We start from the raw sequence: 461373 nt of genomic DNA, 5'->3' as shown, positions 1-461373 counted from the left end.
TTCATGCTGCTCCGCGAGGGCCCCGACCTGGAGGGCCTGCCGGAGGAGCTGCGGCCCCTCATCGAGTCCTGCATGCAGATGGACGTCACCCGCCGCCCCACCCCGGCCGACCTCCAGGCGCAGCTCGCCCCGCACCTCTTCGGCCCCGGCAGCGACGACAGCGGTACGGCCTCGGCGTGGCTGCCCCGCAGCGCCACCGAGATGATCGAGATCCGCCGCAACGGCGGCCGCGCGGCCCCGGGGCCGACCGCGCCGCCGATGCCGCCGCGCCCGCCCCGGCAGCCCGCCGACCGGGGCGCGGACCCGCGCTTCCCGGAGCCCGCGCCGGTCGGCGGCGGGGACCGCCGTCCCGAGCCCGCGCCGGTCGGCGGCGGCCGGCACGCGGGACCCTCGGAGAGCTCGGCCGGCCCGGTGCGCCTCGGTGGTGCCACCGTGCCGATCGGCCCCGGCCCCCGGGTCGCCGACACCCGGGCCGCGCTGGCCGTGGGCCGGAGCGCCGACGCGGGGCCGGCCACCGGCTGGATCCGTCCGCCGGGCGGCGGCCCGCACGGCGCGGACCCGGGCTCGTACGCCGGCGAGCACGGCTCGTACGCCGGGGAGCCCGGCCCGCCGCCCGGCTCCCGCCCGGTCAACGTGCCGCCGCAGGGCTCCGACCAGGGGGCGCCGGCGGAGCCCGGCCCCTGGCGGCCGTGGCGCTTCCGGATGTCGAACGACGTCTGGGGTACCCCGGTCGTGGACGGCGACCTCCTGTACGTGACCTCTTTCGAGGTACACGCCCTGGACACCGGGAGCGGCCGCCGCCAGTTCAAGACCCGGGACGTGGCCTGGTCCATGGCCGTCGCCTCGGGCCGTATCCACGCCTCCGACGGACCCACGCTCTACGCCCTGGACGCGACCGACGGCAGCGAGCGCTGGCGGCTGCGCACGGACGCCTGGGTGTACTCCCTCCGGGTCGACCGGGGCACGGTCGTCACGGGGACGCGGGGCGGCGGGGTGCAGGGCTGGGAGGCCTCCAACGGCGCCAAGCTGTGGGAGATCACCGGCGCGCAGACCGACTTCGAGACCCCGGAGGCGGGGCCCGCCGTGCACGGCGACACCGTGTACGTGTGGCGGGACGCCCGGCTCCAGGCCCTGGACGCCCGCACCGGCGTCGAGCGCTGGTCGTACCCGATCGGCGACGCCGCCTCCTGCGCGGGCGTGCCGGTCCGGGTGGCCCCCGCCGAGGACGGCTGCGTGTACGTCTCCGCCGGGACGCGGGTCCTGTCGATCGACATCGCCGCCGGGCACGTCCGCTGGCACTTCGAGGCGCCGGCCGTCTTCCTCTCCCCGCCCGCGTTCGCGCCGGGCCCGGCGGTCACGGGCGGCGGGGTGTACCTCTCCGACCACCTCGGCACGGTGTACGCCATCGACGCCACCACCGGCCAGGACCGCTGGCGGATCGCGACGGAGCCGCGCCAGTCGACCGAGCCGGTGCTCGTCGCCGACGGCAACATCCACGTGGGCAGCGGCAGCGCGCTCTACACCCTCGACGCGGTCACCGGCACGCCCCGGTGGCGGTTCGCGGCGGGCGGCGAGCTGGTCGGCTCGCCGGTCGTCGCCGACGGCCGGGTGCACTTCGGCTCGGCGGACCACGTGCTCTACACGCTGGACGCGACCGGCGGTCAGCTGCGCTGGAAGCTCGCGACCGGCGGCGAGATCACCGGCTCGCCGGTGGCCAGGGGCGGTGTCGTGTACGCGTGCAGCAAGGACCGCTGTGTGTACGCGCTCGACGCGGTGAAGGGCACCGCGACCGGTCGGGGAGCGGCCGCGCGGTAGTGCTTCTCCTGCCGAGGACCCGCTGCCCTAGCTCCTGGGCGGCGGGTTCTCGCGGTCCCGGCCGGGGTCGTGGTCGGGGTCATGGGCCGGGACGTCGTACGTCTGGGTCTCGGCGTACGGGGCCGGGGTCTGCTGCTGCGGATGCGGGGCCGGGTCCGGGTGCGGGCCAGGGTGCGGCTCCGCGGGCGGTCCGTCGAGCGTCGGGTGCGTGGGCCGGGGACCGTGGTCCACCCGGCGCTCGGGGCGGGACCTGCCCGACATGACGAGCGCACCGAGGAGGAGCAGGACCCCGCCGCCGATGGCGTTCGCGACCCCGTCGCCGAGCCCCGCACCGTCACCGCCGACCGTGAGGCTGCCCTCGGCCTGGCCGACCCGGACCATCCACAGGACGGTGAAGCCGAGGACGACGAGCCCGGCGAGGGCGACCAGGAGGCGGGAGCGCAGCAGTACGCCGAGGAGGGTCAGCAGGGCGGCGAAGAGGAACGGGGCGAGCATCGAGCCGAGCAGGTCGGCCTTGGCGTCGGTGATGCCGGTGAACAGCTCGTCGATCGCGTAGTCGCGGCCGTGACGGCCGTCGTACCAGGCACGGAAGGGGCTCCAGACGGCGGCCGTCGCTCCGGCGAGAGCCAGCACCGAACCGGCGATGTTGCGGATCATCGATGCGGCCTCCTTGGCGGTCCGGCTCTCGCTCCCGACGCTACGCCGGGTGAGGGGGGCCCGCCACGCGGCCGCTTCGCGCCGCTAAAGTGGCGCGAACACGACAGGGGACGACGGGGGAGTGGCGATGGTCCGGACACGCCTGAAGCTCGCGGCGACGCTCACGGTGGTGGTGCTCGCGCTCACCGGTTTCCACACGGGTCACGGCAGCAGCGGGTCCGGTGGCGGCAGCGGGAAGAGCAAGAGCGGCAAGAGCAAGAGCCGGGATTCGGACGACGACTCGGGCGGCGGCTGCTCGAACGACGAGAAGTCCAACGACGACTACAGCGGTTCGGGCGGGTCCGGGACGCAGACGACGGCGCCCACCCCGACCGCCTCCCGCGCGGTGGCCGAGGTCGTGGTCGTCGACTGTGTGAAGCCCGCGGAGAAGAAGCGCAAGGGCAGGCCGGCCCGCAAGGCGGACACCACGGCGACCCTGGAGATCACCTCGAAGAGCTGGGACACCGAGACGTTCCGGGTGACCTTGGAGTTCAAGGGCTCCTCGGGCTCCGCGGTGGACTCGGCCGAGACCCTCGTCACCGTCGAGGGCGGCAAGACGAAGAGGTTCGAGGTCGGCATGAAGAACCCGAAGGTCGTCGGCCAGGTGAAGAACTGCTGGGTGTACGACGTGCGGGTGCGGCAGGAGTAGGAGTCCCTGCCGGGTTCCGGCCCCGGGCGCCGGGTCACCGCAGGCGGTGGCCGTCCACCCGCCTCCCGAAGAGCTCCGCCTGCCGGTCCGGGGGCAGGTTGCCCAGGGCGACCAGGTGCGGGGCGTGGGCCAGCGCCTGGGCGCGGGCGGCCTCGCGGGCCGACCAGAGGGCCCGGACCGTGCCCTGGACGGCCTCCGTCGGGTGGGAGGCGATGACGGCGGCGGCCCGTACCGCGGCGGCCAGCGCGCCGCCGGGCGGGGTGAGCTCGGAGACCAGCCCCGTGTCGTACGCCCGCCGGGCCGAGAGCCGTTCCGCGCTGCCCATCAGGGCCATCCGGGCGATCTCCCCGTAGGGCATCCGCTGGGCCATGTGGATGGTTTCGAAGGCGCTGACCATCCCGTAGGTGGTGTGCGGGTCGAAGAAGCTGGCGTCCTCGCCCGCGACGAGGAACTCCGCCTCTCCGAGCAGGTAGAACGCCCCGCCGCAGGCCATCCCCTCGACGGCGGCGACCACCGGTTTCCACAGGTCGTTCGCCTTGGGGCCGATGGTGAGCAGCGGATCGTCGATCGTGTACGGGGACGAGGGCTGCGGCACCTCGGCCGAGCGGTCGATGCCGGTGCAGAAGGCCCGCCCGCCGGCCCCGGTGACGACGATCGCCCGCACCTCGTCCGCGTACCGGAACTCCCGCCAGACGTCCGAGAGCCGGCGGGCCATGTCCAGGGTGATCGCGTTGTGCTTCGCGGCCCGGTCGAGGGTGACGACGGCGACGCCGGTCTCCTTGTCCCGGGAAACGGTGACGGTCATCCGCGCTCCAGGCGCCAGCGGGGCACGGTCGTGCCGTCGACCTCGGTGAAGGCGACCCGCACACCGGCCCCGATCCGAAGCCGCGCGGGGTCGACCGAGTCGAGTGCCGCGTCGGGGGTGGCGACGACGTTGCCGACGAGCCGGATGCGGGGGTCTTCGGCGAGTTCGACGATCACCGCGTTGTACGGGGCCTGGGCGGCGTAGTCGGGCAGGAGGGGCGGGTGGGGGAAGACGTACGACCAGATGCGGCCGCGGCCGGACATCAGGCGCCACTCGCTCGCGAAGGACTGGCAGTGCGGGCAGCAGGGCCGGGGCGGGAAGCGGAGCTCGCCGCAGTCGGCGCAGCTCTGGACGCGCAGTTCGCCCTGGGCGGCGTACTCCCAGAAGGGGGCGCCGTCCTCGTCGGTGACGGGGGTCAGCATGCGGATCAGCTCCTCAGGAGGACGGCGGAGGTGGGGACGCCCTCGCCCGCCGTGACCAGGCAGGTGGCGGCGTCGGGGACCTGGGCGGTGGAGGTGCCGCGGAGTTGCTTCACGCCCTCGTTGATGAGGTTGAAGCCGTGGACGTACGCCTCGCTGAGTCCGCCGCCGCCGGTGTTGAGGGGCAGCCGGCCGCCGATCTCCAGCGCGCCGCCCTCGGTGAACGCGCCGCCCTCGCCCCGGCCGCAGAAGCCGTAGCCCTCGAGGGAGAGCGGGACGAGCGGGGTGAAGGCGTCGTAGATCTGGGCGACGTCGACGTCCTGGGGGCCGAAGTCGGCCTGCTTCCAGAGGTGTCGGGCGGCGGTCCAGGCGGGCCCTGAGAGCGGGTCGTCGTTCCAGTAGTTGACCATGCCGTGGTGCTGGGAGGGCAGGCCCTGGGCGGCGGAGTGGACGTACACGGGCTTCTGGCGGCAGTCGCGGGCCCGTTCGGCGCCGACGATCACGCAGGCCAGGGCGCCGTCGGTCTCCAGGCAGTTGTCGAAGAGGCAGAGCGGATCGCTGATCCAGCGGGAGGTCATGTACATCTCGCGGGTCAGCGGGCGTTCGTACATGATCGCGGCCGGGTTCTGGTTGGCGCGGTTGCGGCAGGCCAGGGCGACGTTGAAGAGGTGGTCGCGGGTGGCGCCGTACTCGTGCATGTAGCGGCGGGCGAGCATGCCGATCTCGTCGGCGGGGCGCAGCAGCCCGAAGGGGCGGGTCCACTGGCCGGGGGTGGGCAGCTGGACTGCGGTGTTCTTCCAGGGGCGGGGGCCGCTGCCCCGCTTCCGGGACCGCCAGGCGACGCCGACGCTCGCCTGTCCGGTGGCGATGGCGGCGGCGAGGTGGCCGACGGTGGCGCAGGAGCCGCCGCCGCCGTAGCCGACCTTGGAGAAGAAGGTGACGTCGCCGGCGCCGATGGCCTTGGCGACCTCGACCTCGTCGGTCTCCTCCATGGTGTACGAGGCGAAGCCGTCGACCTCGGAGGGGGCGATCCCGGCGTCGTCGAGGGCGGCGAGGATCGCCCGGCAGGCGAGCGTCTTCTCCGTCTCGGGGAGCTGTTTGGCGAAGGCGGTCTGTCCTATCCCGACGATGGCCGTGGCGTCTTTGAGCACCGAACCTCCTCATGGGGCAGCACTGCTGACAGCGCGTCAGGCTACAACTAATCTGACGGATAGTCAGCTACAGGGAGGTTGGGTATGGACATGCGCGGCGACCTGGAGTGGGGCACGATCCCTGGTCTCGTACGGGCGGCGGCCGAGCGCCACGGCCCCCGGGAGGCCGTCGTCGACGGCCGCACCCGCGTCACCTACACCGAACTCGGCGAACGCGTCGAACGGGCCGCCGCCGCCTGCCTCGCCATCGGCGTACGGGCGGGGGACCGGGTCGCGATCTGGGCACCCAACACCCTGGACTGGATCGTCGCCGCCCTCGGCGCCGTCACGGCGGGCGCCGTCCTCGTCCCCCTCAACACCCGCTTCAAGGGGACCGAGGCCGCCTTCGTCCTCCAGCGCTCCCGGGCCCGGCTGCTCTTCGTCACCGGCACCTTCCTCGGCACCTCGTACGTGGCGTCCCTGCGCCGCGCCGGGGTCGACCTGCCCGACCTGGAGAAGGTCGTGGTCCTCGGCGACACCGCGCCCGAGGAGTGGACCACCTGGAAGGAGTTCCTGGCGGAGGGCGACGCCGTCCCGGCCGCCCGGGTCCGGGCGCGCGCCGACGCCATCGACCCCACGTCCCCCTCCGACATCATCTACACCTCCGGCACCACCGGCCGCCCCAAGGGCGCCGTCATCAGCCACGCCCAGAGCCTGCGCTGCTACGCGATCTGGTGCGAACTCGCGGGCCTGCGCGAGGGCGACCGCTACCTGGTGGTCAACCCCTTCTTCCACACCTTCGGCTACAAGGCCGGCATCCTCGCCTGCCTGATGCGGGGCGCGGTGATCGTCCCCCAGTCCGTCTTCACCGTCGACACGGTCCTCGCCAACATCGCCGCCGAGCGCATCACCGTCCTCCCCGGCCCCCCGACACTCCACCAGTCCCTCCTGGACCACCCGGCCCGCGGAGCCCACAGCCTCGCCACCCTCCGCCTCGTCGTGACCGGCGCGGCCGTGGTCCCCCTCCGCCTCGTCGAACGCCTCCGCACGGAACTGGGCGTCGGCACGGTCCTCACCGCGTACGGCCTCTCCGAGGCGAGCGGCATCGTCACCATGTGCCGCCGCGAGGACCCGGCCGGGACGGTGGCCACGACCTCCGGCCGCGCCATCCCCGGCACGGAGGTCCGGCTCTCCGCCACGGGCGAGGTCCTTGTCCGCGGCCACCACGTGATGAGCGGCTACTTCGAGGACCCGGAGGAGACGGCGGCGGCGATCGACGCGGACGGCTGGCTCCACACCGGGGACATCGGCGTCCTCGACGAGGCGGGCAACCTCCGGATCACCGACCGCCTCAAGGACATGTTCATCGTGGGCGGCTTCAACGCCTATCCGGCGGAGATCGAACAACTCCTGGGCCTGCACCCGGACATCGCGGACGTGGCGGTGATCGGCGTCCCCGACCCCCGCCTCGGCGAGGTCGGCAAGGCCTTCGTCGTCCGCAGACCGGGAGCGAGGGCCACGGCGGACGACCTGATCGCCTGGTCCCGCCGCGAGATGGCGAACTACAAGGTCCCGAGACAGATCGAATTCGTCCCGGACCTCCCGAGAAACGCGAGCGGCAAGGTGGTGAAGGGGGAGCTGAGGGCGCGTACGAACGTCACGAGCGGCTGAGCGTCGCCCCGCGCATGCCGGAGGGGCCGGGCAGTTGCCCGGCCCCTCCTTGTGCGGTGGTCCGATCGCGTCGCGCACGGGCCCTGCCCGGAACCGATCCCCCCTGGTTCCGTCCCGGGAGTCCCCCGGACCCGTGTGCTCCCCCGTCGACCGGACCTCCCTGGCGGGCCGCGGCGGCTCCCCCGAAGTCGCCGCCGCGGCCTCTCCCCGTCGGGAATGGTCTACTTGGCCGGCTCGGTCGTGGCGTGCATGTTGTCCGTGGAGGCCGTGCCACCGCTGCCGTCGATCGGCTCCGTAGTGGCGTGCATGTTGCCGTTGATGCCGAGCTTCGCGGCGACCGAGTCGGCGAGCGGGGCGTCGGTGGCGTGCATGTTCTTGCTGACGATGTCCTCGCCGGTGGCGTGCATGTTCGTCGGCTTGGCTACCGGCGGGGTCGGCTCGAGATCGGCCATGCTGATCAACTCCCGTTGTGACGTCGGATGGGTGGAGTGGGCCTTTCCGGCTGTTCCCCCATGGACTGCCGGAGGGCCCACTCGGAGCCGCTCACCCTAGTGCGACGGTGTGACGGCCGTACCACCGACCCGTCTGCCCCCCGACACGGCGGGTCGATGGGAGAAGACTGCCGTGCCGCCATAAACGAACGATGAACACCCAGCTCAGGACTCAGGCGGCGGCGGTCTCGCGGAGCAGCGCCCGGACGTCGGACTCGTCCGGCGAGCCCAGCTCCACGAAGATGTCGAGGGCCTCCTGCCAGCAGACCCGGGCACGGCCGTGCTGCCCTATGCCGGACAGCCCCCGGCCCAGGACGACGAGCGCCTGCCCGCGGCGCCACTCGCCGCCCACGCCCTTGAGGATGACCAGGGCCAGCTCGGAGTTCGACGCGGCCTGCGCGTACCGGCGGGCGGCGATGTCCACCTCGGCGATCCGGAAGAGCGACATCCCCTCCCAGAGGCGCTGCCTGCTGTCCCGGAACACGGCCAGTGCCTCGGTGAGCCGGGCCGCCGCCTCGTCGAGCCTGCCGCTCTGGGTCAGGGCGAGCCCCAGCGCGTAGCGGCCATTGGCGCCCTTGAGGGCGTGACCCATCGCGTCGTACATCTCGGTGCCCCGCTGGGCGAGTTCGACGGCGATGTCGGTCTGCCCCATGGCCAGGTGGATCCGGGAGAGGTTGCACAGGGCGCTGGCCTCGCCCGCCTCGTCGTCGCAGGCCCGGAACGAGGTCGTGGCCTGGGTCAGGAAACGTTCCCCGTCGTCGTTGCGCCCCTGGTAGAGGGCCATGATGCCCAAGGCGTTGGCGGCCCAGCACAGGGGCAGGGCGTCGCCCGTGGAGGCCGCGAGGTCCATCGCCCGGTGGGCCTCGCCGTCGGCCTCGTCGAACCGGCCGGCCACGTGCTGGACGTACGCCAGGGTGAGCGACGCGCGGCCCTGGGCCCGGGCGTCGCCCGCCGTGCTTGCCGCGTCCCGGAGCGTCGTCGCCACCGTCTCGTACTCCCGGGAGTTCGCCCCCGACTCCGCCAGGTCCAGCGAGGCCCACAGCAGGTCCACCGCACGCCGGAGGGTCGCCGGGGACGCGGCCGACTGGCGGACGCAGGCAAGCCGGGAGTTGGCCTCGGCGTAGAGCCAGTCCTGGGCCGCGTGGCGGTCGGTGAAGGTGAGGCCCTCGTGGGTGGTGGGTTCCAGGTGGTCGACGAGGCGGTCGCCGGGGCGCTCGATGGCGTACACCCGGGCCGCCGTGGACAGGTAGAAGTCCAGCAGCCGCGACAGCGCCGCCTCCTTCTCCGACGGGGGCTGCTCGTCGCGGTCCGCGCACGCACGCGCGTAGAGCCGCACCAGGTCGTGGTACCGGTAGCGGCCCGGCGCCGCCGACTCCAGCAGGGACGTGTCGACGAGGGCCTCCAGGAGGTCCTCGGTGTCCCAGAGCGGCAGGTCGAGGACGGCCGACGCCGCCACGAGCGAGATGTCCGGGCCGTCCGCGAGGCCCAGCAGCCGGAACGCCCGGGCCTGCGCCGGTTCCAGCTGGCCGTAGCCGAGTTCGAAGGTCGCCTTGACCGCGAGGTCGCCCGCCTGGAGCTCGTCGAGCCGCCGCCGCTCGTCCGCCAGCTTCGCCGCGAGCACCGACACCGTCCAGGTGCGGCGGGCCGCCAGCCGGGACGCCGCGATGCGGATCGCCAGCGGCAGGAAGCCGCAGGCCGCGACGACGTCCAGGGCCGCCTCCCGCTCGGACTGGACCCGCTCGGTCCCGACGATCCGGGTGAACAGCTGCAGCGCCTCCTCCGGGGACATCACGTCGAGGTCCACCAGGTGCGCGCCCGCCAGGTCCACCATCCGGATCCGGCTGGTGACCAGGGCCGCGCAGCCCGCCGTCCCGGGCAGCAGCGGGCGGATCTGGGCGGCGTCCCTCGCGTTGTCCAGGAGGACCAGGACGCGGCGCCCGTCGAGCGTGGAGCGGTAGAGCGCCGCCCGGTCGTCGAGCGAGTCCGGGATGGCGGAGTCCGGCATCCCGAGCGCCCGCAGGAACGAGCCGAGCACCGTCTCCGGCGCGGCCGCCCGGTTGCCGGCCCCCTGGAGGTCCACGTACAGCTGGCCGTCCGGGAAGTGCGGCCTGGCGGCGTGGGCGACGTGCACCGCGAGCGTCGTCTTGCCCACGCCGCCGATGCCCGCGAGCGCCGAGACGGCCATGACGTGGCCCTCGGCGGTGGCGAGCCGGTCGCCGAGCTCCCGTACGAACGCGGCGCGGCCGGTGAAGTCCGGCACGGTCGCCGGCAGCTGGGCCGGGCGCGCGACGGTCGCCGCGGCCGGGGCGGCCTCCTCGACCGGGCGGGCGAGTTCGGCGTCGGCCTGGAGGATGCGCTGCTGGAGCCGGGAGAGTTCGGGCGTGGGGTCGACGCCGAGTTCGTCGGCGAGGAGGCGGCGCGTGTCGGCGTACACGGCGAGCGCCTCGGCCTGCCGGCCGCCGCGGTACAGGGCGAGCATCAGCAGCTCGCGGAGCCGTTCGCGCAGCGGGTGCGCGGCGGTGAGCGCGGTCAGTTCGGAGACGGCCTCCGCGTGCGCGCCGAGCTCCAGGTCGATGTCGAGCCGGGTCTCCAGGAGGCTGAGCCGCCATTCCTCCAGGCGGGTCCGCTGCGTCTCGGCGTACGGGCCGGGGAGCGAGGCGAGCACCTCGCCGTCCCACAGGTCGAGCGCCTCGGCGAGTTTGTCGCGGGCGCCCGCCCGGTCTCCGGCGGCCCGCAGCTTCTCGGCCTCGGCGCCGAGTTCCTGGGCGGTGGTGGCGTCGAGGGCGGCGGCGGAGGTGCGCAGGGCGTAGCCGCCGGACTCGCTGACGAGGACCTGCGGGCCGAGTGCCTTGCGGAGCCGGGAGGCGTACGTCCGTACGGCCGCGAGGGCCTGGGAGGGCGGTTCCTCGCCCCAGAGCGCGTCGATCAGCTCGGCGGCGGTGGCGGTGCGTCCGCCGCGCAGCAGCAGGGCGGCGAGCAGGGCGCGCTGCTGCGGCGATCCGGTGGACACCGGCTCCCCGTCCCGCCAGGCCCGCACGGGCCCGAGCACGGCGAACCGCAGGAGCCCGGGGCCGGGGGCCTCGGGGCCGGCGGCCCCGGGGGCGGCGCTCCCGGCGCCGGTGCCGGTCCGGCTGTCGGTGCCGGTGCCGGTGCCGGCCCGGCTGTCGGTGCCGGTGCCGAGGGTGGCGCCGGTGCCGGTGCCGGCTCGGCTGTCGGTGCTGCTGCCGCTGCTGGTCCGGCTGTCGGCGCCGCTGCCGGTCCCGGGATCGGAGTCGGCGCCAGGGCCGGCACCGGCGCCAGGCCCGGTGCCGCCGCTCGGCTGGCCGGAACCCGTGCCCGCGCTGGACGCCGTGGGCGCGGCCGTCGCCCCGTCCGTACCTGTGGCCTCAGTGGTGGCCGCCCCGGTGCCCGGGGTCGTCGCGCCGGCGGCCGCCTCGGTGCCCGCGGCCGTCGCCGCGCCGGCAGGCGCCTCCGTGCCGGTGCCGTTCCCGGTGTTCGGGCCCGTGCCGGGGCCCGCGCCCGCGCTTGTCCTCGGAGCCCGCTGCACCGGAACTCGCGGCCCGTTCTCACGGTCCATCGCTCCCCCTGCCCGTACCGCCACCGCTGGTTTCGCCCTGGACAGTCTGCCTTGTCCGGAGGGGGTCCGTCAGCATCGGGTCGGCCGTAGTGCGGGCCGTGACGCGGGGCGGACGCGGCCTTCGTGCGGGCTTCCCGGCGTGCCGGCGGGCGCCGGCGGAGGAGCGGATCTGCCGCAGGCTAGCTGACGGGTCGTCAGATCAGCGCTACCGTGAAAGCCATGGAGACCTTCCCGAAGATCATCTCGGTGGACGACCACACCGTGGAGCCCCCGCACGTCTGGCGGAACCGGCTCCCGTCCCGGTACCACGACACCGGACCCCGGATCGTCCGTGCCCCGCTCAAGGAAATGACCTTCCTCGGCGGGAAGTTCGCCCCCGTCATGGGGGCCAGGGGCGACGAGGGGCCGATCGGCGACTGGTGGGTGTACGAGGACCTGCACCGGCCCCTCACCCGGCTCGACACCGCCGTCGGCTACGACCGCGACGAGATACGGCTCGAAGTCATCACCTACGAGCAGATGCGGCCCGGCTCGCACTCCGTGCCCGAGCGGCTCGCCGACATGGACGTCAACCACGTCCAGTCCGCGCTCTGCTTCCCGACCTTCCCCCGCTTCTGCGGGCAGACCTTCACCGAGGCGGCCGACCGCGAGCTCGGACTCCTCTGCGTCCGCGCGTACAACGACTGGATGGTGGAGGAGTGGTGCGGGCCCGAGGCCCGCGGGCGGCTCATCCCGCTCACCCTCATCCCGCTCTGGGACCCCGAGCTCGCCGCCGCCGAGGTGCGGCGGAACGCCGCGCGCGGGGTGCGGGCGGTGGCGTTCTCCGAGATCCCGCCGCACCTCGGGCTGCCCTCGGTGCACACCGACCACTGGGACCCCTTCTTCCGGGCCTGTGACGAGACGGGCACGGTCATCGCGATGCACATCGGCTCGTCGAGCCGGATGCCGTCGACCTCCGCCGACGCGCCGCCGGCCGTCGGCTCCACCATCACCTTCGCCAACTGCTGCTTCTCGATGGTCGACTGGCTGATGAGCGGCAAGTTCGAGCGCTTCCCGAACCTGCGGATCATGTACGCGGAGGGGCAGATCGGCTGGATCCCGTACATCCTGGAGCGGGCCGACGTGGTCTGGGAGGAGAACCGGGGCTGGGGCGGGGTCGCCGAGAAGGTGCTGCGCCCGCCGTCCGAGCTGTTCGCCGGGCACGTCTACGGCTGCTTCTTCGACGACGCCTTCGGGCTGAGGAACCTGGACGCGATCGGCGTCGGGAACGTCCTGTACGAGACCGACTACCCGCACTCGGACTCCACCTGGCCCAAGTCGCGCGAGGTCGGCGAGGCCCAGATGGGCCACCTCGCCCCGGACGTCGTCGAGCGGATCGTGCGCGGCAACGCGATCGACCTCCTCGGCCTGACCCCGGACGGCCTCTGGCGCCCCTAGGGCGCGTCGGTAGGCCGTGCCCGTGGGTCCGACCGGTCCGGGCCAGGTCCCACCCCTTGTCTGATGAGCCGTCAGGTACGAGCATGGGCCCCGCTCGTAGAAGTGACGGTTCGTCAGATTCGGCCGACGAGGCCGAGGCTCAAGGGGGTTCCTCATGGTGGTCTACGGGATGCAGCTGCCGGTCCAGTCGCAGAGCGCGATCTACGCCGAGCCCTGGGAGGCGGCCGCCGGGGCCCGGGACCTCGTCGAGATCGCCCGCGCCGCCGAGGCGCACGGCTTCGACTACCTCGCGAGCTGCGACCACGTCGCCATCCCGCGCCGGCTCGCCGAGGCCATGAGCACCGTCTGGTACGACCCGGTCGCCACGCTCTCCTTCCTGGCCGGCGTCACCGAGCGGGTCCGGCTGCTCTCGCACGTCGCCGTCGTCGGACTGCGCCACCCCCTCGTCACCGCCAAGGCGTACGCGACGCTCGACCACCTCTCCGGCGGGCGCCTGGTGCTCGGCGTCGGGGCCGGGCACGTGCAGGAGGAGTTCGAGGCGGTCGGGGTGGACTTCGCACGCCGGGGCGCCGTGCTCGACGAGACCATGGACGCGCTGCGGGCGGCCCTCGGGGCCGAGGAGTTCCCCGAGCACATGGGCGAGCGGTTCGCCTTCAAGGACCTCGGCCAGCTGCCCCGGCCCGCGCAGGAGCGGGTCCCGCTCTGGGTCGGCGGCTCCTCGCCCGCCGCCGTCCGCCGGGCCGCGCTCAAGGGCGACGGCTGGCTGCCGCAGGGCGACCCGCGCGAGCAGCTCGCCGAGCGGATCCAGCAGCTGCTGCGGCTGCGCGCCGACGCCGGGATCGCCGAGCCGATCACCGTCGGCGCGATCGCCGAGCCGCTGTACGTCGGCACGCCCGGCTGGCCGGTCGGCCGGCGCACCCTGAGCGGCTCCCCGGAGGAGCTCGCCGCCTCCCTGCGCGCGTACGGGGAGATGGGCGTGCACCAGATCCAGGTCCGGTTCCGCTCCCGGAGCCGTACCGAACTCATCGACCAGATGGCGGCCTTCGGCACGGAGGTCGCCCCTCATCTCTAGGGAGTACGGACATGGGCAAGCTCGACGGGCGGGTCGTCCTCGTCACCGGTGCGGCGCGCGGGCAGGGCGAGCAGGAGGCCCGGCTGTTCGCGGCCGAGGGTGCCCGCGTGGTCCTCGCGGACGTCCTCGACGAGGCGGCCGCCGCGCTGGCGAAGGAGCTGGGCGAGGAGACGGCCGTCCACGTCCACCTGGACGTGACCCGGGAGGAGGAGTGGGCGGCGGCCGTGGCGGTCGCCAAGGAGCGCTTCGGGAAGATCGACGGGCTCGTCAACAACGCCGGCATCCTCCGCTTCAACGAGCTCCTCGCCACCCCGCTGGAGGAGTTCCAGGCGATCGTCTCCGTCAACCAGACCGGCTGCTTCCTCGGCATCCGGACGGTGGCGCCCGAGATCGTGGCGGCCGGCGGCGGCACGATCGTCAACACCGCCTCGTACACGGGGGTCACCGGGATGGCGGGCGTCGGCGCCTACGCGGCCTCCAAGCACGCCGTCCTGGGGCTGACCCGGGTCGCGGCGCTCGAACTCGCGGCGAAGGGGGTCCGGGTGAACGCCGTCTGCCCGGGCGCGATCGACACCCCCATGAGCAATCCGGAGGGCGTGGACCCGGCGGCGACGGCGGAGCTGTACCGCAGGCTCGTCCCGCTCGGGCGGATCGGCCGCCCGGAGGAGGTGGCGGACCTCGCGCTCTTCCTGACCGGGGCGGACTCGGCGTACATCACGGGGCAGCCGTTCGTGATCGACGGCGGGTGGCTGGCCGGGGTCAGTCTTTTCTGACGCTCCATCAGGTATTGACGCACCTGTCGCGCGGTGCGAAAGTCGGGCACATCATAAATCTGACGGCACGTCAGAAACTCCGTCGGAAACTCACGAGGACGGTGAACCCCCTTGGAATTCGGGATCTTCGTACAGGGATACGTCGGCAAGCGCGCCGAGACCGATCCCGAAGCCGAGCACAAGGCGCTCATGGAGGAGACCGAGTACGTCATCCAGGCGGACAGGTCCGGCTTCAAATACGCCTGGGCCTCGGAGCACCACTTCCTGGAGGAGTACTCGCACCTCTCCGCCAACGACGTCTACCTGGGCTACCTCGCCCACGCCACCGACCGCATCCACCTCGGCTCCGGCATCTTCAACCCCCTCGCCCCCGTCAACCACCCGGTGAAGGTCGCCGAGAAGGTCGCCATGCTCGACCACCTCTCCGGCGGCCGCTTCGAGTTCGGCTCCGGCCGGGGCGCGGGCTCCCACGAGATCCTCGGGTTCATGCCGGGCATCACCGACATGAACCACACCAAGGAGCTGTGGGAGGAGACGATCGCCGAGTTCCCCAAGATGTGGCTCCAGGAGGAGTACGCCGGCTTCCAGGGCAAGCACTGGTCGCTGCCGCCCCGCAAGGTCCTCCCCAAGCCGTACGGGAAGTCCCACCCCGCCATGTGGTACGCGGCCGGGTCCCCCTCCTCGTACGCCATGGCCGGCAAGAAGGGCCTCGGCGTCCTCGGCTTCAGCGTGCAGAAGGTCTCCGACATGGAGTGGGTCGTCGAGTCCTACAAGACCGCGATCAAGGAAGCCAGGGCGATCGGCGACTTCGTCAACGACAACGTCATGGTGACCTCGACCGCGATCTGCGCCGAGACCCACGACAAGGCGGTCGAGATCGCCGTGGGCGGCGGCCTGAACTACCTCCAGTCGCTGCTGTTCCGCTACCACGACACCTTCCCGCGGCCCGAGGGCATCCCCGAGTGGCCGGAGCTCCTCCCCGAGTACTCGGCCGAGATCATCGAACTCCTCATCCAGGAGGAGCTGATGATCTGCGGCGACCCGTCGGAGGTGCTCGCCCAGTGCAAGCGGTGGGAGCAGGCCGGGGCGGACCAGCTGTCCTTCGGGCTGCCGATCGGGATCTCGTATGAGGACACCATGAACTCGATCAAGCTCATCGGCGAGCACGTCATCCCGAAGATCGACACGGACCCCGTCCACCGCACCACCCGCTTCCGCCAGTCCGCCGGCTCCTAGGCCGGGTCCGTAACGTCCCGCGCCCGACGGGCGGTGCACGACAAGCGCGGGGCGGTGTCTTCCCGGACCGTCGCCCCGTACCGGCCCCGGCCGGAGGCCGTTCCGCGGCGGCCCCCGGTCCGGGGCACACCCGTGTGCCCCCGGTCCGGGGCACACCCGTGCCCACGTCCAGAAAGGGACCGTCATGCTCGACCACCTCATCACGGGTGCCACCGTCGTGGACGGCACCGGCGCCCCCGCCTTCGCCGCCGACGTCGGCATACGCGACGGGCGGATCGCCGTCGTCGCCGAGCCCGGCACCGTACGCGAGGACGCCCGGACCACCGAGGACGCCACCGGACTCGTCCTCACCCCCGGCTTCGTCGACCCGCACACCCACTACGACGCCCAGCTCTTCTGGGACCCCTACGCCACCCCGTCCATGAACCACGGCGTCACCACCGTCGCCGGCGGCAACTGCGGCTTCACCCTCGCCCCGCTCCACCCGGACCGGCCCGAGGACGCCGACTACACCCGCCGCATGATGTCCAAGGTCGAGGGGATGGCCCTGAAGGCCCTGGAGGAGGGCGTCGACTGGTCCTGGTCCTCCTTCGCCGAGTACCTCGACGCCCTCGACGGCCGGATCGCCGTCAACGCCGGATTCATGGTGGGCCACTGCGCCCTGCGCCGGTACGTGATGGGCCCCGACGCCGTCGGCGGGCAGCCCACCCCCGCGCAGCTCGCGCAGATGGTCGCCCTGCTCAAGGAGGCCATGGAGGCCGGCGCCTGGGGACTCTCCACCACCCAGTCCGCCACCCACTCCGACGGCGACGGCGCCCCCGTCGCCTCCCGGCACGCCACCCCGGCGGAGCTCGTCGCGCTGTCCCGGGCCGTCGGCGAGCACGAGGGCACCCAGCTCGAAGCGATCCTGGCCGGCTGCCTCGACCAGTTCTCCGACGACGAGATCGACCTGTTCGTCGAGATGACCGCCGCCGCCGGACGCCCCCTCAACTGGAACGTCCTCACCATCGACGCCGCCGTCCCCGAGCGCGTCCCGCGCCAGCTCACCGCCTCCGAGCGGGCCCGGAAGTCCGGCGGCCGGATCGTCGCCCTCACCATGCCGATCCTCACCCCGATGAACATGTCGCTCGGGACCTTCTGCGCCCTCAACCTCATCCCCGGATGGGGCGAGATCCTCGCCCTCCCCGTCCCCGAGCGGATCGCGAAGCTCCGCGACCCGGACGTGCGGGCCGAGATGCTGCGGCGCGCCGACTCCAAGGAGGCCGGGGTCTTCCGCCGCCTCGCCCACTTCGGGCGGTACGTCATCGGCGACACGTACAGCGCCGAGAACGACGGCCTCACCGGCCGCGTCGTCGGCGACATCGCGGCCGAGCGCGGCCAGGACCCCTTCCAGTGCCTCGTCGAGATCTGCGCCAACGACGAACTCCGCACCGTCCTGTGGCCGATGCCCAGCGACAACGACCCGGCCTCCTGGGCACTGCGCCGCGAGACCTGGGACCACGAGGACGTCATGCTCGGCGGCTCGGACGCCGGCGCGCACCTGGACCGGATGTGCGGGGCGCCGTACACGACCCGGTTCATCGGCGACTGCCTGCGCGGCCGGAAGCTGGTGCCCCTGGAGCGGGCCGTGAAGATGCTGACCGACGACCCGGCCCGGCTCTTCGGACTCCGCGAGCGCGGCCGGATCACCGAGGGCTTCCACGCCGACCTGGTCCTCTTCGACCCGGAGCGGATCGACGCCGGCCCGGCGACCCTCGTGCACGACCTGCCCGGGGACAGCCCGCGGCTCGACTCGCGGGCCGTCGGCATCGTGTCGGTCCGGGTCAACGGCGTCGAGACGGTACGGGACGACGAGGTGACCGGCGCGATCCCCGGGAAGGTGCTGCGCTCCGGCCGCGACACGAGGACGGTGAGCACCCGGTGAGGACGGAGAAGCTCTTCGTCGGGGGCGAGTGGGTCGAGCCCGACGGCGGACACTACGAGGTGATCGACCCCGCCACCGAGGAGGTCGTCGGTCTCGCCCCCGAGGCCTCCCGCGCCCAGGTGTACGAGGCGGCCGCCGCGGCCCGGGAGGCCTTCGCCTCCTGGTCCCGGACGACCCCGGAGGAGCGGGCCGCGATCCTGGACCGGGCGGCCGACCTGATGGCGAGGGACGCCGAGGCGAACACGCTCCTGGCCCGGGCGGAGACGGGCGCGACGACCGGCACCGCGCGCGGGATGCAGGTCGCGGTCGGCTCCTCGCGCTTCCGGCGATACGCGCGGGGCGCCCTGGAGCCGGTCGAGCAGGCGCTGCCCCCGCAGATCAACGAGGCGGGGCCGATGGGGAGGGCCGGGGTGTTCGGCGCGGTGGCGGTGCGGCGCCCGGTCGGCGTGGTCACCTGCATCACCTCGTACAACAACCCGTGGGCCAACCCGGCGGGCAAGATCGCCCCGGCGCTCGCGATGGGCAACACGGTCCTGGTGAAGCCGGCCCCTCAGGACCCGCTCTCCGTGTACGCGATGACCCGGGCCCTGGAGGAGGCGGGTGTCCCGCCGGGGGTGGTGAACGTGGTGACCGGCTCGTCGGCGGAGGCCGGGGAGGCGGCCGTGGACTCCCCGGACGTCGACATGGTGTCGTTCACCGGCTCCACGGCGGTCGGGCAGGCGATCGGCGAGGTCTGCGGCCGCACGCTCAAGCGGCAGCTGATGGAGCTGGGCGGGAAGGGCGCGGCGCTGGTCTTCGACGACGCCGACCTGGACTCGGCGGTGATGGGGATCGGGACGACGTTCTCCTTCTACAGCGGGCAGATCTGTACGGCTCCGACCCGGGTGCTGGCCCAGCGCGGGATCTACGAGCGGCTGATCGAGAAGCTCACCGGCTATCTGGCCTTCATGAAGGTGGGGGACCCGGCGGAGAAGGGCACGGTCGTCGGCCCGGTGATCTCGGCCGCGCACCGCGACCGGGTGGAGGCGTACGTCGAGCTGGGGCGGAAGGAAGGGGCGCGGGTCGTCGCGGGCGGTGAGCGTCCGGACTTCGCGAAGGGCTTCTACGTGGCGCCGACGCTGCTCGCCGACTGCACCAACGAGATGCGGGTGGTCCGGGAGGAGATCTTCGGGCCGGTGGTCGTGGTCGTTCCCTTCGACGACGAGGAGGAGGGGATCGCGCTCGCCAACGACAGCGACTACGGCCTCCTCGACTACGTGTGGTCGGGCGACGTGGCCCGCGCCTTCCGGATCGCGGCCCGGCTGCGGGCCGGCGGGGTGGGCGTGAACACGATCGGCCGGAACATGGAGGCGCCGTTCGGCGGATTCAAGAAGAGCGGTGTCGGAAGGGACGTCGGCTCGTACGCGCTGCATGCCTACAGCGAGCTGCAGGCGGTGGTGTGGCCGGGCTGAGGACGGCCGCGAAAATTCCTCGGGAAAATTTGGAAACGGACATTTCGGGCTCGGCTGCGGTTCCCGCATATCGGACATGGATCGACCGACCTACCAGTTGGTCGGTCCGTCCCGGTCGTCGATCTTTCAATCATTGGCGGGCGTCCGTTTCGACCCGCGCAATGCAAGGCGGTGATCGATCAGGTGAGCGGATTTTGATCCTCCGGATGTGGAAACCGCAGCATTTAACGTCCTGTTCATGACTCAGGTGGAAGCACGGCCCCAGGCCGGAGACACGGTAAGGGGCGTCAACGCCCCGGGTGACACCGACAGCGCCCACGGCGTGCGCACCAAAGGCCTCGGCGGCAACTCCGTCGGCCTCCTCGGCAGTGCCGTCATCGGCATCTCGACCGTCGCCCCCGTCTACTGCCTGACCTCCACCCTCGGCTCCACCGCGGGCGAGGTCGGCCTGCAGATGCCCGCGATCTTCCTCGCCGGCTTCCTCCCGATGCTCCTCGTCGCCTTCGCGTACCGGGAACTCAACAAGGTCATGCCCGACTGCGGCACCTCCTTCACCTGGACCGTGAAGGCCTTCGGGCCCCGGATCGGCTGGATGTGCGGCTGGGGCCTGGTCATCGCGACGATCATCGTCCTCTCCAACCTGGCGGGCGTCGCCACCTCGTACTTCTGGCTCCTCGCCGGTGAGATCAGCGGCAGCGAATCCATCGCCGCCCTGGACGACAACAAGGCCGTCCACATCCTCACCTGCCTCGCGCTCATCGCCGCGGCCACCGCGATCAGCTACCGCGGCATGACCGCCACCAAGGGCGTCCAGTACACCCTCGTCGGCCTCCAGCTCGTCGTGCTCGCCGTCTTCGTGGGCATGGCCCTCACCAAGGCCGGCTCCTTCGAGACCTCGGTCGACTTCTCCTGGTCCTGGATGAACCCCTTCGCGGTCCAGTCCTTCGCCGCCTTCACCGCCGGCCTCTCGCTCTCGATCTTCATGTACTGGGGCTGGGACGCCTGCATGGCGACCAACGAGGAGACCACCGGCAGCGCCAAGACCCCCGGCCGCGCCGCGCTCATCGCCATGGTCGTCCTGGTCGGCTCCTACCTGGCCACCGGCATCGCCGCCCAGATGGTCGTCGGCTCCGGCGAGGACGGCCTCGGCCTCGCCAACCCGGAGACCTCCGACAACGTCTTCGCCGCGCTCGCCGGCCCCGTCATGGGCCCCACGCTCGGCATCCTGCTCTTCGTCGCGGTCCTCGCCTCGGCGGCCGCCAGCCTCCAGACCACGTTCATCCCGGTGGCCCGCACGGTGCTCGCGATGGCCACGTACGAGGCGCTGCCGAAGTCCTTCACCAAGGTCCACCCGGTCTTCAAGACCCCCGGCAAGGCCACGATCGTGGCCGGCGTCGCCACCGGCGTCTTCTACACCGTGATGACCCTGCTCAGCGAGAACGTCCTGGTCGACACCATCTACGCGCTCGGCCTGATGATCTGCTTCTACTACGCGCTCACGGCCTTCGCCTGCGTCTGGTACTTCCGCGGCGAGCTCTTCCGCTCCGGCCGGGACTTCGCCTACAAGGGCCTGATGCCGCTGCTCGGCGGACTCATGCTGACCGCCGTCTTCGGCAAGACCCTGTACGACATGTGGGACCCGGCGTACGGCTCAGGCTCCGCGGTCTTCGGCGTCGGCTCGGTCTTCGTGATCGGCGTCGGACTGCTGCTCATCGGCGTGGTGATCATGCTGGTCATGCAGCGCCGCAGCCCCGCCTTCTTCCGCGGCGAGGTCCTGACGAAGGAGACCCCGTCCCTGGTGGTCGCCGACTGACGCCGAGGCGTACCGGAAACGCGAGGATGGCGGGCCCGTGGGGGGCCCGCCATCCTCGTCTTTCCTTCCGGCCGGTCAGCGCCCGGGCAGCAGGCGCTCCACCGCCGCGTTGGCGGGCGGGAGGTCGGGGGTGCCGGCCGGCTTGGCCTTGGGGGCCAGGACGCCGCTGAGCGGGACGACCGAGGGCAGGTTCATGCCGCCGGTGTCGGCGGCGGCGGTGCCGGCGGTGGCGCCGGCCGCGCCCGCGGCGGCGAAGACGGTCAGGGCGGCTGCGGTGAGGATCCTCTTCATGTCCGTCGTAACGCGGAGCACGCGCATCCGGTTACGAGCCGGTCCGGCGACGGACGGGGGCGCGGCGCGCTTCCCTATGATGCGGACATGATCACTTGGTCGATGCGCCCGGCACGGGCGGAGGACGTCGAGGCCGTCGCCGAGCTCCGGGCGGTGGTGATGCGGGACGACCTGGTCAGGCTCGGCGTCTACGACGAGCACCAGGTGCGGCAGCGGCTGCGGAACCGGTTCCGGGCCGAGCACACCTGGATCGTCGAGGTGGACGGGGCCTTCGCGGGCTGCGCGGCCCTCGTCCCGAACGCCGAGGTCGGCGACCAGGGCCACGGACCCGACCACAGCGACACGGAGGGCTTCTGGCTGGAGCACTTCTACCTCGCCCCCGAGACCCAGGGCCGCGGCTTCGGCACGGCGGTGCTGCGGGAGCTCCTCGACCGGGCGGACGCCGCAGGCCTGCCCGTACGCCTGCAGTCCCTGCGGGGCAGCGCGGCCGTCCGGCTCTACGAGCGGGAGGGGTTCACCGTGGAGACGGAGACCCCGTACGACCTGTGGATGATCAGGGAGCCCCGCACGCGGACCGCCGCCGCGCTCAGCTCTCCGCGATGAGCGCTGTGGCGACCGTACGGAACCCGAGCCGGCCGTAGAGCCGGGCCACGTCCGCGTCCGAGGCCGACAGGAACACCAGCTCCGTGCCCCGCGCCCGGGCGTCCGCGACGAGCGCGGCCGTCACCGCGAGCCCGAGGCCACGGCGGCGGGCCGACGGGACGGTGCCCACGCCGACGATCTCGGTGACCGCCCCGACGGGCTGGTGCTGCCCGGCCGCGAGAGCCCGGCCCTCGGGGTCGTACGCCGCCGCGAGCGCCGTGAGCCCGGCCGTGATCCGCCCGGCGACGTGCTCGGCCGTCCCCGGCTGCGGTTCCGCGCCGAACGCGGCGTACGGGGCGGCGACCGCGCTCTCCAGAGCGGCGTCGTCCGCGCCGACCATCCGCACGGTGATCCCCTCGGGGACCGGTACGGCGGTCCCCTCGCCCTCCAGGACCATCAGCGGATGCTCGTGCACGGTGAGCCCGCTCGCCTCGACGGCCGCGCGCAGCCCCGGCGTGGTCTCCGCGACCCACTCGAAGGCCTCGGGCACGCCGAGCTCCCGCTGCCGCGCCCGTACGGCCTCCACGGCCTCGACCGGCACGTCGCCGGTGTGGCCGAGCGCGGGGCGGGCGTAGAAGGGCCAGCCCTCCCCCTCCCGCACGAACAGGGTCAGCGGGCCGAACTCCTCGGCGCGGGCGGAGGAACGGGGGACGGCGTCGTAGAACGACTCGATTCGCTGCAGCACCGGGCCACAGTAGGGGGGCGGCGCGGCACACCGCAGGCCGTTTTTCCGGCGCACGGCCGCCGGTGGCGGACGCGACCCGGACGGCTCGTGTCGCGGCTCTCGGAATTCCACGCCGCACCCCCTACCGTGCCGCTATGCGGATCTCGACCACGATCTTCCTGACCGACGAGACCATCACCCCCGTACGGCTCGCGCGCGAGCTGGAGGAGCGGGGCTTCGGCGGGCTCTACCTGCCCGAGCACACCCACATCCCCGTCGACCGGACCACGCCCTACCCGGCGGGCGGCGAACTGCCCCGGGAGTACAGCCGCATACTCGACCCCTTCGTGGCGCTCGGGCAGGCCGCCGCCGTCACCGAACGGCTCGGACTCGGCACCGGCGTCACGCTGATCGCCGAGCACGACGCCATCGCCCTCGCCAAGCAGATCGCCACCCTCGACCACCTCTCCGGCGGCCGCTTCACCCTCGGCGTCGGCTACGGCTGGAACCGCGAGGAGGCCGCCGACCACGGCGTCGACTGGTCCACCCGCCGGGCCCTCACCCACGACCGGCTGGCCCTGATGCGGGCGCTGTGGGCGCCGGAACCCACCGCGTACGAAGGGCAGTTCGGCCGCTCCGTCAGCGCCTCGGAGGCCTGGCCCAAGCCGCCCCACGGCGGCGCGCCCCGCATCCTCCTCGGCGGCGCGGCGGGCCCGAAGCTCTTCGCGCGGATCGCCGCGGAGGCGGACGGCTGGATGCCGATCGGCGGCCGGGGTCTGACGGAGTCGCTCCCGGTCCTCCGCGAGGCCTGGGAGTCCGCCGGCCGCGACCCGAAGACCCTGCAGCTCGTCCCGTACGCGGTCCTCCCGAGCCCCGGCAAACTCGCCCACTACGCGGAACTCGGCTGCGAGGAGGTCGTCCTCCAGCTCCCGCCGGGCGACGAGCGGGAGGTCCTGGGGGTCCTGGACGAGTTCGCGCGGTACCTGCCATGACCTCGCTGTGGCCCACCCGACACCGTCGCGACCCTCCTTCCCACGGGGAGCCCGGCCCTCCCCGTACCCCCGCTCGTATGCTCGTTTCATGACGGATGACCAGGAAGCCCGCCCCACCGCGAACGCCATGCGCCGTGCCCTCAAGCGGGCCAGGGACGGCGTCGCGCTCGACGTCGGGGAGGCCGCCGTGCTGCTGCGGGCGCGGGGGGCCGATCTGGACGACCTCGTCGCCTCCGCCGGGCGGGTGCGGGACGCCGGGCTCGCGGCCGCGGGGCGGCCGGGGGTCATCACGTACTCGAAGAGCGTGTTCATACCGCTCACCCGGCTCTGCCGGGACAAGTGCCACTACTGCACCTTCGTGACCGTGCCCGGCAAGCTGCGCCGGGACGGGCACGGGATGTTCATGTCGCCGGACGAGGTCCTCGACGTCGCCCGGCGCGGGGCCGCGATGGGCTGCAAGGAGGCCCTGATCACCCTGGGCGACAAGCCCGAGGACCGCTGGCCCGAGGCCCGGGAGTGGCTCGACGCGCACGGGTACGACGACACCATCGCGTACGTACGGGCCATGGCCGTCCGGATCCTGGAGGAGACCGGGCTGCTGCCCCATCTGAATCCCGGCGTCCTCTCCTGGACCGACTTCCAGCGTCTCAAGCCCGTCGCCCCCTCCATGGGGATGATGCTGGAGACCACCGCCACCCGCCTCTGGTCGGAGCCCGGCGGCCCCCACTACGGGTCCCCCGACAAGGAGCCCGCGGTGCGGCTCCGGGTCCTGGAGGACGCCGGCCGGTCCTCCGTCCCGTTCACCTCGGGGCTGCTGCTCGGGATCGGGGAGACCCTGGAGGAGCGGGCCGAGTCGCTGTTCGCGCTGCGGCGGGTCTCGCGGGCGTACCACTCCCTCCAGGAGCTGATCATCCAGAACTTCCGCGCCAAGCCGGACACGGCCATGCGCGGCATGCCCGACGCCGAGCTCGACGACCTCGTCGCGACCGTGGCCGTGGCCCGGCACATCATGGGCCCCGCCGCCTGCCTCCAGGCCCCGCCGAACCTCGTCGACGCCGAGTACGAGCGCCTGATCGCCGCCGGCATCGACGACTGGGGCGGCGTCTCCCCGCTCACCATCGACCACGTGAACCCCGAGCGGCCCTGGCCGCGGATCGAGGAGCTCGCCGAGAAGTCCCGTGCCGCCGGGTTCGAACTGCGCGAACGCCTCTGCGTCTACCCCGAGTTCGTCACCCGGGGCGAACCCTGGCTCGACCCCCGGCTGCTCCCGCACGTCCGCGCCCTCGCCGACCCCGAGACCGGCCTCGCGAACCCCGACGCCCCCGTCCGCGGCCTGCCCTGGCAGGAGCCCGACGAGGCCTTCACCGCCGCCGGCCGCACCGATCTGCACCGCACCATCGACACCACCGGCCGGACCCACGACCGCCGCGACGACTTCGACGAGGTGTACGGCGACTGGGAGGCGCTGCGGGAGGCCGCCGCGCCCGGCATGGTCCCCGAGCGGGTCGACGCCGACGTCCGCGAGGCGCTCGCCGTCGCCGCCGACGACCCGACGCGGCTCACCGACGCCCAGGCGCTGGCCCTGCTGCACGCCGACGGGCCGGCCCTGGACGCGCTGACCCGGATCGCCGACGACGTACGGAAGTCGGTGGCCGGCGAGGACGTCACGTACATCGTCACGCGGAACATCAACTTCACCAACGTCTGCTACACCGGCTGCCGTTTCTGCGCCTTCGCCCAGCGCCGCACCGACGCCGACGCCTACACCCTCTCCCTCGACCAGGTCGCCGACCGCGCCGAGCAGGCCTGGGAGGTGGGCGCCGTCGAGGTCTGCATGCAGGGCGGCATCCACCCGGACCTGCCGGGCACCGCCTACTTCGACATCGCGCGGGCGGTGAAGAAGCGCGTCCCCGGCATGCACGTGCACGCCTTCTCGCCGATGGAGGTCGTCAACGGCGCCACCCGCACCGGGCTCTCGATCCGCGAGTGGCTCACCGCCGCCAAGGAGGCCGGGCTCGACTCGATCCCCGGCACCGCCGCCGAGATCCTCGACGACGAGGTCCGCTGGGTCCTGACGAAGGGCAAGCTGCCCACGGCGACCTGGATCGAGGTGATCACGACGGCGCACGAGCTGGGCATCCGGTCGAGCTCGACCATGATGTACGGGCACGTGGACCAGCCCCGGCACTGGCTCGGCCACTTCCGCACGCTGTCCCGCATCCAGCAGGAGACGGGCGGCTTCACCGAGTTCGTGACCCTCCCCTTCATCCACACCAACGCGCCGGTCTACCTCGCGGGCATCGCCCGCCCCGGCCCGACGGCCCGCGACAACCGGGCGGTCATCGCGATGGCCCGGCTCCTGCTCCACCCGCACATCCCCAACATCCAGACCAGCTGGGTGAAGCTGGGCACGGAGGGCGCGGCGGAGATGCTCCGCTCGGGCGCCAACGACCTGGGCGGGACGCTGATGGAGGAGACCATCTCCCGGATGGCCGGGTCGAGTTACGGCTCGTACCGCTCGATCCGGGACCTGGAGGCCATCGCGGAGGCGGCGGGCCGTCCGGCGAAGCCCCGGACGACCCTGTACGGCGAGGTGCCGGAGGAGCGGCAGCGTACGGCGAGGGCCTCGGACGGACACCTTCCCGAGCTGCTGCCGGTCCTGCCGAAGGACTAGCGGTCGGTTCTGCGTGAACTGCGATCAAAAGCGGACTGAAGGGCTTCAGAACACATAACGTTCCGGCCCCCGAGCGGACGTACCCGGTCCATTACAGTGCTGCGCAGACCGGTATCCGCGGGGAGGGCACGTCATGGCCACGACAGCCGCGGCCGTGTGGGGCCGCGCCGAACAGCAGGACTTCCGTGCCCGCGTACGGGGCTGTCTGCTCGGCGGCGCCGTCGGCGACGCGCTCGGCGCGGCCGCCGACGGACTCACCCTCGCCGAGCTCCGCCACACCTACGGACCTGACGGACTCACCGAACCCGCGCCCGCCTTCGGCCGCCGCGGCGCCGTCACCGCCGCCACCCAGATGGGCCTCTTCACCGTCGACGGCCTGATCCGCGCCCAGGTGCGCCGCGACACCGGCGCCTGGCACCCGCCCACCGACATCCACCGCGCCCACCTGCGCTGGGCCGCCACCCAGCGCGACTGGGGCCCCGACGAGCGCCGCAAGGACAACGGCTGGCTCGCCCAGCAGGAATGGCTCTACGCCCGCCGCAACCCGCCCCGCGCCTGCCTCACCGGCCTCGGCGACGAGATCCTCGGCACCCTCGACAAGCCCAAGAACCCGGACGCCGCCGACTCCGGCGCCCTCGTCCGCTCGGCCGGCTTCGGACTCCTCGTCGGCTGGGAGCCGCAGCTCGTCTGCCAGCTCGCCGTCGAATGCGCCGCGCAGACCCACGGCGCCCCGGCCGCCGGCCTCGCCGCCGGCGCCTTCGCGGTCGTCGTCCACGGCCTGGCACGCGGCGGCTCCGTGGAGGCCGCCGTCGACGGGGCCCTCGGGCAGCTGGCGGCCCGCCCCGGCCACGAACCGGTCACCGAGGCGCTCGGCCGCGCCCTCGGAGCCGTACGGGAAGGAGTGCCGGACCCGGAGCGGGTCGGCGCCCTCGGCGCCGCGGAGGACCGGGCCGAGGGGCAGCTGGCGGCGGCCGTCTACTGCGCCCTCGTCGGCGAGGACGTACGGCACGGGCTGCGGCTCGCGGTGAACCACGACGGGCCCTCGCCGGTGACCGGCGCGCTCACCGGCGCGCTGCTCGGCGCCCTGCACGGCGAGACGGCCCTCCCGCCGGCCTGGCTGGCCGAACTGGAGGGCCGTGCGACGGTCCTGGAGCTCGCGGACGACTTCTCGATGGAGATGACCCAGGGGGCCGCCCTGCACTCCGCCACCGAGGCCTCGCCGGGCTGGCTGGCGCGCTACCCGAGGGGCTGACCGGTCCGTTCCCCGGCCTGCGCCGGGACGGCCGCCCCCGCCGAGCCGTCGCCGTCCGAGCCGATCTTCGCCAGGAGCGCGTCCCGCTCCGGGGTGTCCTCGGGCCGGACGAAGCCGATGAGCACGTACAGGACGAGGGACGTGGCGAGCGGCGAGACGATCTGGATCTGGAGCTCGACGCCGTCGAGTCCGTAGTTGGTGAGCCAGAAGACGAAAAGTCCGGCGGCCCAGGAGACGAGCGCCGCCGTCGGGCCCGACTTACGGAAGGCGCGGAGCAGGCCGAGCATGAAGGGGATCGCGATCGGTCCCATGAGTCCGGCGACCCACTTGATGACGACGGTGATGATGTCCTTGAAGGTGGGGGAGTTGACCTGGGTGGCGACCGCCATCGACAGCGCGAGGAAGGCGATCGTCGACCAGCGCGCGGCGACGAGCCCGGCCCGCTGGGTCCAGCCCCGCGCGGCCTTGCTGAGAACGGGCGCGATGTCGCGGGTGAAGACGGCGGCGATGGCGTTGGCGTCGGAGGAGCACATGGCCATGGTGTGCGAGAAGAAGCCGACGATGACCAGGCCGAGCAGGCCGTGCGGCAGCAGCTGCTCGGTCATCAGGGCGTACGAGTCGGAGGCGTCGGGCTTCTTCGGGTCGACGAGCAGCGGCGCGACCCACATGGGGAAGAAGAGGACCAGCGGCCAGACGAACCAGAGGACGGCGGAGAGCCGCCCGGAGCGGGTGGCCTCGCGGGCGGACGGGGTGGCCATGTAGCGCTGGGCCTGGTTCCACATGCCGCCGCTGTACTCGAAGGTCTTGATGAAGAGGTACGCGAGGAGGAAGGTCAGCGTGTACGGGCCGGCCGTCGGCGCGGTGTGGCCCTGGAGCTCGGGCCGGTCCCAGACGTCCCACAGCGCGCTGACCCCGCCGAGCTTGGCGAGGACGGCGACGAGCATCGCGATGCCGGCGAAGAACTGGATGATGAACTGGCCGAGTTCGGTGAGCGCGTCGGCCCAGAGGCCGCCGACCGTGCAGTAGACGCCGGTGATCACGCCGGTGATGAGGATGCCCTGGTTGAGGGAGATCCCGGTGAAGACGGAGAGCAGGGTGGCGATCGCGGCCCACTTGGCGCCGACGTCGACGATCTTCAGGAGGACGCCGGACCAGGCGAGCGCCTGCTGGGTGGGGAGGTTGTAGCGGTTCTTCAGGTACTCCAGCGGGGAGGCCACGTGGAGCCGGGAGCGCAGCCGGTTGAGGCGCGGCGCGAAGAGGTGGGCGCCGATGGCGATGCCGATCGCGATCGGGAAGGACCAGGTGACGTAGGACGTGACGCCGTAGGTGTACGCGATTCCGGCGTAGCCGGTGAACATCACGGCGCTGTAGCCGGACATGTGGTGGGAGATGCCGGAGAGCCACCAGGGCATCTTGCCGCCGGCGGTGAAGAAGTCGGAGACGTTGTCCACGCGCTTGTGGGACCAGACGCCGATCGCGACCATCACGCCGAAGTAGCCGATGAGCACGGCCCAGTCGAGACTGTTCATGGAGCCCCCTCCAGGGGTTCTGGTCCGCCTTGTGAACGCCGTTCATGGTGTGGCGCGTTGCAAGGTGGGGACAATGCAATGGAGGGTCAAGGGACAGTAAAATCGTTCGGTTTACTGACCCCTGTTCATGTCTATGAACTTGTCTCGACCGCTGGGTGACCCCGCGACCGGCTCACCGCATCACCTCACCGCATCAACTCCCCGGCGTTGACCAGCAGGGACTGCCCCGTGATGGCCCGCGCCCGGTCCGAGGCGAGGAAGGCCGCCGCCTCCGCGACGTCCCCGTCCGTGGCGAGCTCGGGCAGCGCCATCCGCTCGGTCAGCCGGGCGAGCACCTCGGCCTCCGGCACCCGCTCGGTCTGCGCGGCGAACTGGACGTACGCCTGCACCGGCGGCCCCCACATCCAGCCCGGCAGCACCGTGTTGACCCGGATGCGGTGCGGACCGAGCTCGTGCGCGAGCGAGTACATCGCGGAGGTCAGCGCCCCCTTCGAGGCCGCGTAGGCCGCCTGCCGCACCTGCGAGGGCGCGGCGATCGCCGACTGCGTCCCGATCAGGACGACCGAGCCGCCGCGCTCCTTGAGGGCCGGCAGGCAGGCCCGGGTCATCCGCAGCGTGCCGAGCAGATTGACGTCCAGGACCCCCTGCCAGGTGGCGAAGTCGGCGTCCTCCAGGCCGCCGAAGTACGAGTCCCAGGCGGCGACGTGGACCACCGCGTCGATCCCGCCGAACCGCTCGGTCGCGAGGGCGGCGAGGGCCTCGCACTGGGCCTCGTCGGTGATGTCGGTGACCCGGTAGGCGGTCCGGGTCCCCTCGGGGTCGATCTCCGCGGCCGACTTGGCGAGGTTCGCCTCCGTGCGGGCGCCGAGCACCGCGCGGCCCCCGTCCCGCACCACCGTCTCGGCGATCCGGTGGCCGAGACCGGCGCCGACCCCCGACACGACGACCGTCTTTCCCTGGAGCAGCATCCGGTTCCTCCCTGGGCCTGTTCAACGATCTGACGGCCCGTCAGAGTAGGGGCGAGTCGTCGACAAGGGAAGACGAAGGAAGCCGAGCGAGGGGAACGAGGATGAGCGAGGAGACACGCAGCGAGACGTACGCGGAGCTGGCCGCGGTCGGCCCGTACGGGGTGCGGCCCGGCCACGCGCTGATCACCATGGTCGAACCGCACCCGGGCCACGAGTACGCGTACAACCGCTGGTACGAGGACGACCACTACTACGCCGGCGCCATGGCGATGCCCTGGATGTACGCGGGCCGCCGCTGGGTCGCCACCCGCGAACTCCAGGAACTGCGCGTCCCGGAGAAGTCCGCCGTCGCCCAGCCCGTCACCGCCGGCTGCTACCTCTCCACGTACTGGATCACCGAGGGCCGCTACGACGACCACATGAAGTGGACCGTCGGCATCAACAAGCGGCTCAACCGCGACGCCCGGGTCCACCAGGAACGGACCCACGTCTTCACCTCGTTCCAGGACCACGAGGTGACCGTCTACCGCGACGGCGCCGCCGGCCCCCGCGACTTCCACGCCCTCGACCACCCCTACGCCGGACTCGTCCTCCAGGTCGTCGACGCCGAAGGCCCCGAGCGCCGCGCGGAACTCCTGGAGCGGCTGCGCTCGCGCGAACTGCCCCGGCGACTGGCCGGCTCACCGGCCGCGATGGTCACCGTCTTCCGGCCGACCCCGCTGCCCGGCGACCGCATGACGTACGTGAAACAGGTCGAGGGCGTCGACACCCGGCTGACCCTGCTGTGGTTCCTGGAACAGGACCCGAGGGAATGCTGGCCGGCCCACTTCGCGGACCTGGACACACTCGGCGGCCCGAACGCCCGCGTCGAACTGGTGGCCCCGTTCATCCCGACGATCCCGGGCACGGACTTGTACGTGGACCAGCTGCGCTGAGCGGCCCGGGAAGGGCCGAGCCCCCTCGGCCAGGACGGCGGACCGGTCGAGAGGGCTCCTGCGTACTGCTGGTGGTGCTGGTCGTGCTGTTGCTGGTGCTGCTGGTCGTGCTGCTGGTCGTGCGCGAGACGGCTCGGGCGACGGGGCTCAGAGGGCCCCGTTGCTCACCTCGCCGACGAAGGCGTTCCACGATCCCGGTCCGAAAGAGAGGGACGGACCCTCGGGGGCCTTCGAGTCCCGGACCGCGATCGCGGTCACGAGGGGGGACTTCACTTCGACGCAGGCCCCGTTCCCTCCGGAGTACGAGGACTTCGTCCAGGTGTCGGTGCCACCCTGAATAATCGCCATGCTGCTCAGCTCCGGTTCTGCCAGTGGTTGTCGCGCCAACGTTCTTGCCGGCGTGATCGACGCTACTCGCCGGTCCGGGCCGGCGGGACCGGCGTTCACACGTCCGAGTGGCATATTCCAACTGAGCTTCCGTGGGAGCGATTACGCGGTGTACCGTACCCGCCCCGCTGTTTTCGCCTGGCTCCCCGCCGCACGGCCGGGGCGCCTGCCCCGACCTCAGCCCCGGGCGTGCTTCTTCACCATCTCCGAGATGAAGTCACGGGTCTGCTCGACGTTCAGCGCCTGCGCCCTGAGGTGCTCGTACATGACGCTGTACTTGCCGACGTCCTGCGCCTTCTCCAGGTACAGGTCGCTCGTCACGCCCTCGATGTAGACGACGCTCGAGTCCGACGTGTCCGGGAACTCCAGGATCGAGTACTGCCCGCTGATCCCCGGATGCGCACCCATCTCGAACGGGATCACCTGCACCGTGACGTGCGGCAGATGCGACTGTTCGATGAGGTGCTCCAGCTGCTCCACCATCAACTGCCTGCTGCCGACGATCCGGTGCAGCGCACCCTCGTCGATGACCGCCCACAGGCGCAGCGGACGCTCCTCGTCCCGGATCCGCTCCTGGCGACGGGTGCGGACGGTCACCCGCTTGTCGATCTCCGCCGGCGTCGACTCCGGGAGCGCGCCCGAGATCACGGCCTCCGCGTACGCGTGCGTCTGGAGCAGGCCCGGAATGATCTGCGGCTCGTACATCCGCAGGCTCTCGGCGTCCGTCTCCAGGCCGATGTAGACGCTGTACGGGATGTCGCCGAAGGCGTGCCACCAGCCCTGCTGGCGGGAGTCCTTGGCCATCTGCATCAGCGAGTCGACCATGCGCTCGTCCTCGACCTCGTACACGCCGCAGAGGTCGCGCACATCGCGCTGGCTGATGGACCGGCGGCCGTTCTCCAGCCGGCTGATCTTGGACTGGGAGACGAGGAGACGCTCGGCCACCTGCTCGGCCGTCATGTTCTTCGCTTCCCGGAGCTTGCGCAGCTCCTGGCCCAATCGGCGTCGCCTGACGGTGGGGTTGACGTTGGACGCCACGGAAACTGCACCTCCGGCTGTCTGCTGCGTAGCTGTGAGTATCTACCGCTTGGCAGACTGCCACCAATGGCCGGGCGTGCGCTGGAAAATGACCACAACGTATGCCGGGGTGCCCGCCGGGAACGCGCGTGTGCGGGGCGGCCGTCCTGACCGCCCCGCACACCTGTGCGGCTCCCGGGGTTGGTTCTTCGTGCGGGACGTACTAGTGCACCGCCGCGCGGACCATGCTGCCGCGAGGCTGCGCCGGGACACCCGCCGCGCTCCGGCGCGGCTGCGCCGCCGCGCCGTTCTGGACGTCCATCACGGCGTGCGCCACGAGTCCGCCCATCGGGTCGTGCCGGATCAGGTCGCGCAGCCGGGACCGCGACGACCGTCCTTCGTTGCCGGGGTAGAGGTGCTTCCCGAGACCGACCGCGTGGGCCAGCGCGGCAAGCGCCGCGGTCCGCGGGTCCGGCGGTACGCCGGTGCGGATCGCACTGTCCAGCCGGGAACGGATCTCCCGACTGATCGCCGTGTCCGTCGCCTGGTAGCGAGTCGTCGGCAACACCCCGCACATCTGGCCCTCCACGGCATGCACCATGCCGCATCGCTCCAGATGCGAGAGATACGTCTGGCGGAGCCCCAGTCGGGGTCCGCCGATCCAGTGGACGGCCCGGACCGGACTGCCACGCCTGCGCAGCAGTTCCAGTGCGGAGTCCAAGGTCGGATCTCCGGTCGGCCGTGGCATCACCACGGCGATACGATCCCCGTCAGGGGCTATCCGGCCTGCCAGCGCCAGCTCCACTAGCTGTGCACCGGCCAGACCGAGGTCGAGCGACTGCGGCTGCGCTGTGGTACCCGTGGTCGGGTCCAGAGCGAGCAGCAGAAGCTCCTCCGGAATGGTTCTGCGGCTCCTGCCCATCCATGCCTCCCCGCGTGGATGAATGACAGGGTGACCCCTCTCACATTCATCTGTCGAGAGTGCCTGGGTGGTTCATCCGGGAACCAGTAGGTATGTCGTTCTCGTCTAGCACGGGAGCCAAGGGGTTCACACAGGACACTGGTACACGGACCGGTACATGGTCCGTACGTATGCACGACGCATGGAGGAGGCACGGTGGCGGGCGAGTCCCCCGACAAGGCGGAGCAGCAGCAGGGGTCGTCGCAGGAGACGACGGCCTCGGGCGGCGGCAGGGATCCCCGGCTTTCCGTGCTCCGTGAGTCAGACGCCTCGTCGTCGGCTCCGGTTGCCGCGACCGCGTCCTCCTCGGTTCAGGTGGACCAGCCGACGGCGGTCTTCAAGACGCTTGCGCCGCGCACCCCGGAGGACGACGCGCCGGCGGCCACGCCTGCGTCGCCTTCGGAGGCGTCTTCCCCTTCGGAGTCGGAGTCGGAGTCGGGGTCGGGATCGGACTCGGAGCCCGAGAGCGAGCGTCTGAAGGCGGCGGTGGCCGCCTGGGTGGCCACGGCGGAGGAGCCGGGGGACTCGGAGGCGCCGGAGGCTGCTGAGGGCGCTGAGGGCGCTGAGGGGTCCGTGGAGGCCGACGAGGCCGATGAGGCCGATGAGGCCGACGAGGCCGACGAGGCCGACGAGGCCGACGGCGACGAGCCCGCGGTCGGGCCCGAGGGTGGCTCCGGCGACGAGCCGTCCGCCGACGCCGACGCCGACACGGACGGAGCCGACGAGTCCGTCGAAGCGAAGGAGACCACCCCGGAGTCCTGGTTCGCGGCGCGGAAGGCCGCTTCCGAGGCGCCCGCCGAGGACTCCTCCGCCGACGCCGACGCCCACGCCGGTGTCGAGGCCGATGTCGACGCTGCCGACGACGACGAGCCGGTCGACCAGCCGACGACCATGTTCAAGGCCGTCCGCCCGCCGGCCCCGCCCGTCGTGGACCAGCCGACGACCGCCCTGAAGCTTCCCCCGTCCCTGACCGGGGCCGGCGACTCCGACAGCGAGCGCACCAGCGTCTTCCTGCCGCTGCGGGCGGACATCCCCGCAGAGCAGAAGGCGGAGCAGGCGGCGGCGAAGGCGCAGGAGGCTCCGGCCGCGAGCGCCCCGGCCCCCGCGGCGCCGAAGGGTGCCAATTCCGCGCCGGCCGCCCCCGCCCCCGTACAGCCGCAGCCCCAGGCGTCCGGGCTGGCCGAGCCGGAGCGGACGCGGCAGCAGCCGCTCCCGCCGCTGCCCCCGCTCGACCTGCTCGCCGAGCTGACGAACACGCCGCCCCCGCCGCCCACTCCGCTGCGGACGACGATGCGCCGGGTGCGGATCTGGACCCCGCTGGTCCTGCTGCTCCTGATCGTCTTTGCGATCGTGCAGATGGTGCGCCCGCTTCCCGCGCCCGCGCTCACCCTCACGGCCGCGCCGACCTTCACCTTCGAGGGCGGTGAGCTGAAGCTGCCGTTCCCGGCCGAGGGGCAGGGTGCAGTCGAGGTCGAGGGCGTCGGCTCGATGGGCACGTACGGGGCGCAGAAGCCGGCCCCGATCGCGAGCGTCACGAAGACGATGACGGCGTACGTGATCCTCCGCGACCACCCGCTCAAGGGGAAGCAGCAGGGCCCCGAGATCGAGATCGACCAGAAGGCGGCCGATCAGGGCAAGGCGGAGCACGAGTCGACGGCGGCGGTCCAGAAGGGCCAGACGTACACGGAGAAGGAGCTCCTCGAGCTCCTCATGATCCCCTCCGCGAACAACGTGGCGCGGCTGCTGGCCCGCTGGGACGCCGGTTCGGAGGCCGCGTTCGTCGAGAAGATGAACGCCGCCGCGAAGCAGCTGGGCATGACCCAGTCGACGTACACCGACCCCTCGGGTCTGCTCGACAGCACGATGTCGACCCCGCAGGACCAGCTGAAGCTGGCGAAGGCGGTCATGCAGTACGACGTGTTCCGCGAGATCGTGAACATGCCGAACGTCACGGTCGACGGCATCCCCGGCCGCATCGAGAACAACAACAACATCCTGCTCAAGCCGGGTGTGAGCGGCATCAAGACCGGCTCCTCCACCCCCGCGGGCGGCAACCTCCTCTGGGCGGCGAACACCGTCGTCGACGGCCAGAACCGGCGCATCCTCGGCATCGTCATGGGCGCCAAGGACGCGGCGGAGCTCGGTAAGAAGCTCCAGCTCGCGATCGACAACAGCTACAAGATCATCCAGCAGGCCCAGGACGACGTCACCTCGGCGGCCGTGGTCCGCAAGGGCCAGGTCCTCGGCTACATCGACGACGGGCTCGGCGGCCGGACCCCGGTCGTGGCCACCAAGGAGCTCAAGGCCATCGGCTGGCCGGGCCTCCAGGTGAAGCTGGATCTCACCGACGGCGGCAAGGCCGTCCCGCACTCCGGCAAGGCGGGCGACATCGTCGGCCAGGTGTCGATCGGCACCGGTGCCGGCAAGGTCAGCTCCCCGGTCGCCCTCCAGGCGGACCTGGTGGAGCCGGGCTTCGACAAGAAGCTGACGCGGGTGGGCTGACGGGCTCCGGCCGCCGCGCTCGGACGACGTGCTCGGCCGCCGCGCTCGGGCCGACCGGCTGGGCGGGTAGGACGCCCCGGCAGCGGTACGACGCTCGGGCCGGCCCGCCACCCGCCACCCGCTTGGCCGGGCGCCCCGGATCTCCGGGGCGCCCGGCTGTTAGCGTTTCCGGGGGACGGGACGAGAGACGGGCAGCAGAGGAAGGGCCGCAGTGACCACCGCCGAGCCGACACGCGCACCGCAGACGCGGGCCGGGCAGCAGCCCGCCCGGGCCGTCCGCGTGACCTCCGCCGCCCCCGCCGTCCCCGCCGCCCCGGCCGTCGCCGATGCCGCCCCCGTCCCGGCCGCCGACGCCGGCGCCGCTTCGGACTCGGCCTCGGGCACGGCCTCCGGCGCGGCTTCCGACCGTGGGGACGGGGAACACTCTTCCCCTTCGCGAATAGTGCTCCCGGCGCAACGGCCCGCCCCGGCATCGAACGTCCCGGCCCCGGCCCGGGCACCGCGGCGGAAGCGTCGCTACACCGTCATGGCGGCCACCGGGCTCGCGGCCGTCACCCACATCCTGTGGTTCTTCTTCTTCGCGAACAGCGGCGGCGACCTCGCCGCCCAGGACGCGTGGGCGGAGTTCGTCGGCCGGCACCCGGACTCGGCGTACAACCTCGCCTGGTACGGCGGGATGCACCCCGTCTCGTACAGCGTCGTCTCGCCGTACCTGATGTCGTTGCTCGGCGTCCGCAGCACCATGATGGTCGCGGGGACGCTGTCGGCCGCGCTGACCGCGTTGATCCTGGTGCGGGTGCGGGCGGTCCGCAATCCGCTCGCCTGTTCGGTGGCGGCCGTCTTCGCGTTCCTGTGCAACGCGCTGTCGGGGCGGGTGACGTTCGGCCTCGGCATGATGTTCGCGCTGGGCGCGGTCGCGGCCGTGTTCTGCTGGCCGCACCGCTGGCGCCGCAAGCGCTGGGCGAAGGCCGCGGTGGCGGCGCCGCTCGCCGGCCTCGCGACGGCGTGCAGCCCGGTCGCGGGACTGTTCCTCGGGGTCGCGGCGGCGGCACTGTTCCTGAACCGCCGGCGCCCGGGCGCGTACGCCCTGGGTCTCGCCCCGGTCGCGGTGGTCGCCCTCTCCTCCTGGCTGTTCCCCTTCTCGGGCACCCAGCCGATGGCCTTCGGCTCGACGGCGCTGCCGCTGGCCTTCGGCGTCCTCGTCTTCGTCCTCGTCCCCAGGGACTGGCGCACGGTCCGGACGGCGGCCGCGGTCTACACGATCGGCACCCTGCTGACGTGGCTGATCGACTCGCAGATCGGCTCGAACATCTCGCGGCTCCCGATGCTCTTCGCGGGTGTCGCGCTGCTCGCGGCCCTGCCGTACACGGCGCCGCGCTCCCGCCGCTGGTACGCGCTGCTGCTCGCCTTCGCCGGCCTGAACTTCTGGATCGGCTTCAAGGGTGTCGACGACGTGATCCGCACCGCCCCGGACGCCTCCTGGGCGCGCGAGCTGGCGCCGCTGATCAACCAGCTCCAGGTACGGGACGCGGGCAAGGCGCGGGTGGAGGTCGTTCCGGCGTCGAGCCACCGCGAGTCCTCGGCGCTGAGCCCGTACATCAACCTGGCGCGCGGCTGGAACCGCCAGGCGGACATGGAACGCAACCCGCTCTTCTACGACGACACCCTGAACGCCGTGAACTACGAGGAGTGGCTGGACCGCTGGGCCGTCCACTTCGTGGTGCTGCCGACGGGCGCCCCCGACTCGGGCGCCGAGCAGGAGGCGGAACTGGTCGGCGAGGGCCTGCCGTACCTGAAGCAGGTCTGGTCGGACGAGAACTGGCGCCTGTACGAGGTCGAGAACCCGACCCCCCTCGCGGACCCGCCGGCCGAGGTGCAGAGCGCCGAGGAGAACGAGGTCGTGATCCGCGTGGGTACCCCGGGCCGGGTCCTGATCCGCGTCCCGTACTCCCCGTGGCTCGCCCTGGTGGACGAGAACGGCGGCAAGGTCGAGCCCCCGCAGGAGACGGAGGCCTCGAAGCTGGCCCGCGAGGAGTCCGAGACGGACCTCCCCAAGGTCTTCGCCAACGAGAAGGGCTGCCTCTTCAAGGCGGAGCCGGACCGGGAGGGCGACGAGTGGACCGAACTGGTCGCCCCGAAGCCCGGCGTCTACCGCCTGGCGGCCCCGTACAAACTCTCCCGGGGAACCCCGTGCCCCCAGGAACTCCGCTGACGCCCTGAGGCCGCGCGGCAGCCCGCTGGACATCGCTGGCGACTAGATGTCGCCGGCGACGATGGAGTGGGCGGCGTCGCCGACCTTGGTCCAGGTGAGTCCGAAGCCGTCGTAGCGCTGGACGGCGTCCCGGGCCGGGGTCAGCTTGTACACGCTGTCGGTGGCGACGGCGAAGGAGGCGCCGGCGGTGCCGATGGGCCGCCAGCTGCCAGGCTCGCCGACGTAGGCCGCCGGGTCGCCCGCGCCGGGACCCGTGGCGACGAGTCCCCGTCCCCAGTCCCCGGCGTAGATCTCGCCGGCGGCGCCGCCGACCTTGGTCCAGGAGCTGTTCTGGCCGTCGTACCGGTAGACGGCGTCCTTGCTCGGGGTGAGTCCGTAGACGGTGTCGGTGGCGACGGCGAAGGTGGCGCCCGCGCTTCCGATGTACTGCCAGTCGTCGGGGGTGCCGAGGTAGCGGTAGAGGTCGCCGGAGCTGGGGTTGGTGGCGACGAGTCCCCAGGCGCCGGCGTAGATCTGGCCGGCGGGGCCGCCGATCCGGGTCCAGGAGGCTCCGGAGCCGTCGTACCGGTAGACGGCGTCCCTGCTGGGGGTGAGTCCGTAGACGGTGTCGGTGGCGACGGCGAAGGTGGCGCCCGCGCTTCCGATGTACTGCCAGTCGTCGGGGGTGCCGAGGTAGCGGTAGAGGTCGCCGGAGGTGGGGTTGGTGGCGACGAGTCCCCAGGCGCCGGCGTAGATCTGGCCGGCGGGGCCGCCGATCCGGGTCCAGGAGGTCCCGGAGCCGTCGTACCGGTACACGGCGTCCCTGGCTGGAGTCAGTGCGCAGATGTTGTCGGCCACCTTCGTCCGGGCCCGGATCACCTGCGCGCACACCGGGCAGAACGGAGCGCTCAACTCCCGCATCTTGCAGTTGTGTTCGGGCCGGTAGGCGCCGCAGTGGTAGTAGTGGGCGCCCTCGAAGCAGCCGACCGTTCCGGCGGGGACCGTGCTCGGCCGGGAATCCACCGTCGCGCAGTCCGGGTTGGACATGGTGGGCAGGGGCGTGCTCGGGCCGATCGCCCAGCCCCACTTCACCGAGGAGCGGTCGGTCGTCAGCGTGACGTTCGGCTCGGACGGTTCACCGGCAGGGTGGTGGTCGTGCCCGGTCTCGCCGCCGCCGGCGTAGTACGCGTACTCGTCGGCCAGTCCGTACGCCGTGTGCCCGATCTCGTGCAGGGCGATCTCGGTCGCTCCGTCCGCGAGGGAGTACGTGCCGACGGAGCCGCCGCTGCCGCCGTAGACCGTGGAGTTGACCACGACCAGCGCGACGGTGAACTCCGGGACCTGGACGGCGGCGGTCTGGAGAACCAGCGAGCTGTCGCAGACCAGCAGCCGTCGGATGCCGTTCGCGCCGAACCGGGAGTCGAAGTACGTGCGGGCCGTCGCGCCGGTGCCGCCGGAGCCGGCCGGATCGTCGGCGCCCGAGTCGGTGGAGGTGACGTTGACCCGCCAGATGTTGACCGCCCGCCCGATCCTGTCGTACGGCGGGGTGGTCGTCATCGCGGTCACGAAGCTGGTGCAGGCGGTGTCGAACGCGGTCTGCTCGGCGGCGGTGAACCCGTCGCCGAGCAGCACGAGGGTGAAGGCACGGTTGCGGGGCGCCGTTCCGTGGATCCGGGTGCTGCCCAGGACGGTGCCGTCGGAAGTGGTCATGACGGTCAGCTATCGCTCGAGCCGGAAGGTGGCGAGGTCGACGTCGCGCGCCGCAACGGCAGGCGGAGCCGCCTCGCGGCCCGGGGGCGCGACACGGACCACGGCGACCTCGGCGGCCTCGGCCGGCGCGGGAACGATCACGGTGAACGCGCCGCGCGCCTCCACGTCCACCCGGACGACCGGCTCCGCGTGGTCCTCCGGAAAGACCTCGGCACTCTCCCGGAAGGCCCCCCGCGCGGGCACCCGCTCAAGGCTCCGCCCCTGGTCGTCCCGCGTCTCCACGACATACCCGGCCCGGCCCTCGGCACCGGAACCACGGACGACCGTGTCCACCGGCTGCTGAAGGACAAGCCGCACGTCGTCCCCCTCATACTCGAAAACGAGCCGCACAGCCGCACTACCGGCCACTCCCTGCGGGTTGCTCATGACGAGCCCTCTTAGGCGATACGAGCAAGAGAAGCGCCGACGCGACGCGAAGCGATATGAGCCGTACGGCCCCGTCGGGGACCGGACGGGAAGAGAACCGAGGGCCCCGGAAGGAACACGAGCTGAGCTACGCCGATACCTGCTGATACGTACAGATACGTGGTGCCCGGGGCGCATACAAATTCTATCCCCGGCCGGATGCGGGTGCCCGTTCGCCAAGGCGGTCGGCCATGGACCGATCGCTACCCTGTCCGCATGATCCCGCAGGACAACCGCCAGTTCCCCGCCGCGCTCGCCGCCGCCATGAAGGTCCGGCTCGCCCGCTTCGGTGAGGACGGTGTCGACTTCGAACCCCGCGAGTCCTTCCTCAGCGCCGACGAGACGACGGACTGGTTCCGGGCGTGGACAGGCAACGGCGACCTGAACGGCGATGCGTTCCGCGTCTTCGGCCAGGACGGCACCGGCGGGTACGCGGCGTTCTGGCTGATCCGCCCGGGGCGAGAGCTGGTCGAACAGCCTGTCGTCTTCCTGGGCTCCGAAGGGGAGACCGGAGTGGTGGCGCGCGACCTCGGCGCGTTCCTGTGGCTGCTGGCCGGCGGCCTCGGTCCCTGGGAGGCTGCCACCACGTACGACCCCGAGCCCGGCTGGGTGCCGAGGATGGACGAAGACCTGGCGGCTATCGCAGAACGGCACGCTCCCGACCGGCAGGCCTCGGCACAGACGATCATCGCGGAGGCCTCACAGGAGTTCCCCGACTTCGACGACATGATCATGGGGCTGTGTCGCTGAACCCGTGTGAACTGCCACTCCTCAACGCCGCGCCGACACCGCCCGTGCCCGCAGCCGTGAATGTCAAAGGGCGCCTACGAAGATCCGTAGGCGCCCTTTGCCTATGTGCCCCCGGCAGGATTCGAACCTGCGACACCCGCTTTAGGAGAGCGGTGCTCTATCCCCTGAGCTACGAAGGCGGGGCTGTCGGTCGTCTCGCCTCCCGGGCGGGGCCCCGAAGGTCGACTGACCGCTGACAGCCTAGCGGATCGGCGTTGGGGAGGTCTCCCCTGCGGTCGGCGGGCGCGGGCGCGCCCATCGACCCGACCGATCACGCGACCCAGCGCGGTGCCCCTCAGCATGTGGTGCCGCGTAAGGCATGGAACATCGCGGGTGCCGCGATCCCATGAATGGGGAGAGGTACGTGCCTCGGTGGCCGACAGCGAGGTCGAAGGGGAGCGGACCGAGCGGGAGACCGTGTTCGCGGACCCGGTCGGGGCGACGTTCACCCTGGAGAAGTCGATCGTCCCGGTGCGGGTGGAGACCGGGAGTGGCTGGACGCGGCCCGACGCGACTCTGGTGCGTCGCGAGGACGGGGGATCATATGGCCGACGTCTACAGCAATGAAAGGGCGAGGCGAGTAGGAATATGCGAATAGGGAATTCTGATGGGTGATCGTCGCCGAAAGTTCATCCTTGGATGGTCATTGATCGCAGGCGTGATCGTCCTGGCGGTTGTCTCAGGCGCCCTCTTCTTCCTGCTGAGGTCGAGTAATCCTCCCCTCGCCATGAGTGATGTGGAAGGCGTATGGCGAGCGGAAGGTGGAGAAAAGGCCCGGGTGTTGATCCGGGTGGATGGGACGGCGGATCTCGCCGACGTGCCGGATGGATGCCTTCCTGGCGGTGGAGGGCACTACTCAGGCCCCGCGAATTGGGAGTTCGATACCGTCCTGGATGAGTCGCCAGGGGTTCGCTTCACTTACGAACGGCCTGACGCGTCCGAGTGCAGCGTCTACTTCGCCGTGCCGAAGCCGGGGGAGGGGTACTTCATCGAAGACCGAGAAGAAGTGAACTACGTGCGCGATTCAGGCGGCTCGAAGTAACGGGGAGCCGTTCGATGGTGGCGAGCGTTGAGGTGGGCTGCCCGCTGGGCGGTGTCGAGCGGTAGTGGGCGGCGTCACGCAGAACCCCCGCCGGGGTGCCCGCCCGGGTGCCCGGCGGGGGTTCTGGCGTTCTGTCGGCGCTTTTGTCCTCGATTCTTCTCCGGTGAGTGGCTCGGGCGTGGGGGCCGGATGCTGTGATCAACGTCACGGTGGGGGGTGGTGATCACGCATTGCTTGTTCGGAATAGGGGATTCCCCCGAAGGTTTTGCGGCGCGGAGAATGACTGGAAAGCGTCATCTGGGTTGGCGCGGATCTGGGGTTGCGGAGTGGATCGGGGTGCGGTGTGGGCCGGAGTGGGGAGTGGAGGGTGGCCGGTTATCGATCGTCGAGGGGCTGGTGGAATGGTGGCAGACGGGGCGATAGAGGACTTCGTGCGTGGTGGCGGCGATTCTGTGTCCTGGTGTCGCTCTTCGTGATCGGCGGGGCTCCTGGGCCGCCCGTAAAGATTGCTCTCCGTCCTCACGTATGACCTAGGTTCCTGGTGAGGGTCTCAGGGGGCCCTTGGGGCGGGGTGAGGTGCGGTGGGGGCCGGGGTGGGGTGGGAACGGGGGATTCCTTTTGCCTGTCCGGGGTCTCGGCGGCCTTCCGTTCCGGATTCTCTTATCGCGAGGGAAGGAACTCCATGGCCGACGAGATGGTGCAGCGCGCTCAGAGATTCATCAATGTCACCTATGGGAACGGCGCCACCCTCGGCATTTCCAAGCTGGAGGAGAACGGGCGCACCGGATGGACCGTCATGTACGCGCTCACCCGTGCGCTCCAGTACGAGATGGGCATCTCGTCCCTGTCGAACAGTTTCGGGCCCGGCACGCTCGCGGCCCTCGGGGAGAAGTACGGCAAGGTCGACGAGACCACCGTGCCGTCTGCGAACTTCTGCCGGATCATCCAGTCGGCGCTCTACTGCAAGGGCTACGACGGCGGTGACATCGACGGGACGTACAACTCCCGCGTCAAGGCCTCGGTCGCGCAGCTGAACGCCAACATGGGCGTCAGCGGCACCTATCCGGGCACCTCCCTGTGGCCGAAGGTCATCAAGGGGCTGTTCAACATGGACGCCTACGTCACCGTCAACGACGGCTCGGACGTCGTCCGGTCCATCCAGCAGTGGCTGAACGGCCGTTACGTGCTGCGCAAGGACTACTACGTCATTCCCTGCGACGGCCACCACTCCCGTGACGTCGCCAAGTCGATGCTGCTGGCCATCCAGTACGAGCTGGGCATGGCCGACGGCGTCGCCAACGGTGCCTTCGGGCCAGGCACCCAGGCCGGTCTGAAGAGCCACACCCTCTCCACCGGTGCCTCCGGCGTGTGGGTCCAGCTCTTCACCGCCGCCATGGTGCTCAACAAGCGCCCGGTGTCGTTCTCCGCCACGTACACCTCCGCGCTGGCGAGCAGCGTCAGCACCTTCCAGTCCTTCATGAAGCTCGCCGCCAACGGGCAGGCCGACTTCCCCACCTGGTCGTCCCTGCTCGTCTCGTACGGCGACCAGAGCCGGCAGGGCGGCGCCTGCGACGGCGTCACCAAGATCACCCCGGCCCGCGCCCAGGCCCTGAAGGCCGCCGGCTACTCGATCGTCGGGCGCTACCTCTACAACCCGTCCACCACGGACCTGCCGGAGAAGGAGATCCAGCCCGGCGAGCTGGAGACCATCAAGGCCGCCGGTCTGCGCTGCTTCCCGATCTACCAGACCTGGGCGCGGTCGGTGGACTACTACAGCGTCGCCCAGGGCGTCACCGACTGTATGAACGCCGCGTTCAAGGCGGAGGAGCACGGCTTCAAGCCGGGGGCGCGGATCTACTTCGCCGTCGACTACGACGCGGTGAACGACGAGGTGACCTCGCACATCCTGCCGTACTTCAAGAGCGTCCGGGACACCATGGTCCGGCTGGGCAGCCCGTACAAGATCGGGGTCTACGGCCCCCGCAACGCCTGCTCCCGCGTCTCCGCGCAGGGCTACGCCGAGACCAGCTTCGTCTCGGACATGTCCTCCGGTTTCTCCGGCAACCTCGGCTACGCGATGCCGGAGAACTGGGCCTTCGACCAGATCGTCACCAAGTGGGTCGGCTCCGGTGACGGCCGGATCGAGATCGACAACAACATCGTCTCCGGACGCGACCCCGGCCAGGGCGACTTCTACCCCACTCCCGCGCAGAAGATGGACACCGGCTTCGACCTCTCCCTGCGGGCCTCCCTGCTCAAGGAGGTCAAGGACTACATGGCCTCGATCGGGAAGCCCGGCGGCACCGGGCGGATCTACACCCTCGACGAGTGCATGGACACCATCCTGAGCCACGACGCGGCGATCACCTCCGCGTCGCGCCGCTACCGGATGCGCAAGGCGCTCATCCAGACCACGGCGTTCTGGGAGTTCTGCCACTACAGCTACAAGGACGTCGGCGAGGACGCCAGCGTCGTCATGTACCACACCGGGGTCATCCCGGACTGGGGCAAGGACCTGCCCATCGTCGAGAACCTCGTCGACAGCAGCACCGGCGTCGCCAAGATCTCCGGCCGTACGTGCATCCTGTCGCGGAACAACTCGATCCGTGCCGGTCTCCTGGAGGGAGACATCCTCGACCCGACCTCCAACGCCGACCGCTGGGCCATGTGGCAGAAGGTCAACCAGGACAACGTGTTCAACCTGAGCACCGTCCCGCACCTCCACATCTGGGCGGCCGACGGCAAGCAGGGCGACCACGCCGAGACCCCGATCCGCCGCCCCGCCCTCGACTACACCGACGCGGAGGTCTTCCAGGTCCTCCGCCGTTACCAGGGCTGGGGCGATCTCGCCGAGGCGCACGCCCAGGAGCGCATGCCGCTCTACGCCATCTTCGAGAAGTTCAACCGCGTCGTCCGCGGGGGCTGACGGCCCGTGGTCATGGTTCCCCCTCAGCTCGTCCTCGCCTCCGATCCCTGGCAGGGGCACGACGTCGGCGGGCTGTTCGTCGGCCTGTTCGCCGGTGCGGCGGTCCTCGTGGGTCTCACCGTGTACCTGGCCTCGCGGCTCGCGCCGGCGAACTTCCGCCGGTACACGCCGGTCCGGGTCTGCCGCGACGTGTCCCTGCTTGCGGTCGCCCTGGGGAGCGCCCTCTACGTGTGGGGCCTGTTCCACCTGCTCCTCACCGACGAGCAGGACCAGGCCGAGGAGTGCGAGCTGCGGAGACCGGCGGGCGTCGCGCGACTCGTGGGTCTGCGGGGGGACTTCGTCCCGCTGCGGCTCGTCTGCGAGACGCCGAACGGCCATGACTACGACGTCGTCGTCCCCGGCTACATCAATCCGTCCCTCACCGTTCTGCTGCTGCTCGCGCTCGCCGGCGCCGTCGCCGCCGGCCTGCTCCACCGCGGGCAGCGCAGCTCCACACGGAAGAAAGGCTGAGCCGTTGAGCACCTCCCGAAGCACCCGTACCTCCGGCACCTCGGGCACCACCTCTGGCACCTCTGGCACCTCTGGAAGCACCCGTACCTCCGGCGTCACCCGTAGGCACACCCTCATCGCCGCCGCCGGCGTCACCGCCGCCGCGGGCCTCGCCGGCACCGGTCTCCTCGCGAGCCCCGCCGCGGCCGCGACCCCGTCCGCGGCCCCCGCCCCGGTCGCGCCGGAGCCCTTCAGGAACGACGCCCTGAAGGCGGCGCTCCGGCGGGCCGAAGCCCGGCGCCGCCGACTCGACACCGGCCGCCCCTCGGCCAACGGCTGGGAGATGCAGAAGGCCGTCGACGCCCACGGCGACATCGTCACCCGTGACGTCCCCGGCACCGGGCTGAGCGTCGAGGTGCGCTCGGGCGAGGCGGAGGCGCTCCTCGTCCACGTGGTCCGCCGCTTCCACTACGAGGTGGACGCGCTCGACCGCGACGAACCGGGCGCCCTCGTGGGCTGGGTGCCGCCGGCGTCGGTACGGGACAGCCGCCGCCCCGAGTCCAACCAGGCCTCCGGCACCGCCGTCGTCATCCGGCCGGGCTCCTACCCGGCGGGCGCCCGGGGCGCCTTCACGGCCGGACAGCTGCTCGTCCTCCGCGACATCCTCGCCGACACCGAGGGCGTCGTCCGCTGGGGCGGCGACGACCGGCGTCCGTACGAGGGGCTGTTCTACCTCGACGTGGAGCCGGGTGACGCACGGCTCGCCCGGGTCGCGGCCACCGTCCGCGCCTGGGCGGAGACCCCGAGCGCCGGTGCCGGGGTGGTCCCCGACGTGACGGCGCCCGCCCGCCGCCGCAAGGCCGCCCGCTTCGCCTGATCCGCCGCGCTGTAGGGCCGTGCGGCCCGCGCCGTACGGCCCTGCGGTCCGCGTGGTTCCGGCTTCCTCGGGGCCGGAACCGCGCGGGGTTGACCTCGTGCGGGCAGCGGCATAGCGTCGCCGCGCAGGGTGAGCAGGCGCTTAGGAGGCCTCGTGGTGGAAGCGCGACTGACCGCGGACGGCGCGCCCTTCGCGGTGCGCGACGGGGTGTACGCCTCCGGGCCGAGCACCCTGCGGGAGTTCGTGGAGGCCGTCTGGGGCTACGGGGACCGGGTGTTCCTGGTGTCCGAGGGCGGCACGACGACCTACCGGGAGTTCTTCGACGCGGCCTGCGGGCTCGCGCGGCGGCTCTCCGGGGAGTACGGGCTGCGGCCGGGCGACCGGGCCGTGGTCGCCATGCGGAACCGTCCCGAGTGGCAGATCGCCTTCTGGGCCGCGCAGCTCGCCGGGCTGGTCGCCGTACCCCTGAACGCCTGGTGGACCGAGGACGAGTTCGCGTACGCCCTCGACGACTGCGCTCCCGGCGTGCTGCTCGTGGACGAGGAGCGGGCCGGGCGGGTGCGGGAGTGGGCCGTACGGAACGACGTCCCCGGGATCGTGTTCCCGGAGGGGACGGAGCCCGCCCCGTCCGGTGGCGCGGAGTCCGTCCCGTCCGGTGGCGCGGAGTCCGTCCCGTCCGGTGGCGCGGAGTCCGTCCCGTCCGGTGGCGCGGAGTCCGTCCCGACCGGTGCCGCGGAGTCCGTCCCGACCGGTGCCGCGGAGCCCACCCCGGCCGGTGCCGCGGAGCCCACCCCGGCCGGTGGCCGTTTCGTCCGTTACGTCCCCGACACCGACCCGTTCCTCGGGCCGCCCCCCGTCGACGTCCTGCCCGAGCACGACGCCACCATCATCTACACCTCCGGCACCACCGGCCGTCCCAAGGGCGCCGTCGCCACCCACCGGGCGCAGGCCGGGGCCGCCATGAACCCCCGGTACTTCGCCGCCGCCGCGGCCCTCGCGCGCGGGGAGGTGCCCGGGACCGGGCCCGCGCCCGTCTCGCTGACCACGTTCCCGTTCTTCCACGTCGCCGCGTTCACCTCCTTCTACGCGGTGATGGCGGCCGGCGGGACCCTCGTCATGATGCGGAAGTGGGACGCCGGCCGGGCCCTGGAGCTGATCAGGGAGCACCGCGTCACCCACTACGCGGGCGTCCCGACCACCGCCCTCCAGCTGCTCGACCTGGCCCGCGCCACCGGCGACGGCCTCGACAGCCTCACCCTGCTCAGCACCGGGGGCGCCGCCGCCCCACCGGGCATCGTGGCGGGGATCACCGCCGGGTACGGGGAGCGCCTGGAGCCCCGCAACGGCTACGGGCTGACCGAGACCAGCGGCGGTGTCCTGTCGAACGTGGGCGCCGAGTACCGCGCCCACCCCGGGAGCGTCGGCCGGCCCTCACCCGTCACCGAGGTACGGATCGAGGCGCCCGGTGCCGAGGGCGTCGGCGAACTGTGGCTGCGCGGGCAGTCCCTGGTCAGGGGGTACTGGGGGAACGAGGAGGCGACCCGTGCCGCGTTCACCGAGGACGGCTGGTTCCGGACCGGGGACCTGGCGCGGGTGGACGCGGGGGGCCGGGTCAGCATCGTCGACCGGCTCACCGACATGGTGATCCGCGGCGGCGAGAACGTGTACTGCGTGGAGGTCGAGGGCGTGCTGCAGCAGCACCCGGACGTCGTGGACGCGGCCGTCCTCGGCGTGCCGCACCCGCTGCTCGGCGAGGAGGTCGCGGCGGTGGTGCGGCTGCGGCCCGGCGCCGCCGTGGGCGTCGAGGAGCTGCGTGCGCACGTGGGTGCCCGGCTCGCCGCGTTCAAGGTGCCCGCGCACGTCCTCGTACGGGAGGAGGAGCTGCCCCGGAACCCGACCGGGAAGATCCTCAAGCGGCAGCTGCGGGACGACGTGCGCGGCGGCCCGTCCGGCGCGGGCCGGGCCGTCAGTTCCGCGTGATCCGCACCCGGTACGTGCCGTTCGCGTCCTCGTCGAGGACGTTGATCCGGATGCCGTTGGCGCGGTCCGTGAACGTCTCTCCCGGGCGGTAGGGCGCGTCCGACAGCTCGGCGTGGACGTTCGCCCGGCGGGTGCAGCCGCCGCTGGCGTGCTCGCTGTCGGAGACGGTGACCGGGCCGTGGCCGGTGTCGACGTCGGACTCCACGCGGTAGACGAGGACGCCCTGTTCGCAGACCGCCTCGTCGTTGCCGCCCTTGCTGCGGACCTCGACGGCGTAGCCGGAGGTGCCGGAGAGCGGGACGAAGGCGAGTTTGGGTCCGCCCGCGACCGCGAGCGGGGTGAGGCTGTAGTCGCCGGTGCCGGTGCCGGACACGCAGCTGATCTGGTCGTTGTCGAGCCAGCCCAGCTTCCACTTGTGCCAGCCGAGCAGGTCGTTGTTGGCGCCCCAGTCCTCGGACATGATGTCCCAGTGTCCGACGGTCCCGCCGCCGTCCGAGGTGTAAAGGTCGGGCAGGCCGAAGACGTGGCCGTTCTCGTGCGGCAGGACGCGGTAGCCGGTCTCGGCGAAGCTGCCGGAGCCGTCGTCCTGGCGGCTGTAGACGAAGGACGTGTTGGCCAGGGGCACCCCGTCCGCGTACGGGGCCTCGTCGTTGCCGGAGAAGGTCACGGACAGGACGGTGTCGAGGGCGGAGGGCCCGGCGTTCGGCGTGACCAGGATGTTGACCAGGTCGTAGGCACTGAAGTCCACCCTCCGGTCGGCCGCCTTCACGATGTCCTCGACGAGGGAGCGGTACCCCGGTTCGTACGGTGAGCCGCGCTCGATCCCGTACGCCGAGAACGCCTTGGGCATCCTCAGCCAGTCGGGTATCGGGGCTTCGGCGGCGTACCGCAGCCGTCCGTACGAGCTGATGCGGAACCAGTCGGCGGTCTGCGGGAAGAACTCGCGGAAGCGGCTCATCGCCGTGCCGTCCCCGGGGGAGTCGGGGAAGTCGATCATCAGGTTCAGGGCCCTGACCTGGCCCGTGGAGCGCACATAGCCGGGGGCGGTGGGCAGGCCCTCCGACATCTGCACGCCCAGGGTGGTGGTGATGCGGCAGGGTCCCAGCTGGGCGCTGCCCGGTGCGGCGGCGACGGGGCCCGCCGAGGCCGGGGCGGGCCCCGGCAGGGTGGTGCTCGCGGAGGCGAGCAGCGTGAGGGAGAGCGCCGTGGTCGCGGCCAGGGCGACGGGTCTGCGTATCCGTCGGCGGGGGTGCTGCATACGGTCGCCTCTCCGGTGGGGGCAGGTAGGCGGCACGGCCCCCTCCGGTTCGTACGGGGGTCGCGCTGTGCGATCAGCCTGTGACGAGAGGTTCCGGCGCGCGCGCCGGGTGGCCCGATCGTGGGTATTCCGGAGCGGTGGATGCATGTGACTCAGGTCACATGCGCGCGGGGAAATAACCGGGGACTGGGTCCCCGTTTAGGACTGTGTTGAACGAAGTGGGGAGTGCTTCCCCGGATCCCCATTCGGACCTCAGGGTCCGGCCCGATGCCCCCGAATGATCCTCAGAGGAGGTCGTGGCGTGACCAGCACCGTCGCCGATTCCGCGCCCGCCGCCCGCCGCGTGCCCCGTCCGCGCGCGGACGCGCTGCGCAACCGCGAGCGGCTCGTGACGGCGGCCCGCGAGATGTTCGTCGAGTTCGGCGCCCAGGTGCCCTACGACGAGATCGCGCGCCGGGCCGGCGTCGGGAACGCCACGCTCTACCGGAACTTCCCGGAGCGCACCGACCTCGTCCGCGAGGTCGTCCTCTCCAGCATGGCCCGCGTCACCGATCTCGCCGAGCGGGTCATGGCCGAGGAGGCGGACACCTTCGCCGCGCTCCGGCGCTTCACCCACGGCGCCGCCGACGAGCGGATCGGCGCCCTGTGCCCGATGCTCGACGGCGCCTTCGACAAGGACCACCCCGACCTCACGGTCGAGCGTGAGCGCCTGGAGGAAGCCGTCCAGTCGCTCGTCGACAGCGCCCAGCGGGCCGGTCGGCTCCGCTCCGACGTCGGTGTCGGGGACCTGATGGTGGCGGTGTCGCAGCTGACCCGTCCGCTGCCGGGCACCGCCTGCGGGAACTTCGACCAGTTCGTCCACCGTCACCTGCAGCTGTTCCTCGACGGCCTGGAGGCGCCCGCGCGCTCCGAACTGCCCGGGACGGCCGCCACCCTGGAGGACCTGAGACGCGACTGCCCGTCCCGCACGACGTCGTGACGCCGACGTGACGCCGACCGCGATGCCGACCGCGACGCCCTAGGCCCGTCCGGGCCCGCCCGCCTTACGAACTCAGCAACTTACGAACTCAGCAACTTACGCACCCTTTCCACCAGTTCACCGGTTTTTCACCAGTACGCGCCAAGAGGTGGCTACCCCCATGCCGAAAATCCCCGACAACACCGTGACCCACCCCGACCCGGGCCGCTGGAAAGCGCTCGTCTTCATCGCCCTCGCCCAGCTGATGGTCGTCCTCGACGCGACCATCGTGAACATCGCGCTGCCCTCCGCCCAGCAGGACCTCGGGATCTCGGACGGCAACCGGCAGTGGGTCATCACCGCCTACGCCCTCGCGTTCGGCGGACTGCTCCTCTTCGGCGGCCGCATCGCCGACCTGTGGGGACGCAAGCGCACCTTCGTCGTCGGTCTGATCGGCTTCGCCCTCGCCTCCGCCCTCGGCGGCGCCGCGACCGGCGAGGCCATGATGCTGGGCGCCCGCGCGCTCCAGGGCGCCTTCGGCGCGCTCCTCGCGCCCGCCGCGCTCTCGCTGCTCGCCGTGACGTTCACGGACGCCAAGGAGCGGGCCAAGGCCTTCGGCATCTACGGCGCGATCGCCGGTGGTGGCGGCGCCGTGGGTCTGATCCTCGGCGGCTTCCTCACCGAGTACCTGAACTGGCGCTGGACCTTCTTCGTCAACATCCCGTTCGCCATCGTCGCCGCCGTCGGCGCGTACCTGGTGATCCGCGAGCCCGCGGGCGGCCGCAACCGCTCCCCGCTCGACATCCCCGGCGTGATCCTGTCCACCCTGGGCCTGGTCGCGCTCGTCTACGGCTTCACCCGCGCCGAGTCGGAGGGCTGGAGCGACACCGGCACCATCGGCCTGTTCGTCGGCTCCGCCGTGCTGCTCCTCGCCTTCGTGCTCACCGAGGCGAAGGTGAAGTCCCCGCTGCTGCCGCTGCGCGTCCTGACCGACCGCAACCGCGGCGGTGTCTACCTCTCGCTGGGTCTCGCCGTCATCGCGATGTTCGGCCTGTTCCTCTTCCTGACCTACTACCTGCAGGTCGTGAAGGGCTACTCGCCGGTCATGACGGGCTTCGCGTTCCTCCCGATGATCGCGGGCATGATCATCGGCTCCACCCAGATCGGTACGCGGCTGATGACCCGCGTCCCGCCGCGCCTGCTCATGGCCCCCGGCTTCCTGACCGCCGGTGTCGGCATGCTGCTGCTCACGCAGCTGGAGGTCGGCACCTCGTACGCCGGTCTGATCCTGCCGGCGCAGCTGCTGCTCGGCCTGGGCATGGGTACGGCGTTCATGCCGGCGATGTCGCTCGCGACGCTCGGCGTGGACCCGCGGGACGCCGGTGTGGCCTCCGCGATGGTCAACACCTCGCAGCAGGTCGGCGGCGCCATCGGTACGGCCCTGCTGAACACGATCGCCGCCTCGGCGACCACCGCCTACCTGACCGACCACGCGGCGGGCGCGACCACCCCGGCCGGGCAGAAGCTGCTCCAGCTCCAGGGCATGGTCGAGGGCTACACCGCGGCCATCTGGTGGGCCGTCGGCATCCTGGTCGTCTCGGCCGCGATCGCCTTCACCCTGATCAACACCGGGAAGCCGGACATGGGAGTCGTCGCCGGGTCCGGCGCGGACGCGGAGGACGAGGTGAAGGTGCCGGTCATCGCGCACTGATCCCGCCCGTGCGGGGCATCCCGCCCCCCGCCCTGCCCTGGTTCCGCTGTTCGTCAGCGGAGCCAGGGCAGGTCCGCGTCCGGGCCCTGGGGTTCGAGGCCCTCGGCCATGACGCGCATGATCGTGCCGAGCTGTTTCACCTGTTCGGGGGACAGCCGGTCGAAGAGGGCCTGGCGTACGGCCGCCACGTGGCCGGGGGCGTTCCGCCGGAGGACCTCCATGCCCTCGTCCGTGAGCTGGGCGAACTGGCCGCGCTTGTCGGAGGGGCAGTTCTCGCGCCGTACCCAGCCGTTCTTCTCCAGCCGGGCGACCGCGTGGGAGAGCCGGGAGCGGGTGATCTTGGCGCTCCTGGCCAGCTCGGTCATCCGCAGCCGGCGGCGCGGGGCCTGGGAGAGCTGGACGAGGAGTCCGTAGTAGACGTGCGGCATTCCGGCGTCGCGTTGCAGCTGGCGGTCGAGGTGGTCCTCCAGCAGCGTGGTGGCGTGCAGGTACGAGCGCCAGACGTGCTGCTCCTCGTCGCTGAGCCAGCGTGGTTCGGTCATGTCTCCCATGGTGCCCATCGTACGACTCGTCCTTGAAAGTTGAACTACATAGGTCTACGGTGTAGAGCGGGACGCTTGAAGTTTCAAGAACCTCAGGAACTACGTCGGAAACCGGAGGTGGTCGCCATGGACGCCACGCTGGAACGGATGCCCGCCCTCTACCTCTCCCACGGCGCCCCGCCGCTCGCCGACGACCCCGTCTGGCCCGGCGAACTCGCCGCCTGGTCCGCGGACCTTCCGCGCCCCAAGGCCATCCTGATGGTCTCCGCGCACTGGGAGGAGGCCCCCCTGGCCCTCGGTGCCACCGAGACCGTCCCCCTCGTCTACGACTTCTGGGGCTTCCCCGAGCATTACTACCGCGTCCGGTACGCGGCCCCCGGCGCCCCGCGGCTCGCCGAATCCGTCCGGAAGCTGCTGCACGGCCCCGGCACGCCCGTCCAGGACATCCCGGACCGCGGCCTCGACCACGGCGCGTACGTACCGCTCGTCGAGATGTTCCCCGGCGCCGACATCCCCGTCCTCCAGATCTCCATGCCCACCCTCGACCCGCGCCGCCTCATGGACATCGGGCGCAAGCTCGCCCCGCTCCGCGACGAAGGCGTCCTGATCGTGGGCAGCGGCTTCTTCACCCACAACCTCGCCGCCCTCCGCCACACCGGCGGCGGGGTGCCGGGCTGGTCGGCCGAGTTCGACGCCTGGGGGCACGAGGCCCTCGCCGCCCACGACGTCGACGCCCTGCTCGACTTCGAGCACAAGTCGCCGGCCGGACGCCTCGCCCACCCGCGTACGGAACACTTCGCGCCGCTCTTCGTCACGATGGGCGCGGCGGACGCGGCCGGGGACCTCGACGCGGAGCGCTCGGTGATCGACGGCTTCTGGATGGGCCTCGCGAAGCGCTCGGTGCAGTTCGGATAGCCACCGGCAGGACGCCTCCTAGAAGACCGGCGGGTTCAGCTCGACCGAGCGGTTCGCGGCGGCGAGCGCGAGCGGGTCGCCGACGTCGAGCGCCGTGTCGGTGAACTTGATCGTGTGGTCGTCGCCGTGCGCCGCCGCCCGCTCGAAGACCTCCTCGGCGGTGAGCGGCACCGGGCCGTACGCGACGGGCTCCGGCGGGGTGTACGCGGCGGTCACCGCGGCCGAGGCCGTCCACGCGGCCGCCAGGCTCGGCACCCACAGCTCGCGGGGGAGCGCGGGCAGGGCGCGCAGGACCGCGTTCGGCGCGGTCGCCGCGTGCACCAGCATGACCGGCTCGCCGTGACCATGGGTCGCGTACCGGCGGGTGGCCGCCGCCACCAGCTCGGTGAGCAGGCCCTTCGCCGTGTCGGGATCCGCGGCCGCGCCCCAGACCGGGAACGCCGTCACCTGGTCGAGCCGGGTCCTGAACGGGCCGTCCTGCACCGCGATCGGCGGTACGGCGTCGAGCGCGGCGGCCGCCGTCGGCGCCACGGCCAGCGGGGTGAGCGGGGGCAGCGGGAGGCTGCGGGCCGCCCAGTAACCGAGGGAATGGGCCAGCTCGGCGAGCCGGGGGGCGGTCGCGTCCCCGGGGGACAGCATGGTGCGTACGGCGTGGCCGGTGCGGATCACCGGGTGCGTCGACCCGCCCGCGATCCCCGGCAGCAGCCGGGGCCACCACTCGGCGAGCACCTCACGCCAGGGGCGTTCGTCCAGCTCGCGGCCGAAGAAACGGGTCCAGTCGGTGCTCCGGGCCGGGTCGCCGAGCGCTTCGCGCCAGTCGCCGGCCGTCACCGGCCGGGACGCGGGCGGCGGCTCCTCCAGCTTGTGGGCGTAATGGTCCAGCCAGCGGTGCACGGTCGCGGCCTGGCCGTTGCGCACCAGGGCCTCCACGGCCATCGGGGCGTGGTTGGTGAGCCGGCCGAGGCGCTCGGGGCCGGTGGCGTGGAGGCGTTCGAGGGCCTCGTCGAGAATTCCGGTCGCGTCGGGCGCGGGGGCGGGGACGGTGGACGTGTGCGTGCCGGATGCGTCGCTCATGGGGGCGACGCTAGGGCGGGCCGGCGCGGGGCGGAACGGGCTCAGGACCTAGTCCGCGAGGCCCAGCCGGGCCTGGTCCGAGCGGCCGACACCCGCTACGGCCCCAGCCGGGCAACCCCGGCGGCAGAACCGACGTCTGAAGGAACAGACGGCGCCGCATGTGATCGCGGTCTCACCGACGGAGTGGTCGGGAGCCCCGCGAGCGGCGCCGGAAAACCCTCCGTGCCCGGTCTGACCTGCACCTCCGTGGGTTCCCCAGGCATGCCCGCAGGGGCGGCGGCAGCGCAGGATACTGCATGATCGCGAAAATCCATGTGCCGGGTGGGAATTCTGTCCTGATTCCAGTCGTTGTTTCCGTCGGATGCAGGGCACCCGAAAGGGTGTCGCGACCTACTCAGCAAGGGAGCACGCATGGCAACCCGTGCCGTCGCCCGTCGTCAGACCTCCGCCACGAGCGGGGCCGCACGGGCAAGCAGCGTTCGCGCCGTGGGCGGGGAGATCGCCGACCGCGACCTGGTCGGCATGTACCTCGACGAGATCGCGCGCACGCCCCTGCTCGACGCCGCCAAGGAGGTCGAGCTCTCCCAGACGATCGAGGCCGGGGTGTACGCCCGGCAGATACTCGACGGAGAGGTGGAGAGCGAGGCGGCCGGCGCCTCCCGCGAGGAGCTCGAAGCGCTCTACGCGGCGGGCGAGCGTGCCAAGGACCTCTTCATCAAGTCCAACCTGCGGCTCGTCGTGGCCGTCGCCCGACGCTACCCGCGCAGCGGACTGCCGCTGCTCGACCTGATCCAGGAGGGGAACGCGGGCCTGGTGCGCGCGGTCGAGAAGTTCGACTACGCGAAGGGCTTCAAGTTCTCCACGTACGCGACGTGGTGGATCCGCCAGGCCATCACCCGGTCCATCGCCGACCAGTCGCGGACGATCCGGCTGCCCGTCCACCTGGTCGAGGAGCTCGGCCGGATCCGGCGGGTGCAGCGCGAGTTCAACCGGGAGCACGGCCGCGAGCCGGAGCCGGCGGAGATCGCGGCCGAGCTGGACACCAAGCCCGAGCGGGTCGTCGACGTCCTGGACTGGGCCCGAGACCCGGTCTCGCTGAACATGTCGGTGGACGACGAGGGCGAGACGCAGTTCGGCGACCTCCTGGAGGACACGTCGGCGGTCTCGCCGGAGCAGTCGGTCCTCACGCTGCTGCGCAGCGAGGAGCTCGACGACCTCATCGACAAGCTCGACCACCGGACGGCGTCCATCATCCGCATGCGGTACGGGATCGAGGACGGCCGCGAGCGGACGCTGACGGAGGTCGGCAAGGAGCACGGCCTGACGCGCGAGCGGATCCGCCAGATCGAGAAGCACGCGCTCCTCGAACTGAAGAAGATGGCCCACGACACGGGCTTCGACGCGGTGGCCTAGAGCGGCCGGCGGCCCGGGGCGAGCCGGGGCCCGGGGCGGTCGCCCCGGGCCCCGCCCCACCCCCCTCGCCTCAGCCTTTCGTCGACGACGTCAGGCGGGCGCCCAGGTCCTCCACGTAGGTGAGGAGGGGGGTCGGGCCGTGGATGGTGAAGGGGGCGTCCACCAGGGCCAGGCGGATGGCGAGCCATTCGACCGAGTCCGTCGCGCGGGTGCGCAGGCGGCAGGTCGTGGGGCCCGTCGGGGTCGGGACCAGGTGGGACGGGAGGCGGGCCGTGACGAAGTCGGCGGGGGCCTCGAAGGTGACGTCCAGGTCGAACTCCGGCTGGGCGCGGGACATGGAGCGGACCAGGAGCTGGGCCGCGTCGCCCGCCGGCAGCTCGCGCGGGGTGAAGCGGGCCCCCGTGGCGAGCGGGTCGCTGACCCGGTCGACGCGGAAGGTGCGCCAGTCCTCGCGCCCGAGGTCGTACGCCACGAGGTACCAGCGGCGACCGGTGGAGACCAGCCGGTAGGGCTCGACCAGGCGTTTCGTCTCGGCCCCGTCTCCCGCCCGGTACCCGAAGCGGAGCTTTTCCCGGCCGGTGACGGTGCCCGCGAGGGCCGTCAGGGTGGCGGGGGTGACCGTCGCGCCGTCCCCCCTCGTCAGCGGGATCGTCGCGTTCTGGAGGGTGGAGACCCGGTGCCGCAGCCGCGCCGGCAGGACCTGTTCCAGCTTGGCCAGGGCCCGTACGGACGCCTCCTCGACGCCTTCGATCGCGTGCCCCGCCCCGGCCCGCAGGCCCACGGCGATCGCGACGGCCTCCTCGTCGTCGAGGAGGAGCGGCGGCATGGCCGTACCGGCGACGAGCCGGTAGCCGCCGACCGCGCCGAGGGTCGCCTCGACGGGATAGCCGAGGTCACGGAGCCGGTCGATGTCCCGGCGGATGGTGCGCGGGGAGACCGAGAGGCGTTCGGCGAGCTCGCTTCCGGGCCACTCGCGCGGGGTCTGGAGGAGCGAGAGCAGATTCAGGAGTCGTGCCGGGGTGTCCGTCATGTGTTCCAGGATGCGGGCCATCTAGGACATGTACTGACCTAGATGGCCTTTATCTTCCTCGTATGAGTGCACACGACGCCGACGCCGTCACGGATACGGCCGCCCCCACCGACCCGCAGGACAAGCGGCGCTGGATAGCCCTTGCCATCGTCATGACGGCCGCCTTCATGGACCTGGTCGACGCCACGATCGTCAACATCGCGATCCCCAGCATCGAGCGGGACCTCGGTGCCTCCTTCGGTGCCATCCAGTGGATCACCGCCGGGTACGCGCTGGCGTTCGCCGCCGGCCTGATCACCGGTGGCCGCCTCGGTGACATCTACGGCCGCAAGCGCCTCTTCCTCCTCGGCACGGCGGGCTTCACGCTCGCCTCCGCGCTCTGCGGTTTCGCGGCCAACCAGGAGATGCTGGTCGGCTCCCGCCTCCTCCAGGGCGCGGCGGCCGCGATGATGGTGCCGCAGGTGCTGTCGATCATCCACGTGACCTTCCCGGCGCACGAGCGCGGCAAGGTCTTCGGAATGTTCGGCGCGATCATCGGTCTGGGCGCGGTCTCGGGCCCGCTGCTCGGCGCGCTGCTCACCCAGTGGAACATCGCGGGCCTGGAATGGCGCCCGATCTTCCTGATCAACCTGCCCGTCGGCATCGCGGGCCTGCTCCTGGGCCGGAAGTTCATCACGGAGTCGAAGGCCCCGAAGGCGCTCCGCCTGGACATGGTGGGCGTGCTCCTGGTGACGGCCGCCCTGCTGATGCTGATCTACCCGCTGACGCGCGGCCGCGAGCTGGACTGGCCGCTGTGGGGCCACCTGATGATGGCCGGCAGCCTGGTCGTCTTCGGCGCGCTCGTGGCGTACGAGAAGTACAAGACGAAGAAGGACGGCTCGCCGCTCATCGAGCTGTCGCTGTTCAGGGTGAAGAGCTTCGCGGCGGGCATCGCGGTGCAGCTGACCTTCGGTGTCGTGATGGGCATCTTCTTCCTGGTGTGGACGCTGTACATGCAGATCGGCCTCGGCTGGAGCCCGCTGCGGGCGGGTCTGACGGGTGTGCCGTTCTCGATCGCGGTGTCGACGGCCGCCGGTCTGTCGGTGCAGAAGCTGGTGCCGCGCTTCGGCCGGAAGGTGCTCCAGGCCGGTGCGCTGACGATGATCGCGGGCGTGCTGCTCTACCTCTTCGAAGCGGGCCGGTACGGGACGGGCATCGCGTCCTGGCAGATGATCCCGCCGCTGGTGGTCATGGGCCTCGGCATGGGCCTGATCGTGGCGCCGCTGACGGACGCGGTGCTCTCGGACGTGCCGAAGGAGCACGCCGGGTCGGCCTCGGGTCTGATCAACACGACCGGCCAGATGGGCAACGCGCTGGGCCTCGGCCTGGTGTCGGTGGTCTTCTTCGGCGTGATCGACGGCAAGCCCGCTCCGAAGTCCCCGACCGAGGCGGGCCTGGCGTTCGCCGACGCCTTCCAGAACGCCATGGGCTGGGTGGCGGGCGTGCTCGCCGTGATCTTCCTGGTGATGTTCGCGCTTCCGGCGAAGCCGAAGCAGCACCTGGAGGGCGGCGACGGCGGCGAGTACGGCGACGGCGGTGACGGCGACGGTGACGGCGTGATCGAGAAGGAGCCGGTGCTGACGCACTGAGCCGGAGGTGCTGACGCACTGAACCGGAGGCGCTGACGCGCCGAGCCGGACACGGAAGGGCCCTGGTCCCGGGAATCGCCCCGGGATCAGGGCCATTCGTCCTGCCCGGGCATGGGCGAATGTCCGTTCCTGCCCGCTTGAGTGCCCGAATCCGTTTACTTGGCCAGGGTCCCGGCGTACTCTGACCGTGAAACAACAGGTTCGGGCATCGAACGGACGTAACCCCTCATGTACGCACCGGAGCGTCAGCAACAGATCCTGCGGCTCGCCCGCGAGAGCGGACGCGTCGACGTCCTCTCCCTCGCCGAGGAGTTCCAGGTCACCGCCGAGACCGTACGGCGGGACCTCAAGGCCCTCGACCGGGCCGGGCTCGTCCGCAGGGTGCACGGCGGCGCCATCCCCGCCGGACGGCTCGACTTCGAGCCCGACCTCGCCGAGCGCGAGTCCACCGCCGCCGACGAGAAGGACCGGATCGTCCGGGCCGCCCTCGCCGAACTGCCCGAGGAGGGCAGCGTCGTCCTCGACGCCGGATCGACCGTCGCCCGGCTCGCCGCCGAATTCCCCCTCGACCGCGCGCTGACCGTCGTCACCCACGCCCTCCCGGTCGCCGCCCGGCTCGCCGACCACCCCGGCATCGACCTCCACCTCGTCGGCGGGCGGGTGCGGCACCGCACCCGCGCCGCCGTCGACGCCTGGGCGCTCCGGGCCTACGGCGAGATCCGCGCCGACGTCGCCTTCCTCGGCGCCAACGGCTTCTCGCCCGCGTACGGACTCACCACCCCCGACCTCGCGGAGGCCGCCGTCAAGCGGGCCGTGATCGCCTCCGCCCGCCGCGTCGTGCTCCTCGCCGACTCGGCCAAGCACGGCCAGGAGCACTTCGCCCGCTTCGGCGACCTGACCGACATCGACCTGATCGTCACCGACAGCGGCCTCGGCACCGAGGACGCCGCCGCCATCGAGGCGGCGGGAACGGAAGTCGTCCGCGCATGATCCTCACCGTCACCCCCAACCCCTCCCTCGACCGGACGTACGAGGTCCCCGCCCTGGAGCGCGGCGAGGTGCTGCGGGCCCGCGCCGAACGCGTCGACCCCGGCGGCAAGGGCGTCAACGTCTCCCGGGCCGTCGCCGCCGCCGGACACCGCACCGTCGCCGTCGTGCCGCTCGGCGGAGCACCCGGCGCGCTCGTCGCCCAGCTGCTCGCCGGACAGGGCATCGAGGTCGCCCCCGTCCCGGTCGCCGGGCACACCCGCTCCAACATCGCGCTCGCGGAGCCCGACGGGACACTGACCAAGGTCAACGCGCCCGGCCCGGAGCTGACCGAGGAAGAGGCGGAGACGATCCTCGCCACCGTCGGCGCCCACTCGCCGGCCGCCGACTGGATCGCCTGCTGCGGCAGCCTCCCGCGCGGCCTCACACCCGAGTGGTACGCCCGGCTCGTCACCCGCGCCCACGGCGCCGGGGCCCGGATCGCGCTCGACACCTCGGGACCGTCCCTCCTCGCCGCGCTCGCCGCCCGGCCGGACGTCGTCAAGCCGAACGCCGACGAACTCGCCGAGGCCGTCGGCCGCCCGCTCCGCACGATCGGCGACGCGGTCGGGGCGGCGGAGGAACTGCGCGGGCTCGGCGCGGGCGCGGTCCTCGCCAGCCTGGGCGCCGACGGACAGCTGCTCGTCTCGGCGGCCGGGGTCTGGTTCGGCCGCGCGGCCGTCGCCGCCGTCCGCTCCGACGTCGGAGCCGGGGACGCCTCCCTCGCGGGCTTCCTCGCGGCGGGCGGCGAAGGCCCCGGGGCCCTCGCGGCCGCCGTCGCCCACGGAGCGGCCGCCGTCCAGCTGCCCGGCAGCGAAATGCCCACCCCGGGCGACCTGAACCCGTCGGCGGTCACGGTGACCGACGACGTCCCCCTGGACCTCACCCTCAGCGAGCAAGGGAGCCCGCGATGAGCAGGATGATCACCGCGGACCTGGTCGATCTCGACCTGGCCGCGGACACCAAGGAAGCGGCGGCCCGTTCGCTCGCGGAGCGGATGGTCGCCCGGGGCCGGGTCACCGACCTCGACGGCTTCCTCGCCGACGTCGCCGCCCGCGAGGCCCAGATGCCGACCGGCCTGGACGGCGGCATCGGCATCCCGCACTGCCGCAGCGCCCATGTCACCGAGCCGACCCTCGCCTTCGGCCGCTCGGCGGCCGGGGTCGACTTCGGCGCCCCCGACGGCCCCGCGGACCTGATCTTCCTGATCGCCGCCCCGGCGGGCGCGGACGACGCGCATCTGACGATCCTGTCCTCCCTGGCCCGCCAGCTGATGAACGAGGAGTTCACGGGGGCGCTGCGGTCGGTGGCGACGCCCGAGGAGGCGGCGGCGCTGATCGCGGGGGAGGAGGCGGAGGAACCTCCGGCCGAGGAAGAAGCCGAGGAAGAGTCCGGGGAGGCGCCGGAGGGAGTCGCGGCCGGCGCGGAGGCCACAGGTGCCGTCCCCTTCCGGATCGTCGCCGTCACCTCCTGCCCGACCGGCATCGCCCACACCTACATGGCCGCCGAGTCCCTGGAGAAGGCCGGTCACGCCGCCGGTGTCGAGGTGTCCGTCGAGACGCAGGGCTCCGCCGGGTTCACCCGGCTCGACCCGGCCGTCGTCGCGGCCGCCGACGGCGTGATCTTCGCGCACGACGTGCCGGTACGCGAGAAGGAACGGTTCGCCGGGAAGGCGACCGTCGACGTCGGCGTCAAGGCCGGCATCAACCGGCCCGCCGAACTGATCGCCGAAGTACGCGAGAAGGCCGCACGCGGCGAGGTCTCCGCCCCCGCCACCGCCGCGAGCCCCGTCGACAAGGCGGGCGAGCCCGGCGAGGGATACGGCACCAAGCTCCGCAAGTGGCTCATGTCCGGCGTGAGTTACATGGTCCCGTTCGTCGCCGCCGGCGGCCTCCTGATCGCCCTCGGCTTCGCCATCGGCGGCTGGAACATCGACAAGGCCCCCTCCGTCACCGAGCACTTCGCCTGGGGCCAGGCCGACAGCTGGGCCGCCCTGATGTTCCAGATCGGCGGGCTCGCGTTCAGCTTCCTCGTACCGGTCCTCGCCGGCTACATCTCGTACGGGATGGCCGACCGTCCCGGTCTCGTCCCCGGCTTCGTCGGCGGCGCGATCGCCCTCACCGTCAACGCCGGCTTCCTCGGCGGCCTCGTCGCGGGTCTGCTCGCGGGCGGCACCGTCCTCGCCATCCAGCGGGTGAGGATCCCCACCGTCCTCAGGGGCATCATGCCGGTGGTCGTGATCCCGCTGTTGTCCTCGATCGTCGTCGGCTTCCTGATGTTCCTCGTCGTCGGCAAGCCCATCGCCTCGCTCCAGAAGGCGCTCACCGACTGGCTGTCCGGGCTCTCCGGCGCCAACGCGGTCATCCTCGGCGTCATCCTCGGCCTGATGATGTGCTTCGACCTCGGCGGTCCCGTCAACAAGGTCGCGTACGCCTTCGCGGTGGGCGGCCTCGCCAACCCCAACGAGGGTTCCCTCAAGGTCATGGCCGCCGTGATGGCCGCGGGCATGGTGCCGCCGCTCGCGATGGCCCTCGCCACCGCCGTCCGCGGCCGGCTCTTCACCAGGACCGAGCGGGAGAACGGCAAGGCGGCCTGGGTCCTCGGGGCCTCGTTCATCTCCGAGGGCGCGATCCCGTTCGCCGCGGCCGACCCGCTGCGGGTCATCCCCGCGACGATGGCGGGCGGCGCGGTCACCGGCGCCCTGTCGATGGCCTTCGAGTGCACCCTGCGGGCCCCGCACGGAGGCCTCTTCGTCCTGCCGCTGATCGGCAACCCGCTGCTCTACCTGCTCGCGATCGTCGCGGGCACGGTCGTCAGCGCCGGGCTCGTCATCCTCCTGAAGGGCCTGCGGAAGACGGCGCCCGAGGGCGACGGGGCCGTGCCGGCCGTCGTCGATCCCCAGGTGACCGTGGCGGCCTGACGACCCCATGGCCGGCCCCTGGACAGGAGGGGCCCGAGGGGCGGTGCGGAATCGGCGAGCGCACCGCCCCTCGTCTCATGCGGTCATGGCCTCATGGCCCATGGCCTCATGAGCGGTTGACGGCACCTCCGTGCTTCAGGTCGCCCTTGAACGGCACCGAGCGCATCACGACCGGGGTCGGGGTCGTCTGCTGCACCCAGGCCTCGTCCCAGACGAACGTGCCGCCCATGATGTTCCCGTGCGTCTGCCACACGGTCCCGGTGGTCGTGATCACCTTCACGTAGGCGTCGTTGCCCTGGGCCTCGATGGCGATGCCGCAGGCGTTGGCCGGGTACGAGGGGTTGGCCGGGTCCGTGCCGACGGTCGTCGGGTTGGTGAGGTCCTGCCAGACGATCGTCCCGCCCGGGTCGTCCGCCTTGCCGACGAACGCCTTGCCGTTGTACAGCGCGGCCTGGAAGTCCTCGGTGTTGGACGGGCTGTAGGTGTCGATGTCGATACAGGGCCCGGTCGGACCGGTGGCGCCCGTGGCTCCGGTCGCACCGGTGGCTCCCGTGGCTCCGGTGGCGCCTGTGGCACCGGTGGGTCCCGTGGGCCCGGTCGGGCCCGTGTCGCCGGTGGCGCCGGTCGCACCCGTGGCACCCGTCGCTCCGTCGGCTCCGGTGGCTCCCGTCGGACCGGTCGGGCCGGTGGCCCCGGTCGCGCCGGTGGCTCCGTCGGCGCCGGTCGCGCCCGTGGCACCCGTCGCACCCGTGGCCCCGGTGGCCCCGGTCGCTCCCGTGGCACCCGTCGCACCCGTGGCCCCGGTCGCACCCGTCGCGCCCGTGTTGCCCTTCGGTCCCGTGGGTCCCGTGGGGCCCGTGGGGCCCTTCGGGCCGGTGTCACCCTTCGGGCCCTTCGGGCCGGGCGGTCCCTTCGGGCCCGTGGGGCCCGTCGGGCCCTTGCACCCGCCCTCCGGGTGGTCCGGGCCGCCCGTGCGGACCTGCGTGCCCTCGACGAGACGTCCGACCTCCTCGTCCAGGAACTCCTGGAGCGCGGTGGTCATCGGCCGGCCTTCTTCGTCGTGCTGCTGCGTGGACCTGGGCTTGCAACCGGTGGTCGGTACGGCGGTGGTGCTGCCCGCCGGGGCGCCCGCCGTCGGGCCGCCCGCCAGGGCCGAGGCCGAGGGGGCGAGGCCGGTGAGGACGAGTGCGACCGAGGCCAGCGCACCGCCGCCGACCCAGGCGCGCCGCCGGGGCAGCGGGCCGAGCGATGACGTGGACCGAGTCCTGGGATCAGGACGCATGCACATGCTCCTTTCCTCCGCCGGCTTTCGGACGCCGGCGCCACGATGTGGGGGTGAGACGAGGACGGAAGATGATGAGCTTCCGATCGGATCATCGGATCGCGGCGGCGCGGACTTGACGGTTCGAGGTCGTGAAGAGCCGCCATGGCGTAGTCCTGCCAGTCCAATGGCTGTGTACGCGGCGGGGAACCTGCGGCGGCCTCCGGCGTGCCGCCGCCGCCTCCCCACCGGGCGCTGCGTACCGTCGCCCCCCGACCGAACCGCCGGAGGTGGTGTTGCCGTGAAGCCGTCCATCTGCCTGTGCATGATCGTCAAGAACGAGGGCGCGGTCATCGAGCGCTGCCTGTCCTCCGTCCGGGATCTCGTGGACACCTGGGTCATCTCCGACACCGGGTCCACCGACGGGACCCAGGAGCTGATCAGGTCCGCGCTCGCCGGCATCCCGGGCGAGCTGCGCGAGGAGCCCTGGGTGAACTTCGGCCACAACCGCAGCCTGAACATCGCGCACGCCCGCGACCGGGCCGACTATCTGCTGCTCCTCGACGCCGACCACGTCCTCCGGCAGGAGGGGCCGCTGCCCGCGCTCACCGCCGACTCGTACATGATCCGGCACGAGGGAGCCCTGGAGTACCGGATCAAACGCCTGGTCAGAGGCGGCATGCCCTGGCGGTACGAGGGCGTCACGCACGAGTATCTGACGGCCGACCGGGACCACGGCCAGGAGAACCTCGACGCCCTCGTCGTCGAGGACTACGCCGACGGCGGCTCACGCCACGACAAGTTCGAGCGGGACGCCCGCCTCCTCGGCGCCGAACTGGACCGCGACCCGTCGAACCCGCGCACGGTCTTCTACCTGGCCCAGACCCTGCGCGACCTCGGCCGCGCCGAGGAGGCCGCCGCGCTCTACGAGCGCCGGGCGGCCATGGGCGGCTGGGGCGAGGAGGTCTACTACGCCCTGCTCCAGTCCGGGGTCCTGCGCGCCGACTCTGGCGACTGGCCGGCCGCCATGGACGCGCTGTCCCGGGCCTGGGAGGCCCGGCCGGAGCGCCTTGAGGCCTGCTACGAGCTGACGGCGCGGCTGCGGAAGATGCGCCGCTACCGGGCGGCGCACGCCGTGGTCTCCTCCGTCCTCGACCGGGAGCAGCCCGACGACCTGCTGTTCCTGCAGCCGTGGGTGTACCGCTGGGGGCTGCTCTTCGAGTACTCGATCACCGCCTACTGGGTCGGTGACCACGCGGCGTCCCTGGCGGCCTGCGACCGGCTCCTCGCCCTGCCGGACCTGCCGGAGACGTACCGCGAACAGACCCGCGTCAACCGGGCCTTCGCCGCCGACCGCCTCGCGGAGACGGAAACGGCGGCGGCGGTGGCGGTCCCCGCGCAGGTCTGAGCCCGGGCGCTCAGCGGACCCGGGAGCGGGTCTCCATCGCCCGGCGGGCGGCGCGCTCGTCCTCGTACACCTCGCACATGTGGCGGCCGTCCGGCGTCGCCGTGTGCTCGACCTCCCAGAGGCTGACCTCGCTGCCGTCGAGCAGCAGGAACTGGTGCTCGTAGAGGGTGAATCCGGCGTCCCGGCCACCCTCCACCGGGCAGTGGCGGCCGAAGGCCTGGGTGATGTGGTGGGCGAAGGCGAGCCGGAGCCGGCGGGCCGTCCGCTCGCCCGGCCGGTCCGCGTTCTCCGCGCGCCGCAGGACGCGGCGGGCGTGGTCGGCGGAGTTGTCCGGCACGTACATCCGGGGCTGGGCGGGTATGGGGCGGGCGAGCAGGGCGCTGAGCAGCGCCAGCTCGTCGTCCTCGTCCTCGTCGAGGGCGCGGCCGCCGGAGCGCTCGGCGCTCCAGCCCGGCAGCGGTCCGGCCGGGAGCCGGGAGGCGGCGAGCCGGGCCTCCGACTCCTCGGCGTACAGCTCGTGCTGCTCGGCGCCGTCGCGGCCGGCGTTGTGCGTGAGCTCCCAGAGGCTGAGCGCGGAGCCGTCGCTCAGCAGGTAGGTGTGGCGGTAGGTGGAGCGGCGGAGCGTCGCGCTGTGGTGCGAGGAGTGCAGCGCGCTGGAGTGGGCGAGCGCCGTGCCGAGGCGCTCGACGGTCGAGTCGGGAAGGTCGAAGGAGTTGAGGGCCCGGCCGAGGAGCCGCTCAACGTGCGTCTCGGTCGTCTCGTGCGGATCGTGAGGATCCTGCGGATCGTTCAAGAGGGTCTCCAGGCCGTCGCCGCATGTCACTCGGTGCTTGCTTAACGTAGTCCCTGGGTCTGACATCGTGTCTCGGGTTCCGGAAAACGAAGGGCGGCCGGGGGAAGTTCCCGTCCCTTTTCGTCCGTTCCCGGTCAACTCCCTTGAGCTTACCGGGAGTACGGCTCCGACTGCGCTCCGTGGAATCCGCCGTAGAGCTCTCCGTACGAGGGGAAGTCGCCGCCCGGGCCGCGCTGCCCGCCGGGGGCCGCGAGCACCGCCCGGACGATCGCCCGGGTCACCAGGTCCGCACCGGCCGCCAGGACCTCGTTCAGGGCCAGCGGGCCGAGGTCCTCCGGCAGTTCGCGCTCCCCGGTGGCGAGGGTGAAGACGGTGTCGCCGTCGTTCATCAGGTGCACCGGGCGCAGGGCGCGCGCGATGCCGTCGTGCGCCGTGCCCGCGATCTTCTGGGCCTGCGCGCGGGTCAGCACGGCATTGGTGGCGACGACGGCGAGCGTCGTGTTCATCGGGGGTGGTCCGGCCGCCGCCCGCGCCTCGGCGAGGCGGCGCGCGGCCGCCTCGTGCACGACCGGGTCGGGGAAGGCGGGCCGGCCGGGCTCGTGGTAACTCCCGTACAGGGCGCCCGTGGCCGGGTCGACGGCCGAGCCGGCCGCGTTGACCACCACGAGCGCGCCGACCGTGATCCCCGACTCCAGGACCGTGCTCGCCGTGCCCACCCCGCCGCGCAGGCCGCCGACCACCGCGCCGGTGCCCGCGCCGACCGCGCCGGTCTCCACGCGCGCGTGGTCCCCGCTCGCGTCGGCCGCCGCCACCGCGGCCCGGCCCGTCGCCGCGTCCGGCCGGGCCCTGAAGTCACCGCCCCGGCCCAGGTCGAAGACGCAGGCGGCGGGCACGACCGGCACGACATGCGCGGGGTCGGGACCCACCCGCACCCCGCGGTGCCGTTCCTCGAGCCAGGCCATCACCCCGGTGGCGGACTCCAGGCCGTACGCGCTGCCGCCGGTCAGGACGACCGCGTCGATCCGCTGGACGACGTTCCTGGGGTCGAGCGCGTCCGTCTCCCGCGTCCCCGGACCGCCGCCCCGCACGTCCACGGCGGCGACGGCGCCACCGGCCGGCGCGAGCACCACCGTGGTCCCGCTCAGGGCCCCGTCACCCGCCACGCGCGCGTGCCCCACCCGGAGGCCGCGCACATCGGTGATCCCGTCCGCCGTCGTCCCGTGCAGCTCGGACTGTGTCATGTCCCCTGCCTACCACGCGGACCGGTGCACCGCTGGGGGCCGAGGTGCGTTCCGCCCGGGGGGCGCGGAAGGGCACGGCCGCATCGTCGCGCACGGCAAGGGCGTTCAGCCGGTCGAGGCACCCGCGCCCGTAGCGGCCGGAGGGCCCGGTCGGGTCGCCGGGTTCCTGGCCGTCAGGGTCACGCCGACCGCGACCGTGGCCGCCGCGACGAGGCCCGCCGCGAGGACCGCCCAGTGTCCGGCGAAGGTGCAGAGCAGGATCGCGAGGGACGACACGGGCAGGACGAGCTGCTGGGCGAGGCCGACCTTGAAGTAGCGGGCGTGGAGGAGCCACACGGACATCAGGAACACCGCCGACGGGATCGTCACCGCCGACGAGGCGGCGAGCGTGGAGATGTGGGCCTTGCCCACGGCCTGCTCCACGGCGATCTCCAGGCCCGCGCCGACGGCCGCCGCCGCCGCGAAGATCACGTAGTGGCCGTACCCCCAGCGGAAGGCCTCGCGGCTTGAGGTCAGCCGGTCGTGCGCGGGTACGACGAAGTAGATCCACCAGGCGGCGAAGACGAGCAGCAGACCGCCCGCGGCGATCGGCAGCACCTCGCCGAGGGCGTCGTTCTCGGCGATGCCGGTCTTCACGGCCACGGTCGCGGCCGCGACGGTCTCGCCGAGCACGATGATGGTGAACAGGCCGTACCGCTCGGCGATGTGGTGCGGGTGCCAGGTGCTGGGCGCGTTCCTCTCCGCGAACAGGGGTACGGACATCTCGGCCAGCGCCATGACGAGGAAGACCCACGGGCGGGCCGGCTCCGGCGCAAGGACCAGCGAGAGCCAGCCGATCTGCACGGCGACGACCCCGCCCGCGTACCGTCGGCACATCGCCCGTTCGAGGGGGTCGGTGGCGTGGTGCGCGGCCCGCAGCCACTGCGAGGCGAGCGCCAGCCGCATCACCACGTAGCCGAGGTAGACGACGAGGAAGTCGTGGTCCTCGAAGGCCCGCGAGACGCCCGCCGCGAGGATGAGGACACCGGCGATCTGGACGAGGGTGACGACGCGGTACGGGACGTCGTCGTTGTCGTAGGCCGAGGCGAACCAGGTGAAGTTCATCCACGCCCACCAGATCGCGAAGAAGATCATCGCGTAGTTGAGGACCCCCTCGCCCGCGTGGCCCTCGGCGACCGCGTGGACGAGCTCCGCGCCCGCCTGGGCGACCGCGACGACGAAACAGAGGTCGAAGAACAGCTCCAGCGGGGTGGAGGCCCGGTGCGATTCGTCGCGGGAGCGCGCGGTGAGGGGGAGGAACGGTTGTGTCATGGGCCCAGCACATCAGAGCGGACGGCCCTCCCGCTGTCGAGCCACGCGCGCGGGGTACGACCCCGGGCCACCGGGGGACCCTTCAGGCGGCTGCCCGGCCTCCGACCGACCCGCTCGGGTCCGCCTTCGCCGTGGAGTCCGTCCCCGCCGTGCCGTCCGCCTTCGCCGTGCGGTCCGGTCGGCCCGCCGCCGCGTACCGCGTCGCCACGAGCCCCGCCACGCGCGCGTGGTCCCCGATCGGCTCCGCGACCGCCCAGGTGCCCGGCACCGCGGCCAGCGCGCGCGTGAAGCGGCCCGGGGCGAGCAGATGGGTGGCGACCGCGACCCGGCGGAAGCCGTGTCCGTGCAGCAGCGCGACCGCCTCGGCCGGGCCCGGGGCGCTCGCCGAGCAGTACGCCGCGATCACCGGTACGGGCAGGAGCACGGCCAGCTGCTCGACCGCCCTGAGGGTGCCGTCGTTGCCGCCGGGCCGTGACGAACCCGCCCCGGCGACGACCACCGCGTCCGCCGGGCCGCCCGCGGCGCGCTCGGCGGCCCGCAGCCGGTCGTGGAGGGCGAGCGCCACCGCGTGTTCGCCGCTCAGCCCGGGGGTGACCGCACAGTCGAAGGGGCGGGCGACGGCCGGGATGTCGACCGTGCGGTGGTAGCCGTCGCCGAGGAGCAGCGGGACGACGACCGCGCCGGGCCGGTCCGCGAGGACGTGCGCCAGGGACGGCGTCTGGTGGTCGAGGTGGCCGACGGCCACGGGCGCGCCGGTCAGCCGCCGGACGGAGTCGGCGAGCCGGGCGATGCCCGCGCCCGCCTCGGGCACGGCGCTGCCGTGCACGGCGAGGACCAGGCTCCGTGGCATGAGATCCGTACCTCCACCCGCCCCGCTCGGTCTTGTGCGGCCGCCCGACCGTCCCGGGGGCGGCCGCACAACCGCCCCCGGCCCGGGGGCCGCGCGACGGTGTCGTACGTCGTCGCGGCCCCACCCGTTCACGCTAAGCCCGCGCCGTCGCCCCGCCGCGCCGCCGTTCGGCCCCGGCCGGGGGGTCGCAAGTCCCGGATCCTCGGGCCCTTCACGGCCCCGACACGCCCACCCCGCCGCCCTACGGTCGGAGGAGACGCCCGTACGCCCCTCGTACGCGAACGAACAAGACCCGCGAACCAGCCCGACGCGCCACACCCACGTGACACACACCCCCCACGCGAGACCCGACCCGACACCCGATCCCCCCACGGAGACCCCCATGGCCGCCCACCGGACGCAGACCCTCGTGCTCATCGGCCACGGCATGGTCGGCCACCGGCTCCTGGAGGCGCTGGCCGAGCGCGGCGCGCTCGCCGATCCGGCGGTGCCGGACGGCCCCGGCTGGCGGGTCACGGTGCTCGCCGAGGAGGACGTGCCCGCCTACGACCGGGTGCACCTCTCGTCCGTCTTCACCGGCACCGGACCCGACCAACTGGGTCTTTCCACGCCCGAGTTCCTCGCCGGGCACGGGATCGACCTGCGGCTCGGCGACCCGGCCGAGCGCATCGACCCGGCCGCCCGCACCGTCACCACCACCTCCGGCCGGGTCGTCGCGTACGACGCGCTGGTCCTGGCCACCGGCTCGTACCCCTTCGTGCCGCCGATCCCCGGCGCCGACGCGCCCGGCTGCTTCACGTACCGCACGCTGTACGACGTCGACGCCCTCACCCGGTACGCCGAGCGGGCCGGGACCGGGGTCGTCATCGGCGGCGGGCTGCTCGGCCTCGAGGCCGCCGGTGCGCTCCGCACCCTCGGACTCGCCACGCACGTCGTCGAGTTCGCGCCCCGGCTGATGCCGCTCCAGGTCGACGACGGCGGCGCGGCGGCCCTGCGCGCGACCATCGAGTCGATGGGCGTGGCGGTGCACACCGGGGTCGGTGCCGCCGAGGTCGAGACGGACGCCGACGGGAAGGCCCGCCGGCTGCGGCTGTCGAACGGTGAGCGGCTCCCCGCCGACGTCGTCGTCTTCTCCGCCGGGGTGCGGCCGCGCGACCGGCTCGCCCGCGAGGCGGGGTTCGCGGTCGGCGACCGCGGGGGAGTGGTGGTGGACGAGCGCTGCCGGACGACCGACCCGTACGTGTACGCGATCGGGGAGTGCGCGCAGACCTCCGACGGGCGGGTGTACGGCCTGGTGGCGCCCGGTTACCAGATGGCGGAGGCGGTCGCCGACCAGCTCGCGGGCTCCGGGGCGACGGTCTTCACCGGCGCCGACACGTCGACCAAGCTGAAGCTGCTGGGGGCGGACGTGGCGTCGTTCGGCGATCCTTTCGCGGCGGGGGCGCAGGCCACCGAGATCGTCTTCTCGGACGGCCGTGAGGGCGTCTACAAGAAGCTGCTGCTGGGCCCCGAGGGGCAGCTCCTCGGCGGCATCCTGGTCGGTGACGCGGAGGCGTACGGCTCCCTGAAGCCGCACGCGGGCCGTCGACTGCCCGCGCCGCCCGAGGCGTTCCTCCTCCCGGCCTCGGCCGCCGGGGCCGCGCCGCCCGGCGCGGACGCGCTCCCCGACGACGCCGTCGTCTGCTCCTGCCACAACGTGACCAAGGGCGCGGTGGCCGGGGCGGTCGCCGAGCACGGCCTGACCGACATCGGCGGGATCAAGCGCCGCACCAAGGCGGGCACGGGCTGCGGCGGTTGTGTGAACACCCTCCAGGCCGTCCTCGACGCGGCGGGCGTGGAGCGGGCGCGTGGCCTGTGCGAGCACTTCCCCGAGCTCGGCCGCCCGGAGGTCTACGAGCTGATCCGCACCGAACACATCCGGTCCTTCACCGAGTTGCTGGAACGGTACGGCTCCGCGGGCGCGGGCGGGAGCGGCGGCGCGGGCTCTGGCTGTACCGTCTGCAAGCCCGTCGTCGCCAACGTCCTCGGCACCCTCGCCCCCGAGCTCGGTCTCCGCCACGTCCTGGACGGAGAGCAGGCCGCGCTCCAGGACTCCAACGACCTCTTCCTCGCCAACCTCCAGAAGGACGGCACCTACTCGGTCGTGCCGCGCGTCCCCGGCGGCGAGATCACCGCCGAGCAGCTGATCGCCCTCGGTGAGGTGGCCCGCGACCACGGCCTCTACAGCAAGATCACCGGCGGTCAGCGGATCGATCTGTTCGGCGCGCGGAAGGAGGAACTCCCCGTCGTCTGGCGGAAGCTGATCGCCGCCGGATTCGAATCGGGCCAGGCGTACGGGAAGTCCCTGCGCACGGTCAAGTCCTGCGTCGGGTCCCGGTTCTGCCGCTTCGGGCAGGGCGATTCGGTGCAGCTCGCGATCGACCTGGAGCTCCGCTACCGCGGTCTGCGCGCCCCGCACAAGATCAAGGGCGGCGTCTCGGGCTGTCTGCGCGAGTGCGCCGAGGCCCGCGGCAAGGACATCGGCGTCATCGCCACCGCCGGCGGCTGGAACCTGTACGTCTGCGGCAACGGCGGCACCGACCCCCGGCACGCCGAGCTGCTCGCCTCCGACCTGTCGGCCGCCGAGCTGTTCGCGCTGATCGACCGGTTCCTCATGTACTACGTACGGACCGGGGAGCGCCTGGAGCGGACCTCGGCATGGCTGGAGCGGCTCGGCGGCGGCACCGCGCGGCTGCGGGAGGTCCTGATCGAGGACTCGCTGGGGATCTGCGCGGAGCTGGAGGAGCAGCTGGAGCGGCACGTGGCCGCGTACCGCGACGAGTGGCGGGCCGTCCTCGACGACCCGGTGGCGCTGGCCCGCTTCGAGCCGCACGTGGCCGGGGTGGAGTTCCTGGAGCCGGGCCGGGGCCGGGCGGCGGTCCTCGCGGACGGGACGGAGGCGGCGCTGTTCCGGGACGGGGACGGCGAGGTGTACGCGGTGGGCAACCGGGACCCGTTCTCGGGCGCCGACGTGATGGCGAACGGCATCATGGGCCGCCGGGACGGCGTGCCGGTGGTGGCGTCCCCGCTGCACAAGCAGGAGTTCGACCTGCGGACCGGCGCGTGCCTTGACGACCCGGACGTCGCCCTTCCGGTCCTGCCGGTCCCTACGGCCCGCCCCTGAGGGGACCTAGGCCCGCCCGGCGGCCCGACCTAGGCCCGCGCACCCGGCGACCATCGGCACTCACGCGGCCCCCGCGTCGCGGCGCAGCCTGGAAGGGCAAGCCAAGCCTCGAACGTCAGGGAAGTCAGGGAAGCGCCATGAGTTCCGTAGTCCAGGAAGACAGAAGGACGGGCGGACCCTCCGCCTCGTACGACACGGAGCAGTACCGCCCCGGCAGGCCGATCACCGACTGGGAGCCCGAGAACGAGCTCTTCTGGAAGTCGATCGGCAGGAAGGTCGCCCACCGGAACCTGTGGATCGCCGTTCCGGCGCTGCTCGTGGCGTTCGTCGTCTGGCAGGTGTGGTCGGTCACCGCGACCAATCTGAAGGACGTCGGCTTCGGCTTCTCGACCTCCCAGCTGTTCTGGCTGACGGCGATTCCCGGTCTGACCGGTGGCACGGCCCGGATCTTCTACACCTTCCTCGGCCCGATGGTCGGCCAGCGCCGCTTCACGGCCCTGTCGACGGTGGTGCTGATCGTCCCGCTGATCTGGCTGGGCGTCGCGATCCAGGACCCGACGACCCCGTACGCCGTGATGGTCGCCATCGCCGCGCTGTGCGGCATCGGCGGCGCGAACTTCGCCTCCTCCCTCGCCAACATCGGCTTCTTCTTCCCCAAGGCGAGGAAGGGCAGCGCGACCGGCATCAACGGCGGTCTGGGGAACCTCGGCGTCTCCGTGGTCCAGCTGCTGACCCCGATCGTCATCACCTGGTCGACCATCGCGATCGGCTCCGCCCAGCACAAGGCCGACGGCACCCCCGTGTACCTCCAGAACGCCGCCTTCCTCTGGGTCCCGGTCCTGCTGGTCCTGGCGGCCGTCGCCTGGTTCGGCCAGAACGACCTGAAGGTCGCCTCCACCCCGTTCAAGCAGCAGAAGATCATCTTCAAGCGCAAGCACAACTGGCTGATGACCTGGCTGTACGTCGGCACCTTCGGCTCCTTCATCGGCTTCGCCGCCGCCCTGCCGATGCTGATCAAGACCACCTTCCCGGACTACTCGGTCGCCACCTACGCCTGGATGGGCCCGGCCGTGGGCGCGCTCGCCCGCTGGGGCGGCGGCTGGATCGCCGACAAGTGGGGCGGCGCCCGGGTCACCATCCTGTCCTTCGTGGGCATGGCGGCCTCGATCGTCGGCGTGATCACCTTCCTGCCCTCGGGCAGTGACGCCGGCTCGTTCTACGGCTTCTTCTTCTGCTTCCTCGCCGCGTTCTTCTTCTCCGGCATCGGCAACGGCTCGACCTTCCGCCAGATCCCGGTCATCTTCCGCGGCACCCACCTCAAGGGCCTCGAGGAAGGCACCCCGGAGTACGCACGGGCGCTGAAGCAGGCGGAGATGGAGTCCGGCGCCGTCACCGGGTTCACCTCGGCCATCGCGGCCTACGGCTTCTTCTTCATCCCGGCCCTCTTCGGCTCGGTGGCCGTGACCAGCGCGATGTGGGGCTTCGTCGCCTTCTACGTCAGCTGCATGGTCGTGACCTGGTGGTTCTATGCCCGCAGGAACGCCGAGGCCCCCAGCTAGACCGGAACCGTCGACCCAAGCCCGCAGAAGGGCCCCGCGCGAGCGGGGCCTTTCGCATATCCGGAACGGGACCTAAGGCCGTCCGGAGGTGACCATTGCCGACCGAAATGATCGATCAAAAGGAGTGCAATGGAGGTAAGCAACGACGCGATCGAATGATTCGAAGAAGGCGGTGCGGGCAGTGACTGCGACCCCTGCTGAAGCAACGGTGAACGAGCGGGCCTGGAAGGGCTTCAAGGGCGGACTGTGGCGCGACGCCATCGACGTCCGCGACTTCATCCAGCAGAACTACACGCCGTACGAGGGTGACGACTCCTTCCTCGCCGGACCCACCGAGCGGACCACCGCCGTGTGGCAGGCCATCACGGAGAAGTTCCCCGAGGAGCGCGCCAAGGGCGTGTACGACGTCTCGTACGACGTGCCCTCCACCATCACCGCCCACGCCCCCGGCTACATCGACCGCGACAAGGACCTGATCGTCGGCCTCCAGACCGACGCCCCGCTCAAGCGCGCGATCATGCCGTTCGGCGGCTGGCGGATGGTCGCCGGCGCCCTGGAGACGTACGGCTACCCGGTCTCGCCGGAGCTGGAGAAGGTCTTCACCGAGTACCGCAAGACCCACAACGCCGGGGTCTTCGACGCCTACACCCCCGAGATCCGCGCCGCCCGCAAGGCCGGTGTCGTCACCGGACTCCCCGACGCCTACGGCCGCGGCCGCATCATCGGCGACTACCGCCGGGTCGCCCTCTACGGCGTCGACCGCCTGATCCAGGTGAAGCAGGAGGAGAAGGAGGAGCTCAACTCCCTCCCCGCGGGCGACCGTTCCCTGGAGGAGACGATCCGGCTGCGCGAGGAGCTCGCCGAGCAGATCCGCGCCCTGGGCGAACTCAAGACGATGGCCGCCTCCTACGGCCATGACATCTCCGGCCCCGCCGTCACCGGCCGCGACGCCATCCAGTGGCTCTACTTCGCCTACCTCGCCGCCGTGAAGGAGCAGAACGGCGCCGCGATGTCCCTCGGCCGCACCTCCACCTTCCTCGACGTCTACCTGGAGCGCGACATCGCGGCCGGTCTGCTCACCGAGGAGCAGGCCCAGGAGCTCGTCGACGACTTCATCGTCAAGCTCCGCATCGTCCGCTTCCTGCGCACCCCGGAGTACGACCAGGGCTTCTCCGGCGACCCGACCTGGGTCACCGAGTCGATCGCCGGAATGGGCGAGGACGGCCGCCCGCTGGTCACCCGGACCTCCTTCCGCTACCTCCAGACCCTCTACAACCTCGGCCCGGCCCCCGAGCCGAACATGACCGTCTTCTGGTCGCCGCGTCTCCCGCAGGGCTTCAAGGAGTTCTGCGCGAAGGTCTCCATCGACACCTCCTCCGTCCAGTACGAGTCGGACGAGCTGATGCGCCCCCGCTTCGGCGACGACACCGCCATCGCCTGCTGCGTCTCCGCGATGCCCGTCGGCAAGCAGATGCAGTTCTTCGGCGCCCGGGTGAACCTCGCCAAGACCCTGCTGTACGCGATCAACGGCGGCCGCGACGAGAAGTCCGGTGTGCAGGTCGGCCCGGACACCGGCGCCATCACCGCCGACGTCCTCGACCACGACGAGGTCATGGCCAAGTTCGACGAGCAGATGGAGTGGCTGGCGAACGTCTACGTCCACTCGCTGAACGTCATCCACTACATGCACGACAAGTACGCCTACGAGCGCATCGAGATGGCCCTGCACGACCGCGACGTGCGCCGCACCATGGCCTTCGGCATCGCCGGTCTCTCGGTCGCCGTCGACTCGCTCTCCGCGATCAAGTACGCCAAGGTCACCGTGCACCGTGACGAGGCCGGCCTGGCCACCGACTACACCGTCGAGGGCGACTACCCGGCCTACGGCAACAACGACGACCGGGCCGACGAGATCGCCGTGTGGCTGGTCGAGGAGTTCATGAGGAAGGTGCGCAAGCACCCCACCTACCGGAACGCCGAACACACCCAGTCCGTCCTCACCATCACCTCCAACGTCGTCTACGGCAAGAAGACCGGCAACACCCCCGACGGGCGCCGCGCCGGCGAGCCCTTCGCCCCGGGCGCCAACCCCATGAACGGCCGCGACACCCACGGCTACGTGGCCTCGGCCCTCTCGGTCGCCAAGCTGCCGTACGAGGACGCCGAGGACGGCATCTCGCTGACCAACACGGTCACCCCCGACGGCCTGGGCCGCACCCCCGAGGAGCGGATCAGGAACCTCGCGGGCGTCCTCGACGGCTACATGGCCAGCGACGGCTTCCACATGAACGTCAACGTCCTCAACCGCGACACCCTCATGGACGCCATGGAGCACCCGGAGAACTACCCGCAGCTGACCATCCGGGTCTCCGGATACGCGGTCAACTTCGTCCGGCTCACCCGCGAACAGCAGCTCGACGTGCTGAACCGCACCTTCCACGGCTCGCTGTAACCCCCCTCCTCGCGTCCGGGGCCGATGGCCCTCACCCCCGGCCCCGGGCGCGCCCCCTCACTTCCTCCGAAGGCCCCTCCGAAGGAGGCCCTGCCATGACAAGCCTCGCCCTCGGCCCCGCCGCCCCGCTCACTCCGGCCACCCCGCTCACCCCGGCCGCCGCCGCGACCCAGCGGCCGTCCGAGGGCTCGGTCCACTCCTGGGACCTGTCCACCGGCGTCGACGGCCCCGGCACCCGCTTCGTCACCTTCCTCTCCGGCTGCCCCCTCACCTGCCTCTACTGCCACAACCCCGACACGTGGAAGATGCGCAACGGCAAGCGCACCTCCGCCGACGCCGTGATCGCCGAGGCGGGCAAGTACGTCCGCTTCATCTCCGTCTCCGGCGGCGGCGCCACCGTCTCGGGCGGCGAACCCCTCCTCCAGCCCGTCTTCACCGGCGAGCTCCTGCACCGGATGAAGCACGAGCTCGGCCTGCACACGGCCCTCGACACCTCGGGCTTCCTGGGCGTCCGCGCCACGGACGCGCTGCTGCGCGACGCCGACCTGGTGCTGCTCGACATCAAGTCCTGGGACCCCGCCACGTACACCAAGGTGACCGGGCGGCCGCTCGCGCCGACCCTGGACTTCGCAAGGCGTCTCGCCGACCTCGGCCAGGAGGTCCACGTCCGCTTCGTCCTCGTCCCGGGCCTCACCGACGACCCGGCCAACGTCGAGGGAGTCGCCGCCTTCGCCGGGGGTCTCGGCAACGTCTCCCGCGTGGACATCCTGCCCTTCCACACGCTCGGCGAAGCGAAGTGGCAGGCACTCGCCATGCCGTTCACCCTGCACGGCACACCGTCCCCGACGCCCGAACAGGTCGCCGCGGCCCGCGAGGTCTTCCGCGCCCACGGCCTGAACGCCGTCTGAGCGACGCCTCACCCCGTAACCCCGTAAAACAGGGCAAACAGCCACGTATGGCCTTACCGTGGCCGCGTGACCGAGCCACCGCAGACAGCCGAGCCGACACCCCCGCCGGGCGACCCCCGCCACGGCGCCCCGACCCCGGGGGGCCCCGCCCCGGGAACAGCGCCGGCCGACGGCCCCCCGCCGCAGACCCCGGCCGCCGTGCGCCGCCGCGCGACCCTCGCCGGCACCGTCGTCTCCGCCCTGCTGATCCTCGCGATCGTCTTCGGCAGCCGTCTGCTCCGCGACTTCGACTCGGCCCTGCTGCCGTACGCCGTCGCGACGGTCTTCCTCGCCTTCGGCGTCGCCTACCGCTACACCGTCTGGGTCTCCGCGCCCGGCGCCCGCCGCCTCTTCAAGCAGGGCTGGCGCTCGTTCTTCTCCGCCGCGAACTTCCGCAGGGCACCCACCGCCCTGCCGAAGATGATCGCCACCTACCTCGGCTTCCAGAAGTTCCTCGGCGCCCGCTCCCACGCCCGCTGGGCCGCCCACCAGCTGATCTTCTGGGGCTGTCTGCTGGCCGCCGCGATCACCTTCCCGCTGACCTGGGGCTGGTTCACCTTCACCTCCTCCACCGGCTCGGGGCCCGGCTACGAGATGCGGATCTGGGGCTTCAAGATCATCGGCTTCGACGCGCTCAGCTTCGTCGGCTGGCTGATGTTCCACGGCCTCGACATCGCCGCCGTCCTCGTCATCGCCGGCGCCGCCTACTTCCTCTGGCGCCGCATGAAGGACCGGGGCGCCGTCACCGGCCAGCGCTTCGCCTACGACCTGGTGCCGCTGCTCGCCCTCGTCGTCATCTCGGTGACCGGGCTCCTGCTCACCTTCTCGTCGATCTTCCTGCACGGCGGTGGCTACGAGTTCCTCGCGATCCTCCACATGGTGTCGGTCGTCTTCACCCTCATCTACATCCCCTTCGGGAAGTTCTTCCACATCGTGCAGCGGCCCGCCGCCGTCGGCATGCAGCTCTTCAAGTACACCTCCCGCCGCAAGGACGAGGAGGTGCTCACCTGCCGCCGCTGCCACGAGCCCATCGACACCGCCCCGTACGTGGAGAACCTCCGGGGCACCATGCGCGACCTCGACCTCGGCTTCGACGCCTGGGCCGAGTACTGCCCCCGCTGCAAGCGCGTCCTGCGCGGCAACGCCTACCTCGACCACGTGAAGAAGGGCTTCAAGTGACCGCGACCGACCCCGCCCGGGCGCTGCCGCTCGACCCCTCCCTCGCCCCGCCCGGCACCCGTAACTTCCGCGACGCCGGCGGCATCCCCGCCGACCGCTGGCACGCCGACCAGAACGGCGAGACCCTCGTCCCCACCCACTGCTGCTTCTGCGGCGTCCAGTGCGGCATGTACCTCCGCGTCGACCGCGGCGGCAAGGTCTTCGGCGTCGAGCCCCGCAACCACGACATCAACCGGATGCGGCTCTGCCCCAAGGGCATCAACGCCTACCAGCAGGTCAACCACCCCGACCGGCTCACCGCCCCGCTCATGCGCCGCAACCGGGACGAGGAGTTCCGCGAGGTCAGCTGGGACGAGGCCCTCGACCACACCGTCGCCGAGATCCGCCGCATCCAGGGCGAGTACGGCAACGACGCCTTCGGCCTCCTCGGCGGCGCCAGCCTCTTCTCCGAGAAGACCTACCTCGTCGGCAAGTTCGCCCGGGTCGCCCTCAAGTCCCGGCACGTCGACTACAACGGCCGGCTCTGCATGGTGTCCGCCGCCGGGGCCAACAAACTCGCCTTCGGCATCGACCGCGCCGGCAACCCCTTCTCCGACATCCTGCTCACCGACTGCCTGCTCATCGCGGGCTCCAACGTCGGCGAGTGCTTCCCCGTCATGACCCAGTACCTCTGGGGAGCCCGCGACCGGGGCGCCACCCTCATCGTCGTCGACCCGCGCGAGACCGCCATCGCCCGCACCGCCGACGTCCACGTCGCCCTCAAGCCCGGCACCGACTCCGCGTTCTTCAACGCCGTGCTGCACGTCGTCGTCGCCGAAGGCCTCACCGACGAGGCCTACCTCGCCGCCCACACCACCGGCTGGGAGGAGGTCAAGGCCACCGTCGCCGCCTACCCGCCCGCCCGCTCCGCCGAGATCTGCGGCGTCCCCGAGCAGCAGATCGTCCAGGTCGCCCGCATGTTCGCGGGCGCGGGCAAGTCCATGGCCTGGCACGCCCGCGGCGTCGAGCACCACTCCCAGGGCGTCGAGAACTGCCTCAGCATCATCAACCTGTGCGTCGCCACCGGGAACATCGGCAAGCCCGGCGCCGGCTATGGCACCATCACCGGCCAGGGCAACGGCCAGGGCGGCCGCGAGCACGGCCAGAAGTCCGACCTCCTCCCCGGCGGCCGCTCCATCACCAACCCCGAGCACCGCCGCCAGATCTGCGAGATCTGGGGCATCGACGAGACCGAACTCCCGCCCGCCGGAACCTCCATGATGGAGATGGTCTGGCAGATGCAGCGCAAGGAGATCCGGGGACTCGTCGGCATCTGCAACAACCCCTTCGTCTCACTGCCGAACTACGCCACCGTCAAGGACGGCTACGACACCCTCGAGTTCCACGCCCAGTTCGACTTCTTCCTCTCCGAGACCGCGGCCAACGCGCACGTCGTCTTCCCCGTCACCGTCTGGGCCGAGGACGACGGCGTGATGGCCAACGCCGAGGCCCGCGTCGTCAAGCACAACAAGGCCCAGGAACCCCCCGCCGGAGTCCGCACCGACACCTGGGTCATCTGCGAACTCGCCCGGCGGCTCGGCGCGGGCGACAAGTTCGCCTTCCCGGACTCCCGCTCCGTCTTCGAGGAACTCCGCGTCGCCTCCGCCGGCACCGTCAACGACTACTACGGCATCACCTACGAGCGCCTGGAGGAGACCGGCGGCATCGCCTGGCCCTGCCCCACCACCGAGCACCCCGGCACCCCCCGCCTCTTCGAGGACGGCCGCAGCTACCACCCCGACGGCAAGATCCACCTCCAGGTCGTCGAATGGCACCCGCCGATGGACCCGTACAGCGAGGAGTACCCCCTCTCGCTGACCACCGGCCGCACCGTCGCCCACTTCCTCTCCGGCAACCAGACCCGCCGGCTCGGCGCCCTCGTCGAACAGACCCCCCGCCCCTGGGTCGAGGTCCACCCCTCCCACGGCTTCCGCAACGGCGACCCCGTCCGGGTCGTCACCCGGCGCGGCAGCGAGGTCTTCCCCGCCCTGGTCACCGAGGCCATCCGCCCCGACACCGTCTTCGTCCCCTACCACTGGCCCGTCCCCACCGCGGCCAACGCCCTCACCATCGACGCCCTCGACCCCCGCTCCAAGATCCCCGAGTACAAGGTCTGCGCCGCCCGCATCGAGGCCGCCCCGCGGATCGACGAGGTCCCGGCACCCCCCACCGCCCCCGGCCACCAGGCCTACCCGGAGACCCAGGTCTCCCGCACCGACCCGCTGCCCCCCACCTCACCCCAGGGCCGCGGCACCGCGGAGAGGAGCTGACCCGCACATGATGGGCCGCACGATCTTCATCGACCCGGGCCGCTGCATCGGCTGCCAGGCCTGCGTCTCCGCCTGCCGCGAATGCGACTCCCACCGCGGCAAGTCGATGATCCACCTCGACTACCCCGACGAGGGCCGCTCCGTCGCCTCCCTCCCCACCGTCTGCATGCACTGCGAGGACCCCGTCGCCCCGTGCGCCGAGGTCTGCCCCGCCGACGCGATCCTCGTCACCGCCGACGGCGTCGTGCAGCAGGCCGACACCACCCGCTGCATCGGCTGCGCCAACTGCGTCAACGCCTGCCCCTTCGGCGTCCCCAAGATCGACCTCCAGGCGAAGCTGCAGATGAAGTGCAACCTCTGCTACGACCGCACCGCCTACGGCCTCGCGCCGATGTGCGCCACCGTCTGCCCCACCGGCGCCCTCTTCTACGGAACCCTCGAAGAGCTCCAGACCGAACGCCCCGGCGTCCAGGTCGCCGACTCCTTCACGTTCGGCAGCACCACCGTCTCCACCGGGGTGGCGATGGTGGTCCCCGCCGACAAGGTCCAGTGGCCGGTGCCCGGCGGCCTTCCCGTCGTCGAGATCAATGGAAAGGATGTCCGTTGAGCGTCACCGATCCCCAGCCGCCGGCACCGGACTCCCGCTCCGACGCGGCCCAGGAAGCGCTCCACGACCGGATCGCCGCCGACTCGCTCACCACCCGCCGCGACTACCTGCGGATCGTCGCCACCGTCTCCGGCGGCCTCGCCGTCGGCGGCGTCGCCGTCGCCTCCGGCATTCTGCACCGGCACGGCGACAGCGATGGGCGGCCCGAGGCGAAGAGGATCGCCGACCAGATCCTGCCCGGCGAGTCCCTCGCCTTCCGCTACCCCGGCTCGGAGGACCGCGCGGTCGCCGTCCGGCTCGAGGACGGCACCCTCGCCGGCTACTCGGCCGTCTGCACCCACCTCGCCTGCGCCGTGCTCTGGCGCAAGGAGCGGGGCAGCGAGGGCGAGCTGTACTGCCCCTGCCACGAGGGCGTCTTCGATGCCCGTACGGGAGAGGTCACCGCGGGTCCGCCGCCCCGGGGACTGCCGAAGGTGCTGCTCGTGGAGGAGTCCGACGGCAGCGTCTGGGCGATCGGCACCGCCCGGTCGGGCGAGAGCGCCCGCGAGGGGCTCTGCCGCCAGCTCGGCGACGACCGGCCCGATCTCGCCGACCGGCTGGGCTGCCCCGGGGCCTCCGCCCGGGGCGCGGCGCCGGAGAGGAGTGAGCGGACATGAGCGAGGACGCCTTCCCCCGTGACCCCGAGGCCCCGGAACCGACCTGGCCCCCGGCGCCCCCGGAACCCCCGAGGCCTCCCGCGTACACCCCGGGGAGCGCGCAGCCCCGGCTGAACCGGCCGGTGCACGAGCGGTATCCGCAGATCCGGCCCACCAGCGGGTACGGCGACCCGCGGATCACCCGCACCGGGCCGGGGCCGGGAGCCGGTACGGAGCAGGAGCCGGAGCGCTCCTCGAAGCTGTCGGCCCGGCTCGCGCTGGCGCTCACCGTGGTCATCGGCCAGCTCTGGGGGCTGACGATCGTGGTGGACGAGTGGATGGCCGGTGACACCGGCACCGCGTGGTGGGGCGCGGGCTTCCTCGTCCTGTCGTTCCTCGTGGTGCTCGGCCTCTGGGCGATCGACCCGAAGGACCGCTGAGGCCGGGGGCGGCCGGGCGTACCCTTGAGGTATGAGCACCGCCCCCGCCCACGGACCGCGAGACGCGAAGCGGCCCGGCGTACATCCCAGCCCCGAGAACAGTCCGAAGCCGGCACTCGTCTTCGACGATCCGTTGGACCGGCAGTCCGCGGACGACACGGACCGTGGTTGGGGCGAGCGGCCTCCGGCCGGCGGCAGCGCCGCCGACCTCGCGCGCTTCCTCGACGAGAAGCCGCCGCACCACCTCTGACGCCGGCACGGCGTGCCGGTCAGGAGGTGGGGTGCGTCCCCGACCCGGAGCCTGATCCGAAGCCCGACCCGGAGCCCGACCCGCCGCCTGCGCCCGGTCCCGTACCCGCTCCGGTACCCGATCCCGGGCCCGAGACCGGTCCGCGCTGGGCGACGAGGTGGTCGCGGATCTCCTTGAGCACCTCCAGCTCGCTGATCTCCATCGTCTCGGCGACGCCCTCCTTCGCCTTGTCGTGCGCGGCGCGCTTCGCGAGGATCTTCGCCATCGGCAGGACCATCAGGAAGTAGACGACGGCCGCGGTGATCAGGAAGCTCAGGACCGCGCTGAGGACCAGGCCCCACTGGATCTGGATGCCCTGCATCTCCCCGTCGACCACCCGGCAGGGGTCCTTGAGGCAGGACGCGTAGCTCTCCAGGTTCTTCGTGCCGAAGGCCCCGACGACGGGGTTGATGATGCCCTTGACCACCGAGTTCACGATGTTGGTGAACGCGGCACCGATCACGACGGCCACGGCCAGGTCGATCACGTTGCCGCGCATCAGGAAGGCCTTGAAGCCTCCGAGCAAACTTTCCTTCTTCTCGGCCACCAAGGTGCCTTTCTTCGATTGTCGTGCTGTGTGCGCAGCCATTAGGCCGCGAACGGCGCAGAGCAGTCCAATCCGTACACACGGGCCGGTGACTTGACAGGAAGTCAGTGCGAATCAGCACACCGTCACCGCCAGTTGGGACGTGACACCGGCGCCGGCCAGCGCCGTGGCCGTCGACCGCGGCACGGACAGGACGACGAGTGCCCCTCCGTCGACATGAGTCTCACCCGGCCGCGGAACTTCGGCCACTCGGGCGCCCGTCGCGACGACCCGGGCCTCACCCGCCGCGCCCGGGCCGGAGTTGGGCGCGGCGATGACGTCCACCCGGTCGCCGGGGCGCAGCAGCCGCACGGTGGCGGCGTCGGCGATCCGTACCGGCGCGGACACCAGCCGGACGGCGACCGACGGCCGCGCACGGCCGCCCGCGGCGGAGTGCGGGGCACCCGAAGCCCCCACCGCCCCCGGAGTTCCCGGCGAAGGCCCGCCGCCCGCGACGGCGAGGGCCGCCGCGACGAGGGCCAGGAGCACCGCGGGCGCCCACCGCCCCCGCCGCAGCGCCCTGCGCAGCCGGAGCCGCGGGCCCCGTACCCGGAGCGGATCGAAGTCCGGCACCACGCACCCCGCCGGGACGGAGGAAACGGTGGTGGACGGAGGAAGGGGAACGGGCGAGAGGTGAGGAAAGTGAGGAGAAGTCGGGAGAGGAGAAGGAGTGGTCATCGCGGGTCGCCGCCGTCCTGCTGGTCGGAGTGGTTACGCCCCCACCCTCCCGTCCGCGCCCTCTCCCCGCTCCGGCCTGGGGATCATCCGCCGCCTGTGGACAACTCCCTCACCCTCCCGGGGGGTTCAGGGCAGTTCGATCCCCAGGTTCCAGCCGTCGTGGGCGTGCGTGCACAGGCAGTCCCGGTCCACCGTCGCCGGCAGCGCGCCCACCGCGTCGAAGAGCACCTCCCGCAGCCGCTCCACGTTCTCGCCGAACACCCGCAGCACCTCGGTGTGCGAGACGCCCTCGCCGGTCTCGGCGCCCGCGTCCAGGTCGGTGACGAGGGCGAGCGAGGTGTAGCAGAGCCCCAGTTCACGGGCGAGGACGGCCTCGGGGTGCCCGGTCATGCCGACGACCGACCAGCCGGCCGCCCGGTGCCACCGGGACTCGGCCCGGGTGGAGAAGCGGGGCCCCTCGATGACGACCATCGTGCCGCCGTCGACCGGTTCCCAGCCGCGCCCCCGGGCGGCCTTGACCGCGACCCGCCGCCCGTCCGGGCAGTACGGGTCGGCGAAGGTCACGTGGACCACGCGGGGCACCACCCCGTCGGCCCGCCGCTCCCCGTCGAAGTAGGTCTGGGCGCGGGACTTCGTACGGTCGACGAGCTGGTCCGGCACGACGAGCGTGCCCGGCCCGTACTCCTCGTCGAGGCCGCCGACGGCGCAGGGCCCGAGGATCTGCCGTACGCCGAGGGAGCGCAGGGCCCAGAGGTTGGCGCGGTAGTTGATGCGGTGCGGCGGGAGGCTGTGGCCGCGGCCGTGCCGGGGGAGGAACGCGACCCGCCGGCCGGCGATCTCGCCGACGAAGAGGGAGTCGCTGGGACTGCCGTAGGGGGTCTCGACGGTCACCTCCGTGACGTCGTCGAGGAAGGAGTAGAAGCCGGAGCCGCCGATCACACCGATGTCCGCGTACGTGTCATGGGTCGCCATGCGGATCACCCTATGCGCGGCGCCGGGAAACACCGAGGGCCCCGTCGTGAACGACGGGGCCCTCGGTGAGGAACGTACGCGCGGGTCAGGCGGCCGAGCTTCCGGTGCTCGACGAGGACGTCGAGGAGGCGGAAGCGGAGGTCGTCGCGGCGGCCGGCTTCGCGTCCGACGTCGTGGACGTCGTGGCGGAAGAGGTCGACGTGGTCGACGACTTCGATGCCGGCGAGCTGCTGGACGACGAGCCGCGGCTGTCGTTCCGGTAGAAGCCGGATCCCTTGAAGACGATGCCGACGGCCGAGAACACCTTCTTCAGGCGGCCCTTGCACTGGGGGCACTCGGTCAGCGCGTCATCGGTGAACTTCTGCACCGCCTCGAGGCCTTCGCCGCACTCGGTGCACTGGTACTGGTAGGTCGGCACTTGTCTTCCTCCTGGCACTCACACTCATCGAGTGCTAACGACAATCCATACTGACGTATTCCGCGGGTTCAGTCCACCGCCACCGGCACGCGGTGACCGATACCACGCGCCGCGACCCGGCTCGTCTCGCGCGGCTTGAGGCGCGAGCGCAGGGCGAGGAGCGTCGCCAGGGCGAGCGCCGTGCCCACCATCGGCACCAGGAATCCGGTGCTCGCGCCGTGGGCGTCGGCCAGTCGGCCGGCGACCGTGACGGCCGCGGCCTGGCCGAGCGCGACGGCGCCGGTGAGCCAGGTGAAAGCCTCGGTACGGGCGGACGCCGGGATCAGCGTCTCGACGATGGTGTAGCCAGTGATCAGGGCGGGCGCGATGCACAGGCCCACGACCAGGCCGAGGGCGCCGAGCAGCAGCACCGAGTGGGTGGTCCACAGCAGCGAGGCGGCGGCGGTGAGGCCGGCGTAGCCGAGGATCAGGCGGCGGCGGGGGCCGACCTTCCAGGCGACGGCGCCCATGGCGATGCCGGCGAGCATGTTGCCGGCGGCGAAGACGCCGTACAGCAGGCCGTTGGCGCCGGGGTTGCCGATCTCCTCGGTGAAGGCGGTGAGGGAGACCTGCATGCCGCCGAAGACGGAGCCGATGCCGAGGAAGGCGACGACGAGGACGCGGACGCCGGGGATGGAGAGCGCGGAGCGGTGGGGCTCGGCGGTGGTGGCCGCGGAGAGGCCGAAGGCGGGCTGGGTGGCGCGCTGGGCGGCGAAGAACAGTCCGCCGACGAGGGTGAGGGCGGCCTCGGCGATCAGGCCGGCGGCCGGGTGGACGCCGGTGCACAGGGCGGTGGCGAGGACGGGGCCGACGACGAAGGTGAACTCGTCGGTCACCGACTCGAAGGCCGCGGCGGTCGGCATCAGCGGGGTGCCGTCCAGCTTGGCGGCCCAGCGGGCCCGGACCATCGGTCCGACCTGGGGCACGGAGGCGCCGGCGGGGACGGCGGCGAGGAAGAGCGCCCAGAGCGGGGCGCCGCCGAGGGCGAGCGCCACGAGCAGGGAGACGGACGCCGTGTGGACGAGGACGCCGGGGATGAGCACGGCGCGCTGGCCGAACCGGTCGGCGAGCTTGCCGCTCTGCGGTGCGAACAGCGCCATCGAGACGCCGGTGACGGCGGCGACCGCGCCGGCGCTGCCGAAGGAGCCGGTGGTGTGCTGGACGAGCAGGACGATGCCGATGGTCAGCATCGCGAAGGGCTGCCGGGCGGCGAAGCCGGGGAGCAGGAAGGACAGCGCACCGGGTGTGCGCAGCAGCCGGCCGTAGCCGGGCCGCTTGTCCGAGATGACCGTGGACGCCACGGTCCTGGCCTTTCTGCCGCCTGGTAGCGCGTCCCGGCACGGTGGTGCGGGTGTTCGCCGAGAGCTGTCCTCATGCGCGTCACTGCGGTAGATACCGGGCCGGCCCCACTGCGGAGGGGCGCCACGGCCGCCATACGGTCGCGCCAGCTCTGCGTCAGGCAGAGTTGGTTCGATCAGGTGTGCCTTCATGGTACAGGGAGGAGCGTCTTCCTGCCTGGGAAAACGCTCCTGCCCCTGAATTAATGCCTCGGATTAACGGGATGTTCACGTCACCCGGAGGAGCGCCGGTGGTGCTCACCTGAGCGGTGGAAGCGCAGGGCCGTGCCCGTGGGGGGCGAGGCGGCCGTCGCGCCGCCGGTGCCCAGCCAGCCGGCGAGCTTGCCGCCCTGGCCGACCGCGCGCAGCCGCCGCTCGGTGGCGTCCCGCACCGGGTCGGTGGCGACGACGAGGAGTTCGTCGCCGCGCCGCAGGACGGTCGCGGGACCGGGTACGAAGCTGGTGTCCTCGCGTACGACGAGGGTGACGGCCGCGCCGGGCGGGAGCCGCAGCTCGGCGACCTCGACGCCGTGCATCCGGGAGTGCTCGGGGATGGCGACGGAGAGGAGGTGGCCGCGGAGCCGCTCCAGGGGCGCGGACTCGACGCCCAGGTCGGCGGCCTCGCCGGAGGCGCCGAGCTTCAGGGCCTTCGCCAGCCAGGGCAGGGTCGGGCCCTGGACGAGGGTGTAGACGACGACGAGCACGAAGACGATGTTGAAGATCCGCTCGCTGCCCTCGATGTCGGACACCATCGGGATGGTGGCCAGGATGATGGGGACGGCTCCGCGCAGGCCGGCCCAGGACATCAGGGCCTGCTCCTGCCAGGGGATGCGGAAGGGCAGCAGGCTGACGAGGACTTCCATGGGCCGGGCGACCACGGTCAGGACCAGGCCGATGACGACGGCGGGCCAGAAGTCGTGGATCAGCTCGTGCGGGGTGACGAGCAGGCCGAGCAGGACGAACATGCCGATCTGGGCGATCCAGCCGAGTCCCTCGGCGAAGCCGCGGTTGGCCGGCGCGTGCGGCAGCTTGGCGTTGCCGAGGACCATCGAGGCCAGGTAGACGGCGAGGAAGCCGGAGCCGTGGGCCATGGCGCCGGCGGCGTACGCGACGACGGCGATGGCCATGACGGCGATCGGGTAGAGGCCGGAGGCGGGCAGGGCGACGTGCCGCAGCCCGTAGGCGCCGAGGAAGCCGACGGCGAGGCCGACGGCGACGCCGATGGCGAGCTCCAGGGCGATCGTGCCGACGAGGACGTACCAGTCGTCGACCGGTCCCGCGGTGGAGAAGGCGACGACGAGGATCACGACGGGGGCGTCGTTGAAGCCGGACTCGGCCTCCAGGACACCGGTGACCCGGGACGGGAGGGGGACCTTGCGCAGGACGGAGAAGACGGCCGCGGCGTCGGTGGAGGAGACGACGGCGCCGATGATCAGGGCCTGCCGCCAGTCGAGGCCGACGAGGTAGTGGGCGGCGGCGGCCGTGATGCCGACGCTGACCGCGACGCCTGCGGTGGAGAGGACGACCGCGGCGGGCAGGGCCGGCTTGATCTCCTTCCACTTCGTGCCGAGACCACCCTCGGCGAGGATCACGACGAGGGCGGCGTAGCCGATGACCTGGGTGAGTTCCGCGTTGTCGAAGGCGACGTTGCCGATGCCGTCCTGGCCGATGGCGATGCCGATGCCGAGGTAGAGCAGCAGGCTGGGGAGCCCGCTCCGGGAGGAGATCCGGACGGCCGCGACCGCGATCAGCAGCACGAGGGAGCTGATGAGCAGGAGTTCGTTGAGCTGGTGGACAGTCAGTGGCCGTTCCTTCCCCTCACACGCGGCTGGATCGTCTTCCAGCGGCCGTCATGGCCGGCTGGATCGTTCCTCCAGCGGCCGACACTTCGTTACCTTACCTAATCTTTAACGTTTTCTTGACGCCCTCTTTGCGGCTCCTCGCTCATCAGTACGGTTCTGTTCCTGACACCGCGTCCAGGCCGCCCAGGCGCTGCGCCTAAGGTTGCACCCGTACTCCAGGACCACCCTGCCCCTCGAAGGACAGCGATGCCCTCCAACACGACCGCGCCTCCCGCCAAGAAGAAAGGGCGGCGCGCCCGCCTGATCCTCCTCGTCCTGGTCCTCGCCCTGGTCGCGGGCGTCGGATACGGCGGGTACTGGGGTGTGAGCACCGTCCGGGCCTCGTTCCCGCAGACCACGGGCGAGATCCGGCTCGACAGGCTCTCCGGCGAGGTCGAGGTCAAGCGGGACGCGAACGGCGTCCCGCAGATCTACGCGGACAACGAGACGGACCTCTTCCGCGCCCAGGGCTACGTCCAGGCGCAGGACCGCTTCTACGAGATGGACGTCCGGCGGCACGTCACCGCGGGCCGGCTCTCCGAGATGTTCGGCGACGGCCAGGTCGAGACGGACGCCTTCCTGCGCACCCTCGGCTGGCGCCGGGTCGCGCAGCAGGAGTACGACAAGGTCCTGTCCGCCGAGACGAAGAAGTACCTCCAGGCGTACGCGGAGGGCGTCAACGCCTACCTGAAGGACCGGGACCCGGCCGACGTCTCCGTGGAGTACGCGGCCCTGGCCTTCAGCAACGACTACACGATCGAGCCGTGGACGCCGGTCGACTCGGTGGCCTGGCTCAAGGCCATGGCCTGGGACCTGCGCGGCAACATGCAGGACGAGATCGACCGCTCGCTGATGACGAGCCGGCTGAGCGCGGCCCAGATCAAGCAGCTGTACCCGGAGTACCCGTACGCCCTCCACCAGCCGATCGTCGGGCAGGGCGCGGTCGACGAGTCCACCGGGAAGTTCGACCCCAAGGCGAAGGCCACCGAGGGCGACGGCGCGACCACCGGCGACACCCCGGGCAACGGCCCCGGCGGCTCGTCGCAGGGGATGAACTCCCAGCTGGGCGCGCTCTCCGAGGTGCTCGACGGCATCCCCGCCCTGCTCGGCCCGAACGGCAACGGCATCGGCTCGAACTCCTGGGTCGTCTCCGGCCGGTACACGACCTCCGGCAAGCCGCTGCTGGCCAACGACCCGCACCTCGCGCCCCAGCTGCCGTCCCTCTGGTACCAGATGGGCCTGCACTGCCGCTCGGTCTCGGCGACCTGCCGCTACGACGTCGCCGGCTACACCTTCTCCGGCATGCCCGGCGTGATCATCGGCCACAACGACAAGATCGCCTGGGGCCTCACCAACCTCGGCGCCGACGTCACCGACCTCTACCTGGAGAAGATCGGCCCCGACGGCTACCTCGTCGACGGCAGGACCAAGCCCTTCATCGTCCGCGACGAGATCATCAAGGTCGCCGGCGGCGAAGACCGGACGATCACCATCCGCTCCACCGACCGGGGCCCGCTCGTCTCCGACCGCTCCTCCGAGCTGGAGAAGGTCGGCCAGCAGGCACCCGTCGGCAACGCCGCCCCCGACCGGGGCACCGGCTACGGCGTCTCCCTCCAGTGGACCGCGCTCCAGCCGGGCAAGTCGATGGACGCGATCTTCGCCCTCGACCGCGCCAAGGACTTCAAGCAGTTCCGCGCCGCCGCCAAGAACTTCGAGGTCCCCTCGCAGAACCTGGTCTACGCCGACACCGAGGGCCACATCGGCTACCAGTCCCCGGGCAAGATCCCGCAGCGCACCAAGGGCGACGGCACCCTGCCCGCGCCCGGCTGGGACTCCTCGTACCGGTGGAAGGGCTACATCCCCTTCGAGCAGCTGCCGTACGAGTACGACCCGGAGCGCGGCTACGTCGTCACCGCCAACCAGGCCGTGATCGACGCCAAGGGCTACCCCGACCTGCTCACCAAGGACTGGGGCTACGGCTCGCGCAGCCAGCGGATCAACGACCTCATCGAGTCGAAGATCAAGGACGGCGGCAAGATCTCGCCGGACGACATGCGGACCATGCAGACGGACAACCGCAGCGAGATCGCGACCCTCCTGAACCCGCTCCTGCTGAAGATCGACATCTCGGACCCGTACGTCCGCGAGGCGCAGAAGCTCCTCGAAGGCTGGGACTACACGCAGGAGCCCGACTCGGCCGCCGCCGCCTACTTCAACGCGGTCTGGCGCAACGTCCTCAAGCTCTCCTTCGGCAACAAGCTGCCCAAGGAGCTGCGCGCCGAGGGCGACTGCATCAACGTGCGCCCGGCCGACGCCACCGGCCCGGTCGACGAGCAGAACAAGCTCGTACGGGAATGCGGCCAGCGCGACCCCGACTCGGCGCAGCCGGACGGCGGCGACCGCTGGTACGAGGTGGTCCGCCCGCTCCTCAAGCAGGAGAAGAGCGAGTGGTGGGTCACCCCGGGCAACCGCACCGACCAGGCCACCGAGACCCGTGACCAGCTGCTCGCCCGCGCCATGAAGGACGCGCGCTGGGAGCTGACCGCCAAGCTCGGCAAGGACGTCTCCACCTGGAGCTGGGGCCGGCTGCACCAGCTGACCCTGAAGAACCAGACCCTGGGCACCGCGGGACCCGGCGTCGTGCAGCAGCTCCTCAACCGCGGCCCGTGGAACCTGGGCGGCGGCGAGGCGGCCGTCGACGCCACCGGCTGGAACGCGGCCGGCGGCTACGAGGTCATCTGGGTGCCGTCGATGCGGATGGTCGTCAACGTCGGCGACTGGGACAAGTCCCGGTGGATCAACCTGACCGGGGCCTCCGGCCACGCCTTCAACTCCCACTACACCGACCAGACGGACGCGTGGGCGCGGGGCGACCTGTACGACTGGGCCTACGGCAGGGCGGCGGTGGACGCGTCCACCAAGGACACGCTGAAGCTGAAGCCCTGACCAGGGCGCCCAGGGTCCTGATCAGGACCCGAACCGGGTGACTCCGGCCGGGGTCACCACCGCGTGCACGGGGTGGTCGTGCGGTTCCTCCGGGACCCGGGCGACCACCTCGTCCGCGTACAGGAGCACCACGAGCGCCGGATCGGTCCCCGCGCGCGTGAGCCGGGCGAGCACCCGGTCGTACGAGCCGCCGCCGCGGCCGAGCCGCATCCCGCGGGCGTCGACCGCGAGTCCGGGCAGCAGGACGGCGTCGGCGGCGCACACGGCCTCGGGGCCGAGCCGGGGGCCGGTCGGTTCGAGCAGTCCCCGGCCGGCCTTCGCGAGCCGCTCGGGGCCCTCGTACGCCGCCCAGTCCAGGTCGTTGTCGGGGAGCAGGACGGGGAGCAGGACGCGGACCCCGCGCGCGTGGAGCGCGTCGAGCAGCGCGCGCGTGCCCGGCTCGCGGCCGACGGACACATAGGCGGCGACGGTGGACGCCTCGGCGAGTTCGGCCAGTTCCAGTCCATGGCGGGCGAGCGATTCAGCCGCCTGCCCGAGGAACTTGGTGCTCAGTGCGGCGCGGGCGGCCAGAAGTCGGCTGCGCAGCACGGTCTTTTCGGACATCTCAGGTGTCATGACGGCCTCATATACGTCCAAGGAAGTCTCGTAACTGTCTTTATGCGGAGGAAGTTAATCAAAGGCACATCTCCCTCTCATTTCGAAAGGCTAAGGTGCACCGCATGAATCAGTCGTTCCCCAGGCTCGGCCGGATCAGCAAGGCTGTCATCCCGGCCGCCGGTCTCGGCACCCGCTTCCTCCCGGCGACGAAGGCGACGCCGAAGGAGATGCTGCCGGTCGTCGACAAGCCGGCCATCCAGTACGTCGTCGAGGAGGCCGTCGCGGCCGGTCTCTCCGACGTGCTGATGATCACCGGCCGGAACAAGCGTCCTCTGGAGGACCACTTCGACCGGAACTACGAGCTGGAGGAGGCGCTGAGCCGGAAGGGCGACGACGAACGCCTCTCCAAGGTCCAGGAGTCCAGTGACCTCGCCACCATGCACTACGTGCGCCAGGGCGCCCCGCGCGGCCTCGGCCACGCCGTGCTCTGCGCCGCCCCGCACGTCGGCGACCAGCCCTTCGCGGTCCTCCTCGGCGACGACCTGATCGACCCGCGCGACCCGCTGCTCTCGCGGATGGTGGAGGTCCAGGAGCGGGAGGGCGGCAGTGTGATCGCCCTCATGGAGGTCGAGCCCTCCCAGATCCACCTGTACGGCTGCGCGGCGGTCGAGGCGACCGTCGACTCGGACGTCGTGAAGGTGACGGACCTGGTCGAGAAGCCGGACGCGGGCGAGGCGCCCAGCAACTACGCGATCATCGGCCGCTACGTGCTGGACCCGGCCGTCTTCGGCATGCTCCGGGAGACCGAGCCGGGCCGCGGCGGGGAGATCCAGCTGACCGACGCCCTGCAGAAGCTCGCCTCCGACGAGAAGATCGGCGGGCCGGTGCACGGGGTCGTGTTCAAGGGCCGCCGCTATGACACCGGTGACCGCGGGGACTATCTGCGTGCCATTGTCAGACTCGCGTGCGAACGTGAAGATCTGGGACCGGACTTCCGGGCCTGGCTCCGGAGATACGTCAGCGAGGAGATGTAGCACCTTGAGCAGCAGCGCGGCACCGTCGCCGTCCCACGACGGCCACGAGCACGACCACGGCGACGAGCACGGCGACAGCCACGGCGACGGGCAGGGCGCCGCGGACCCCTGCGCGGGACCCGCGCGCGGTCTGTGGTCGGTGGACGAGCACCTGGCCGACATCCTCGCGACGGTCGGCCCGCTCGAACCCATCGAGCTGCAACTCCTCGACGCGCAGGGCTGCGTCCTCGTCGAAGACGTGACGGTGCCGGTCGCGCTGCCCCCCTTCGACAACAGCTCCATGGACGGGTACGCGGTCCGGGTCGCCGATGTCGCCGGTGCCACCGAGGAGTTCCCCGCCGTCCTCACCGTCGTCGGTGACGTCGCGGCGGGCGCCGGCGGCCTGCCCGAGGTCGGCCCCGGCCAGGCCGCCCGGATCATGACCGGCGCCCCGCTGCCTCCCGGCGCCGAGGCCGTCGTCCCCGTCGAATGGACCGACGGCGGTACGGGCGGGGGCGCGGCCACCGGCATGACCGCCGCGAGCACCGCCCCCGAGGGCGCCGCGGGCGAGGTCCGGGTGCACCGCGCCGCCGAGACCGGCGCCCATGTCCGCAGGGCGGGCAGCGACGTACGGGCCGGGGAGCTGGCCCTCGCGGCCGGCACGGTCCTCGGACCGCCGCAGATCGGGCTGCTCGCCGCGATCGGCCGCGGCACCGTCCGGGTGCGGCCCCGCCCCCGGGTGGTCGTCATGTCCACCGGCAGCGAGCTCGTCCAGCCCGGCGAGCCGCTGGGCGAGGGCCAGATCCACGACTCCAACAGCTTCGCGCTGGCCGCCGCCGCCCGGGACGCGGGCGCCCTCGCCTACCGGGTCGGGGCCGTCGCCGACGACGCCGAGTCGCTGCGCGCCACCATCGAGGACCAGCTCATCCGGGCCGATCTGATCGTGACCACGGGCGGGGTGAGCGTCGGCGCGTACGACGTGGTGAAGGAGGCGCTGACCGCCGACGGGCAGGTCGACTTCCGCAAGCTCGCCATGCAGCCGGGCAAGCCGCAGGGCTTCGGCGCGGTCGGCGCCGAGCAGATCCCGCTGCTCGCCCTGCCGGGCAACCCGGTCTCCTCGTACGTCTCCTTCGAGCTGTTCGTGCGGCCGGCGATCCGGGCCCTGATGGGCGTCGAGGACCTGCACCGGCCCCGGGTGCGGGCCGAGCTCGTCGCCGACCGGCCGCTGTCCTCGCCCGCCGGACGCCGCCAGTTCCTCCGGGGGACGTACGACCCGGCGGCGGGCACCGTCACCCCGGTGGGCGGTGCGGGCTCGCATCTGATCGCGGCCCTCGCGCAGGCGGACTGCCTGCTCGTGGTCCCGGAGGAGACGGACAGCGTGGAGCCGGGCGCCGAGCTGGAAGTGGTCCTCCTCGGCTGAGGGGGCGAGGGTGGGGGTACGGTGTCGTCCCACACAGCGACCGGGAGTGTCACGGCCATGAGCACGCAGCAAGGTCTCACCCACATCGACGAGGCGGGCGCGGCCCGCATGGTCGACGTATCGGCGAAGGACGTCACGTCCCGCACGGCACGCGCCAGCGGGCGGGTGCTCGTCTCGCCGCGCGTGATCGAGCTGCTGCGCGGCGAGGGCGTCCCGAAGGGCGACGCGCTGGCCACCGCCCGGATCGCCGGGATCATGGGCGCCAAGAGGACCCCGGACCTCATCCCGCTCTGCCACCCGCTCGCGGTGTCGGGCGTGACCCTGGACCTGGCGGTCACGGACGACGCGGTCGAGATCCTGGCGACGGTGAAGACCACCGACCGCACGGGCGTCGAGATGGAGGCCCTGACGGCGGTCTCGGTGGCGGCCCTGACGGTCGTCGACATGGTGAAGGCGGTCGACAAGGGCGCGGTCATCTCCGACGTACGGGTGGAGGAGAAGACGGGCGGGAAGTCGGGCCACTGGACGCGGAGCGGGTCGTGACGCGCGGCGGCCGGGAGCCGGGCGCCCACGAGCACGCGGAGCCGGGGGCCGGGGCGCCGCCGACCGGGGAGCCCGGCCCGTACACGGCGCTCGTCGTCACCGCCTCCAACCGGGCGTCGGCAGGCGTCTACGAGGACAAGGGCGGCCCGCTGATCGCCGAGGCGCTGACCCGGATGGGCTTCGCCGTGGACGGCCCGCAGGTCGTCCCGGACGGGGCGCCGGTCGAGGCGGCGCTGCGGGCCGGGATCGCCGCGGGGTACGACGCGATCGTGACCACCGGCGGTACGGGCATCTCGCCCACCGACGAGACCCCCGAGGTGACCCGCCGGGTCCTGGAGCGGGAGATCCCGGGCATCCCGGAGGCGATCCGGGCGTTCGGCCGGGAGAAGGTGCCGACGGCGGCGCTCTCGCGGGGCCTCGCGGGGGTCGCGGGCGGCACGCTGATCGTGAACCTGCCGGGATCGAGCGGCGGGGTGCGGGACGGGCTGACCGTCCTGGAGCCGATCCTGCGGCACGCCGTCGACCAGATCCGCGGCGGCGACCACCCGAGACCGTCGTGATCCCGTCCTGGCCGGCGGTCCTCGTCGACGGGGACGTCCTGCTCCGTCCGATAAGGATGCGGGACCACGCGGCCTGGCGGGAGGTGAACCGGCGCAACCGGGAGTGGCTGCGGCCCTGGGAGGCGACGGTGCCGCCGGCGCCGCCGGGCGCACCGGTGGCGCAGCGGCCGACCTACCGTCAGATGGTCCGCCATCTGCGGTCGGAGGCGAACGCGGGGCGGATGCTGCCGTTCGTGATCGAGTACCGGGGGCGGCTCGTCGGCCAGTTGACGGTCGCGGGGATCACCTGGGGCTCGATGTGCTCGGGCCATGTGGGCTACTGGGTGGACAGCGAGGTGGCCGGGCGCGGGGTGATGCCGACGGCGGTCGCGCTCGCCGTCGACCACTGCTTCCGCGCGGTGGGCCTGCACCGGATGGAGGTGTGCATCCGTCCGGAGAACGGGCCGTCGCGCCGGGTCGTCGAGAAGCTGGGCTTCCGCGAGGAGGGGCTGCGGCCCCGCTACCTGCACATCGACGGCGCGTGGCGGGACCACCTGGTCTTCGCGCTGACGGTGGAGGAGGTGCCGGAGGGGCTGCTGCGCCGCTGGCACCAGGCAAGAATAAAATAAGTGTTCGAATTTAGTCGGTAGTTGACCGGCAATCGATCTGAACAATCACAAAAAAGTTCAGTGATATCAGCCAGATCGTGCGACACACCGGGCCAATTGGCCGATGCCGTCCCGCGAACCCCTCTACCGTGTGAGGCGTGAGCAGCAGCGGCCTCATCTACGCAGTCATCGTCGGGGCATGGGCCGCCTACTTGGTACCGATGTGGCTCCGCAGGCAGGACGAGCTGAACGAAGCCCGTCCGACGGAACGCTTCAGCACCGCCATCCGGCTCCTTTCCGGACGAGCGGGCATGGAGCGCCGATACGCCAAGGAGCTCAAGGAGCGGGACCGTACGGCGGAGGGTCCGACGCCCGACGTGGACCCGGACGCGGTGACCGAGCACCTGAGCTCGGTCGACGTCCGGGCCTTTTCCGCGCCCGCGGCCAGGACGGAAGCCCGCCTGGAACTCCCCGCGACCGCGCCCGAACCCGAACGGGAACCGGCGCCGAAGCCCGCACAGCCCCGCCCCTCGGCCGGAGCCGCCGCGGAGCGGGCCCGCCGCGGCAAGGTCCTCGCCCGGCGCCGGCGCGTCACGACGCTCCTCTTCGCGGCCTTCACCCTCGGCGCGGTCGTCGCGGCCGTCGGCGGAGTCCCCTTCCTGTGGGCACCGGCCGTCCCCGCACTGCTCCTCAGCGCGTACATCGTGCACCTGCGGGTCCAGGAGCGACGCCGCTTCGTGTACGTCATGGACCGGCGGCGCGCCGAGGCCGCCGCCGCCCGGCTGCGCGAGAGCCGCCGCCCGGCCCCCACTCCGGAGCCGTCACCCGAGACGCCCCCCTCCCCGCAGGAGGCGGACCGGCGCGCCCTGGTCGAGCAGACCGACCACGCCGAGTGGGTCGACCAGCAGCGCGAGCGGGGCCCCGCCCGCGGTGACAGCTGGGACCCGGTCCCGGTGCCGCTCCCCACCTACGTCACCGCCCCGGTCGCCCCGCGCGCCACCAGCGGCATCGACATCACGGACCCGGAGACCTGGAGCGCGGCCCGCTCCTCCACGGCGGCCGACCCGGCCCCCGCCCCGGCCCCGGCTCCGCGCCAGCGCACCGGCCAGCCGCGCCGGAACCGCGACCACGGCCGCACCCCGCTCTTCGACCAGTACGCGGACGACGACCGCCCCCGGGCGGCCAACGAATGACCCCGCCGGGGGCGCCGCGACGGCCCCCGGCTGACCTGCGAGGGAACGGATTTTTGCCTGAGCCGGTCGGGATGCTAATGTTTCACACGTCGCAAGGGCCTGTGGCGCAGTCTGGTAGCGCACCTCGTTCGCATCGAGGGGGTCTGGGGTTCAAATCCCCACAGGTCCACAGACACCGGGAATCCCGTCCGATCGAAAGATCGGGCGGGATTTTCGTCATTCCGGGAGACTTTCCGGGAGGCTTTCGGGAGCCCGGCCCTCGGGCAAGATCGCCGGACCTCAAGTTCAGCTCAACTCAGTGGCGTGCGCGCGGGTGGGCCGACATTCTGTCGACGTTCTTCGAACATCGACCCTGTGAGGTGTACGTGCCCGTCGGCAGAGTGCCTGGTGGAAGACCAGTAGGCACATCACGAAGAAATAGACTGATATCCGTCGCATTGACGGGTGTTCTCGCGAGTTCCGCTCTCGTCGCCCTTCCCGGACTCGCTCCCCAGGCCTCGGCGGTCTATCTGACCCCGGTGCAGACGGGTGAGCAGAGCGAGGAGGACTACGCGATCGAACAGGCCCGGGCCACGGGCCGGCCCTTCGAGCTGGAGTCGGCCCGGACCGAGACGACCGACACCTGGGCCCAGCCCGACGGGACCTGGACGGTGAACCGGCACGGCACGGCCGTCCGGGTGTTCCGCGACGACGAGTGGATACCGACCGACCCGACGCTCGTCCGCGGTGAGGACGGGGCCGTGCGCCCCACGGCGTCGCTGGTGGACGTGACCTTCTCCGGCGGCGGCACCGCTCCGCTGCTCTCCGGCGTGAAGGACGGCCGCGAGCTCAAGCTCAACTGGCCCACGGCCCTGCCCGTACCCACGCTCGCCGGGAACGTGGCCACGTACGCCGAGGTCCTGCCCGGCGTCGACCTGCAGCTGAAGGCCGAGATCGAGGGCTTCTCGCAGCTCCTCGTGGTCAAGACCGCCGAAGCCGCGCAGAACCCGGCGCTCGACAGCCTGAAGTTCAAGTTCAGCACCGTCGGCCTCGACGTCTCCGTCGACGGCGACACCGGCAGCCTCACCGCGGTGGACCCCTCGGGGCACGCCGTGTTCTCCAGCCCGTCGCCGCTGATGTGGGACTCCACGACGGCCACGAGCGGGACCCCGCAGGCCGCGGGCGCCCGGGCCTTCTCCGCCAACGCCGTGGGAGGGACGGCGGATGACGGAACGACGGCACCCGGGGACACCTTCGACCCGCCGCCGGGCGCCACCGACGCGCCGATGGAGACGGCGGTCACCGGGGACACCCTGGAGATCAAGCCGGACCAGGCGCTGCTGGCCGCTCCCGAGACGCAGTACCCGGTCTACATCGACCCGCAGTGGGCGTGGGGCGAGCGGCAGAACTGGACGCGCGTCTACGAGCGCTACCCGAACTACTCCTTCTGGAACTCCACCGACCCCATCCGGGTCGGCTACGAGGCCCAGACGGGCGGCCTGGACCGCGTCTCGCGCTCGTTCGTCCAGATGGACACGAGCGACGTCATGGGCGCCGACGTCAAGAAGGCCACGTTCCGGGTCAAGAACATCTGGTCCTGGTCCTGCCAGAGCCGGCCCGTGGAGCTGTGGCACACGACGGGCATCAGCTCGAAGACGACCTGGAACAGGCAGCCCACCCAGCTCACCAAGCTGTCCACGGTGAACGACTCCAAGGGCTGGAACCCGGAGATCGAGGACTGTGGGGCGGGGAACCTGGAGTTCGACCTCACCGCCAAGGTGAAGGCCCGGGCCAAGGAGGGCCCGAAGGGCCAGGGGATGGCCAACATCACCCTGGGCCTGTACGCCTCCGACGAGAAGGACACCTTCGCCTGGAAGAAGTTCGACCCGAAGACGGCCACCCTCGAGATCCAGTACAACACCGCGCCGAAGCGGCCCGGGGGCCTGGGCACGTACCCCAAGACGGACTGCAAGACCGGTGGCGTCATCGGCAACACCCGCGTCAGCCTGTACGCCACGCACTCCGACAAGGAGGCCGGCAACCTGACGGCGCAGTTCAACCTGTTCAAGGCGGGTGCCGTCACCCCGTTCAAGACGATGGCCATGCCCGCCCTGAAGGAGAAGGTCACGACCTGGGCGGTCCCGGACATCGACCTGCCGACGGGTGACTACACCTGGAACGTCGCCACCAAGGACCAGGACCAGGCCTGGGGCCCGACCTCGGTGACCTGCAAGTTCACCGTCGACCGGACGCGTCCCAGCAACCCGCCGATCATCAGCTCGACGACGTTCCCCAACGGCGAGAAGGGCTGGCCCACGTCGACCGGCCAGGCGCGGAAGCCCGGCGCCTTCACCTTCGCCCCGAACAACGTCTCGGACGTGGTCGCGTACCACTACTGGACGGACACCGACCCGGACGTCACGCCCGTGGGCGTCAACGTCCCGGTGACCATCACCCCGCCCAGCTATGGGCCGCATTTCGTGTACGCGTACAGCGTGGACAAGGCGGGCAACCGCTCCGACACGGCCACGTACATCTACTACGCGACCCGCTCGGTCCTGCGTGACCAGGCCTTCGACCTCAACGGCGACGGCAACCGCGACATCTGGGCCGTGGACGGCAACGGCACGCTCCTGACCTACGCGGGCCAGGGCTCCGGCGAGTTCAGCAACGCCACCAACGGCGGCGCGTCCTTCGCCGACAAGCAGGTCAGCGCGTTCGGCGACTGGGGTCAGGACGGCTACAACGACCTCGTCACCCTGGAGTACGACGACGTCGAGAAGCGCAAGAGGATCTTCGTCTACGACAACGACGGCCAGGGCCGGATCGACCCCGACAAGCGGACCGAGCTCAGTGTCACCTGCCCGGTGCCCAACGAGCTCGACTGCTTCGGCGAGGACACCTGGACCGGCGACGACCACTGGTTCAACGCCGACCAGGTCGCGGCCCCCGGTGACCTCAACCGCGACGGCCAGCCCGACCTCCTGGTCAAGCAGGGCAAGCTGCTCTGGGCCTACTACGGCAACCGCGCCACCAACGACCTCGACCTCGGCTTCACGAGGTCGCCCAGCCTGGTCGGCGGCACGGACTGGGACAAGTACACCATCATCACGCCCGGCGACGTCTCCGCCGACGGTCTTCCGGACCTCTGGCTGCGCAACGACGCGACCGGTGACATCGAGGTCGCCTGGTCCCAGAAGGCGCGCGACGGCGGCGTGAACACCGCCACCCTGGGCCTTCCGGCCATGAAGCTCAAGATCGGCTCGGGCGTCACCAAGGCCGCGTACCCGGTCGTGGGCTCCTCCGGCGACCTCACGAACGACCCGGCGTCGGAGCGCCGCGCGGAGCTCTGGGCCCGCAAGGCCTCGGACAACACCCTGGTCGGCTGGCGGGGCATCGTGCCCAGCGCCACCAGCACGCTCGAGTTCGGCGCGCGCTTCACCATCGACGGTGTGACGGGCGGGGCCTACATCCCCTCCGGCACCACCATCCCCTCCGGCACCACGTACACCTCCAACGCCGCCAAGCTCACGATGCGGACCGACGGCAACCTCGTCGTCACCTCCAACGCGGGCACGGTGCTGTGGAGCACCAACACCGCGGGCAACGCCGGAGCCAAGGCCGTCATGCAGTCCGACGGCAAGCTGGTGGTCACCAGCGCGGCCGGTGCCCAGCTGTGGACCTCCGGCGTCGCCGCCACCAACGGCTACGCACTGCTCCAGGACCGCGGCAGCCTCGTCGTCTACGACGCGGCGGGCCGGTCGAAGTGGTCGACCAACACCGTCGTCCGGCACGACTACGACGGGGACGGCCGCAGCGACATGGCGGCCTGGTACGCGATCCCCGCCGGGACCTCCGCGCTGCACACCTTCGTGTCCAACTCGGACAGCACCTTCCGCGCGCCGCTCAAGTCCTACGAGTCCGCCGCGGGCAGCTGGAACATCGACCGGATGCAGTTCGTCACCGGCGACTTCAACGGTGACGGCCGGGGCGACAAGGCCTCGCTGTACGACTACGGCAACGGCGTCGTGAAGCTCTTCACCGCGACCGGCAAGGCGGACGGCGGGTTCAACGCGCCCGTCCCGTCCTGGAGCTCGGGGAAGGGCGGCTTCTACTCCACCTCGATGACGCTGATGGCGGGCGACTTCAACGGTGACGGCCGGGACGACATCGCCGCCTGGTACGCGTACGCCGCGGGCAACGACACCATCTTCACGTTCACCGCGAACGTGCAGGGCGGGTTCAACGCGCCGTTCCCCTCCGCGCAGATGCCGGCGGGCTGGTGGTACGTCGACAACAGCAAGTTCGTCACCGGCGACTTCAACGGTGACGGCCGGGATGACATCGCCGCCCTGTACGGGTACTCCGACGGCGCCCTGAAGATGCACACCTTCCCGGCCGGGCCCGGGGGCGTCTTCCCCCAGATCAGCACCCAGTCCTGGTCCGGGAACGCCACCACCTGGGGCAGCTTCGGCCGCACCTACCTGCACGCGGGCGACTTCAACGGTGACGGCCTCGACGACATCGGCTACTGGTACGACTACGCCGACGGTCACGACGCCCTCTTCAAGCTGCCGGCCTCCGCGGCGCGGGACGGCAAGTTCGGCGGCGCCGTCAAGGGCCTCGAGATCGCGACGGGCAACTGGTACTACCAGGGCGCCCAGTACGTGACCGGTGACTACAACGGTGACGGCAAGGACGACATCGGCAGCCTGTACGGATTCAGCACCGGCGCCGTGAAGACGTTCACCCACGTCTCGACGGCCACCGGCTTCGAGTACCACAAGGCGGGCTGGGGCACCGAGACCGGCTGGACCTGGTCGCGCGCCACCGTGCTGCGCCCGTACAACAACTGATGACCGACAACTGACGACACGACCCCACACGTCCGACGTGGGGAAGCATGAAGGCGATGCCCGGGAATCCTTCCCGGGCATCGCCCTTTTTCCGGCCCGAATTCGAGCGGAACCGCGTGTCCGGATATCGGAATCGATATTGCTCAGATCTATCTCAAGTCGAGGGCATTCCGACGTGCGTTCGGCATAGCGTGCGGTGACATTTCCGTCCCCATGAGAGGTGGGGTGTGAGAATTCATCGCATAAGTGGTTCCGTTACCGTTCTCGCGGTCGCGGCCACGATAGGCGTCCTTCCGGCGGCGGGTGTTTCGTCCGCCGTTCCGGAGCGAAGAAATCCGCTTCCGGTGCTTGAGCAGCCCCAGCCGGTACCCGTGGAAAAGGCCGCCGTCGGCGGCGCCAGAAAGCCCGACGCCGCGGCGGCGCACGCGTGGCGGGGGAGGCCACACGTGCGCTGGCCCGCCGCGGGCTCGGCCGAGGTGACACTGACCCCGCCGCCCGCCGGCGCGCGGGCCGTCGGACCCGGCAGCGGCGCGCGAGCGGTCAAGGCGGGGACGCTCCCCGTCTCCGTCGCGCAGACCGACGGCGGGACCGGCGCCACCGCGCCCCGCGTCACGGTCCGGGTCGCCGACCGCGCCGCCGCCCGGCGCGCGGGCGTCGACGGCCTGCTGCTCTCCCTGGACCGCACGGACGGCACCGCGGCGAACGCGGGAAGGGCCGGGCAGGCTGCGAAGGCGGCGAAGACCGGCACCCGCGTCCAGGTGGACTACGCCGCCTTCCGGGACGCCTACGGCGGCGACTGGGCCTCCCGGCTCCGCCTCGTACGGCTCCCGGACTGTGCCCTGACCACCCCCGACGAGGAAGCCTGCCGGGTCGGTACGCCCCTGGAGACCACGAACGACACCCGGGCGGGCACCCTGTCCGCGCCGGTCGCCCTCTCCGGAGCGACCGTACTGGCCGCGACGGCGGGGGCCGAGGGCTCCTCCGGCGACTACAAGGCGACGAGCCTGTCCGCCTCCGGGACCTGGAGCGCCGGCGAGTCGAACGGCGCCTTCACCTGGGCGTACCCGGTCGAGGTGCCGGCGGTGCCCGGCGGGATGCGGCCGACGATCTCCCTCGACTACAACTCGCAGTCCGTGGACGGCCGGACCGCGGCCTCCAACAACCAGCCTTCGTGGATCGGCGACGGCTGGAACTGGGAGCCGGGCTTCATCGAACGCCGCTACAAGGCGTGCAACGACGACAAGACCGACGCGACGAACACCACCCGCGTGGGCGACCTGTGCTGGTTCAACGACAACGCGACGCTGAGCCTGGGCGGCAAGAGCACCGAGCTGGTCTACGAGGACGGCAAGGGCTGGCAGGGCGCCGACGGCTCCGGAGCCTCCGTCGAGAAGCTGACCGGCGCCGTCAACGGCGACGGCGGCACGGACGGCGTCGACGGCAAGGGCGAGCACTGGAAGGTCACCACGACCGACGGCACCCAGTACTTCTTCGGCCTGAACCGGCTGCCCGGCTGGAAGGACAACGGCACCGCCGCCGACGACCCGGTCACCAACTCGGCGTGGACGACACCCGTCTTCGGCAACCAGTCCGGCGAGCCCTGCTACGACTCCTCGTTCGCCGACGGCTGGTGCCAGCAGGCCTGGCGCTGGCAGCTCGACTACGTGGTCGACCCGCACGGCAACGCCATGGCGTACTACTGGAACACCGAGAAGAACAACTACGGCCGCAACGTCTCCGACACCACGGGCAAGTCCACCGCGACCTCCTACGTCCGCGGCGGCTGGCTCGACCACATCGACTACGGCCTGCGCGACGACGCCGTGTACACCGGCAAGGCCATGGGCAAGGTCGACTTCACCGTCGCCGAGCGCTGCCTGACCGACTGCGGCACCTTCGACGAGACCAACGCCGGCAACTGGCCCGACGTCCCGTACGACGCGTACTGCAAGGACGGCGCCGAGTGCGAGGACAACTACTCGCCGACGTTCTGGTCGCGCAAGCGCCTCACCGGGATCACCACCCAGGTGCTGACCGGCGGCGCGTACAAGGACGTCGACGCGTGGACCCTGACCCAGGGCTTCCCCGCCGCCGGTGACGGCATCTCACGCCCGCTGTGGCTGAGCGCCGTCCAGCGCACGGGCAAGGCCGGCACCACGGTCACGCTGCCGCCCGTCACCTTCGCGGGCGAGCAGCGCGCCAACCGGGTCGACAAGACCGGCGACGGCCTCGCCCCGTTCGTCCGGCTGAGGCTCTACCAGATCAACACCGAGACCGGCGGCACCATCGGCGTCACCTACACGCAGCCCGACTGCACGGCGACCGACCTGCCCGCGCCGGACGCCGGCAACAACCGGCGCTGCTACCCGGTGAAGTGGGCGTTCGAGGGGTACGAGTCCAAGCTCGACTGGTTCAACAGCTATGTCGCGACCCAGGTCATCGAGGGCGACAACCTCGTCGAGTCCCCCGACAAGGTGACCAGCTACAGCTACCTCGACGGCGCCGCCTGGACGAAGAGCACCGACGAGTTCACCAAGGCCGACGACCGGACGTACTCCGTCTCCCGCGGCTACGAGCGGGTCCAGACCCGCGGCGGCGCCGCGTCCGACCCGAGGACCCTCACCGAACGACGCTTCTTCCGCGGCCGCGACGGCGTGTCCGTCAAGGACTCGGCCGGGGACGGGGTCACCGACCGCGAGCAGTTCGCCGGCATGCTCCGCGAGAGCGTCACGTACAACGGTGACGACACCTCGAAGCCGGTGACGGCCACCTCGTACACCCCGTGGCGCTCCGCGGCCCTCGCCACCCGCACCCGCCCCGGGCTGCCCGCCCTGACGGCGTACCGCACGGGCACCCAGAAGGAGGAGACCCGGGCCACCGTCACCGGCGGCACCCGCACCACCGAACTCACCCGCGCCTTCGACGAGTACGGCATGGTCGCGAGCGTCTCCGAGACCGGTGACACCGCACGCACCGGCGACGAGCGGTGCACGACCACCAGCTACGCCCGCAACACCACCGCAGGCATCCTCGACACGGTCAGCAGGAAGCTGACCGTCGCCGTCCCCTGCGGCAGCCCGACGTCCTGGCCGGCCGACGTCATCGACGACGTCCGCACCTCCTACGACGGCGGCGCGTTCGGCGCGGCCCCGACCAGGGGGAACGTCACCAGGAGCGAGCGGATCAACGGCGCCGGCACCGGCTACGACGCGGTGTCCAGCGCCGCCGCGACCGACTTCGACATCTACGGCCGCGGGCTCGCGGCCGCCGACGCCCACGGCAAGGTCACCACGACCCGCTACACCCCGGCCACCGGCGAGGCCCCGGGCACCGTGCTCGTCACCAACCCGCTCGGGCACGCGGCGACGACCACGATGGACCCGCGGCGCGGACTGCCCACCCAGGTCAGCGACGCCAACGGCAAGGTGACCACCACCGCGTACGACGGGATCGGACGGACGACGAAGGTGTGGCTGCCGACCCGCTCGGCCGTCACCTACCCCGACTCTCCCACCCACGTCTTCGAGTACCAGGTCCGCAACGACGGCCCGAGCGTCGTCACCACCAAGTCCCTGAGCCACGACTCCGCCTACCGGACGTCGTACTCCTTCTACGACGGCCTGCTGCGCCCGCGGCAGACCCAGGAGACCTCCCCCGACCTGTCCGGACGGCTCGTCACGGAGAGCTTCTACGACACCCGCGGGCAGGCCTGGCGCTCCTCCGGCGTCTACTACGCCTCCGGCGCGGCGGAGCCCGTCCTGGTCACCGGCCAGGAGCTGAAGTACCCGTCGTCCACGGACACCCTGTTCGACGGCGCCGGACGCACCACGGCCGTGATCTCGCGCCGCTTCGGCGACGAGACCAAGCGCACCAGCACCAGCTACACCGGTGACACCGCCACCGTGGTCCCGCCGAAGGGCGGCACCGCCAGCACCAAGGTCATGGACGCCCTCGGCCGGACCGTCGAGCTGCGCCAGTACGTGGACGACGCCCGCACCCAGTACACGTCGACGCTCTACCGCTTCGACCGCAAGGGGCGGGTGGACCGGCTGACCAACCCCTCGGGCGCCGCCTGGAACTACGGTTACGACGCCCGCGGCCGCCAGGTGCGGATCGAGGACCCCGACAAGGGGACGGTCAACACCACGTACGACGCGGCCGACCGGCCCGTCGACGTCACGGACGCCCGGCTGAGGACCCTGCACACCGACTACGACGCGCTCGGCCGCAAGACCGCCGTCAAGAAGGGCACGACGACCCTCGCGTCCTGGGAGTACGACACCGTCGCCAAGGGGCAGCTCAGCAAGGCGACCTCCTGGGTCGACGGCCAGGCGTACGAGTCCGCCGTGACCTCGTACAACCCCCTCTACAAGCCCGTCGGCACCCAGCTGACCATCCCCGCGCGCGAGGGAGCGGCCGCCGGCGTCTACAAGTGGACGACCTCCTACAACCCCCACACCAGCCAGGTGATGTGGACCCTGCAGCCCGCCCTGGGCGGCCTGCCGGCGGAGAAGGTCGCCAACAGCTACAGCCCGGTCACCGGACTGCTGAACACCGTCGGCGCGGGCAGCGACGCCCTGATGTCGGCGGGCACCTACGACCACTACGGCCGGCTGATCCGTCAGGACCTCGGATCCTTCGGGCAGAAGGTCGTCCTCTCGAACATCTACGACGAGCACACCGGCGCACTGACCCAGACCTTCACCGACCGTGACCTGGCACCGCAGCGGGTCGAGGACACGAAGTACGGGTACGACCCGGCCGGCAACATCACCTCCGTCGCCACCGGCTACGGCCAGGACGCGGCCCGGACCACGGACACCCAGTGCTTCGCGCTGGACCCGCTGGCCCGGATCACCGAGGCCTGGACCAACACCGGGACCACCTGCGCCACCGCCCCGTCGACGGCGGTCGTCGGCGGCCAGGACGCGTACTGGACGTCGTACACCTACGACGCCGTCGGCAACCGCAGGACCGAGACGCAGCACAAGACCGCCTCGGGCCCGGCCGCCGACACGCTCCGGACCTACGCGGCCCCGGCCGCCGGCACCCACAAGCTGCCGAAGGTCACGCAGACCGGCACGAACGCGCACGACGAGACCTTCACCTACGACGCCGCGGGCAACACCGAGACCCGCAAGATCGGCGCCGCGGCCCAGCAGACCCTCAAGTGGGACGACCGGGGGCACCTCGCCTCGGTCACCGAGGGCACCACGGAGAAGGCGAGCTACCTGTACGACACCGAGGGGCAGCGGCTCGCGGTGAAGGACGCCGACGGCACGACCCTCTACCTCCCCGGAGGCAACGAGCTGCACCTGAGCAAGACCGGCGTCCTCACCGGCACCCGCTACTACGGCGCCGGTGCCCGGATCATCGCGGTGCGCACCGGCGGCAAGCTGAGCTTCACGCTCACCGACCACCACGGCACGGGCACCACCCAGATCACGGCCGACGCGGCCCAGACCGTCACCCGCCGCAAGACCGCGATCTTCGGCGGCGCCCGGGGCACCCAGCCGACCGCCTGGGTGGGGGAGAAGGGCTTCGTCGGCGGCACGAACGACACCGCGACGGGCCTGATCCACCTCGGCGCCCGCGAGTACGACGCGGCCCTCGGCCGCTTCGTCTCGGTCGACCCGCTCTTCGTCACGGACGACCCGCGCCAGCACAACGCGTACGGCTACAGCAACAACAACCCGGTCACCCTGTCGGACCCGGCGGGCACGGAGATCGGCTCGATGCCGAACTCCTGCCTGTACGACCTGAAGAACTGCTCGAAGGACGAGAAGTCGGGGAAGAAGCCGGCGTGCTGCGTCAACCTCGGTGGGGGCGGCGGTGGCGGTGGCGGCGGTGGCGGCGGGACCGGCGGGTCCGGCGGTGGTGGCGGCGGTGGCGGCGGCGGCGGTGGTGGCACCTACGCGGCGCCCCACTACTGCGACGGCTGCCGTCCGCTTCTGCCACAGCTGCCGCCGGGAGTGGTCGTGCCCGACGGAGGCGCGGACGTCACCTGGTCGCAGACGGCGACGGTCTCCCGGGACAACTACACCGACATGGACACCAGCGCGTGGTACGAGGGTGACGCGCAGGATGAGCACACCATCGCCTACGCCTACAGCGTCAACGCGCAGGTGACGACAACGGAGCAGTACTCCAAGACCTACGGCGCCAACATCACGTTGAGCGGTGCTGTGAAGGGCAAGATCCCCTTCCTGGCGGAGGGCAAGCTCGAAGTCGCCGTCGGGGCCAACGGCTCATGGGCCTGGACCGACATCGACACCAAGATGAGGTCCGACACCCAGACGATCACAACCACGTGGAACGTCAAGAAGGGACAGAGCACCGGTCTCTCGCCCAGTGGCGTGCTGACGAGCTATCAGACCACCTACCATCACGCTGATGGTCGTACGAGCACGAAGACCTGGGGGACGTTCGACGTGACGGTCTGGAAGCCCGTGTACTACTCGGCGGTTCCGAGGAACATGATCGGGCTCGACGCGAAGCCCGTCACCGGGATCAATCAGTGAGACGCCGACTCGTTCCAGCGGTCTCGGCGCTCATGGCGCTCGGGCTGCTCCTCGGCTGCGGAGCGGAGGGGAGCGGGGCGCGGGCCCCGTCCTCGGCGAGTCCGCCGGTTGTGTCCGGGCCTCCCGTCGACAAGGCGGCCCAGCTCAAGGCGAGCATGCTCGCCAAGGCCGAGGCCGTGGGCGAGGCGCCCGCCGGAGCGCCCGCCTCCGAGGTGACGCAGGGAAGGGGCACGGCGACCCTGATGTGGGAGACGGCCAAGGGGCACCTGTGCCTTGCTCAGGCGTCGGTCACGGGTGGATCGGACGTCCGGCGGTGCGCCGATCTCGAACGGATCGCGCCCACGGCCGGTGCCCACGTGGCGAGGGCGTTCGGGACCCTGTCCACTCCTGACGGCGGCTGGGCGGTCGTGCTCCTGGCGGAGCGCGGGGTCCGGATGACCTCCGGCCGGTTCTCCGGAAAGGCGGTCGAGTGGACGCACGTCAGGACACTGGCGCCCGAGCACTCGGGACGGACCGTCTACTACCTCACGCTCTCCGGCCGTCCGGCGGGAGAGCTGGTGGTGGCGCTCGATGTCGGTGGGCGTGAGCAGGAGGAACGGCTCACCCTGCACTAGCGGAGCGTGAGCACAGGACGGCGGGGGTGTCTTCGGGCGCCCCCGCCGTTCGTCGTTCCCGTGCGCCGCGGCGGCGTCAGGCCAGCGGCTTCGCGAAGCAGCGGCTGTTCTCGTAGTCGCGGTAGTGGCCGAACTTGGCGCAGGGGGCGTAGCCGCTTGAGGTGTAGAGGGCGATCGCCTCCGGCTGGGCCGTGCCCGTTTCCAGGACCATGCGGGTGCGGCCGGCCGCGCGGGCGTCGGATTCCAGGGCGGAGAGGATGCGGCGGGCCAGGCCGAGGCCGCGGGCCTCGGGTATCACGTACATGCGCTTGAGCTCGGCGTCGCCGTCCTCGTAGCCCTGGTCGTTCTTGTCCTGGGTGCGCCAGCCGCCGGTGGCGAGCGGGGTGCCCTCGGGGTCGTAGGCCAGGAGGTAGAGGCCCCGGGGCGGGACGAACATCCCGGCGTCCAGCGGTGTGACGTCGCCCTCGTCGCCGTAGCGGACGGCGTACTCCGCCTGGACGGCGTCGTTGAGTGTGACCGCGTCGGGGTGGTCGTAGGGCGTGGGCTGGATGTTCATGCGGAATATCGTACATGTATGCGGGTGGTGGGTGTCGGTATTCTCCCGGGATGCTCACTGTCACCAGCAACAGCTTGTCCAAAGCATCCCACTTCTGACCAGCGGAAACGCGGCGGCCCCGGCTCTCTCCTCGGAGGGCTGGGGCCGTCGGCGTGAAGGTGTAGCCCCTCGCCCGGACTCGAACCGGGGTCTCCTCCGCTGCACGTGGACGAAACGGTTACGGCGGGGTGGGCATCGCATTCGTGAGCTCCGAACAGCGGCCGGCCTGTCGCAGGACCAGCTGGCGGACCGAATCCACATGGAGCGGCGCAGTGTCCAACGGTACGAGCGCGGGGAGCGCGATCCACGGTTCACTGACCTGGTCCTCATCGCCGACGCGCTCGGCGTCACGGTGGCGGAGCTGGTGCGGTAGCCCCGGCCGGGGACGGTCCGGCCGGGGCGGTCTGCGAGCGGCTAGGGCGTGATGACGAACCCGCGCTCGGGGCGCCTGTGCTCGGCAGCAGCCGCCGCGGCGAGCGTGGCGTCGGTGACGTCCTGGCCAGCGGAGTCGACTACTCGCCAGGGGCCAGTCGGATTCGTCGGGTCCTCCGGCTTGAGGTCCCCGGGGATCCCGTACTTCCGCATCGAGTTGTGCAGTGCCGAGACTTCGCTCGCCTCCATGGCGCTCTCCTTACGTCGGCGGGGCGTCGAGCCTAGTCGTCGTCGCCCCCGCCGTGGGTGGCGCAGTTGCCGGGGTTGATCGGGCCGCAGCCCCCGGGCATCGGGGTGTGCCTCACCACTCCGGCCATGGCTCCGACGCGGCCGGTCCAGAGCTTGGCGTCGGGGGTGTGGCCGGCCTGCTCGATCAGGGCCATGGTGCGGGTGATGACGTCGGGGTCGCGGCGGGCCGCTCCCGGGCGCTCGGGGTAGTGGTGGACCGTGCGGCCGAGGCGGCTGCACAGCGTGGCGTACAGGTGGGTGTGGAGGATGAGGGCGTGCCAGCCCTCGTCGACCTCGGTGGTGGGGGAGATCCGGGCCTGGGGGAAGAGGCTGGCGGCGTGCACGAACTTGAGAGCCTCGACGACGACGCGGCTGGCCTTGTCGGTGTCCCAGCCGGGGTTGTTGTCCAGGACGGTGTGCATCACGCCGTTGAACGCTGCGTCGCTCAGCAGGGCTCGGGCACCGGCCGGGTTGCCGGGCGGCTCGGGACTGGCCGAGCAGGGCGTCGGGTTGCTGGTCGTGCAGGCCATGGGGTCCTCCTGGTGGTGGATGCCGATGGTGCGTGGACCCGCCCCATGTGGGGGCGGGAGTCAGTGGGTGATGCCGAGGGCGAGGGCAGCAAGCATGCCGAGGACGATCAGGCAGTAGAGCGTCTGCCGTTGCCACTCGCTCACGGGGCGCTGGGGGCGAGCGGGGGCAGGCCCGGACGGCCGACGTACGGCGCGCGGGTCTCCGTCGACGCCCGGTGGCTGCGGAGCGCCTTCACCATGGAGCGGGCGACCAGGGCGAGCTGTCTCGCGTACGACCACGTGCCGAGGGGGCCGTCGCCGGGCCCGTCCTTCTGGAGCGTGGCCCAGTCCCTCAGGGCGCCCTGCCCGCGCGCCGGGCGCTCCTTCACGGGGATGGTCTCGATGCCGACGGCGAGGCTCGCGCAGTGCGTCAGGAGCTTGTCCGTCAGCCGGGCCAGCTCCAGGGCGTCGGGGTTCTGCTCCATCGTGAGGGCCCGGCGCACCGCGCGAAGGGCCAGGTCCTCGGCGTGCTCCTCGATGGGCGTGACGATCTTGAGGAGCGCGCGCAGGTCCACCTCCACGGTCGGACCGCTCTCCGCGGTTCTGGTGTGCTCGGCCTGCTCGCGCATCACTGCTCCGTCCATCGGTGGGCATTTCCGCAGTTCGCGGTACGCCCCGTTGTCGTGAGGACGATGATGTGTGAGCACCGCACCGGACAGATAGGCCATTGAGTGGCCACGCATGGCCATGTCGCGGCCACGGCCCTCAGGGACCGCGATGACACCTCACACTGGCGGCATGAGCCGCAACGACGCCCTCCGCGCGGCAAGACTCCGTGTCGGCTGGCGCTCCGCCGAGGCCGCCGCCGACGGGCTCCAGGCCCACGGGCAGCGCCTCCTCGATGATGCGCACTTCACCGTGTCTGCGAGAACGTGGCGCCGTTGGGAGGGCCCGCGTCCCGGGTGGCCGTCTGAGGAGACCGCGGTCGTTCTCCACGACGCGCTCGGCCGGTGGCCGGAAGATCTCGGCTTCACCACCCCGCCGGGCTGGATCCGGCCTGAGCACCACGAAGAGACCACCGTGCAGACCAGCTTCCTCGCCGTCACCGCTGCGGCCCTTGTCCCCGGGCCGCTCGCCCCCCAGCAGGTCGACCCCGCCCTCGTCGACTACTTCCAGGCGCAGCTGGAGGGCCACTACCGGGCCGACATGCTCCTCGGCCCTCACGACCTGATCGGCACGCTCGGCCCCCAGTATCAGCTGATCGACAAGTTGACCCGGTCCGCGACCGGCGAGACGCGCCGCGGTCTGCTCCGGGTGGGCGCCGCGTATGCCGCGCTCGTCGGCTGGCTGTACCAGGACGCCGGCGACCTCGCCGCCGCAGCGTTCTGGCGGGGGATCACGCAGGAGATAGCGCTTCGGGCCCGCGACCCGCACCTCATCGGCTATGCCATGGTCAACAGCGCGCAGGTGAGGACCGACCTCGGCGACGGGGCGGGCGTTGTCGACCTGTGCGAGGCCGCTCTCGACGAGCCGTCCGCCGTCGTCCCGAAGGTGCGCATCATGGCCATGCAGCAACAGGCCCATGGCGCCAGCCTCCTGCGCGACCGGGCCGCAGTCGACCGGCTGATCGACGAGGCCGACCGGCTCCTGCCCCGCGTCGACGACGACCTGCCGTGGGGCAACGCCTGCCGGCGGACGCCCGGCTACCTGGAGGTCCAGCGTGCGACATGCTACGGCCGGCTCGGGCTCGGCGCCGAGGCGAGCGACCTGTGGTCGCAGGTGCTCGGCGTCGTCCCGGCTACCGCGCGACGAGACCGCGGTGTCTACATGGCGCGGCACGCGACGGCGGCCGCCACCGCGCGGCAGCCGGAGCAGGCGGTGGAGATCGTCCGGGAGGTAGCGACGATCGCGGTCGACACTGGGTCCGCGCGGATGCGCCGCGAGCTGGCCACCCTGGAGCGGGCGATGCGGCCGTGGCAGGATGCCCCGGTCGGGCGGGACCTCGCCGAGGCCCTCGCGCCCGTGACCGAGGGGAGCTGACATGGGTGTGCCGGAGCCGCTGAGCGAGGCGGAGATCGAGGCGGCGTTGGCCGGTCTGCCAGGGTGGGACCGCGAGGGAGAGACGATCAGCCGCACGTACCCGATCCGGTACCACGCGGCCGTGGCCGCCATCGTGACGATCGCGGACCGGTCGCGGCGGGTGCAGCATCATGCCGACCTGGATCTGAGGATTGACCACCTGCGTGCGTCGATCACCACGCACGACGCCGGGTACCGGCTGACGGCGGCGGACTTCGACCTCGCTCGCCGCATCGATGCGATCGTGGCCGCGCACCAGGCGCTTCCGCTCGACTGACCTCGGTCACGACGAAACCGCCCCCTCCGGCGCCTGCATGGGCACGGAGGGGGCGTTGGTGGTTCAGCGGGCGATGTACGTCCAGACGGACAGGGCGAGACCGCCAGCGCCCGCGAGGGCCGCGACCGACGGGAGCGGCCACCGGGCCCGTTCGAGGGCGTCGAGCCGGGTCGCGTCCCGCCTTGAGTCCGAGGCGGACAAGCACGCCAGGGCCCTCGCGAACCTGCGGGCCGACCGCGCCGCCAACCCGGACGAGTACGGGCCCGAACAGTCTCCTGCGGCAGCTCCCACGCCGCGTTGTCCTCACGAGAAAGACCGGTGGGGGAGCCACGGTCACGGTCCATCCGGTGTGGGAACCTGACCCCTGGGCGTGACCCTCCGAGGAAGAAGGCATGTTTTGTACACAGTGACCAGCGTCAATGTCAACGGGCTCCGCGCCGCCGCCAAGAAGGGCTTCGTCGAGTGGCTCGCCGGTACCTCCGCCGACGCCGTCTGCCTCCAGGAGGTGCGCGCCGAGGAGGCGCAGCTGCCGGCCGAGGTGCGGGCGCCCGAGGGCTGGTTCACCGTGCACGCCCCCGCCGCCGCCAAGGGCCGCGCCGGGGTCTCCCTCTACACCCGCCGCGAGCCCGACCGGGTGCGCGTCGGCTTCGGGTCGAGCGAGTTCGACGGCAGCGGCCGGTACGTCGAGGCCGACCTGCCCGGTGTGACCGTCGCCAGCCTCTACCTCCCCTCCGGTGAGGCCGGCACCGAGCGCCAGGACGAGAAGTACCGGTTCATGGGCGAGTTCCTGCCGTACCTCAAGGAGCTCAGGACCCGCGCGGCCGCCGACGGGCGCGAGGTCGTCGTCTGCGGCGACTGGAACATCGCCCACCGGGAGGCCGACCTCAAGAACTGGAGGGCCAACAAGAAGAACGCCGGCTTCCTCCCCGAGGAGCGGGAGTGGCTCGGGCGGGTGCTCGACGAGGCGGACGGGGCCTACGTGGACGTCGTGCGCGCGCTCCACCCCGAGCAGGAGGGGCCCTACTCCTGGTGGTCCTACCGCGGCCGCGCCTTCGACAACGACACCGGCTGGCGGATCGACTACCAGATCGCGACCCCCGGTCTCGCGGCCAAGGCCGTGAAGGGCTATGTCGAGCGGGCCGCGACGCACGCCGAGCGGTGGAGCGACCACGCGCCCGTCACCGTCGTGTACGAGCTGTAGGGCGGGCTACTCCGGGGCGGTGCCCGGGCCGAGGCGGCGGTCGAGCGCCATCGAGAGTTCGGCCTCGACCACGCTCTTCGCCAGCGGGCGCAGCCGCCGCAGGTCTTCCTCGGCCGCGTGGGTGCGCAGCAGGTCGGTGAAGAGCTCCGCGAGCGCGTCGGCGTGCTCGCGGACGCGGGCGCCCGCCTTGAGGACCTCGGCGAGCGGGATGCCTTCGCGGACCAGGGCGGCGGAGACGTCGAGCAGCCGGCGGCTGATGTGGATGATCTCCTCGCCGTCGGTGACGAGGTAGCCGAGGTCGAGCGCGGCCGCGAGGTTCTCGGCGGTGACCTCGCCGGCGAAGTGGTCGGCGAGCTCGCCGGGGGTGAGGCGGACCGGCTCCTCCTCGGTGGGGGAGCCGAGGGCGAGGACCTCGCGGACGTTGCGGCCGCTCTCGAAGGCGGTGGTGAGGTCGGCGATGCCGTTGAGGGTGTGACCGCGCTCCAGGAGGGCGGCGATGGTGCGCAGCCGTGCCAGGTGGTGCTCGTCGTACCAGGCGATCCGGCCCTCCCTGCGGGGTGGCGGGATCAGGCCGCGCTCGCGGTAGAAGCGCAGGGTGCGCACGGTGATGCCGGCGGCGGTCGCCAGTTCCTCCATGCGGTACTCGCGTACGCCCTCGTGGGTACGGACGCCGTCGGGCGTGCCCGTGGGCGTACGGGTGCCCTCGGGCGCGCCGGTGTCCGCGCCCGTGCCGGGTCCCGTTGCCTCGCCTGATCCTTCTGCCACGTCCGCCAGCCTATGTTGTACCGCCGGTAACTTTCCCTCGCCGTACCCCTACCGCTTGGTATGGAGCTGCTCTACAGTCCCGACTGTGCCAGTGATTGCTGGCGTGATCGGGCGGGTGCACGGGAGGCGGCATGGCGAAGCACGAGCACGTACGGGTGGCGGTGATCGGATCGGGATTCGGCGGCCTCGGCGCCGCCGTCCGACTGCGCCGCGAAGGAATCACCGACTTCGTCGTCCTGGAACGGGCTGACTCCGTGGGCGGCACATGGCGGGACAACAGCTACCCCGGCTGCGCCTGCGACGTCCCCTCCCACCTCTACTCCTTCTCCTTCGCGCCCAACCCCGACTGGCCGCGGACCTTCTCCGGACAGCGCCACATCCGCGCGTACCTGGAGCATGTCACGGACACCTTCGGCATCCGCCCCCACCTCCGCCTCGGCCACGAGGTACGGAAGATGACCTGGGACTCCGAAGCACTCCGCTGGGAGATCGAGACCGGCCAGGGCTCCTTCAGCGCCGACGTCGTCGTCTCCGCGACCGGCCCGCTCTCCGACCCCAAGATCCCGGACATCGAAGGCCTCGCCGAATTCCCCGGCAAGGTCTTCCACTCCGCCCGCTGGGACCACGACTACGACCTCACCGGCAAGCGCGTCGCCATGATCGGCACCGGCGCCTCCGCCATCCAGATCGTGCCCGCCATCCAGCCCCGGGTCGGCAAGCTCACCCTCTTCCAGCGCACGCCCCCCTGGGTCATGCGCCGGATGGACCGGGCCATCAGCGGCCCCGAGCGCTGGCTGCACCGCGCCCTGCCCGTCACCGGCACCCTGCGCCGCGGCCTCCTCTGGGGCATCCGCGAACTCCAGGTCGGCGCCTTCACCAAGCACCCCAACGAACTCGGGCTCGTCGAGAAGCTCGCCAAGGCCAACATCGCCAAGTCCATCAAGGACCCGGTCCTGCGGGCCAAGCTGACACCCTCGTACCGCATCGGCTGCAAGCGCATCCTGCTCTCCAGCACCTACTACCCGGCGGTCGCACAGCCCAACGTCGACGTCGTCGCCGCCGGCCTGCGCGAGGTGCGCGGCTCCACCCTGGTCGCCGCCGACGGCACCGAGACCGAGGTCGACGCCATCATCTTCGGCACCGGCTTCCACGTCACCGACATGCCGATCGCCGAACGGGTCGTCGGCGCCGAGGGCAAGACCCTCGCCGAGACCTGGAAGGGCGGCATGGAGGCCCTGCGCGGCGCCACCGCCGCCGGCTTCCCCAACTTCATGACGGTCATCGGCCCCAACACCGGCCTCGGCAACTCCTCGATGATCCTGATGATCGAGTCCCAGCTGAACTACATGGCCGACTACCTGCGCCAGCTAGACGTCCTGGGCGGCCGCGCCGCCCTCGCCGTCCGGCCCTCCGCCGTCGGCGCCTGGAACCGCAAGGTGCAGGCCCGGATGGAGCGGACCGTGTGGAAGGCGGGCGGCTGCGAGAGCTGGTACCTCGACTCCAACGGCCGCAACACCACGCTCTGGCCGGGCACAACGGGCGAGTTCCGGCGCGAGACCCGGCAGGTCGACCTCTCCGAGTACGAGGTCGTCCGCGCCCCCAAGCCGGTCAAGCCCGCCGCCGCGAAGACCCGCGCCGCCACCCGCAAGCAGGAGGCCGCCCAGTGAGCCGCCACCTGACCTCGCTGCCCCCGTCCCGCGAACTCACCGCCGTCTCCGCCGACGGCGCCCGGATCCACGTCGAGACGTACGGCCCCGAGGGCGCGCCCGCCGTCGTCCTCGCCCACGGCTGGACCTGCTCGATCGCCTTCTGGGCCGAGCAGATACGGGCCCTCGCCGCCGACCACCGGGTCATCGCCTACGACCAGCGCGGCCACGGCCGCTCCCCGGTCCCCGCCGGACCCGCCGGGTACGCCACCCGGGCGCTCGCCGACGACCTCGAAGCGGTCCTCGCGAGCACCCTCGCCGCCGGCGAGAAGGCCGTCCTCGCCGGACACTCCATGGGCGGCATGACCCTCATGGCCGCCGCCGGCCGGCCCGCCTTCCAGGAGCACGCCGCCGCCGCGCTGCTCTGCTCCACCGGGCCGTCCCGGCTGACCGCCGAGGCCACCGTCGTACCCGGGCGGCCGAGCGAACGGCGCACCCGGCTCACCCGGGGCGTCCTCGGCGCCAAGGCACCGCTCGGACCCGTCACCGCCGTCTCGAAGAAGATCCTCAAGTACGCGACGATGGGACCGGGCTCCGCGCCCGAGCGGGTCGACGCCTGCGCCCGGATCGTGCACGCCTGCCCGCGCGGGGCCCGCGTCGGCTGGTCCAGGGTCCTCTCCGAGCTGGACCTCGAAGCGGGCCTGCGGGCGCTCGACCTGCCCGTCGCGGTCGTCGTCGGCACCGCCGACCGGCTCACCCCGCCCGTCCACTCCCGGGCCATGGCCGAGGCGCTCCCGCAGTGCGTCGGGCTGCTCGAACTCGCGGGTATGGGCCACATGACGCCGGTGGAGGCCCCGGAGGCCGTCACCGCGCGGATCCGTGAACTTTCCGAGACCTATCTGGACGTGAAGGAGAAGGCATGAGCCGGGTGAGCCTGGAAGGACAGGTCGCGGTCGTCACCGGCGGCGCCCGCGGCGTCGGGGAGCTCCTCGCCCGCAAGCTGTCCGCGCGCGGAGCGCGGATCGCGCTCGTCGGCCTGGAGCCGGAGCAGCTGAAGGAGGTCGCCGGCCGGCTGCACACCGAGGCCGACTGGTGGCACGCCGACGTCACCGACCACGAGGCGATGGCCCGGGTGGCGGCCGAGGTGAAGGAACGGTTCGGGAAGGTCGACATCGTCGTCGCCAACGCCGGTGTCGCGGCGGGCGGTCCGTTCGTCGACTCCGACCCGGCGGCCTGGCGGCGGGTCATCGAGGTCAACCTGATCGGCGGCGCGGTCACCGGCCGGGCGTTCCTGCCGGTCCTCATGGAGTCCCGGGGGTACTTCCTCCAGATCGCCTCGCTCGCCGCGCTGACCCCGGCCCCGATGATGACGGCGTACTGCGCGTCCAAGTCGGGCGTCGAGGCCTTCGCGCACAGCCTGCGCGCCGAGGTCGCCTACAAGGGGGTGAAGGTCGGCGTCGGCTACCTCTCCTGGACCGACACGGACATGGTGCGGGGCGCCGACGAGGACGACGTCATGCGGGAGCTGCGGCAGCGGCTGCCGTGGCCGGCGAACCGCACCTATCCGCTGGGCCCGGCCGTCGACCGGATCGTGGCGGGCATCGAGCGGCGCTCGGCCCATGTGTACGCGCAGTGGTGGCTGCGCGGGATGCAGTCCGTCCGGGGCTATCTGCCCGGCATGATCGCGACCGTCGGGCAGCGCGAGATGAAGCGCTTCGGGCCGAGGCTCGGCTCGGTGTCCAAGGGCCTGGTGGGCGCGGGCGGCGCGGCCGACGAGGAGGCGCGGGCGAGCGGTCCGGCGGCCCGCTGAGGGGGGTTCCGCCGCACGGTCGCACTCCGTAACTGATCGAAATGCGTGGAATGTTCGCTCGTGCAAGGCTGGTCGAGGCCCAGGAGGCAGCTCGCCTCCGTCCCCCTCACACCCTTCTAGGAGTGAACCTTCATGGGCATGGCAGACCAGTTCAAGGACAAGTCGGAGCAGATGAAGCAGCAGGCCAAGCAGGCCATGGGCAAGGCGAAGGACGAGGCGTCCGAGCGCGCGTCCAAGGGCCGCGGCCGCTCCGACGACGAGACGCGCAGGGCCCAGCAGGAGGCCCAGGACCGTCTCGACCAGGACTACGACGCCTGACGCGTCCGTCCTTCGCGTGCTGTGCCGAGGAGGCGCACCCGGCCACGCCGGGTGCGCCTCCTCCGCGTGGACCGGGGCGCCTCACGCGAGGACGACGCGCATCCCGTCCTGCTCCAGGGCGTCGACGACGGCCGCGAACAGGTCGTACGGCTCGCCCTCCGGGGCCAGGGCCCGGGACAGGTGCGCGCGGGCCACGTCGGCGTTCCGCCAGGTCAGGGTGGCCGGTGCGGTGAAGCCGAAGTCGCCGCCCAGGCAGTCGTGGAGGGCGTGGAAGTCCCCGCCGAAGTAGCCGCCGGGTCCGTTCACCGCCTCGCCGAGCGCCAGCCAGAGGCCCGGCTCGTCGGTGACGTGCCGCCCGTCCAGCTCGTACGCCGTCCCCGCCGGCCGGTCCCCGAGGACGCGCCGGGCCGCCCGCTCCCGCACCAGGTCGTGCCAGGCCCCCCGGCGCCGGGTGTCGAGCCCGGCCCAGGCCCCGATCTCCTCCGGCGGCCCGGCGAGCCACCGCTCCCACACGCCCCGGGCCCAGAGCGGCTCGGGGCGACGGAACCCCCCGTCCAGCGTGAGGTCGATCAGCCCGTCCCCGAGCGGGGAGGCCTCCCATCCGCGGACGACGGCCCAGAACAACCGGTGGGTGAGGACCTCGCCCCGGCCGTCCCGCAGCTCCAGCTCGGCCTTCTCCAGAACAGCCTCCCGCCCGCCCGACTCCGTCAGCACCCGCCGCAGCTCCTCGCCCGGCGCGAGGCCGCGCAGGACGAGCGGGGGCGCGGGCCACTGCGGGGGCTCGACGGCGGCGAACTCCCGGCAGGAGCCCAGCCAGCGGCGCCCGTCGTGCAACCGGACCGGCCCCCGGTACTCCTCGGGCGGCCCCAGGTAGTCGTCCCCACCCGTCACCACGACCCCGCCCGGCACCGGTGCGGCCTCCACGTCCGACAGAAGCCAGGCGTCGGCGCCGGGGTCCTCGGGAACCAGCCAGACACGACTGCCGAGCCACCCGTCGGCCGAGGCCCCGGCCGGCTCCGGGACCCAGCCCCGCAGCTCGTAGCTCTCGCACTCGGGCTCGCCGAAGAAGCCCTCCGCCTCGGCGCAGGTGCCCCAGACATGGCGGTCCTCCTCCCTGATCAGGGCGAGGGAGGCGAACAGGGGGCGTCGTCGCATGTCGTTCCGTTCCTCTGGTGCCACATGGGCTCAGACGCCCCCGGGACCGAAAAGTTGTACGCAGAGCCCGGCGGATCTTCGTACCGTGGCGCTCATGGCCGTACTTGAGCGACTGCGATCCGATCACGCCCCCGCCCTGCTCGCCTTCGAGCGGGAGAACCGGGAGTACTTCGCCGCGCGGGTGCCCGACCGGGGGGACGCGTACTTCGAGGAGTTCGACGAGCGGCACCGGGAGTTGATCGAGGCGCAGGAGGCGGGGGAGATCCACTTCCATGTGCTGGTCGCCGAGGGCGGGGAGATCGTCGGGCGGGTCAACCTGGTGGACGTGGACGCCGGTGCGGGCAGTGCCGAACTCGGGTACCGGCTCGCCGAGAAGGCGACCGGGCGGGGGTTCGCGACCCGGGGCGTGCGGGAGGTGTGCCGGCTGGCCGTCGAGGAGTACGGGCTGCTGCGGCTGACCGCCTTCGTGACACTGGGGAACACCGCGTCGAGCGCCGTGCTCGCCCGGGCCGGGTTCGGGGCCGTGGGCGGCGTGACGCTCGACGGGGAGCCGGGCACCGCGTACGAGCTGGAGCTCGGCCCGGCGGCCTAGGGGACGCCGCGAGCCCGGCCCCGTCGGCCCGGCCCGGTCCGCAGGCGGGTGCTAGTTCTCGGTGCCTCCCCGTGGGGGGAGTTTCGGGCGGGAGCGGTCCGGGAGGGACTCGTAGCCCGGGGGGCTCGCCGCGGGGTTCTCGGCGAGGAGGGCGAGGGCGACGTGGACCGCGTCGTCGAGCTGGGCGTGCCGTCCCTCGGCCCAGTCGAGGGGGGTGCGCAGGATCGCGAGGTCCGGTTCGACGCCGTGGTTCTCCAGGGACCAGCCGTACTCGGGGAACCAGGCGGCGTTCATCGGGACGGTGATCTGGGTGCCGTCGCCGAGCCGGTGGCGGCCGGTCATGCCGACCACCCCGCCCCAGGTCCGCTGGCCGACGACGGGGCCCAGGCCGAGGAGCTTGAACGCGGCGGTGATCATGTCGCCATCGGAGGAGGTCGCCTCGTCGGCCAGGGCGACCACCGGGCCGCGGGGGGCGTTGGAGGCGTACGCGACGGGCTGGGCGTTGCGGGTGAGGTCCCAGCCGAGGATCTTGCGGGTGAGCTTCTCGATGACGAGTTCGCTGATGTTGCCGCCGGCGTTGCCGCGCACGTCGACGATGAGCGCGGGCCGGGAGACCTCCATGCGCAGGTCGCGGTTGAACTGGGCCCAGCCCGAGCCGCCCATGTCGGGGATGTGCAGATAGCCGCAGCGGCCGCCGCTGACCTCCCGTACCACCGCCCGGCGTTTGGCGACCCAGTCCTGGTAGCGCAGCGGCCGCTCGTCGATCAGCGGGACGACGGCGACGCGGCGGGCCCGGCCCTCGCCCTCGGCGGGGGTGAAGGTGAGCTCGACGGTGGTGCCGCCGGTGCCGGAGAGCAGCGGGTACGGCCCGGTGACCGGGTCCACGGGCCGGCCGTCGACATGGGTGAGGACGGCGCCTTCGCGGATGCCCGTACCGGCGAGCGGCGAGCGGGCCTTGGAGTCGGAGGACTCGCCGGGCAGGATGCGCTTCACCGTCCACCCGGCCTCGCGGGGCACGAGGTTGGCGCCGAGGAGGCCCATCGGCCGCTGGTAGTGCGGCGGGCCCTCGTTGCGGCGGGCGGGGGTGACGTACGCGTGGGAGGTGCCGAGTTCGCCCATGACCTCGCGGAGCAGGTCGGCGAACTCGTCGGGGGAGGCGACCCGTTCGACGAGCGGCCGGTACTGGTCGAGGACCGCCGTCCAGTCGACGCCGCCCATGTCGGGTTCCCAGAAGTAGGCGCGGACGATCCGGCCCGCCTCCTCGAAGGCCTGCCGCCATTCGGCGCCGGGTTCGACCTCGTGGAGGATGCGCCGCAGGTCGAGGTAGACGGTGGAGTCGCCGTCGCCGGACTCGGTGGCGGGCACGGCCCGCAGGTCGCCCTCGTCGGCGACGACGAGCCGGGTGCCGTCGCCGCTGACCGCGAACCAGTCGAGGTCCTTGGCGAGTTCGCTCTTGCGGGCCTTGGTGATGGAGAAGTGCTCCAGGGTGGGCTTGCCGGAGGTGTCGGCCGGGTTGGCGAAGGTCTCGCCGAGCGCGCCCGAGATGGGCCAGCGCAGCCAGACCAGGCCGCCGCCGCTGACCGGGTGCAGGGCCGAGTACTTGGAGGCGGCGACAGGGAAGGGCGTGACCCGGTCGGGGAGGCCTTCGATCTCGACGGTGACGGTGCCGTCGCCGGTCTCCGTGTCGTCGTCGGCCGGGTCGAGGCCGCCGGCCGCCGGGCGCCCGTCGGGGAGCAGCGCGAAGGGGGACGGGGTCGCGGACGAGAGCGGGACGAGGTAGGGGCGGCAGCCGAGCGGGAAGGACAGGTCGCCGGTGTGGACGTCGTACACCGGGTCGAAGCCGCGCCAGGAGAGGAAGGCGAGGTAGCGGCCGTCGCGGGTGAAGACCGGGTTCTCGTCCTCGAAGCGTCCGTTGGTGACGTCGAGGACGGTCCGGGCGCCGGGGCCGGAGATCCGGGCCATCTTGATGGAGCGCAGGGAGCGGCCGATGCCGGGGTGCGACCAGGTGAGCCAGGCGCCGTCGGGGGAGAAGGCGAGGTCGCGGACGGGCCCGTTGACGGACCGGATGAGTTCGGTGACCTCGCCGTTGGATTCCTCGGTGGCGTCGAGGAGGAGCAGCCGGCCGTCGTGGGAGGCGATGGCGAGCCGCTCGCCTTCGGGGTCGGCGACGAGTTCCTCGACGCGGCCGAGTTCGCCGGAGGCGAGCCGGCGGGGCGGCCGGTCGCCGCTGGCGCGCGGCAGGTAGGCGACTTCGACGGCGTCCTCGCCCTCGGCGTCGGTGACGTAGGCGACCTGGCCGCCGCTGCCGAGCATCTCGGGGAGCCTGACGCGGACGCCCGGGGTGTCGACGATGGTGCGGGCGGGGCCGTCGCGGTGGGTCAGCCAGTAGAGGCTGCCGCGCACGGAGACGGCGCTGGCCCGGCCGGTCTCGTCGACGGACACCGCGTCGATGTGGTGGGCGGCGGGCACCTGGTAGGGGCGCCGGCCGACCCGCTGGCCGCCGAGCCGTACCTCCAGTTTCCGGGGGCGGGAGTCGGGGGTGAGGGCGTCGACGATCCACAGTTCGCCGGCGCACTGGTAGACGACGCGGCGGCCGTCGCTGGAGGCGTGCCGGGCGTAGAACTCGTCGTGGTCGGTGTGCCGGAGCAGGTCGGTGCCGTCGGGCAGGCAGGAGTAGAGGTTGCCGATGCCCTCGTGGTCGGAGAGGAAGGCGATGCGGCCGCCGACGGCCATGGGGCAGTCGAGGTGGCCGCCGATGTCGGGCAGCAGCCGCTCGCCGTGCAGCCAGAGCCGCCCGGTGGCGCCGCCGAGGTAGCGCTTCCAGGCGGCGGGCTCGTGGGGCGGCTTTCCGGTGAGGAGGAGGGTGCGGCGCTCGCCCTCGCCCGCGCCGCAGTCCTCGGTGACGGCGATGTCGGAGACGGGGCCCCAGGGCAGTCTGCCGCCGGGGGAGCCGTCGGTGGGGACGTTGTAGGCCCAGGAGAAGTACGAGAAGGGCTGCCCGTGCGAGGAGACGGCGAGGATGTCGGAGCGGCCGTCCTTGTCGGGGGGTGTCCAGCCGCAGACCCGGGTGTCGGTGGAGCCCCAGTAGGTGAGCCGCCGGGCGGATCCGCCTTCTATGGGGACGAGGTGGATCTCTGGGTCGAGGCTGCGCCAGTTCGTGTACGCGATGTGCCGGCCGTCCGGCGAGAAGCGCGGGTGTCCGACCCGCGTCCGGTCGACGGTGAGCCGCCAGGCCCGGCCGGGGCGGTGGCCCTCGGGGACGAGGGGGGAGATCCACAGGTCGTCCTCGGCGGCGAAGCACAGCAGGTCGTCGTGGAGGTGCGGGAATCGGAGATACGCGACGTCGTCACTCACCCATTCATGCTTTCCGCGCGGAGGGGGTGCGGCAACTCGTACGTGTGGGCGAGTCGTGGGCGGGTGGGGCGGGGTGTCACGGTGGGGTGTGGCCGTGGGGTGTCGGAGTGGGGTGTGGCCGGGGGGTGTGGCCCAGGACACGTACGAAACGGTTTCGTTTCGCTGACGGCGGGGGTATCTTCGTACTGTACGAAGTCGTTTCGCTCAGGCGATCGGATCGGAGACACGTCATGGCACGCAGCAGGCTCACTCCCGAGCGGGAGACCGAGCTGTACGCGGCCGTGCTCGACCTCCTCCGCGAGGTCGGCTACGACGCCCTCACCATGGACGCCGTCGCCGCCCGCACCCACTCCAGCAAGGCCACCCTCTACCGCCAGTGGGGGAGCAAGCCGGAGCTGGTCGCCCGGGCGCTGCGCCACAACAAGCCGGCCGACCTCTCGCAGATCGACACCGGCTCCCTGCGCGGCGACTTCCGGGAACTCCTGGACCGGACCGACGACTGTCAGATGGAGAAGGACTCCGCGCTGATGCGGGGTCTGGCCCATGCCGTCCACACCAACCCCGAACTGCACCGGGCGCTGCGCGAGCTGCTCATCGAACCCGAGATGAACGGCCTCGACGAAGTGCTGCGCCGAGCGGTCCGCAGGGGCGAGGTCGACGCCGGCAACCCGGCGCTGAAGCTCGTCCCGCACATGCTGATCGGTGCGTTCGTCGCCCGCCCGCTGATCGAGGATCAGCCGGTCGACCACGCGTTCCTCGTCGCCTACGTCGACGCCGTCGTGCTCCCCTCACTCGGCGTCTAGAGCCACCCCGCACCTCCGCAGTACCGCACCCCCTGACGTCGCACCGCTCACGCCGTCGGGTCGGCTCCCCATGCCCTGTCCCACCACGAAATGGGAGTACGCCCCCGTGGCCACGTTCCTCTACAAGCTGGGTCGTTCCGCCTTCCGGCGCCGACGGCTCGTCGCCCTTCTCTGGGTGGCCCTCCTGGCGGTCGCCGGGATCGGCGCCGCCACCGCGCCCGCCGCGACCTCCAGCTCCTTCTCCATCCCCGGCACCGAGGCACAGCGCGCCTTCGACCTGCTCGAAGAGCGGTTCCCCGGCGCCGGCGCCGACGGAGCCACCGCCCGTGTCGTCTTCAAGGCCCCCGAGGGCCAGAAGATGACCGACCCGGCGCACAAGGCCGTCGTCGAGGAGACCGTCGCCGCGCTGCGGTCCGGCTCGGACCAGATCGTCTCGGTCAGCGACCCGTACACCGCGCAGGCCGTCTCGCAGAACGGCTCCACCGCCTACGTCTCCGTCGCCTACAAGGTCAACGCGATGGAGCTGACCGACGCGACCCGCGAGGCGCTGACCGACGCCGGGCACGACGCGCAGGGCAAGGGGCTGACCGTCGAGGTCGGCGGTGACGCCCTCCAGACCATGCCGGAGACCGGCTCGGGCGAGATCGTCGGCGTCGTCATCGCCGGCATCGTCCTGGTCCTGACCTTCGGCTCGCTCGTCGCCGCCGGACTTCCGCTGCTCACGGCGATCATCGGCGTCGGCATCGGCGTCTCCTCGATCACCGCCCTCGCGAACGTCCTCGACCTGGGCTCCACCACCTCCACCCTGGCGATGATGATCGGCCTCGCGGTCGGCATCGACTACGCCCTCTTCATCGTCTCCCGCTACCGCGCGGAGCTGGCCGAGGGCCGCGAGAAGGAGGACGCCGCCGGCCGCGCGGTGGGCACGGCGGGCTCCGCCGTCGTCTTCGCCGGGCTCACCGTCGTCATCGCCCTGGTCGGCCTGGCCGTCGTCAACATCCCGATGCTGACGAAGATGGGCTTCGCCGCCGCCGGCACGGTCGTGATCGCCGTACTGATCGCGCTCACCCTGATCCCCGCGATGCTCGGCTTCGCCGGTGACAAGGTCATCGGCCGCAAGCAGCGCAAGGGCACCGCGAAGAAGAGCGACAAGCCCAACGGCGGCACCCGCTGGGCCCGCTTCGTCATCCGCCGCCCCGTGATGGTGCTGCTCATCGGCGTCCTCGGCCTCGGCGCGATCGCGCTGCCCGCCGCCTCCCTGGAGATGGGCCTGCCGGACGACGGCGTGAAGCCGACCTCCACCACCGAGCGCCGGGCGTACGACGCGCTGTCCGACGGCTTCGGCCCCGGCTTCAACGGCCCGCTGCTCGTCGTCGTGGACGGCGACAAGGCGACCGCCGACCGGACGGTCTCCACGATCAAGGGCCTCGAAGGCTGGGCCGCCGTCACCCCGGCGACCCCGAACAAGGCCGGCGACGCCGCGATGATCACGGTGGTCCCGAAGGACCGGCCGTCCTCCGGTGCCACCGAGACCCTCGTCCACGACATCCGCGGCGCCACCGGCGACGACGTGCTCGTCACCGGCGCCACCGCGATGAACATCGACTTCTCGCAGAAGATGAACGACGCCCTGGTGCCGTACCTGGCCCTCGTCGTCGGCCTGGCCTTCCTGCTCCTGACCGTGGTCTTCCGCTCGATCCTCGTCCCGCTGAAGGCGGCCCTCGGCTTCCTGCTCTCGGTGGTCGCGGCCCTCGGCGCCGTCGTCGCGGTCTTCCAGTGGGGCTGGCTCGGCAGTCTCTTCGGGGTGGAGCAGACCGGCCCGATCATGTCGATGATGCCGATCTTCATGGTGGGTGTCGTCTTCGGTCTCGCGATGGACTACGAGGTGTTCCTCGTCACCCGCATGCGGGAGGCGTACGTCCACGGGGAGCGGCCCGGCGAGGCGATCGTGACCGGCTTCCGGCACAGCGCCCGGGTGGTCACCGCCGCCGCGGTGATCATGATCGCGGTCTTCTCCGGCTTCATCGGCATGACGGACCAGATGATCAAGATGATCGGCTTCGGTCTGGCCGTCGCGGTCCTCTTCGACGCCTTCGTGGTCCGGATGGCGATCGTCCCGGCCGTCCTCGCGCTCCTCGGCCACAAGGCCTGGTGGCTGCCGAAGTGGCTGGACCGGCTCCTGCCGAACGTGGACGTGGAGGGCGAGGGTCTCGCCGAGACCGCGCCCGGGCAGGCGAAGCCGGACCTCGTGAAGGTCTGACGCCCGCCGGGTGACCCGGGGCCGGGCCCCGGGTCACCCGGTACGTACGCCGTCAGCTCGTCGTCATCGACGCGCCGGCGGCGTACGTGTGCTTCAGGAAGCGGGTCAGCGCGGTCGTGTCGAACTGGACGACCGTGACGTCCCCGTCGTTCTTGTGGAGTTCGACGACGGTCTGGACCCGGCCGCAGGGCCAGACGCCGATGTCGCCGCGGCGGGTGGGGGCGCGCAGGCCGGTCTCCAGGAGGACGCGGGGGAAGGACCACTCGATGTCGCCGGGGAAGACGAAGCGGACGGTCGCCGGGGAGAACCCGGGGTCGTAACGGAGGTCGACGGGGACGGGCCGGGACAGCGGGGCATCGCTGATGATCCTTCCCCTGGCGTGGTCCTCGACTTCCGGGTCTTCTGCGGCGGCCATCGGGGGGCTCCTCACAGGTTTGTCCTCTTATCGACTAATGTCCCACTCCTTCCCGGCGTACGCACGAACCATGCGCCGCTGTTCTGTGACCTGTGCGCTCTTGCAAGTACTTTGCAGAAGCGCTCATCATTCAGGGCGTGCATGTACCTGACGGATTCATCAACGCCCCCGTATCGGCCGTCGCCGGCGTCGCCGCCGCCGGCGCCGTCGCCCTCAGCCTGCGCGGGGCACGGCGGGAACTCGGCGGCGAAGGCCACGGAGGAGAGCGCACCGCGCCGCTCGCCGGGCTGGTCGCCGCCTTCATCTTCGCCGTGCAGATGCTGAACTTCCCGGTCGCCGCCGGGACCAGCGGACACCTCCTCGGCGGGGCGCTCGCGGCGATCCTCGTCGGGCCGTGGACCGGGGTGCTGTGCATCGCCGTCGTCCTGCTCATGCAGGGCATCCTCTTCGCCGACGGCGGCCTCACCGCGCTCGGCGTGAACATCACCGTCATGGGCGTCGTCACCGTCGTCGTCGCCTACGCGCTCTTCCGCGGCCTCGTCCTCCTGCTGCCGCGCACCCGCGCCTCCGTGACCGCGGCCTCCTTCGTCGCCGCCCTCGTCTCCGTACCGGCCGCGGCCGCCGCCTTCACCCTCATCTACGCGATCGGCGGCACCACCGACGTCCCCGTCCCCAAGGTCCTCACGGCCATGGTCGGCGTGCACGTCCTCATCGGCATCGGCGAGGCCGTCATCACCATGCTGACCGTCGGCGCGGTCCTCGCCGTCCGCCCCGACCTCGTGTACGGCGCCCGCGGCCTGACCGCCCCGCTCAAGCTCCGCGTCGGCGGCGAGCTGGTCGACGCCGCCCCGGCCGCGGCGCCCGCCGCCACGCCCGCCCGGTCCCCGCGGAAGCTCTGGATCGGCGGCGTCGTCACCGCGCTCGTCCTCGCCGGCTTCGTCTCCTTCTACGCCTCCGCCAGCCCCGACGGCCTGGAGAAGGTCGCCGCCGACAAGGGCATCGACAGCAAGGTCGAGGACCACGCCGCCGCCGGCTCCCCGCTCGCCGACTACGGCGTGAAGGGCATCGAGGCCCCCCGCCTCTCCGGCGGCCTCGCCGGCGTCATCGGCGTCGGCGCGACCCTCGCCGTCGGCACGGGAGCCTTCTGGGTCGTCCGCCGTCGCAGGTCCGCCGCCGCGGAGGCCTGACGTGGGAGCGGGGCACGCGCACAAGCTCTACCGGCACGCCCACTCGCCGGTCCACGAGCTGCCCCCCCACACCAAGCTCGCCGCGGTCCTCTGCTTCGTGGTGGTCGTCGTCTCGACGCCCCGCGAGGCCGTCTGGGCCTTCGCCCTCTACGCCGCACTCCTCGCGGCCGTCGCGGCGAAGGCCCGCGTCCCGGCCGGCTTCCTGCTGAAGCGGCTGCTCATCGAGGTGCCGTTCGTGGCGTTCGCGCTGCTCATGCCGTTCGTGGTGCCGGGCGAGCGGACCGGCTTCCTCGGCGTCGAGCTCTCCGTCCCGGGACTCTGGGGCGCCTGGAACGTCCTCGCCAAGGGCACCCTCGGCGTCGCCGCCTCCGTGCTCCTCGCCGCCACCACCGAACTGCGCGAGCTGATCCTCGGACTCCAGCGGCTGAAACTGCCCCCGCTGCTCGTCCAGATCGCGTCCTTCATGATCCGGTACGGCGACGTCATCACCGACGAGATGCGCCGGATGTCCGTCGCCCGCCGCTCGCGCGGCTTCGAGGCGCGCGGCGTCCGCCACTGGGGCGTCCTCGCCAAGTCGGCGGGCGCGCTCTTCATCCGCTCGTACGAGCGCGGGGAGCGGGTCCACCTCGCCATGGTCAGCCGTGGCTACACGGGCACGATCCCGGTCGTCGACGACGTCACCGCGACCCGCGCCCAGTGGGCGTACGCCGCCGCGCTCCCGCTCACCGCACTCCTGATCTGCCTCCTGGGATGGACCCTATGACCGCCCCCTCGCTCGACGTGCGCGGTCTCGCGTACGCGTACCCCGACGGCCACCAGGCCCTGTTCGGCGTGGACCTGACCGTGGAGCGCGGCGAGCGGGTCGCCCTCCTCGGCCCCAACGGCGCCGGGAAGACCACCCTGGTGCTGCACCTCAACGGCATCCTCACTGGCGGCGCGGGCGGCGTCACGGTCGCCGGGCTGCCCGTCGGCAAGAAGCACCTGGCCGAGATCAGGCGCAAGGTCGGCATCGTCTTCCAGGACCCCGACGACCAGCTGTTCATGCCGACCGTCCGCGAGGACGTGGCGTTCGGACCGGCCGCGGCGGGAGTGCGCGGCGCCGAACTCGAAGCCGTCGTGCGCAGGGCCCTCGAGCGGGTCGGGATGGAGCGGTACGCGGACCGGCCGCCGCACCACCTGTCCTTCGGGCAGCGCCGCCGGGTCGCCGTGGCGACCGTCCTCGCGATGGAGCCGGAGATCCTCGTCCTCGACGAGCCGTCCTCCAACCTGGACCCGGCCTCCCGCCGCGAACTCGCCGACATCCTCCGCTCGCTCGACGTCACCGTCCTCATGGTCACCCACGACCTGCCGTACGCCCTGGAGCTCTGCCCGCGGGCGGTGATCCTCAGCGAGGGCGTCATCGCCGCCGACGGGCGGACCGGCGAGATCCTCGCCGACGGGGAACTGATGGCCCGGCACCGTCTCGAGCTGCCCTTCGGCTTCGTGCCGAGCTCCGTGGCCTGAGACCCGCCCCCGCCCGTCCGGCGCCCCGGAATCGGACCCGCGACCTCCGCGTTGCACCATGGAGGGTCGGATCGGCGAGTGAGGAGTGGGGACGTGGACGTCCAGGGCACGGTGGCGGCGGGCTGGGAGCCGGTCAGGGACGCGTTCCTGCGCAACTTCGAGGAGCGCGGCGAGCGCGGGGCGGCCGTCGCCGTCCACCACGACGGCGTGCCCGTCGTGGACCTCTGGGCGGGAACAAGGGACGCCACCGGGGAAGGGGCCGGGGAGGCCCCCTGGGCCGAGGACACCGCGCAGGTCGTCCGGTCCGCCACCAAGGGCGTCGCCGCCGTCGTCCCCCTGCTCCTGCACCAGCGCGGGCTGCTCGACCTGGACGCCCCGGTGGCCGCGTACTGGCCCGAGTTCAAGGCGGCCGGCAAGGACCGCGTGACCGTACGGCAGCTCCTCGCGCACCGGGCCGGCGTGCCCGTCCTCGACCGGCCGCTCACCCTCGCCGAGGCGGTCGACCTGGAGACCGCGACCCGCGCGATAGCCGCCCAGGCGCCCGTCTGGGAGCCCGGCACCGCGCACGGCTACCACGCCCACACCTTCAGCTGGCTGCTCTCCGGCCTCGTCCACCGGGTCACCGGCCGCACCATCGGCCACTGGGCCGCGGAGGAGATCACCGGCCCCCTCGGCATCGACCTGTGGATCGGCCTCCCCGCGGCGCAGGCCCACCGGGTCGGCCGGCTCGGGCCCGTCGAGGAGATCGAACCGCCCGGCAGCGGAGCGCTCAAGCTCCGCCCCAAGCGCTCCGTCACCGAGGCCTACCAGGACCCGGACTCCCTGACCCGGCGCGCCTTCGGGGTCATCGACCCCAAGCCCGACGAGAACGACCCGGTCTACCGGTCCGCCGAACTCCCCGGCTCGGCCGGCGTCGCCACCGCCCGCGCCCTCGCCCGGTTCTACGCGGCCGTCCTCGGCCCGGTGGACGGCGCCGCGCGGCTCCTCACCCCGGAGAGCCTCGCGCTCGCCCGGACCGAGGAGTCGGCGGGCGCGGACAAGGTGCTGCTGGTCGGCACCCGGTTCGGCCTCGGTCACATGCTGCACGGCCCGGCCTCCCCGCTGCTCGGCCCGTCCTCCTTCGGCCACCCGGGCCGCGGCGGCTCGCTCGGCTTCGCCGACCCCGACGCCGGGATCGGCTTCGGGTACGTCACCAACGGCATGCGCAAGACGGTCACGGCGGACCCGCGCGCCCAGTCGCTGGTACGGGCGGTGCGCGCGTCCCTCGACGGGGCCTGAGGGCCCCGGGCCGGACCTGACATTCTGCGCGTCCGACGCGCGGATCGTCGATCACCCGGCCGGTACCGTGTGGCCGCTCCACCGCTCGGTGGACCAGGCGCACGGGGGCGCATGTGATCGAGATTCCGTTACCGACGTCCGACCACGGAACGATTCGGATCGCCGACAGCAGGCTCTGGGAGACGCTCGGCAGCATCGGGCTGCTGTCCGCGCACCGCGGGCTCACGCCCTGGCCGTACACCGACTGGGGCCGGGCGGCCCGCCGTTCGCTGACGAGGGCCGGCCTCACCGTGCCGGGCTGGCTGGTCCGTCTCCAGCGGGCCGCCGGCGGGGGCCTGCCGACCTTCCTCCTGCCCGTCCCGCCACCGGCCGGACGGACCGGCCTGGCCGAGGAGATCGCCCAGCTGCGGACCGTCTCCCCGGACCGGGTGCGCGAGGAGCTGGAGCGGTGGTTCCCGCAGGGCGTGCCCGTCGACGTACGCCCGCTGTACGCGGATCCCGGGGCGCGGCTCGCCGAACTCGGCTCCTTCCTGCCGCGCTACTGGCGGGCCGCCCTGGCCCCGGTCGAGGAGTCCCTGCGGGCCGTCACGGAGGACGACATCGTGCTCCGCGCCCGCGTCCTCGCGACCCAGGGCCCCGCGAAGCTCCTCGGCGGCCTGCGGGGGCCGGTCTCCCGGCGCGGCGGCGTCCTGCGGCTGCACGACGGCGCCCCCGGCGGGCCCGTGGCGGCGTCCGGTGCCTCCCGGCTCGTCCTCGTCCCGCTGGTGTTCGGCCGGGGCGTGTCCCTCGTCGGCGCCGCCCCGGACGGTGTGACGGCCGTGTCGTACCAGGCCGAGGGGGCCGCCGTACTCGCCCGCGAGGTCCGGCCGGGCCCCCGGCCGGCCGGGCGGGCCGCCGGGCCGGCGGTCGGCGACCGTCTGGAGATCCTGCTCGGCCGCAGCCGGGCCGGGGTGGTCCGCGCTCTCGTCGCGCCGACGACGACCTCGGACCTGGCGGCGACCCTCGGGCTCGCCCCGAGCACCGTCTCCGAACACCTCACCTCCCTGGTCGCCGCGGGCGTGGTGCGGCGCAACCGGGCGGGGGTGCGGGTGCTGTACGAACTGGACGGCGCGGGCGTCGTGTTGCTCCGGCAGCTCGACAACGGGCGTAGGGTCGACGCGCCTTCGTACGAATCCATCTGAAACACGTAGCAACCTGGAGGAAGCCCATGACTGACACCGGACATGAGACGTACGAGAAGCTGCTCGCGCTGCTCGACGAGCGCGGCGCCGCCCACCGGGTGATCGAGCACGCCCCCGAGGGCGGCACCGAGGCGGTCAGCGCGCTGCGCGGTCACACGCTCGCGGAGGCGGCGAAGTGCATCATCGCGATGGTGAAGATCGGCAAGAAGGAGAAGCGCTTCGCGCTGGTCGTCGTCCCCGGTGACCGCCGGATCGACCTGAACGCGGTGAAGGCGCTGTACGGCGGCACGTACGTGTCCTTCGCCTCCCCGGCGATCGCGGAGGAGCTCGCCGGTTCGCCGAGCGGCACGATCCTGCCCTTCGCCTTCGACGAGCGGCTCGAACTCCTCGTGGACCCGGCCCTGTTGGAGAACGCGGAGTTCTACTTCAACGCGGCCCGGCTCGACCGCTCGATCGCCCTCAGGACCGAGGACTACCGGGCGATCGCCGAGCCGCGCGTGGAGCGGGTCTCGGCGGACTGACCGCCGCCGGCGGATCAGGCCGCGGAGGGCGTCAGCGCGAGCACCATCCCGAGGCCGACGAGGATCGTCCCGATGACCTTGTTGAGCACCGTCTGCCGCTGCAGCAGGCGGCCCCGCAGGCTCTGGTTGGAGAAGAGGAGCGCGGCGAGCGCGAACCAGACCAGGTGGGCGAAGGACATGAACAGGCCGTAGCCGACCTGCTGGACGACGGGGGTGTCGGCGCTGACGACCTGCGTGTACGTGCTCAGCACGAACAGCATGGTCTTCGGGTTGAGCGCGTTCGTCAGGAAGCCGGTGCGCAGCGCGCCGGCCTTCGACAGGCCGCCGTCCTCCGAGAGGTCGATGTCGACCTGGGCCTTGGTGACGAACGTCTTGTATCCGATGTACACGAGATAGGCGGCGCCGACGAGTTTCATCGCGGTGAAGAGCATCGGGGTCCGGGACACCAGAAGTCCGACGCCCAGCATGGTGTACGTGACGTGGACGAGAACGCCCAGCGCGATGCCGACGGCCGCGAGAACTCCGGCGGTCCGCCCGTACAGATAGCTGTTGCGGACGGTCATCGCGAAATCCGCGCCGGGGCTGATGACCGCCAGGATGGTGATGACCGCCACGGCGATGAGCTGACCCATGTACCCGTCTTCCCGTCTACTTGCTCAAGGGGGCGAGCGGGTGGGAGGGGACGCGCCGTCGCGGACGTCGCCCCCTCGCACCCACTCCTGACATCAGGGCTTGTGACGGTAGGTGATGACCAGCACGTCGCGCGAGGCCGGGGCGGTGGGATCGATCTGCTCGATGGGCGAGACGCCGTGGTAGACGCGCTCGTCGTTGACGAGGGCCAGGTCGAGCGGGTCGGTCAGGGAGAACTTCTCGACCGGCTGCTTGTCCAGGTTGAAGACGGTGCTCTCGCCGCCGGTGGCGTTGGAGCGGCCGATCATCGCCATCAGGACGAAGGTGACGCCGTCCCGGTGCACGCCCTCGGGCGTGGGCAGGCCGACCTCCTCGCCGTCGACCTCGATGCGGAACTGGTGGGCCTCGATGTGCCAGCCCGAGTAGGGGGCGAGGCGGCCGAAGATGTCGCAGCCGAGGGTGAGCAGGCTGTCCATGGTCCGGCCGCGCAGGTTCTGCTCCTCGAACGGCTCGTAGTGCCGGGCCACGCCGCCGTTGAGGTTGTTGTAGTCGAGGCCCTGGTAGTGCGGCTGGTGGGCCTCGACGCGGTAGTCGACGCTGGAGCGGGGCGCGCTGAGCGTGGCGTGCCGGCGGCGGCGGTAGCGGCCGCCGTCCGCCATGTAGCTGTCGAGCGGCATCCGGGACCAGCTCTCGCGGAAGGGCTCCAGGTCGTCGAGCGCGGAAGCGGAGCGCTGCAGCAGGAGCTGCTTCACCTTCTCGCCGGAGACGAGGTCGTAGCTCCGGGAGGAGAGCGCCTCGGCGATTTCCTCGACACCGGACTGGTAGGCGGGATGCGAAGAGGTCAACGAACTCATGATTCCCCCTGGTTGACATGCTGAAGGCCGTGGTCGGCGGCGATACCGATCGTGGTATTCGCGCCAGGGGCATGTCAAAGTCTTTCGGTCCTGGCCGAATTGCACGAGAGGAGGCCTCTCCTCCCTTTCCGCCGGGCGGAATTGACGGACCGGCCGGGACGCGAGGTGACGCGATGCTGGCGCCGGGCCGGGCCGGATGCTGTGATCGGTCCCATGGACCTCAGGGAACGCCTCGGCGGATACGCGGTACTGGTCACGGGCGCGGCGCGCGGCATCGGCGCGGCCACGGCACGGCGCCTCGCGGCGGAGGGCGCGCGCGTCCTGGTCACCGACGTGGACGAGGAGGCGGCGCGGAGCACGGCCGCGGAGATCCCGGGGGCGCGGTCCCGGCGCTGCGACGTCGGCGAGCAGTCCTCGGTGGACGCGGCGGTGGCGTACGCGGTGGAGGCCTTCGGCCGTCTGGACGTCCTGGTCAACAACGCCTTCGGCCCGGTGACGCCCGACCGGGAGCGCTTCGAGGACGAGCCGGACGAGGCCTTCGGCGGCCAGTACGCCCTCACGTTCATGGGCGCGGTCCGCTGCTCCCGGGCCGCGCTGCCGCACCTGGCGGCGGCCGGCGGGCGCGGGGCGATCGTGACGATCGGCTCGGTCAACGCGGAGGCGGACTTCGGCAACCACGCCTACAGCGCGGCGAAGGCGGGCCTGGCGTCGCTGACCCGCACCCTGGCGGGCGACGCGGCCCGGCGCGGGGTCCGGGTGAACCAGATCGACCCCGGCACGATCGCGACGAGGGCCTGGGCGGGCAGGGAACGCGAGCTGAGGCTGCTGTCCGAGCGCGTCTATCCCCTGGCCCGGGTCGGCACTCCCGAGGACATCGCGGCCGCCGTCGCCTTCCTGGCGTCACCGGACGCCGCGTGGATCACGGGCACCACGCTTCGGGTGGACGGCGGCCTGCTCGCGGTGAACACCCATTTCGCGGAGGTCCTGGGGGACTGAGGGCCGGCGCCCGCTTCGGCGGCGCCTGACATGTGCCAGCGGTGTACTTGCGGGCACGGGGGCGGCACGCCTAGCTTGACCGCGTGTGACACACCGCACATCACCCTGCGCGTGGTGTGATCATGGCGAGTTGAGGACCCCCGCGACCGCGCGAACGGTCCGGGGCGCGGCCAACGCTTCGAAGGAGCGTCAACGTGGGGAACCCTACCGTCCGCCCGCTCGGGCGACCGTTACGGCAGTCGGTGCCGCTGGACGGGGGCCGGCGCCCCGCCCCTACCGCCGAGGTGACGGGCTGATGCCGCCCGCGGGGACGTACCACGGGACCGCGAGACGGCCCCGGCTCTGGGCGCTGCGCCCGGACCGCAGCGGCAGCGGCACCGTCACCGAGGCCGAGTGCACCACCTGCCTCGACGGGTCGGGCGCGGCGGACGACGGCAGGGGCCCGGCCGTCTGGTGCCTTGCGCACACACAGGAGACCGGCCACACCGGCTTCCGCCGCATCCGTACGGACTTCTTCCGCGCCTCGTGCGACTGACCGGCCGAACCGCCGCGCGGGGGCTCAACCCCCGTACAGCATCAGGCCGATGCCCGCCGCCATCAGGCCCGCCGCCGCGATCCTCGGACCGCCGAAGCGTTCCTTGAACAGGACGGCCCCGATGGCCGCGCCCACGATGATCGAGGACTCCCGGAGCGCGGCGACCGGGGCCAGCGGGGCCTTCGTCTGGGCCCAGAGGACCAGGCTGTACGCCGACAGCGACAGGGCCGCCCCCAGCAGTCCCCGCCCCGCGTACGGGCGGAGCTGGCGCGGCAGCGCGCCGCGGCGGGTCCACAGGGCGTACCCGGGGATCGCCAGGCCCTGGAGGATCATCAGCCACGCGATGTACCCCAGCGGGCTGCCCGAGGCCCGGACGCCCACGCCGTCCACCACCGTGTACAGCGCGATCGACAGACCCGTCGCGCCCGCCGCGAGCAGCGCCGGCCAGTGCGGCCGGGCCCCCTTGCCCCGGATGCCCCAGACCGCGAGGCCCGTCAGACCCGCGCAGGCCACCGCGACGCCGAGCAACTGCCCCCCGTCCGGCACCTCGTCGAGGAACACCGCCGCCAGCGCGGTCACCACGAGCGGGGCCGTCCCCCGGGCGATCGGATACATCTGTCCGAAGTCGCCCAGCGTGAACGAGCGCATCAGCAGCGCCATGTAGGCGACGTGCAGCAGCGCCGAGGCCACCAGGTACGGCCAGGCGCCCGCCGCGGGCAGCGGCACGAAGAGGGCGGCGACGAGGGCGATCAGGACGCTGCCGCCGCAGATCAGGGTGAACGACAGCAGCTGGTCCTTGATGTGGTGGGCCAGCGCGTTCCAGCTCGCGTGGGTGACGGCGGCCGTCAGGACGGCCAGGGTGACGAGCGGCGTCACGCCGAGGGCTCTCGGACGTCCACCAGGGTGCCTCCGGCGTGCGCCACCAGCGACTTCGGGTCCAGTGCGAAGACCGAGTGCGGGGTGCCCGCCGCCGCCCACACCAGCGCGTGGTCGAGCAGGCCCCGGTCGGCGAGGACCCGCGTCCGGGTGCGGTGCCCGAACGGCGGGACGCCGCCGATCGCGTACCCGGTGGTCTCCCTGACCGCCTTCGCGTCCGCCCGGGTCACCTCCGCGGCGCCCAGCTCGTGCCGTACCCGCTCGACGTCCACCCGCGAGGAGCCGTCCATCAGGACGAGCACGGGTACCCCGTCGGCGGCGAAGACCAGCGACTTCACGATCTCCGACACCGCGCAGCCGATGGCCTCGGCGGCCTGCTGCGCGGTGCGGGTCTCGTCCGGGAAGCGCCGGATCTCGACGTCGAGCCCCAGCTCGGCGAGCGCGGCGGCGAACCGGGGGTGGGCGAGAGCGGCGGTGTTCTCAGCTGTCATGGGCGCACGCTAGCGGTCCATGTATGAGCCACGCGACCGACTTCCGCACCTCGGGACGGGGGCCCCGGGCCGTCACTTGGGCCCGGAACCCCGGGCCGTCACCCGGCCCCGGAACCCCGGCCCGTCACCCGGCCCCCGTCACCCGGCCTTGAGGACCTTGGCGACCACCGGGCCGGCCGCGTCGCCGCCGTGGCCGCCGGCCTGGACCACCGCCGCCGCCGCGAGGTCGCCCGAGTAGCCGGTGAACCAGCTGTTGGAGGTGGCCTGGTCGCCGACCTCGGCGGAGCCGGTCTTCGCGCCCTTGGGGGACGGCACCCCCGCCATCGCCTCGGCCGCGGTGCCGTTCGTCGCCGCCGCGTTCATCATCCGTTGCAGCCCCGAGGTGACCTCGGGGGAGAGCGGGTCGGCGGTGGCGAACGTCCGGTCGTCGAGCTCCCGCGCCACCAGGTACGGCTGGCGGAAGCCGCCGTTCTTCACGGTCGCGGAGAGCGAGGCGACGTTCAGGGCGCTCATCGTGATCTTGCCCTGGCCGATGTACGAGGCGGCGGTCTCGCCGCCCTCCGACGGGGGCACGCTGCCGTCCCTCGCGGGGACGCCGACCTGCCAGTTGAGGCCGATGCCGAAGGAGCGGCGGGCGGTCTCGCCGAGCTCGGTGTCCTCGATGTTCTGCTTGCTGAGCGGGCCGATCGCCTTGATGAAGGCGGTGTTGCAGGACCGGCGGAAGGAGTCGGTCAGCGTGCCGTTGTCGATCTTGAACTTCTCCAGGTTCTGGAAGGTGACGCCCTTCCAGGAGACGGTGGGCGGGCACTCGACGCGGCTGCCGGGGGTCGCCAGACCGTGCTGCATCATCATCGTCGCCGTGACGATCTTCATGGTCGAGCCGGGGGCCTGGGCCCCGCTCAGGGCCGTGTTGAACTCGGTCGCCGGGTTGTTGGCGATCGCCCGTATCGCTCCCGTCGACGGCTCGACCGCCGCCACCGACGCGTTCCCGAACGCCTTGACCGCCTTCTCGGCCGCCGCCTGCACGTCCGCGTCGATGGTCGTCTTCAGAGTGCCGGGCCTGCCCTTCGACAGGACCAGGAGCGTGGTGTCGGGGACGGCCTCGCTGCCCGAGTCGATCCAGGTCTCGACCCCGTTGGAGCCGCCGACCTTGGAGCCGTACCGCTTGCGCAGCTCGGCCAGGACCGCCCCGAGCGAGGGGTACTTCTCCGCCGTCAGCTCGACACCGTCGCGGTCGACCGCCTTGATCGCGGCGCTCTTCGAGGCGCCCGTGCGCAGGGTGGCGCTCGCGGTGAGCTTGGGGTGGAGCACCGAGGGCTGCCACTTCACTAGCGCCCGGCCGGTGCTCTGCCCGCGCACCACGGTCAGCTCCGAGGCGTACGACAGGTCCTTGGTGACGCCCTCGTACGAGATCGTCGCCTTCACGGTGAACGGCACCGTCGTCCCGACCGCCGCCCCCGGCGTGATGACCGCCCCGGTGACCTTCGCGCCCTCCCGGTAGGCGAGGACCGCGGGTCCCGCCGACACCGGGTCGTTCGTCAACTGCGCCGCCCTGTCGGTCTCCCCGGCGGCCCAGGCGGCCAGGAAGTCCCGCGCGGTGGTGGTGACCTCCTCGCCCGTGACGGGCCCGGTTCTGGGCGCGTCGGCGGACTTGGCACCCGTCGACGTGTCGCCGCCGGTGACTCCGCTGTACAGGTTGTACCCCCCGTACGCGACGCCCCCGGCCACGACGACGAACACGCTCCCGACGATCGCGACCTTGACTCCACTGCGCATGGCTGCGCTCCCCTCCCCGTGTGGACCCAAGAGTCAAGCAGCCGTCACATGCGTGTGTCGAGCACCGTTCGACCATTCCGTCACACGGCCCCCAGAGGTCCCCGGGGTCAGACCCAGGTGTCGAGCCACATCCGGTTGCGCCATTGGTCGAGCGGAATGGGCGTGCCCGTGTAGATCGGCCAGAAGTAGATGAAGTTGTAGCTTCCGCCTCAAGTAGGTCGCTGACCAGGGATTTTGCTCCTGTGGCGCTAGCGCTTACTCCACCTGGGCCGTCTGTGGGCCGTAGTCGGCGTTACGAGGGTGTGCCCAGCACGTCCCGTGTGACGCGGGTAAAGGCATGCCAAACGGCCTTTGTATCTCTGAATTTTGCGTCCACCTGGATCTTGTGTGCGTCGATGGCTTCCTGGTCGCCGCTGTCGAGGGTCCCCCTAAACGTGCTCAGGCTGCGGGAGAACGGCTGTGTGGTCGCAACGATGTCTTGAGCTGCGCGAATCAGCTCATTTGGGCCCCAGAGGGGTGGCTTGGCGCATGTGGCCGCTAGCCCTACGAACGCCTGGTGGAGTTCTGAGAGTTGTTCGTTCGAAGGGCTGTTGCCCAGTGAGACTCGGGCTAGGCAGTTGGCGGAGGTGGTCATGAACGGCACCCAAGCGGTTGCTATGTCATCACACGCTTGCCTTCGCTGCTCGCGAACCCAGTGCTCATGCTCAACGGAGGCTTGCTGTGAAACCTGTACTTGGACGGCTTCAATCGTCTTCTGCGCCCCTATGCGCGCGCCGTAGGCGGTAGCAAGACCGCCTAGGCCAGCTCCCACAAGCCCAGCAATACCCGCGAATGCTGCAGCGACTCCTTGATCCATACGGCAATCTTGCTTGCTGGAGCAGCGATTGTCAGTCGGATGTGTGATCGGTGTTCGAGCGGTACAGCGCCTCGACGGCATTCCTGGTCCGGCCCTCGCTGCTCGGCATGAGGTGCGTGTACGTGCGCAGTGTGAACCCCGGGTCGGCGTGGCCGAGGTACTGGCTCAGGGCCCGGATGTTCTCTCCGGCGTCCAGGAGCACGGAGGCGTAGAAGTGCCTCAGCGCGTGCATCCCGTGCTCCGGCGCCGACGCGTACCGCTCGCCTTCCTCCGGCTCCGGGATGATGCCCACCGCGGCGAGGGCTGGCTTCCACATGAAGTCGTTGAAGTGGCTCACCCGGATGTGGCCGCCGGCCGACCCGGTGAAGATGAGCGACTTCGTCACGAGCGGCCCGTCAGGGGTCCGCCAGGGGAGCGTGATCCTGACGGGCGGGTACTTCTCCGAGTGCGCCTTGAGCGCGGCCGCCACGGACGGGGGGAGGGGAACGTCGCGCACCTTGCCGCCCTTCGGCAGGGCGAAGACGAACTTGCCCCGGATGCGCTTGAGCTGATGCTCCACGGAGAGCCAGCCGCCGTCGTGGTCCACCTCATCCTCGGAGAGGCCGAAGACTTCACCCTGCCGCAGTCCGCATCCGCCGGCGGCGTCCACGGTGGCCCTCAGGTGCTCCGGCAGGGCAGCCCGCACGCCGAACACCTGCTTCGCCGTCCAGGGGACGACGCGGGTGTGACTGGGCTTCGGGATCTGGATGGACTTCGCCTTGCACGGGTTCTTGGAGATGAGCCCGTCGTCCAGGGCCGCGCTGAACGCGGCGGAGACGGTGCCGAAGACGATCCGGCGGTGCGAGGCGGCGGGCACGCTCGACTCCAACTCGCCGAGCCACGTGCGGATGTGGCCGGGCTGGAAGGACGCGAGCGGCCTGGTCCCGATGTACGGGAACGCGTGTAGGCGGAGCCGCCGCTCGGCCGCCTCGCGGCTGTTCACCTCCGTGGTGTGCGTCGCGACCCACTTCTCCGCGAACTGCCGGAAGGTGACGCGGCCCGCCCGGGGGTCGACGTACTGCCCCCGCGCCATGTCGGCGGCCGTCTCGATCAGCCACAGCTCGGCGAGGCGCTTCTGCTTGTCGGGGAAGCTCTTGGACTTCTCGGTGCCGTCGGGACCGACGTACCGGGCCCGGTAGCGCATCCCCGTGCCGTAGCGGTCGCTCTTTACTCGGCGGGGCGTGCCGTCGGCGCCGGTCTCGGTCTTGTACCAGCGGTCCTGGATGTGGCCGGCCATGTGGGCTTATTCCTCTCGGTTGGTGGTGTTGCCTGGCCCCAGGGAGGGAGGCATGAAGGTGCCGTGGAAGCGGCTGTGGAGGGGTCTCGGGGCGGCGGGGAGGGTGCCTCCCTGCCTCCCTGGGTGAGGGTTTGGGCAGGTCACCGGCAGGGAGGTGAGCCAGGGAGGCAGCCAGGGAGTTCTCCCTGCTTCCCTGGCGCCTCCCTGCCCGTGACGCGGGCGTGACGGCGTCACGGGTAGCGGGGAGGGGGCTCTACCTCCCGCTCGGCCGGCGGGTCAGGCGGCGTCGGTGGCTTCCTGGTGCTGGACCCAGGTGCGGACGGCGGCGGGGTCGTAGCGGACGTGGCGGCCGACGCGGAAGCCAGGCGGGCCGGTGCGCTGCTTGCGCCAGTGATAGACGGTCTCGATGGGGACGGAGAACATCGCGGCGATGTCCTCGGGGGTGAGGTAGCGGTCCGGGAGTCCGGCGCGCAGGGTCTCGATGGGCTTGCTGGCCATGGGGTGGGGTGACTCCTCGTGTCCGTCGCGGGGCGGGGTGGGAGTGGTGCCGGTGGCCGTCCTAGAGATTGGGTGTATCGCAGCGTCCGCAGCGCCCCAGCGTCCGCACGGCTGCATCTGTGCAGGTCAGGGGCGGTGAGAGGTGTGGACCCTAGGGTGGACGCTGGACGGCTGTAGCGTCCACAGCTTCCTGCCGTGTCCGGGCCGCTGGTGGGCGGCCCGGTCCGGCATCGTCAGTCCAGGTCAGGGACCGTGTGGCCTTGTCCGATGGGGGCCACGTTGGGCCAGAAAGGGTCCGTCGGCGGGGCGGACGCTGCGGACGCTGACTCGTCGGGGGGGTCGGTCCGGGTCAGTACGAGGAGCTTGTGGCGGTGCCGGTCCCGGCTACGTTGCGTGTCGTCCACGGTGATCCCGACGGTGCGCAGGAGCGGGGCGAGCCGCCGGACCTTCCCACCGGCGCGGGTGGCGTCCTTGGGCCAGGTGGGCGGCCGGATGCCGCCCGGGGGCTGGACGTGCTCCAGGAGCTGCGCGGCGGTGCCGGTCCAGGTGCCGCACTGCTCGACCAGGGCGACGACGGCGGAGCCGAACGGGTCGCCCTCCAGGGCGTCTCCGGCGACGTTCGCGGACGTGGCCAGGTAGTCGTCCAGGGTCGTCCAGCCCATGACCTGGTCGACGGCCGCGAGTACCCGGGCGAAGTCCGCCATGCGCGGCATCGTCTCCAGCTTCACGTTCGGCAGTACCGCCAGCACCGTGGCCAGCAGATCGAACAGCGACCCGAGGACGGCCGGGCGGACCGCTTCGAAGGCGGTGTCCAGCTCTTCCTCGGTGCGGCGCCGGTCGGGGTCGATCAACTGGAGTTCGAGCATCAACAGCCGCTCGGCGAGGTCTCCGGCGAACGCTCCCGCATCGATCGTGGTCATCGAGAGCACCCGGCGGAAGGAGAGCACCACGACGTCGTCGTCGGTGTAAAGGGCCCGGTCCACGATCCCGTCGCCCGTCACGGCCTTGCACAGCGTGTCCGACAGCCACGGGGGGATGGAGGAGACGTTGTCCAGGCACAGGGCCCAGGAGTTGAACGCCTGTGTCGACCACGCCTTGACGTCCCGCGGCTGCGAACGCTTCGCGGCCGGGGAGGGGTCGACCAGGTTGACCACCATCTGCGCGGTCTTCGACTTCCCCGTGCCCTGCTCGCCCTTGAACGTGATCACCGGGTGAGGGATGTTCGGCATCCACGCCGCGACCAGCCACGCCACGAGCTGCCGGAACGCGGACTCGTCCATGTTGAACAGGCTGTGCAGCATGCTCAGCCCGTCGCCCAGAAGGGCCGGTGCGGGCATGGGCGCCATGGCGCCGGAGCGGCGGAAGAGGACCGGGGAGCGGTCCACGACGCGCCAGCCGCCGGCCGACACGGTCACCGCGCGGCCGTCGGCGGCGCCGAGGTCGACCACGATCGTTCCGGTCTCATCCTGACCGACCCGCAGGTGCACCGGCACCGGGTCGTCGTCCTCCGCAATGCCCTCCAGCACGGTCATGGCGTCCGCCAGCGCGGACTGCGAGGCCACGTCCCCGTCGAAGGTCTCGGCGTACAGGCGGGCCAGGCGCTGGCGTACGCCGGACCGGCCGCGCAGGGGGAGGGCGATGTTCGGGCCGTCGATCGCGACCGCGTAGGGGCGGCCGTCGGTCGACATGACGAACCGGTACCGCTCCCGCGCCAGCTGCACGAGCCGCACGGCGGCCGACGGCTTCTTGCCCCCGTCGTCGACCGGCGGGCGCTTGTTCACGGATCCCCTTCCGGTGTTCATGGCGGACTGTCCGGTGTTCAGGGGCGCCGGGTCGGTCGACCCGTCGGGGTCGATAGGTCGGGCGGTTCCGTTCACCGGCTTGGTGGTGCTGTTCACGCGCTCACCCCTCGATCGGTCGACTGCTCACAGGTGTTCATCCGGGCCGTACGCCGCCGGTGGTCGAGCCGACCGACCCGCACGCGACGCTCGGCCGGTTCACGGCGTTTCGCCTGGTCAGGGGTCGACCGTGCGGCCGATGAACGGGCGTGAACGATCCGCGCGAGCATCAGCCAGTCGACCCTGTCCGGGCCCAACTCGACCGGCTCCGAGCCGGCCGACTGGTCGGGCATGGAGGACGTGGGGTCGGTCGGGTCGCCGGTCGGCTGAACACCGGTGAACGCGGGGTCGGTCGACCAGACCAGCAGCAGGGCGAGCGACAGGAACAGTCGGTCGGCCTTGATGTGGTTGCAGGGCTGGCAGGCGAGCACGAGGGCGTTCGCGGACCACGTCCGGTAGAGCGAGATCGGTACGACGTGGTCCATCGTCGCCTCCCGCAGGTCGCGGAAGCGGTGCCGGCAGTAGGCGCACCGCCGGCCGTCGCGGGCCGCGAGCTGCGCCTTGCGGCTGCGACGGCGGGCGGCGTTGAGCCGTGGAGTGGCGTGCAGGCTCACCCGGTCACCCCGGAGACGTCGACCAGGTCGAGCACGGTCCGCAGCGCGGCAGACAGGGAGCCCAGGTGCATGGCCATGGCGGTCGGGCTCGCCGTGCCGAGGTCGAGGTTCTCGACCCGGTTCAGCGCGTCCCTGGCGGCCGCCAGCAGCACGGGCGGGACGGGCACCACGGCGGGCGCCTGCGGGGCGAGCTCCTTGGGGCGCAGGGCGGGCCACAGGTCCCACACGGTCGTCCCGAGGACGCGGGCGACGGCGTGGGCGTGACGGGCGTAGGGGCGCCGTCCGGGCTCGTTCACCCAGCGCTCCACGGTCTTGGGGTCGACTTGGAGCTGTTCGGCGAGCTCGGCGTACGTCAGATCGGCCTCGACGATGGCCGCCGCCAGCCGCAGGTTCCCCTCGGCCGGCATCGAGGCGGGGAGGTTCATGGGGGACTCGGGCGCGATCGTCACAGCGCCACCCCCTCGGCCACGCCGAGGTGCCCGGTCAGTCGCGTCACCATGGACTCCAGCTCCGCGATCCGCTCGCGCAGGCTCTTCGCGGTCGCGGACTCCCGGGACTCGCGGGGCGAGGAAAAGCCCAGCTCCTCCGGCGTCACGCGGTAGATCGCGCACAGCAGGGACTGGTACGTCTTGCCGGGCCGTGTCAGGCCGTGCTCCCAGCGGGACAGGTACACCTTCAGGGACGGCTCGGCGGCGATCTGCCAGTTCCAGGACTCGGCCAGCAGGGTCAGGGCCCGTACGGCCTTCTCCTGCGACCAGCCCCGGGCCACCCGGGCCCGCCCCAGCGGCGTATCGGCCGACCGTAAGGTGCTCGGCTGCTCAGGTGCCATAACCTCCGGCACCACGGTGTTCTCGGGCATCATGGGAGTACCCCTTCGTGGGTCGGGGAGCGGCTATCTGCTTGGCGGTAGGGAGCCGCTCCCTGCTTCGTCCTAGGTCACTGACCAGGACGTTTCCATGCCTCAGCCCCCATGCAGGGAGCCGTACCCGCTTCGATCGATCCGACCGGCGGGCACATCCCTAAGGTTCCCTAGGGCACCCTAGGGTGTCAAGCGGTACGCTATGGAACGCATCCAATGAGCAAGGGAGTTGACGTGGTGTCGGATCAGGTCGGCCATCGGGCGCCGTACGCACGGATCGCCGCGCACTACGAGGAACTGATCACGTCCGGCCAGCTGCAACCGGGCGAGCTGCTGCCCAGCATCAAGACCCTCTCCCAGGAGTGGAACGTCAGCACCGCGACCGCCGAGAAGGCGCTCCGGAAGCTCCGCACCGACGGGCTCGTCCGGGGAATCCACGGCATCGGAACCGAGGTGATCGACCGCCCCGCGCCCATGTCCTCCGGCGCGCAGCGCCAGGACCGGGGCCGCCGGAGCGGGTCGAGTTGGGGAGCGGGCGAACGATCCGACTCCCACGAAGCGGCAGTGGTACCGGCGCCGACCGGCGTGGCGCAGGTGCTCGACATCGCGCCGGGCGCAGATGTGATCCGGCGGCGCCGCGTCTACCGCGACCGGCACGGCATCGTCGCGCACTCCACGTCGTGGATCCCGGTGCAGTACGGGAAGCTTGTCCCCCAGCTGGCAGAGAGCGAGCGACTGTCCGGTGGAACGTCCCTCCAGCTCATCGCCCAGGCCACGGGGCTGCCGATCACCCGCCGAATCGACACGGCATCGGCCCGACTCCTGACGCCGGCGGACGCGGAGCTCCTGGAGCTGGACCCCGCAAACCCGCCCGCGGAACCGGTGGTCGTGATGACCGCGAAGTTCGTCGACAGCGGGGACCACGTCGTGGAGTACGGCGTGGACCTCGGCGGCCCCGGCCGGACGTGGCTCACGGAATCGGAGCTCGCGCAGTGACGGCGGACCAGGCCACGGGGCCCTTCTGCGTGCTCATGGCGGGGCTTCCGGGGTCGGGCAAGACGACGCTCTCCCGCGCGCTCACGGCTCGCGGGTTCGTCCGGCTGTGTCCCGACGAGGAGATGTTCCGCCGGCACGGCGTGTACGGCGTCGACTTCCCGCGGGGCACGTTCCCGACCCTGGAGCGCCCAGTGCTCGACGAGATCGCCGTGGAGCTCGGCGAGCAACTCCGGGTCGGCCGCAACGTGGTGGTCGACCACGGATTCTGGACCCCTGAGGACCGCGCCCGGTGGATGGCGATCGCCACGAACGCCGGCGCCCTGCCGCTGCTCGTCTACCTGGAAGCGAGTCACGAGGAACTCTGGTCGCGGGTGAGCCAGAGAAACGCCCAGCACGAAGCCGATCCGAACTCGATCTATTTCTCGGAGAACGACCTTGCCCGCTACCGGGCCCGGTTCGTCCCTCCCGAGGCTGGGGAGCCTCACATCCTCTACAGCGGTGACCCCGATTCAGTGCTGAAAGCGCTTGAAGGCGCTGGACTGAAAACTGAGTGCTAGACGCTAGACCCCAGGTCAGGATCCCATTCGACTGCTAGCGCCCCTGCTAGACCTAGCGGCAACGGCTGCTAGATCTAGCAGGGGCGCTGTGGTGTCAGGAGGCGTCAAGCGCAGGTGCCAGGGCAGTGTCGCGCGGGGGTGTCAGAGTGCGTGACACCCGCGTTCGCCTAAGGGTTTGGGTGTTACGGGCCTTGACGGTGTCACGGTGTCAGGGCGGTGTCGTCGCGAAGCGGGAGGGATAGAAGGGGCGCCCACGGGCGCGGGTCCTTTGGCAGCTCGTTCCGCTCGCGCTGCGGAACCCTCCCTCGGGGCGCGGGCGGCCGGCGCGGTGCGGCTTGTCGCTTGTCTTGTCGTCCAGGTCTGAAGATGGCGCCCGAACGGGGCAACCGGGCCGTTGACCAGGGATGCGACAAGCGACAAGACAAGCGACAAGACAAGCGACAAGACAAGCGACAAGACAAGCGGTGAGGGTCATGCTTGGCGGTGCCGCCGCCGGAACAACAAGAGGAGCACGCCCCGCCCGGGTGCTCCTCTTGCTGGTGCGAGGACGCGGCGGTCAGGACGGGCGCGGTCATGACGAACGCGTGACGCGAGCGGGTCAGCGTCCGCAGCGTCCGGCGGCCGCCCACCGCTAAGAGCGCTTTGACCTGGGGCGATGCTCTTAGAGGGGGAGAGATCTTGCGGACGCTGCGGACGCTGGCGGACGCTATACATTTTGTTTAGCGTCCGCACGGAAACCGCAGGTCAGGAGCGGGACGGAAAGGACTGTGGACGCTGCGGACGCTGTTTTCTCTCAACTCTCCAGGACGAGAGGGAGAGGCTTTTCAGGAGCGCGGCGGCCGAAGGTGCGCACCGCCGCCCCGCCCCTCTGAAAAGCTCTCCCGAAGCTCCATGCAGCCGCAGACGCCCGGAGGGCTCAGGCCGTCTGCGGGAGCCGCCGCAGCGGGCACGGAAGAGACCACGCCGCGCGGCTGGCCGGTGGCCTCTTCTGCCCGGAGGCGACGCGCGGCAGGCGCGTTCAAGCGGGCCCCAGGACGGCGGTGGGCGCCCGAGGGCCGTCCGCCCGAAGGGCGGTCCTTCTAGCTCTTCCCCGACGACCGGCGATAGCGGCCCACCGACCGGCCCGCCCCCGGCGAATGCCCGTTTCTGCCTGACGGAGAGGGCGGCTGCTAACAGCTAACGCGCTGCTCGTAGCCGGTTCGAGCCGCTAGCAGGGTCGCTAACGTTAGCGGGCGCCGCCGCTATGACTTGGGGCCAACGCGGGGCCGTCTGTGGGCCGTCTGAGGGCCGCCATTGGCCGCCAACAGCCACCGACAACGACCAAGAGGGCGCGACCGGCGGTCGCGCCCTCTTCGTGCAATTCCCCTGCTAGACCCAGGTGTCGAGCCACATCCGGTTGCGCCATTGGTCGAGGGGAATGGGCGTGCCCGTGTAGATCGGCCAGAAGTAGATGAAATTCCAGACGATGAGCAGAACGACGCAGCCCGCCGCCACGGCGCCGAATGTACGGCGCCTTTCCGAGGAACCCGCCGGGCCGACGATCGCGCCCAGCATCATCGCCACCGCCAGACACAGGAACGGGACGAACACCACCGCGTAGAAAAGGAAGATCGTGCGTTCCTGGTAGAGGAACCACGGGACCCAGCCGGCCGCGATGCCGCAGGCGATCGCGCCCGCCCGCCAGTCCCGGCGGAACGCCCACCGCCACAGGACGTAGAGGATCGCGAGGCAGGCCGCCCACCAGAGCAGCGGGGTGCCGAGCGCCAGGACCTCCGCGGCGCACTTCTCCCGGGTGCCGGCCGGGCAGCCGCCGGTGCCGGGCGCGGGGGACTCGTAGAAGTAGGAGACCGGGCGGCCGAGGACGATCCACGACCAGGGGTTCGACTCGTAGGTGTGGGGCGAGGTCAGGCCGACGTGGAAGGTGTACACCTCGGACTCGTAGTGCCAGAGGCTGCGCAGCCACTGCGGCAGCCAGCCCCAGGTCCCGCCGCCGCCCACCTTGTCCTGGTCGGCCGCCCAGTTCCGGAAGTAGCCCTTGTCGCTGACGATCCAGCCGGTCCAGGTCACCAGATAGGTCGCGATCGCCACCGGCACCACCGACACGAACGCCGGGACCAGGTCCTTCCTGATGACCGCGAGGTACGGCCGGACCGCGCCCGCCGTCCGGCGCCCGCCGACGTCCCACAGCACCGTCATCAGGCCGAAGCCCACCATGACGTACAGCCCGTTCCACTTGGTCGCCGCCGCCAGGCCCAGCATCACGCCGGCCGCGATCCGCCACGGCCGCCAGCCGAGCCGCAGGGACTCCGCGACCTCCGCGTCGGGCCGCAGCACGCCCTCCTCGTCCTCCGGGAGCGCGGCCGCGATCCGCTTCCGGGTCCGGTCGCGGTCCAGGACCAGACAGCCGAAGGACGCCAGGACGAAGAACATCAGCACCTGGTCGAGGAGCGCGGTGCGGCTCATCACGAAGTGCAGCCCGTCGACGGCCAGCAGCAGACCCGCCAGGCAGCCCAGGAACGTCGAGCGGAACAGCCGCCGGCCGATCCGGCACAGCATCAGCACCGACAGAGTGCCGAGCAGCGCCACCATGAAGCGCCAGCCGAACGGCTCGAAGCCGAACATCTTCTCGCCGAGGCCGATCATCCACTTGCCCATCGGCGGGTGGACGACGTACCCGGGATCGGTGGGGACCAGCACCGCGCCCGGGTCGGACAGGATCGTCTTGTCGATGTCCTTCGGCCACGCCCCCTCGTACCCCTGGTTGATCAGGGCCCAGGAGTCCTTGGCGTAGTACGTCTCGTCGAATATCACCGCGCGCGGCTTGCCCAGGTTCCAGAACCTGAGCAGCCCCGCGACCGCCGTGACCAGGAGCGGACCGCCCCAGGCCATGAGCCGCCACAGCCGCTCGGCCCGCTCGGGGCCGATGCCGAGGAGCGACATCACCCGCGCGGACGGGCGGACGTACGGGGGCACGAGCCGCTCCCGCAGCCCGATGGGTGCGGCGCTCGCGGCGGGCGGCGCATAGCCGAAACGCCGCAGCCGCTTCTGCCACGAAGAGGGCTCTGCCACGGTCTCTGCCATGGGGCGCTGGCCCTCCAGGGCCTCGGGTGCGGTACTGGTCACCGCGCCATCGTAGGGAACGCGCCTGTGCGCGTCGCCTGTCCGGGCTGGGAGGATGGTCCGTGTGACAGGAACGCTGGTACTCGCAGGGACCCCCATCGGTGACATCGCGGACGCTCCGCCCCGACTCGCCACCGAACTGGAGAACGCGGACATCGTGGCCGCCGAGGACACCCGGAGGCTGCGCGGTCTGACCCGCGCCCTGGGCATCCACACGAGCGGCCGGGTCGTCTCCTACTTCGAGGGGAACGAGTCCGCCCGTACGCCGGAACTCGTCGAAGCCCTCGTCGGCGGCGCCCGGGTGCTGCTCGTGACCGACGCGGGCATGCCGTCCGTGTCCGACCCCGGCTACCGGCTGGTCGCCGCCGCCGTCGAGCAGGACATCAAGGTCACGGCCGTCCCGGGGCCGTCCGCCGTGCTCACCGCCCTCGCCCTCTCCGGCCTGCCCGTGGACCGCTTCTGCTTCGAGGGCTTCCTGCCCCGGAAGGCGGGCGAGCGCCTGGGCCGGCTCCGTGAGGTCGCCGACGAGCGCCGCACCCTCGTCTACTTCGAGGCCCCGCACCGGCTCGACGACACCCTGGCCGCGATGGCCGAGGTCTTCGGCGCCGAGCGGCGCGCCGCCGTCTGCCGCGAACTGACCAAGACGTACGAGGAGGTCAAGCGCGGCCCGCTGGCCGAGCTCGCGGCCTGGGCGGCCGAGGGCGTGCGCGGCGAGATCACCGTCGTCGTCGAGGGCGCCCCGGAGACCGGCCCCGCCGAACTCGACGCCGAGGAGCTGGTGCGCAGGGTGCGGGTGCGCGAGGAGGCGGGCGAGCGGCGCAAGGAGGCGATCGCCGCCGTCGCGGCCGACGCGGGGCTTCCCAAGCGCGAGGTGTTCGATGCCGTGGTGGCGGCAAAGAATGCGGCCGTTTCGAGCCACGGAAACGGTAAAGGACTAATCTGAAAGGCAAAGCCGAACCCGGCGCCGGGACTCTTCACAGGGCCTTTGGCAAGGGAAGAGCCAAAAGCCTTCCATGGTTCGTCCCGTGCTGATGCGCTCCGGCCGGAAAAGGCGTCCACTGATCAGTGGAGAGGAGCTGGCATGACCGAGATCACCGGCACCGGCATATCCGTCGCCCATGAGGCGTACGCCTTCGCCTGCATGCGCTGTGGATACGGCTGGGAGCAGGCGTACGACATCGAGCACCACGTCGACGCCGCCGGCCACGCGTTCGTCGTCTACAAGGCCGAGGGGGAGCGGGTTCCGTCCCCGCTGTCCAGCCCCACCTGCATGAACTGCGGCGCCCACGTGGTCCGCATCATGCGCGCGGGGCAGGTGTCGTCGGTGCTCGACCTGATCGCCGCGACGGAGAAGCACCGCAGCGGCGCGAGGCCGACCAAGCCCGTCTCGCCCGCCGGCCCCATCGGACAGGAGCTGACCGAGGACGGCCCCGAGAGCCCGCCCGTGCCCCACCACTGGCACCTGTCCGACCTCCTGCACCCCTTCCGCCGCCGCCAGTGACCCCCGAGCGCCGGCCCTCATGACCCTCGTACGATCGGGGGCATGAGTGCCAAGGACGCCCCGCCGCCGCTGCCCGAACCCCTCCTCGTGGAGGTCGCGGACTCGCACACCCACCTGGACCTCCAGTCCGGGACCGTCGAGGAGGCGCTGGTCAAGGCGGCCGCGGTCGGAGTGACCACGGTCGTGCAGGTCGGCTGTGACGTGAAGGGCTCCCAGTGGGCCGCGGAGACCGCCGCCGCCCACGAGCACGTCCACGCCGCCGTCGCCCTGCACCCCAACGAAGCGCCCAGGATCGTGCTGGGGGATCCGGACGGCTGGTCCCGTCAGGGCGCCCGCGAGGGCGGCGGTGACGCCGCCCTCGACGACGCGCTCACCGAGATCGACCGCCTCGCCGCCCTCCCGTACGTCCGGGGCGTCGGCGAGACCGGCCTCGACTTCTTCCGCACGGGACCCGAGGGCATCGCCGCGCAGGAGCGTTCCTTCCGCGCCCACATCGAGATCGCCAAGCGGCACGGCAAGGCCCTCGTCATCCACGACCGGGAGGCCCACGCCGACGTGCTGCGCGTCCTCGACGAGGAGGGCGCCCCCGAGCGGACCGTCTTCCACTGCTACTCCGGCGACGCCGCCATGGCCGAGATCTGCGCCGCCAAGGGCTACTACATGTCCTTCGCGGGCAACGTCACCTTCAAGAACGCCCAGCACCTGCGGGACGCCCTCGCCGTCGCCCCGCTGGAACTCGTCCTCGTCGAGACCGACGCGCCCTTCCTCACCCCGGCGCCCTACCGGGGCCGCCCCAACGCCCCGTACCTGATCCCCGTCACCCTCCGCGCGATGGCGGAGGTGCGCGGGATCGGGGAGAACGAGATGGCCGAGGCGATCGCGGTGAACACGGCCCGCGCCTTCGATTACTGATCCATAACGGTTACGTGTCGTAGCCGGATCGGCGCACCGCGTGAGGACGGCCCCGGTAGGGTCCCGGCCTCGTGAGCACTTCCCAGGGCAGTCACCGCGCCGGACGACGGGCCGCGGCCCTGCCCGTGCACGACCAGCCGACCCAGGAGGCGCCCCTCGTGGCGCCCGGGCTCGTCCCCGAACAGGGCACCCGCGCCGGGTCCCGCGCCGGGGCCCGGCGGGCCGCCCGCCGCCGCAAGGCCTCCGGGCCCGCCGGGGAAGGCCTGCGCAGGCTCGTCCCGCAGGCCCTCGTCGTCGCCTTCCTCGCCGGCGGCACCAGCGCCTTCGTCGCCGACGACAAGGCCGTCCGGCTCTCCGTCGACGGCGTCCCGCGGACCCTGCACACCTTCGCCGACGACGTCGACGAGCTGCTCGCCGACGAGGGCCTGGCCGTCGGCTCGCACGACATCGTCGCCCCCGCCCCCGCCGAGGCCCTGGCCAGCGGGGACGAGATCGTCGTCCGGTACGGGCGGCCCGTCGCCCTCACCCTCGACGGGCAGCGCCGCCAGGTCTGGACGACCGCCCGCACCGTCGAAGGGGCGCTGCGCCAGCTCGGGGTCCGCGCGGAGGGCGCGTACCTCTCGGTCTCCCGGGGCGCCGCCATCTCCCGGCAGGGCCTCGCGCTCGACGTGCGGACCGAGCGGACGGTCACCTTCCTCGCCGACGGCCGGGAGCGGACCGTCCGGACCAACGCCGCCACCGTCCGCGAGGCCCTCACCGAGGCCGGGATCACCCTCTCCGGGCAGGACGCCACCTCCGTCGCCCCCGACTCCTTCCCGCGCGACGGGCAGACCGTGAACGTGCTGCGGATCACCGGCTCCCGGCAGGTGCGGGAGGAAGCCATCCCGTACACCGTGGAGAAGGTCCGCGACCCGGAGCTGTTCGCCGGCTCCGAGGTCGTCGAACGGCAGGGCGTCACCGGTGTCCGCCGCGTCACGTACAGCCTGCGCACGGTCAACGGCGTCCGGCAGAAGCCCCGCAGGACCGCCGAGGAGATCGTCCGCGAGCCCGTCAGCCGCCGGGTCAGGGTCGGCACCCGGCCGCTGCCCACCTCCGTCGCCGGCGCCGACGGCCTCGACTGGGGCGCGCTCGCCGCCTGCGAGTCCGGCGGCCGTCCGAACGCCGTCGACCCCTCGGGGACGTACGGCGGGCTCTACCAGTTCGACCCCGGCACCTGGCGCTCCCTCGGCGGCAGCGGCACCGCGCAGAACGCCCCCGCCGCCGAGCAGACCTTCCGCGCGAAGAAGCTGTACGTGCAGCGGGGCGCGAGCCCCTGGCCCCACTGCGGGCGCCGGCTGTTCCGCTGAGCACGACGGGCACGGGGCCGGGCCGGTGCCGGCCGGGCCGTACCGGTGAGACCGTGAGTCGTTGGGGGCGCCCCACCGGCGGCCCGTAGGCTGTACCGGTGAGCACCACCACCGGCCCCGAAAGCCCCGACGCCCTCCTCGGCCCCGCCGACATCCGTGAGCTGGCCGCCGCCCTCGGCGTGCGCCCCACGAAGCAGAAGGGCCAGAACTTCGTCATCGACGCCAACACCGTCCGGCGGATCGTCCGCACGGCCGAGGTACGGCCCGACGACGTCGTCGTGGAGGTGGGACCCGGTCTCGGCTCCCTCACCCTGGCCCTCCTGGAGGCCGCGGACCGCGTGACGGCCGTCGAGATCGACGACGTGCTCGCGGCCGCGCTGCCCTCGACGATCGCCGCCCGGATGCCCGCCCGCGCCGACCGCTTCGCGCTCGTGCACTCCGACGCGATGCACGTCGAGGAGCTGCCCGGTCCGCCGCCGACCGCGCTCGTCGCCAACCTGCCGTACAACGTCGCCGTGCCCGTCCTGCTGCACATGCTGGAGCGCTTCCCCAGCATCGAGCGGACCCTCGTCATGGTCCAGGCCGAGGTCGCCGACCGGCTCGCCGCCAAGCCCGGGAACAAGGTGTACGGCGTCCCCTCCGTCAAGGCCAACTGGTACGCGGAGGTCAAGCGCGCCGGGGCCATCGGCCGCAACGTCTTCTGGCCCGCGCCGAACGTCGACTCCGGTCTCGTCTCGCTGGTCCGCCGCGCCGAGCCGCTCGCGACCACCGCCACCCGGCAGGAGGTCTTCGCGGTCGTCGACGCGGCCTTCGCACAGCGCCGCAAGACCCTGCGCGCGGCCCTCGCGACCTGGGCGGGCTCGCCCGCCGCGGCCGAGGAGGCCCTGGTGAAGGCCGGGATCTCGCCGCAGGCGCGCGGCGAGGGACTGACCGTGGAGGAGTTCGCGCGGATCGCGGAGGCGAAGCAGAAGTGAGTGCTCCCGGCAGCGTCACCGTACGGGTCCCCGCCAAGGTCAACGTCCAGCTGGCGGTCGGCGCGGCCCGACCCGACGGCTTCCACGACCTGGCCAACGTCTTCCTCGCCGTCTCCCTGTACGACGAGGTGACCGCCACCCCCGCCGCCGGACTGACGATCACCTGCGAGGGCCCGGACGCCGACAAGGTGCCGCTCGACCGCACCAACCTCGCCGCGCGGGCCGCCGAGCTGCTCGCCGCCCGGCACGGCGTCTCCCCGGACGTGCACCTGCACATCAGGAAGGACATCCCCGTCGCCGGCGGCATGGCCGGCGGCAGCGCGGACGGCGCGGGCGCCCTGCTCGCGTGCGACGCGCTGTGGGGCCTGGACACGCCCCGCGAGGTGCTCCTGGAGATCTGCGCGGAACTCGGCTCCGACGTGCCGTTCAGCCTGGTCGGCGGGGCGGCGCTCGGCACCGGACGCGGCGAGAGGCTGACGGAGCTCCCGGTCGGCGGCGGCTTCCACTGGGTGTTCGCCGCCGCCGACGGCGGCCTGTCGACGCCCGCCGTGTACGGCGAGTTCGACCGTCTCACCGAGGGCGTCGAGGTGCCCGAGCCGGCCGCCTCCCCGCTCCTCCTGGACGCCCTGCGCACCGGCGACACGACCGCGCTCGCGGCCGCCCTGGCCAACGACCTCCAGGCCGCGGCGCTCTCCCTGCGCCCGTCGCTCGCCGCGACCCTCGCGGCGGGCACGGACGCCGGCGCGCTCGCGGCCCTGGTCTCCGGCTCGGGCCCGACGACGGCGTTCCTGGTGAAGGACGCGGAGACGGCGGCGGCCGTCGCCGCCGCCCTGACCGCCTCGGGCACCTGCCGCACGGCCCGCACGGCGACCTCCCCGGCACCGGGCGCGACGGTTCTCTAGCGCTTGTTCTTGGTGATGCGGGCCAGGAGGAGGTTCGGGTCCGGGTCCTGCGCGTTGAAGAAGGCCGCGCTGTTCACGTAGACGGTCTTGGCGCGGACCGCGACGGACGTCGGGTTGTCGAGGCCGTCCGCGCCGGTGAGCACGGTCTTGTGCGTGCCGTCGGGCCGTACGAGCTCCAGCTTGTCGACCTGGTTCAGCGCGGCGAGGACCGTGTCGCCGTGCCCGGTGAAGGCGAAGTCGTCGATCCCGGTGAGCCCGGTCGACCGGGTCTCGACCGGGCCGGCCGCGCGGTCGGGGCCAGGCCCGACCGGGATGCGCAGCAGCGTCGCACGGGCGCTGTTGGACACCCAGACGGCACCCTCGTGGACCTTGATGCCGTTGGCGCCGAACGGGATCTCCGCGGTGGGTTCCAGCGCGGCCCCGGAGGCCCAGACGGTGGGGTCGCCCCCGTCCAGCGGCACGCTCCACACGACTCCCCGCGCCGAGTCGGCGGAGTACAGGGTGGCGCACTTCTCGTCGAGGGCGAGGCCGTTGGGGAAGCTGTCGGCGGGCAGTTGCGCGATCTGCTCGGGCGCGCCGCCGCCGGGACCGATGCGCCAGATGCCGGTCTCGGCGGTGCCGGTGGCGTAGGCGACGTACAGCGTGCCGTCGTGGGCGCGGGCGATGCCGAGGACGACGGCCCCGCCGACGGGCGTCTGCGCGTCCGGCACCTCGGGCAGCGTGGCGAGGATCGTCGTGACGCCCTCCTTGGTGACGCGGGCCACCTGACGGGCGAAGACGAAGGTGATGTCGGCGGAGCCGTCGGGTTCGAGGGCGATGTTCTCCGCGTTCTGCCCGGCGGCGAAGTCGAAGTGGGCGACGACACGGGGGTCGGACACGGTCGGATCGCCGGCCGTCGCGGGTCCGGCGGCGACGACGGCGAGGGCGGCGGTCGCGGCGGCGACGGCCTCCAGGCGTGGGTGTCTCGGCACGGGGTTCTCCTTCGAAGGGCGGGGTGGCGGGGGTGATGACCTGAGGAGAACATGACGGGTCGTCAGCGACGAGGTCCGGCAGCCGGGGCCGGAGGGTCGCCCGCGTGGCCGACCGCATGGGGCCGGTTGGCAGTGGGCGCGGGCGGGCGTCGGGGGCATGGCGGACGGGGCGGGCGCGGTGGGTACTCACCGGGCGGTTGAGTATCCGCACCCTGTCGTACGTCCGGCCCGGCGCGGGACCGTACGGCCATGGGAATCAGCGCTCGCGAACTCGCCGCCGCCACGCCCGCGACGCGGGACCGGTACGTCGACCTGCTCCGGGTCGCCTCGCTCGCCGTCGTGCTGCTCGGGCACTGGCTGATGGCGGCCGTCACCGCCGACGGGCAGGTCGGCAACCTGCTCGCCGTCGTCCCCGGACTCCAGGTGGTGACCTGGGCGTTCCAGGTGATGCCGGTGTTCTTCTTCGTCGGCGGCTTCTCGCACGCCCTCGCCCATCGGTCCCGCCCCCGGTACGCGGCCTTCCTGCGGGCCCGGCTCCAGCGGCTGCTGCGGCCGACGATGGTGTTCGTGGGGGTCTGGGGCGCCGCCGCGCTGGTGCTCCAGCTGTCCGGCGCGGACGGGGGGCTCACCGGCGTCGCGCTGCGGCTCGTCACCCAGCCGCTCTGGTTCATCGGGATCTACCTGGCGATGGTCGCCTTCACCCCGCCGCTGCTGCGGCTGCACGAACGATGGGGGTGGGGCGCGTTCGCCGCGCTCGCCGGCGGCGCGGTCGCGGTGGACATGCTGCGGTTCGCGGCGGACGTGCCGTTCGTCGAGTTCCTGAACTTCGCGTTCGTCTGGCTCGCGGTCCACCAGCTGGGCTTCCTGCGCGCCGACGGCATGATCCGCCGCCCGGCCCTCCTCGCCGGCGCGGGCCTGCTCGGCGCGACGGCGCTCGTCGCCCTCGGGCCGTACCCGCTGTCCATGGTGGGCATGCCCGGCGAGAAGGTCTCCAACATGGCGCCGCCGACCCTGGCCCTGCTCTGCCACGGCCTGTGGCTGGTCGGCGCCGTCGAGCTGCTCAGGGGCCCCGGGGCCCGGTTCGTCGCCCGCGCCGGGGTGTGGCGGGCGGTGGTCGCCGCCAACGGGGTCGCGATGACCGCCTTCCTCTGGCACCTGACGGCGATGCTCGGGGTGTACGGGGTGATGCTCGGCCTCGGTGCGGAGCTGCCGGCCCCGGCGACGGCCGCCTGGTGGGCCCAGGTCCCCGTCCGCTTCCTCGCCGCGGGGCTCCTCACGGCGCTCCTCGTGGCCGTCTTCCGCCGCTTCGAGGCCCCCGTCCCGCCCGCCCCGGCCTCCGACGCGGGCGGCCCCGTCGCGGCCGCCGGCATCACCCTCGCCCTGCTCGGCGTCCTCGGTCTCTCCCTCACCGGTTTCGGCGGCCTGCTGACCGGCCACGCGGCCACCCTGATCGCCGTCCCGGTCACGGCCCCGGCGGCCGTCGCCATGGCCCTCGTGGGCTGGCTGCTCGTCGAACGGGCGGGCCGCACGGCCGGGCGCGACTGACCAGCAGTCAGGACCATTGACCTGTCAGGCCTTTGACGCCCCGGCGCGGGGTCCGCGCCGGGCGCCTCCCGGCGTACGCCTACGCTGGGGGCCGCCGCGAGGCGACCGCGAAGGACGACGAATCGGAGCGTGACAGGTGACGGGGGCGAACGGCACGGAGCTGGTCGGCACGACTCTGGGCGGCCGCTACCGGGTCACCGCGACCATCGGTCGCGGCGGCATGGGTGTGGTCGCCAGAGCCGTGGACCAGGTCCTGAACCGTGAGGTCGCCGTGAAGGTCCTGCGCGCCTACAGCGACGCCTCCGCCGAGGAACTGGCCGCCTTGCGGGTCCGGATGCGGCGGGAGGCGCAGGCCGCCGCCCGGATCCGGCACGGCGGCGTCGTCACCGTGCACGACGTCGTCGAGGAACGCGGGCTGCCCGTCATCGTCATGGAGCTGGTCGACGGACCCTCCCTCGACCAGGTCCTCACGGAACGCGGCCCGCTTGACCCGCGCGAGGTGGCCGCGATCGGCGCCGAACTGATGGACGCCCTGGACGCGGCGCACCGGGCCGGGGTCCTGCACCGGGACGTCAAGCCGGGGAACGTGCTCCTGGAGCGCGGCGGGCGCGGCGGGACGGGCTGGGGGAGGGTCGTCCTCACCGACTTCGGCATCGCCAGCATGGACGCCGCCGGCGACGAGGCCGTGGCCAAGCTGACCCAGAGCGGTCAGATCGTCGGCTCCCTCGACTACCTGCCGCCGGAGCGCGCGCAGGGACAGCAGCCGGGGGCCGCCTCGGACATCTGGGCGCTCGGCATGACGCTGTACGCGGCCGTGGAGGGCGCGTCGGCGTTCCGCCGCACCTCGGTCTGGTCCACGCTCGCCGCCATCGTCGGCGAACCGCTCCCCGAGCCCCGCCGGGCGGGCCCCCTCGCGCCGGTCCTGCGCGCCCTGATGGCCAAGGACCCGAACCAGCGCCCCGACGCCTCCCAGGCCCGAGCCCTGCTGGCCGCGATAGCCACCAGCACCACGCCCCCCGCCACCCCACACCAGCCCGCACCCTCGGTCCAGGCCCAGGCCCCACACCATGCCGCACCCTCGGCCCAAGCCCAGGCCCCACACCAGGCCGCACCCTCGGCCCAAGCCCCGGCCCCACACCAGGTCGCGCCCTCGGCCCAAGCCCCGGCCCCACACCAGGTCGCGCCCTCGGGCCAGGTCCCGGCCTCGGGCCAGGTCCCGGCCTCGGGCCAGGTCCCGGCCTCGGGCCAGGTCGCGCCCTCGGGCCAGGTCCCGGCCTCGGGCCAGGTCCCGGCCTCGGGGCAGGTCCCGGCCCCGGGCCAGGTCCCAGCCCCCGGCCCGGGCCCCTTCCCCGGCTCCAGCTACGCCGCCCCCGCCGCCTTCAGCCAGGCGCAGCCGCCGACGCCCGCGTACGGTCAGGCCCCCGCCCCGGCCCCCGGCCAGCCGCACGTGGCCGGTGCCAACCATGGGTATCCGCAAGCGCAGGCGCAGGCGCAGCCGCAGCCGCAGCCGTTCGGTGTGGCCGGTGGGGCTCGGACCGAGAGCGTGCCCGTGCGGCGGCGCCGGACCCGTACCGTCCTCGCCGCCGCGGCCGCCGTCGTGATCGCCGGGGGCGGCGTCGGCTACGCCGTGATGGCGTCGGGCGGCGACGAGGGCGGCGGCGGCACCGCGCTGCCCGCCGCGAGCGCGTCGGCCGGCGGCGACCGTTCCGACAAGGGCGGCGGCCCGACCGCCCCGGGGGACCTGACGTCCATGGACCCCCAGGAGACCCCGACCGCCCCGCCGTCGAAGGCGACGGACGGCCCCGGCAAGCGGCCCACGGCGACGCCGGGAGCCACCGGCGCCGCTCCGGGAGCGAAGCCGTCCACGGTGAAGCCCGGCGCACCGGCCGTGACCCCGTCCGCCTCCGCGAAGCCGACGCCCGGCTCCACGGCGAAGGAACCGACCCCCGTCCCGACGGCGTGCACCGGCTGGGCCCACTCGAACCGCAGCGACGGCTACGGGCGGATGACGCAGAACTCCCACCTCTACGCCGGGCCGTACGCGGAGTGCTCCGCCTCGACCGCGATCAAGTCCGGGGTGAAGGTCTACTACCACTGCTACGTCACCAACGCCTACGGCAACAAGTGGATCTACGGCCGCATCGAGGGCACGAAGACCGAGGGCTGGCTGTTCAGCGAGAAGTCCAGCCTGGACAGCGGTTCGCTCGTCCGCTGCTAGCGGCGGTCACCGCAGGCCGTCGCACCGCCCCGGGCGTCTACCCTGGGAGTCGATCCATCCCCCCGTACAGGAGTCAAAGTGGCCGTCAACCTGGTCAATGTCGAGGCCGTCAGCAAGGTGTACGGCACACGTGCACTGCTCGACGGCGTCTCGCTCGGCGTCTCCGAAGGGGACCGGATCGGGGTCGTGGGCCGCAACGGCGACGGCAAGACCACCCTCATCCGGATGCTCGCCAAGCTGGAGGAGGCCGACACCGGCCGCGTCACCCACAGCGGCGGGCTGCGGCTCGGCGTGCTCACCCAGCACGACTCGCTCGACCCGAAGGCCACCATCCGGCACGAGGTCATCGGTGTGATGGCCGACCACGAGTGGGCGGGCAGCGCCAAGATCCGCGACGTGCTGACCGGCCTGTTCGGCGGGCTCGACCTGCCCGGCTTCGAGAACGGCCTGGACACCGTCATCGGCCCGCTCTCCGGTGGTGAGCGCCGCCGCATCGCGCTCGCCAAGCTGCTCATCGAGGACCAGGACCTGATCGTCCTGGACGAGCCGACCAACCACCTCGACGTCGAGGGCATCGCCTGGCTCGCCAAGCACCTCCAGGACCGCCGCTCCGCCCTCGTCTGCGTCACCCACGACCGCTGGTTCCTCGACCAGGTCTGCACCCGCATGTGGGACGTGCAGCGCGGTGCCGTGCACGAGTACGAGGGCGGCTACTCCGACTACGTCTTCGCCCGGGCCGAGCGCGAGCGCATCGCAGCCACCGAGGAGACCAAGCGGCAGAACCTGATGCGCAAGGAGCTGGCCTGGCTGCGGCGCGGCGCCCCGGCCCGTACCTCCAAGCCCCGCTACCGCATCGAGGCGGCCAACGAGCTGATCGCCGACGTGCCGCCGCCGCGCGACACGTCCGAGCTGATGAAGTTCGCCAACGCCCGGCTCGGCAAGACCGTGTTCGACCTGGAGGACGTGACCGTCACCGCCGGTCCCAAGACCCTCCTCCAGCACCTCACCTGGCAGCTGGGCCCCGGCGACCGCATCGGTCTCGTCGGTGTCAACGGCGCGGGCAAGACCTCACTCCTGCGTGCGCTCGCGGACGCGGCCGTCACCCAGGGCGAGACGCAGCCCGCCGCCGGCAGCGTCACCGTCGGCAAGACCGTCCGGCTCGCCTACCTGTCCCAGGACGTCACCGAGCTCCCCGGCACCCTGCGGGTCCTGGAGGCCGTCCAGCAGGTCCGCGACCGGGTCGACCTCGGCAAGGGCCGCGAGATGACCGCCGGACAGCTCTGCGAGCAGTTCGGCTTCTCCAAGGAGAAGCAGTGGACGCCCGTCGGCGACCTCTCCGGTGGTGAGCGCCGCCGGCTGCAGCTGCTGCGCCTGCTGATGGACGAGCCGAACGTCCTCTTCCTCGACGAGCCCACCAACGACCTCGACATCGAGACCCTGACGCAGCTGGAGGACCTCCTCGACGGCTGGCCGGGCTCCATGGTCGTCATCTCCCACGACCGGTTCTTCATCGAGCGCACCACCGACAAGACGCTCGCCCTGCTCGGCGACCGGACCCTGCGGATGCTGCCGCGCGGCATCGACGAGTACCTGGAGCGGCGCCGCGCGATGATCGAGGCGGCCGTCCCGGCGCCGGCCGCCGCGCCCGCGCAGGCCAAGGCCGGTGTCTCCGCCGCCGACGCCCGCGCCGCGAAGAAGGAGCTGCAGAAGGTCGAGCGGCAGCTCGACAAGCTCTCCGACAAGGAGGGCAAGCTGCACGCGCGGATCGCCGAGAACGCCACCGATTTCGAGCTGGTGGCGAAGCTCGACGCGGAGCTCAGGGAACTCGCGGGTGAACGCGAGGAATTGGAGATGCGCTGGCTCGAACTGGCCGAGGACGCATAACGAGGGCATCACAGGCCGGTCCTCCCTTGGGTACAAGGGGCGGACCGGTCGCTTTTGCGCCGTGCCGTGAGTGGTAGAAAGAAAACCCGCTCACGTCAAGGGGGAACCGCTGATGACCCAGCCGCCCAGCAACCAGCCGCCGGGGGGCTTCGGAGCTCCCCAGGATCCGAACCAGGGCCCGCCCCAGGGTGTGCCGCCCGTGCCGCCCGTCCCGCCGCAGGCACCGCAGACCCCGCCGCCGCCGGCGGGCCCGCCCGGCACCCCGCCGGGTGCGCCGCCCACCGCGCCGCCGGCCGCGCCCGGCCCGTACGGGCAGCAGCCGCAGCCGGGTTACGGCTACCCGCAGCAGGGCCAGCCCGGTCAGCCGGGGCAGCCCGGCCCGTACGGACAGCAGCCGCCGTACGGCTACCCGCAGCAGGGACAGCCGGGCTACGCCCAGCAGGGCCAGTCCGGTTACGGGCAGCAGCAGGCGGGCCCGTACGGCCAGCAGCAGAACCCTTACGGCGGATACCCCAGCCAGCCCGGCTACCCCGGCGCGCCCACCCCGCCGCCCTCCGGCGGCGGCCCCTTCAAGGGCCGTACCGGTCTCGTCGCCGCCGTGGCCGCCGCGGCCGTCCTGGTGGCCGCCGTCACCACCTGGGCCGTCGTCGGCGGTGACGACGAGAAGGACCCGATCGCCAAGCCGACCGCCACCGCCCCTTCCTCCTCCGGCGCCCCCAAGCCCACCGAGTCGGTGGACAAGGGCGACGGCAGCGGGGACGGCCGCAACGGCGAGGAAGACCTCAACGCCGGCCGCAAGGACGGCGAGGCCAAGGTCAACTGGCTGCTCAAGAACGACGTCGACCTGCCCCGCAACGGCTCCGACGTGCTCGGCCCGTGGATCGTCGGCGACACCGTCGTCAAGGCCATGTACAAGGGCATCGACGGCTACAGCCTGGCGGACGGGTCCGTGAAGTGGCACCTCGACGTGCCGTTCCCGCTCTGCGCCGCGCCCGCGAGCCCCTCGGCGAACGGCGTCATGGTCTTCGCGTACGCCGAGAGCGCCAAGGACGGCGCCAAGTGCACCTCGCTCCAGCAGGTCGACCTGAAGACCGGCAAGGCCGGCTGGAAGAAGGCCGTCCCCAAGCCCAAGGGCCTGTTCGCCTTCTCGGACAACACCCTGTCCATCAGCGGCAACACCCTGACCGTCTCCGGCAGCAGCAGCGCCTACGGCTTCTCGCTGGCCGACGGCAAGCAGCTCTTCACCGGCGCCACCACCGGCTGCAAGCCGTTCGCGTACGCGGGTGGCAGCAAGCTGATCGCGGCCGTGGACTGCTCCACGGGCGGCGCCAAGAAGGTCCAGGGCGTCAGCCAGGTCGACCCGAACACCGGCAAGGCCGCGTGGACCTTCAAGCTGGAGGCCGACTGGGAGGTCGACCGGGTCTACTCGATCGACCCGCTCGTCGTCTCCGCGACCCAGCGCGAGCAGAAGAAGTGGACCATCTTCGCGCTCAACCCGAACGGTTCGCTGCGCTCGCAGATCCAGGGCGGCAAGGACAAGTTCGCCCCGTCCTGCGGCGGCGGGTTCGTCATCTTCGGCAAGAACCTCCAGGGCTGCACGGGTGTCGCCGCCGACGCGAACACCTTCTACATGGCCACCGAGACCGGGTACGGCACGCCCAACGAGGTCGTCGCCTTCGACCTGACGACCGGCAAGGCCAAGTGGCGCTCCAAGGCGCCCGGCAAGCAGTCCATGATGCCGCTGCGCATGGAGGGCGGCGAGGTCCTGGTCTACGTGGACCCGGCGTACGACACGGGCGGCGCCGTCGCGACGATCGCCGCGGCCGGCGGTGCGCCGAAGGTCGTCCTCCAGCACCCGGCGTCGACGGCCGAGATCGAGAACAGCTTCTACAGCCCGGGGTACGCCTACAGCGGCGGCACCTTCGTCGTGGCCAGCGGGCGCGTCTCCGCGTCGAACGACACGGAAGAGAAGCAGGTCAAGACGATGATGGCGTTCAGCAAGTGAGGTGCACCGACCGATGACGCAGCCACCCCCTCCCCCGCCGAACCAGCCCCCGGACCCCCCGCAGGGCGGCTTCGGCGCCCCCACGCCGCCGCCCCCGCAGCAGCCGGAGCCCGGTTACGGCTACCCGCAGCCGCCGCAGTCGGCCCCCGGGTACGGCTACCCGCAGCAGCCGGAGCCGGGTTACGGCTATCCGCAGCAGCCGCAGCCCGACCCCGGGCAGGGCTATCCGCAGCAGCCGCCCACGCAGCCCCAGCAGCCCTACGGCGGCGGCTACCAGCAGCCCGCGCAGCCCCCGTACGGCTACCCGGCGCCGCAGCAGCCGCCCTACGGCGGCTACCAGCAGCCCGCTCCCACCACCGTGCAGGCCCCGGTGGCCGGCGGCGGGCGGGGGAAGCTGTCGGCGCAGCTGCAGATCGTCATCGCGGCGGTCGTCGCGGTCGTCCTGATCGTCGGCGCCGGCATCTGGTACGCCAACTCCGGCGGCGGCGAGGGCAAGGACGACGAGGCCAAGGGCACCGGCGGCACCTCGCAGGGCACGGGCGGCGGTGACGGCGGGAAGACCGGCGGCGCCAACAGCGGCCTCGGCGGCGACGGCAAGGAGAAGGCGTCCGCCAACACCTCGGCGAAGCTGGCCTTCTCGGTCCCCGCACCGACCGTCCCGGACGTCACCGACTTCTCCGGTTCCTGGCTCACCGACAAGGCGTACGTGAAGACGGGCCTCAACTCGGTCGTCGGCTACGACCGGGACAAGGGCACGGTCCTGTGGACGCTTCCGCTGACCGGTCAGGTCTGCGGCGCCTCCCGGCACAAGACCGCCGACAACAAGGTGCCGATCCTCTTCGAGGCGAAGAAGCGGGTCGCGCCCCGCTACTTCCAGCAGTGCACCGAGGTCGGCATGGTCGACCTCGTCACCGGCAAGCTGCTGTGGTCCACCTCGGTCACCGGCGGCACCGCCGGCGACCAGAAGGTCCGCTTCTCCGAGGTCTCGCTCAGCGGTAAGACGGTCGCGGCCGGCGGCACCGACGGCGGCGCCGCCTTCGACGTCGCCAACGGCAACCCGCGCTGGAAGCCCCAGGCCAACGACCAGGGCTGCTACGACCTGGGGTACGGCGGCGGCGAGGGTCTCGTCGCGGTCCGCAAGTGCGGTTCCTCGTACGACTCCCAGTACGTGATGGTGCAGAACCTCGACCCGGTGTCGGGCGCGCCGATCTCCCAGTACAAGATGCCGACCGGCGTGAAGTACGCCTCGGTGGTCTCCACGAAGCCGCTGGTCGTCGCGGCCGACGTCGGCGAGACCGCCGGGGACGGCAGCGGCATCTCGGACTTCTTCTCGATCGACGAGAAGACCGGGAAGCTGAAGGCGAAGATCACGGCGGACGCCGACCAGTACGCGGGCCGCTGCCGCTCGACCAAGGTCGAGTCCTGCCAGTACGTGCTCGTCGGCAACGGGCGGCTGTACGTGCCGACCGAGGAGCACGAGGGCTCCACCGGCGAGTACGGCGACGAGACGAACGAGATCATCGCGTTCGACCTGACCACCGGCAGGACGGTGCCGGAGAAGGCGGACGCGGGCGACAAGTACAACCTCGTCCCGCTGCGCATGGACGGCGGCGACCTCATCGCGTACAAGGAGCCGCCGTACGACAAGGGCGGCCGGATCGTGTCGATCAACGGCGGCACGATGAAGGAGACGCTGCTCCTGGAGAACCCGGGGGAGCGCTCGATCCGCGAGATGGAGACGAGCTTCAGCCTCAACGGCGCGGAGCTGCTCTACGGCGAGGGCCGGCTGTTCATCGCGGGCACCCTGGTGAGCAAGGCCAGGTCGGGCTCGACGGACAAGCGGTACCTGGTGGTCTCCTACGGCGTCGGGCACTGACGGCGCGCACGACCCCCGCGGGGCCCCTCCGGTGATCCGGAGGGGCCCCGCGCGTTTTCGGTGACGGGGCCGGTCCGTCACCGGGGAGGGGGAATCCGTCGCCCGCGCGGGTCCCGTGGCCGCGGTTGGGGCGATGGCGGGCGGGGGAGCGTGTAGCTTGCCGGGTCAGGGCCGCCGGGGAGCGGCGGGCCCGGAGGATGTGGGGGATGACCGGGATGGGCGTACGGCTCGTGGTGGTGGACGACCACCGGCTGCTCGCGGAGGCGCTGGCCTCGGCGCTGAAGCTGCGCGGGCACCGGGTGCTCGCGGCGGCCGCGCCGGTGGCGGGCGCGGCGGAGCTCGTGGTGAGCCGGGCGCCGGAGGTCTGTCTGCTCGGCACGGCGGCCCCCGCCGAGCCGGGGGCCTTCGACCCGGTCGTCCGCATCAAGCGGGAGCGGCCGCAGGTGGCGGTCGTGGTGCTCGGCCCGGTTCCGTCGCCGCGCGGTATCGCGGCGGCCTTCGCGGCCGGGGCCTCGGGGTACGTCCGGCACGACGAGCGCATCGAGGGCGTCGAGCGGGCCCTGGTGAAGGCGCGGGCGGGGGAGTCGGCGGTGGCGCCGCAGCTGCTGCAGTCGGCCTTCGCGGAGCTGCTGCACCCCTCGGCGCAGCCGGACGACGAGGGGCAGCGGCTGCTGCGGCTGCTGACGCAGCGGGAGGTGGAGGTCCTCGTCCGGGTGGCGGAGGGGGAGGACACCCGGCTGATCGCGGCGGGGATGGGGATCGCGCCGAGCACGGCGCGGACGCATGTGCAGCGGGTGCTGATGAAGCTGGGGGTGGGCTCGCGCCTGGAGGCGGCGGCCCTCGCGGCGCGTACGGGGCTGCTCGACCGGGCGTTGCCGGGGCCGCGCGGGTCTTTCTGAGGTCGGGTCCGGCCGGCTCCGTCATGGGCGGGGCCGGGCTTCACCGTTGACGGCGATGTTGGAATGTGATTCCTTGTGAGTGGTTCTGTTCGATACCGGCGTTTCTTTTGAGGGCATCCGTGAAGAAGACCGTCACCACGCTCGCCGACGGGCGCGAGTTGATCTACTACGACACGCGCGGGGACACCGTCCGCACCGCCGTCGACCCCCGCCCCCTGACCCCCGTGGACTCCCGCTCCGAGATCCGCCTCGACGCCCTCACCGGCGACCACGTCGCCATCGCCTCGCACCGGCAGGCCCGCACCTACCACCCGCCGGCCGACGCCTGCCCGCTCTGCCCCGCCCGGGACGGCCGCGAGAGCGAGATCCCCGAGCAGAGCTACGAGGTCGCGGTCTTCGAGAACCGCTTCCCCTCCCTCTCCGGCGGCGTCGGCCGCTGCGAGGTCGTCTGCTTCACCGACGACCACACCCAGTCCTTCGCCGACCTCACCGAGGAACGGGTCTCCCTCGTCCTCGACGCCTGGACGGACCGCACCGGCGCGCTCTCCGCGCTCCCCGGCGTCGAGCAGGTCTACTGCTTCGAGAACCGGGGCGCCGAGATCGGCGTCACGCTGCCCCACGCGCACGGCCAGATCTACGCCTTCCCCTACGTCACCCCCCGGACGGCCGCCATGCGCCGCCGGATCGACGAGCACCGGGCCGAGACCGGACGGAACCTCTTCGACGACGTCGTCGACCGCGAGCGCGCCGACGGCGACCGGGTCGTCCTGGAGACCGAGCACTGGATCGCCTTCGTGCCGTACGCCGCGCACTGGCCGTACGAGGTGCACCTCCACCCCAAGCGGCGGGTGCCCGACCTCCTCGCCCTCGACGGCGCCGCCCGCACAGAGTGCGCACAGGTCTACCTGGAACTCTTGAGGCGCTTCGACCGGATCTTCGGCCCGGACGAGCCGCCGACGCCCTACATCGCCGCCTGGCACCAGGCGCCGTTCACGGACGCCCGGCGCGAGGACTTCGGGCTCCACCTGGAGCTCTTCACCGTCCGACGGGCCTCCGGCAAGCTGAAGTTCCTCGCCGGCACCGAGTCCGGCATGGACGCCTTCATGAACGACGTACGGCCGGAGGACGCGGCCCGGCGCATCCGAGAGGTGGCAAGCGCATGACACAGAGGTACCTGGTGACCGGCGGGGCCGGATACGTGGGCAGCGTCGTCGCCGCCCACCTCCTGGAGCGGGGCCACCGGGTCACCGTCCTCGACGACCTCTCCACCGGCTTCGCCGAAGCCGTCCCGGCCGGCGCCGAGTTCGTCCGGGGCCGCGTCCAGGACGCGGCCCGGTGGCTGGACGGCTCCTACGACGCCGTCCTGCACTTCGCCGCCTACTCCCAGGTCGGCGAGTCCGTCACCCGGCCCGAGAAGTACTGGGAGAACAACGTCGGCGGCACCATGGCCCTGCTCGCCGCGATGCGCGCCGCCGGAGTCCGCCGGCTGGTCTTCTCCTCCACCGCCGCGACCTACGGCGAACCGGCGTCCGTACCGATCACCGAGACCGCGGCCACCGCCCCCACCAGCCCCTACGGGGCGAGCAAGCTCGCCGTCGACCACATGATCGGCGGCGAGTGCGCCGCCCACGGCCTCTCCGCCGTCTCGCTGCGCTACTTCAACGTCGCCGGGGCGTACGGCTCCCTCGGCGAACGCCACGCGCCCGAGTCGCACCTCGTCCCGCTCGTCCTCCAGGTCGCCCTCGGCGACCGCGAGGCGATCTCCGTGTACGGCGAGGACTACCCCACCCCCGACGGCACCTGCGTCCGCGACTACATCCACGTCGCCGACCTGGCCGAGGCCCACCTCCTGGCGCTGGACGCGATGACGGCCGGCGGCGTCCCCGCCGGGGAGCACCTGATCTGCAACCTCGGCAACGGCAACGGCTTCTCCGTCCGCGAGGTCGTCGAGACCGTCCGCAAGGTCACCGGGCACCCGATCCCCGAGATCACCGCCCCGCGCCGGGCCGGCGACCCCGCCGTCCTCGTCGCCTCCGCCGAGGCGGCCCGCGAGCGGCTCGGCTGGACGCCGTCCCGCCCCGACCTGGCCGATGTCGTCGCCGACGCCTGGGCGTTCGCCCGGGCACGGCAGGAGAGGGACCACGCATGACCGTCGCCGCCGACTTCGAGGCGCTCTACGGCACCGCCCCCGACGGCGTCTGGGCCGCCCCGGGCCGGGTCAACCTCATCGGTGAGTACACCGACTTCAACGACGGCTTCGTGCTGCCGCTCGCGCTGCCGCACACCACCGTCGCCGCCGTCTCCCGCCGCGACGACGGGGTGCTGCGCCTGCACTCCGCCGACGTCGACGGCGGCATCGTCCAGCTGACCGTCGACGCCCTCGAACCGCTCTCCGGCGGCGGCTGGGCGGCCTACCCGGCCGGTGTCGTCTGGGCGCTGCGGGAGGCCGGGCACCCGGTCGCCGGCGCCGACGTCCACCTCACCTCGACCGTGCCGACCGGCGCCGGGCTCTCCTCCTCGGCGGCCCTCGAAGTCGTCACCGCGCTCGCCCTGAACGACCTGTTCGGCCTCGGCCTCTCCCGGCCCGCACTCGCCCGGCTCGCCCAGCGCGCCGAGAACGCCTTCGTCGGCGTCCCCTGCGGCGTCATGGACCAGATGGCCTCGGCCTGCGCGGAGGAGGGCCACGCCCTCCACCTGGACACCCGGGACCTCTCCTGCCGCCAGGTCCCCTTCGACCTGGCCCGGGAGGGGCTGCGGCTGCTCGTCGTCGACACCCGGGTGAAACACGCGCTCGGGGACGGCGCGTACGCCGAGCGGCGCGCCGGTTGCGAAGCCGGCGCGCGGGCGCTCGGCGCCCGGTCCCTGCGTGACGTGAGCGCCGCGCATCTGCCCGAAGCCCTCGCACGTCTGGGCGACGAGACGATCCGGCGCTATGTGCGGCACGTCGTCACCGACAACGCCCGCGTCGAGCGGACGATCGCGCTGCTCGACGCCGGGGACGTCCGGGCGGTCGGCCCCGTCCTGACCGAGGGCCACGCCTCCCTCCGGGACGACCTGCGGGTCTCGTGCCCGGAGTTGGACCTGGTCGTCGAGGCGGCCGATGCCGCCGGGGCGCTGGGCGCCCGGATGACCGGCGGCGGCTTCGGCGGCTCCGCCCTCGTCCTCGTCGACACCGACCGCGCCGACGAGGTGGCCACCGCCGTGACGAAGGCCTTCACCGAGGCCGGACACGCGGCCCCCGGCGTCTTCCCGGCCGTCCCCTCGGCGGGTGCGCGCCGGCTCTGACACCCCGTTCGCCCCGGTACGGCACCCCGCGTACGCCCGTACGACTTCGGACAGTTCCGCGAATCGGCCCCCACCGCGACGCCCCGCCCCTACTCTGAGGGGCAGCGCCGGTGGGGGCCGGTGCTGTTCAGGGGGCGACACCCGGTCGGGTACGGCGCCGGTAGCGGGGTAACAGTCAACGCACGGCGGCGGCCGCGCGTATGACGGACCCGCCTCCGGCGCCGTGCCCGCGTCGGTTCCGTTCCTCGACACTTGGGGGTGTCCGTGGCACGTATCCGTGTCCTCGTGGTGGACGACCACCGCGTCTTCGCCGAATCGCTGGCCGCCGCGCTCGCCGCGGAGCCCGATGTCGACGTCGCCGCCGCGGGAAGCGGCCCGGCCGCCCTGCGCTGCCTGGAGCGCGGCGCCGCGGAGGGCCGCAGGTTCGACGTGCTGCTCGTCGACGCCGAGCTCGGCGCCGGTCCCGTCGGGGCCGTGGCCCGCGCGGTGCCGGACGACCCCGAGGGCGCCGTCGACGGGATCTCCCTGGTCGCGGGGGTGCGCGGGGTCCAGCCCTCGGTCCGTACCGTCGTCCTGGCGGAGAAGGACGACCCGCACCGCGCCGCGCTCGCCCTCCAGGCCGGGGCCTCCGGCTGGGTGGCGAAGGACTGCTCGCTCCAGCGGCTCCTCGCGGTGGTCCGGGGGGTGCTGCGCGACGAGACGCACCTGCCGCCCGCGCTGCTCACCGGCGTCCTGCGGGAGCTGACGGCGGCCCGCAAGCACCGGACGGACAGCGAGCGCCTGGTGGAGTCGCTGACCCCGCGGGAGCGGGAGGTGCTGCGCTGCATGGTCGCGGGCCTGGGCCGCAAGGCGGTCGCCGAGCGTCTCTTCCTGTCCCCGCACACGGTCCGCACCCACATGCAGAACGTGCTGGGGAAGCTGGGCGTGCACTCGACCCTGGCGGCGGTGGCGCTGGCCCGCCGGGCGGGGGTGGGCCCGGCGCAGCTGGGCGAGGCGCCGCTGGCCGCGATCCCGGGGCCCGGGCTAGCCGGGGACGTTGTCGAACGGGGCGGTCAGCTGGCGTAGCAACGCGGCGAGTTCACCGCGCTGGCCGCGGGAGAGCTGGGCCAGGATGGCGCGCTCCTGGGCGAGGAGTCCGGCGAGCGCCTCGTCGGCGCGGTCGCGGCCCTCGGCGGTGAGCCGGACCAGGACGCCCCGCCGGTCGCTGGGGTCGGGGAGCCGTTCGACGAGGCCCTTCTTGGTGAGCCGGTCGATGCGGTTGGTCATGGTGCCCGAGGTGACCAGGGTCTGGGTCAGGAGCTGGCCGGGGGAGAGCTGGTAGGGCGCGCCGGCCCGGCGGAGCGAGGTGAGGACGTCGAACTCCCAGGGCTCCAGCTGGTGCTCGGAGAAGGCGAGCCGACGGGCGCGGTCGAGGTGCCGGGCGAGCCGTGAGACGCGGCTGAGCACCTCGAGCGGTTCCACGTCGAGGTCGGGGCGCTCGCGGCGCCATGCTGCGACCAGTCGGTCGACCTCGTCCTCCATGACGATCAGTGTAGAGGGTCTGTTGACATAAAGTCTCTTGGGTTCGAGTTTCTCGATGTCGAGTATCTTGATATGGAGATATATTTCCCTGGACTATGGGGAAGGGACCCGGCCGGAACTCCGTTCCGCTTCGGTAACTCGTTCCAGCAAGGGGGCTTCGAACATGCATTCCGTGGAAACCGCCGCACCGTCCGCACCGACGTGGGATCCGCAGCAGTACCTCCGGCACTCCGGCCACCGGACCCGGCCGTTCCTCGACCTGCTCGCCCGAATACCGCACCTGCCCGCCCAGGACCGCCCCGCCCGCATCGCCGACCTGGGCTGCGGCCCGGGAAACGTGACGGTCCTCCTCGCCGACCGCTGGGCCGACGCCCACATCACCGGATTCGACCTCTCGCCCGACATGCTGGAGCGGGCGGGGAAGGACTGGTCCGGCACCACCCGCGGCGGGGGCTGGATCGACTTCCGTCCCGCCGACGCCGCCCACTGGACCCCCACCGAGCCCTACGACCTGATCGTCTCCAACGCGGCCCTCCAATGGGTGCCCAACCACCCCGAGTCCTTCGCCGCCTGGATCGACGGACTCCGCCCCGGCGGCACCCTCGCCTTCCAGGTCCCCGGCAACTTCACCTCACCCAGCCACGCCCTGCTCGGCCAGCTCTGCGAGACCCCGGAATGGCGCGCCCGCCTCGGCGACCAGGGCCGCCGCTTCGTCCACATCCTCGACGCCTCCGACTACCTCACCCGCCTCACCGACCTCGGCTGCGAGACGGATGTCTGGGAGACCACGTACTGCCAGCTGCTCCAGGGCGAGGACCCCGTCCTCGACTGGGTCAAGGGCACGGCGCTGCGGCCCGTCCTCACCGCCCTGGGCGACGACCAGGAGGCGGTCGACGCCTTCCTCGGCCAGTACCGCGACCTGCTGCGCGAGGCCTACCCGCCCGGCCCGTACGGCACGGTCTTCCCCTTCCGGCGCATCTTCGCGGTGGCCCGCAAGAGCTCCTGAGACGCGCGGACGCCCCGCACCGGAACCTCGGTGCGGGGCGTCCGCGTGCGCCGCCGGGACGGCTACGACAGGGAGTTGTAGATCCCGAAGCCGGTGCCGATCCTGGCCCGCGCGGAGAACTTGCCCGGGCTCGTGCCCAGGTAGCGGTACACGTCGCCGTTGGACGCGGTGCCCAGCAGGTCGCCCTTGCCGTCGGCGTTCAGGTCGCCCGGCGCGATCAGCTTGGAGTACGTGTTCCAGCCGGAGCCGATCTTCACCCGGGACTTGAACGGGGAGGCCGCGACGCCCGTGCCCGCGTACAGGTACAGGTCGCCGCCCGAGGTGCGGGCCACGAGGTCCGTGCGGCCGTCACCGGTGTAGTCGCCCGCGCCGAGGATCGCGTTGTACGCGCCCCAGCCGCTGCCGACCCTGATCCGCCCTGCGAAGCCCGAACCCTTGCCGTCGCCCTTGTAGAGGTACAGCACGCCGGAACGGTCCCGGGCGAGCAGGTCGCCCTTGCCGTCACCGCTCAGGTCACCGGGACCGACGAGCGCGTTGTAGATCCCCCAGCCGCCGCCGATCTCCGCGGCCTCGATCCACAGGGTGCCGTCGGGGTCGCCGTCGACCCGCACGGCGAGGTCCGAGAAACCGTCCGCGTTCAGCGAGGACAGGTTCGCGAAGGACAGCCCGCGGACGTCGCCCGCGTTCTCGACGTGGTAGCGGGACTCCAGCTTCCCGGTGGTCGAGTTGCCGTAGTAGTACAGCGCCCCGCCCGGGGTCGTCGCGGCGACGCCGCCCTTGCCGGTGTACGGGATGTTGCCGGCGCCCGCGAACTGCGTGATGCCCGCCGTGTCGCCCGTCGCGGAGAACGGCTGGCGCGCGGCCAGGGTCCCGTTGCCGTTGGCGCGGTAGTAGAACAGCGTGCCCACGGCGTCCCGGGCGATCACGTCGCCGCCCCCGCCGGGCAGGATCTGGTTGTAGAGGTTCCAGCCGCCGCCGACGGACTTGCGGGTGCCGAACGGCTTCGTCTTGTCACCGGTGCCCGGGTAGAACCACAGAGTGCCGGTGCCGACGGTGTCGCGGGCGTACAGGTCGGCGTTGCCGTCGCCGTTGGCGTCGCCGAGGCCCACCAGCTGGTCGTACATGTTCCAGCCGCCGCCGATCGGCGTACGGGGAGAGAGCGGCTGCGAGGAGCTGCCGGTGCCCAGGTACAGGTACAGCGCGCCGTCCAGGGTGCGGGCGACCACGTCGGCGCGGCCGTCACCGTTCACGTCGCCGGGCGACACGACCTTGTTGTAGACCTGCCAGCCGCCGCCGACCACCGAGGAGTACGGGGTGCCGGCCGGGTCGGCGTCGCTGTAGAGGGTGAGGGTGCCGTTCTCCGAGAGGACGAGCACCTCCGGCTCGGCCGTGTTCCCGCCCTGGTTGCCGATCGGGATGATGTCCTTCGGGACGTCCTCGAAGCGGAACAGGTCGAAGGTGCTGTTGGCGGCCGTGGACGGGCTGGAGTACAGCTCGCCGTCCACCGCGCGGAAGATCAGGTCGTCGATGCCGTCCTGGTCCAGGTCGGACAGCGTCAGCGGGACGCCCCCCGCGGCGGCGGCACCCGCACGGGCGCCGTCCTTCTTCGGGAGGTGCAGCGTCGGCGGCGTGAAGGCGGACGCCTTCTTCTCGGCCGAAGGCACCGGGGCCGGCGTGCCGGCCGACGCCGGGCCCGCCAGCAGCATGCCGGCGGAGAGGGCCAGCGCGGTGCAGGCGGCGACGCGGCGGCCACGCGTGGAGTTCAGGAAACGCAAGAGATCCCCCCCAGGGATCAGAAATGTCCGTTGACCGGAACGAGGGGTCTGACGCCGGGCACGGCGGAACGCACGTGCGAAAGGCGGACCCCCCACCGGATGTACGCGGAGCATATCCCCCGGGTACGACAGGGAATCAACGAGATATCCCCACCGGGCCGCACCGGCCTAGCTCTTGCGGTGCCCTATCAGCCGCGGCTTCGGCTCCAGACCGTCCAGGCCGTGCCACGCCAGGTTCACCAGATGCGCCGCGACCTCCGCCTTCTTCGGCTTGCGGACGTCCAGCCACCACTGACCGGTCAGCGCCACACTGCCCACCAGCGCCTGCGCGTACAGCGGCGCCAGCTTCGGGTCGAAGCCCCGGGCCTTGAACTCCAGGCCCAGGATGTCCTCCACCTGCGTGGCGATGTCACTGATCAGCGACGCGAACGTGCCCGTCGACTGCGCCACCGGAGAGTCCCGTACGAGAATCCGGAAACCGTCCGTGTAGTTCTCGATGTAGTCGAGCAGCGCGAACGCCGCCTGCTCCAGGAGCTCCCGCGGATGCCCCGCCGTCAGCGCGCCCGTCACCCCGTCGAGCAGCTGGCGCATCTCCCGGTCGACGACGACCGCGTACAGGCCCTCCTTGCCCCCGAAGTGCTCGTACACCACCGGCTTGGAGACCCCGGCCTTCGCCGCGATCTCCTCCACGGACGTGCCCTCGAAGCCCTTCTCGGCGAAGAGCGTCCGGCCGATGTCCAGCAGCTGCTCCCGGCGCTCCGCGCCCGTCATCCGTACCCGGCGCCCCCGCCGGGGCTTCTGCTCGCCACTGCCGGTGCTGCCGGTCCTGCCGTCGATCGCCACGTCTTCCATCATGCCGCGTCTGCGGGCGCGCTCTGGCGGCGGGCTTCGATGCGCTCCTTCGCAGGCCAGCGCACGTCGTACGCCCAGCCCGCCTGCTCGAACCAGCGGATCAGCCGCGCACTGGAGTCGACCTGGCCGCGCAGCACCCCGTGCCGGGCCGACGTCGGGTCCGCGTGGTGCAGGTTGTGCCAGGACTCCCCGCAGGACAGCACGGCCAGCCACCACACGTTGCCCGAGCGGTCCCGCGACTTGAACGGGCGCTTGCCGACCGCGTGACAGATCGAGTTGATCGACCAGGTCACGTGGTGCAGCAGCGCGACCCGGACCAGCGAACCCCAGAAGAACGCGGTGAACGCGCCCCACCACGACATCGTCACCAGACCGCCCACCAGCGGCGGGATCGCGAGCGACAGCATCGTCCAGAAGATGAAGTCACGCGAGATCCGCCGGATCGCCGGGTCCTTGATCAGATCGGGCGCGTACTTCGCCTGCGGCGTCCGCTCCTCGTCGAACATCCAGCCGATGTGCGCCCACCACAGCCCCTTCATCAGGGCCGGCACCGTCTCGCCGAACCGCCACGGCGAGTGCGGGTCGCCCTCCGCGTCGGAGAACTTGTGGTGCTTGCGGTGGTCCGCCACCCAGCGCACCAGCGGACCCTCCACCGCGAGCGAGCCCATGATCGCCAAGGCGATCCGCAGCGGCCGCTTGGCCTTGAACGAACCGTGCGTGAAGTAACGGTGGAAACCGATCGTGATGCCGTGGCAGCCGATGTAGTACATGGCCACCAGCAGCCCCAGATCGAGCCACGACACGCCGCCCCAGCTCCAGGCCAGCGGCACCGCCGCGATCAGCGCGATGAACGGCACCGTGATGAACAGCAACAGCGTGATCTGCTCGATCGACCGCTTCTTTTCCCCGCCGAGCGTGGCGGACGGCAGATCCTGTCGGGTCGCGGGCAACTCGGTACTCGTGGTCATGGGCGTCCCCTGGGGATGAATGTGAGGGTGAGGGAGAAGAGAAGACAAGGAGCGGAACGGCACGGAGGGAGCGCGAGGCTACGGTTCCGTAACCTACGGCGTCGTAAGTATGGCAGCGCCGTGGCGCGCGGCAAGGGGGCACAAGGGGACCCTGACCGCCGACCACACTGTGGACACCTATCCTGGGTGCGTCGGACAGCGCGGTCCGCAAGCCTCCAGTACCCCTCCAGACGTGCTCAAACACTGCAAGGAGCCGCACCTGTGAGCAGTGCCGACCAGACCCCCACCGCCAGCGCCGAGCTGCGCGCCGACATCCGCCGACTGGGCGACCTCCTCGGCGAGACACTCGTCCGCCAGGAGGGCCACGAACTCCTCGACCTCGTCGAGCGGGTCCGCAGCCTCACCCGCGAGGACGGCGAGGCAGCCGCCGAGCTGCTCCGCGGCGTCGAACTGGAGACCGCCGCCAAGCTGGTGCGCGCCTTCTCCACCTACTTCCACCTCGCGAACGTCACCGAGCAGGTCCACCGCGGCCGCGAGATGCGCGAGAAGCGCGCCGCCGAGGGCGGCCTGCTCGCCCGCACCGCCGACATGCTCAAGGACGGCGACCCCGAGCACGTCCGCGAGACGGTCAAGAACCTCAACGTCCGGCCCGTCTTCACCGCGCACCCCACCGAAGCCGCCCGCCGCTCCGTCCTCAACAAGCTGCGCCGCATCGGCGCCCTCCTGGAGACCCCGGTCATCGAGGCCGACCGGCGCCGCCACGACCTGCGGCTCGCCGAGAACATCGACCTCATCTGGCAGACCGACGAACTCCGGGTGGTCCGCCCCGAGCCCGCCGACGAGGCCCGCAACGCCATCTACTACCTCGACGAGCTGCACGCCGGCGCCGTCGGCGACGTCCTGGAGGACCTCGCCGCCGAACTGGAGCGCGTCGGCTTCGAACTGCCCTCCGGCACCCGCCCGCTCACCTTCGGCACCTGGATCGGCGGCGACCGCGACGGCAACCCCAACGTCACCCCGCAGGTGACCTGGGACGTCCTGATCCTCCAGCACGAGCACGGCATCACCGACGCCCTCGAACTCGTCGACTTCCTGCGCGGCCTGCTCTCCAACTCCATCCGCTACGCCGGAGCCACCCAGGAACTCCTGGACTCCCTCCAGCGCGACCTGGAGCTCCTCCCGGAGATCAGCCCCCGCTACAAGCGCCTCAACGCCGAGGAGCCGTACCGCCTCAAGGCCACCTGCATCCGGCAGAAGCTCGTCAACACCCGCGAGCGCCTCGCCTCCGGCACCCCCCACCAGGACGGCCGCGACTACCTCGGCACCGCCGAGCTCGTCCACGACCTGACCCTCATCCAGACCTCGCTGCGCGAGCACCGCGGCGGCCTGTTCGCCGACGGCCGGATGGACCGCACCATCCGCACCCTCTCGGCCTTCGGCCTCCAGCTCGCCACCATGGACGTCCGCGAGCACGCCGACGCCCACCACCACACCCTCGGGCAGCTCTTCGACCGCCTCGGCGAGGAGTCCTGGCGGTACGCCGACATGCCGCGCGACTACCGGCAGAAGCTGCTCGCCAAGGAGCTCCGCTCGCGCCGTCCGCTCGCCCCCACCCCGGCCCCGCTCGACGCCGCCGGCGAGAAGACCCTCGGCGTCTTCCACACCATCAAGCAGGCCTTCGAGCGCTTCGGCCCCGAGGTCATCGAGTCGTACATCATCTCGATGTGCCAGGGCGCCGACGACGTCTTCGCCGCCGCCGTCCTCGCCCGCGAGGCCGGCCTGATCGACCTCCACGCCGGCTGGGCCAAGATCGGCATCGTGCCGCTCCTGGAGACCACCGACGAGCTGAAGGCCGCCGACGTCATCCTCGACGGCATGCTCGCCGACCCCTCCTACCGGCGCCTCGTCTCGCTCCGCGGCGACGTCCAGGAGGTCATGCTGGGCTACTCGGACTCCTCCAAGTTCGGCGGCATCACCACCTCCCAGTGGGAGATCCACCGTGCCCAGCGCAGGCTCCGCGACGTCGCCCACCGCTACGGCGTACGGCTCCGCCTCTTCCACGGCCGCGGCGGCACCGTCGGCCGCGGCGGCGGCCCCTCGCACGACGCGATCCTCGCGCAGCCCTGGGGCACCCTGGAGGCCGAGATCAAGGTGACCGAGCAGGGCGAGGTCATCTCCGACAAGTACCTCATCCCGTCCCTCGCGCGGGAGAACCTCGAACTGACCGTCGCCGCCACCCTGCAGGCCTCCGCCCTGCACACCGCGCCGCGCCAGTCCGACGAGGCCCTCGCCCGCTGGGACGCGGCCATGGACGTCGTCTCCGACGCCGCCCACGCCGCCTACCGCCGCCTCGTCGAGGACCCCGACCTGCCGACGTACTTCCTCGCGTCGACGCCGGTGGACCAGCTCGCCGACCTGCACCTGGGCTCCCGGCCCTCCCGCCGCCCCGGCTCCGGCGTCTCCCTCGACGGACTGCGGGCCATCCCGTGGGTGTTCGGCTGGACCCAGTCCCGGCAGATCGTCCCCGGCTGGTTCGGCGTCGGCTCCGGCCTCAAGGCCCTGCGCGAGGCCGGCCTCGACGCGGTCCTGGGCGAGATGCACGAGCGGTGGCACTTCTTCCGCAACTTCCTCTCCAACGTCGAGATGACGCTCGCGAAGACGGACCTGCGGATCGCCCGCCACTACGTCGACACCCTCGTCCCCGACGAGCTCAAGCACGTCTTCGACACCATCGAGGCCGAGCACGCGCTGACCGTCGCCGAGGTCCTCAAGGTCACCGGCGGCGAGAAGCTCCTGGACTCCAACCCGGTCCTCCAGCAGACCTTCGCCATCCGCGACGCCTACCTGGACCCGATCTCCTACCTCCAGGTCGCCCTGCTCGCCCGCCAGCGCGGCGCCGCCGAGCGCGGCGAGGAGCCCGACCCGCTGCTCGCCCGGGCGCTGCTGCTCACGGTGAACGGCGTGGCCGCGGGCCTGCGCAACACCGGCTGACGCCCGGCCCGTACGCATGACAGAGCCCCCGCCGGGGATCCGGCGGGGGCTCCGTCATGACGGGGTGCGTCAGCCCTGCTGGGCCTTGCGGCGGCGGGTCACCAGGAACGCGCCGACGCCCGCGAGGGCCACGGCGGCGGCGGCGAGCACGCCGACGGGGGCGCCGGCGCCGGTCTCGGCGAGGTTGCCGTCCTTGCCGTCGGTGCTGCCACCGGTCTCACCCGCGGGGGCGGACGGGGACGGCGACTCGGTGCCACCGGGGGTCTCGGAGGCGCCGGGGGTCTCCGACGGAGCGGGCGTCTCGGTACCGGGGGTCTCGGTGCCGGGGGTCTCCGTGCCGGGGGTCTCGGTGCCCGGGGTCTCGGTACCGGGGGTCTCGGTACCGGGGGTCTCCGTACCGGGGGTCTCCGTGCCGGGGGTGCCGGGCTCGTCCTCGCAGTCGATCCAGAAGGTCTTCTGCTTGGCCTTGCCGTTCTCGCCGTTGAACGTCCACTCCAGCTTGTAGTGGCCGTCGGGGAGCTTCATGTCCTCGGTGCGGCCGTTGCCGGAGGCGTCCAGCGTCAGCTTGCCCGAGAGGCCCTTGAGGTCGGCGGTCGGCGGGTGACCGTCGATGACCCAGGAGATCTCCTGGGCGCTGTCGAACTTGAAGCCGTCGAGGTAGAACTCGCAGACGTGCGGCTGATTGGCCTTGATCTCCTGGCCGGTCTTCGACTCGTGGATCTTGACCGTGCCGTTGTCGCCCTTGCTGCCGTGGGCGGAGGCCACGGGAGCGAGAGCCAGGGAGCCTGCCATGGCCGCGACAAGTGCGGCGGCAGGGATGAGGGAGCGTCGCATGTGCAGTCGTCCATCTATGGGATGAGGGATGCCGTGGGGGGTGGCAGAGGGGCAGCCTATCCGTCGCTTTAAGTCATCCTTAAGGCAGAGGTCCATAACGATTGCGCCGGGAAATTGGCGGAATCAAGCCACAACCTTCAGCCGCTCTCAGCCACTCTCACAGCGCGAAGAACGCCGCCACGAGCAGCACCCCGCCCGCGCCCGCCATCGACCAGGCCGTCCTCGGCAGCCGCAGCCCCCCGCCGACCAGCGGCGCCGCGAGCAGCAGCGCCCCGCCCAGCGGCAGCCACGCGTGCAGACCGCCGCCCCAGCCGGTCCGTACGCCCTCGTCCGTCCCCGGCTTCACCACCACCGGGATCACCGCACCCTGCTCCGCCGCGACCGACCGCGCGATCGTCAGCGCCCGGCTCGGGAAGCCGGCGTCCTCCGGCACGTACCGGCCGCTGCACGTCTTCTCCGAGCAGCCGGTCACCGTCAGCGTGCCGTGCTCCCGCCCCTTGGCGAGCAGGACGTGCTGGGCCGAATCCCAGGACGCCCAGGCCCCCGCGACGAGCAGCAGGAGGGCGACGAGGGCCATGGCGGCGTTACGGACGTGCGTCATGACCCGCGATCGTACAGTCGTACGTTCCCGGCGCCAGGGCCCTACGAGTTGTACGCCGACTGGGCGCGCTCCAGACCCTCCGCCACCAGGCACTCCACCGAGTCCGCCGCCCGGTCCACGAACCAGTCCAGGTCCTTGCGCTCCGTCGACGAGAAGTCCTTCAGAACGAAGTCCGCGACCTGCATCCGGCCCGGCGGACGCCCGATCCCGCACCGCACCCGGTGGTACTCCGCGCCCATCGCCTTCGTCATCGACTTCAGACCGTTGTGCCCGTTGTCACCGCCGCCGATCTTCAGCCGCAGCACCCCGTAGTCGATGTCCAGCTCGTCGTGGACCGCCACGACGTTCGCCGTCGGCACCTTGTAGAAGTCGCGCAGCGCCGTCACCGGACCGCCCGACAGGTTCATGTACGACATCGGCTTCGCCAGGATCACCCGGCGGCTCGCCGGACCCGGCGGGCCCATCCGGCCCTCGACGACCTGCGCCTGAGCCTTCCCGGCCCGCTTGAACGAACCGCGCATCCGCTCCGCGAGCAGATCGACCACCATGAAGCCGATGTTGTGACGGTTGGCCGCGTACTCCGGCCCGGGATTGCCGAGGCCGACGATCAGCCAGGGCGCGTTCGCGTCGTCGGTCATCCGATCCACGTCTCCTCGTCCAGATACGAAAAACGGGGTGACGGGCCGTGCGGCCCGTCACCCCGTCACGTCAAGCAGAGCCTACGGCTCAGGCCTCGGCGCCCTCGGCGGCCTCGGTCTCGCCCTCGGCGGCCGGCTCCTCGGCCTGCGCGGCCAGAACCTGCAGGACGACGGCGTCGGCGTCGGTCACCAGGGTCGCACCCTTCGGCAGGGTGATGTCCTTGGCGAGGACGGAGGCACCGGCCTCCAGGCCCTCGACGGAGACCGAGACGGCCTCGGGGAGGTGGGTGGCCTCGGCCTCGACGGAAAGGGTGCTGAGCACGTGCTCGAGCAGGTTGCCACCGGCGGCGAGCTCGCCCTCGGCCTGCACGGGGATCTCGACGGTGACCTTCTCGCCACGCTTGACGAGGAGCAGGTCGACGTGGACCAGGAAGCCCTTGATGGCGTCACGCTGGACGGCCTTCGGGATCGCCAGCTCGTTCTTGCCGTCGATGTCGAGGGACAGCAGGACGTTCGGCGTACGCAGGGCGAGCGCCAGGTCGTGGGCCGGGAGGGTCACGTGCGCCGGCTCGGAACCGTGGCCGTAGACGACCGCGGGAACCTGGGCGTTGCGGCGGATCGCACGGGCGGCGCCCTTGCCGAACTCGGTACGGACGGCAGCGGCGAGCTTGACCTCGGACATGGTGCACTCCTCGTAGAAAGGTGACGAAAGATCTGGGTCACCCGGCCACGACTGGCGATGGCCTGCTACGAAGAGCGCGTCGATAACGGACCGCCGGTACCACGATGGGTACGGCCTCCCTCGCCGAGCAACTACGGCAGTCTACCGGCCACCCGCCCCACCACCCAATCGATCACCCGAACACGGCGGAGGGCCGCTCCCCCGGACGGGGAAACGGCCCTCACACCACTGCTCCGGCTACGGCTCAGTGCTCCTCGAAGAGGCTCGTCACCGAACCGTCCTCGAACACCTCGCGCACCGCGCGCGCGATCGTCGGCGCGATCGACAGCACCGTGATCTTGTCCAGCTCCAGCGCGCCCGGCACCGGCAGCGTGTCCGTGAACACGAACTCGCTCACCTTGGAGTTCTTCAGACGGTCCGCCGCAGGACCCGACAGGATGCCGTGCGTGGCCGTCACGATGACGTCCTCGGCGCCGTGCGCGAACAGCGCGTCGGCCGCGGCGCAGATCGTGCCACCGGTGTCGACCATGTCGTCCACCAGGACACAGACGCGGCCCTTCACGTCACCGACGACCTCGTGCACGGTGACCTGGTTGGCGACGTCCTTGTCACGGCGCTTGTGCACGATCGCCAGCGGCGCGTCGAGACGGTCGCACCAGCGGTCGGCGACCCGCACGCGGCCCGCGTCCGGGGAGACGATCGTCAGCTTGGAACGGTCGACCTTCGCACCGACGTAGTCCGCGAGCACCGGCAGCGCCGACAGGTGGTCCACCGGGCCGTCGAAGAAGCCCTGGATCTGGTCCGTGTGCAGGTCCACGGTCAGGATGCGGTCCGCGCCGGCCGTCTTCAGCAGGTCCGCCACCAGACGCGCCGAGATCGGCTCGCGGCCGCGGTGCTTCTTGTCCTGACGGGCGTAGCCGTACGACGGGATGATCACGGTGATGCTCCGGGCCGAGGCCCGCTTGAGAGCATCGATCATGATCAGCTGCTCCATGATCCACTTGTTGATCGGAGCCGTGTGGCTCTGGATCAGGAAGCAGTCCGCGCCACGGGCCGACTCCTGGAAGCGGACGTAGATCTCACCGTTGGCGAAGTCGAACGCCTTGGTCGGAACGAGGCCGACACCCAGCTGGTGCGCGACCTCCTCGGCCAGCTCGGGGTGGGCGCGGCCGGAGAAGAGCATCAGCTTCTTCTCGCCGGTCGTCTTGATCCCGGTCACAGCACTGTCTCCTCAGACGTGTTGTCTGGCCGCCATCCACGAGCTGTCGTGCGCGTGTGCGAGCCAGCCGAATTTGTGTGCACGTATCACGGTACGCCGAGTTCGACGTACCCGTTTCCGGTCAGCTTTCGCCGGCGGAGTTCTCCGAAGCGGCCTGAGCGGCCTGCGCGGCAGCGCTGCCGGGCCGCTTCCTGGCCACCCAACCCTCGATATTCCGCTGCTGGCCCCGGGCGACGGCGAGCGAACCGGCCGGCACGTCCTTCGTGATCACGGACCCCGCGGCGGTGTACGCGCCGTCCCCGATCGTGATGGGAGCCACAAACATGTTGTCCGAACCGGTCCGGCAGTGCGAGCCGATCGTGGTGTGGTGCTTCGCCTCGCCGTCGTAGTTCACGAAGACGCTCGCCGCGCCGATGTTCGTGTACTCGCCGATCGTCGCGTCACCCACGTACGACAGATGGGGGACCTTGGTGCCCTCGCCGACCGTCGCGTTCTTCATCTCGACGTACGAGCCGGCCTTCGACTTCCTGCCGAGGTCCGTGCCCGGACGCAGATACGCGAACGGGCCCACGGAGGCGCTCTCGCCGATCACGGCGGAGACGGCGACGGTGTTGTCGACCCGGGCGCCCTTGCCGACGCGGGTGTCCTGGAGGCGCGTGTTCGGGCCCACGACGGCGTCCTCGGCGATGTGGGTGGCCCCGATGAGCTGGGTGCCGGGCAGGATCACGGCGTCCGGCTCGAAGGTCACGGTGACGTCGACGAACACCGACGCCGGGTCGACCACGGTCACACCGGCGAGCATGGCCCGCTCGATCAGCCGCTGGTTCAGCAGGGCGCGGGCCTCGGCGAGCTGCACGCGGTTGTTGATCCCGAGGATCTCGCGGTGGTCGCCGGCCACGGAGGCGCCGACCCGGTGCCCCGCCTCGCGCAGGATGGACAGCACGTCGGTGAGGTACTCCTCGCCCTGGCTGTTGTCCGTCCGGACCTTGCCGAGGGCGTCGGCGAGCAGCTGCCCGTCGAACGCGAAGACACCGGAGTTGATCTCCCGGATCGCCCGCTGCTCGTCGGTGGCGTCCTTGTGCTCGACGATCTCGGTGACGGCGCCGGAGGCGTCCCGCACGATCCGGCCGTACCCGGTCGAGTCCGGGACCTCGGCGCTCAGCACGGTGACGGCGTTGCCGTCGGCGGCGTGGGTGTCGGCGAGGGCGCGCAGGGTCTCCCCGGACAGCAGCGGGGTGTCGCCGCACACGACCACGACGGTCCCCTCGGGAGCCCGCCCGAGCTCCTCCAGGGCCATCCGCACCGCGTGCCCCGTGCCGTTCTGCTCCTCCTGGACGGCGGTGCGGGTCCCGGCGTAGTGCTCCTCCAGGTGCCCCTTCACCAGCTCGCGGGCGTGCCCGACGACCACGACGAGGTGCTCGGGCTCCAGCTCGCGGGAGGCGGACACGACATGCCCGACGAGCGACCGTCCGGCGATCTCGTGCAGGACCTTGGGGGTCTTGGACTTCATGCGGGTGCCCTCACCCGCTGCGAGGACGACGACGGCTGCCGGGCGAGTGGCGCTCACGGAATGGCCCTTCGGCTCTGGGTGGTGGACGCACGAAGGATACCGGGGGGCCGGGCGGCGGACATGAGTGCGGGTCCTGACCGTGGTGGTCAGGACCCGCTGCAGAGGCTCCCGGAGAAGGATTCGAACCCTCATTCAATGGACCAAAACCATTTGTCCTGCCCTTAGACGATCCGGGATGGTTCGCCATCTATGCCCGAATTCCCCGGTGGGGAGTGCGGACCGCCCCTACTATGCCGCACCAGGCACCCTCGATGCGACGGTACAGATCGGCGCTCCCGAGGATTTGGATCACGAGGCAGCCGCGATAGCCGTCGCTCACGTTCTTGCGGTTGGTGCGGGGGTTGTGGCGCTTGAGGGTCGTCTTGTTGAACGTCGAGGGTTCGACGCCGAGGAGGCCGCTCCAGTACCGCTCGGCGGCCGCCGCGTCGGCGGTCTCGTGGATCATCACGTAGTACTTCCGCCGTGCGGGGGTGATGCCGAGGAGGTCCAGCCAGGCGGCGAAGACCTGAATCATCCCGGGGTCGCTGTTCGTGAACGTCACGCGCTCCCGGCGGGCGTGCGGCTTGTCCTTGGTGCCTTCCGCCCAGTAGAGCCCCACCCCGAGGAGGAAGAGCTCGCGCTCGGACATCGCACCGATCTCCGCGGCTGCCGTGCTCTTGGTCGCTCGTCGCTCCTCCTCGCGCCGGCGCATGGTCGGCTCCCACCCGCGGCGGGCGATCTCGGACGCCTCCTCACGAGATCGTTTCCGTCCGGGTTTCGGCAGGTCCCGGACCCACAGCGAGATCGAGCTCTTCGAGCAGCCCAGTTCCACTTGGATCTGGTCGTAGGTCATGCCCTGCAGGCGCAGCTCCCTCGCCCTGTCGCGCAGGTCGTCCTTGGCGTTGGGACGCTTCGTCCAGTCCGGTGGCGCCTCGCCTTCGAGGAGGCGGTTGAGGATGTCGTTGTTGTCGATGTGGAGGCGGTCCCGGATCCGGCGGCGGCTGAGTCCCTCGCGGCGGAGTGTGACCGCCTGCTCGCGCAGGCCCTCGAAGTCCGCGTACTTGCTGGTGTCGGCTGTCATGTGAACACCGTCGTCCGGAATGCGGACGTCCGGATCGAAAACCTGGACGATTCAACAGTTCGAGGGACTGGCGTCCACGGCGTTGACGTCGGGGCGCGCCCGTAGGGTGGTGGGTATGACCACAACGGGGGCAGAACGGGACGCCGACCGCGTCGGGAATTGGTGGTGGTGGGGGAGACGGCGGGGTGCCGTCCTCGACGGGGGGCTCGCCCTCGTCTCCGCCGTCGAGTGCGCGCTCGAAGGGGTCGGGTCCGCCGAGCAGGCCTCGCTGCCCGTCCCGCTGGGCGTCCTGTTCGGGCTGGCCGTCGGGTCCGTGCTGCTGGTGCGCCGGCGGTGGCCCATCGTCGTGGTGCTCGTCTCCATCGCCGTGACCCCCGCCGAGATGGGCTTCCTCATGGGGATCGTCGGGCTGTACTCGCTCGCCGCCTCCGAGGTGCCCCGGCGGATCACCGCCCTGCTCGCCGGCATGTCGACGCTCGCCGTGTTCGTCGTGACCGTCGTCCGGATGCGGCAGGACATCGCCCACGCCGACGTCGGCGAGCCCGACATCGACCCCAGCGGCTGGTACGTGCCGGTCGTCGCCGTCTTCATGACCCTCGGGCTCAACGCGCCGCCGCTGCTCTTCGGCCTCTACATAGGGGCGCGCCGCCGGCTCATGGAGAGCCTGCGGGAGCGGGCGGACAGTCTGGAGCAGGAGCTGTCGCTGCTCGCCGACCGGGCCGAGCAGCGGGCGCAGTGGGCCCGGCAGGAGGAGCGGACCCGGATCGCCCGGGAGATGCACGACGTGGTGGCGCACCGGGTGTCGCTGATGGTGGTGCACGCGGCGGCGCTCCAGGCGGTGGCGCTGAAGGACCCGCAGAAGGCGGTGAAGAACGCGGCGCTGGTGGGTGACATGGGGCGGCAGGCGCTGACCGAGCTGCGGGAGATGCTGGGGGTGCTGCGGGAGGACGCCGTCCCGGCGGCTCCCGCGCCGGTGCCGCTGGCCGCCGTGGGCCGGGCGGCCGCCGCCGCCGCCGAGGCCGCCGCCGACGACGGGCCGTGTCTGGACGCGCTGGAGGACCTGTGCGAGCAGTCCCGGCTCGCGGGGGCCGTCGTGGAGCTCGTCGTCCTGGGCGATGCGCGGGCTCATCCGCCCGAGGTGGAGCGGACGGCCTACCGGGTCGTGCAGGAGGCCCTGACGAACGTCCACAAGCACGCGGCCGGGGCCGAGGTCGTGGTGCGGCTCGCGCACCGGGACGGCGAGGTGGCCATGCAGGTGGAGAACGGCCCGTGCCCTTCGGACGCCGGCGCCGCGGACGTACGGCTGCCGAGCGGCGGCAACGGTCTTGTCGGCATGCGGGAGCGGGTGCTGCGGCTCGGTGGGGTGTTCGTGGCGGGGGCGACGGACGCGGGCGGGTTCAGGGTGTCGGCGGTGCTGCCGACGGTCACCCCGCTGTCAGGCGGGGTGGCTGCGCTCCGGTGATCAGCGTCGAGAGCGCCGCGTCGATGTCCTTGCCGAGGTACCAGTCGCCCGCGTGGTCGAGGCTGTAGACCCGGCCTTCGACGTCCATCGCGAGGATCGCCTGGTGGTCGCCCTCTTCGCCGAGCGGCGCGAGTTCGGTGTCCAGGGCCCGTCCCAGGTCCGCGAGGGTACGGGAGAGGTGGAGCCCGGCGAGCGGGTCGAAGCGGACGGCGGCGGGAGCTATCTGCCGTCCGTGGCCGGGCGCGGTGACGCGCAGCCCGCCGAACTCCGCCCACGCCTCGACGACCGCGGGGAACACGCTGTGCCGGTGGCCCGCGGGGGAGACGTGGGCGCGCAGGGTGTCGGCCCATTCTTCGGCGAGCTTGATGTCCCAGCGGCCGGGCTGCCAGCCGGCCTCGCGGAGGGCGGCGTCGACGTTGACCGGGAAGCGGGTGGTGCTGAGGTGGTCGGACATGGGGGGTGCGGTCAGCCGTTCTCGACAGGCGTGGTGGGGTCGACGGTGCGGACACCGAAGTGGGCGAGCATCGCGGTGCAGGACCGGCAGGGTGCGGCGTAGCTGCCGTGCAGCGGGTCGCCGTCCTCGCGGATGCGGCGGGCGGTGAGTTTGGCGTGCTTCAGGGAGCGGCGGGCCTCGCCGTGGGTGAGCGGCTTGCGCTGGGCGCGCTTGGAGCGGGCGTTCTCGGTGGCGGTGAGGTGCCGGGAGAGCAGGATCGCCTCGGGACAGCGTCCGGTGAAGCGTTCGCGCTGACCGCTGGTGAGGGTGTCAAGGAAGTCCTGGACGAGGGCGTGCAGGGCGGGCGGCCGGTCGCCGCGGCCGGCGGTGCACGTGAGGGTCGTCTCGCCGCGCACGGACAGGGCGGCCCCGACGGTGGGGAGGATGCCGTCGCGGCGCTGCCGCAGTAAGGGCGCGCGCGTGGTGTCGGCGCTGCTGCTCCAGTTGAGGCGTGGGTCACCCTGTGTGGGTGTCGGTGCTGCGTGCATGGTGCGGTACTTCCCCTCCTGCAATCCCCCGAGTTGCGTGGACAGCCTGCCAAATAGGGAGCCATATGGGGAAGCTGGGGCGGCGAAACACGGCTTCGGTGTGTCGGAATCATGGTGTACCTGTCATGGCGTCGTGACAGTTGGTCACCGTCGGATCGGGCCGGTTCGGGCTCTTGTGGCAGCGCATAGGCTGTGCGGCATCAGTCAGGAGCAGCCAGCGGCTGCGGGTAGTAGCAGTCAGCGACGCCAGTGCAGGGGGCAACCGCCATGACGACAGGTCGGCTCGGGCAGGACACCGCGCCACCGAACGCGGCCTATGCCGGGCAGGTCGTGCACTTCCCGGATCCGGTCCGGGCGTCCCGTCACCCGAGAGGGGTGCGGGTGGACGAGTTCGGTCACCCGGACTTCTCGCCGTACGCCCGCGCGGCGGCGGAGATCGCCGACCCGCCGGAGGGTTTCGGCGTCGACGAGCTGCGGCTCACGGACTACGTCTCGGCGAACGCGGCGATGGCGGCGACCGGCCATGAGCTCTGGGACACGATCCCGTCGGTGGCGACGCCGCACGGCTGGACCTGGCATCACGTGGCGCGCAGCCGCCGGATGGAGCTGGTGCCGGTCGAGGTGAAGGCCCTGCTGCGGCATCACGGCGGGGTGGCGACGGCGGCGGTGGACCACACCAAGCGGGGCACCCGGCCGTTGCAGGAGACCCGGCCGGCGCACTTCGGGCTGCCGAAGGGCCTGGTGTCGGTGTCGGAGCAGCAGCTGCAGGGGGTCGAGGAGGACCTCGGCTACCGGCTTCCGGGGGCGTACCGCTCGTTCCTGAGGGCGGCGGGCGGGTGCGCCCCGGTGGGTGCGGCGCTCGACGCGGAGCTGGGGCTCCTGGTCGACCAGCCGTTCTTCACGGTGCGCGAAGAGGCCGGGGTCAACGACCTGGTGTACGTGAACAAGTGCCTCCGGGACCATCTGACGAAGGACTACCTGGGCGTGGCGTTCGTCCAGGGCGGTCTGATCGCGCTGAAGGTGCGCGGCGAGGCGGTCGGTTCGGTGTGGTTCTGCGCGTACGACGACGCGCGGGACTCCGGCGAGGTGGCGGCGGGCTGGACGGTGGCCGAGCGGGTGGAGCGGCTGCTGCTGCCCTGTGGTGCGGACTTCGACGAGTTTCTGCGGCGTCTTGCGGGCAATCCGCCGGAGCTGGAGACGGTGGCGAACCTGATGGTGGACGGCGGCTTCGCGCGTGCGGTGCCGGTCGTCCCGGTGGGGGAGTGAGTGGGCTGTGGTGACGTTCGCGCAGGCGCAGGAGCGCGCCGAGGAATGGATCAACGGCGACCTGCCGGCGTATCAGCACCGCGAGGTGCGGGTGCGGGAGTTCGAGCTGGGCTTCGTGGTGTGGGCTGAGGACCGCGAGGGCGGTCCGACGTCGGACGGCGGGCGTCAGCGGCTGGTGATCGCCCGGGACAGCGGCGAGGCGACGCTGTGGCCGGGGCTGCCGGTGGGTGAGGTGATCCGCCGGTACGAGGAGGAGTACGGGACGTCGGAGGAGGTTCCCGCGCAGGCGGCCGTTCCGGCGGCCCGGATCGATCTGAACCAGACGTCGTTCCTGCTGAGTCCGCCGGAGTGGCTGCAGGAGGCGGCGGACAAGATCGGTCTGCCGCGGCAGCCCAACGCCTCGCAGGAGAGCGTGGGTTCGTCGTCCTCGACGGACGACGCGTCGGAGCCGGTGGCGGCGGCGGAGGTACGGCCGTCGGTGTCGGTGGCCTCGTCGTCGTCGGCGTCGGAGGGCGCGGGGGTGCCGGTGGGCGCGGGCGCCGTGGCGTACGAGCCGACGGCGATGGACGGGGTTCCGGCGGAGACGGCGGGGAGCGGCGGGGCGCCGGCCTCGGCCTCGACGGGGTCTGCGGGTTCGGCGGGGGGTGGGGTCGGGGGTTCGGGTTCGGCTTCGGCTTCGGCTCAGGCTCAGGCCTCGGCTCCGGTCCCGGGTTCGGCTTCGGTCCCGGGTTCGGTCCCGGGTTCGGCTTCGGCTCCGGGTGCGGCCCCTGCCTCGGCTTCGACCTCGGCTCCGGCCCCGGCTTCGGCTCAGGCTCAGGCCTCGGCTCCGGGCGGGGCTTCGGCCTCGACCCCGGCCCCGGCCTCGACCCCGGCTTCGGCTCCGGTGGTTCCGCCGGCTCCGCCTGGGCCGGCGCCCGTGTCGACGCCGGCCCCCGCGTCCGTACCGACGCCGGCCCCGATGCCCGTACCGACGCCGGCCCCGACGCCCGTACCGCCACCGGCCCCGGCGCCCATGCCCCCGGCCGGGGCCACGCCCGCGCCGGCGCCCAGCCCCTGGGCCGACGCCAACGCGAGTTCCGGTGGTGTGGACGGGGCGGTGCCGCTGCCCGCGACCGTGTTCGCGCCGGCGCTGTCGGGGACGGACGACGAGGACACCCCGCCGCCGCAGATCGGTGCCGACGCGCCGACCGCCCTGATGAAGGGCGGCAGCGCGCTGCCGCCGACCGCCGTGGCGCCCCGGCTCGACCCCGCGGCGCCGCCGCCGGCGGGAGTGTCCGCTCCGGCCGGTGCCGGTGCGCCGCTGCCTCCGCCGCCGCCCGCGCCGTCGGCGCCGGGCAGTGCCGGGGACATCGCGGACGCCGCGACCAGCAAGGCCGCGCTGCCGCCGAAGAGCGGCCGCGGTCCGGCGACGCCTCCGCCGCCGCCGGGCGCTCCGGGTGTTCCGGGCGGTGCGCCGGGTGTCGGTGCGGGTGCCGGTGCTTCGGGTGCGGGGGCGTACATCCCCACGCAGCTGGTGTCGCAGCTGGGGCCCGACGGGCCCCCGCCGCCCGCGCCGCCCGCGCAGCCGGGTCCGCCCGGCCCGCCGCCCGCTCCGGCGACGCCGCAGCAGCCCGTGCACCACGCGGCGACGATGCTGGCGCACCCGAACCAGGGCGGTCCCGGCGCGCCTCCGCCGCCCCCGCCGCCGCCGGGCATGCCCGGTACGCCCGCGGGCGGGATCGAGCACGCCGCGACGATGCTGGCGCACCCCGGTCCGGCCGGTCCTACGGCGCCCAGGCCGCCGGGCCCGCCCGGCCCGCCGGCTCCGCCGCCGCCGGTGTCCGGGGGTCACGTGCCGCCGCCCGCGCCGGGTCCCGTACCCGGCCCGGTCGGGGGTCCCGGCCCGGTGCCCGGGGCCGTACCCCCCGCGTACGGGTATCCGCAGCCGGCGGGTCAGCCGACGGTCGGACCCGGCTACCAGGCGGTGCTGCGCTACCGCGCGCCCGACGGCTCCGAGGCGCAGATCATCCGGCGTTCGGCGCCGGGCACCCCGCACCCGGAGTGGCAGATCCTGCACGAGCTGCGGGCGATGAACGTGCCGCCGCAGCAGGTGCTCGAACTGCACACAGAGCTGGAGTCCTGTGAGCTGCCGGGTGGTTACTGCGCCCGGATGATCCGGGAGACCTGGCCGCAGGCGCGGATCACCAGCATCGCCCCGTACGGTCGTGATCACGCGGGCCGCCAGCAGGGCATGCGGCAACTCCTCACCCACCAGGGCGAGTTGCACCAGGTCGCCGACGGGCCGGCGCGGCCGGCCCCGGTGCGGGCGCCGCTGCCGCAGGTGCAGCCCGCGCCGCCGGTCCCGCCGGAGGCGATCGCGCAGGAGCTGGCCGGGGCCTTCGGTCCGGGCGTCCTCCGCTTCGACCAGCGCGCGGTGTCCCGTCAGGGCGTCCCGGAGCTGGTGGCGCGCACGCTGGTGTGGGCGGGCCTGCCGGCGGACTTCGGTCCGTTCTTCTGGGCGCAGCCGGCCATGCCGGTGGTGCCGACGCTGGCCGAACTCGCGGCGCAGCGGCAGGTCCAGGCGGCGCCGGACGCGAGTTCGTACCTGGTGCTCGGCTCGGACTTCGGCAAGGCGCTGTGCGTCCAGTACGGCACCGCGCACATCGTGGCGGTGCCGGTGGAGGCCGGTCCGGGCGGGCAGTCGGTGCCGCCGCAGTTCGTGAACACGGGGCTGCCGGAGTTCACGCGTGCGATGGCGCTGCTCGGCCGGATGTGGCGGCTGCGGTTCGGGCTCAACCCCGAGCAGGCGGGCCGCTGGACGGTCGACTTCCAGGCGCAGCTGGCGATGCTGGACCCGGCGGCGCTGTCGTCGCCGGAGAACTGGTGGTCGGTGCTCCTGGAGCAGATGTGGGACGGGCTCCTCTAGGGCTCCTGGAGGAGGGACGGCCGGGTTTCCCAGCGGCGCCGCTGGACAGACTGTGCTGGACAGAATGTGATGAAAGGCGCTCGACGTGTGTGCACGTTGGGCGCCTTTTGTCCGTTCTGATGAAGCATCCTGGACGTTCAGGTCAGAGGGAAGGGGCGCCAGGGGATGAGTTTCGCTGTCGGACGGGGGCGTGGATACCGCCCCGAACAGGTCGACCGCCATCTCGCCGCGCTCTCCGAGGACCGCGACGGAGCCTGGGAGCGGGCCGCCCGGCTCACCGTCCTCGCGAAGGAGATGGAGAGCGAGGCGGCCCGGCTGCGGGCGGCCGTCGAGGCGCTCGCGCCGCAGCGGTACGAGTCGCTCGGCGACCGGGCGCGGAAGATCCTGGAGCTGGCCGAGCAGGAGGACGAGGCCCTCGTCCGGGCCGCCGAGGCCGAGGCGCAGGCCCTCGCGGAGGCCGCCGACGCGGCCGGCCGGGAGACGGCGGAGGCGGCGCGGGCGTATGCGGAGGGTGTCCGGGCGGCCGCCGAGGCGGCGGCCCGCGCGGCCCTGGAGACGGCGCGGGCCCGGGCCGGGGAACTGACGGCGGAGGCGGCCCGCGAGGCGGACGAGCAGCGCTCCCGGGCGCGGGAGGCCTTCGAGGAGACCGAGCGGCGCGCGGCGGAACTCCTCGCGGAACAGCACGCGGAGCAGACGGCCGTACGGGAGGAGGCCGAGCGCACCGCGGAGGGCACGGCGGCGGAGCTCGCCGCCCGCCACGAGGAGCTCTTCGCGTACGCGGAGGAGCGCCTCGCGGAGGCCCGGCGCGCCCTCGCCCGCACCGAGGAGGAGACCCGGCACGGCCAGGAGGACGCGGAGGCCCGCGCGGGCGAACTCCTCGCGGCGGCCAGGCTGAAGGCGGAGCGCGTCGAGCGCGAGACGGAACGGCTGCTGCGGGAACACGAGGAGGCGCGGGACGAGATCCACGCGCACATGGACCACATCCGCAACTCACTGGCGGCCCTGACGGGACGGGTGGGAACGACGGACCCGACGGACCAGTCGGACCCTTCGGACCCGTCGGACCCGGCTCCGGAGGAGTAGCCGCGCCGGGCCGGCGGACGGGGCTGCTTTCCGGACACGGCCTAGGCTCCCCGTCATGCTGATGAGACTGACGGCGGTCAACCTCGACTGCGCCGACCCCCTGGCCCTCGCCGACTTCTACCACCGGGCGACGGGACTGCCGCTCCACGAGCGCTCGGACGGGGAGTTCGCGGGGCTCGGCGGGGGTGAGCACGGGCTGCTGATGGGCTTCCAGCGGGTCGACGACCACCGCCCCCCGACCTGGCCGGGCCGGGACGTGCCGCAGCAACTGCACCTGGACTTCACCGTCGACGACCTGGACGAGGCGGTGGCCCGGCTCGTGGAATGGGGCGCGACCGTGCCCGAGCCCCAGCCCCGCCCGGACCTGTGGAGGGTCGTCCTGGACCCGGCGGGCCACCCGTTCTGCCTCTCGCCCCGAAAGCCAGCCCCTGCTGGAGGAGACACCGACGCGAACGGAACGCGCTCCGACCGCTAGCCTCCCCCGTCGGTGGGGCCGGGCAGGCTCCCGGCCGGCGGGTGCGGGTCGGGCTTCGTGCGGTGGGGCCCGGTGGTGGCTGGAGGTTACCCGTCGGTTAGCCTCCCCTTTCCACGGGAGGAACCCATTCATGCACGTCACACGCACGCGCGGCCGCCGGCTCTCGGCCGCCGCCGTCACCCTCGCACTCGCCGCCACGGGCGGCACCCTCACCGCGCTTCCGGCCACGGCGGCGGTCGCCGCGCCGGGCGCCACGCAGGAGGCCGGCCAGACCACCGTGCCGTTCCCGCGTGACGCGGACGTCGTCGGCGCGGGCCCCAGCGGCTTCCTGACGAAGACCCGGGGGGCAAGCCCCGAGTTCCGCTGGACCTGGTACGCGGACGGCTCGTCCATCGTCCTGCCCGGGGCCTCCGCCGTCGGCGGAGGCAGCGACCTCGTCGTCACCGGCGACCGGGAGCAGCTGGGCACCAGCGTGAACCTTCAGGTCCACGACCTGTCGACGCCCGCCACCGCCGCCACGCCGACGGCGGCGTTCAACGTCCGCGAGCTCGGCCCCTACCGGTTCGCGGGCCTCGCGGGCGCCACCCTGCTGCTCGAACGGCAGGAGGACGGCGTCTGGAAGCAGTACGCCGCGACCATCGAGAACGGCGCGCCGAAGCTCCGCTGGCTGATCGGCAGCGCCCAGTTCACCTGCTTCTCGGGCGAGGAGGCCTGGACCTCCACCGACGCCGCGCTCTACGACTGCTGGGTCGGCGAGCGCGGGGAGATGCCCGCCAAGGTCGTCGTCGACCTGGCGGGCGGATCGCAGCCCATGTACCTGCAGGAGCCGTTCGAGTTCGCCGGGCAGGGCGCGATCTCCGCCACGCACGTGGCCTGGCGCGAGTCCCGGATGTCGGGCAAGGGGATCATCGCCCACCAGCGCGGCGCGAACGTCGAGCGCTGGTTCCCGGCGGACGACCTGGACGACCCGCTGTACCTGGTCGGCGGCTGGCTGGCGTACGGCCAGAAGGCCCACATCGACGCGGCCGGCGGCGCCTCGGCGAGCCCGACCGTGCGGCCGTTCACCCTCCAGTCGATCAAGGACGGCGAGAAGTCCGTCGCCCTCACCGCGTTCTCCTCCGCCGTCGCCGGTCCCGGCGGCAGCCTCCTGGTGCGCGGTGGCACCCCCGAGCAGGGCGAGGGCCTGTACCGGATCTCGCCGCGCGCCGACGGCGGCCGCCCGGACGTCGAACTGGTCGCCTCCACGGGACAGACGACCGTCGTCCGCCTCACCGGCTCCGACACCCCGAAGACGCTCTCCGCCGAACAGCTCGCGGGCGGCGCCGACTTCGGCTGGGACCTGTCCCGGGGCGACGCGGCCGTACGGGTCACCCTGAAACACCTCCGCAGCGGGAAGACCCTCACCCGCGAATGGCCCGCCGACACCGCCGACGGTGCGCCGCGCCGCGTCACCTGGCACTGGGACGGCAAGGACGTGGAGCGGCCGGACGGGCTGCTGAGCCCGGCCCGTGCGGGCGAGTACGAGTGGGAGATCAGCGCCCGGCCGGAGGAGGGCATCGGCCCGGACCTGGTCACCACCGGCCGGTTCACCGTGAACCGGCCCCAGGCGCCCCACGACGTCGACGGCGACGGCACGGCCGACCTGTTCGCCCGGGACTCCGGCGGAGCCCTGTGGTCCCTCCGTACCCAGCCCGCCGCGCTGGGCGGTTCGGTCACGTCCACGGGACGGACGCGGGTCGGCGGCGGCTGGCAGACGTACGACCGGATCGAGTCCGCCGGGAACATCGCGGGCAGCCCCGCCCCCGACGTCCTCGCCCGGGACACCACCGGCGTCCTCTGGCTGTACCAGGGCACCGGCGACCGGGCCGTGCCCCTCTCCGGCCGCACCCGGATCGGCGGCGGCTGGCAGACGTTCGACCGGATCGCGGCCGGCAGCGACGTCACCGGCGACGGCCGCCCGGACCTCCTGGCCACGGACAAGGCAGGCGTCTTGTGGCTCTACCCGGGCACCGGGAACGCCACCAACCCCTTCTCCGCCCGCAAGGCGATGGGCGGCGGCTGGGGGACCTACAACGAGCTGACCGCCCTGGGCGACTTCGCCGGCGGCCCGGCCGGCGACCTCCTGGCCCGCGACAAGGCCGGGGTCCTCTGGCAGTACCTCGGCAAGGGCGACGGCACCTTCGCCGCCCGCACCCGGATCGGCGGCGGCTGGGGCGGTTTCGCCAGCCTCGTCGGCGTCGGCGACGCCAACGGCGACGGCCACGCGGACCTGATGGCCACGTCGGGCACCGGCACCACCTTCTACGCCGGCACGGGCGACTGGAAGGCCCCGCTCAAGCCGGGCGCGAAGACGGACGTGACGAACGGGCTGCGGTCCGAGGTCACCTTCTAGCCGCACCCGGCTGCGGCGGGGCCGCATCGTGGGGGTCGGGCGGGATCCACGGATCCGGCTTGACCCTCACGTTGCGTGAGGCACGAGGGTGACGTGCATGAGCGACTACTACGACGCGTTCGAGATGAGCCCCGTCCCCTCACCCGGCCCGGACGCCGTACCGCCGGAGCCGTTCCGCGGCATCTACGGCATGCCCGCGTTCGTCACGATCCCCACGAGCGACCTGGCCGCTTCGGTGGACTTCTGGGTACGGGGACTGGGGTTCTTCGAGCTGTTCGGCATTCCCGGCACGCTGGTGCATCTGCGCCGGTGGGCGTTTCAGGACGTACTCCTCGTCCACACGGAGAACGTTCCGGAGCGGGCGCCGGCCATGAGCTTCAGTTTCGCGGGCGTGCTCAGCCAGGTCGATCCCCTCGTCGAGGCCTGTCGTGCGCTGCGCCCGGACGCGGTCGACGGCCCCCGGGACACGCCCTGGAACACCCGCGACGTCACGGTGATCACCCCCGAGAACGCGCGGGTCGTCTTCACCGCGGCGAAGCCCTTCGACCCGGCAGGGCCGGAGGCGCGGAACCTCGCGGCCATCGGTATCACCCCGCCGGGTGCCGGTCGCGGAGACAATGAGGCGCATGTCTGATGCCACTGACGCCGATGGCCTGACCGTCGGTCAGGTCTCGGCGCGGCTGGGCGTGACGGTCCGCGCGCTGCACCACTGGGACGAGATCGGCCTGGCGTGCCCGTCGCTGCGCACGGCCGCCGGATACCGGCTCTACACCGCCAGTGATCTCGAACGTCTGCACCGCGTCGTCGTCTACCGGGAGATCGGGCTCGGCCTGGACAGGATCCGGGTCGTCCTGGACCACCCGGCCACGGACGTGCCCGGCGCGCTGCGCGCCCAGCGCGCCCAGGTTGCCGAACGGATCGACCGGCTCCAGCGGCTCGGTGCCGGCCTGGACCGGATGATCGAAGCCCACGAGCGGGGGTTGCTGCTGACCGTCGAGCAGCAGGCAGATGTCTTCGGCCCCGACTGGGATCCGGACGGCCCCGCGCAGGCCCGTGGGAAATACGGCGACACGACGCAATGGCGGCAGTATGCCGAACGCGCGGCCTCCCGCGGCCCGGAGGAATGGCGGGCCGTCGCCGACGCCACGGCCGCCGTCGACCGTGCGCTCGGGGACGCGATGGACGCGGGCGTCGCCCCCGGCAGCCCGGAGGCGAACCGACTCGTCGAACGGCACCGCGAGGTCTTCGGCGCGTATTTTCCCCTCACCCGGCAGATGCAGGTCTGCCTCGGCCGCATGTACGAGACCGATCCGGGCTTCGCCGCCCACTACGACGGCATACGCCCCGGCCTCGCCCAGTGGTTCCGCCGCGCCGTCGACGCCTCGGCACGCACCCACGGCATCGACCCGGACACCGCGACCTGGCAGTAGGACGGGGGCAGGTCAGGACAGGGCGCACTCCGCCCCCACCGTGCGCCCGGCTCGGGCCCCAGCCCTACCGGTCGGCGAGCGCTTCGACGAGCAGCAGCCCCCGGCCCCGTCCCCCGGGGCCCGGGCTCACCGTCTCGTCCGCCGCGTGGGCCGGATTCGTCGGGCCGGCCTCGGCGGAGTAGTACCGGCATCTGATCGGCGTGCCCGCCGCGCGCCGTCGGTCACGACCGCTCCGGTCCACGGGACAGGCGGCGTGCTGTGAGGTATCCGCCTGCCGCGGCGGCACTGATGGCCAGGGTGAGGCCCAACGCCAGGCTGAGATCGGACGGACCGGATGCTCCACCGATCCCCGCCCGCGTACCGCGACTGGGCGTGAGGGGAGCAGGGACGACGGGGGCAGGGGCGACGGGGAGCGCCGAGGGGGCGACGGGGGCCGGCGTCGGGACGGTGGTGGGACTCGGGTTCACCGGCACCGGGTTCACGTCGCTGCGCCGCGGGAGCCTCTCGCAGGCGATCTGGTCGTCGGGACCCTGGTCCTCGTCGAGCCGGTGCGGGTCACGCGTGTCCCGGTTGAACTCGGCCTGGGCGTCTTCCTGGTAGCGGAAGTCCACGCAGTCGAGATCCTGGGCGTGGGCGACGCCGGACAGCGGGGCGACGGAGACGATGGCCAGGGCTATGCCGGCCACCATGCTGCGACTGCTCATCGGACGACCTCCTCGGAGCCCTGCATGGGTCACCTCACGCTAAGAGCGGCCCACGGCGGCGGCTCGTGGCGCTAGCCCGAACGGGCATCACCCTGGGTCACGGTGTGCGCTCCGTCCTCCCCCGTCGCCTCCCGTAGGACCGGGAAGCGGCGGGGGGCCAGGGTGAGGAGGACCAGGAGGGCGAGGGCCGCCGCGGCTGCCGCGCCGGTGAAGACGTAGTCGACGGCCGCGTCGACCGCGCGGCGCAGGCCGTCCGTCGTCTCGGCCGTCAGGGAGCCGGGGGCGTCGAGGGCGCGGGCCAGGGTGTCCAGGTCGCCGCCGCCGAGGCGGGCGGCGAGGACGCCGTTCGCCACGGCGCCGAAGACCGCCGCGCCGACGCTCTGGCCGACCTGGCGGCAGAACAGGACCGAGGCCGTCGTCGTGCCCCTCTCCTCGTACGGGACGGTCGACTGCACGCCGACGATCAGCGGCAGTTGGAAGAGGCCGAGCGCGCCGCCGAGCAGCAGCATGATGAGGGCCGGCTGCCAGGGTTCGCCGGGGAACGGGAGGAACGGGAAGACGAGCAGCAGGGCCAGCGCGAGCGAGATGCCGAGGACGGCCGTCAGGCGGAAGCCGATCCTGCCGTACACCCGGTTCGAGAACGCCGCGCTGATGGGCCAGCTCAGGGTCATCACCGACAGTACGAAGCCGGCGGCTATCGGGCCGAGGCCCAGGACGGACTGGGCGTACGTCGGGAGGAAGACCGTCGGCGCGACCATGAGCAGTCCCAGCGCGCCGAGGGCGAGGTTGACGGCGGATATCGTGCGGCGGCGCCAGACCCAGCCGGGGATGATCGGTTCGGCCGCGCGCCGTTCGACGGCCACGGTCACCGCGCCGAGGGCGGCCGCTGCGGACAGCAGGCCGAGCGACGGGGCCGACAGCCAGGGCCAGGCGACGCCGCCCTGGACGAGGGCGGTGAGGAGGAGCGCTCCGGTGGCGAAGACCGACAGGGCGCCGGCCCAGTCGATCCGGACGCGTTCGCGCGGTGGGGTGCGGGCGGGTTCCTTCAGGTGGCGGACGATCAGCCAGAGCGCCACCAGGCCCACCGGCAGGTTGATCAGGAAGATCCAGCGCCAGTCGGCGTATCCCGCGAGGAGGCCGCCGGCCGCCGGGCCCGCGACCGAGGAGGCGGCCCACACGGAGGAGAGCTTCGCCTGGATCTTGGGGCGTTCCTTCAGCGGGTACAAGTCGGCGGCGATCGTCTGGATGGTGCCTTGGAGCGCGCCGCCGCCGAGGCCCTGGACGACGCGGAAGGCGATGAGCGAGGCCATGTTCCAGGCGGCCGCGCACAGCAGGGAGCCGATGAGGAACAGGACGACGCCGGCGATCAGGACGGGCTTGCGGCCGAAGGTGTCACTGAGCTTCCCGTACACCGGCAGGGTGACGGTGACGGCGAGCAGATAGCCGGAGAACAGCCAGGAGAAGACGGCGAGTCCGCCGAGGTCGCCGACGATCTGGGGGACGGCGGTGGACACGATCGTGCCGTCGATGGCGGCGAGCCCCATGCCGAGCATGAGGGCGGCCACGACGGGGCCGCGGCGGGCGGGCGTCGGTGCGCCGGGTGCGGCGGCGGTGGCTCCGGCCTTTCCGGCGGGGGTGCCCGCCGGCGTCGTGGAGGACTCGGTCACCGCGAGAATCCTTTCTTCGTACACCTAAATGCTCGCTCGACAGGGTCTCACCCGCACCCGAGGCGGAGGAACCCCCAGGACCCGTATGTCCGGGGCGGGAACCGCGTGGCAGGGGCGAGGCGAACACGGATACGTTTCCTCCTCGCGGCGCTTCGAGAACGCGCGCCGCGTTTCGGGAGGGAATTCATGCGCATATCTCTGTTCCGCCGACTGGCCTCCACGGCCGTCGCGTTGGGACTCGGTTCGCTCGGTCTGCTCGGCGCGGGCGCCGCGCCCGCCCAGGCCGCGGTGAGCGACTGCCCCCAGGGCTACTTCTGCGCCTGGGGGGACACGGGCTCCACGGGCCCGATGTTCAAGACGCAGTCGAGCAGGGCGACCCTGGGCACGTGGGACAACAAGTTCCGCTTGATCATCAACCGCACGCCGGGGTTCGCCTGCACCTTCGACGCGCCGAACTACGTGGACGGCGCCGGGCGGTACGCCAACGAGGGCTTCCCCACCAGCATCGCCAGCCGTTCCGTCAGCTCGGTGAAGATCGTCCGCACGCTCCGGGAGTGCGACCAGGAGGCGTACCCCTACTGGCTCTCGGAGACCTCGCCCAAGGCCGCCGGGTTCGGGGACATGAACGGCGACCGGCGGGCCGACGTCCTCGTCCGCGACCTGGTCGGACGGCTGTGGTTCCTGCCGGGTGACGGCGGCGGCAAGCTCGTCGGCTCCGGCGGCTGGAACGTCTTCGACGCCATGGTCCGGCACGGCGACTTCAGCCGTGACGCCCGCGAGGACGTGATCGTCCGCGAGAAGGCCACCGGCAGGCTGTGGCTCTACCCCGGCACCGGGACCGGCGGCCTCGGCGCGCGCAAGCTGCTCGGCAACGGCGGCTGGAACGCCATGAGCAGGATCGCCGCCTTCGGCGACCTGACCGGCGACGCCAGGTCCGACCTGCTGGCGGTGGAGCGGTCCACCGGCAAGCTGTGGCTGTACCCGGGCACCTCCACCGGCACCCTGGGCGCGCGCAAGCTGCTCGGCAACGGCGGCTGGAACGGGATGAACGCCCTGGTGGGCGTCGGTGACATGAACGGCGACGGCCGGGCCGACCTCTACGCCCGCGAGGCGTCGACGGGCAAGCTCTGGCTGTACCCGGGGAAGGCCGGCGCGCTCGGTGCGCGCGTCCTCGTCGGCACCGGCGGCTGGAACGGCATGACGATGCTCATCGGCAACGGCGACTGGTCGGGCGACGGCCGTCTCGACCTCATCGCGACGCAGGTCGAGTCCCGCATGCTCTACCGGTACCCGGGCACGGGCACGGGCCGCCTCGGAGCGGGCGACTGGCTGGGCGGCGGCGACTGGTGGGACCTGAACGGCGCCTTCTGAGCCACGGCTGAGGGCCTCCACCTTCGGGTGGAGGCCCTCACGCGTGTCCGGTCCTGGTCCGAAGGGGCTGGCCGAGGGGCTGGCCTGGTCCGAAAGCCTGGTCCGAAGGCCCGGTCCGAAGGGCGGTGCTGGTCCGAAGGGCCGGGGCCCCGGGTGGACGTCCCTTAGGGGGATCTCCCCCATACGGGCCAGGGGTTGTTCGTTCCGGCGGAGGAGGAGAACCGCCGTCGCGGCTTCTTAACTTGAACTTACAAACCCGGCTCGAACCATCCACTGCTCCGAGGAGAAAACCGTGACTACGGCTGTGACCATCCCCAGGCACGGGGGTACTGGAGGGCGTACGGCCGTCGCTGCTCGGGCGCGACAGGTCGTCAAGGCCTACGGCTCCGGGGAGGCCCGGGTCGTCGCTCTCGACTCCGTCGACGTCGACATCGCCCGAGGTCAGTTCACCGCGATCATGGGGCCCTCGGGCTCCGGCAAGTCGACCCTGATGCACTGCCTCGCCGGCCTCGACACCGTCACCAGCGGCGAGATCTACCTCGACGAGACCGAGATCACCCGGCTCAAGGACAAGAAGCTCACGCAGCTGCGCCGGGACCGGATCGGCTTCATCTTCCAGGCGTTCAACCTGCTGCCGACCCTGAGCGCCCTGGAGAACATCACGCTGCCGATGGACATCGCCGGCCGCAAGGCGGACGCCGAGTGGCTGCGCCGGGTCGTCGACACCGTCGGTCTCTCCGAGCGCCTGCGGCACCGCCCGAACCAGCTCTCCGGCGGCCAGCAGCAGCGCGTCGCCGTGGCCCGCGCGCTCGCCGCCCGGCCCGAGATCATCTTCGGGGACGAGCCGACCGGAAACCTCGACTCCCGCGCCGGCGCCGAGGTCCTCGGCTTCCTGCGCACCTCGGTCGACGAGCTGGGACAGACGATCGTCATGGTCACCCACGACCCGGTCGCCGCCTCGTACGCGGACCGGGTCCTCTACCTCGCCGACGGGCGGATCGTGGACGAGATGGAGCGGCCCACCGCCGACGCCGTCCTCGACCGGATGAAGGACTTCGACGCGCGCGGGCGGACCTCATGAGCGTCCTGAAGACCTCGCTGCGCAACTTCTTCGCGCACAAGGGACGCATGGCGCTCTCCGCCATCGCCGTCCTGCTCTCCGTCGCGTTCGTCAGCGGCACCCTGGTGTTCACGGACACCATGAACACGACGTTCGACAAGCTCTTCGCGTCGACCGCCTCCGACGTCACCGTCAGCCCGAAGGGCGCGGCGACCGACGACGAGACGCCGCAGTCCGGCCGCCCCGAGGCCTTCCCCGCCTCGCTCGTGGAGCAGGTGCGGAAGACCGAGGGCGTCCAGGCCGCGCAGGGCGCGGTCGTGTCGACGAGCGTCACCGTCGTCGACGCGAGGAACAAGAACGTCGGGCCCACCAGCGGCGCCCCGACGATCGCCGTCAACTGGAGCCCGAACGAACTGCGTTCGGTGGAGATCGCCTCCGGCCACGAGCCGCGCGGCCCCACCGAGGTCGTCGTCGACGGCGCCACCGCCGAGAAGCACGGCCTGAAGCTCGGCGACGAGCTGCGCACGATCTCCGTCACCGGTGACTTCACCGCGAAGATCTCCGGCATCGTCGACTTCAAGGTCACCAACCCGGGCGCCACCGTCGTCTACTTCGAGACCGCCACCGCGCAGCGCGAACTCCTCGGCAAGGAAGGCCTGTTCACTCAGATCACGGCCGACGCCAAGCCCGGTGTCAGCGACGACGCGCTCAAGCGGAACATCGCCGCCTCGATCGGCGGCGGCTACAAGCTGCAGACCGCCGCCGAGGCCGCCGACGCGGGCCGCGAGGACGTGGCCGGCTTCCTCGACGTCATGAAGTACGCGATGCTCGGCTTCGCCGGAATCGCCTTCCTCGTCGGCATCTTCCTCATCGTCAACACCTTCTCCATGCTGGTCGCCCAGCGCACCCGCGAGATCGGTCTCATGCGGGCCATCGGTTCCAGCCGCAAGCAGGTGAACCGTTCCGTCCTCATCGAGGCGCTGCTCCTCGGCTTCTTCGGCTCCGTCGCCGGTGTCGGCGCGGGCGTCGGCCTCGCCGTCGGACTGATGAAGCTCATGTCCTCGATCGGCATGGAACTCTCCACCGGCGACCTCACCGTCAAGTGGACGACCCCGGCCGTCGGCCTGCTCCTCGGCATCGTCGTCACCGTCCTCGCCGCCTACATTCCGGCCCGCCGCGCCGGGAAGGTCTCCCCGATGGCCGCCCTCCGCGACGCTGGCACCCCCGCCGACGGCAAGGCCGGCCGGGTCCGCGGCGGCATCGGCCTCGCCCTCACGGCCGCCGGAGCGGCCGCGCTCGTGGCGGCGGCCCGCGCGGCGGAGGCCGGCCCCGGCTCCCTCTGGCTCGGTCTCGGCGTCGTCCTCTCGCTCCTCGGCTTCGTCGTCGTCGGCCCGCTCCTCGCGGGCGGTGTCGTCCGCGCCCTGGGCGTCGTCGTGCTGCGGATCTTCGGCCCGGTCGGCCGGATGGCCGAGCGGAACGCGCTGCGCAACCCGCGCCGCACCGGCGCCACCGGCGCGGCCCTGATGATCGGCCTCGCGCTGGTCGCCTGCCTTTCGGTGGTCGGCTCCTCGATGGTCGCCTCGGCCACCGACGAGCTGGACCGGTCCGTCGGCGCCGACTTCATCGTGCAGTCCGGTACGGGGCAGCCGATCGTGCCGCAGGCCGCGGCCGCCCTGGAGAAGGCCCCGGGCCTGGACCACGCGACCGAGTACAAGTGGGTCGACGCCACCGTCACCGACCCGCGCGGCAGGACCACGACGGCCGACCTGGCCGCCACCGAGCCGTCCTACGTGCAGGACCTGCGCCGGGAGACCACCGCGGGCACCCTCACCGACGCGTACGGCAAGGGCGCGATGTCGGTCGGCAGCGACTACGCCACCGAGCACGGGGTGAAGGTCGGCGACGTCCTGACCGTCGCCTTCAAGGGCGGCGAGAAGGCGAAGCTGAAGGTCGCGGCCATCACGGCGGACACCGGGCAGGTCGACAAGGGCGCGATGTACGTCAACATCACCACCCTCGCCGAGTACGTCCCCGCCGAGCGGATGCCGCAGAGCCTGCTGATCCTCGCCAGCGCGAAGGACGGCCAGGAGGCCCAGGCCTACCAGGCCCTCAAGGACGCGCTCGCGCCGTACCCGCAGTACAAGGTCAGCAACCAGGCCGACTACAAGGAAGAACTGCAGGACCAGGTCGGGCAGCTGCTCAACATCGTGTACGGGCTCCTCGCCCTGGCGATCGTCGTCGCGGTCCTGGGCGTGGTGAACACCCTGGCCCTGTCCGTCGTCGAGCGGACCCGCGAGATCGGCCTCATGCGCGCCATCGGCCTCTCCCGCCGCCAGCTGCGCCGCATGATCCGTCTGGAGTCGGTGGTCATCGCCCTCTTCGGTGCCCTGCTCGGTCTCGGTCTGGGCATGGGCTGGGGCACGGCCGCCCAGAAGCTGCTGGCCCTGGAGGGCCTCGGTGTCCTGGAGATCCCCTGGTCGACGATCCTGACGGTCTTCGTCGGCTCGGCCTTCGTGGGTCTCTTCGCGGCCCTGGTGCCGGCGTTCCGGGCGGGCCGGATGAACGTCCTGAACGCGATCGCGAGCGAGTAGCGCGGACGCGGGAAGGAACGGGGGAACGGGGGAGCGCGGCCCCGGCGGACCACGGTCCGCCGGGGCCGCACCGCTGCTCAGACGGTCAGGACCGGCACGTCGTACAGCGGGATGTGCTTGTCGCGGGTGACGAGGGTGAGCCCCTCGGTCTGCGCCTGGGCGACCAGTATCCGGTCGAAGGGGTCACGGTGGTGCGGGGGGAGCGCGCCGGCGCGGATGCCGTGCAGGCCGGTGATCGGGAGCGGCGTGAGCTGGCATGTGCGGGCCAGTTCGGGCAGCTCGGGCGGGCCGTCAAGCTTGCCCAGGGCCTGCTTGACGGACAGCTCCCAGGGCGTGACGGCGCTGATGTGGGCGGCTTCCTCGGTGTCGAGCAGGTCCTTGATCTCGTCCGAGAGCTGCGGGGAATCGAGCAGCCACCAGATGACGACGTGCGTGTCGACGAGCAGTTTCACTCGGCCGTGCCCTCCTCGCGGAGGCCGAAGGCCTCGGCGAAGCCGGAATCGTCGGAGATGTCGTCGAAGTCGTCGTGGAACACGACGGGCTCCTTGAGGGAGCCGCGGGAGGTGCGCCGGACCTTCCCCCTGAGCGGGATCACCTTCGCGACCGGCTCCCCGGACTTGCTGATGATCACCTCCTCGCCGGTGGCGACCGCCTCCAGGATCTTGGAGAAGTGGGTCTTCGCCTCGTGGACGTTGTACTGCCGGGCTGCTTCCATCGCGGCCTCTCACAGCTAGGTGGACTAAGTGGTGGACTTAGCTTAGTCCGATGAGCTGAGCGGAGGCCAGCCGCGTCACTCCCCCGAGGGACAAGGTTCCTTCGGGCGAGTGACAGTGGCACGTCGTAGGCTGGGGGACGACCGGGCCGTACGCGCCCGGGACCACCCCGGCCCGTGCGACGTGTCGGGCTGTTCGCGTTGCCCGCCCCCGTCACCCACCGGGATGGAAAGCTTCATGAGCCTGCACGGTCTGCTCGATGTCGTCGTCAAGGACGCCGCCCTCGCCGAGGCGGTGAAGGCGGCCGCCGACGGCAACCGCCCGCACGTGGACCTGGTCGGCCCCGCGGCCGCCCGGCCCTTCGCCGTCGCCGCGCTCGCCCGGGACTCGGGGCGGCCGGTCCTCGCGGTGACCGCGACCGGCCGGGAGGCCGAGGACCTCGCCGCCGCGCTGCGCTCGCTGCTCGACCCGGACACGGTCGTCGAGTACCCCTCGTGGGAGACCCTGCCGCACGAGCGGCTCTCCCCCCGCTCCGACACCGTCGGCCGCCGTCTCGCCGTACTGCGGCGGCTCGCCCACCCGCGCGACGACGACCCGGCGGCCGGCCCCGTCTCCGTCGTCGTCGCCCCCATCCGCTCGGTGCTCCAACCGCAGGTCAAGGGCCTCGGGGACCTGGAGCCGGTGGCCCTCAGGAGCGGCCAGACCGCCGATCTGAACGAGATCGTGGAGGGCCTGGCGGCCGCCGCGTACGCCCGGGTCGAGCTGGTCGAGAAGCGCGGCGAGTTCGCCGTGCGCGGCGGCATCCTGGACGTCTTCCCGCCGACCGAGGAGCACCCGCTCCGGATCGAGTTCTGGGGCGACGACGTCGAGGAGATCCGCTACTTCAAGGTCGCCGACCAGCGGTCGCTCGAGGTCGCCGAGCACGGCCTGTGGGCGCCGCCCTGCCGTGAGCTGCTGCTGACCGAGGACGTGCGGCAACGGGCCGCGGCGCTCGCCGAGCAGCACCCGGAGCTGGGCGAACTGCTCAACAAGATCGCGGAGGGGATCGCGGTCGAGGGCATGGAGTCCCTCGCGCCGGTCCTCGTCGACGACATGGAGCTGCTCCTCGACGTCCTGCCGAAGGGCTCCATGGCGGTGGTCTGCGACCCCGAGCGGGTGCGGACCCGGGCCTCGGACCTGGTGGCGACCTCGCAGGAGTTCCTCCAGGCGTCCTGGGCGGCCACGGCCGGCGGCGGCGAGGCCCCGATCGACGTGGGCGCGGCCTCCCTGTGGGGGATCGCGGACGTCCGGGACCGGGCGCGCGAGCTGGGCATGCCCTGGTGGTCGGTGTCGCCGTTCGCGGCGGACGCGACGGCGGACGGCGCCGACGGGGACACCCTGACGCTCGGCATGCACGCCCCCGAGTCGTACCGCGGCGACACCGCGCGGGCGCTCGCCGACACCAAGGGCTGGCTGGCCGACGGCTGGCGCACGGTGTACGTCACGGAGGCCCACGGCCCCGCCTCCCGTACGGTCGAGGTGCTCGGCGGCGAGGGCATCGCGGCCCGCCTCGACGCGGACCTGACGGAGATCTCCCCGTCGGTCGTGCACGTGGCCTGCGGCTCCATCGACTACGGCTTCGTCGACGCCGCCCTCAAGCTCGCCGTCCTCACCGAGACCGACCTGTCCGGCCAGAAGGCGGCCGGCAAGGACGGCCAGCGGATGCCGGCCAAGCGGCGCAAGACGATCGACCCGCTGACCCTGGAGGTCGGCGACTACATCGTGCACGAGCAGCACGGCGTCGGCCGGTACGTGGAGATGGTCCAGCGGACCGTGCAGGGCGCGACCCGCGAGTACCTCCTCGTGGAGTACGCCCCCGCCAAGCGCGGCCAGCCCGGCGACCGGCTGTACATCCCGACGGACCAGCTGGAGCAGGTCACCAAGTACGTGGGCGGCGAGGCGCCGACCCTGCACCGGCTCGGCGGCGCCGACTGGACGAAGACGAAGGCGCGCGCGAAGAAGGCCGTCAAGGAGATCGCGGCCGACCTCATCAAGCTGTACTCGGCGCGGATGGCGGCCCCCGGGCACGCCTTCGCCCCCGACACCCCGTGGCAGCGCGAGCTGGAGGACGCCTTCCCGTACGCGGAGACGCCCGACCAGCTGTCCACGATCGCCGAGGTCAAGGAGGACATGGAGAAGACCGTCCCCATGGACCGCCTGATCTGCGGCGACGTCGGCTACGGCAAGACGGAGATCGCGGTGCGGGCGGCCTTCAAGGCCGTCCAGGACGGCAAGCAGGTCGCGGTCCTCGTCCCGACGACGCTCCTCGTGCAGCAGCACTTCGGGACCTTCTCCGAGCGCTACTCGCAGTTCCCCGTGAAGGTGCGGGCGTTGTCCCGCTTCCAGACGGACACCGAGGCGAAGGCGACCCTGGAGGGCATGCGGGAGGGCTCGGTCGACGTCGTCATCGGCACCCACCGCCTCTTCGCCTCCGAGACCAAGTTCAAGGACCTGGGCCTGGTCATCGTCGACGAGGAGCAGCGCTTCGGCGTCGAGCACAAGGAGCAGCTGAAGAAGCTCCGGGCCAACGTCGACGTGCTGACCATGTCGGCGACCCCGATCCCGCGCACCCTGGAGATGGCGGTGACGGGCATCCGCGAGATGTCGACGATCACCACCCCGCCGGAGGAGCGGCACCCGGTCCTCACCTTCGTCGGCCCGTACGAGGAGAAGCAGATCGGCGCCGCCATCCGGCGTGAACTCCTGCGCGAGGGCCAGGTCTTCTACATCCACAACCGGGTGGACTCGATCGACCGGGCGGCGGCGCGGCTGAGGGAGATCGTCCCCGAGGCGCGGATCGCGACGGCCCACGGCCAGATGTCGGAATCGGCCCTCGAGCAGGTCGTCGTGGACTTCTGGGAGAAGAAGTTCGACGTCCTCGTCTCGACGACCATCGTCGAGTCGGGCATCGACATCTCCAACGCCAACACCCTGATCGTCGAGCGCGGCGACAACTTCGGTCTGTCGCAGCTCCACCAGCTGCGCGGCCGGGTCGGCCGTGGCCGGGAGCGCGGCTACGCGTACTTCCTGTACCCGCCGGAGAAGCCGCTGACCGAGACGGCGCACGAGCGGCTCGCGACCATCGCCCAGCACACCGAGATGGGCGCGGGCATGTACGTGGCCATGAAGGACCTGGAGATCCGCGGCGCGGGCAACCTCCTCGGCGGCGAGCAGTCCGGCCACATCGCGGGCGTCGGCTTCGACCTGTACGTCCGGATGGTCGGCGAGGCGGTCGCGGACTACCGGGCGCAGATGGACGGCGGGGCGGAGGAGGAGGCCCCGCTCGAGGTCAAGATCGAGCTTCCGGTCGACGCCCACATGCCGCACGACTACGCGCCGGGCGAGCGGCTCCGCCTCCAGGCCTACCGCTCGATCGCCTCGGCGAACTCGGAGGAGGACATCAGGGCCGTACGCGAGGAGCTCACCGACCGCTACGGCAAACTGCCCGAGCCCGTCGAGAACCTCCTCCTGGTGGCGGGCCTGCGCATGCTGGCGCGCGCGTGCGGCGTCGGCGAGATCGTCCTCCAGGGGCCCAACATCCGCTTCGCCCCGGTGGAGTTGCGCGAGTCGCAGGAGCTGCGCCTGAAGCGGCTCTACCCGCGCACGGTCATCAAGCCGGCCGTCCACCAGATCCTGGTGCCGCGTCCGACCTCGGGCAAGATCGGCGGGAAGCCGGTGGTCGGGCGTGAACTCCTCGCGTGGACGGGCGAGTTCCTGACGACGATCCTGGGGTCGTAGGGGTCGTAGGGGTCGTAGGGGTCGTAGGGACCCACGGGACCCGTCCGGGGTGCGCGGGGCGTTCTCCGCGCACCCCGGCCGGCGACTACAGCGCGTCGAGGTCCAGGGCCGCCGCCATCGCGCGGTAGCCCGCGTCGCTCGGGTGGAGGTGGTCGCCCGAGTCGTAGGCCGGGAGGATGCGGTCCGGGTCCGAGGGGTCCGCGACCGTGCGGTCGAAGTCGACGACCGCGTCGTACGCGCCGGAGGTGCGCACCCAGGCGTTGAAGGCGTCCCGCTTCGCCTCGTTGGCCGGGGTGTCGTAGAAGGAGCCCTTGACCGGCGTCAGTGTCGCGCCGACCACCTTCAGGCCCTTGGCGTGGGCCTGGCGGATGAGGGTCTTGTGGCCCTTGATCAGTGCGGCGACGGAGACGTCGGGGGTGGGCGCGGCGGGGAAGCTGACGGTGCTGCCGCCGATGTCGTTGATGCCCTCCAGGAGGATGACTGTCCGGACACCGCGCTCGTTGAGGACGTCCTCGCGGAAGCGGGTCAGGGCCTTCTCGCCGGCCCAGGTCGTGTCGTTGACGACCTGGTTGCCGGCGATGCCGTGGTTGAGGACCGCGCGGGGGCTGCCGGTGGCGGCGAGGCGCTCGGCGAGCTCGTCGGGGTAGCGGTTGTCGGCGTCCGTCGCGGAGCCCACGCCGTCGGTGATCGAGTCGCCGAAGGTGACGATGCCGTCGCGGCGGAAGGTGTCGCGGCCGCCGCTGACCTCGACGCCGGTCAGGTAGTACGTGGACGCGCTCGTCTCCGTGAACGCGGCGCCGGAGACGTCCGCGCGGTGGTCGCCGCCCGCCCGGTACGTGGTGGCCCCGGCGAACTGGTGGTAGGTGGCGGGGCCGGTCTCGTCCGCCAGGTAGAGGGTGACGGTGAGCGTCTCGAAGGCCTCGACCTGGAACGGGGCGCCGTCGCTGAGGAGGGTGCCGCCGACCGGGACCGTGGCCGACGTGCGGCCGTCGAAGCGCAGGGTGCGGGCCGAACCGGCCTGTATCGCGCCGCCCCCGGCCGTACGGGCGACGGTCGCGCCGGTGACGCGCAGCGGCGTCGTGCCGTAACGGTTGCTCAGCTCGATCCGGGCCCGGGTGCCGGAGGCGCTGACGCGGACGGTCTGCCGCACGGTGTGGTTGGCGAAGCCCTGCTGCGACCAGTTGGGTCCGAGGGGCGCGCTGGGCTCCTGCGGGGAGGTGGCCCAGGCGCCGCGCCACACGGCCCCCGCGGCCGTGTGGTGGGCGGTGGCGAGGGCGGTCGGGGCCAGGGCGAGGCTCGCGGTGGCGAGAGTGGCGGTGGCCAGCAGGGCGGTCGCGGTGCGGCGGAGGGGCTGTGTGCTGCGCGGAGTCTGTGTGCTTCGCAGGATCTGTGTGCTTCGCATGGTCGTCATCAAGCGCTGACCGACGCGGGCTATTCCCGCTTCTGCGGTTTCCCCGACGGGAGTTGGCCGGTGAACAGCAGGCCGGTGAGGGCGCGGAAGTACTCCTCGGGGTCCCGATCGCCCACCGCCCCCGTCACGTTCCGGGTGAGGAGCAGCGTCGCGAAGCCGTGGGCGAGGGACCAGGCCGCGATGCCCGCCGCGCGGGCGTCGGGGACGTCCGTCAGGGTGCCGACGCCCGCGCGGAGTTCGGCGGAGGAGCGTTCCTTGGCGGCGAGCAGGGCGGGGTCGTCGGCGCGCAGCAGCTCTGGCTGGAACATGACCTGGAAGTGGGCCGGATGTTCCACCGCGAACCGTACGTACCGCACTCCGCGTTCGCGGAGGTCGGGTGTGGCGGCGAGGGCCTCGGCGAGCAGCTCGTACCCCTCGGCGGCGACGGCGGTGAGGAGCCCGGTGCGGTCCTTGAAGTGATGGGCCGGTGCGGCGTGCGAGACGCCGGCGCGGCGCGCGAGGTCGCGCAGGCTCAGCGCGCCGGGGCCGTCGGCGGCGATGACGTCGAGGGCGGCCGCGAGGACGGCCTGCCGCAGGCCTCCGTGGTGGTAGCTGCTCCGGGGCGTGTCCTTGCCTGTCGCGTCCCCGCCCGTCGTGGCCTCGCTCGTCGAGTCCCCGCCCGCCGTGTCCTTGCTCGTCATGGCAGCAGCCTAGCCCTCATCTAGTCATTGACAAGTTGGCGGCCTCCCCGCAGTATCTAGGCACTGACTAGATGAGGGTCGACGACGAAGGAGCACGCCGTGGAAGCCGGACGCGTACGCCAGATGTGGCACCTGCTCGAACCCCTGCACGCCCTGCTCTACTACGCCCCCGAGGCCTTCGACGAGGCCGCCGCCCTCGGCTACGACACCACCGAGCGCTGGCCCTCCTACTTCGCCTGGCGCGCCGCGCCGCTGGGCCCCGCGGGCCCGGACCGGGTCGCCGACACCTTCTACAGCTTCAGCCCCGCGATGATCGCCCGGTACGTCCCCGCCGCCTGGGACACGGCCGCCCCGGCCGACGTCCTCGCCGCCCGGGTCCGGGCCGTCGACCGCACCTACCGGGCCGTCCTGGGCGAGGAGCTCCTCGCGAGCCCCGAACTCGCCGAGGCCGCCGAACTCGCCCGTACCGCCGCCGACGCGGCGACGGCGCCCGCCGACCCCGTGGCCCGCCCCCTCGCCGTCGCCAACGCCGCGCTGCCCCGGCCCGAGGCCCCGCACCTGGTCCTCTGGCAGTCCGCGACGGTCCTGCGCGAACACCGGGGCGACGGGCACCTCGACGCCGTCGTCGACGCCGGGCTCGACCCCGTCGAGTCGCTCGTCTCCTTCGCCGCGGTCGGCGCCGCGCCCGAGCCCCTCTTCGCGAGCCGGGGCTGGAGCGCCGACGAGTGGGCGGCCGCGCGCGACCGCCTCGCCGCCCGCGGCCTCGTGACCGCCGACGGGGCCGCCACCGAGGCGGGCCGCGCCCTGCGCGCCGAGGTCGAGCGGCGTACGGACGAGCTGGCCGCGGCCCCCTGGGCCGCCCTCGGCCCGGCCGGCGCCGCCCGCCTCGCCGAGCTGCTCGGCGGCCCCTGGCTGGCCGCGATCGGCTCCGGCCTGCTGCCCGCAGAGAACACCCTGGGCATCGGCAAGGTGTGAAACCGGGCGGGGCCCCTGGGGCCTTCGGCCCGTCCGATTCGGGACCAACGGTACGAAGGCGCCCGTACCGCCCGGCCTAGGATTCCAGGGTGTTCACCTACCGAAGGACCCTGGCCTCCTCGGCACTTGCCGTCGTCGTGCTCGTAACCTCCGCCTGCTCGCCCGGGGCTGACGCCCCGGAGTCCGGCGGCGGCGCCGGGAAGCCCGCCGCCCGCGGCACCGCCCTCGCCGCCGTGGACACCCTCGCCGTCAAGGGCCGCGCCCCGAAGACCGGGTACGAGCGGGAGAAGTTCGGCCGCGCCTGGGCGGACGTCGACGGCAACGGCTGCGGCACCCGGGACGACATACTCAAGCGCGACCTGACCGGTGTCCGGTTCACCGACGGCCACTGCAAGGTCGCCTCCGGCACGCTCACCGTCGACCCGTACACCGGGACCACCGTCCCCTACGCCCGGGGCCGCAGCAAGGTCGACATCGACCACGTCGTCGCGCTCTCCGACGCCTGGCAGAAGGGCGCGCAGAAGTGGGACGCGGAGACCCGGCGCCGTTTCGCCAACGACCCGCTCAACCTCCTCGCCGTCGACGCGTCGACCAACCGCCGCAAGTCCGACGGCGACGCGGCGACCTGGCTCCCGCCGAACAAGGCCTATCGCTGCACCTATGTGGCCCGGCAGGTCGCGGTCAAGAAGAAGTACGGGGTGTGGGTGACCGGCGGCGAGCGGGACGCGATGAAGCGGGTCCTGGGCGGTTGCCCGCAGCAGAAACTCCCGTGACGGGGGCGGCGGGGCGGAAAACCGCTTGGTGCGGCCGGAAATGATCTTTAGCCTGCCCGCATGGACCTGAACATATCGACCCTCGCCGAGCGCCCCGAACTGGAAGGGCCGATGTGGGGCATGCGCGACCTCTGGCCCGAGTTCATGATGTACGACCCGGTGGGCTGGGCGAACATCGGCCGGATCGTGCGCGAGCTGCCGGAGTACGTGCTCGTGGCCACCGACGCCGACGGCAAGGTCGTCGCCCGCGGCTTCAGCGTGCCCTTCCGTCTCGACGTGGACGGGCGCCGCGAACTGCCCGCACGCGGCTGGGACGAGGTGCTGCTCTGGGCCTTCTCCGACCTGAAGCACGGCCGTGCGGCCGACACTGTCAGCGCCATCGAGATCACGGTCGACACGGACTTCCTCGGCCGGGGGATCTCGCACCGGATGCTGGCCGCCATGCGGGACAACGCCGGGCGTCACGGCTTCTCCGAGCTGGTCGCCCCGGTCCGCCCCAACGGCAAGCACCTGGAGGCCGGCACCTCCATCCACGAGTACGCCTTCCGCACCCGCGAGGCCGACGGTCTGCCGCACGACCCGTGGCTCCGCGTCCACGTCCGCGCCGGCGGTGTCGTCGAGGCGGTGGCCCCGGCCTCGATGACGGTCTCGGGCTCCGTCGAGCAGTGGCGCGCGTGGACCGGCCTGCCCTTCGACGCGGACGGCCCGGTCGAGGTGCCGGGCGCGCTCGTGCCCGTCCACTGCGAGGTGTCGCGCGGCTACGCGGTCTACGTCGAGCCCAACGTCTGGGTCCGGCACTCCCTCGCCTGACGGGCCGACCGGGACCTCGTCTGACGGACCGACCGGGACCCCGGGGGTGATCACCGCGGCGGGGGATGTACCGTACGGCGTCCCCTGTCGTACACCCGTGCGCCCCGCTCCCGGCGCGCGCCTCCCCGAGAGGTCCCGCGAATCGTGAACCAGGCCGTCCGCTTGGAGAAGGGCGCGGTGCCCGCGCGCCCCAAGGTGTTGCCCGGCCGTCCGGTCCGGATCGGGCTCGCGCTCGTTCCGCTGCTGAGCCTCGGCGTCCTCGGGTTCGTCCCCTCGCTCACCCTCGCCCTGTGGCGCGGGACGCGGGCCGACCGGCTGGCCGCCGTGCTGTTCGCGGTGGTCTCGGTCGGCTGGTGCCTCCAGATCGCGCTGACCCCGGAGGAGACCCACGGGTTCTCCTACCTCCTCGACGTGGTCCTGCTCGCGGCCTCCACCCTGGGTGCAGCGGCGCACTGCCTCACCGTCAAGGAGTCCGGGCGGTGAAGACCCGTCGCGCCTGGCGCGCCACCGAACGGCAGGCGGCCAAGAAGGAGGCGGCGGAGTCCGGCGCGGCCCGGGTTCCCGAGATGCTGGCCACGGGAGCCGCGGCCCTGCGCGGCCGGACCGGCTGGGTCCTGGGGTCCGTCCTCGTCCTCGCCCTCGGCCTCGTCGGCGTCCGGCTGTTCGCCGGGTCGGACGACGCGGGCACCCCGCCGGACACCCGGGCCCGGGCCTACCAGGACTACGACGCCTGTCTGCTCACCGACGAGCGGGGCATCGTGACCGGAGCGCCGGCCGCGCCCGTCTGGGAGGGCATGCAGGCGGCGTCCCTGAACACCCGGATCCGGGTGACGTACGTGCCGGTGACGGGGGAGAAGTCGGCGGCGAATGCCCGCCCGTTCCTCAACGGCCTGGTCCAGCGGGACTGCGAGATCGTCGTCGCCTCGGGCGCGCCGCAGGTCGAGGCCGTCGAGGCCGCGGTGGAAAAGAACCCGAAGGTCCGGTTCGTGACGGTCGATGGGGCGGGCGGCGCCTCCCGCGACAACCTGGTCCGGGTGGCGTCCGGCGCGTCCCTGAAGGACGACGTCGCGGCGACGGTGAAGCGCCTGGCCCAGGAGGGCTGACGGGGCGGGAGACCCGTCCACGGCCGGTCCTGAGGTCGAGTTGTCCGGAAGGGTTCCATCCGCTTAGTAAAGCCAGGGTAAATTCCGGCCCCCTGGTGCGAACTGGTGATCTGTCATCGGGCAGGCTCGCGACGCTTCATAAGTATCGCGTTAGTAAAGGCTGGCCCATGCGTATACGCCGGGTCCGTAGCCCTCACCTGTTCCCACCGGGTCGCACCGGCAGACGCAGGTTGAGGGCTACGGCTCTTTCCGTACTGATCTCCCTGTTCCTCATGCTCACCACCGAATCGGCGGTCGCCGCGGGCGTCACGCTGGAACCGGTGAAGATGCCCAAGCTCTCCCTGGCGGGACTCTGGAAGTGGGTGAGCGAGAACCCCCTCGACACCCCCGACCAGCAGGGCGGCACGGCCCGGGGCAAGAGCCACCACGCCTCCGCCGACGCCACCAGCCTGGAGGGCGCCGCCGGCCGCAAGCCCGGCAAGGGCAAGGGCGAGCTCCCGCTGTACGAGCGGAAGACCGACGACCCCGCCGAGGTCCGCACCGGCAAGGCGCCGGGCACCGCCCACAGCTTCGACGCGCGCACCAGCAGGCGTGACGCGAAGAAGTCCACGGCGACCTCGGACTTCTACGTCAACGCCGACGGCTCCACCACCGTCCGCCACTACCCCGGCCGCACCAACTTCAAGGGCGCGGACGGCACGTGGAAGGCCATCGACACGAGCCTGACCGAGGACAAGGACGGCCGCCTCCAGCAGACGGCCAACTCCCTCGACGTCGAGTTCGCGCCGACCGCCGCCGACAAGGCCCTCGCCTCCGTCGACTTCGGCAAGGGCCGCACCTTCGCCTACGCCCTGCGGGACGCGGCGAAGACCGAGCCCACCGTCGACGCCCACGGCACCGTCACCTACGCCGGGGTGCTCCCCGAGACCGACGTGCAGCTCGTGCCGCTCGCCGAGGGCTTCAAGGAGAACATCGTCCTGCGCTCCCCGCGGGCCGAGAACTCCTGGGTCTTCGCACTCGACCTCAAGGGCCTCACCGCCCGCGTCGCCGCCGACGGCGACGTGGAGTTCACCGACGCGGACGGCAAGGTCACCGCGACCATCCCGCACGCGTACATGGAGGACTCCAAGGTCGACCCGCGCTCCGGCGACCGCGCCCAGTCCCGGGCCGTCACCTACGAGCTGACGACCGTCGACGGCAAGGCCGACGGGCAGCCCGCCCTGCGGATGACCGCCGACCGCGCCTGGCTCGACGACCCCGCGCGCGTCTACCCGGTGACCGTCGACCCGACGGTGACCGCGTCGAACTCGACGTACACGCAGAACACCATCGGCGGCGACCACTCCACCGAGACCCAGATCAAGGTCGGCTCGTACGACTCGGGCACCAACAAGACGAACTCGTTCCTCCAGTTCAGCTCCCTCGGCACCGCGCTCGCGGGGCAGCGGGTCACCGCCGCCACCCTGAACGTGTACGCCCTGTGGTCCTCGACCTGCGCGGCCCAGTCGTTCTCGGTGCACCCGATCACCCAGTCGTGGACCCCGTCCGCCGTCACGGCGTACCCCGGCCCGTCCTTCGGCGCCGCGATCGGCACCGCCACCCCGGCGCCCGGAGCCTCCTGCTCCAACACCGGCAACTCGGCGAGCGTCGGCGTGCGCATGCCGGTCTCGCTCAACACGACGTGGTTCAACAACGTCGCCGGCGGGGCCGCGAACTACGGTCTCGCGCTCACCGCGCCGACCAACGACATGCTCCACTGGAAGAAGTTCCACTCGGACAACTCGGCGACCGCCGGCTTCCGCCCGGCCCTGGACCTGACCTACACGCCGAACTCGGCGCCGCAGATCAACGCCCAGTACCCGCCCGCCAACTTCCAGGCGAACACCCTCCAGCCCGAGCTGCTCGTCTACGCGAGCGACGCGGACAAGGGCCCCAGCCCCCTCTCGTACACCTTCGAGGTCTACGACGGCGACGCCACCGGCACCCCCACGCTGGTCGCCTCGTCCGGCACGGTCACCAAGGGCAGCTGGAAGGTTCCCGCGGGCAAGCTGAAGTGGTCGAAGAACTACGACTGGTACGTGGAGGCCAGCGACGGCACCTCGGCCGTCGTGGAAGGCAGCAGCTTCACCACGGCCGTGCCGCAGCCGCCGGTCACCTCCGGCCTGTCGATGAACACCGACGGGCACGAGTTCGACCCCTCGGACGGCAACTACACGACCGAGGACACCGACGCCGACGTGCCGGTCATCGGCCCGTCGCTGGAGATCGAGCGCTCCTACAACAGCCTCGACCCCCGCGTCGACTCCGCCTTCGGCGCCGGCTGGTCGACGATCGTCGACATGAAGGCCGTCGAGGTCAAGGACGGCGCAGGCGCCCTCACCAGCGTGATCATCACCTACCCCGGTGGTGAGCAGGTCGCCTTCGGCCGGAACTCGGACGGCACCTTCGTGCCCCCGCTGGGCCGCTACGCGCGCCTCGCGGCCGTCACCGGCGGCTACACGCTCACCGACAAGGACTTCACGGAGTACGCCTTCACCCAGGCGACCGCGAAGACCGGCACGTACGCGCTGAAGACCATCAAGGACTACGCGGGCCGCACCGAGACCTTCACGTACGACGCCAACAAGCGCCTCACGAAGATCACCAACGAGGTCTCCAAGCGGAACCTGGGCCTGACCTGGTACCAGCCGGCCTCGGCCACCGCCTGGCACGTCCAGACCGTCTACACCGACCAGGCCACGGCCGGCGACGCGAACTCGGTCCAGACCTGGCAGTACACCTACACCGGTGACCAGCTCACCAAGGTGTGCCCGCCGGCCGACTGGTCCAAGTGCACGACGTACACCTACGCCACCGGCAACCACTACCGCACCACGGTCCTCGACGCCGACCCGTTCGCCTACTGGCGGCTCGGCGAGACCTCCGGCACGGTCGCGAAGGACGCCCTCGACGCGAACCAGGGCCAGTACAACGGCACGTACCAGAACGTGACGCTGGGCGGGACGGGCCCCCTCGCGGGCTCCACCCAGAAGGCGGCCACCTTCAACGGCACCACCTCGTACGTCGAGATGCCGGCCGCGCCGGGCGCCACGCCCTCGTACACCTCCGTCTCGCTGTGGTTCAAGACCACCACCGCCGGGGGCGTGCTCTTCTACTACGGCGACAAGCCCCTCAGCGACCCCGACCCGGTGGCCAACACCACGAAGAACACCCCCGCGGTGTACGTGGGCACCGACGGCAAGCTGCGCGGCTGCCTCGCCATGTCGCCCGGCTGCATGACGACGATCACGTCCACCCCGCTCGTCACCGACGGCAAGTGGCACAACGCCGTCCTCACCGGCATCGCCAACAGCCAGACCCTGTACCTCGACGGTGCGGCGGTCGGCTCGCTCGGCGGCACCATCAACGACTGGGTGCAGCCGTACATCTCCCTCGGCGCCGGTGTGAACACCAGTGGCTGGCCGGCGATGAACGCCAACGACAAGCTCGGACACTTCAACGGCCAGCTGGCCGAGGTCGCGATCTTCTCCGAGCCGCTCGCGGCCGACGTCATCAAGTCCCAGTACGACTCCGCCACCCGGCCCGCCGGGCTGCTCCAGAAGATCACCACCCCCGGCGGCAAGACCCAGGCGTCGGTCGTCTACGACACCACCGACGACCGCGTCCTCCAGGCCACCGACGGCAACGGCGGCACCTGGAAGCTCAACCCGCCGACCATCACCGGCTCGTCCCAGGTCTACCGCTCCGCCGTCATGGGCTCCGCCCCGGCCGGCTACTGGCGCCTGGACGACACCCAGGGAGCGGCGCAGGCCGCGAACCAGGTGAACACCGGCTTCGGCACGTACAACAACGTCATCCAGGGCGCCGAGGGCCCCTTCGGTCCGGGTGACGCGAGCGCGGCGACCTTCGACGGGTCGACCTCCTTCCTGGAGATCCCGTACGGCCCGCTGCACGCCAAGGCCGACCGCTCGGTCGAACTGTGGTTCAAGACGGCCGAACCCGGCGTGCTCATGAGCGACCAGAGCGTCGCCCCGAACAACGCGGCCGGGGCCGCCGGCAGCTGGAGCAACCTGCTCTACGTCGGCGCCGACAACAAGCTGCACGGACACTGGTGGAGCTCCACCTGCAACGGCGCGGCGACCCTCGGCTCCACGGCGGCGGTCACGGACGACAAGTGGCACCACGCGGTCCTGTCGGCAGCCGGCACCACGCAGACGCTCTACCTGGACGGTGCGAAGCAGGGCACCTGCACGGGCGCCCCGAGCGACCAGACCACCTCGCGGACCTTCGTCGGCGCCGGCTTCGGCAAGAACTGGTTCAGCTCCCCGGCCGACGTCAGCTACTTCACCGGCTCCATCGCCGAGGTCGCGGCCCACGCCAAGGGCCTGACCGACGCGGACGTGGCGGCCCACTGGTCGGCCTACAAGGCGTCCTCCGGCATCGCCCCCGTCAAGACGGTCAAGCTGACCGACCCCACGGACAAGACCCTCACCTACGTGTACGACGCCGAGATGGGCAACCGCCTGCTCGCCGCGATCGACACCGAGGGCGACCGCACCACCTACGGGTACGACACCGGCGGCTTCCTGCACACCATCACGGACGCCAACGGCAACCGCTCGATCACCGGTCACGACGTGCGCGGCAACACGGTCTCCCAGACCACCTGCCAGAACACGGCCGCGAACAAGTGCTCGACGGAGTACTACACCTTCTACCCGGACGCGACCACGGCCTTCCCGCCGATGGACCTGCGCAACGACCTGCTCCTGACGGAACGGGACGGGCGCTCGTCCGGCCCGACGGACAACGCCTACCTCACGAGCTACTCCTACGACGCGGGCGGCAACCTGCTGTCGGTGACCACGCCCCCCGTGGCCGGTCACCCGAACGGCCGGACCGCCTCGACCACGTACACCACCGCCACCACCCCGGCGGCGGAGGGCGGTACGGCGGTCACGCCGGCGGGCCTCGTGGCGCAGGTCGTGACCCCGGGCGGCCGGAAGACCACGTACACCTACTTCGCCAACGGCGACCTGGCGAAGATCACCGACGCCAACGGCGCCACCGTGGAGTACACCTACGACAAGCTGGGCCGCGAGATCTCCAAGAAGGAGGTCTCGGACGCCAACCCGGGCGGTCTCGTCACGTCGCAGACGTACGACAAGAACGACCAGGTCGTCACCGAGACGACCCCGGCCGTCACCAACCGGGTCACCGGCGCCAAGCACCAGGCGAAGACGACCACGGGCTACGACCCGGACGGCAACATCCTGTCGCAGACCGTCCAGGACCTCACCGGCGGTGACACGGCCCGTGTCACGTCGATGACGTACGACGCCCACAACCAGCTGGCGACCAGGACGGACCCGGGCGGCGACACCACGTCGTTCGAGTACGACGCCTACGGCAACAAGGTGAAGGAGACGGACCCCGCGGGGACCGTCAACACCTACACCTTCGACGGCGAGCAGCGTCCGCTCACCACGAACCTGCTCAACTACACCGGCGACCCGTACAACCCGACGCCTCCGACGACGCTCGTCCAGGAGTCCCGGGCGTACGACCCGGCCGGCCGCCTCGCGTCGATCACCGACTCGCTCGGCTGGCAGACGGCGTACACCTACACCGACGACGGCCTGTCGGCCTCCGTGGTCCGCAAGGACCCGCAGACCGGCAAGTCCTTCACGGAGCAGGCGAACACCTACGACGCCGCCGGCAACCTGATCGAGCAGGTCACCAACGACGGGCAGACCCGGACCACCTTCACGGTGGACGCGGCCGACCGTACGGTCTCCGAGATCCTCGACCCCAACGGGCTCGCCAGGACCACGCAGACCAGCTACGACCCGGACGACAACGTGGTGTCGGAGACGGACCGCGACCCGGCGACGGGTGACGTGTCCACCACGGACACCCGCTACGACCGCCTGGGCAACGTCACCGGAACCACCAGCCACGACGGCACCACGGCCCCGGTGGCCCGCTACAAGCTGGACGAGACGACGGGCTTCGGCCTTGCCGACTCCTCCGGCGCGAACAACACCGGTACCCACGGCACCGGCATGCACTGGAACACCGACCGGGGCGGCAGCGCCGTCCTCGACGGTGACGCCAACTCCTGGGCCCAGAGCAACGGCCCGGTGGTGAACACCAACGGCAGCTTCACGGTCTCGGCCTGGGTGAAGCTGACCAACACCACGGCCAACCGGACCTTCGTCGCGCAGGACGGCAAGGAGGCCTCCGGCTTCCAGCTCTACTACTCGACGGCCTACGGCTGGACCTTCAACCGGCACGCCACCGACACCTACGACCCGGCCATCGTGCGGGTCTCGTCGGGCACCGCCGCCGTCACGGCCAACACCTGGACCCATCTGGTCGGCGTCTACGACCAGGCGAGCGCCCAGCTGCGGCTCTACGTGAACGGTGTCGCCAGCGGCACCCCGGCCACCTTCGGCACGCCGTGGGAGGCCACCGGACCGCTCCAGATCGGACGCCGCTGGTACAAGGGCGCCTACGGGGAGAACCACCTCGGCGGCCTCGACGACGTCCAGGTCTACAGCGAGGCGCTCACCGCGACGCAGGTCACGGCGCTCAAGGGCGGCACCCTGCCGGCCGCGGGCTCCTCGGTCCGCACCACCTCGTGGAAGCTCGACCAGCGCGGTCTGCCGGTGTCCCAGACGGACACCGCGGGCAACGTCACCGACTACGGCTACGACGAGCTCGGCGAGCAGACCTCGGTCACCGAGCCGGCCGTCATGGCGGAGCAGAACGGCGGGACCCCGGTCTCGGTCCGGCCCGTCACGATGACCGGATACAACACCTTCGGCGAGGCGACCGAGTACGCCGACCCGCTCGGCAACGTGGCGACGACGGCGTACGACGCCGAGGGCCAGGAGTCCTCGGTCACCACGCCGGAGTACCTGGCGCCGGGTGCCACGGCACCGATCCGGGCCACGAGCTACAACGAGTACAACAAGCTCGGGCAGGTCACGGCCGAGGTCGACGCGCTCGGCAACCGCACCACGTACACGTACACGCAGCTGGGCGACCTGGCCTCGGTCACCGAGCCGGGCGGCGGTACGACGAAGTACACCTACTCCACCAACGGCGACCAGCTGTCGGCCACCCGGCCGAACGGCGCCCGCCAGGAGATGACGTACGACTACCTGGGCCGCGAGCTGACCAGCACGGACATCGTGCGCCAGCCCACGCAGCGGGCCTACACGGCGATCAACGAGTACAACGCGCCGGGCGGCGAGCTCTCCCGCGTCGTCTCGCCGAACGGTGTGAGCGAGTCGTACAAGTACAACGCGGTGGGCGAGATGACGGAGGTCACCGACTCCGCCGGAAACGTCTCCCGCTTCACGTACGACATGGACGGGCAGCCGCTGCTGTCCACGGACCCCGACGGCACCAGCACCCGCAACACGTACGACGGCTTCGGCCAGCTGGTGAAGACCGAGGACCTGGACGAGATGGGCGCCGTGCTGCGGACCGCCCGGACCTCGTACGACCGGATGGGCAACGCGGTCTCGGTGACGGACTACCGTCAGCACACCAAGACCCTCACCTACGACGCCGCGGGCCAGATCACCAAGGCGGTCGAGCCGGTCTCCGCGACCGAGTCGATCACCTCGACCTTCGGCTACGACGCCGCGGGCAACCGGACCCGGTTCACCGACGGACGGGGCAACCCGTTCATCACCACGTACAACACGTGGGGCATGCCGGAGTCGGTGGTCGAGCCCTCCACGCCGACCCACCCGAACGTCGCGGACCGGACCTTCACGGCCGTCTACGACACCATCGGGCGGGTGAAGGAGGCCCGGTCCCCGGGCGGGGTGACGACCTCCTTCGAGTACGACGCGAAGAGCCGCCTCGTCAAGCAGACCGGTACGGGTGCGGAGGCCGCCACGGCCGACCACACGTACAGCTATGACGAGGACGACCGCCTGACGGCCGTCGCCGGTCTCGGTACGGAGAAGAACACCTTCACCTACGACGACCGCGGCCTCCTCCTGACGGCCAACGGCCCCTCGGGCGCCTCGTCCTTCGCCTGGAACGGCGACGGCGAGATGACCACCCGGACGGACGCCTCCGGCACGTCGACGTACGGCTACGACACCGCCGGTCGTCTGAAGACGACCAACGACGGTGCCACCGGCACGACGCTGACGTACGCCTACGACGTCAACAGCAACGTCAAGTCGATCGAGTACGGCACGGGCAAGGCGAAGCGCAGCTTCGGCTACGACAAGCTCCAGCGGCTGACCAACGACACGCTGACGTCCCCGACGGGCAAGACGCTCTCGTCCCTCACCTACGGGTGGGACGAGAACGACAACATGACGTCGAAGACGACGGCCGGCGTCGCGGGCGCCTCCGCCAACACGTACACCTACGACTGGGCCGACCGCCTGACGTCCTGGAACAACGGGACGACGACCGAGGTCTACGGCTACGACGCGTCCGGCAACCGCACCCGGGTCGGTGGCGACACCTACACGTACGACGCCCGGAACCGGCTGACCTCGGACGGCCACAGCACGTACACCTACACCGCGCGAGGCTCGCTGAGTTCGGTGACGGACGACGCCAGCCGCGTCACGACCATGAAGACGGACGCCTTCAACCGGGTGATCCAGGAAGGTGACCGCACCTACACCTATGACGGCTTCGACCGGGTCCTGACCGCCAACGAGGACGGTGCGGCGATCCACACCTTCCAGTACAGCGGCACGGACAACGACGTGGCCTCGGACGGTGTGTCCAGCTACAGCAGGGACGCGGACGGTTCCGTCGTCGGCGTGAAGACCGCGGTCACCGCGGTGCTGGCCCTCACGGACCTGCACACCGACGTGATCGCCCAGTTCACCGCCACCGGTGAGGCGCTGACCGGTTCGACGACCTACTCGCCCTTCGGCAAGGTCGTCCAGTCCTCGACGATGCTCGGCGCGCTGGGCTACCAGTCGGGGTGGACCGACCCGCAGACGGCCAAGGTCAACATGGCCGCGCGCTGGTACTCGCCGGAGACCGGACAGTTCAACAACCGGGACACGGCGAGCAACTCGCCGCTGCCCGACTCGGTGAACGCGAACCGGTACGCGTACGCGAACGGCAACCCGATGACGGGCACCGACCCGACGGGCCACTGGTTCGACTCCATCAAGAAGGCCTTCAAGAAGGTCACCAAGAAGGTCAAGCACGTCGCCAAGTCGGCCTACAAGAAGGCGAAGAAGGCGGTCAAGCACGTCGCCAAGGTCGTCAAGAAGGCCGCCAAGAAGGTCAAGCGGGCCGTCAAGAAGGTGGTGAAGCGGGCCAAGCGGGCGGTGCGGAAGGCCGTCCGGTACGTGGCCGACAGCGTCAGAAAGGTCAAGAGATACGTCAAACGTGTCTACCGGACCGTGAAACGCGTCGCCCACAAGGTCGTCAAGCATGTGAAGAGGGCGGTCCGCAAGGTCGCCAAGGCCGTCAAACACGTCGCCAAGAAGGTGGTCAAGGCCGCCAAGAAGGTCGGCAGAGCCGTCAAGAAGGCGGCGAAGGCGACAGCCCACTTCGTCAAGCAGCACGCCTCGACCATCGCCTCGGTGGCCACCGGCATCGCCGTCTTCGCGGGCTGCACCGCGATCACGGCCGGTGTGGGTGCCGTCGGTTGCGCCGCCCTCGCGGGCGCCGCGGCCAACGGCGTCGGCTACATGATGAGCGACGGCCCGAAGTCGGTCGGCGGATTCCTCGGCGCGGTCGCCATCGGCGCCGTGACCGGTGCCGCCGGTGGCGTCGGCGGCCGTCTCGCGGCCAGCGCCGCGGGCAAGCTGCTCTCCGGCACGGCCGGCAAGATCGCGACGAACGTCGCGGAGAGCGCCGGCGAGGAGGCCCTGACGGGCGCGGTCGAGTACGGCACCTCCTGTGTGAACAGCGAGGAGGGCTGCTCGGTCGCCGGAGCCGCGAAGGCGGCGACGATCGGTGCCGTCATGGGCGGCGCGTTCGGAGCGAAGGGCAAGGGCAACGGCCCGAAGTCGAAGGACTCCGCGGGCGGCAGCTCCGGACCCGGCTGCCCGGTTCGCCGCTCCGGCACGCCGCACAGCTTCACGGCCAAGACGCCGGTCCTGATGGCGGACGGCAAGACCAAGAAGATCTCCGAGGTCAAGGCGGGCGACAAGGTCCTCACGGCCGAGCCCGGCAAGACGACCAAGGAGGTCCACGAGGTCAAGCGGGTCATCGTCACCAAGACCGACCGTGACTACGTCGACGTCACCATCGCCGCGAAGGCCGGCCGGAAGACGATCGAGACCACCAAGCACCACCAGTTCTACGAGTCCACCCGCAACTCCTGGACGCAGGCGGGCGACCTCCGGGTCGGCCAGAAGCTCCAGAACGGCGAGGGTGCCCCGGCGGCGATCGTCGAGGTCACGTCGTACCAGGCCGACAGGACCACGTACGACCTGAGCATCGAGGGCCTGCACACGTACTTCGTGTTCGCGGGCGACCAGATCCAGGCGGTCGACAAGAGCGCCGCGGTCCTGGTCCACAACTGTGGTGGCAGCAACCCCGCCCACTCGCCGACCTGCACCTGCGCGGCCGGAAACCAGCCGCGCATGGCGAACGGCAACATGGGTTCCAACCCGAACCCGAATCCGAGCCGTCTCAACCGCGACAACCAGTACCCGTCGGGATACTGGGCGGACACCCACCGGGAAATGGAAAGGAATTGGAAGGACAGCGACGGCAATTGGTTGGACAACGACGGTAATATCGTTCCGGACGACGAGCTGACGTACGAGCACACGTACGCGGTCGTCGATCACTGGAATGCCGAGGGGTACAACCAGAGCAAGAGCGAACGCGCGAAGTTCTTCAATGACGCCAGCAAAATGCACCCGATGCGCCGGAAGGCGAATTCGAGTGGCGGTGGTAAAATGAAGGCGCGTTATCGGCAGGACACCGGTCCCAACTACTCGAATTAAAGGAGAATGAGGGTGGCATTTGATGTGGAGCGGGCCGTACGGGAAATTCCGAACGTCGAGGAATTCCCTGGGCTAGCGCGCGCGTGGCGCTGGTCGCCCATGTTCCGGTTCGTGTTCTCGCTGGCGATGAACGCGGAGGGGACGCGCATCCACCAGGTGAACGCCCGAGACTCCTTCGACGAGGACCTGGCCCGGGCGGTGCTCACGTTCGCGCGTGAGCACCGCGCCGGACTCGGGGACGATCCCCGCCCGTTCGAGGTCGTTCCCGGGTTCTCGCACCCGGGCTACGACTTCGACGCGGTGGTGGCCATCCAGCCCGAGATCCACGGCTACTACGTGGGCCGGAACGAAGAGCTCAACGAGGTCGTGGTCGGGGTCTTCCCGGCGTACGTCCGGGAGTTCTCCGGGAACGAGACGCCGGAGGAGGCGTTCTTCCGCTTCAAGCGGATGCTGAACGCGGCGGACATGACCCGCGAGGCCGCTCCGTTCCTCCGGATGAAGTTCGACAACACGAGGACCGGCGGAGGAAGCGAAGGCGACCTCCGCGGCTTCACCACCCCCGACGTGCTGCTCCGGGAACTGGCGCTCCTGGAGGGCGCCCCCGGCAGCTTCTTGGAGTACGAGAACCGGCACGGGCGGGTGTGGCGGATCGAGTGGAACGGCTCGTGGACCGTCGACGGCGAGGCCCGGGAGCACGCGCCGGCCGCCGCCGAGGTCCTGGAGACCCTGAACTGACCCCGGTCGCGCCCCGCCGAGACGAGGGCCGTCCACCCGGAGTACCGGGCGGGCGGCCCTCGTGCCGTTCCCGGGTGCGGGAGCGTAGGCGCGGGCCCGTGCGGGGTTTCTGACGGGGCGCCAGGGTCACGACTCGACAACTGATCGGGAAGTGGATCTTCATGATCCTTTTTGCCTGTTTTGCTGCATGTAACGTTCGCGTCTGATCATGTCCGCGTCCCCAAGGAATCACTCATGACGACGCCCTCCGCGCCCCAGACCCCCGAGCAGCCCTTCGCGGCCGAGCAGCCCGCCGCCCCGGCGAAGAAGGGCAGCCGCATCCTCAAGAAGGTCGGCGGTGTCGTGGTCGCGATCGCCGTCGCCATCGCCGTCAAGTTCGGCCTCCCGCACCTCACCGGCGACGCCCCGGTCCACGCCAAGGCCGGCGAGTGCGTCACCGTGACGGGTCCCGACAACGACCCCAAGGTCGACACCACGGACTGCTCCTCCGGCAAGGCCGACCTGTTCAAGGTCGTCAAGGTCATCGACGACACCTTCGACGTGAACAAGTGCGGCGCGGAGCTCTCGGCGCTCGCGCAGCAGCTGGAGTCGGACAAGTTCGTGCTGTGCCTCGAAGAGGTCCCCGCGAAGTAGTCCGCGCGACCCGCCCTCCTCGCATGTCCCCTACGGCCGGGCGGCGGGGACGGGCGGCCGCTGCGGCAGCCCCGGCAGCTCCTCGGGCCGTGCCCCGGGGACCCCTTCCGGCGTGCTCGGCCGGGGCCGTGCGACGGACGGACCGACCGGGCCCGGCGTCGGGCCCGGAACCTCCGGCGAGGGTACGCCGACCCCCGGCGGCCGGGCGGGCTGCACCGGCAGCGGAGTCGCCGCACCGCCGCCGGGCCCCAGGAACAGGGCGTACGCGGCCGCCGCCGCGGCGACCGAACCGAGCCCCGCGAGAACGAACCCGCGCACCCGCCGCGTACCCCGGCTCCGCCCCCGCGGGGGTTCCTCGCGCCGCAGGTCCCGGTACGTGACGAGGGCGGCCCGGGCGGCGAACGCGGCACGCAGCCGCTCCTCGGTGACGGTGTGCCGGCCGGGAGCGTCCCCGGCCCCGGCCCGTGGTCCGGACGGTGTCATCGGCCTCCCTCCAGCTTCTTCTCCAGGGCGTCGAGCGCGCGGCTCGCGGTGGACTTCACCGTGCCGCGCGAGAGCCCGAGCGTCTGCGCGATCTGCGCCTCGGTCAGCTCCGACCAGTACCGCAGCACGAGCACCTCGCGCTGGCGCCGGGTCAGCCCCGCGAGCGCGTCGAGCACGTGCCGGTGCTCCTCGGCGAGCAGCAGGTCCTCGTCGACGGGAGGCCCGGCGACCGGATGGGGCGGGGTGTACGCGCGGGCGGTGCGGCGCCTGCGCAGCACGGAACGGGCCGCGTTGACGACGGCGGTGTGCAGGTACGCGCCGGGGTCCTGGAGCCCGTGGAGCGAGGTCCCGTACCGCCGGCACATCGCGGCGAACGCGTCCTGGACGACGTCCTCGGCGGTGTGCCGGTCGTCGACGAGGAAGACCGCGAGCCGCACCATGTCGAGCCGCCGGGCCAGGTACAGCTCGGTCAGGTCGGGCGGCGGTCCGGGGTCGCCGGAGGCACCGACCGCGTACAGGTGGCGCCCCCGCACGGCCGCGGGCGCGTCCTCGGCCCGGGACACGCGGGCGAGCAGCCGGGCCCACCAGGGGGGCCGGGCCGCGGCTGCCGGTGGGGGTACGGGCACGGGTACGGCGTACGACAACTGCACGGTCCTCGATCCGTCGGGGAAGGGAGGGGCGGCCGGCCCGGGCCGGCCGCCCGCTCGAAGGGCACGACCGCCTGCTGCTACTTCCCGAAGCCGGTACCGGGCCGCACGACCCGGGGCACACCGCCGACGGGAGCCGGAGCGGGAGCCGGGACGGGCTTGACGGCGGGGGCGGGAGCCGGGGCCGGGACGGGCTTGACGGCGGGGGCCGGGGCCGGAGCCGGGACGGGCTTGACGGCCGGGGCGGGGGCCGGAGCCGGGACCGGCTTGACGGCCGGGACGGGCTTCGGGGCCGGGGCCGACTCCGGTGCGGGCGCGGCCACCTTCGGGGCGGGGCGCGGGCCCGAGTCGGCGAAGGCCTGTACGGCGAAGCCGCCGCCCAGGAGGAGCGCGGCACCGGTGACGACACCCAGGACCCGGGGGCGGGGGCGGAAGTTCCGCTTGGCGTGGCTGGACATGGGGTTCTCCCGAGGAAGAGACGGACACGGTGGGGTGAAGGGCGCCTTCAACCCACCAGACGTGTGTCACCCCACGAGGTTGCGACCGCCCCCGAGATTCTTCTCACCGGGCTCGGCCCCACCGGCCGGGCCCGGGTCGGTGAGGAGGCGCCAGGACGTCAGGGCAAGCCGGGCTCTGGTCAGGCCCGTCGGGGTCGTGAGGTCGACCGACAGGGCCTTGCCCAGCAGGTCGACCCGGCGGGACACGCTGCTGTGGTGGAGGTGCAGCGCCTCCGCCGCCCGGCGCAGCGAGCCCGCCGCGCAGTACGCGTCCAGGGTGTCCAGCAGCTCCCGGACCTCCTGCGGCGCCTCCTGGCCGGCCAGCCGGACCAGCGCCGCGACGTCCGGGTTCGCGCGGAGCGCCTCCGTCGGCACCTCCGCGAGCAGCGCCAGCGCACCCAACTCGGCGTGCAGGACCACGGGTTCGCGCTCGGTCGTGAGGCGCAGGGCGGTGCGGGCCTCCCGCCACGCCAGGTCGGGGCCGTCCGCCGCGCCGACACCCGCCCGGACGCCCGCGGGGAAGCGCGCCGGGTCCACGGCGGCGGCCAGGACCACGCCGACCCCGCCGATCCGCGCCGCCTTCACCGGGCGCCCGGGGCAGACGGCCGCGCCCACCCGGTCGAGCGGCAGCCGCGGCGACCGTACGGCGGCCACCCGGACCGGCGACCCGGCGGCGAAGCCGAGCAGCCGCAACGCCCGCGCCCGGGCCGCCTCGTCGGTCCCGGTGCTGACCACCAGCTCGACGAGCGCGGGGTCCGCCATGGTCGTACGGGCGGGTCCGTACCGTTCGACGGCTCCCGCGACGGCCAGCGCGAGCCGGTCGAGCAGCACCTCGTCGAGCGGGCCGGCCGGACCCGCCCGCTCCAGCCACACCGTGCCGATCTCCTCCTCGTCGAGGACGACCGGGGCCGTCCCCGACGCGGGCGCCGCCGGGCCGGCCGCCTCGCGGCCGTCGGGCGCGAGGCGGATCGTGCGGCCCGTGCCGTGGAGTCCGATCCCGGTGACGCACTCGGCCAGACCGGCCGAGGCGCGGGCGAGCGCGGGCAGGTCCACCCGCCGGCGCATCAGCGTGTCGTAGAACGCGACGATGCGGAGCGCTCCGTCGACGTACGGATCGAGTCCGGAAAGCCGTACGGCCAGAGCCTCCATGGCAGCAGGATAGGAGAGCGGCCCCTCCGGCGGCGGCCGCCGATCGGCGCGCGATCGGCCCCCGATGCCCGACGGACGGCGGGCGACCCGGACCGGGCGGCGCCCCGAGGATGTTCGCCATGGACCCCGAACTCGAAGCATTCGTACCGTTCTTCCCCCGCACCGACCTCACGGACCCGGTGACCGCGCGGAAGAACTTCGCCCGACTGGCCGCCGCCGTACCGGCCCCCGATACCACGGGCATGGACATCGAGGACCGTACGGTGCCCGCCGACCCGCCCGTGCGGGTCCGGGTCTACCGCCCGCACGGGGCCCGGGGCGCCGTCGTCTGGCTGCACGGCGGCGGATTCCTCATGGGCGACCTGGACACCGAACACCCGTGGGCCGCCCGCATCGCGGCCTCCTCCGGCGCCGTCGTGATCTCGGTGGACTACCGGCTCGCCCCCGAACACCCCTTCCCCGCCGCCCTGGACGACGCCTACGCCGTCCTCACCTGGGCCGTCGGGCACGCGGCCGAGCTCGGCGTCGAGCCGGACCGCGTCGCGATCGGCGGTCACAGCGCGGGCGCCAACCTCGCGGCGGCGGTGACCCTGCTGGCCCGCGACCGGCAGGGGCCGCCGATCCGCTTCCAGCTGCTCAACCAGCCGGGGCTCGACGACCGGCAGGACTCGTGGTCGGCGGTGAACTTCACCGAGACGCCCTGGTTCTTCCGCGCCAAGAGCCTCGCCTCCTGGCGGCACTACCTGGGGGGCGGCCCCGCGACGGCGTACGCCGCGCCCGCCCGCGCCGAAGACCTGGCCGGGCTGCCCCCGGCCTACCTCGCCACCGCCGAGTTCGACCCGAACCGCGACGAGGGCCTGGCGTACGCGCTGCGCCTGCTCCAGGCGGGGGTGTCGGTCGAGATCCACCAGTGGCCCGGCGCCTTCCACGGGTCGCAGGCGATCCTCTCGGCCGAGATCTCGCAGCGCCAGAACGAGGAACTGGGCGCCGCGCTGGCCCGCGCCCTGGCCGGCTGAGACCCGCCTCCTGCCGCGCCCCTTCCCCACCGAACCGAGGACGTACACCATGAAGCTCCGATCGAAGATCCGTCTCGCCCTGGTCACCGGGGTGGCCGCGCTCACCGCCTGCGCCGGTACGGTCGAGGCCGCCCCGGCCCCGCACCCGCAGGCCGGCCCCGCCCGCCAGGACCCGGCCCGTCTCGACCCCGCCCGCCTGCGGGACGCCATGGACGACGTCCACCGGGCGGGCGTCCCCGGGGTGTTCGGGGAGGTGCGCGACCACGGCCGGACCTGGCGCGGGGCCTCCGGGGTGGCCGACCTCGCCACCGGGCGGCCCGTGAGCCCCGGCATGCGCCAGCGGGTCGGCAGCATCACCAAGACCTTCACCGCCGCCGCGGTCATGCGGCAGGCCGAGCGGGGCCGGATCCGGCTCGACGCGCCGGTCGGTGACTACCTGCCGGACCTCGTACCGGGGGAGCGGGGGCGGAAGATCACCGTGCGGATGCTCCTCAACAACACGAGCGGCATCCCCGACTACATCCCGTACGCCTTCCCCTCCCTCCAGCGGAACTCGCCCACCAGCCTGGACGACAACCGCTTCCGCGAGTTCAGCCCCGACGAGCTGATCGCGCTGGGCCTCGCGGCGCCGCCCACCGGTGAACCCGGCGGTCCCGTCGGCGTCTACTCCAACACCAACTGGCTGCTTCTCGGCCGGCTCCTGGAACGGGTCACCGGCACCACCGCCGAGCGCGTCATCACCCGCGACGTCATCGAGCGGGCCGGGCTGCGGCACACCGGCTTCCCGGACGGGCCGACGATCGACGGGCCGCACGCGCGCATGTACGAGTCCCTGTGGGGCCTGCTCGACCCGCCGCGCGACTACAGCGTCTACAACATGTCCTGGACGGGCACGGGAGCCGCCCTCGTCTCCACCATGGACGACCTCAACCGCTTCTACGCGCGGCTGCTCGACGGCGGCATCGTCAGCAGGGCGTCCCTGGCCCAGATGCAGCGCACGGTCCCGGTCCGCGCCCTGGACGGGACGATGATCGAGTACGGCCTGGGGCTGCACAAGGTCGTCGTCCCCGGCTGCGGCACCTTCTGGGGGCACGACGGCACGGTCTGGGGGGCCGGGACGCTCTCCCTGACCCGGGCGGACGGCCGCCGCCAGATGTCGATCGCGGTCAACCTCCAGCGCTGGAGCCCCCGGGACGCGCGGGGACCGCTCCCGCCCCACCCCATCGACACGGCCCTGAAGACGCTCTCCGACCGCTCCTTGTGCGGCGCGTAGCCCCGCCCGGCCATCTAGGTCAGGAACCGACCTGGATGGTGCCTACCGTCGGAGACACGTTGAGGCACGCGCCGCGTACGAGGAGGCAGTCATGTCCGTCAAGCCCGTTCCCGAGGGGTACCACACGGTCACGCCGTGGATCATCTCGCCCGACACGCGCCGGCTCATCGGCTTCCTGGAGGCCGCGTTCGGTGCGGAGGAGCTGTCGTGTCTGGTCGGCGAGGACGGCTCCGTCGGGCACGCGGAGGTCCGGATCGGCGACTCGGTGGTGATGATGTTCGACGCGCGACCGGAGTGGCCGGCCACCCCCGGCTTCCTCCGGCTGTACGTGGAGGACGCCGACGCGACGCACCGGCAGGCGGTCGCGGCGGGCGGGACCTCGGTCACGGAGGTCACCCACCTGTTCTTCGGCGACCGGGTCGGCCGGGTGCGCGACCCGCTGGGCAATCTGTACTGGATCCAGACGCGGGTGGAGGACGTGACCGAGGAGGAGATGGAACGCCGCCTGGGCGACCCGGAGTTCACGAAGGCCATGGAGTACGTGCAGGGCGCGGACTTCTTCCCCGGCCGGTCGGTGGGATAGCCGCCGCAGGGAGCGTTCCGCCACGCCGGACGCGTACACCCTGAGGTGAACGCGTCCGTGCCGCTGCATCCTGGCCGCCGTCGTTTCATCGGATCGGGGGAGTCGAGAGATGTGGTCGGTGGTGTCGTCGGGGGATCTGCCCGACGGGGAGCGGTTCGAGTGGTTCGCGGACATGATCTCGCGGGAGGTGATGCCCACCCGGCTCACCAGTGAGCGGCCCGCCGAGTTCACGGCCGACGCGGCCCTGCTCGACCTGGGGGAGCTCCAGGTGTCCGAGGTCGCGTACGCGCCGCTGCGTTCGCAGCGCACGCCCGCGCTGATCCGGCGGGGCGACCCCGAGCAGTACCAGCTGGGCCTGGTGACCAAGGGGGCGATGACCCTGGTGCAGCACGGGAACAGCTGCGAGGCGGAGGTCGGTGACCTCGTCTTCTGGGACACCTCGCGGCCCTCCGACGCCCGGTACGTCTCCGACGGCGACCCCGGGCAGCTGGTCATCCTGCAACTGCCCCGTGACGTCCTGCCGTTGCCGGCGAAGCGGCTGGACTCGCTGCTGGCCCGGCGGATGCCGGGCGGCAGCGGGGTGGGGGCGGTCCTCGTCGCGTTTCTGCGCTCGCTCGTGGCGCACGGCGGCGAGTGCGCGCCGGACGAGCTGCGGCGGATCGGATCCACCGCGGTCGACCTCGCGGCGGCGTGCCTGGCGCAGCACACGGACGCCGAGGAGCAGCTGCCGGCCGAGGTGCGGGCGCGGGCGCTGATCCGCCGGATCCACGCCTTCATCGAGTACAACCTGGGCGATCCCGAACTGTCCCCGGTCGCGGTGGCGGCGCACCACAACATGTCGGTGCGCGCGCTCCACCAGCTGTTCCGGGGCGAGGGGGAGACCGTCCAGGCCCGGGTGCGCCGGCGCCGCCTCGAACGGTGCCGGGCCGATCTGCTGCGGCCCGAGCTGCTCACGTATCCGGTGCAGGCGATCGCGGCGCGGTGGGGGTTCAGCGGGCCGGCGGTGTTCAGCCGGTCCTTCCGCGAGGCGTACGGGGTGAGCCCGACGGAGCTCAGGGCGCGGGCGTTCACCGGGGAGGATTCGCGGTTGCGCTGAGCGTCAAGGAATCGCGCGCCGGGCGCACAGCGCGCCGATCATGATCTTTCTAGGCTCGGCTCGAAGCTGTTCGTCCGAGTACCACGACGGGGGATCGTCATGAGGAGCACGAGGAAGCGGAACGACCAGGGGGTCTGGGACCTGGACCCGAGCCGGGGCGGCGGTGGGCGTGCGAGCATGCCACGGTGCGTGAACTGAGTGAGTTGACCGAGGTCGAGGACCCGGCGTGGCCGGTCCTCGGCGAGGAGCTGCGGGCCGCGTCCGTCCCCGTCGAGGTGCTGGACCCCGACGGCGAACGGGGCGCGGCCGCGCTGCTCCGGACGCAGGTGACCGTGCGGTCGTTCCTGGGGGCGTTCCTGCTGCACAGCGGCGGGGCGTTCGTCGACGACGGCTGGCTGCGGGTGTACGGCAGTCCCGCCGACGACAACGACCGGCGGCTGCCGTCGCTGGCGCGGGTCAACGACTACCCAGCCGACGCCGCGGCCGACCCGGGGTGGCGGCCTGGGGCCGGGCTCGTCGTGGCGCACGACGTGCTCGGCGGGGTGTTCGTCCTCCAGGGCGGGCCGGCGGAGGAGGTCGGACTGCCGGGGCGGCCCGGCGAGATGGTGTACTTCGCGCCGGACTCGCTGCGCTGGGACGCGCTGGGCGCCGGGTACGGGGCCTGGCTGTCGTGGATGCTGGCCGGCGGCACGGAGGAGTTCTACGAGGGGCTGCGCTGGCCCGGCTGGCGCGAGGAGGTCCGCAGGCTGGACGGCGACCGGGGGCTCACCCTCTACCCGCCGCTGTGGTCGGAGGAGGCGCACCGGGATCTGGCGGCGACCAGCCGCCGTGTCGTGACGATGGCGGAGGTCCTGGGGTTCGAGCGGGAGACGGCCGTGGGGCTCGACGAGCCGGACCCCGGGTTCCTGGGGAACGTGTGAGCGCCGCCGACGACGACGGGGTGACGGTACGGACCGACCGCCTCGACCTGGTGCCGCTCGCCGTCGCGCACGCCGACGAGATGGCCGTGGTCCTCGCCGACCCGGCCCTGCACGTGTTCATCGGCGGCGCCCCGCTGACCCCGCCCGAACTGCGGGCCCGGTACGGGCGGCTGGCGGCGGGCTCGCCGGACCCCGGGGTCCGCTGGCGGAACTGGGTGGTGCGGCTGCGGGCCGAGGAGAGGCTGACGGGGACGGTCCAGGCGACCGTCACGGACGGCGGCCGGGTCGCGGAGGTCGCCTGGGTGATCGGCACGGAGTGGCAGGGCCGCGGCATCGCGACGGAGGCGGCCCGGGCGCTGACGGCCCTGCTCGTCTCCGAGGGCGCCCGGCTCCTGGTGGCCCACGTGCATCCCGCCCACACGGCGTCGGCGGCGGTGGCCCGAGCGGCCGGCCTCACTCCGACCGACCGCCTGGAGGACGGCGAGGTCCGCTGGGAGCGCCGGGTGGTGTGAGGTGCCGGGCCCTCACTCCGCCCGCTGCCGCCGTGCCCGCCGCCCCAGCCCCACCCGTCCCGCGAGGAGCACGAGACCCGCTGCCCCGGCCGCCAGGCCCGGCGTCAGGCCCGGGGGCCGGAAGGTGCAGCTCACGGTGGTCGTGCCCGGTGCGACGGGGACGGCCAGCAGGCCGCCGTACGGGGTGGGACTCGCGCCGCCGCACCGCCAGCCGGCGATGGCCGGGGCCGCCACCACCGCCGTGCCCGTCGTGCCGGGCGGCAGAGTGGCCGTCAGGCCGTCGGCGTGGACGGCGGTGCGCGTCGCCGCGCGGGCGCGGAGCGCCGTCACCGCCGTGCGCAGCCGGTCGTGGTCCAGGCAGGCGATCTCGGCGGTGCCGCCGGGCGGGACCCGCGCGGTGAGGCCCGGCCGCCGCTGGACGCCCAGGGACGTCAGCGCCGCCCGGCGCTTCGGCCCGCCCCCGAGGAGGCGGGTCTCGTACCCGCCCAGGCGGGCCGTGCCCGTCGCGTCCGGCGCCCACAGGAAGACCTCCGTGCCGACCGGGCAGGCGCCGCCGGGCCCGGGGGCCTCGTACACCTGGGCTCCCAGCAGGAGTTCCTGGTTGTGGAAGGGCGACCTGCCGTACACCGGGGGCGGGCCCGGCGGGCGTACGGTCACCAGCGGGAGGGGCTCGGAGCGGACCACCTGCCCGTCCCGCCAGCGCGCCCCCACCCCGAACAGCGCGTCCGTCACCGGGTTGTCGAGGCTCAGCAGGTTCCGGCCGCGGGAGGTCCAGCCGCCGCCGAGCGCGGCCAGCGTCCCCGTCAGGACCGCCGGGGTGTGGCTGCTGTAGTACGCGGCGCCCTGGCCGCCGAGGAGCAGCGGGTCGTTGCCCGCGACCCGGGGGAGACCCGGGTCCGTGCGGTACGCGGGCCAGCCGTCCGCCGCGGCGAGCGCGGCGGCCCGCCGCTCGTGCTCCGCGCCCCACGGCGGGTAGTCGTCGAGCCGGACGAGCCGCTCCCGGTCGGCGTACGCGGTCGTCGCCGCGGCCTGCCCGACGAGGGTGCCGGCGACCAGGAGCGCGGCGAGCAGCCCGTACCGGCCCCGTTTCGGGAGCAGCAGCGCGCCCGCCACCGCCGCGAGGCCCCCGGCGGTGAGGAGGAGGGCCCAGGAGGTGAGGAAGGGGCTGGGCAGCGAGCCCAGGGTCAGGACCGCGACCACCGCCGTGCCGCCGAGCAGCGCCCGGCGGTCCGGGAGGCCGTGGGCGAGGCCCGTCCACGCGGCCAGGACGAGGACGCCGGAGAGGACGAACGTCTGCCGGTACGGGCTGCCGTTCGGCGTGGCGAAGGCGTGCCACAGCAGGTGCGTCGGGCCCCACTGCAAGGAGGCGAGGACCGCCGCGCACAGGCCCGGCCACAGCCACCGCTCGCGGCCGGGGACGTCCCGGCGGAACAGCAGCACCGCCACGAGCAGCGGCACCGCCGTGCAGACGAAGGCCGCCGGGGTGGAGAAGCTGTACGTCGCCGGGAGCAGCCGGGCGAGCACGTCGGTGGCGGGCGCCGGGACGAAGTCCCTGACCACGCCCGGGTGGGCGTGCCGCGAACCGAGGAAGACGGGGACGAGGACGGGCGCCGAAAGCGCGATCCCGATGCCGGTGGTCAGGGCGGCTCGCAGCACCGTGCGGACGCGGCCCCGGTCCTCCTGGTCCGTCACGGCGAGGCGGACCAGGAGGACGAGGGCCGCGCCGAGGGTCGCCATGTACGCGGTGTAGAAGTTCGCCACCCAGCAGACCGCCACGACCAGGGGGCCGAGGAGCGGGCGGCGGCCCTCCCGTGCCCACTCGCCCACCAGGCAGAGCAGCGGGAAGGCGATCAGCCCGTCCAGCCACATCGGGTTGTACGTGCCCTCCGCGAGCGACCAGCCGCACAGCGCGTACGAGGCGCCGAGCACCGCCGCCCACCACCAGGTGCCGGGGCCGAGGCGGCGCAGCAGGAAGGTCATGGCGGCCGCGGCGACCGCCGTCTTCAGGACGGTGACGCCGTACACCGCGTACTCGATGTCCCCGCGCGGGAAGAGCGCGACGAGCGGCGCGAAGGGGCTCGACACGTAGGTGCCGTAGTCGGGGAGGAAGCTGGTGCCCCAGCCCGCCTGCCAGTCGAGCAGGAGCCCGCCGTCGGCCCGGCCGCGCAGCAGGTCCCACAGGTGCGCGTGGAAGGGCACGAACTGGTTGGCGAGGTCGTTGACCGCCCGGTGCCGCGGCCCGAAGGGGAAGACCCGGGCGACGGCGTCGCCGCCGCAGACGGCGAGCACGGTGAGGAGTCCGGCGAGGAGCACCGCGCGCGGGCCCTCGGCGGCGAGCCGGGTCGCGGGGCGGGCGGCGGAGAGCGGGACGGGGCGCGGCGCGGCGCCCCGGATGCGGGTGGCGTTCGGCATGACGCGTCGAATATGCCAGCGTCCGAGCAGGGAGAGCCGGGCCCTGCGAGCCAGTTCACGCAATGGTCGCCTGACGGTCATCCACGGGGCCCGGCCGGCCCGGCCCGGGCCGACACCCGGCGTACGGCTGAGTCGTTGGGGGAAACAGTCGCACCGAAGTAGTGGCTCCGGCCCGGGCGACTCCCTAACATCGATCACCGCAAGGTCGTTCCACTGTCGCACGACCAGCCCGGGAGGCTCCTTTGCACCGCCGCACTGCGCTCACCGTCTCCGCCGCCCTGCTCGCCGCGGGCCCGCTGCTCACCGCCTGCGGCGGTGACGCCCACCCAGGAGCGGCGGCCGTCGTCGGCGGCGAACGGATCGACGTCTCCAGCCTGCAGGCCCAGGTCGAGGACGTCCGCGCCGCCCAGGAGCGCTCCCCGCAGGCCGCCCAGCTCGTCCAGGCCACCGGTGACCTGCCCCGCCGCAAGCTCAACGGCATGATCTTCGACCGGGTCGTCGACAAGGTCGCCGCGGACCACGGCGTCACCGCCACCCGTGCCGAGCTCCAGCAGACCAGGACGGCGTTCGTCCGCGAGAGCGGCGGCGAGGAGCGGCTGGCCTCGGTCCTCCTCCAGGAGCAGGGCGTGGCCCCCGGCCAGATCGAGGACGTCGTCCGCCGCAACGTCCTGATGAACAAGATCGCCGCCAAGCTGGGCGTCACCGACAGCCCCGAGGGCCAGAAGAAGCTCACGGACGTCTTCTCCGCCGCGTCCAAGTCCCTCGCCATCGACGTGAACCCGCGGTACGGCGCCTGGGACGACGCCCAGGTCCGGCTCGCCGACAGCACCGAGCCCTGGCTGCGGCAGCTCAGCCAGGACCCGGCCGCCGTCCCGGCCGGTGCGTGAGGCGGAGTAAGTTCAAGGGGTGACATCTGAGAGCCCCGGCCGCATCGTCCTGCTGACCGCCAGCCACCGCGTGGCCCCCGGACTGCTGTCCTGGCCCGCCTGGCAGGCGCTGCACGGAGCGGACCGGGTCCTCTGCCCCGACGAGCACCACCCCCAGCTGCCGTACCTGCGGGAGGCCGGGGTCGCCGTCGAGCACGCGCGGCCCACCGCCGAGGAGCTCGTCGAGGCCTGCGCCGGCGGCCGTACGGTCCTGCTGCTGCCCTCCGGCGAGGGCGACCGGCGGCTGACCGACGGCCTCGCCCGGCTGGCCGGCTCGGGCCGCTTCTCGATGCCCGACCTGGAGCTGCTGCCCGGCTCGTACGACCTGCCCGGCGCGCGGCTGCTGGACCTCGTGCAGATCATGGACCGGGTGCGGCGCGAGTGCCCCTGGACCTCGCAGCAGACCCACCGGGGGCTCGCCAAGTACGCCATCGAGGAGGCGTACGAACTCGTCGAGGCGATCGAGGACGGCGACCGGGACGAGCTGCGCGAGGAGCTCGGGGACGTCCTCCTCCAGGTCGTGTTCCACGCCCGGATCGCCGAGGAGGACCCGGAGGAGCCGTTCTCCGTGGACGACGTCGCCGGGACGCTGGCGGAGAAGCTGATCCTGCGGCACCCGCACGTCTTCGGGGACGCGGAGGCTCGGACGCCGGAGGACGTACGGGCCCACTGGCTGCGCACCAAGGAGATCGAGAAGCGGCGGGAGTCCGTGACGGACGGCGTGCCGCTCGGGCAGCCGGCTCTTGCGCTCGCCGCGAAGCTCGGCGGCCGGGCGCGGACGGCGGGCCTGGACGTGACCGTCCCGGCCGGGCAGGGCGTCGGGTACGAGCTGCTCGCCCTCGCGGTGCGGGCGGAGGCGGCCGGCGTGGACCCGGAGGCGGCGCTGCGGGCGGCGGCCCGCGCGTACCGGGACGCGATCCGCGCGGCGGAGGGCGTGCACGCGTAGCCGCTCGGGCCCCGCGTGCGGGGGCGGGCCGGCGCGCGGTGCGGGCCCGGGGCGGGCCGGCGCGGGGTGCGCGGTCCCGGGGGTCAGGGTTCGCGGGGTGCGCGGGCGCTCGGGTTGTGCCAGAGCGGCGGGGGCGGGCCCAGGAGGCGTTCGGCGGCGGTGTTCGGGCGGACGGTGAAGCGGCCGACCGGCGGCAGGGTGTCGTGGTGGATGCGGTCCGGTGCGGTGCCGAGCTCCTCCAGGACCTCCGCGACCTCCGTGAGGAAGCCGGGCGGGCCCGCCAGGTACACGTCGTGCGCCGCCCAGTGGACGCAGGCCCGCAGCGACTGGAGCAGCCGCTCGGTCGCCTGGTCCTTGCGGTGCCCGGGCGCGGAGGTGATGTAGGTGACGCTGAGCCCGTCGAGCCGTTCCCTGAACCGCTCGACGTCGTGCCGCCCGTACAGGTACTCCTTCGCCCTGGCCACCACGAACAGCCGGCCCTTCAGCTCCGGTTCGGTCTCCGCCGCCTCCGCGAGGAGCGCCCGCACCGGGGCCCAGCCCGTACCCGCGCATATATAGGTGCGCAGACCGCCGGGCTCGGTGCGCGCGGTGAGGCCGCCGCCGGGGACGCTGAGCCGCAGGGTCTCGCCCGGGCCCGTCTCGTCGACGAGGGCCGTGCTCATCACGCCGCCGGGGATGCGGCTCACATGGAGTTCGAGGGTGCCGTCGGGGCGGGGCGCGTCCGCCAGGGAGTAGGTGCGCCAGACGCGGGGGACGCGCAGGGAGCTGACGCTGACGTACTGACCGGGGAGGAAGGGGAACGGCTGCCGCGGCCGCAGGGTGAGGACGGCCAGGTCCTCGCCGTACCGCAGGTGCCGGACGACGTCCGCGTCCCACCAGGCCGGCTCCCCGGCCCGCGCCGCCTCCCGGGCCCCCGCCAGCATCAGGTCGGCGACGTGTCCGTACGCCTCGCTCCAGGCCTTCTCGGCCTCCAGGCTCCAGGCGGCCCCGGCGGCGTGCGCGAAGGCGGCGTTCAGGCTCGACCCGACGGCGGCGTACAGCGCGGGGGAGGCGAGGAACTTGCGGTGGTCGCGGCCGAGCTGCCCGAGGTACTCGGCGAGCCCGGGGGACTCCAGGTGGGTCACGACGTGGGTGAGCGCGGCGAACAGCCGGTCCCGCTGGGGCTGCATGTCCTCGGGGAACAGTTCGCGCATGGCGGGGTTGTTCCAGAAAAGATGCGAGTAGAAGAAGGTGACGGCGTGTTCGGCCCGTCTCTCGACGACCGCGAACGTGCTTCTGAGCATCTGAGGATCCACCGACAAGAATCTAGGGCACCACCCCCTTCTTGATCACGGGATCCGCCGGACGTCACCTCCCGGACGGTCCCGCACGGCCCTGTACGGTCGGGGAGTGAGCACCACCCCCGAACCCGCCTCCTGCCCCGTGTCGTCCCCCGCTCCCGAGCTCTTCACCTGGGAGTTCGCGAGCGATCCGTATCCCGCGTACGCCTGGCTGCGGGAGCACGCGCCCGTGCACCGGACGACGCTGCCCAGCGGGGTCGAGGCGTGGCTGGTGACGCGGTACGGGGACGCCCGGCAGGCGCTGGCCGACCAGCGGCTCTCCAAGAACCCGGCGCACCACGACGAGTCCCCGCACGCCAAGGGCAAGACGGGCATTCCGGGCGAGCGCAAGGCCGAGCTGATGACGCATCTGCTCAACATCGACCCGCCGGACCACACCCGGCTGCGGCGGCTCGTCTCGAAGGCCTTCACCCCGCGCCGGGTCGCCGAGTTCACGCCGCGGGTGCAGGAGCTGACCGACCGGCTGATCGACGCCTTCGTGACGAAGGGGAGCGCGGACCTCATCCACGACTTCGCCTTCCCGCTGCCCATCTACGCGATCTGCGACCTGCTCGGCGTGCCCGAGGAGGACCAGGACGACTTCCGGGACTGGGCCGGGATGATGATCCGGCACGGCGGCGGGCCGCGCGGCGGGGTCGCGCGGTCGGTGAAGAAGATGCGCGGCTATCTCGCCGAGCTGATCCACCGCAAGCGCGAAGCGCCCGGGGACGACCTCATCTCGGGGCTCATCAAGGCCTCCGACCACGGGGAGCACCTCACCGAGAACGAGGCGGCCGCCATGGCCTTCATCCTGCTCTTCGCCGGCTTCGAGACCACCGTCAACCTCATCGGCAACGGCGTGTACCAGCTGCTGCGCCACCCCGGGCAGCGCGAGCGGCTGCAGACCTCGCTCGCGGCCGGCGAGACCGGGCTCCTGGAGACCGGGATCGAGGAGCTGCTGCGGTACGACGGGCCGGTGGAGATGGCCACCTGGCGGTACGCGACCGAGCCGCTGACCCTCGGCGGGCAGGACATCCCGGCGGGCGACCCGGTGCTCGTGGTCCTCGCGGCCGCCGACCGGGACCCGGAGCGGTTCGACCGGCCGGACGTGCTCGACCTCGCCCGGCGCGACAACCAGCACCTGGGGTACGGGCACGGCATCCACTACTGCCTGGGCGCGCCGCTCGCGCGGCTCGAAGGGCAGACCGCGCTCGCGACCCTGCTGACTCGGCTTCCGGACCTGCGACTTGCCGCCGATCCGGCCGAACTGCGGTGGCGCGGCGGGCTCATCATGCGGGGTTTGCGCACGCTTCCGGTGGAGTTCTCCCCTTCCGTACGGGTCCACTGAACTGACGGCACATCAGAACTGTGATCTTCACGTGATCGCGGGTGCATCGACTTGTGATGAGCGTTCGAATACGGCTACGTTCCCCGTCAGCTCAGTTCGTCAACGTGATTCCATAACTCGGCTCGCCTCACAGGCATCACAGCCGTCACGCGAAAGGCGCTCCTATGCGTTCCGGTAACGGACGACACCGTCGCCCCCGTCAGGCCCCCGCCCTCGTCGTCGCCGCGGGCGTGACCGGGTCCGCCATGGCACTGCCGCTGCTCGCCACGGGATCCGCCTCCGCCGCCGACGCCGCCACCTGGGACCGGGTCGCCGAGTGCGAGTCCGGCGGCCAGTGGAGCGCCAACTTCGGCAACGGCATGTACGGCGGGCTCCAGTTCACCCAGGACAGCTGGGAGCGGCACGGCGGCCTCGCCTACGCGCCCAGCCCCGACCTGGCCAGCCGCGCCCAGCAGATCGCGGTGGCCGAGAAGGCCCTTGCCAAGGGCTCCAACGACTGGGCCACCTGTGCGCCGATCGCCGGCCTGACGAACGACGGAACCGCGCCTGGCGTGGACCCCGGCCCCGCCAACCTCCCGAAGGCCCCCACCGGGCCCGTGCCCGAGTCGAACTGGACCACGGGGCTGCCCGGCGCCTCCGGGACGGCCGCGGACGCCACGAAGCAGGCCGGGGAAGCCACGACCGCCCCGGGCGCCGGGAAGACGCAGGGCGCGCAGCGGACCGCCCCGCCCGGCTCGCCGACCGCGCCCACCGGAACCGTCTCGCCGACCGCGCCGGTCACGCCGACCACCCCGGTGAGCCCCGTCTCGCCGACGGCCCCCGCCACGCCCGAGGGCTCCGGCACGCCGGGCACGCCCGTGACGCCCGGCACCCCCACCACCCCCGGCGCGCCCTCGGGTGACGTGTCGTCGGCCACTCCGGGCGCCGGAACGGGCAAGCACCGCGGCGAGGCCGCGCCGGAGGAAAGCGGCAAGCCGGACAGTTCATCCGAATCGGGTAGACATGCTTCGTCTGCGAACAACCTCACCGAAAAGCCGCTGAACACCCCGTCAGCTGACGCCGCGAAGAAGTCGGGCGCAACGGACAGTCAGGGCAACTCGGACGCGTACACCGTGCAGCCGGGCGACAGCCTGTCCGACATTGCACAGGAGAACGAACTCCCCGGAGGCTGGACCGCCCTCTACGACGCCAACCGGCAGATCGTGGGCGTCGATCCGGACCTCATCCTCCCTGGTCAGAGCCTCGACCTGACGAACGGTTCGCTGACGAAGGCGGAGTAGTTCGGGGGCGTATGTCCGGTTCTGGGCAAGTGAGACATGGGTCTCTTCGTCCCAACTGGCGTGTCCCACCCGCAAACTTTGCTCCCGTCACCTCTCACCTGCGTAAACGGCCTCCACCGGAAGGCAAGTAGGGGCGTTATTTCCGCAATCCGCCTCTTTGAACTTCCGGTGGGTCTGTGTCTACGGTCGTCACCGCTCGCCACCGCGGGCCCCGTCGACCGAAACGCCGAATCCTGCCGTCGGCCGATGGGAACAGTCGTCGCGCAAGCGCCGAAGGCAGGAGTGGGGGACCCAAGGTAAGTGCCGGTCCCGGCCGTTGAGACAGACGGCCGGCGAGCGGCTTGGGGTGAAGCCGCGTGCTAGGACACGCGGCCGGGCAACTTTCCGGCCCGAACCCGACAGCTCACCTCACAGGCGTCGGTGAGGAGAATCTCCATGCTGTTTTCCGGTAAGGGCAAACACCGCCGTCCCTCCAAGGCCACCCAGGTCGTCACGCTCGTCGGCGTCACCGGTGTCGCCGTGGCCGCCCCGCTGATGACCGCGGGCACCGCCTCGGCCGCCACGGCCTCCGAGTGGGACCGCGTCGCCCAGTGCGAGTCCGGTGGCAACTGGTCCATCAACACGGGCAACGGTTACTACGGCGGCCTGCAGTTCTCCGCTTCCACCTGGGCCGCGTACGGCGGCACCGCCTACGCCTCGACCGCCAACCAGGCGTCGAAGTCCCAGCAGATCGCCATCGCCGAGAAGGTCCTCGCGGGCCAGGGCAAGGGTGCCTGGCCGAGCTGTGGCGTGGGTCTCTCCGGCGCCTCCTACGACGGCGGCGCCGCCGAGAGCGCCCCGCGACAGAGCGCCCCCCAGCAGCAGGAGCGGAAGGCCGAGCAGCCGACCACCCGCAGCGAGCAGCGCAAGGCTCCGAAGAAGGCCGTGCAGCAGCAGGTCGCGCCGAAGGCCGCCACGAAGAAGACCGTCACCACCCCGACCGGCAAGACGGTCAAGAAGGGTGACGGCGAGTACAAGGTCGTGGCCGGCGACACCCTCAGCAAGATCGCCCAGGCGCACGGCGTCAAGGGCGGCTGGGCGAAGCTCTTCGAGCTGAACAAGGACGTCGTCGAGAACGCCGACCTGATCTACCCGGGCCAGCAGCTCCACCTGAAGTGAGCCCGGCGGCCCGCGTGAGTCCGGCGGCTCACGGGGCCCCTCCGACCCTCCCGCGGTGACCACCCCGGTCCGGCGCGCCTCCCCCCGTGCGCGCCGGACCGGGGTTCCCCCGTTCCGGAGGGACTCCGGCGGTCCCCATTTCGGGAGGACTCCGACGGTCCCCGTTCCGGAAGGACTCCGGCGGTCCTCCGTTCCGGGACGAGACCGCGGTTACCGGCCGGTAGATCTGGGGCCCTTCGTCCCCAGATGCATGCCCTTGGGTCCTTTTTCGTCCCAGCGGGCGGGCGCCCGGCTGGCCGGAGCCCCCGAGCCGGTTAGGCTCTTGTCGCAAGGCCAAGCGACCCTGCACCGACCTTGCGTCACATCCAGCGTCACATCCCAAAAAGGAGATGCTCGTGCCGTCCATCGACGTCGTCGTAGCCCGGGAAATCCTGGACTCCCGAGGCAACCCCACGGTCGAGGTCGAGGTCGGCCTCGACGACGGCAGCACCGGCCGTGCTGCCGTTCCGTCCGGCGCCTCCACCGGTGCGTTCGAGGCCATCGAGCTCCGCGACGGTGACCCGAACCGCTACCTGGGCAAGGGTGTCGAGAAGGCCGTCCTCGCCGTCATCGAGCAGATCGGCCCGGAGCTCGTCGGCTACGACGCCACCGAGCAGCGCCTGATCGACCAGGCGATGTTCGACCTGGACGCCACCGAGAACAAGGGCTCGCTCGGCGCCAACGCCATCCTCGGCGTCTCCCTCGCCGTCGCGCACGCCGCCTCCGAGGCCTCGGACCTCCCGCTCTTCCGCTACCTCGGCGGCCCGAACGCGCACCTGCTGCCCGTTCCGATGATGAACATCCTCAACGGTGGGTCGCACGCCGACTCCAACGTGGACATCCAGGAGTTCATGATCGCCCCGATCGGCGCGGAGTCCTTCTCCGAGGCCCTCCGCTGGGGCGCCGAGATCTACCACACCCTCAAGGCCGTCCTGAAGCGCAAGGGCCTCTCCACCGGCCTCGGCGACGAGGGCGGCTTCGCGCCGAACCTCGAGTCGAACCGCGCCGCGCTCGACCTCATCGTCGAGGCCATCAAGGAGGCCGGCTACACCCCCGGCTCCGACGTCGCGCTCGCGCTCGACGTGGCCGCGTCCGAGTTCTACAAGGACGGCAAGTACGAGTTCGAGGGCAAGTCCCGCTCGGCCGCCGAGATGACCGAGTACTACGAGGAGCTCGTCTCCGCGTACCCGATGGTCTCCATCGAGGACCCGCTGTACGAGGACGACTGGGCCGGCTGGAAGGTCCTCACCGACAAGCTGGGCACCAAGGTCCAGATCGTCGGCGACGACCTCTTCGTCACCAACCCCGAGCGCCTGGCCCGCGGCATCGAGGAGGGCACCGCGAACGCCCTCCTGGTCAAGGTCAACCAGATCGGTTCGCTGACCGAGACCCTCGACGCCGTCGAGCTCGCCCAGCGCAACGGCTTCAAGTGCATGATGTCCCACCGCTCCGGCGAGACCGAGGACGTCACCATCGCCGACCTCGCGGTCGCCGTGAACTGCGGCCAGATCAAGACCGGCGCCCCGGCCCGCTCGGACCGCGTCGCCAAGTACAACCAGCTGCTGCGCATCGAGGAGATCCTCGACGACGCCGCCGTCTACGCCGGCCGCAGCGCCTTCCCGCGCTTCAAGGGCTGATCGGCCCACCGGCTGATCGACGGCTGAACCCCTCGCAGGGCAGCTTCCGTACGTCCCCGTACTCGGTCCCGTACCGTGTGCGGGGACGTCCGCGTGAACAGGGGAGGCGACACGACATGGCCGCGAAGGACCGGGACCGGTTCTCCACCGCGACCCGGATCAGACTGCTCGGCGAGCAGACCGCCGCCCGTGTCTACCGCTCCCAGACCCGCCGCCAGGCCCGCCGCTCCCGGCTCACCGGCCGCGCCGCCTTCCTGGCCCTGGTCGTCTGCTCCCTCGTCGTGGCGCTCGCCTACCCGATGCGGAGCTACGTCTCCCAACAGGGCGAGATCGCCGAGCAGGAGCGCAGGGCCGCCGAGGCCGCCCGGCGGGTCGAGGAGCTCAGGGACGAGAAGGCCCGCCTCCAGGACCCGGCCTACGTGCGCCGGCTCGCCCGCGAGCACCTCCACTACGTGCTGCCCGGCGAGACCGGCTTCACCGTGAACGACCCCGACGCGGAGCAACGGCCCCGCGGCGACCAGGGCGCGGCGGACCGCCCCTGGTACGACAACCTCTGGGACGGCGTCGACCACGCCGACCGCCCCTGACCCCTCCTCCGCACCAGACGAGCAAGGCAACCGAGAGAAACATGGAAACGCCCCCTCCGCAGACCGAACGCACCGAGCCCACCGCGCAGGACATCGCCGCCTTCGAGCTCCAGCTCGGCCGGCCGCCCCGCGGCCTGCGCGCCATCGCGCACCGCTGCCCCTGCGGCAACCCGGACGTCGTCGAGACCGCGCCCCGGCTCCCCGACGGCACGCCGTTCCCGACCACGTACTACCTGACCTGCCCCCGGGCGGCCTCGGCCATCGGCACCCTGGAGGCCAACGGGGTCATGAAGGAGATGCAGGCCCGGCTCGCCACCGACCCGGAACTCGCCGCCGCCTACCGGGCCGCGCACGAGGACTACATCGCCCGCCGTGACGCCATCGAGGTCCTGGAGGGCTTCCCGAGCGCCGGCGGAATGCCGGACCGGGTGAAGTGCCTGCACGTCCTCGTCGGCCACTCGCTGGCCGCCGGGCCGGGCGTGAACCCGTTCGGCGACGAGGCCCTCGCGATGCTCCCGGAGTGGTGGGCCAAGGGCCCCTGCGTGAACCCGTGCACCGACGAAGGGAAGGCCTCGGAATGACCCGGGTCGCCGGAATCGACTGCGGTACGAACTCCATCCGCCTCCTCGTCGCCGACGTCCACCCCGACACGGGTGACCTGATCGAGCTGGACCGGCGGATGACGATCGTCCGGCTCGGGCAGGGCGTCGACAAGACGGGCCGGCTCGCCCCCGAGGCGCTGGAGCGCACCTTCGCGGCCTGCCGCGCGTACGCCGAGGTCATCAAGGAGCTGGGCGCCGAGAAGCTCCGCTTCGTCGCCACCTCGGCCTCCCGGGACGCCGAGAACCGCGCGGACTTCGTGAACGGGGTCGTGGAGATCCTTGGCGTCGAGCCCGAGGTGATCACCGGCGACCAGGAGGCCGAGTTCTCCTTCACCGGCGCCACCGGCGAACTGCACGGCGACGACCGGCGCCTCGTCGTGGACATCGGCGGCGGCTCCACCGAGTTCGTGGTCGGCAACCGGCACGTCGAGGCCGCCCGCTCGGTCGACATCGGCTGCGTCCGGCTCACCGAGCGGCACATCCGGCACGACCCGCCGACCGCCGAGGAGGCCGACGCGATCCGCGCCGACGTCCGGGCCGCCCTCGACCTCGCGGCCGAGGCCGTGCCGATCGACTCGGCCGAGACGCTCGTCGGTCTCGCCGGCTCCGTCACCACCGTCGCCGCGATCGCCCTCGGGCTCCCCGCGTACGACTCCGAGAAGATCCACCACGCCCGGATCTCCGCCGCCCAGGTCGCCGAGGTCACCGACCGCCTGCTCGCCTCCACCCACGCCGAACGGGCCGCGATCCCCGTCATCCACCCCGGCCGGGTCGACGTGATCATCGCCGGCGCGCTGGTCCTGAGGGAGATCGTCGAACGGGTCGGAGCCCACGAGGTCGTCGTCAGCGAGCACGACATCCTCGATGGGATCGCCCTATCCGTTGCATAGCGGGCACCTATCGAGCCTCCCGGCGACATCCCGTCGGGAAAGTTCGTGAAGTTCTTCACAAGGAAAAGGGCCCTGATGGCGTCCGAGGGGGGTCTTTGGGCCCTTCGGGGGGCGGCTCAGGGCCCTTTCGTAGGTGCGGGGGGTGATTCGCTCGTTGTTTCCATCGCGTGAACGGCCCCTGCGGTTCAGCGTTAACGGGGGCTCTCCAGGCCAGTTCACAAGGGGTGAACAACGTTCGCCCCCGCACCCGGGTTCCTTTGCAGCACCATGACATGGATCACGTGGGCGGCGGAGTGTAGCAGAGGTGTCCGGAGACCTTGTGAAGGGGCGCACGAGCACCCCCCTCAGGAGGGGTGGATACTCGATCTCATGAGCACCACGGAGCGTCCCAGGATCCTCGTAGTAGGCGGCGGGTACGTAGGCCTGTACGCAGCTCGGCGCATCCTCAAGAAGATGCGCTACGCGGAGGCGACCGTCACGGTCGTCGACCCGCGGTCGTACATGACCTACCAGCCCTTCCTCCCCGAAGCCGCCGCCGGCAGCATCTCGCCGCGCCACGTCGTCGTCCCGCTGCGACGCGTCGTGCGCGGAGCCGAGGTGCTCACCGGCCGGGTCACCACCATCGACCAGGACCGCAAGGTCGCCACGATCGCGCCGCTCGTCGGCGAGGCGTACGAGCTGCCTTTCGACTACCTCGTCATCGCGATGGGCGCCGTCTCCCGTACCTTCCCGATCCCCGGCCTCGCCGAGCAGGGCATCGGCATGAAGGGCATCGAGGAGGCCATCGGCCTGCGCAACCACGTCCTCGAGCAGCTCGACAAGGCTGACTCGACCACCGACGAGGAGGTCCGCCGCAAGGCGCTGACCTTCGTCTTCGTGGGCGGCGGCTTCGCCGGCGCGGAGACCATCGGCGAGGTCGAGGACCTGGCCCGCGACGCCGCGAAGTACTACCAGAACGTGTCGCGCGAGGACATGCGCTTCGTTCTGGTCGACGCGGCCGACAAGATCCTTCCCGAGGTCGGCCCCAAGCTCGGCCAGTACGGCAAGGAGCACCTGGAGAGCCGCGGGATCGAGATCTACCTCGAGACCTCCATGGACTCCTGCGTCGACGGCCACGTCGTGCTGAAGAACGGCCTCGAGGTCGACTCCAACACGATCGTGTGGACCGCCGGCGTGAAGCCGAACCCGGCGCTCTCCCGCTTCGGTCTGCCGCTCGGCCCCCGCGGCCACGTGGACTGCAACGAGAAGCTCCAGATCAACGGCCTCGACTACGCCTGGGCCGCGGGCGACAACGCCCAGGTCCCGGACATGGTCGGCCGCAAGGCCGGCAACCCGAACGCCTGGTGCCCGCCGAACGCCCAGCACGCGCTGCGCCAGGCCAAGGTCCTCGGCGACAACGTGGTGGCCGGCATGCGGGGCTTCCCGCAGAAGGAGTACAGCCACGCCAACAAGGGCGCGGTCGCGGGCCTCGGCCTGCACAAGGGCGTCGCGATGATCGTCATGGGCAAGGTGAAGATCAAGCTCAAGGGCCGTCTCGCCTGGTACATGCACCGTGGCTACCACGGCATGGCGATGCCGACCTGGAACCGCAAGATCCGCGTCTTCGCCGACTGGACCCTCGCGATGTTCCTCAAGCGTGAGGTCGTCTCCCTGGGCGCCATCGAGACGCCGCGCGAGGAGTTCTACGAGGCGGCCAAGCCCGCCCCGGCGCCGGCCGCCCCGGCGCAGGAGAAGGCCAAGGCCTCCTAAGCAGTACCCGCAGTACCGGCAACACCAGCAGTACCCGCAGGACCAGCAGTACACGCAAGGCCGTAAAAGGGCCGTCCGCCATCCGTGGTGCGGACGGCCCTTCGCGTGTTTTGCCGACTGATTGCGCTGCGGCGGGACTGGAAACGCCTACGGACGGTGTTCCCTTGGTGACGAGCATTTCTGGGGCACGAGATCACGGAGGTGTGCACCATGGCCGACGCCGCGTCGCGGCTGACGACTCTCGCCGAGGAGCTCCTCGGAGGGCCGCTCCCGGTCCGACTGCGAGCCTGGGACGGCAGTGAGGCCGGGCCCACCGGTGGCCCGGTCCTGGTCGTCCGCGACCGCCGCGCCCTGCGGAGGCTGATCTGGAAGCCCGGCGAACTGGGCCTGGCCCGCGCCTGGGTGGCCGGGGAGATCGACGTCGAGGGAGACCTGTACGAGCTCCTGGACCAGCTCTCGGGCGTGCTGTGGGAGCGGGAGGAGGACTCCAGGGGCCTGCTCGCGTCCGCGCGCGACCCCAGGCTCCGGGCGGCGGCCCGGGCCCTGCTGCGGCTCGCCGGGCCGTTCCCGCCGCCGAAGCCGCCGGCCGAGGAGATGCGCGGCCGCAGCGGCGGCCGGCACACCCGGCGCCGCGACAAGCAGGCGATCAGTCACCACTACGACGTGGGCAACGACTTCTACGAGCTGGTCCTCGGCCCGTCGATGGTCTACTCCTGCGCGTACTGGCCCTCCGACGGCCCCGAGGCGACCCTGGAGGAGGCCCAGCACGACAAGCTGGACCTGATCGCCCGCAAGCTGAACCTCAAGGAGGGCGACCGGCTCCTCGACGTGGGCTGCGGCTGGGGCTCCATGGCCCTCCACGCGGCCCGGGCGTACGGGGCGCGGGTCGTCGGCATCACGCTCTCCCGCGAGCAGGCCGCGTACGCCCGCAAGCGGATCGCCGAGGAGGGCCTGACGGACCGGATCGAGATCCGCGTCCAGGACTACCGGGACGTCACGGACGGCCCGTACGACGCGATCTCCTCGATCGGCATGGCCGAGCACGTGGGCGCCGTCCGGTACCGGGAGTACGCCGACATCCTGTACGGGCTCCTCAGGCCCGGCGGGCGGCTGCTCAACCACCAGATCTCGCGGCGCCCGGAGCCCGACGAGGAGGCGTACGAGGTGGACCCCTTCATCGACGCGTACGTCTTCCCCGACGGCGAACTCGCCCCGATGGGCCGCACCCTGAGCACCCTGGAGGACGCCGGTTTCGAGGTGCGGGACGTCGAGGCGATCCGCGAGCACTACGCGCTGACCCTGCGCCGCTGGGTGGCCAACCTGGAGCGGGACTGGCCCCGGGCGGTCCGGCTCACCTCGCCGGGCCGGGCCAGGATCTGGCGGCTCTACATGGCGGCGTCGGCCGTCTCGTTCGAGCGCAACCGGATCGGCGTGAACCAGTTCCTCGCCGTGAAGACCCCGGTGTCGGGGAAGAGCGGCACGGCGCTGCGGCCGCGCGTCTGGCAGGAGTGAACGAAAGAGGGCCGGCCCCCGCGGGCGGGGGCCGGCCCTCTTCTCCGTACGGGTCGGGCTACTCGGCCTTGATGGCGGAGAGCATGTTCAGCTTGGCCGCGCTGCGGGCCGGCCACAGGGAGGCGAGGACGCCGACCAGGCCCGCCAGGACCAGGAAGATCCCGATCCGGTCCCAGGGCAGGACCAGCGAGTAGCCCGGCAGGCTGCTCTTGAACGTCTCGCCGATCGCCCAGCCGAGGAACGAGCCGAGGCCGATGCCGACGACCGCGCCGAACACCGAGATGACCACGGCCTCCAGACGGACCATCCGCTTCACCCGGCGCCGGTCGAGACCGATCGCCCGCAGCATCCCGATCTCCTGCTGGCGCTCGAAGACGGACATCGCGAGGGTGTTGACGACGCCGAGGACGGCGATCACCAGGGCCATGGCGAGCAGGCCGTAGACGATGTTCAGGAGCATGTTGATCTGGCCGCCGAACAGGTCACGGATGTCCTTCTGGTCCATCACCGTGATCGCCGGGTTGTCCCCCATGGCCTTCGACAGGGCCTTCTCGTGGTCGGCGCTCGGGCCGCCCTCCGTCGAGACGAAGATCTCCCGGATGCCCGCCTGGTCGTCGTGCGCGCTGACCAGCTTGGTGTCGATCAGGACCGGCGAGACGAACTCGCTGCCCTTGTAGACCGCGCCGACGGTGAGCTTGCCCTTCTGCTTGTCGAGCCACTCGACCGGGACGGTGTCGCCGACCTTCAGGCCGCGCGTGGCGGCGGTCTTGTCGTCGACGGCGATCTGGCCCTTGCCGAGGGAGGCCATCGAGCCGTTCACGACGTCGAGCTTGAGGACCTTCTCGATGTCGCCCGGGGTGACGCCGGAGGCCGAGACGTAGGAGCCCTTGAGCTCGAAGGCGCCGTTCTGCTGCGGGGAGACCGCGGTGACGCCGGGGGCCTTCTCCAGGGCCGTCAGCGCCTCCGGGCTGAGGCTGCTGCCGCTGGCCATGGAGACCATGTAGTCGGCCTTGATCTGGTCGGTCGTCATCTTGTCCAGGGCCGCGCCGACCGTGGCGCCGAGCACCGAGAGGCCGGTGACCAGGGTCAGGCCGATGGCGAGCGCGGAGGCGGTGGCGCCGGTGCGGCGCGGGTTGCGGACCGCGTTCAGGCCGGCGAGCTTGCCGGAGACCCCGAAGACGCTCACGAAGAACGGGCGGATCACGGCGATCACGGGCCGGGACAGGAAGGGGATCAGCACGATCACGCCGATGAGGGTGAGGAACGCGCCGCCCGCGATCAGCATGCGGCCGTCGTCGCCGCCCTGGCCGGCGCCGAGGACGATGAGCACGGCACCGAGGGCGGTGAGCGCCGCGCCGATGGAGTTCCGGACGACGAGCGACTTGGTGCTGGCGGTGGCGTGGACGCTGCTCATGGCGGCGACCGGCGGGATCTTCGCGGCGCGGCGGCCGGGCAGCCAGGCGGCGAGCATGGTGATCAGGACGCCGACCGCGAAGGCGGAGACGGCCGGGGTGGCGCCGAGGACGAGGTCGCCGTCGGGGATCTTCAGGTCGAAGGCGTTCATGCCGGAGCGGAGCGCGACGGCGAGACCGATGCCGAGGACGTAGCCGACGGCCGAGGCGAGCAGACCGACCAGACCGGCCTCGGCGAGGACGGAGCGGGTGATCTGCTTGCGGGAGGCGCCGACGGCGCGCATCAGCGCGAGTTCCTTGGTGCGCTGCGCGACCAGCATGGTGAAGGTGTTGGAGATCAGGAAGATGCCGACGAAGAGGGCGATGCCGGCGAAGCCGAGCAGGACCTGGTTGAGGGCGCCGAGGCCGGCCTCGATGTCCTTGGCCTGCTGCTCGGCGAGGGCCTTGCCGGTCTGTCCGGTGGCGGCCTTCGGGACGACCTTGAGGACCTCGTCGAGGAGCTTGTCGGCGTCCGTGCCGGGGGTGGCGGTGACGGTGAGGTTCTGGAAGTAGCCGGGCTTCAGGTAGAGCTTCTGGGCGACGGGGGCGTCGAAGACGACGAGGCTGCCGCCGGCGTTGACGGCGCCGTCCTCGGTCGTGAAGACGCCGGAGAGCTCGTACTCCTTCACCGGGCCGTTGGTGGCGACGCGGACGGTGTCGCCGACCTTGTAGCCGCCCTTGTCGGCGGTGTCCTTGTCGAGGGCGATCTGGCCGGCCGAGGCCGGGCCGTTCCCGGAGGTGAAGGTGTACGCGCGGTCCTTGCCGTCCTTGCCGGGCGCGAAGTTGGTGCCCTTGTTGGACCAGCCGGCGCCGATCAGCTTGCCGTTCTTGTCGGGGACGCCGGCGAAGCCGTCGACCCGGGGGGTGACGGAGGCGACGCCGTCGAGCTTGGCGACCTTGTCGACGACCTGTCCGGAGAGGCCGGGGGTCTTCCGGGCCTCCTCCGGGTTGGGGTACATCTCGATGGAGACGGCGACGTCGTCGTAGCTCTTCGCGGACTGGTTGCGGAAGGCGCTGGAGAGGGTGTCGGTGAAGACGAGGGTGCCGGAGACGAAGGCCACGCCGAGCATCACGGCGAGGACGGTCATCAGCAGTCTCGCCTTGTGCGCGAGGACGTTGCGCAGGGCGGTACGGAACATGGGTGGGTCCTGGAGTCCTGGAGGAAGGGTTCGGGTACGGGGGTGACGCCGTTGCGTCAGCTCGTACGGCCCTTGGCGTCGAAGGCCTTCATGCGGTCGAGCACGCCGTCCGCCGTCGGGTGCAGCATCTCGTCGACGATGCGGCCGTCGGCGAGGAAGATCACGCGGTCCGCGTAGGAGGCGGCGACCGGGTCGTGGGTGACCATGACGACGGTCTGGCCGAGCTCGCGGACCGAGTTGCGCAGGAAGCCGAGGACCTCGGCGCCCGAGCGGGAGTCCAGGTTTCCGGTGGGCTCGTCACCGAAGATGATCTCGGGGCGGGAGGCCAGGGCGCGGGCCACGGCCACGCGCTGCTGCTGGCCGCCGGAGAGCTCGGTGGGGCGGTGGCTGAGCCGGGCGGAGAGGCCGAGCATGTCGATGACCTGCTGGACCCACTGCTTGTCGGGCTTGCGGCCCGCGATGTCCATCGGCAGCGTGATGTTCTCCAGGGCGGTCAGCGTCGGCAGCAGGTTGAAGGCCTGGAAGATGAAGCCGATCTTGTCCCGGCGCAGCTGGGTGAGCTGCTTGTCCTTGAGGGTGGAGAGCTCCGTCTCGCCGATCCGGACCGAGCCGGAGGAGAAGGAGTCGAGGCCGGCGACGCAGTGCATCAGCGTCGACTTGCCGGAGCCGGAGGGGCCCATGATCGCGGTGAACTCGCCCTGGCGGAAGTCCACGGTGACCTGGTCGAGGGCGACCACCTGGGTCTCGCCGTGTCCGTAGACCTTCGAGAGATCCGTGGCGCGGGCGGCCACCGCGGTGGCGCGGGACACGGTGGGGGTGGTGGTCACGAGGGACTCCTGTCACTGCGGGGCTTCTGTGGGAACCCCTCCATCGTGTCGAGCGTTCTCGCCCGGGTCGTCCGCCCACGTGCCCGTTCCCGGGGCAGTCTCGAGTCGGACCGGGGGGCCGTGCCCTCCTCCTGAGGTATGACGGCGCCCCTGAGAGACGTCTTCGCGCCGACGTGACAGAAGTGCGATGACTTTTCGTCATTCCAGGGGGTACGGCTTTGCGCCTGCGACCCCCGTCACAGTTCGGTGAAAAGGCCCTCACCTGCACTGACGCACCCTCAGACGTCAATAAAATAAGACAACATCGGGCTCATGTTCCGCTGAACGGGGGAAGCGCCCCGATAGGCTCATGTGCCAACGCGGAGCTTCGCGGCGACGCCCGGATGGTGGAATGCAGACACGGCGAGCTTAAACCTCGCTGGCCTTCGGGCCGTACCGGTTCGAGTCCGGTTCCGGGCACCAACGGCAATAAGCGCTCTACCTGCAAGGACGAGAGCCCCGCGCCCTAAAATCAACGCCCTGTGGGAACGTAGCGGGAACAGTGGTCTAGTGTCACGCCATGGCGAGCGTGCACCCGCGGAAGAACCGCGCTGGAGAGATCACCAGCTACCAGGTGAAATGGCGAGACGCGGCCCGTCGGCCCGGCGACCCCCAGTGGGCCACGGAGAAGTTCGACGGCGACGACGAGGGCAAGGCCTCGGCCGACATCTTTAAGCAGGCCGTTGACGAGGCCGGCCAGCGATGGCCTGCAGGATGGATCAAGGGGCGGGGGTACATCGTCCCCGAGGAGGCTGGCGACGACGGGGGCGACGCGCAGTACCGCTTCCGGGCCTACGCCACGAAGGTCATCGAGCTCAAGACCGGCATCGAGGAGCAATACCGCAAGGACTGCCTCCGCGAGCTTGAGATGTACATCTTCCCCACGTTCGGCGAGTGCGACGTTCGCAGCGTCGGGCACTTCTCCTCCGACACCATCCGCGGCTGGGTCCGAGTCCTGGAGCAAACGAAGGTGCGGAAGGGGCGCGGGCCGCTGAACCGCATGATGTCCCCGAAGACGATCAGGAACCTGCACGGGCTCCTGTCCAGCATCCTCAATGAGGCAGTCCGGGCCGAGCCGCCCCTGCGCGCCCGTAACCCCTGCGAGCGCACCAACCTGCCCCGCCGCGATGACGGCGGCACCGGGCCCGAGGACGAGGACATCGAGTTCCTCACCCCGCAAGAAGTGGCGGCCATCCGGGAGCGGCTCACCATCCGCCAGGACCAGCTGATGGTGGAGGTCAAGTACGGGACGGGACTGCGGTACAGCGAGCTCACGGCGCTCGCCCCGTACTGCCTCCTCGACTCCGACCCCGCTCGCGTACGGCTCCAGGTCCACCGGGCATGGAAGAAGGACGGCGAAGGTGGCTACTACGTGGGCATGCCCAAGTCCAAGCGGAGCCGGCGCACCATCCGGGTCAGCAAGTCCGTGATCGAGGCGCTGAACGAACTGCGCAGAACCGAGGAGCTGGACGACGACAGCCTGTTCTTCACGGGAGACCAGGGGCAGCGGCTGCACTACTCGACGTTCTACGACCGATGGCAGCGGGCGATCCGCAAGGCGAAGGAGGATGGGGTACTCCCGATCTACAAGCACCCGACCCCGCATGACCTGAGGCACTCGCACGCGGCAGCCCTCATCTCGGCCGGCCACTCGCCCACCTACGTGCAGCGGCGCCTCGGGCACGAGTCGATCAAGACAACGTCGGACCTGTACGGTCACCTGTTGCCCGAGACGGACGACGACGCCATGGAGACGATCGAGACGACGCTCCAGGGGGCGCGTCCTGCCCTCCGGGCCGTCGGCTAGGCGTAGAGGCTGCGGCGCACCGATGCCCCGGCGGTCGGGCCGTGAGGTACGGCCTCGGCTGACGGGGCATTGGGGGCGGGGGTCACCCCCACAAGAGCCAGGTGGCCGCCGTGGCGGTGACTGCTCCGATAGCGGCGCCAAGGATCACGCCGAGCTCGGGACGGCGCGTCCGGACTTGGTCCGCCTCGGTGGCCACGGCCGGCTCGCCGAGAAGGCGCTCAATGCGGAGGCACGCCACCTCGGCGCGCAGGTCGTCCACCTGCCCGCGCAGGGATCTAAATATGAGGGCAAGCGTGACGACACCGAGGGCCAGCACGCCGAGGACCGCTACGCGGACTACGTCCGTCATTTTTCCCACCTATCCCGGCACGGCCGGATCAGGTCTCCCCCCGTGCGCTCGCTGTGCACTCGGGCCGATAAGAAGGGCTCGCCCGTCATGTGGGGTTGACGGGCGAGCGACCAACGCGTGTTGCCGCTTATCCCCAGCCGGGGTCGTTCGTCGGCTCGCTGGGTGTCGGCGTCACGGTCGTAGTGACTTCCGGGGCGGAGCGGCCCCAACCCGGATCCGCCTGCGCGGTCGCGGTGACGCCCACGACGGCGGCGGCGGAAAACAGAACGGCCGTGACGATCTTGATCACTCTCTGTCCCATGCGCATCCCCTCCCTGTATCGATCACAAATCGAACGCACATACGCTCGCTTGACGTGAACCCTACGCTGACATGTGTGGATGGCGTATGCCAGCGCTTACATAGTGAAAAGTTGGACAGGTCCGAAAGAGGACAGAAAACAGGGGTGGGGTATGGAACTGGACGCCAGCCTTCGACTGACGCCGGAGGAGGAGGCGGCCTACCGGGATGTCGCCGAAGGGCACCCGGTTGAGGAGTCGGCGGCCCTTGAGCGGCTTCGCCAGCTCGGCCTCGTTCGAGACGTCGGGGGCAAGGTCGTCGCCCTGGATCCGAGGATGACGGCGCAGCACCTTCTCACCGGCTATCACGGGATGCTGGCTCGAACGCTCCAGATGATGAGTCAGGTCTCGCAGATCGAGGCTCTCTCTCGCCACTACGACCCTCAGCGCTACTTCGGAGGTCCGGCATCGGAGTTCGTCCGTAGCAGGCAGCTGATGAACGAGCGCATCGGGCACGCCCTCCTGGATGCCCAGGAGGGGCTGCTTACCGTTCAGCCCGGCGTGCCCAGCGAGCGAAACCCGGACGTTCTCCAGGAGGCCATCAGCCGTGCGCGCGCGCTCCTGGAGCGAGGTGTCATGGTTCGGTCCCTCTATCCGGCTGCCGCGCTGTCGCACGCGCCGACGATGGAATATGTCGACTGTGTCCTCGAAGGGGGCGGCGAGGTCCGCGTGGGCCGCGACCTCCCTCCCCGCATGGTTATCGCGGGCAGGGATCTTTTCGTCGAGAACCATGTAGTTCCGGCCGAGGTCGACTCCGGCTGGCACATCAAGGACGTGGCCGGCGCCGCGTTCGCGCGCTCGGTGTTCGAGGGCTACTGGGCCAGGGCCACCCCATGGCAGGAGGCCCGCGCGGCAGTCGCGGATGCCGTCACCACCCCGCGCCAGCGCATGATCCTCCGAGGCCTGGCCGAGGGGGAAACGCAGTCCGCCGTGGCTAAGGGGCTCGAAGTCAGCCACCGAGAGGTGGGGCGCGAGCTCGAGGCCCTGCGCGAGGGCCTGGGCCTGCGGTCCACGAATCAGCTGATGGTGTGGTGGGCGACGAGTCGAGACAAGGACGTGCCGTAGCAAGAGCCGCCTGCTGTCGGGCGGCTCGGGGGTGACGTGCGCCATCAAAGATCCAAAAATGCCTGGCTAGCCGTGCATACAAATGATCATGATGCGTTCAGTGTGGGCATGTGGTCCGCCCGAATTCAGCCCCTCCGCCCGACTGGGTCCTTGCCCGTCGAGCCGTGTTCGGTGCACGGGTACGGGACGCGCGGATGTACGCCAACCTGACGCAGCAGAGGGTTGGCGAGCTGTCCGGTCTCGCGCGCGCCACGATTCAGGAGATCGAGAGCGGCAGAGCCGCGCCGACCGTGGACACGGTCTTGCTCCTGGCGGACGCGATCGGTGTGCCCCCGGGAGTGCTGTTCGAGTAGCCCCGACCGGGTACGGTCCGGCCGGGGCGGGGGTGGAGCTACTACACGGCGGGCGAGCCGCTACCGGGGCACGTCTCGGTGCCGCTCCCGTTGCGCTGGTGCATCGTGGTCGGGGAGCCGGGCGGGGAGCCCACTCCCGCGCCGCAGACGGGGCAATTCCCCTCGCACATGCCGGGGTCGAATCGCCGCATGATCAGTCCTCCTCGTTAGGTGGTGCTGACGGTGGTGCGATGTGCACTCCCCGGACGGTGCCGGGGAGGGTCAGATGACGCCCTGGAGGTCGAATGCGCGGCCTCCGAGCGTCTGGCCCTGGCGGGCGGTGTGATGGAACAGGCAGAAGCCCCGCGCGCCGTCGTGGAAAACGACACCGAATCCCGGGTGCAGCGCGTCGCTGCCATACCCGGCCGCGGACGCGATTTGCTTGCTCCCCGAGTTCGTGAGCGCGGCGGCCAGGTAGTCCTGCAGGAGGGCCGGCGTCGTCGTCTTCTTCCCGTCCTCGAACAACTGCGGGTACGGGATCTCGGCCGGGGGCTCGCCCTCGACGGGGATCTCGGGTCCCTGCCACTGGTCGCCAGGGGCGGCGGCCGACGTGACGCCGATCCAGACCTGGGCACCGGTCGTGAGCGTGACGTGGATGCCCCGCAGGTGCTCCTTGCCGCGGTCCCACGGCACGGAGGACAGGACGTCGGGCGCGTCCGCCAGCGCGGAGACGGCGAACGCGTGGAATGTGTCGAGACGCATGATTCGTGATCTTTCGGTCGGTGGCAGCCGAGCCAGTCTAGGCAGGCGGGGCGGACCGTCAGGGAGCGATGCCCAGACAGAGGGCGGCGAGCATTCCGAGGACGATCAGGCAGTAGAGAGCCTGCCGCTGCCACTCGTTCACGGGGCGCTTGGGGCGAGCGGGGGCAGGCCCGGACGGCCGACGTACGGCGCGCGGGTCTCCGTCGAGGCCCGGTGGCTGCGGAGCGCCGTCACCATGGAGCGGGCGACCAGGGCGAGCTGTCTCGCGTACGACCACGTGCCGAGAGGGCCGTCGCCGGGCCCGTCGGCCTGGAGCGTGGCCCAGTCCCTCAGGGCGCCCTGCCCGCGCACCGGGCGCCGATGCATGGGCAGGGCCTCGATGGCCCTGGCGAAGTCGGCGCAGTGCGTCAGGAGCGTGTCGGTGAGCTGCGCGAGCGCCAGGGCGTCGAGGCCCTGCTCCGTGGTGAGCGCCCGACGGACGGCGATGAGGGCCTTGTCTTCGGCCTGCTCCTCGTCGGACGTGACGATCTGGAGGACGGGGGCGGTGAGACCACCCTCAATGGCGTGCTGTTGCTCGGGCATGCTGCTCCCTACCGTCGCTGTGTCCTGCGGGTGCAACGACGTTAGGGCGCAGGCGAGCTGACGAGAGGTAAGGCCCCTACCCCCTTGTCGGGGGGTAGGGTTCCTACCCCTTAAACGATCACACCGGGACGCCGAGTTCGAGGGCCAGGGTGTGGGCGTCCTCGCGCACCATGCGAGGCCCGGTCTTGGCCAGCTCGGGCAGGACCATGCGCGTGTGCATGTTGAAGCGGATGGTCTCGGGGGATTCGCGGTGCGCCTTCTGCAGGAGAGCGACCGCGGCGACTCCCTCGTCCCGCATGCCGTGAGCGCGGGCTGTCTCGATCAGGTGGTAGGAGCGGCGGGTGGCCGAGGGGATCCTGGAGACGTCGAGCGCCTCGGCGACCGCGAGGGCCTTGCCGGGCTGCATCAGGTCGTTATGCATGGTGAGCGCGTACGCGTCGACGACGCCCTGTCCGAAGATCAGCCACGGGTGGGCGTAGTCGGGGCCGAGGCGGCGGGCGGCCTCGTGTGCTCGGTCCCAGTAGCGCCAGGCCTGGCCCTCGCGGCCGATTTTGGCGTAGCTGAGGGCCACGGCCAGCTGTAGGAGTCCCCAGCGGGCCAGGTCCTCCTCGTCGTCCTGGCGGAGCAGGGCGGATGCCTGCTCGGCCAGTTCGACGCGGGCCTCCGCGGCCTCGTTGGCGTCGCGGTAGAAGTGGTTCATGTACCAGGCGGCGCCGGCCATCGCGCGCGGGCTGTCGGCGTCCTGCGCCGCGGTCATCGACCGGTCGCCGGTCAGCATGACGAGGTCGGGCGCCGGCTGGAAGGACAGGAACAGCTGGGCGAGGTGGTAGGCCTGCGCCTGAGCGACGAGGGCTCGGCGCCGGTCGGCGCCGTCGAGGACGCGGGCAGAGTGCTGCGTGTCGGCGAGCAGGTCGGGCAGGAGCGACGCCACGCGTGAGCGGTGGTCCCCCGTTCCGTGCCACAGCTTCCAGGCCTGCCGGATGCGAGCGGTCAGCGCGGCGGCTGGCTCGGGTTCCGCGTCCGTGGGCGTGAGGCGGTAGGTGGTCAAGGCCCTCTTGATTGCCGGAAGTTCGGCGTGCGCTGCCTTGGTGTAGGTGGCGGCGGCGATCCGGTCATCGCCTGTGAGGTCGGCGATGTCGCATTCGTAGATGGTGGCGAGGCGCATGAGCATGGGCAGGCGGGGCATTCCGATCGTGCCGGTCTCGATGCCCTTGACCCACTCGGCGGACCGGCCGGCCAGGCCACCGGCGACGGGGCGGGTGAGGCCCGCGCGGTCGCGGGCCATCCGGGCGCGGTGGGCGAATGTCTCAGGGGCGAGTGCGGGGCTGTGCTGCTCGGGCATACTGGGCTCCGTCCGTTCTGACCTAGACACTCAGAACGCTACTCCCCTGTGGTGAAGGGGGAATGACGAATGCGCCCCCTGTCCGGCTCATGGCCGGGCAGGGGGCGCATTCGCGGGTTACGGGGGCCTTGCCGGGCGCCCAGGCGCTCGATGCGGCCTGAGCCGACCGACGGATCGTCCCTCCGTCGGCGGGCGGAAAGGGCTGTAACGGAGGCAGGGGCCGGGCGTGCGTCCTGCGGGGAACTGGTGCAGCCTGAGGACATGAGCGATGCGCCGATAGTCGTGCACCGGCCGAGCCCAACCGGCGGCCGCCGGGTGACGATACGAGACCAGATCTACGGCCTCGCTCACAGTGACGACCATGTGGTTGAGTTCCTCCGCCGCGCGGGGCTCCCCGACGCGGAGGCCCTCCTCGACGACCCCCGGTGGGTCGAGTGGCGGGGCGGCCGGGCTCACCTCTACGAAGCCGCGTAACGCCGCGAGCGCCCCCTCCGCCCGCAGGCGGAGGGGGCGCGGTGTTAATTCTGGACGAGTTGGTAGATGAGGCCGGCGAGGGCGACGAGGACCGCGAGCGAGGGCAGTGGCCAGCGGGAGCGCTCCAGCGTGTCGAGTCGGCTGTCGTGGTCGTCGAGCCGCTTGTCGGTCTGGTCGCCGCGCTGGACCAGGAGCGCGAGGGAGCCGTCGGTCCGGGCGAATCCCGCCTCCATGGTGCCGCGCAGCTTTTCCAGCTCCAGGGCCACGTGCGCGGACTCCGACGGTGTCACCCGCGTGCCTCCGGCTCGTCGGTCCGGAGCCATCCGGGGAGCAGGCGCTGCACTCCGGGGAGCGCCATCACGCGGGCGAACCCGCCGGCGACCGCGAGGGCTCCGGCGACCCACGGGAGGGCCGCGGGGATGCCGGAGGCGTCGACGATCGCGGGGAGTACGACGGCGAGGCCGAGCGCGGACTGGAGGATGGTGCGCGCGGTGCGCTTGGTGGTGTCGTGCATGGTGGTGTCCTTTCAGGAGAAGAGGAGGTGCCAGGTGAGGGGCCCGGGGTACCCGTCGGCGTCGCCGCGGAGCTCGGTGCGGGAGCGCTGGAAGTCGGCGACGTTCAGCCGGTCGGCCTCGCCCCACTGCCGGGACGGGCCGACGCGGTAGTGCTTGCCGAAGCCGCGCTTCACCAACTGGCGGCCGAGCTGCTCGATCGCAGCATTGGACTGGCCCGGGCGGAACGCCTCGCGGCCGGGGAACGGCGGCCGCTTGGCGGGCGCGGGCGGGGTCGGCTTCTTCGGCGGTACGGGCTTGAGGTCGAGGCGGTCGGCGATCCGGTCGCGCATCGAGTCCATGGAGAAGCCCTTGGGGTCCGACTTTCCGGGCTGCCACTCGAGGTGGCCGATGACGGACCGCTCGCCCCAGCCGTACGCCCGGCAGATCGCGGCCGCGGCTTTCTCGATCGCCTCCAGCTGGACGGCGGGCCACGGGTCCGTGCCGTTGCCGAGGTTCTCGCACTCGAACCCGTAGAAGGAGCGGTTGCCGTCCGTGTCGGCCTCGTCGTCGGTGGGCACGGGCCGTTCGGCGATGACGGCCTGGAGGACGTCGCCGTCGCCGGATCCGGCATGGTTCGCGCGGCCGGCGGAGAGCAGGTGCACGACGCCGTCCTTGGCGATGACGCCGTGGCAGAGCGGGCCCGGCAGGCCTGCGTAGCCGTCGTGGCAGATCCGCACGGTGGTGGCGGTGCCCTTGGTCACGGTGTGGTGGATCATCACGCCGTGCACCGGGCCGAAGGGGCCCATGTGGTTGCGGTTGTGGGTGCGCCATCCGGGGTGCTCGACGACGGTGACGCCCTCGGCGCGCAGCGCGGCGAGGAGTCTGTCGGGGGTGAGTGGTGTGGCCATGGTGGGGACCTCCAGGTACGACGAAAGCCCCGGCCGGAGGCGCGGGGCGGGCGGTAGAGCGGAGTACGCGTCAGATGGGGGCGTCGATGAACAGGCCGTCCAGCAGCACGCCGTTGGTGGTGTTTCCGGCGCCTGTGGGTACGCCGACCTGGAGCAGGCCGCCGGTCGAGATGGCGGCGCGGACGCCGAAGAAGCCGGTGCTGCCGCCGGTCACCTGCCAGCCGTGCTCGAACGCGGGTCTGAATCCCACGTTGAATGTGAAGGCGGTGGTGTTCACGTTGGCCACGATCGTTCCGGAGGTCACGGCGAGCCGGCCTTCGTACTCCCAACGCTCCTGGCCGAGGATTCGCAGCTTGCGCATGCGCGGGGTGTACGACGCGGCGGAGAACCCGCTGGCGAACGAGCCGATGGCGGCGAAATCGGTCCACGGCATCGTCTCCTCGATCAAGAGGGAGTTGAACTTCGCCGCGGTGAGGGTCTCGCCCGCGAACGTGGGCGTGTAGACCATGGGCCGCCTCCTTACAGGCCGAGGACGAGTGGCTGGGCGAGCCGGATGTCGGCGCCGGCCGTGTGGCTCTTGCTGACGCCGTTGATGGACCGGATGACGGTGGCGCTCTGCGTGAGGGTGGTGCCGGTGATGGCGGTGACGCGGACGACCTCGCCGCCGACCCTCAGGTCGAAGGGGAATTCGGCGGGCTTCTCGGCGGTGGTGATCCAGCGGGGCCCGGTCGAGGTGACGAGGGAGAGCGTGGTGGCGGTCGCGTTGACGCCGGCGCCGAGCGTGCACCTGGCGGTGTCGAGGCGTCCGAGGCGGGCGTCGTCGAGGACGCCGATGGTCCACGGGGCGCCGGGGTCGCAGACGAACGTGATCCGCCAGACCTTGTCCCCGACTTCCTCGGTGTAGCCGCGGATGATGAGGTCGACGTCGTCGGGCCCGTACTCGGGGGGCAGATGGGTAAGCCGGAGGAGGTCGCCGACGTCGGCGGCGAGGATGTCGTGGGCGAGCGCGGCCACCCGCGGGTTGGCGAGGTCGATCACGACGCGCGGGTAGCGCAGGCCTTCGGTGGTGCCGAGGTGGACGCGCCACCATGCCTGCTGCAGGGCCTGCTCGTCGGTGTCGAGGGACAGGGTGACGGCGTCCTCGTACTGGCCTACGCCGTCCGGCGGGTCCTGCACGGACATCGGTCCGGTCTCCTGGACCGCGCGCCGCGCGGTGGATCCGCCCTGGCGGGTGACGGCGATGTCGTTGCGGGTGAGCCGGTCGTCGGGAACGGGCCGTAGCTCGCCGCTGATGAGTCCCTGGCTGTAGTCGAGCGTCACGGCCGGGGACTGGGTGTAGAGGGTGGCGCGGGTCCGGTAGAGCAGCGCTCGTGCGTCTCGGCGTTCCAGGAGGTAGCCGAGGTCGGCGTCAGAGGCGGTCTCCAGGGTGTCGAGGAACCGAGCCGGCAGTTGCACGCCGAGCGGCTCGGTGTCGGCGGCCTCGCCGTCGAGGGAGAGGGGCACCCCTTGCTCGGCGGCGAGCCGGACGACCCGGTCCGCAGCCGTTTCGCCGGGGTAGCCGGTGAACGCGCGGTAGTAGTCGGCGGCCGCGGGGCCGCTCGCGCCCCAGTAGGTGAGGTAGCCGACCGACACCGGCCCCGCACTCGGGGCGCCCAGCAGGGCGGTGAAGCGGACGGCCGAGAGGGCTGCGGTGGCGGCGGCGTAGACGTCGCCGGAGACCAGCTCGCCGTCGACGTACACCGACCAGAACGTGCTGCCTCCGGAGACGAACGTCGCGAACCGGATGTGGTGCGGCTCCTCGTCGAAAATGCCCGCGTTCGGGATGTTCATCAGCGTGGTGGACGAGCCGGTGCTGACGACCTCGACGATCACGCGCAGGGCGTTGCCTGCACGGTCGGCGACAACGGACCACTCCAGCTGGGAAGCGGGTACGCCGCGGTCCTTGAGCCGCAGGATCTCCAGGTCGCCGGTGCCGGAGCGAATCCAGTCGATCGCCCACCCGGTGGCCGCTGCGGCGGACGAGGCGACCGTGGCGGACATGTCGCTGTTGGCCGCGGTCTGGAGCTGGAGTACCGGCGGGAGCCATGGGCGCAGGTCGCCGCGTCCCCACGTGAGCCGGGAGCCACCGCCCGAGGAGCGCATCGGCGGGCTGCCCAGGAGCGCGGCTCCGGCGGTGGCTTCCTCGCCGTCGGTGAGCGGCCAGCATTCGATGGGCCCGCTGGCGGCGATGTACCGGTGGAGCGCGTCGTTGAGAGGGCGCCTGCCGGTGCCGAGACGCCGCATGATCCCGGCCGGGGCGATGGTCATCACGCTGTCGTTGCCGCTGGGGTGACGCTCGGGCGTCCAGGCGGGCACCTCGCCTTCCAGGCGCACCTGACGGTTCGACAGGGTGGTGCCGCCGGACAGCGTCCACACCCGGCCGGCGCCGTCGGTGAAGCTGCCCGCCCCTACGTCGGCCTGCGTCTCGGGGCGCATGTCGACGTTGAGCGTCGTGCCGTCGTAGACCTGGACGGCGTGGACGCGGCCGCGTACGGGCAGCAGGCCGGAGAGCCCGTCGGGCGTAAAGCTGAGGTCGCTGCTGCCGACATCCAGGGGCGCGGTGCCGTCGAAGATGGACGTGGTGCCGGACACAGTGACCGGATCGCCGATCGGCAGCCACAGCGGCGAGTCACGATGCCGGGCGTACCAGAACCTGGCGGTGACCCCGCCGGCCCCGTTGTTGATGTCGAGGGTGGCGCGCAGGACGATGCGCTGCCCGTCGTACGCGGGTACGGGCGCGGTCGCGGCCATCCAGCGTCGCGAGGCGGACGTGCCGTTGGGCGACCACAGCAGCTGAGGGATCCGGTTCTGGGCGATGCACAGCAGGTAGGAGATCTGTGACCCCGTCGTGCGGGCCCGGGAGATGAGGGCGGCCGGCGTCGCCCACGAGGTGGGGGCGACGTCGATGCGGACGTCCAGGTCCCCGGCGACGCCGAGGGACGCGTGATCGGGCGTGGAGACGACCGGGAACCCGGACGCGGGGTAGGCGAGGTGCGGTCCGCCGCCCTCGACGGAGAACCGGATGGGTGTGTTGCGGCCGAGCCCGTACAGCGCGGACTCGGGGTCGTGCACGGATACCGCGCCGCTGCGGTTGCCGAGCGTCATCGTTGCGGCGGCCGGCGCCGCGCGGGTCCCGGTCCCGGAGAGCCCGCGCGTGATGCTGACGGTGGTCGACTCCCGCACGCTCACCGGGTGCCAGGCCCCGTTGTAGTACACCTCGGTGGTGCGCGGCGGCGGCAGAGCCACCATCGTTACTCCTCTCCTGCGTAGCGGGCGATGGACCCGTTGCCGGTGGTGGCGACTTCGTACTGCAGGAAGTCGCGGAACCCGTTCCGGTCGGCGTGGGCGGTCACCACGACCTGGACCGCCTGGACCTTGCCCGTGGACGGGGCGGCCATCGTGGTGGGCGAGTTGATCAGCGCGTCGAGCTTGGACAGCGGGAGGACGGCCTCCTGCTCGCGGCCCTCGCCGATCATCGCCAGGGTGGGGCCGGTCGTGATGCCGCCCTCGGCCAGGAACGGGATGTAGGGGATGTAGGGGATGTTCACCCCGGGGACCCGATTCGCCCCGTAGATCAACGTGTTGATGCCCTCGATGGCCTGGTTGATCAGCCAGATCGCGGCGTTGAGCGCGGTCTTGAGGCCGTGCGTGATGCCGTCCCACATGCCGCCGAAGAACGAGCCGACCGTGGCGACGGCGGTGCGGACGTTGCTGATGAGGCTGGTCCACTGGCTACTGACGAACCTGGTGATCGCGCTCCACACGCGGATCGCGTCCGCCCGGGTCCTCTCCCACGCTCCGGCGAGAAACCCGGTGATCGCGTTCCAGATGCGGATCGCGTCGGCCTTGTTCTTGTTCCACGCCGCGGCGACGAACCCGGTGATCGCGTTCCAGACGCGGATCGCGTCCTCCCGGGTCTTGTTCCAGGCGTCGACGAAGAACTTGGTGATCGCGTTCCAGATGCGGATCGCGTCGGTCTTGAGCCCCTCCCAGTACGCCAGGAGCGCGGCCTTGACCTCGTCCCACTTCATGACGAGGACGACGACGATCGCGATCAGGGCGACGATTCCCGCGATGATCAGGCCGATCGGGTTGGCCATCATCGCGATGTTCACGATCCAGATGGCGGCCGCCATGAGGCCGAGCGCGGTGACCAGGATCAGGACGATCGGCACCAACTCCTTGATCGTGTCCTTGTGCTCCTTGATGAACTGGGACACCGACTTGACGATCGGGAGCAGGGCCTCGCCGAGGGTCATCTGCAGCGTCCGCATCGCCGCGTCCATCTGCCGCGCGGGGTCCGCCTCCATGGACTCGTTCAGCTTCTTCGAGGCGCCGGCCGCCGTGTCCATCCCGGAGGCGGCCTTGGCCGTCTGCGGGTTCATGGCGAGCAGGGCGTCGGCTGCCTCACCGGCCATGTCGCCGAAGAGCGCCACCCCGAGTTGCGCGCGCTTGGCCGGGTCCGGGACGTTGCGGAGCTTGTCCAGGGTGAGCTGCAGGGCGTCGGCCGCGGGCTTCCCGCCCTTGCCGATGTCGGCGAGCATCTTCTTGCTGTCGAGGCCGAGGGCCTTGTACGCCTCGCTCGCGCGGTCGGTTTCCTCCGACGTGATGCGGGCGAACTCGTGGAGGATGTCGCCTGCCTGGTCGATGTCCTTACCGCCGGCCTGCACGAACTGGCTCATCATCCCGAACGCCGTCGAGGCGTCCAGGCCGATGCGCTTGAAGTGGGTGCCGTACTCCTGCACCACCGCGGGCACGTCGGCCAGCATGCTCTTGGGCAGGACCTGCGCCGCCTGCGCGAGGACGTCGAACGCCTCGGTGCCGTCCTTGACGAGACCCTGTTTGATCAGCTGTCCGGCCGCCGTCGAGGCGTCGGCGACGTCGACTTCCATCTTCTGCGCCAGGCCCAGCGCGCTCTTGGTCATGTCCTGCAACTCGGCGTCGGTGAAGTCACCGAGCTTGCCCATGGCGGCGGTCACGGTGGACAGGCCCGTCGTGACTTCCTCGAGGGACTCCCCGAACCCGTCGCTGAACACGTCGCCGGCGATGCCGCCGGCCCGCTCGGCCTCCTGCTCGGTGAGGCCGAGCGACTCCTGCAGCTGGTGCTGTGCCTCGGCGATGTCCATCGCTCCGGCGATGCCCACCGCGAACACGGCGCCGGCCGCGACGCCAGCGGCGGCCGCCGGGGCGGCGAGGCCCTCAAGGCGGCTGGTGGTCTCCTGGGCGCCCTCCTCGACGCCTGAGGAGTCCATGCCGATGCGGACGAGCAGCTCGTCGAGGACGGTCATCTCGGCCCCCTTCCTGATCCGGTGAGGCCGGCGTGGATGCCCTTGACGGCGGCGAGGAGCTCGCGGCCGGTCTTGCGCGGGCGCGCGTTGCGGCTCCACTGCACGATGTGGTCAGAGAGCTTGGGGCGGGCGCCCTTCTTCATGTGCGGGGCCGCCACGTCCATGCCGAGACGGGCGGCCACGACGTCCAGGCGCTGCGGGCCGATGGGCCCGTACAGGTTCTGGTACGCGACGAGGCGGATCAGTTCCTCCTCGGTGAACCGCTCCAGGACCTCGCCCGGGGGGATGCGGTAGGCCACGCTGAGGCTGTAGAGGAGCCTCAGCTCTGGCCGTCGCCGAAACCCGCCTCCGCCTCCTGCACGCGGACGGTGAAGTCCTTGTTGTCGTCGGACAGATGGCGGCAGAGATCGAACAGTCCGCCCACGATCCCGGCCGACCTCTTGCTGAGGATGGCGATGCCCTCGCGCAGGTCGGGGAAGACCAGTTCGCCGGTCTCCTGGTCGCGCAGGGCCTTGGCGACGATCTCGGCCTTGCGGGACTTGACGCTCATCTCGATGCTGTCCGCGCTGTCCTTGCGGGTCATCTTGGTGAGGGAGTTCTGGTAGGCCTCCCAGTCCCCGGACGGCAGGCCGGTGACCCGGAAGCGGGCGCCGGGGACCCACTCGGGGATCTCCACGTCGTCCTGGTGGCGGATGTCCTGCGCCTTGCGGATGAGGTCCTTGAGCGATGCCATGGGGGTGAGGCTCCTGTCAGCCGGTCGGGGTGAGGGTGGGCATGCCGGAGATCTTGAACGTGGCGGTCCGCTCCATCTGGCCCTCGGTCGGGTATTCGTCGCCGAGGTCGGTGATGAGGGCGGAGAAGGCCCACGTGTGCTCGTCGGCCTCGCCCGGCAGGATGACGACCTGGTAGTCCCGCAGGTCGTCCTCCTCGAAATCGGCGTCGAGCGCCGTGTGCGTGGAGTTGCCGGGGTCGTAGTTGATGGTCAGTTCGACCTCGCCGCCGTCCTTCAGCCCCTTGATGAACTCGCGGTAGCGGTTCGGGGAGTCGTGGGCGGTGACCTCGATCGCCTCACGGCTGCGGGACGGGCCGCTGATGTCGGTCACGTTGGCGACCAGGACGAACGAGCCGGATCCGGTGGAGTCCCTCAGGAACTGGCTGCCGAATGCGTCCTTACCTGCCATGTCAGGCTCCCAGCTTGAGAACGGCGACGGTGGTCGAGGTGACGCCGTCGTAGGTGATCGCGGCTCGCCCGGTGGCGCCGCGGAAGAGGTTGGTGAGCGGGATCAGGCCCCGCTTGCCGGCGGCGACGACGAGGGTCGCGTCCGCGATCGCGTGGCCGTCGACGTTCCCCGGGGTCGCGAGGGTGACGGTGCGGGGCGAGCCGGAGCCGTTGCTGACGAACAGGAACAGGCCGGGGCCGACGGGGGCGGTGTCGCCGCCTCCGGCCGCTGCGACGGCGGCCGCGTCGAGGTCGGCCAGGCCCCCGACCGTGGTCACGGTGGTGGTGCTGAGCGCTGCCATGGCGCTCCTCTCTGGACATGGCGAAGTCCCGGACCAGGCGGGCCGGGGCGACGGTGGTGGGGCGGGTCAGACGGGCTGCGCGGTGACGACGCGGTAGCGCTGGACGAGGTGGCGGATGTCGCCCGGCGGCTCGGGGTCGGTGAGCGGCTGCGCGAACTCGAACCGGGTGACGACGTGGTCGTAGCCGGGGACCGCGAGCGGCTGGTGGTCCAGGAGCGCGGTGAGCCGGCCGCCGATCTGCAGCACCCGCTTGAACCCGCGGTACTGGTCCCACACGTGCAGGGTCGGGACGGTCTCCCACCCGTGCCGGTCGTGCGCGTTGGCCGGGACCTCGGTGGCCTCGCCGATCACGATGAACGGGTACGGCACGTTCTCCGGCAGGTAGTCGTAGACGGAGACGCCGAGCGTCTGCAGCTGGGCGTCGGCGACGAGCAGGGACCGGATGGCGCCCTGGATCGCGAGCATGGGGGAGACGGGCGGCGGGATCGTCACCTCAGGGCCCTCCGCACCTCGTCGGTCAGCCGGGCCTTGTAGCGGCCGCGCTCGGCCTCCAGAGCGGGACGGAGCGCGGGCCGGGCGGTGATGCGGCGGGTGCCGTACTCCAGGAACCGGGCGTAGTACTCGGTGTCGTTGTGCCAGCCGACGACGGCGGTGAGGTCGTCGTCCTTGTACTTGATGTCGACCTTGTCGTGCAGGTTGCGGGAGTCCTTGGCGACGTCGCGCTGGGTGTCGGCCTTGACCGCCTCGGCGGACTCCTTCACAGCCTTCTGCAGTGCCTTGACGATGTCCTCGCCGAGGTCCTCCAGCTGGGTCCGCAGCCGGTCCATCCCGAGGATTTCCACGGTCATCCCGGTACGGGCCATCTCACGCTCCCTCGCGCTCGATCAGCTTGCACTCGGCCTTGCGGTAGCGGGTGGAGGACGGCTCGACGACGGACGTGACCTTGAGGACCTGGCCGCCTCCGCGCAGCTCGTCGCCGCGCGCGACGTCGGCGGCCGGCAGGAGGAACACGTCGTGGGTGTGCTCGGCGCCGGCCTGCTGCGCGAGCAGCCGGTCAGAGGCGGACGGCTGGTCGACCTTGCCCCGGACGTCGTCCTCCTGGCGGACGAGGGTGGTCTCCTGGCCGCCGTAGCCGTCGTCGACGGTGACCGGCCGCCACACCTGCAGCGTCCGGTTCAGCCACCGGCCGACGCTCATGTCCGGGCCCGGTAGGCGCCGAGCGTGCGCCGGTCGGCCGCGGTGAGCTCCATCCCGAGCGCTTCGGCGGAGAACGAGCGGGAGTGGTCGCCGAGGGTCTCGGCGGAGAGGAATTCCGGGTTGGACCAGCCGGCCGCGGACAGGCGCAGGCAGATCCGTTTCGGGCCCGGGGGGACGGGGGCGTAGCCCGGGGTGTAGACGACCTCGATCGCCCGTTCGTGGGCGGGCCAGTCGGCGCCGCGGCGGTGCAGGACCCCCGAGGCCGACCAGGTGTAGTCCCGGTCCTTGCCGAACACGAGGTCCTCGTCCTCATCGACGAGCCGGACCGAGGCCACAGCGGTCACGGGCCAGCGCGGCAGGATGAGCTTCCGGGAGCCGCTCGCGGGGTGGTACCGGGGGTCCTCGTCGGTCGGGCCGTCGAGGATGACGGTGTCGGTGGACTGCTCCAGGGCCTGGCCGACCTCGTCCTCGATCACCCCTTGCGCGAGCTCGATCAGGAGCTCGGCGGTCGCGGTCTCCTCGTCGGTGAACGAGTCGATGCGCAGGAGGCGGCGCAGGTCGTCCGCGCTGGCGTACGCCATCAGTCCCCGGTCCCCTCGTCGTCGTCCTCGTCGCGGCGGCGCTCGAGCTCGGCAGCGACGGTGGCCCGGATCTCCTCCTTGAGGCGGGCGTCGCCGAGGTCGATGTCGTGCTCGGCGGCGTAGGCCTTGAGCTGGTCGACGGTCATCTCCTCGACGGCCACCGCGTCACCCGGCGGCGGCGGCGTGGTGGTGGTCTTGGCGGGACGGCCGCCGCGCTTCTTCTTCGGCTCCTCGAGGGGCCGGCAGTCTCCGGCGGCGACGCGCTGCTCGGCGTCGTCGTCGTCCATGTCGAGGATCGAGCCCTCGGGCTGGGTGCCGTACTTCGGGTTCACCATGAGACGGAGCATCTCGACTCGCATGGTGGTCCTCCTGTGGTCCTGGACGCGGCCGGGCCCCGCCATCGATGGCGGGGCCCGGGCGGCCGTGAGCGGGGGGGGGAAGGGGTCAGGGCTTGACGCGGCCCTTGCCGCGGACGACGGTGACGCCGAACGAGGCGTCGCCGGTGCCGGCGTCGGTGGCCACGGCGCGGATGTACCGCTTGACGCCGTGGTAGCCGATCACCGTCACAGTGGACGCGGTGAGGGTGGCGGGCTCGGTGCCGTCGAGGTCGGCGTTGGCCACCGCGGTGTACCCGGAGCCGAGGGTGTCGGACTCCTGGACCTCGATGGAGAACGCGCCGTTGGCCACCGCGCCGGTGGAGATGACGACGGCGGCCGCGTCGTAGTTCGCCAGGTCCACCCCGGTCCCGGTCGCGGTGTCGGTCCGCGCGGCCGGGGTGAGGGTGGCGGCGATGTCGATGCTGTTCTTGATGTCGCTGCGCATGGGTGCTGCTCCTGTCTGGTGTGGGCCTGCGCTGGACGGGGGGGCCGGGGTTACGGCACGACGTCGTTGGACTGCAGGCGCACGAACGCCTCGGCGAGGACGGGCATGCCGTCGGCCTCCTGGCGGCCGATGAACCCGACCTGGTTCGTCTCGGCGTACAGCTCGTTCAGGCGCTGCACCTCGAACTGCAGGGCCTCCGCGATCCAGTAGTAGGAGAAGTCGCCGAGGATGCCGACGTAGTCGCCGTCGCCGAACGTCGACGGGGCGAACTCGGACATGATGAACGGCAGGTCCAAGATCTTGTCCGGCTCGCCGTCGGCCAGGCCGGCCCGCCAGATGTAGTTCCCGTCGCCGTCCTTCAACTTGCGCACGGACGCGATCATCAGCCGGTGGAACAGCCACTGCGCCTTCTTGTGGTACGCGCCCTTGAGCGTGTACTTGGCGGTGATGAGGTCGTCCGCGGCGTTGCCCGCGGCGACGTTGACGAACCCGGTGCCGGAGGTGGAGATGTCGATGTCCCGGCCGGTGGGGATGCCGTCGGCGTGGGCGGTGAACAGGCCCAGCGGCTTCTGGTTGCCGTCCCCGACCATGTAGGCCTTCTCGGCGGTGACGCCGAACTTGTACTCCATGCGCTCACGGACGAGGGTCTCGGGGTTCGTCGCCGAGGACCGCATCAGCTTGCGGCTGATCTTGACACGCTTGGCCACCGGGTGCGGGCGGAGCTCGCGCTTGCCGAACCGCATGCCGTCGTCCTGGCTGCCGGTGGCGAGCTCGCTCGTCCACTCGGCGTCGCTCAGGTCGGTGTCGAGGGTGGGCACGCCGAGGGACTCGGCCGTCGTGAGCTGGTGCACGGTGGCCAGGCCGCGCAGCGCGACCATGTCGTCGATGCCCTTGAGGAGTTCCTTGACGAACTGCTGCGGGGCGACGAGGAACCCGCCCTCGGGGTCGTGGCCGGCGTTCAGCGCGCGGGCCTGGCGCTCGGTGAGGACGGACCGGCCGCCGAGGAAGTAGGCGCGCAGGGCGCCCATGGCCTCGTCGCCGCCGCGGGTGCCGCCGCGCTCCAGGTCCTCGCGTGCGCCGTCGGCGCGCTCGTCGTCCTCGAGCTTCTCGGCCCGCTCGATGGTGCGGTCGACGCCGTCACGCTCCTCCATGAGCTTGTCGAACCGCACCTCCTCCTCGGGCGTCATCGCACGGCCCTCGGTCTCGGCGGTCTGCATGATCGCTCGGGCGTCGGCGCCGAGCTTGGTGCGCTTGGTGCGCAGCTCCCGGATGTTGGCCATCAGGGTTTCCCTTCGGTGGGTGTAGGTGCCCCGCGCGGCTGCGCGGCGCGGGGGGATCAGAGTCCGGCGAGCCGGAGGAGGCGGGCGGTGTCGACGAGCGGGGCGGCCCGCTCGTCGTCCTCGTCGGTGCCGCCGGCCGCGTCGAGGAGCTCGGTGAGAGCGTCACGCGCGGCGGAGACGAGGCCCTTGTTCTTCTTGGACAGCACCGCGCCCGCGCGGGCGGTGTCGAGCTCGGCGAGCCGGGACAGGACGGCCTGCACGGTCTCGTCCGGGGCGGCGCGGACGTCGAGGCCGCGGGCGATGTCGAGGGCGCTGCGCCCGGATTCGACGATCGCGTTCGGGTCCATCGGGAGCGGGACCGCGCTCACTTCGAACAGCTCCCAGCCCTCGGGGACGCCGGCGTCGTCGATGTTCCAGACGTCGAACCCGATGGAGAACGCGTTCATGTAGCCGCCGCGGTACTTCCGTTCGACCGTGCGGGCGAACTCGTCGTCCTGGTCGAAGGAGATCGTCATCCGCAGCTTGTCGTCGTCGATCCACGTCTTGTCGGACCGGCCGATCGGCAGGCCGTCACGGCCCCAGTAGGAATGGCCGTAGCCGACGACCGGGTTGGCCTCGAACCGCCCGAGCTCGGCGCCCTTCATGGTCAGGTTGAGGCCGTCGCCCTTGCGGCCTTCGGTCGCGGCGATGATCGTCAGCGGCTTGCCCGCCTCGTCTCCGTCGGCGCGCTGGACGTAGCCGCGCACGTAGTGCCTCATCGGTGCCTCCTCGGTTCCTTGATCTGGCGGTCGCGCGGGGGGACGTCCTGCTGGCGCGGCTTGAACGTGGCAGTGCGCAGCGGCTCGCGGCTGGAGCACGGCTCCCTTGTGTGCCACCACGCGCCGGACGGGCCGCTCTCGGCCGGGCCGCCGCAGTTGCTGCAGGTGCCGGCCGTGATGCGCTGGCTACTCGACAACGGGGATCACCTCGCAGTTGCAGCCCGGGTGTACGGGCGGGTGGAAGGTGTCGCGCTTGGCGACGAGCTTCTCGCCGTCCTCGTCGCCCTCGACGTCATCGCCCTTGGCGACGAACGGCGTCTCGATCTCCCGGACGGCTCCGTCGAGGCGCTGGCAGTACGGGCAGTTCTTCGACCCGCGCGCCACCCACTGGACCGACTTCACGCCGGCCTCTTTCCACGTCTCGCGGGCCGCGGCGTTCGGCAGCTGCGCCGACTCCCAGCGCGCGGTCTGCGCGGGCCGCTCCTCCTGCCACTTCGCCAGCCGCTCGACGACCGCCTCGGCGATGTCCTCCGGGGTCCCCTCGGTCTTGTCGACCACGGCCCGCAGCTGGCCGTACGACGAGGACACCTGGTACTGGGCGTGGGACAGGGCGTAGGCCTGCGCCCACATGGACAGGTCGACGGGGTCCTCGAACGCGACTTCCTCGGCGGCCTGGACGGCGACGTCGTCGGCGAACTGGGTCATGAGCGGGACCCACAGTTCGGCCAGCCGCTCCATGATCGGGCCGTCCTCGGCGTACAGCAGCCGCAGAGCGGTGAGGAAGGCGGCGAGCGACCGGTGCCGGCCGCGCTCGGGGGTCAGGTGTTCGGCGACCAGGGCGCCGACCTTCTTGGCCTCGAGGTCGGCTACCTCCTGGTCGGACTCCTCGATCTTCGTCCCCCACCGTTCGGCGAGGGACTCCCGTACGGTCTGGCGTCCGGCGAGCATCCGCGCTGTGCGCGCGACGCGGGCGCCGTCCGCGGTCTCCAGAGCGAGGCGGCTGCGGCCGGCGGGCACCATGTTGAGTGGGACGAGGTAGTCGTCGCCGCCCGGGACCGGGTTCATGTTCTCCCGGTCGCGGACGTCGTTGGCGGACAGCCATCCCCAGTTCCGCCCCACCGCGTAGGCCTGGTAGCGGGTGAGGGTGTCGCCGCGGAGCAGTGAGTCGACGAGGTGCTCGGCGTAGTACCGCTGGCGCTCCTCGGGCAGCAGCAGCTGGGTGAGGATCGCCTGCTCCCACCGGACGAGCCACACGTTCAGCGCGGACTGCACGTAGTCCAGGCCCTGCTGCTCGATGTTGGAGAACGTGGCCCGGTCGAGATCGCCGATCTTGTGGGGCGGCAGCCGTAGCCACCGGGCCATCTCGGTCACCTGCAGCTTGCGCGTCTCGAGGAACTGGGCGGAGTCGTTGGGTACGCCGACCTGCTGCCAGGTGACGCCCTCCTCGAGGATCGCCACGCGGTGCGCGCGGTCGATGCCGCGGTGGATGTTCTCCCAGTCGTCCGCCATGCGGGTCCTGGCCTCGGGGGAGAGGTTGCCCGGGTGCGACAGGGCGCCGCCGGGCGCGGCGCCGTTCGAGAACACCTTGGCGCCGTGGTGTTCGGTCGCCAGGCCGAGGCCGATGGCGTTGGCGGCGAGGTCGACGACCGGGTAGCCGCGCACGCCGTCGAACCCGAGGCCGGAGATGTGCAGGACCTCGTGGGGCAGCAGGACGGTGTGGATGCCGTTGACGTCGTCGTCGTACCGGTAGCGGCGTTCGAACCGTCCGGCGCCGGTGCGCTTCACGCCGATCGTCAGCCGGTCGGGGCGCAGCGGCCAGATTTCCTCGATCACCCCGGTGCGGGGGTGCGAGACGACGTGGGCGACGCCGTCGCCCCACGTGATCGCGTGCCCCATGAGCGTCTCGCGCAGCCACGTCGAGCTCATCATGTCGTTGGGCTGGTCGTGCAGCAGCGCGTACAGCGGGTGGCTGGTGGCGCGCTGCTTACCGCGGGGCCTCAGCCGTTCGTAGAGGAACAGCGGCAGGGCGCCGACGTCCTCGGACAGGACGCGGACGCCGGCGAAGAACGGCGCGTAGGTCAGGGCCGTGTCCTGGTCCACCCGGATCCCGGCGGAGTTGACCGACCCGCCGCGCATCCAGTCCTCCACCCACTTCTCGGGGGTGGCCAGTCCGGACAGGGCGCTGCGCAGGAGCCCCATGGTCAGGCTCCCTTCTGCGGCTGGCCGGACGTGCGGGCGGCGCGGAGCTCGCCGAGGGCGCCGGCGATGCCGACGGCCAGGAGCACGAGGCCGGCCGCGGCGACGCCGAGCCAGGGGGCGAGCAGCCCGAGGCCGAGGCCCAGGAGCGTGATGCCGAGCAGGGCGAGGACGTCCCATCGGTCCATCCGGGCCTCCTTCGGGGTCAGAGGGCCATGCCCTGGGACTCGTAGATGGACGGGGCGGGCATGCCGCGCAGGCCGCCGTCGATGGCGAACAGCAGCGCGGGGATGCCGTCGATCCGCTTGCCGGTCTTGTCGCGGGCCGGCTTGACCGGGCGGATGCGGTCGGGGTCGTCACGAGGCGACTTGCACTCGAGGTTGTCGGCCATCCACCACGCGACCGGGTTCCCGAAGTGCGCGAGCTCGCGGCCCTTCAGCGCGCGCATGAGCTCGGCCATGGGCGGAGTCATGCGGGTGTACGTGGTGTCGGACTCCACCATCTTCAGCCGGGTCCGCTTGACGATCTCCTGCCGTACGGGCTCGCCGCACCACTTGTCGTACGTGACGTCGACGATCCGGTACAGCTGGTGATCGGTCTCGATGTCGTCGTAGATCGTGGCGTAGTCGATCGTGTCACCGTCGGTGAGCGTGACCCAGCCGTCGGCCGCCCACTCGGAGAACGCGCCGTCGGTGTGCTCGTCAAGGATGTCGGCCACGGACTCTGGTGCCCACATCCGCCACAGGACCTCGCCCGTCGGGAAGTACAGCGCCCACGAGGTCAAGTCGAGCTTGGACGAGAGGTCCAGGCCGCCCCAGCACCGCTGCCCCTCGAGGCGGCCCGCGATCCATCCGGGGCTCGGCGCGATCTCTCGGGCGTTCATGTCCCACAGGTCCATCGGGATCCAGCGGGAGACCTGGCTGACGCGCTGGTTCAGCCGGAACTGCCGGAACCCGTTCTCCGCCTTGTAGTTGGTGCGGGCCTCCTCGGCCTCCTCGCGCAGGGACTGGATCCCGAGGAACGTGCCGAGCGCCGGGTTGGGCCAGTACCAGTTGTCCTCGTCCCAGGGGTCGATGGACACCGGCAGGTCCGGACGCCCCGGGTACAGCCGGTGCAGCCGGTCCAGCTCGTCCTGCGTGCGCGGGGCCTTGCGGACGAACACGAAGTGGTGGGGCGCGCGCTGCGGCTGCTCCGCGACGCGGTCGGCCTCGTCGATGAAGTCGGCGCCGAAGCTGACGTGCTGGTTGGTCTCGGTCGTGATGGCCAGCATCAGGGCCTGAGTGCGGGCACCGGCCGCCGTACGCATGGCCTTCCACAGGCTGTCGTCCGGCTGGCTGAGGACCTCGTCCAGGATGAAGCAGTGCGGGCTGTGGCCGAGCTCGTTGTCGGCGTCGGCCGGGATCACTTCGTAGTGGGACCCGGTCCGCTCGTCGACGAGACGACGGACGTTCTTGATGTGCGTCAGCCGCTTCGCCAGGATCGGCGACTTGCGGACCATCTTCGTGCACGGCTCGAAGACCTTGCCCGCCTGCCGGGTCGTGGCCGCCGCGCCGTAGATCTCGGCCGACTCCTCGCCGTCGCCGCACAGCATGTACAGGGCGATGCCGGAGAGCAGGGCGCTCTTGCCGTTCTTCCTCGCCATGACGATCGTGGCGCGGGTGTACCGGCGGACGTACCGCCCCCACTGGTCGGACCAGTGGACCTCGCCGAACAGCGGCCGGATGATCTCGTGTTCCTGCCACGGCGCCAACACGAACTTCGTGTTGGCGAGGGCGCCGGCCGGGTGAACGAGCAGCTCGGCGAAGAACTTGACGACGCGGTCGGCACGCGGCTCGCAGTAGTGCGCGCCGCGCCGCTCGCACGTCTTGTCGTCGAGGGTGTACCCGCAGACGCCGCCCCTGCGCGAGGCCGGCCGCCACCGCTTGTGGTGGTTGAACGTCATCACCCGCCGGCGGCCGCGCGGGCGGGTGGCCGCCTTGCTCTTCGCCGGGCGGCGGGTCGTGGTCCCGGCGGTCATCGCGCCCTCCGTACGGTCAGGACAGCAGCCGCTCCGCTCCGGCCGGGTTGTCCTGGCCGCCGATCTTCAGCTGTGCTCGGTCACTCGGGGTCAGGCCGAAGCGGGCGCCGTACCGCTGCACCTGCGCGTCGGCCGAGTCCAGCGCGAGGAGCCACGCGTTCTTGCCGAGCCGGTGTCCGGTCAGGTCACCGTTCTTGTTGAAGACGGGGTGCTCGACGACGGCGCCCTCGGTGGCGACGTGCTCGGCGGCGTCGCGCCGGCGGGCGACGGCGTCGCACCAGTTGGCGTAGGCCTCGACGTCCCACGCGGTGAGCACGCCCTTGGCGGTGAGCTCGTCGGCCAGGGTGTGCCACACCTCGAGGGCCGCCTCGCCCAGCCAGGCCGGCGGCTGGACGTCGCCCTCGTCGGGCTGCGGTTCGTCGCGGTTGATCCGGTCGGCGCGGTCGCCGTGCAGAACGCGCAGGCCGGTCGGCTTGGGGGCGGGACCACGCTTACCCATGATCACCTCCGGTCACATTCGGTTACGGAGAGGGCTCGGGTACGGCGGATCCCGAAACCTGTCACGGCGTCTCTGGGCTCCCCCCCGCGTTCCGCGGGTCCCCGGGCCAGGGATCCGAGGCCCCCTCCCCCCGGCCGGGCCGTCACGATCAGTAGCGCGGCCCGCCGGCGTTCCACCCGCCAGGCTGGTGGCGGGCAGTCTCCTTCGAGTGACAGGAGGCACACAGGCCGCGGCCTCGGCGAGGGTCGTGCTCGTCCAGGCCGCGGGCCTGCAACTCCCTCTTGGACAGCGGCCAGTGGTCTGCCTGAGTGGCCGGAGCGGCCTTGCACAGCACGCACGTGGCGTCGCGCTCCAGGACGCCGGCGCGGAACCGCTGGACGTGCTCGGCGTTGTAGCCCTTGGCCGAGGCCGAGCGGCGGGGTCGGCGCTTGTCGTGCGGGGCGCACTTGGCGGAGGGGGGTGCCGCCATGGCGCCGCAGCCGGGGGTGGTGCAGCGCCGGGGGGCTCGGCTCGGCATCAGACGTTCCTGCGCGTCAGGAGCAGCCAGGCGCCGTAGAGGGCGCCGCGGATGCGCGGGACGTGCACGACCAGGGAGACGTGTAGGGGCCCGTCCGGGGCCCGCGCGCCGGTCGTGGCGTAGATGCCGGGGGAGTCCATGACGAACCAGGCGCCGACCCATCGCGGCAGCCCTGCGCCGTAGTGGCGGGCCTGAGGCGGGTTCACGGTCGTTCCTGTGGGGTCGATGCGAGGACCTCGCCGGGGACGATGCGGTACGGAGCGGGCTGGCCGGTGGGGTGCTGCAGGCGGAGCGTCCCGGAGTCGATGCTGTCGGCAGCGACCCACCCGGAGGCGTAGCCACAGGCGCACGCGTAGCTGACTTCCCCGGTGCTGCGGTACTGCATCCACCGGGATCCGTCGGGCTGGCGAGCGCCGGGGCCCGCGGGCTCAAGCTTCCTGGTCCCTGACAGTTGGTGCCTGAGGGTGCTCATGGGCGCCTCATCTCGTTGAAGGCGGTGCCGCTTCGGGGATGCCGACGAGGCGTAGGGCGCGGCTGCGGGTGGCGAGTTCGGCGCGGGCTACGTCGACGTGCGCGTACACGGGGTGGCCGCGGTCGTCGAGGCCGGCGGGGGCGAGGTGTCCGCGGCGGGCCCACTGGCGGACGGCGGCGGGGGTGACCTCGGCGGCGCCGGCGGAGAGGAGGCGGCGCCAGCGGGTGGCTTGGGCGGCGGCCTCGGCGGCGGTGTAGAGGGTGGCCACGGCTCACCTCCGGAACGGCGACGGCCCCCTCGTCGAGGGGGCCGTGGTGGTGTGTGGGCACACGTGTGCTGTTGGCAGCAGTGTGACGCTAAGTGGCGATCATGTCCAGCCGGGTTCAGCGGGTCGGCGGGTCGGGCGGGCTCGCGGTCTCATGCTCGGTGGGCTGGTAGGGAACAAACTGGTGGCGGCTGACCACCGGGTCGGTGGTGCGCGGGTACAGGCCGATACCCCAGGCGAGGCGGTAGCCCTTGGCTGCTTGCGCGACGGCTCGTCGGATGGCGTCCTCGGGAGCGGTCCCGTTGCGGGTGAGGGTGGCGAGGTCGGCCACGAGGGCCGCGTCGAGGGGCACGGCGAGATGGAGCGCGGCAGGTGTCGCGGTGTCGCGCGACGGTGTGGTGGGGTCCGGTGAGGACGCCGCGGCCGGTAGCGCGACGGTGAGGATGTCGGGCGCGACGGGGGCGCGACGGTCCTGGTTAGGGGGTGTCGCGGTGACGCGCGACAGTGCCTGGATGTCGCGGTAGACGACGTCCTTGGTGACGCCGAGGCGCTCCGCGATCTTGCGTTGCGACATGTTGTCGCGGAGCAGTTCGGCGACTGCCGCGCGACGTTGCGCGATGGTGAACGCGTCGGTGGGGGTGGTCATGACGCTTCCTGGGTGAGGTGGTGGTGGGCGGCCAGGAGGACGCCGATGCGGGCGAGTGGGGGCATGACGGCGGCGCGGTGGTCGTCGTACTCGTCGGGGGTGAGCAGCAGTCCGCACGACTCGCAGTCGATGTAGGACTCCCAGTCGACGCGGCCGAGCGTGAACGCGGCGCAGGACGGACAGGGGGCGTCGAGGGTGTGGCGGCGGGGCTCGGTGCTCGTGATGTCTCGTACGCGGCGGACGAGGTCGTTGAGCTCGGCGTGCAGAAGGGCCACCCAGGAGGACCTGACGACGTGGCCGAGGTGGCGGGCGAGGTAGGCGGCGTACGGGGCGCTGGGGTTGATGGGCGGGAGCATGTGGCCGAGGTCCTCGGCGAGTTGGTCGGCCCACGCGTGCAGGACGGCGTGGATGGGCTGTTGGTCGCTCTGGTCGCCGGCGGTGTCGCGTACGGGCCCGGGCGCGGCCGGGCCGAGGAGGTTGAGGACGTCACCGCGTACGGGGAGCGGGGAGTGCGCGCGGCCGGCGCCGCCGTACCCCTGCGCGGGGCGGGAACCGAGCTCCAGGGACGCGGTGAGCAGCACCATCTGGCGGGGGATCTCGCCGAGCCAGCCGCGGAGGCGGTGCTCGCAGCGGGCGCACGCCGTACGGGAAGGCCCGGCGTCGTGCGTGCAGATCAGGCAGAGGCTCACGGGCTCTCCTGCGGGTCGATGATGGCGCGGAGGGCGACTGCGTGCGGGTGCTCGGCCTGGGGGGCGCCGTGCTGGAGGCGGACCGAGGCGTCGAGGTCGTCGCACCAGGCGCGCACGCGGGTGACGGTGTCCTGCTCGGGCCACTCGACGCGGGCGTCCGGGTGACCGCGGACGAGGTCGTCGACGGACGCGGCGCCGGTGATCAGGCCGCCCTCGACGTCCTCGACGACGAGGCACCGGCCGGAGGGGAGCAGCGCGCCGTCCAGGGGCGCCCCGCGGCCGGGGTGGAGCCGGAACCCGATCGCGTACGAGCCTGCGGGCTCCGGAACGCGGAGAGCGGTGAGGGCGGCGTAAGCGTCCCCGGAGTAGCAGATGCGATCGTGGGGGTGCGCCGCGTCCCATGGGCGGTTCGGGTTGTTCCATTCGTAGATCGCTGCGGCCACCGAGGCCAGCCGGCGCTGCTCCTGCTCGGTGAGGTCCTCGGAGAGGCTGGCGATGTGCGCGCGGGTGGCCTCGACGTCGCTCGGGTGGGCGGCGGCACCCTGGTCGAGGGCGGCGGCGTACGCGGCGGTGGCCTGCTGCTCGGCAGCGCTGCCGGGGGCAAGAATCTCGCGCAGCTTGACGCTGGCCGCTGCGACGGCCTCGGCCTCCGAGGTGCCCGCCGAGCGCTGGTCCATGTCACTGGCCCAGGCGGCGCAGACAGCGGCGACCTGGACCAGCTCGGCGCGCAGCCGAGCCGGGTCAGACTCGGCAAGGGCCTCGTGGACCGCCTTCAGGAGGATCAGCGACCAGCGGGGACCGCCGTCCGCGATGACGGCGTCCATCTGGCAGGCCTCGCGGGCCGTATTGGCCTTCTCGGCGTACCCGGGGCGGCCGGTGCCGTCGGGGTGGCGCTGCTCCCCGAACCGGGCGATCTGCGCCTGACGTTCGGCGTCGACGTCGTAGGTGAAGCGGCGCAGGCCGGGGGTGTGGATGAGGGTCGGGAACATGTGGTTCTCCTGGTGGGGGTGTGCGCGGGCGGTCATCACGCCGTACGGGCGCGGCGGAGGTTGCGGCGCTCTCGCTCGTCCAGGCCGCCCCACACGCCGTGCTCCTCGCCCCGGTTGAGCGCCCACTGCAGGCAGGCTCCGCGGAACGAGCACTGGAGGCAGATCTCCTTGGCGTACCGGGTGGTGGCGGAGTTGACGCGCTCGGGAAAGAAGGTGTCCGGGTCGGTCTGGGCGCACAGACCGAGGCCGTGAAACCCGGGGGCCGGGGCGGAAGGGGTGCTCAAGGGCATGGGCATGGCGGTCTCCGGTGCGGTTGGCGGTCAGGCAGCTGCGGGCTGGCGGGCGGGTCGGGAAAGGTGGCCGTGCTGGTAGCCGAGGGCCACGGCGCGGCACCTTGAGGAGTGGTCCGGCTCTCCGGGGCGGGCCGCGTCCAGGGCGTTGCAGAGGCGGCGCACGTAGTTGACGGCGGTGGGGACACTGACGCCGAGCGCGAGGGCCAGTTCGGGGTTGGTTCGCCCGGCGGCGAGGTGCTCCAGCACTCGGGTCTCGAGGTCGGGCAGGTGGATCGGCGCGCGGGGTTCGGCCGGCAGGGAGTCCAGCCATCCGGCCCGGTAGGCGATGGCGACCAGTTCGGGCGAGTTACTCGCGCCGGTACGGGCGCGCAGGCGCCGGATGCGTTGGCGGACAGTGGCGGCCGGGGTGCTGGTGGCCTCGGCGATCTCGTTGCCGGTGCGTCCGCGGGCGAGGCCGGCCAGGATGGGGAGGTCGTGTTCCCACAGACCCGGGGCCGCCTGGACGAGGGTGCGGCCGACGTTGGCACGGATGACCCACCCGTCGGCGCGCAGGGCGTCGACGGCGGACCGGCCGAGGCTGCCAGCCTCCTCGGGGGTGATGCGGGTGCCGAGGCGGCTGAGGATCTGAGCGGCGATCACGGCGGCCACGGCCGCGGGCACCGCTCCAGCGTCGTGGGCGGTCACCGCTGCCACCCCTGCCAGCGGGCGGCGCGGACACCGGCCCGCCTCCGGGGCTGCGCCGTACGGCGGGGCGCGGGGCGGGTGCAGGTCGCGGCGTGGGGCATGGCGCGCCACTCGGCGCCCTCCAGGGTCGGCCGCTCGGTGGTGAGGACGCGGACGCGGAGGCGCCCGGTGCCGTCGGTGTAGGCGCCGAGGTTGCCCGCGGAATTGGCGAGCGCGTTGACGGCCTGGCGGCGGCCTGCGGCGGTGGTGGCCCATCGGATGGGCTGGCCGCACGACGGGCAAGGCGTCGAGCCGTGAGGCGTGGACATCGAGTCTCCAGGGTCGTGAGGGTCAGGTGAGGGTGGGTCAGCCGGTGCCGGTGGAGCGCTCGCGGTCGGCGGCGTCGCGGCAGTCGGGGCAGCCGCCGGCGGAGTCGGCCCGGTACGCCCGGCCGCACTCGCAAGTGCGCAGCGGCGCGAAGGGGTCCGCGTGGGGCCGAGAGCCCTGAGAGTCCCGTGGAGCGTTCCGGGGGGCCGTGGGCGCTCCCGAGGGCAGCGGGATCATGAACGCGCCCTGGATGGGCCCCGAGGACTCCCCACGGGCCTGTTGGGCGCGGCGCTCGCATCCGGTGCACACCATCCGGTCGGACCGGATGACGGGCTGGCCGCAGCCGCCCGCGCAGCGGCGGTGAGGCTTCTCGGGCTGCTGAGGGATCGTCTTGTCGCTCGCGGGCCCGCGCCCATGTGCGTCCTGTAGCTGAGGTACAACCTCAGCCACCTCATGGGGTAGTACCTGGGTACTTCCTGGGTGGTCGGGGCACTGTGCCCCCACCCCCTCGGGGGACTGTCCCCCTACCTGAGTAGGGGCACTGTCCCCCCACCCCTCTTCGGCCGACCTAGGGGCACTGTCCCCCGAGGTAGAGCCCTGAGAGGTAGGGGCACTGTCCCCCGAGGTATCGGTGCCGGGGGTAGGGGCACTGTCCCCCGACCCCTCAGCAGCCTGGGCGGCTTTGCGGGCAGCGGCGGCCGCGCGGCGCTCCTTCTTCTGCTGCTGCGCGATCCACACGAGGCCGGCGGCGCGCTCCCAGTCCGGTGTGGGGCACAGCAGCAGGGCGTACATCACGGCGCGGCCGCGGGTCTTGCCCTGGCCGTGGCCGTCCTCGACAACGGCCAGGACGCCGGCGGCCACGGCGGCCTGCAGGTAGAGGCGTACGTCCTTCTGGTCGCTGCGGCAGGCGGCGGCGATCTGCGCGAGGGTGATGGCGGCGCCGTCCCGCTCGTACCGCAGGCGGCCGTCCGCCGAGGCGAGCGTGCGCAGGGCGTACAGGGTGGTGAGAAACCCTCCGGTGAGGGGGCGGGGCATGGCCGGAGCCCACTGGCGTGCGAGCGCGTTGCCGTAGGCGTGCGCGACGCTGCTGCCGCTCGGCCTGCGCTGCTGCTCGTCGTCCACGGGGTGCCTCTCAGGTCGGTGCGGGTGGGGCTGGGCGGGCCGGGACCGCGAGGGGTCCCGGCCGGAGCCGTCAGGAGGTGGTGCAGGCCTTCTTGAGGCGGCGCATGATCGGGCCGGGGACGGCGAGCTGCACGGACGCGACGTTCCAGCGCATCCGGCGGTCGTCGCGGACGATCCACCCGCGCTGTTCCAGCACGTTCAGGGAGACGACGACCTGTCCGGGGTGCAGCCCGGTGAGGTCGATGAGACGGCCCATGCGCGGCTGGTCCTCGTCGGCGATGTGGCCGGTGGCCCAGTCGGCGTGGGTGGCCAGCGTCAGCGCGACCAGCTTGGTGTGGCGGTAGAGGTGGCTCCCGTTGATGCCGCGCTCCCACAGGGCGCGGAACGGCGCGTCGAGGGTGGGGTCGTGGGGGCCGGGGGCGATGAGCGGGTGCGCCTGGCGGCGGAAGACGTCGGCGGGGGTCGGGACGGTGCTCACGGGCTACTCCTGAAGGTGCGGAGGCGGGGCGGTGGTACGGGTGTCGAGGTAGTTGCCGGGCGGCCATCCGGGCCCGGGCGGGGCCTCGGGGCGGCCGGCGAGGGCGGCGGGGGTGTGGCGGTCGCAGCGCCAGCCGACGAGGTACAGGCGCGGCCGGCCGAGGCCGTGTGGGCCAGGGAGCTCACACGGCCGGAACGGGTGGCGGGTCATGGCCGGGGGCGGATGGTGCCGCAGTGGTTGCACTCCACCCGCCCGGGACCTGCCGGGTAGTGGGGGGTCTGCAGATGGCCGCAGCGCGGGGTGTCGCAGGCCACCCAGACGTACCGGCGGGGGGCCGGGACGACACGGACGAGCCGCACACGCGGGCGGGGGAAGAAGAACCGGCGCAAGGCCCGACCGCTGGCGACCGTGAGACACACGGTGCCGACGAGGACGGTGGCTGCGCCGAGGAGGAGCAGGCCGAGGACAGCCAGGGCCAGGGCGTCACGCACGGCGGTCCCCGATCGCGCGGATCTCGGCGAGGGCCAGCCCGTACGCCTGGCACGGGCCCGGGCAGTACCACCGTCCGGGCTCGCGGGAATAGGGCCAGACGACGTGGACCATGCGGGCCGTGGGCTGCGGGGCCGAAGCGAGCTCGCCGCACCCCGACACCGGACAGTCCCGGCCGGTGGGCACCGGCGCCGGCGCCGTCGGCTCCCCGACCCGCCCGCCGTTCCACCCCTGTCGGGCGGCCCGACGCTCACGGTTCCGGGCGTTCAGCGCGTCGCGGCACGGCTGGTACGCAGGAACCTTGCGCGTGCGGTGCTGGTTGTAGCCGCGGGGCGTGCCGTGCTCGATGGTGTCAACGGGCAGCGCCTCGACGGCCGGTCGCGCGGCCGTGCTGTCCACGCGGGCGGTGCGCGCCCGGGCCTTGTCCGTCTGCACGGTGGCCCAGGCAGCGCGGCGCGCCTGGTGGACGGTGTCACGGCGGTAGCGGGTACCGCCGTGACTGGTGCACAGCCGCCCGGGCCCCGAGTTGCAGTCCGGGCACTGCACGGAGAGCTGAGGAAGGGTGAGCGCCGGAGCCTCCATCACGCGTCGGCCTCCGGGTCGTAGGAGGCCTCGGCCACGACGGCCGTGACGGTGTAGCCGGTGGGCGTCTCCTCGTCACCGATCCGGACGGTCAGCTCGCACACGGACTCCGGCTCGTCCTCGTCGACGGAGGCCCACACGAAGAGCAACGCGACGTCCGCCGGGTGCTCGTCGCTGACGAGGTCCTCGCAGTGCGCCCGGGCGGCCTCCGCGTTCGCGTACAGGCCGACCGGGAACGGGCTGTGCTCGTACGCGACGCGGAAGACCGTGACGGCCCCGGAGGAGGCGGCGGGCGTCAGCTGGGCGGCGGCCAGGGCGAGCGTGGCGTGGCCCCGCGCCTCGGCGGCCAGCGCGGCACCCACAACGGGGTCGGCGCCGTCGCCGTACGTCCAGTGGTGGGCCATGCCCAGGAGGCGTTCGGCCTCGCGGTAGTGCTCGGGTCCGGTCATCCGTACAGCTCCATCTCGGTGTCGTTCTCCTCGCGCTCGTCGCACTCCGGGCACCCGCAGTAGGTCCAGGAGCCGTCGATGAACTCGGCGTGGCACTCGTCCCCGTCGGGTCCGTCGTCGGTGTCGAGCGGCTGTCCGTCCTCGCCGCGCTCCGGCCGGCGCGCGGCCGGGATGGTGATCAGGGACATGTCCTGGCCGCAGCCGGGGTGCGGGCAGCGGAACGAGTCGCTGTCGTACGGCCGCCACCACCGCCCGCCGCAGACCAGGCAGACCATGAGGGACTGGGTGGTCAGGTCGGACGGGCAGCCACACGCGTCGCGGGCGCCGCCGCACTGCTCGTTGGGGCAGAAGTCCGTGGGGTCGGTGGCCATCAGGCGTCCACGGTCGGGAAGGCGGGTCGCCGGACGGCGGAGGGGCGTTCCCGCCTCCACTGGATCGCCATGTACCGGGAGCCGTCCCGAGACGTCCGCGTGCTGACCTGCACGTTGATGTCGGTCGGCATGACCAGGCCCGGCACGTGCGCGAACTCCATGTGCTCGGTGCCGCGCAGGTGCTCGCCGCTCCAGGTGTCGGGCAGCCAACCGCCGAGCTGGCGGTAGACGTGCCCGTAGTAGTCCGGCTCCAGGTCCTCCACGACCGGGCCGATCAGCGGGACCAGCCCGTACGCGGTGAACCGGACCTCGGCACGGTGCGGCGCGGGGGTGGACTCGCCGCCCTGGGCGGTGTCCTTCCCCCGCGTGAGCTGGGCGAGGATCTCAGCCCGCTCGGCCAAGAGGTCGCGGACGTCCCGGTCGAGCTGCGCGACGGTGCGGTACGAGCGCTGGCCCGCCAGGATCTCGGCGACGCGGTCGGTGGTGAGCATCAGCGCTCACCACCCGTACGGCGCGACGAGGAGCGGGCGGAGTAGGTGAGGGCGGCCCGGACGGCGAGGACGCCGAGGACCCAGGCGAGGACGGCGCCAGCGGCGATCACGCGGCGGCCCCCTCGTCCACGGGGGCGAGCGGTCCGCCGGTGAGCTCGACGAGCAGGGCCTCGCGCTCACGCACCCACATCGGGCACGTGTCGACGTCGACACCGTCGAGGACGTAGAGCTGCTCGCCGGTCGCGGTGTGGCCGGCGGTGCGCCAGTGCGAGCCGTCGGCGGCCCGAACGAGACGCGAGGCCTCGGGCGGGAGTTGGGTACGGTGGATCATCACGGTTCCTCGATTCGAGGTTGAGGTGCCGAATACGGGGCGCCGAGGCCATGGCCCGGCCTCGGGCCCCGGTGGTTCAGGAAGCGCGCGCGCCCTTGGGGCGGATCTGCGCGAGAGACCGGGGCGCCTTGTCTGCGGCAGCAGCGCGAGGCCTGCGCCGGTGCATTTCCTTGATCTCGGTGAGGTCGTCGTCGTCGAACACGACGGCGACGCCGATCTTCTGGTGAGGCAGCCGAGCCAGGTTGTCCGTGAGGTATCGCTCTGCGCAGCCGAGGAGCTCGGCGGCCTCGCGGACCTTGTAGTTCCGGGAGAACGTCATCGGGAGCTCCCCTCTACGGAGAGGTCCTTGTCCGAAGCCTTGAGCTCCTTCTTGATGGCGGCGTACAGCCGAGCCGAGGGCTGGTTCCGCCCGCGCTCCACGTTGTAGATCGCCCACTTGCTGCAGCCCGCGGCTTCCGCGACGGCGACTACGGACTTGCCGCGTCCCTCGCGGAGGCGGCGGACCTTTCGGCCGTCAACCTTGAGGCTCAACATGACTCCAACATACTCCAACATTGGAGTTGGTCAAGCCGAAATGGGAGCGATGTTGTCCAACCTTGGAGAATCTGTGATCCAACGTGGCCCTACGTTGCGGAATTGGGCCATCGGGTCATGGCGGTGTCGTGAAATCCGGCCATGTGGCTGGGAGGGCATTGGAGCAAGTTGGAGTCTGGCTGTACTTTGGCCGCATGACGGAGGCTGGGTATGGAGCTGAAGAGCTCGCGAGACTCGGCGACACAGTGGAGAGCTTCATCGCCGCACAGGGCATGCAGCTCAACGAGGTCGCCGAGCGTGCAGACTTTTCCATCGAGACCCTGGCCAAGATCCGCAAGGGGGTGCGCGTTCGCCCCGCCACGTATCGGAAGCTTGAACGCGCGCTCGGCTGGGCGGCGGGCGGCGTGGCCGTCGCGGCGGCCGGCGGCGAGCCGACCGTGGAAGCTGCCCAGCCGATTCCAACCGTGGCGCCAGTCGAAGAGCTGATCGACCCTCAGGCGGCAGCGATTCTCACGATCCTGGACGGACTCCCCGTCCGAGTGCAGGCCGAGGTGCTCCGCAGGTTGGGCGACCGCATCCCACCCGAGGCCCGGCGTACGGCCTAGCCGATGCGATCCGGCCAACCCGTGCCCGCTAGCGCCTCACCTGCGGTGTTCTCGTCCGTGTTCCCGCGGGAACACAAGGGCGGGCGCCAACGGGGATTCCCGGGCCCGGTCGGGCCTGGACGGGAAGGAACGTAAAGGTCAGCGCGTCTGCGCAGGTCAGAGGCCGCTTCGGAACAGGTTCGAGTCCGGTTCCGGGCACCACACGGCGGCCCCCCGCGCGAGCCCCCCGGGGCCCCGCGCCCCCCGTGAAGATCGAACACTCCTCGGAAAAGATCCTCCCCGAGCACTAGAGAGTTTCTTTTGCCTACGCATTACTCTTGACGCGAGGCCGCGCGCATGCGGCCCGCCATGGAGGAGTGAGATGAGGAGCAGCAACCCGGTCTTCTCGCGACGGGGGTTCAGCCGCGACAACGGCGCCGCGGGCTTCAACGGCCAGCAGCCGCAGGCCGGGGGCCCCGCCGTCGGAACGAACCCGTACGCGACCGGCAACCCGTACGCCGAGGGCGCGACGAACCCGTACGCGACCAACCCGTACGCCCCGCAGCAGGACACGCAGCTCGGCGCCCCGCAGGCCCGCGGCAACGTGATGACGATCGACGACGTCGTGAGCCGTACGGCCATGACGCTCGGTACGGTCGTGCTCACCGCCGTCCTGTCCTGGCTGCTCCTGCCGGTCGACCCCGCCAACCTGGGCAAGTCCTACGGCATCGCCATCGGCGCCGCCCTGGTCGCCCTCGTGCTGTCGCTGGTGCAGTCCTTCAAGCGCAAGCCGTCGCCGGCGCTGATCCTGGGCTACGCCGCCTTCGAGGGCGTCTTCCTCGGAGTGATCTCGGCCGCCGTCTCGACGTACATCGCCGACGGCGTGGTCATCCAGGCGGTCCTGGGCACGATGGCGGTCTTCGCCGGCGTCCTGATCGCCTACAAGATGGGCTGGATCCGCGTCAACCGCCGCTTCTACGGCTTCGTGATGGCCGCCGCGATGGGCTTCATGCTCCTCATGGTGACCAACCTGCTGTTCGCCGTCTTCGCCGGCGGTGACGGCCTCGGCTTCCGCAGCGGTGGTCTCGGCATCCTGTTCGGCGTCATCGGCATCATCCTGGGCGCCTGCTTCCTCGCCCTCGACTTCAAGCAGGTCGAGGACGGCGTGACCTACGGCGCGCCGCGCGAGGAGGCCTGGCTGGCCGCCTTCGGTCTCACCATGACCCTGGTGTGGATCTACCTGGAGATGCTGCGTCTGCTGTCGATCCTGCAGGGCGACGACTGACCCGTCACGACTCGGGGGAGGGGCCCGTCCGGCATCGCGCCGGGCGGGCCCTTCCGCGTTCCCGGAGGGCTCAGAGCAGTCTGCGGGCCGCCCGGCGCAGGTCGTACTCGTGCAGGATCGCCTTCGCGTGGCCGTAGGCGAGCTCGTGCGCCCCGCGGAGCCAGCTCACCCGGTCCTCGAAGCGGAGGAGGGAGGGGCCCTCTTCGACGGTTCTCATCCAGTCGGCGATCTCACGACCGGTGCGGCGCGGGATGCGGGCCAGCATGTTGCGATGGGTCTCTTCGGAGAAAGTCTGGGACATCGGCGCCTCCGGACGCGTCGTACCGTGTGCTCCTCGTGCTCCTGGCACTTCTTCACGCCACCGTGCCCGGGCGTTCGCCCGTTGGCAAGAGGCCCGGGGCGGCGCGTAGGGTCACGGGGTGCGCGATACGAGTGAACTGACCGCCGCCGTCGAACGCTTCGCCGACCGGCTGCGGGCCGCCCCGCAGAGCCGCCTCCAGCGCGGTGCGGCGGCCGAAGGACTGGCCCTCGCCCGCGAGCTCGCGGTCCGCGCGCAGCGCGCCGAGGAGCCGGGGCGGGAGCCGAGGGCGATGCCGGACGCGGGGGTCTTCACCGTGGCCGACCAGTTGGTCGTCGCCGGGAACGATCTGGCCGAAATCCTGCGAACGGCCCCTGCCGGGTCCCCTGCGGGGGAGCTGGCGGAGGCCGTGGGTCTGGTCCGTGCGGCGGCGGAGCGCTCGGGGCTGTAGCTGGGCCCCGTCGGGCGGGGCCGTCGAGGGGGCCGGGGGGCCCGCGGAGGGGCGGGCCGGGGAAGGGCCCTGCGGGGCCCGTCAGGGGCTTACAGGGCTTACAGCGAGGCGATGACGCGGTCCGCCAGGATGTAGACGTTCTCCTCGTCGGACGCGCCGTACGAGAAGGTGAGGGCGAAGGCGCCGGAGACGCCCGAGCCGCCCAGCAGCACCGGCGTACGACCGGAGCGCAGGGCCTCCGCCAGGCGCTCCGCGGTCTCGCGGTGCCCCGGGGTCATACAGAGCGTCGTGCCGTCGGCGAAGACGTACACGTCGAGCGTGCCGAGCGGGCCCGGGCGCACGTCGGTCAGCGCGGTCGCGGTGTCGGCGAGCTCCTGGAGCCGGGCCACGGTCCGCTCGTGGTCGGTCACGACGGGGGTCTGCACCGGCACGAAGTCCGGGTGCGAGGGGTGCCGGCGGCGGGCCGCGGCCAGCTCGGCGGAGTCCTCGGGGTACTCCGGGTACTCGTCGAAGGAGTCGAAGGCGTCCAGCGGGTCGGCGCCGTCCAGCGCGGCCGCCTCCGCCTCCATGGCCTCCAGGGCCATCGCCTCGAGGCCGACGAAGTCCGCCTGGCGCGGGACGAAGAAGGTGCCGTCCTCCGCCGGGCCGCCCAGGCCGCCGAGCAGCGACGGGGCGTCGGCGGCGTCCCGGGCCTCCTGCGCGGCCCAGAAGGCCCGCGCCTCGGCGAGCTCGCGCTCACGCTCCTCGGCGAGCGCCTCCGCGACCGCGGCCCGTATCTCGGCGGCGGGCGTGGGGCGGGCCGCCGGGACCGTGACGCCGTGCGCGGCCGCCAGCTCGCTCCGCAGGGCGGTGACCTGCTTGCGGAGACCGTGGACGGCGTGCAGGGCGGCAGCGCCCACGGCCGTGGCAGCGGCCGTGGTCAGCAGCAGGGCAAGAGGCATGGCGCTCACTGACGTACTCCCGATTCCGAGTCGATCCCCCGACTTCCTACATCAGCTTGTCCTGGGGTGGGGCTCGCTGTCAGTGCATTACGTCACGAATTGGACAGGTATTTCTGCCAGGTGTTTAGTCCCGAAACCGCTCTGACCTGCGAAAACGAACTCCCCCGGGACGTAGGTCACATCCTGGGGGAGATTCGGTCACGGCTCGGACGCGGAGCGGTTGACGCCCCTGCCGTCAGGAGAGGCGCGCGATCAGAAGAGGCGCGCGATCAGGAGAGGCGCTCGATGACCATGGCCATGCCCTGGCCGCCGCCGACGCACATGGTCTCCAGGCCGAACTGCTTGTCGTGGAACTGGAGGCTGTTGATCAGCGTGCCGGTGATCCGGGCGCCGGTCATGCCGAAGGGGTGGCCGACGGCGATGGCGCCACCGTTGACGTTCACCTTGTCCAGGTCCAGGCCGAGCTCCTGGTAGGACGGGATGACCTGGGCGGCGAAGGCCTCGTTGATCTCGGCCAGGTCGATGTCGCCGATGGTCAGGCCGGCGCGCTGGAGGGCCTGCTTCGAGGCCTCGACCGGGCCGAGGCCCATGATCTCGGGGGAGAGGCCGGAGACGCCGGTGGAGACGATGCGGGCGAGCGGCGTGAGGCCGAGCTCGCGGGCCTTGGTGTCCGACATGATCACGAGCGCGGCGGCGCCGTCGTTCAGCGGGCAGCAGTTGCCGGCGGTGACCAGGCCGTCGGGGCGGAAGACCGGCTTGAGGCCGGAGACGCCCTCCAGGGTGACACCGGCGCGCGGGCCGTCGTCGGTCGAGACGACGGTGCCGTCCGGCAGCGTCACGGGGGTGATCTCCCGCTCCCAGAAGCCGTTCTTGATGGCCTGCTCGGCGAGGTTCTGCGACCGCACGCCGAACTCGTCCATCTCCTGGCGCGTGATGCCCTTCCAGCGGGCCAGGTTCTCGGCGGTCTGGCCCATGGCGATGTACGCGTCGGGGACGAGGCCGTCCTCGCGCGGGTCGTGCCAGCTGGAGCCCTCGGAGGCGGCGACGGCGGCCGTGCGGGCCTCGGCGTCGGCGAAGAGCGGGTTGTGCGTGTCGGGCAGGGAGTCCGAGTTGCCCTTCACGAAGCGGGACACCATCTCGACACCGGCCGAGATGAAGACGTCGCCCTCGCCCGCCTTGATCGCGTGCAGCGCCATCCGGGAGGTCTGCAGCGAGGAGGAGCAGTAGCGGGTGATCGTGCAGCCCGGCAGGTGGTCCATGCCCATCTGCACGGCCACGATGCGGCCCAGGTTGTTGCCCTGCTCGCCGCCCGGGAGGCCGCAGCCCAGCATCAGGTCGTCGATGTCGCGCGGGTCGAGCTCCGGCACCTTGGCCAGCGCGGCCTGGACGATGGTCGCGGTGAGGTCGTCCGGCCGCAGGTCCTTGAGGGAGCCCTTGAAGGCCCGGCCGATGGGCGAGCGGGCGGTCGAGACGATCACGGCTTCGGGCATCACGGCTCCATGAGGGTGCGGAGTGGGCGGACTGAAAGGGAAGTTACCCGTACGTACCGCAGGGGTCACCGCCCTGACGGTGTGACGGTCACCTCTTTTCTAAGCGGGCGCTCAGTTGGTGGGGGCGGGTGTCTCCGCGGCCCCTTCCCCCCGGGTGTCCGTCGATGCCTCCGCGGGCTCCGGCAGACGCCGCCTCCTGCGGTGCTTGAGCAGGGCCCAGGGCGCCCGGGCGCCCGTCACCTCGGTGCCCGCCTCCCTGACCGCCTCCGCCGCGGCCTTCGCGACCGGCAGCATGTTCTCCCGGCGGGCCGGCTCCAGGCGGTCGGTCTCCGGCCAGACGCCGAGCACCGCGCAGAGCGTCGGCAGGACGGCCATCGCCGCCGTCGCGTACCCCTCCGCCGAGGGATGGAAGTTGTCCACCCCGAACATCTCGCGCGGGTTCTCGGCGAACTCCGGGCCGAGCAGGTCACCGAGCGACACCGTCCGCCCGCCCTGCTCGACCACCACGATCGTCTGCGCCGCCGCGAGCTGCCGGGAGGCCCGCCGGGCCAGCCAGCGCAGCGGCTGGTAGACCGGCTCGATCGTCCCCAGGTCCGGGCAGGTCCCGACCACCACCTCCGCGCCGGCCGTCCGCAGCCGCCGCACCGCCGAGGCGAGCAGCCGCACGGATTCGGTCGCCGGCATGCGGTGCGTCACGTCGTTCGCCCCGATCATGATCACGCAGACGTCCGGCGGCCCGAGCGGCTGCGCGAGCAGCAGCGACACCTGGCGCTCCAGATCGTCCGAGCGCGCCCCGGAGAGGGCCACGTTCCGCAGCAGCACCGGCCGCTCCGCCACCGCGGCGAGCCCCGAGGCGAGCAGCGCGCCCGGTGTCTGACCCGTGCGGCGGACCCCTTGGCCCGCCGCCGTGGAATCACCCAGAAGGGCCAGTCGCAGCGGGTCGTCCGTGCCGAAGGCGCGGCCGTACAGCCCGTCCGCCGCGGGCGGCAGCGGCGCGGCGCCGCCGCCCACCGTCCGCTTCGCGATCTGCGCCTCGGCCAGCAGGACGCCCACCGCCGCCACACCCAGCAGCCCGATGCTCCCGCCGCCGTACGCCGCTCCCGCCGCGATCCGGCGCGCCACCCTCGCCCTCGACATGGGGGCCGTCACCTCCTCCGAGCCGTCGCCGCCCTCGGGGCCCGTGGGGCCCTTCAAGCCGTTCAGGGTCTAACTGCCCCGTAACCCGCTCCGACTACGCATACGCTGGCCACACCATTACGGAGACCCCGGAGATTACGGTGCAATTCCACGACTCGATGATCAGCCTCGTCGGCAACACCCCGCTGGTGAAGCTCAACAACGTCACAGCGGGCATTCAGGCGACCGTCCTGGCCAAGGTCGAGTACTTCAACCCCGGAGGCTCGGTCAAGGACCGGATCGCCGTGCGGATGATCGAGGCGGCCGAGCAGAGCGGCGAGCTCAAGCCCGGTGGGACCATCGTCGAGCCCACGTCCGGCAACACCGGCGTCGGCCTGGCGATCGTGGCCCAGCAGAAGGGCTACAAGTGCATCTTCGTCTGCCCCGACAAGGTGTCCCTCGACAAGATCAACGTGCTGCGGGCGTACGGCGCCGAGGTCGTCGTCTGCCCCACCGCGGTCGACCCGGAGCACCCGGACTCGTACTACAACGTCTCGGACCGGCTCGTCCGTGAGACGCCGGGCGCCTGGAAGCCCGACCAGTACTCCAACCCGAACAACCCGCGCTCCCACTACGAGACCACCGGTCCCGAGCTCTGGGAGCAGACGGACGGGAAGATCACCCACTTCGTGGCGGGCGTCGGCACCGGCGGCACCATCTCCGGCACCGGCAACTACCTCAAGGAGGCCAGCGGCGGCTCCGTGAAGATCATCGGCGCCGACCCGGAGGGCTCCGTCTACTCCGGCGGCTCCGGGCGCCCGTACCTCGTCGAGGGCGTCGGCGAGGACTTCTGGCCGACCGCCTACGACCGGAACGTCACGGACCGGATCGTCGCCGTGTCCGACAAGGACTCCTTCCAGATGACCCGCCGCCTCGCCAAGGAGGAGGGCCTCCTCGTCGGCGGCTCCTGCGGCATGGCCGTCGTGGCCGCCCTGGAGGTCGCCAGGGAGCTCGGCCCGGACGACGTCGTCGTCGTGCTGCTGCCGGACTCCGGCCGCGGCTACATGTCGAAGATCTTCAGCGACGAGTGGATGGCCGGCCACGGCTTCCTGGAGGACACCTCCTCGGCCACCGTCGCGGACGTCCTGCGCCACAAGGAGGGCGGCACCATGCCCTCCCTGGTCCACATGCACCCGGACGAGACCGTCGGCCAGGCCATCGAGGTGCTCCGCGAGTACGGCGTCTCGCAGATGCCGATCGTGAAGCCGGGCGCGGGCCACCCCGACGTGATGGCCGCCGAGGTCGTCGGATCGGTCGTCGAGCGTGAGCTGCTCGACGCCCTCTTCACCCAGCGCGCCTCCCTGGAGGACTCGCTGGAGAGCCACATGAGCGCGCCGCTGCCGCAGGTCGGCTCGGGCGAGCCGGTCGCCGCCCTGATGTCCGTCCTCGGCGAGGCCGCCGACGCGGCGATCGTGCTGGTCGAGGGCAAGCCGACCGGTGTGGTGAGCCGTCAGGACCTGCTGGCCTTCCTGGCCAACGGCGGCGCCAAGTAGCACCCGGCGGGCGCGGCGGCGGCGTTCGCGCAATCGGTACGAGCGCGACACGTACCCGCAGCACCCGCTTAACACGGGTCCGGCACAGTGGTGGTTGTCGGCGTCACGGACCTCCGGAGCGGCTCCCGGACCTCCAGACGACGCCGCCGGACGCGGAGACCGGCCCTGACCCGGGCCCGTGTCCTCGCGGGGACCGCCGTCGTCCCGCCCCCCGGTAACGGGGGTGCGGCGGTCCCCGCGCCGAACACCTCGTCACGACGACGGGCCCCTCGCCGAGGCGGGGGGCCCGTCGTCGTTTCCGGTCCAACGGCGAGGCCTCATGCGGGCGTTGGTGCCGGGCGCGGGCTGGCCCGTTCCCGGGGAGTCCCGGGCGGAGGTGGTGTAGGAAAGATCTCGTACGCCCCTTCGAACCGGGAGTCATCCATGTCTGACGCCGACGACGTCCGCTCGGCCTGGTCCAGGATCACCCACTGGCTGGAGAAGCACGCGCCCGACGACCACGCCGCCCTGCGTCCCGGCGCCCCGGAGGCCGACCTCGCCGCCCTGGAGGACGGCCTCGGCTTCCCGCTGGACCCCGCCCTGCGCGCGCTGCTCTCGGTCTGCGACGGCGTCGTGCCGCGCGTGGCGAGCGACGAGCCGGGGGCCTTCGTCATCGGCCACAGCCTCCTGGGCACCGGGCAGGTCCTGGAGGGGCAGCGCCACCTCGCCTCCCGGGCGGCCGAGTTCGCCGAGGAGGGGTACGAGGACGAGGTCGGCAGGACCGCGCACGCGCGCTGGGTTCCGTTCGCCCGGTCCGTCACCGGTGACCTGCTCTTCGTGGACCACCGGGAGGCCGGGTACGGGACCGTCGGGGAGCTCTCCTTCGGCGATCCGGACCACGAGCGCCCGTGGCCGGGCCTGGCGGTCATGCTCGACGACCTGGCCACCGCCATGGAGGCGCGGGTTCCGCTGTTCGTGGTGGGCCGCCGGCCCGTGGTCCACGAGGGCCGGATGCTGGAGTGGCCCACGGCCTGACCTGCTGTGCATATCCTTATACAGGAGATCCGCGTATGAATAGGTGAAGGGGCATGGCATGAGCGACAGCACCGCCGGCCGGCTGCAGGCGCTCTTCGAGGGCCACCGGCTGACGCCGACCCAGCGCCGGATCGCCCACTGCATGGTGCGGCGCTCCGGAGACGTGCCGTTCCTGTCCAGCGTCGAGCTCGCCGAGCTCGCCGGGGTCAGCCAGCCCTCCGTCACCCGCTTCGCCGTCGCCCTCGGCTTCGACGGCTACCCGGCCCTCCGCCGCCACCTGCGCGAGGTCGCGCCGCCCGAGCCGGACGACGCCGAAGCCCGCGGCGAGGTGCTCAACGAGTACCAGCAGGCCGTGCTCGCCGAGATCGAGAACCTCAGGCACCTCGCCGGACTGCTCGCCGACCCGGTGCCCGTCGAGCGGGCCGGGCGGCTGCTCGCCCGCTCCCGGCCGCTGCCCGTGCTCGGACTGCGCGCCGCGTCCTCACAGGCGCGCGGCTTCGCCTACTTCGCCGCCAAGGTGCACCCCGACGTCCGGCTCCTCGACGAGGCCGGCTCGATGCTCACGGACCGCGTCGACGCCGCCGTACGCGCCGGGGCCACCGCCCTGCTGTGCTTCGCGCTGCCCCGGCACCCGCGCGAGGTCGTCGAGGCCCTGGAGTACGCGCGGGCGGCCGGGCTCACGGTCGTCACCGTCGCCGAGTCGGCGTTCGCGCCCGTCGCCGCCCACAGCGACCTGCTGATCCCGGCCGCCGTCGGCACCGGGCTCGCCTTCGACACCGCCTGCGCGCCGATGATGCTCGGCCGGGTCCTCCTGGAGGCCATGGCGGACGAACTCCCGGACGCGCAGGCGCGCCTGGAGGAGTTCGACACGAAGGCGGCGGCGCGGGGCCTGTTCGTCGAGTAGGGGGCCGGGAGGCGTCAGACCTCCAGCTCCGCCTCGATCTTCTTCAGCTGGTGGCGGGCCATCGCCAGGTTGGCCCGGTCCTTGTCCAGGGCGAGGTAGAGGAACAGGCCGTTCTTGCCGGGGCCCTTGAGCAGCCGGATCAGGTGGTACTGCCGGCCGAGGGTGATCAGGATGTCCTCGATCTCGTCGCCGAGGCCGAGCATCTCCATCGCCCGGACCTTGGCCCGCACCACGTCGGTGTTGCCGGCCGCCGCCACGTTCAGATCGAGCTCCTTGCCACCGCCGATGGTGCCGAGGGCCATGCCGCTGGTGTAGTCGACGAGGGCCGCGCCGACGGCGCCGTCGATCGCGGTGGCTTCCTTGAGCGAGGTCTCGGTGTTCGCCATGGGTGTCGCACTTCCTTTTCGTGTACGGGTCTTCTTCGTTGTGCGCTACGTCAGTTCAGGTCTCTGCGCTCCAGCGCGCCGTCGACGAGTTCGCCTATCCGGACGCTGGACCTGCGGGCCTCCAGATGGAGCCGCCCCACGTTGATCCGGGGCTCGGCGAGCAGCGTCAGGACGGCCGCGCCGCCCGCCGCGTACGTCGCCACGTAGCCGTTCTCGCCGCGTACCAGCAGCTCCCGGAAGCGGCCCTGGCCGGTGGAGTCCGTCAGCCGCTGGCCGACGCCGAGCGCCGCCGCCGTCAGCGCGGCCACGCTCTCCGCCTCGCCGTCCACGGTGTCGTGGGCCAGGACGAGCCCGTCGGCACTGGCCGCGAGCGCCCCGGTGAGCTGGGGCAGCCGGGCCCGCAGCCTTCGGAGCTCGCCGAGTACCTCGGCTTCTGCCGTCATGAGCTGTTTCCTTTCGGCGCGCAGGCGCAGGGCACGCCTCATCACAGGTGTGCCTCCAGGGCGTCACGGAGCCGGCGCAGCAGGGCGATGTCGGGATCCGCCACCTGCGGGGCCGGCCAGGCCGGTAAGGGCGGCGGCGGCACGGGGGCGGGGTCGAGCGGGGTCTCGACCAGTCCGGCGGCGGCGAGCCGGCGGACGTCGAGGAGGGTGTGGAAGGCGGGCCGGCCGAGCAGCCTGGCCAGCTCCGCCGGGGTCCGCCGCCCGTCAGCCGCGGCGAGCAGCGCCCGCTGGCGCGCCCCCACGGTCTGGCCGGGGGCGGCGGGGCGGGGCACGACCGGGGCGGTGTCCACGGCGGCGTACGGCCAGACGGCGTCGAGGAGTTCCCGGCGGCGTACGGTCTCGCGCTCGACGGCCTCGGCGGAGACCGGCCGCACCGTGCCGAACCAGTGCCCCACCCCGTACCGGAAGCGGGTCGGTCCGCTGGTGGGGGAGAGGGCGAAGAAGGCCGCGTCGAAGACGGCGCCGAGGTGGCAGATCTCCAGCTCGCCGTCGTGGAGCCGGCCGCTGTCGACGAGGAAGCGGCCGACGGCGCGGTGCGCCCCGGCGCGGTCGACGGCCTCGTCCCAGCCCTCGCGGGGCAGCCGTCCGCCGGTGGTGAGGAGGACGTCGACGCCGGGGGCGGCGGGACTCTCGGCGTGCACGACCCGGCCGTCGACGAGGTAGAGCGTGCCGTGGTCGCGGAGCAGGGCGCCGGTGGCCTTCTCGGCGGCGAGCCGGACCAGCATGGGGGAGACGGGGGCGGCGACGGCGCTCATCCCAGGACCAGCCTTTCGGCGAGGTCGCGCAGCCGGATGCGGGCGAGGGCGAGGTTGCCGGTGTCGCGGTCGAGCCAGAGGTGGAGGAAGACGCTGCTGTCGAAGGAGGTCGCGACGAAGCGGAGGACGTGGTATCCGGCGCGGGTGGTGACGATGAGGTCCTCGACGGGCGGTTCGCCGACGGCGCCGGCGGAGGAGACGGCCGAGCCGGCGAATGTCTGACCGCCGGCCGCGAAGGAGTCGAACTCGGCGGCGGCGCGGGCCAGTTCGGCGGTCTCGGCGGCCGTCGTCTCGTGGTCGCCGACCGGGGAGTCACCCGCCGTCCCGAGGGCGAGCCCGCTGGTCCAGTCGACCAGGGAGGCTCCGCGAGCGCCCGGCAGGGCCATGGCCTCCAGAAGGCACTCGTCGATTCCGGGCACGCGGATTCCCCTCCCGATGCGGCGTGCGAACGTGCGGCAGTGACGGTGACGTTACTGAACGCAGCGCTCCAGGGGAGGCGTTCTGGCATTTTCCATCGGAACATGCCAGGGTCTGGCGGAAATTGCCCGCAGCTCGTCCGTCAGGTCCTGGACTCGACCGCGCGCGCGATCTCGGCCAGGTCCTTCGTGAGCGCCTTGGCGACCGCCTTCGCGCCGAAGCGGGCCAGCAGCCGGGAGAGGAACCCGGCCTTGCGGCCCCGGACGGGCCGGGCGGAGAAGGCCATCCGCAGGGTGGTGGCCCCCTCGCCGGCGGGCGTGAGGGTGATCTCGGAGACGTAGTGCATGCCGTGCGAGTCGGCGACCGTGACGTACCGGTCGGGCGGTTCGCACTCCGTCACCAGCATCTCCTCGGTGGCCTCCTTGCCCAGCATCCGCCGGGTCTCGCGCCAGCGGGTGCCCACGCCGAAGCCGCCCTCGGTGAGCACCTCGACCCGCTCGACGCCGGAGAGGACCCTGGGCATGTCCGGCAGGTCGGTGATCGACTCCCAGATCCTGCCGGGGGAGGCCTCGACCCGGCGCTCGACGGCGACGGAGGTGGTGTTCGTACCCGTTCCCGTTCCAGTCATGGCTTCATCGAAACCGGCGGACCGGGCGTCCGCTACCGGACCAGGGCGTCGGCGAGGCCGCCGCCCGAGTCCGCGACGATCTCCGCGAGCGTCTGGGGCTTCCGTACGGCCGCGAAGACGACCGCGCCGTCCTCGTCCACCGTGAAGCCGTGGACGGGCGGCCGGAGCAGGCTGTTGTACGCGTAGTGGTGGGAGAAGTAGTACGCCCCGGTGTCCGGCACGGCCACCACGTCCCCCGGGTGCAGCAGTGGGAGCGCGCGGCCCGTGGCGAGCAGGTCCCCGGCGAAGCAGGCCGGGCCCGCCACGTCCTGGACGGTGACGTCGCCGGTGCGGGGGCGGCCCTCGGAGTCGTACGCGAGGACGCGCAGCGGCCAGGACTCGGGGGCGTAGACCGTCCGGGTGGCGAGCTGCACGCCCGCGTGGGTGACGGCGATGGGGCGGCCGCCGGAGGTCTTGGTGTACTCCACCCGGGCGAGGACCGTGCCGTGCTTGGCGAGCAGCGAGCGGCCGAACTCGGTCACCAGGCGGTAGCGGCCGTCGAAGAGCCCGGGGACGGTGTCGGCGAGCAGCCGGGCGTACTCGGCGTACGTCGGCGTCTCCTCGTCGGAGGCGAAGTTGACCGGGAGTCCGCCGCCGATGTCGAGGGTGTCGATCTGCTGCCGGCCGGCCGCCCGGTTGATCTCCTCGGCGAGCGCGTACACCTCCCCGACCCCGGCGGCCATCAGGGCGAGCGGGACGCCCTGGGAGCCGGTGTGGGTGTGCAGCCGGGTGAGCCAGGGGCGCTCCAGGTAGGCCTGGACGACGGTCTTGCGGGCCCCCTCGTCGCGGAGTGCCACGCCGAACTTGGAGGTGGCCGTCGCGGTGGAGAGCGCGCCGATGGAACCGGCTCCGACCTGCGGGTTCACCCGGAGTCCAAGGGGTGAGGCGGTGGGCGCGGAGGCGACGAGCGCGTCGAGCCTGGCCAGTTCCTGGAGGTTGTCGGCGTTGACGGCGATGCCGAGGGCGAGGGCCTGGCGCAGCTCGGCGGGGGTCTTGGCGGGGGAGTCGAGCACGGTGTGGGTGGGCGGGACACCGGCGGCGCGCGCGAGGGCGAGTTCGCCGGGGCTCGCGACCTCGACGCCGAGCCCGGCCGCGTGCAGGAGGCGGAGCACGGGGACGAGCGGGGCGGCCTTGACGGCGAAGGCGTGCAGCACGTGCGCCTCGGTGACGGCGGCGAAAGCGCTGGTCAGCGCGGCGGCGGAGGCGCGGATGCCGGCCGTGTCGAGCAGTGCGACGACCGGTTCGGCGGGGGAGAGGAGTCCTTGATCGACGGAGGCTCGGACGGCGAGATCGCGACGGGAGGAGGCCATGTGCTCCATCCCATCACCCCGAATCGCCGGGGCGCGGGGCATCGCCCTGTTGACTACAACTATTCATGCCGCCAGGATGTGAATATCTGAACGACATTCGAGGAGGCACCGCCATGTCAGGACCCCGCCCCGTACGGGCCCCGCGCGGTACGGAACTGAGCGCCCTGGGATGGCAGCAGGAGGCCGCCCTCCGGATGCTCCAGAACAACCTCGACCCCGAGGTCGCCGAGCACCCCGACAAGCTCGTCGTCTACGGCGGCACCGGCAAGGCCGCCCGCGACTGGCGCTCCTTCGACGCCATGGTCCGCACCCTCCGGACGCTGAAGCAGGACGAGACGATGCTCGTCCAGTCCGGCCGCCCCGTCGGCGTCATGCAGACCCACGAGTGGGCCCCCCGCGTCCTCATCGCCAACTCCAACCTCGTCGGCGACTGGGCCAACTGGGAGGAGTTCCGCCGCCTGGAGGCCCTCGGCCTCACCATGTACGGCCAGATGACCGCCGGATCCTGGATCTACATCGGCACCCAGGGCATCCTCCAGGGCACCTACGAGACCTTCGCCGCCGTCGCCGCCAAGAAGTTCCACGGCACCCTGGCCGGCACCATCACCCTCACCGCCGGCCTCGGCGGCATGGGCGGCGCCCAGCCCCTCGCCGTCACCATGAACGACGGCGTCGCCCTCTGCATCGACGTCGACCCGCGCGCCATCGAGCGCCGCATCGAGCACCGCTACCTGGACGTCAAGGCAGACAACCTCGCCCACGCCCTCCAGCTCGCCGTCGAGGCCCGCGACGCCCGCCGGCCGCTCTCCATCGGCCTCCTCGGCAACGCCGCCGAACTGCTCCCGCAGATGCTCGCCGAGGGCGCCCCCATCGACATCGTCACCGACCAGACCTCCGCGCACGACCCGCTCTCCTACCTCCCCGTCGGCATCGCCTTCGAGGACATGGCCGACGCGGCCGCGAAGGACCCGGCCGGATTCACCACCCGCGCCCGCGAGTCGATGGCCCGGCACGTCGAGGCCATGGTCGGCTTCATGGACGCCGGCGCCGAGGTCTTCGACTACGGCAACTCGATCCGCGGCGAGGCCCAGCTCGCCGGCTACGACCGGGCGTTCGCCTTCCCCGGCTTCGTCCCCGCCTACATCCGCCCGCTGTTCTGCGAGGGCAAGGGCCCGTTCCGCTGGGCCGCGCTCTCCGGCGAGGCGAGCGACATCCACAAGACGGACAAGGCGATCCTCGACCTCTTCCCCGAGAACGAGTCCCTGCACCGCTGGATCAAGATGGCCGGCGAGCGCGTCCACTTCCAGGGCCTGCCCGCCCGCATCTGCTGGCTCGGCCAGGGCGAGCGCGACAAGGCCGGCGACATGTTCAACGACATGGTCGGCAACGGCACCCTCGCCGCGCCCCTCGCCATCGGCCGCGACCACCTCGACTGCGGCTCGGTCGCCTCCCCGTACCGCGAGACCGAGGCCATGCTCGACGGCTCCGACGCCATCGCCGACTGGCCGCTCCTGAACGCCATGGTGAACGTCGCCTCCGGCGCCTCCTGGGTCTCCCTGCACCACGGCGGCGGCGTCGGCATGGGCCGCTCCATCCACGCCGGCCAGGTCTCGGTCGCCGACGGCACCAAGCTCGCGGGCGAGAAGATCCGCCGCGTCCTCACCAACGACCCCGGCATGGGCGTCATCCGCCACGTCGACGCGGGCTACGACATCGCCGAGCGCGTCGCCGACGAGAAGGGCGTCCGCGTCCCGATGCGCGAGGGCGACCCGGCCGACGAGGGTGACTCCGCGTGAGCGACAGCTTCCACGCCATGTGGCGGTCGCTGCGGCCCCTCGGCCGCAGCGCCGCCTCCGGCGGATACCGCCGCTACGCCTGGACCGAGGCCGACGCCGACTGCCGCCTCTGGTTCCGGATGCAGGCCGAGGCCCGCCGCCTGGACGTCGAGACCGACCGCAACGGCAACCAGTGGGCCTGGCTCGGCGACCCGACCGCGGGAGACGCCGTCGTCACCGGCTCGCACCTGGACTCCGTCCCGGACGGCGGCGCCTTCGACGGCCCCCTCGGCGTGGTCTCCGCCTTCGCCGCGCTCGACGAACTCCGCGCGCGCGGAGCCTCGTTCAAGCGGCCCCTCGCCATCGTCAACTTCGGCGACGAGGAAGGCGCCCGCTTCGGCCTCGCCTGCGTCGGCTCCCGCCTCACCGCGGGCCGGCTGACGAAGGAGCAGGCGTACGAGCTCCGCGACGCCGACGGGACCACCCTCCCGCAGGCCATGGAAGCGGCCGGCCACGACCCCTCCCGGATCGGCCCCGACCCCGAACGGCTCGCCCGCATCGGCGCGTTCGTCGAACTCCACGTCGAGCAGGGCCGCGCCCTCGACCTGTCCGGGGACGCCGTCGGCATCGCCTCCGCCATCTGGCCGCACGGCCGCTGGCGGTACGACTTCGCGGGCGAGGCCAACCACGCCGGCACCACCCGGCTCGTCGACCGCCGCGACCCGATGCTCACCTACGCGGAGACGGTCCTCGCCGCCCGCCGCGAGGCGGAGCTGGCCGGCGCCGTCGCCACCTTCGGCAAGATCGCGGTGGAGCCCAACGGCGTCAACGCCATCCCCTCCCTGGTCCGCGGCTGGCTCGACGCCCGCGCCGCTGACCAGGACTCCCTCGACACGGTCGTCGCGGGCGTCGAGACGGCGGCCCGCGACTACGCCCGGCGGCACGGCATCGACCTCACCGTCGTCCAGGAGTCCTTCACCCCGGTCGTGGACTTCTCGCACGCCCTGCGCGACGAGCTCTCCCGCATCCTGGGCGAATCCGGAAAGGTCCCGGTCCTCGGCACCGGCGCGGGACACGACGCGGGAATCCTCTCCGCATCGATCCCGACCGCCATGCTGTTCGTACGGAACCCCACCGGCGTCTCGCACTCCCCGGCCGAGTCCGCGGCCGAGGACGACTGCGTGGCCGGGGTCCTCGCACTCGCCGACGTACTGGAGGAGCTGGCGTGCCGCTGACGACGTACTGGCTGGAACACGCCTGGCTCGACCCGAACGTCGAGCCGGGCGTGGCCCTGGAGGTGGCGGACGGCCGCGTCACCGCCGTCCGCACGGGGGTCGAGGTGCCGCCCCCGGGCGCCGTCGTCCTGCGCGGCCTGACCATCCCGGGCCTGGCCAACGCCCACTCGCACGCCTTCCACCGCGCCCTGCGCGGCACCGTCCAGGTCGGCTCCGGCACGTTCTGGACCTGGCGCGAGGTCATGTACAACGTCGCCCAACGGCTCACCCCCGAAAGCTACTTCGCGCTGGCCCGGGCCGTGTACGCGGAGATGGCGCTGGCCGGCATCACCGCCGTCGGCGAGTTCCACTACCTCCACCACGCGCCCGGCGGCACCCCGTACGCCGACCCCAACGCCATGGGCGAGGCGCTGATCGCGGCCGCCGGAGAAGCCGGCATCCGGATCACCCTCCTGGACACCGCGTACCTCTCCTCCGGCTTCGGCGCCGCGCCCGACCGCCACCAGCTCCGCTTCACCGACGGCACGGCGGACGCCTGGGCCGAGCGGGCGAGCGCGCTGAAGGAACGCGAGGGCGTACGGATCGGGGCGGCGATCCACTCGGTACGGGCCGTCCCGGCCGACCAGCTGTCGACGGTGGCGGACTGGGCCCGGGACCGGCAGGCCCCGCTCCACGTCCACCTCTCCGAGCAGACCGCCGAGAACGACGCCTGCCTCGCCGCACACGGCCGCACCCCGACGCAGCTGCTCGCCGACCACGGGGTGCTCGGCGCCCGGACCACGGGCGTCCACAACACCCACATGACCGACGCCGACATCGCGCTGATCGGCTCGACGTCCACCGGCACGTGCATGTGCCCCACGACGGAACGGGACCTGGCCGACGGCATCGGGCCGGCGGTCGCCCTGCAGCGGGCGGGCTCCCCGCTCTCCCTCGGCAGCGACAGCCACGCGGTCATCGACCTCCTGGAGGAGGCGCGGGCCATGGAACTGAACGAGCGGCTGCGCACCCGCACCCGCGGCCACTGGACGGCGGCGGCCCTCCTGCGCGCGGCCACGGCGGACGGTCACGCGGCCCTCGGCTGGGCCGACGCGGGCACCCTGGAGGCCGGCGCCCTCGCCGACTTCACGACGATCGCGCTCGACTCGGTCAGGACAGCGGGACCGGTACCGCGTCTGGCAGCCGAGACGGCGGTATTCGCAGCGTCGGCAGCGGACGTCCGGCACACGGTCGTGGGCGGACGTCACGTCGTACGGGACGGGGTCCACCGGACCGTGCCGGACGTGTCCCGTGCCCTCGCGGACTCGATCGCCGCACTGCGCGGCTGAAGCGCCTGAAGGAGACACCCCTCACCATGAACACGGGCCCCGCGGCGACGAACAACCCGATGGCGAGCTCCGCCCCCACGAGCGCGAACAGCGCCGTGGCGACGACCGCCACCGCCATCGTCAACATCGCCAGCCTCGTCACGAACGATCCCTCCCTCGGTGACAGCAGTGCCCTGGGTCTGATCCAGGACGCGGCCGTCGTCATCGACGGCGACCGCGTCGTCTGGGTCGGTGAATCCAGCAAAGCACCGGCCACTGACAACCGGGTCGACGCCGGTGGCCGGGCGGTGATCCCCGGCTTCGTGGACTCCCACTCGCACCTCGTCTTCGCGGGCGACCGCACCGCCGAGTTCAACGCCCGGATGTCGGGCCAGCCCTACAAAGCCGGCGGCATCCGCACCACCGTCGCGGCGACCCGCGCGGCCACCGACGCCGAACTCTCGGCGAACGTCGCCCGCTACCTCCGCGAGGCCCTCCGCCAGGGCACCACGACCTTCGAGACCAAGTCCGGCTACGGCCTGACGGTCGAGGACGAGGCCCGCGCCCTGCGCATCGCGGCCGAGCACACCGACGAGGTCACCTACCTCGGCGCGCACATCGTCTCCCCGGACTACGCCGACGACCCGGCCGCGTACGTGGACCTCGTGACCGGCGAGATGCTGGACGCCTGCGCCCCGTACGCCCGCTGGGTGGACGTCTTCTGCGAGAAGGGCGCGTTCGACGGGGACCAGGCGCGCGCGATCCTCACGGCGGGCAAGGCGAAGGGCCTCCACCCGAGGGTGCACGCGAACCAGCTCACCTACGGCCCCGGTGTCCAGCTGGCGGTGGAGCTGGACGCGGCGAGCGCGGACCACTGCACCCACCTCACGGACGCCGACGTGGACGCGCTGGCGTCCGGCGACACCGTCGCCACCCTCCTCCCGGGCGCGGAGTTCTCCACCCGGGCCCCGTGGCCGGACGCCCGCCGCCTCCTCGACGCGGGCGTGACGGTGGCCCTGTCCACGGACTGCAACCCGGGCTCGTCGTTCACGTCCTCGGTCCCGTTCTGCATCGCCCTCGCGGTACGGGACATGGGCATGACGCCCGACGAGGCCGTCTGGTCGGCGACGGCCGGCGGCGCGGCGGCCCTGCGCCGCCAGGACGTCGGCCGCCTGACCCCCGGCGCCCGCGCGGACCTCACGTTCCTGGACGCCCCCTCGCACGTCCACCTGGCGTACCGCCCGGGCGTCCCCCTGGTGACGGAGGTCTGGCGGGCCGGCACGCGGGTGGTCTGAGCCCGGGAAAGATCTTTCCCGGGCCCGGCCCTTCCGGTACCGTCGCCGCGGTGCCGCGCCGCCCCGGCCGTCCGTGGGTCCGGCCCGTTCCCCCCGGTGAGAGAAGGTTTCTGATGGCATGTCGGATCGGTGAGCTCGTGCTCGGCTGCCGCGACCCCGAACTGCTGGCGCGGTTCTGGTGCGAGGTCCTGGACTACGTCGTCGTCGGCCGCGAGGAGGGCTGCGTCGAGATCGGGACGCCGGAAGGCTTCGGCGGGCCGCAGCCCACCATCTTCTTCAGCGTCCGGGACGAGCCGGAGCCCGGGAAGTCCCGGCTGCACATCGACCTCAACCCCACCGACCGCGACCAGGACGCCGAACTCGAACGCCTCCTGGCGCTCGGCGCCCGCCGCGCCGACATCGGTCAGACCGGGGACGAGAACTGGCACGTCCTCGCCGACCCCGAGGGCAACGAGTTCTGCTTGCTCAAGGCTCGCATCAAGCCACTCTGACACCGGGGCGCCACGGTTCACCTCCGTGTCCACTCCTTCACGGATTGGTCACGGAAACGACGAGTATCCCTGTCTCGGCGGGTTCCGGACCGGTACCGTCCTGTCCTGGCAGGACTCATGGGGGAAGACCGGGGGGTCGGCAAGGTGAGCGACGCTGTCCGCATGCGGGTCGTGAGGCCGGGGGAGCTGAGCGCACGCGAGGTCGAGGCGTGGCGTGAACTGCGCGCCAAGTCCGGCGCGCCCGCGAACCCCTTCATGGAACCGGAGTTCACCCGGGCGGTCGCCGCCGTACGGCCCCGCGCCCGGGTCGCCGTCTGGTGGGAAGGGCACGAGCCCGTCGGCTTCTTCCCGTACGAGAAGGGCCCGTTGGGGCAGGGCCGGGCCATCGGCTTCGGCGTCTCCGACAGCCAGGGAGCCGTGCTGCGGCCCGGACTGCGGCCCGGCGCCCGCGCCCTGCTGCGCCACTGCGGGCTCGCCGGCTGGCAGTTCGACAACCTGGAGGCGGACCAGCCCGTCTTCGAAGGCGCCGCCACCGAGTCCTTCGCCTCGCCCGTGATCGACGTCGGCGAGGGCTACCCCGCGTACGAGGCGCTGCTGCGCGCCCAGTCGCCCAAGTTCCTCAGGACCACCCTCGCCAAGGAGCGCAAGCTCGGCCGCCTCGGCGAGGGCGAGGTGCGGTTCGTCTTCGACGAGCGCGACCCGGAGGCGCTGCGCACCCTCATGGCCTGGAAGTCCGCCCAGTACCGCAGGACCGGCCGCCGCGACCGGTTCGCGAAGGACTGGATCACCACCCTCGTCCGCCGCCTCCACGAGCTCCGTACGCCCGGCTGCTCCGGAGTCCTCTCCGTGCTCTACGTGGGCGAGCGGCCCGTCGCCGCCCACTTCGGGCTGCGGTCGGCGACCGTGCTGTCCTGCTGGTTCCCCGCGTACGACCCGGAGTTCGCGAAGTTCTCCCCGGGGCTCGTCCTCCATCTGCGGATGGCGGAGGCCGCGGCGGCGGCCGGGATCGGAATGCTCGACCTGGGCCGCGGGGACGCGGAGTACAAGGACGCCCTGAAGACGGGGGAACTGACCGTCCACGAGGGGGCCGTCGTGCGCCCAGGGGTGCGCGCCGCGCTCCATTGGCTGGGCCGCGAGCCCTCCCGCCGCGTGCACAGCTATGTGCGCCGCCGCCCGGAGCTGGCCGCCCGGGGCCGCGCCACCCTGAACCGCCTCGCCCGCCTGCGGGGCCCCCGTTGACGCCACGAGGGCCCAGGCGCCACCCGTCGGCGGCACCTGCCGCACATGCCACGCCTGCTGCACGTGCCGCACGTGCCACGCCCGCCACACATGCCGCACCTGCCCCGCCCGCCGCACCCGTCCGCCGGCAACCGCCGCCCGAGTCGATGTCCTCGTGAGCCCACCCCGCACCGCCCGCGTCGCCCCCGCCGCCGTCCCCGTCCTCCCGTGGAGCACCGCCCGATGAGCCTCCCCGCACCCCGGCCCCTCTCCGTCGCCGAGCTCGACCTCGACGCGCCCGACGGGCCCGTGCTGGACTTCCGGCCCGCGCCCGGCGGGCCGGACGTCGTGCCCGGCGACGTGTACGCGCTGGTACGGCTCCGGGGCCGGCCCGCGGCCACCGTCGTCGGCGCCTTCACCGAGGGCGAGGACCCCGCCGAGGTGCTCGCCGGCCTCGCCAGGCGGCGCCTGAGGGAGACCGAGGACAAGGCGGGGACCAAGGGGTCGTCGGCCGAACGCCTCGCGGCCGAACGCCTCGCCGCTGAGCGCTCCGAAGCCGCCACGCGTCCGCAGGCCGCCCCGAGCGCCCCGCCCCGCGCCTCCGTCGTCGTCGCCACCCGTGAGCGCCCCGAGTCCCTCGCCCGCGCCCTCGACTCGCTCCTCGCCCAGGACCACCCGGACCACGAGCTGATCGTCGTCGACAACGCGCCCCGCACCACCGCCACCCACACGCTCGTGACCCGCGGGTACGCCGGCCGCGTCCGGTACGTCCGGGAGGACACCCCCGGCCTCGCCGTCGCCCACAACACCGGGCTCGCCGCCGCCGAAGGGACCGTCGTCGCCTTCACCGACGACGACGTCATCGCCGACCCGCACTGGCTGACCGCCCTCACCGCGCCCTTCGCCGCCGACCCCGGGCTCGGCTGCGTCACCGGACTGATCCTGCCCGCCCGGCTGAGCACCCCCGCCCAGGTCCTCCTGGAGTCCCACGGCGGCTTCGCCAAGGGCTTCGCGCCCCGCCTGTACGACCCGGCGCGGCCGCCCGCCGACGAACCGCTCTTCCCGTTCACCGCCGGCAGCTTCGGCTCCGGTGCCAACATGGCCTTCCGGGCCCGGGCGTTGCGAGCGGCCGGCGGCTTCGACCCGGCGACCGGCACCGGGACCGCCGCGAAGGGAGGCGACGACCTGTACGCCTTCGTCGCCGTCCTCTCCGCCGGCTTCCGCCTCCGCTACACCGCGGAGGCCCTCGTCTGGCACCACCACCGCGACACCTGGCAGGACCTGCGGAACCAGGCGTACGGCTACGGCGCCGGCCTCACCGCGTACCTCACCGCCATCCTGGTCCGCAGCCCCCGGCTGCTGCCCGCCCTGCTCGCCCGGCTGCCGCGCGGCCTCGCGTACGCCCGGACCATGACCGCCCAGCGCGGCGAGGCCGACGGCGGGGTACCGGGCGAGCACGGCACCCACCACCACCCCTGGCCCCCCGCCCTCTCCCGGCTGGAGCGCCGAGGCATGCTCTACGGCCCCCTCGGCTACGCCAAGTCCCGCGCCCGCCTGGCGGCCCGAGGGACCCCAGGGGCCCCTACCCGGCCCGCAACCGACGCCCCCGCCCAGGCCGCCCCCGCGGCTCCCTCCCGCCGGCAGGGGAGGAACCCCCGATGACGCCGCCGCCGCTCCCCACCCGGATACCCGTCCTCCTCTACCACGCCGTCATGGCCGACCCGCCGGACTGGATCGCCGAGTTCACCGTCTCGCCGCGGGAGTTCGCCTCCCAGTTGGACGCGATCGTGGCCAGCGGGCGTACCGCGATCACCGTGGGCGCCCTCGCCGCGCACTTCGCCACCGGCGCCCCGCTGCCGCCCCGGCCCGTCGTCCTCACCTTCGACGACGGTTTCGCCGACCTCGCCGGGCCGACAGGCGAGGCGCTCGCCTCCCGTGGGCTGCCGTCCACCGCGTACCTGACCACGGGTGCCATCACCCCCGGGCGGCCGTGCCTGCTGCCGCCCGCGCCGATGATGACCCTCGCGCAGGCGCCGCGCCTTGAGCAGTACGGGATGGAGGTCGGCGCCCACACCGTCACCCACCCGCAGCTGGACACCCTCGCCCCGCGCGCCCTGCGCCGCGAGCTGCGCGAGTCGAAGGCGGTCCTGGAGGACGTCCTCGGGCACGAGGTGGTGCACCTCGCCTATCCGCACGGCTACAACAGCCCGGCCGTGCGGCGGGCCGCCGCGGCCGCCGGGTACACCTCGGCGGTCGCCGTCCGGCACGCGCTCAGTTCGCGGACCGACGAGATCTACCGCATCGCCCGGCTCATCCTGCGCAGGAGTCACACCGTCGCCGATGTGGAGCAGTGGATGGAGGGGCGGGGCGCGAAGGCGGCGCCGTACCCGGACTCGCTGCCCACGGTGGGCTGGCGGATGTACCGCAGGGCCCGCGCCCTGCTCAGGGGGCCGGAGTTCGCCGGCTGACCGGCGGTCCGTTCGCACACCGGCAACTCCGGAGATCCGTCCGGTGGTTGAAGCATCGATCAGAACCGAAGTACCTTCCGGTACTTCGTCGAAAGGGACAGTCCGTGGGGGGAGAGGCCGTGCAGCGTCAGGGGCCCGCACCGGTGACCGGGAGCGGTGTGCCGCCGCAGCCCTCCGCGGGGGACCGGGAGGTGGACGAGCGGCGGGCCGTCGCGGGGCAGGGGACGGGGGAGCCGCCCCGCCCGGTGGCCCGCCGGTTCGGCAGGGCCCTCCGGTCGCCCGACACGCTCAACCTCGTCCCGCTCCTGGCGGCCGCGGCGCTCTGGCTCTGGGCGCTGCCCCGGATCGATTTCAGGGACATCGCGGAGTTCGGTCTCCTGGACCGTTTCCCCCTCACGTTCTACGCCGCCCTTGCCGTCTTGACCTGCGGTTTCGTCCTCTCGCTGCGTCGTGCGGGGACCGCGCCGCTGTGGCCCGCGACCTACTGCGCGGCCATGCTCGTCGCCCTCAAGGCGCCGCCCGCGATCCTCTACGACACCGTCCGCTACGCCTGGGCGTCCAAGCACGACGCGATCATCAGCAGGCTACTCGACGAGGGCACCGTGCACCCGGGGCGGGAGCTGTCCGGCGGCATGTCGGCCTACGACCAGTGGCCGGGCTTCTTCTCCCTGGACGCCGCCCTGGTCCGGGCGTTCGGGGTGGACGCGGCCGCCTCGTTCATCAACTGGGCCCCGGTCGCGCTCGGTCTGCTCACCGTCCCCGTCCTGATCCTGGTCTACCGCACGTTCAGCGACGACTGGCGGCTCGTGTGGACCGGCGTGTGGATCTTCCAGCTGGCGAACTGGGTGGGGCAGGACTACCTCTCCCCGCAGGGCTTCTCGTACCTGCTCTACCTCACCGTCTTCGCCGTCGTGGTCCGGCACTTCGTGCTGCCCGGCTCGGCCGGTCCGCTGCGCGACCGGAGCACCCTGGACCCGGCCGCCGCCGCCGTCCCGCCGCCGACGACCACCCGGCAGCGGGCCGTCGCCGTGCTCATCCTGCTGCCGGTCGTCGCGACCATCAACGCCAGCCACCAGCTGACGCCGATCATGCTCTGCGCGACCCTCTTCGCGCTCTGCCTCACCCGCCGCTACCGCAACATCGGGCTCCTCGTCACCTCCGGCCTCGTCATGCTCGCGTGGAACCTCACGATGGGCCGGGAGCTGTTCCTCGACACCCTCGGCACCCTGCGCGAGAAGGCCGGTGACCTGCTCGGCAACTCGCGCCCCGGTTTCGCGGGCGACCCCACCGGGCCGGGCCCCGAGCTCGTCGGCAGCGCCAACATCCTGATGGTCCTCGCCCTCGGCGGCCTCGCCGTCGCCGCCGTGCTGCTGCGCCGCAAGCTGGTCCGCAGCGCCCTGCCGCTGGCGCTCGCCGCCGCCGCGCCGCTGCCGATGTTCGCCGTCAACGACTACGGCGGCGAGATGATCTTCCGGGTCTATCTCTTCGGCCTCCCCGGCTCCGCCTTCTTCGCCGCCGCCGCGCTCGTCCCCGCCGCCGGGGCCGTCAGCCGCGCCGCGGTGACCGCCCGCCGGATCGCCGCCGTCGCGCTGCCGGTCACCCTCGTCGCCATGCTCGCGGGCTTCCTGCCCTCGTACTACGGCAAGGAGGGCATGCACTACGCCCCGCCGGGCGAGACCGCGCTCACCCGCCGCGCCTTCGACCGGGCGCCCGAGGGCGCCCTGATCCTCGCCGCGACCGGCGCGTTCCCCGACGCGTACTACCGCTACGACCACTACGAGCGCTGGTTCTTCACCGAGCAGGAGGTCGACGAGAACCTCCGCATGCTGAAGGACCCGGCGAGTTACCTCGCCGGCGGCATCCCGGCGGGCCGCCCCGCGTACGTGATCCTCACCCGCACCCAGGGCGAGGCCGTCATCGGCGAGGGCTACCTCCCGGAGGGCGGCTTCGACAGCCTCCGGGGCGCGCTGAAGCGCTCCCCGCTCTTCCAGGTCGTCGAGGAGAACACGTACGGCGTCGTCCTCCGCTACCGGCCCACCACCGGCGGCTGACCCCGCCCCGCCCGCCCACCGCACGACCACCGCCACCACCGACGCCACCACCCCGTCGCAGCAGCCCAGGGAGCAGGACCTCATGGCCCATCCACGCCTGACCCCGCGCGTCCAGCGCAGAGCCGCCCTCGCGGCCTCCGGCTGGGTCGCCCTCGCGGCGACCGCCTTCCCCGGCGGCTCCCCGCTGCGCTGGATCCCCGTCCTCGCCTTCGTCGTCCTCGCTCCGGGCCTCGCCGTGCTGCTCCCGCAGCCGCTCGGGCTGCGCCCCGGCGCCCGCCTGGAGGCGCTGGCGCTCGCCGCGCCCGTCAGCCTCTCCGTGGCCACCCTGGTGGCGACCACCCTGTTCCTGTCGAAGGCCTTCTCGCTGACCGTCTTCCTGGTGGTCCTCGCCGTCTTCGTGAGCGTCGCCTCCCTCCTGCCCGGCGTGCCGCTGCCGGCCGCCACCCGCGGCGCGGTCGAACGGGAGGGCGCCGGGGCGGCACTGGTCCGCGCGCCCATGTTCCGTAAACGATCGGCCGGTGGGGGCGGGTGAGCGGGCGGTCCGCCGGGCGCGGCCCGTGGGCCCGGCTCGTGGTCGCGCTCGCCGCGGTCGGCGCGCTGGTCGCCGGGGCGGCGGTCTGGTCGACGCTCACCGGGGAGGACGACCGCTGCGCCGCCGACGAACTGCTCGTCGCGCCCTGCGGGGCCTGGTGGGGCGCGTACATCCCGTACGACGAGGACAGTTCGCTGACCCGGCCGGTGTACGCCTTCGAGAAGAAGATCGGCCGCAAGCTCGACCTGGTCTACACGTACCACGACATGTCGGGGAGCAAGGCCGACGGCGAGCTCCTCACCCCCGACGAGCGTGAACTCGGCCGGGACCGGCTCCTCATGCTGGCCTGGGAATCCACCGTGTGGACGGAGAAGCACCACGCCGGCTGGACCGAGAGGCAGCTCGGCTGGAAGAACATCGCCTCGGGGCGGTACGACGCCTCCGTGATCGATCCCCAGGCCCTGCGGGTCAAGGAGTACGGCAAGCGGGTCTTCTTCGCCTTCGACCAGGAGGCCGACTTCCGCATCGAGGAGGGCGCCGGCACCCCGGAGGAGTACGTCGCCGCCTACCGGCACGTCCGCGAGCGCTTCGACGAGCTGGGCGTCACCAACGTGGTGTGGGTGTGGACGGTCTCCGGCTACCTCGGCAACGCCGGGCTGATGAAGGCGCTCTATCCGGGCGACGCGTACGTCGACTGGATCGGCATGGACCAGTACAACTACTACCTCTGCCACAAGTCGCCCGACTGGCTCGACTTCGACCGGAGCCAGCGCCCCGGCTACGACTGGCTCCGGAAGAACATCTCCGACGACAAGCCGATCATGCTGTCGGAGTTCTCCACCGCCCCCGACCCGAAGGACCCGCGGCGCCAGCGCGACTGGTACACCGCGATCCCCGGGGTGGCGCCCACGCTGCCGCGCGTACGGGCGTACGTGCACTGGAACCGCGCCGTCCCCGGTCCGGGCTGCGACCTGACCGTGGACGCGGGGCCGGGCCTGGACGGCTACCGGATCGCGGGCCGGGACCCGTACTTCCGGCAGGACGTACCCGGGCGGGGGTAGCCCGGACACCGGGAGTCGCTACGGTACGGGCAGCGCCGCCGCGACCGACCACGCTCGTCACACGGGGAGACGTCCACGCATGCCCACGCCCACCACATCGCCGTCATCGCCGCCGCCGTCGTCACCGTCGTCGTCATCGTCGCCCTTGCCGTCCGGAGCGGAACCGGCGGACGGAACGCCCGTCCGGATCGGCGCCCTCGTCCCGCTGACCCCGCCCGGCTGGGTCGGCGCCGGACGGCATCTCCTCGCCGGCCTCGAAGCGGCCGTCCGTGACGTCAACGCCGAAGGCGGGATCGGCGGACGGCCGTTGGAGCTGCTCGTCCGGGACACCGCCGCCGACCCCGAACGGGCCACGGCGGCCGTGGAGGAGCTGGCCGGCCTGGGCGTGGCCGCGCTCGCCGGGGAGTACCACAGCGTCGTCGCCCGGGCCGCCGCCGCCCGCGCCGACGCCCTCCGGCTGCCGTTCCTCTGCTCCTCGGCGGTCCTCGACGCGCTCACCGACGACGCCACGGACCAGGTCGCGCGGATCGCCCCCGCGCAGTCCCACGGCTGGCGGACCTACGGGGACTTCCTGCTCGCGACGGGCCACCGCCGGATCGCCGTGGCGGCCCAGCCGAGCGTCTACTGGGCCGCCGGGACCCGCGTCCTGCGCGAGCACCTCGCGCCGCACGGCGGGACCGTGACCGTCCTCGACACCGCCGGGCCGGACCCCGAGGGCCTCTGCGACGCGCTCGCGGAGAGCGGGGCGACCGCCCTGCTCCTGCTGGCCGGCCACCCGGAGCCGGTCGTGCCGCTCGTCCGGGCCGTGCGCCGCGACGAGCGGCTCGCCGAGGTCCTCATCGGCGCCCCGGCCGGGCAGCCGGAACTGGCCGACTGGGACGCGCTGCTGGGCCCCGACGGGGCGGCGGTCCCGTTCCTGCGGTACCTGCCCGACCGGCTCGGCCCGCTCGGCACCCGCGTCGAGGCGGAGCTGCGCCGACGGCTGGGCGAGACGCCCTCGTTCGTCGCCTTCGAGGGCTACGACACGGTCACCGTCCTCGCCGGCCTGCTGCGCTGCCGCGGTACGGACCGGGCGGCGGTCGCCGCGGCCTGGCCGAGCGTCGCGGTCGAAGGGACCCGCGGGGTGATCCGGTTCTCGCGCAGGCCCGGCATCGGGGTGTGGCAGTGGGCGTGGCCGCCCGTCCAGGTCGCCGACCGGGACCCGGCGGACCCCGGTCGCTTCCGGGTCCTGTACGACGACTCCTCGGGCCCGGTACGGGCCGGCTGAACCCGGTCCGGGGGCGTCAGCCGCGGTCCGACGTCAGGCCCCGGAAGGCGCACACCGCCATCGTGCCGCCGGCCAGGCCGAGGAAGAGCGGGAGCGGGGCGGTGGCGAAGGCCTGCTGCCCCGCCCAGCCCGCCCACACCAGCACCCACACCACCCCGGCGGTGACCCGCGCGCCCACCCCGACCACCCGCAGCAGCACCGCCACGAGCATCAGGCTCAGCGCCTGGAGCGCGATCGGGGCGACGGCCCGCTCCGTCCCGCCGCCCAGGAGCGCCGCCCCCGGCCCGGCGGCCTCGGCGGGCCACAGGCCCAGCAGCGGCGGCGCCGTGTGCAGGGCGAGGAAGGTGGCGAGCAGGACGGTTCCGGCGAACGCCGGCCGGAAGACGCGGAGTCCGACGGCCGCGCCCTGGAGGGCGACGAGCAGCAGCCCGGCGAGGAGCGTGACGGGCGGGAGGGCGGCGAGCAGCCCGGTCCCGGAGAGCCGCTCGACGGCCAGCTCGCCCGACCGGGCCAGCGGGAACCAGAAGAGCCCGGCCGCCAGACCGAGCAGCGGCCACAGCCAGGCCGCCGCCCGTCCGGGGCCGTCCGTCCTCTCCGCGCCCGGCACCGGCGGGTGCGCGGCGGCCGCCGTGAGCGCGGCCGGTCCGCCCGGCTCCCGGTCGCGCTGCCGGGGTACGTACACGGGGATGCCGAAGGCCGGGGTCACCGAGTCGTGCGCGCCGCGCAGATAGGCGCTCTCCCGCGCCCAGCTGGTGCCGTAGCCGTCCTCCGCGCGGGGCTTCGCCCGGGCCGTCTCGTGCGGCTGCCGCACGGGCGCGCGGCCCTTCAGTGCGGCCCGCAGGCCGGGCGCCGACACGGCGGCCATCAGCGTCATCGAGGCGAGGACGGCGTACCCGGCGCCCGCGATCCCGACGGGCCCGAGGAGCAGGGCCGCGCTGCCCAGGACCAGGACGCACATCGCGGCCTGGAGCAGGGCGAGCACGCCCGTACGGCCCTGGACGCGCAGGACGCCGATGTACAGCTCGACCGCGACGCGGGGCAGCGCGGCGGCGGCGAGCAGCCGGAGCACGGTCGTGCCGTGCTCGGCGTACTCCGGGCCGAACGGCGCGAGGATCACCGGGGCGAGGACGACCAGGACGAGCACGACGGGCACGAGCAGCAGCGCCATGCGGCGCAGGGCGCCGCGGACGCCCTCGGCGAGGGACTCGGGGCTGTGGGAGGCGTGCGCGGTGAGCGAGGAGGCCATGTTGATGGCCATGAACTCCATCGTGCCGCCGACGGTGTACGCCGTGTAGAAGAAGGCGTTGTGGGCGGCGTCGAAGCGGACGGCGACCATCACCGGCAGCAGGTTGATCATGGCGAGGCTGAACAGCGCGCCGACGGAGTCGCCGGCCATGAAGCGGCCGATCTCGCGCAGGCCGGGCGGCTCGCGGTCCCGGTCGGCGTGCGCCTGCCGGGGGATGAGCCGCCGGAACACCAGCCAGCCGAGCGGCAGCACGGACAGGGCGATCGCCGCCGACCAGGAGACGAAGACGCCGAGCAGGGGCAGGGCGGTGGCGAGCAGCACCAGCAGGACGAGTTTGCCGAGCGAGAACACCGCGTTGCCGACGGGGACCCAGATCGCCCGTCTGAGCCCGGTGAGGACGCCGTCCTGGAGGGTGAGCAGCGCCCAGCCGACGCAGGAGGCGGTGAAGAAGATCCCGGCGGACAGGGTGCCGAGCGGGGCGTACGAGGGGCCCCACCAGTCGATGGTCAGCAGGAAGACACCGCAGGCCACGGCGACGACCACGGTGCTGACCAGGTACATCCGCAGGACCAGCGGCCCGGTGGCCCGGCCGGCCCGGGGCACGTACCGGACGACCGCGCCGATCATGGTGGTGGCGGTGAGGGAGGCGAGGAGGCGTTGGGCGGCGATGGCGGCGGAGCCCTGGCCGACGGCCTCCTCCGAGTAGTAGCGGGCGGCGACCAGCCAGAAGCCGAGGCCGAGGGCGGCGGAGACGCCGGTGGAGAGCATGAGGGCGTAGGCGTTGCGGAACATGGAGTTCTCGCCGGAGTCCGGGCCCGAGCCCGCGCTCTCCGGTGCGCGTCCGTCGTGCCCGTCGTGCCCGTTCCGCCCGTCGAGCGGGCCCGTGCCGTCTGCGCCGCCTCCCGCCCGCGCGGCGGTGTGCCGTGCCGGGCCCGGGGCCGCTTCCGGCTCCTGTTCCTGGCCCCGCAGCCGTACGGTGTCGGTCACCGGGCGCCGCCGAGGAGCTGCGAGGGCTGGGCCGGGCGGATGCCGGCGCCGCGGAGCACGGCGAGGGCCTCGTCCGCGCGGCGCGGGTCGACCGGCAGGGCGTGGCGGGCGAACCAGGCGGCCGGCCGGGGCTCGGGGGAGGGGTCGGTGAAGGCCTCGCCCGCGTAGCTGTCGAGCGGCGGGTCGTAGAGGTAGCCGGTGGTGATCCGGTGCCGGGCGAGCGCGGCGGTGGCCGCGTCCCGGTCGCCGACGAGCAGCGGCACGCGGAACAGCGGCTGGACCTCGCGGTCGGCGCCGCCGTACGCGCCGCTCGCGTCGCCGTACTCGCTGGCGAGGAGACGCTCGGTGCCCGCCCGGTGGGCGTCGAGGACGCCGTCGAGGCGGGCGAACTTCCGGGTGGTGCGGCGGAGCCGCCCGGCGCCCGGGCGCAGCCGGTAGTCGTGCATGTCGACCCGGACCCAGGAGTGGAAGGGGTCGAGCGCGGGCGCCGCCGGGAGGGCCCGGGCCAGCTCGTCGGCGCGCAGCGGCATCCGTATCTCCTCCCGCTCGTCGAGGCCGAGGCGCCGGACGGCCGCGCGGGCGGCCCCGGCGAGGCGCAGGCCGCGCAGGGTGGCCTCGGCGTACGGCCGTGCCAGGTGGGCGAGTTCGGCGGTGGTACGGGTCGGGTGCAGCAACCTGTCGCGGGCGGCGGCGAGTTCGGTCCTGAGGGCCGGGTCGGCGAGGGCGAGGAAGCCGCCGGTCTTGGCACCGGTGTGCTTCGAGAGGCTGAAGACGGACGCCTCGCCGTACGTGCCGACCGGGCGTCCGCCGACGGTGGAGCCGATCGCGTGGGCGGCGTCCTCGATCAGCGGGATGCCGAGCCGGTCGCAGTGGCCGCGCAGGGCGGGTGCCGGGTCGGGGTTCCCGTACAGATTGGTGGTGAGGACGGCGGAGAGGCCGTGCCAGAGGGACTCGGGCACGGCGGCCGGGTCGACGGACCCGTCGCGGGGGTCGAGCGGCGCCTGTACGGGGCGCAGTCCCGCGGCGAGCACGACGAAGAGGATGACGTCGTCGTTGACGGGTGACATCAGCACCCGGCCGCCGGGTCTGCACCAGTGGCGCAGTGCGAGATAGAGCCCGAAGCGGCACGAGGGCACGTAGAGGCACTCCCTGCCCCCGAGCCGCTCGCGCATCCGCTCTTCCAGTTCCGCGTACGCAGAAACCATGTGAATCCCCCCTGAACCCCGGGCTCAATGTGGCCCAATCCGGACGACGCGTCAACAAGGCCAGGCGGCCGTGCGGTCCGGTCGTGCGGAAGGGCCCGCCACGGGTCCGAAGACCGTGAACGGGCCCTTTCCACAGCCATTTTGGCGGCTCGGGGGAGGTGCTGGAGGTCATTCCTCCAGAGTGAGCCCCCGGCGCAGCCGGGCGAGGGTGCGCGCGAGCAGCCGCGACACGTGCATCTGGGAGATGCCGAGCTCCGTGCCGATCTCCGACTGGGTCAGGCCGGAGACGAAGCGCAGGGAGAGGATCTGCCGTTCCCGGGCGGGCAGCGAGGCGATCATCGGCTTCAGGGAGGCGATGTACTCGATCCCGGTGAGGCCGTGGTCCTCGTAGCCGAGCCGGTCGGCGAGCGTGGCCTCGCCGCCTCCGCCCTCCTCCTCGTCGGGCTGGGCGTCGAGCGAGCTCGCGGTGTACGCGTTGCTCGCGGCCATGCCCTCGACGACCTCCTCGGGGGCGATGCCGAGTTCCTCGGCGAGCTCGGCGACGGTCGGGGCGCGGTCGAGGCGCTGGGCGAGCGTGTCACCGGCCCGCGCGAGGTCGAGCCGCAGCTCCTGGAGCCGGCGGGGCACGTGCACGGACCACGAGGTGTCACGGAAGAAGCGCTTGATCTCGCCGATGATCGTCGGCATCGCGAAGGTGGGGAACTCCACTCCGCGGGTGAGTTCGAAGCGGTCGATCGCCTTGATGAGGCCGATCGTGCCGACCTGGACGATGTCCTCCATCGGCTCGCTGCGCGTGCCGAAGCGGGCGGCGGCGAACCTGACCAGGGCGAGGTTCAGTTCGACGAGGGTGTTGCGGACGTACGCGTGGTCGTGGGTGCCCTCTTCGAGCTCGGCGAGCCGGGCGAAGAGCTGCTTCGACAGGGCCCGTGCGTCGACGGGTCCGATGGTGTCGAGCGGGCGGTCGCGGGGAAGGTCGTGGGCGAAGTCGAGCGGGTGGTCCTGGGGGACTGCTGCCGACGGCGCGTCGGGGGTACGCGGGGCGTCGAGCCGGGGTGACATGGGTCTCCTCCATCGTTCTTCTGCTGCGGTTTGCGGCGCCTCCGAAGCCGGTCGTGTCGGGTGTCCCTCCTAGCCCTACCTGTTCGGCACCGAAGGTCGCAAGTGTCAATAGTCTGCTTTGTCCGGTTATGTGGCAGAGCTTGGGTGCGCGAAAGGGCGTCCCGCTTGTAGGGTTCGGAGCACGTCAGTCGGCATCCGCGAGAGCGAGAAGAGGCACGGCCATGGACCGCGAACACATCGGCAGCGCACCGCCCGCGCGGTTGCGGGTCGAGGTCCGGACCGTGGACGCGAGCGAACTGCTCGCACCCGTGGGTGAGCTCGACCACTACACCGCCGAAATCCTCCGCGCCCCGCTGGACGGCGCCCTCGACGCGGGCCGCTCGCGGCTGGTCGTCGACTGCTCGGGGCTGGAGTTCTGCGACTCGACCGGGCTCAACGTGCTGCTCGGCGCCCGCCTGCGGGCGGACGCCGCCGGCGGCGGGGTCCATCTGGTGGGGATGCGGCCCGCCGTGGCCCGGGTGTTCCAGATCACGGGCGCGGACGCCGTCTTCACCGTGCACGAGACACTCGACACAGCCCTTCCCGGCTGAGCACCCCCGGCCGGGCCCGCTCGGGGAGCGGCCCGCCCGTACGACCTGCCCCTGTCCCGTCGATCGGTGAGGTGAAGCGCTGATGGACCAAGCTTCCGACGTCCGTACGCTCGCCCTCGGCGAGACCAGCGGCACCGTGCCGCTCGCCCGCGACTTCACGCGGTCCGCGCTCCACGAGTGGGGCTGGCTGCCGGCCGCCACCGCCGACCGCAGGGCCGCCGCGGAGGACGTCCTGCTCGTCGTCTCCGAGCTCGTCACCAACGCCTGCCTGCACGCCGAGGGCCCCGAGCGCCTCCGCGTCCTGCGGCTGCCCAAGGTGCTGCGCCTCGAAGTCACCGACCGCGGCGCCGGCCAGCCCGCGCCCCGCACCCCGCACCGCTCCGGCCGCCCCGGCGGCCACGGCATGTTCATCGTGCAGCGGCTCTGCCTCGACTGGGGCATCGAGCGCACCCCGGGCTCCCCCGGCAAGACGGTATGGGCCGAACTCTCGGCACCCGCCTAGGACTTTCACGTTCTCTCTTCTTTCCTTCTTCTTCCCTCCGCACGACCTCAGGCGTACCTTGACGGCCAATCTGAAAGACCGTCAGTTACGTTGCGGTGAGGGGTGCTCGGGGTGTCCAAGGAGCCGAACCGGAGGAGAACGACCGCCGCTTTCACGGCGGCGCTCGCGGTGGCGGGCGCGGCCGTGCTCGCCGGCGCACCGGCCGCCCAGGCGGCCGTCGTCGACGTCAACTACGGCTGCGAGACGAAGATCGGACCCAAGGGCGCCGTCTCGCCCGTCGACATCAAGGCCGTCAAGAACGGCAGCGCGTACACCATCACCATGTCGTTCGAGAAGGGCGTCTCCGACAGCCCCATCGAACTCCCCAAGGGGGTCATGACCCCGCGCGCCGAACTCGTCCTCGGCGGCGCCGACTCCGGCACCGTCAAGGTCAAGGGGACGCCGAACACCGCCGCCATCCCGCCCGACACACCCATCAAGATCGGCACGCTCACCGGCACCTACACCCCGAAGAAGAACGGCAAGGTCACCTTCACCGCCGGCACGCTCACCGTCCACGCCCTCGGCATGGACGCCGCCGTCTGCACCCCGAAGAACAACCCCCGCCCCGCCCTCGAACTGGAGGTGACCGGCGCCGCCGGCGGCTCCGACACCCCGCCGCCCGCCGAGGAGGAGAAGGAGGGCACCGGCACCGAACTGCCCAAGACCGGCCCCCTCGACTCCGCCCTGGCCCTCGGCACCCTGGGCGGCACCGTCCTCCTCACCGGCGCGGCCGGAGTCCTCTGGCTCACGCGGCGCACGGCACGCTGATGCGGACGGCGGCCCGCTCCGGGCTCGTGGCCGCCGCCACCGCGCTCCTCGGCGCGGTCGCGGCGGCTCCCCCCGGCGCCCCGGACTGGACGGCGGCGCCCGCCGCCGGCCGGCCGTACGCCTATCTGGAGGGCCCCGCAGGCAGCGTCCTCCAGGACACCCTGTCCGTGACCAACCGGGGCGCCCGGCCGCTCACCGTCCGGCTCGGCGGGCAGGGCGCCCCGGTGGCCTTCGCCGCGCGGAGCGTCACCGTGCCCGCCAGGACCCGGGCGGACGTGCCCTTCGCCGTGACCGTCACCGCCGACACCCCGCCGGGCGAACACCGCGGGACGGTACGGGCCACGGCCGCCGGCCGCGAGGTACGCGTCGACCTGCGGCTGCGGGTCAGCGGCCCGCAGCTCGCCGCGCTCACCGTCGAGGACGTCCACGTCGACACCACGACCGGCACCCTGCGCTACACCCTGGTCAACCGGGGCAGCACCGTCCTCGCCCCGCACCTCGCCGTGCGCGCCGAAGGAGTCCTCGGCACCGTCCTCGACCGGCCGGGCCGCCCCCTGCCGCTCACCCTCAGGCCCGGCCGGCGGGCCACCCGCACCGAACCCTGGCCCGATCCGCCCGCCCTCGACTCCGTCACCGTCCGGCTGACCGCCACCGCCCCCGGCGCCGCCCCGGCCACCGCCACCGCCGAGGCCGCCTTCGCCTCAGGCCCGGCGCTCACCGGCCTGGCCGGGCTGCTCCTCGCGGCGGCGGGCGGCGGGGCGTACGCGGTACGGCGGCGCGGCCGGGCCCGTACCCAGCGAGCGTCGGCGGGAGCGAACTCATGAGGTGGACACGTACGGCCGGGGCGCTCCTGGTGGCGCTCGCCCTCGCCCTCCTGCCCGCCGCCCCCGTGGCGGCCGCCCCCGGACCCGCCGTCGAGCTCTCCCAGGCGGAGGGCGGCAAGGGCGGCGAGATCACCGTCAGCGGCAGCGGCTGGAAGCCGGGCGCGCTGCTCATGCTGCTGATCTGCGGCCAGGGCGCCCCCGGCAAGGGCGTCATCGGCGGCACCAACTCCTGCGCCAACACCGACGGCCGGGCCGCCACCGTCGACGCCCGGGGCGCGTTCAGCGCCAAGCTCCCGGTCGCCGAACCGCCCAAGCCCTGCCCCTGCGTCGTGCACGTCGCCGGGGTCACCGGGCAACAGGACGCCGTGGACCGGGAGTTCACCGTGGCCGGTCATCCGGTCGCCCCGCTCCCCGAGGCCTCGGGCGACGGGCGGCTCGCGGTCCTCGCGACCGTACGGCTCGACGGCTCCAGCGGCCTCCTCGTCTGGTTCGGGGCACCGCCCCGCCGCGAGATCGTCTTCACCGTCGGCAACCTCGGCTCCGCCCCCGTCAAGGACCCGGTCTTCCAGGTCGGCACCAGCCACGGGGTGTTCGCCCCGCAGTACGAGGAACGCCAGTGGCGCGGCACCGTCGACCCCGGCAAGAAGGCCCTCGTCCGGCTCCCCGTCGAACTCACCGCGGGCGCCCACGGCGACTACCAGGTCTCCGTGCGCTACGCGGACAAGGTCCTCGTCGAGCAGCCCTGGGGGGTCGGCAGGCCCTGGGGCGTGACGCTCTTCTGGCTGCTGCTCGCCGTCGTCGTACCGGCGGCGCTGTTCCGGATCGGGATGGCCGTGGTGGACCGCGTCCGCCCGGCGACGAGCCCCGCCCGTACGGCCCCGGGCCACTCCAGGGCCCGCCCCCGGCCCCTGGCCCGGCTCCGCACCCGTGCCCCCGAACCCGCCCGGCGGGACCCGGGGGACGACGAACCCACCGCGGCCCTGCCGTGGTTCAGTCCTGACTCCGCACCGTCAGCCCCAGAGAGCAGCCCGACGACGAAGGGACATGCGTGAGTACGCAACGGAGGATGAGCGCGGCCGGAATCGCGCTGATGCTCGGCGGCGCGGGGATCCTGATTTCCGCCGGCCCCGCCCAGGCCGCCGAGGTCTCGTACACGACGGAGTGCATCCCGCCGTCCATCTCCGGGCTTCCGCCCGTGCAGGGCACCACGAAGGTGCTGGTCACGGCGCCGGCGGAGGCCAAGGTCGGCGACGAGGTCGAGATCGTCTGGAAGACGGTCCAGGCCGCGTCGAAGAACCCCGACGTGCTCGACCTCGGCGCGGACACGGTCAAACCGACCGGCGTCCTCACCGTGGGCGGCGCGGCGACCGGCACCGTCGCCATGGAGGGGCCCCGGCAGAACCCGCCGATCCCCAAGAACAGTCCGATGGTGCTGCCCGAGATGAGGGGGAAGCTGAAGCTGACCAAGGCGGGCGAGATCACCCTCACGCCCGGCAAGTACACGATCAACGTGTCCAAGCCGCTGTCGACGGACACCAAGTGCTCCCCGAAGGAGACGGTGGCCGCCGCCGCGAAGATCAAGGTCACGGACGGCACGGGCACGACGACGGGCGGCACGAGCAGCGGCTCCACGACCACCACGGGCGGGTCGACCACCACGGGCGGGTCGACGACGACCGGCGGAGGCTCGAACAACACCGGCGGCGCCGCCACCTCCTCCTCCGGCGGCACCGGCGGCACCGGCGGATCCTCCGGCTCCGGCTCGGGCTCCGGCTCCGGCGGATCGTCCAGCGGCGGCAGCGGCGGCCAGACGTCCTTCCCCGGCACGGAGGTCTCCGTCACCTTCGCCTGTACGGCCCCCGGCCCGGCCTCCATCCAGTCCAAGGTGACGATCGACGCCAAGAAGAACGGCGGTGGGTACGACCTCACGGTCAGGACGGCCAAGGGCGTCATGGACAGCCCCGCCGCCCTCCCCGCGGGGGCCCTCAAGGCCTCCATGGCGGTCAAGCTCGGCGGATCCGACACCGGCACGGTGACCGTCGCCGGACCCCCGAACCCCACCGCCCTGAAGCTGGGCGACCCGGTGAACCTGCCGGACATGAAGGGCACCTACAAGCCGGGCGCGACCGGCAAGTCCACCCTCAGTCCCGGCACGCTGACCATCAAGGTCTCCCTCGGCTCCATGAAGATGGACATCCCGTGCCAGGTGAAGGGCGCCGTCCAGGCCTCCCTCGAACTGGACACGAGCAAGCAGGCGGGCGGCGCGGCGGGCGGCTCCGGCGGCGACCCGGGCAGCGGCTCCGGCAGCGGTAGCGGCTCTGGCAGTGGCTCCGGCTCCGGCGGGAACCTCGCCGAGACCGGCGCCGAGGACGACGGCGCCCTGCGCGCCCTCGCCCTCGTCGCCGGCACGGTGATCCTGCTCGGCGGCGCGGTGTTCACCTTCACCCCGTGGGCGCGGCTCAGGCGCTGACGCGGGCCGGAAACGGCGGAGGGCCGCCGCACCGGATCGGTGCGGCGGCCCTCACGGCCGTACGGGGGAGGTCAGTGGACGCTGCCCATGAGCGCCTGGACCTTCTTGCGGTACATGTAGATCGCGAAGCCCGCGAGGACGGCGAGACTCGCCTCCATCGCGATGATCCCCGTGCCGTTGAGGTCCACACCGGCCAGCGAGAGCAGACCCGTGGTGCAGTCACCGGCGGTCACGGCGAGGAACCAGACACCCATCATCTGGGAGGCGTACTTCTGCGGCGCCATCTTCGTCGTGACGGAGAGGCCGACCGGGGAGAGGCACAGCTCACCGATGGTCTGGATCATGTAGATCGAGACCAGCCACATCGGGGAGACCTTGTCGCCGCCGCCGGCCATGTTCATCGGGACGATGAAGACGAAGAAGGACGCGCCGACGAGGACCAGACCCATCGCGAACTTCACGATGGTGTTCGGCTCCTGGTTCCGCCGGGCCAGCCACAGCCACAGCCAGGCGAAGACCGGGGCCAGCGCCATGACGAACAGCGGGTTGAGCGACTGGTACCAGGTGGCCGGGAAGCCCAGGCCGAAGACGGTGTCGGCGGTCTTGTCGTCCGCGAAGAGCGACAGCGTCGAGCCGCCCTGGTCGTAGATCATCCAGAAGACGGCGGCGGCGACGAAGAACCAGATGTAGCCGGTCATCTTCGACTGCTCGGTCTTGTCTAGGTCCTTGTCGCGCTTGATGCGGACCAGGACGGCGACCGGGATGATCAGACCGGCGAGGGTGATCGGGACCAGCGCCCAGTTCAGGGTGTACATGCCCAGGGCGACCACGACGCCGTAGAACGCGGCGGCGAGGACGACGACCAGGGAGACCTTGACCAGGATGCTCTTGCGCTCGGCCGGGGAGAGCGGGTTCGGGACGACGTTGCTCTTCGGGCTCAGGCTCTTCGTGCCGATGAGGAACTGGACCAGGCCCAGACCCATGCCGAGCGCGGCGAGCGCGAAGCCGAGGTGCCAGTTGACCTTCTCGCCGACGGTGCCGACCACGAACGGCGCCACGAAGGCACCGAGGTTGATGCCGACGTAGAAGAGCGTGAAGCCACCGTCACGGCGCGCGTCGTCCGGGCCGTCGTAGAGGTGACCGACCATCGTGGAGATGTTGGCCTTGAGCAGACCCGAGCCGGCGGCGACGAGCGCCAGACCGACGAAGAACATCGCCTGACCGGGGATCGCGAGCGAGGCGTGACCCGCCATGATCACGAAGGCGGCGATGGTGACCGTCTTGCGGGCGCCCCAGACGCGGTCGCCGAACCAGCCGCCCGGCATGGCCATCAGGTAGACCATCGAGACGTAGACGGAGTAGATCGCCGTCGCCGTCGCGGCCGTCATGGCGAGGCCGCCGCCTTGGCTGCCGGTCGCGGCGTCCGCGCCGCCGGAGACCAGGTACAGAACGAGAAGTGCCCGCATGCCGTAGTAGGAGAAGCGCTCCCACATCTCGGTCATGAAGAGGGTGGCCAGGCCGCGGGGGTGGCCGAAGAACGTCTTCTCGGAACCGGGGGTTCCGGCCGAAGCCGTCGTCAGGCTGGACGCCATGTCGATCCTTGCTCTGTCGGGACGCGCGCCTTGTGAGCGTGGTGCGCCCGGTGGGGGAGGCCGGCACCGGCGGAGTCGGAGTGGACTCCACCGGGATCCACGCCCCGGGATTCGCGTCGTCGCGTCCCGGAACCCGGCCCACAGGTCGTTCACCGTCCTCAAGGTTCGGCTGGGCCGACCTCACGCAGAAAGAGGACCTTGGCGCGCGAAGCTGGCCAAAGGTCCCCGATTACCGCTACAGACGTCGAGACACCATACGACACGACAGTGCCGGATATGGAAGGACTTGAGAGATGGATCACAGGTGACGGCGCAACCGCGCGACGTCATTCGAAGGTCATGAGCAAGATACCCACAAGATCCCCAGGGGTGACTCCGTCCCCAGGGATCATGCCCCGACCGCCCACCCGTGCGGACTACCATCACCCCATGACCCGTGTACTGCTCGCCGAGGACGACGCATCCATCTCGGAGCCGCTGGCCCGCGCCCTGCGGAGAGAGGGGTACGAGGTCGAGGTCCGCGAGGACGGGCCGACCGCCCTCGACGCCGGACTCCAGGGCGGAGTGGACCTGGTCGTACTCGACCTCGGCCTGCCCGGCATGGACGGACTCGAGGTCGCCCGGCGGCTGCGCGCCGAGGGCCACACCGTCCCGATCCTGGTGCTCACCGCACGGGCCGACGAGGTCGACACGGTCGTCGGGCTCGACGCCGGCGCCGACGACTACGTCACCAAGCCGTTCCGGCTCGCCGAACTCCTCGCCCGGGTCCGGGCCCTGCTGCGGCGCGGCTCCGCCGAGCCGGTGGCCGCGCCCGCCACCCACGGCGTCCGGATCGACGTCGAGTCGCACCGGGCCTGGATGGGCGACGAGGAGCTCCAGCTCACCGCCAAGGAGTTCGACCTCCTGCGCGTCCTGGTCCGCGACGCGGGCCGGGTCGTCACCCGCGACCAGCTGATGCGCGAGGTCTGGGACACCACGTGGTGGTCCTCCACGAAGACCCTGGACATGCACATCTCGTGGCTCCGCAAGAAACTGGGCGACGACGCGGCGAACCCCCGCTACATCGCCACCGTGCGAGGCGTCGGCTTCCGCTTCGAGAAGAGCTGACGGCCGCACCACGGCCGCCGGCCGCCGGCCGCCCCGTAGGCTCGGGCGGGTTCACCGTCCCCCGCCCGGAGGGCAACCGTGCGTCGCCGTCTCATCAACTCCACCCTCGCCGTCGTGCTCGTGGTCATCGCCGTCTTCGGCGTCTCCCTCGTCATCGTCGAGACCCGCACCATCTCCAGCAGCGCCCAGGAGGGCGTCGACCTGGAGGCCCTCCGCATCGTCTCGATCGTCGACAGCCGGCTGATCGGCGGCGAGCCGGTGAACCCGGACATCCTGTCGGAGCAGAGCGGCGCCAAGCGGTACGCCCAGATCCAGATCCCGGGCCGGGACACCATCGAGATCGGCACCCGCCCCGAGGGCGACGTGACCCGGGGCCTCGCGGAGGGCGAGCGCGGCGAGACGGTGATCGTCGAGGAGTCCCGCTCGGCGGTCACGGAGGAGATCGGCCGCACGCTGATGATCCTCGGCGCGGTGGCCCTGCTGGCCGTCATCGCCGCCGTCCTCCTCGCCGTACGGCAGGCGAACCGGCTCACGTCCCCGCTGACGGACCTCGCGGAGACCGCCGAACGCCTCGGTTCCGGCGACCCGCGCCCCCGGCACAAGCGGTACGGGGTGCCGGAGCTCGACCGGGTCGCGGACGTCCTGGACGCCTCGGCCGAGCGCATCGCCCGGATGCTGACGGCCGAGCGCCGACTGGCCGCCGACGCCTCGCACCAGCTCCGTACGCCGCTCACCGCCCTCTCCATGCGGCTGGAGGAGGTCGCGCTCGCCGATGACCTGGACACGGTCAAGGAGGAGGCGACGATCGCCCTGACCCAGGTCGAGCGGCTCACCGACGTCGTCGAGCGGCTGCTCACGAACTCCCGCGACCCCCGGACCGGCTCCGCCGTCGCCTTCGACCTGGACGAGGTCGTCAAGCAGCAGATCGAGGAGTGGCGCCCGGCCTACCGCAGCGCGGGACGGGCCATCGTCCACTCCGGCAAGCAGGGCATGCGGGCGGTCGGCACCCCGGGCGCGGTCGCCCAGGTGCTGGCGGCGCTGATCGAGAACTCGCTGATGCACGGCGGCGGCACGGTCGCCCTGCGGACCCGGGTGACGGGCAACCAGTCGGTGATCGAGGTCACGGACGAGGGTCCGGGCGTCCCGGCCGACCTGGGCGCGCGGATCTTCGAGCGGGCCGTCAGCGGGCGCAGCTCGACCGGCATCGGTCTTGCGGTGGCCCGGGACCTGGCGGAGGCGGACGGCGGCCGTCTGGAGCTGCTCCAGCAGCAGCCGCCGGTGTTCGCACTGTTCCTGAGCCGGGAGGTGCGGAGCGTCGCGGACGAGCCGCAGGAGCGCCCCGTACGGTGAGGAAGGGCCGGCCGGAAGCGGTCAGACCCGGTCGGGCTGGCGACGGGTCGCCTGCCGCGGCGCCTGCTCGAGGAAGGATTCGGCCGTCTGCACGGCTTCCTTCGCCGGCAGTGCGCGGAACACCCACGTGCGGTACGACCAGAACCGGAACAGGGTCCCGATCCCGATGCCGAAGAACTTGAAGAAGTTGCTCGCGAGCGGCCCGTCCCAGCCGAAGCCGTACGTCGCCGTGTACAGCACGCCGTTCTCGATGACCATGCCGACGACGCTGAACAGCAGGAACAGCGACATCTCCTTGGTGCGGCCGGACTTGTCGCGGTCACGGTACGTGAAGTAGCGGAACCCCACGTAGTTGAAGACGATCGCGACCACCGTGGCGATCAGGCTGGCCCGCACCATCGGGATCTCCGTGGTGCCGCGCACCAGGTTGAAGACGCCGAGGTTGACGAGGACGCCGAGACCGCCGACCACCCCGAACTTGGCGACCTCGCGGGCGAGCCGGTCGAGTCGCATGCGCAGCGCGCCGGGTTCACTCATGGTGATGGCTCTGTCCCGTCCGTCCGGATGACGCCCGGGTGACGTCAACCCAACCATGCTAACCAGCGCTCCTGTCACCCGCCCGGGTACCTCGTAAACCACCGGAGAACCGGCCTCCGGCCCCTCCGTTCTTGTGTCAAACCACAGCCGGACGCGTGTTCCCTGATGGTGCGGATACCCTAAGAGGGTGACGTTCCCGGTAGTCGGCATGGTCGGTGGCGGTCAGCTCGCCCGTATGACCCACGAGGCGGGCATCCCCCTCGGCATCAAGTTCAAGCTCCTCAGCGACACCCCGCAGGACTCTGCGGCGCAGGCGGTGAGCGAGGTCGTCATCGGCGACTATCGCGACCTGGCTACGCTGCGTGACTTCGCGCGCGGATGTGACGTGATCACCTTCGATCACGAGCACGTCCCCACGGAGCACCTGCGGGCCCTCGAGGCGGACGGCATCCCCGTCCGCCCGGGGCCCGACGCGCTGGTGCACGCCCAGGACAAGGGGGTGATGCGCGCGAAACTCGACGAGATCGGTGCCCCGAGCCCCCGGCACCGCATCGTCGCGGACCCGGCGGACGCGGCGGCCTTCGCCGCCGAGGTCGGGGGCTTCCCGATCATCCTCAAGACCGTGCGCGGCGGCTACGACGGCAAGGGCGTCTGGTTCGTCCGCGGGCCGGAGGACGCCCGCGACCCGTTCCTCGCGGGTGTCCCGGTCCTCGCCGAGGAGAAGGTCGAGTTCCGCCGCGAGCTCGCGGCGAACATCGTCCGCTCCCCGCACGGCCAGGCCGTCGCCTACCCGGTCGTCGAGTCCCGTCAGGTCGACGGCGTCTGCGACACGGTGATCGCCCCGGCTCCGGACCTCGACGGAGAGCTCGCGGGGCAGGCCCAGGAGCTCGCCCTGCGGATCGCCAAGGAGCTCGGAGTCGTCGGCCATCTGGCCGTGGAGCTGTTCGAGACCGCGGACGGCCGCATCCTCGTCAACGAACTGGCGATGCGCCCGCACAACTCCGGCCACTGGACCCAGGACGGGGCGATCACCTCGCAGTTCGCCAACCACGTCCGGGCGGTCCTCGACCTGCCCCTCGGCGATCCGCGCCCGCGCGCGACGTGGACCGTGATGTGCAATGTCCTGGGCGGCGACTACCCGGACATGTACTCCGCGTACCTGCACTGCATGGCCAGGGACCCGCAGCTCAAGATCCACATGTACGGCAAGGACGTGAAGCCCGGCCGCAAGGTGGGGCACGTCAACACCTACGGCGACGACCTGGACGACGTGCTGGAGCGCGCGCGCCACGCCGCCGGCTATCTGCGAGGAACGATCACCGAGTGAGCACAAGCCCCGCCACCACCGCCCCCGTGATCGGCATCGTCATGGGATCCGACTCCGACTGGCCCGTCATGGAGGCCGCGGCGCAGGCCCTGGACGAGTTCGAGATCCCGTACGAGGTCGACGTCGTCTCCGCGCACCGGATGCCGCGCGAGATGATCGCGTACGGCGAGCAGGCCGCCGGGCGCGGCCTCAAGGCGATCATCGCCGGCGCGGGCGGCGCCGCCCACCTCCCCGGCATGCTCGCCTCCGTCACCCCGCTGCCGGTCATCGGCGTGCCGGTGCCGCTGAAGTACCTCGACGGCATGGACTCGCTGCTCTCCATCGTGCAGATGCCGGCCGGTGTCCCGGTCGCCACCGTCTCCGTCGGCGGCGCGCGGAACGCCGGCCTCCTCGCGGCCCGGATCCTCGCCGCGCACGACCCCGAACTGCTCGCCCGGATGCGCGAGTTCCAGCAGGAACTGAACGACCAGGCGACCGAGAAGGGCAAGCGCCTGCGCGCCAGGGTCGAGGGCGCCGAGTCGTTCGGCTTCGCCCAGTGAGCGCCGGGTCGGGCGCCGGACCGGCCGCCGCGGCCAAGGTCTCCGGCAGCGCCGCCGACCGGCTCGCCGAGGCCCGCGAACTGCTCGCCGCCCACCCCGTCGCCGACGGCCACAACGACCTGCCGTGGGCACTGCGCCAGCAGGTCCGCTACGACCTGGACCGGATGGACATCGGCGCGGACCAGACCGGCGCGCTCCACACCGACCTGGCCCGGCTGCGGGCCGGCGGCGTCGGCGCCCAGTTCTGGTCGGTGTACGTGCCCGCCGAGCTGACCGGCGACGACGCCGTCAGCGCCACCCTGGAGCAGATCGACGTCGTCGACCAGCTCCTGGAGCGGTACGCGGGCGACCTCGCCCCCGCGCTGACGGCGGACGACATGGAGGCGGCCCGCAAGGAGGGCCGCATCGCCTCCCTGAAGGGCGCCGAGGGCGGCCACTCGATCAACAACTCCCTCGCCACCCTGCGCGCCCTGCACACCCTGGGCGTGCGCTACATGACGCTCACCCACAACTCCAACAACGACTGGGCGGACTCGGCGACCGACGAGCCCGGGGTCGGCGGCCTCTCCGCCTTCGGCCGGCTGGTCGTCCGCGAGATGAACCGCTCCGGCATGCTCGTCGACCTCTCGCACGTCGCCGCCACGACCATGCGGGACGCGCTGGACGCCACGGCGGCGCCGGTGATCTTCTCGCACTCCTCGGCCCGCGCGGTCTGCGCCCACCCGAGGAACATCCCGGACGACGTGCTGGAGCGGCTGCCCGCCAACGGCGGCGTCGCGATGGCGACGTTCGTGCCGAAGTTCATCCTGCCCGCCGCCGTCGAGTGGACGGACCGCGCCGACGAGAACATGCGGGCGCACGGTCTCCACCACCTCGACACCACGCCCCGCGCGATGGAGATCCACCGGGCCTTCGAGGCGGCGAACCCGCGCCCGATCGCCACCGCCGCCACGGTCGCCGACCACCTCGACCACATGCGCGAGGCCGCCGGCATCGACCACATCGGCATCGGCGGCGACTACGACGGAACGGCCTTCACCCCGGCCGGTCTCGACGACGTCGCCGGCTACCCGAACCTGATCGCGGAGCTGCTGCACCGCGGCTGGTCGCGGCCGGACCTGGCCAAGCTGACCTGGTCGAACGCGGTCCGCGTGCTCCGCGACGCGGAGGCCGTCGCCCGCGATCTGACGAGCCGTACGGCCCCGTCGAACGCCACGCCCGACTCCGTGGCCGCCCCCGGGGCCTGACCGCCCGTGGGGCGTTCGGCGCCTCACCCGGACGGCCCAGCCCGCCGCGCCCCCGCCCGGGGCCGGTGGCACGGTGGACGGTACTGCCCCGCCGAACTCGGCGGGGCGGTACTGCATCGCCGAGTTGGAGTAAGACCATGGCGGATCTGCTAGAAGATCATCAGACCCTCTCCACCGTCCCTGCCGCCGCCGCGGGGGAGGTCGACCCACCCGAGCCACCGCCACCGCCGCTCGACGAGACGTCCCGCGCCCGCGCCATCCTGGCCGCCCAGCCCGTCGTCGAGGGCCACACCGAACTGCCCGCGTCGCTCGACCCGGAAGACCTCCCGCCCGTCCGCGCGGGGGAGACCGGGGCCCAGTTCTGGTCGCTGCACGTCGAACCCGACGAAGGCGCGGGCGGTGTCATCGGCACCCTGCGCCGCATCGACGCCGTCCGCGCGCTGGTGGCCGCCTGCCCGGAGGACCTGCGCCTCGCGCACACGACCTCGGAGATGGCCCACGCCCGCAACTGCGGCCGGGTGGCGGCCCTGCTGGGCCCGGTCAGCTGGACGGCGCTCGGCGGTTCCGCCGCGACCCTGCGGGCGTACCACGCCCTGGGTGTACGGGCCGTCAACCTCACCCGCTTCGACCGCTTCGCCCGTGAGGCGGTACGGGAGATGAACCGCATCGGCCTGGCCGTGGACCTCTCCGGCGCCGACCCGGACACCGTACGGCGCACCCTCGCGGTCACCCGCGCCCCGGTGCTGCTGACCCGGGCGGCGCCGGAAGGCCTGCCCGACGAGGTCCTCGACCTGCTCGGCGGGAACGGCGGCGTGTGCATGGTCACCGTGACCGACGAGCCGGCCGCCGCCGCCGACGTCCTGGACCGGGTGCGCGAGCGGGCGGGCGCGCGCTGCGCGGGCATCTCCCACACCACCGCCCCGGCCGTCGGCTACGTCCCGCTCTTCGCGGAGCTGCTCCGCCGGGGCTGGACCGCCCAGGAGCTGGTCGGTCTCGCGCACGCCCATGTGACCCGGGCGCTGCGGGAGACGGAGTTCCTGTCCCGGACGAACCGCATCAGGCCGGTCGCGGCCTGACGGGACACGCGGGAGAGGGGGCGCCGTCCGGCGCCCCCTCTCCCGTACGCCGAAGGGCTCAGGCGCGGGGCCGACCCATGGCCCGGTACGTCCAGCCGGCCGCCCGCCAGCGCTCGGCGTCCAGCGCGTTGCGGCCGTCCAGGATCACCCGGGAGGCGGCGACCTCGGCGAGCGCCGCCGGGTCCAGCTCGCGGAACTCGCGCCACTCCGTCAGGTGCAGCACCACGTCGGCGCCGCGGACCGCTTCGAGCGCGGAGTCGGCGTATCCGAGGGTGGGGAAGAGGCGGCGGGCGTTGTCCATGCCCTTGGGGTCGTAGACGGTGACCTGGCCGCCCTGGAGGTGTATCTGACCGGCCACGTTCAGCGCGGGGGAGTCGCGGACGTCGTCCGAGTCCGGCTTGAAGGTGGCGCCGAGGACGGCGACCCGGCGGCCCAGGAAGGTGGACCCGCCGAGGGCCTCGCGGGCCATCTCGACCATCTGGCCGCGCCGCCGCATGTTGATCGAGTCGATCTCGCGGAGGAAGGTGAGCGCCTGGTCGGCGCCCAGTTCGCCGGCGCGGGCCATGAAGGCCCGGATGTCCTTGGGGAGGCAGCCGCCGCCGAAGCCGATGCCGGCGCGCAGGAACTTGGCGCCGATCCGGTCGTCGTGGCCGATGGCCTCGGCCAGCTTGGCGACGTCGCCGCCGGCGGCCTCGCAGACCTCGGCCATCGCGTTGATGAAGGAGATCTTGGTGGCGAGGAAGGAGTTCGCCGAGGTCTTCACCAGTTCGGCGGTCGGGAAGTCGGTCACCACGAACGGCGAACCCTCGCCGACGGGCCCGGCGTACACCTCGCGGAGCGTCTTCTCGGCCCGCTCGCCGCGGACGCCGACGACGATCCGGTCCGGGTGCAGGGTGTCGTTCACGGCGAAGCCCTCGCGGAGGAACTCCGGGTTCCAGGCGAGCTCGACGCCCTCCGGGAGGACGTCCGCGAGCCGCTCGGCCGAGCCGACCGGCACGGTCGACTTGCCGACGACCAGGGCCCCTTCGCGTACGACCTTCGCGAGGGAGGCGAAGGCGGCGTCCACGTACGACATGTCGCAGGCGTACTCGCCGTGCTTCTGCGGGGTGTTCACACAGACGAAGTGCACGTCGCCGAAGGCGCCGACCTCTTCCCAGGAGGTGGTGAAGCGCAGCCGGCCGCTCGAACCCTCGATGCCGGCGACGTGCCGGGCGAGGAGTTCCTCGAGGCCGGGCTCGTACATCGGGACGCGGCCGGAGGAGAGCAGCTCGATCTTCTCGGGCACGACGTCCAGGCCGAGCACCTCGAAGCCCAGTTCCGCCATGGCCGCGGCGTGGGTGGCGCCGAGGTAGCCGGTACCGATCACGGTGATCTTGAGGGCCATACGGGTCTCCAGTGACGTCGGGCGGAATGCCTGCCCGAGCATAGTCGTGCCCTGGTCGGGGGCCCGGCCACGCCCTACCATTTGGGTTACTTAACGGTAGTTAGCAAACGTGGGAGTGAGTTCGCGTGTCAGGTTCCGCTGATTTCGACCTGTATCGGCCCTCCGAGGAGCACGACATGCTCCGGGAGTCGGTGCGTGCTCTGGCGGAGGCGAAGATCGTGCCGTTCGCCGCGGCGGTGGACGAGGAGGGGCGTTTCCCGCAGGAGGCGCTGGACGCGCTGGTCGCCAACGACCTGCACGCCGTGCACGTCCCGGAGACCTACGGCGGCGCGGGCGCGGACGCGCTGGCCACGGTGATCGTGATCGAGGAGGTCGCCCGTGCCTGCGGCAGTTCCTCGCTGATCCCGGCGGTCAACAAGCTGGGCTCGCTGCCGGTGATCCTCTCCGGCTCCGAGGAGCTCAAGCACAAGTACCTCGGCCCGCTCGCCAAGGGCGACGCGATGTTCTCCTACGCCCTGTCCGAGCCCGACGCGGGCTCCGACGCGGCCGGCATGAAGACCCGCGCGGTACGCGACGGCGACTTCTGGGTCCTCAACGGCGTCAAGCGGTGGATCACCAACGCCGGCGTCTCCGAGTACTACACCGTGATGGCCGTCACCGACCCCGACAAGCGGTCCAAGGGCATCAGCGCCTTCGTGGTGGAGAAGTCCGACGAGGGCGTCTCCTTCGGCGCCCCGGAGAAGAAGCTCGGCATCAAGGGCTCCCCCACCCGCGAGGTCTACCTCGACAACGTCCGCATCCCCGCCGACCGCATGATCGGTGCCGAGGGCACCGGCTTCGCCACCGCCATGAAGACCCTCGACCACACCCGCATCACCATCGCCGCCCAGGCCATCGGCATCGCCCAGGGCGCCCTCGACTACGCCAAGGGCTACGTCAAGGAGCGCAAGCAGTTCGGCAAGCCCATCGCCGACTTCCAGGGCGTCCAGTTCATGCTCGCCGACATGGCCATGAAGCTCGAAGCCGCCCGCCAGCTCACCTACGCGGCCGCCGCCAAGAGTGAGCGCGTCGACGGCGATCTGACCTTCTTCGGCGCCGCCGCCAAGTGCTTCGCCTCCGACGTCGCCATGGAGGTCACCACCGACGCCGTCCAGCTCCTCGGCGGCTACGGCTACACCCGCGACTACCCCGTCGAGCGCATGATGCGCGACGCCAAGATCACCCAGATCTACGAAGGCACCAACCAGGTCCAGCGCATCGTCATGGCCCGCAACCTCCCGTAACGAGGGGTACGGAAAGGGCGCCCCTCCGACCGGCAGGGGCGCCCTTTCGCGTACGTACGGCCGAGGGGTCAGCGGTTCGACTCGACGGTGACCTTCTCGTCGTTCTGGATCTGCTGCACCAGCTGCTTCACCTTCGGCATGTCCCACTTGAGGGAGCCCTGCGGCGCGCTGCCCGCGAGCGGCATGTTCATCGACTTGCCGTCACCGCTGTTGACGCCCTTCATGGCGAAGAACATCTTGCCGAGGTCGTACAGCGACATGTCCTTGTCCACGATCAGCGTGTCCAGACCGGCGCCCAGCGTCGGGTACAGCGCGAACGGGTTGAGGATCGTGCCCGGTGTCGCCGCCTGGTTGGCCAGCGCGGAGAGGAACTTCTGCTGGTTCTTCGTCCGCTGCAGGTCCGACTCGGCGAAGGCGTACCGGGTCCGGACGAAGGCCAGGGCCTGCTCGCCGTTGAGGGTCTGCGTACCGGCCTGGAAGTTCGCGCCGGACTTCTTGTCCTTGAAGCCCTTCTCGATGTTCAGCTCGACGCCGCCGAGCGCGTCGACGATGTTCGCGAAGCCGGCGAAGCCGATCTCGGCGTAGTGGTCGATGCGCAGCCCGGTGTTGAACTCGACGGTGCGCACGAGCAGCTCGGGGCCGTCCATCGCGTACGCGGCGTTCAGCTTGGAGCCGCCGCGCGCCGGGAACGACTTGCCGGACTCGGAGCCCACGAAGCTGGGGATCGTCACCCAGGAGTCACGGGGGAGCGAGACCATCGTGTTCCCGCTGGAGCAGGCCGCGAGGATCATCATCGAGTCGGTCCGCTTGCCCTCGGCGGAACCGGTGTGCAGCTTCTTCTTCTCCTCGGCCGACATGCCCTCACGGCTGTCGGAACCGACGATCAGGTACGTCGTGCAGTCGCCCTCCGCCGGGCGCTCGATGACCTTGGAGAGGTCGACCTCGTTGCGCATCTGCGAGCTGGCCCAGGCGTAGGTGCCGATGCCCCAGGCGGCGACGGCGACCACGAGGACGATCGAGCCGATCTTGATGCGCTTGCGCCAGTCCGGGGCGGGGCGCCCGGGACCGCCGGCGCCGGGGCCCGGGGCGTACTGCGGAGGCACGGTGCCGCGGCCGCCGCCCTGCGGGCCGCCGTAGACCTGGCCCGAGCTGTAACCGGAGTCGTAACCCGCGTTCTGGGCCTGGGTGAAGTTCGGGTTGTAGCCCTGGCTGCCCTGGTTGAAGCCCTGGTCGTGCCGAGGCGGCTGCTGCGGAACCTGCGGACGCTGCACATGGCTCATCCGGCGAGGTCCCTCGGGCTGGGAGTTCGCGCTGCCACGGCCGTAGCCGCCGTCTTCGGGCCAGTCATTCATGCCGACCAGTGTGCCGGGCGGCGCTTCCCGGGCGACAGGGCGGGTGGAAGATAGGACCGGTGCTGTTGCCAAGCTGATGCAAAGCGGACCGAACGGCGACGGCGACGGGACCCGGCATATGGTGGAGGGCATGACAGATCAGGGCGATATCGCGGGCAAGCCCACCTCCGCCTCCCGCACCACCCTCAGCCACATCATGACCAGCCACGACACCAACCTCCTCGGCACCGTGCACGGCGGCGTGATCATGAAGCTGGTGGACGACGCGGCCGGCGCCGTCGCGGGCCGGCACTCGGGCGGACCCGCGGTCACCGCCTCGATGGACGAGATGGCCTTCCTGGAGCCGGTCAGGGTCGGGGACCTGCTGCACGTGAAGGCCCAGGTCAACTGGACCGGCCGGTCGTCCATGGAGGTCGGCGTACGGGTCATGGCCGAGCGCTGGAACGAGTCCACGCCCGCCACCCAGGTCGGCTCCGCGTACCTGGTCTTCGCCGCGGTCGACGCGGACGGCAAGCCCCGCTCCGTCCCCCAGGTCATCCCGGAGACGGAGCAGGACAAGCGCCGCAACCAGGAGGCCCAGATCCGCCGCACCCACCGCCTGGCCCGCCGCCAGGCCATCAAGGAGCTCCGCGAGCGCCGGGCGGCCGAGGGCTACGAGGACTGAGGACCGCCACAGGCCGCGGCGACGGTCACGGTCACGAGCACACCGCCCGGCCCCCGGCGACGGTCACGGGCACACCACCCCGCCCCCGGTGACGGTCACGGGCACACCACCCGGTCCCCGGTGACCGCCTCGAACGGCCCACCGCGCCCCGCGTCCTCCGCCCGCACGCCCCGCACCCCCTTGTAGTCCGACCCCACCGTCACCCGCAGCGTCCCGCCCCGCCCCGCCACCGGCTTCAGCTCCGCCCCCGGCAGCGCCGCGGCCAGCGTCTTCGCCGAGCGGTCCCAGCGCGGGTCGTACTCCACCACGGTCCGCGCCCGCTCCTGCCCGGCCGAGGTCATCGGCGTGCGAGTGGTGTCGAAGCCCGTGCCGCGCAGCGCGTCGTCCACCTTGCGGCCGAGCCCGTCCGTGCGGGTCCCGTTGTAGACCTGGACCCGCACGGTCCGCGGCGGCACGTCCACCACCACGTCCTTCGGCGCCTTCGCGGACGACGCCGCGGGTGCGGCCGGCGCCAGCGGCCGGTCCTCCCGCAGTGCCTGGAACAGCTTCTGCGCCTTCGCCGCGTCCCACTTCACCGTCGACCCGATCCCCTTCACCGGGAAGCTCATGTCCCCGACGGGCACCGACACGAACTCCGACGAGGCGGGCGTGAAGCCGCGCATCGCCTTGGCCAGCGCCAGCAGCTGATCCGTACCGAAGTCCTGGTCGGCCCGTACGGAGCTGAGCATCGTCGTGGCGACCTCACGGAACCGCACCGGGTTGAACAGCACCCCGCCGCTGGTCATGCGGTCGATCAGGGCCGCCAGGAACCGCTGCTGCCGCTGCATCCGCCCGATGTCCGCGGCCCCGTCGATGTGCCGCGAGCGCACGTACTGCAGGGCCTGACCGCCGTCCAGCTCATGGGTGCCGGCCGCGAGGTCGAGTCCCGTGTACGCGTCCTTGACCGGCCGGGTCGTACAGATCTGCACCCCGCCGACCGCGTCCACCGTCCGCATGAAGCTGGTGAAGTCGACCTCCAAATAGTGGTCGATCTTGACCCCGGTCATCGACTCGACGGTCCGCACGGTCAGCGAAGGCCCGCCCTCGGCGTAGGCGGCGTTCAGCTTCACCGGGTGCGCGTGGTGCTTCCGGCCGCTGTTGAGGTCCGTGTGCTCGGGCATCTCGGCGTACGAGTCACGGGGCAGGCTCACCACGCTGGCCCGGTCCCGGTCCTCCGAGATGTGGACCAGCATCACGGTGTCGGTGCAGTGGCAGGGCGCCCCGCCCAGCCGGTACTTCGCCTTCTCCTCGGGGGTGATCCGGTCCCGGCCGTCGGTGCCCACCACCAGGACGTTCATCCCGTGCCCGGCCTGCGGCCGGTTCTTCATGTCCTTGAACGGGTCGACCCGGGTGATCCCGGTGTCGAGACCCGTCACCAGGGCATGCCCGACACCCCCCGCCGCCAGGACCGTCACGGAGAGCGCCGTCGCCATCCGCATCCCCCACCGTGGGCGTCCGCGCCGTCTGCGGACCGGCACGGGACGGGCGGCGGGCCGGGGACGGGACGGGCGGGGCGGTGTGGGCACGGACGGACACCTCCGCGGGTGTGACAAAGGGAACCGTGAGCACGGTAGGCCCATACGATCAGCGCAAGGCAGCACCACCCGGGCGGCGCGCCCGCTGTCCCCCGTTCGCGGTAACGTGGCGGGCAATGAACGCCACGCCCCCCGTCTCCGTGATCATGCCGGTCCTCAACGAGGAGCGGTATCTGCGCACCTCCGTTCGTCACATCCTGGAGCAGGAGTACGACGGCGAGATGGAGGTGGTGATCGCGCTCGGGCCGTCCACGGACCGCACCGACGAGATCGCCGCCGAACTCGTCCGCGAGACCGCGTCCGATCCCCGTGCCCGCGTCAAGACCGTGCCGAACCCCACGGGCCGCACGCCCGCCGCGCTCAACGCGGCGATCAAGGCCTCGCGTCACCCGATCGTGGTGCGCGTGGACGGCCACGGCATGCTCTCCCCGAACTACATCGCCACCGCCGTCCGGCTCCTGGAGGAGACCGGCGCGCAGAACGTCGGCGGTGTCATGCACGCCGAGGGCGAGAACGCCTGGGAGGACGCCGTCGCCGCCGCGATGACCTCGAAGATCGGCGTCGGCAACGCCGCCTTCCACACGGGCGGCGAGGCGGGCCCGGCGGAGACCGTGTACCTGGGTGTCTTCCGGCGCGAGGCGCTGGAGCAGCAGGACGGGTACAACGTGGAGTTCATCCGCGCCCAGGACTGGGAGCTGAACTTCCGCATCCGCGAGGCCGGCGGCCTGATCTGGTTCTCGCCCGAGTTGCGCGTCCAGTACCGCCCGCGGCCCTCCGTGAAGGCGCTCGCCAAGCAGTACAAGGACTACGGCCGCTGGCGCCATGTGGTGGCCCGCTACCACCAGGGCTCCATCAACCTCCGCTACCTGGCCCCGCCGACCGCCGTGTGCGCCATCGCCGCGGGTCTGCTCGTGGGCGCCTTCCTCACCCCGCTCGGCTTCGTGATCCCGGCCGGCTACCTCGCCGCGATCACGGCCGGCTCGCTCCCGGCGGGCAAGGGCCTCTCGCTCAAGGCCCGGCTGCAGATCCCGGTGGCGCTCGCGACGATGCACATGTCGTGGGGGTACGGCTTCCTGACGAGCCCCCGTTCGCTGGCGAAGCGGGTCATCGCCAGCCGCCGCCCGGCGGTGCGGACCGGCGAGTCCGAGACGGTCTGACACCTCCCCCGACGAACTGATGGCCGGGTCCCCGCGGCGGGGACCCGGCCATCAGGCGTCTGCGGGAACGGTTCAGCTCTTCCCGTCCCACTTGTAGACGGAGTAGACGTCCATGCAGGTCGCCTTGTCGTCGGCGCCCTCCGGCAGGTCGCCCGCCTTCGTCGTCGGCGCCTTGAAGACCTTGCCCTCGCGCCAGTCCGCGCCGACGACGAGCGTGATGCCCTCCGTCTTCGCGTCGGCCCTGACCTTGGACTCCGGCAGTCCGAGGGCCTTCGCCACGGACGCGGCGTTCGCCTTGCCCTGGTCGCCGTCGGCCTTCGGGTAGAGGACGACCGTGTCCTCGCGGGGCTGCGCCTGCTGGGAGGAGCCGGCCTGGGTGAAGCCCTTGCCCGTGAGGACCGTGGCGATCTCCTTGGCGCGGCCCTCGACGGGCGCCTTGTCGGTGCCCGCGGTGCCGTTGGAGACGGTGACCGGGAAGGAGCCCGGTGCGGCGGCCGCCGTCCTGGGCTTCGCGGACGCCGAGGGCTTCGGCTTGGTGCCCGCCTTGTCGCCGTTCTTGTCGAGGGCGACGTCGTCGCGGAGCATCGACCACATCTTGGCGGCCGAGGACGGGACGAGCTGGAGCCACGCGTCGGGGTTCGGCGGGTACTCGGTGGTCGGGACCGTGGCCGTGGTGAGGCGGTCGAGCTTGACGTTCTTCAGCTGCATCGACAGGTCGAAGAGCTTCGCCACCGACTTCAGCTCGTCGGAGACCACGAGGGCGTTCGTGGCCGTCTCGGCCAGGCCCATCAGCCGTCCGGTGTCGGTCCAGGCGTTCTGGCCCTGGAGCTTCTTCATCATCCCGTTCATGTACATGTGCTGGGCCTTGGCGCGGTTCTGGTCGCTGCCGAACGCGTGCCGGGTGCGCAGCCACTGGAGGGCCTGCTCACCCTTGACCTCGGTGGTGCCCTTCGGCAGCTTGAGGCCGGAGCCGCCCTTCACGCGCCCGTTCGACTTGTCCCACACGCCGGTCTTCACACAGACCGGAACACCGCCGACCTCGTCCGCCATGGACACCACACCGGCGAAGTCGACCATCAGCCAGTGGTCGATGTAGACCCCGGTGAGGCTCTCCCAGGTGGTGAGGGTGCAGCCGGGGCCGCCGCGCTGGAGGCTCTCGTTGATCGGCCGGTTGTTCGTGGCCGGGTAGGACGTGCCTTCCTTGTCCCGGCACTCGGGGATCGGGACGACGGTGTCGCGCGGGATGGAGATGATCGAGGCGTTCTCGCGGTCCGCCGAGACGTGCAGCAGCATCTGCACGTCGGCGAGCGGCTTGCGGTCCTTGTCGTTCCGACCGCCGCCGAGCGCGATGTTCTTCTCGTCCTGGCGGCTGTCGGAGCCGATCAGCAGGATGTTCAGCGGGGTGTCGCCCAGCGCGTTGGGAGCCGCCTTCTTCACGCCGCTCTCGCCGCCCGCGCGGCCGCCGCTGCGGATGTTGCCGTTCAGGTGCTCGTAGTACAGGTATCCGGCGCCGGCCGTGCCGAGTATCAGCACCGCCAGGGTGATCGCCACCCAGCGCAGCGCCTTGCGCTTGCCGGACTTGGGCCGCCGGCGGGCGCCGCGACGGTGCCCCGCCCGGCCCTCCGTACCGCCCCCGCCGGCCGCGGCGCCACCGCTTGCGGCACCACCGCCTCCGGCGCCTCGGCGGCGCTCGGCACGGGTCGTCGCGCCGGAGGTCTCCGCCTCCTCGGGAGCGTCGGCCTGCCCGGCACCGGTGGCTTCACCGGCGCCGTACAGCTCGTCGTCCCAGCCCAGTTCACGGGCGCGCGGAACGCTTCCCCGCGTTCCCTCCCCACGCACGCTGTTCTGTCCCACCCCAGGTCCCCTCGTCAGTCAGGAGCGAGCCAAGTCCCCGTTTTCACGGGCTACTTGGCGCACACCTGCTTGTCAGCTTGTACCTTCTCGACGTCCGGCGCCTTCGCCGGACCGTTGATGGGCACCCCCGCGCCCTTGAAGTCGGCACCAAGAACGAGCGTCATGGGCTCGCGTACCCCGGCGTCCTGCGTGCCCGGCTTGAGCGCCGTCGCCGGCAGCCCCATCATGTCCGCGAGCTTGCGGGCCTGATCCGCCTGGTTCGGTGCATAGGTGAGCATCGTCTTCGCCGCCTTCTCGGGGGCGTTGCTCTTGTTGGTCGAGCGGGTCACGCCCTGCTCGTTCTGCAGCCAGTTGATGGTCGACTGGGCCGCGCCCTGGATCCCGCTGCCGTTGAAGACGTCGACGCGCACCTCGGCGGCGGTGGCCCGGGTGCCCTTGAGGAGCGCGGCCTGCGCCTGCGCCTGCGCGTTCTTGGCTTCCTGGCTCTTCTTCTTCACCTCGGTCAGCGAGGTGTCGGCCTTCATCGCGGCGAACAGCTCCGGCGCCTGCGTCGGGTGCGGCACCACGGTGATCGGCTTGGGCTCGGCCGGGTTGTCGATGACCGGGAGCGTCGCGAACGCGATGTTCTTCGTGTCGATCCCGGACAGCTCCTTGGCCAGGTCCTGGAGCTTGGAGAGCGACCCTATGCCCTTGTCGACGGTGAGCGCGTCCGTCGCCGCCTGGGCGAGGTCGTACAGCTTCGTCGGGCTGGTGAGCGTCTCGTTCGACTTCATCTGCCGGATCATCGAGCCGAGGAACTGCTGCTGGACCTTGATCCGGTCGAGGTCGCTCTTGTTGCCGAAGCTGGAGCGGGTACGGACGAACGCCAGCGCCTTCTCGCCCTCGATGACCGACTCGCCGGCCGGCAGCTTGAGGTGCGACTTGGGGTCGTCCACCGCCTTCTCGACGCAGACCTTCACGCCGCCGACGGCCGTGGTCAGCTCCTTGACGGCGTTGAAGTCGACCATCATGAAGTGGTCGACGGTCAGGCCGGTCAGCTCCTTGACCGTACGCATGGTGCAGCCGGGGTCACGGCCGTCCTGGCCGAGGCTCACGTTGAAGCGGGCCTGCCGCTGGCCGGGGATCGTGAGGATCTTGCCGTCGGGCTGCCGCGACTGGCACTCGGGGATCGTCGTCATCAGGTCGCGCGGGATGGAGAGCGCGGTGGCGTTCGTCCGGTCCTTGGAGACGTGGAAGAGGATCGTGGTGTCGGCGTGGCCGGGGCTGTTGGCGTCGCCGTAGCCCGCGTTGCCCGCGCCGGTGCGCTTGTCGGTGCCGATGATCAGCACGTTGAAGGCCTCGCCCTTGCGGAAGCCCTTGCTCTCGGCGCCCACCGGGTCGACGACGTGGATGTTGTTGTCGAGCTCGTTGTAGATCAGGTACGCGCCGGTCGCGCCGCCGACCAGGACGAGGGCCATCGTGCCGCCGGTCCACAGCAGGACCTTCTTCTTGCGGGACGCGCCCTGCTTGCGCTTGCGGCGGCTCGTGGGCGGCTGCTGGCCGCCCCCGCCCGTCTCGGAGACCCGCCGGCGGCGCTGGCCGGGGACGGGTGCCTCGACGGGCGCCCCGACGGAGGTGTCGGCGGGCGCGGGTGCGGGAACGGTGGATCTGCGAGGCCTCGACGGTGCGGACGGGGCCTGCGGCTGCCCAGCGGAGTGGTCCAGTCGCAGTTCGTAGTTGCCCGTCTGCGGGTTGAGCACCCACTGGTCGGCGGGGTCGATCTCGTCCGCCCGTCCACGGCTGTGCGCGTCCACGGTTCCTCGAGTCCTCCGTCGGTGCCACGCGAGGCGCCTCCCCCAGTGGGCGCCGCTCTCTCGGCTGTTCGATCCTTGATGAGTGCGACCACGCGGTCGGGGTGCACCGGATCGCGTCACACTATCCGCCCAGTTCAGCGTGGGGCGACGTGCGTGACAAATTCCACGCCCCTTACAACCGGGCAATTTGCTCAAACCTCATCGCTCGCAACCCTCCCCTTGGTGTGCCCTTTACCCGCCACCCCCCAGTCCCCCTAGGAGCACACTCCTTCCGCCGCGTTCCGCCCCGTGAAGGTCGGCGTCACGGACGGCGTCGGGGTGTCCGCGTCGTCGGGCTTCCCGTCCGCCCCGCCCCCGCCGGAGTCCTTCTCCACGTCGGGCGTGACGGCGACCGGCCGGTCCTCCCGCAGCTGCTTGAAGAGCTGACTCGCCGCCGGCTGCACCAGTTCGTCCCGGTTCGCGTTGTACGCGTAGGGGCGCCGGGGGACCGTGAGGAACTGCACCTTCTCCGTCGGGATGGCCCGCATCGACCGCGCGAGGTCGTACAGGTCCCGCAGCGAGTCGAGCCCCGGGTCCGTCGTGATCGCCTTCGTCGCCGCGTCGAGGACCGGGTAGAGCTTGGTCGGGTTGAGCAGCACCCCGTCGCTCTGCACCTTGTTGACCAGCGCACCGAGGAACTGCTGCTGCCGGTCCATCCGCTCCGTGTCGCTGCCGTTGCCGAGCGACTTCCTGGCCCGTACGAAACCGAGGGCCTGCTCCCCGTGCAGGGTCTGGCGCCCCGCGGGCAGCTTCAGCTTCGCGGCGGGATCGTCCACCGGCTCCTTCAGACAGACCTCCACGCCGTCGACGGCGTCCACCATCTTCTTGAAGCCCCGGAAGTCGATCACCATGTGGTGGTCCACCCTGATCCCGGTCAGCTTCTCGACGGTACGGATCGTGCACGCCGTACCACCGAACTCGAACGCCCAGTTGAACTGCGCGAACTGCTCCCGCGTACGGGTCCCGTCCGCCTTGCGGCAGCTCGGCAACGTCACCATCAGGTCGCGGGGGAGGGAGACCGCGGTCGCGCTCTTCTTCCCCGCCGCCAGGTGCAGCAGGATCGTCGTGTCGGAACGCTGGGTGCCCACGTCCTTGCCGTACTTGCGGTTCTCCTCACCGGCCCGGGTGTCCGAGCCGATGAGCAGGATGTTCCGGGCCGCCGAGACGTTGGCCGGCGGCCGCTCCTTCTCGTACCTGCGGAGCTCGTCGGCGGCGGTCGTGTCCGTGGTGATGTTGCCGTCCAGCTTCCGGTAGAACCACCAGCCGGCCCCGGCCGCGGCCAGCACCACGACCGAGACGCCGAGCGCGGTCCAGCGCAGCCAGTGCCGCCGGCGCGGCTGCTCCGGAGTCCCCCCGGGAGCCGTGCCCTCCGCTGCCGGGGGATCCGGTTCGGCGGGCGTGCCCGCGCGGTCCGTCACGTCTGAGTCCGTCCTTCATGGCGTCGGCGTCGCGCCGGGGCGGCCGCCGGTCGTAGAAGGAGACGGCCGAACCCCACGCTCGGTTGTGCGGAAGGAGCGAACTCCCCCCGCGCCGATCATGTACCGACGGGACCGCGAGCACCTGTGAACCCGGCGCGGCGCTAGGCCGAACGGGGACTGGCGCGGGGTCGGGGTGCAGACGGTGGCGGTCGGGGCTCAGGCGGTGGCGGTCGGGGGTCAGGCGGTGGCGGTCGGGGCTCAGGCGGTGGCGAGGGTGGTCGTCACCCGCTCGCTCTCCACCCGCTTCTCCAGGCCCCCGGGGGCGAGCCGGTCCAGATGACGGCAGAGGACCACGGAGCCGCCCGCGGCCAGCGGGGCGTACAGGCCGGTCGACAGGCCCTGCCAGTCCTCGTAGCCCAGCCCGGAGAGCAGCCGGGCGCCGGGGGCGAGGCCGAGGGCCTCCGCGTCCGCCCGGGCCTGCTCGACGAGCTGCGCGCCGCTGCGTTCCGTACCGCCGACCACGAGCGCGGGCGCGTCCGGATCGACCGGAACGAACGGGGCGAACCGGTCCCCCTGGCTCGGCACCTCGACGGCGTAGTCCGCGTAACCGGCGGGCACGGCCGGGAAGCGGCGGCCCAGCGGGGCAAGCGAGAGCGCGATCCGCTCCCCGGAGCAGGCGCGACCCGCCTCCAGCGTGTCCGGCCCCGCCACCACGAGGTCCGCGCCGGCCGGATCGCCGCCGACCTCCACGGTCACCCCGACGGACGAGCAGGCGAGCAGCCAGACGGCGGTCTGCCAGTGCGCGGGCAGCAGCAGGGCGAGCCGGTCGCCGGGCGACGCGGACAGTTCGCCCTGGAGCAGGTTGGCCGTCTTGGCCACCCAATTGGCGAAGGTGGCGACGGACAATTCCACCCGCTCACCGGTGGCGTCGTCGTAGAAGGTGACCAAGGGGCGGGCGGGGTCCGCGGCGAGCGCGGATCGCAGCAGGTCGGCGGGGGTGCGGTCGCTTGCGTTCACGCCGGACAGCGTACGCGGGCAGCCGGGCGCGGGTCCGCCGTACCGGTGACACCGTCCACCGGTCGGCCCGACGGCCCGTCAGTTTCCGGGCGGCTTCCCGGCGCGCGGAACGGCCCCGGGGTACGCACGATCGGCCCATGCGTGCCTCACTCGCCTCCTCGATCGCCGTGACCTGCGCGACGGTCCTCGCCCTGCCGGTCTCCCTCGCCGCACCCGCGGCGGCCGTGGTGCCCTCGGCGCTCGGGCTGCCACCGGCGGCAACCGCACTGCCACCCGCGCCCGAACTGCCCGGCGCCACCCAGTCCCTGCCGCTCGAGCCGCTGGGCGGCACCGACCGGTCCATGGGCGGCGGGGCGGACGACGCGGACGCCCGGGGCCTCACCCGACGTGACGTCAGGCCCTTCTCGCTGGTCGGCGTCGTCTGGGAAGACCCGACGGCCGTCCTGCACGGCACCGTGCAGGTCCGCACCCGGGCCACCGGCGGCGGCGCCTGGTCGGAGTGGCAGGACGTGGAGACCCACAACGAGGAGCACGGTGCCGACCCGGACACCGCGGAGGGCGCGGGCCGGGCGCTCAAGGGCTCCACGGCCCCGCTGTGGGTGGGCGACTCGGACGGCGTCGAGATCCGCGTCCAGGGGGAGGAAGCGCTCCCCGAGGGCCTGCGGCTCGAACTCGTGGACCCGGGCGGGGACCAGGCGACGGAAGCGGCGACGGACGCGGCGCCGACGGCAGCCGGGGCGGCGGGGGCGCCCGGGGCGCCCGGCGTGGCGGCAGCGGCGATGGCGTGGACGCGTACGACGGCGGCCTCGGCGGCCCTGGTGGGCCTGAGCGCGGCGGAGGCGGCGGTCAGCGGCGTGAACGCCCAGCTGGCCCCCTACGGCGCGGCCTGGATCCCGGCACTGTCGAAGGAAGCGACGGAGCTCACGTTCCCGCACCTGCCGGTGGAGCAGGAGGGGATGGCGGCGCCGGAGGTGAAGGTCCCGGCGGCCGAGGCCCAGGACTCCGCGTACGTGCCGGCGGCGGCCGCCGCGAAGCCGTACATCGGCCCCCGCCCCAAGATCATCACCCGCAAGGGCTGGGGTGCGGACGAGCGGCTACGCGAGAAGGGCTTCGTCTACACCAAGAGCATCAAGACCGCCTTCGTGCACCACAGCGCGACCGGCAACAACTACACCTGCCGCCAGGCGCCCTCCGTCCTGCGCAGTATCTACCGCTACCACGTCAAGAGCAGCGGATGGCGGGACTTCGGCTACAACTTCGCCGTCGACAAGTGCGGAAACATCTACGAAGGCCGGGCCGGGGGCGTGGCCAAGCCGGTGCTCGGCGCGCACACGCTCGGTTTCAACACCAACAGCATGGGCATCGCCGTCCTCGGCACGTTCAGCAAGAGCACCCCGCCGGCCGCCGCGGTGACCGCCGTCGCCCGGCTGACGGCCTGGAAGCTCGGACTGCACGGGGTGAACCCGAAGGGGACCTCGTACCTCGTCTCAGGGGGCGGAAACCTGTACAAGAAGGGGAAAAAGGTCCGGTTCAACGCCATCGCCGGACACCGTGACGGATTCGCCACCGAGTGCCCCGGAGCACGGCTGTACGGCAAGCTCGGAACGGCCCGTGTGAGCTCCGCGAAGTACCAGGGAAGGCGCTGATGGGGTCATCGGGGCCACCATCTGCCTAAACTGACCGGTCATATCGCACGGACGACCGAGACGGGCGAGCCGGCCGGCCCCGAACAGGAAGCAGAGACGACAAGGTGACAGAAGCGATCCTCCTGGTCGGTGGCAAGGGAACGAGGCTGCGACCCCTCACGGTCAACACGCCGAAGCCCATGGTTCCGGCAGCGGGCGTCCCCTTCCTGACGCACCAGCTGGCCCGCGCCCGCGCCGCCGGCGTCGAGCACATCGTGCTCGCCACCTCCTACCTGGCCGAGGTCTTCGAGCCGCACTTCGGCGACGGGTCCTCGCTCGGCCTGAGCCTGGAGTACGTCACCGAGGAGGAGCCGCTGGGCACCGGCGGCGCGATACGCAACGTGGCCTCGCGGCTGCACTCCGGCCCCGACGACCCGGTCCTGATCTTCAACGGGGACATCCTCACCGGCCTCGACATCCAGGCCCTCGTCGCCACCCACTCCTCCTCGGGGGCGGACGTCTCGCTGCACCTCACCCGGGTCGAGGACCCGCGCGCCTTCGGCCTCGTCCCCACCGACGCCACCGGCCGCGTCACGGCCTTCCTGGAGAAGCCGCAGACGCCCGAGGAGATCGTCACCGACCAGATCAACGCGGGCGCGTACGTGTTCCGGCGCTCGGTCATCGACACGATCCCCGCCGGCCGCCCCGTCTCGGTCGAACGCGAGACCTTCCCCGACCTCCTGGCCTCCGGCGCCCACCTCCAGGGCATGGTCGACTCCACGTACTGGCTGGACCTCGGCACCCCGCAGGCCTTCGTCCGCGGCTCCGCCGACCTGGTCCTCGGCCGCGCGCCCTCCCCGGCCGTGCCCGGCCGCTGCGGCGACCGCCTGGTCCTGCCCTCGGCCCGCGTCGCCCCGGACGCCAAGCTCACCGGCGGCACGGTCGTCGGCGCCGACGCGGTGGTCGGCGACGGCGCCCGCATCACGGGCTCCACGCTCCTGGCCGGCGCGGTCGTCGAACCGGGCGCGGTGATCACGGACTCCCTGATAGGCGCGGGCGCCCGCATCGGCGCCCGATCGGTCCTGACGGGGGCGGTCATCGGGGACGGCGCCCAGGTGGGCCCGGACAACGAACTCCGCGACGGCGTCCGCGTCTGGTGCGACGCCACCCTCCCCGCGGGCGCGGTCCGCTTCTCCTCGGACCAGTAGCAGGCTGCCGAGCCCGGACCCCCGCCCCCGGCGACGGTGCGCGGGGGTACGGGGTACGGGCCAAGGCGCGGAAGCCGAGGCCCGGCACGGCGCACCGTCCCGCGGACCCCGTGTGGCGGGGGCCACACGGGCCAGGGCCCCGCGGGGCCCGGCCGCTACGCTCGTACCCATGGCCGGCCGCTTCCCACCCAGACCCACCCGCACCACCGTGCGCGGCGGCCACCTCCCCGTCCCCCGCTCCCTCGACACCGCGCGGGACCTGGACCTGGGGCTCACCCTCGGCCCGCTCCGCCGCGGCCCCGCCGACCCGACGTTCCGGGCGACCCCGGACGGCTCGGTGTGGCGGGCGAGCCGCACGCCGGACGGCCCCGGCACCCTCAGGGTCCGGGTCGTCGGGGGCCGGGCGGAGGCCGAGGCCTGGGGCCCGGGCGCGGCCTGGCTCCTGGACGGCCTCCCGGCGCTCCTCGGCGCCGAGGACGACCCGACCGCCTTCGTCCCCCGCCACAAGCTGATCCTGGCCACCCACCGCCGCCGTCCGGGCCTGCGCCTGACCCGCACCGGCCTGGTCCTGGAGTCGCTGATCCCGTCGGTCCTGGAGCAGAAGGTCACGACGCACGAGGCGTACGGCTCCTGGCGCGTCCTGGTGCGGAAGTACGGCGAACCGGCCCCGGGCCCGGCCCCCGAGGGCATGTACGTGATGCCGGACGCCCGCACCTGGACCCAGATCCCGTCCTGGGAGTGGCACCGGGCGAACGTGGACGGCAAGCGCTCGGCGACGATCGTCCGCGCGGCGCGGGTCGCGGCCCGCCTGGAGGAGGCGGCCCTGATGGACGGCCCGGCGGCACGCGCGCGCGTGGAGCTGGTCCCGGGCATCGGCCCGTGGACGAGCGCGGAGACGATCCAGCGCAGCAACGGCGCCCCTGACGAGGTCACGACGGGCGACCTGCACCTCCCGGGAATCGTCGGCTGGGCACTGGCGGGCGACCGCACGACCGACGACGAGGCGATGCTGACCCTCCTGTCCCCCTACACGGGCCAACGCCACCGAGCGGCCCGCCTGATCCTCCTGAGCGGCCGCGTACCGCCCCGCAGGGCGCCCCGGATGACGCCGGGCGACATCACGTCCATCTGACCGCCCCCGAAGGAGGCCGCACCGCCCCCGAAGGCCACCGCACGGCCTCGCCGCACCACGGCGGACGAGGTCAGCGCACCTCGACGAACTCCGCAGCCCCCCGCGCCGCCCGCTCCCTCGGCGGCGCCGCCGGGTGTCCGATCGCGACCGCGCCCAGCGGGTCCCAGTCCTGGGGCAGGTCGAGGACCTCGCGGACGACCTCGCGGCAGAACATCGTCGAGGACACCCACGCCGAGCCCAGCCGCTCGCCCGCCAGTGCCACCAGGAAGTTCTGGACGCCCGCGCCGGCCGCCACCACGAACATCTCGCGTTCGGCCGCGTCGCGGCGCGGGTCGCCGTAGTGGTGGGAGCCGTCCATGACGAGGCAGGGCACGGCGAGGTACGGCGCGTTGCGCAGGACGTCCCCGCGCCGGACCCGCTTCGCGATGGACTCCTCGGACTTGCCGTCGCGGCGCAGGTCGGTGATCCACGCGTCCCGCATCGCGTCGAGCAGCCGCGTCCGGGACCGCTCGGACTCCAGCAGCACGAACCGCCACGGCGTCGTGTGGTGCGGGGCGGGCGCCGTCACGGCCGCGGCGACCGCACGCCGTACCGCACCCGGGTCGACCGCTTCGCCGGTGAACTCCCGTACGGTCCGCCGCAGCGTCACCGCCTCCCGTACGGCCTCCGACGTCCCGAGCCGGAACATGTCGTCGGCGGCGCCGCGCACCAGCGCCCGCGCCCCCGGTTCCGCGTCCCCGGCCACGACGTGCGGCAGACCGCGGACGACGGCGACCGGAAGGCCGGAGGCCTTGCCCTTCACCAGGTCGCCAGCGGCGGCGAGTTCGTCTGCGGTGGCGACCACCGTCGCGCTCAGCGGGTTGCCGTGCGCGTCGGTCCCGCCGCGCAGGTCGTCGAGGACCCGCACCCCGGCCGCCCCGATCGCCACGTCGGTGAGTCCGCTGCGCCAGGGCCGCCCGAAGGTGTCCGTGACGACGACGCCGACGTCCACGCCGAGCGCCTCGCGCAGTCCCGAACGGATGCGCCGTGCCGAGGCGTCGGGGTCCTCGGGCAGCAACAGCACGGTCCCGGGGGGGGTGTTGGAGGCGTCGACCCCGGCGGCGGCCATGACGAGCCCCTGCCGGTTCTCGACGATCCGCAGGGTGCCGCGCCGCGCCACCACCCGTACCGTCTCGGCGTCGATGGCCTCCTCGCGGTCGTCGGCGGCGATCACCCGGCCCTCGGCCTTGCTCACGATCTTGGAGGTGACGAGCAGGACGTCGCCGTCGACGAGCTCCGGCGAGACGGAGGCGATCAGCTTGGCCAGGTCGTCCCCGGCCGTCACCTCGGGCAGTCCGGGCAGGGCCCAGACCCGGTAGGAGGGAGCGGAGGCAATCCCGTCCGCCGGGTTCACCGCGGCCCCTCGGCCGACTCCGGCCCGTCCGCTGCCGCAGGCCCCGCCGCCGCCAGCTCCTCCGCCAGCCCCAGCGCCTCCCGCGCCATCGCGGCCGTCGCCTCGACGTCGGTCATCATCAGCGGCACCGCCCGGCAGCGGATGCCCGCCGCCTCGACGTCCGCGACCGCGCCGGCGTCGACGGTGTCGACGAGCCAGCCGTCGAGGAGCTCGGAGCCGTAGTTCCGGGCGACGGCCGCCGCCGTGGACTCCACGCCCACGGCCGCCAGCACCTTGTCGGCCATCCCGCGCACGGGCGCGTCGCCGACGATGGGGGAGAGGCCCACGACGGGCACCCCGGCCGCCACGAGCGCCTCGCGGATGCCGGGCACGGCCAGGATCGTCCCGACGCTCACCACGGGGTTGGACGGCGGGAAGAGGATGACGTCGGCCTCGGCGATCGCCTCGAGGACGCCCGGCGCGGGCTTCGCGGTCTCCGCGCCGACGGGCACGATCGCCTTCGCGTCGACGGAGGCGCGCAGCTTCACCCAGTACTCCTGGAAGTGCACCGCGCGCTGCTCGCCGTCGACCTCGATCGCCACGTGCGTCTCGACGCGGTCGTCGGACATGGGGAGGAGGCGTACGCCGGGCTGCCAGCGGTCGCAGAGCGCCTCGGTGACGGCGCTCAGCGGGTAGCCCGCGCCGAGCATCTGGGTACGGACGATGTGGGTGGCGAAGTCCCGGTCGCCGAGCCCGAACCACTCGGGTCCGACGCCGTACGCCGCGAGCTCCTCCTTGACGGTGAAGGACTCGTCCGTACGTCCCCAGCCCTGTTCCTCGTTGATGCCACCGCCGAGGGTGTACATCACCGTGTCCAGGTCGGGGCAGACCTTCAGCCCGAAGAGATGGATGTCGTCACCGGTGTTGCCGATGACCGTGATCTCCGCGTCAGGCGCGGCCTGCTTGAGGCCGCGAAGGAAACGGGCACCACCGATGCCGCCGGCCAGAACCACAATGCGCATGCCCAGCAGTCTCTCAGGCGGTCAGACGACGGCCGCACCGGAGGGTTCGGGGGAGCACTGGGCCTGGAGCGACTCGTGCATGGGCATCTCGGTGAGGCCGGGGAAGTAGACGTGCAGGCTGACGGCCGGTTCGAGGGAGTCGTTGAGGACCTCGTGCACGTACCCCGGCGCGAACACCCGCTGCGAGCCCGGCGTGAGCGCCCGCGCGCCCTGCTCCGTACGCTCCGTCAGTTCGCCTTCCAGGACGGTCAGTACGCCGGAGGAGACGCCGTGGTCGTGCAGTCCGCTGCCCTGGCCGGGCACCCAGGAGAGCAGCCACACCTCGTAGCCGGGGCCGGTGCGCAGCCGGTGGTACCAGCGGGTCGTGGCGTCGTACTCGACGTACGGGGCCCACTGGGCGCGGTCGTCGGCGATCGAGCGGGCGAGCCCGGCGAAGTCGGCCACCGTCTCGGGGTGGGCGCGCTCGGGCTGGAGGAGGTGCGGGACCTCGAGGATGTCGCCGGCGATCTGAAGGTCGCTGTCCATGTTCATGGGTGGGGTGGTTCCTCAGCAGAAACAGAAGCGGTGGGGGTCACGAGAAGAGAGGTGACGCGAGTGACGCAGGGTGACGCTGGGGGAAAGGCCGGGGCTCCGTGGGAAGGAGCGGCTGGAGCTCTACGGCATCAACAGCTGGGACAGCAACAGCAACAGCGCGCCTGGACAGCGCTGCGGAACCCACGGCTGTGGGTCGCGGAGAGCGCTGCGGTCGCTGGCATGCCACCAAAGGTGGCCGGAACGGTACCCGACTGTCAACTCAATGCCCGATTTGGGGGTAATGTTTCACCTCATCCGGTTACCGTGCGTGGAGAAAGGTTTGCTCAGGCGTGGACCAGGACAGATGGCGCTTCAACCGTGCCCGTAAACATGGCGGCACCCGCGCGATCGAACACGCTCGGTCACCACGCGGGGTCCTGATCGGTCCGTGACCGGACTGTGATCCGGATCGCTTCCATGGCTGGATCGCAACAAGATCCAAGTCTCGGACGTCCTCTTTCGCGAGAGGTCGCACGGTGCACCCAGGCCGGTGGCATGTGTCACGTTTTTTGGTGATTTGAACACTTTCCGCATACGCTTGGTTCCGCAGAGTGAATACGAGGCCCAATAGCAGATCTCGGCTTGACTCGCGCAGAGCACGAACTTGTAATTTCACTCGTGTCGTTAGGCCGGGTTCGCAACGGCAACACCACGGGGACGCACAGAACAGACGAGGGGCGCACATGACCGAGTTGTTCCAGGAACTGCTGGTCGAGGACGCGGACGAAGAACTCGGCTGGCAGGAGCGCGCGCTGTGCGCCCAGACCGATCCCGAGTCCTTCTTTCCCGAGAAGGGCGGCTCGACCCGCGAGGCGAAAAAGGTCTGCCTCGCCTGCGAGGTCCGCTCCGAATGCCTCGAATACGCCCTGCAGAACGACGAGCGGTTCGGAATCTGGGGAGGCCTCTCCGAGCGTGAGCGGCGCCGCCTGAAGAAGGCCGCCGTCTGAACGGCGCGAAGCCTGCCGGGCCCCGCGCGCCAGGCCGCGCGCACGAGGACACGACGAACGGTCCGCCCCCTGTGGTTCACCCACAGGCGGCGGACCGTTCGTCGTCTCCGCCGGAATCCCTTCCTCCCGCTCTGCCCCCGACGTCCCCCCGCCCTGTACAGAGCGTTCCCCCCTCCTCCGCCCCCGGCGTTCCTCCCGCTCTGTCCACAGGGCGGCGGACCGCTCCGCGTGCAGCCGTTAGTGTGGGCCTCCGTCCGAGACGCTCCCCACGCCCCCCGCGGGCGACCCCGGCCGGAGGGCCCGTAGCTCGATGTCCTCAACTCCTGAGTTTCCGCGACACGTCGTCACCGCCGTGCTCGTCACCCACGACGGCGCCCGCTGGCTGCCGGACGCCCTCGCCGGGCTGCTCGCCCAGGAACGCCCCGTGCAGAACGTGGTCGCCGCCGACACCGGCAGCGCCGACGACTCGGCGCAGCTCCTCGCCGACGCCGTCGGCGCCGACCGGGTCCTGCACCTCGCGCGCCGCACCGGCTTCGGCGCCGCCGTCGAGGAGGCCGCCCGCACCGCGCCCGTGCTCGGACCCGAGGACCTCCCCTATCTGAAGCGCCCCAGCGGCTGGGACCCGGTCAGCCGCAGCTGGAACGACGAGGCCTACGACCTCCCCGAACTCCCGTACGGCGAACCGGTCCAGTGGCTCTGGCTGCTCCACGACGACTGCGCCCCCGAGCCCGGCGCCCTCGCCGAACTCCTGCGCGTCGCCGAATCCGACGCGGACGCCGCCGTCATCGGCCCCAAACTGCGCGGCTGGTACGACAGGAAGCAGCTCCTGGAGACCGGCGTCTCCATCGCCCGCAGCGGCCGCCGCTGGACCGGACTCGACCGCCGCGAGCAGGACCAGGGCCAGCACGACCAGGTCCGCTCCGTCCTCTCCGTCTCCACCGCCGGCATGCTCGTCCGGCGCGACGTCTTCGAGGAGCTCGGCGGCTTCGACCGGCGCCTGCCCCTCATGCGCGACGACGTCGACCTGTGCTGGCGGGCCCACTCCGCCGGCCACCGCGTCCTCGTCGCCCCCGACGCCGTCCTGCGGCACGCCGAGGCCTCCGCCCGCGAGCGCCGCACCGTCGACTGCGCCGGGCGCACCGCCGCCAACCCGCACCGCGTCGACAAGGCCGGCGCCGTCTACACCCTCCTCGTCAACACCCGTGGCGCCGCCCTCCCGTACGTCCTCGCCCGGCTCGTCGTCAGCACCCTGCTCCGCACCCTCGCCTACCTCGTCGGCAAGGTCCCCGGGCAGGCCGTCGACGAGGTCATGGGCCTGCTCGCCACCCTGCTGCGCCCCGAGAAGATCCTGGCCGGCCGCAAGCGGCGCAAGAACGCCGCCGTTCCCGCGAGCGAGCTCCGCCCGCTGTTCCCGCCGCCCGGCGCCACGATCCGCGCCGCCGTCGAACAGTTCACCGCCAACTTCGGCGGCTCCGACGCCGACGCCGGCTCCCGCCACGGCGTCGTCGAGTCAGGACCCGGCGGCGACGACGCCGACTACCTGGAGATCGAGCAGTTCGCCCGGCTCAAGAAGATCGCCCGCAAGCCGGGCCCGGTCCTCTTCGCCCTGCTCCTCCTCATCTCCCTGGTCGCCTGCCGCAACCTCTTCGCCGGCGGCTCGCTGGCCGGCGGCGCCCTGCTGCCCGCCCCCGACACCGTCTCCGAACTCTGGTCGCGGTACGCCGACGGCTGGCACCCGCTCGGCACCGGCGGCACCCAGACCGCCCCGCCCTACCTCGCCGTACTGGCCGCGCTCTCCGCGCTGTTCCTCGGCTCCACCTCCACCGCGCTGACCCTGCTGCTCGTCTGCTCGGTCCCGCTCGCCGGATTCACCGCGTACTTCGCCGCCCGCGGCATCGTCGAGTCCCGGCTGCTGCGCGCCTGGGGCGCCATCGCGTACGCCTTCCTGCCCGCCGCCACCGGGGCCCTCGCCACCGGCCGGCTCGGCACCGCGGTCCTCGCGATCCTGCTCCCGCTGACGGCCCGCGCCGCCGTCGCCGCCCACGGCTTCAACCGGCCGGAGCGGGGCAGCTGGCGCGCCACCTGGGCGTACACCTTCCTGCTCACCTTCACGACCGCCTTCACCCCGGTCGTGTGGCCGCTCGCCGTCCTCCTCGGCATCGGCGTCCTCGTCGTACGCCGCTCCGACATCACCGCGTACGGGCTGCGCTTCCTGGCCGCCGTCGGCACCCCGCTGCTCGTCCTCGCCCCCTGGTCGCTGACCCTGCTCACCGACCCGGCCGCGTTCCTGCGCGAGGCGGGCCTCGACATCCGCACGGGCACGGCCGGCGCCCTCGACCTGCTCGGCACCAGCCCCGGCGGCCCCGGCACCACCGGCGGCCTCCTCCTCCTGGGCCTCGTCCTCGCCGGCCTCTCCGGGCTGCTCCGCGAGGAGCGGCAGCTCGCGGTCCGCGCCGCCTGGGCCGCCGCCCTCGCCGGCCTCCTCTTCGCCGTCCTGACCAACGGCGCGGGCGGCACCGGCTGGGCCGGACCCGCCACCCTCGTCTACGGCGCCGCCCTCATCGCCGCCGGCATGATCGGCGCCGAGGGTGGCCGCACCCGCGTCGCCGCCCACGGCTTCGGCTGGCGCCAGCCGGTCGCCGCCCTCGTCGCCCTCGCCTGCGCCCTCGGCCCGGCCGTCGCCGCCGTCGGCTGGATGATCGGCGGCGCCGACGGCCCGCTGACCCGCCGTGACCCGGTCCAGGTCCCGGCGTTCGTCGCCGAGGAGTCCGGCACCCGCGACCAGCCCCGCACCCTCGTCCTCGGCGGCACCTCGCCCGCCGAGGTCGCCTACACCCTGGTCCGCGGCTCCGGTGCCCGTCTCGGCGACGCCGAACTCACCGCGGGCGCCGAGGGCGACGCCCGTCTCGACGCCGTCGTCGCCCACCTGGTCGCCGGCTCCGGCGCCGACCAGACCGAGCAGCTCAGCGGCTACGCGATCCGCTACGTCCTGGTACGGGACGGGGCGCCGCGCCAGATGAGCCGCGTCCTCGACTCCACCCCCGGGCTCAGCCGCCTCAGCCAGCTCGACGGCGGCGCGCTGTGGCGGGTGGACCGCGAGATCGCCCGCGTCATGATCGTCCCGCCCGCCCCGCAGACGGCCGGGAAGCCGGCGACGGGCACGGCCGGCAAGCCCACCGGCCCGGTCGCCGTCGCCGCCGGCCCCGTCGAGGCGCACACCGACGTCCCGGCCGGCCCCACGGGCCGCGTCCTGCGCCTCGCCGACCGCGCCGACGAGGGCTGGACCGCCACCCTCGACGGCAAGGAACTGACCCGGACCACCGTCGACGGCTGGGCCCAGGGCTTCGAGCTCCCCGCCCAGGGCGGCCGTCTCGACCTCACGTACGACCAGCCGTTCACCCACACCCTGTGGATCTGGGCCCAGGTCGGCCTCGCCGTGGTCCTCCTGGTGCTCGCCCTTCCCGGCCGCCGACGCGAGATCGACGACGACCTCCCCGAGGAGGAGCTCGCGATCCCCGCCCAGGCGACCGAGGGCGACGGCCGCCGGGCCCGCCGGCTGCGCGCCGCCGCCGAGGCGGAGGCCGCGGCCGCCGAGGCCGCCGGGACCGGGTCCGACCAGGCACCGGAAGCCGCCGCGATCCCCGAGCAGCAGACCCAGCAGACCCACGACGCCCACGGTGCCCAGGACCCCCAGGGATGGGGAGACGGCGGGTACGACCCGGCCTACGCCCAGGCCCAGGAGCAGCCGCAGGCCCAGGGGTACCAGGAGCAGGGCTACTACCAGGAGTTCGGCTCCGACCCGTACCAGCAGCAGCCCTACGCGTACCCCCAGCAGGGCTACGAACAGCAGCCGCAGCAGTACGACCAGCAGCAGCCCTACGGCGAACAGGGTTACGACCAGCAGCAGTACGACCAGGGCCAGGCCCAGGACCAGGACCAGTTCCAGGGCCGGCCGTACGACCCGCAGCAGCAGCCGTACGACCCGCAGCAGTACGACCCGTACACCTACGGCTACGGATACCCCCAGGGCCACGAGACCGAGCAGCGTCCCGACGGGAGCAACCAGTGAAGCGCACGACCCTCTCCCTGATCGCGGTCGCGACGACGCTCGCCGCCGTCACCGGCTTCGCCTCGCTCACCGCCCCCGACGGGGCCCCCGCCCCCGAGGCCAAGGCCGCCTCGCGGCTGCCCGTCGAGCGGACGGGCCTGGCCTGCCCGGCGCCCAGCACCTCCGAGGTGGCCGAGACCCGCTACACCTCGTACACCCCGCCGGGCACGGGCACGGGCACGGCGACCGGTCAGGGCAGCCCCGGCAAGGCCGGGCAGCCCACCGCCCAGCTGACCGCCGCCGCGAGCACCACCGCGTCCGGCGGCACCGCCCAGGGCGGCAAGGCCAAGACCCCCAAGATCCCGGCCCCCGTCACCGCCCCCGGCAAGCCCGTCACCTCCGAAGCGGACGGCCCCGGCGCCCCCGCCCTCACCGGCGCCGCCACCGGCACCCTCGCCCCCGGCTGGACCGTCCAGCAGACCACCGTCGTCCCCGCGGGCGGCGCGCGCGGCCTCCTCGGCCTCAGCTGCGGCGCCGCCGACACCGACTTCTGGTTCCCGGCGGCCTCCACCGCCAAGGAGCGCCAGGACTACGTCCACCTCACCAACCCGGACGACACCGCCGCCGTCGCCGACATCGAGCTGTACGGCCCCGAGGGCGTCCTCAAGTCCCAGTTCACCGACGGCATCCCGGTCCCCGCCCACGCCACGGTCCCGGTCCTGCTCTCCACCCTCACGGCCGCGGCCCCCCAGCAGTCCGTCACCGTCCACGTCACCACCCGCAGCGGCCGGGTCGGCGCCGCCGTCGGCTCCGCCGACGAGAAGCTCGGCAGCGACTGGCTCGCCGCCGCCGCGGACCCGGCGACCACCGCCGTACTCCCCGGCATCCCGGCCGACGCCACCTCCGTACGCCTGGTGGCCTTCGTCCCCGGCGACGACGACGCCGACCTGAAGGTCCAGCTGGCCACCCAGACGGGCACGATCGTCCCGGCGGGCGCCGGGACCCTGCACGTGAAGTCCGGGATGACGGCCGCCCTCGACCTGCCCGACCTGACCCGCGGGCAGGCGGCCTCCCTGCTGCTCACCCCGAGCGACCCGAAGAAGCCCACCCCGTTCGTGGCGGCCCTCCGGGTCGTCCGCGGCAAGGGTGAGAACACCGAGGTCGCGTTCGTGCCGGCGACGGCGGCGATCTCCGCCCGGGCGACGGTCGCCGACAACCGGGCCAAGGCCTCGACGCTCTCGCTGACCGCGCCGGGCGCCGCCGCCCAGGTCAAGGTCACCGCGTCGGCGGGTTCCGAGGGCGGTACGCCGGTGACCAGGACGGTCTCCCTCAAGGCGGGCACCACGACGAGCCTGACCGACCTGGTCCCCGGAGGCGTCAAGGGTTCCTACGCGCTGACCGTCGAAAAGGTCTCCGGCGGCCCGGTGCACGCGGCCCGCACGCTCGCGCTGCCGCAGGACGGCACCCCGATGTTCACCGTCCAGACCTTCGTGGACGACCACGGCACGGTGGAGGTCCCGTCGGCCCACCAGGACCTCGGGGTCCTGGACTAGGCCCTGCCCGGCTCTGGTCCGCCTGGCGCCTAGTCCTGCCCGTACCGGGGATCGACCGACTCGGGGGAGAGGCCGAGGAGCTCGGCGACCTGCTCGACGACCACCTCGTGGACGAGCAGCGCCCGCTCGTCGCGGTTCTTGGACCGGATCTCGACCGGCCGCCGGTAGACGACCACGCGCGCGGGCTCGTTCTTCTCGGCGGGCACCGACCCGCCCAGCGGCACGGTCTCGCCCGACACCGCGGGCGGCACCTCCATCACGAGGAACTCGACATCGGCGAGCTGCGGCCAGCGCCGCTCGAGCCGCTCCACCGAGTCGAGGACGAGGTCGCGGAAGGTGTCGGCCCGGCTCGTGGAGAGCGGCACCTGCGGCGGAGCGACCGGTCCCCGCATCCCGCGGCCGTGCCGGTCGCGGCGGCGGACCCGAGGCTCCGCCGGAGGCTCCGTGGAGCGGTGCGGGGGGCTCGGCGGCACAGGACTGTCCATCACTGACGCAGCGTAACCCTCATCGGTCTCCGCGCACCGTGGCGCATCCTCGCCACGTTCCCCGCCGCCCCGGGACCACCACCCGACCCCATGTCGAAAACTGAACATTCCGGCCAACCGTCCGCCCGATTCGACAGCCCGTCACGATCGGCCATCTGGCCGCGGTTGACCGGATCTCTACCCCCGACTGTCCGGATCGACTCCTGCCCCCACCCCCGTGCGCCCCCTCCCGCGCAGGTCAGGGCAGCCACCACGAAACGGGTGGTGGCGGAGGTCACAGCGCGACACGGTGGAGTGACCTGAGGGAGAGTCGTCGCGGCCCGCTCAAGAGTGCGGTACCGTCCAACGTCGTGAGCCCTGTACGTCGCTGTTCGCGCACTGCGTGCGGCCGCCCTGCCGTCGCGACACTGACGTACGTCTATGCCGACTCGACTGCGGTCCTCGGCCCGCTCGCCACCTACGCCGAGCCCCACTGCTACGACCTGTGCGCCGAGCACAGCGAGCGCCTCACCGCCCCGCGCGGCTGGGAGGTGGTGCGGCTCACCGACGCCTCCGCCCCGACCCGCCCCAGCGGCGACGACCTCGAAGCCCTGGCCAACGCGGTACGGGAGGCGGCCCGCCCCCAGGAACGCGCCGCCGAAGCCGGCGGCAAGGGCGGCGGCGGCCGTGGCGGCGACCCGATGGAGGTCGGCCGCCGGGGCCACCTGAGGGTCCTCCGTTCGCCCGACAACTGACCGCAACCGGCCACCGTCCGCGTACCCCCTCACCGCTCCGGGTAGTTTTGGCGTTCCGTACACGCGCCGCACTCGCGTGCCGAGAACTCAGGAGGGTGGATCCGTGACTGCCGATCTGTCGCAGATCGTGAAGGCGTACGACGTCCGCGGAGTGGTACCCGACCAGTGGGACGAGACGCTCGCCGAGCTCTTCGGTGCCGCCTTCGTACGGGTGACGGACGCCGACGCGATCGTCATCGGCCACGACATGCGCCCCTCGTCGCCCGGTCTGGCCGACGCGTTCGCGCGCGGCGCGGCCCGCCTCGGAGCCGACGTCACCCTGATCGGGCTCTGCTCCACCGATCAGCTGTACTTCGCGTCCGGCAGCCTCGGGCTGCCCGGCGCCATGTTCACCGCCTCGCACAACCCGGCCCAGTACAACGGCATCAAGATGTGCCGCGCCGGCGCCGCCCCGGTCGGCCAGGACACCGGCCTGTCGGAGATCCGCGAGCTCGCGGAGCGCTGGTCGGAGGAGGGCGCCCCCGAGGCCGCGGCGACCCCGGGCACGGTCACCCACCGGGACACCCTCACCGACTACGCCGGCCACCTGAAGGCCCTCGTGGACCTCACCGCGATCCGCCCGCTGAAGGTCGTCGTCGACGCGGGCAACGGCATGGGCGGCCACACGGTCCCCACGGTCTTCGAGGGCCTGCCGCTCGACCTCGTTCCCATGTACTTCGAGCTGGACGGCACCTTCCCCAACCACGAGGCGAACCCGCTCGACCCCAAGAACATCGTCGACCTCCAGGCCCGCGTCCGCGCCGAGGGCGCCGACCTCGGCCTCGCCTTCGACGGCGACGCCGACCGCTGCTTCGTCGTCGACGAGCGCGGCGAGCCCGTCTCCCCGTCCGCGATCACCGCCCTGGTCGCCGCGCGCGAACTCGCCAAGCACCCCGGCGGAACGATCATCCACAACCTGATCACCTCCTGGTCGGTGCCGGAGGTCGTCCGCGAGCAGGGCGGAGAGCCGGTCCGCACCCGGGTGGGCCACTCCTTCATCAAGGAGGAGATGGCGAAGACCGGCGCGATCTTCGGCGGCGAGCACTCGGCGCACTACTACTTCAAGGACTTCTGGAACGCCGATACGGGCATGCTGGCCGCCCTGCACGTCCTCGCCGCCCTCGGCGGCCAGGACGGGGCCCTGTCCGGCCTGGTCGCGGCGTACGACCGCTACGCCTCCTCCGGCGAGATCAACTCCACCGTCGCGGACCAGACGGCCAGCGCGGCCAAGGTGCGCGCGGCGTACGAGGGCGCGGACGTCACCCTCGACGAGCTCGACGGCCTGACGGTGTCGGCCGAGGACTGGTGGTTCAACCTCCGCGCCTCCAACACGGAGCCGCTGCTCCGCCTCAACGTCGAGGCCCGCGACGCGGCGACCATGGCCAAGGTCCGCGACGAGGTCCTCGCCCTGGTCCGCTCGACGGACTGACCGTCCCCGGCCCGCCGCCGGGGAGCGGGGCACCCCCCGCCCCCCGGCGGTAGGCTGACCTGGCCCGAAACCGCATGTTCGAAGGGACACCCCATGCCGCTCGAAGCCGGCCTCCTGGAGATCCTGGCCTGCCCCGCGTGCCACGCTCCGCTGAACGACCGCACGACGGCCGAGACCCCCGAACTCATCTGCACCAGCCCCGACTGCGGCCTCGCCTACCCGGTCCGCGACGACATCCCGGTCCTCCTGACCGACGAGGCCCGCCGCCCGTAACCCCCGGGCCCCAGACGGTGACCCGTCCCCCGACCGCTGACTGGGCGCGCCAGCCGCTGCCCGGCGACGATCTCGGCCTGTCAACCGGTGCCCGGCTCAGGCGACGGGGCCGGCCTGTCAGACGGACTGGCTCGGCCCGTCGGGCGGTGCTTGGCGCAGGCGACGGGCTCCGATGTCAGGCGGTACCCGCCCCGACCCAGGCGACCGGCTCCGCCAGTCAGAAGGTGCCGGGCCCAGGCGACGGGCTCGGCCCGTCAGGCGGTATCTGGCCATCGGCTCGGCCTTTCAGACGGTGCCCGACCCAGGCCACCGGCCCCGCCCGTCCGACGCGGTACGGGCCCAGGCCGCTGGCCCGCCCGTCAGGCGGGACATGCCAGGCCCCAGGCCACCGGCCCGCCCGCCAGGCGGTGTCCGGCCGAGGACACCGGGCCCGTCTGCCAGGCGATATCCGGCCCAGGCCACCGACTCCGCCCGTCAGGCGCGGTACCTGGCCCAGGTTCACCGGCTCGCCCGCCAGGCGGTATCCGGCCCAGGGGCACCGGCCCGCCCGCCAGGCGGTACCCGCCACGGTCACCGGCCTGTCGGTCAGGCGGTACCAGACCAGGCCACCGGCTCCGCCCGCCAGGCGGTACGTGCCACGGCCCAGGTCGGCGGCCTCGCCCGTCAGACGGTGTCCGCCCCACAGGGTCACGGCTCCGCCCGCCAGGCGGTACGTGGCTCAGGTCACGGGCCTCGCTTGTCAGCCGGTGCCCGGCCCAGGGTCAATGGCCCGCCCGCCAGGCGGTGCCACGGTCCAGACCACTGGCCTCGCCTGTCAGACGGTGTCCGCCCCAGGGTCACGGGCCCGCCCGCCAGGCGGTACGCGGCTCAGGTCACGGGCCTCGCTTGTCAGCCGGTGCCCGGCCCAGGGCCACCGGCCCGCCCGCCAGGCGGTATCCGGCGCAGGCCGGCCTGTCCCTCGGACGGTGGCCGCCACGGCGCCGGCAGCCCGGCGGTTCGGGGTCAGCCGCCGACGGCGAGCACCCCGTACGGGAAGACCGGCACCTCTGCCCTCCCAGTTGTACGGGTGGTGCGGGTGGGAACCGACAAGCCCGGCCGAAGGCCGGGCGCACCCAGCAGGCCCCGCACCCAGCAGGCCCCGCACCCAGCAGGCCCCGCACCGACCAGGCCCCGCACCCGCCAGGGAAACGCGAGGCAACACCACCAGGCCCGCGCCAAGCGCCCCGCAGGGGCCGGCGTGACGACGACGCGACCGGAGGCACCGCACATGCTCGACGAGACCCTCCTCGACGCCCCGGACGACCTCGCCCTGGCCGACCGCCGCGGCCTCCTGCGCGGCGCCGCCGCGGCAGGCGCCCGGGTACGGACCGCGGCCCGGCACGCCGCCGAGGCCGGCATCGCGGACCTCCGCCCCGAGGGCCGCCCCCGCGCCGTCCTCGTCGCGGGCCCCGGCACGGCCGCCGCGGCCGTCGCCGACCTGATCGGCGCCCTGGCAGGCGCCTCCGCTCCGGTCGTACGGCTCCAGCCCACCGGCGTAGCCCCCGCGGCGGGCGCGCTGCGCTGGGCCCTCCCCGGCTGGGCGGGCTCCGTGGACCTGCTGCTGTTGCCGACCACGGACGGTTCCGAGCCGGGCCTCGCGCTCCTGGCCGAGCAGGCCTACCGCCGGGGCATCACCGTCGTCGCGGTCGCCCCGAAGGCGTCGCCGCTCGCCGAGGCGGTGAGCGGCTCTCGCGGGCTGTTCGTGCCGATGGCCACCGCCCCGAACGAGGCCCCCGACGAGTACGCCGAGAACATCGCGGCGAGTCCGGGCAGCCTCTGGGCCCTGTTCACCCCGCTGCTGATGCTCCTGGACCGGGTCGGTCTGCTGGAGGCGCCGCCGGAGGTGCTGGAGAGGGTGGCCGACCGCCTGGACCGTACGGCCGAACGCTGCGGCCCGGCCATCGCCACGTACAGCAACCCGGCGAAGACGCTGGCCGCGGAGCTCGCGGACACCTTGCCGCTGATCTGGACGGAGGGCGCAGCGGCCGGCCCGGCGGGCCGCCGTTTCGCCGCGGTCCTCGCCGAACTCGCCGGGCTGCCGGCACTGGCGGCGGAGCTCCCGGAGGCCATGCCCGCCCACGGTGTCCTGCTGGCCGGCGACTACGCGGCGGGCGCCGATCCCGAGGACTTCTTCCGCGACCGGGTGGAGGAGCCGCAGGCGCTGCGCGCCCGGGTGGTGTTGCTGAGGGATCGTCCGTCCGACGGCCTCACCGCCGCGCATGCGGCCCGGGAGCTGGCCCTCAGCCATGAGACGGCTGTCAGCGAGCTGGAACCGGAGGAAGGTGGTGACCTGGAGACCTTGGCGGAACTTCTCGCCGTGACCGACTTCGCCGCCGTCTACCTGGCTCTGGCCACCCCGGGCCGCACGGCCCTCTAACGGGGGCCAGGGCCCAGGCCAGGCCAGGCCAGGCCCAGGCCCAGGCCCAGGCCAAGGCCAAGGCCAAGGCCCACCCGGGCCGCCCGCAGGCCCCCCAACCCCCCGCCCCATCCACCCCCCAGCCCACCCCCCGTAACACTCCAGTCACCCACCCCCTGTCACCTGTCACCTGTCACCCGACACCCCTCACCTCACCATCCGTCATCACCACCGAGGAGCTGGCAGGCACCATGGACCGCCTCGTCAACACCGTCCGCCCCTACGCCTGGGGATCCACGACGGCCATCCCGGAACTGCTCGGAATCGCCCCGACCGGCGAACCCCAGGCCGAGATGTGGATGGGCGCCCACCCCGGCGCGCCCTCCCGCACCGAGCGCGGCCCGCTGAACGAACTGATCGCCGCCGATCCCGTACGCGAACTGGGGCAGCGTTCCGTCGACGCGTTCGGACCGCGTCTGCCGTTCCTGCTGAAGATCCTCGCCGCCGGTGCCCCCCTCTCCCTCCAGGTCCACCCGGACCTCGCCCAGGCGCGGGCGGGCCACGCCGCGGAGGAGGCCGCCGGCATCCCGGTCGACGCCCCGCACCGCACGTACAAGGACGCCAACCACAAGCCCGAGCTGATCTGCGCGCTCACTCCGTTCGAGGGCCTGTGCGGGTTCCGTACCCCCGCCGACGCCGCCGACCTCCTCGCCGAGCTGGGCGTCGACTCGCTCAAGCCGTACGTGGACCTGCTCCACGCCCACCCCGAGGAGGCCGCCCTCCGCGAGGTCCTGACGGCCCTGCTCACCGCCGACCCGGACGAGATGGCGCACACCGTCACGGAGGCGGCCGCCGCGGCCGACCGCCTCGGCGGCGCCCACGCCCCGTACGCGAGCCTCGCCCACCACTACCCGGGCGACCCCGGCGTCATCGCCGCCATGCTCCTCAACCGGGTCCTGCTCCAGCCCGGCGAGGCCCTCTACCTCGGCGCCGGCGTCCCGCACGCCTACCTGAGCGGCCTCGGCGTCGAGATCATGGCCAACTCCGACAACGTGCTGCGCTGCGGACTCACCCCCAAGCACATCGACGTCCCCGAACTGCTGCGTGTCGTCCGCTTCGAGCCGAACGACGCCACCGTCCTGCGCCCCGAGGCCTCCCCGACCGGCGAGGAGGTCTACGACACCCCGATCGACGAGTTCCGGCTCTCCCGTCTCGTACGGCCGGAGGGCGCGGCCCCCACCGACCTGACCGCACCGACCCCGCAGATCCTGCTGGCCGTCGCCGGCCGGCCGAAGGCGGGCGACATCACTCTCGCCCCCGGCGAATCCGTCTTCGTCCCGGCCGGCGAACCCGCCGAACTCACGGGTACGGGGACGGTCTTCCGCGCGACCGTCGTGGCCTGATGCGACAATGACCGGCCGAACCGCGGCGACAGAGCCGGTGCATCGACGAAGGGACCACGTACACCCATGAGCGCGTCAGGCGGAACCAAGGCGATCGTGGCGGCTCTCGCCGCCAACCTGGCGATCGCCGTAGCCAAGTTCGTGGCGTTCCTCTTCAGCGGTTCGTCGTCGATGCTCGCGGAGAGCGTCCACTCGCTCGCCGACTCCGGCAACCAGGGTCTCCTGCTGCTCGGCGGCAAGAAGGCCCAGCGCGAGGCCACCCCGCAGCACCCCTTCGGCTACGGGCGCGAGCGGTACATCTACGCCTTCCTCGTCTCCATCGTGCTCTTCTCCGTCGGTGGCATGTTCGCCATCTACGAGGGCTACGAGAAGATCAAGCACCCCCACGAGATCGAGGCCTGGTACTGGCCGGTCGGCGTCCTCGTCTTCGCGATCATCGCCGAGTCCTTCTCCTTCCGCACCGCCATCAAGGAGTCCAACCCGCTCCGCGGCAACCTCTCCTGGAAGGAGTTCGTCCGCCGGGCGAAGGCCCCCGAGCTGCCCGTCGTCCTCCTGGAGGACCTCGGCGCCCTCGTCGGCCTCATCCTCGCGCTCGGCGGCGTCGGCCTGGCCCTGCTGACCGGCGACGGGATCTGGGACGGCATCGGCACCCTCTGCATCGGCGTCCTGCTCATCGTCATCGCGATCGTGCTGGCCGCCGAGACCAAGTCGCTGCTCCTCGGCGAGGCCGCCGGCACCGACGACGTCAAGAAGATCGAGGCCGCGGTCGTGGACGGCGAGACCGTCACCCGCCTCATCCACATGCGGACCCTCCACCTCGGCCCGGAGGAACTCCTCGTCGCCGCCAAGATCGCCGTCCAGCACGACGACTCGGCCGCCGAGGTCGCGAACGCCATCAACGCCGCCGAGGCCCGCATCCGCGCCGCCGTCCCGATCGCCCGGGTGATCTACCTGGAGCCCGACGTCTACAGCGAGAAGGCCGCCTCGGCCGGCACGAACCCGGCCAAGTCGCCGGGCGGCGCAGGTCACTGACCTCACCATCCCCACGCGGCCCCCGAGACCCTCCTGGTCTCGGGGGCCGCACTGGTCCGTACGGGCATTCGAGCCCGTCCCACCCCTCGATGCGGACTGTGGCACACCGCACTGTCCGGTGTAGATTCGTGACAGCCAGACGTCGCTGCTGATGGCGGTCGGGCGGTCCGCACGGACCGGCCGAGGGAGAGAGGGCCTCCGACGACGGCACCGTGGAGAACCCGGGCATTCGTATGCCCTGGGCGTTCCGTGGCGCCCGGCGCCAACCGACCCTCGCACTCGACCACACGAGGAGCAGCTCCAGTCATGACGACTGCCACCCACCAGGACTTCAAGGTCGCCGACCTCTCCCTCGCCGCCTTCGGCCGCAAGGAGATCACCCTCGCCGAGCACGAGATGCCCGGCCTGATGTCGATCCGCCGCGAGTACGCCGAGCAGCAGCCGCTCGCCGGCGCCCGCGTCACCGGCTCCCTGCACATGACCGTGCAGACCGCCGTCCTCATCGAGACGCTCGTCGCCCTCGGCGCCGAGGTCCGCTGGGCCTCCTGCAACATCTTCTCCACCCAGGACCACGCCGCCGCGGCCATCGCCGTCGGCCCGAACGGCACCCCGGAGAACCCGCAGGGCGTCCCGGTCTTCGCCTGGAAGGGCGAGACCCTCGAGGAGTACTGGTGGTGCACCGAGCAGGCCCTCACCTGGCCGAACTCGCCCACCGGCGGCCCGAACATGATCCTGGACGACGGTGGTGACGCCACCCTCCTCGTCCACAAGGGCGTCGAGTTCGAGAAGGCCGGCTCCGCCCCGGACCCGGCCACCGCGGACAGCGAGGAGTACGGCCACATCCTCCGTCTCCTCAACCGCACCCTCGGCGAGAACCCGCAGAAGTGGACCCAGCTCGCGTCCGAGATCCGCGGCGTGACCGAGGAGACCACCACCGGCGTCCACCGCCTGTACGAGATGCACCAGGCCGGCTCCCTCCTCTTCCCGGCGATCAACGTGAACGACGCCGTGACGAAGTCGAAGTTCGACAACAAGTACGGCTGCCGCCACTCCCTCATCGACGGCATCAACCGCGCCACCGACGTCCTCATCGGCGGCAAGACGGCGGTGGTCTGCGGTTACGGCGACGTCGGCAAGGGCTGCGCCGAGTCCCTCCGTGGCCAGGGCGCCCGCGTCATCGTCACCGAGATCGACCCGATCTGCGCGCTCCAGGCGGCGATGGACGGCTACCAGGTCACGACCCTCGACGAGGTCGTCGAGACGGCGGACATCTTCATCACCACGACCGGCAACAAGGACATCATCATGGCCGCCGACATGGCCAAGATGAAGCACCAGGCCATCGTCGGGAACATCGGTCACTTCGACAACGAGATCGACATGGCCGGTCTCGCCAAGATCCCCGGCATCGTCAAGGACGAGGTCAAGCCGCAGGTCCACACCTGGACGTTCGAGGACGGCAAGGTCCTCATCGTCCTGTCGGAAGGCCGCCTGCTCAACCTGGGCAACGCGACCGGCCACCCGTCCTTCGTGATGTCGAACTCCTTCGCCGACCAGACCCTGGCCCAGATCGAGCTCTTCACGAAGCCGGAGGAGTACCCGACCGACGTCTACGTCCTCCCGAAGCACCTGGACGAGAAGGTCGCCCGCCTCCACCTCGCGTCGCTCGGCGTGAAGCTCACGACCCTCCGCCCGGAGCAGGCCGCCTACATCGGCGTCGAGGTCGAGGGCCCGTACAAGCCGGACCACTACCGCTACTGATGCCCCCGGCCGGCGGCGCCCGCGCACCGACGCGACGCCGTCCCGGACACCCGTAGAGGACTCAGGCAGACCCCCCGCACCCCCGTGCCGGGGGGTCTGCCCCGTCCCGCCCCCGCTACCGCTCCTGGAAGCGCCCCCTCCCGAGGACCGACCCATGCCCCGCGGCCGATATTCGCTCCATGACCCGCACGACCACACCCCCCTCGGTGAAGAACACTTCCACTGCGCGCCCGGCCCCTCCGGCTGGCGCTACGTCTCACAGATCACCACCCCCTCCGGCGACCACCGGGGCTCCGTCGACCTGGCCGTCGACGAACTCGGCCGCCCCATCCGGCTCGAACTCCACGCCGCCGGCTGGCAGGTCCGCGGCGCGGCCCTCGACGGCGTCACCTGGGTCCGTACGGACCCCACCGGAACCCACGCCACCGAAGGCAATGTGCGCGCCCACGCCTTCACCGGCACGTCCCCGGCATTCCTCGTCGCCCTCACGCGACTCCTGCGTCTCACCCCCGATTCCCCCGAGACCCGTGTCAGGCTCGTCGCCCTCACGGACCCGGTGCTCGCCCCCCTCACGGTCGACCAGTCCTGGGCCCTGGTGAAGAGTGAAGCGCACGCCACTGACAACGGCCCCCTGATGGTGGACGAGTACCAGGTCAGCGCCCTGGACACGGGCGAACGGCACACCGTCCACATCGCCGGCGACGTGGTCCTCGCGGCCCCCGGCATCGAACTCGAAGCCCTGGAGACACCACCGTCGGTCTTCCCCTGACGAGACCGGGGACGATCAGGCGGGCGGAGCGAACCCCGTGGAGGGAGCGGCGGGCGCCGCAGGCGACTGAGGCCGGTCGCCCGTCGCCACCGGGGGCGGCACCGGGGAGGCGGCCGGCGTGGCCGCGGGTGGGACGAAAGAGGCAGAGGCGGGGCCGGCGCCAGGGACGGTCATCCCCGGGGCCGGGGCGGTCATGCCCGAGACAGGGGGTGTCATGCCAGCGACGGGGGCGGTCATCCCCGAGGCCGGGGCGAGAGCCCGCCGGGAGTCCCGGGCCTGTCGCTCGGCGACCACACCCGCGAGATAGGCGTCGGCCGGCACTCCCGGCGGCGGGGGCGTCCCGGTCCGCGCGACCAGCTCGTCGGCCAGCCGCTCGGCCAGCCGCCGTCCCACCGCGGGGTCGAGCTCCCGGGCCCGGGTGAGGTACTGCCGTATCTCCAGCCACAGGGCCTCGGGCACCGCGGAGAGATCGAGCCCGGCGAAGCGCCCCACCAGCCACGGCGGCGGGGGAGGCACGGCCAGGACCCGGGCCGCGGGTATCCGCTCCCGCACCACCAGCGTCCCCGCGAACACATCCCCGAGCCGCCGCCCCCGCTCCGAAACCAGGGACGCGACACAGGCGACGACCCCGAAGGTCATCAGGATCTCCACGACCCCCATCGCCCCGCGCACGAGCGCGTGCCGGAACCGGATCGGCCCGCCGTCGTCCCGCACCACCCGCAGCCCACAGGCCAGCTTCCCCAGCGAGCGACCGTGCGACAGCGTCTCCACCGCGATCGGCACGCCGACGAGCAGCAGCAGGAACGACGCGATGAACACCGCCGTCTCCGCCGCCTCGTCGAGCGACGCCGTGGCGACCGCGAGCCCGAGCGTGATCAGCAGGTACGCGGCCCACACCACCACCAGGTCGATGAGCACCGCCAACGCCCGGCTCGGCAGCCGCGCGGGCTGCAGCCCCAGCACGACGGCGTCCCCCGTCACCAACCCACTCACGGCACCCACCCTTCTCCGCCCTTCCCGACCCCTCCGAACGCCAGTCTGCCAAGCTGACCCGCAGCGCGCCGCAGTAGATCAGTAGTGCGGACCCGTCCGCAGCCGATGCCTGGAGCAGCAGCCGATCATGGACCTCGACGTCTACGTCACCGCCCACCGCGCCGAGTGGGAGCGCCTCGACCAGCTCCTGCGCCGGGGAGCGAAGCTCACCGGCGCCGAGGCCGACGAACTCGTCGCGCTGTACCAGCGGACGGCCACCCACCTGTCGATCGTCCAGTCCAGCGCCCCGGACCCGATGCTCACGGCCCGGCTCACCCAGCTCGTGGCCCGCGCCCGCGCCGTTGTCACCGGCACCCGCCGCTCCTCGTGGCGCGACGCGGCCCGCTTCCTGACGGCCGGGTTCCCGGCGGCCGTCTACCGCTCCCGCCACTGGTGGGTCCCCACAGCGGTCCTCTCCACCCTGCTGGCCGTGCTCATCGGCTGGTGGATCGGTACGCACCCCGAGGTCCAGGCCGCGATCGGCGCCCCCGGCGACCTCCGCGAGATGACCCGGCCCGGCGGGCAGTACGAGACGTATTACTCCAGCCACCCGGCGGCGTCCTTCGCCGCCCAGGTCTGGACGAACAACGCCCGGGCCGCCGCCATGTGCCTGGTCCTGGGTGCCTTCCTGGGCATCCCGGTGCTCTGGATCCTCTTCCTGAACATGCTGAACCTCGGCGTCGGCATCGGCCTGATGTCCTCCGCCGGCCGTCTCGACGTCTTCCTGGGCCTGATCCTTCCGCACGGCCTGCTCGAACTGACCGCGGTCTTCGTGGCCGCCGGCACGGGTCTGCGCCTCGGCTGGACGGTCATCGATCCCGGTCCCAGGACCCGTCGCGCCGCGCTCGCGGAGCGCGGCCGGGCCGCCGTCGGCATGGCGATCGGCCTGGCCCTGGTCCTCTTCGTCTCCGGCCTGATCGAAGGCTTCGTCACCCCCTCCGGCCTGCCCACCTGGGCCCGCATCACCCTCGGCATCGCCGCCGAGCTGGCGTTCCTCACCTACGTGTACGTCCTGGGCGGCCGCGCCTCCCGAGCCGGCTACCAGGGAGACCTCGAAGAGGCCGACCGCAGCGCCGAGCTCCCCACCGCCGCCTGATGTGCGTACGGCCCCGCTGACCTGCTAGTGTCCTCCGGTGCCCACAAAAGCCGTTGACATGGCGGACGTGGGGAGGTAGATTCAAACGGTTGCCTGGAACTGGACGGTTCGGCAGCAGCCAAGTAGAGTCACACTCACTCCGGTCGGGAATTCGATTCCACGGAGTCATCCCGATTCTCATTCGAATCAAGAAAGCCACCGATTAGGTCGGCCGAAATGATTCTGATAAAGTCGGAACCGCCGAAAGGCCCCCGGAGTGAAAACAAAAGGGACCGGAAAGTACCGAGGAAATCGGATCGGAAAGATCTGATAGAGTCGGAAACGCAAGACCGAAGGGAAGCCCGGAGGAAAGCCCGAGAGGGTGAGTACAAAGGAAGCGTCCGTTCCTTGAGAACTCAACAGCGTGCCAAAAATCAACGCCAGATTAGTTGATACCCCGTCCATCTTCGGATGGCGAGGTTCCTTTGAAAGTCCTGCCGGCCCTTGTGGCGGGTAGGCAACATACACAGCGAGGACGCTGTGGACAGTCGGCCTTATTCCGGCCTGACTGTCCCGCTCAACGCGAGTGTCACCCGATTACGGGTAAACATTCACGGAGAGTTTGATCCTGGCTCAGGACGAACGCTGGCGGCGTGCTTAACACATGCAAGTCGAACGATGAAGCCCTTCGGGGTGGATTAGTGGCGAACGGGTGAGTAACACGTGGGCAATCTGCCCTTCACTCTGGGACAAGCCCTGGAAACGGGGTCTAATACCGGATAACACCGGCTTCCGCATGGGAGCTGGTTGAAAGCTCCGGCGGTGAAGGATGAGCCCGCGGCCTATCAGCTTGTTGGTGGGGTAATGGCCTACCAAGGCGACGACGGGTAGCCGGCCTGAGAGGGCGACCGGCCACACTGGGACTGAGACACGGCCCAGACTCCTACGGGAGGCAGCAGTGGGGAATATTGCACAATGGGCGAAAGCCTGATGCAGCGACGCCGCGTGAGGGATGACGGCCTTCGGGTTGTAAACCTCTTTCAGCAGGGAAGAAGCGAAAGTGACGGTACCTGCAGAAGAAGCGCCGGCTAACTACGTGCCAGCAGCCGCGGTAATACGTAGGGCGCAAGCGTTGTCCGGAATTATTGGGCGTAAAGAGCTCGTAGGCGGCTTGTCACGTCGGGTGTGAAAGCCCGGGGCTTAACCCCGGGTCTGCATCCGATACGGGCAGGCTAGAGTGTGGTAGGGGAGATCGGAATTCCTGGTGTAGCGGTGAAATGCGCAGATATCAGGAGGAACACCGGTGGCGAAGGCGGATCTCTGGGCCATTACTGACGCTGAGGAGCGAAAGCGTGGGGAGCGAACAGGATTAGATACCCTGGTAGTCCACGCCGTAAACGTTGGGAACTAGGTGTTGGCGACATTCCACGTCGTCGGTGCCGCAGCTAACGCATTAAGTTCCCCGCCTGGGGAGTACGGCCGCAAGGCTAAAACTCAAAGGAATTGACGGGGGCCCGCACAAGCAGCGGAGCATGTGGCTTAATTCGACGCAACGCGAAGAACCTTACCAAGGCTTGACATATACCGGAAAGCATTAGAGATAGTGCCCCCCTTGTGGTCGGTATACAGGTGGTGCATGGCTGTCGTCAGCTCGTGTCGTGAGATGTTGGGTTAAGTCCCGCAACGAGCGCAACCCTTGTCCTGTGTTGCCAGCATGCCCTTCGGGGTGATGGGGACTCACAGGAGACCGCCGGGGTCAACTCGGAGGAAGGTGGGGACGACGTCAAGTCATCATGCCCCTTATGTCTTGGGCTGCACACGTGCTACAATGGCCGGTACAAAGAGCTGCGATGCCGTGAGGCGGAGCGAATCTCAAAAAGCCGGTCTCAGTTCGGATTGGGGTCTGCAACTCGACCCCATGAAGTCGGAGTTGCTAGTAATCGCAGATCAGCATTGCTGCGGTGAATACGTTCCCGGGCCTTGTACACACCGCCCGTCACGTCACGAAAGTCGGTAACACCCGAAGCCGGTGGCCCAACCCCTTGTGGGAGGGAGCTGTCGAAGGTGGGACTGGCGATTGGGACGAAGTCGTAACAAGGTAGCCGTACCGGAAGGTGCGGCTGGATCACCTCCTTTCTAAGGAGCACAGTACCGATTGCAGGCAAACGTTCTGCACGGTCAGCTCATGGGTGGAACGTTGATTAGTTGGCACAGTCTCTCTCCGAGAAACCGTTAGTACTGCTTCGGCGTGGAAAATGGTTTTCGAGGAACGGACTGTGCTTGGCACGTTGTTGGGTGTCTGAGGGTACGGCCGTAAGGTTTGTATCTTCGCGATGCCGGCCCCGGTAAAACGTCACTTCGGTGATGTGTGACGGGTGGCTGGTCGTTGCTTGAGAACTACACAGTGGACGCGAGCATCTGTGGCCAAGTTTTTAAGGGCGCACGGTGGATGCCTTGGCACCAGGAACCGATGAAGGACGTGGGAGGCCACGATAGTCCCCGGGGAGCCGTCAACCAGGCTTTGATCCGGGGGTTTCCGAATGGGGAAACCCGGCAGTCGTCATGGGCTGTCACCCATGCCTGAACACATAGGGCATGTGGAGGGAACGAGGGGAAGTGAAACATCTCAGTACCCTCAGGAAGAGAAAACAACCGTGATTCCGGGAGTAGTGGCGAGCGAAACCGGATGAGGCCAAACCGTATGCGTGTGATACCCGGCAGGGGTTGCGCATGCGGGGTTGTGGGATCTCTCTTTCACAGTCTGCCGGCTGTGAGACGAGTCAGAAACCGTTGATGTAGGCGAAGGACATGCGAAAGGTCCGGCGTAGAGGGTAAGACCCCCGTAGCTGAAACATTGACGGCTCGTTTGAGAGACACCCAAGTAGCACGGGGCCCGAGAAATCCCGTGTGAATCTGGCGGGACCACCCGCTAAGCCTAAATATTCCCTGGTGACCGATAGCGGATAGTACCGTGAGGGAATGGTGAAAAGTACCGCGGGAGCGGAGTGAAATAGTACCTGAAACCGTGTGCCTACAAGCCGTGGGAGCGTCGCTCATTGGGTTTACCCAATGGGTCGTGACTGCGTGCCTTTTGAAGAATGAGCCTGCGAGTTTGCGGTGCGTTGCGAGGTTAACCCGTGTGGGGAAGCCGTAGCGAAAGCGAGTCCGAATAGGGCGATTCAGTAGCGCGCTCAAGACCCGAAGCGGAGTGATCTAGCCATGGGCAGGTTGAAGCGGAGGTAAGACTTCGTGGAGGACCGAACCCACCAGGGTTGAAAACCTGGGGGATGACCTGTGGTTAGGGGTGAAAGGCCAATCAAACTCCGTGATAGCTGGTTCTCCCCGAAATGCATTTAGGTGCAGCGTCGTGTGTTTCTTGCCGGAGGTAGAGCACTGGATAGGCGATGGGCCCTACCGGGTTACTGACCTTAGCCAAACTCCGAATGCCGGTAAGTGAGAGCACGGCAGTGAGACTGTGGGGGATAAGCTCCATGGTCGAGAGGGAAACAGCCCAGAGCATCGACTAAGGCCCCTAAGCGTACGCTAAGTGGGAAAGGATGTGGAGTCGCAGAGACAACCAGGAGGTTGGCTTAGAAGCAGCCACCCTTGAAAGAGTGCGTAATAGCTCACTGGTCAAGTGATTCCGCGCCGACAATGTAGCGGGGCTCAAGCGTACCGCCGAAGTCGTGTCATTGCAGCAATAAGCCCCAACGGGTGCTGTGATGGGTAGGGGAGCGTCGTGTGCCGGGTGAAGCAGCCGCGGAAGCGAGTTGTGGACGGTTCACGAGTGAGAATGCAGGCATGAGTAGCGATACACACGTGAGAAACGTGTGCGCCGATTGACTAAGGGTTCCTGGGTCAAGCTGATCTGCCCAGGGTAAGTCGGGACCTAAGGCGAGGCCGACAGGCGTAGTCGATGGACAACCGGTTGATATTCCGGTACCCGCTTTGAAACGCCCAATATCGAATCAGGCGATGCTAAGTCCGTGAAGCCGTTCCGGACCCTTCGGGGAAAGGAAAGTGGTGGAGCCGACGAACCAGACTTGTAGTAGGTAAGCGATGGGGTGACGCAGGAAGGTAGTCCAGCCCGGGCGGTGGTTGTCCCGGGGTAAGGGTGTAGGCCGTGTGATAGGCAAATCCGTCACACGTTAAGGCTGAGACCTGATGCCGAGCCGATTGTGGTGAAGTGGATGATCCTATGCTGTCGAGAAAAGCCTCTAGCGAGTTTCATGGCGGCCCGTACCCTAAACCGACTCAGGTGGTCAGGTAGAGAATACCGAGGCGTTCGGGTGAACTATGGTTAAGGAACTCGGCAAAATGCCCCCGTAACTTCGGGAGAAGGGGGGCCACGCCTGGTGATGGAGTTTTCCTCCTGAGCTGGGGGTGGCCGCAGAGACCAGCGAGAAGCGACTGTTTACTAAAAACACAGGTCCGTGCGAAGCCGTAAGGCGATGTATACGGACTGACGCCTGCCCGGTGCTGGAACGTTAAGGGGACCGGTTAGCTCTGTTTCGACAGGGCGAAGCTGAGAACTTAAGCGCCAGTAAACGGCGGTGGTAACTATAACCATCCTAAGGTAGCGAAATTCCTTGTCGGGTAAGTTCCGACCTGCACGAATGGCGTAACGACTTCTCGACTGTCTCAACCATAGGCCCGGTGAAATTGCACTACGAGTAAAGATGCTCGTTTCGCGCAGCAGGACGGAAAGACCCCGGGACCTTTACTACAGTTTGATATTGGTGTTCGGTTCGGCTTGTGTAGGATAGGTGGGAGACTTTGAAGCCGTGACGCCAGTCATGGTGGAGTCGCCGTTGAAATACCACTCTGGTCGTGCTGGATGTCTAACCTCGGTCCGTGATCCGGATCAGGGACAGTGTCTGATGGGTAGTTTAACTGGGGCGGTTGCCTCCCAAAGGGTAACGGAGGCGCCCAAAGGTTCCCTCAGCCTGGTTGGCAATCAGGTGTTGAGTGTAAGTGCACAAGGGAGCTTGACTGTGAGACCGACGGGTCGAGCAGGGACGAAAGTCGGGACTAGTGATCCGGCGGTGGCTTGTGGAAGCGCCGTCGCTCAACGGATAAAAGGTACCCCGGGGATAACAGGCTGATCTTCCCCAAGAGTCCATATCGACGGGATGGTTTGGCACCTCGATGTCGGCTCGTCGCATCCTGGGGCTGGAGTCGGTCCCAAGGGTTGGGCTGTTCGCCCATTAAAGCGGTACGCGAGCTGGGTTTAGAACGTCGTGAGACAGTTCGGTCCCTATCCGCTGTGCGCGTAGGAATATTGAGAAGGGCTGTCCCTAGTACGAGAGGACCGGGACGGACGAACCTCTGGTGTGCCAGTTGTCCTGCCAAGGGCATGGCTGGTTGGCTACGTTCGGGAGGGATAACCGCTGAAAGCATCTAAGCGGGAAGCCTGCTTCGAGATGAGTATTCCCACCTCCTTGAGAGGGTAAGGCTCCCAGTAGACGACTGGGTTGATAGGCCGGATGTGGAAGCCCAGTAATGGGTGGAGCTGACCGGTACTAATAGGCCGAGGGCTTGTCCTCAGTTGCTCGCGTCCACTGTGTTAGTTCTGAAGTAACGAACTCCCTTTTCCGGTTGAGTTCAACTTCATAGAGTTTCGGTGGTCATAGCGTTAGGGAAACGCCCGGTTACATTCCGAACCCGGAAGCTAAGCCTTTCAGCGCCGATGGTACTGCAGGGGGGACCCTGTGGGAGAGTAGGACGCCGCCGAACAATTTTTAGCCTCAACCCCTGGACCTGGTCCGGGGGTTGAGGCATTTCTGCGTTGGTCTACTTTCAGCCAAGGATTGACGCGAGCATGACATTTGAAGCTCCTTGTGCCACGCTCCGTGGCGCACTCCGAACCCGGCGGCTCCGTCGAGCGGCCCGGGTTCTCCCCCACCCACGAGCTGTGGCAAGGAGAGCGTCATGAAGAGCACCCCCACCCTGACCGGAATGGCCGCGCTGGTGATCGCGGTCGGCATCGCCGTACCCACCTCGGCGTATGCGAGCGGCACCGTTGCCGGCGCGGAGGTCGACGGCGTGATGGTCGTCTCCGGAAACACCTGTAGCTGGACCGGCGCCGACGCCAGTGCGACTCCGCCGAGCGCGCTGACCGTCGACCGGGCCACGATCAACAAGCCGGGCGGCAATCTGACCTGCGGCGGGGGCATTACCGCCGCGCTCAACAACAACCCGGGCTTCACCTTCGACGACGCCGCCGGCACGGCGACGACCGACGTCATCGACCTCACCGGGAAGCAGTCGTTCGTCTCCTGCCGCTACAAGGTGACGAACATCGTCTGGAATCGGGAGGGGACCAGCAGGAAGTACGTGAACACCCCCTTCACCGCCACCAAGGTCTCGGGCTCGTTCCTGTGTCCGGGGTCCTTCAGTGCCGCGGCGGGGGAGGCCTCGGTCGTGTTCCGCTGAGTCGGGGCGCCACGCGTGATCGATGGCCGGCACGGGCTGTTCGCCGTGCTGGCCATCGATGTTGTCCGGCGCTCTACAGGTGGCCGGCCGCCTTGAGGGCGAGGTAGGCGTCCGCCAGGGCGGGGGCCAGGGCGTCGGGGGCTGCGTCCACGACCGTGACGCCGTGGCGGCGGAGCTGGTCCGCGGTGCGGGAGCGCTGGGACTGCGTCTGGGTGGCCGCCGCCGCTTCGTAGATGCCCTCGACCGTGCCGCGGGTCCTCGCCATCTCGGCGACGTGGGGGTCGGCGACCGAGGCGACCAGCACCGTGTGGCGCTGAGCGAGCTGCGGCAGGACCGGGAGGAGGCCCTCTTCGATCGGGGCGGCGTCGAGGCTCGTGAGGAGGACGATCAGAGAGCGGCGGGGAGCCCGGGCGAGGGCCGTGGCGGCCAGGCCGCGGGCGTCGGTCTCGACCAGCTCGGGTTCGAGCGGGGCGAGGGCGTTGACCACGGCGGGCAGGACGTCGCCGGCGGAGCGGCCCTGGACCTGGGCGCGGAGCCGGCGGTCGTAGGCGAGGAGGTCCACGCGGTCGCCGGCGCGGGAGGCGAGCGCGGTGAGAAGGAGGGCCGCGTCCATGGAGGCGTCCAGGCGGGGGATGTCGCCGACGCGGCCGGCCGAGGTGCGGCCGGTGTCGAGGACGACGAGGATGTGCCGGTCGCGTTCGGGGCGCCAGGTGCGGACGGCGACGGCGGACTGGCGGGCGGTGGCCCGCCAGTCGATCGAGCGGGTGTCGTCGCCCGGCACGTACTCGCGGAGGCTGTCGAACTCCGTTCCCTCGCCGCGTGTCAGGACGCTGGTGCGGCCGTCGAGTTCGCGGAGCCGGGCCAGTCGGGACGGCAGGTGCTTGCGGCTGGTGAACGGGGGGAGGACGCGGACGGTCCAGGGGACCTGGTGGTGGCCCTGGCGGGCCGCGAGGCCGAGGGGGCCGTACGAACGGACCGTGATCCGTTCGGCGTGGCGGTCGCCGCGGCGGGTGGGGCGGAGGCGGGTGGTGAGGCGGCGGCGTTCGCCGGGCGGGACCGTCAGGTGCTGGCGGGAGGAGGCCTGTTCGGTGCCGGGGAGCCAGCTGCTGGGCGGCCAGGCGTCGCGGAGCCGGGCGCGGAGGGGGCGCCGGGAGGGGTTGGTGACCGTGAGCTGGACGTTGGCCGCGTCACCGAGTCGAACGGATGTATCACCACTTCGGGTGAATTGGAGCGTTCGTACTGGCGCCGCCAGGGCGTAGTCGCACAGAATTGCGAGGGAGAGGGGCGCGTTCACCGCGAGCATCCCCGCCCAGCTGGGGGCGAGGAGGCCGACGGGGAGCGATCCGAGGGCGGCGAGCAGCGCCGTTCGTCCGGTGAGGGCCATGGGGCGCCGTTCTCAGCGGGGGACGGGGACGTGGGCGAGGATCGAGTTGATGACGGAGTCGGGGGTGACTCCTTCCATCTCGGCCTCGGGCCGCAGGTGGATGCGATGACGCAGGGTGGGGAGAGCGAGGGCCTTCACATCGTCCGGGGTGACGTAGTCCCGGCCGGTGAGCCAGGCCCAGGCGCGGGCGGTGGAGAGCAGGGCGGTGGCGCCTCGGGGGGAGACTCCGAGCGTGAGTGAGGGGGATTCGCGCGTGGCACGACAGATATCGACGACATAGCCGGCGATCTCGGCGGAGACCGAGACCTTGGCGACGGCGGCCCGGGCGGCTTCGAGCTCGGCGGGGCCCGCGACGGGGCGGACATCGGCGGCCTTCAGGTCGCGGGGGTCGAAGCCCTCGGCGTGACGGGTGAGGACCTGGATCTCGTCCGCGCGGGAGGGCAGAGGGATCGTCAGTTTCAGCAGGAACCGGTCGAGTTGGGCTTCGGGGAGGGGGTAGGTGCCCTCGTACTCGACGGGGTTCTGGGTCGCCGCGACCAGGAAGGGTTCCGGCAGGAGGCGGGGGGTGCCGTCGACCGTGACCTGACGTTCCTCCATGGCCTCAAGGAGGGAGGACTGGGTCTTCGGGGGCGTGCGGTTGATCTCGTCCGCGAGCAGCAGGTTGGTGAAGACCGGGCCGGGCTGGAAGGAGAACTCCGCGCTCCGGGTGTCGTAGACCAGGGAGCCGGTGACATCGCTCGGCATCAGGTCGGGGGTGAACTGGACGCGCTTGGTGTCGAGTTCGAGGGTGGCGGCGAGCGCGCGGACCAGCAGGGTCTTGGCGACGCCGGGGACGCCTTCGAGGAGCACGTGTCCTCGGCAGAGCAGGGCGACGACGAGACCGGTGACGGCGGGGTCCTGGCCGACCACGGCCTTCGCGATCTCGGTGCGCAGGGCCTCCAGGGAGGCGCGGGCGCTGTCCGAGGTCGTAGCGGTCTCGGGGGTCGGGGCGCTCATGAGGTGCGTACCTCTCTTTCGAGGGCGTCGAGTTGGTCCGCGAGGCGGATGAGGGCGGTGTCGTCGGCGGGAGCCGGGCCGAAGAGGAGGGTTCTGGGGTCCGCGGTGGTCTCGGGGAGACGGGCGGAGAGTGCGGGGAGGAGGTGGTCGGAGGAGTGCGCGGCCTGGGCGGGGACGCCGAGGAGAGGGGCGAGCCGGGTGCGGGTCGCGCCGCGCAGGACGGAGGCGGCGCGGTCGCGGGCGTTGGCCTTGCGGTAGAGGCGGGCGCGGCCCTCGGTGGCTTCGGAGGCGCGGAGGGCCACGGGGAGTCGCTCGGTCACCAGGGGGCCGAGGCGGCGGGCGCGCCAGATGGCGGCGAGGAGGGCCGCGATCGCGAGCTGGAGTGTGCCCCACAGCCAGCCGGAGGGGATGAGGGCGAGGAAGTTGCCCGTGGTGTCGTCGTCGGGTGTGTCGGCGGTGGCGGAGGCATCGGTCAGGGAGGGGAGGTACCAGACGAGATGGGGCCGGGAGCCGAGGAGTTGCAGGGCGAGCGAGGCGTTGCCCTGTTGGTCGAGACGGTCGTTGTGGAGGATGTCGGGCGAGCCGATGAGGACGGTGTCGGTCGTGCCGGGGCCGGGGAGGCGGACCAGGGTCGGCAGGCCGTCGGCCGGGTAGCAGGTGTCGGCGGGGCCGGCGGGGTCGGTGACGTAGCGCTCGCCGCCGAGTTCGGCGCTGCCGGCGCGGGTGGCGGCCGCCAGGGTGCAGTCGGGAGTTCGGTTCTCCACGGGGATGCTGGTGGCGCTGGTGACGGCCGGGGCCAGGATCGGGAGGGAGGAGCGACCGGCGCCGACGAGGACGGTGCGGCCGCCGGAGTTCCTGATCGCCCCGAGGAGAGCGGACTGCTGGGTGTGCGTCAGCAGGTCGGGGGTGGCGACCAGGAGGGTGGAGTCGGAGCCGGTGGCGGACGTGGCCTCGTCGAGGGTGGTGGCGAGGGTGACGGTGACGCCGTGGGACCTGAGGAGTTCGGCTACCGCCCGGCTGCCCTTGGGGTCGGCGGAGCGGGGGTCGAGGGCGCCGTGGGAGTCGGTGGACCGCACGGTCGCGAGGGCGATGCCGCCGATCAGGACGAGGGCGATGACGAGGGCCGCGCCTCGGGCGCGGGTCCAGAGCTGGGCGGGGGTCGCCGCGGTCGAGGTGGCGGACGTGGCCGGGCGGCTCATGTGGGGGTCCCCGGGGTGGCGGGGTCGAGGGTGGGGCGGGTCCGCTCCAGGGCGGTGTCCAGTTCCTCGACGCGGCGGTACGCGGGCTCGTCGGCGGTGCGGCCGCCGTATGTGACGTCGTCGAAGGCGCGGACCGCGAGCCGCAGGTCGTCCGCGTGGGACGGCAGGGCGCGGCTCGCCTCGGCGGCGGCCTCGTCGGCGGTGCGGCCGGGGCGGGGGTCGAGCAGGGTGCGCTCCTCGAGGGAGCGGACGATGGCCCGCATCCGTTCCTGGACCGCCTGGTTCCAGCGGCCGGCGGCGGCGTGCCGCTCCGCGGCCGACCGGTGGTCGCGAGCGGTGCGGGGGCCGTCTGCGAAGAGCGAGTCGCCACCGGTGCGGGGTGCGCGGTGGGGGGTGCCGAGGCGCCACCAGAGGGCGGCGGCGACGGCTGCCACGAGCAGGACCACCACGACGAGGCCGAGGACGCCGCCCGGGGTGGCCCCGGACGCGGCGCCGAAGAGTTCGTCGAGCCACTCCCAGAAGCGGTCGAGGCCGCGCTGGAGGAGGTTCGGGTCGTTCTCGTGGTACATCGGCTTGGACAGCTCCCGCTCCGCCGCCTCGCGGGCGGGGATGCGGGAGATGTCCACGGGTGCGTCGCCGTCGGCACGCAGCCGTGTCAGTGCCGTGGTCGTTCCCCCCGTGACCGTCACGGCATCAGCCTCCGACGGTCTGTTCGCCCGGTGTGGGGCCGTAGCCGGGGAGGCCGGCGGCCCGGGCCAGTTCGAGGTCCAGGGCTTCGCGGCGGATGCGCTGGTCCACGTAGAGGAGGACGGTGACACCGGCCGAGATCGGGTAGGTGATCGCGCTGGTGATCACGCCGCCGATGCCCGTGACGATCAGGAACGGCCAGCCGAAGGTGGTGGTCGTGCCGGAGAGCATGCCGGAGAAGCCGTCGCCGTCGATCGCGATGCCGATGACGGTGAACGGGATGGCGACGATCATCGCGAAGACGAAGATCAGCAGCTGGGTGAGGAGGGTGATGCCGAAGATCCGCCACCACGCGCCCTGCACCAGCTTGGCCGAGCGCTTCAGCGACTGCGTCACGCTGCCGCGCTCCAGCATCAGGGCGGGGGAGGCGAGGCTGAAGCGGATCATCAGCCAGACGACGGCCGTCAGCGCCCCCAGGCCGCCGAGGAGCGCCAGGGCTACGCCCGCGGCGCCGCCGATCAGGAGTCCCGGGAGCAGGCCGACCAGGACGAGACCGGTGCTGATCAGGGCGAGGAGCAGGGTCAGTCCGAGGAGCTGGAGGAGGCGCGGGCGGGCCTCCTGCCAGGCGGCGCTCAGGGAGACCGGGCGGCCGAGGATGGCCCGGCTGATGACGACGGTCAGCAGGGCGGCGCTGACCAGGGACGCCATCAGCGTCACGAGGAGCGCGGGGCCGAGGCCGATGAGAGAGGACTGGGCCGCGTCGAGGGACTGCTCCAGGGCCTCGGCGGGGCTGGCGTCCGGGCTCGTCGCCGGGGCCTCGGGGACGAGGTACCGCTGGGCGAGTATGTCGGCGATCTGGGAGATCACCGCGACCGTGACCGTGATCGCCAGGACCGTGCGCCAGTAGACGCGGAGGGTCTTCGCCGCCCCGTCGAGGATCTCGCCCATGCCGAGGGGGCGCAGCGGGATCACACCGGGCTTCGCGGCCGGCGGCCGGCCCCAGTGGGCGTTCGGGGGAGGTGCTCCCCAGCCCGGGCCCTGGCGGGGAGGGGTCGGGGTCTGGCCGGTCGGCGGGGACCACTGGCCGGCGGGCGGCTGGTCCTTGGACCACTGGGGTGCGGAGCCGTTCGCGTCGGACGGGGCGGCGGGCCGGGGCACTCCGGAGCCGTCGTGGCCGTCGGAGGGGGCGGATCCGGGCGAGGTCCAGCCCGGAGTGTCGTTCACGGTCGTCCACCTCGGAGGAATGGTCGCGGTGCCGGATCGGCGAGCCGGCTCGGTCACGGCGGCCGACACCTGACACGGCGGCGGGCCGGGTGCCATCGTGCCACGCGGGGCCCGCCCGTGGGCCGGTCCCGCCTCGTCGTTCGTACCTTTGTCCGGGCCTTCCTCGTGCGAGCGGCGGGCGCGGTGTCTCCCGGGGCCGCCCGGTGATCGTCGGTGCCGTGCCGATGGTCCGGTGGTGAGGGGGCAGGGTACGGTGCAGGCCGACCACGGGGGCCCACGGGGGTGACATCCATGTCTGGCATCAACACCCACGGACACCGGCAGTCGACGGTGGGCGATCACCGACGTCACCGCAGGTCAGTGAGGTATCTCACCAGCCGCCTTGAGACTGATACGGAAATGGGATGATGTCGATATGAAGGGACGCGTTCTTGTCGTCGACGACGACACCGCACTGGCCGAGATGCTCGGCATCGTGCTGCGGGGTGAAGGGTTCGAACCGTCGTTCGTCGCGGACGGCGACAAGGCGCTTGCCGCATTCCGGGAGGCCAAGCCAGACCTGGTGCTGCTCGACCTGATGCTGCCCGGAAGGGACGGCATCGAGGTGTGCCGGCTCATCAGGGCCGAGTCGGGTGTGCCGATCGTCATGCTCACGGCCAAGAGCGACACGGTCGACGTGGTCGTGGGCCTGGAGTCCGGGGCCGACGACTACATCGTGAAGCCGTTCAAGCCGAAGGAGCTCGTCGCCCGTATCCGGGCGCGGCTGCGGCGGTCCGAGGAGCCGGCTCCGGAGCAGCTCACCATCGGTGACCTGGTCATCGACGTCGCCGGGCACTCCGTGAAGCGGGACGGGCAGTCCATCGCCCTGACGCCGCTGGAGTTCGACCTGCTCGTGGCGCTGGCGCGCAAGCCGTGGCAGGTGTTCACCCGCGAGGTGCTCCTGGAGCAGGTCTGGGGCTACCGGCACGCGGCGGACACCCGGCTGGTGAACGTGCACGTCCAGCGGCTGCGCTCGAAGGTCGAGAAGGACCCGGAGCGCCCGGAGATCGTGGTGACCGTCCGTGGTGTCGGGTACAAGGCGGGACCGAGCTGACATGAGTACAGGCAGTGCTGCTCCGAAGCCCGGGGACCCGGGAGTCCGTACGGGGCGGACTGCCGGACCGGGGCGGGGGGGCTCGCGTTCCGGCCGTCTGCCGCGCGGCGGACGGCTGTTCCGCGACGGTGCGCCGGGTGGACCGGTCCTCCGGCTCTTCGCGCGCTGGGTGCGCCGTCCGCTGCTGCCCGCCGTGCGGCTGTGGCGACGGAACATCCAGCTGAGGATCGTCGCCGGCACCCTGCTGATGTCCCTCGGAGTGGTGCTGCTGCTCGGCCTGGTCGTCATCGGACAGGTCCGCAACGGGCTGCTCGACGCCAAGGAGAGGGCCGCCCAGAGCCAGGCCGCGGGCGGGTTCTCCGCCGCCCAGGACAAGGCGGCGACGACGCCCTCCGCGCCCGGTGAGCAGGACGGCGGACGGGCCGGCGCCTCCGTGAACTGGCGCTCCACGCTGGTCGAGCAGCTCGCCAGTGGTGGCCAGAGCGCCTTCAACGTGGTCGCGCTCTCCCTCGACACCGGTGACACCGCGAGCCGGGGCGTCCGCGCTTCCGGCGAGGTCGACCCGATCACGAGCATCCCGGCCGAGCTGCGGCACACGGTGGCCCAGGGCACCGGGACCTTCCAGAAGTTCACCAGCATCCACTACACCAGCGGCAAGGCCCCCGAGGCCGGCCTGGTGATCGGCAAGCGGCTCAACGACGCCGAGGGCACCCAGTACGAGCTCTACTACCTTTTCCCGCTGACCCAGGAGGAGGACTCCCTCACCCTGGTCAAGGGCACCCTGGCGACCGCCGGGCTCTTCGTGGTGGTGCTGCTCGGCGCCATCGCCTGGCTCATGGTGCGCCAGGTCGTCACGCCCGTACGGATGGCGGCCGGGATCGCCGAGCGGCTCTCGGCCGGCCGCCTCCAGGAACGGATGAAGGTCACCGGCGAGGACGACATCGCCCGGCTCGGCGAGGCCTTCAACAAGATGGCCCAGAACCTCCAGCTCAAGATCCAGCAGCTGGAGGAGCTGTCGCGGATGCAGCGGCGGTTCGTCTCGGACGTCTCGCACGAGCTGCGCACCCCGCTCACCACGGTCCGGATGGCCGCGGACGTCATCCACGAGGCCCGGGTCGACTTCGACCCGGTGACGGCCCGCTCCGCCGAGCTCCTCGGCGACCAGCTCGACCGATTCGAGTCGCTGCTCTCCGACCTCCTGGAGATCAGCCGCTTCGACGCGGGCGCGGCCGCCCTCGAGGCGGAGCCGATCGACCTGCGGCAGGTCGTGCGCCGGGTCATCGGCGGTGCGGAACCCCTCGCCGAGCGCAAGGGCACCCGGATCGTGGTCGTCGGCGACAAGCAGCCGGTGGTGGCCGAGGCGGACGCCCGCCGGGTCGAGCGGGTGCTGCGCAACCTCGTGGTCAACGCCGTCGAGCACGGCGAGGGCAAGGACGTCGTGGTGAAGCTGGCCGCCGCCGGCGGAGCCGTCGCCGTGGCCGTGCGCGACTACGGCGTCGGGCTCAAGCCCGGCGAGGCGACCCGGGTGTTCAACCGGTTCTGGCGCGCCGACCCGGCGCGGGCCCGCACCACGGGCGGTACCGGACTCGGTCTGTCGATCGCGGTCGAGGACGCCCGGCTGCACGGTGGCTGGCTCCAGGCCTGGGGCGAGCCCGGTGGCGGTTCGCAGTTCCGGCTCACCCTGCCGCGCACGGCCGACGAGCCGCTGCGGGGCTCCCCGATCCCCCTGGAGCCCGAGGACTCCCGGCGCAACCGCGAGCAGGCGGCCGCCGGGCGCGCCCAGGAGAACGCGCGGCTGGCGTCGGTGCCGGTGCAGCCCGCCGGCGACCGGCCGCAGCTGCCGGTACCGCCGAGGCTGCCCGCGCCGCCCCGGGCGACCGTCGACCCGACGGCGCTGCCCGGCAGCGGCTCCCGGGTCGTCGCCCGGACGCCGGCGGACGGCGACGGGAGCGGGGGCGGGGGCGGGGCGAACCGGCCGGTGACGGCCGGGGACAACGGGAACGCGGAGCGGGAGGACAGGACACGTGGGCGCTGACGCCCGAGCGGGACGGTGGGTGCGGGAGCGCGGCGTCGGCGTCGTGGTGCTCGTCGCGTGCGGGGGGCTGCTCGCCACCGGGTGCGCGACCATGCCCGACAGCGGGGCCGTCCAGCCCGTGAAGGGGGCGGGCCAGGGCGACTCGCAGGTGCGGGTCTATGCCGTCGCCCCCCGGGAGAACGCGGACCCGGACGAGATCGTCGACGGCTTCCTCGAAGCCATGACGAGTGACGACCCCGGTTTCGCCACCGCCCGCAAGTACCTGACGAAGCAGGCGGCGCGGACCTGGAAGCCGGAGCAGAGCATCACCGTGCTCGCCACGGGCCCCAACCGCGACCAGGCCGACCGCAACGCCGACCCCGACAACCAGGGCCGCGCCTACCCGCTCTCCGGCCGCAAGATCGCGACCGTGGACGCCCGGCACGCGTACCAGCCGGTCAGCCCCGCCGCGTACCTCCAGTCCATCCATGTCGTGCAGCAGCCCACCGCCAACGGCAAGGGCAAGGAGTGGCGCATCGACAGCCTGCCGCCGGGTCTGGTGCTCGGCGAGGCCGATTTCCTGCGCAACTACCGTTCGGTCAACAAGTACTACTTCGCCTCGGGGGAGGACTGGGTCGTGGCCGACCCGGTCTACATCCGGCAGCGCCAGGACCCCGTCACCCGGATGGACCCGGTGACGCAGACGGTCAAGGCGCTCCTCGAAGGGCCCACGAACTGGCTGAAGCCGGCCGTCGACTCCAGTTTCCCCTCGGGTACGGAGCTGAGGAAGGGCGTCACGACGCTGACGCCCGACGACCAGTCCACGCTCAAGGTGCCGCTCAACGCCAGGGCGGACCTGGTGGGCGGGCAGCCGTGCCGGCGGATGGCGGCGCAGCTGCTGTTCACCCTGCGGGACCTGACCTCCGTGAACGCCGAGCAGGTGGAGCTCCAGGGGTCGAGGGGCCAGTCGCTGTGCCGTCTCGGCAAGGGGCAGGCGGCGGAGTTCGCCGCCGTCCGCGGCGCGGACCCGGACGAGAACCCGTACTTCGTCGAGCACGGCAAGCTGATGATGCTGGCCGTCGGCGGCAAGGAGGCGAACCCGCCCATCGAGGTGGCGGGCCCGCTCGGCACCGGCGAGACCCCGCTCGGGTCGGTCGCCGTCGACCGGGGCGAGACCCGCGCCGCCGGGGTCGCGGCGATGGGCCGCGACCTGTACGTCTCCTCGATCACCACGGAGCAGGACCTGTCGCAGCCGGTCCTGAGCAGCAAGGCGGCCAAGCCCGCCGACCGGCTCTCGGCGCCCAGCTGGGACGGCCGGGGCGATCTGTGGGTGGCCGACCGCAACCCGGCCGCGCCCCAGCTGTGGATGGTGCCCGACGGCACCGGGACGCCCGTGAAGGTGCGGACCCCGTGGCTGGCCGACGACGCCCGGATCGAGTCGCTGCGGGTCTCCGCCGACGGGGTCAGGATCGCCCTCGTGGTCACCCGCGGCGAGCGCACGACCCTGCAGATCGGCCGCGTCCAGCGGCAGACGACGGGTGAGGAGTCCGTCGTCTCCGTGCTCGACCTCCAGCCCGCCGCGCCCCGGATGGAGTCGGTGACGGCCGTCTCCTGGGCCGGTCCGAGCCGACTCGTCGTGGTCGGCCGGGAAGCGGGCGGCGTCCAGCAGATCCGCTACCTCCAGACGGACGGCTCGACGTCGGCGACCTCGGTGCTCCCGGGGCTGAACGGGGTGACGTCGGTGGCCGCTCCGCACGGCGACTCGGAACCGCTGGTCGCCGACTCCGGCAACGACGGCATCGTCCGGCTGGCGCCCGGCGCTAACTGGCAGCCGGTGGTGAAGTCCGGGGCCTCGCCCGTCTACCCGGGCTAGCGGCCCCGGCGCGCGGCGCGGCATGCCGGCGTCGTGCGGCCGCGGGGCGGCACCTGACGTACTTCCGGGGCGTTCCCGGAGGTTTTCCACAGGGGTTGGCCGGGGGGCCTGGAAGACGCACAGTGGAGCCATGCGGGGGTGGTGGCGGGAGATCGCCGGGCTGGTGCTGCCGGTCGCCTGCGGGGGCTGCGGCAGGCCGCGCACCGAGCTGTGCCCGTCGTGCGCGGCCGCGTTGACCGGGGCCGGGGAGGGGCCGCGCCGGGTCCGTCCCTCGCCCGAGCCCGCCGGGCTGCCGGTGGTCCACGCCGTCGCACCGTACGCCGATGCCGTACGGGCGCTGCTCCTCGCCCACAAGGAGCGCGGGGCGCTCGCCCTCGCCCGGCCGCTGGGCCGCGCGCTCGCCGCGGCCGTGGAGGCCGCTGCCGGGGGCACCGAGGGCCCCGCGGCGGCGCCGCTTCTCCTGGTACCGGTGCCGTCCTCGCGGCGCTCCGTGCGGGCGCGTGGCCACGATCCGACGCGGCGCATCGCCCTGGCGGCGGCGGCCCGGCTGCGGGGCGCGGGGCGGCCGGCCCGGGTCGTGCCCGTGCTGCGGCAGCGGCGGTACGTGGCGGACCAGGCGGGTCTGGGGGCGCGGGGGCGGCTCGCGAACCTCGCGGGGGCGCTGGAGGTCGTGCCCGGCGGGGGGCGGCTGCTCGGGCCCGGAAAGGTGGTCCTCGTGGACGACCTGATGACCACGGGCGCGTCGCTCGCGGAGGCGGCGCGCGCTCTCGGGGCCGTACACCGTCCGGTCATTCCTGGAATACCGCACGGCTTGCCGGACCGTCCCGCGCAGCATGGATTCGAACAGCGGCAGGCGGCTGTGATCGCATCCTCTCCCGCCTCGTTCGAAATAAACCGGAACTCGTCAGGAACTTGGATCGTTGCAGGTGGTGAGAGGTGAAAGCACCCGGATGGAGGTATGTCGCGGTAGCGGGTGCCGACACCCGTCCGAAGGGGCTATGTTCGGTTGTGAGGAATGGGAAAACCATCGCCTCGCCGAATACAGGTTGCGCCTACAGGACAGGAGTTCAGGGCGAATTAACCTCTTGTCGATGGGGTGGGGATCTTGTCGACTGGGGAGGAGGAGGTGAAGTCGCCAAGTCCGAGCTCCGGTAATCCACCGGAGTCTGGTGCAAAGGGAGATGCCCGGCGGCCAAGGAGCCGACCAGGGCGATCCGGGAACGGAGTTCTGCGTGGACATCGTCGTCAAGGGCCGCAAGACCGAGGTGCCCGAGCGGTTCCGCAAGCACGTGGCCGAGAAGCTGAAGCTGGAGAAGATCCAGAAGCTCGACGGCAAGGTGATCAGCCTCGACGTCGAGGTGTCCAAGGAACACAACCCGCGGCAGGCCGACAGGTCGGACCGTGTGGAGATCACCCTCCACTCCCGAGGCCCGGTGATCCGGGCCGAAGCCGCGGCGGCCGACCCGTACGCAGCGCTCGACCTCGCCAGCGACAAGCTGGAGGCCCGACTGCGCAAGCAGCACGACAAGCGGTACACCCGCCGTGGGAACGGCAGGCTTTCGGCGGCGGAGGTCGGGGACGTCGTGCCCGGCGCCGCCCAGCTCAACGGAGACGGCCAGCTCGTCGCCGACGAGTCCGACAAGGTGCCCACCACGATGATGGGCTCGATCGAAGTCCAGGGCGAAGGCCCGCTGGTGGTCCGCGAGAAGACCCACCGGGCCGCACCGATGACGCTCGACCAGGCGCTCTACGAGATGGAGCTGGTCGGGCACGACTTCTACCTCTTCGTCGACTCCGACACGAAGCAGCCCAGCGTCGTCTACCGGCGTCACGCCTACGACTACGGCGTCATCCATCTGGAGAGCGACCCGCTGGCCGAGGGCGGCGGCGCCGGAGGTGCGCTCGGCGGCTGACGGCCGCTTCAGCGCCCACCCTCCCCTCGCCCCTCACGGTGCCCCTGGAGCGCCTCTGGCGCCCCCCAGGGGCACCCTCGTGCGCCTGCGGATCGCGCCGTTGCCGCCTGGGCATGAAATCATGACGTGCACGCCAACCGGTGCTCCCTGAGTAGCGGTTGGAGGACCGGAAACGAATTCAGGCCACGGCCTTCAGGGGGAGGAACGATGGCGGACAGCTTCGGGCCGGTGCTCAGCGGGCGCGAGCACGGTAGCGCGGTCCCGGAGGGATCGGATTCGGACAGCGACGCATGCCGCAAGGAGCCGATCCGGGTGCTCGTCGTGGACGACCACGCCCTCTTCCGCCGGGGACTCGAGATCGTCCTCGCGCAGGAGGAGGACATCCAGGTCGTCGGCGAGGCGGGTGACGGGGCCGAGGCCGTCGACAAGGCCGCCGACCTGCTCCCGGACATCGTCCTGATGGACGTACGGATGCCCCGGCGCGGCGGCATCGAGGCCTGCACCTCCATCAAGGAGGTGGCCCCCAGCGCGAAGATCATCATGCTGACCATCAGCGACGAGGAGGCCGACCTCTACGACGCCATCAAGGCGGGCGCCACCGGCTACCTCCTCAAGGAGATCTCCACCGACGAGGTCGCCACCGCCATCCGCGCGGTCGCCGACGGGCAGTCGCAGATCAGCCCCTCGATGGCGTCGAAGCTCCTCACCGAGTTCAAGTCGATGATCCAGCGCACGGACGAGCGCCGGCTGGTGCCCGCGCCCCGGCTGACCGACCGCGAGCTGGAGGTCCTCAAGCTCGTGGCGACCGGGATGAACAACCGGGACATCGCCAAGGAGCTGTTCATCTCCGAGAACACGGTGAAGAACCACGTCCGGAACATCCTGGAGAAGCTCCAGCTGCACTCCCGGATGGAGGCCGTGGTCTACGCGATGCGGGAGAAGATCCTGGAGATCCGCTAGCGGCCGGAGCCGGGCGGCGGAGTCAGCCGAGGGCCGTCACCAGGGGCTTCGTCAGCTCCGGGGCGTCCACCCGCTCCACCCGCACCGCGTCGCAGCCGACCCACTCGGCCGCCTCGCGCAGCGCCCGCGCCACCGCGGGCACGGCCTTCGGGCCGTCCAGCGTCACCTGGCGGGCGACGAGCGTCCCGCCCTCCCGCGCCGGGTCCACCCGGCCCACCAGACGGCCCCCGGCCAGCACCGGCATCGCGAAGTAGCCGTGGATCCGCTTCTGCTTCGGCACGTACGCCTCCAGGCGGTGCGTGAAGCCGAAGATCCGCTCCGTGCGTGCCCGCTCCCAGATCAGCGAGTCGAACGGCGACAGCAGTGTCGTACGGTGCCGGCCCCTCGGCTCCGAGGCCAGCGCCGCCGGGTCGGCCCAGGCCGGCTTCCCCCAGCCCGCCACCGTCACCGGTACGAGCCCCGCCGCCTCGACCACCGCGTCGAACTGCTCGCCCTTGAGCCGGTGGTAGTCGGCGATGTCCGCGCGCGTGCCCACGCCCAGCGCCTCGCCCGCCTGCCGGACGAGCCGGCGCACGCACTCGGCGTCGTCCAGGTCGTCGTGGAGCAGGTCCTGCGGGATCGCCCGCTCCGCCAGGTCGTACACCCGCTTCCAGCCGCGCCGCTCGACGACGACCACCTCGCCGTACATCAGGGCACGCTCGACGGCGATCTTGGAGTCCGACCAGTCCCACCACTCGCCCTTGTTCTTCGCGCCGCCCAGTTCGGTCGCCGTCCGCGGCCCCTCGGCCCGCAGCTGGTCGATCACCTTGTCGTACGCCCCCGCGGACAGCTCGTGGCCCCAGTGCGGACGGTTGCGGTAGGCGCGCCTGCGGAAGGCGAAGTGCGGCCACTCCTCGACGGGCAGCACGCAGGCCGCGTGCGACCAGTACTCGAAGGCGTGGGAGCCGGTCCAGTAGGCCTCCTCGACCGTCGTACGGCCGACGGCGCCCAGCCGTGCGTACGGAATGAGCTCGTGCGAGCGGGCGAGCACGGAGATCGTGTCCAGCTGGACCTGGCCGAGCCCGCGCAGCACCCCGCGCACCCCGGCGCGGCGGTCGGGCGCACCCAGGAAGCCCTGGGCGCGCAGGGCGATCCGGCGGGCTTCGTCGGCGGACAGTTCGGCGGCGGGGCGCGGCGCAGTCGTCATGGACCGCACCCTAGGCCCCGGCACTGACACTCAGGCCTCCCGGACGGGGAGGTACGGCAGGGGGCTGGGAAGGCCGAAGTCGGAGGGGAGCAGCGCGCCGGTCCAGGCGTCCCGGAGCGTGCCCTTGTTGGTGAGGCCGGCGCGCTGGGCGCCCTCCAGGACGAAGCCGACGCGCTCGGCCACGGCGCGCGAGCCGGCGTTGCCGATCTCGGCGCGCCACAGCAGGCGGGTGCAGCCGAGGCCGGTGAAGGCCCAGTGGGCGACGGCCCGGACGGTCTCCGTCATGTAGCCGCTGCCGCGGTGCTCGCCGGCCAGCCAGTAGCCGACCTCCCAGACGCCCATGCCGCGGCTGCTCAGGCTGACGGCGGCGAGCAGCGGGCCGCCGGCCAGCGGTTCGACGGCGAAGGCGTACTCGGTGTCGTCGCGCCAGCCGTCGGGCACGAGCCGGTTCAGGAAGAACTCGGCGTCCTGGCGGGTATAGGGGTCGGGGACGACGGACCAGCGCCGGATGGCCGGGTCCTGACAGATGGCGTACACCACGTCGGCGTCCTCGGGGACGAAGGTCCGCAGCCGCAGTCGGTCGGTGGTGAGGGTGATCGGCTCCATGCGTGGATTGTGGTGAGCGGCCGGAGCGGAAGCGAACACTTTTCGGGTGGGGCGGCACCTTCCGCCCACCTCGTGCGTTCTCTTTCCGGGCGGGCGTACGGCTCCGGCACTGTGGGCCTCCCTTCGCGAGGGCGGTCTCGCTTACGATGGCCGTTGCGGTGGGGACCACCTGCCGTGCCCGCGCTCGCGTCCATGACAAGACCCAGTGCCAGGCCCGACCGGCAAGGAGACCAGCCTCAGTGTCCGTCTTCAACAAGCTCATGCGTGCAGGCGAAGGAAAGATCCTGCGCAAACTGCACCGCATCGCGGACCAGGTCAACTCCATCGAAGAGGACTTCGTCAACCTCTCCGACGCCGAGTTGCGGGCGCTCACCGATGAGTACAAGCAGCGGTACGCCGACGGCGAGAGCCTCGACGACCTGATGCCGGAGGCCTTCGCGACGGTGCGCGAGGCCGCCAAGCGTGTCCTCGGTCAGCGCCACTACGACGTCCAGATCATGGGTGGTGCCGCGCTCCACCTCGGCTACGTCGCCGAGATGAAGACCGGTGAGGGCAAGACCCTCGTCGGCACCCTCCCGGCGTACCTCAACGCGCTCTCCGGCAAGGGCGTGCACCTGATCACGGTCAACGACTACCTGGCCGAGCGCGACTCCGAGCTCATGGGCCGGGTGCACCGCTTCCTGGGCCTGTCGATCGGCTGCATCCTCGCCAACATGACGCCGGCCCAGCGCCGCGAGCAGTACAACTGCGACATCACCTACGGCACGAACAACGAGTTCGGCTTCGACTACCTGCGCGACAACATGGCGTGGTCCAAGGACGAGCTCGTCCAGCGCGGCCACAACTTCGCCTGTGTCGACGAGGTCGACTCCATCCTCGTCGACGAGGCCCGTACGCCGCTGATCATCTCCGGCCCGGCCGACCAGGCGACGAAGTGGTACGGCGACTTCGCCAAGCTCGTCACCCGCCTCACCAAGGGCGAGCCCGGCAACCAGCTCAAGGGCATCGAGGAGACCGGCGACTACGAGGTCGACGAGAAGAAGCGCACCGTCGCCATCCACGAGGCCGGTGTCGCCAAGGTCGAGGACTGGCTCGGCATCGACAACCTCTACGAGTCGGTCAACACCCCTCTCGTCGGCTACCTGAACAACGCCATCAAGGCGAAGGAGCTGTTCAAGAAGGACAAGGACTACGTCGTCATGGACGGCGAAGTCATGATCGTCGACGAGCACACCGGCCGTATCCTCGCCGGCCGCCGCTACAACGAGGGCATGCACCAGGCGATCGAGGCGAAGGAAGGGGTGGCGATCAAGGACGAGAACCAGACCCTCGCCACCATCACCCTGCAGAACTTCTTCCGCCTGTACTCGAAGCTCTCCGGCATGACCGGTACGGCCATGACCGAGGCGGCCGAGTTCCACCAGATCTACAAGCTCGGCGTCGTCCCGATCCCGACGAACAGGCCGATGATCCGCAAGGACCAGTCCGACCTGATCTACCGGACCGAGGTCGCCAAGTTCGCCGCCGTCGTCGACGACATCGCGGAGAAGCACGAGAAGGGTCAGCCGATCCTGGTCGGCACGACCTCCGTCGAGAAGTCCGAGTACCTCTCGCAGCAGCTCTCCAAGCGCGGCGTCCAGCACGAGGTGCTCAACGCCAAGCACCACGAGCGCGAGGCCAGCATCGTCGCCCAGGCCGGCCGCCGCGGCGCCGTCACCGTCGCCACGAACATGGCCGGCCGAGGCACCGACATCAAGCTCGGCGGCAACCCGGACGACCTCGCCGAGGCCGAGCTGCGCCAGGCGGGCCTGGACCCGGTCGAGCACGTCGAGGAGTGGGCCGCCGCCCTCCCCGCCGCCCTGGAGCGCGCCGAGAAGGCCGTGAAGGCGGAGTTCGAGGAGGTCAAGGAGCTCGGCGGGCTGTACGTGCTCGGTACCGAGCGCCACGAGTCGCGCCGTATCGACAACCAGCTCCGCGGTCGTTCCGGCCGTCAGGGCGACCCCGGCGAGTCCCGTTTCTACCTGTCGCTCGGCGACGACCTGATGCGTCTGTTCAAGGCGCAGATGGTCGAGCGCGTGATGGCCATGGCCAACGTGCCGGACGACGTGCCGATCGAGAACAAGATGGTGACCCGCGCCATCGCCTCCGCCCAGTCCCAGGTCGAGACCCAGAACTTCGAGACGCGCAAGAACGTCCTGAAGTACGACGAGGTCCTCAACCGGCAGCGCGAGGTCATCTACGGCGAGCGCCGCCGCGTCCTGGAGGGCGAGGACCTGCACGAGCAGATCCGGCACTTCATGGACGACACGATCGACGACTACATCCGCCAGGAGACCGCCGAGGGCTTCGCGGAGGAGTGGGACCTCGACCGTCTGTGGAACGCCTTCAAGCAGCTCTACCCGGTGAAGGTCACCGTGGAGGAGCTGGAGGACGCGGCCGGGGACCGGGCGGGCATCACCGCCGAGTTCATCGCCGAGTCCATCAAGGACGACATCCACGAGCAGTACGACGCGCGGGAGAAGCAGCTCGGCTCCGACATCATGCGTGAGCTGGAGCGCCGCGTGGTCCTGTCCGTCCTGGACCGCAAGTGGCGCGAGCACCTCTACGAGATGGACTACCTCCAGGAGGGCATCGGCCTGCGCGCGATGGCGCAGAAGGACCCGCTGGTCGAGTACCAGCGCGAGGGCTTCGACATGTTCACCGCCATGATGGAGGGCATCAAGGAGGAGTCCGTCGGCTACCTGTTCAACCTGGAGGTCCAGGTCGAGCAGCAGGTCGAGGAGGTCCCGGTGCAGGCGAGCGGTCCTTCGCTCGACAAGCAGGACGCCGTTCCGGCCGCCGCCGGGCGTCCGGAGATCCGCGCCAAGGGGCTCGACGCCCCGCAGCGCCCGGACCGGCTGCACTTCTCGGCGCCGACCGTGGACGGCGACGGCGGTGTCGTCGAGGGCGACTTCGCCTCCGAGGACGGGGACGCCGGTGACGGCATGACGCGGGCGGAGCGCCGCAAGGCGCAGAAGAACGCGGGTGGCGGGCGCCGCCGCAAGAAGTGACGCCGGCCGTGTGAGCCGAGCGGAGGGGTCGGTCGCCCGAGGGGCGGCCGGCCCCTCCGTCATGCCGGGCGGGCCGCCGTACCGAGGCCGTCGAGTTCCACCGCGGCGCAGCGCCAGCGCTGGTCCCCGCCGCGCTCCAGGCGGAACGCCATCGCCCGTACCCGGGGGCCGGTCGCGATCGTCGCGAAGGCCTCCAGGGCCGACCGGTCCTCGTGCAGCTGGACCGAGCAGCGGCGCAGCACCGGGCGGGGGCCGTGCGAGCGCAGCGGCGTCGCCGGGGCGATCCGGACGAGCTGCTCGTACGCCTCGCCGACCGTGTGGCCGAGCATCCAGTGCACCGGGCGCTCCCCGCTCAGCACGGCGAGGAGGCGCTCGGCGAACACGGTGTGCGGCGGGAGGGCGCGGGGGCGGGTGCGGGGGCCGGGGGTCCTCGGCTCGGGTGCCCGGGGCGCGGGGGTGCGCGGGCGGTGGCCGGCGGGGCCTCGGGGGCCGGTGCCGGTCGGGCCGCCGGGGCGGGTGCCCGCCGGGCCGCCGGGGGCTCGGCGGGGGCGGGGGGTGCCGGCGGTGGTGGTGAGGGTGGTGGTCGGCATGGCGGGCCCCTGTCGTCGCGTGACCGAGTGATACCAGTCGGTAACTTTCCGTTGGGGATCTTGTACGGGTGGGCTCGAAGGGGCCGCAAGGAGTCCACCGCCGCCGCACGGGCCGAAAACGGAATCACCTATCCGGGTGATGCCCGGGAAAATCGGCTCTCGGCGGCCCTGGAACGGGCCTCCCGGGGTGGACGGACGCCGACTCCGGCCGCCCCGCCCCGAAGGGGGACTCCGCACGTATCCTGAGGGCCTCTCCGTCTACGAAAGCGGCCAGCCATGCGCGTGTACGTCCCCCTGACCCTCCCCGGTCTCGCACAGGCGCACAAGGCGGGCGAGCTGGGTCCCGGCCCGCTGACCGCCTACGCCGTCACCCCCGCCCTGCGCGAGTGGTACGTCTCCGACGACATCGAGGAACTGGAGTACGCGGCGCTCAACCGGGCCGCCTCCGCCTCGCTGCGGCTCCTCGCCGGCGACCCCGAGGCGCCCCGGCGCCGGATCGTCGTCGCGGTCGACGTCGCCGACAAGGACGCCACCACGGACCCCGACGGGCCGCTCACCGTGAGCTCCATCGGCGAGGTCCGCGTCGCCGGGCCCGTCCGGCTCGCCAAGGCGGCGGCCGTGCACGCGGACGCGGACGACGCGGAGGCGGACGTGACGGCCGCGGCGGACGCGCTGGGCGCGGCGGACCAGGGCGACGACGACGCGCAGTTCGTCGTGGACGGCGCCGAGGACCACGAGCTGCTGTGGTTCGGCGTGCAGGAGATCCCCGGCCTGCTGGGCTGACGCGGCCGGCCCCGCCCGCGGGTCTTGGCTGTCGGTGGCGCCGGGTACCGTCTTGCCATGGGGAAGCACGACGGCTTGCGCGGCAAGCATCTGGTCTGGGACTGGAACGGCACACTGCTCGACGACATCAGCGCGGTCATCGGGGCGACCAACGCCGCGTTCGCCGAGCTCGGGCTCGAGGCGATCACTCTTGAGCGGTACCGCGAGCTGTACACCGTTCCGGTGCCCAAGTTCTACGAGCGGCTCATGGGGCGGCTGCCGACGGACGCCGAGTGGCTGGTCATGGACGGCGCCTTCCACCGGCACTACTGGGAGCGGGCCGAGGGCTGCGGGCTGACCGCGGGGGCGGCGGAGCTGCTCGCCGCGCGGCAGCGGTCCGGGTTCACGCAGTCGCTGCTGTCCCTCGCGCCGCACGCGGATCTGGTACCGCTGGTGCGGCGGCACGGGATCGCCGAGCGGTTCGTCCGGATGGACGGGCGGGTCGACGCGTCCACGGACGGGAAGTCGGGGCACATGGTGCGGCACCTCGCCGCGCTGGGTGTCGCGGCGGAGCGCGTCGTCGTCATCGGTGACGCGGCGGATGACGCGATCGCGGCCCAGCACGTGGGGGCTCGGGCGGTGCTGTACACCGGGGGGTCGCACAGTCGGGCTTCGCTGGAGCGGGTGGGGGTGCCGGTGGTGGACTCCCTGGAGGAGGCGGTGTCCGTGGCGGAGGAGCTGGTCTAGGGGGCCGCGGGGCCGGGGTCTCGGCGCCGGGTGCGGCCCGGTGGGGGGTTGTGCCCACCCGTTCCGCCCTGCGGAACGATTGCCCACAACCACCCGCCCGGTGGGTGGTCGTGCCCACCCGTTCCGTCCTGCGGAACGTATGCCCACAACCACCCCCCCCGGTCAGCTCTTGGTGCGGAGGAGTTTCAGGAATTCGCGCATCCAGGTGGGGTGGTCCGGCCAGGCCCGGGAGGAGACCAGGAGGCCGTCCACCACCGCCGCGCTGTCCTGGAAGGTCGCGCCGGCCGCCTGCATGTCGAGTTCCAGGGCCGGGTACGCCGTGACCCGGCGGCCCTCCAGGCCGCCGATCGCCGCCGTCAGGAGGGGGCCGTGGCAGATCTGGGCCACCGGCTTGTCGGCGTCGAAGAAGGACTTGAGGATCTTGCGGAGCTCCGGGTCGTTGCGCAGGTACTCCGGCGCCCGGCCGCCCGGGATCACCACCGCCACGTACGCACCCGGGTCGACCTCCGAGAAGGCCAGGTCGGCGGGCCAGGTGTAGCCCGGCTTCTCCGTGTACGTGTCGAAGCCCGGCTCGAAGTCGTGGACGACGAAGCGGAGCTGTTTGCGGGCGGGGGCGGCGATGTCGACCTCGTAACCCTCTTCGAGCAGCCGCTGGTAGGGGTACATCACCTCCAGCGACTCCGCCGCGTCACCGGTCACGATCAGGATCTTCGCCATGGCTCTCCCAGATCACAGATGGTCGGTCTGCCGTGCTGCGCCCATGCTCGCGTACACGCTGCCCGCGGCGGGGCGCTTTGCCAAGAGGACATGTGTCGCTGTCCATAACGTCAAACTTCCACCCCCTCTTTTGTACACATACGGCTCATGACGGTTCGGGGGTCCGGGGCGATAGGCTTTTCCCGTGATCAGCGCGATACGCCGAGGGGGCAGTGAAGCCCCCGGCTGCCGCCCGGTCCGCGACAGCGGCCGGGTCGAAAGTGCGTTCGCCGATCCTCTCCGCCCGGGCTCGCCGCCCTCCGTGGCCGAATCCGACCCGGGCATCTCTCATTCGGGCATAACGTCGTCTTCGACCGGAATCACCGCGTCGAGGCGTTGTGTCCTTTCTTCCACCGACGTCACGCAACGGCGCGCGACAGGAGTCAGAGGACATGCAGACCAAGCTGGACGAAGCAAAGGCCGAGCTGCTCGAAAGGGCCGCTCGCGTAGCTGAGCACAGCCCGGTCGGGGGGCGACTTCCGACGGGCCCGGAGGGTGCCGGGGAGCGCCCGGACCGGGACACCGTGCTCGAGTACCTCCAGCGCTACTACCTGCACACCGCGCCGGAGGACCTCGGCGACCGGGACCCGGTCGACGTGTTCGGCGCCGCGCTCTCTCACTACCGGCTCGCGGAGAACCGTCCGCAGGGCACCGCGAACGTGCGCGTGCACACTCCGACGGTCGAGGAGAACGGCTGGACAAGCAGCCACTCCGTCGTCGAGGTCGTCACCGACGACATGCCGTTCCTGGTGGACTCGGTCACCAACGAGCTCTCACGCCAGGGCCGCGGCATCCACGTCGTGATCCACCCGCAGGTCCTCGTCCGCCGTGACCTCACGGGCAAGCTCATCGAGGTCCTGTCCGCGCAGATCCACGGCGAGCTGCCGCACGACGCGCTCACCGAGTCCTGGATCCACGTCGAGATCGACCGGGAGACCGACCGCGCCGACCTCAAGCAGATCACCGCCGATCTGCTGCGCGTCCTGTCCGACGTCCGCGAGACGGTCGAGGACTGGGAGAAGATGCGCGACGCCGCCCTGCGGATCGCCGAAGGCCTCCCGGACGAGCCCACCGCCTCCGACCTGCGTCCGACCGAGGTGGAGGAGGCCCGCGAGCTGCTGCGCTGGCTCGCCGACGACCACTTCACCTTCCTGGGCTACCGCGAGTACGAGCTGGTCAACGGTGACGCCCTGTCCGCCGTGCCCGGCACGGGACTCGGCATCCTGCGCTCCGACCCGCAGCACTCGGGCGACGACCAGGGCCACCACGCCCACCCAGTCTCGCCCTCGTTCAGCCGGCTGCCCGAGGACGTCCGCGCCAAGGCGCGCGAGCACAAGCTGCTCATCCTCACCAAGGCCAACAGCCGCTCGACCGTGCACCGCCCCTCGTACCTCGACTACGTCGGCGTGAAGAAGTTCGACGCCGACGGCAACGTCATCGGCGAGCGCCGCTTCCTCGGCCTGTTCTCCTCGGCCGCCTACACCGAGTCCGTGCGCCGCGTCCCCGTCGTCAAGCGCAAGGTCCAGGAGGTCCTGGAGGGCGCGGGCTTCTCGCCCAACAGCCACGACGGCCGCGACCTGCTCCAGATCCTGGAGACCTACCCGCGCGACGAGCTGTTCCAGACGCCGGCCGACCAGCTGCAGTCCGTCGTCACCAGCGTCCTCTACCTGCAGGAGCGCCGCCGGCTGCGGCTCTACCTGCGCCAGGACGAGTACGGCCGCTACTACTCGGCCCTCGTCTACCTGCCGCGCGACCGCTACACGACCCGCGTCCGGCTGCGGATCATCGACATCCTGAAGGAGGAGCTCGGCGGCACCAGCGTCGACTTCACCGCCTGGAACACCGAGTCGATCCTGTCCCGGCTGCACTTCGTCGTCCGGGTCGAGCCCGGCACCGAGCTGGCGAAGCTCACCGACGCCGACGTCGACCGCATCGAGGCCCGGCTGGTCGAGGCCGCCCGCTCCTGGTCCGACGGCTTCGGCGAGGCGCTCAACGCCGAGTTCGGCGAGGAGCGCGCCGCCGAGCTGCTCCGCCGCTACGGCAACGCCTTCTCCGAGGGCTACAAGGCCGACCACTCGCCGCGCGCCGCCGTCGCCGACCTCGTCCGCATGGAGGCCCTCGCCGCCAGCGGCAAGGACTTCGCGCTCTCGCTGTACGAGCCGGTCGTCGCGGGCCCCGGCGAGCGCCGCTTCAAGATCTACAAGACCGGTGACCCGATCTCCCTCTCCGCCGTGCTCCCGGTGCTCAACCGGCTCGGCGTCGAGGTGACCGACGAGCGCCCGTACGAGCTGCGCTGCGCCGACCGCACCCACGCCTGGGTCTACGACTTCGGCCTGCGGATGCCCGTCTCCACCGGCAACGGCGGCGACTACCTCGGCGACGACGCCCGCGAGCGCTTCCAGGAGGCCTTCGCCGCCACCTGGACCGGCGAGGCCGAGAACGACAACTTCAACTCGCTCGTCCTCTCCGCCGGGCTCACCTGGCGCGAGGCCATGGTGCTGCGCGCCTACGCGAAGTACCTGCGCCAGGCCGGTTCGACGTTCAGCCAGGACTACATGGAGGACACCCTCCGCAACAACGTCCACACCACCCGGCTGCTCGTGAACCTCTTCGAGGCCCGGATGGCCCCGGAGCGCCAGCGGGCCGGCACCGAGCTGATCGACGCGCTCCTGGAGGAGCTGGACGCCGCCCTCGACCAGGTCGCGAGCCTGGACGAGGACCGCATCCTGCGGTCCTTCCTGACCGTCATCAAGGCCACGCTGCGGACCAACTTCTTCCAGGTCACGGCGGACGGCACGCCGCACTCGTACGTGTCGATGAAGTTCGACCCGCAGGCCATCCCCGACCTGCCCGCGCCCCGCCCGGCCTTCGAGATCTGGGTGTACTCCCCGCGCGTCGAGGGCGTCCACCTGCGCTTCGGCAAGGTCGCCCGAGGCGGCCTGCGCTGGTCCGACCGCCGGGAGGACTTCCGTACCGAGATCCTCGGCCTGGTCAAGGCGCAGATGGTGAAGAACACCGTCATCGTGCCGGTCGGCGCCAAGGGCGGCTTCGTCGCCAAGCAGCTCCCGGACCCGACCGTGGACCGTGACGCCTGGCTGGCCGAGGGCATCGCCTCGTACAAGACGTTCATCTCGGCGCTGCTCGACATCACCGACAACCTGGTCGCGGGCGAGGTCGTGCCGCCGGTCGACGTGGTCCGCCACGACGAGGACGACACCTACCTGGTGGTCGCCGCCGACAAGGGCACCGCGACCTTCTCCGACATCGCCAACGGCGTCGCGGAGTCGTACGGCTTCTGGCTCGGCGACGCCTTCGCCTCCGGCGGCTCCGCCGGTTACGACCACAAGGGCATGGGCATCACCGCCCGCGGCGCCTGGGAGTCCGTCAAGCGGCACTTCCGCGAGCTGGGCCACGACACCCAGACCGAGGACTTCACGGTCGTCGGCGTCGGCGACATGTCCGGCGACGTGTTCGGCAACGGCATGCTGCTCTCCGAGCACATCCGTCTGGTCGCCGCGTTCGACCACCGGCACATCTTCATCGACCCGAACCCGGACGCCGCCGTCTCGTACGCCGAGCGCCGCCGGCTCTTCGACCTGCCCCGCTCGTCCTGGGCCGACTACGACCCCTCGCTGCTCTCCGCGGGCGGTGGCATCCACCCCCGCAGCGCCAAGTCGATCCCGGTCAACGCGCAGGTCAGGGCCGCCCTCGGCATCGAGGACGGGATCACCAAGATGACCCCGGCCGAGCTGATGAAGGCGGTGCTGCAGGCCCCCGTCGACCTGCTGTGGAACGGCGGCATCGGCACGTACGTGAAGTCCTCGGCGGAGTCCGACTCCGACGTCGGCGACAAGGCCAACGACGCCATCCGCGTCGACGGCCAGGACGTCCGCGCCAAGGTCATCGGCGAGGGCGGCAACCTCGGCGCGACCCAGCTGGGCCGCATCGAGTTCGCCCGCTCCGGCGGCCCCGAGGGCCAGGGCGGCAAGGTCAACACCGACGCCATCGACAACAGCGCCGGCGTCGACACCTCCGACCACGAGGTCAACATCAAGATCCTGCTCAACGGGCTCGTCGCCGAGGGCGACATGACCGTCAAGCAGCGCAACAAGATCCTCGCGGAGATGACCGACGAGGTCGGCACGCTCGTCCTGCGCAACAACTACGCGCAGAACACCGCCCTCGCCAACGCCGTCGCCCAGTCGCCGTCCCTCCTCCACGCCCACCAGCGGTTCATGCGCCGCCTGGGCCGCGACGGAGCCCTCGACCGGTCCCTGGAGTTCCTGCCCAACGACCGGCAGATCCGCGAGCTGCTCAACAACGGCCGCGGCCTGAGCCAGCCCGAGCTCGCCGTCCTCCTCGCGTACACCAAGATCACGGTGGCCGACGAGCTCATCGGTACGGAGCTGCCGGACGACCCGTACCTGCGCGGGCTGCTCCACGCCTACTTCCCGACGCTGCTGCGCGAGAAGTTCACCGAGGCCGTCGACAACCACGCCCTGCGCCGCGAGATCATCACCACCGTCCTGGTCAACGACACCGTCAACACCGGTGGCTCGACCTTCCTGCACCGCCTCCGCGAGGAGACCGGCGCGTCGATCGAGGAGATCGTCCGGGCGCAGACCGCGGCCCGGGTCGTCTTCCGCCTCGGCCAGGTCTGGGACGCCGTCGAGGCCCTCGACAACGTGGTGCCCGCCGAGATCCAGACCCGGATGCGGCTGCACTCCCGCCGCCTCGTCGAGCGCGGCACGCGCTGGATGCTCAACAACCGGCCGCAGCCGCTCCAGCTCACCGAGACCATCGAGTTCTTCGCCGAGCGCGTCGAGCAGGTCTGGGCGCAGCTGCCCAACCTGCTGCGCGGCGCGGACCTGGAGTGGTACCAGTCGATCCTGGACGAGCTGACCGGGTTCGGCGTGCCGGAGGAGCTCGCGCTGCGGGTGGCCGGCTTCTCCTCCGCCTTCCCGATCCTCGACGTCGTCGCGATCGCGGACCGGACGGGCAAGGACCCGCTGGCGGTCGCCGAGGTCTACTACGACCTGGCCGACCGGCTGCGGATCACCGACCTGATGGACCGGATCATCGAGCTGCCGCGCAGCGACCGGTGGCAGTCGATGGCCCGCGCCTCGATCCGTGAGGACCTGTTCGCGGCGCACTCGGCGCTCACCGCGGACGTCCTGGCCGCCGGGAACGGCGCGTCGAGCCCCGAGCAGCGGTTCAAGGCCTGGGAGGAGAAGAACGCGGCGATCCTGGGCCGCGCGCGGACGACCCTGGAGGAGATCCAGGGCTCGGACACCTTCGACCTGGCCAACCTGTCGGTGGCCATGCGCACGATGCGCACCCTGCTGCGGAGCCACAGCTAGGCACGCCGGCGGACAGGTGAGCAGGGAAGGGCCCCGCCGGATTCCGGCGGGGCCCTTCCCCGTCCGCGCGGGCCCCGTCGGATTCCGGCCGTGCCCGTGCCCTCAGGCGAAGGTGGTGGGCGCCGCCGCTCCCGGCTCCTGCGGTGGACGGCGGTCGCGCCACTGCTGCGCCAGCTCCGTCGGGAAGCGGCGCCCGCTGCGGGCCAGCACCACGCCCCGTACCAGCTCCAGCTCGTCACCGCCGTGGAAGCCGTGGTCCCGGCCCGGCACCAGCGGCGTCCACGGGTCGGGCCCGGTGCGGCGGGCGGTGGACCGCCGCCGGGTGCCGTAGCTGCTCAGATCCCGTACGTGGATGGTGCCGCCCGCGATCCGCAGCTCCACATGGGTGCGGCTGAGGCCGGCCGTGCGCTCGCGCGGCACGAGTCCGTGCAGGGAGATGCCGCCGGGGCCGGGGGCCCGCCCCACCCGTACCGTCGAGCCGTCCTCCAGGGTGAAGCGGTCCAGCAGCTCCCCGTCGAGCATCAGCTTCAGCTGGGCCGTCGCCGTGCGGGGGCCGTTGTCCACCAGGGGCTGCCGGTGCTGCTCGCAGCGGGGGATGCCCGCGCGCATCCGGGGGAGCAGCGCGAAGCTGCCGCGCTCGGTGTCGTAGAGGGTGCAGCCGGGTTCGGGGCAGCGCCAGTTGCGGCGTACGACCTCCGAGAGCGGTTTGCGGCGCCGGTCGAGGAGGCCCTTCTCCTTCAGGGCCGACTCCTCCAGCTTCCGGGAGATCTCCAGGGCGGAGGCCACGCCCATGTCGCGGGGGTCGAGCACGAGGGTGCCGTCGGGGCGGGGGACGGGCCGGAGGAAGTCGTCGGTGTTGCCCTGGATCCAGGGGTACGCGAGCCGGGCGTCGCGGAAGTAGTCCCCGGAGATCACCGGTATGCCGGTCATCTCGCAGAGTTCCAGGACCCGGCCGTCGGCGTCGCCGAGCTCCTCGACCAGACCGAGCCGCACCCAGCGGCCGAGCCGTTCGGGCTCCGTGGGGTCGGCCCATTCGTGGCGTCCGCCGAGCCGCAGGCTGCGGTCGGAGACGAGGTAGAGCTGGACGTCCGGGTCGCGGGCGAGGGCGGCGGCCGCGTCGGCGACGCGTCCCAGGCGGTGCAGGGAGCGCGCGGGCCGGCCGCCGAGGGTGCGGTCGCGGATCACGTTGGAGAGGTCGACGAGGAACGCGGCCCGCTCGAAGTCGGCGGTGAGGTGCTGCTCCATCGGCGGGGTTCCCCTATTTCTTCCAGACGGTCAGCTTGGTGAAGTAGCTGGGCAGGTCGTTGCCGGCGTTCTTGGTGATCTTGGTGATTTCCAGCAGGGCGAGCCGGTTCTCGTTGGTCTTGGCGCAGAGGAGGGTGCCGACGGGGATCTCCTCCTGGAGCTGATCGGCGTCGATGTCCTGGGGCAGGACGTTCCCCTGGGAGCCCTCCAGGCACTGGCGGGCCGACTTGCCCGAGCTGATCCCCATGCCGTTGGGGAACTCCCAGCGTCCGCCGGAGACCTCGCTCATGACCACTTCGGAGGCCGAGCGCATGTAGTCGCCGGTCCCCCTGAGCTGGGGGACGTCGAGGTCGGCGCCGGCGATCCCCGGTTCGGCCGGGGCGCGCAGGGCGAAGGGGCGGTCCTTGAAGACGAGGGTGTATCCCGCGTCGTCGGGCGGCGGTGTGGTCTTCGGGGCGGTGGTCGCCTGGTCGGCGGGGGAGGGGCCGTCCTTGGACGGGCCGGCGGTCCGGTCGGCGCCCGGCGTGCTGCCGCCGGCGTTCCGGGCGTCGTCCCCGCCGCCGTCGCCGAAGCTCTGGGCGACGCGCCAGGTGCCGGCGACCAGGAGGACGGCGACCGTCACGGCCACGGCGATCCGGGTCTGCCGGCGTGCGGCGGGCGGGCGGGCGCCGTCGGGGGCGGCGGGCGGCGGGCCGTACGCGGGGGCCGGGCCGGAGCCGGGGCCGTACCCGGAGGACGGGGGGCCGGAGGCGGCGGACGGCGGCGGGGTGCCGTGGCCGGTCGAGGGCGGGCCGGAAGCCGGGCTCTGGCCGTGGGGGGTCGGGGCGGTGGCGGCCGGGCCCTGGCCGGTGGGGGGCGGGGCGGTGACGGTCGACGTGGGGGGCCGGTGGGGCGGCAGGGGAGTGGTGGGAGCGGTCCTGAGGGGCGGTGTGGTGTCCGAGGCGACCTGGGCGGTCCCGGTGCCCGCGGTCGCTCCCGTGGTCCCGGGGCCGGTCGCCCGTGGCGGCATCGTCGGCTCCGCGGCCGGGTCGTCGCCGGTGTCCGGCCGTGGGGGGCCGGCAGCCGCTCGTACGCGACGGTCGACGGCCGCCGCCACGGGGGCCGGCAGCCAGTCGCCGAGCGCGGTCGACGGGCGGTCCGCGACGCGTTCGCACCAGTCGGCCAGCTCGGCGGGGGTGATCCGGTCGGCCGGTTCGGGGGTGAGGCAGCGGTCGAGGAGCGGGCGCAGCTCCGTCGGGTAGCCGTCGAGGTCCGGCGGGCGCATCGCGGTGTTGGCGATCCTGGTCCCCACCGTGAAGGCCCCGCCCTCGCCGTACGGGTGGCGTCCGGTCGAGGCGACCGCCGCGATCAGGCCGAGGGAGAAGACGTCGGTGGCCGGGGTGACGGGCTCGCCGAGGGCGTGCTCCGGCGACATGAACTGCGGGGTGCCGATGATCCGGCCGCTGCGGGTGATCTGGGTGGCGTCGGCGGCGCGGGCGATGCCGAAGTCGATGACGTACGGGCCGGTGGGGGCCAGCATGATGTTGGCCGGCTTGAGGTCGCGGTGGACGACGCCGGCCGCGTGGATCGAGGTGAGGGCCCGGGCGGCGCAGCCGATGAGCGGGAAGACGGTCGACAGGGGCAGCGGTCCGAGGGAGCCGAGGGCCTCGTGGAGCGTGACGCCGGGGACGAAGGCGGAGGCCAGCCAGGGCGAGGGGCCCGAGGTGTCGTGGTCGACGACGGGGACCAGGTGGTAGCCCTGCACCCGGCGGGCGGCCTGCACCTCCTGCTCGAAGCGCCGGCGGAACTCCGGGTCCTGTCCGTACTCGCGCAGGATCAGCTTCAGGGCGACGGGCTGGCCGCCGCGGGTGTGCGAGAGGTAGACGGTGCCCATGCCGCCGGCGCCGAGCTTGGCGACCAGCCGGTATCCGGCGACCTCCCGCGGGTCGTCCGGGCCCAGAGGCGTGAAGACGTCGTCGATGCCGGTGCCGATGAGAATCTCCCCCGATCTTCTCCTCGCCACCGGGGCACGTCCGGCGGCGCTTCGCACGAGGGTACGACACGACGAACCGTCAGGAATCCCCGTACGGAGGCGATTTCAGGACTCGGGCGGGGCCGTCGCCGTCGCCGTCGCCGCCGTCGTCACCGTCGTCGTCCAGAGGCGGCGGGCGGCGAGCAGGGCCGCGGCGAGGAGCAGGCCGTTGCGGAGCACCATGACGGTCAGTCCCTGGGCGGTGCCGGCCACGACCTGGTCGTACAGGACGGGGTACGCGAGCGAGCTCAGCGCCGCCGCCGGGAGCAGCAGCAGCGCCACCGGGCGCATCACGGTGCGGCGGGAGGTCAGGCAGACGGCGGCGAGGCCGAGCAGCCAGATCATGTACTGGGGGCTGATCACCCGGCTGGTGACGGTGAACAGCAGTACGGCGGTGAGGGCCGCGTCGAGCGGGGTGGCGGCGGTCCAGCGACGGGCCCGGACGCGCCACAGGAGGAGCCAGCCGAAGGCGATGACGGTGAGCAGCAGGGCGAGGTGGCCGAGGCTGGAGACGTAGGGGCCGACGTACTCGATGGCCCCGTAGCGGAACTCGACCCCGCCCGGCCAGGCGCCGGTGGCCTTGGCGAGGGCGAGCGCGGTGCCGCCGAGCGACTCGATCTGGATGCCGCGGCTGCCCTGCTGGCGCAGGAAGCCGAGGGAGTCGGAGAAGAACAGAGCGAGGGTGGCGAGGAGGGCGAGGGCCGCGACGGCCGCGGCGGTCCAGGCCTCGCGGGTGGTACGGCCCCGGGGGGTGCCGATGAGGGCGAGCGCGGGCCAGACCTTGACCATGGCGCCGATGCCCGCGAGGGCGCCGCCGAGCTGGTGGGCCGCGGTGGAGCGGGCGGTGACGGCGAGCAGCGCGAGGACGGCGAGGGCGGTGGTCTGGACGTCGTACCGGGCGAGCGGCAGGTGCAGGAGGAGCGGCAGGCCGCAGACCCAGATCCAGGTGCCGTGGGTGAGCCGGGCGCTGTCGGCGCGGGCGAGGGCGACGGTGACGACGGCGTCGGCGAGGAGGGTGAGCGCGACGAACGCCTGGACGTAGCCGAGCCAGGGGACGAGGCCCGGCGACATGATCACGAGCCCCGCGCCGGGCGGGTACTGCCAGGTGGCGTCGCCGGGCGGGAAGGTGCCCTGCGCGAACTGTCCGTACCAGTGCCGGTAGAGCTCCACCTCGCGGCCGACCCCGCCGATGCCCAGGGTGTCGCGCATGAGGAGCAGGACCATGCCGACGCGGGTGAGCAGCCAGACGGAGGCGACGGCGAGGTAGGGGCCGCGGCCGACCGTGACGAAGGTGGCGGAGGTGAAGGTGTCCGAGTCGAAGGGGGAGCCGGTGAGGTTGGGGGGCTCGGCGCGGGTTCCCGGGGGTGACTGCGGGTGATCGTTCGTCATCCCTCCGTACTGTAGACCGTAATGTCTTAATTGCCCCGCTTCTCGGCCCCTGGTCCGGTTCCGGGTCCGGCTGGTCCGACCCCCGGTCAGGCCCCTGGTCCGGTTCCGGGTCCGGCTCCCGTCGCGGTGAACTCCTCGTACGCCGCGACCACCTCCTTCGCCGGCCCGTCCATCCGCAGCGTCCCCGACTCCAGCCACAGGGCCCGCTCGCAGGTCTCCGTGATGGTGGAGTTCGAGTGGCTGACCAGGAAGACCGTCCCCGCCTCCGCGCGCAGCTCGTCGATCCGCCGCTGGCTGCGGCGGCGGAAGCGGGCGTCGCCGGTGGCCAGGGCCTCGTCGATGAGCAGCACGTCATGGCTCTTCGCGGCGGCGATGGCGAAGCGGAGCCGGGCGCCCATCCCGGAGGAGTACGTCCGCATCGGGAGGGAGATCGCGTCGTGCTTCTCGTTGATGCCGGAGAAGTCCACGATCTCGTCGTAGCGCTCCCGGACCTCCGCGCGGCTCATGCCCATCGCGAGGCCGCCCAGGATCACGTTCCGCTCGCCGGTCAGATCGCTCATCAGGGCCGCGTTGACGCCGAGGAGGGACGGTTGGCCCATGGTGTGGACCTGGCCCCGCTCGACGGGCTGGAGGCCCGCGATGGCCTTCAGGAGGGTGGATTTCCCAGATCCGTTCGAACCGATCAGGCCAATTGCCTCGCCGCGGTACGCGACGAAGCTGACGCCCTTGACGGCGTGGACCCGCCGCCCGGCCGGGGCCGTACGGCCGCGCCGGAGCATGCGGCTCAGCGCGGCCGTGGCGGCGCCCCGGCCGTCGGCCGGTCCGCCGTTCACGGTGTACGTGACGTGGACGCCGTCGACCACGACGGTGGGGGTGCGCGGCGCGTCGGCCACGCGGGGGGTGGGGGTCTTCAGGGGGTCAGCCACGGCCGTACGTCTCCTCCGCCTTCCAGAACCAGATGAAGCCGCCCGCGAAGGACAGCAGGGCCCAGCCGCCCGCGAGCGCCCAGACGTGCGGCGGCAGCTGCGCCGAGGTGTAGCTCTCGATCAGCGCGAAGCGCATGAGGTCGATGTAGACCGCCGCCGGGTTGCACTGGAGGGCCAGCACCACGGCGTCCGGGAAGCGGCCGCCGTGCGCCAGGTTCTGGATCGACCACATCGCGCCCGACGCGTACATCCAGGTGCGGAGCACGAACGGCATCAGCTGCGCGACGTCCGGGGTGCGGGCCGCGACCCGGGCGAGCACGAACGCGACGCCGGTGTTGAACAGGGCCTGGAGCAGCAGCGCCGGCCCGGCCAGCAGCCAGCTCCAGGTGGGGAACTCGCCGAAGCAGAACAGGATGACGGCCAGCGCGGCGAGCGACAGCAGCAGTTGCTGGAGCTGCTGGAGCGCCAGCGAGAGCGGCAGGCCGGCGCGCGGGAAGTGCAGGGCGCGGACCAGGCCCAGGTTGCCGCTGATGGCCCGGGTGCCCGCCATGACCGTGTTGGCGGTGAAGGTCCAGACGAAGATGCCGGTGATCAGGAAGGGCACGTAGTCGGGGACGCCGTGCTGGGCGTCCATGAGGATGCCGAAGATCAGGTAGTAGACGGCCGCGTTGAGCAGCGGGGTCATCACCTGCCAGACCTGGCCGAGGCGGGCCTGGCTGTACTGGGCGGTCAGGCGGGCCGTCGCGAACGTGGCGATGAAGTCGCGGCGGGACCAGAGCTGCTTCACGTACGCGGGCAGCGAGGGGCGGGCGCCGCTGACGGTGAGGCCGTGGCGCCGGGCGAGGGCGCTCAGGTCCTCGCCGTCGTGGCGGCCGGAGAGGTCGGAGCGACTGGAGAGGTCGGAGCGCCCGGACGGGCTCTCGGGTGCCGCCGGGGGCGGGGCGAGGGTCTCGGTGGTCAAGGTGCGCGCTTTCGACGAAGGGTGCGGGCATCGTCGGCGATGGAACGGGTCCGTATCGTCGCTACGGGGAGACTAGGCGGCGTCAACGTCGGAACGCAACCGTATCGTCGTAACGCCTCCGTGGTGTCGCCGTTGGTTAGGATGCCGTTCATGAGCGATCCGACCCCCCGCCGCGCCCCCGCCGGAGCCGCCGTACTGCGCGAGGACGTGACCGAGGCCATCCGCGCCGCCGTCTTCGAGGAACTCGCGGCCGTCGGCTTCGCCCGGATGTCCATCGAGGGCATCGCGCGCCGCGCGGGCGTCGGCAAGACCGCCGTCTACCGCCGCTGGAAGTCCAAGCTCTCCCTCGTCCTCGACCTCGTCGGCGCCTTCGCAGCCCAGGGCCTGCCGGCGCCCGCCACCGGCTCCCTGTACGGCGACGTCCGCGCCCTCCTCGAAGTCGCCTCGCACGCCCTGCGCCACCCGGTCGCCTCGCAGGTCATCCCCGACCTGCTCGTCGAGGCCGCCCGGCACCCCGAGATCGCCGAGGCCGTCACCGCCGCGCTGCTCGACGGCCAGCAGGGCGTCATGACCCAGATCGTCCGCGAGGCCGTCGAGCGTGGCGAACTCCCCGAGGGCAGCGACCCCGGCCGCGCCCTCGACCTGGTCGTCGGGCCGCTCTACTGGCGCCTCGTCGTCGTCCGTACGCCCCTGCCGCGGGGATACGTGGACGAGCTCGCGCGGTCGGCGGTGGCGGCGCTGCGCGCCTGAGGCGCGACCGAGGGACGCTCCGGCGGGGCGCGCCCGGGGGCGCTCCGGCAGGGCGCGTCGGCGGGGCGCGTCGGCGGAGGCGCGGGGGCGCGACCGAGGGACGCTCCGGCAGGGCGCGTCGGCGGGGCGCGAGCGAGGAACGCTCCGGCAGGGCGCGTTACTTCACCGCGCCCGCCATCACCCCGGTCGTGAACTGCCGCTGGAACGCGAAGAACACCACCAGCGGCACCACCATCGACACGAACGCCCCCGGCGCCAGCACGTCGACGTTGTTGCCGAACTGCCGCACCTGCTGCTGGAGCGCCACCGTGATCGGCGGCGACTGCGCGTCCGCGAAGATCAGCGCGATCAGCATGTCGTTCCAGACCCACAGGAACTGGAAGATCCCCAGCGAGGCGATCGCCGGACCGCCCAGCGGCAGCACCACCCGGGTGAAGAGCCGCACCTCGCCCGCCCCGTCGAGCCGCGCCGCCTCAAGGAGCTCGCGCGGGATCTCCGCGAAGAAGTTCCGCAGCAGGAAGATCGCGAACGGCAGCCCGAAGGCCGTGTGGAAGAGGACCACCCCGAGCGTCGTCTCGAAGAGCCCCACCGCCCCGAAGAGCTTCGACACCGGGACCAGGGCGACCTGCACCGGCACCACGAGCAGGGCGACCACGCCCAGGAACCACCAGTCCCGGCCCGGGAAGTCCAGCCACGCGAACGCGTACCCGGCGAACGAGCCGATCACGAGGACCAGCAGGGTGGACGGCACGGTGATCAGCACGGTGGACAGCAGCGAACCCGTGATCGTGTCGTTCGCGAGGAGATGGCCGTAGTTCTCGGTCGTCAGCTGCGCCGGCGCCGTGAACACCTGCCACCAGCCGCCCGCCGCGATGTCGGAGGGCGAGCGGAGCGAGGACAGCAACAGCCCCAGCGTCGGCAGCAGCCAGAACAGACCGGCAAGGACGAGGAAGACCCGGACCGCGCCCCCGGCGGCCCGGGCGGCCGCCCGCGCGGCGAGCGACCGGGCGGCAGGGGCGCCCCCGAGCGGCGCGGAGACCTCGGTACGCGCGCGGGGGCGCGTGGCGGCGGAACTCATCGGCGGGCCTCCCGGCGCAGGCGGCGGACGTTGAGGACCATCACCGGGACCACCAGGAGCAGCAGCAGGACGGCGATGGCCGAGCCGACCCCGAGATCGGCGTCCGTACCGAAGGACGAGCGGTACAGCTGGAGCGCGAGCACGTTCGCGTCGTCCTGGGCGGAGCCCGGCGCGATGACGAAGACCAGGTCGAAGACCTTGAGGACGTTGATCATCAGGGTGACCAGGACGACCGCGAGGACCGGCGCCAGGAGCGGCACCGTGATCCGGCGGAACACCTGCCACTCGTTCGCCCCGTCCACCCGCGCCGCTTCGAGGAGTTCGCGCGGGACGGCGGCGAGCCCGGCGCCGATCAGCACCATCGCGAACCCGGCCCACATCCACACGTACGCGCCGATGACCGCCGGGGTGACGAGCGTCGGGCCCAGCCACTCCACGCCGTTGTACTGCTCGCGGAAGTTGCTCGCGGGCAGCCGGAGCACCGCCCCGTCGGCCCGGTCGGCGGGCAGCGCGAAGGTCCCGTCGGCCTTCGCCGTGGTCGCGGCGACCACCTTCCCGTCCCGTACGGCCTCGATCCGCAGCCCCGCGAGGCCCAGTTCGGTGCCGTCGACCGCGTTCGGCCGGCCGCCGCCGCCCCGGGTGAAGTCCAGCCAGGCGGTGCCGGTGACCGTGCCCGGTGCCGCCTCGGGCGCCCGCGCCGGGCGGGCCTCCTCCGGCATCTGCCCCGGCGCCACCCCGATCAGCGGCAGCCGTACGGGCTCCCCGGCGCGCACCGGCTCCTTGGTGACGAACGCGCCGCCGCCCGCCGCCTTCAGCGGATGGACGGGCAGCGGCCGGGCCCGCGGGAAGCCGGAGGACTCGGCGAAGGTGTCGTGGACGCCGACCCAGACGGCGTTGGCGATCCCCCGGTCCGGGTCCTGCTCGTAGACGAGCCGGAAGATGATCCCGGAGGCGAGCATCGAGATCGCCATCGGCATGAAGACGACCAGCTTGAACGCCGTGCCCCAGCGCACCCGTTCGGTGAGCACCGCGAAGACGAGACCGAGCGCGGTCGCCACCGCCGGGGCGAAGACCAGCCAGATCACGTTGTTGCGGACGGCGGTGCGCAGCGAGTCGTCGGTGACCAGGGCGAGGTAGTTGTCCAGGCCGACGAAGGTGCCGCCGGAGCGGTCGAAGAGCGAGCGCTGGACGGAGTACCCGATCGGGTAGACGACGAGCGCGCCCAGCAGCACCAGGGCGGGGAGCAGGAACCCCGCCGCCACCGCCCTGCTCCGGTGGCCGGTGCGCAGCGGGGCGCGGGCCGGAGCGGAGCCGGGAGCGGGAGCGGAGGCGGGCGTGGCGGCGGGGGCGGGAGTCCTCGGCATGGCCAGGGCCTCAGCTCTTCGCCGCGGCCCGGTACGCCTTCTCCGCGTCCGCCTCAAGACGCGCCTGCGTCCCGGCGATGTCCTTCGGGTTCTTCAGGAAGTCCTGGAGCGCCTTCCACTCGCCCTTGCCCGGCGTCCCGCCGAAGGACTGCGGCATCTGGTCCGACATGTCGAAGCGGAAGCCGTCACCGGCGCCGATGAGCGCCTTGGCGATCTCGCGCTGGACGTCGTTCGGGTACGCCGCCGGGTCCAGGTTCTTGTTCGGGGAGAGGAAGCCGCCCTCGGCCGCCCAGATCTTCGCCGCGTCCGGAGAGGCCAGGAAGGCGAGCAGCGCCTGCGCTCCCTTGGTGTCCTTCAGGGCCACGGCCGCGTCACCGGCCGTCACCACCGGGGTCGTGCCCGCGCCGACCGCGGGGAACGGGAAGACCTTCGCGTCCGTGCCTATCTTCGCCTGGGTCTGCGCGATGTTGACGGCGGCGAAGTCGCCCTCGAAGACCATCGCGCCCTTCGGCTGGTCGCCGCCCGTGAAGGTCTGGGTGACCGAGACCGGGTACTCCGTCTGCAGCGCGCCGCTCGTACCGCCGGCGAGCAGCGCCGGCTTGCCGAACAGCTCGGCGAGCGTCGTCAGGGCCGCCGTCACCGACGGATCGGTCCACTTGATCGTGTGCTTCGCCAGCTGGTCGTACTTGGCCGGGCCCGCCTGCGACAGATAGACGTTCTCGAACCAGTCCGTGAGGGTCCAGCCGTCCGCGCCGCCCACCGAGACCGGGGTGACGCCGGAGGCCGAGATCGTCTCGGCGGTGGCGAGGAAGTCCTTCCAGGTCTTCGGCTCGGCGGCGCCGGCGTTCTCGAAGACCGCGCTGTTGTACCAGACCAGCGACTTGTTCGCGGCCTTGAAGTACACCCCGTACTGGGTGCCGTCGACCGCGCCCAACTCCTGCCAGCCGCGCGAGTAGTTCGCGGCCAGCTGGGCCTTCGCCTCGGGGCCGACCGGCTTGAGCCACTTCTGCGCCGCGGCCTGCTGGATCGCGCCGACCTGCGGGAGCATCGCGACGTCGGGCGGCGAACCGCCCGCGATCTTCGTGCCGAGGAAGTTCACGATCGGGTCCTGCGCGGGCACGAAGGTGACGGTGGCGCCGGTGCGCTTCTCGAACTCCTTCAGGACCTTGGTGAAGTTCTCCTGCTCCGGTCCGGTCCAGACGGCGGCGACCTCGATCTTCTCGCCCTTGAGGGAGGGGGCGCCGGCCGTGCCCGTCGACGGCTCCGCCGAGCCCTTGTCGTCCTCACCGCCCCCACAGGCGGTGAGGGCCAGTGCGGTGATCGCGGTGAACGCCGTGAGCGTCACCACGGCCTTGCGTGGACGAAGAGTTGTACGCATCGCTGCCCCGTCTCTCCCGTGCGCTTCGCTGTCCCGTGCCGACAGGTCTACGCCCGGTGAACGGGCCCCGCAATACCGCCTTCCGTGTCAAGAGGGCGATCGTGATGCCCTCGTGACGTGACGTCAGCCGTGGGTCGCGGGGGTCAGCGGGGGCACGGGAGTCGCCTCGACCGAGCGGGCGGCCCGGTCCAGCGCGCTCGCGAGGAGAGCGAGGTCCGTCGGACCGTTGCCCAGTTCACGGACCGGGCGGCGGGTCGGCGGATCGCCCATCCGCTCCCACTCCAGCGGGACCACCGTCGGCCGGAGCGTCGCCGTCCGGGGGATCCGGCCGGTCACGCGACCCGCCTGGAACGGGGTGACCCGGCCGTCCGGATGCCCGAGCCGCCCGCGCCCGGCCGCCGGTACGTCAGGACCGGCCGTCAGCGGAGGCGCGTCCAGCACGATCCGCAGCCGGGCCCCGTGGGCCAGCTCGGTGTCGGCGGTCCGGTCGGGGCGGGCGGAGGTCGCGACGAGGTGCACGCCGAGCCGCTCGCCGTTCCGCGCGACGGCCTCCAGGGCCCGCACGACGGACCCGGCGGCGGGGCGCCCGGAGGCGCCGAGCGCGGGAGCGACGAGCGCGTCGAAGTCGTCGACGAGCACGACGAGCCGGGGAAGCGGAACGGACCCGGCCCCCCGGCCGGCCGCCTGCTCGCCCCCGGCGGGCCGCGGCACCCGCCCGCTGGGGTGGTCGGTGAGGTCGCCGGTCCCGGGGCGGGCCACGCGCCCGCTGGGACGGTCGACGAGGTCACCGGTTCCGGGACGAGGGACGCGCCCGCTGGGGTGGTCGGTCAGGTCGCCGGTTCCGGGGCGGGGTACGCGGCCGCTGGGGTGGTCGGTGAGGTCACCGTCGCCGGTGCGCAGGGTGCGGCTGCTGGGGCGGCCGCTGCTCAGCTCCTCGGAGCCGGCGTACGACCCCCGGCCGCCCGGCCGTCCCCCGAACTCCTCGGCGCCACCGCCGTACGGGGTACGGCTGCTGGACCTGCCGTCGAGGTCGCCGGGGTAGGGGGTGCGGTTGCTCGACCGGCCGTCGAGGTCTCCCGGGTAGGCGGTGCGGGCGCTGGACCGCCCCCCGAGGTCGTCCGCGCCGCCGGGGTACGGCGTGCGGCTGCTGGAGCGGCCGTCGAGGTCGCCGGGGTACGGGGTCCGTCCGCTCGCGCGGTCGTCGAGGTCGCCGGGGTACGGGGTCCGTCCGCTCGGCCGGGGGTTCAGGTCTCCCGGGTACGGCGGCGTGGGTTCGGCGTCTCCCGGGTACGGCACGCGGCCGCTCGGGCGGCTGTCCAGGTCGTAGGTGATACGGCCGCTCGGGCGACCGCCCTGGTCGGGGGCGCCCGGGTGGCCGGTGCGCGCGCTCGGGAGGGCGCCGATCGCGCCGTCGCCGGTGCGCAGGGTGCGGCCGCTCGGGCGGTCCGTGAGGTCGCCCGTGTCCTGGACGCGGACGCTCGCGCGGGCGCCCTGCGGCACGGACTCGGCCGCGCTCGGGGCGCGCTGGCCGATCAGCCGGTCGCGGGCCGGGCCGCGGCGGTCGGCGAAGTGCCCGTCGCCCAGGATCTCGGCCCGGCGCTTGAGCTCCGCGCCCAGCGCCTGCGCGAACTCCCGCATCCGCACCGGGTCCGAGGCGACCAGGTGCTCGGTGACGTGCGGCAGCTCCGTACAGGCCGCGAGTCCCTCACCGCGCTCGCCGCCCGCTCCGTCCACCAGGAGCAGGCCGAGCCGGTCGGGGCGGCCGCCGGCCGCGAGGGACGCGGCGATCGAGCGGAGCAGCTCCGTCCGTCCGCTTCCGGCAGGGCCCTCGATCAGCAGGTGCGGGCCCTCGCGGGTGAGGTCCACGGCGAGCGGGCCGCGCGGTCCCGCGCCCAGGACGGCCGTGCCGTCCCCGGCGGAGGCCCAGCGGGCCATCAGGGAGGCGGGGGTGGCCCGGGCGAGCCCCAGCTCGTCGAGGAGCCGGGCCGACGGGGGGAGCGCGGCGGCGCGCGCGCCCGGCGCCGCCGTCGTGTCCGTCCGCAGCGGGGCGAGCGCGCGCCCGAACCGGTCGGCCCAGGCGACGGAGACCGCGTCGACCACGCCGACGGTGCCGTGGCCGGCGACCCGGCCGCCGGAAGTCCGCAGCAGCCGCAGCGCCGTGGCCACGTCGCCGCTGAGGAGGGCGGCGGCCCCGCACTCGCGGAAGGCGAGGGAGGAGGCGCAGGCCGTCTCGTAGGTGGCGGCGACGGGGGAGACCGGGGAAGCGGCGGGCGCCTCGGCGAGGCAGAGCAGGTGGATGCCGGCGGCGGCACCGGCTCCGGCGAGCCGCGCCACCGTCTCGCGCAGGGCCGCCGAACCGGGGTCGCCGTCCACGACCACGACGGTCGTCGGCCCCGTGTGACGGGCGGCGGCCTCGGCGACGGCGGCGCGGTCGGCGCTGGGCCAGCCGGGGCCGAGCGGGCCGTCGTCGAGCCGCCGGGTCAGCTCGGCCGTACGGGCCTGGGCCTGCTCGCGGTCGTACGCCAGGAGCAGCCGGCAGTCCTGGCCGTGGGCCGGGCGGACGTGGGGGAGCCAGCCGAGCCAGCCCCAGGCCCGGCGCCGCTCGTCGAGCGAGCGGTTCCGGTCGGCGCTGATGAGCACGATCTCCAGGTCGGAGGGGGAGTGCAGGGTGGCGAGCTGGGCGACGACGGAGCGGGCGAGGCCGGCGAGCCGGTCGGCGGGGCCGGCGAGGCCGAGCGAACCGGCCTCGCGCAGCCCGACGGTGACGGGGACGCCGGAGAGTTCGGCGCGGTCCGTGGTGCCGAGCCGGACCACCAGGGACTCGGGGTGGTCCAGGCCGCGCTCCCAGAGCCGGGGGCCGGGTCCGAGGGCGGTGAGCAGGACGGTGGCCGGGTCGGGCCAGGTGTCGGCCACCGGTACGCGCGCGGCGGCGCCGTCCGGCCCGCCGGTGCCGGTCCGCGTCCCGGTGTGGGTGTCCGGGGGCGTGCGGGGGCCTGCGGTGGGGGCGGGGAGTTCCTCGCGCCCGCCCGCGAGCCGCCGGGCCCATGCGCCGAGGCCGCGCCTGCTCCCCGCGCGCGGGGAGCCGGACGGCGGCTCGGGGGCCTCGACGCGGGCCGTACGGGTCCGGCTGTGGGCCTCGCCGCCGGGCTCGTCGTGGTCGGCGCGGTCGTAGGGGGTGGCGTGGGGGTCTCCCGCGCGCGCGTGGCCGGGGGAGCCCGCCCCGTGCCCGGGGCCGTACGGGTCGTCGTGGGCGTCCTCGGGGGCGCGGCCGGACAGGACGCCGCCCGCCCCGCCGTGGGTGGTGTCGTCGACCGGGCCTCCGGGGGCCGGGCGGGGCCCGGAGGCGGGTGCCGACCGGTCGGCGCGTACCGGCGCGTCCGTGAGGTCGCCAGGCCGCGCCACCCGCAGATGGCCCTCGCCGTCCGGGGCCGTCGCCCTCGTCTCCGCACCGCCGAGGTCGTCGCCGGGGCCGGTCAGCCGGAGGGCGGACTCGCCGAGCCGGAGCAGCGCGCCGGGGCGGAAGCCGACCGGGCGGTCGCCGACGGGCACCCCGTCGAGGGTCGTGCCGTTCGTGGAGCCGCGGTCGGCGACGGTCACGCGGCCGTCCTCGCCGACGGTCACCGTGCAGTGCGCGCGGGAGACGTCCGGGTCGTCGAGCGGCACGTCGGCGTCGGCGGAACGGCCGATTCTGATCGGTCCGCCGTGCAGCAGGTGCACTCCGCCCGCGTCGGGTCCCGCGACCACGTGCAGCCGGGCGGTGGCCGTCTCGCCGACCCGCTCGTCGGGGCCGGGGACCTGGAGGGAGAGGACCGCGCCGTCGACCAGCGGGGGCTCGCCGAGGACGCAGCGGCGGCCGTCGAGCCGCTCCGCGCCCGCGTAGAGCACGGTGGTGCCCGAGGAGGAGGTGTCGGGGCCGGTGACGGCGGCGGCGAGATTCGAGGCCACGGCGGCCAGTGCCGTCCCGGCGGGGGCCGTGACGAGCACGTCGCACGCACGTCCGGCGCCATGGCCGGCGTACGGCGCGAGGACGGTCAGCCGGATCTGCATCGCCGTCAGCGGTCCCTTCTGCGCGAGATGCCCGGCAGGGGGACCGCCCTGTGACTCCCCCCACCCGGCACGGACGCGTCGCCCGGTACAGGTCGGCACGGCGTGGGGCTCCCGACCCCTCGACACGACGTGCTGGAGGCATCCTCGCACCTGCCACCGACAACCCGCCCACGGGTCGGCCTGAAGTGATCTTGAATGGTCGGCTGTGGACGAAAAAGTGCCTGGTTGGGCATGCCTTCGGAACGTGCCCGGCAACCGTCCCGCCTCCGGAAGCGTCTTCTTCCGGACAGAAGCGGCGCCCGGTCCGACGGCCCCGGCCCGCACCGGCCCGGTCCACCGACCCCGGCCGCCGGCCTCGGAAACCGGCCTGTGGACGACCGGTCTGTCCCTCGTTCGGCGGCACTAAAGTGGGTCGGACACCCGGACGGGTCACAACAGAGGACAGGGACCCCGGGAACAGCACCGGATCACCCCAGGACCACGATCAGCAGGGAGCGCGTGACGTGCGGCCTATCGGCAGCAAGTACCTGCTCGAGGAGCCGCTCGGCCGCGGCGCCACGGGCACCGTCTGGCGAGCCCGCCAGCGGGAGACGGCGGGCGCCGAGGCGGCCGTGCCCGGCCAGCCCGGCGAGACCGTGGCGATCAAGGTCCTGAAGGAGGAGCTGGCCAACGACGCGGACATCGTGATGCGCTTCCTGCGCGAGCGGTCCGTGCTGCTCCGGCTCACCCACCCCAACATCGTGCGCACCCGCGACCTGGTCGTCGAGGGCGATGTCCTCGCGCTCGTCATGGACCTCGTCGAGGGCCCCGACCTGCACCGGTACATCAGGGACAGCGGCCCGCTCACCCCGGTCGCCGCCGCCCTCCTGACCGCCCAGATCGCCGACGCGCTCGCCGCGAGCCACGCCGACGGCGTCGTCCACCGCGACCTGAAGCCGGCCAACGTCCTGCTCGCCGAGCAGGGCGGCCAGATGCACCCGATGCTGACCGACTTCGGCATCGCGCGCCTCGCGGACTCCCCGGGACTGACCCGCACCCACGAGTTCGTGGGCACGCCCGCGTACGTGGCGCCGGAGTCCGCCGAGGGCCGTCCGCAGACCTCCGCCGTCGACATCTACGGCGCCGGCATCCTGCTCTACGAGCTGGTCACCGGCCGGCCCCCGTTCGCCGGCGGCACCGCCCTTGAGGTCCTGCACCGGCACCTCAGCGAGGAGCCGCGCCGGCCCTCGACCGTCCCGGGGCCGCTGTGGACGGTCATAGAGCGCTGCCTCAGCAAGGACCCCGAGCGCCGGCCCAGCGCCGTCAACCTCGCGCGCGGTCTGCGCGCGGTCGCCGCGGGCATCGGCGTGCACTCCACGCCCGCCCAGATCGAGGCGGCCGAGGGCGTCGGGGCGCTCCTCGCCCCGGACCCCGCGCCCGCGCCCGTGCCGGAGACCCCGGGCGCCGCCGACCCGACCCAGGTCCTGCCCAGCGGCGGGACGCCCCCGCGGTACGACCCGGCCGGCGCCACCAGTGTCATGCCGACCAGCGGTCCGGGCGGCGCCGCCGACCCCACGGCCGTCATGCCCCCCGTGCCGTCGCAGCCGCCGCAGTCCGGGCAGGGCGCGCAGTCCGAGGAGCCGCACCCCTGGCAGAGCCAGCTGCGCCAGGTCCGCGACCGCAACGAGCAGACGCAGGTCCAGTACCTGGACCCGGCTCAGGACCCGCTGCGCCGCCGCCCCCAGCGGCAGCCGCAGCAGCAGCCCCCGCAGGACCAGCGGCCCGGCCAGTACGGGCAGGGCCAGCAGGGCCAGCAGGGCCAGTACGGCCAGCAGCCGCCGCCGTACCAGCAGCAGCGGCCCGCCCCCCAGCGGCCGCAGCAGCCGTACCCGCCGCAGCACCAGCAGCAGCACCAGCCCCAGCAGTACGCGCCGCCGCCGCCCGCCCCGCAGCAGTACGCGCAGCCCCAGCAGCAGTACACCCCGCCGCAGCCGCCGCCCCAGGCCCCGGCGCCGCGCCCGCCGCGTCAGCGCAGCGCCAACCCGGTGCGGATCCCCGGCCTCGGCTGCCTCAAGGGCTGCCTGATCATGATCGTGCTGTTCGTGGTCGCGGGCTGGCTGATCTGGGAGCTCACCCCGCTCCAGGACTGGATCGCCGAGGGCAAGAGCTACTGGGAGGCCATCGGCGACGGCATCTCGACGGTGACCGACTGGGTCTCCACGATCGGCGACGCCGCCGACTCCACGGGTACTACCGGCGGTACGCCGGGGCAGTGACCCGGGCGGGAGCGGCAATACTGCCGATTTATCGACTTCCGAGGGGTGATTTCCCCTCGGAAGTGACGTCCGGCGGCTCCGGACGCGTAACTTTGCACGCGAACCGCAGCCGCTGAGGGAGCAGTCTTGGCACGGAACATCGGCAGCCGCTACACCACCCACCAGATCCTGGGGCGGGGCAGTGCAGGAACGGTGTGGCTCGGCGAGGGCCCCGAGGGGCCCGTCGCCGTCAAACTGCTGCGCGAGGACCTGGCCTCCGACCAGGAGCTCGTCGGCCGCTTCGTCCAGGAGCGGACCGCCCTGCTCGGCCTCGACCACCCCCGGGTGGTCAAGGTCCGCGACCTCGTCGTCGACGGCAACGACCTGGCCCTCGTCATGGACCTGGTCCGCGGCACCGACCTGCGCACCCGCCTCGACCGCGAGCGGCGGCTCGCCCCCGAGGCGGCCGTCGCGATCGTCGCCGACGTCGCCGACGCCCTCGCCGCCGCGCACGCGGCCGGAATCGTCCACCGGGACGTCAAGCCGGAGAACATCCTGCTCGACATGGAGGGCCCGCTCGGCCCCGGCGGCGCCCACCCCGCCCTCCTCACCGACTTCGGCGTCGCCAAACTGATCGACACCCCCGGCCGCACCAAGGCCACCCGGATCATCGGCACCCCCGACTACCTCGCCCCCGAGATCGTCGAGGGCCTCCCGCCGCGCGCGGCCGTCGACATCTACGCGCTCGCGACCGTCCTGTACGAGCTGCTCGCGGGCTTCACCCCGTTCGGCGGCGGCCACCCCGGCGCCGTCCTGCGCCGCCACGTCACCGAGACCGTCGTGCCGCTGCCCGGCATCCCCGAGGAGCTGTGGCAGCTGGTCGTCCAGTGCCTCGCGAAGGCCCCGGCCTCCCGGCTGCGCGCCTCCGAGCTCGCCACCCGCCTCCGGGACGTCCTGCCGATGCTCAAGGGCATCCCGCCGCTCGACGTGGACGAGCCGGACGCCGAGCCCGCGCAGGAGCCGTACGAGGAGGACACGTACGCGACCGCCACGGGCGCCGGGGAGCCCGGCCCGCGCCGCGCCGCCGTCCCGCTCGTCCCCGGCGCCTCCGCCGACTCCAACCGCGACACCCACACCTCCATGCGGGTCCCGGCGCCCGACGAGCTCTCCGGCGGCCCCCTGGGCACGGCCCGCGCGCCGCGCCCGGCGGGCGCCCGCAGACCCGGCTCGGCCCGGCACAAGGCCGGGGCGGTCCGCAAGCGCCGGATCACGCTCACCATCGCGGCGGTCGTCGTCGCGGGAGCGCTCGGCGCCGGCGGCTACCTCGCGGCCTCCGGGGACGCCGAAGGCCCGCCGCAGGACTCCAAGCAGTCCTCGCTGCCGTAGGAAGGGCGGCGAGCCGTTACGCTGGACGCGTGGCAGTCGTCGATGTATCCGAAGAGCTGAAGTCCCTCTCCTCGACCATGGGGTCGATCGAGGCCGTCCTGGACCTCGAGAAGCTGAGGGCCGACATCGCCGTGCTCGAAGAGCAGGCCGCGGCCCCGTCCCTGTGGGACGACCCGGAGGCGGCGCAGAAGATCACGAGCAAGCTTTCGCACCTCCAGGCCGAGGTCCGCAAGGCCGAGACCCTGCGCGGGCGCATCGACGACCTCGCGGTGCTCTTCGAGCTCGCCGAGGAGATGGACGACCCGGACACCCTCGCCGAGGCCGAGGCGGAGCTCACCTCCGTCCGCAAGGCCCTCGACGAGATGGAGGTCCGCACCCTCCTCTCCGGCGAGTACGACGAGCGCGAGGCACTGGTCAACATCCGCGCCGAGGCCGGCGGCGTCGACGCCTCCGACTTCGCCGAGCGGCTCCAGCGCATGTACCTGCGCTGGGCCGAGCGGCACGGCTACTCGACCGAGGTCTACGAGACCTCGTACGCGGAAGAGGCCGGCATCAAGTCGACCACCTTCGTGGTGAAGGCGCCGTACGCCTACGGCACGCTCTCCGTCGAGCAGGGCACCCACCGGCTGGTCCGCATCTCGCCCTTCGACAACCAGGGGCGTCGCCAGACCTCCTTCGCGGGCGTCGAGATCCTCCCGGTCGTCGAGTCCTCCGACCACGTCGAGATCGACGAGTCCGAGCTGCGCGTCGACGTCTACCGCGCCTCGGGCCCCGGCGGCCAGGGCGTCAACACCACCGACTCGGCCGTGCGCATCACGCACCTCCCGACCGGCATCGTGGTCTCCTGCCAGAACGAGCGCTCCCAGATCCAGAACAAGGCGAGCGCGATGAACGTCCTCCAGGCCAAGCTGCTGGAGCGCCAGCGCCAGGAGGAGCGGGCCAAGATGGACGCCCTGAAGGACAGCGGCAGCTCCTGGGGCAACCAGATGCGCTCGTACGTCCTGCACCCGTACCAGATGGTCAAGGACCTCCGTACGGAGTTCGAGGTCGGCAACCCGCAGTCCGTCCTGGACGGCGAGATCGACGGCTTCCTGGAGGCGGGCATCCGCTGGCGCAAGCAGCAGGAGAAGTAACCCCGGCACACGGCACGTTCGGGCCCCGCACCTCACGGTGCGGGGCCCGTCGTCGTTCCGCGCGGCCGGCTCCGTCCGCCGAGCGGATTCGCTGCCGCAAGCGGAACAGGGGCCGTACGGACGCTTTGTCGACAAGGGAACTGGCGTCACGGGGCCCGGAGTTCCGGGTTTACGTCACAGTTGCATCCCCGCATGCGGGGCAAGTAATGATCTTTCGGACATCGCACGCGCAACGACCTTGACGCTTCATCGGAAACTCGGAAGGGTGACGTACTGGCATGCGCATTTCTGGGGTGCGTGCGAACGGGGGCAGGTCCATCAGTGCACCGCCCCTGTCCCGGGCCCCGAGCGCTGCCCCATGACGAGATGAGCTACTGGGGGTAGCAGCCAGATGACCAAGCAGATGCGAATCCGTGTCGCGCGCATCGCCGCCGGCGCGGTGATCGCCGCCGGCGCGTCGCTCACGGCGGCGGGCGCGGCCCAGGCCGTGGGCGCCTTCGGTGACGAAGACCCGACCCCGGTTCCCACGTGCATCCCGGGGACCGCCGGGTGTGAGGACACGCCTCCGCCGGTGACCACGCCGCCGGTGACTCCGCCGGTGACGACCCCGCCGGTGACCACGCCGCCGGTGACGACGCCTCCGGTGACGACTCCGCCGGTGACCACGCCGCCGGTGACGACCCCGCCGGTGACCACGCCGCCGGTCACCAAGCCGCCGGTGACGACCCCGCCGGTCGAGACCGTCCCGCCGACCACGGCCCCGGGCCCGGGCGAGACCACCAAGCCCGGCTCGACCCAGCCGCCGACCGTCCCCGGTGACGACAGCACCGACGACGCCGGCACCTGCACCGTCGACCTCGACGGCGCCGAGTGCGTCGACAACGGCAACAGCAACACCGACACCAACAACGCCGGCTCGCAGCCCGTGCAGCAGGGTCAGGCCAAGGAGGAGCTCGCCGAGACCGGTGCGGCCGAGACCACGTTCCTGATCATCGGCGCCGCGACCATGATCGCCGGTGGCGTCGGCTTCCGCATGCTGCCGCGTCTCGTCGGCGGCGGTCGTACCGCCGTCTGATCCAGGCGCGTACAGGCACGACGAAGGGCCGGGGAGCTTCTCCCCGGCCCTTCGTCGTCGTTCCGGCTCGTGTGGTCGCGCGGCCCTGCTAGACCGTACGGACCGCCGCGAGCAGCGCGATCGCGGCCAGCAGGGCGATCGCCAGCGTCAGCAGCATCGCGGGGGACAGGCCCTGGGGGGTCAGTCGCTCCCGGTTCGCGCGGCAGACGGGGCAGCGGCCCTCGGCGACCGGGGCCGCGCAGTTGGCGCACACCAGTCGGTCATAGGTCATGCGCTCTCCTCCTCCCGCACGGGGCTCACACCCAGGACAACGTCCGGTGCGGTCCGGACGTTCCCCCTACCACTGTGCCAGCTCGGCGGCGTTTCGGCGCGCCCCACCGGGTTCCCCCCGTTCCGTCCCGGAGGGCGAAAAGGATAAACCTCGCAAGCCAGGACCGCGACTGCGCGGGCCTACCCCGTTCGCGTAAGGTCACGCACACCTACTCCCGGCCGACCGTGGTGCATTCGTGATCCGATTCGACAACGTCTCCAAGTCCTATCCGAAGCAGAACCGCCCCGCGCTCCGGGATGTCTCCCTGGAGATCGAGAAGGGGGAGTTCGTCTTCCTCGTCGGTTCCTCCGGCTCCGGAAAGTCGACTTTCCTGCGGCTGCTCCTCCGTGAGGAGCGCGCCAGCCACGGCCAGGTGCACGTCCTCGGCAAGGACCTGGCCCGGCTCTCCAACTGGAAGGTGCCGCACATGCGGCGGCAGCTCGGCACCGTCTTCCAGGACTTCCGGCTCCTCCCCAACAAGACCGTCGCCGAGAACGTGGCCTTCGCCCAGGAGGTCATCGGCAAGCCGCGCGGCGAGATCCGCAAGGCCGTGCCGCAGGTGCTCGACCTGGTCGGACTCGGCGGCAAGGAGGACCGGATGCCGGGCGAGCTCTCCGGTGGTGAGCAGCAGCGCGTCGCCATCGCCCGCGCCTTCGTCAACCGCCCGATGCTGCTGATCGCGGACGAGCCCACCGGCAACCTCGACCCGCAGACCTCGGTCGGCATCATGAAGCTGCTCGACCGCATCAACAGGACAGGGACCACCGTCGTCATGGCGACCCACGACCAGAACATCGTCGACCAGATGCGCAAGCGCGTCATAGAGCTGGAGAAGGGCCGCCTCGTCCGTGACCAGGCGCGCGGCGTCTACGGATACCAGCACTGAGCAGGTAGGGGACAGAACACACCATGCGCGCTCAGTTCGTGCTCTCCGAGATCGGCGTCGGTCTCCGGCGCAATCTCACGATGACGTTCGCCGTCATCATCTCCGTGGCCCTCTCGCTCGCCCTGTTCGGCGGTGCGCTGCTCATGCGCGAGCAGGTCAGCACGATGAAGGACTACTGGTACGACAAGGTCAACGTCTCCATCTACCTCTGCACCAAGGCCGACGCCGCCTCGGCGACGGGCAAGTGCGGCAAGGGCGCGGTCACGGCCCAGCAGAAGGAGCAGCTCGAGGCCGACCTGAAGAAGATGGACATCGTCGAGACCGTCTACTACGAGTCGGCCGACGAGGCGTTCAAGCGGTACAAGGAGCAGTACGGCGACACCGCCATCGCCTCCGTCATCACGCCGGACCAGATGCCCGAGTCGTTCCGGGTGAAGCTGAAGGACCCGGAGAAGTACAAGGTCGTCGCCACCGCCTTCGCGGGGCGTGACGGCGTCCAGTCGGTCCAGGACCAGCGGGACATCCTGCAGAACCTCTTCGACCTGATGAACGGCATGAACATCGCCGCCCTCGGCGTCATGGGGCTGATGCTGGTCATCGCGCTGATGCTGATCGTGAACACCGTCCGGGTCTCGGCGTTCAGCCGCCGCCGCGAGACGGGCATCATGCGGCTCGTCGGCGCGTCCAGTTTCTACATCCAGATGCCGTTCATCATGGAGGCCGCGTTCGCCGGACTCCTGGGCGGTGCGGTCGCCTGCGTGCTGCTGCTGGCCGGCCGGTACTTCCTGATCGACCACGGCATCGCCCTCGCGGACAAGATGCAGCTGGTCAACTTCATCGGCTGGGACGCGGTCCTCGCGAAGCTCCCCCTGGTGATCGCCATCGGGCTGCTGATGCCCGCCGTGGCCGCCTTCATCGCGCTGCGCAAGTACCTGAAGGTGTGAGAAGACACCCCTGTGAAGGGATGGCGTCGTCCGGGTAAAGCCCGTGCGGCGCCATCGCCTTGTCCTAGAGTGGGCGCCATGCCGGCCGGCACCGCACCCTTCTGTATCCGGCCCCGCGGAGTGCTCCGTGGGGCCGTTCTGACGTTGGTCTTCGCCGGAGTGCTCGCCACCGCCGCCGCGACCGGATCACTGCCCCGGCAGGAGTCCGCCGACGGCCCCGCGGGGGCCTCCGCGCGCGCGGGCGGCCCGGACCCCGACGGGACGACCGTCGACCGGGCGGCGCTGAGCCGGGCCGCCGCCGCGGCCATGGCCGACGGGAAGTCCGGCAAGAAGGCCGCCGAGGAGTTCGTCAGCCGCAGCGGGGACCGCTGGGGCGCGGTGTACGACAAGAAGGAGTACGCCGAGTTCGAGGAGGCCCTCGACGGCGCCTACACGGGCGTGGGCCTCTCCGCGGGCCGGGCCGCCGCGGGCCGGGTCCGGGTGACCCGGGTGCAGACCGGCGGCCCCGCCGAGCGGGCCGGGCTGCGGGCCGGCGACCGGCTCGTCGCCGTCGACGGACGCCCGGTCGACGGGCTCTCGGTCTCCGAGGTCGTCGCCCTGCTGCGCGGCGACGGGGTGCCCGGCACGGCCGTCGCCCTCCGGGTCGAGCGCGGCCGCGCCGCCTGGACCCAGACCCTGCGCAGGGCCCGGCTCGCCACCGACCCGGTCACGGTCCGCCGGCTCGACGACGGGACGCTGCTCATCAAGGTCGCCGCCTTCACCAAGGGCGCGGGCGCCCGGGTGCGGGACGCGGTACGGGCCGCCCCGGCCGGCGCCGGTGTCCTGCTGGACCTGCGGGGCAACGCGGGCGGCCTGGTCGCGGAGGCCGCCGTCGCCGCCTCCGCCTTCCTCGACGGCGGTCTGGTCGCCACGTACGACGTGGAGGGCGAGCAGCGGGCCGTGTACGCCGAGGGCGGCGGCGACACCGGCAGGCCGCTGGTGGCGCTGATCGACGGCGGCACGATGAGCGCGGCGGAGCTGCTCACCGGGGCGCTGCAGGACCGGGGCCGGGCGGTCACGGTCGGTTCGCGGACCTTCGGCAAGGGGTCGGTCCAGATGCCCAGCACGCTGCCGGACGGCTCCGTCGCCGAACTGACCGTCGGCCACTACCGCACCCCGGCCGGTCACGCGGTGGACGGCCGCGGCATCACCCCGGACCTGACGGCCGGGAAACGGGCGGAGGAGCGGGCGATGACGGTATTGAGTGGCCTCGGAGGGGGCTCCTAGTGCGAAAATGACCGCACTATGGCAAAGGGACTCGTGAACGTGCAGGGCAAGCCTGCCAAGAAGAACCAGGACAAGGCGCCCGAGCGCAAGATGATCGCGCAGAACAAGAAGGCGCGCCACGACTACCACATCATCGACACCTACGAGTGCGGTGTGGTGCTCATGGGCACCGAGGTGAAGTCGCTGCGGATGGGCCGCGCCTCGCTGGTCGACGGCTTCGTGCAGATCGACAACCATGAGGCGTGGCTGCACAGCATCCATGTGCCCGAGTACATGCAGGGCAGCTGGACGAACCACTCGGCGAAGCGGAAGCGCAAGCTCCTGCTGCACCGCGAGGAGATCGACAAGCTGGAGGCGAAGTCGCAGGAGACGGGTCACACGATCGTGCCCCTCGCGCTGTACTTCCTGAACGGCCGGGTCAAGGTCGAGATCGCGCTCGCCAAGGGCAAGAAGGAGTTCGACAAGCGTCAGACGCTGCGGGAGAAGCAGGACACCCGCGAGACCAACCGGGCCATCGCGGCGGCCAAGCGCCGGCAGCGGGCGGCCCAGGCGGGGTAGCGGCGCGGTCGCGGGTAATACGCTGGCGACAGCCCCCGTCGGTCACGTACGATGGGCCGTGCCTGCTCCGCAAGGGGTGCGCACTTTGAAAAATCAACATGGGGATGATCGGTTTCGACAGCGGATACCGATGCAGAGGAAGCGTGTCGAGGAAGCGGCAATGATCTCGTAAACCATATGTCGCAACCAATAATCGCCAACTCCAAGAGCGATAACTCCCGCTTCGCCCTCGCTGCCTAATTTTAGGTAACGACAAGAAGCCTCTGTGAGGAGCGTCAGCCCGGGGGTGGTCCCGACCCGGATCCTGGCGTCATCAAGGGATCTAAACCTCTAGCCCCGGTCACGGGGGTTGGAGGGAAATCAAACAGTGACTGAGCCCGTCGGAGACTTGTCCGCGTGATCTCCGGGGCTGAGAAACTCGTAGCGGACTGCACACGGAGAAGCTCTGCTTCCGTACCGTTGGACGCGGGTTCGATTCCCGCCATCTCCACCGAGCGTCCGAGGGGGCCCGCCCCGCCCGGACACCTCATCCCATGTGGGCGAAGGCCCGGCAGTCACTGGACTGCCGGGCCTTCGTCATGCCCGGCCGCCCACCCGGTTCGTCGCGCAGAGGGTCAGTGCCAGGGCCGCCGCGGCGGCCGGGACGAGGAAGCCGAAGGCGGCGAAGGGGGCGTGGTCGGCGGCCCAGCCGCCGGTGGCCGAGCCGGCCGCGATGCCGCCGAGGAGGGCGGTCACGGCCAGGGTCATCCCCTCGTTGAGCTGGGACGCCGGAGTCAGCCGCTGCACCAGGGCCATCCCCGTCACCATCGTCGGGGCCGTCGCCATGCCCGCCACGAGGAGCCCGCCCGCGAGGGCGAGCAGCGAGCCCGTCGAGGCGGTGAGCAGCGGCAGCGTCATCAGGACCGTCATCGCGGCCAGACAGGTGCGGAGCCGGACCGTGCGCCGGGCATGGCCGTAGAGGAGGCCCGCAGCGCAGGAGCCGGCCGCCTGGAGGGCCAGCACCGGTCCGGCGGCCGGACCGTCCACGTACGCCAGGGTGACCACCTCGAGGGAGCCGAAGACCGCGCCGGTGGCGAGGAAGACCGCGAGCAGCGGGGCCACGCCGGGGATCCGCAGCGGGGAGCCCGCGCCGGTGCGCGGCTCGACCGGCGGTTCGGTCGAGCGCTGGGCGGCGAAGACCAGCACGCCGCCGAGGAAGAGGGCGGCGCCGGCGAGGGTGCCCGCCTCGGGGAAGAGGGCCGAGCAGAGCACCGCGGCGACGACCGGGCCGAGCATGAAGCAGAGCTCGTCGGTGGCCTGCTCGAAGGCGTTGGCGGTGTGCAGGGCGTCCCGGTCGCCCTTGAGGAGGTGGGCCCAGCGGGCCCGGGACATGCCGCCGGTGTTGGGGGAGGTGGCGGTGAGCGCGGCGGTGGCGAACAGCGCCCAGACGGGCGCCTTCTGATGGACGCACAGCGCCGTGACGAGGTGGCCGAGGACGGCGTACGCGGTGGCGGGGACGGCGATCCTCGCCTGGCCGTACCGGTCGACGAGCCGGGCGATCCAGGGAGCGGTGAGGGCGCCGGCGGCCATGCCGGTGGCGGTCACGCCCCCGGCGAGGGCGTACGAGTCGTAGGCCGCCGCGATCATGATCACGGCGCTGACGCCGAACATGCCCATGGGCAGCCGTGCGATCAGGTTCCCGGCCGTGAAGCCGCGGGCGCCGGGGACGGAGAAGAGGCGGAGGTAGGGGTTGCGGGGAGCGGGAGCGGGAGCGGGAGCGGGGACGGGGGCGCGCGGGTCGCGGTACCGGGGGGCGAGGGCCGGGCCCGCCGGGGTGAGGGTGAGGTCCGGGTGAGGCATGGCACCAGGTTCGAGGGCGGGGCCCGCGGCGGTCCAACACCTGTTCGGTGGCCATTCACGCACCTGTGTTGTTGAATGCGGCGGTGTCCACCGCCTCCCGTGACGTCGACCCCCGCCTGCTCCGCGCCTTCACCGCCGTCGCCGACGAGCTGCACTTCACCCGCGCCGCCGCCCGGCTGTACGTCGCCCAGCAGGCCCTCAGCCGCGACATCCGCCGCCTCGAACGCGAGCTGGGCGCCGAACTCTTCGTACGGACCACCCGGCAGGTCTCCCTCACCCCCGACGCCGAACGCCTTCTCCCGTACGCGCGGCGGGTGCTTGCCGCCCACGAGGAGCTGACCGAGGCCTTCCGCGGCGCGCCCCGGCCGCTCCTCGTCGACCTCAACAGCCCCGGCCTCGCCCCCGAGGAGGTCCTCGTCCGGGCCCGTGAACTCGCCCCCGACCAGGAGCTGATGGCCCGCTACGAGAGCGGACTCACCGGCGCCGTACGGGAGATCCTCGCCGGCCGGATCGACACCTCCTTCGGCCGGTACGGCGGACTCGACCCGGCGCTCCGGGCGCGGCTCGGCACCCAGTTCGTGCGGTACGAGCGGATGGCCGTGATCCTCCCCGAGGACCACCCGCTCGCCGGCCTGCCCGAGGTGCCCCTCGACCGGCTCGCCGGGGAACGGGTCTACGCGGGCGCGGGCAACGACCGCACGCCCGAGTGGACCGACCTCGCGGCCCGGCTCTTCGCCGGCCGCGGCATCGCGATCGCCCCGCCCGCGCCGCTCGCGGTCGGCAAGGAGGAGTTCGGCCGGATCATGGCCAAGCACCGCACCCCCGTCCTCGCCGTCGTCGACTTCCCGGCCATGCCGGGCTGTGTGCTCCGGCCGCTCGTCGACCCCGTACCCCTGTCACCCGTGAGCCTGGTGTGGCGCAAGGGGCTGCGTCACCCGGGCCTTGACGCGCTGCGGGCCGCCGCCGCCGAGATCGGGGCGCGGGAGGGCTGGCACACCCGGCCGCCCGGCTCCTGGCTGCCGGAGGGGGAACCGGGGCTGCCGGGGGCGTGAGCGGGCGCTGTCGGGGTTGTGAGCGGGCGCCGCCGGGGGCGTGAGCCCCGTGCGCTCACAGGAGCGTCGCGCTCCGGGTGAGAGCAAGGTTCCGTCCCCGTCACCTCACGGCACCGGGCCGAAACGCGGCCTCCCTAGCGTCGGGGGACAGGTGGACCGGGGCTGTGGACGCCCCAGGACCCGACACCCGCGGAGGTACGACATGGGCGGCGGCCGGTGGATCGAACAGTGGGAGCCGGAGGACGAGACCTTCTGGCGCGAGAAAGGGGAACGGATCGCACGGCGGAACCTGCTCTTCTCCGTCATCTCCGAGCACATCGGCTTCTCCGTCTGGAGCCTGTGGTCCGTCATGGTCCTCTTCATGGGCCCGCAGTACGGCGTCGACCCGGCCGGCAAGTTCTTCCTGATCGCGACCGCGACCTTCGTCGGCGCGCTGATCCGCGTCCCGTACACCTTCGCCGTCGCCCGCTTCGGCGGCCGTAACTGGACGGTCTTCAGCGCCCTGCTGCTCCTGCTGCCCATCGGCCTCGCCTTCGCGGTCATGGAGCCGGGGACCTCGTACACCACCCTCGTCCTGGTGGCCGCGCTCACCGGCGTCGGCGGCGGCAACTTCGCCTCCTCCATGACCAACATCAACGCCTTCTTCCCGCTCCGGAAGAAGGGCTGGGCGCTCGGACTCAACGCCGGCGGCGGCAACATCGGCGTCCCCGTCGTCCAGCTCGTCGGCCTCCTCGTCATCGGCACCGCCGGCGCCATGCACCCCCGGATCGTGCTCGGCGTCTACCTGCCGCTCGTCGTCGTCGCCGCCCTCTGCGCCGCCCTCTTCATGGACAACCTCGCCCCCGTCAGGAACGACACCGGCGCCGCGAAGGAGGCCGTGAAGGCCCGCCACACCTGGATCATGGCCTTCCTCTACATCGGCACCTTCGGCTCCTTCATCGGCTACAGCTTCGCCTTCGGACTCGTCCTCCAGACCCAGTTCGGCCGCACCCCCCTCCAGGCCGCCTCCCTCACCTTCATCGGCCCGCTGCTCGGCTCCCTCATCCGGCCCGTCGGCGGCTCCCTCGCCGACCGGCACGGCGGCGCCCGCATCACCCTGGGCACGTTCGCCGCGATGGCCCTCGCGACCGGCGTCGTCATCTACGCGTCCGTGATCGAGTCCCTCGCCGTCTTCCTCGTCGGCTTCATCGGACTCTTCGTCCTCAGCGGCCTCGGCAACGGCTCCACGTACAAGATGATCCCCGCGATCTTCCTCGCCCAGGGGCACCGCAAGGGCCTCGCAGGAGACACCGCGGAGGCGTACGGACGGCGGCTCTCCGGCGCCGCCATGGGGCTCATCGGAGCGGTCGGCGCGATCGGCGGCCTCGGCATCAACCTCGCCTTCCGGCAGTCCTTCCAGACCTCCGGCAGCGGCACGGCCGCCTTCGTCGCCTTCCTCGTCTTCTACGCGGCCTGCATGCTGGTCACCTGGGCGGTATACCTTCGGGGCCCGGCCGCCGTACCGTCGAACGCCCGGGCCGTCACCGAGCCGGAGCCCCGGCCCGGCTACGCGAAGGTGTGACGTCCGATGCCCGGCGCGGACCGTAACGATCAGGAAATACGGGCGAACCGAGACCGTCACGCGTCACCGTCAGGCTCTGACCTCATGGACGAGCAGCAAGAACACGGCCCCGCCGGCCCCCTCGCCGGCTTCACGGTCGGCGTCACCGCGGCGCGGCGCGCGGACGAACTCATCGCGCTGCTGCGCCGGCGCGGCGCGGCCGTCGTCCACGGCCCCGCCCTGCGGATCGTGCCCCTCGCGGACGACACCGAACTCCTCGCCGCCACCAAGGAACTCATCGCCCACGCCCCGGACGTCGTCGTCGCCACCACGGCGATCGGCTTCCGGGGCTGGGTCGAGGCGGCGGAGGGCTGGGGGTACGGGGAGGACCTGCTCGCCGTCCTGCGGGACGTCGAACTCCTCGCCCGGGGACCCAAGGTCAAGGGCGCCGTACGGGCCGCCGGACTCACCGAGTCCTGGTCACCCGGCTCCGAGTCCATGGCCGAGGTCCTCGACCGGCTCCTCGCCGAAGGCGTCGACGGGCGCCGGATCGCGCTCCAGCTGCACGGCGAGCCGCTGCCCGGCTTCGTCGAGGCGCTCACCGCCGGTGGCGCCGAGGTCGTCGGCGTCCCCGTCTACCGCTGGATGCCGCCCGAGGACACCGGCCCCCTCGACCGGCTCCTCGACGCGATCCTCTCCGGCGGGCTCGACGCCGTCACCTTCACCAGCGCCCCCGCCGCCGCCTCGCTGTTCGCCCGGGCCGCGGAGAAGGGCGTACGGGACCGGCTCGTCGCCGCACTCCGGCACGACGTGCTCTCGGTGTGCGTCGGGCCCGTGACGGCGCTGCCGCTCCAGGCCGAGGGCATCGACACCCGCGCCCCCGAACGGTTCCGGCTCGGGCCGCTCGTCCAGCTCCTGTGCACGGAGCTGCCCGCACGGTCCCGGGTCCTGCCCGTGGCCGGGCACCGGGTCGAGGTCCGCGGCCACGCCGTACTCGTCGACGGCGTCCTGCGGCCCGTCCCGCCCGCCGGAATGGCCCTCCTCGGCCTCCTCGCCCGCCGCCCCGGCTGGGTGGTCTCCCGCGCGGACCTGCTGCGCGCGCTGCCGGGAGCCGGACGGGACGAGCACGCGGTGGAGACGGCGATGGCCCGGCTCCGCTCGGCGCTCGGCACGCCGAAGCTGATCCAGACGGTGGTGAAGCGCGGCTACCGCCTGTCCCTCGACGCGACGCCGGACACCACCTACGACGGGTGACCCCGGCCGCCCGCCCCCTCCGTACGGCCCCCGCGTGCGTGACCCGCCTGACACGGCGGTGTCCGGTGGCGTACGCTCGACGGCTGCCCAGTGCACGTCAGAAGGGGGCCTTAGGTGGCCGCGCAGGAAGCCGTGGACACGGTCAGAGACCGTGAGATCGGTGTCGAGCAGGAGCATCTCGATCACGTCTACCGCCGACTGGAGGAGAAGATCCACGAGGCGGAGTTCCTGATGAACGACGCCGCCCAGCGCGGCCAGGTCGGCACGCCCGGCGCTCTCGCCGAGCGCGACGCGCAGGTCTTCCGGGCCGGCATCCACCTCAACCGGCTCAACAACGAGTTCGAGGACTTCCTCTTCGGCCGGATCGACCTGCTGGAGGGGAAGGACGGCAAGAAGGGGCCCGACGGCGCCTACACCTCCGTCGAGCCCGCCGAGCACGCCGTACGGCCGGACAACACCGCCGAGATCGGCGAGACCCTCCACATCGGCCGGATCGGCGTCCTGGACTCCGACTACGCGCCGCTGGTCATCGACTGGCGCGCCCCCGCCGCCGCGCCCTTCTACCGGTCCACGCCGGTCGACCCCGGCCGGGTCGTACGGCGCAGGGTCATCCGTTCCAAGGGCCGCCAGGTCCTCGGCGTCGAGGACGACCTGATGCGCCCCGAGCTGCGGGCCACCCTCGGCGGGCGCGAGCTGCCCGTCATCGGCGACGGCGCGCTGATGGCCGCCCTCGGACAGGCCCGCAGCCACACCATGCGGGACATCGTGTCCTCCATCCAGGCCGAGCAGGACCTGGTCATCCGGGCGCCCGCCGCCTCCGTGACATACGTCGAGGGCGGGCCCGGCACCGGGAAGACGGCCGTCGCCCTGCACCGGGCCGCCTACCTGCTCTACCAGGACCGGCGGCGGTACGCGGGCGGCATCCTGATCGTCTCCCCGACGCCGCTCCTCGTCTCCTACACCGAGGGGGTGCTGCCCTCCCTGGGGGAGGAGGGGCAGGTCGCCATCCGCGCCGTCGGCAGTCTCGTCGACGGGGCCGAGGCCACCGCGTACGACGATCCGGCCGTCGCCCGGATCAAGGGTTCCTCCCGGATGCTCCACGTGCTCCGCAAGGCCGCCCGCGGAGCCCTGGAGACCCCGGCGCCCAAGGTCCAGCCCGAGCTGGGCGAGGAGGACGCGCCGGCCCCGGCCGGCACTCCCACCCGGCTCCGCGTGGTCGCCTTCGGCCGCCGTCTGGAGCTGGAGGCCGACGACCTGCGCCGCATCCGGCACAGCGTCCTCGGCGGCACCGCCCCCGTCAACCTGCTGCGCCCGCGCGCCCGCCGGCTGCTCCTCGACGCGCTGTACGCCAAGTCGGGCGCGGCCGGCCGGCACAGCGACCCCGAGCTCGCCGCCGAACTGCGGTCCTCCTTCGACGAGGACGTGTCGACGGAGGACGCGTTCCTGGGGTTCCTCGACGCCTGGTGGCCCGAGCTCACCCCCCGGCAGGTCCTCGACGCCATGGCCGACGAGCGGCGGCTCGGCCGCTGGGCCCGCCGCATCCTGAACCCGGGCGAGGTGCGGCGGCTGGCCCGGTCGCTGCGGCGCCGGGAGCTGTCCGTGCACGACGTGGCCCTCCTCGACGAGCTGCACACCCTGCTGGGCGCCCCGGCCAGGCCGAAGAAGCGCCGGGAGTACGACCCGCTGGACCAGCTCACGGGTCTGGAGGAGCTCATGCCCGTACGGGAGGAGACCCAGCGGGAACGGGCCGAGCGGCTCGCCGCCGAGCGCACCGAGTACGCGCACGTGATCGTCGACGAGGCGCAGGACCTCACGCCCATGCAGTGGCGGATGGTGGGCCGGCGCGGCCGGCACGCCACCTGGACGGTGGTCGGCGACCCGGCGCAGTCCTCCTGGTCGGACCCGGACGAGGCGGCCGAGGCCCGTGACGAGGCGCTCGGCTCCCGGCCGCGGCGCCGCTTCGAGCTGACCGTGAACTACCGGAACCCGGCGGAGATCGCCGAGCTCGCCGCCAAGGTGCTCACCCTGGCGATGCCCGGCAAGGAGTCGCCGCGTGCGGTCCGGTCCACGGGCGTGGAGCCCCGTTTCGTGCCGGTGGAGGAGACCGAAGGCAAGCCGGATCTGGCCGAAACCGTTCGGTCCGAGGCGCGGCTGCTCCTGGAGCGGGTCGAGGGCACGGTGGGCGTCGTCGTCGCGATGAACCGGCGCCAGGAGGCCGCCCGCTGGCTCGCCGAGCTGGGCGACCGGGTGGTGGCGCTCGGCTCCCTTGAGGCGAAGGGTCTGGAGTACGACGCCACGGTCGTCGTCTCGCCCGCGGAGATCGCGGACGAGTCCCCGGCCGGCCTGCGGGTGCTGTACGTGGCCCTGACCCGGGCGACGCAGCAGCTCACGGTGGTCGCGGCGGCGGCGGACATGCCGGACGACGCGGGGGTTCCGGACCTGCTGCGGGACTGACCGGGCCTGGCCGTGGTCTGGCCGCGGCTGGACCACGGCCTGACTGGGCTGACCCGGGCTGCCGGGCGAGGGCTGATTTCAGGTCAACCTGTGGCGCTGGAATCACCACGCAGGGTGGTTTGTTAGCCTTGTCGTGGCACCGGCTCGATCCAAGCCCCCGGGCCCAACCTTCGTCCCTCAGAGGGACCACTTGCCGCGAGGCGAGCATGGCGGGTCGGTGCCACTTAGATGTACGTACGAAGTTGAGGTCCCCGTCACCGCTGGTGACGGGGACCTCTTCTGTTTCCCCAGAGGTTCTCGTATGGTGGAAACTACTTTCCGAAAACAAAATGACCGCATTACCTGCTACCGGCAGGTAGGTGCGACCATCGGAGGGCGCCGCCGGGCAACCAGCCGGGGCGGCGTAGCAACGAAGCTCAGGGAAAGCAGAGGAACTCGGCCATGGCAACGGCGCCCAGCGTCTCGTACTCGATGACGGTCCGGCTGGAGGTTCCCGCGAGCGGAACCGCGGTCTCCCAGCTCACCACGGCGGTGGAGTCCCACGGCGGATCCGTCACCGGCCTCGACGTGACCGCCTCCGGCCACGAGAAGCTCCGCATCGACGTCACCATCGCCGCGACCTCCACCGCGCACGCCGACGAGATCGTCGCCCAGCTGCGCACCATCGAGGGCGTCGTCCTCGGCAAGGTCTCCGACCGTACGTTCCTGATGCACCTCGGCGGCAAGATCGAGATGGCGTCCAAGCACCCCATCCGCAACCGTGACGACCTCTCCATGATCTACACCCCGGGCGTCGCCCGCGTGTGCATGGCGATCGCCGAGAACCCCGAGGACGCCCGCCGCCTCACCATCAAGCGCAACACCGTCGCGGTCGTCACCGACGGCTCCGCCGTCCTCGGCCTCGGCAACATCGGCCCGATGGCCGCGATGCCCGTCATGGAGGGCAAGGCGGCCCTATTCAAGCGCTTCGCCGACATCGACGCCTGGCCGATCTGCCTCGACACCCAGGACACCGACGAGATCGTCGCGATCGTCAAGGCGATCGCCCCCGGCTTCGCGGGCATCAACCTGGAGGACATCTCCGCGCCCCGCTGCTTCGAGATCGAGGCCCGGCTCCGCGAGGCCCTCGACATCCCGGTCTTCCACGACGACCAGCACGGCACCGCCATCGTCGTCCTCGCCGCCCTGACCAACGCGCTCCGCGTGGTCAACAAGGGCATCGGCGACGTACGGGTCGTCATGTCCGGTGCGGGCGCCGCCGGTACGGCCATCCTGAAGCTCCTGCTGGCCGCGGGCGTCAAGCACGCCGTCGTCGCCGACATCCACGGCGTCGTGCACGCCGGCCGTGAGGACCTGGTGGCCGCCCCGGCCGACTCGCCGCTGCGCTGGATCGCCGACAACACCAACCCCGAGGGCGTCACCGGCACCCTCAAGCAGGCCGTGGTCGGCGCGGACGTCTTCATCGGCGTCTCGGCCCCGAACCTGCTCGGCGCGGAGGACGTCGCCGCGATGGCGGACGACGCGATCGTGTTCGCGCTCGCGAACCCCGACCCGGAGGTCGACCCGGCCGCCGCCCGCCAGACGGCCGCCGTCGTCGCCACCGGCCGCTCGGACTTCCCGAACCAGATCAACAACGTGCTGGTCTTCCCGGGTGTCTTCCGCGGCCTCCTGGACGCCCAGTCCCGTACGGTCAACACGGAGATGATGCTGGCGGCCGCCACGGCCCTCGCCGGCGTCGTCTCCGAGGACGAGCTGAACCCGAACTACATCATCCCGTCGGTCTTCAACGACAAGGTCGCGGGCGCGGTCGCCGGAGCCGTGCGCAACGCGGCCAAGGCGGCGGCCGGCGGCCAGGCGCCCACCGGGCGCTGACGGCGCGTCGCGATTCGCGGAGGCGTAAACCCGCCTTTAGGGTTGCTTTTCGGCTCCGCGTGGTTTTCGCGGAGTCGACGACACGTCACCACCACGGGGCTCCGGCGCTTTTCGTGTGACCCCAGGGGGTGCCGGATTGGCGTTCCCGCCGCTGGTGGGGGCAGGATGCGTGTTTGGGCGCGAGGGTCTGTCATTAGACCCGGGTCCGGGGACTGTCCGAAGGCCCTGGCAGCATCGGCTTCGCTGTACCCAATCACGCGGCTTCCGCCGCGTGGCACGCCTCACAGGCAAGAAGAACACGGGAGTAACAACATGAACCGCAGTGAGCTGGTGGCCGCCCTGGCCGACCGCGCCGAGGTGACCCGCAAGGACGCCGACGCCGTGCTGGCCGCTCTCGCCGAGACCGTCGGTGAGGTCGTCGCCAAGGGCGACGAGAAGGTCACCATCCCCGGCTTCCTGACCTTCGAGCGCACCCACCGTGCCGCTCGCACCGCTCGTAACCCGCAGACCGGCGACCCGATCGACATCCCGGCCGGCTACAGCGTGAAGGTCTCCGCGGGCTCGAAGCTCAAGGAAGCCGCCAAGGGCAAGTAAGGCAGCCTAGAGGCGACGAAAGGGCGGCCACCCTGTCAGGGGGTGGCCGCCCTTTCGTATGGCCGTGTGCGGGCCCCTCAGGGCCCGCACACGCCTCAGACCAGCGCGCTGCCGGGGAGCTCGACCTTGGCGCCGAGCTCGACGAGCTTCTCCATGAAGTTCTCGTAGCCGCGGTTGATCAGCTCGATGCCGTGCACCCGGGAGGTGCCCTGGGCCGCGAGCGCCGCGATCAGGTACGAGAAGCCGCCGCGCAGGTCGGGGATGACCAGGTCGGCGCCCTGCAGCTTCGTCGGGCCGGACACGACCGCCGAGTGCAGGAAGTTCCGCTGGCCGAAGCGGCAGTCGGAGCCGCCGAGGCACTCGCGGTACAGCTGGATGTGGGCGCCCATCTGGTTGAGCGCGGAGGTGAAGCCGAGCCGGGACTCGTACACCGTCTCGTGGACGATGGAGAGGCCGGCGGCCTGCGTCAGGGCCACCACCAGCGGCTGCTGCCAGTCCGTCTGGAAGCCGGGGTGCACGTCCGTCTCCAGGTGGATCGCGTTGAGCGAGCCGCCCGGGTGCCAGAAGCGGATGCCCTCGTCGTCGATCTCGAAGGCGCCGCCGACCTTCCGGTACGTGTTGAGGAAGGTCATCATCGAGCGCTGCTGGGCGCCGCGCACGTAGATGTTGCCCTCGGTCGCCAGCGCCGCGGACGCCCAGGAGGCCGCCTCCAGGCGGTCCGGGAGCGCCCGGTGGGTGTAGCCGTCGAGCTTGTCGACACCGGTGATCCGGATGGTCCGGTCGGTGTCCATGGAGATGATCGCGCCCATCTTCTGCAGCACGCAGATGAGGTCCTCGATCTCGGGCTCCACGGCGGCGTTCGACAGCTCGGTGACGCCCTCGGCGAGCACCGCCGTGAGCAGCACCTGCTCGGTCGAGCCGACGGAGGGGTACGGCAGCCGGATCTTGCAGCCGCGGAGCCGCTGCGGGGCCTCCAGGTACTGCCCGTCCGCCCGCTTCTCGATGGTGGCGCCGAACTGGCGCAGCACGTCGAAGTGGAAGTCGATGGGCCGGCCGCCGATGTCGCAGCCGCCCAGGCCCGGGATGAAGGCGTGGCCGAGGCGGTGCAGCAGCGGGCCGCAGAAGAGGATCGGGATGCGCGACGAACCGGCGTGGGCATCGATGTCAGCCACGTTGGCGGACTCGACGTGCGTCGGGTCGAGGACGAGCTCGCCGGGCTCCTCGCCCGGGCGGACCGTCACTCCGTGCAGCTGGAGCAGCCCGCGGACGACGCGGACGTCACGGATGTCGGGCACGTTGCGCAGGCGGCTCGGTCCGCTGCCGAGCAGGGCGGCGACCATCGCCTTGGGCACGAGGTTCTTCGCGCCGCGGACGCGGATCTCGCCCTCCAGCGGGGTTCCGCCATGGACGAGCAGTACATCATGGCTGTCTGTGCCGGTCATGAATCTCGCGTTCCGGAGTCGTCGGTCGGGTGGCCAGTGAAAAGGGTAAGGGGCCATGAGACCTCTCTTGGCGGCTCCGGGGGGCCTGTCAGATGTAATGAATTCGGCACAACACCCTCTGTTCCCGAGATCTTGCGGAGCGTCACCGTCCGCTTCGGCGGCCGGGACGGCCGACCGGCCCCTCCCGGCCACGGCGCCCCGACCCGCCGATCCGTGAGGGTCACCGAGCTGATCTGCGAAGGACGGCGATCCGCTCCGCGGCGGTCGGCGACTTCCCGCCATCACGCCCCGCCGGGCCGCCGACGGCCCCCACGAACGCCGAAGATGCGGGATCATGTGTCGCATGACCGAGGTGTCCTCGCTCACAGGACGGCTGCTCGTCGCGACGCCCGCCCTCGCGGACCCGAATTTCGACCGCGCGGTGGTGCTGCTGCTCGACCACGACGACGAGGGCTCGCTCGGCGTGGTCCTGAACCGGCCGACGCCGGTGACCGTCGGCGACATCCTCGCCCCCTGGGCCGGACTCGCCGGCGAACCCGACGTCGTCTTCCAGGGCGGCCCCGTCTCGCTCGACGCGGCGCTCGGCGTCGCCGTGATCCCCGGCGACGAGGGCCCGCTCGGCTGGCGCAGGGTGTACGGGGCGATCGGCCTGGTCGATCTGGAGACCCCGCCCGAGCTGCTCGGACCCGCCCTCGGTTCGCTGCGGATCTTCGCCGGGTACGCCGGCTGGGGCCCCGGCCAGCTGGAGTCCGAGCTCGGTGACGGCGCCTGGTACGTCGTGGAGTCGGAGCCCGGCGACGTCTCCTCGCCGCGCCCCGAGACGCTCTGGCGCCAGGTGCTCCGCCGGCAGCGCGGCGAGCTGGCGATGATCGCGACGTACCCGGACGACCCGTCCCTGAACTGAGGTCCCGGGTTCAGTACCCTTGGCGGTTATGAGCACTCTCGAGCCCGAGCGCGGGGCAGGTACGGGAACCCTCGTCGAGCCGACGCCGCAGGTGTCCCACGGTGACGGCGACCACGAGCGCTACGCCCATTACGTCCAGAAGGACAAGATCATGGCGAGCGCCCTGGACGGCACGCCCGTCGTGGCGCTGTGCGGAAAGGTCTGGGTGCCGGGGCGCGACCCCAAGAAGTACCCGGTCTGTCCGATGTGCAAGGAGATCTACGACTCCATGGGCGCCGGCGGTGGCGACAAGGACAAGGGCGGCAAGGACAAGTAGTCCGGTCCTGACGCCGGGACGGCCCCCGTCACGCGTACTTCGGTACGTGTGACGGGGGCCGTTTCGCGTCTGAGTGGTCGAGACCTCTTGTCTGGTCGGCGGAGACGCGCCTAACCTCACGCGTGTTGTGCAGCGCGAAACGGTCGTTGCACATGCTGCAACGCACGCACTTGGAGGGGAACGCCATGAAACTTCCTGCCCGCGTCACCGCCCCGGCCGCCGCACTCCTGCTGGCCGGCCTGACCGCCACCGCCTGCGCACCCCAGACCTCCGACGGCAAGGCCACCACCGACGAGAAGACCGGCACCCTGCGCGTCTGGCTCTTCCAGGAAGTCGGCAACAAGCCCAAGGAACAGGTCGTCGACCAGGCCGTCGCCGCCTTCGAGAAGCAGCACCAGGGCGCCGAGGTCGAGGTCGAGTACATCCCCGTCGAAACCCGCGCCCAGCGCGTCAAGGCCGCCTTCAACGACCCCAAGTCGGCGCCCGACCTCATCGAGTACGGCAACACCGACACCGCCGGATACGTCAAGGACGGCGGACTCGCCGACATCAGCGCCGAGTTCGCCGCCTGGGACGAGGCCAAGGACACCGACCCCACCGCCAAGCAGTCCGTCACCGTCGGCGGCAAGGTCTACGGCGCCCCCCTCTTCGTCGGCGTCCGCGCCCTCTACTACCGCACCGACGTCTTCAAGGAACTCGGCCTCACCGCCCCCAAGAGCCAGGCCGTACTCGTCTCCACCGCCAAGAAGATCCGCAAGGCCAGGCCCGAGCTGTACGGCATAGCCGTCGGCGGCGCCTACACCTACGGCGCCATGCCCTTCGTCTGGGCGGCCGGCGGCGAACTCGCCACCGCGAACGGCGACACGTACAAAGCCGCCGTCAACAGCGAGGCCGCCCGCACCGGCATCAGCACCTACACCTCGCTCTTCGGCGACGACAACTGCCCCGCCGCCAAGTGCGCCCAGATGGGCGGCAACGCCACCGTCACCGCCTTCGCCTCCGGCAAGGCCGCCATGGCCATCGGCGGCGACTTCAGCCACGCCGCCGTCGAAGCCGGCACCGTCAAGGGCAAGTACGCCGTCGTCCCGCTGCCCGGCACCACCCCCGGCTCCATCGCCCCCGCCTTCGCCGGCGGCAACAACATCGGCGTCCTCAAGAGCACCTCGCACCGCAGCCTCGCCGTCGACCTCCTCAAGTCCCTCACCGGCAAGGAGACCCAGGGCAGGCTCTTCGACGCGATGGGCTTCCTCCCCACGTACACCGACGTCCGGACCGCGGCCGCCCGGCGCCAGCCCTTCGTGAAGCCCTTCATCGACACCCTCGGCGCGGGCGCCAAGTTCGTCCCGGCGTCCCCCGGCTGGGGCCAGATCGACGCCTCCCTCGTCCTGCCCACGATGTTCCAGGAGGTCGTCAGCGGCCGGAAGGACGTCAAGACGGCGGCCGACGACGCCGCGAAGAAGATGGACGCCGTCTTCGCCCCGGCGGGCTGAGCGGCATGACGACCCAGCTCACCGCCACCGGGAAGCCGCCGGGCGCCACCGCGCCCCCGGCCGCCCGGCCCGCCCGCCGCGCCGGCCCCCGGGGCCACCGCCCGTGGACCCCCTGGCTCTACCTCCTGCCCGCCCTCGCCGTCCTCGGCGGACTCCTCGTCTACCCCGTCTACCAGCTTGGCCTGATCTCCTTCCTGGAGTACACCCAGGCCCAGGTCAGCGGCGGCGAACCCACCTCCTTCAAGGGCTTCGGCAACTACACGGCCCTCTTCGCCGACCCCCAGTTCTGGCAGGTCCTCCTCGCCACCGTCCTCTTCGCCGCCGCCTGCGTCCTCACCACGCTCGCCGTCGGCTGCGCCCTCGCCGTACTCCTCACCCGGGTACGCGCCCTGCCCCGCTTCGTCCTGATGATGGCCGCGCTCGGCGCCTGGGCCACGCCCGCGATCACCGGCTCCACCGTCTGGGTCTTCCTCTTCGACCCCGACTTCGGCCCGGTCAACAAGCTCCTCGGCCTCGGCGACTTCTCCTGGACCTACGGGCGGTACAGCGCCTTCGCCCTCGTCCTCCTCGAAGTCGTCTGGTGCTCCTTCCCGTTCGTGATGGTCACCGTCTACGCCGGCATCAAGGCCATCCCGTCCGAGGTCCTGGAGGCCGCCGCCCTCGACGGCGCCTCGCAGTGGCGGATCTGGCGCTCGGTCATGGCGCCGGTGCTCCGCCCGATCCTGGTCGTCGTCACGATCCAGTCGATCATCTGGGACTTCAAGGTCTTCACCCAGATCTACGTGATGACGAACGGCGGCGGCATCGCCGGCCAGAACCTCGTCCTCAACGTGTACGCCTACCAGAAGGCCTTCGCCTCCTCCCAGTACAGCCTGGGCTCGGCGATCGGCGTCGTCATGCTGCTCATCCTGCTGGCCGTGACGCTCGTCTACCTGCGGCTCCTGCGACGCCAGGGAGAAGAACTGTGACCGGCTTCCGTGTCCGGCGCCCCGGGCGGCTCGCCGCCGAGGCCGTCACCCTGCTCGTCGCGGCCGCCGTCGCCTTCCCGCTGTACTGGATGGTCCTCTCCGCCTTCAAACCGGCCGGCGAGATCCAGTCCACCGAACCCCGGCCGTGGACCCTCTCCCCGTCCCTCGACTCGTTCCGCCGGGTCTTCGAACAGCAGGACTTCGGCCGCTACTTCCTCAACTCGCTGATCGTGGCCGGCACCGTCGTCCTCGCCTCCGCGCTCATCGCCTTCCTCGCGGCGACGGCCGTCACCCGCTTCCGCTTCAGGTTCCGGACCACGCTCCTGATCATGTTCCTGGTCGCCCAGATGGTGCCGGTCGAAGCCCTCACCATCCCGCTGTTCTTCCTCATGCGGGACGCCGGCCAGCTCAACACCCTCGGCTCGCTGATCCTCCCGCACATCGCGTTCTCGCTGCCCTTCGCGATCTGGATGCTGCGCGGCTTCGTCAAGGCCGTCCCCGAGGCCCTGGAGGAACAGGCCCAGATCGACGGGGCGAGCCGCACCCGCTTCCTCTGGCAGATCCTCTTCCCGCTGGTCTTCCCCGGCCTCGTCGCCACCAGCGTCTTCTCGTTCATCTCGACCTGGAACGACTTCCTCTTCGCGAAGTCGTTCCTCATCAGCGACACCTCGCAGTCGACCCTCCCCATGGCGCTGCTCGTCTTCTTCAAGCCCGACGAGAACGACTGGGGCGGCATCATGGCGGGCTCGACCGTCATGACCGTCCCCGTGCTCGTCTTCTTCGTACTCGTACAGCGCCGCCTGGTCTCCGGACTCGGTGGGGCGGTGAAGGACTGACGCGATGACCCCCGACCCGTACCCCGGCACGGCCCTGATCCCGGCACCGCTCCTCCAGGAGGCGCGCGGGGACTCCCCGGGCTCCTTCTCGCTCGACGAGCGGACCGTCTTCGACGCCGGCCCCGGCACCGAGTCCACCGCCCGCTGGCTCCGCACCGTCCTCGGCGCCGCCACCGGCCTGCCGTACGCCGACGGCACCGGCCCGCACGCGATCCGGCTGCGGATCAGCGAGGAGGTGGAGCGGGCGCACGGCCCCGAGGGCTACCGCCTCACCACCGAGAGCCCCGACGCCGCCGTCGTCATCGAGGGCGGCGGCCCTGCCGGGGTGTTCTGGGGCGCCCAGAGCCTCCGCCAGCTGCTCGGCCCCGACGCGTACCGCAGGGCGCCCGTCGCGGACGGCGGCCGGGACCTCCCGTACGTCACCGTCGAGGACCGGCCCCGGTTCGGCTGGCGCGGCCTCATGCTCGACGTCTCCCGGCACTTCATGCCCAAGGACGACGTCCTGCGCTACCTCGACCTCCTCGCCGCCCACAAGCTCAACGTCTTCCACTTCCACCTCACCGACGACCAGGGCTGGCGCATCGAGATCAAGCGCCACCCCCGGCTCACCGAGGTCGGCTCCTGGCGGGCCCGCAGCAAGTGGGGACACCGGGCCTCGCCGCTCTGGGACGACACCCCGCACGGCGGGTTCTACACCCAGGACGACATCCGCGAGATCGTCGCCTACGCCACCGAGCGGCACATCACCGTCGTCCCCGAGATCGACCTCCCCGGCCACTCGCAGGCCGCCATCGCCGCGTACCCCGAACTCGGCAACACCGACGTCGTCGACACCACCGCGCTCACCGTCTGGGACACCTGGGGCGTCAACCCCAACGTCCTCGCCCCCACCGAGACCGTCCTGCGCTTCTACGAAGGCGTCTTCGAGGAGGTCCTCGACCTCTTCCCCGGCACCTTCGTCCACGTCGGCGGCGACGAGTGCCCGAAGGACCAGTGGAAGGCCTCCCAGGCCGCCCAGGCCCGCATCGCGGAACTCGGGCTCGCCGACGAACACGAGCTCCAGTCCTGGTTCATCCGCCACTTCGACCGCTGGCTCACCGCCCGCGGACGGCGGCTCATCGGCTGGGACGAGATCCTGGAAGGCGGCCTCGCGGCGGGCGCGGCCGTCTCCTCCTGGCGGGGGTACGGCGGCGGGATCGCCGCCGCCGAGGCCGGGCACGACGTCGTCATGTGCCCCGAGCAGCACGTCTACCTGGACCACCGTCAGGCGCCGGGCGAGGACGAGCCGATGCCCATCGGATACGTCCGCACCCTGGAGGACGTCTACCGCTTCGAGCCCGTTCCGCCCGGCCTCTCGCCCCAGGCCGCCGCCCACATCCTGGGAACCCAGGCCAACGTCTGGACCGAGGTCATGGAGAACCGGTCCCGCGTCGACTACCAGGTCTTCCCCAGACTCGCCGCCTTCGCCGAGGTCGCCTGGTCCGCGCTCCCCGCGCCGGAGGCGCGCGACCACGCCGACTTCGCGCGCCGGATGCGCACCCACTACCGGCGCCTGGACGCCCTCGGCGTGGACTACCGGCCGCCCGCCGGACCCCACCCCCGGCAGCGGCGCCCGGGAGTGCTGGGACGCCCTCTGGAAGGCACGCCCCCGATCGTGTGAGGGACCCGACACGCCCCTTCACCCAAGAGCGGCGAAACGGAAGTTACCGTCGCTCCTCGGGGCGTCCCGGACGGAACAGTCCTTCGCGGACCCTCGCGCCGGACCGCTCGGAAGATGTGCCAGAGTTGCCACGTCCGGCCTGTGAGCACGTACGGTACGCCCACACGCAGGCGCGACGGCCGGGCACATTCGGGGACCACCGGGACACCGGGAAGGGGCAGCGGGTTGACCACGCACGCACCACAGACGGCGCAGTCCGTGACGCTGCCCGCCTCGCTCGACGAGGCCGTGGCGGCGCTCACCGCCATGCCGGCCGCCGTCCCCGTCGCCGGCGGCACCGACCTCATGGCCGCCGTCAACAAGGGTCAGCTCCGCCCCGCCGGACTCGTCGGCCTCAGCCGCATCAACGAGATCCGCGGCTGGCAGTACCAGGACGGCCACGCGCTCCTCGGCGCGGGCCTCACCCACGCGCGCATGGGCCGCCCCGACTTCGCCGCCCTCATCCCCGCCCTCGCCGCCGCCTCCCGCGCCGCCGGACCGCCCCAGATCCGCAACGCGGGCACCCTCGGCGGCAACGTCGTCACCGCCGCGCCCACCGGCGACTCGCTCCCCGTCCTCGCCGCCCTGGAGGCCGACCTCGTCGTCCTCGGGCCGCTCGGCAACCGCGAGATCCCCGTCTCCCACCTGCTCGCCGGCCGCGACCTGCTGGCCCCCGGCGAGCTCGTCGCCTTCGTCCGCGTCCCGCTGCTCCACGCCCCCCAGGTCTTCCTCAAGGCCACCGGCCGCACCGGCCCGGCCCGCGCCACCGCCTCCGTCGCCGTCGTCCTCGACCCGGCCCGCCGCGGGGTGCGCTGCGCGGTCGGCGCCGTCGCGCCGATGCCGCTGCGCCCGCTGGAGGCGGAGCGCTGGATCGCCTCGCTGGTCGACTGGGACAACGACCGGGGCCTCGCCCCGGAGGCGCTGGCGGCCTTCGGCGAGTACGTCGCCGCCGCCTGCATCCCGGACCCGCCGGGCGACGAGGTGTTGCCCCCGGCCGTACTGCACCTGCGGCGCACCGTCGCCGCACTCGCCCGACGCGCACTGGGGAGGGCACTGTCGTGAGCAGCAACGATCAGCACGGAAATCAGGGCGGCTGGGAGCCGATCCCGCAGAGCGAGGGGTACGACGGGGACGCCACCGCGTTCGTCCAGCTGCCGCCCGACTTCATGCTGGACGGCGTGCCCCTGGAGGCACCCGGCCACGGCTACGTACCGCCGATGATCACGCCGCTCCAGCCGCTCACCCCGGAGGCGGCGACGGACCCGGCGGCGACGGGCACGTGGTCCGTGCACCTGCCCGCGCAGGCGGAGCAGACGCAGTACTTCGACGGTGCGGCCGGCACGGAGTACGGGGAGCACGGCGGGTTCGGGGCCGGGCGGTACGCCACCGGTCAGGCCGAGACGGCCGAGCACGCCGAGTACGCCGAGTACGCCGAGCGGGACCCGCACGCGACGGCCGAGTGGCGCTTCACGGAGGTGACGGCGGACCCCGCCGGCCCCGGCGCCACGGGCCAGTGGGAGATTCCGGTCGTACCGGACGCGGTGGACGCGGCCGAAGGGGCGGGCTCCGCGGCGGAGTCGGCCGATTTCGCGGCCTCGGCCGTCAGGCCGTACGCGGACGCGCCGGCGACCCTCCCGGGCGGCGCCCCGGCGCCGTGGGTGCTGCCGCAGGAGCCGGAGCGGGCGGTGACGGAACCGGCGGCGGAGCCGGGGCCGGCGACGGCGGGCGAGCACGTCGAGCCGGTCGGGGCGGTCGAGCACGTCGAGGCGGTCGAGCCGATCGGGACGGTCGAGCACGTCGAGCCGATCGGGACGGTCGAGCCGGTCGGGGCGGCGGGGGCGGAGGCGGCCGACGCGTCGGCTCCGGCGGATACGTCTGACGTGTCCGGCGTGACGGAGGCGTCCGCCGTATCTGACGCGCCGGATGCGTCCGATGCGTCTCATGCGTCTCATGCATCGCATGTGTCTCATGCGTCCGATGTGTCTGATGGGTTCGATGTGACCCCGGAGCCGGGCGCGTTCGCCGAGGTGCCGGAGGCCGAACCCGCGCCCCCGGCGAGCTTCGCCGCCTCCACGGACAGCGACGAGCACCCCCACACCTCGTACACCCTCCGGGTCAACGGCGCCGACCGGCCCGTCACCGGCTCCTGGATCGGCGAGTCGCTGCTCTACGTCCTGCGCGAGCGCCTCGGTCTCGCCGGGGCCAAGGACGGCTGCTCGCAGGGCGAGTGCGGCGCGTGCAACGTGCAGGTCGACGGACGGCTCGTCGCCTCCTGCCTGGTCCCCGCGGCGACCGCCGCCGGGAGCGAGGTGCGGACGGTCGAGGGCCTCGCGGTCGACGGCGAGCCCTCCGACGTGCAGCGGGCGATGGCGAAGTGCGGCACCGTCCAGTGCGGCTTCTGCATCCCCGGCATGTGCATGACCGTGCACGACCTCCTGGAGGGCAACCACGCCCCCACCGAGCTGGAGGCCAGGCAGGCGCTCGCCGGCAACCTCTGCCGCTGCTCCGGCTACCGGGGCGTGCTCGAAGCCGTACGGGACGTCGTCGCCGAGCGCGAGGCCAGCGCCGCCGCCACCGCGTCCGACACCCCGGACGAGCAGCCCCGTGTCCCGCACCAGATTCCCCACCCGCACGACGGAGGCATGGCGTGAGCAGCGACGCGACCACCGCCGTTCCCACGGTCCCGCTCCTGGACACCCCCGGGACCCCGGGCCAGGAGCAGGCCGCACACGGCCTCGGCACCTCGCTCCCGCAGGCCGAGTCGCGGGCGAAGACCGAGGGCACCTTCCCGTACGCCTCCGACCTCTGGGCCGAAGGGCTGCTCTGGGCGGCGATCCTGCGCTCCCCGCACCCGCACGCGCGGATCGTCTCGGTCGACACCGAGGCCGCGACCGCGATGCCGGGCGTACGGGCCGTGGTGACCGCCGCGGACGTGCCGGGCGCGGCCACCTACGGCCGCCAGGTCGCCGACCGGCCGGTGTTCGCCTCGGACCTGGTCCGGCACCACGGCGAGGCGATCGCCGCCGTCGCCGCCGACCACCCCGACACGGCCAGGCTGGCCGCGGCGGCGATCAGCGTCGAGTACGAGGTGCTCGATCCGGTCACGGACCCGGAGAAGGCGTTCGCGGCGGAGGCGCTGCACCCCGACGGAAACCTGATCCGGCACATCCCGCTCCGCTTCGGCGACCCGGACGTGACCGGCGAGGTCGTCGTCGAAGGCCTGTACCGGATCGGCCGCCAGGACCCGGCACCGATCGGCGCCGAGGCCGGCCTCGCCGTACCGCGCCCCGACGGCGGGGTCGAGCTCTACACCGCCTCCACCGACCCGCACACCGACCGCGACCTGGCCGCCGCGTGCTTCGGCCTGCCGCCCGAGCAGGTGAAGCTGGTCGTCACCGGCGTCCCGGGCGCCACCGGCGACCGCGAGGACCCGGGCTTCCAGATCCCGCTGGGCCTGCTCGCACTGCGCACCGGCTGCCCGGTCAAGCTCACCGCCACCCGCGAGGAGTCCTTCCTCGGGCACGCCCACCGGCACCCCACCCTGCTGCGCTACCGGCACCACGCGGACGCGGAAGGGCGCCTGGTGAAGGTGGAGGCGCAGATCCTGCTCGACGCGGGCGCCTACGCCGACTCCTCGTCGGAGTCGCTCGCGGCGGCCGTCGCCTTCGCCTGCGGCCCGTACGTCGTCCCGCACGCCTTCGTCGAGGGCTGGGCGGTCCGCACGAACAACCCGCCGTCCGGCCATGTGCGGGGCGAGGGCGCGATGCAGGTCTGTGCGGCGTACGAGGCGCAGATGGACAAGCTCGCGGTGAAACTGGGCGTCGACCCGGCGGAGCTGCGCATGCGGAACGTGATGTCCACGGGAGACATCCTCCCGACCGGCCAGACCGTGACCTGCCCGGCCCCCGTGGCCGAACTCCTCGCAGCCGTACGCGACTTCCCGCTGCCCCCGCTGCCCAAGGACACCCCCGAGGGCGAGTGGCTGCTGCCCGGCGGCCCGGAGGGCGCGGGCGAACCCGGCGCGGTGCGCCGGGGCGTGGGCTACGCGCTGGGCATGGTGCACATGCTGGGCGCGGAGGGCACCGACGAGGTGTCCACGGCGACCGTACGGGTCCAGGACGGGGTGGCCACGGTCATCTGCTCCGCGGTGGACACCGGTTCGGGCTTCTCCACGCTCGCCCGCCAGATCGTGCAGGACACCCTCGGCATCGACGAGGTCCACGTGGCCCCGGTGGACACCGACCAGCCGCCGGCCGGACCCGCGGCGCACGGCCGCCACACCTGGGTCTCCGGCGGGGCGGTCGAGCGGGCCGCGAAGATGGTCCGCACCCAGCTCCTCCAGCCGCTGGCCCACCAGTTCGGCATGTCGACGGAACTCCTCCAGATCACCGACGGCAAGATCACCTCCTACGACGGCGTCCTGTCGACGACCGTCACGGAGGCCATGGACGGCAAGGAACTCTGGGCCACCGCCCAGTGCCGCCCCCACCCGACCGAGCCGCTCGACGAGGCGGGCCAGGGCGACGCGTTCGTGGGCCTCGCGTTCTGCGCGATCCGCGCCGTGGTCGACGTGGACATCGAACTCGGCGCCGTACGCGTCGTGGAGATGGCCGTCGCCCAGGACGTCGGCCGCGTCCTCAACCCCGCCCAGCTCGCCGTCCGCATCGAGGCGGGCATCACCCAGGGAGTCGGCGCGGCCCTCACCGAGAACCTCCGCACCGCCCGCGGACTGGTCCGGCACCCCGACTTCACGGGCTACGCACTCCCGACATCCCTGGATGCCCCGGACATTCGCATCGTGAAACTGGTCGAGGAGCGAGACGTCGTCGCGCCCTTCGGCGCGAAGGCCGCGAGCGCCGTCCCGGTCGTCACCTCACCCGCCGCAGTGGCCTCAGCGGTGCGCGCGGCGACGGGCCGCCCGGTCAACCGCCTCCCGATCCGCCCGCAGGCCGCCGTCGCCGTGCCCAATTCGTAACCATGTGATGTCCGTTGCTTGTGCAACCGGGAGATGCGTACTGTCGTCGTTCCTGGCTACAGTGAACTTCTAGACTCGGTAGTAGTTCGGTAGTTCGGCATCAGACGGCACGTCTCGGTGGTTCACAGGGGGAGGACGCGAGCATGCAGGCGTACATGGGCGGAGGCATGCGGACGCAGGCGGTGCGGTACAGCGCCGATTCCATCGACAAGTTCCGCACGGGCGTCGAAGGCCTCATCGAAGAGCTGGTCGGCTCCGAGGCAGCCCCCGGCAAGCTCAAGGCCGACAAGGTGACCCGCGCCCAGTTCGGCGGCGGCGGCGCGGCCTGGGCCGAGGCGCAGGGCGCCTACACCGCGTACAACGAGGTCCTTGGAAAGCTGGTCGAGCTCTCCGGCCTGCTCAACGACTGCCTGGAAGGCCTCGGCATCGCGGTCGTCGCCTCCAAGGACGGCATCGAGCAGATGGACGACGACATCAAGTACAAGATGATCGAGATCCACCAGCGGACGAAGGACGCGAAGCGGCAGGCGGACATCGAGGCGGGCCGCACCGCCCCGGCGAACGGCGCGGGTCAGACGGCAGAAGGCGACGCCTCGCTCAAGTAGGCGGGCGCGGACGGAATTTCGGGTTCACGGGGAAGAGGCGGAAGATGAGGCCTGCAGAGGGCGGCGGAGGCGGCGGAACCGACTTCAGCGGCATGTCCCACCAGCAGATGCTGGCATGGCTTGACGAAGCCAGCAGCTTCTATGTCGGCGACGCGGCGCGGAAGTTGAAGTCGGTCGCGGCACAGCTGGAGAAGATCGCCGGCGAGCTGAAGGCCAGCATGGAAGGCATGGACTGGGAGGGGGAGGCCGAGAAGGCCTTCGCCGAGTGGACCATCAACGTGGCCAACACGACGTCGAAGCTCGCGCTGTACAGCAAGCGCGGCGCGATCCCGATGGACGACAACTCCGCCGCCATCGCCGCGGCGCAGAGCGCCATGCCCCGGTACACCTCCCACGCGTCGGCCAAGGAGAACCTGGCCGCCGCGCGGAAGTACCACAACGACCCGGACTCGCAGTACATCGCCGGCCAGGCCCGAAGCCAGATGGCCGACTCCGAGGACCCCGCGGTCATCAAGGCCAAGGAAGAGGCGAACCGGCAGGCGGCGGCGGACGAGATGCGCCGCCTCTCGTCCACGTACCAGTGGTCGAGCTACCGGATGAGCAACGAGGTGCCGCCGGTGTTCCCGCCGCCGCCTGGGGCGTTCGTGCCGGACGCCGTGGACGACCGTGGTGGCAGCAACAGGAACATCACGTCCCTGCCTCAGGGCGAGAGGCACTCCACGAGCAACGACACCGAAACGACGACGACGCACACCACGCGTCCGCAGCAGGACACCCGGACCACACCGGACGACAACGTCGTCCGGCCCACGGACGACCCGACCCGGCCCACCCATGTGGTGCGCCCGGAGGTCCGCCCCGACACCCCGGTGGACCTGGGCATCGACAGCGTGGACACCCACACCCTGCCGCCCACCCAGACGACCGGCCCGACGACGCCCACCCCCGGTGGCCCGCCGCCGGTCAACAAGCCGGACTTCGGCACGCCTCCCTTCGTCACCACCGGCGTGCCCCCGTTCACGGGCAAGAACGGCCCCGGCCCGGTGGGCCCCACCGGCCCCGTCACCGGCGGCACGCGCAACCCCCTGTCCAACGGCGGCCCGCGCGGCCTCCCGGGCATGCCCGGCGCCACCCGCGAGGGCATCAGCGGCGGCCGGCAGGTGCCCCACACGGGCAGGCCCTCCACCGGCATCCCGCGCAGCACCGTCGTCGGTGCCGAGCAGGGCCGCAACGGCACCGGCATGGGCCGAGGCCCCATGGGCGGCGGCGGCATGGGCAGCCCCATGGGCGGCGGACAGAGCGGCATCAGCGGCGGACGCCGCCTCGCCGGCGAGACCGGCGGAGTCGTCGGCGGCAAGGCGCAGCGCGCCGGCACCACCGGCACCGGCGGACGCCCCTTCACGCCCGGCGGCTCCGGCCTCGTGCGCGGGAACACCGCCCGTGCCGATGAGCGCGAGGAGCAGAACGGAGAGCGTCCCGACTACCTGGTCGAGGACGAGGAGACCTGGCAGCAGGGGCGCCGAGTGGCGCCGCCCGTCATCGACTGATCAGCGCGAGGAAGCAGATGCGTACCAGCAGTATTCGTCGTAGCCGTGCCCGAGTCACCGCCTCGGCCGCGTTGGGGATGCTGCTGGTGGGCATCGCTTCCGTCCCTGCCCACGCGGACAGCATCCGCGCCAAGCAGTGGCACCTCGACGCCATGGGCGCCGAGGAGATCTGGCAGCTCAGCACGGGCAAGGGCGTCACGGTCGCCGTCCTCGACACCGGGGTGGACAAGGACAACCCCGACCTGCGGGGGCAGGTCCTCAAGGGCAAGGACCTCGCCGCCGACCAGGAGTCGGGTGACGAGTACACGGACTACACCGGACACGGCACGAGCATGGCCGGTCTCATCGCCGGTTCCGGGCGACGGGACGGCGGCAACGGCGCCTTCGGTCTTGCCCCCGGAGCGAAGATCCTTCCCATCCGCGTGCCGGGAGCCAGGGGCGGTGAGACGAACCAGGCGCAGGCCGACAAGGACTTCAACAGGTTCATGCCCGAGGCGATCCGGTACGCCGCCGATGCGGGCGCCAAGGTCATCAACATCTCGAAGGGCGCCCAGGCCGGCTCCCAGCAGCTCACGGACGCCGTGAAGTACGCCCTCGACAAGGGCGCGCTGGTCTTCGCGGCGGTCGGCAACACCGGTGACAAGAGCAATGACCTGGAATACCCGGCCGCGACCCCTGGCGTTGTCGGTGTCGGCGCCGTCGACAAGAAGCTGACGCGCGTCCCCACATCCCAGTACGGTCCGCAGGTCGATGTCGTCGCCCCCGGCAAGGACGTCGTGCATGCCTGTC

The 461373-nt window shown here is 72.1% G+C and carries 396 protein-coding genes, 4 tRNA genes, 3 rRNA genes, 1 other RNA gene and 1 riboswitch (2 of these 405 only partly in view); of the genes, 225 read left to right on the top strand and 179 right to left on the bottom strand.

From position 1 onward, the window contains the following. Nucleotides 1-1815, top strand: partial view of a protein serine/threonine kinase AfsK gene (gene afsK, locus DEJ43_RS15455; RefSeq protein ID WP_041662515.1) — the 3' portion only. Its footprint begins 666 nt before the window's first position; 1815 of the gene's 2481 nt are visible here — the last part of the coding sequence; its start codon lies beyond the left edge, outside the window; its stop codon occupies nt 1813-1815. Nucleotides 1816-1842: 27 nt separating this feature from the next. Here the strand turns inward: afsK and DEJ43_RS15450 are convergent, their stop codons facing one another. Then, nucleotides 1843-2472, bottom strand: a complete 630-nt coding sequence (locus DEJ43_RS15450; RefSeq protein ID WP_015034304.1) for a hypothetical protein — start codon at nt 2470-2472, stop codon at nt 1843-1845. 127 nt (nt 2473-2599) lie between these two features. Between DEJ43_RS15450 and DEJ43_RS15445 the strand changes: the two genes are divergently transcribed. Further along, complete coding sequence (locus DEJ43_RS15445) at nt 2600-3160, top strand: hypothetical protein (protein ID WP_015034303.1); 561 nt, start codon at nt 2600-2602, stop codon at nt 3158-3160. 34 nt (nt 3161-3194) lie between these two features. Here DEJ43_RS15445 and DEJ43_RS15440 read toward each other — a convergent pair whose 3' ends face one another. Genes DEJ43_RS15440 through DEJ43_RS15430 form a run of 3 tightly spaced genes read right to left on the bottom strand, consistent with a single transcriptional unit; the run spans nt 3195 to nt 5535 of the window. Next, entirely contained in the window at nt 3195-3965 is a 771-nt protein-coding gene (locus tag DEJ43_RS15440) for an enoyl-CoA hydratase/isomerase family protein (RefSeq protein WP_015034302.1), read from the bottom strand. Further along, nucleotides 3962-4387, bottom strand: a complete 426-nt coding sequence (locus DEJ43_RS15435) for a Zn-ribbon domain-containing OB-fold protein (protein ID WP_015034301.1) — start codon at nt 4385-4387, stop codon at nt 3962-3964. The genes DEJ43_RS15440 and DEJ43_RS15435 overlap by 4 nt, the downstream gene beginning before the upstream one ends. Nucleotides 4388-4392: 5 nt before the next feature. Further along, entirely contained in the window at nt 4393-5535 is a 1143-nt protein-coding gene (locus DEJ43_RS15430) for a lipid-transfer protein (protein WP_015034300.1), read from the bottom strand. Nucleotides 5536-5625: 90 nt separating this feature from the next. Between DEJ43_RS15430 and DEJ43_RS15425 the strand changes: the two genes are divergently transcribed. After that, nucleotides 5626-7185 carry a FadD3 family acyl-CoA ligase gene (locus tag DEJ43_RS15425; protein WP_041663966.1) on the top strand — a complete coding sequence of 520 codons (1560 nt, stop codon included), beginning with the start codon at nt 5626-5628 and terminating at the stop codon, nt 7183-7185. A gap of 221 nt (nt 7186-7406) precedes the next feature. Here DEJ43_RS15425 and DEJ43_RS15420 read toward each other — a convergent pair whose 3' ends face one another. Together DEJ43_RS15420 and afsR are read right to left on the bottom strand one after the other, a co-directional pair. Further along, nucleotides 7407-7637, bottom strand: coding sequence for a hypothetical protein (locus tag DEJ43_RS15420; protein ID WP_015034298.1), 231 nt, complete (start codon nt 7635-7637; stop codon nt 7407-7409). Between the two features lie 211 nt (nt 7638-7848). Then, a complete protein-coding gene (afsR, locus tag DEJ43_RS15415) occupies nt 7849-11253 on the bottom strand; it encodes an SARP-family global regulator AfsR (RefSeq protein WP_150253461.1) in 3405 nt (1134 codons plus the stop codon). Between the two features lie 219 nt (nt 11254-11472). Here afsR and DEJ43_RS15410 point away from each other — a divergent pair, with 219 nt between their 5' ends. The 7 genes from DEJ43_RS15410 (at nt 11473) to DEJ43_RS15380 (ending at nt 20959) form a co-directional block, all read left to right on the top strand. Beyond that, nucleotides 11473-12690: an amidohydrolase family protein gene (locus DEJ43_RS15410; RefSeq protein WP_041662514.1), complete on the top strand. Its 1218-nt coding sequence runs from the start codon at nt 11473-11475 to the stop codon at nt 12688-12690. 154 nt (nt 12691-12844) lie between these two features. After that, nucleotides 12845-13762 carry an LLM class F420-dependent oxidoreductase gene (locus DEJ43_RS15405; RefSeq protein ID WP_015034295.1) on the top strand — a complete coding sequence of 306 codons (918 nt, stop codon included), beginning with the start codon at nt 12845-12847 and terminating at the stop codon, nt 13760-13762. An 11-nt stretch (nt 13763-13773) separates the two neighbouring features. Continuing rightward, nucleotides 13774-14535, top strand: a complete 762-nt coding sequence (locus tag DEJ43_RS15400) for an SDR family NAD(P)-dependent oxidoreductase (RefSeq protein ID WP_015034294.1) — start codon at nt 13774-13776, stop codon at nt 14533-14535. Nucleotides 14536-14646: 111 nt separating this feature from the next. Further along, nucleotides 14647-15771, top strand: coding sequence for an LLM class flavin-dependent oxidoreductase (locus DEJ43_RS15395; RefSeq protein WP_015034293.1), 1125 nt, complete (start codon nt 14647-14649; stop codon nt 15769-15771). A 184-nt stretch (nt 15772-15955) separates the two neighbouring features. Continuing rightward, entirely contained in the window at nt 15956-17695 is a 1740-nt protein-coding gene (locus DEJ43_RS15390) for an N-acyl-D-amino-acid deacylase family protein (RefSeq protein ID WP_015034292.1), read from the top strand. Next, a complete protein-coding gene (locus tag DEJ43_RS15385; protein WP_015034291.1) occupies nt 17692-19146 on the top strand; it encodes an aldehyde dehydrogenase family protein in 1455 nt (484 codons plus the stop codon). Before DEJ43_RS15390 ends, DEJ43_RS15385 begins: the two co-directional genes overlap by 4 nt. 238 nt (nt 19147-19384) lie before the next feature. After that, the gene (locus DEJ43_RS15380; RefSeq protein ID WP_041662513.1) at nt 19385-20959 is read left to right on the top strand and encodes an APC family permease; all 1575 of its coding nucleotides are present in this window, start codon (nt 19385-19387) and stop codon (nt 20957-20959) included. 75 nt (nt 20960-21034) lie between these two features. Here the strand turns inward: DEJ43_RS15380 and DEJ43_RS15375 are convergent, their stop codons facing one another. Next, nucleotides 21035-21250, bottom strand: coding sequence for a hypothetical protein (locus DEJ43_RS15375; RefSeq protein WP_041662512.1), 216 nt, complete (start codon nt 21248-21250; stop codon nt 21035-21037). A gap of 87 nt (nt 21251-21337) precedes the next feature. On the opposite strand from DEJ43_RS15375, the gene DEJ43_RS15370 reads away from it, so the two are divergent. After that, on the top strand, nt 21338-21853 hold the full coding sequence (locus DEJ43_RS15370) for a GNAT family N-acetyltransferase (protein WP_015034289.1): 516 nt from the start codon (nt 21338-21340) through the stop codon (nt 21851-21853). Here DEJ43_RS15370 and DEJ43_RS15365 read toward each other — a convergent pair. Next, entirely contained in the window at nt 21837-22577 is a 741-nt protein-coding gene (locus DEJ43_RS15365; RefSeq protein WP_041662511.1) for a GNAT family N-acetyltransferase, read from the bottom strand. The genes DEJ43_RS15370 and DEJ43_RS15365 overlap by 17 nt on opposite strands. 134 nt (nt 22578-22711) lie before the next feature. Here DEJ43_RS15365 and DEJ43_RS15360 point away from each other — a divergent pair, with 134 nt between their 5' ends. From DEJ43_RS15360 to DEJ43_RS15350, 3 genes are all read left to right on the top strand, one after another. Further along, on the top strand, nt 22712-23548 hold the full coding sequence (locus DEJ43_RS15360) for an LLM class F420-dependent oxidoreductase (RefSeq protein WP_015034287.1): 837 nt from the start codon (nt 22712-22714) through the stop codon (nt 23546-23548). Nucleotides 23549-23636: 88 nt separating this feature from the next. Further along, the gene (locus DEJ43_RS15355; RefSeq protein ID WP_015034286.1) at nt 23637-26222 is read left to right on the top strand and encodes a bifunctional FO biosynthesis protein CofGH; all 2586 of its coding nucleotides are present in this window, start codon (nt 23637-23639) and stop codon (nt 26220-26222) included. A 133-nt stretch (nt 26223-26355) separates the two neighbouring features. Next, nucleotides 26356-27474 carry an ADP-ribosylglycohydrolase family protein gene (locus tag DEJ43_RS15350; protein WP_015034285.1) on the top strand — a complete coding sequence of 373 codons (1119 nt, stop codon included), beginning with the start codon at nt 26356-26358 and terminating at the stop codon, nt 27472-27474. Here the strand turns inward: DEJ43_RS15350 and DEJ43_RS15345 are convergent. Together DEJ43_RS15345 and DEJ43_RS15340 are read right to left on the bottom strand one after the other, a co-directional pair. Next, the gene (locus DEJ43_RS15345) at nt 27459-29003 is read right to left on the bottom strand and encodes a sodium:solute symporter family protein (protein ID WP_015034284.1); all 1545 of its coding nucleotides are present in this window, start codon (nt 29001-29003) and stop codon (nt 27459-27461) included. The two genes, DEJ43_RS15350 and DEJ43_RS15345, sit on opposite strands and share 16 nt — an antisense overlap. A 185-nt stretch (nt 29004-29188) precedes the next feature. Beyond that, the gene (locus DEJ43_RS15340; protein ID WP_015034283.1) at nt 29189-29971 is read right to left on the bottom strand and encodes an SDR family oxidoreductase; all 783 of its coding nucleotides are present in this window, start codon (nt 29969-29971) and stop codon (nt 29189-29191) included. 101 nt (nt 29972-30072) lie between these two features. Here DEJ43_RS15340 and DEJ43_RS15335 point away from each other — a divergent pair, with 101 nt between their 5' ends. Beyond that, nucleotides 30073-30906 (top strand): hypothetical protein, encoded by an 834-nt coding sequence (locus DEJ43_RS15335; RefSeq protein ID WP_015034282.1) that lies wholly within the window; start codon nt 30073-30075, stop codon nt 30904-30906. Between the two features lie 147 nt (nt 30907-31053). Here DEJ43_RS15335 and DEJ43_RS15330 read toward each other — a convergent pair whose 3' ends face one another. From DEJ43_RS15330 to DEJ43_RS38110, 4 genes are all read right to left on the bottom strand, one after another. Then, a complete protein-coding gene (locus DEJ43_RS15330) occupies nt 31054-31254 on the bottom strand; it encodes a DUF397 domain-containing protein (protein WP_015034281.1) in 201 nt (66 codons plus the stop codon). Between the two features lie 216 nt (nt 31255-31470). After that, on the bottom strand, nt 31471-32331 hold the full coding sequence (locus DEJ43_RS15325; protein WP_150160765.1) for a helix-turn-helix domain-containing protein: 861 nt from the start codon (nt 32329-32331) through the stop codon (nt 31471-31473). Nucleotides 32332-32533: 202 nt separating this feature from the next. Continuing rightward, nucleotides 32534-33232: a GOLPH3/VPS74 family protein gene (locus DEJ43_RS15320; RefSeq protein WP_015034279.1), complete on the bottom strand. Its 699-nt coding sequence runs from the start codon at nt 33230-33232 to the stop codon at nt 32534-32536. A 350-nt stretch (nt 33233-33582) separates the two neighbouring features. After that, nucleotides 33583-33777 carry a hypothetical protein gene (locus tag DEJ43_RS38110; RefSeq protein ID WP_234285193.1) on the bottom strand — a complete coding sequence of 65 codons (195 nt, stop codon included), beginning with the start codon at nt 33775-33777 and terminating at the stop codon, nt 33583-33585. Nucleotides 33778-33844: 67 nt separating this feature from the next. On the opposite strand from DEJ43_RS38110, the gene DEJ43_RS15315 reads away from it, so the two are divergent. Next, on the top strand, nt 33845-35773 hold the full coding sequence (locus DEJ43_RS15315) for a D-alanyl-D-alanine carboxypeptidase family protein (protein ID WP_244322129.1): 1929 nt from the start codon (nt 33845-33847) through the stop codon (nt 35771-35773). A 211-nt stretch (nt 35774-35984) separates the two neighbouring features. Then, a complete protein-coding gene (locus DEJ43_RS15310; RefSeq protein WP_041662510.1) occupies nt 35985-37985 on the top strand; it encodes a hypothetical protein in 2001 nt (666 codons plus the stop codon). Between the two features lie 42 nt (nt 37986-38027). On the opposite strand, the gene DEJ43_RS37790 is transcribed toward DEJ43_RS15310, so the two are convergent. Together DEJ43_RS37790 and DEJ43_RS15295 are read right to left on the bottom strand one after the other, a co-directional pair. After that, entirely contained in the window at nt 38028-39674 is a 1647-nt protein-coding gene (locus tag DEJ43_RS37790; RefSeq protein WP_015034276.1) for a M64 family metallopeptidase, read from the bottom strand. A gap of 9 nt (nt 39675-39683) precedes the next feature. Beyond that, nucleotides 39684-40031 (bottom strand): hypothetical protein, encoded by a 348-nt coding sequence (locus tag DEJ43_RS15295; RefSeq protein ID WP_181399471.1) that lies wholly within the window; start codon nt 40029-40031, stop codon nt 39684-39686. A 324-nt stretch (nt 40032-40355) separates the two neighbouring features. On the opposite strand from DEJ43_RS15295, the gene DEJ43_RS15290 reads away from it, so the two are divergent. Further along, the gene (locus DEJ43_RS15290) at nt 40356-40889 is read left to right on the top strand and encodes a hypothetical protein (protein WP_015034273.1); all 534 of its coding nucleotides are present in this window, start codon (nt 40356-40358) and stop codon (nt 40887-40889) included. A gap of 106 nt (nt 40890-40995) precedes the next feature. Here DEJ43_RS15290 and DEJ43_RS15285 read toward each other — a convergent pair. Next, nucleotides 40996-41068, bottom strand: a tRNA-Arg gene (locus tag DEJ43_RS15285). A gap of 232 nt (nt 41069-41300) precedes the next feature. Here DEJ43_RS15285 and DEJ43_RS15280 point away from each other — a divergent pair. From DEJ43_RS15280 to DEJ43_RS15255, 6 genes are all read left to right on the top strand, one after another. After that, a complete protein-coding gene (locus DEJ43_RS15280) occupies nt 41301-41495 on the top strand; it encodes a hypothetical protein (protein WP_041662509.1) in 195 nt (64 codons plus the stop codon). A 40-nt stretch (nt 41496-41535) separates the two neighbouring features. Next, nucleotides 41536-41970, top strand: coding sequence for a hypothetical protein (locus tag DEJ43_RS15275; RefSeq protein ID WP_145953709.1), 435 nt, complete (start codon nt 41536-41538; stop codon nt 41968-41970). Nucleotides 41971-42652: 682 nt separating this feature from the next. Then, nucleotides 42653-44896, top strand: a complete 2244-nt coding sequence (locus DEJ43_RS15270) for a glycoside hydrolase domain-containing protein (RefSeq protein WP_015034269.1) — start codon at nt 42653-42655, stop codon at nt 44894-44896. Between the two features lie 12 nt (nt 44897-44908). Continuing rightward, entirely contained in the window at nt 44909-45406 is a 498-nt protein-coding gene (locus tag DEJ43_RS15265; protein ID WP_015034268.1) for a hypothetical protein, read from the top strand. 115 nt (nt 45407-45521) lie between these two features. After that, a complete protein-coding gene (locus DEJ43_RS15260) occupies nt 45522-46262 on the top strand; it encodes a hypothetical protein (RefSeq protein ID WP_041663962.1) in 741 nt (246 codons plus the stop codon). A gap of 153 nt (nt 46263-46415) precedes the next feature. Further along, nucleotides 46416-48242 carry a class I adenylate-forming enzyme family protein gene (locus DEJ43_RS15255; protein WP_106433718.1) on the top strand — a complete coding sequence of 609 codons (1827 nt, stop codon included), beginning with the start codon at nt 46416-46418 and terminating at the stop codon, nt 48240-48242. Here the strand turns inward: DEJ43_RS15255 and DEJ43_RS15250 are convergent. Further along, nucleotides 48229-49500, bottom strand: coding sequence for a M6 family metalloprotease domain-containing protein (locus DEJ43_RS15250; protein WP_015034265.1), 1272 nt, complete (start codon nt 49498-49500; stop codon nt 48229-48231). The two genes, DEJ43_RS15255 and DEJ43_RS15250, sit on opposite strands and share 14 nt — an antisense overlap. Nucleotides 49501-49801: 301 nt before the next feature. Between DEJ43_RS15250 and DEJ43_RS15245 the strand changes: the two genes are divergently transcribed. After that, nucleotides 49802-50479: a TetR/AcrR family transcriptional regulator gene (locus DEJ43_RS15245; protein WP_015034264.1), complete on the top strand. Its 678-nt coding sequence runs from the start codon at nt 49802-49804 to the stop codon at nt 50477-50479. Between the two features lie 160 nt (nt 50480-50639). Beyond that, nucleotides 50640-52169 (top strand): MFS transporter, encoded by a 1530-nt coding sequence (locus tag DEJ43_RS15240; protein WP_015034263.1) that lies wholly within the window; start codon nt 50640-50642, stop codon nt 52167-52169. Nucleotides 52170-52222: 53 nt separating this feature from the next. Here DEJ43_RS15240 and DEJ43_RS15235 read toward each other — a convergent pair whose 3' ends face one another. Next, nucleotides 52223-52711: a MarR family winged helix-turn-helix transcriptional regulator gene (locus DEJ43_RS15235; protein WP_015034262.1), complete on the bottom strand. Its 489-nt coding sequence runs from the start codon at nt 52709-52711 to the stop codon at nt 52223-52225. Between the two features lie 126 nt (nt 52712-52837). Here DEJ43_RS15235 and DEJ43_RS15230 point away from each other — a divergent pair, with 126 nt between their 5' ends. Further along, the gene (locus tag DEJ43_RS15230; RefSeq protein WP_015034261.1) at nt 52838-53626 is read left to right on the top strand and encodes a dioxygenase family protein; all 789 of its coding nucleotides are present in this window, start codon (nt 52838-52840) and stop codon (nt 53624-53626) included. A gap of 18 nt (nt 53627-53644) precedes the next feature. Here the strand turns inward: DEJ43_RS15230 and DEJ43_RS15225 are convergent, their stop codons facing one another. Then, entirely contained in the window at nt 53645-54700 is a 1056-nt protein-coding gene (locus DEJ43_RS15225) for a questin oxidase family protein (RefSeq protein WP_015034260.1), read from the bottom strand. 411 nt (nt 54701-55111) lie between these two features. Here DEJ43_RS15225 and DEJ43_RS15220 point away from each other — a divergent pair, with 411 nt between their 5' ends. After that, nucleotides 55112-56113 carry a sigma-70 family RNA polymerase sigma factor gene (locus tag DEJ43_RS15220; protein WP_015034259.1) on the top strand — a complete coding sequence of 334 codons (1002 nt, stop codon included), beginning with the start codon at nt 55112-55114 and terminating at the stop codon, nt 56111-56113. Between the two features lie 70 nt (nt 56114-56183). On the opposite strand, the gene DEJ43_RS15215 is transcribed toward DEJ43_RS15220, so the two are convergent. After that, entirely contained in the window at nt 56184-57143 is a 960-nt protein-coding gene (locus tag DEJ43_RS15215; protein ID WP_015034258.1) for a helix-turn-helix transcriptional regulator, read from the bottom strand. Between the two features lie 62 nt (nt 57144-57205). On the opposite strand from DEJ43_RS15215, the gene DEJ43_RS15210 reads away from it, so the two are divergent. The 4 genes from DEJ43_RS15210 to DEJ43_RS15195 all read left to right on the top strand — a co-directional run bounded on the left by DEJ43_RS15210 (nt 57206) and on the right by DEJ43_RS15195 (nt 62717). Next, a complete protein-coding gene (locus DEJ43_RS15210; protein ID WP_041662505.1) occupies nt 57206-58771 on the top strand; it encodes an MFS transporter in 1566 nt (521 codons plus the stop codon). 228 nt (nt 58772-58999) lie between these two features. After that, on the top strand, nt 59000-59761 hold the full coding sequence (locus DEJ43_RS15205) for a DeoR/GlpR family DNA-binding transcription regulator (protein ID WP_015034256.1): 762 nt from the start codon (nt 59000-59002) through the stop codon (nt 59759-59761). Next, nucleotides 59758-60711 (top strand): 1-phosphofructokinase, encoded by a 954-nt coding sequence (gene pfkB / locus DEJ43_RS15200; protein WP_015034255.1) that lies wholly within the window; start codon nt 59758-59760, stop codon nt 60709-60711. Before DEJ43_RS15205 ends, pfkB begins: the two co-directional genes overlap by 4 nt. Next, entirely contained in the window at nt 60708-62717 is a 2010-nt protein-coding gene (locus tag DEJ43_RS15195; RefSeq protein ID WP_015034254.1) for a PTS fructose transporter subunit IIABC, read from the top strand. The genes pfkB and DEJ43_RS15195 overlap by 4 nt, the downstream gene beginning before the upstream one ends. A gap of 106 nt (nt 62718-62823) precedes the next feature. Here the strand turns inward: DEJ43_RS15195 and DEJ43_RS38540 are convergent, their stop codons facing one another. Further along, on the bottom strand, nt 62824-63999 hold the full coding sequence (locus tag DEJ43_RS38540; RefSeq protein WP_015034253.1) for a flagellar hook-length control protein FliK: 1176 nt from the start codon (nt 63997-63999) through the stop codon (nt 62824-62826). A gap of 280 nt (nt 64000-64279) precedes the next feature. Between DEJ43_RS38540 and DEJ43_RS15185 the strand changes: the two genes are divergently transcribed. Beyond that, nucleotides 64280-65386 carry a glycosyltransferase gene (locus tag DEJ43_RS15185; protein ID WP_233447955.1) on the top strand — a complete coding sequence of 369 codons (1107 nt, stop codon included), beginning with the start codon at nt 64280-64282 and terminating at the stop codon, nt 65384-65386. A gap of 10 nt (nt 65387-65396) precedes the next feature. Here the strand turns inward: DEJ43_RS15185 and DEJ43_RS15180 are convergent, their stop codons facing one another. The 4 genes from DEJ43_RS15180 to DEJ43_RS37470 form a co-directional block, all read right to left on the bottom strand. Further along, complete coding sequence (locus DEJ43_RS15180) at nt 65397-66245, bottom strand: DUF6227 family protein (RefSeq protein ID WP_015034251.1); 849 nt, start codon at nt 66243-66245, stop codon at nt 65397-65399. Between the two features lie 83 nt (nt 66246-66328). Then, the gene (locus DEJ43_RS15175) at nt 66329-67420 is read right to left on the bottom strand and encodes a P1 family peptidase (protein WP_015034250.1); all 1092 of its coding nucleotides are present in this window, start codon (nt 67418-67420) and stop codon (nt 66329-66331) included. A gap of 105 nt (nt 67421-67525) precedes the next feature. After that, nucleotides 67526-68731 (bottom strand): low temperature requirement protein A, encoded by a 1206-nt coding sequence (locus DEJ43_RS15170; RefSeq protein WP_015034249.1) that lies wholly within the window; start codon nt 68729-68731, stop codon nt 67526-67528. A gap of 82 nt (nt 68732-68813) precedes the next feature. Beyond that, nucleotides 68814-69581 (bottom strand): sirohydrochlorin chelatase, encoded by a 768-nt coding sequence (locus DEJ43_RS37470; protein ID WP_071891347.1) that lies wholly within the window; start codon nt 69579-69581, stop codon nt 68814-68816. Nucleotides 69582-69963: 382 nt separating this feature from the next. Here DEJ43_RS37470 and nirB point away from each other — a divergent pair, with 382 nt between their 5' ends. The 10 genes from nirB (at nt 69964) to DEJ43_RS15115 (ending at nt 83122) form a co-directional block, all read left to right on the top strand. Further along, the gene (nirB, locus tag DEJ43_RS15160; RefSeq protein WP_015034247.1) at nt 69964-72744 is read left to right on the top strand and encodes a nitrite reductase large subunit NirB; all 2781 of its coding nucleotides are present in this window, start codon (nt 69964-69966) and stop codon (nt 72742-72744) included. A 137-nt stretch (nt 72745-72881) separates the two neighbouring features. Then, a complete protein-coding gene (locus DEJ43_RS15155) occupies nt 72882-74303 on the top strand; it encodes an MFS transporter (RefSeq protein WP_015034246.1) in 1422 nt (473 codons plus the stop codon). 172 nt (nt 74304-74475) lie between these two features. Then, nucleotides 74476-76755: a formate C-acetyltransferase gene (gene pflB, locus DEJ43_RS15150; protein ID WP_015034245.1), complete on the top strand. Its 2280-nt coding sequence runs from the start codon at nt 74476-74478 to the stop codon at nt 76753-76755. A 95-nt stretch (nt 76756-76850) separates the two neighbouring features. Continuing rightward, on the top strand, nt 76851-77663 hold the full coding sequence (pflA, locus tag DEJ43_RS15145) for a pyruvate formate-lyase-activating protein (RefSeq protein ID WP_015034244.1): 813 nt from the start codon (nt 76851-76853) through the stop codon (nt 77661-77663). Nucleotides 77664-77861: 198 nt separating this feature from the next. Beyond that, nucleotides 77862-78881: an MFS transporter gene (locus DEJ43_RS15140; protein ID WP_086024642.1), complete on the top strand. Its 1020-nt coding sequence runs from the start codon at nt 77862-77864 to the stop codon at nt 78879-78881. Further along, a complete protein-coding gene (locus tag DEJ43_RS15135) occupies nt 78878-81190 on the top strand; it encodes a molybdopterin oxidoreductase family protein (protein WP_015034242.1) in 2313 nt (770 codons plus the stop codon). The genes DEJ43_RS15140 and DEJ43_RS15135 overlap by 4 nt, the downstream gene beginning before the upstream one ends. Nucleotides 81191-81197: 7 nt before the next feature. Further along, on the top strand, nt 81198-81797 hold the full coding sequence (locus DEJ43_RS15130; RefSeq protein WP_015034241.1) for a 4Fe-4S dicluster domain-containing protein: 600 nt from the start codon (nt 81198-81200) through the stop codon (nt 81795-81797). Then, on the top strand, nt 81794-82453 hold the full coding sequence (locus DEJ43_RS15125; protein WP_015034240.1) for a Rieske (2Fe-2S) protein: 660 nt from the start codon (nt 81794-81796) through the stop codon (nt 82451-82453). Before DEJ43_RS15130 ends, DEJ43_RS15125 begins: the two co-directional genes overlap by 4 nt. After that, complete coding sequence (locus DEJ43_RS15120) at nt 82450-82872, top strand: hypothetical protein (RefSeq protein WP_015034239.1); 423 nt, start codon at nt 82450-82452, stop codon at nt 82870-82872. Before DEJ43_RS15125 ends, DEJ43_RS15120 begins: the two co-directional genes overlap by 4 nt. 31 nt (nt 82873-82903) lie before the next feature. Then, complete coding sequence (locus DEJ43_RS15115; RefSeq protein WP_015034238.1) at nt 82904-83122, top strand: hypothetical protein; 219 nt, start codon at nt 82904-82906, stop codon at nt 83120-83122. A 19-nt stretch (nt 83123-83141) separates the two neighbouring features. Here the strand turns inward: DEJ43_RS15115 and mscL are convergent, their stop codons facing one another. The 6 genes from mscL to DEJ43_RS15085 all read right to left on the bottom strand — a co-directional run bounded on the left by mscL (nt 83142) and on the right by DEJ43_RS15085 (nt 88993). Beyond that, on the bottom strand, nt 83142-83708 hold the full coding sequence (mscL, locus tag DEJ43_RS15110) for a large conductance mechanosensitive channel protein MscL (RefSeq protein WP_041662503.1): 567 nt from the start codon (nt 83706-83708) through the stop codon (nt 83142-83144). Between the two features lie 114 nt (nt 83709-83822). Next, nucleotides 83823-84320, bottom strand: a complete 498-nt coding sequence (locus DEJ43_RS15105; RefSeq protein WP_041662502.1) for a hypothetical protein — start codon at nt 84318-84320, stop codon at nt 83823-83825. Between the two features lie 231 nt (nt 84321-84551). Continuing rightward, nucleotides 84552-85397: an S-methyl-5'-thioadenosine phosphorylase gene (locus tag DEJ43_RS15100; RefSeq protein ID WP_041662501.1), complete on the bottom strand. Its 846-nt coding sequence runs from the start codon at nt 85395-85397 to the stop codon at nt 84552-84554. Between the two features lie 85 nt (nt 85398-85482). After that, entirely contained in the window at nt 85483-85815 is a 333-nt protein-coding gene (locus DEJ43_RS15095) for an FmdB family zinc ribbon protein (protein WP_071891342.1), read from the bottom strand. Between the two features lie 68 nt (nt 85816-85883). After that, nucleotides 85884-87155: an MFS transporter gene (locus tag DEJ43_RS15090; RefSeq protein ID WP_015034233.1), complete on the bottom strand. Its 1272-nt coding sequence runs from the start codon at nt 87153-87155 to the stop codon at nt 85884-85886. A gap of 269 nt (nt 87156-87424) precedes the next feature. Beyond that, nucleotides 87425-88993: a potassium/proton antiporter gene (locus DEJ43_RS15085; protein ID WP_071891339.1), complete on the bottom strand. Its 1569-nt coding sequence runs from the start codon at nt 88991-88993 to the stop codon at nt 87425-87427. A gap of 246 nt (nt 88994-89239) precedes the next feature. Between DEJ43_RS15085 and DEJ43_RS15080 the strand changes: the two genes are divergently transcribed. Beyond that, complete coding sequence (locus DEJ43_RS15080) at nt 89240-91978, top strand: penicillin acylase family protein (RefSeq protein ID WP_015034231.1); 2739 nt, start codon at nt 89240-89242, stop codon at nt 91976-91978. Nucleotides 91979-91999: 21 nt separating this feature from the next. Here the strand turns inward: DEJ43_RS15080 and DEJ43_RS15075 are convergent, their stop codons facing one another. Next, the gene (locus tag DEJ43_RS15075) at nt 92000-92593 is read right to left on the bottom strand and encodes a 5-formyltetrahydrofolate cyclo-ligase (protein WP_015034230.1); all 594 of its coding nucleotides are present in this window, start codon (nt 92591-92593) and stop codon (nt 92000-92002) included. A 104-nt stretch (nt 92594-92697) separates the two neighbouring features. On the opposite strand from DEJ43_RS15075, the gene galU reads away from it, so the two are divergent. The 10 genes from galU to DEJ43_RS15020 all read left to right on the top strand — a co-directional run bounded on the left by galU (nt 92698) and on the right by DEJ43_RS15020 (nt 109861). Beyond that, entirely contained in the window at nt 92698-93609 is a 912-nt protein-coding gene (gene galU / locus DEJ43_RS15070; RefSeq protein ID WP_015034229.1) for a UTP--glucose-1-phosphate uridylyltransferase GalU, read from the top strand. A 4-nt stretch (nt 93610-93613) separates the two neighbouring features. After that, nucleotides 93614-95008: a molybdotransferase-like divisome protein Glp gene (gene glp, locus DEJ43_RS15065; protein ID WP_015034228.1), complete on the top strand. Its 1395-nt coding sequence runs from the start codon at nt 93614-93616 to the stop codon at nt 95006-95008. A 57-nt stretch (nt 95009-95065) separates the two neighbouring features. Continuing rightward, entirely contained in the window at nt 95066-95551 is a 486-nt protein-coding gene (gene moaC / locus DEJ43_RS15060) for a cyclic pyranopterin monophosphate synthase MoaC (protein WP_015034227.1), read from the top strand. Further along, nucleotides 95548-96111: a MogA/MoaB family molybdenum cofactor biosynthesis protein gene (locus tag DEJ43_RS15055; RefSeq protein WP_015034226.1), complete on the top strand. Its 564-nt coding sequence runs from the start codon at nt 95548-95550 to the stop codon at nt 96109-96111. The genes moaC and DEJ43_RS15055 overlap by 4 nt, the downstream gene beginning before the upstream one ends. After that, nucleotides 96108-96719 carry a GNAT family N-acetyltransferase gene (locus DEJ43_RS15050; RefSeq protein WP_015034225.1) on the top strand — a complete coding sequence of 204 codons (612 nt, stop codon included), beginning with the start codon at nt 96108-96110 and terminating at the stop codon, nt 96717-96719. The genes DEJ43_RS15055 and DEJ43_RS15050 overlap by 4 nt, the downstream gene beginning before the upstream one ends. A 137-nt stretch (nt 96720-96856) precedes the next feature. Then, the gene (sepX, locus tag DEJ43_RS15045) at nt 96857-97891 is read left to right on the top strand and encodes a divisome protein SepX/GlpR (protein WP_015034224.1); all 1035 of its coding nucleotides are present in this window, start codon (nt 96857-96859) and stop codon (nt 97889-97891) included. Between the two features lie 95 nt (nt 97892-97986). Then, a tRNA-Ala gene (locus tag DEJ43_RS15040) sits at nt 97987-98060 on the top strand. Nucleotides 98061-98328: 268 nt separating this feature from the next. Further along, entirely contained in the window at nt 98329-102726 is a 4398-nt protein-coding gene (locus DEJ43_RS15035; protein WP_069202161.1) for an FG-GAP-like repeat-containing protein, read from the top strand. A gap of 446 nt (nt 102727-103172) precedes the next feature. After that, nucleotides 103173-109247, top strand: coding sequence for an RHS repeat-associated core domain-containing protein (locus tag DEJ43_RS15030; RefSeq protein ID WP_233447954.1), 6075 nt, complete (start codon nt 103173-103175; stop codon nt 109245-109247). Next, nucleotides 109244-109861, top strand: coding sequence for a hypothetical protein (locus DEJ43_RS15020; RefSeq protein WP_015034221.1), 618 nt, complete (start codon nt 109244-109246; stop codon nt 109859-109861). The genes DEJ43_RS15030 and DEJ43_RS15020 overlap by 4 nt, the downstream gene beginning before the upstream one ends. Before the next feature lie 76 nt (nt 109862-109937). Here DEJ43_RS15020 and DEJ43_RS15015 read toward each other — a convergent pair whose 3' ends face one another. Next, nucleotides 109938-110417, bottom strand: a complete 480-nt coding sequence (locus DEJ43_RS15015; protein WP_015034220.1) for a GNAT family N-acetyltransferase — start codon at nt 110415-110417, stop codon at nt 109938-109940. On the opposite strand from DEJ43_RS15015, the gene DEJ43_RS15010 reads away from it, so the two are divergent. Beyond that, complete coding sequence (locus DEJ43_RS15010) at nt 110410-110829, top strand: helix-turn-helix domain-containing protein (RefSeq protein ID WP_308339627.1); 420 nt, start codon at nt 110410-110412, stop codon at nt 110827-110829. The genes DEJ43_RS15015 and DEJ43_RS15010 overlap by 8 nt on opposite strands. A gap of 41 nt (nt 110830-110870) precedes the next feature. On the opposite strand, the gene DEJ43_RS15005 is transcribed toward DEJ43_RS15010, so the two are convergent. From DEJ43_RS15005 to DEJ43_RS14995, 3 genes are all read right to left on the bottom strand, one after another. Further along, nucleotides 110871-111077: a hypothetical protein gene (locus DEJ43_RS15005; protein ID WP_015034218.1), complete on the bottom strand. Its 207-nt coding sequence runs from the start codon at nt 111075-111077 to the stop codon at nt 110871-110873. Nucleotides 111078-111109: 32 nt separating this feature from the next. Continuing rightward, on the bottom strand, nt 111110-111646 hold the full coding sequence (locus tag DEJ43_RS15000) for a glycine-rich domain-containing protein (RefSeq protein ID WP_015034217.1): 537 nt from the start codon (nt 111644-111646) through the stop codon (nt 111110-111112). Between the two features lie 140 nt (nt 111647-111786). Further along, a complete protein-coding gene (locus DEJ43_RS14995; RefSeq protein WP_233447953.1) occupies nt 111787-112269 on the bottom strand; it encodes a DUF6415 family natural product biosynthesis protein in 483 nt (160 codons plus the stop codon). 154 nt (nt 112270-112423) lie between these two features. On the opposite strand from DEJ43_RS14995, the gene DEJ43_RS14990 reads away from it, so the two are divergent. Both DEJ43_RS14990 and DEJ43_RS14985 read left to right on the top strand, forming a co-directional pair. Further along, nucleotides 112424-113665: an NsdA family TPR-like regulatory protein gene (locus DEJ43_RS14990; protein ID WP_015034215.1), complete on the top strand. Its 1242-nt coding sequence runs from the start codon at nt 112424-112426 to the stop codon at nt 113663-113665. Nucleotide 113666: 1 nt separating this feature from the next. Next, a complete protein-coding gene (locus tag DEJ43_RS14985; protein ID WP_015034214.1) occupies nt 113667-113981 on the top strand; it encodes a 4a-hydroxytetrahydrobiopterin dehydratase in 315 nt (104 codons plus the stop codon). A 63-nt stretch (nt 113982-114044) separates the two neighbouring features. Here DEJ43_RS14985 and DEJ43_RS37465 read toward each other — a convergent pair whose 3' ends face one another. Further along, a complete protein-coding gene (locus DEJ43_RS37465) occupies nt 114045-114182 on the bottom strand; it encodes a hypothetical protein (protein ID WP_158506260.1) in 138 nt (45 codons plus the stop codon). Between the two features lie 196 nt (nt 114183-114378). On the opposite strand from DEJ43_RS37465, the gene DEJ43_RS14980 reads away from it, so the two are divergent. Continuing rightward, nucleotides 114379-115182 carry an exodeoxyribonuclease III gene (locus tag DEJ43_RS14980; protein ID WP_041662498.1) on the top strand — a complete coding sequence of 268 codons (804 nt, stop codon included), beginning with the start codon at nt 114379-114381 and terminating at the stop codon, nt 115180-115182. A gap of 6 nt (nt 115183-115188) precedes the next feature. Here DEJ43_RS14980 and DEJ43_RS14975 read toward each other — a convergent pair whose 3' ends face one another. Further along, a complete protein-coding gene (locus tag DEJ43_RS14975; protein WP_041663952.1) occupies nt 115189-115818 on the bottom strand; it encodes a MerR family transcriptional regulator in 630 nt (209 codons plus the stop codon). A 260-nt stretch (nt 115819-116078) separates the two neighbouring features. On the opposite strand from DEJ43_RS14975, the gene DEJ43_RS14970 reads away from it, so the two are divergent. The 4 genes from DEJ43_RS14970 to DEJ43_RS14955 all read left to right on the top strand — a co-directional run bounded on the left by DEJ43_RS14970 (nt 116079) and on the right by DEJ43_RS14955 (nt 119721). Continuing rightward, a complete protein-coding gene (locus tag DEJ43_RS14970; protein ID WP_015034210.1) occupies nt 116079-117614 on the top strand; it encodes a flavin-containing monooxygenase in 1536 nt (511 codons plus the stop codon). After that, nucleotides 117611-118516, top strand: a complete 906-nt coding sequence (locus tag DEJ43_RS14965) for an alpha/beta fold hydrolase (protein ID WP_015034209.1) — start codon at nt 117611-117613, stop codon at nt 118514-118516. Before DEJ43_RS14970 ends, DEJ43_RS14965 begins: the two co-directional genes overlap by 4 nt. After that, complete coding sequence (locus DEJ43_RS14960) at nt 118513-119403, top strand: SDR family oxidoreductase (RefSeq protein WP_015034208.1); 891 nt, start codon at nt 118513-118515, stop codon at nt 119401-119403. The genes DEJ43_RS14965 and DEJ43_RS14960 overlap by 4 nt, the downstream gene beginning before the upstream one ends. A gap of 138 nt (nt 119404-119541) precedes the next feature. Next, on the top strand, nt 119542-119721 hold the full coding sequence (locus DEJ43_RS14955) for a hypothetical protein (RefSeq protein WP_106433847.1): 180 nt from the start codon (nt 119542-119544) through the stop codon (nt 119719-119721). An 81-nt stretch (nt 119722-119802) separates the two neighbouring features. Here DEJ43_RS14955 and DEJ43_RS14950 read toward each other — a convergent pair whose 3' ends face one another. Beyond that, a complete protein-coding gene (locus DEJ43_RS14950; protein ID WP_015034206.1) occupies nt 119803-120876 on the bottom strand; it encodes a barstar family protein in 1074 nt (357 codons plus the stop codon). Nucleotides 120877-120970: 94 nt separating this feature from the next. On the opposite strand from DEJ43_RS14950, the gene DEJ43_RS14945 reads away from it, so the two are divergent. Continuing rightward, a complete protein-coding gene (locus DEJ43_RS14945; RefSeq protein ID WP_015034205.1) occupies nt 120971-121468 on the top strand; it encodes a GNAT family N-acetyltransferase in 498 nt (165 codons plus the stop codon). A gap of 51 nt (nt 121469-121519) precedes the next feature. Here the strand turns inward: DEJ43_RS14945 and DEJ43_RS14940 are convergent, their stop codons facing one another. Further along, a complete protein-coding gene (locus tag DEJ43_RS14940) occupies nt 121520-124822 on the bottom strand; it encodes a S41 family peptidase (protein WP_015034204.1) in 3303 nt (1100 codons plus the stop codon). Between the two features lie 230 nt (nt 124823-125052). Between DEJ43_RS14940 and DEJ43_RS14935 the strand changes: the two genes are divergently transcribed. Both DEJ43_RS14935 and DEJ43_RS14930 read left to right on the top strand, forming a co-directional pair. Next, on the top strand, nt 125053-125625 hold the full coding sequence (locus DEJ43_RS14935; RefSeq protein WP_015034203.1) for a TetR/AcrR family transcriptional regulator: 573 nt from the start codon (nt 125053-125055) through the stop codon (nt 125623-125625). A 106-nt stretch (nt 125626-125731) separates the two neighbouring features. Further along, nucleotides 125732-127885 carry an MMPL family transporter gene (locus tag DEJ43_RS14930; protein ID WP_041662497.1) on the top strand — a complete coding sequence of 718 codons (2154 nt, stop codon included), beginning with the start codon at nt 125732-125734 and terminating at the stop codon, nt 127883-127885. 52 nt (nt 127886-127937) lie between these two features. Here DEJ43_RS14930 and DEJ43_RS14925 read toward each other — a convergent pair whose 3' ends face one another. After that, nucleotides 127938-128300 (bottom strand): SsgA family sporulation/cell division regulator, encoded by a 363-nt coding sequence (locus tag DEJ43_RS14925; RefSeq protein WP_015034201.1) that lies wholly within the window; start codon nt 128298-128300, stop codon nt 127938-127940. A gap of 137 nt (nt 128301-128437) precedes the next feature. On the opposite strand from DEJ43_RS14925, the gene DEJ43_RS14920 reads away from it, so the two are divergent. From DEJ43_RS14920 to DEJ43_RS14895, 6 genes are all read left to right on the top strand, one after another. Continuing rightward, complete coding sequence (locus tag DEJ43_RS14920; protein WP_041662496.1) at nt 128438-129487, top strand: energy-coupling factor ABC transporter permease; 1050 nt, start codon at nt 128438-128440, stop codon at nt 129485-129487. Nucleotide 129488: 1 nt separating this feature from the next. Further along, nucleotides 129489-130250 carry a cobalt ECF transporter T component CbiQ gene (gene cbiQ / locus DEJ43_RS14915; protein ID WP_015034199.1) on the top strand — a complete coding sequence of 254 codons (762 nt, stop codon included), beginning with the start codon at nt 129489-129491 and terminating at the stop codon, nt 130248-130250. After that, nucleotides 130238-130990, top strand: coding sequence for an energy-coupling factor ABC transporter ATP-binding protein (locus DEJ43_RS14910; protein WP_071891336.1), 753 nt, complete (start codon nt 130238-130240; stop codon nt 130988-130990). The genes cbiQ and DEJ43_RS14910 overlap by 13 nt, the downstream gene beginning before the upstream one ends. 93 nt (nt 130991-131083) lie before the next feature. Then, a complete protein-coding gene (locus tag DEJ43_RS14905; RefSeq protein WP_106433717.1) occupies nt 131084-132268 on the top strand; it encodes a serine hydrolase domain-containing protein in 1185 nt (394 codons plus the stop codon). Nucleotides 132269-132381: 113 nt separating this feature from the next. Next, on the top strand, nt 132382-133449 hold the full coding sequence (locus DEJ43_RS14900; protein ID WP_015034196.1) for an ArsR/SmtB family transcription factor: 1068 nt from the start codon (nt 132382-132384) through the stop codon (nt 133447-133449). 26 nt (nt 133450-133475) lie between these two features. Then, nucleotides 133476-133970: a YbaK/EbsC family protein gene (locus DEJ43_RS14895; protein ID WP_015034195.1), complete on the top strand. Its 495-nt coding sequence runs from the start codon at nt 133476-133478 to the stop codon at nt 133968-133970. Between the two features lie 14 nt (nt 133971-133984). On the opposite strand, the gene DEJ43_RS14890 is transcribed toward DEJ43_RS14895, so the two are convergent. Both DEJ43_RS14890 and DEJ43_RS14885 read right to left on the bottom strand, forming a co-directional pair. Beyond that, entirely contained in the window at nt 133985-134602 is a 618-nt protein-coding gene (locus DEJ43_RS14890) for a LysE family translocator (protein WP_015034194.1), read from the bottom strand. 93 nt (nt 134603-134695) lie between these two features. Then, a complete protein-coding gene (locus DEJ43_RS14885; RefSeq protein ID WP_015034193.1) occupies nt 134696-135454 on the bottom strand; it encodes a 2OG-Fe dioxygenase family protein in 759 nt (252 codons plus the stop codon). A 213-nt stretch (nt 135455-135667) separates the two neighbouring features. Between DEJ43_RS14885 and DEJ43_RS14880 the strand changes: the two genes are divergently transcribed. Next, nucleotides 135668-136450 (top strand): SDR family NAD(P)-dependent oxidoreductase, encoded by a 783-nt coding sequence (locus DEJ43_RS14880; protein ID WP_015034192.1) that lies wholly within the window; start codon nt 135668-135670, stop codon nt 136448-136450. Between the two features lie 295 nt (nt 136451-136745). Continuing rightward, the gene (locus DEJ43_RS14875; RefSeq protein ID WP_015034190.1) at nt 136746-136985 is read left to right on the top strand and encodes a DUF7848 domain-containing protein; all 240 of its coding nucleotides are present in this window, start codon (nt 136746-136748) and stop codon (nt 136983-136985) included. A 24-nt stretch (nt 136986-137009) separates the two neighbouring features. On the opposite strand, the gene DEJ43_RS14870 is transcribed toward DEJ43_RS14875, so the two are convergent. The 9 genes from DEJ43_RS14870 to DEJ43_RS14830 all read right to left on the bottom strand — a co-directional run bounded on the left by DEJ43_RS14870 (nt 137010) and on the right by DEJ43_RS14830 (nt 146072). Continuing rightward, entirely contained in the window at nt 137010-137861 is an 852-nt protein-coding gene (locus DEJ43_RS14870) for a DMT family transporter (protein ID WP_015034189.1), read from the bottom strand. Beyond that, entirely contained in the window at nt 137858-138352 is a 495-nt protein-coding gene (locus DEJ43_RS14865; protein ID WP_015034188.1) for a YbaK/EbsC family protein, read from the bottom strand. The genes DEJ43_RS14870 and DEJ43_RS14865 overlap by 4 nt, the downstream gene beginning before the upstream one ends. 138 nt (nt 138353-138490) lie before the next feature. Beyond that, nucleotides 138491-140128: a penicillin-binding transpeptidase domain-containing protein gene (locus DEJ43_RS14860; RefSeq protein ID WP_015034187.1), complete on the bottom strand. Its 1638-nt coding sequence runs from the start codon at nt 140126-140128 to the stop codon at nt 138491-138493. Between the two features lie 887 nt (nt 140129-141015). Further along, nucleotides 141016-142260, bottom strand: a complete 1245-nt coding sequence (locus DEJ43_RS14855) for a tyrosine-type recombinase/integrase (RefSeq protein ID WP_015034184.1) — start codon at nt 142258-142260, stop codon at nt 141016-141018. Nucleotides 142261-142536: 276 nt separating this feature from the next. Continuing rightward, a complete protein-coding gene (locus tag DEJ43_RS14850) occupies nt 142537-142758 on the bottom strand; it encodes a helix-turn-helix transcriptional regulator (protein WP_041662494.1) in 222 nt (73 codons plus the stop codon). Between the two features lie 233 nt (nt 142759-142991). Next, nucleotides 142992-144656, bottom strand: a complete 1665-nt coding sequence (locus tag DEJ43_RS14845; protein ID WP_015034182.1) for a hypothetical protein — start codon at nt 144654-144656, stop codon at nt 142992-142994. Beyond that, a complete protein-coding gene (locus DEJ43_RS14840; RefSeq protein WP_015034181.1) occupies nt 144653-145210 on the bottom strand; it encodes an HNH endonuclease in 558 nt (185 codons plus the stop codon). Before DEJ43_RS14840 ends, DEJ43_RS14845 begins: the two co-directional genes overlap by 4 nt. Then, nucleotides 145207-145659, bottom strand: coding sequence for a helix-turn-helix domain-containing protein (locus DEJ43_RS14835; protein WP_015034180.1), 453 nt, complete (start codon nt 145657-145659; stop codon nt 145207-145209). Before DEJ43_RS14835 ends, DEJ43_RS14840 begins: the two co-directional genes overlap by 4 nt. Beyond that, complete coding sequence (locus tag DEJ43_RS14830; RefSeq protein WP_015034179.1) at nt 145656-146072, bottom strand: hypothetical protein; 417 nt, start codon at nt 146070-146072, stop codon at nt 145656-145658. The genes DEJ43_RS14835 and DEJ43_RS14830 overlap by 4 nt, the downstream gene beginning before the upstream one ends. Nucleotides 146073-146285: 213 nt before the next feature. On the opposite strand from DEJ43_RS14830, the gene DEJ43_RS14825 reads away from it, so the two are divergent. Both DEJ43_RS14825 and DEJ43_RS14820 read left to right on the top strand, forming a co-directional pair. Beyond that, nucleotides 146286-147065, top strand: a complete 780-nt coding sequence (locus DEJ43_RS14825) for a GntR family transcriptional regulator (protein WP_015034178.1) — start codon at nt 146286-146288, stop codon at nt 147063-147065. Beyond that, a complete protein-coding gene (locus DEJ43_RS14820) occupies nt 147062-147622 on the top strand; it encodes a P-loop nucleotide/nucleoside kinase family protein (RefSeq protein WP_015034177.1) in 561 nt (186 codons plus the stop codon). The genes DEJ43_RS14825 and DEJ43_RS14820 overlap by 4 nt, the downstream gene beginning before the upstream one ends. 1368 nt (nt 147623-148990) lie before the next feature. On the opposite strand, the gene DEJ43_RS14815 is transcribed toward DEJ43_RS14820, so the two are convergent. Beyond that, nucleotides 148991-150745: a dolichyl-phosphate-mannose--protein mannosyltransferase gene (locus DEJ43_RS14815; RefSeq protein WP_041662493.1), complete on the bottom strand. Its 1755-nt coding sequence runs from the start codon at nt 150743-150745 to the stop codon at nt 148991-148993. A 52-nt stretch (nt 150746-150797) separates the two neighbouring features. Here DEJ43_RS14815 and rsmI point away from each other — a divergent pair, with 52 nt between their 5' ends. The 6 genes from rsmI to DEJ43_RS14785 all read left to right on the top strand — a co-directional run bounded on the left by rsmI (nt 150798) and on the right by DEJ43_RS14785 (nt 156377). Continuing rightward, complete coding sequence (gene rsmI, locus DEJ43_RS14810) at nt 150798-151685, top strand: 16S rRNA (cytidine(1402)-2'-O)-methyltransferase (protein WP_181399472.1); 888 nt, start codon at nt 150798-150800, stop codon at nt 151683-151685. Between the two features lie 138 nt (nt 151686-151823). Continuing rightward, nucleotides 151824-152243, top strand: a complete 420-nt coding sequence (locus DEJ43_RS14805) for a hypothetical protein (protein WP_015034174.1) — start codon at nt 151824-151826, stop codon at nt 152241-152243. Between the two features lie 42 nt (nt 152244-152285). Further along, nucleotides 152286-153155, top strand: coding sequence for a TatD family hydrolase (locus DEJ43_RS14800; protein WP_015034173.1), 870 nt, complete (start codon nt 152286-152288; stop codon nt 153153-153155). Nucleotides 153156-153226: 71 nt separating this feature from the next. Then, nucleotides 153227-154501, top strand: coding sequence for a resuscitation-promoting factor (locus tag DEJ43_RS14795; RefSeq protein WP_015034172.1), 1275 nt, complete (start codon nt 153227-153229; stop codon nt 154499-154501). A gap of 98 nt (nt 154502-154599) precedes the next feature. After that, nucleotides 154600-155475, top strand: coding sequence for a 16S rRNA (adenine(1518)-N(6)/adenine(1519)-N(6))-dimethyltransferase RsmA (gene rsmA, locus DEJ43_RS14790; RefSeq protein WP_015034171.1), 876 nt, complete (start codon nt 154600-154602; stop codon nt 155473-155475). Continuing rightward, the gene (locus DEJ43_RS14785) at nt 155472-156377 is read left to right on the top strand and encodes a 4-(cytidine 5'-diphospho)-2-C-methyl-D-erythritol kinase (protein ID WP_015034170.1); all 906 of its coding nucleotides are present in this window, start codon (nt 155472-155474) and stop codon (nt 156375-156377) included. Before rsmA ends, DEJ43_RS14785 begins: the two co-directional genes overlap by 4 nt. On the opposite strand, the gene DEJ43_RS14780 is transcribed toward DEJ43_RS14785, so the two are convergent. Then, entirely contained in the window at nt 156374-157348 is a 975-nt protein-coding gene (locus tag DEJ43_RS14780) for a hypothetical protein (protein WP_041662492.1), read from the bottom strand. The genes DEJ43_RS14785 and DEJ43_RS14780 overlap by 4 nt on opposite strands. 249 nt (nt 157349-157597) lie before the next feature. Between DEJ43_RS14780 and DEJ43_RS14775 the strand changes: the two genes are divergently transcribed. The 10 genes from DEJ43_RS14775 to DEJ43_RS14730 all read left to right on the top strand — a co-directional run bounded on the left by DEJ43_RS14775 (nt 157598) and on the right by DEJ43_RS14730 (nt 172125). Further along, nucleotides 157598-158893, top strand: a complete 1296-nt coding sequence (locus DEJ43_RS14775) for an acyltransferase family protein (RefSeq protein WP_015034168.1) — start codon at nt 157598-157600, stop codon at nt 158891-158893. Between the two features lie 220 nt (nt 158894-159113). Then, entirely contained in the window at nt 159114-161111 is a 1998-nt protein-coding gene (locus tag DEJ43_RS37780) for a serine/threonine-protein kinase (RefSeq protein WP_086024688.1), read from the top strand. Nucleotides 161112-161189: 78 nt separating this feature from the next. Then, the gene (locus DEJ43_RS14765; protein WP_015034166.1) at nt 161190-162995 is read left to right on the top strand and encodes an ABC-F family ATP-binding cassette domain-containing protein; all 1806 of its coding nucleotides are present in this window, start codon (nt 161190-161192) and stop codon (nt 162993-162995) included. A gap of 112 nt (nt 162996-163107) precedes the next feature. After that, nucleotides 163108-165000, top strand: a complete 1893-nt coding sequence (locus DEJ43_RS14760; RefSeq protein ID WP_015034165.1) for an outer membrane protein assembly factor BamB family protein — start codon at nt 163108-163110, stop codon at nt 164998-165000. Nucleotides 165001-165013: 13 nt separating this feature from the next. Beyond that, nucleotides 165014-166876, top strand: a complete 1863-nt coding sequence (locus tag DEJ43_RS14755; RefSeq protein ID WP_015034164.1) for an outer membrane protein assembly factor BamB family protein — start codon at nt 165014-165016, stop codon at nt 166874-166876. A gap of 215 nt (nt 166877-167091) precedes the next feature. Next, entirely contained in the window at nt 167092-167775 is a 684-nt protein-coding gene (locus tag DEJ43_RS14750; protein ID WP_015034163.1) for a response regulator transcription factor, read from the top strand. A gap of 119 nt (nt 167776-167894) precedes the next feature. After that, on the top strand, nt 167895-168938 hold the full coding sequence (gene galT, locus DEJ43_RS14745) for a galactose-1-phosphate uridylyltransferase (protein WP_015034162.1): 1044 nt from the start codon (nt 167895-167897) through the stop codon (nt 168936-168938). Beyond that, nucleotides 168935-169924, top strand: coding sequence for a UDP-glucose 4-epimerase GalE (galE, locus tag DEJ43_RS14740; protein ID WP_015034161.1), 990 nt, complete (start codon nt 168935-168937; stop codon nt 169922-169924). Before galT ends, galE begins: the two co-directional genes overlap by 4 nt. Beyond that, nucleotides 169921-171060: a galactokinase gene (galK, locus tag DEJ43_RS14735; protein WP_015034160.1), complete on the top strand. Its 1140-nt coding sequence runs from the start codon at nt 169921-169923 to the stop codon at nt 171058-171060. The genes galE and galK overlap by 4 nt, the downstream gene beginning before the upstream one ends. Nucleotides 171061-171324: 264 nt before the next feature. Next, nucleotides 171325-172125, top strand: coding sequence for a LuxR C-terminal-related transcriptional regulator (locus DEJ43_RS14730; protein ID WP_041663945.1), 801 nt, complete (start codon nt 171325-171327; stop codon nt 172123-172125). On the opposite strand, the gene DEJ43_RS14725 is transcribed toward DEJ43_RS14730, so the two are convergent. Continuing rightward, nucleotides 172084-172581: a MarR family winged helix-turn-helix transcriptional regulator gene (locus tag DEJ43_RS14725; protein WP_015034158.1), complete on the bottom strand. Its 498-nt coding sequence runs from the start codon at nt 172579-172581 to the stop codon at nt 172084-172086. The two genes, DEJ43_RS14730 and DEJ43_RS14725, sit on opposite strands and share 42 nt — an antisense overlap. Before the next feature lie 163 nt (nt 172582-172744). Here DEJ43_RS14725 and DEJ43_RS14720 point away from each other — a divergent pair, with 163 nt between their 5' ends. Next, complete coding sequence (locus DEJ43_RS14720; protein ID WP_015034157.1) at nt 172745-173587, top strand: trans-aconitate 2-methyltransferase; 843 nt, start codon at nt 172745-172747, stop codon at nt 173585-173587. Nucleotides 173588-173649: 62 nt separating this feature from the next. Here DEJ43_RS14720 and DEJ43_RS14715 read toward each other — a convergent pair whose 3' ends face one another. From DEJ43_RS14715 to DEJ43_RS14705, 3 genes are all read right to left on the bottom strand, one after another. Next, nucleotides 173650-175362: an FG-GAP repeat domain-containing protein gene (locus DEJ43_RS14715; protein ID WP_071891333.1), complete on the bottom strand. Its 1713-nt coding sequence runs from the start codon at nt 175360-175362 to the stop codon at nt 173650-173652. Between the two features lie 168 nt (nt 175363-175530). Then, nucleotides 175531-176214, bottom strand: coding sequence for a TetR/AcrR family transcriptional regulator (locus DEJ43_RS14710; protein WP_041663944.1), 684 nt, complete (start codon nt 176212-176214; stop codon nt 175531-175533). Then, the gene (locus tag DEJ43_RS14705) at nt 176214-177182 is read right to left on the bottom strand and encodes an acyl-CoA desaturase (protein WP_015034154.1); all 969 of its coding nucleotides are present in this window, start codon (nt 177180-177182) and stop codon (nt 176214-176216) included. The genes DEJ43_RS14710 and DEJ43_RS14705 overlap by 1 nt, the downstream gene beginning before the upstream one ends. A gap of 261 nt (nt 177183-177443) precedes the next feature. Here DEJ43_RS14705 and ppc point away from each other — a divergent pair, with 261 nt between their 5' ends. Then, nucleotides 177444-180173 carry a phosphoenolpyruvate carboxylase gene (gene ppc, locus DEJ43_RS14700; RefSeq protein WP_015034153.1) on the top strand — a complete coding sequence of 910 codons (2730 nt, stop codon included), beginning with the start codon at nt 177444-177446 and terminating at the stop codon, nt 180171-180173. A gap of 69 nt (nt 180174-180242) precedes the next feature. Here the strand turns inward: ppc and DEJ43_RS14695 are convergent, their stop codons facing one another. The 8 genes from DEJ43_RS14695 to DEJ43_RS14660 form a co-directional block, all read right to left on the bottom strand. Next, a complete protein-coding gene (locus DEJ43_RS14695; RefSeq protein ID WP_041662491.1) occupies nt 180243-181007 on the bottom strand; it encodes an LPXTG cell wall anchor domain-containing protein in 765 nt (254 codons plus the stop codon). A gap of 157 nt (nt 181008-181164) precedes the next feature. Continuing rightward, complete coding sequence (locus DEJ43_RS14690) at nt 181165-181608, bottom strand: hypothetical protein (RefSeq protein ID WP_015034151.1); 444 nt, start codon at nt 181606-181608, stop codon at nt 181165-181167. Nucleotides 181609-181649: 41 nt separating this feature from the next. Further along, nucleotides 181650-182246, bottom strand: a complete 597-nt coding sequence (pth, locus tag DEJ43_RS14685) for an aminoacyl-tRNA hydrolase (protein ID WP_015034150.1) — start codon at nt 182244-182246, stop codon at nt 181650-181652. A gap of 88 nt (nt 182247-182334) precedes the next feature. Beyond that, entirely contained in the window at nt 182335-182928 is a 594-nt protein-coding gene (locus DEJ43_RS14680; RefSeq protein ID WP_015034149.1) for a 50S ribosomal protein L25/general stress protein Ctc, read from the bottom strand. Between the two features lie 244 nt (nt 182929-183172). Further along, entirely contained in the window at nt 183173-184147 is a 975-nt protein-coding gene (locus tag DEJ43_RS14675; protein WP_015034148.1) for a ribose-phosphate diphosphokinase, read from the bottom strand. Between the two features lie 121 nt (nt 184148-184268). Then, nucleotides 184269-185714 (bottom strand): bifunctional UDP-N-acetylglucosamine diphosphorylase/glucosamine-1-phosphate N-acetyltransferase GlmU, encoded by a 1446-nt coding sequence (gene glmU / locus DEJ43_RS14670; RefSeq protein WP_041662490.1) that lies wholly within the window; start codon nt 185712-185714, stop codon nt 184269-184271. Nucleotides 185715-185822: 108 nt separating this feature from the next. Further along, nucleotides 185823-185893: transfer RNA gene (locus DEJ43_RS14665), tRNA-Gln, on the bottom strand. Between the two features lie 11 nt (nt 185894-185904). Further along, a complete protein-coding gene (locus DEJ43_RS14660) occupies nt 185905-186777 on the bottom strand; it encodes a hypothetical protein (protein WP_015034146.1) in 873 nt (290 codons plus the stop codon). Between the two features lie 115 nt (nt 186778-186892). Between DEJ43_RS14660 and DEJ43_RS14655 the strand changes: the two genes are divergently transcribed. Then, entirely contained in the window at nt 186893-188239 is a 1347-nt protein-coding gene (locus tag DEJ43_RS14655) for a sensor histidine kinase (protein ID WP_015034145.1), read from the top strand. Here the strand turns inward: DEJ43_RS14655 and DEJ43_RS14650 are convergent. Both DEJ43_RS14650 and DEJ43_RS14645 read right to left on the bottom strand, forming a co-directional pair. Then, on the bottom strand, nt 188202-188693 hold the full coding sequence (locus DEJ43_RS14650) for an SUKH-3 domain-containing protein (RefSeq protein ID WP_015034144.1): 492 nt from the start codon (nt 188691-188693) through the stop codon (nt 188202-188204). The genes DEJ43_RS14655 and DEJ43_RS14650 overlap by 38 nt on opposite strands. A gap of 11 nt (nt 188694-188704) precedes the next feature. Continuing rightward, nucleotides 188705-189220, bottom strand: coding sequence for a YwqJ-related putative deaminase (locus DEJ43_RS14645; RefSeq protein ID WP_015034143.1), 516 nt, complete (start codon nt 189218-189220; stop codon nt 188705-188707). 267 nt (nt 189221-189487) lie between these two features. Between DEJ43_RS14645 and DEJ43_RS14640 the strand changes: the two genes are divergently transcribed. The 7 genes from DEJ43_RS14640 (at nt 189488) to DEJ43_RS14610 (ending at nt 198771) form a co-directional block, all read left to right on the top strand. Continuing rightward, nucleotides 189488-190486, top strand: coding sequence for an SMI1/KNR4 family protein (locus DEJ43_RS14640; protein ID WP_015034142.1), 999 nt, complete (start codon nt 189488-189490; stop codon nt 190484-190486). Nucleotides 190487-190493: 7 nt separating this feature from the next. Continuing rightward, complete coding sequence (locus tag DEJ43_RS14635; protein WP_015034141.1) at nt 190494-193391, top strand: SUKH-4 family immunity protein; 2898 nt, start codon at nt 190494-190496, stop codon at nt 193389-193391. A 165-nt stretch (nt 193392-193556) separates the two neighbouring features. Continuing rightward, complete coding sequence (locus DEJ43_RS14630; RefSeq protein WP_015034140.1) at nt 193557-194474, top strand: coiled-coil domain-containing protein; 918 nt, start codon at nt 193557-193559, stop codon at nt 194472-194474. 55 nt (nt 194475-194529) lie between these two features. Continuing rightward, nucleotides 194530-194949, top strand: a complete 420-nt coding sequence (locus tag DEJ43_RS14625) for a VOC family protein (protein ID WP_015034139.1) — start codon at nt 194530-194532, stop codon at nt 194947-194949. Nucleotides 194950-195079: 130 nt separating this feature from the next. After that, nucleotides 195080-197341 carry an FG-GAP-like repeat-containing protein gene (locus DEJ43_RS37450; RefSeq protein WP_015034138.1) on the top strand — a complete coding sequence of 754 codons (2262 nt, stop codon included), beginning with the start codon at nt 195080-195082 and terminating at the stop codon, nt 197339-197341. A 97-nt stretch (nt 197342-197438) separates the two neighbouring features. Beyond that, nucleotides 197439-197975, top strand: coding sequence for a VOC family protein (locus tag DEJ43_RS14615; RefSeq protein WP_041662487.1), 537 nt, complete (start codon nt 197439-197441; stop codon nt 197973-197975). Further along, on the top strand, nt 197968-198771 hold the full coding sequence (locus DEJ43_RS14610) for a MerR family transcriptional regulator (RefSeq protein WP_015034136.1): 804 nt from the start codon (nt 197968-197970) through the stop codon (nt 198769-198771). Before DEJ43_RS14615 ends, DEJ43_RS14610 begins: the two co-directional genes overlap by 8 nt. A gap of 221 nt (nt 198772-198992) precedes the next feature. Here the strand turns inward: DEJ43_RS14610 and DEJ43_RS14605 are convergent, their stop codons facing one another. Together DEJ43_RS14605 and DEJ43_RS14600 are read right to left on the bottom strand one after the other, a co-directional pair. Continuing rightward, entirely contained in the window at nt 198993-199475 is a 483-nt protein-coding gene (locus tag DEJ43_RS14605; protein ID WP_015034135.1) for a hypothetical protein, read from the bottom strand. A gap of 71 nt (nt 199476-199546) precedes the next feature. Further along, nucleotides 199547-201142: an MFS transporter gene (locus tag DEJ43_RS14600; RefSeq protein WP_051025881.1), complete on the bottom strand. Its 1596-nt coding sequence runs from the start codon at nt 201140-201142 to the stop codon at nt 199547-199549. Nucleotides 201143-201328: 186 nt separating this feature from the next. Between DEJ43_RS14600 and DEJ43_RS14595 the strand changes: the two genes are divergently transcribed. From DEJ43_RS14595 to DEJ43_RS14585, 3 genes are all read left to right on the top strand, one after another. Beyond that, on the top strand, nt 201329-202513 hold the full coding sequence (locus DEJ43_RS14595; RefSeq protein WP_015034133.1) for an FG-GAP-like repeat-containing protein: 1185 nt from the start codon (nt 201329-201331) through the stop codon (nt 202511-202513). 292 nt (nt 202514-202805) lie between these two features. Then, complete coding sequence (locus tag DEJ43_RS14590; RefSeq protein ID WP_015034132.1) at nt 202806-203594, top strand: ABC transporter ATP-binding protein; 789 nt, start codon at nt 202806-202808, stop codon at nt 203592-203594. Beyond that, nucleotides 203591-206164, top strand: coding sequence for an ABC transporter permease (locus tag DEJ43_RS14585; protein ID WP_015034131.1), 2574 nt, complete (start codon nt 203591-203593; stop codon nt 206162-206164). The genes DEJ43_RS14590 and DEJ43_RS14585 overlap by 4 nt, the downstream gene beginning before the upstream one ends. Nucleotides 206165-206241: 77 nt before the next feature. Here DEJ43_RS14585 and DEJ43_RS14580 read toward each other — a convergent pair whose 3' ends face one another. Together DEJ43_RS14580 and DEJ43_RS14575 are read right to left on the bottom strand one after the other, a co-directional pair. Then, nucleotides 206242-206616: a type II toxin-antitoxin system VapC family toxin gene (locus DEJ43_RS14580; protein ID WP_015034130.1), complete on the bottom strand. Its 375-nt coding sequence runs from the start codon at nt 206614-206616 to the stop codon at nt 206242-206244. After that, on the bottom strand, nt 206613-206879 hold the full coding sequence (locus DEJ43_RS14575; protein ID WP_015034129.1) for a type II toxin-antitoxin system Phd/YefM family antitoxin: 267 nt from the start codon (nt 206877-206879) through the stop codon (nt 206613-206615). Before DEJ43_RS14575 ends, DEJ43_RS14580 begins: the two co-directional genes overlap by 4 nt. A 235-nt stretch (nt 206880-207114) precedes the next feature. Here DEJ43_RS14575 and mfd point away from each other — a divergent pair, with 235 nt between their 5' ends. Then, nucleotides 207115-210654: a transcription-repair coupling factor gene (gene mfd, locus DEJ43_RS14570; protein WP_041662484.1), complete on the top strand. Its 3540-nt coding sequence runs from the start codon at nt 207115-207117 to the stop codon at nt 210652-210654. Nucleotides 210655-210739: 85 nt separating this feature from the next. On the opposite strand, the gene DEJ43_RS14565 is transcribed toward mfd, so the two are convergent. Next, a complete protein-coding gene (locus tag DEJ43_RS14565) occupies nt 210740-212056 on the bottom strand; it encodes an SGNH/GDSL hydrolase family protein (protein WP_051026073.1) in 1317 nt (438 codons plus the stop codon). 29 nt (nt 212057-212085) lie between these two features. After that, nucleotides 212086-212745, bottom strand: coding sequence for a TetR/AcrR family transcriptional regulator (locus DEJ43_RS14560; RefSeq protein ID WP_015034126.1), 660 nt, complete (start codon nt 212743-212745; stop codon nt 212086-212088). A 123-nt stretch (nt 212746-212868) separates the two neighbouring features. Between DEJ43_RS14560 and DEJ43_RS14555 the strand changes: the two genes are divergently transcribed. The 8 genes from DEJ43_RS14555 to DEJ43_RS14520 all read left to right on the top strand — a co-directional run bounded on the left by DEJ43_RS14555 (nt 212869) and on the right by DEJ43_RS14520 (nt 228741). Further along, the gene (locus DEJ43_RS14555; protein WP_041663939.1) at nt 212869-213720 is read left to right on the top strand and encodes an SCO6745 family protein; all 852 of its coding nucleotides are present in this window, start codon (nt 212869-212871) and stop codon (nt 213718-213720) included. Between the two features lie 89 nt (nt 213721-213809). Then, the gene (locus DEJ43_RS14550; protein WP_015034124.1) at nt 213810-214493 is read left to right on the top strand and encodes an HNH endonuclease family protein; all 684 of its coding nucleotides are present in this window, start codon (nt 213810-213812) and stop codon (nt 214491-214493) included. 60 nt (nt 214494-214553) lie between these two features. After that, a complete protein-coding gene (locus tag DEJ43_RS14545) occupies nt 214554-215303 on the top strand; it encodes a hypothetical protein (RefSeq protein WP_041662483.1) in 750 nt (249 codons plus the stop codon). Between the two features lie 144 nt (nt 215304-215447). After that, complete coding sequence (locus DEJ43_RS14540; RefSeq protein ID WP_015034122.1) at nt 215448-215786, top strand: hypothetical protein; 339 nt, start codon at nt 215448-215450, stop codon at nt 215784-215786. Further along, nucleotides 215783-216406, top strand: coding sequence for a type 1 periplasmic-binding domain-containing protein (locus tag DEJ43_RS14535; RefSeq protein ID WP_015034121.1), 624 nt, complete (start codon nt 215783-215785; stop codon nt 216404-216406). Before DEJ43_RS14540 ends, DEJ43_RS14535 begins: the two co-directional genes overlap by 4 nt. Before the next feature lie 272 nt (nt 216407-216678). Continuing rightward, nucleotides 216679-227373, top strand: coding sequence for a LamG-like jellyroll fold domain-containing protein (locus DEJ43_RS14530; RefSeq protein WP_106433715.1), 10695 nt, complete (start codon nt 216679-216681; stop codon nt 227371-227373). A gap of 12 nt (nt 227374-227385) precedes the next feature. Next, a complete protein-coding gene (locus DEJ43_RS14525; protein WP_145953708.1) occupies nt 227386-228108 on the top strand; it encodes a hypothetical protein in 723 nt (240 codons plus the stop codon). A 234-nt stretch (nt 228109-228342) separates the two neighbouring features. Beyond that, nucleotides 228343-228741, top strand: a complete 399-nt coding sequence (locus DEJ43_RS14520) for an LppU/SCO3897 family protein (protein WP_015034118.1) — start codon at nt 228343-228345, stop codon at nt 228739-228741. Nucleotides 228742-228771: 30 nt separating this feature from the next. Here the strand turns inward: DEJ43_RS14520 and DEJ43_RS14515 are convergent, their stop codons facing one another. The 4 genes from DEJ43_RS14515 to DEJ43_RS14500 all read right to left on the bottom strand — a co-directional run bounded on the left by DEJ43_RS14515 (nt 228772) and on the right by DEJ43_RS14500 (nt 231517). Beyond that, a complete protein-coding gene (locus DEJ43_RS14515) occupies nt 228772-229224 on the bottom strand; it encodes a hypothetical protein (RefSeq protein ID WP_015034117.1) in 453 nt (150 codons plus the stop codon). Beyond that, nucleotides 229221-229874: a sigma-70 family RNA polymerase sigma factor gene (locus DEJ43_RS14510; protein WP_015034116.1), complete on the bottom strand. Its 654-nt coding sequence runs from the start codon at nt 229872-229874 to the stop codon at nt 229221-229223. The genes DEJ43_RS14515 and DEJ43_RS14510 overlap by 4 nt, the downstream gene beginning before the upstream one ends. Nucleotides 229875-229951: 77 nt before the next feature. After that, nucleotides 229952-230329 (bottom strand): hypothetical protein, encoded by a 378-nt coding sequence (locus DEJ43_RS37775; protein WP_181399473.1) that lies wholly within the window; start codon nt 230327-230329, stop codon nt 229952-229954. A gap of 66 nt (nt 230330-230395) precedes the next feature. Then, nucleotides 230396-231517: a helix-turn-helix domain-containing protein gene (locus tag DEJ43_RS14500; RefSeq protein WP_015034115.1), complete on the bottom strand. Its 1122-nt coding sequence runs from the start codon at nt 231515-231517 to the stop codon at nt 230396-230398. A 119-nt stretch (nt 231518-231636) separates the two neighbouring features. Here DEJ43_RS14500 and DEJ43_RS14495 point away from each other — a divergent pair, with 119 nt between their 5' ends. The 6 genes from DEJ43_RS14495 (at nt 231637) to DEJ43_RS14470 (ending at nt 236917) form a co-directional block, all read left to right on the top strand. Further along, nucleotides 231637-232533 (top strand): alpha/beta hydrolase, encoded by an 897-nt coding sequence (locus DEJ43_RS14495; protein ID WP_015034114.1) that lies wholly within the window; start codon nt 231637-231639, stop codon nt 232531-232533. 49 nt (nt 232534-232582) lie between these two features. Beyond that, nucleotides 232583-233806, top strand: coding sequence for a serine hydrolase domain-containing protein (locus tag DEJ43_RS14490; protein ID WP_015034113.1), 1224 nt, complete (start codon nt 232583-232585; stop codon nt 233804-233806). 91 nt (nt 233807-233897) lie between these two features. After that, nucleotides 233898-234389, top strand: a complete 492-nt coding sequence (locus DEJ43_RS14485) for a VOC family protein (protein WP_015034112.1) — start codon at nt 233898-233900, stop codon at nt 234387-234389. Between the two features lie 109 nt (nt 234390-234498). Beyond that, complete coding sequence (locus DEJ43_RS14480; RefSeq protein WP_015034111.1) at nt 234499-235485, top strand: AraC family transcriptional regulator; 987 nt, start codon at nt 234499-234501, stop codon at nt 235483-235485. Nucleotides 235486-235670: 185 nt separating this feature from the next. Further along, complete coding sequence (locus tag DEJ43_RS14475) at nt 235671-236405, top strand: DUF2625 domain-containing protein (protein WP_015034110.1); 735 nt, start codon at nt 235671-235673, stop codon at nt 236403-236405. Continuing rightward, nucleotides 236402-236917 carry a GNAT family N-acetyltransferase gene (locus DEJ43_RS14470; RefSeq protein ID WP_015034109.1) on the top strand — a complete coding sequence of 172 codons (516 nt, stop codon included), beginning with the start codon at nt 236402-236404 and terminating at the stop codon, nt 236915-236917. The genes DEJ43_RS14475 and DEJ43_RS14470 overlap by 4 nt, the downstream gene beginning before the upstream one ends. Before the next feature lie 12 nt (nt 236918-236929). On the opposite strand, the gene DEJ43_RS14465 is transcribed toward DEJ43_RS14470, so the two are convergent. After that, a complete protein-coding gene (locus DEJ43_RS14465; protein WP_015034108.1) occupies nt 236930-239329 on the bottom strand; it encodes a YfhO family protein in 2400 nt (799 codons plus the stop codon). A 242-nt stretch (nt 239330-239571) separates the two neighbouring features. Here DEJ43_RS14465 and DEJ43_RS14460 point away from each other — a divergent pair, with 242 nt between their 5' ends. Next, a complete protein-coding gene (locus DEJ43_RS14460) occupies nt 239572-240216 on the top strand; it encodes a SurA N-terminal domain-containing protein (protein WP_015034107.1) in 645 nt (214 codons plus the stop codon). Between the two features lie 19 nt (nt 240217-240235). Continuing rightward, nucleotides 240236-241201: a nucleoside triphosphate pyrophosphohydrolase gene (locus DEJ43_RS14455; RefSeq protein WP_015034106.1), complete on the top strand. Its 966-nt coding sequence runs from the start codon at nt 240236-240238 to the stop codon at nt 241199-241201. 83 nt (nt 241202-241284) lie between these two features. On the opposite strand, the gene DEJ43_RS14450 is transcribed toward DEJ43_RS14455, so the two are convergent. Next, a complete protein-coding gene (locus DEJ43_RS14450; RefSeq protein WP_015034105.1) occupies nt 241285-242484 on the bottom strand; it encodes a globin domain-containing protein in 1200 nt (399 codons plus the stop codon). 106 nt (nt 242485-242590) lie between these two features. On the opposite strand from DEJ43_RS14450, the gene DEJ43_RS14445 reads away from it, so the two are divergent. The 9 genes from DEJ43_RS14445 (at nt 242591) to DEJ43_RS14405 (ending at nt 253322) form a co-directional block, all read left to right on the top strand. Continuing rightward, nucleotides 242591-243868: a cytochrome P450 family protein gene (locus DEJ43_RS14445; protein WP_015034104.1), complete on the top strand. Its 1278-nt coding sequence runs from the start codon at nt 242591-242593 to the stop codon at nt 243866-243868. A gap of 164 nt (nt 243869-244032) precedes the next feature. Then, a complete protein-coding gene (locus DEJ43_RS14440; RefSeq protein WP_015034103.1) occupies nt 244033-245148 on the top strand; it encodes a LysM peptidoglycan-binding domain-containing protein in 1116 nt (371 codons plus the stop codon). 258 nt (nt 245149-245406) lie between these two features. After that, nucleotides 245407-245580, top strand: a riboswitch (cyclic di-AMP (ydaO/yuaA leader). Nucleotides 245581-245583: 3 nt separating this feature from the next. Next, complete coding sequence (locus DEJ43_RS14435; protein ID WP_015034102.1) at nt 245584-246306, top strand: LysM peptidoglycan-binding domain-containing protein; 723 nt, start codon at nt 245584-245586, stop codon at nt 246304-246306. Nucleotides 246307-246695: 389 nt separating this feature from the next. After that, the gene (gene eno / locus DEJ43_RS14430; RefSeq protein WP_015034101.1) at nt 246696-247982 is read left to right on the top strand and encodes a phosphopyruvate hydratase; all 1287 of its coding nucleotides are present in this window, start codon (nt 246696-246698) and stop codon (nt 247980-247982) included. 116 nt (nt 247983-248098) lie between these two features. Further along, nucleotides 248099-248569, top strand: a complete 471-nt coding sequence (locus DEJ43_RS14425; RefSeq protein WP_015034100.1) for an FtsB family cell division protein — start codon at nt 248099-248101, stop codon at nt 248567-248569. Between the two features lie 41 nt (nt 248570-248610). After that, on the top strand, nt 248611-249150 hold the full coding sequence (locus DEJ43_RS14420; protein WP_015034099.1) for a DUF501 domain-containing protein: 540 nt from the start codon (nt 248611-248613) through the stop codon (nt 249148-249150). Beyond that, entirely contained in the window at nt 249147-250061 is a 915-nt protein-coding gene (locus DEJ43_RS14415; protein WP_015034098.1) for a Ppx/GppA phosphatase family protein, read from the top strand. The genes DEJ43_RS14420 and DEJ43_RS14415 overlap by 4 nt, the downstream gene beginning before the upstream one ends. Nucleotides 250062-250430: 369 nt before the next feature. Further along, a complete protein-coding gene (locus DEJ43_RS14410; RefSeq protein WP_015034097.1) occupies nt 250431-251810 on the top strand; it encodes an NAD(P)/FAD-dependent oxidoreductase in 1380 nt (459 codons plus the stop codon). 210 nt (nt 251811-252020) lie between these two features. Beyond that, entirely contained in the window at nt 252021-253322 is a 1302-nt protein-coding gene (locus tag DEJ43_RS14405) for an SAM-dependent methyltransferase (protein ID WP_015034096.1), read from the top strand. Between the two features lie 58 nt (nt 253323-253380). On the opposite strand, the gene DEJ43_RS14400 is transcribed toward DEJ43_RS14405, so the two are convergent. Both DEJ43_RS14400 and DEJ43_RS14395 read right to left on the bottom strand, forming a co-directional pair. Further along, nucleotides 253381-255912: an ABC transporter permease gene (locus DEJ43_RS14400; RefSeq protein WP_015034095.1), complete on the bottom strand. Its 2532-nt coding sequence runs from the start codon at nt 255910-255912 to the stop codon at nt 253381-253383. A 56-nt stretch (nt 255913-255968) separates the two neighbouring features. After that, nucleotides 255969-256739: an ABC transporter ATP-binding protein gene (locus DEJ43_RS14395; RefSeq protein WP_015034094.1), complete on the bottom strand. Its 771-nt coding sequence runs from the start codon at nt 256737-256739 to the stop codon at nt 255969-255971. A 377-nt stretch (nt 256740-257116) separates the two neighbouring features. Between DEJ43_RS14395 and DEJ43_RS14390 the strand changes: the two genes are divergently transcribed. Both DEJ43_RS14390 and DEJ43_RS14385 read left to right on the top strand, forming a co-directional pair. Beyond that, nucleotides 257117-257201, top strand: a tRNA-Leu gene (locus DEJ43_RS14390). 97 nt (nt 257202-257298) lie between these two features. Next, complete coding sequence (locus DEJ43_RS14385; RefSeq protein ID WP_015034093.1) at nt 257299-258585, top strand: tyrosine-type recombinase/integrase; 1287 nt, start codon at nt 257299-257301, stop codon at nt 258583-258585. 82 nt (nt 258586-258667) lie between these two features. Here DEJ43_RS14385 and DEJ43_RS14380 read toward each other — a convergent pair whose 3' ends face one another. Together DEJ43_RS14380 and DEJ43_RS37445 are read right to left on the bottom strand one after the other, a co-directional pair. Next, nucleotides 258668-258934 carry a hypothetical protein gene (locus DEJ43_RS14380; RefSeq protein ID WP_041662481.1) on the bottom strand — a complete coding sequence of 89 codons (267 nt, stop codon included), beginning with the start codon at nt 258932-258934 and terminating at the stop codon, nt 258668-258670. Between the two features lie 127 nt (nt 258935-259061). Further along, nucleotides 259062-259223 carry a hypothetical protein gene (locus DEJ43_RS37445; protein WP_158506259.1) on the bottom strand — a complete coding sequence of 54 codons (162 nt, stop codon included), beginning with the start codon at nt 259221-259223 and terminating at the stop codon, nt 259062-259064. 163 nt (nt 259224-259386) lie between these two features. Here DEJ43_RS37445 and DEJ43_RS14375 point away from each other — a divergent pair, with 163 nt between their 5' ends. Both DEJ43_RS14375 and DEJ43_RS38535 read left to right on the top strand, forming a co-directional pair. Beyond that, entirely contained in the window at nt 259387-260337 is a 951-nt protein-coding gene (locus tag DEJ43_RS14375; RefSeq protein WP_015034090.1) for a helix-turn-helix domain-containing protein, read from the top strand. A 110-nt stretch (nt 260338-260447) separates the two neighbouring features. Continuing rightward, complete coding sequence (locus tag DEJ43_RS38535; RefSeq protein WP_041662479.1) at nt 260448-260690, top strand: helix-turn-helix domain-containing protein; 243 nt, start codon at nt 260448-260450, stop codon at nt 260688-260690. 261 nt (nt 260691-260951) lie between these two features. Here DEJ43_RS38535 and DEJ43_RS14365 read toward each other — a convergent pair whose 3' ends face one another. From DEJ43_RS14365 to DEJ43_RS14355, 3 genes are all read right to left on the bottom strand, one after another. Then, nucleotides 260952-261431 (bottom strand): hypothetical protein, encoded by a 480-nt coding sequence (locus DEJ43_RS14365; protein WP_015034087.1) that lies wholly within the window; start codon nt 261429-261431, stop codon nt 260952-260954. Between the two features lie 138 nt (nt 261432-261569). Beyond that, complete coding sequence (locus tag DEJ43_RS14360) at nt 261570-262013, bottom strand: DUF6415 family natural product biosynthesis protein (RefSeq protein ID WP_015034086.1); 444 nt, start codon at nt 262011-262013, stop codon at nt 261570-261572. A 118-nt stretch (nt 262014-262131) separates the two neighbouring features. Then, nucleotides 262132-263355: a helix-turn-helix domain-containing protein gene (locus DEJ43_RS14355; RefSeq protein ID WP_015034085.1), complete on the bottom strand. Its 1224-nt coding sequence runs from the start codon at nt 263353-263355 to the stop codon at nt 262132-262134. Nucleotides 263356-263616: 261 nt separating this feature from the next. Between DEJ43_RS14355 and DEJ43_RS14350 the strand changes: the two genes are divergently transcribed. Continuing rightward, nucleotides 263617-263829 (top strand): hypothetical protein, encoded by a 213-nt coding sequence (locus DEJ43_RS14350; protein ID WP_015034083.1) that lies wholly within the window; start codon nt 263617-263619, stop codon nt 263827-263829. A gap of 44 nt (nt 263830-263873) precedes the next feature. Here the strand turns inward: DEJ43_RS14350 and DEJ43_RS14345 are convergent, their stop codons facing one another. The 43 genes from DEJ43_RS14345 to DEJ43_RS14140 all read right to left on the bottom strand — a co-directional run bounded on the left by DEJ43_RS14345 (nt 263874) and on the right by DEJ43_RS14140 (nt 291137). Then, nucleotides 263874-264152 carry a hypothetical protein gene (locus tag DEJ43_RS14345; RefSeq protein ID WP_051025879.1) on the bottom strand — a complete coding sequence of 93 codons (279 nt, stop codon included), beginning with the start codon at nt 264150-264152 and terminating at the stop codon, nt 263874-263876. Further along, on the bottom strand, nt 264116-264343 hold the full coding sequence (locus DEJ43_RS14340; RefSeq protein ID WP_015034081.1) for a hypothetical protein: 228 nt from the start codon (nt 264341-264343) through the stop codon (nt 264116-264118). Before DEJ43_RS14340 ends, DEJ43_RS14345 begins: the two co-directional genes overlap by 37 nt. A 12-nt stretch (nt 264344-264355) precedes the next feature. Beyond that, the gene (locus DEJ43_RS14335) at nt 264356-265231 is read right to left on the bottom strand and encodes a peptidoglycan-binding protein (protein WP_015034080.1); all 876 of its coding nucleotides are present in this window, start codon (nt 265229-265231) and stop codon (nt 264356-264358) included. A 70-nt stretch (nt 265232-265301) separates the two neighbouring features. Next, nucleotides 265302-265739, bottom strand: coding sequence for a hypothetical protein (locus DEJ43_RS14330; RefSeq protein ID WP_015034079.1), 438 nt, complete (start codon nt 265737-265739; stop codon nt 265302-265304). 11 nt (nt 265740-265750) lie between these two features. Continuing rightward, nucleotides 265751-268519: a hypothetical protein gene (locus tag DEJ43_RS14325; protein ID WP_015034078.1), complete on the bottom strand. Its 2769-nt coding sequence runs from the start codon at nt 268517-268519 to the stop codon at nt 265751-265753. A gap of 2 nt (nt 268520-268521) precedes the next feature. Then, entirely contained in the window at nt 268522-270558 is a 2037-nt protein-coding gene (locus DEJ43_RS14320) for a phage tail tape measure protein (protein WP_015034077.1), read from the bottom strand. Further along, entirely contained in the window at nt 270555-270857 is a 303-nt protein-coding gene (locus DEJ43_RS14315; protein ID WP_015034076.1) for a phage tail assembly protein T, read from the bottom strand. Before DEJ43_RS14315 ends, DEJ43_RS14320 begins: the two co-directional genes overlap by 4 nt. Before the next feature lie 20 nt (nt 270858-270877). Beyond that, entirely contained in the window at nt 270878-271291 is a 414-nt protein-coding gene (locus DEJ43_RS14310; RefSeq protein WP_015034075.1) for a hypothetical protein, read from the bottom strand. 16 nt (nt 271292-271307) lie between these two features. Next, entirely contained in the window at nt 271308-271739 is a 432-nt protein-coding gene (locus DEJ43_RS14305) for a phage tail tube protein (protein ID WP_015034074.1), read from the bottom strand. Between the two features lies 1 nt (nt 271740). Next, the gene (locus tag DEJ43_RS14300; RefSeq protein WP_015034073.1) at nt 271741-272079 is read right to left on the bottom strand and encodes a hypothetical protein; all 339 of its coding nucleotides are present in this window, start codon (nt 272077-272079) and stop codon (nt 271741-271743) included. Between the two features lie 66 nt (nt 272080-272145). Beyond that, the gene (locus DEJ43_RS14295; protein WP_015034072.1) at nt 272146-272571 is read right to left on the bottom strand and encodes a DUF3168 domain-containing protein; all 426 of its coding nucleotides are present in this window, start codon (nt 272569-272571) and stop codon (nt 272146-272148) included. Next, a complete protein-coding gene (locus DEJ43_RS14290; protein WP_015034071.1) occupies nt 272568-272942 on the bottom strand; it encodes an HK97-gp10 family putative phage morphogenesis protein in 375 nt (124 codons plus the stop codon). The genes DEJ43_RS14295 and DEJ43_RS14290 overlap by 4 nt, the downstream gene beginning before the upstream one ends. 1 nt (nt 272943) lies before the next feature. Beyond that, nucleotides 272944-273276, bottom strand: a complete 333-nt coding sequence (locus DEJ43_RS14285) for a head-tail adaptor protein (RefSeq protein ID WP_015034070.1) — start codon at nt 273274-273276, stop codon at nt 272944-272946. Then, nucleotides 273273-273857, bottom strand: a complete 585-nt coding sequence (locus DEJ43_RS14280; RefSeq protein ID WP_015034069.1) for a head-tail connector protein — start codon at nt 273855-273857, stop codon at nt 273273-273275. The genes DEJ43_RS14285 and DEJ43_RS14280 overlap by 4 nt, the downstream gene beginning before the upstream one ends. Then, complete coding sequence (locus DEJ43_RS14275) at nt 273857-274216, bottom strand: hypothetical protein (protein ID WP_015034068.1); 360 nt, start codon at nt 274214-274216, stop codon at nt 273857-273859. Before DEJ43_RS14275 ends, DEJ43_RS14280 begins: the two co-directional genes overlap by 1 nt. 85 nt (nt 274217-274301) lie before the next feature. After that, complete coding sequence (locus DEJ43_RS14270; RefSeq protein WP_015034067.1) at nt 274302-274679, bottom strand: hypothetical protein; 378 nt, start codon at nt 274677-274679, stop codon at nt 274302-274304. Nucleotides 274680-274729: 50 nt separating this feature from the next. Then, on the bottom strand, nt 274730-275959 hold the full coding sequence (locus DEJ43_RS14265; RefSeq protein WP_015034066.1) for a phage major capsid protein: 1230 nt from the start codon (nt 275957-275959) through the stop codon (nt 274730-274732). Between the two features lie 56 nt (nt 275960-276015). Continuing rightward, nucleotides 276016-276717: an HK97 family phage prohead protease gene (locus tag DEJ43_RS14260; RefSeq protein WP_041662478.1), complete on the bottom strand. Its 702-nt coding sequence runs from the start codon at nt 276715-276717 to the stop codon at nt 276016-276018. A gap of 186 nt (nt 276718-276903) precedes the next feature. After that, entirely contained in the window at nt 276904-278916 is a 2013-nt protein-coding gene (locus tag DEJ43_RS14255) for a phage portal protein (protein WP_015034064.1), read from the bottom strand. A 2-nt stretch (nt 278917-278918) separates the two neighbouring features. Beyond that, nucleotides 278919-279101 (bottom strand): hypothetical protein, encoded by a 183-nt coding sequence (locus DEJ43_RS14250; protein WP_015034063.1) that lies wholly within the window; start codon nt 279099-279101, stop codon nt 278919-278921. 17 nt (nt 279102-279118) lie between these two features. Beyond that, nucleotides 279119-280930, bottom strand: coding sequence for a terminase large subunit (locus DEJ43_RS14245; RefSeq protein WP_015034062.1), 1812 nt, complete (start codon nt 280928-280930; stop codon nt 279119-279121). A gap of 16 nt (nt 280931-280946) precedes the next feature. Then, nucleotides 280947-281429: a phage terminase small subunit P27 family gene (locus DEJ43_RS14240; RefSeq protein WP_015034061.1), complete on the bottom strand. Its 483-nt coding sequence runs from the start codon at nt 281427-281429 to the stop codon at nt 280947-280949. Between the two features lie 148 nt (nt 281430-281577). Further along, a complete protein-coding gene (locus DEJ43_RS37770; RefSeq protein WP_015034060.1) occupies nt 281578-281946 on the bottom strand; it encodes a hypothetical protein in 369 nt (122 codons plus the stop codon). Continuing rightward, a complete protein-coding gene (locus DEJ43_RS14230) occupies nt 281946-282152 on the bottom strand; it encodes a hypothetical protein (protein WP_015034059.1) in 207 nt (68 codons plus the stop codon). The genes DEJ43_RS37770 and DEJ43_RS14230 overlap by 1 nt, the downstream gene beginning before the upstream one ends. Further along, nucleotides 282149-282331, bottom strand: coding sequence for a hypothetical protein (locus DEJ43_RS14225; protein ID WP_145953707.1), 183 nt, complete (start codon nt 282329-282331; stop codon nt 282149-282151). The genes DEJ43_RS14230 and DEJ43_RS14225 overlap by 4 nt, the downstream gene beginning before the upstream one ends. A 94-nt stretch (nt 282332-282425) precedes the next feature. Further along, on the bottom strand, nt 282426-282686 hold the full coding sequence (locus DEJ43_RS14220) for a MerR family transcriptional regulator (RefSeq protein WP_015034057.1): 261 nt from the start codon (nt 282684-282686) through the stop codon (nt 282426-282428). Nucleotides 282687-282801: 115 nt separating this feature from the next. After that, a complete protein-coding gene (locus tag DEJ43_RS14215) occupies nt 282802-283329 on the bottom strand; it encodes an HTH domain-containing protein (protein ID WP_015034056.1) in 528 nt (175 codons plus the stop codon). Continuing rightward, nucleotides 283326-284018, bottom strand: coding sequence for a hypothetical protein (locus DEJ43_RS37440; RefSeq protein ID WP_015034055.1), 693 nt, complete (start codon nt 284016-284018; stop codon nt 283326-283328). The genes DEJ43_RS14215 and DEJ43_RS37440 overlap by 4 nt, the downstream gene beginning before the upstream one ends. After that, on the bottom strand, nt 284015-285007 hold the full coding sequence (locus DEJ43_RS37435) for a hypothetical protein (protein WP_051025877.1): 993 nt from the start codon (nt 285005-285007) through the stop codon (nt 284015-284017). The genes DEJ43_RS37440 and DEJ43_RS37435 overlap by 4 nt, the downstream gene beginning before the upstream one ends. Nucleotides 285008-285042: 35 nt before the next feature. Beyond that, a complete protein-coding gene (locus tag DEJ43_RS38530; protein WP_167537156.1) occupies nt 285043-285297 on the bottom strand; it encodes a WhiB family transcriptional regulator in 255 nt (84 codons plus the stop codon). Nucleotides 285298-285327: 30 nt separating this feature from the next. Continuing rightward, complete coding sequence (locus DEJ43_RS14200) at nt 285328-285984, bottom strand: helix-turn-helix transcriptional regulator (RefSeq protein WP_015034052.1); 657 nt, start codon at nt 285982-285984, stop codon at nt 285328-285330. Beyond that, complete coding sequence (locus DEJ43_RS14195; protein ID WP_015034051.1) at nt 285981-286292, bottom strand: hypothetical protein; 312 nt, start codon at nt 286290-286292, stop codon at nt 285981-285983. The genes DEJ43_RS14200 and DEJ43_RS14195 overlap by 4 nt, the downstream gene beginning before the upstream one ends. A gap of 37 nt (nt 286293-286329) precedes the next feature. After that, nucleotides 286330-287412, bottom strand: a complete 1083-nt coding sequence (locus tag DEJ43_RS14190; protein WP_041662476.1) for a hypothetical protein — start codon at nt 287410-287412, stop codon at nt 286330-286332. 70 nt (nt 287413-287482) lie between these two features. Further along, entirely contained in the window at nt 287483-287890 is a 408-nt protein-coding gene (locus DEJ43_RS14185; RefSeq protein ID WP_015034049.1) for a MarR family transcriptional regulator, read from the bottom strand. A 3-nt stretch (nt 287891-287893) separates the two neighbouring features. Beyond that, nucleotides 287894-288100, bottom strand: coding sequence for a hypothetical protein (locus DEJ43_RS14180; protein WP_041662475.1), 207 nt, complete (start codon nt 288098-288100; stop codon nt 287894-287896). Beyond that, nucleotides 288097-288381, bottom strand: a complete 285-nt coding sequence (locus DEJ43_RS14175) for a hypothetical protein (protein WP_015034048.1) — start codon at nt 288379-288381, stop codon at nt 288097-288099. Before DEJ43_RS14175 ends, DEJ43_RS14180 begins: the two co-directional genes overlap by 4 nt. Further along, on the bottom strand, nt 288374-288961 hold the full coding sequence (locus DEJ43_RS14170; RefSeq protein ID WP_015034047.1) for a zinc finger domain-containing protein: 588 nt from the start codon (nt 288959-288961) through the stop codon (nt 288374-288376). Before DEJ43_RS14170 ends, DEJ43_RS14175 begins: the two co-directional genes overlap by 8 nt. After that, a complete protein-coding gene (locus DEJ43_RS14165; protein WP_015034046.1) occupies nt 288961-289410 on the bottom strand; it encodes a hypothetical protein in 450 nt (149 codons plus the stop codon). The genes DEJ43_RS14170 and DEJ43_RS14165 overlap by 1 nt, the downstream gene beginning before the upstream one ends. Continuing rightward, nucleotides 289407-289781: a hypothetical protein gene (locus DEJ43_RS14160; protein WP_015034045.1), complete on the bottom strand. Its 375-nt coding sequence runs from the start codon at nt 289779-289781 to the stop codon at nt 289407-289409. The genes DEJ43_RS14165 and DEJ43_RS14160 overlap by 4 nt, the downstream gene beginning before the upstream one ends. After that, entirely contained in the window at nt 289781-290272 is a 492-nt protein-coding gene (locus tag DEJ43_RS14155) for a hypothetical protein (RefSeq protein ID WP_015034044.1), read from the bottom strand. Before DEJ43_RS14155 ends, DEJ43_RS14160 begins: the two co-directional genes overlap by 1 nt. Nucleotides 290273-290378: 106 nt before the next feature. Further along, nucleotides 290379-290603: a hypothetical protein gene (locus DEJ43_RS14150; protein WP_015034043.1), complete on the bottom strand. Its 225-nt coding sequence runs from the start codon at nt 290601-290603 to the stop codon at nt 290379-290381. A gap of 76 nt (nt 290604-290679) precedes the next feature. Beyond that, a complete protein-coding gene (locus DEJ43_RS14145; RefSeq protein WP_015034042.1) occupies nt 290680-290922 on the bottom strand; it encodes a hypothetical protein in 243 nt (80 codons plus the stop codon). Continuing rightward, nucleotides 290919-291137 carry a helix-turn-helix transcriptional regulator gene (locus DEJ43_RS14140; RefSeq protein ID WP_015034041.1) on the bottom strand — a complete coding sequence of 73 codons (219 nt, stop codon included), beginning with the start codon at nt 291135-291137 and terminating at the stop codon, nt 290919-290921. The genes DEJ43_RS14145 and DEJ43_RS14140 overlap by 4 nt, the downstream gene beginning before the upstream one ends. A gap of 194 nt (nt 291138-291331) precedes the next feature. On the opposite strand from DEJ43_RS14140, the gene DEJ43_RS14135 reads away from it, so the two are divergent. Both DEJ43_RS14135 and DEJ43_RS14130 read left to right on the top strand, forming a co-directional pair. Continuing rightward, nucleotides 291332-291742, top strand: coding sequence for a hypothetical protein (locus tag DEJ43_RS14135; RefSeq protein ID WP_110014473.1), 411 nt, complete (start codon nt 291332-291334; stop codon nt 291740-291742). Nucleotides 291743-292103: 361 nt separating this feature from the next. Continuing rightward, nucleotides 292104-293006, top strand: coding sequence for a Bax inhibitor-1/YccA family protein (locus DEJ43_RS14130; protein WP_015034039.1), 903 nt, complete (start codon nt 292104-292106; stop codon nt 293004-293006). Between the two features lie 70 nt (nt 293007-293076). Here the strand turns inward: DEJ43_RS14130 and DEJ43_RS14125 are convergent, their stop codons facing one another. Next, nucleotides 293077-293307 (bottom strand): DUF4287 domain-containing protein, encoded by a 231-nt coding sequence (locus tag DEJ43_RS14125; protein WP_015034038.1) that lies wholly within the window; start codon nt 293305-293307, stop codon nt 293077-293079. A 118-nt stretch (nt 293308-293425) separates the two neighbouring features. On the opposite strand from DEJ43_RS14125, the gene DEJ43_RS14120 reads away from it, so the two are divergent. Further along, a complete protein-coding gene (locus DEJ43_RS14120; RefSeq protein WP_015034037.1) occupies nt 293426-293755 on the top strand; it encodes a hypothetical protein in 330 nt (109 codons plus the stop codon). A 98-nt stretch (nt 293756-293853) separates the two neighbouring features. Here DEJ43_RS14120 and DEJ43_RS14115 read toward each other — a convergent pair whose 3' ends face one another. The 3 genes from DEJ43_RS14115 to DEJ43_RS14105 form a co-directional block, all read right to left on the bottom strand. After that, entirely contained in the window at nt 293854-294696 is an 843-nt protein-coding gene (locus DEJ43_RS14115; RefSeq protein ID WP_202490755.1) for a hypothetical protein, read from the bottom strand. A 269-nt stretch (nt 294697-294965) separates the two neighbouring features. Then, on the bottom strand, nt 294966-296186 hold the full coding sequence (locus tag DEJ43_RS14110; protein ID WP_015034035.1) for an acetyl-CoA C-acetyltransferase: 1221 nt from the start codon (nt 296184-296186) through the stop codon (nt 294966-294968). A gap of 111 nt (nt 296187-296297) precedes the next feature. Then, the gene (locus DEJ43_RS14105) at nt 296298-297308 is read right to left on the bottom strand and encodes an SGNH/GDSL hydrolase family protein (RefSeq protein ID WP_051025876.1); all 1011 of its coding nucleotides are present in this window, start codon (nt 297306-297308) and stop codon (nt 296298-296300) included. Between the two features lie 155 nt (nt 297309-297463). On the opposite strand from DEJ43_RS14105, the gene DEJ43_RS14100 reads away from it, so the two are divergent. The 3 genes from DEJ43_RS14100 (at nt 297464) to DEJ43_RS14090 (ending at nt 300773) form a co-directional block, all read left to right on the top strand. Next, nucleotides 297464-298855 (top strand): cystathionine beta-synthase, encoded by a 1392-nt coding sequence (locus tag DEJ43_RS14100; protein ID WP_015034033.1) that lies wholly within the window; start codon nt 297464-297466, stop codon nt 298853-298855. Between the two features lie 423 nt (nt 298856-299278). Then, complete coding sequence (locus DEJ43_RS14095; RefSeq protein WP_015034032.1) at nt 299279-299869, top strand: SMI1/KNR4 family protein; 591 nt, start codon at nt 299279-299281, stop codon at nt 299867-299869. A 58-nt stretch (nt 299870-299927) separates the two neighbouring features. Continuing rightward, a complete protein-coding gene (locus DEJ43_RS14090; RefSeq protein ID WP_015034031.1) occupies nt 299928-300773 on the top strand; it encodes a MurR/RpiR family transcriptional regulator in 846 nt (281 codons plus the stop codon). 14 nt (nt 300774-300787) lie between these two features. On the opposite strand, the gene DEJ43_RS14085 is transcribed toward DEJ43_RS14090, so the two are convergent. From DEJ43_RS14085 to DEJ43_RS14060, 6 genes are all read right to left on the bottom strand, one after another. Continuing rightward, entirely contained in the window at nt 300788-301159 is a 372-nt protein-coding gene (locus tag DEJ43_RS14085; RefSeq protein WP_015034030.1) for a hypothetical protein, read from the bottom strand. 50 nt (nt 301160-301209) lie between these two features. Further along, nucleotides 301210-301602, bottom strand: coding sequence for a roadblock/LC7 domain-containing protein (locus DEJ43_RS14080; RefSeq protein ID WP_041662472.1), 393 nt, complete (start codon nt 301600-301602; stop codon nt 301210-301212). Nucleotides 301603-301643: 41 nt separating this feature from the next. Continuing rightward, a complete protein-coding gene (locus DEJ43_RS14075; protein ID WP_015034028.1) occupies nt 301644-302417 on the bottom strand; it encodes a hypothetical protein in 774 nt (257 codons plus the stop codon). After that, nucleotides 302414-302836 (bottom strand): roadblock/LC7 domain-containing protein, encoded by a 423-nt coding sequence (locus tag DEJ43_RS14070; protein ID WP_015034027.1) that lies wholly within the window; start codon nt 302834-302836, stop codon nt 302414-302416. Before DEJ43_RS14070 ends, DEJ43_RS14075 begins: the two co-directional genes overlap by 4 nt. Before the next feature lie 140 nt (nt 302837-302976). After that, complete coding sequence (locus DEJ43_RS14065; RefSeq protein ID WP_015034026.1) at nt 302977-303462, bottom strand: SRPBCC family protein; 486 nt, start codon at nt 303460-303462, stop codon at nt 302977-302979. 32 nt (nt 303463-303494) lie between these two features. Beyond that, nucleotides 303495-304820: a type III PLP-dependent enzyme domain-containing protein gene (locus DEJ43_RS14060; RefSeq protein ID WP_015034025.1), complete on the bottom strand. Its 1326-nt coding sequence runs from the start codon at nt 304818-304820 to the stop codon at nt 303495-303497. Between the two features lie 104 nt (nt 304821-304924). Here DEJ43_RS14060 and hutU point away from each other — a divergent pair, with 104 nt between their 5' ends. The 12 genes from hutU to DEJ43_RS14000 all read left to right on the top strand — a co-directional run bounded on the left by hutU (nt 304925) and on the right by DEJ43_RS14000 (nt 319511). Beyond that, on the top strand, nt 304925-306607 hold the full coding sequence (hutU, locus tag DEJ43_RS14055; RefSeq protein WP_015034024.1) for a urocanate hydratase: 1683 nt from the start codon (nt 304925-304927) through the stop codon (nt 306605-306607). Nucleotides 306608-306624: 17 nt separating this feature from the next. Continuing rightward, nucleotides 306625-307821: an allantoate amidohydrolase gene (locus tag DEJ43_RS14050; RefSeq protein ID WP_041663916.1), complete on the top strand. Its 1197-nt coding sequence runs from the start codon at nt 306625-306627 to the stop codon at nt 307819-307821. Then, nucleotides 307812-309149: a formimidoylglutamate deiminase gene (locus DEJ43_RS14045; protein ID WP_015034022.1), complete on the top strand. Its 1338-nt coding sequence runs from the start codon at nt 307812-307814 to the stop codon at nt 309147-309149. The genes DEJ43_RS14050 and DEJ43_RS14045 overlap by 10 nt, the downstream gene beginning before the upstream one ends. Nucleotides 309150-309208: 59 nt before the next feature. Then, a complete protein-coding gene (gene hutI, locus DEJ43_RS14040) occupies nt 309209-310423 on the top strand; it encodes an imidazolonepropionase (RefSeq protein ID WP_051026072.1) in 1215 nt (404 codons plus the stop codon). A gap of 113 nt (nt 310424-310536) precedes the next feature. Beyond that, complete coding sequence (locus DEJ43_RS14035; RefSeq protein ID WP_015034020.1) at nt 310537-310914, top strand: VOC family protein; 378 nt, start codon at nt 310537-310539, stop codon at nt 310912-310914. A 162-nt stretch (nt 310915-311076) separates the two neighbouring features. Further along, nucleotides 311077-312153, top strand: a complete 1077-nt coding sequence (locus DEJ43_RS14030) for a GNAT family N-acetyltransferase (protein ID WP_041663914.1) — start codon at nt 311077-311079, stop codon at nt 312151-312153. A 222-nt stretch (nt 312154-312375) separates the two neighbouring features. Continuing rightward, nucleotides 312376-313794, top strand: coding sequence for a glycosyltransferase family 2 protein (locus tag DEJ43_RS14025; protein ID WP_015034018.1), 1419 nt, complete (start codon nt 312376-312378; stop codon nt 313792-313794). Continuing rightward, entirely contained in the window at nt 313791-314600 is an 810-nt protein-coding gene (locus DEJ43_RS14020) for a polysaccharide deacetylase family protein (protein ID WP_015034017.1), read from the top strand. The genes DEJ43_RS14025 and DEJ43_RS14020 overlap by 4 nt, the downstream gene beginning before the upstream one ends. 119 nt (nt 314601-314719) lie before the next feature. Further along, nucleotides 314720-316651 carry a hypothetical protein gene (locus DEJ43_RS14015; RefSeq protein WP_106433712.1) on the top strand — a complete coding sequence of 644 codons (1932 nt, stop codon included), beginning with the start codon at nt 314720-314722 and terminating at the stop codon, nt 316649-316651. Nucleotides 316652-316733: 82 nt separating this feature from the next. Continuing rightward, nucleotides 316734-317183: a hypothetical protein gene (locus tag DEJ43_RS14010; protein WP_015034015.1), complete on the top strand. Its 450-nt coding sequence runs from the start codon at nt 316734-316736 to the stop codon at nt 317181-317183. Further along, nucleotides 317180-318244: a glycosyl hydrolase gene (locus DEJ43_RS14005; RefSeq protein WP_015034014.1), complete on the top strand. Its 1065-nt coding sequence runs from the start codon at nt 317180-317182 to the stop codon at nt 318242-318244. Before DEJ43_RS14010 ends, DEJ43_RS14005 begins: the two co-directional genes overlap by 4 nt. Before the next feature lie 79 nt (nt 318245-318323). Then, nucleotides 318324-319511 (top strand): ABC transporter substrate-binding protein, encoded by a 1188-nt coding sequence (locus tag DEJ43_RS14000; protein ID WP_015034013.1) that lies wholly within the window; start codon nt 318324-318326, stop codon nt 319509-319511. A 16-nt stretch (nt 319512-319527) separates the two neighbouring features. On the opposite strand, the gene DEJ43_RS13995 is transcribed toward DEJ43_RS14000, so the two are convergent. The 3 genes from DEJ43_RS13995 to DEJ43_RS13985 all read right to left on the bottom strand — a co-directional run bounded on the left by DEJ43_RS13995 (nt 319528) and on the right by DEJ43_RS13985 (nt 324008). Further along, the gene (locus DEJ43_RS13995; RefSeq protein WP_015034012.1) at nt 319528-321744 is read right to left on the bottom strand and encodes a lipopolysaccharide biosynthesis protein; all 2217 of its coding nucleotides are present in this window, start codon (nt 321742-321744) and stop codon (nt 319528-319530) included. Next, nucleotides 321741-322949, bottom strand: coding sequence for a DegT/DnrJ/EryC1/StrS family aminotransferase (locus DEJ43_RS13990; protein WP_015034011.1), 1209 nt, complete (start codon nt 322947-322949; stop codon nt 321741-321743). Before DEJ43_RS13990 ends, DEJ43_RS13995 begins: the two co-directional genes overlap by 4 nt. A 168-nt stretch (nt 322950-323117) precedes the next feature. Next, a complete protein-coding gene (locus tag DEJ43_RS13985; protein ID WP_015034010.1) occupies nt 323118-324008 on the bottom strand; it encodes an RNA polymerase sigma factor SigF in 891 nt (296 codons plus the stop codon). A gap of 221 nt (nt 324009-324229) precedes the next feature. On the opposite strand from DEJ43_RS13985, the gene DEJ43_RS13980 reads away from it, so the two are divergent. The 6 genes from DEJ43_RS13980 (at nt 324230) to DEJ43_RS13955 (ending at nt 329204) form a co-directional block, all read left to right on the top strand. After that, nucleotides 324230-324598: an STAS domain-containing protein gene (locus tag DEJ43_RS13980; protein ID WP_015034009.1), complete on the top strand. Its 369-nt coding sequence runs from the start codon at nt 324230-324232 to the stop codon at nt 324596-324598. A gap of 82 nt (nt 324599-324680) precedes the next feature. Then, nucleotides 324681-325100, top strand: coding sequence for an ATP-binding protein (locus DEJ43_RS13975; RefSeq protein WP_015034008.1), 420 nt, complete (start codon nt 324681-324683; stop codon nt 325098-325100). Between the two features lie 111 nt (nt 325101-325211). After that, nucleotides 325212-325910: a hypothetical protein gene (locus DEJ43_RS13970; protein ID WP_015034007.1), complete on the top strand. Its 699-nt coding sequence runs from the start codon at nt 325212-325214 to the stop codon at nt 325908-325910. After that, entirely contained in the window at nt 325910-326734 is an 825-nt protein-coding gene (locus DEJ43_RS13965) for a COG1361 family protein (RefSeq protein ID WP_015034006.1), read from the top strand. The genes DEJ43_RS13970 and DEJ43_RS13965 overlap by 1 nt, the downstream gene beginning before the upstream one ends. Further along, nucleotides 326731-327786, top strand: coding sequence for a hypothetical protein (locus DEJ43_RS13960; protein ID WP_015034005.1), 1056 nt, complete (start codon nt 326731-326733; stop codon nt 327784-327786). Before DEJ43_RS13965 ends, DEJ43_RS13960 begins: the two co-directional genes overlap by 4 nt. A gap of 14 nt (nt 327787-327800) precedes the next feature. Next, the gene (locus DEJ43_RS13955; protein WP_041662468.1) at nt 327801-329204 is read left to right on the top strand and encodes a hypothetical protein; all 1404 of its coding nucleotides are present in this window, start codon (nt 327801-327803) and stop codon (nt 329202-329204) included. 71 nt (nt 329205-329275) lie between these two features. On the opposite strand, the gene DEJ43_RS13950 is transcribed toward DEJ43_RS13955, so the two are convergent. Next, the gene (locus DEJ43_RS13950; protein WP_015034003.1) at nt 329276-330796 is read right to left on the bottom strand and encodes a peptide MFS transporter; all 1521 of its coding nucleotides are present in this window, start codon (nt 330794-330796) and stop codon (nt 329276-329278) included. 429 nt (nt 330797-331225) lie between these two features. Here DEJ43_RS13950 and DEJ43_RS13945 point away from each other — a divergent pair, with 429 nt between their 5' ends. Beyond that, a complete protein-coding gene (locus tag DEJ43_RS13945) occupies nt 331226-331903 on the top strand; it encodes a response regulator transcription factor (RefSeq protein ID WP_041662466.1) in 678 nt (225 codons plus the stop codon). 78 nt (nt 331904-331981) lie between these two features. Continuing rightward, a complete protein-coding gene (locus tag DEJ43_RS13940) occupies nt 331982-333253 on the top strand; it encodes an ATP-binding protein (protein WP_015034001.1) in 1272 nt (423 codons plus the stop codon). A gap of 21 nt (nt 333254-333274) precedes the next feature. Here DEJ43_RS13940 and DEJ43_RS13935 read toward each other — a convergent pair whose 3' ends face one another. After that, entirely contained in the window at nt 333275-333790 is a 516-nt protein-coding gene (locus DEJ43_RS13935) for a GtrA family protein (RefSeq protein WP_015034000.1), read from the bottom strand. A 187-nt stretch (nt 333791-333977) separates the two neighbouring features. Here DEJ43_RS13935 and DEJ43_RS13930 point away from each other — a divergent pair, with 187 nt between their 5' ends. From DEJ43_RS13930 to DEJ43_RS13915, 4 genes are all read left to right on the top strand, one after another. After that, a complete protein-coding gene (locus tag DEJ43_RS13930) occupies nt 333978-335117 on the top strand; it encodes a 5-(carboxyamino)imidazole ribonucleotide synthase (protein WP_071891325.1) in 1140 nt (379 codons plus the stop codon). Between the two features lie 41 nt (nt 335118-335158). After that, the gene (gene purE, locus DEJ43_RS13925) at nt 335159-335656 is read left to right on the top strand and encodes a 5-(carboxyamino)imidazole ribonucleotide mutase (RefSeq protein ID WP_051026070.1); all 498 of its coding nucleotides are present in this window, start codon (nt 335159-335161) and stop codon (nt 335654-335656) included. After that, nucleotides 335653-336903, top strand: a complete 1251-nt coding sequence (locus tag DEJ43_RS13920) for a dipeptidase (RefSeq protein WP_015033997.1) — start codon at nt 335653-335655, stop codon at nt 336901-336903. The genes purE and DEJ43_RS13920 overlap by 4 nt, the downstream gene beginning before the upstream one ends. A gap of 137 nt (nt 336904-337040) precedes the next feature. Continuing rightward, nucleotides 337041-337979 carry a membrane dipeptidase gene (locus tag DEJ43_RS13915; protein WP_015033996.1) on the top strand — a complete coding sequence of 313 codons (939 nt, stop codon included), beginning with the start codon at nt 337041-337043 and terminating at the stop codon, nt 337977-337979. A gap of 58 nt (nt 337980-338037) precedes the next feature. On the opposite strand, the gene DEJ43_RS13910 is transcribed toward DEJ43_RS13915, so the two are convergent. Next, a complete protein-coding gene (locus DEJ43_RS13910; RefSeq protein WP_041662465.1) occupies nt 338038-339363 on the bottom strand; it encodes a UDP-glucose dehydrogenase family protein in 1326 nt (441 codons plus the stop codon). 125 nt (nt 339364-339488) lie between these two features. On the opposite strand from DEJ43_RS13910, the gene DEJ43_RS13905 reads away from it, so the two are divergent. Next, the gene (locus DEJ43_RS13905) at nt 339489-340646 is read left to right on the top strand and encodes an acyl-CoA dehydrogenase family protein (protein WP_071891322.1); all 1158 of its coding nucleotides are present in this window, start codon (nt 339489-339491) and stop codon (nt 340644-340646) included. Between the two features lie 68 nt (nt 340647-340714). On the opposite strand, the gene DEJ43_RS13900 is transcribed toward DEJ43_RS13905, so the two are convergent. After that, nucleotides 340715-341998 (bottom strand): LCP family protein, encoded by a 1284-nt coding sequence (locus DEJ43_RS13900; RefSeq protein WP_015033992.1) that lies wholly within the window; start codon nt 341996-341998, stop codon nt 340715-340717. 130 nt (nt 341999-342128) lie between these two features. On the opposite strand from DEJ43_RS13900, the gene DEJ43_RS13895 reads away from it, so the two are divergent. Beyond that, the gene (locus DEJ43_RS13895; RefSeq protein ID WP_015033991.1) at nt 342129-342662 is read left to right on the top strand and encodes an acyl-CoA thioesterase; all 534 of its coding nucleotides are present in this window, start codon (nt 342129-342131) and stop codon (nt 342660-342662) included. 95 nt (nt 342663-342757) lie between these two features. Here the strand turns inward: DEJ43_RS13895 and DEJ43_RS13890 are convergent, their stop codons facing one another. After that, entirely contained in the window at nt 342758-344281 is a 1524-nt protein-coding gene (locus DEJ43_RS13890) for an LCP family protein (RefSeq protein ID WP_233447952.1), read from the bottom strand. A gap of 71 nt (nt 344282-344352) precedes the next feature. Here DEJ43_RS13890 and DEJ43_RS13885 point away from each other — a divergent pair, with 71 nt between their 5' ends. Further along, nucleotides 344353-345393 carry a glycosyltransferase family 2 protein gene (locus DEJ43_RS13885; RefSeq protein WP_015033989.1) on the top strand — a complete coding sequence of 347 codons (1041 nt, stop codon included), beginning with the start codon at nt 344353-344355 and terminating at the stop codon, nt 345391-345393. Nucleotides 345394-345465: 72 nt separating this feature from the next. Here the strand turns inward: DEJ43_RS13885 and DEJ43_RS13880 are convergent, their stop codons facing one another. The 4 genes from DEJ43_RS13880 to DEJ43_RS13860 form a co-directional block, all read right to left on the bottom strand. Beyond that, on the bottom strand, nt 345466-347247 hold the full coding sequence (locus tag DEJ43_RS13880) for an LCP family protein (protein ID WP_181399534.1): 1782 nt from the start codon (nt 347245-347247) through the stop codon (nt 345466-345468). 50 nt (nt 347248-347297) lie between these two features. Further along, nucleotides 347298-349040 carry an LCP family protein gene (locus tag DEJ43_RS13875; protein WP_015033987.1) on the bottom strand — a complete coding sequence of 581 codons (1743 nt, stop codon included), beginning with the start codon at nt 349038-349040 and terminating at the stop codon, nt 347298-347300. Nucleotides 349041-349294: 254 nt separating this feature from the next. After that, nucleotides 349295-350497, bottom strand: a complete 1203-nt coding sequence (locus DEJ43_RS13870; RefSeq protein ID WP_015033986.1) for an LCP family protein — start codon at nt 350495-350497, stop codon at nt 349295-349297. Nucleotides 350498-350755: 258 nt separating this feature from the next. Continuing rightward, entirely contained in the window at nt 350756-351514 is a 759-nt protein-coding gene (locus DEJ43_RS13860; protein WP_015033985.1) for a TIGR03089 family protein, read from the bottom strand. A 137-nt stretch (nt 351515-351651) separates the two neighbouring features. Here DEJ43_RS13860 and DEJ43_RS13855 point away from each other — a divergent pair, with 137 nt between their 5' ends. From DEJ43_RS13855 to DEJ43_RS13845, 3 genes are all read left to right on the top strand, one after another. Then, nucleotides 351652-353160: a peptidoglycan recognition protein family protein gene (locus DEJ43_RS13855; RefSeq protein WP_015033984.1), complete on the top strand. Its 1509-nt coding sequence runs from the start codon at nt 351652-351654 to the stop codon at nt 353158-353160. 104 nt (nt 353161-353264) lie between these two features. Next, nucleotides 353265-354347, top strand: a complete 1083-nt coding sequence (gene manB, locus DEJ43_RS13850; protein ID WP_015033983.1) for a mannose-1-phosphate guanylyltransferase — start codon at nt 353265-353267, stop codon at nt 354345-354347. Between the two features lie 169 nt (nt 354348-354516). Further along, nucleotides 354517-355479: a DNA-3-methyladenine glycosylase family protein gene (locus tag DEJ43_RS13845; RefSeq protein WP_015033982.1), complete on the top strand. Its 963-nt coding sequence runs from the start codon at nt 354517-354519 to the stop codon at nt 355477-355479. Nucleotides 355480-355549: 70 nt separating this feature from the next. Here DEJ43_RS13845 and DEJ43_RS13840 read toward each other — a convergent pair whose 3' ends face one another. From DEJ43_RS13840 to DEJ43_RS13830, 3 genes are read right to left on the bottom strand one after another with little or no spacing between them, the layout of a single operon-like run. Next, on the bottom strand, nt 355550-356872 hold the full coding sequence (locus DEJ43_RS13840) for a coenzyme F420-0:L-glutamate ligase (protein WP_015033981.1): 1323 nt from the start codon (nt 356870-356872) through the stop codon (nt 355550-355552). Next, nucleotides 356869-357873 (bottom strand): 2-phospho-L-lactate transferase, encoded by a 1005-nt coding sequence (gene cofD / locus DEJ43_RS13835; protein WP_015033980.1) that lies wholly within the window; start codon nt 357871-357873, stop codon nt 356869-356871. The genes DEJ43_RS13840 and cofD overlap by 4 nt, the downstream gene beginning before the upstream one ends. Nucleotides 357874-357894: 21 nt before the next feature. Continuing rightward, on the bottom strand, nt 357895-358404 hold the full coding sequence (locus DEJ43_RS13830) for a cysteine dioxygenase (RefSeq protein ID WP_015033979.1): 510 nt from the start codon (nt 358402-358404) through the stop codon (nt 357895-357897). A gap of 725 nt (nt 358405-359129) precedes the next feature. Here DEJ43_RS13830 and DEJ43_RS13825 point away from each other — a divergent pair. From DEJ43_RS13825 to DEJ43_RS13815, 3 genes are all read left to right on the top strand, one after another. Further along, nucleotides 359130-359393: a WhiB family transcriptional regulator gene (locus DEJ43_RS13825; RefSeq protein ID WP_015033978.1), complete on the top strand. Its 264-nt coding sequence runs from the start codon at nt 359130-359132 to the stop codon at nt 359391-359393. 310 nt (nt 359394-359703) lie between these two features. Beyond that, entirely contained in the window at nt 359704-363462 is a 3759-nt protein-coding gene (locus DEJ43_RS13820) for a glycosyltransferase family 2 protein (protein ID WP_015033977.1), read from the top strand. Continuing rightward, the gene (locus tag DEJ43_RS13815) at nt 363459-364994 is read left to right on the top strand and encodes a DUF5719 family protein (protein ID WP_015033976.1); all 1536 of its coding nucleotides are present in this window, start codon (nt 363459-363461) and stop codon (nt 364992-364994) included. Before DEJ43_RS13820 ends, DEJ43_RS13815 begins: the two co-directional genes overlap by 4 nt. 29 nt (nt 364995-365023) lie before the next feature. Here the strand turns inward: DEJ43_RS13815 and DEJ43_RS13810 are convergent, their stop codons facing one another. Then, nucleotides 365024-365479: a metallopeptidase family protein gene (locus tag DEJ43_RS13810; RefSeq protein WP_015033975.1), complete on the bottom strand. Its 456-nt coding sequence runs from the start codon at nt 365477-365479 to the stop codon at nt 365024-365026. A 299-nt stretch (nt 365480-365778) separates the two neighbouring features. Between DEJ43_RS13810 and DEJ43_RS13805 the strand changes: the two genes are divergently transcribed. From DEJ43_RS13805 to DEJ43_RS13770, 8 genes are all read left to right on the top strand, one after another. After that, nucleotides 365779-366213, top strand: a complete 435-nt coding sequence (locus tag DEJ43_RS13805; RefSeq protein ID WP_071891319.1) for a DUF3499 domain-containing protein — start codon at nt 365779-365781, stop codon at nt 366211-366213. A 103-nt stretch (nt 366214-366316) separates the two neighbouring features. Then, a complete protein-coding gene (locus DEJ43_RS13800) occupies nt 366317-367681 on the top strand; it encodes a phosphomannomutase/phosphoglucomutase (RefSeq protein ID WP_015033973.1) in 1365 nt (454 codons plus the stop codon). Nucleotides 367682-367774: 93 nt separating this feature from the next. Further along, complete coding sequence (locus DEJ43_RS13795) at nt 367775-367954, top strand: Trm112 family protein (RefSeq protein ID WP_015033972.1); 180 nt, start codon at nt 367775-367777, stop codon at nt 367952-367954. A gap of 1267 nt (nt 367955-369221) precedes the next feature. Next, nucleotides 369222-370370: an SIS domain-containing protein gene (locus DEJ43_RS13790; RefSeq protein WP_015033971.1), complete on the top strand. Its 1149-nt coding sequence runs from the start codon at nt 369222-369224 to the stop codon at nt 370368-370370. A gap of 230 nt (nt 370371-370600) precedes the next feature. Next, nucleotides 370601-371752, top strand: coding sequence for a mannose-6-phosphate isomerase, class I (gene manA, locus DEJ43_RS13785; protein ID WP_015033970.1), 1152 nt, complete (start codon nt 370601-370603; stop codon nt 371750-371752). Between the two features lie 66 nt (nt 371753-371818). Beyond that, nucleotides 371819-372784 carry a cation diffusion facilitator family transporter gene (locus DEJ43_RS13780; RefSeq protein WP_015033969.1) on the top strand — a complete coding sequence of 322 codons (966 nt, stop codon included), beginning with the start codon at nt 371819-371821 and terminating at the stop codon, nt 372782-372784. A 306-nt stretch (nt 372785-373090) separates the two neighbouring features. After that, entirely contained in the window at nt 373091-374545 is a 1455-nt protein-coding gene (gene ahcY, locus DEJ43_RS13775) for an adenosylhomocysteinase (protein ID WP_015033968.1), read from the top strand. A 154-nt stretch (nt 374546-374699) separates the two neighbouring features. Continuing rightward, a complete protein-coding gene (locus DEJ43_RS13770) occupies nt 374700-375314 on the top strand; it encodes a hypothetical protein (RefSeq protein ID WP_015033967.1) in 615 nt (204 codons plus the stop codon). Between the two features lie 15 nt (nt 375315-375329). Here DEJ43_RS13770 and DEJ43_RS13765 read toward each other — a convergent pair whose 3' ends face one another. Then, nucleotides 375330-376307, bottom strand: a complete 978-nt coding sequence (locus DEJ43_RS13765; RefSeq protein WP_086024639.1) for an RDD family protein — start codon at nt 376305-376307, stop codon at nt 375330-375332. 127 nt (nt 376308-376434) lie between these two features. Here DEJ43_RS13765 and DEJ43_RS13760 point away from each other — a divergent pair, with 127 nt between their 5' ends. From DEJ43_RS13760 to DEJ43_RS13735, 5 genes are all read left to right on the top strand, one after another. Then, on the top strand, nt 376435-377442 hold the full coding sequence (locus DEJ43_RS13760; protein ID WP_015033965.1) for a stage II sporulation protein M: 1008 nt from the start codon (nt 376435-376437) through the stop codon (nt 377440-377442). 589 nt (nt 377443-378031) lie between these two features. Continuing rightward, nucleotides 378032-379557: ribosomal RNA gene (locus DEJ43_RS13750) — 16S ribosomal RNA — on the top strand. Between the two features lie 286 nt (nt 379558-379843). After that, a 23S ribosomal RNA gene (locus DEJ43_RS13745) occupies nt 379844-382967 on the top strand. A 73-nt stretch (nt 382968-383040) separates the two neighbouring features. Continuing rightward, nucleotides 383041-383157, top strand: a 5S ribosomal RNA gene (gene rrf, locus DEJ43_RS13740). Together the 16S, 23S and 5S rRNA genes form the textbook arrangement of a ribosomal RNA operon. A 195-nt stretch (nt 383158-383352) precedes the next feature. After that, the gene (locus tag DEJ43_RS13735) at nt 383353-383856 is read left to right on the top strand and encodes a hypothetical protein (RefSeq protein ID WP_015032632.1); all 504 of its coding nucleotides are present in this window, start codon (nt 383353-383355) and stop codon (nt 383854-383856) included. Nucleotides 383857-383929: 73 nt separating this feature from the next. On the opposite strand, the gene DEJ43_RS13730 is transcribed toward DEJ43_RS13735, so the two are convergent. The 5 genes from DEJ43_RS13730 to DEJ43_RS13710 are packed head-to-tail and all read right to left on the bottom strand — an operon-like array spanning nt 383930 to nt 389346. Next, the gene (locus DEJ43_RS13730) at nt 383930-385240 is read right to left on the bottom strand and encodes a DUF58 domain-containing protein (RefSeq protein WP_015033964.1); all 1311 of its coding nucleotides are present in this window, start codon (nt 385238-385240) and stop codon (nt 383930-383932) included. A gap of 12 nt (nt 385241-385252) precedes the next feature. Further along, complete coding sequence (locus DEJ43_RS13725) at nt 385253-386236, bottom strand: AAA family ATPase (RefSeq protein WP_015033963.1); 984 nt, start codon at nt 386234-386236, stop codon at nt 385253-385255. Then, entirely contained in the window at nt 386233-387435 is a 1203-nt protein-coding gene (locus tag DEJ43_RS13720) for a DUF4350 domain-containing protein (protein ID WP_015033962.1), read from the bottom strand. The genes DEJ43_RS13725 and DEJ43_RS13720 overlap by 4 nt, the downstream gene beginning before the upstream one ends. Next, on the bottom strand, nt 387432-388124 hold the full coding sequence (locus tag DEJ43_RS13715; RefSeq protein ID WP_015033961.1) for a DUF4129 domain-containing protein: 693 nt from the start codon (nt 388122-388124) through the stop codon (nt 387432-387434). Before DEJ43_RS13715 ends, DEJ43_RS13720 begins: the two co-directional genes overlap by 4 nt. 4 nt (nt 388125-388128) lie before the next feature. Continuing rightward, the gene (locus DEJ43_RS13710; protein WP_041662459.1) at nt 388129-389346 is read right to left on the bottom strand and encodes a DUF7544 domain-containing protein; all 1218 of its coding nucleotides are present in this window, start codon (nt 389344-389346) and stop codon (nt 388129-388131) included. Nucleotides 389347-389761: 415 nt separating this feature from the next. Between DEJ43_RS13710 and mtrA the strand changes: the two genes are divergently transcribed. From mtrA to DEJ43_RS13680, 6 genes are all read left to right on the top strand, one after another. After that, the gene (gene mtrA, locus DEJ43_RS13705; protein ID WP_010356958.1) at nt 389762-390439 is read left to right on the top strand and encodes a two-component system response regulator MtrA; all 678 of its coding nucleotides are present in this window, start codon (nt 389762-389764) and stop codon (nt 390437-390439) included. Nucleotide 390440: 1 nt separating this feature from the next. Continuing rightward, nucleotides 390441-392474 (top strand): MtrAB system histidine kinase MtrB, encoded by a 2034-nt coding sequence (gene mtrB, locus DEJ43_RS13700; RefSeq protein WP_015033959.1) that lies wholly within the window; start codon nt 390441-390443, stop codon nt 392472-392474. Then, on the top strand, nt 392464-394326 hold the full coding sequence (locus DEJ43_RS13695) for an LpqB family beta-propeller domain-containing protein (protein WP_015033958.1): 1863 nt from the start codon (nt 392464-392466) through the stop codon (nt 394324-394326). Before mtrB ends, DEJ43_RS13695 begins: the two co-directional genes overlap by 11 nt. A gap of 130 nt (nt 394327-394456) precedes the next feature. Next, a complete protein-coding gene (locus DEJ43_RS13690) occupies nt 394457-395266 on the top strand; it encodes a ComF family protein (protein WP_041662453.1) in 810 nt (269 codons plus the stop codon). A 292-nt stretch (nt 395267-395558) separates the two neighbouring features. After that, nucleotides 395559-396239 (top strand): ribosome hibernation-promoting factor, HPF/YfiA family, encoded by a 681-nt coding sequence (hpf, locus tag DEJ43_RS13685; protein WP_041662452.1) that lies wholly within the window; start codon nt 395559-395561, stop codon nt 396237-396239. Nucleotides 396240-396446: 207 nt separating this feature from the next. Next, a complete protein-coding gene (locus DEJ43_RS13680; RefSeq protein ID WP_015033955.1) occupies nt 396447-397199 on the top strand; it encodes a response regulator in 753 nt (250 codons plus the stop codon). Nucleotides 397200-397221: 22 nt separating this feature from the next. On the opposite strand, the gene DEJ43_RS13675 is transcribed toward DEJ43_RS13680, so the two are convergent. Continuing rightward, nucleotides 397222-398385, bottom strand: a complete 1164-nt coding sequence (locus DEJ43_RS13675; RefSeq protein ID WP_041662450.1) for a winged helix-turn-helix domain-containing protein — start codon at nt 398383-398385, stop codon at nt 397222-397224. Nucleotides 398386-398415: 30 nt separating this feature from the next. Further along, complete coding sequence (locus DEJ43_RS13670; protein WP_041662449.1) at nt 398416-398991, bottom strand: GNAT family N-acetyltransferase; 576 nt, start codon at nt 398989-398991, stop codon at nt 398416-398418. A 239-nt stretch (nt 398992-399230) separates the two neighbouring features. On the opposite strand from DEJ43_RS13670, the gene secA reads away from it, so the two are divergent. Continuing rightward, nucleotides 399231-402041, top strand: a complete 2811-nt coding sequence (gene secA / locus DEJ43_RS13665) for a preprotein translocase subunit SecA (RefSeq protein WP_015033952.1) — start codon at nt 399231-399233, stop codon at nt 402039-402041. Nucleotides 402042-402100: 59 nt separating this feature from the next. Here secA and DEJ43_RS38685 read toward each other — a convergent pair whose 3' ends face one another. Beyond that, entirely contained in the window at nt 402101-402631 is a 531-nt protein-coding gene (locus DEJ43_RS38685) for an Rv3235 family protein (protein WP_219995822.1), read from the bottom strand. Between the two features lie 276 nt (nt 402632-402907). Between DEJ43_RS38685 and DEJ43_RS13650 the strand changes: the two genes are divergently transcribed. Together DEJ43_RS13650 and DEJ43_RS13645 are read left to right on the top strand one after the other, a co-directional pair. After that, nucleotides 402908-403414 carry a DUF6912 family protein gene (locus DEJ43_RS13650; RefSeq protein ID WP_015033950.1) on the top strand — a complete coding sequence of 169 codons (507 nt, stop codon included), beginning with the start codon at nt 402908-402910 and terminating at the stop codon, nt 403412-403414. A gap of 57 nt (nt 403415-403471) precedes the next feature. Then, on the top strand, nt 403472-404140 hold the full coding sequence (locus DEJ43_RS13645) for an HAD family hydrolase (RefSeq protein WP_015033949.1): 669 nt from the start codon (nt 403472-403474) through the stop codon (nt 404138-404140). 162 nt (nt 404141-404302) lie between these two features. Here DEJ43_RS13645 and DEJ43_RS13640 read toward each other — a convergent pair whose 3' ends face one another. Beyond that, nucleotides 404303-404857 (bottom strand): DJ-1/PfpI family protein, encoded by a 555-nt coding sequence (locus DEJ43_RS13640; protein ID WP_015033948.1) that lies wholly within the window; start codon nt 404855-404857, stop codon nt 404303-404305. A 431-nt stretch (nt 404858-405288) separates the two neighbouring features. Here DEJ43_RS13640 and DEJ43_RS13635 point away from each other — a divergent pair, with 431 nt between their 5' ends. Beyond that, nucleotides 405289-410256: an NAD-glutamate dehydrogenase gene (locus tag DEJ43_RS13635; RefSeq protein WP_015033947.1), complete on the top strand. Its 4968-nt coding sequence runs from the start codon at nt 405289-405291 to the stop codon at nt 410254-410256. A 102-nt stretch (nt 410257-410358) separates the two neighbouring features. Here DEJ43_RS13635 and DEJ43_RS13630 read toward each other — a convergent pair whose 3' ends face one another. The 5 genes from DEJ43_RS13630 to DEJ43_RS13610 form a co-directional block, all read right to left on the bottom strand. Then, nucleotides 410359-411501 carry an FHA domain-containing protein gene (locus tag DEJ43_RS13630; RefSeq protein WP_015033946.1) on the bottom strand — a complete coding sequence of 381 codons (1143 nt, stop codon included), beginning with the start codon at nt 411499-411501 and terminating at the stop codon, nt 410359-410361. Nucleotides 411502-411514: 13 nt separating this feature from the next. After that, nucleotides 411515-413503 (bottom strand): serine/threonine protein kinase, encoded by a 1989-nt coding sequence (locus DEJ43_RS13625; protein WP_051025873.1) that lies wholly within the window; start codon nt 413501-413503, stop codon nt 411515-411517. Nucleotides 413504-413578: 75 nt separating this feature from the next. Further along, a complete protein-coding gene (locus tag DEJ43_RS13620) occupies nt 413579-414901 on the bottom strand; it encodes a glycosyltransferase 87 family protein (protein ID WP_015033944.1) in 1323 nt (440 codons plus the stop codon). A gap of 86 nt (nt 414902-414987) precedes the next feature. Then, nucleotides 414988-415827: an ABC transporter ATP-binding protein gene (locus DEJ43_RS13615; RefSeq protein WP_015033943.1), complete on the bottom strand. Its 840-nt coding sequence runs from the start codon at nt 415825-415827 to the stop codon at nt 414988-414990. Beyond that, complete coding sequence (locus DEJ43_RS13610; protein WP_015033942.1) at nt 415820-416788, bottom strand: ABC transporter permease; 969 nt, start codon at nt 416786-416788, stop codon at nt 415820-415822. Before DEJ43_RS13610 ends, DEJ43_RS13615 begins: the two co-directional genes overlap by 8 nt. A gap of 150 nt (nt 416789-416938) precedes the next feature. Here DEJ43_RS13610 and DEJ43_RS13605 point away from each other — a divergent pair, with 150 nt between their 5' ends. Then, the gene (locus DEJ43_RS13605) at nt 416939-417538 is read left to right on the top strand and encodes a TetR/AcrR family transcriptional regulator (protein ID WP_041662446.1); all 600 of its coding nucleotides are present in this window, start codon (nt 416939-416941) and stop codon (nt 417536-417538) included. 157 nt (nt 417539-417695) lie between these two features. On the opposite strand, the gene DEJ43_RS13600 is transcribed toward DEJ43_RS13605, so the two are convergent. The 4 genes from DEJ43_RS13600 to DEJ43_RS13585 form a co-directional block, all read right to left on the bottom strand. After that, nucleotides 417696-418616: a carbohydrate ABC transporter permease gene (locus DEJ43_RS13600; RefSeq protein ID WP_015033940.1), complete on the bottom strand. Its 921-nt coding sequence runs from the start codon at nt 418614-418616 to the stop codon at nt 417696-417698. Then, the gene (locus DEJ43_RS13595; protein WP_015033939.1) at nt 418613-419980 is read right to left on the bottom strand and encodes a carbohydrate ABC transporter permease; all 1368 of its coding nucleotides are present in this window, start codon (nt 419978-419980) and stop codon (nt 418613-418615) included. The genes DEJ43_RS13600 and DEJ43_RS13595 overlap by 4 nt, the downstream gene beginning before the upstream one ends. A 10-nt stretch (nt 419981-419990) precedes the next feature. Next, the gene (locus tag DEJ43_RS13590; protein WP_015033938.1) at nt 419991-421358 is read right to left on the bottom strand and encodes an ABC transporter substrate-binding protein; all 1368 of its coding nucleotides are present in this window, start codon (nt 421356-421358) and stop codon (nt 419991-419993) included. Nucleotides 421359-421481: 123 nt separating this feature from the next. Beyond that, nucleotides 421482-425405: an FtsK/SpoIIIE domain-containing protein gene (locus DEJ43_RS13585; protein WP_051025872.1), complete on the bottom strand. Its 3924-nt coding sequence runs from the start codon at nt 425403-425405 to the stop codon at nt 421482-421484. A gap of 503 nt (nt 425406-425908) precedes the next feature. Between DEJ43_RS13585 and DEJ43_RS13580 the strand changes: the two genes are divergently transcribed. The 4 genes from DEJ43_RS13580 (at nt 425909) to DEJ43_RS13565 (ending at nt 431233) form a co-directional block, all read left to right on the top strand. Beyond that, a complete protein-coding gene (locus tag DEJ43_RS13580; RefSeq protein WP_015033936.1) occupies nt 425909-427660 on the top strand; it encodes a serine/threonine-protein kinase in 1752 nt (583 codons plus the stop codon). Between the two features lie 126 nt (nt 427661-427786). Further along, a complete protein-coding gene (locus DEJ43_RS13575; protein ID WP_015033935.1) occupies nt 427787-429025 on the top strand; it encodes a serine/threonine-protein kinase in 1239 nt (412 codons plus the stop codon). A gap of 29 nt (nt 429026-429054) precedes the next feature. Continuing rightward, entirely contained in the window at nt 429055-430158 is a 1104-nt protein-coding gene (gene prfB / locus DEJ43_RS13570) for a peptide chain release factor 2 (protein ID WP_015033934.1), read from the top strand. A gap of 391 nt (nt 430159-430549) precedes the next feature. Next, complete coding sequence (locus DEJ43_RS13565; RefSeq protein WP_015033933.1) at nt 430550-431233, top strand: LPXTG cell wall anchor domain-containing protein; 684 nt, start codon at nt 430550-430552, stop codon at nt 431231-431233. Nucleotides 431234-431321: 88 nt separating this feature from the next. On the opposite strand, the gene DEJ43_RS13560 is transcribed toward DEJ43_RS13565, so the two are convergent. Then, complete coding sequence (locus DEJ43_RS13560; protein ID WP_015033932.1) at nt 431322-431504, bottom strand: hypothetical protein; 183 nt, start codon at nt 431502-431504, stop codon at nt 431322-431324. A 235-nt stretch (nt 431505-431739) separates the two neighbouring features. On the opposite strand from DEJ43_RS13560, the gene ftsE reads away from it, so the two are divergent. From ftsE to ssrA, 5 genes are all read left to right on the top strand, one after another. After that, complete coding sequence (gene ftsE / locus DEJ43_RS13555; protein WP_015033931.1) at nt 431740-432429, top strand: cell division ATP-binding protein FtsE; 690 nt, start codon at nt 431740-431742, stop codon at nt 432427-432429. A 23-nt stretch (nt 432430-432452) separates the two neighbouring features. Then, nucleotides 432453-433373, top strand: coding sequence for a permease-like cell division protein FtsX (gene ftsX / locus DEJ43_RS13550; RefSeq protein ID WP_015033930.1), 921 nt, complete (start codon nt 432453-432455; stop codon nt 433371-433373). A 78-nt stretch (nt 433374-433451) separates the two neighbouring features. Next, nucleotides 433452-434639: a S41 family peptidase gene (locus tag DEJ43_RS13545; protein ID WP_015033929.1), complete on the top strand. Its 1188-nt coding sequence runs from the start codon at nt 433452-433454 to the stop codon at nt 434637-434639. Nucleotides 434640-434657: 18 nt separating this feature from the next. Next, entirely contained in the window at nt 434658-435197 is a 540-nt protein-coding gene (gene smpB, locus DEJ43_RS13540; RefSeq protein WP_015033928.1) for an SsrA-binding protein SmpB, read from the top strand. Nucleotides 435198-435297: 100 nt separating this feature from the next. Beyond that, nucleotides 435298-435690, top strand: a transfer-messenger RNA (tmRNA) gene (gene ssrA, locus DEJ43_RS13535). 83 nt (nt 435691-435773) lie between these two features. Here ssrA and DEJ43_RS13530 read toward each other — a convergent pair. After that, nucleotides 435774-437036, bottom strand: a complete 1263-nt coding sequence (locus DEJ43_RS13530; RefSeq protein WP_233447951.1) for an MFS transporter — start codon at nt 437034-437036, stop codon at nt 435774-435776. Between the two features lie 47 nt (nt 437037-437083). Here DEJ43_RS13530 and DEJ43_RS13525 point away from each other — a divergent pair, with 47 nt between their 5' ends. The 6 genes from DEJ43_RS13525 (at nt 437084) to DEJ43_RS13500 (ending at nt 445802) form a co-directional block, all read left to right on the top strand. Further along, complete coding sequence (locus DEJ43_RS13525; RefSeq protein ID WP_015033926.1) at nt 437084-438088, top strand: LysR family transcriptional regulator; 1005 nt, start codon at nt 437084-437086, stop codon at nt 438086-438088. 202 nt (nt 438089-438290) lie between these two features. Next, nucleotides 438291-439649 carry a nitrate/nitrite transporter gene (locus tag DEJ43_RS13520; protein WP_015033925.1) on the top strand — a complete coding sequence of 453 codons (1359 nt, stop codon included), beginning with the start codon at nt 438291-438293 and terminating at the stop codon, nt 439647-439649. Nucleotides 439650-439733: 84 nt separating this feature from the next. Continuing rightward, nucleotides 439734-440882: a uroporphyrinogen-III synthase gene (locus DEJ43_RS13515; protein ID WP_041662440.1), complete on the top strand. Its 1149-nt coding sequence runs from the start codon at nt 439734-439736 to the stop codon at nt 440880-440882. Nucleotides 440883-440996: 114 nt separating this feature from the next. After that, nucleotides 440997-443336 carry a HelD family protein gene (locus DEJ43_RS13510; RefSeq protein WP_015033923.1) on the top strand — a complete coding sequence of 780 codons (2340 nt, stop codon included), beginning with the start codon at nt 440997-440999 and terminating at the stop codon, nt 443334-443336. 441 nt (nt 443337-443777) lie between these two features. Then, complete coding sequence (locus tag DEJ43_RS13505) at nt 443778-445208, top strand: NAD-dependent malic enzyme (RefSeq protein ID WP_015033922.1); 1431 nt, start codon at nt 443778-443780, stop codon at nt 445206-445208. Nucleotides 445209-445520: 312 nt separating this feature from the next. Continuing rightward, a complete protein-coding gene (locus DEJ43_RS13500) occupies nt 445521-445802 on the top strand; it encodes an HU family DNA-binding protein (protein WP_015033921.1) in 282 nt (93 codons plus the stop codon). A 95-nt stretch (nt 445803-445897) separates the two neighbouring features. Here the strand turns inward: DEJ43_RS13500 and murA are convergent, their stop codons facing one another. After that, entirely contained in the window at nt 445898-447244 is a 1347-nt protein-coding gene (gene murA / locus DEJ43_RS13495) for a UDP-N-acetylglucosamine 1-carboxyvinyltransferase (RefSeq protein WP_015033920.1), read from the bottom strand. A 343-nt stretch (nt 447245-447587) separates the two neighbouring features. Between murA and DEJ43_RS13490 the strand changes: the two genes are divergently transcribed. From DEJ43_RS13490 to mycP, 12 genes are all read left to right on the top strand, one after another. Further along, a complete protein-coding gene (locus DEJ43_RS13490; RefSeq protein ID WP_041662438.1) occupies nt 447588-448148 on the top strand; it encodes a YqgE/AlgH family protein in 561 nt (186 codons plus the stop codon). A 28-nt stretch (nt 448149-448176) separates the two neighbouring features. After that, complete coding sequence (locus DEJ43_RS13485) at nt 448177-448464, top strand: DUF3039 domain-containing protein (protein ID WP_015033918.1); 288 nt, start codon at nt 448177-448179, stop codon at nt 448462-448464. A 185-nt stretch (nt 448465-448649) separates the two neighbouring features. Beyond that, nucleotides 448650-449954: an extracellular solute-binding protein gene (locus tag DEJ43_RS13480; protein ID WP_015033917.1), complete on the top strand. Its 1305-nt coding sequence runs from the start codon at nt 448650-448652 to the stop codon at nt 449952-449954. A gap of 5 nt (nt 449955-449959) precedes the next feature. Beyond that, the gene (locus DEJ43_RS13475) at nt 449960-450922 is read left to right on the top strand and encodes a carbohydrate ABC transporter permease (protein ID WP_015033916.1); all 963 of its coding nucleotides are present in this window, start codon (nt 449960-449962) and stop codon (nt 450920-450922) included. Next, nucleotides 450919-451758, top strand: coding sequence for a carbohydrate ABC transporter permease (locus DEJ43_RS13470; protein WP_015033915.1), 840 nt, complete (start codon nt 450919-450921; stop codon nt 451756-451758). Before DEJ43_RS13475 ends, DEJ43_RS13470 begins: the two co-directional genes overlap by 4 nt. A 4-nt stretch (nt 451759-451762) precedes the next feature. Beyond that, the gene (locus tag DEJ43_RS13465; protein WP_015033914.1) at nt 451763-453418 is read left to right on the top strand and encodes a beta-N-acetylhexosaminidase; all 1656 of its coding nucleotides are present in this window, start codon (nt 451763-451765) and stop codon (nt 453416-453418) included. Between the two features lie 225 nt (nt 453419-453643). Beyond that, entirely contained in the window at nt 453644-454519 is an 876-nt protein-coding gene (locus DEJ43_RS13460) for an FAD binding domain-containing protein (RefSeq protein WP_071891313.1), read from the top strand. Beyond that, nucleotides 454516-456108: a 2Fe-2S iron-sulfur cluster-binding protein gene (locus DEJ43_RS13455; protein WP_015033912.1), complete on the top strand. Its 1593-nt coding sequence runs from the start codon at nt 454516-454518 to the stop codon at nt 456106-456108. Before DEJ43_RS13460 ends, DEJ43_RS13455 begins: the two co-directional genes overlap by 4 nt. Then, nucleotides 456105-458432 (top strand): xanthine dehydrogenase family protein molybdopterin-binding subunit, encoded by a 2328-nt coding sequence (locus DEJ43_RS13450; RefSeq protein WP_015033911.1) that lies wholly within the window; start codon nt 456105-456107, stop codon nt 458430-458432. The genes DEJ43_RS13455 and DEJ43_RS13450 overlap by 4 nt, the downstream gene beginning before the upstream one ends. Before the next feature lie 143 nt (nt 458433-458575). Further along, the gene (locus DEJ43_RS13445) at nt 458576-459037 is read left to right on the top strand and encodes a hypothetical protein (RefSeq protein WP_015033910.1); all 462 of its coding nucleotides are present in this window, start codon (nt 458576-458578) and stop codon (nt 459035-459037) included. A gap of 44 nt (nt 459038-459081) precedes the next feature. Then, the gene (locus DEJ43_RS13440) at nt 459082-460584 is read left to right on the top strand and encodes a hypothetical protein (protein ID WP_015033909.1); all 1503 of its coding nucleotides are present in this window, start codon (nt 459082-459084) and stop codon (nt 460582-460584) included. A 17-nt stretch (nt 460585-460601) separates the two neighbouring features. Continuing rightward, on the top strand, nt 460602-461373 hold the 5' portion of the coding sequence (gene mycP / locus DEJ43_RS13435; RefSeq protein WP_015033908.1) for a type VII secretion-associated serine protease mycosin. It continues 482 nt past the right edge of the window; the window shows 772 of its 1254 coding nt (coding positions 1-772); it begins with the start codon at nt 460602-460604; its stop codon lies beyond the right edge, outside the window.

It is taken from the genome of Streptomyces venezuelae ATCC 10712 (genome assembly GCF_008639165.1).
Classification (GTDB): Bacteria; Actinomycetota; Actinomycetes; order Streptomycetales; family Streptomycetaceae; genus Streptomyces; species Streptomyces venezuelae.
The sequence above is the reverse complement of the archived record's forward strand: the minus strand, read 5'-3'. Positions and strand labels throughout refer to the sequence as shown.

Excerpts from the sequence above, each read along its gene's own strand:
- DEJ43_RS13720 (WP_015033962.1), bottom strand. The coding sequence starts at position 387,435 with ATGAGCCGCCCGGCCACGTCCGCCACCTCGACCGCGGCGACCCCCGCC.
- DEJ43_RS14695 (WP_041662491.1), bottom strand. The coding sequence starts at position 181,007 with ATGCGACGCTCCCTCATCCCTGCCGCCGCACTTGTCGCGGCCATGGCA.
- DEJ43_RS14435 (WP_015034102.1), top strand. The coding sequence starts at position 245,584 with ATGCTGTTTTCCGGTAAGGGCAAACACCGCCGTCCCTCCAAGGCCACC.
- DEJ43_RS15330 (WP_015034281.1), bottom strand. The coding sequence starts at position 31,254 with ATGGCGATTATTCAGGGTGGCACCGACACCTGGACGAAGTCCTCGTAC.
- DEJ43_RS13585 (WP_051025872.1), bottom strand. The coding sequence starts at position 425,405 with ATGCAGATCCGGCTGACCGTCCTCGCGCCGTACGCCGGCCATGGCGCC.
- DEJ43_RS15400 (WP_015034294.1), top strand. The coding sequence starts at position 13,774 with ATGGGCAAGCTCGACGGGCGGGTCGTCCTCGTCACCGGTGCGGCGCGC.
- DEJ43_RS15345 (WP_015034284.1), bottom strand. The coding sequence starts at position 29,003 with ATGAACAGTCTCGACTGGGCCGTGCTCATCGGCTACTTCGGCGTGATG.
- DEJ43_RS14305 (WP_015034074.1), bottom strand. The coding sequence starts at position 271,739 with ATGGCAGGTAAGGACGCATTCGGCAGCCAGTTCCTGAGGGACTCCACC.
- DEJ43_RS14160 (WP_015034045.1), bottom strand. The coding sequence starts at position 289,781 with ATGGCCACCGACCCCACGGACTTCTGCCCCAACGAGCAGTGCGGCGGC.
- DEJ43_RS15405 (WP_015034295.1), top strand. The coding sequence starts at position 12,845 with ATGGTGGTCTACGGGATGCAGCTGCCGGTCCAGTCGCAGAGCGCGATC.
- DEJ43_RS15380 (WP_041662513.1), top strand. The coding sequence starts at position 19,385 with ATGACTCAGGTGGAAGCACGGCCCCAGGCCGGAGACACGGTAAGGGGC.
- cofD (WP_015033980.1), bottom strand. The coding sequence starts at position 357,873 with ATGCGCATTGTGGTTCTGGCCGGCGGCATCGGTGGTGCCCGTTTCCTT.
- murA (WP_015033920.1), bottom strand. The coding sequence starts at position 447,244 with ATGACCGGCACAGACAGCCATGATGTACTGCTCGTCCATGGCGGAACC.
- DEJ43_RS13635 (WP_015033947.1), top strand. The coding sequence starts at position 405,289 with ATGCAGACCAAGCTGGACGAAGCAAAGGCCGAGCTGCTCGAAAGGGCC.
- DEJ43_RS14860 (WP_015034187.1), bottom strand. The coding sequence starts at position 140,128 with ATGCGCAGTGGAGTCAAGGTCGCGATCGTCGGGAGCGTGTTCGTCGTC.
- DEJ43_RS15195 (WP_015034254.1), top strand. The coding sequence starts at position 60,708 with ATGAGCAGGATGATCACCGCGGACCTGGTCGATCTCGACCTGGCCGCG.
- DEJ43_RS37775 (WP_181399473.1), bottom strand. The coding sequence starts at position 230,329 with ATGTCCAGCCACGCCAAGCGGAACTTCCGCCCCCGCCCCCGGGTCCTG.
- DEJ43_RS15210 (WP_041662505.1), top strand. The coding sequence starts at position 57,206 with ATGAGTGCACACGACGCCGACGCCGTCACGGATACGGCCGCCCCCACC.
- DEJ43_RS14265 (WP_015034066.1), bottom strand. The coding sequence starts at position 275,959 with ATGGCCAACATCCGGGAGCTGCGCACCAAGCGCACCAAGCTCGGCGCC.
- DEJ43_RS14725 (WP_015034158.1), bottom strand. The coding sequence starts at position 172,581 with ATGGAGGACGAGGTCGACCGACTGGTCGCAGCATGGCGCCGCGAGCGC.
- DEJ43_RS13485 (WP_015033918.1), top strand. The coding sequence starts at position 448,177 with ATGAGCACTCTCGAGCCCGAGCGCGGGGCAGGTACGGGAACCCTCGTC.
- DEJ43_RS13890 (WP_233447952.1), bottom strand. The coding sequence starts at position 344,281 with ATGGGCCTACCGTGCTCACGGTTCCCTTTGTCACACCCGCGGAGGTGT.
- DEJ43_RS14415 (WP_015034098.1), top strand. The coding sequence starts at position 249,147 with ATGACCCGGGTCGCCGGAATCGACTGCGGTACGAACTCCATCCGCCTC.
- DEJ43_RS13760 (WP_015033965.1), top strand. The coding sequence starts at position 376,435 with ATGGACCTCGACGTCTACGTCACCGCCCACCGCGCCGAGTGGGAGCGC.
- DEJ43_RS13830 (WP_015033979.1), bottom strand. The coding sequence starts at position 358,404 with ATGAACATGGACAGCGACCTTCAGATCGCCGGCGACATCCTCGAGGTC.
- DEJ43_RS14440 (WP_015034103.1), top strand. The coding sequence starts at position 244,033 with ATGCGTTCCGGTAACGGACGACACCGTCGCCCCCGTCAGGCCCCCGCC.
- DEJ43_RS15120 (WP_015034239.1), top strand. The coding sequence starts at position 82,450 with ATGAGCGAGGACGCCTTCCCCCGTGACCCCGAGGCCCCGGAACCGACC.
- DEJ43_RS13440 (WP_015033909.1), top strand. The coding sequence starts at position 459,082 with ATGAGGCCTGCAGAGGGCGGCGGAGGCGGCGGAACCGACTTCAGCGGC.
- DEJ43_RS14875 (WP_015034190.1), top strand. The coding sequence starts at position 136,746 with ATGCCGCCCGCGGGGACGTACCACGGGACCGCGAGACGGCCCCGGCTC.
- pth (WP_015034150.1), bottom strand. The coding sequence starts at position 182,246 with ATGACCGACGACGCGAACGCGCCCTGGCTGATCGTCGGCCTCGGCAAT.
- DEJ43_RS13965 (WP_015034006.1), top strand. The coding sequence starts at position 325,910 with ATGCGGACGGCGGCCCGCTCCGGGCTCGTGGCCGCCGCCACCGCGCTC.
- DEJ43_RS14640 (WP_015034142.1), top strand. The coding sequence starts at position 189,488 with ATGACGACAGGTCGGCTCGGGCAGGACACCGCGCCACCGAACGCGGCC.
- DEJ43_RS14260 (WP_041662478.1), bottom strand. The coding sequence starts at position 276,717 with ATGAGGCACTACGTGCGCGGCTACGTCCAGCGCGCCGACGGAGACGAG.
- DEJ43_RS14350 (WP_015034083.1), top strand. The coding sequence starts at position 263,617 with ATGAGCGATGCGCCGATAGTCGTGCACCGGCCGAGCCCAACCGGCGGC.
- DEJ43_RS14090 (WP_015034031.1), top strand. The coding sequence starts at position 299,928 with ATGAGCGACAGCACCGCCGGCCGGCTGCAGGCGCTCTTCGAGGGCCAC.
- DEJ43_RS14690 (WP_015034151.1), bottom strand. The coding sequence starts at position 181,608 with ATGACGCACGTCCGTAACGCCGCCATGGCCCTCGTCGCCCTCCTGCTG.
- DEJ43_RS14355 (WP_015034085.1), bottom strand. The coding sequence starts at position 263,355 with ATGCCCGAGCAGCACAGCCCCGCACTCGCCCCTGAGACATTCGCCCAC.
- DEJ43_RS14895 (WP_015034195.1), top strand. The coding sequence starts at position 133,476 with ATGACTGACACCGGACATGAGACGTACGAGAAGCTGCTCGCGCTGCTC.
- DEJ43_RS14275 (WP_015034068.1), bottom strand. The coding sequence starts at position 274,216 with ATGCGAGTCGAGATGCTCCGTCTCATGGTGAACCCGAAGTACGGCACC.
- rsmI (WP_181399472.1), top strand. The coding sequence starts at position 150,798 with ATGGTCCGTGTGACAGGAACGCTGGTACTCGCAGGGACCCCCATCGGT.
- DEJ43_RS13960 (WP_015034005.1), top strand. The coding sequence starts at position 326,731 with ATGAGGTGGACACGTACGGCCGGGGCGCTCCTGGTGGCGCTCGCCCTC.
- DEJ43_RS14485 (WP_015034112.1), top strand. The coding sequence starts at position 233,898 with ATGTCCGTCAAGCCCGTTCCCGAGGGGTACCACACGGTCACGCCGTGG.
- afsR (WP_150253461.1), bottom strand. The coding sequence starts at position 11,253 with ATGGACCGTGAGAACGGGCCGCGAGTTCCGGTGCAGCGGGCTCCGAGG.
- DEJ43_RS13650 (WP_015033950.1), top strand. The coding sequence starts at position 402,908 with ATGCGCGTGTACGTCCCCCTGACCCTCCCCGGTCTCGCACAGGCGCAC.
- DEJ43_RS13670 (WP_041662449.1), bottom strand. The coding sequence starts at position 398,991 with ATGGAGCCGATCACCCTCACCACCGACCGACTGCGGCTGCGGACCTTC.
- DEJ43_RS14625 (WP_015034139.1), top strand. The coding sequence starts at position 194,530 with ATGCTGATGAGACTGACGGCGGTCAACCTCGACTGCGCCGACCCCCTG.
- DEJ43_RS15440 (WP_015034302.1), bottom strand. The coding sequence starts at position 3,965 with ATGACCGTCACCGTTTCCCGGGACAAGGAGACCGGCGTCGCCGTCGTC.
- DEJ43_RS14825 (WP_015034178.1), top strand. The coding sequence starts at position 146,286 with ATGAGCAAGGGAGTTGACGTGGTGTCGGATCAGGTCGGCCATCGGGCG.
- DEJ43_RS15355 (WP_015034286.1), top strand. The coding sequence starts at position 23,637 with ATGACGGATGACCAGGAAGCCCGCCCCACCGCGAACGCCATGCGCCGT.
- DEJ43_RS15240 (WP_015034263.1), top strand. The coding sequence starts at position 50,640 with ATGCCGAAAATCCCCGACAACACCGTGACCCACCCCGACCCGGGCCGC.
- hutU (WP_015034024.1), top strand. The coding sequence starts at position 304,925 with ATGTCAGGACCCCGCCCCGTACGGGCCCCGCGCGGTACGGAACTGAGC.
- DEJ43_RS13545 (WP_015033929.1), top strand. The coding sequence starts at position 433,452 with ATGCCGGCCGGCACCGCACCCTTCTGTATCCGGCCCCGCGGAGTGCTC.
- DEJ43_RS14805 (WP_015034174.1), top strand. The coding sequence starts at position 151,824 with ATGACCGAGATCACCGGCACCGGCATATCCGTCGCCCATGAGGCGTAC.
- DEJ43_RS14270 (WP_015034067.1), bottom strand. The coding sequence starts at position 274,679 with ATGCGCAGCGACATCAAGAACAGCATCGACATCGCCGCCACCCTCACC.
- DEJ43_RS14325 (WP_015034078.1), bottom strand. The coding sequence starts at position 268,519 with ATGGTGGCTCTGCCGCCGCCGCGCACCACCGAGGTGTACTACAACGGG.
- DEJ43_RS15290 (WP_015034273.1), top strand. The coding sequence starts at position 40,356 with ATGATCCCGCAGGACAACCGCCAGTTCCCCGCCGCGCTCGCCGCCGCC.
- DEJ43_RS14125 (WP_015034038.1), bottom strand. The coding sequence starts at position 293,307 with ATGTCCCAGACTTTCTCCGAAGAGACCCATCGCAACATGCTGGCCCGC.
- DEJ43_RS14410 (WP_015034097.1), top strand. The coding sequence starts at position 250,431 with ATGAGCACCACGGAGCGTCCCAGGATCCTCGTAGTAGGCGGCGGGTAC.
- DEJ43_RS14025 (WP_015034018.1), top strand. The coding sequence starts at position 312,376 with ATGAGCCTCCCCGCACCCCGGCCCCTCTCCGTCGCCGAGCTCGACCTC.
- DEJ43_RS15155 (WP_015034246.1), top strand. The coding sequence starts at position 72,882 with ATGAGTTCCGTAGTCCAGGAAGACAGAAGGACGGGCGGACCCTCCGCC.
- DEJ43_RS14360 (WP_015034086.1), bottom strand. The coding sequence starts at position 262,013 with ATGCCCGAGCAACAGCACGCCATTGAGGGTGGTCTCACCGCCCCCGTC.
- DEJ43_RS13630 (WP_015033946.1), bottom strand. The coding sequence starts at position 411,501 with ATGGAGCAGCACCTCACCGCCGACTTCGAGCGGGCCGCGTTCCTCGTC.
- DEJ43_RS14215 (WP_015034056.1), bottom strand. The coding sequence starts at position 283,329 with ATGACCACCCCCACCGACGCGTTCACCATCGCGCAACGTCGCGCGGCA.
- DEJ43_RS14135 (WP_110014473.1), top strand. The coding sequence starts at position 291,332 with ATGACGGAGGCTGGGTATGGAGCTGAAGAGCTCGCGAGACTCGGCGAC.
- DEJ43_RS15335 (WP_015034282.1), top strand. The coding sequence starts at position 30,073 with ATGAGCGAGGAGACACGCAGCGAGACGTACGCGGAGCTGGCCGCGGTC.
- DEJ43_RS14165 (WP_015034046.1), bottom strand. The coding sequence starts at position 289,410 with ATGACCGGACCCGAGCACTACCGCGAGGCCGAACGCCTCCTGGGCATG.
- DEJ43_RS13600 (WP_015033940.1), bottom strand. The coding sequence starts at position 418,616 with ATGAGTTCCGCCGCCACGCGCCCCCGCGCGCGTACCGAGGTCTCCGCG.
- DEJ43_RS13820 (WP_015033977.1), top strand. The coding sequence starts at position 359,704 with ATGTCCTCAACTCCTGAGTTTCCGCGACACGTCGTCACCGCCGTGCTC.
- DEJ43_RS14195 (WP_015034051.1), bottom strand. The coding sequence starts at position 286,292 with ATGTCCACGCCTCACGGCTCGACGCCTTGCCCGTCGTGCGGCCAGCCC.
- DEJ43_RS14115 (WP_202490755.1), bottom strand. The coding sequence starts at position 294,696 with ATGCCTCTTGCCCTGCTGCTGACCACGGCCGCTGCCACGGCCGTGGGC.
- DEJ43_RS14400 (WP_015034095.1), bottom strand. The coding sequence starts at position 255,912 with ATGTTCCGTACCGCCCTGCGCAACGTCCTCGCGCACAAGGCGAGACTG.
- DEJ43_RS14010 (WP_015034015.1), top strand. The coding sequence starts at position 316,734 with ATGGCCCATCCACGCCTGACCCCGCGCGTCCAGCGCAGAGCCGCCCTC.
- DEJ43_RS13985 (WP_015034010.1), bottom strand. The coding sequence starts at position 324,008 with ATGTCACCCCGGCTCGACGCCCCGCGTACCCCCGACGCGCCGTCGGCA.
- DEJ43_RS15175 (WP_015034250.1), bottom strand. The coding sequence starts at position 67,420 with ATGACACAGTCCGAGCTGCACGGGACGACGGCGGACGGGATCACCGAT.
- DEJ43_RS14320 (WP_015034077.1), bottom strand. The coding sequence starts at position 270,558 with ATGACCGTCCTCGACGAGCTGCTCGTCCGCATCGGCATGGACTCCTCA.
- DEJ43_RS37770 (WP_015034060.1), bottom strand. The coding sequence starts at position 281,946 with ATGCCGAGCCGAGCCCCCCGGCGCTGCACCACCCCCGGCTGCGGCGCC.
- DEJ43_RS13990 (WP_015034011.1), bottom strand. The coding sequence starts at position 322,949 with ATGGTTTCTGCGTACGCGGAACTGGAAGAGCGGATGCGCGAGCGGCTC.
- DEJ43_RS13530 (WP_233447951.1), bottom strand. The coding sequence starts at position 437,036 with ATGCCTCACCCGGACCTCACCCTCACCCCGGCGGGCCCGGCCCTCGCC.
- DEJ43_RS15340 (WP_015034283.1), bottom strand. The coding sequence starts at position 29,971 with ATGCTGCTCCAGGGAAAGACGGTCGTCGTGTCGGGGGTCGGCGCCGGT.
- DEJ43_RS14605 (WP_015034135.1), bottom strand. The coding sequence starts at position 199,475 with ATGAGCAGTCGCAGCATGGTGGCCGGCATAGCCCTGGCCATCGTCTCC.
- DEJ43_RS14925 (WP_015034201.1), bottom strand. The coding sequence starts at position 128,300 with ATGGCCGCCGCAGAAGACCCGGAAGTCGAGGACCACGCCAGGGGAAGG.
- DEJ43_RS14290 (WP_015034071.1), bottom strand. The coding sequence starts at position 272,942 with ATGGCCCGTACCGGGATGACCGTGGAAATCCTCGGGATGGACCGGCTG.
- DEJ43_RS15005 (WP_015034218.1), bottom strand. The coding sequence starts at position 111,077 with ATGGAGGCGAGCGAAGTCTCGGCACTGCACAACTCGATGCGGAAGTAC.
- DEJ43_RS37470 (WP_071891347.1), bottom strand. The coding sequence starts at position 69,581 with ATGCCACGGAGCCTGGTCCTCGCCGTGCACGGCAGCGCCGTGCCCGAG.
- DEJ43_RS13885 (WP_015033989.1), top strand. The coding sequence starts at position 344,353 with ATGAACGCCACGCCCCCCGTCTCCGTGATCATGCCGGTCCTCAACGAG.
- DEJ43_RS14520 (WP_015034118.1), top strand. The coding sequence starts at position 228,343 with ATGACGACGCCCTCCGCGCCCCAGACCCCCGAGCAGCCCTTCGCGGCC.
- DEJ43_RS15075 (WP_015034230.1), bottom strand. The coding sequence starts at position 92,593 with ATGACACCTGAGATGTCCGAAAAGACCGTGCTGCGCAGCCGACTTCTG.
- DEJ43_RS13730 (WP_015033964.1), bottom strand. The coding sequence starts at position 385,240 with ATGGCCCTCACCGGACGAACGGCGCTGCTCGCCGCCCTCGGATCGCTC.
- DEJ43_RS14000 (WP_015034013.1), top strand. The coding sequence starts at position 318,324 with ATGCCCACGCCCACCACATCGCCGTCATCGCCGCCGCCGTCGTCACCG.
- DEJ43_RS15180 (WP_015034251.1), bottom strand. The coding sequence starts at position 66,245 with ATGTCAGACCCAGGGACTACGTTAAGCAAGCACCGAGTGACATGCGGC.
- DEJ43_RS14970 (WP_015034210.1), top strand. The coding sequence starts at position 116,079 with ATGGCGAAGCACGAGCACGTACGGGTGGCGGTGATCGGATCGGGATTC.
- DEJ43_RS14310 (WP_015034075.1), bottom strand. The coding sequence starts at position 271,291 with ATGGCATCGCTCAAGGACCTCATCCGCAAGGCGCAGGACATCCGCCAC.
- DEJ43_RS13475 (WP_015033916.1), top strand. The coding sequence starts at position 449,960 with ATGACGACCCAGCTCACCGCCACCGGGAAGCCGCCGGGCGCCACCGCG.
- DEJ43_RS15000 (WP_015034217.1), bottom strand. The coding sequence starts at position 111,646 with ATGGCCTGCACGACCAGCAACCCGACGCCCTGCTCGGCCAGTCCCGAG.
- DEJ43_RS13810 (WP_015033975.1), bottom strand. The coding sequence starts at position 365,479 with ATGGACAGTCCTGTGCCGCCGAGCCCCCCGCACCGCTCCACGGAGCCT.
- DEJ43_RS15450 (WP_015034304.1), bottom strand. The coding sequence starts at position 2,472 with ATGATCCGCAACATCGCCGGTTCGGTGCTGGCTCTCGCCGGAGCGACG.
- mfd (WP_041662484.1), top strand. The coding sequence starts at position 207,115 with ATGAGCCTGCACGGTCTGCTCGATGTCGTCGTCAAGGACGCCGCCCTC.
- DEJ43_RS14155 (WP_015034044.1), bottom strand. The coding sequence starts at position 290,272 with ATGCTCACCACCGACCGCGTCGCCGAGATCCTGGCGGGCCAGCGCTCG.
- DEJ43_RS14280 (WP_015034069.1), bottom strand. The coding sequence starts at position 273,857 with ATGGCGTACGCCAGCGCGGACGACCTGCGCCGCCTCCTGCGCATCGAC.
- DEJ43_RS15390 (WP_015034292.1), top strand. The coding sequence starts at position 15,956 with ATGCTCGACCACCTCATCACGGGTGCCACCGTCGTGGACGGCACCGGC.
- DEJ43_RS14145 (WP_015034042.1), bottom strand. The coding sequence starts at position 290,922 with ATGACGTTCTCCCGGAACTACAAGGTCCGCGAGGCCGCCGAGCTCCTC.
- DEJ43_RS14910 (WP_071891336.1), top strand. The coding sequence starts at position 130,238 with ATGGACCCTATGACCGCCCCCTCGCTCGACGTGCGCGGTCTCGCGTAC.
- DEJ43_RS14865 (WP_015034188.1), bottom strand. The coding sequence starts at position 138,352 with ATGACAGCTGAGAACACCGCCGCTCTCGCCCACCCCCGGTTCGCCGCC.
- DEJ43_RS13895 (WP_015033991.1), top strand. The coding sequence starts at position 342,129 with ATGACAGATCAGGGCGATATCGCGGGCAAGCCCACCTCCGCCTCCCGC.
- DEJ43_RS14975 (WP_041663952.1), bottom strand. The coding sequence starts at position 115,818 with ATGGAGGAACTGGCGACCGCCGCCGGCATCACCGTGCGCACCCTGCGC.
- DEJ43_RS13900 (WP_015033992.1), bottom strand. The coding sequence starts at position 341,998 with ATGAATGACTGGCCCGAAGACGGCGGCTACGGCCGTGGCAGCGCGAAC.
- DEJ43_RS14255 (WP_015034064.1), bottom strand. The coding sequence starts at position 278,916 with ATGGGGCTCCTGCGCAGCGCCCTGTCCGGACTGGCCACCCCCGAGAAG.
- DEJ43_RS15215 (WP_015034258.1), bottom strand. The coding sequence starts at position 57,143 with ATGACGGACACCCCGGCACGACTCCTGAATCTGCTCTCGCTCCTCCAG.
- DEJ43_RS13595 (WP_015033939.1), bottom strand. The coding sequence starts at position 419,980 with ATGCCGAGGACTCCCGCCCCCGCCGCCACGCCCGCCTCCGCTCCCGCT.
- DEJ43_RS15370 (WP_015034289.1), top strand. The coding sequence starts at position 21,338 with ATGATCACTTGGTCGATGCGCCCGGCACGGGCGGAGGACGTCGAGGCC.
- DEJ43_RS14060 (WP_015034025.1), bottom strand. The coding sequence starts at position 304,820 with ATGGAGCACATGGCCTCCTCCCGTCGCGATCTCGCCGTCCGAGCCTCC.
- DEJ43_RS13560 (WP_015033932.1), bottom strand. The coding sequence starts at position 431,504 with ATGACCTATGACCGACTGGTGTGCGCCAACTGCGCGGCCCCGGTCGCC.
- DEJ43_RS13725 (WP_015033963.1), bottom strand. The coding sequence starts at position 386,236 with ATGAGCGCCCCGACCCCCGAGACCGCTACGACCTCGGACAGCGCCCGC.
- DEJ43_RS13910 (WP_041662465.1), bottom strand. The coding sequence starts at position 339,363 with ATGGCCCTCAAGATCACCGTGATCGGTACCGGCTACCTCGGCGCCACC.
- DEJ43_RS14020 (WP_015034017.1), top strand. The coding sequence starts at position 313,791 with ATGACGCCGCCGCCGCTCCCCACCCGGATACCCGTCCTCCTCTACCAC.
- DEJ43_RS14345 (WP_051025879.1), bottom strand. The coding sequence starts at position 264,152 with ATGGCTCCGGACCGACGAGCCGGAGGCACGCGGGTGACACCGTCGGAG.
- DEJ43_RS14380 (WP_041662481.1), bottom strand. The coding sequence starts at position 258,934 with ATGACGGACGTAGTCCGCGTAGCGGTCCTCGGCGTGCTGGCCCTCGGT.
- DEJ43_RS14935 (WP_015034203.1), top strand. The coding sequence starts at position 125,053 with ATGGCACGCAGCAGGCTCACTCCCGAGCGGGAGACCGAGCTGTACGCG.
- DEJ43_RS13465 (WP_015033914.1), top strand. The coding sequence starts at position 451,763 with ATGACCCCCGACCCGTACCCCGGCACGGCCCTGATCCCGGCACCGCTC.
- DEJ43_RS14450 (WP_015034105.1), bottom strand. The coding sequence starts at position 242,484 with ATGCTCAGAAGCACGTTCGCGGTCGTCGAGAGACGGGCCGAACACGCC.
- DEJ43_RS15420 (WP_015034298.1), bottom strand. The coding sequence starts at position 7,637 with ATGGCCGATCTCGAGCCGACCCCGCCGGTAGCCAAGCCGACGAACATG.
- DEJ43_RS15010 (WP_308339627.1), top strand. The coding sequence starts at position 110,410 with ATGTTCATGCGGAATATCGTACATGTATGCGGGTGGTGGGTGTCGGTA.
- DEJ43_RS13845 (WP_015033982.1), top strand. The coding sequence starts at position 354,517 with ATGGCCGGCCGCTTCCCACCCAGACCCACCCGCACCACCGTGCGCGGC.
- DEJ43_RS14565 (WP_051026073.1), bottom strand. The coding sequence starts at position 212,056 with ATGCGAAGCACACAGATCCTGCGAAGCACACAGACTCCGCGCAGCACA.
- DEJ43_RS15100 (WP_041662501.1), bottom strand. The coding sequence starts at position 85,397 with ATGGCGACCCATGACACGTACGCGGACATCGGTGTGATCGGCGGCTCC.
- galE (WP_015034161.1), top strand. The coding sequence starts at position 168,935 with ATGACACAGAGGTACCTGGTGACCGGCGGGGCCGGATACGTGGGCAGC.
- DEJ43_RS15435 (WP_015034301.1), bottom strand. The coding sequence starts at position 4,387 with ATGCTGACCCCCGTCACCGACGAGGACGGCGCCCCCTTCTGGGAGTAC.
- mtrB (WP_015033959.1), top strand. The coding sequence starts at position 390,441 with ATGAGTACAGGCAGTGCTGCTCCGAAGCCCGGGGACCCGGGAGTCCGT.
- DEJ43_RS14710 (WP_041663944.1), bottom strand. The coding sequence starts at position 176,214 with ATGGAAGACGTGGCGATCGACGGCAGGACCGGCAGCACCGGCAGTGGC.
- mtrA (WP_010356958.1), top strand. The coding sequence starts at position 389,762 with ATGAAGGGACGCGTTCTTGTCGTCGACGACGACACCGCACTGGCCGAG.
- DEJ43_RS14330 (WP_015034079.1), bottom strand. The coding sequence starts at position 265,739 with ATGGTCTACACGCCCACGTTCGCGGGCGAGACCCTCACCGCGGCGAAG.
- DEJ43_RS14545 (WP_041662483.1), top strand. The coding sequence starts at position 214,554 with ATGGACCTGAACATATCGACCCTCGCCGAGCGCCCCGAACTGGAAGGG.
- DEJ43_RS14500 (WP_015034115.1), bottom strand. The coding sequence starts at position 231,517 with ATGGAGGCTCTGGCCGTACGGCTTTCCGGACTCGATCCGTACGTCGAC.
- DEJ43_RS13515 (WP_041662440.1), top strand. The coding sequence starts at position 439,734 with ATGGACGAGCAGCAAGAACACGGCCCCGCCGGCCCCCTCGCCGGCTTC.
- DEJ43_RS14245 (WP_015034062.1), bottom strand. The coding sequence starts at position 280,930 with ATGACCGCCGGGACCACGACCCGCCGCCCGGCGAAGAGCAAGGCGGCC.
- DEJ43_RS13500 (WP_015033921.1), top strand. The coding sequence starts at position 445,521 with ATGAACCGCAGTGAGCTGGTGGCCGCCCTGGCCGACCGCGCCGAGGTG.
- DEJ43_RS37790 (WP_015034276.1), bottom strand. The coding sequence starts at position 39,674 with ATGACCACTTCCGACGGCACCGTCCTGGGCAGCACCCGGATCCACGGA.
- DEJ43_RS15320 (WP_015034279.1), bottom strand. The coding sequence starts at position 33,232 with ATGGGCAGGAGCCGCAGAACCATTCCGGAGGAGCTTCTGCTGCTCGCT.
- galU (WP_015034229.1), top strand. The coding sequence starts at position 92,698 with ATGAATCAGTCGTTCCCCAGGCTCGGCCGGATCAGCAAGGCTGTCATC.
- DEJ43_RS13640 (WP_015033948.1), bottom strand. The coding sequence starts at position 404,857 with ATGGCGAAGATCCTGATCGTGACCGGTGACGCGGCGGAGTCGCTGGAG.
- nirB (WP_015034247.1), top strand. The coding sequence starts at position 69,964 with ATGGCCGCCCACCGGACGCAGACCCTCGTGCTCATCGGCCACGGCATG.
- DEJ43_RS15130 (WP_015034241.1), top strand. The coding sequence starts at position 81,198 with ATGATGGGCCGCACGATCTTCATCGACCCGGGCCGCTGCATCGGCTGC.
- DEJ43_RS38540 (WP_015034253.1), bottom strand. The coding sequence starts at position 63,999 with ATGCGTCCTGATCCCAGGACTCGGTCCACGTCATCGCTCGGCCCGCTG.
- DEJ43_RS14610 (WP_015034136.1), top strand. The coding sequence starts at position 197,968 with ATGTCTGATGCCACTGACGCCGATGGCCTGACCGTCGGTCAGGTCTCG.
- DEJ43_RS13620 (WP_015033944.1), bottom strand. The coding sequence starts at position 414,901 with ATGACGAACGATCACCCGCAGTCACCCCCGGGAACCCGCGCCGAGCCC.
- DEJ43_RS14950 (WP_015034206.1), bottom strand. The coding sequence starts at position 120,876 with ATGCGACGACGCCCCCTGTTCGCCTCCCTCGCCCTGATCAGGGAGGAG.
- DEJ43_RS13780 (WP_015033969.1), top strand. The coding sequence starts at position 371,819 with ATGAGCGCGTCAGGCGGAACCAAGGCGATCGTGGCGGCTCTCGCCGCC.
- DEJ43_RS14880 (WP_015034192.1), top strand. The coding sequence starts at position 135,668 with ATGGACCTCAGGGAACGCCTCGGCGGATACGCGGTACTGGTCACGGGC.
- DEJ43_RS14465 (WP_015034108.1), bottom strand. The coding sequence starts at position 239,329 with ATGCCGAACGCCACCCGCATCCGGGGCGCCGCGCCGCGCCCCGTCCCG.
- DEJ43_RS15235 (WP_015034262.1), bottom strand. The coding sequence starts at position 52,711 with ATGACCGAACCACGCTGGCTCAGCGACGAGGAGCAGCACGTCTGGCGC.
- DEJ43_RS14095 (WP_015034032.1), top strand. The coding sequence starts at position 299,279 with ATGTCTGACGCCGACGACGTCCGCTCGGCCTGGTCCAGGATCACCCAC.
- DEJ43_RS14885 (WP_015034193.1), bottom strand. The coding sequence starts at position 135,454 with ATGAGTTCGTTGACCTCTTCGCATCCCGCCTACCAGTCCGGTGTCGAG.
- hutI (WP_051026072.1), top strand. The coding sequence starts at position 309,209 with ATGGCGAGCTCCGCCCCCACGAGCGCGAACAGCGCCGTGGCGACGACC.
- DEJ43_RS13445 (WP_015033910.1), top strand. The coding sequence starts at position 458,576 with ATGCAGGCGTACATGGGCGGAGGCATGCGGACGCAGGCGGTGCGGTAC.
- ahcY (WP_015033968.1), top strand. The coding sequence starts at position 373,091 with ATGACGACTGCCACCCACCAGGACTTCAAGGTCGCCGACCTCTCCCTC.
- DEJ43_RS14985 (WP_015034214.1), top strand. The coding sequence starts at position 113,667 with ATGGGTGTGCCGGAGCCGCTGAGCGAGGCGGAGATCGAGGCGGCGTTG.
- DEJ43_RS14375 (WP_015034090.1), top strand. The coding sequence starts at position 259,387 with ATGGAACTGGACGCCAGCCTTCGACTGACGCCGGAGGAGGAGGCGGCC.
- DEJ43_RS14300 (WP_015034073.1), bottom strand. The coding sequence starts at position 272,079 with ATGGCAGCGCTCAGCACCACCACCGTGACCACGGTCGGGGGCCTGGCC.
- DEJ43_RS14140 (WP_015034041.1), bottom strand. The coding sequence starts at position 291,137 with ATGTTGAGCCTCAAGGTTGACGGCCGAAAGGTCCGCCGCCTCCGCGAG.
- DEJ43_RS15360 (WP_015034287.1), top strand. The coding sequence starts at position 22,712 with ATGCGGATCTCGACCACGATCTTCCTGACCGACGAGACCATCACCCCC.
- DEJ43_RS13480 (WP_015033917.1), top strand. The coding sequence starts at position 448,650 with ATGAAACTTCCTGCCCGCGTCACCGCCCCGGCCGCCGCACTCCTGCTG.
- DEJ43_RS14425 (WP_015034100.1), top strand. The coding sequence starts at position 248,099 with ATGGCCGCGAAGGACCGGGACCGGTTCTCCACCGCGACCCGGATCAGA.
- DEJ43_RS15080 (WP_015034231.1), top strand. The coding sequence starts at position 89,240 with ATGCCCTCCAACACGACCGCGCCTCCCGCCAAGAAGAAAGGGCGGCGC.
- DEJ43_RS37780 (WP_086024688.1), top strand. The coding sequence starts at position 159,114 with ATGGGTGTGGTCGCCAGAGCCGTGGACCAGGTCCTGAACCGTGAGGTC.
- DEJ43_RS14075 (WP_015034028.1), bottom strand. The coding sequence starts at position 302,417 with ATGAGCGCCGTCGCCGCCCCCGTCTCCCCCATGCTGGTCCGGCTCGCC.
- DEJ43_RS15265 (WP_015034268.1), top strand. The coding sequence starts at position 44,909 with ATGGTTCCCCCTCAGCTCGTCCTCGCCTCCGATCCCTGGCAGGGGCAC.
- DEJ43_RS15270 (WP_015034269.1), top strand. The coding sequence starts at position 42,653 with ATGGCCGACGAGATGGTGCAGCGCGCTCAGAGATTCATCAATGTCACC.
- DEJ43_RS15375 (WP_041662512.1), bottom strand. The coding sequence starts at position 21,250 with ATGAAGAGGATCCTCACCGCAGCCGCCCTGACCGTCTTCGCCGCCGCG.
- DEJ43_RS15115 (WP_015034238.1), top strand. The coding sequence starts at position 82,904 with ATGAGCACCGCCCCCGCCCACGGACCGCGAGACGCGAAGCGGCCCGGC.
- DEJ43_RS15220 (WP_015034259.1), top strand. The coding sequence starts at position 55,112 with ATGGCAACCCGTGCCGTCGCCCGTCGTCAGACCTCCGCCACGAGCGGG.
- DEJ43_RS14855 (WP_015034184.1), bottom strand. The coding sequence starts at position 142,260 with ATGGCCGGCCACATCCAGGACCGCTGGTACAAGACCGAGACCGGCGCC.
- DEJ43_RS13675 (WP_041662450.1), bottom strand. The coding sequence starts at position 398,385 with ATGACGACTGCGCCGCGCCCCGCCGCCGAACTGTCCGCCGACGAAGCC.
- DEJ43_RS14960 (WP_015034208.1), top strand. The coding sequence starts at position 118,513 with ATGAGCCGGGTGAGCCTGGAAGGACAGGTCGCGGTCGTCACCGGCGGC.
- DEJ43_RS14775 (WP_015034168.1), top strand. The coding sequence starts at position 157,598 with ATGGGAATCAGCGCTCGCGAACTCGCCGCCGCCACGCCCGCGACGCGG.
- DEJ43_RS13565 (WP_015033933.1), top strand. The coding sequence starts at position 430,550 with ATGACCAAGCAGATGCGAATCCGTGTCGCGCGCATCGCCGCCGGCGCG.
- pfkB (WP_015034255.1), top strand. The coding sequence starts at position 59,758 with ATGATCCTCACCGTCACCCCCAACCCCTCCCTCGACCGGACGTACGAG.
- DEJ43_RS14180 (WP_041662475.1), bottom strand. The coding sequence starts at position 288,100 with ATGACCCGCCACCCGTTCCGGCCGTGTGAGCTCCCTGGCCCACACGGC.
- DEJ43_RS15350 (WP_015034285.1), top strand. The coding sequence starts at position 26,356 with ATGGCCACGACAGCCGCGGCCGTGTGGGGCCGCGCCGAACAGCAGGAC.
- DEJ43_RS13855 (WP_015033984.1), top strand. The coding sequence starts at position 351,652 with ATGCGTGCCTCACTCGCCTCCTCGATCGCCGTGACCTGCGCGACGGTC.
- DEJ43_RS14800 (WP_015034173.1), top strand. The coding sequence starts at position 152,286 with ATGAGTGCCAAGGACGCCCCGCCGCCGCTGCCCGAACCCCTCCTCGTG.
- DEJ43_RS14225 (WP_145953707.1), bottom strand. The coding sequence starts at position 282,331 with ATGCAGTACCGCAGCACCGGGGAAGTCAGCTACGCGTGCGCCTGTGGC.
- DEJ43_RS15445 (WP_015034303.1), top strand. The coding sequence starts at position 2,600 with ATGGTCCGGACACGCCTGAAGCTCGCGGCGACGCTCACGGTGGTGGTG.
- DEJ43_RS14995 (WP_233447953.1), bottom strand. The coding sequence starts at position 112,269 with ATGGACGGAGCAGTGATGCGCGAGCAGGCCGAGCACACCAGAACCGCG.
- DEJ43_RS14335 (WP_015034080.1), bottom strand. The coding sequence starts at position 265,231 with ATGGCCACACCACTCACCCCCGACAGACTCCTCGCCGCGCTGCGCGCC.
- manA (WP_015033970.1), top strand. The coding sequence starts at position 370,601 with ATGGACCGCCTCGTCAACACCGTCCGCCCCTACGCCTGGGGATCCACG.
- DEJ43_RS13980 (WP_015034009.1), top strand. The coding sequence starts at position 324,230 with ATGGACCGCGAACACATCGGCAGCGCACCGCCCGCGCGGTTGCGGGTC.
- DEJ43_RS13945 (WP_041662466.1), top strand. The coding sequence starts at position 331,226 with ATGACCCGTGTACTGCTCGCCGAGGACGACGCATCCATCTCGGAGCCG.
- DEJ43_RS14990 (WP_015034215.1), top strand. The coding sequence starts at position 112,424 with ATGAGCCGCAACGACGCCCTCCGCGCGGCAAGACTCCGTGTCGGCTGG.
- DEJ43_RS13770 (WP_015033967.1), top strand. The coding sequence starts at position 374,700 with ATGCCCCGCGGCCGATATTCGCTCCATGACCCGCACGACCACACCCCC.
- eno (WP_015034101.1), top strand. The coding sequence starts at position 246,696 with ATGCTCGTGCCGTCCATCGACGTCGTCGTAGCCCGGGAAATCCTGGAC.
- DEJ43_RS15205 (WP_015034256.1), top strand. The coding sequence starts at position 59,000 with ATGTACGCACCGGAGCGTCAGCAACAGATCCTGCGGCTCGCCCGCGAG.
- DEJ43_RS14750 (WP_015034163.1), top strand. The coding sequence starts at position 167,092 with ATGGGCGTACGGCTCGTGGTGGTGGACGACCACCGGCTGCTCGCGGAG.
- DEJ43_RS14830 (WP_015034179.1), bottom strand. The coding sequence starts at position 146,072 with ATGATGCCCGAGAACACCGTGGTGCCGGAGGTTATGGCACCTGAGCAG.
- DEJ43_RS14595 (WP_015034133.1), top strand. The coding sequence starts at position 201,329 with ATGCGCATATCTCTGTTCCGCCGACTGGCCTCCACGGCCGTCGCGTTG.
- DEJ43_RS14495 (WP_015034114.1), top strand. The coding sequence starts at position 231,637 with ATGGACCCCGAACTCGAAGCATTCGTACCGTTCTTCCCCCGCACCGAC.
- DEJ43_RS14365 (WP_015034087.1), bottom strand. The coding sequence starts at position 261,431 with ATGCGTCTCGACACATTCCACGCGTTCGCCGTCTCCGCGCTGGCGGAC.
- DEJ43_RS15015 (WP_015034220.1), bottom strand. The coding sequence starts at position 110,417 with ATGAACATCCAGCCCACGCCCTACGACCACCCCGACGCGGTCACACTC.
- DEJ43_RS14660 (WP_015034146.1), bottom strand. The coding sequence starts at position 186,777 with ATGACAGCCGACACCAGCAAGTACGCGGACTTCGAGGGCCTGCGCGAG.
- DEJ43_RS13935 (WP_015034000.1), bottom strand. The coding sequence starts at position 333,790 with ATGAGTGAACCCGGCGCGCTGCGCATGCGACTCGACCGGCTCGCCCGC.
- DEJ43_RS14490 (WP_015034113.1), top strand. The coding sequence starts at position 232,583 with ATGAAGCTCCGATCGAAGATCCGTCTCGCCCTGGTCACCGGGGTGGCC.
- DEJ43_RS13645 (WP_015033949.1), top strand. The coding sequence starts at position 403,472 with ATGGGGAAGCACGACGGCTTGCGCGGCAAGCATCTGGTCTGGGACTGG.
- DEJ43_RS14110 (WP_015034035.1), bottom strand. The coding sequence starts at position 296,186 with ATGCCCGAAGCCGTGATCGTCTCGACCGCCCGCTCGCCCATCGGCCGG.
- DEJ43_RS15425 (WP_041663966.1), top strand. The coding sequence starts at position 5,626 with ATGCGCGGCGACCTGGAGTGGGGCACGATCCCTGGTCTCGTACGGGCG.
- DEJ43_RS13790 (WP_015033971.1), top strand. The coding sequence starts at position 369,222 with ATGCTCGACGAGACCCTCCTCGACGCCCCGGACGACCTCGCCCTGGCC.
- DEJ43_RS38685 (WP_219995822.1), bottom strand. The coding sequence starts at position 402,631 with ATGCCGACCACCACCCTCACCACCACCGCCGGCACCCCCCGCCCCCGC.
- DEJ43_RS15170 (WP_015034249.1), bottom strand. The coding sequence starts at position 68,731 with ATGACACAACCGTTCCTCCCCCTCACCGCGCGCTCCCGCGACGAATCG.
- DEJ43_RS14065 (WP_015034026.1), bottom strand. The coding sequence starts at position 303,462 with ATGACTGGAACGGGAACGGGTACGAACACCACCTCCGTCGCCGTCGAG.
- galK (WP_015034160.1), top strand. The coding sequence starts at position 169,921 with ATGACCGTCGCCGCCGACTTCGAGGCGCTCTACGGCACCGCCCCCGAC.
- DEJ43_RS14650 (WP_015034144.1), bottom strand. The coding sequence starts at position 188,693 with ATGTCCGACCACCTCAGCACCACCCGCTTCCCGGTCAACGTCGACGCC.
- DEJ43_RS14585 (WP_015034131.1), top strand. The coding sequence starts at position 203,591 with ATGAGCGTCCTGAAGACCTCGCTGCGCAACTTCTTCGCGCACAAGGGA.
- DEJ43_RS14515 (WP_015034117.1), bottom strand. The coding sequence starts at position 229,224 with ATGACACCGTCCGGACCACGGGCCGGGGCCGGGGACGCTCCCGGCCGG.
- DEJ43_RS14340 (WP_015034081.1), bottom strand. The coding sequence starts at position 264,343 with ATGCACGACACCACCAAGCGCACCGCGCGCACCATCCTCCAGTCCGCG.
- moaC (WP_015034227.1), top strand. The coding sequence starts at position 95,066 with ATGAGCACGCAGCAAGGTCTCACCCACATCGACGAGGCGGGCGCGGCC.
- DEJ43_RS13520 (WP_015033925.1), top strand. The coding sequence starts at position 438,291 with ATGGGCGGCGGCCGGTGGATCGAACAGTGGGAGCCGGAGGACGAGACC.
- DEJ43_RS14385 (WP_015034093.1), top strand. The coding sequence starts at position 257,299 with ATGGCGAGCGTGCACCCGCGGAAGAACCGCGCTGGAGAGATCACCAGC.
- DEJ43_RS15230 (WP_015034261.1), top strand. The coding sequence starts at position 52,838 with ATGGACGCCACGCTGGAACGGATGCCCGCCCTCTACCTCTCCCACGGC.
- DEJ43_RS15275 (WP_145953709.1), top strand. The coding sequence starts at position 41,536 with ATGGGTGATCGTCGCCGAAAGTTCATCCTTGGATGGTCATTGATCGCA.
- DEJ43_RS15410 (WP_041662514.1), top strand. The coding sequence starts at position 11,473 with ATGGAGACCTTCCCGAAGATCATCTCGGTGGACGACCACACCGTGGAG.
- DEJ43_RS14240 (WP_015034061.1), bottom strand. The coding sequence starts at position 281,429 with ATGGGTAAGCGTGGTCCCGCCCCCAAGCCGACCGGCCTGCGCGTTCTG.
- DEJ43_RS14890 (WP_015034194.1), bottom strand. The coding sequence starts at position 134,602 with ATGGGTCAGCTCATCGCCGTGGCGGTCATCACCATCCTGGCGGTCATC.
- smpB (WP_015033928.1), top strand. The coding sequence starts at position 434,658 with ATGGCAAAGGGACTCGTGAACGTGCAGGGCAAGCCTGCCAAGAAGAAC.
- DEJ43_RS14705 (WP_015034154.1), bottom strand. The coding sequence starts at position 177,182 with ATGACCACGAGTACCGAGTTGCCCGCGACCCGACAGGATCTGCCGTCC.
- DEJ43_RS14050 (WP_041663916.1), top strand. The coding sequence starts at position 306,625 with ATGTGGCGGTCGCTGCGGCCCCTCGGCCGCAGCGCCGCCTCCGGCGGA.
- DEJ43_RS13490 (WP_041662438.1), top strand. The coding sequence starts at position 447,588 with ATGACCGAGGTGTCCTCGCTCACAGGACGGCTGCTCGTCGCGACGCCC.
- DEJ43_RS14955 (WP_106433847.1), top strand. The coding sequence starts at position 119,542 with ATGGCAGACCAGTTCAAGGACAAGTCGGAGCAGATGAAGCAGCAGGCC.
- DEJ43_RS14030 (WP_041663914.1), top strand. The coding sequence starts at position 311,077 with ATGCGGGTCGTGAGGCCGGGGGAGCTGAGCGCACGCGAGGTCGAGGCG.
- DEJ43_RS15250 (WP_015034265.1), bottom strand. The coding sequence starts at position 49,500 with ATGCAGCACCCCCGCCGACGGATACGCAGACCCGTCGCCCTGGCCGCG.
- DEJ43_RS14615 (WP_041662487.1), top strand. The coding sequence starts at position 197,439 with ATGAGCGACTACTACGACGCGTTCGAGATGAGCCCCGTCCCCTCACCC.
- DEJ43_RS14420 (WP_015034099.1), top strand. The coding sequence starts at position 248,611 with ATGGAAACGCCCCCTCCGCAGACCGAACGCACCGAGCCCACCGCGCAG.
- DEJ43_RS14035 (WP_015034020.1), top strand. The coding sequence starts at position 310,537 with ATGGCATGTCGGATCGGTGAGCTCGTGCTCGGCTGCCGCGACCCCGAA.
- DEJ43_RS14945 (WP_015034205.1), top strand. The coding sequence starts at position 120,971 with ATGGCCGTACTTGAGCGACTGCGATCCGATCACGCCCCCGCCCTGCTC.
- DEJ43_RS13950 (WP_015034003.1), bottom strand. The coding sequence starts at position 330,796 with ATGGCGTCCAGCCTGACGACGGCTTCGGCCGGAACCCCCGGTTCCGAG.
- DEJ43_RS14630 (WP_015034140.1), top strand. The coding sequence starts at position 193,557 with ATGAGTTTCGCTGTCGGACGGGGGCGTGGATACCGCCCCGAACAGGTC.
- DEJ43_RS14170 (WP_015034047.1), bottom strand. The coding sequence starts at position 288,961 with ATGGAGGCTCCGGCGCTCACCCTTCCTCAGCTCTCCGTGCAGTGCCCG.
- DEJ43_RS14405 (WP_015034096.1), top strand. The coding sequence starts at position 252,021 with ATGGCCGACGCCGCGTCGCGGCTGACGACTCTCGCCGAGGAGCTCCTC.
- DEJ43_RS14085 (WP_015034030.1), bottom strand. The coding sequence starts at position 301,159 with ATGGCGAACACCGAGACCTCGCTCAAGGAAGCCACCGCGATCGACGGC.
- DEJ43_RS14560 (WP_015034126.1), bottom strand. The coding sequence starts at position 212,745 with ATGACGAGCAAGGACACGGCGGGCGGGGACTCGACGAGCGAGGCCACG.
- DEJ43_RS14680 (WP_015034149.1), bottom strand. The coding sequence starts at position 182,928 with ATGTCCGAGGTCAAGCTCGCCGCTGCCGTCCGTACCGAGTTCGGCAAG.
- DEJ43_RS14720 (WP_015034157.1), top strand. The coding sequence starts at position 172,745 with ATGCATTCCGTGGAAACCGCCGCACCGTCCGCACCGACGTGGGATCCG.
- DEJ43_RS13505 (WP_015033922.1), top strand. The coding sequence starts at position 443,778 with ATGGCAACGGCGCCCAGCGTCTCGTACTCGATGACGGTCCGGCTGGAG.
- DEJ43_RS13955 (WP_041662468.1), top strand. The coding sequence starts at position 327,801 with ATGAGCGCGGCCGGAATCGCGCTGATGCTCGGCGGCGCGGGGATCCTG.
- DEJ43_RS14480 (WP_015034111.1), top strand. The coding sequence starts at position 234,499 with ATGTGGTCGGTGGTGTCGTCGGGGGATCTGCCCGACGGGGAGCGGTTC.
- DEJ43_RS14130 (WP_015034039.1), top strand. The coding sequence starts at position 292,104 with ATGAGGAGCAGCAACCCGGTCTTCTCGCGACGGGGGTTCAGCCGCGAC.
- DEJ43_RS14250 (WP_015034063.1), bottom strand. The coding sequence starts at position 279,101 with ATGGACCGATGGGACGTCCTCGCCCTGCTCGGCATCACGCTCCTGGGC.
- DEJ43_RS14285 (WP_015034070.1), bottom strand. The coding sequence starts at position 273,276 with ATGAGCGTCGGCCGGTGGCTGAACCGGACGCTGCAGGTGTGGCGGCCG.
- DEJ43_RS13825 (WP_015033978.1), top strand. The coding sequence starts at position 359,130 with ATGACCGAGTTGTTCCAGGAACTGCTGGTCGAGGACGCGGACGAAGAA.
- pflA (WP_015034244.1), top strand. The coding sequence starts at position 76,851 with ATGACAAGCCTCGCCCTCGGCCCCGCCGCCCCGCTCACTCCGGCCACC.
- DEJ43_RS14080 (WP_041662472.1), bottom strand. The coding sequence starts at position 301,602 with ATGACGGCAGAAGCCGAGGTACTCGGCGAGCTCCGAAGGCTGCGGGCC.
- DEJ43_RS13605 (WP_041662446.1), top strand. The coding sequence starts at position 416,939 with ATGAGCGATCCGACCCCCCGCCGCGCCCCCGCCGGAGCCGCCGTACTG.
- ftsX (WP_015033930.1), top strand. The coding sequence starts at position 432,453 with ATGCGCGCTCAGTTCGTGCTCTCCGAGATCGGCGTCGGTCTCCGGCGC.
- DEJ43_RS13590 (WP_015033938.1), bottom strand. The coding sequence starts at position 421,358 with ATGCGTACAACTCTTCGTCCACGCAAGGCCGTGGTGACGCTCACGGCG.
- DEJ43_RS14530 (WP_106433715.1), top strand. The coding sequence starts at position 216,679 with ATGCTCACCACCGAATCGGCGGTCGCCGCGGGCGTCACGCTGGAACCG.
- DEJ43_RS37450 (WP_015034138.1), top strand. The coding sequence starts at position 195,080 with ATGCACGTCACACGCACGCGCGGCCGCCGGCTCTCGGCCGCCGCCGTC.
- DEJ43_RS13975 (WP_015034008.1), top strand. The coding sequence starts at position 324,681 with ATGGACCAAGCTTCCGACGTCCGTACGCTCGCCCTCGGCGAGACCAGC.
- DEJ43_RS13735 (WP_015032632.1), top strand. The coding sequence starts at position 383,353 with ATGAAGAGCACCCCCACCCTGACCGGAATGGCCGCGCTGGTGATCGCG.
- DEJ43_RS14645 (WP_015034143.1), bottom strand. The coding sequence starts at position 189,220 with ATGCACGCAGCACCGACACCCACACAGGGTGACCCACGCCTCAACTGG.
- DEJ43_RS13915 (WP_015033996.1), top strand. The coding sequence starts at position 337,041 with ATGGCGGATCTGCTAGAAGATCATCAGACCCTCTCCACCGTCCCTGCC.
- DEJ43_RS37435 (WP_051025877.1), bottom strand. The coding sequence starts at position 285,007 with ATGTTCCCGACCCTCATCCACACCCCCGGCCTGCGCCGCTTCACCTAC.
- DEJ43_RS14575 (WP_015034129.1), bottom strand. The coding sequence starts at position 206,879 with ATGGAAGCAGCCCGGCAGTACAACGTCCACGAGGCGAAGACCCACTTC.
- DEJ43_RS14555 (WP_041663939.1), top strand. The coding sequence starts at position 212,869 with ATGTGGCACCTGCTCGAACCCCTGCACGCCCTGCTCTACTACGCCCCC.
- purE (WP_051026070.1), top strand. The coding sequence starts at position 335,159 with ATGGGATCCGACTCCGACTGGCCCGTCATGGAGGCCGCGGCGCAGGCC.
- DEJ43_RS14850 (WP_041662494.1), bottom strand. The coding sequence starts at position 142,758 with ATGGCCAGCAAGCCCATCGAGACCCTGCGCGCCGGACTCCCGGACCGC.
- DEJ43_RS13680 (WP_015033955.1), top strand. The coding sequence starts at position 396,447 with ATGGCGGACAGCTTCGGGCCGGTGCTCAGCGGGCGCGAGCACGGTAGC.
- DEJ43_RS13795 (WP_015033972.1), top strand. The coding sequence starts at position 367,775 with ATGCCGCTCGAAGCCGGCCTCCTGGAGATCCTGGCCTGCCCCGCGTGC.
- DEJ43_RS15225 (WP_015034260.1), bottom strand. The coding sequence starts at position 54,700 with ATGAGCGACGCATCCGGCACGCACACGTCCACCGTCCCCGCCCCCGCG.
- DEJ43_RS13690 (WP_041662453.1), top strand. The coding sequence starts at position 394,457 with ATGCGGGGGTGGTGGCGGGAGATCGCCGGGCTGGTGCTGCCGGTCGCC.
- DEJ43_RS38530 (WP_167537156.1), bottom strand. The coding sequence starts at position 285,297 with ATGCCCTTGAGCACCCCTTCCGCCCCGGCCCCCGGGTTTCACGGCCTC.
- DEJ43_RS14760 (WP_015034165.1), top strand. The coding sequence starts at position 163,108 with ATGACCCAGCCGCCCAGCAACCAGCCGCCGGGGGGCTTCGGAGCTCCC.
- DEJ43_RS14655 (WP_015034145.1), top strand. The coding sequence starts at position 186,893 with ATGACCACAACGGGGGCAGAACGGGACGCCGACCGCGTCGGGAATTGG.
- DEJ43_RS14755 (WP_015034164.1), top strand. The coding sequence starts at position 165,014 with ATGACGCAGCCACCCCCTCCCCCGCCGAACCAGCCCCCGGACCCCCCG.
- DEJ43_RS14150 (WP_015034043.1), bottom strand. The coding sequence starts at position 290,603 with ATGATCCACCGTACCCAACTCCCGCCCGAGGCCTCGCGTCTCGTTCGG.